This is a genomic window from Spirosoma taeanense, assembly GCF_013127955.1.
GTDB classification, from domain to species: Bacteria; Bacteroidota; Bacteroidia; order Cytophagales; family Spirosomataceae; genus Spirosoma; species Spirosoma taeanense.
In genome coordinates, this window is sequence record NZ_CP053435.1 from 4,202,084 (window position 1) to 4,663,456 (window position 461,373).

Sequence of the window (461,373 nt, forward strand, 5' to 3'; positions counted from 1 at the left end):
GAGGGGTGGACTGGGCTATCATAATTGCAAGATAAATCCGTTTTTAGAAAAACATTGCGCTTATGCTCATTTTGCTTTCGGCTCTTAGCCTGTTTCTGTCCAGCCACACCCCTTCGAAGCTATCCGCCAAAACCAGTTTGACAATTGATGTTCAGAATGTTCGGTCACGCCAGGGGTCGGTTTACGTTGCCCTGTTCCGGCCGGGCAAAGATTTTCCGCAGGGCAGGCCCATTGAAGGCAAAAAACTAAGCATTGGCGGTAAAAGCGTTCAAACAACCTTTACGGTTGAGCCAGGCAGCTACGCGGTGGCCGTCTATCATGACGAAAACGGCAACGGCAAAATGGATAAACGTGTGTTCGGGATTCCCAAAGAGCCCTACGGATTCAGCAATAACTTCCGCCCAACGATGTCGGCCCCTAAATTCAGCGACTGCCAGTTCAGCGTTGGCGATGCGGGAAAAGCCATCAGCATTAAACTGTCGGCCTGGAACGAATAAACTTAATTGATTAAGTTCAGATAATTCCCCGAATTCTGCCCGGGGCGGTGCTTTTACGGTCCATAAATTCTTCTTACCTTTGTCCGGCAAATAACACCACCTGTTTATTTGCCATGAGCTTAGATACCAGTAAGTTTCTTTACGAGGCTCTCACCTACGACGACGTCCTGCTTCTGCCCGCTTATTCGGAGGTTCTCCCGCGCGACACAAAGACCGTCACCCAGCTTACCCGCAACATCCAACTGAACATTCCGCTGATCTCGGCGGCTATGGACACCGTTACGGAATCGGCGCTGGCTATTGCTATGGCGCAGGAAGGCGGCATCGGCATTATTCATAAAAACATGAGCGTAGAGGCTCAGGCCGACCAGGTTCGGAAAGTCAAACGCTCGGAAAGCGGGATGATTATCGACCCCATTACGTTGCTTGAAACGGCTTCCCTCGCGGATGCGCTCAAGATTATGCGGGAGTTCAAAATTGGCGGCATTCCGGTTGTGGACGAAAGCGGTAAGCTGGTTGGCATTCTGACCAACCGGGATTTGCGCTTTCAGAGCGACCTGAGCAAGCCGGTGACGGATATCATGACCCGCGAAAAGCTCATTACGGCCCGCGTTGGTCTGACGCTCGAAGAGGCCGAGAGCATTCTTCAACAATACCGGATCGAGAAACTACCCATCGTCGACGACGAGTACCGTCTGGTCGGTCTGATTACGTATAAAGACATTCTGAAGAAAAAGAGTCACCCCAACGCCTGCAAAGACGAACTGGGCCGATTACGTGTGGGCGCAGCCGTGGGTGTAACGCCCGACCTGACCCGACGCATTGAAGCGCTGGTGAAAGCCGGCGTTGACGTTATCAGTGTCGATACGGCGCATGGCCATTCCAAGGGCGTTCTGGATGCGGTGAAAGGCATCAAACAGCAGTTTCCCAAACTCCAGGTCATTGCCGGAAACGTTGCCACGGGCGAAGGAGCGAAAGCGCTCGCCGATGCCGGTGCCGATGCCGTGAAGGTCGGCGTTGGACCGGGGAGTATCTGTACCACCCGCATCATTGCCGGTATCGGCATGCCCCAGCTTACGGCGGTGTATGAAGCGTCCAAAGCCCTGCAGGGAACGGATGTTCCGGTCATTGCCGACGGTGGTATCCGCTTCTCGGGCGATATTACCAAAGCTCTGGCGGGTGGTGCCAGTACGGTCATGATTGGCTCGCTGCTGGCGGGCACCGAAGAGGCTCCCGGCGAAGTGGTGCTGTATGAAGGCCGCCGGTTCAAGACCTACCGGGGTATGGGCTCGGTGGAAGCGATGGAGGACGGTTCAAAAGACCGCTACTTCCAGGATGCCGAAGACGATATCAAGAAACTCGTGCCGGAAGGGATTGTCGGGCGCGTACCATTCAAAGGCCGGGTTTCGGAGATTGTATACCAGATGGTGGGCGGGCTGAAAGCCGGTATGGGGTATTGCGGAGCTGTCGACATTCCGGCCCTGCAGCAGGCTAAATTTGTCAAGATCACAACGGCTGGTTCGCGCGAGAGCCACCCACACGATATTCAGATTCAGAAAGAAGCACCGAACTACTCGTCCCGTTAGAATCGGGTCCCATGAGCGCGGGTAGATACCCGGCGGTATAAGATAATAAAGAGCCTGTTTCTGCGGGCTGGCTACCGACTCTATCTGGTAGTCAATCCGCAGAAACAGGCTCAATGTTTTGGATAAAGCTATGCGCCCGGTGCGTAAGCAGGCGAGTCGATGTACACCAGTCGCTCCTGCTCGGTCTGGCTGGAGTCGGTAATAATGAACGGGCACAGCGTACAGGCCTTCGGGCCGTTCTGCTTATGCCAGCGGCACTGCGACCGAATGGCACAGGCCGGTAACGTAACCGGCTCGGCCAGGTGCTGGTTAAACGACATCACCAGATCAATCACCCCGCACCGCCCATCGTGCCACTGATTGCAGCCCGATTTAACGCAGCGGTTGGCAAACCGGAACTGTTGCTCGGGCGCGTCGATTTCGGCGATGGCTTCGGCCAGTTCCGCGGTGAGCGGCTCCGGCTCGGTGAGCATCTTTACGGACTGATCGGGGGCAACAACGCCCAGCAGCAACGCGCCCTCTTCGGCGCGTGCGCTGGGACAAAGGGTGGTGCTGGGCGTTAACATAGCGCTTAAAAACCCTGAATACCCTTTTGCAGATGTCTTTGCTGTGCGTCGATCTCGGCCGGATTGATTCTAAAATCCTTACCCAGGGCTTTGATCCAGTAGCCTTTCCAGCGGATCGACGGAATTACGGCATAAGGGCCGCCCCCACCGGGAAATGGGCCACCTCCACCACCGCCACCTGCCGGGCCATCATCGCCATCGGGATCATCGGGGTTTGGGTAGCCGGCTAATGCCGACGATACGACCGACTGAATTTGAGCGGCAATCTTGTTTTCGAGCCGGGCAGGGAGTTTCATGCCGCTCAGCAGCACGTGAAATTCGCTGCCTTTACTGTCTTTGGACGGTTCCATATCTGAGAAGTTGTGGTTTAGTTAAAACTTCCCAAATATCTGTCAGCTTCCAGCCAGATTTTAGCGAAGAAGTACGAGATCAGCATGGCGTATAAACGCTGATTTTCAGCCAGGTACCTGTACGCCAACCCACGGGGCAGAGCCGTATAAATACGTATCGTATCTTTCATCAGTTGGCGTCTTAATCTGGCTATCATCCGATGGTCTTGGCCAGATTTATGTAATGCACAGTGCTGTTGGTGCCGTGCGACGTCAGGTTAATTTCCCGTACGGCGATCCCGTAGTTGTCGATGACCACGCTGGGCGGATCGTGTTTCATCTGCAGGTATGTCGAAGGGGTTATCAGAGCCAGCAGGTTGCTCCGCTGCACGGTCTTCTCGACGTGGTAATGCCCACACACGACCACTATATGGCAGGTCAAGTCCTTTACCAGATCATAGAATTCATCACTCTGCCGGAACGGATCGTGCTGATCCATGTACATTACGTCGGCGCGCATAGGCGGGTGATGCATAAACACCAGAAGGTTGTTGTGGCGCAGAGCCGCTACGTACTCCCGCAACCAGGTCCACTGCTCGGGCGACATTTCGCCTTTGGCGGTGTCCAGAAACAGGACCGGGCGCCCTTCGAGGGGCAGCGCATAATACAGCTCCGTACCGCGCAGATCATGCGTTCGGTTGAACACCTCAGCCATCATCACCGAATCGTCGTGATTGCCCGCAATGACGTAATACGGAAACGGCAGTTTATCCAACTGCTCTTTCACCCATTTGTAAGTGGCGCGGTCGCCGGTCTGTTTGCAGATGTCTCCGCCAATGACCAGGCCATTCGGCTTTATCTCGGGCAGGAACGCCAGCGCGTCAAGGAAATTCCGCCGGACGTCGACACCCTGAGGCTTTTCGCCATGGGCGCCGATGTGCGGGTCTGTAATGAAGGCAATACGCATCCGACCTGATGATTACGTTGAATGACTGATGGTTTGACTGTGATAAGCAATGCACTCAATGAATCAACTCAATCCCGGTTCAGACGGTTTTGGCTTCGTTCCAGTACACGTCCATTTCGGCCAGGGTCATCTCGCTTAAGGCCTTGCCATTGGCTCTGGCCCGCTCCTCTAAATACTGAAAGCGTTTGATAAACTTCTTGTTTGTCCGTTCGAGGGCGGTTTCCGGATTAATATCGATGAACCGGGCGTAATTGACGAGGGAAAACAGCAGATCACCAAATTCGCCTTCGGCCCGCTGCCGGTCAACGACCTCATCGGTATCGGCGTTGAACTCAGCCTTGAACTCCTGCATTTCTTCTTCTACTTTCTCCCAGACCTGCTGTTTTTCTTCCCAGTCGAAGCCCGCACCCCGCGCTTTTTCCTGAATCCGCATGGCCTTCACGAGCGCCGGCAGTGACCCCGGCACGCCACCCAGCACCGACCGGTTGCCTTCTTTCAGCTTAAGCTGCTCCCAGTTAGCTTTCACCTGCTCTTCGGTTTCGGCTACCGTATCGCCATAGATGTGCGGATGGCGACTGATAAGTTTTTCGCAGATGCCGTTCAGCACGTCAGCCATATCGAACTGGCCGGTTTCGGAGGCTATTTTAGCGTAGAAAATCAGGTGCAATTGAATATCGCCCAGCTCTTTGCGGATCTCGGGCAGATCATTTTCCAGAATGGCGTCGGAGAGTTCGTAGGTTTCTTCGATGGTCAGGTGACGCAGGCTTTCCAGCGTTTGTTTACGGTCCCAGGGGCATTGCGCCCGCAGTTCGTCCATAATGGTCAGCAGCCGGTCAAACGCCATCAGTTGCTCCTGACGGCGGGGCGGTAAATCTTGAAATTGCTTCGATTGGCTCATAAACCAATAAGGTTTCCAGCGCCCGATTGGTTTGCAGGAAGCAAAATCTTATATAGATTTCCTACGGTGATGAGCCTATTTGCCTGTAGTAGACGGTTAAATTTTAGTCATTCGTTTCACCAGCCGGCCGGTATCGGTCTGCAGACTATACAGATAATGACCGGGTGCAAAGCCAGAACCACGAAGCGGCACGATATAATTTCCGGCTTCAAACTGTCCTTCGCGCAGCACAGTCAGCTCACGCCCCTGCATATCAAATACCGTCAGGCGGACGGCCTGGGCCTGTTGAAGCGTAAACTGAATTTCGGTTGTGTCGGCGAAGGGGTTGGGCGTGTTTTGCCCCAGCGCGAAGAGACCTTCTGTAACGACCAGGGCGGGGGTCTGCCGGAAAATAGGCAACGTCTCAAAATCGCGGCCTAAAATTTCCTGCGTCGTGGCAGCATCAGCGCCGAGGTGGTCGCGCAACACGCTGGCGTACACCTGTCGGAAGTCGTTTTTAAACTTCACATCGCCATTACCGTCGAGGTCATTCAGAACGGGCGCCGTGCCGACTACCCCACCCCGTACCGGTTTACCAATAACGAACAATGGGGCCGCCGAACCATGATCCGTACCGGTGGTGCCGTTCTGGCTAACGCGCCGACCGAACTCCGAGAACGTCATCACCGTAACTCGGTCGGCGAGGTTTTGCCGGCTGAGGTCTTTCTGAAACGCCAGCACGGCGTCGGCCACGGTTTTAAGCAACGTAGCGTGCTGACCATTGACCGGATTACCCGCCGTAACCTGATTGGCGTGGGTATCGAAGCCCGAAATCGTCGTCAGATAGACCGGTGTTGTCAGTCCGCCCGCAATCAGCTCGGCCACGATAGCCAGTTGCTTGCCCAGGTTCGTGTTCGGATAGGTTACTGCGTTCTTACCGACGTCGGCTTTCTTCTTGATAATGTCGGAATACTGAATCGACTGGGCGGCTATTTGCCGCAGAAAGCGCAGTTCTTCGCCCGCCACCGTATTCGGAATAGGATCGGTATCAGCACTGCTGCCTTTCACCAGTTGATAAAACGCATCGGGGTTATCAAACACCGTTCCCAGCGAACCAAGCTGGCTCTGAAACAGCAGCGACTCTACCGAGCCAAGCTGCACGGCCATGGGCTGATCGGGTAAGGAAACGGGATATGCCGGATTTAGCCGGGTCAGGTACCGCCCGGCCCAGCCTTCATTCAGCATCTGCTCTGAATCTGAGCCAGACAGCCAGATATCGGTCGAGCGGAAATGCGACCGGTTCGGCGACTGGTAACCGACATTCTCGACAATAGTTAGCTGATTGTTGCCATACAGCTCCTGAAACGCGCTCAAGGCCGGATGCAGCCCAAGCTGGGCGGTCAATTTCAGGACTTTCTCTTTCGGGATAGCAATGGCCGGACGCTTCTGGTAATAAATGTCGTTCTCAAAGGGCACCACCGTGTTCAGACCATCATTCCCCCCCTGCATCTGAACCAGAACCAGAATAGTACCCCGCCCGGCCGTCTGCTCCCAACCGGGGACGTCGGCCAGAAACGGACTATGGGCGTAAGCCCGTACCGGAACGCCCTGCAAACCAAAGGTTACGCCCCCCGTCAGCAATCCCAGTTGTCGAAGAAAGTCTTTTCGGTTCATTGGTTAAAGAGTGAAAGAGCGAATGAGTGAAAGAATGATTAGGTGGGAGCGGAAGACTGGAGAGTGAGTAGGTAAATGAGCGGTTCTATAGCTATAATCAGTCTCCAGTCAATCACTCATTCACTCATTCAGGTTAGCTGGTACTCTGGCTGGCGCATCACGGCTTTCAGGAATTTCTGGATGCGAATGTCGGCCATGGGCGTGTTGGTAGACCAGTTGGCCGCAATGGTCCCGTCCAGCAGCGTCTCGAGCAGGAACTTTCGTTTAGTATCGCTCAGCGGAAACCGCAGCAGAAGACCCGTTACATCGTTAACAAACTGGATAGCATTCTCCGAACTCGCATAACTGCGGGCATAGTCGAGCGCATTCAGCGAACCCGCCAACATTTGCCCATTGCTTTTACGGCCATTGACGAGCGAGTCGGTAAAGCCGCCCCGCGCCGGATAGGTATTTGAACTGATCCACTCGCGCTGACCCGACCAGCCCGCTACGTTCGGCGGATTGAACAGTTGTTGCTGCAGCAACCGGCCCGTATCGGCCAGATAAGCCCAGTCGGGTTTAGCCAGAGCAAGCTGTTTGACGGCTCCTATCAGTAGCTCGGTCGGCGACTTGATTTTCCCGCCCCGGTAATCGGTTCGGAAGAACTCGTCCGACGTCAGCAAAAATTGCAGCAACGGTTTGATCTGGTAATTAGCCTCCCGCAAAACGGCCGCCATCTGCCTTACGAACGGCTCGTTGGGCTGGTAGTGCACAAACTCGCGGTATAGCTTACGACTAATAAATTCGGCGGTCGCATCTTTCGTCAGGATAATATCGATAATGTCCGTATAGCCAAAGTTGCCGGTCTTACCCAGAAAGGTTTTGTTCGTACTGGCAAACGCTTTTTTGTTGAATACGGCCTTCAGACCCTCCAGGCGCCAGCCGGTCAGGGCCAGGGCCGCCTGTTTAACGTCGGTTTCGGTGTAGTTGCCCAGCCCGAGCGTAAAAAGCTCCATCAGTTCGCGGGCGTAATTCTCGTTCGGTGCGTTTTTGTTGTTCTGCCGACCGTCGAGATAAATCAGCATGGCCGGGTCTATAGTCACCTCTTTGGTCATCTGTCCGAAATCACCAAAAGCGTACCGGCGAAACAGGGCGTTCTGCTGGTACATATACTGCGGATAGCTGATTTTATCGCGCTGGGACGTAAAGTGATTGTGCCAGAAAAGCACCATCTTCTCGCGCATACTGGTGACTTCGGTTAACATTCGACTAAGCCACCAGTTGGTCAGTTCCCGGTAGCGCGTATTGTTTACCGCATTGTCGCCTGTAACCGGAGCCTCGGTCACCCAGGGTCCAGGCGGGTCCGGTTGCCCGCTTCCGTCCGGCGGCAAATCGGCGAGCAGTTCCTGTTGAACAAAAGCCTGTGCCGATGGATAAGAAAGCGCCCGGGTCAGGTCGGCTCGGCTATAACCGAACAAACAGCGGGCGAGCAGGTGGCGGGCCGAATCAACGTTCCAGGCAGACATGGTAGCAACGTGTTTCGCTTATTGACGGATGATTACGTTTGATCCGGATGAGTTTATCAGTTCTGAATAATCAGTAACCTAGCACATCCATGCTCTCTTTAAGCTAAATAAAGTTCTCATTACTAGCCAGTTCTTGCCAAAAAAAGATTCGGAGCCAGCAACAGAATCAGCCTGCCGAATACTGTGCATTGCCAGTCAGCCACCTAGGGAGCAACTGCTGCGATCACCTTTTGCAACCGTTTGCCCACACAGCCGGTTACCGTATGATTCGTACAACAAGCGCTTCATGGCATCATTTGCGTCCACACCCTCTGCTTCTAACCGGCTTCGGTTAGGAACCATATTTTTTACTGTCTTCCTGGATCTGGTTGGCGTTGGCATTGCCAATCCAATCATTGCTCCGCTTCTGTTACGTCCCGAATCGAACTTTCTGCCCGATTATTACTCGGACAATCAGCGTACGTTACTCCTGGGCGTTCTGATCGCCGTGTTTTCCATCGCCGGATTCTTTAGCGGACCACTGCTGGGTGCTCTGTCGGACCGGCACGGCCGGAAGAAACTCCTATTAGTATCGCTCGTCCTGACGTTCACCGGCTACCTGATTTTCGCGCTGGGAATTCACCTCAAAAATGTGCCGCTGCTGTTTCTAAGCCGCACGATTTACGGCATTGGTGGTGGCAACCTGTCGGTCATTCAATCGGCCATCGCCGATATCAGTGATGATAAATCCCGAACCAAGAATTTCGGGCTGATTGGCGTTGCATTCGGGATCGGGTTCATTATCGGTCCGGCTTTAGGTGGCGAACTGGCCAATCCCAACACCGTTTCCTGGTTTAATTTTGCCACGCCTTTCCTGGCGGCTGCGCTGCTGTCGCTGGTTAACATCGGGCTAGTCATCTTTACGTTCCGAGAAACGCTCCAGATCCCCATCAATCGCCCGGTGACGTTGCTGACGGGCGTAAAGAATATTGGGGAGGCTTTCGGCGATACCCGGCTGCGGGTGCTGTTTCTGGGGGTGTTTTTCTATGCTCTCGGCTTTAATTTTTACACCCAGTTTTTTCAGGTCATCCTGATAAAGGTGTTTGACTACGACCAGACCCATATCGGGCGTTATTTCGCCTACGTAGGCGTCTGGATTGCCCTGATGCAGGGTACGGTTGTCCGGCGCGTTGCCAATCATTACACCCCCGCCCAGATTCTTCGCTACAGCGTCTTTGGGCTGGGGTTTGCTCTCTGGCTGTTTCTGCTGCCCAGCGAAAGCTGGCAGTTGTATTTGGTTGTGCCGTTTATGGCGATTTTTCAGGGTCTGACCTCGCCTAATTCTACGGCGCTGGTTTCCCAGAGCGGCAATCCGCAGGAACAGGGCCGGGTGCTGGGCATAAACCAGTCGGTCTTGTCGGCAGCTTTCGCACTTCCGCCCATCATTGCGGCTTATATAGATACGATTAACGTGTATTTACCCATTGTGGTGGCCGGTGCGATGGTGCTTATTGGGTGGGGCTTCTATACGCGTTTCTTCCGGACAACCGTCGCGCCCGCTCCCTAGAACCTAAACTATTTTACCCGGATTACTTGACTTACACGCCATTATCGGCCGTTCTTCGCAGAGCAAAGTGCTTTCTACGCATACAGCTGGCAAACAGCAGGATTGCGTTAGCCGGGCTGACGACAACCGGTTCAGGTCTGGTAGCCGTTCGTGGATTGCTATCCGGTAACTGGTGGTCCCTGATTAGCTGGGCTGAAACTACCTCTGGCAGAATCGTCAATAAGCAGAATAACCTCTGACTACGCTTCTACCCCATCGCTTCCACATGAACGCTCACACTCCCCTACTTGCCGCCACTCTGTTGCTGAGCGCCTGTCAGCCCGCCGACGAAAAAGAAATCGGCCTGCGGGAGCTGATTCATCATGACGATTTCGTATACTCCGTTCGGCAGGTTACCGTACAAGACAGTATTGGGTCGCTGAAGCCCAAAGGCCGGTTCTGGATCGTTACGTTCCGAGTTGATAACCAGGCCGTTCGCATAGCACACCCCTGGGGCAATAACACTCCTTATGTTCGGGACCCCGGCGGAAAGGTGTACGAGAACCTGCCCAAAGCCCAGCAACGGCTGAATCAGCTTCGACCGTTTGGCTGGCGGAGCAAGTATAAAACGCCAGCCCGGCAGAGTGATTCGACCCGACTGGTGTTCGACCTGCCCAAAACCGTTCGGCAACCGTACCTCCAGGTCCGGGGCGAAGTCCTCCTGGGCGATGTGCTGGACCGGCGACAGTTCAAACGGACTAAAGTACGATTGTTTTGACCCTACCTTTGCTGCATGATTAACGTTCAGAAAGTTCTGCGTAGTTTTCGGTTTGCGACGGAAGGCATCATTACCCTGTTTCGCTATGAGAACAATGCCAGGGTTCACCTGCTGATTGCCCTGCTGGTTATCCTGGCGGGGTTCTGGCTGAATCTGAGCCGCGTAGAATGGACTATTATCCTGACGCAGATCGGGCTGGTCTGGGCAGCCGAAGCCTTCAATACGGCCATCGAAAAACTCTGCGATTTTGTATCGCCCGGCCTGCATCCGCAGATTAAAGCGATCAAAGATTTGTCGTCCGGGGCGGTGCTGCTATTGGCTATTACGGCTGTGGTAGTAGGTGTGGTAGTGCTGGGCGGGCGGTTAGTTGATGTAATAATGACATTGCAGGTAACTGCTGAACCAAACTCTTAAACTGAACGAACCTTTTATGCCTGAATCGCACGAACACCTTCAGACGCTGACCGAAATCCGCAGTCTGATGGAACGCTCCTCCAAATTCCTGTCGCTTAGCGGCCTGTCGGGTTTGTCGGCCGGTTTGATCGCCCTTGTTGGATCAATCGTGGTTTATACGCAGCTGCAAGCCGACTGGCTTCGGGTGATCAATTATGATAGGCTGGCGGTTTATGACGACGCAGTCCGTGACAGCGTCAAGTCGTTTTTAGTGATTGCCGCCCTGATTGTGCTGGTAACAACGCTGCTGGCCGGTACCTACTTTACGGTTCGGAAAGCGCGTCGGCAGGGACTGGGCAACGTCTGGAATACCAGTTCGCAGCGGCTGCTGTGGGCGATGATCGTACCGCTGGTAACCGGAGGGGTGTTTTGCCTCGGTTTACTGTTCTACGACCTGATCTGGTTAACCTTCCCGGCAACGCTCATTTTCTATGGCCTGGCTCTGATCAACGGCAGCAAACATACCCTTCGTGACGTTGAATCGCTGGGTTATTGCGAAATCGGGCTGGGGCTGCTGTCGGTATTTCTGCCGGGCTATAATCTGCTGACCTGGGCGATCGGCTTCGGGGCACTGCACATTGTCTATGGTCTGGCGATGTATTATAAATACGAACGTACTAGCGCATGATTGATCGGCTGTCTCAATTCAATAAAGCTTTTGAGAGTAAAGCGCGGCTTAGTATCATGTCGGTGCTCATGGTCAACGACACGATGAGCTTTAATGCGCTCAAAGACCTCCTCGGACTCACCGATGGCAACCTGGCGACGCACCTGCGGGCACTGGAAGAGTCGGGTTACGTGGCTGTGCAGAAGCAGTTTATTGGTCGGAAACCGAATACAACTTATTCCGCCACGAACCAGGGCCGGCAGGCCTTTACAGAACATCTCAATGCTTTGGAAGAGTTTATCCGGAATCTTTAGATAATGCTCATCAGAAACTGGACAGAACCTGCGGAAGTATACTTTGTAGCAATAAGATACACCAGCAATACACCGTTTAATCAATATGTGTCTATACCTTTAACGTATGTACTCCAGAGCGGCTAAAAATTGATAGCTTCGGGACATCAGTCTCCCTTCTTAGCCTCGCATGAAAACCGTTTTGTTCTTAATTAATCCCCTGCCCAGCCATTATAATGGCTTCTTCCGGCTGGCAGATCTGCTCCGACATCATAACTACCAGGTTGTTTTTACGGGAACGGCTTACCTCCGCGACCATATCGAAACGCAGGGATTCGACTTTGTCGAGCTTGATTACCTGATCGAATATTACATCGTCAACCGACAGAGTAGCTTAGCGGATTTTAAGAAAACGATTCAAGGCAAGGCCTTCGGGCGACAACGGTATCGCGAATTTCTCGGGAAAGTCCGGTCGGTTGAACAGGTCCTGGCCGATGTGCAGCCGGATTATGTTCTGGTCGACGAACACCTCAACTACTATTACTACCTCATCCAGCACCTTGTCCCGAAAGTTTATTTTCTCCACATCAAACCGCCAACGCGCCGTGCGCCCGGTCTGCCGCCCATGACGGACCCGACGCCTATGCAGAACACTCTGCTCGACCGGTTCTCGGCCTGGATGTCCTGGGAGCGATACCTGATGCGCCGAAGCATCGGGCGCTGGATGCGGGCGGGAGTGTTTCTTGGCAAGAATGATCTGTATTTTGTCGGGCACTGGGGTCGCAAACATGGCGTTGACAAACGGCAGCTGGAGAAGCGCGACAATGCTCTCTACGATATTGTACGGGGCGTTACGTCCATCTACATGACTCCCCAGGCGTTTGAGTACCCCTGGTTCCGGCCGGCTGCCAACGAGCAGTTTTTGTGTCGTCCTTACCAACGTCGGGACGTAAGCGATAATGCAAAGTTCTGGCAGCAGATAGAGCCTGCCATGCGCAGCAATGACAAGCTGATTCTGGTGGCTCTGGGTACGCTCAGCGCCGATCAGGCCGATGTAGCCCTTGGGTTTCTGCGTAAGGTGGTAGCGGCCGTCCGTCCACTGACGGGTATTCAGGTGGTTATCGCCAATAAGCTGTTAGCCAGCGAATTAAACCTGGACCTTCCGGCCCACGTTCATCTCTTTTCCTTTGTGCCCCAGCCCGAGCTTCTTCCCCATTGCGATTTGATGCTGACGCATGGAGGTATCGGGTCCGTCACGGAGTGTTTAGCGGCTGGTGTGCCGATGCTGGTTTATCCGCTCAACCTGACCAGTGACCAGGTCGGCAACGTCGGGCGCATTTTATACCACCGGCTGGGTCTGGCGGGCGACCTGCGTCAGGCTGACGAAGCCGTTATACGCCAGCAGATTCAGACACTGCTCATTAACCGGGTTCTCTACAACGCCCGGGTCCGGGCCATGCAGGACCGCATCGAAAGCGACACCCCGTCGCAGGAACGCGCCGTACTGAGTCTATTTGGGTTAACGGTAACGGAAACGGTGGCCGTTTAGAGAAAGGTCTTCAGACATTGGCCCGTTTCACCCGAGGGTTTGTATACAGGCCGCGTAAACAGGAAGCTCCTCAGTAGGTCTGACTATCAGGCTTAGACGGATAATTTTGCGCGTGAGATTACCTGGTCTGCATTTGAATCTACAAACTGTTTCTTGGTGGAATTAGCCCCATTTAGGTCGGTTCATAGATATAGAGCTGGTATAAACATGCGTATACCGTAACTATATACAGCTGTAGTAGTTTGGTTTAACAAACCTGTTGTCCATTGGCCTATGACCGCCCGTCGGAAAAAGCCTTCTGCTACGCCCCACTTACGTACGACTGAAAAGATAGGCGACCGACGCACCACCTGGGCCGAGCTGCTCAATGATCTGGTCTTTACGGTCATCATTGCTCAGTTAGCCATGCGTCTGCTGAACACCTTCGACGGACCAGCACTGGGTAAATTTCTGTTGTTATACGTACCTGTGTGGTGGCTCTGGAATGGCGAAACGCACTATTCCACCCGTTTTGATAGCGACCGCGACACCATACACCGCCTGCTTGGCAGTCTGCAACTGCTGGGCCTGATTATACTGGCTGCGGCCATTCCGAAAGCGCTGGCCTCCGATCAGTCTTCAATTGTGTATGCGCTGACATATTCGGCCGTGCGCCTGCTACTATTGATTGAATATGGCCGAGCCTGGGTATACGTGCCCGAAGCCCGGCCTTATATCCGGCACATCACCACCGGTTTCTCGATCTCGGTCTTGATCTGGCTCGGTTCCGCATTTGTCCCAACACCATATCGGTATGCCTTGTGGGGACTGGCCCTGCTGATCGAACTCAGCACTCCACTGACGACGTCGGGTGGTCGGTTGCATAAAGAATTCCCGCCGGATGTCCGGCATCTGCCCGAGCGCTACGGTCTGTTCACACTCCTGGTGCTGGGCCAGGCCGTTACCAGCACCGCCCAGGGCCTGATCCAGACGGGTTTCGAAACAGATACCGTAGTTGCGACCCTACTGGGCGGGATTGTTATCATTGGCCTGTGGTGGGCGTATTTCGACCGGCTGGACGACGATGCCGTTCGGCGGGTCAGCGAGGGCGGCAGCGCCCGACTCTATGCTTTCTGGCTGTATCTGCACCTGCCCCTGACCGTTGCCCTGACGGTGGTGGGCGTCGGACTGACGCTGGCCATCCGGGGCGTGGATGCCCCCGAACTGCCTGCCTCAACGCAATGGTTGTTTGCCGGGTCGGTGGCGGGTTACTTCCTGGCCGAAGCGGGGATCAGCCTGACAACCCTAAAAGCCGGTCCTTCGCATCCAAGCTTTGTTCGGGGGGTTATTGTCCGGTTCGGCATGGCGATTCTCCTGATAAGCATTCGCCTGCTGACTTCATTGAACACATTGACCCTCCTGGGCATTGCGGCCGGGGCCATAGTTGCGCTCATTATCAGCGACCAGTTCAGCCCTGAAGCGCCCGAAAGCGAAGAGCGAATTGTAGGGCAGTAAACGGATTCGGACGAAGGCGTTTGTCCGGCTACGGTACATTTTGTAATTTTCTCTCTATGGAAACGGCTCTTTCGTCTACGCGTGCAATTCCGGTGCATCCGGGCCTGCCTGTTGTGGGTAATACACTTAGCTACCTGCGCGACCCACTCGCGTTTCTGCGCGGTCTGCAGCAGCAATACGGCTCCGAACGCATGGTCCGCATCAGCGTAGGCGGGCGGCTAACGACGCTGATGCTCAAACCCGAAGAAACCAAGCAGGTGCTTCAGGAAAACAACCGCAACTACGGCCGTGGCAAGTCGTTCGCCATTCTGCGGGAGTTTCTGGGCAACGGCCTGCTGACCAGCGATGGCGACTTCTGGCGTCGGCAACGGCGGCTGGCGCAACCGGCTTTCCATCGCCAGAAGCTCATTCTGCTGGCCGAAACCATGATTTCGGAGGCAGTAGCCTGGGCCGAACGGCTGGAAACCATGGATCGCCAGAAACCCGTCAACATCTCGGCCGCAACAACCGACGTTACGTTGCGGATTGTTACAAAAACGCTGTTTGGCAGCGATCTGGGCAGCCGCTCCAGTGATCTGGGCCGCGCATTAAGCCATTTAAACCACGTAGCGAATAACGCCGTTATCAATCCTTTTCGATTGCCCAAATGGGTACCAACGCCCGACAATCGGGCTTTCGAAAAAGCCCGGCGGGAAGTCGATCAGTTGATATTCAGCATCATTGAAACCCGGCAGCGAACGGGCGAAAGCCACGACGATTTGCTGGATATGCTGCTGCGCGCCACCGACGATGAAACCGGCGAGGGCATGTCGGATGCGCAGCTCCGCGACGAGATGGTAACGCTGTTTACGGCGGGGCAGGAAACCACCGCTACGTCTATGGCCTGGACGCTCTACCTGCTCGCTCAGCATCCCGATGTGCTGGCACGGGTCAAAGCTGAAATTAGTACGACCCTCGGTCCTCGCGATCGTCCCTCTGCCGACGATCTCCGCGCCATGCCGTTCCTATCGCAGGTCATTAACGAGTCGCTACGTCTGTACCCACCCGCCTGGGTCATGAGCCGCCTGTCACTGGGGCCCGACCGGTTCGGTGAGTATATGATTGATGCCAATCAGGGCGTCTTGCTCAGCCCTTACGTCCTGCACCACGATCCGGCTACGTGGCCGAAACCTGATCAGTTTAACCCCGACCGGTTTGCTCCGGAGCTTATGAAGGATAAGTCGGACCGCGAACGGCATCCGTATTCGTTTATACCGTTCGGTGGTGGGCCGCGCCTGTGCATCGGCAATCAGTTCGCGCTGATGGAAATGCAGGCTCTGCTGACCGTACTCCTGCACCGGTTTGATCTCCAGTCCGTGCCCGGCCTGCACATTAAACCCCAGCCACTCATCACCCTTCGCCCAAAGCAGGCCGTGCGGGTGTTCCTGCGTTGAACTGCCTCTTTTCTTCACGATTGATTGACGATGCCGGCTGGTAACCAGCATCTGTTTTGCGATTAATGAGCAATCTGCAAGAGTTTATGCGTGAAAACCACCGCTACAATACGGGTAATTCCCTGTTGCAATAACTACTATCAGGAAAATACCTTTGTGACAATCAGCTATTTAAGCCCTACGTGTATCTTCATCCGCGGAGGGGTTAGTAGCTTAGCCAACCCTTAAACCTTCCAGATAATGACACCCATGCCAACCCAAACCAAAACAATGCTGGTCGATGACTGTGTGGTCAGTCGAACCGATGCGCCCGTCAATCTATCCATCCAGATTCTGTTCGGTCAACTGGCGGATATCCTCGTCCGCATCGATGGCGAAACCGTTGTCCAGTACAGCAATGACGACACCAATCCGCCCACCAGTATTTTGCTGGGCAGTAATAATTCACTGGCCGATAAGACGATGCGCATTTCAGTTCTGGTGAAAGACACGAATGGCAACACCGACGATTCAGGGGTTAACGTCACGCTGACGGGCATGCCTTCTCTGGTCAATCACCTGCTGCTCTCCAAAATATCACCAAGCGGCAGTACGAAATTCTTTTCGTTTGAGTTTAACTTTTTCCAGATGGAGCCATGATCAGAACGCGAGCGACATGGGTAGTGCTGCTGGCTCTGACGGGCGCAACCGGCTGGGCGCAGGTGGTTGACTCGACCATTACGTTGAACTTTCTTCGTAATCCTGTTTCGCCCGCTGCGAACATCATTGGCATTGCTCCCAACGAAATCCAGCGCCCGACTGACGTTACGGGATTCATCGCTTCCTTACAAAATGCCACCGGTGGGTTTAGTGCGTTGCCGGCCAACTTTGCCGTTGATATAGCGCCGTACTGGCTGTTTGGTAATCGGGGCCGGAATCTGACGTTTGGCGAAGAGAAGTCACCAACAAAAGGAAGTATTCCGCAGACGTTCGTGTTTTCAGCGGCTTTCCGGAGTTTGAAAAGCCGCCGGAATACGGACTCCACGTCTCAACTAGCCCTGGGCGTTAAGTTTTCCATAGTCCGGGGGCGTTATGACAGCCAGGAACTTGATGAGGTAAAAGCGTTTCTGAGGGAGGCCAATACGTTACGTGCAACTCTCACGGAGAGTTTGCGCGATAATAATGCTGACTACAAAAACGTAACAGACCAGATTCGGCGGGTTAAAGCCAAACGTAATAAAACCCTGAGTGACTCACTTAGTATTCAGCAGTTAGAAAATGAGCGGCTCCAACTACTTACCCAGTTAGAAGCAGAAGTAGCGGCCCAGTATGCTCAGCGCATCAGTAAATACAACAGAAACGTTCTGAGATTAGCCAACGAGCCTTTGCAACGGTACGGATTCAAGCTGGATTTTGCCGCTGGTCTTGCCTGGGACTACCCCAACAACCAATATTCGGCCGGAAATCTATACCGGACTGGGGCCTGGCTTACCGGCGGGATTGACAGTAAACAGGGGCATGTTTTTTTGGGAATTATACGCTATCTCTATAACCCGGAGGTGGTGTTTGCAGATCCGCAGGCGAAACTGAACCCGGTGAACGCGCAGACGCTCGATGGCGGGATTCGCTACAACTATCAGGAGAAAACCAGCCCGGTAAGCGTCGGGGCCGAGTTCATTTACCGTTCCGTTTTGAACACTGGACTAATAAACGACAGTTGGCGTCTGGTGGCTAACTTCAATTATGAAGTTGCGACAAACACCGTTCTAACGTTCGCTATCGGCCGCGACTTTGATCGAACCGTAAAAAAGGATGGAAATATTATCGGCGTCCTGAACCTGATAAAAGGGTTCGGTTCCTCAAGGCGCATCCTTGGGGAATGAATAAAAACGCTCGTTGGATTGAGTGTCATTCATCCAACGAGCGTTAAGACTTAACTCACCTGAGGAACAACTTCGGGCGCGTGTTCTGGTTTCTTTACGGCGATCAGTGTAATAACAGCGGAAAGAAACAGAGAGCCAGCCATAAACAGATACGAAGCGCCAAAGCTGCCGGTTGTCCCGTTCAGGTAGCCAACAATATAGGAGCCGATGAACGAGCCTAAGGCGCCGAAGCTGTTGATGAGCGCCATGGCCCCACCAGCTACATTTCGGGGAAGTATCTCCGGGATAATTGCAAAGAATGGGCCGTAAGGAGCATACATGGCCCCACCGGCAAGGATCAACAGCATGAACGAAAGCCAGAAGTTACTGACCCCAACCAGGTAGGAACCGTAAAAGGCAATGGCCCCCAGCACCAGAAACGGCCACACAAACGCTTTGCGGTTCAGGGTTTTGTCCGAATAATAGGAAGCGCCCAGCATGCCGATAATCGCCAGTACGTACGGTACGGATGACAGCCAGCCGGTTTTCACAATCGTCATGTTGGGCGCAGCATTTAAAATGGAGGGCAGCCACATCACAAACCCGTAGACGCCGATGCTCCATAAGGCATACTGCAGACTGAGCAGAATAACCACTCTGGACTTGAAGGCTTCCGCGTAGTTCTTTACCGGCTTGATTCCCTGCTGCTCCTGATGCAGGCGGTTCAGTAATGCCTGTTTTTCGGAGTGTGATAACCAGTTGGCGTCTTCCGGCTTGTCGTCCACTAACCGCCACCAGAAAAAAGCCCAGATAACCGCCGGAAGCCCCTCCAGAATAAACATCCAGCGCCAGCCAACCGCTTCGATTAAGTAACCCGACAAAACCGACATCCAGAGAATGGTGGCCGGATTACCAAGAATTAAGAACGTATTGGCCTGCGACCGTTCGGCTTTGGTGAACCACCGACTCAGGAAAAGCAGCATGGCCGGCATGACGGCACTCTCTACCACGCCCAGCGTGAAGCGAATAACAATCAGGGCGTTGACATTGCTGATGATACCGGTTGCCATGGCCAGGCCACCCCATAGAATCAACGACCAGAAGATTAATTTTTTGGCGCTGCGCTTCTCGGCATAGACCGCCCCCGGCACCTGAAAGAAAAAGTAGCCCAGAAAGAACAGCGAGCCTAACAGCGACGACATGGCAGGGGTGATGTTCAGATCCTTCGCCATGCCGCTGGCGGCCCCAAAGCCAAAGTTCGCCCGGTCTAAATACGCCAGGCTATACGTAATGAACGCGATTGGTAACAGTCGGTACCAACGGGATTTTGCAATTGTGTTGTTGCTTGCCTCCATTTATTATTCTGGGCGGTGATAATCGAAACATTATTTCGCCCTGCACAGAAAGACGAACGATGATTGTTCTCTACTGAATTATTTTCGGTTTGCTTCAAAGCAAAAAAACGGCCGTCCAGAGAACAACCGTCTTTTTTTAAGAATGCAGGCATATCTATGCCGACTAGGCATCATAGCTCAGTACCGGCGACAGCCACTTTTCAATCTCCTCAACCGGCCTGTCTTTCCGCTGGGCGTAATCATAAACCTGGTCTTTATTGATCTTGCCAACGGCGAAATACTTCGATTCAGGATGCGAGAAATAGAACCCACTCACCGACGACGCTGGATACATGGCATAACTTTCGGTCAGTTCAATGTCAATCCTGTTCGCATTCAGCAGTTCGAACAGCGTTCCTTTCTCGGTATGATCCGGGCAGGCCGGATAGCCCGGCGCGGGTCGAATCCCCTGATAGTTTTCTTTGATCATGTCTTCGTTTGTCAGGTTTTCATTAGCAGCATAGGGCCAGAACTCTGTACGCACGCGTTCATGCATCCGCTCGGCGAAGGCTTCGGCTAACCGGTCGGCAATGGCTTTGACCATGATGCTGTTGTAATCGTCATGGTCGCGCTCATACTGCTCCAGCAGAGCTTCAATACCAATGCCGGCCGTCACGGCAAACCCACCAATGTAGTCTTCCCGGCCGCTTTCGAGCGGAGCAATGAAGTCTGACAGACAGAAGTTCGGCAGGCCGGGTGCCTTCTGATTCTGCTGCCGCAGGAAGTGCAGCACCGTTTTGGTATCGTAAATCAGCTCACCCGCCGGACTTACGGCCGACTGCGATTCTGCCCGCGATATTTTGTATTCAATATGCCGGTGCGAGCCGTGCCGTTCGCAGGGAATATCCCGAATTTCTTCCTCAAACTCGTGCAGCAGTACGTCGTCGTCGGCCGAGTTGGCAGGGTAAAACCCAACGACGGCTTTTGCCTTCAGAAGTTTTTTGTCAATAATTTCCTGCAACAGTCGGTTGGCATCGTCGAAGAGTTTGCGGGCTTCACTGCCTACGGTAGCATCGTCAAAAATAGCGGGGTATTTCCCACTCAGCTGCCACGTCTGGAAGAAAGGCGTCCAGTCGATGTAGCGGGCCAACTCGGCAATGTCGTAATCCTCAAAGTACCGATTCCCCAGAAACTGAGGCTTGGTCGGCTCGAAGTTACTCCAATCAATAGGGGTGCGATTCGCGCGGGCAGCCTCAAGGGTCAGGCTGGCCTTTTCCTGCCGACGCCGGGCGTGATCATCGCGCAGTTTGGCGTACTCAGCCTTGATCTGTTTAAAAATCTCGTCGCGCGTGGTGGTCTGTTCGCTCGTCAGGCGTCCGGCCACGGGAACGCTGCGGCTGGCGTCGAGTACGTGAATAACTGGCCCCGAATAGTGCGGATCTATCTTCACGGCCGTGTGCATCCGGGAGGTTGTGGCCCCGCCGATCAGCAGCGGCAGCGTAAAGCCCTGCCGCTCCATCTCTTTTGCTACGCCCACCATTTCATCGAGCGAAGGCGTAATCAGTCCGCTCAGACCAATGATATCGACTTGATGCTTCCGGGCTTCGTCCAGAATTTTCTGCGTAGGCACCATCACGCCGAGATCGATGATCTCGTAGTTATTACAGCCCAGCACGACGCCAACAATGTTCTTACCAATGTCGTGTACGTCGCCTTTTACGGTTGCCAGCAGGATTTTCCCCGCCGTAGAGGATTCCCCGTCCGATTTCTCGGCTTCAATAAAGGGCGTCAGGTAGGCCACGGCTTTTTTCATCACCCGCGCCGACTTCACCACTTGCGGCAGGAACATCTTACCCTCGCCGAACAAGTCGCCAACGATGTTCATACCGTCCATCAGTGGCCCTTCAATCACGTGCAGCGGCCGCTCGACCTGCTGCCGGATTTCTTCAACGTCCTGGTCAATATAGTCTGTAATTCCTTTAACGAGCGCGTGTTTCAGCCGTTCGCGGACGGGTTCATTCCGCCAGGCGTCGTCCTGCACTACGGCCTTGCCTTTGGCTTTTACGGTCTCAGCAAACTCAACCAGCCGCTCCGTTGCGTCGGGTCGGCGGTTCAGCAGAACGTCCTCGCAGCGTTCGAGCAGGTCTTTCGGGATGTTGTCATACACCTCCAGCTGACCAGCGTTGACGATGCCCATGTCCAGGCCGGCGCGGATGGCGTGGTAGAGGAAGGCAGAGTGCATAGCTTCCCGCACTACGTCATTCCCACGGAACGAGAACGAAATGTTCGACACCCCCCCACTCACTTTAGCCAGGGGCAGGTTTTTCTTGATCCAGCGGGTAGCGTTAATAAAATCAACGGCGTAATTGTTGTGCTCGTCAATCCCGGTGGCTACAGTCAGGATATTCGGGTCAAAAATGATGTCCTGCGGAGCAAACCTGACCTTATCGACGAGAATCCGGTAAGCTCGTTCGCAGATTTCGATGCGTCGTTCGTAGGAGTCGGCCTGACCCGTTTCGTCAAACGCCATCACGACCGCAGCCGCCCCGTAGCGTTTTACCAGTTGCGCCCGCTCAATAAAAGCCTCCTCTCCCTCCTTCAGCGAAATCGAGTTCACAATCGCCTTTCCCTGCACGCATTTTAGGCCAGCTTCAATGACTTCCCATTTCGAGGAGTCGATCATAATGGGAACGCGGGCAATATCCGGTTCCGATGCAATCAGGTTCAGAAAAGTCGTCATGGCCTCGACCGAGTCGAGCATGCCTTCATCCATGTTGACGTCAATAACCTGCGCGCCCCCTTCAACCTGGCCCCGGGCAATGCTCAGCGCTTCGTCGTAATTGCCTTCTTTGATGAGCCGGGCGAACTTCTTCGAGCCGGTTACGTTCGTGCGCTCCCCAACGTTCAGGAAGTTCGTCTGCTCGGTAATCTTCAGCGGCTCCAGACCGCTCAACTTTTGATACGGTTCGGGCTGAGGCAACGAACGGGGCGGGTATTTGGCTGCGACCTGGGCAATGGCCCGGATATGGTCGGGTGTGGAACCACAGCAGCCCCCCACAATATTGACAAAACTATCGCGGATGAAGCCTTCAATCTGATTGGCCATCATCTCGGGCGTTTCGTCGTACTCCCCAAATTCATTCGGTAGTCCAGCATTTGGATAAGCCGACGTAAAGAACGGGGCTTCTTTGGCAAGCGTCTGAATATATGGCCGCATGGGTTCGGCTCCAAGGGCACAGTTCAGACCCACGCTCAGCAGCGGCAGGTGCGAAACCGAGTAAAGAAAGGCTTCGGTCGTCTGGCCCGAAAGCGTCCGGCCACTGGCGTCGGTAATGGTCCCCGACACCATGATCGGCAGTGGGGTTTTACCCACAAAATATTTATCAATCGCAAACAGAGCGGCTTTGGCGTTGAGCGTATCGAAGATCGTCTCCACCAGCAACAGATCCACCCCTCCTTCGACCAGCCCGGCCACCTGCTCGTAATACGCATCAACCAGTTCATCGAACGTAACGGCGCGATAGGCGGGGTTGTTGACGTCGGGCGAGAGGCTGGCAGTACGGTTGGTTGGCCCCATGGCACCGGCGACAAACCGGGGCTTGTCGGGGTTCTGCTGCGTAAACTCGTCGGCCACCGCCTTTGCCAGCCGGGCCGATTCAAAATTCAGTTCGTAGGCCAGCTTCTCCATACGATAGTCGGCCATGGCAATGGTCGTACCGCTGAAGGTGTTGGTTTCAATGATGTCGGCGCCCGCTTCCAGATACTGCCGGTGAATCTCCTGAATCACCTCAGGCTTGGTCAACGACAACAGGTCGTTGTTGCCTTTCAGATCGTGCGGCCAATCGCGAAAACGCTCTCCCCGATAATCGGCGTCGGTGAGTTGGTAGCGTTGAATCATGGACCCCATGGCCCCGTCGAGGACGAGGATGCGTTCGCGGAGAAGTTCGAATATTGTTTTCAAGTAGTTAGACAGATTATACCGTTGCCTGGTGTTGGGCAGCGTCTTGACCAGTATCGTAAAGCAGGGCTTATGCGCAGAGAGACAGAAGGCAGGCTGTGCGTTATCTGCCCCGGCACCGGGCCGGGAGGAACGTGGCACCTTCACCATCGGGTGGGTTGCCAAGACATCATCGGGTCCAATCCCTCCGTCTTTCTGGATAAGCTACGCAAAGTTAACAAAAAAGGCGTACCGTCCGTTGGCACGCCTTCAATTCGCTATTCGACTGCTTACCAGGTCTGTTCAAGATCGGTTTTTGTGTAGGTATGGTTCCGATCCGTGTAGAATGAACGGGTGTCGCTGCGTTTGATTGCCAGCGGATTTTTAGCCGTCATCCGGTAAAGCAGGGCGATAGGAAACAGGAATACGAAGAACAGCACCGACAGGATAATCTTGCCGTTGATGTTTCCCAGCACCTCCGCCAGCCTGAACCAGATCCGGACGATAAAATCACCCGCCACCGGAATAAAGACACTCAGCAAGCCTACCCCGATAGCTCCATAAAGCCACCAGGACGATTTAAACACAAAATAGAGCACCAGCAGCCCCGTCACGATAACCAACTGAGCTTTGGCTTTGTCAGCAGCATCCATTCCGTTAAAACAAGGTGTAAATGAAAGGCGCTACGGCCGAACCACCGCCGATAACAATCAGAATACCGATGAGGAGCAACAGAATGATAATGGGTGCCAGCCACCATTTTTTACGTTGCTGCAGAAAGTGGAAAATGTCCTGTAAGAATTCCATGATCGTGTTGTGGTTGAAGGTTAACTAGCAAAAGTTTTACGTTAAACTAATTTATGGTTAATAAATATCTCAACTGCCTCAGTTGATTAACCGGTTAATCCAGAACAAACTCTTCTTTCCAATTGTCTTTTTCCTGCCACTGAGGCTGCTTCCGTTTGTCGAACAGGTAATTGCCAACAACCAGATAGTCCATTTCGGTGCGCATAAAGCACCGATAGGCATCATCCGGCGTACAGACGATCGGCTCACCCCGTACGTTAAAACTGGTGTTGACAATAACACCGTAACCCGTCAATTTTTTAAACGCATCAATCAGCTGATAATAGCGTGGGTTGGTGTCTTCATGCACGGTCTGGATACGGGCCGAGAAATCGATATGCGTAATCGAAGGCAGATCCGACCGCTGGTAATACAGCTTTTCACGCAACGGGAAACGGGCGTAATCGGCCGGTAGCGGAGCCCGCCGACTTTCAGTAACGGGATGCACCAGCAGCATGTAGGGCGACGTACCGTCGTATTCGAAATACTCGGCGCAGTCTTCGGCCAGCACCGAGGGCGCAAACGGCCGGAACGATTCCCGGTATTTGATTTTCAGGTTCAGCTTCTTCTGCATCTCGGCATTACGTGGATCGCCCAGAATACTGCGTCCGCCCAGTGCCCGGGGACCAAACTCCATACGGCCCTGCACCCAGCCTACAACGTTCCCATCGGCCAGCAACTGGGCCGTTTGCTTGCTCAGCTCGCCAAAATCGGCGAAGTGCGTCGCAACGGCTTTATACTTTACCACCATCAGTTCAACGTCCAGGTCGGAGAACGTCGGACCGAGGTAGGAGCCGCGCATGGCGTCGCGTTCGGTCGTTACCCGGCGCTCCTGATCGAAATAAATATGATAGGCTGCCAGAGCCGCCCCCAGCGCCCCGCCCGCATCGCCCGCTGCGGGTTGAATGAACAGCTTGTTGAAAATACCCGCTTTCTGCAGTTTTCCGTTGGAGACGCAGTTCAGCGCCACGCCCCCGGCCAGCACCAGCGCATCGGCGTTGGTCAGGCGTTTGGCCTCGCGGGCCATGTTCAGCACAGCCTCTTCGGTCAGGTACTGAATGGCCAGGCCCAGATTGCAGTGATGCGGCTGCAGTTCATCGTCAGGCTGCCGCTTCGGGAAACCAAACAGAGCGGCCCATTTTTCTTCGTTCACCATCGTTAGCCCGGTGGCGTAGTCGAAATACGTCTGATTGAGCCAGATCGACCCATCCTCGCGCAGATCGACCAGTTGTTCTTTGATGATCGCCAGATACCGGGCTACCTCAGGCGCGTGCGGATCGCCATACGGGGCCAGCCCCATCAACTTATACTCGCCCGAGTTGACCCGGAAACCCAGAAAATAGGTGAACGCAGAATATAACAGCCCCAGCGAATGCGGAAACCGCAGTTCTTTCAGTATGGTGATTGACTTTCCTTCGCCCAGCCCAATTGAAGCGGTGGCCCATTCGCCTACACCGTCGATGGTTAGGATTGCTGCCCGCTCGAAGGCCGACGGATAAAAGGCGCTGGCTGCGTGGGAAAGATGGTGTTCGGGAAAAAGAAGCTTTACTTTTTTGGCCGGATCGTACCCTAGCTTCTCCAGCTCCTGCCGTATCAGCCGTTTAAGGAATAATTTTTCTTTCAGCCAGACCGGGATGGCCATCAGAAACGACCGCAGCCCTTTTGGTGCGAAGGCGTAATACGTTTCCAGCAGCCGCTCAAATTTCAGCAGCGGTTTGTCGTAGAAGACAATCGCATCAACCTGATTAATGGTCAGACCGCCGTATTGCAGGCAGTAGTTGATGGCATTGGCCGGAAAGTTAGGATCGTGTTTTTTGCGGGTAAAACGTTCTTCCTGTGCTGCTGCTACTATGCGGCCATCTTCGATCAAAGCAGCCGCCGAATCGTGATAGAAAGCCGAAATACCTAATATGGTCATACAGTAAAATGACAAACAGAACTCTAAAAAGTGTTGGGTTTGCTTCCCCTACTTAAAACCCTGCTTTATTCGCTTACTTGTTCATGAATATATTCCAGAGCACAAGCCTGAAAACGGAATCGCAAATAAAGTTCTGATCATTAAGCCAGACAGCTTTTACGGCCTTCACCGTGCAGCGCTTACCGCTGAATTTATCGAACGGTCGTTTCCGAATTTATCACTACGCATATGAAGATCTTTGGCTAACTGCTGACTGACAAGTTCGTAGGCTTCGGCATCCGGATGCATGCCGTCGTAAGCCGTTGCCCAGGATAATAGCCGCGAATAATCCAGCACCTTCAGGTCTGCCTCCTCAAACAAACGACGCAGTTCGGGATCCATGGGATAAAGCGGAAAGACAACTACGTAGAAATTGTCGTTGCCGAACTGCCTGCTGTACAGTTCTTTCGACTTCTTAACCATGTTCACGAACCGCTGATACTGCTCGGTGCTGTACCGCTTGGGAAAGTTGATTTTAAACAGGTTCACAATGTTACTCCTGTACATCAGCCGGATCAGCTTCAGGCGAACCGGGTGCTTCTGCGCATAAGAGCCTTCAACAACGCCAGTAGCCGGGTTCACCCAGGGCAGATACCCCTGGGCATTATACGCCCACTTTGTGCTCGGGATTGCCCGCGCCAGATGGTCCTCAATGAACGTATACACCGCAATGCCGTTTTTCTCGGCGACCTGTTTCCGGAGGTTTACCGTTTGCAGAATCCCCAGCATATGAGCGGGCGAGTGGCCCGACACGCCATAGTTATACGGTCGGTAACCGGTATGCTTTCCAAAAAAATAAGGAATCGTACTCGTATCCGACACCGACTCGCCATACGTAAACGAGCAGCCCAGAAACAGGGCGTACTTGCCAACGGCCCGGCTGCTGTCGAAAGGCGTAACGCGCCGGGACAAATTATCGATGTGGTATTCGACCGGAATCGTGCTGGCTTCCGAAACCGACTTACCATTCATGGTCTTGTGCTTCGTAATAGAATACACTACTTCATACTGACCCGGACTCGGGCGACTGAATCCGAGCTGGTCATTCCGGATCAGGCTGAGCGTATTGGGCTTTGCCGGGTCAGTATTGTTTTTAATGGAATTGCTCCTGACGGTAGCCGCTGGCGTTTTTTCTTTCCAGCGCAGCACAAGACCGCACACAAACTCCAGCAGCAGCCAGGAGATCAGGAAGACAACCAGCGAGAGAACCGTGTTTTTAATCCAGGTTTTGCCGTAGAGCAGCAGGTAAATGAGGATACTGACGACAATGATACCCGTAACGGCATAAATCAGAATCTGAACTCCGTTGTTGCCGGACCCTGAACCAGAATCCGGACTTAACAATGCATCAATTGCCAGCACTGGCAGCGCTCCTAAAACAGGCAACGTGATAGCCCAGTAAAAGAAGCGATAAAACCCCGGTAAAGACTTCATTAAATGTTATTCAACATAAAGCAGGCCGAAGTGTACAGATTCTTTTTTCCACTTCTCATGTCATGCATACCTAAACAAAAAGCCTGTTTTAACAATGAAACTACGCTGGTTCATCTGGCAGAAGACGGTTCGAAAGCCCTTACTCCGCCGATTGCAGAACGACAAAAACCCTATTTACGTATCCGATATAGGCATTACGTATAGTTACCGATCATAAAAATCTTCAACGCATAAAGGCAAAGAAACTATCTTTGGCCCGTTCATAAAGCCATACTGGCACTCGCAGCTATTGAAACTGGCAGCTATTGACATCGGTTCCAACGCAGCCCGTCTGCAAATTTCGACGATTTTGCATAACGACGGCATCGTCAGCTTTAAACGCGTCGAATACGTTCGGTTTCCGCTTCGGCTGGGCCACGACGTATTCAATTTTGGTGAACTCACGGCCGAGAGTGAGGCCCGAACTACTAAACTCATGCAAGTCTATAAACTACTTATGGAATTGCATGAGGTTGAAGATTACATGGCCTGCGCTACCTCCGCCATGCGCGAATCGGCCAACGGGCAGGACGTAGCCCGACGCATCGAAGCCGCAACGGGAATCAGAATTCATATCATCGACGGTCAGAAAGAAGCCGAACTCATCAATAATGTTGTTGTGCAGGCCCTCGACGACCGGCAGTTTCTACACATCGACGTGGGTGGAGGCAGCACTGAGCTGAACCTGTACAAAAACCGGCAGAAGGTCAATTCCAAATCGTTTAAGATTGGGTCGGTCCGTTTGCTGGAAGGCAAAGAGATAAAAGGCGGCTGGCGTAAAATGGAAGACTGGGTTGAAGACAACGTCGACCCGTCGGAAGAGATTATAGCCGTCGGCACGGGCGGTAACATCAGCAAGCTGTTTAATCTGGCGTCTAAAATCGACGACTCATCAACCACGGTAACCGAGATCGAGCGCATCCGCGATTATATTGCCGGATTCAGTCAGGAAGATCGTATCAATAAACTTCGCCTGAACGCCGACCGCGCCGATGTGATTGTACCGGCTGCCAGCATCTATATTTCGGTCATGAAATGGGCCGGGGCCAATCAGATTATTGTTCCGGACCTGGGCCTGAAGGATGGCATTATCCAGCTGGTCTATTCGCACCTGAGCCGCAAAAAGCGCGGGTGATTGCCTAGTAAGCCATACTATTTTCCTTAAAAAGCTACTCCACCGGGGTAGCTTTTTGCATTCCTACCCAACTGCTCATTTAAACCTTACTGATCGCAGGTTAAATATTAAAATCTACTGTTACTTCTCCACTTATTCCGAGTCTCTAATTACATTAAGTAGATACATTATAACCAATAATGTCTACTAATCTCCTATTTTAATTATTCCTGTATACTTCATAGGCTGACGGATACGGGCACCGTAACTCCATGATAAACTATACGATTCAGCGGCAGCAAAATCCGCCCTATCACGCCATTCCTGACTTTTGCCAACAGGGGTTCTTTTTTAACGAAGGTGATCATTTACAGCAGCAGAGCAACGGAGCCTTTCATTTACTGACGGCCCTGAATCAATCGACTCGCCAGGCCGAAGCCCGCTGCGCCTTTTTTTTACAACCCCACCGGGCGGTCAGCCCGGCAGCGGCTCCGTTTGGCTCGATCGAGTTCGCCGACAGCCTCCCCGATCCAATCCTCGACGAGTTTCTTCGATCGCTGACCGAAGCCGCTCAATCAGCTGGTGCGCCGACGCTGCGACTGGTCAACTACCCCCACTGTTACGCGCCCAAACAGGCCGATCGGCTAACCGACAAACTGATTGAACAGGGCTATCAACTGGTTGCGGCCGACCAGAATTTCTTTCTGTCAGTTGCCAACCATTCGTTTGAAAGCAGTATTGCCCCATCCCAACGTCGGCGGCTCCGGAAGTGCCGACAGGCAGGATTCCAGTTCGAGCACTGGCAACGTCCGAACCCGCAGGAGGTCGTTACGTTCCTGCAGGAAACCCGCCAACAGCAGGGGTATCTGCTCACGATCTGTCCCGACCGGCTGGTTAGCTTATTACAGGAATTTCCGGAGCAGTTTCCGGTCTTTGTCGTGAGTGATGGCGATATTCGGGCTGCGCTGACAGTGGCCGTCCGGGTGCGGGCGGACATTCTATATAATTTTATGCCCGCGTCACGACCGGATTATCATCGTTTCAGTCCGATGGTCATGCTGACCGACGGCCTGTTTGGCTATTGCCAGCGCCAGCGTATCCGGCTGCTCGACCTGGGCGTGTCGCTCGATGCCAACCGACAGCCCAAGCCGAGTTTGATGCGCTTCAAGCAAAAGTTAGGTGCGCAATCGTCGCCTAAACTGGTCTTCGAGAAAGCCTTGTAGGTCAGACCACCCCGCCTGCACCGTTCTCCTGTTTTTTTCGTTATTTTGTAGAAAAAAGGGAACCCTGCTGGGTGCCGACCGCATGCTTGAAGCTGGTTTTAATTCGGTTAGTAATTTTCTGAGTGAGCTGTTTACGTCCCTGCTCTCGCTGGTAAAAGTGGTGCTGCGGGCGCGTCACAGAACCCGGCTACCGCCCCGGCAGCGACCAGTCTGCTCGGTGCTGGGTAATGGCCCTTCGCTGAATGAATCCCTGACCGACCACCTCGATTTTATCCGGCAGACAGAGGTTGTGTGCGTAAACAACTTCGCCCATGCCGACGTGTTTCTGGAACTGCGCCCCCAGAACTACGTCATCTCCGACCCGAATTATTTTGTCTTTACCGAACAGACCACCGACCGCGACGACATTCGCCGGACGCTGGCCATCTTTTTAGAGCGGGTGAACTGGCCCATGACGCTTTACGTGCCGCACTTCGCCAAAAACTCGTATCTGCTGGGCCTCATTGAACAGGGTAATCCGCAAATTAAGGTCGTATATTTCAACTACACTGTAGTTTCGGGCTTTCGCTGGCTGGCTTACTGGCTGTATGCGAATGGGTTCGGCATGCCCCGGGCACAAACCGTCATCATTGCCGCGCTGACGCTGATGGTCAACCGTAGGTTCGAGACCATCTATCTGTTCGGCGCGGATACATCCTGGCACGAACAGATTCGCCTGAACGATCAGAACCAGCTGCTGATTAAACAGATTCATTTTTACGATAAACCGAAAGACGTAACGCACCAGCCCGTGTATATGGATGCGCACCGGCAGCGCACTTTTTCAATGTCCGCTCAGTTTTTGTCGTTACACAAGGCTTTCCTGGGGTATGAAGTGCTGCGCGACTATGCCAATTACCGGGGCGTTACGATTCTGAACGCCAGCGCAAAAAGTTACATTGACGCCTTCGAGCGCGTCTCCGTTAAAAAGCCGGTAAGCCAATAAACCTATTTCGCAGCGCTTTCACGGCTCATGTTTTCTCTACGATTATGCTTGATTTAACAAATAAGTCTATTCTGATTACGGGCGGCACCGGCTCGTTCGGCAAGAAGTTTGTCGAGATGGTGTATAAGCGGTATCCGAACCTCAAACGGCTGGTTATCTATTCGCGCGACGAGCTGAAGCAGTTTGAAATGAGCCAGCACTACCCGTCGTCAACATATAAATCCATCCGGTTTTTTATTGGCGACGTGCGGGATGCCGAGCGGCTCAAACGGGCCTGCGAGGGCGTGGACATCATTATCCACGCGGCTGCCCTGAAGCAGGTTCCGGCCGCCGAATACAACCCGATGGAGTGCATCAAGACCAATGTCTTTGGTGCAGAGAACGTAATCAACGCGGCCCTGGATAACGGTGTGCAACGCGTAGTCGCTCTCTCGACCGATAAGGCTGCGGCTCCCATCAATCTCTATGGCGCCACTAAACTCTGCTCCGACAAGCTGTTTGTGGCGGCTAACAATATGAAAGGCAGCCGCGATCTGCGGTTCTCGGTCGTGCGTTACGGCAACGTAATCGGTTCGCGCGGCTCGGTGGTGCCGTTCTTTCTGGACAAGCGGAAAGACGGCGTTCTGCCCATTACGCACCCCGACATGACCCGCTTCAACATTTCGCTCGAAGAAGGAGTCGAGATGGTACTCTACGCACTGGAGCACGCCTGGGGTGGCGAGATTTTCGTTCCGAAAATTCCTTCCTACCGCATCACCGACGTAGCAACCGCCATTGGACCGAACTGCGAGCAGAAGCTGGTCGGTATTCGGCCGGGGGAGAAACTCCACGAGGAGATGATCACCGAAACCGACTCGCTCAATACTATTGAAACGGATAAGTATTACGTCATTACGCCCGCAACGCCGATCTGGAGTATGGACGATTATATCAGGGCGTTCAATGGGCGGCTGGTCGAGATGGGCTTCAAATACAACTCGGGTACGAACACCGACTGGCTCAACGTAGAACAGCTGCGGGAGCAGATTCGGGAACACGTTGACCCATCGTTTACGGTATAGCTGATAGAGCACCGGACCGGTTTCCGGTGCGTTTTATTAATCTGAATTTCTGCGCTGGTCTGCGGTCCGGCGTACGCGTATGAACCAACCCATCCCCTACGGCCGGCAGCATATTACGGACGAAGACATTGCGGCTGTCACCGACGTGCTGCGTGGTCCGTTTTTAACGCAGGGGCCGCATATCGGCACGTTTGAGTCGGCCTTTGCCGATTATATCGGCTGTCAGTACGCCGTAGCCGTAGCCAACGGCACGGCCGCGCTGCACCTGTGCTGTATGGCTCTCGGCGTTACCAGCGGAACGCGGGTGATCACTACCCCCATTACGTTCTCGGCCTCGGCCAACTGCGTTCGCTACTGCGGGGGCGAGGTGTATTTTGCCGACATTGACCCTGAAACCGCCCTGCTGGACATCAACGCCATGCGGGCTTTGCTGGAACAACATCCCAAAGGTTATTTCTCCGGGATCATTCCGGTTGATTTTGCCGGTTACCCGGTCGATCTGGCGGCCTTCCGGCAACTGGCCGACGAGCATGGCCTCTGGGTGCTAGAAGACGCCTGTCACGCGCCCGGCGGCTCATTTACCGATTCGACGGGGACGGTTCACCGCTGTGGTGACGGTTCATTGGCCGATCTGGCGATTTTTAGCTTCCACCCCGTCAAGCATATCGCAGCCGGCGAAGGCGGCATGATCACGACTAACGATGAGGCTTTATATAAGCACCTGCTGCGGCTCCGTACACACGGCATTACCAGCAAACCCGGCGACCTGACCGAGTATCAACCCGGCGACCCGGAGCGGGGCGGCTGGTATATGGAACTTCAGGAACTGGGCTATAACTACCGCCTGACCGATTTTCAGGCCGCACTAGGCACCAGCCAGCTCCAGCGCGTTGAGGCCATGCTCGACCGGCGCCAGGCTATCGCCCGCCGGTACGATGAGGCTTTTGTTGATACGCCCGTCACGATTATCGTGCCGCCCCCCGGCGTTGATCATGCCTATCACCTTTACGTTATTCAGGTCGATAGTCGGAAAGAGCTGTATGATTTTCTGCGGACGAAACAGATCATGGCGCAGGTCCACTACATTCCCGTGCATCTGATGCCCTACTACCGGCAATTCGGCTGGAAACCGGGTGACTTTCCAAATGCCGAACGGTACTATGCCCGCTGCCTGAGCCTGCCCATGTACCCCACGCTGACCGACGAGGAACAGGACTACGTAATCGCTGCGGTCCGGACGTTTATCAACAGCTAACCAGTAGCTATGCAAGCAACGGTTTCTTTGCCGACAACGAAACCCGGAACCGGTCAGCGGTGGCTCTGGCTGCTGGTAGCGGCCCTGCCGGTGGGGTATTATTTCGCCGTGCTCGGCTGGTTTGCCTACGATATGCCATACATGGACGACTACCCCGTGCTGGTGGACTTCCTGAATCAGTTGCCGGATGCGTCAGTGGGTGAGCAATGGCGGCTGTTGCTGGAACAGAACAACTTTCACCGGGTGGTGTGGGTCAAGGCAGTCGTGGCATTCGCTTACGCGCTGTCGGGGCAGGTCAATTTTTCGTTCCTGCAATACCTGGGTAACGTACCGCTGCTGCTCATCGCCATCTTGTTTTGGCGGGCCCATATTCAGCCACTAGGGGATCGTTTTATAGACAGCGCCTATTCGAGTCGGAATCTGATTACGTTTCTGCCGGTTCTTTTTTTGCTCTTTCAGTTCCAGTACTGGAATAACACCTTCTGGGCAATGGCCGCTCTGTCGAACCTGTGGTCACCGACCTGGACGCTGCTGGCTTTCTGGCTGGTCAGCCGGAAGCAGGCGGGCTGGGCCTTATTCGTTGCGGTAGCGGCCCTGCTGACAAACGGTAACGGAATTCTGGTTTTGCCCTTGCTGCTGGCCGGATTCGCCCTCAATCAAAACTGGCGGTGGGCGGTGTGCACGCTGCTGGTGCTGGTGCTGGCCTATGGCCTGTATTTTTCCGGCTATAGCAACCCGTCTAAGGTATCGCTGGCCGACCTCCTGGCACCCGCAACGTTTGCGCACTTACTGGCGCTGGATACGGCGTTTCTGGGGGCAATGTTCTACCACCCTGCGGTGAGCTGGCTGCCGCAGGTAGCTGGCTGGGCGACCATCGGCTGGACGGCGTATCTGCTCGTAACCCGGTACGACCGACGTAACCCGACCCTGTTCTGGATGCTGGTTTTTCTTCAGCTAACGGGCCTGATGCTGGCGGTTAACCGCATTCATAACTCGGTCGATGTTGTCTTTGCGTCGCGGTACAAACAAGTCACGGCGCTGCTGATGGCCGTTACGTATATGACGCTGGCCGACGTTATTCGCCAAAAATCGTCACGGGCCGGGCGCTGGTTTTCGGCGCTGGCGCTGGCTGGCGCAATGGGCATCTGCGTGGTTTCAAACGTAACGTATTTCTCAAAGATCGTCCGGTTTCGGGAGTTGAAACAGACCGATCAGCTGCTCTGGGAACGATACGGGATTATTCGGGGATGCAGCCCTATTTATGAGCCCGCCCAGCAGTTAAGTCAACTGAAAAAAGCCGGTATCTTTCAGCCCCAGCCGCTGACAGTAGCGCAACTGGTCTCGCATGAGGTGACGTTACCAACTCCAGCCGCTACCGCCGACCGCGTTACATATCAGATAGATCTGCGTCGGCGCGACGGCGATTTTCTGGTCGTGTCGGGCTTTGCCAAGATCGCGGGTCAGAAAGCAAATTTCAACGATACGTTCGTAGGAGTGTTGCTGCCATCGGGTCAGTGGCGTTTTTTCTCAACGCTTTTTCACCAGCGGCTCGACAACGAAGATTCGCTGAATGATAAAGACACCGGCTTTACGGCCATTATCCCGGCGTCCATAGCTGGAACCTCCAGTCGAATCGGCCTGCTGGTTCGGTCAGGTACTAAAACGGCATTTCAGGAATTATGAGCAACGTAGCGATCATTACCGCGCGGGGCGGCAGCAAACGAATTCCGCGCAAGAACATCCGGCCGTTTCTGGGAAAGCCTATTCTGGCTTACGTCATTGATGCGGCTACGCAGTCCGGCCTGTTCGACGACGTCATGGTTTCGACGGATGACGAAGAGATAGCCACTATTGCCCGACAATACGGTGCGATGGTACCTTTTATGCGCCGGGCGCTGACCGCCGATGATTATGCCACCACCGCCGATGTTATTCGGGAGGTTCTGGAGCAATATGCCACCTTGGGGAAGACGTATGAATATGCCTGTTGTTTATATCCAACGGCGCCCTTTGTGTCGGCTACATTGCTTCAGGAAGCCTTTTCGTCGCTCATCGAACGCGGGTTCGATACTGTATATCCGGTGCAGCGGTTCAGCTTTCCTATTCAGCGGGCTATTCTGCTGCGCGAGCAGCGCGTGCAGTGGTTCCAACCCGAATATGCCCTCACCCGGTCGCAGGATCTGGAGCCGGCCTACCACGACGCCGGCCAGTTTTACTTTCTTCGGGTCAACGCTTTTAAGGCCGACAACCAACTGATCACCGACAATTCGGGCGGGATTGTTATCTCCGAAATGGCCGCGCACGATATTGACAATGAAGAAGACTGGCAAATTGCCGAGTTTAAATACCAGTTGCTGAATCCGCTCGAGAACGGGCAAAATCCCTTATGAAGTCAGTCATCTTTCGCGCCGATGGAAACGCTCAAATTGGATTAGGCCACGTCATGCGCTGTCTGGCGCTGGCCCGAATGCTGAATGAGACCTGGTCCAGGCAGTTTGCCATCACGGATCCAACGCCGGAAGTCGCTCAGCTTCTTGAGAGGGCGGGTCTGACGGTTATTTCCTTACCAGCCGCTGATGCTGAACAGACTTTTTTAGAGCAAATCCAGCCAGGCGATCTGGTTGTGCTCGATGGGTATGTCTTTACCGAGTCCTTCCAGCAGGCCATTCGCACTAAGGCTAAAACACTGGTGTTCATTGACGATTTGCTGACTGGCCATCAGGTAGCCGATGTAGTAATCAATCACGCGGGGGGCGTCTCACCGACGGATTACGATGCGGAACCCGACACGCAGTTTTGTCTGGGACCGCATTATGCCCTGCTTCGACCGGAGTTTTTCAGTCCGGAGGGATTCGGATCGCCCTCCTCGGATGGGCCGATTTTCGTCAGTCTGGGCGGAGCCGATCCAAAAAATCTCTCGCTGTCTGTACTCGAAGCCATTCGGCAGACGGACGCCACGCTGCCCGTCCGAATCGTTCTGGGGCCCTTCCATCCGGACCGAGCGTCGGTCGAAGCGTTCCGTAGCCAGCTGCCCCATCTGACGATACTGCAAAACCTCGACGCGGATCAGATGGTAGCCGAATTAACCCGGTGTCGGCTAGCCATTACGGCCTGTAGTACGATTGCCTACGAAGTCTGCGCCGTTAACCGGCCACTGATCGCGATTGTTACGGCCGATAATCAGACGCGGCTGGCAAAATTTTTGTCCGATGAAAAACTGGCCTTGTCCGTTAATTTTCCAGCCTTACTCAGTCGGCAGACGCCTTCACTAAATCTGGAAACTGCCCTTCGGTTTGCCATCCAGTCGTTTCAGTTTTCGCCCGATACCGTAGCCGACTCGCTGGCCTGTCAGCGTCGGTACTTTGACGGTCGTTCGCCGGAGCGGTTTCAGGCTTTATTTGACTCCTTATGCCCTTAACCTTTCGCAAAGCCCAGCCCGCCGACGCTCGTCTATACTTTGATTGGGCGAACGACCCCGATACCCGGCAACAGTCGTTCAATTCCGACGCAATTTCGCTGGAGACGCATACGGCCTGGTTCACCCGCAAACTCATTGACGCCGACGCGCTGCTGCTGGTATTTATGGACGAAACGGGCGATCCGGTCGGGCAGGTGCGTTTCGAGCGAAAGCCGGTAGCCGATATGCCCGACGAAATCATCATTGGTCTGTCGGTAGATGCCCGGCAGCGGGGTAAGGGCCTCGCCCATCAACTGATTAAACAGGGCTGCGCGGTTTGCCGAAAGCAGTGGGGCGCCGTTACGATTCATGCCTACATCAAACCAGAGAACCAGGCGTCGGTGCGGGCCTTCGAGCGGGCTGGTTTCCGTTTGTCGGGCGAAAGCGATAAATTTGGGGTGCCAAGTTTGTTGTTTACAAACAGTCTGACGGCTGAAGGCTGAGGTTGCGTATTGTTGTCTTTCTCCGGAGAGCCAGTACCATCACCAGTAACCTGACCGTCATCCATTACCGAAGATATGCATCAACCCATACAGGTTGCCAATCACCTCATCAGCCCGGCGCACCGTCCGTTCGTCATCGCCGAGATGTCGGGGAATCATAATCAATCGCTCGACCGGGCGCTGGAAATTGTAGACGCCGTCGCCGATGCCGGTGCTCACGCGCTCAAACTCCAGACCTACACGCCCGATACGATTACGTTCAACGGCCAGTCGGAGGAGTTTTATATCCGCGATGCCAAATCCCTCTGGGCCGATAAGAATCTGTACAAGCTCTACGCAGAAGCCTATACCCCCTGGGAGTGGCACAAGCCTATTTTCGAGCACGCGAAAAAGCGCGGCATGATTGCATTTAGCTCCCCCTTCGACACAACGGCCGTTGATTTTCTCGAATCGCTCGATGTGCCGCTCTACAAGATTGCGTCGTTCGAGAACACGGATCATATCCTGCTCAAGAAGGTAGCCCGGACGGGCAAGCCGGTCATCATGAGCACGGGCGTGGCCTCGGTGGCCGACCTCGACGAGTCGGTGAAGGTGCTGCGCCAGCACGGCTGTAAAGATCTGGTGCTGCTCAAATGCACGAGTACCTACCCCGCTACGCCCGAAAGCACGAACCTGCTCACTATTCCGCACATGCGGCAGTTATTCGACGTACCGGTCGGGCTATCTGACCACACCATGGGCATTGGCGCGGCCGTCGCTGCGGTGGCCCTGGGCGCGGTCGTCCTCGAAAAGCACGTTACCTTACGCCGGGCCGATGGCGGGGTCGATTCGGCCTTTTCGCTGGAGCCGGACGAGCTGAAAAACCTCGTTATCGAAACCGAGCGGGCGCATCTGGCCATGGGGCAGGTCAACTACACGCTCACCCCCAAAGAATGCAACAGCCTGCAGTTTAAGCGGTCGCTATACGTAGTTCAGGACGTAAAAGCCGGGCAGCCCTTTACGTCCGAGAACGTTCGGAGCATTCGTCCGGCCAATGGTCTGCACACCCGCTATTACGACGACATTCTGGGCCAAACAGCCCTCGCAGACATCACGGCCGGCACCCCGCTGCAGTGGAACCTGATCAAGTAGTTTACGGAAACAGACGCCTGACTGGCGCAACGGTCAGGCATCGCCCGACAAACCGAATCCCGTAAACCGACCGCATGGGTATCATCAAACGGCAAACCATTCAGAGTTCGATTTACGCCTACGCGGGCGTGGCCGTTGGCTTTCTAACGCAGGGAATTTTCTTTCCAAATCTGTTCAGCAAGGATCAGGTGGGCTTACTGACTCTCCTGATTGCGCTGGCGCAGGTGCTGGCGCAGGCTTCCAACCTGGGTCTTAATAGCGCGGGTGGGCGTTATTTTCCATACTTCCGCGACGCCACCCGGCAGCACAACGGCTACCTGCGCATTGCGAGCCTGACTACGCTCATTGGCTTCAGCCTGTGCGTGCTGGGCCTGTGGCTGGCCCGCCCGCTGGTGGTTGACATGAACCAGGCCGACTCGCCCCTGTTTGTTCAGTATTACTACCTACTCATTCCGCTCACGCTGTTTACGGTCGTGTTCATGGTGTTCGACAATTACGCACGCCTGCTCTACGACCCCGTTACGGGGACCATCCTGCAGCAGTTCCTCCAGCGCGTGCTGATTCTGCTGGCGGGAGTTCTTTACTGGCTGGGCTGGGTTACGTTCCCGCAGTTTCTGGGTGTCTGGCTGCTGGCCTTTTTCCTACAAACCGTTCTGATGATTCTGAGCGTCGCGCGCGACAAAGCTCTGTTTTTCAGCCGCCAGTACGTATCTGTCAGCCCCGAATTACGACGGAATCTGGCCCGCTACGCAGCGCTGACGCTGACAACCGCGCTTTCGTCGCAGGTGATTCTGACCATCGACAAGGTGATGATTAACAACGCGCAGGGCCTGGCCGATACGGGCGTTTACAGCATTGCCTCCTATTTTGCGACGGTCATTGCCCTGCCCGCAACGGCCCTGTATAAAGTCGCCGGAACGCTCATTGCCGAGTCATGGAAATCGAACGATTTAAAAAATATCGCAACTATTTACCGCAAGAGCTGTCTAAATCAGTTGATTGCGGGTTGTCTGGTGTTCGTGGGCGTAGCCGCAAATCTACCTAATGTGTTTCGGTTTTTACCGGCCGGTTACGAAGCCGGTTATTACGTGATTTTATGGCTGGGCCTGGGCAAATTGATTGACATGGCCACGGGCATTAATGGGATCATTCTGAGCACCTCCCGGTACTACGCTTATGATTCGCTGTTTTTTGTTGCCCTTATTTTTATTACGATTGCGGCCAATCAATACCTGATCCCGCGTTTTGGGATTACTGGAGCCGCCATCGGCGCAGCCCTCGCTACGTTTCTGTATAATTTTTCCCGAACGCTGTTCGTCGGGTTGAACTTTGGGATGCAGCCCTTTACGTGGCGGAACGCGACCGTCGTAGTGCTGGCGGCCGGCGTCTGGTGGCTGGCCGTTCAGGCACCGTATCCCGGGCCGGATAGCCCAGTGTGGCGCACGCTGCTGGACCTGGCCTGGCGGTCAGCTCTAATAACAGGTTTATTCGGCGGACTGGTGCTGGCGCTCAGACTGTCGCCGGATATTAACCAGACCGTAGAGGGGTTACGGAAGCGGCTTTTTTGATTTTGCCCTGCTGTTGGCAGGGTCTAACGGTAAAGAGATATGTGGTTTTTTCGCTTTTTATTTACGGATGCAGCCCGGTTGCTGCGCTCGGCCGAAGGTCGTCGGTTGTTAGGGATGACGCTACGCTACGGCGAACAGCCGCGCAACAAAACCGTTGACGTTCAGTTCGGCCGGTATCAGTTCCGGGTACCCGATGCCTTATCCTTTCTCTGGCAGTATCGAGAGATCTTCGTGGATGAGTTTTATCGCTTTTCTACGTCCAGTCAGACACCCGTTATTTTCGACTGCGGCACCAACATTGGCACCAGTGTCCTTTATTTCCGGCAGACCTTTCCAAACGCCCGAATCGTGGCCTTTGAAGCTGATGAGCACATCAGCGCTGTGCTGCAGAACAACCTGCGCCAGAACCAGATTGAAGGCGTAGAGATAGTAACTAAGGCCGTCTGGATCAACGAAGAAGGCATCTGGTTTGGTAGCGACCAGGCCGACTCAGCCTCTATCTTTTCGCAGACCGACCGCAAGCTCGTTCCTTCCGTTCGGCTGCGCGACTACCTGCTACGCGAAACCCGCATCGACATGCTCAAGATCGACATCGAAGGGGCCGAAACGGCGGTGCTGACCGACTGCCGCGACGCGCTGGCACATGTGCAGAATATGTTCGTTGAGTTTCACGCCTACCTCGGGCATCCGCAAACACTGGCCGAGGTCGTACAGGTGCTGGAAGAAAGCGGCTTTCGGTATTACATCAATACTACCCAGTATCGCCATGCACCGCTGATCAACCATCGCTACCGCAACAACGATAGCATGGACCTGCAATTGAATATCTTTGCGTATCGGCCTTAACAGGAAGTGGCTTCAGGGCACACGGAACGGTATTATTATGGTACGTTCAGCCCAAGTTTATATCGTAATTAACTAACGCGTTAGTCGGTGAGAGTTACCCACCTGAGCACTTACCATCTTGCTGGCGGGGCGGCCGTAGCGGCTACCCGGCTCCACCGCGCTTTGAATCGGCAGGGGCATTTTGCCGATTCTGTGGAGAGTATTCTGCTGGTGGGCACGGCCGCGCGGCAGGAAAAACACCAGCCGGAGGAATCGGTGACGTATCTGGCGAATAATTTTCTGGCTGAGCAAACCGCTTTCGGGCGCTTCGTGGCCGAGCGGCTTTCTTTTCTCCCGTTTGAGCGCGATCCGTCTGTCCGGTTTCAGTTTTCCCCGGCTACCTTTGGCACCAACCTGAATTTCCACCCGATCATTCAGCAGACTGATATTCTACACCTGCACTGGATCAACCAGGGATTCCTGGCGCTCGATGGCCTGCAAGCTTTATTTGCTCTCGGCAAACCCGTCGTGTGGACGCTCCACGACCAGTGGGCCTTTACGGGTGGCTGTCACTACTCCCACGGCTGCGACCATTTCCGGAGTCACTGCCGCCAGTGTCCGTACCTGAAAAAACCGGGCGAACAGGATCTGTCGTACCGCATCTTCGAGCGCAAGAAGCGGATGTTCGCCAACGCGCCAGTGCATTTCGTTTCGCCAAGCCAATGGCTGAGCGACGAAGGCCAGCGGAGTGCGCTACTGCGGGAGTTTCCGTTCAGCACCATTCCCAATACGCTCGATCAGAACCTTTTCCAGCCCATTGACCGGGAACAGGCCAGCGCGCGTTTTGATTTACCGACTGGAACCGCCGTCCGGCCGTTCCGGATTCTGTTCGGCAGCGCCAACGTAACGGACCCCCGGAAAGGCTTTCGGTACTTTGCCGAAGCGCTGCAGCAACTCCATCAGCAACAGCCTGACCTCACCGCTGAGGTTCTGGTGTTCGGTAAAGGTCGTTCGTACCTGTTTAACGAACTTCCCTACCCGGTGCGGCATCTGGGCCAGCTCAGCGACGAAGCCGATATTGTGGCCGCTTATAACGCAGCCGATGCTCTGGTGGTGCCTTCGCTGGAAGACAATCTGCCCAACACCATCGTTGAGTCGCTGGCCTGCGGAACGCCCGTCGTTGGCTTCCGAACGGGCGGTATTCCGGAACTGATCGAACATCAGCAAAATGGATTTCTGGCGGCTGTCGGCTCCGCGGAGGAACTGGCCGCTGGTCTGGATTACGTTCTGACGCATCCCTCACCGGGAACGTTACGTCAGAACGCCCGCCAATCGGCCGAGCTCCGTTTTTCGGAAGAAGTGGTCACCGTACAGTATCTTGACTTATATCGTGCATTACTGAACGGGTGAAGGGTTTATTACGTCCCAATTGACTCGTTCATCAATTCGCTCATTGACTATGCCAACCGTATCCATCATTACAATCACCTACAACGCGGAACGGTTTCTAGAACGTACCATTGAAAGCATTGTGGCGCAGCCAGCAACGGATTATGAGTATATCGTCATCGACGGCGGCTCAACAGACAACACACTCACGATTATTAATCGCTACGAAAAGCACATTACGCACTGGATCTCGGAGCCAGACCGGGGACTTTACGACGCCATGAACAAAGGCCTGCACCACGCGCAGGGGCAGTACGTCTGGTTCATGAACGCGGGCGACGAACTGCATGACCCGCAGACGTTGCCCAGATTGCTCGAACGAATCCAGCGGTCACAAGCCGATGTGTATTACAGCGATGCGCTCTTTGTGCGCGACGAGGGCCAGCAATTAGGCATTCCGGTTGGTTTACGTAGTCAGGTAACCCCTCATAGGCTTCCCGCCAACCTAAGCTGGCAGGATATGGCGCTGGGCATGAAAGTCTGTCATCAGGCCTTTATCGCCAAACGAGCCATCGCTCCGGATTACGTCCTGAATAACCTCAGCGCTGATCTGGACTGGGAAATCCGCTGTCTGAAAGCTGCCGCAACCGTTGAGTTTTTGCCGTTCGTCCTCTGTAAATACCTGATCGGCGGCCTCTCCGTGCAGCAGCATCGCCGGTCGCTAACCGACCGATTCAGGATTCTGGTTACCCACTTTGGCTTATTTCCAACGTTACTGAACCATGCCCGGATACTCTGGCGGGCGGGGCAATTCCGAAAAAGCGCCGATAAAATCCGGGCGAATAGCTCTCTACCTGGTCAATAACCAGATTAGTCTATTAAATGGAATCCATCCACTTTTATGAAATTTGCATGAATCAATCGGGATAATTGCCAAATTGATGCCCTAAGATTCCGAAATGCGGATAAATTTGCGGGGTTTTATCTGGAAAATCAGACCTTTTTTGTCCTTTTCTCGTAAAAAATTGACTTAACCAATGAAACGAATTGCTGTTTTTACCTCGGGTGGCGATGCACCGGGTATGAACGCCTGTATACGGGCGGTGGTCCGGGGGGCGGTCTATCACGGCATCGAAGTATTCGGCATCCGCCGGGGGTACAGCGGAATGATAAACGGCGACATTTTTCAGATGTCTTCTCACTCGGTGAGCAATATTGTTCAGCGCGGTGGGACCATCCTGAAATCGGCTCGCAGCAAAGAGTTCATGACGCCCGAAGGTCGCGCTAAAGCCCACGAACAACTCCTGAAATTCGGTATCGAAGGTCTGGTAGCCATCGGGGGTAATGGTACGTTTACGGGCGCAACACTGTTCTACGACGAATACGGCATTCCGACGGTTGGCGCGCCCGGTACAATTGACAACGACCTGTATGGTACCGATCACACAATCGGCTTCGACACGGCCGTAAACACCGCCCTTGAAGCCATCGACAAAATTCGCGACACCGCCGACTCACACGACCGCATTTTCTTCATTGAAGTAATGGGCCGCGACTCGGGCTATATCGCTATTCAGTCGGGTATTGCGGGCGGGGCCGAACTGGTGATGGTGCCAGAGGTGCTGACTCCCATCTCAGAAGTGATCGAAACCCTGAAATCAGGTTGGAGCCGGCAAAAATCATCGTCGATCATTGTTATTGCCGAAGGTGAAGAAGAAGGTAACGCTACAGAGATCTCAGAAAAGATTCGCGCTCAGGTGCATTCGGAGGTCGACATGCGCGTGACGACGCTGGGTCATATTCAGCGGGGCGGCATTCCAACCGCCTACGACCGGATTCTGGCCAGCCGCTTAGGTCTTGGTGCGCTCGAAGGTCTGATGAATGGCGAGAAAAACGTTATGGCGGGTATCGTGAACAATGAGCTTGTCTATACGCCATTCCGCGATACCATCCGGCTGCCCAAACCCATCAGTGAGGACCTGCTCCGGATGGTAAAAATTCTTTCGGTCTAGTGAGCAGTTATCTGATTATCTGCCTGTGCGTTACAGGCAGATAATCAGCAGTACCCTACTACTTTGTAGACCGCATAGCCAACAATCTCCTTGACGAGATAATACGCGTCGGCAAAGGCTTCCTCCTGGGGTAACAGCCACTCCCCCGGTCCAAACGACCGGCGGGTGCTCATAAAACTCCCCGGAAAAGGCGTTACGGTAACGCCAGCTTTCTGAAAACAGGCATCGGCCCGGCGCAGATGCCAGGCCGACGTAATCAGCACGCAGCGGTTCGTATGCAGCCGTTCTCGTAACATTCTGGCCGTAAAGAGGGCATTCTCGCGGGTGTTCCGCGATTTGTTTTCCAGGATAATATCTTCCGGGCGAACACCCGCTGCCAGCAGAAACCGGGCCGTCATCTGCCCTTCGTCGCTGACGGTTCTGAACTGGAACGGCAGATTGCCATACCCTCCGCTGATCAGGATTTTCTCAACGGCCCCCTGCTTGTACAGGTACAGCGCCTGCCCCGCCCGGTCGGCTTCGGCATCGAGCAGAAACCGGTTGTCGGGCACCTGTTTCGAAACGCTCATCATGCCACCGGTCAGCACTACGGCAACCGAATTTGGCGAACGGGCGGGCACAGGAGCAGGCGCATACTCCCAGAATAGCGCCAGTTCGTTCATCAGAAACGAATTCCCAAACACCCAGAAAACGAGCAGCGCTGCGCCGACGAGTTGCCGACGTCGCTGGGGCTTCTTCGTAAAAAAAGCCAGCAGCAAGACGGCCAGCAGCCAACCCGCCGGCGTGAGCAGGTAATTTAAGGTCTTAGAAAAGAAATAGAACATAGACTACGGGCGCTATAGCAGGCGTTTTAGAGACGGATAGATTGGCCTAAATCGTTAAATTTGTCTCTTTGAGTTGCGAAGATACGCACCCGCCTGTATGAAGAACCTTCTCCTGACTGCTCTCTTTGGTCTGCTGCTGACCTCATTTCTTGGAGCACAACCCTCCCCTACACCGACAGCCAGCGGTTTTAAAATAACGGGCCGTGTGCAGGGCATCCGGGACACGACCTGCGTACTGGCGCATTATTTCGGCGCTGGTCAGTACATCCCCAAGGATACCGCCCGGGTAGACGGCAGCGGCAATCTGGTGTTCGAAGGGCCGTCACACCTGCCCGAAGGCCTGTATATTGCCGTTACGCCCAAGAATCGTTACATTGAGTTTCTGATGACTGACGATCAGAACTTTTCGTTCGAAACCGATACGGCCAACGTCATCAAAAACATGAAGGTGACCGGCTCGAAGGAAAATGAGCTGTTCTACGGGTATCAGCAGCAGTTGAGCAAGCTGTATGACGAAGCGCAGGCGCTGAATCTGGAAAAGAAAACGCGTAACGACGCAACGACGGCTGCGGTGGTCAGCCAGAAAATGGGAGAGCTGCAGAAGCAGGCACAGACGTACCGCAACCAGTTTCTGAACGATAACCAGGGAACCTTTGCCGTGAAAATTCTGAAAGCTTCCGCTGAGCCGGAAGTTCCACCAGCTCCGAAAGTAGCGAACGGTCGCCCTGACTCGGCCTGGGTGTTCAATTACTTCAAAAGCCACTTCTGGGACGACTTCGATTTTGCCGATGAGCGGTTCGTCCGGACGCCGATACTCCAGCGTAAGATCGACCGGTATCTAAAGGAACTGACTGTGCAATCGCCCGACTCGCTCATTAAGGAAGCCGACTTCATGGTTCGCAAAGCCCAGGCGGGTAAAAGCAAGGAAATTCTCTCGTACATAATCTGGTACACGACCAGCCAGTATGAGCAACCCAAGGTCATGGGTACCGACGGGCTGTTTGTCCATATGTTCGAAAAATATTACGCCACCGGGATTATGCCCGTTTCGGACTCGTCGACAATCCGGAACATCGGCGAACGGGTGAAATCGCTTAAGCCGACCCTGGTCGGTAAGGTTCTGCCAACACCGGCCGTCAGCGATACGCTTCGTCGGGCGATTCCCTTCCAGAACATCAAGGCCGATTATACGGTCGTTTACTTCTACGATCCGCACTGCGGCCATTGCCGCGAGAGTGCGCCCAAACTGCAGAAGTTTGTAGATACGTATAAAGGTAAAGGTGTTGAGGTGGTAGCCATCGCCATCGACCAGACGCCCGAAGAATGGAAGAAATTTATCCGCGAGTTTAAGCTCGGCAAGGCAATCAACGGTTACGATTATTCTTACCGCACCGACTACCGGCGTCAGTATGACGTCTGGACCACGCCGACCATCTACATGCTCGACAAGAACAAAAAGATCATTGCCCGCAAACTGCCCGTCGAGCAGATTGAAGACTTCATGCTCTTTCACAAACGGCAGCAGGAAACGGTAAAAAAACCGGTCACCGCATCGGTAAAGACGGGTGTAAAGAAATAGGAATGCTTCTCTAGGCGTACGATTGCCGCGCTTCGGTTAAAAATGCTACTATGAGTTCAGCTGGCTCGTGGTGGCATTTTGTCTTTTTTACCGATTAAGCGTTATATCTTACACGGCGTAAAAAAACCGTTGATGAATCAGGTTTCGGTAAGAGGCTGGGCTGATGGGTATAGGCTGATTCGCACGCTACGTATGGTTATTAGGCAGCACATGCCTGACCTATACACATTTAAAGGAGCAACTTATTTCTATGAAAAAATTTTTACGCGAGAACGGCCTTTCTTTATTTTTCACCCTGATTACGGTATTGACCTTAGCAGGCCAGATCGTTGTGGGCTGGTATAATTTCAATGAAGAACTCAGCGATTTTGGTAGGGCTCCCATCGGCTTTGCTGCCTACATCACCAGCGGTCACTGCATGGAGGCCGTTTTTGAGAACTGGGAAAGCGAGTTTCTTCAGATGGGGTTATACGTCATCCTGACCGTATCGCTTTATCAGAAAGGGTCTTCGGAGTCGAAAAGTCTGGACAAACCCGAAGAAGTCGACCGGGAACCTTCGCCTACGCGGCCGGGGGCCCCCTGGCCAGTTCGACAGGGTGGCTGGGTCCTGAAGCTGTATCAGAACTCCCTTAGTCTTGCCTTTTTCGTTTTATTCGGGCTTTCGTTTTGCCTGCACGCGATCGGGGGCGTCAGAGAGTATAATACCCAGCAGATTCTGAAAGGTAAACCCGAGCTGCTCTCCGTATGGCAGTTTCTGGGTACGAATGAATTTTGGTTTCAGTCGCTGCAAAACTGGCAGAGTGAGTTTTTATCGGTACTATCGATCGTCGTGCTGTCTATTTATCTGCGTCAGAAAGGCTCGCCGGAATCCAAACCCGTCGACGCAGCGCACGACCAGACCGGCAAATAACAGCGGGGGTTAAACCCGCTATCTAACTTACCGCATCTTGGTGCGCTTCACCAGGTACGAGGTCAGAATCTGATCGAAACCCTGAGCGATGTCGGCTTCGATGAAGTCGATCTTGTACTGACCACAGCGCATTTTCAGATCCTGGAAATAAGACTTTACCGCCTGCTGATACGTCTCGCGAACCTGCCCCGGCTGAAGTTTTACCTTTTCGCCCGTTTCCAGATCAATGAACTCGTAGGGTCGCTCGTCGAACGCAAAATCCTCTTCAGTTTTCTTGTCCGTAACGTGAAAGAGTAGCACTTCATGCAGATTATGCCGCAGGTGCTGCAGCGCCGAAAACAGCGTATCGGCCTTTTCGGTATTATCGAACATATCGCTGAAAATAATTACCAGCGAGCGCTTGTTGATCTTCTCGGCCACCTGATGAATTACGTCGGCCGCCGACGTCTTCCGTAAGGGCTTGGGTTGCTGCATCAACTGGTCCAGCTGCGTAAACAGCTTGTGCACGTGCGAAGGCGTCGATTTAACGGGCGTTTGCAGATCAATCGTGTCGGCGAAGGTCGTCAGGCTCACGGCGTCTTTCTGCCGCTGGAGCATATAAGCCAGACAGGCCGCTGCCATCACGCTGAAGGTCATCTTCCCGTAGTTCGACTCCGGGTAATACATGGACGACGACGTATCGATCAGCAGGTGGCAGCGCAGGTTCGTTTCCTCCTCGTAGCGTTTAACGAACAGCTTTTCGGTCTTTCCGAAGACCTTCCAGTCGATGTGCCGCGTGGTTTCGCCGGTATTATAGAGCCGGTGCTCGGCAAACTCCACCGAGAAACCGTGGAAGGGCGATTTGTGCAGACCCGTAATAAAACCTTCGACTAACTGGCGGGCCAGAAATTCAACGTTACCGAAGGAACGTACCTGGCCCAGGTTCAAGGGTTGTTTCATTGAATAAACTTCGTTAAAACCAACCACTTTGCCAATGCCAGGGCATAAAAAAACCGAACCGTCCGACAGCCCTATAGGAATTGCACAATGCAATGGGTACTGACAAACGGTTCGGTTGGTCTTAGAACATCGGCTCCAGCAGCGGCTGGTATGAATCCGGTGTAGTGAACACGGGCGATGCAGACGCGAGGGCTGCAAAACGGCCCTTGCCGACAACCCGCAGCGACACATTCGCGACGCCTTTGGAAACCATGCCCAGGGCACGGGCGGCAGCGTGCGTGAGGTCAATCACACGGCCTTTGGAAAAAGGTCCCCGATCATTGATTCGTACAATTACCGAGCGTTGGTTGTCTAAGTTCGTGACCTCGACCAACGTATTCAACGGCAGGGAACGATGAGCACCTTCGAGCGATTCTGACGAAACGCGTTCACCGTATGCCGTCTTGCGACCATTGAACTTCTTGGAGTAAAAAGACGCTTTGCCTTTCTGTATGAGGCTCGGAAGAGCCTCCGTCGGTTTCATGTTGCCAAAAAACAACATAAGGGACATGATTAAACTCATACAGCTTTTGGTTACGTTTAGAAGATTAGACGGAGCAAAAACCAGGACCTAACGCCAGGGCTCCATCCCCAAAAAGTGCAATTCCTATTTAACAAAGATAGTACACAGAGACCTTACTACCAAGCGATTAGCAAAAAAACTGTGGAATGGTCTCCACAACTCTAGTATTTTTTGGGGTTATTTCACCACGAAATATAGTTGTCGATTTGTTTTTGTTCTGATTCAATTGACCGTACTTTAGCAAAAACGAAGGCACTAAACCTCACTGATTGTGGACGAAAGAGAACGGGAGAAAATCTACTCGAAGCGGGTTCGGGCGGGTAAACGGACGTATTTTTTTGACGTCAAATCGACCCGCACCAACGACTATTATCTGACCATAACCGAAAGCCGTCGGCACCCCCAGGGCGAAGGGTTCGTGTATGAAAAACACAAGATGTTTCTCTACAAAGAAGACTTTGACAAGTTTATTGAGGCCCTGCAGGAAACAGTTGGCCACGTGAAAACCGAGTTAATGCCCGACGTGGACTTCAGTCAGTTTGCTCAGCGCGAACGCGACGAACAGGATGATTTTGCCAGTGAATTAAAATGGGACTAACCAATTCCGGAATGACACACCATTTACTCTCTTAGTTTACCGATCAACGCCCGGCCCAGACTGGCCAAAACTCAGTTAGCCCTCGGTTCATGCCGAAGGCTTTTTTTGTTGTAAATTTGTGGAAAACTAATTAGTGAATGAGCAATGCATGATCGGGAGAGCAGCCTGCGCTGGCGAATTCCCTCATTCGCTCTTTCACTCAATCACTTATGGGCTTACAATGTGGAATCGTAGGCTTGCCGAATGTAGGTAAGTCTACGCTGTTTAATGCTATTTCCAGCGGGAAGGCCGAAGCGGCCAACTACCCCTTCTGTACAATAGAACCCAACGTTGGGGTTGTTACGGTACCCGACGAACGTTTGAACACGCTCGAAGGGCTGGTGAAACCGCAGAAAGTTGTTCCGACGATCATCGAGTTTGTCGACATCGCCGGTCTGGTAAAAGGTGCCAGCCAGGGCGCGGGGCTGGGGAATAAATTCCTGGCCAATATTCGCGAGGTTGATGCTATTGTCCACGTCATCCGCTGCTTTGAAGACGAAAACATCGTACACGTAGAAGGCCAGGTCAATCCCGTTGCCGACAAAGAGATTATTGATGCCGAACTGCAACTAAAAGATCTGGAGTCGGTCGACAAAAAAATTCAGCGGATCGACAAAGCCGCCCGCGTAGGTGACGCCAAGGCGAAAGCCGAACTGGAAATTCTGAAACAGTATAAAACAGCACTCGAAGCCGGCAAAAGCGCCCGGACGGTACAGGTCTCGCCCGAAGAACGGGAAGCGGCCATTGGCGATATCTCGCTGCTGACGGTGAAACCCGTTATTTACGTCGCCAACGTAGACGAAGGCTCGCTGCCCAATGGCAATGCTTATTCTGATGCGCTGCAGGAAGCTGTGAAAGATGAAGGTGCCGAAGTAATCGTTATCAGTGCCGGCATTGAATCACAGATCGCCGAGATGGAAGACCCGGAAGAGCGCGAAATGTTCCTGGGCGAATACGGCCTGACCGAATCGGGTCTGAGCAAGCTCATAAAGGCGTCGTACAAGCTGCTGGGATTGATTACGTATTTCACAGCGGGCGTAAAGGAGGTTCGGGCCTGGACCATTCACCGGGGCTGGAAAGCCCCACAGGCTGCGGGCGTGATCCACTCCGACTTTGAGCGAAAGTTTATCCGGGCGCAGGTCATGAAGCTCCCCGATTTCGAGCAGTTCAAGACCGAAGCCGCCGTCCGCGAAGCCGGTAAACTGGCTGTTGAAGGTAAGGAATACATCGTGCAGGACGGCGATATTATGGAGTTTCTACATGGAGCCTAATCTTCGCTACCGGATTAACAAAGGGGCGGCTAATCCAGACATTTATGCTGGATTAGCCGCCCTTCTTACGTTTTAACCGTTAGCAACAACCAGCTTTATTTACGCTTGTTCACGCCCAGCCGTCGGTAGGCTACCAACTGGTCGGCGCGGGCTGCGGGAGGGCGGTGATACACGAATACTTCGTAATCATTCTCGGTGGCTGAGTAGCTACCTTCAATATAAGCCTCATCGACTTTGGGCTGCGCGCCAGTTGTCAGGACGGCGTAATCGTAATTGTATACGCCCTGTTTGAGCAGAATCGACGCCTGATAAGCCCCCAGCGCCGGATCGAACGTCATGCGGTTCCGGTCGTCGAGCCGCCAGAAGTTAAACGCACCGTTGACGTAAACGTCTGCGCCCGATACGTTCGGCGTGCGCAGCGTAAAAATCATTTCTACGTAATCGCCGTTCGTTGCGCCATTGCCCGTTTCCCGGTGGTCAATCACAAACATCCCGTTGAAATCATCGCTCTGGATGTAAGCACCCCGACTGCGGGGCTGACCGACCTGCACGTAGGCAATGTTCCGATCGGCGGGCCGGTCGATACGATCGATGTAGTTAGCGCGGGACAGCATCGTTCGCGTATCGAAAAACCGGAACTCGTTGCCGCCCGGCAGGGTGTTGCTCAGATCCACCAGGCGAAACTCCAGCACCTGATCGAACGCCCGAACGTTGGTTGGACGTAGGCCCCGGATGGTCCGGTCGTCGCGATAATTCTGGCGAATAACCACCCGGAAATCGTCCTGGGGCGAAATAACCTGATAGCCTTTATAATCAATCGCCAGATCAATCTGCTGATCGCTGAACTGCCGCGACGGATCGGTTGAAAAGCGCGCAGCTGCGTTCACGTTGATGCGGTTCTGGTAAGTGCTGAACCGGCGCGTAAAGAGAATATTGTCGCGGTTTCGCTCGTCATACACCACCAGTAAGTAATTGCCGGGCAGTTTCACCCGCGGAATGGTGAAGCGGTAGTGGTAATACGGAATCTTGGTATTGATAGACGTCTGATAGTCTGTGATAGGATTGTCGTTGTACTCGTACGTAAACTCAATGTCATTGAGCACCGAACGCTGCCAGTCGGCATTGCAATGAATGAGCCGGGCGCGGAACGACCGGTAGTTGGCCGTCAGATCGTCGAACTCCAGTTGAAGCGGTACCTGTTCATCGAGGGCAATAACGGGTGGGTTCAGCGTCAGGGCCGGATCGTTTGGATTGCCCCCCACCACCGGAAACAACAGCACCGTCTGAATCCGCGGGTCATAAATTCGATCAATTGTCTGAAGCGGCTGGGCAAACCCAGTAATTGTTATCAGGACCGTTACGAAAAAAGCAATCAGTTGGCGAAACGTAATCATTCAGCGTTAATTTCGGTCAGAGAAGTGGTAAGTAAACGCCCGGACGTCGCTATAGTTGTGCAAAATCAGTAAGATTGCGTTACGTCAGAGCTGAATAATCGTATGGTAGACTACAATCCTAAAGAATGGCTTCAATTTATTCTTGCGTTTAACCGGGCCGATACCGTCCGTAAACTCCTGCCCGCGCTAATCGGCGTTGGAATTTATTCGTTCGTTGTTGTCCATTTAATTGAAATCGTCGGCTTCAGTGATAACCTCCACCTGAAGAACCTGTCTATCCTGCATACACTGCTTAGTTTTGTTATTTCCATGCTGCTGGTGTTCCGTACAAACACCGCCTATGACCGCTGGTGGGAAGGTCGAAAGCTCTGGGGCGCTTTGGTCAACAACAGCCGGAACCTGTCTCTGAAACTGCATCAGTTGCTCGGCCCGGATCAAACCGAGGCCCGGCTGTTCTTTCAGGCTATGATTCCCAACTTTGCCTTCGCCCTAAAAAATCATCTGCGACACCTGCCCATTGAGGACGAGTTTCAGCCGACGCCCTCGTTTGTTCTGGCGCACCTGCAGCCCAATGAACACGTACCACAGCAGATTGCCATGGCTATTTTCGGCAGGATCAACGAAGCCCAGCGCCAGGGCCTATTCCTACCCGAACACGTGTTAGTGGTTAACCCGGAGGTGCAATCCCTGATGGACATCTGCGGAGCCTGCGAGCGCATCCGGAACACCCCTATCCCCTATTCGTATAGCTCGTTCATTAAAAAGTTTATTTTCATCTACTGCCTGACGTTACCGCTCGGCTACGTCTCGAACCTGCACTATCTCGTCATTCCATTCGTTGTATTCGTCTTTTACGTGCTGGCCAGTCTAGAAATCATTGCCGAAGAAATTGAGAACCCCTTCGGCGAGGATGCCAACGACCTGCCCATCGATTCAATCTGTAAAGGCATCCGAACAACCGTTTCGCAAACGTTTAAACCGTCGGTCGTAGCGGAACAGTCTCTATAGACGCCGGGCAAAGCAACCAGGCCAAGTCTGCCCATCCATAAGAAAGCCGGGCGCAGTAAATACGCCCGGCTTTTCAATAATATCTCAATACCTGTCAATTCAGTTTCTTCTCCCACTCTTCAACTTCCAGCATGGCGGTCTCCCATTCATTTTGAAGCTGATCGATCTGGACCATTACGCGACGGTATTCATCGTTTTTGGCCTGCATCAGTTTATCATCACCGTAGGTAGCCGGATCGGCCAGTTCGGCCTCAAGCCGTTTTTTCCGTTCTTCAAGCTGACCAATCTTCGTTTCGGATTCTTCCGCCTGCTGGGTTAGTTTCTTCAGAGTTCGCTGCCATTCTTTCCGCTCCTCATCGGTTGATTGGGGCTTAGGGCCGGGGGCCTGGGGTTTGGGCGTCTCCCGCAGTTGTTCATTGCTCTGCGTCGCAGGGCCTGTCCCCTCCGCTTTCCGCTCTTCCATCCACCACTCATACTCATCGTAGGTACCGGGGTATTCTTTAATCTGCTCGTCTTCGATATACCAGATCTTGTTGGCAATCTGCGACACGAAGTAGCGGTCGTGAGAAACCACCACGTACGTGCCTTCATACTGTTCCAGCGCCTGGATCAGGATGTTGACCGACTGCATATCCAGGTGGTTGGTCGGCTCGTCAAGCAGCAGGAAATTGGCTTGTGACAACAACACCTTTGCCAGCGCTACCCGCGACTTTTCGCCCCCGGACAAAACCTTAATTTTCTTGAAGACCTCATCATTGGAGAACAGAAAGCAGCCCAGAACCCCCCGCAGTTCGCCTTCAGTCTTGGTTGGGTTAGCATGTTTCAATTCGTCCAGCAACGTATCCTCTACGCTCAGCGACTCCAGCTGGTGCTGGGCGTAGAAGCTGAACGAAACATTATGACCCAACTGCCGACGTCCTTCATTGACCGGTTCCGAACCTGAAATGATGCGCAGCAGCGTCGATTTACCGCGACCGTTGGCACCAATCAAGGCAACTTTATCGCCCCGTTCGAGCCGGATATCGGCACGGGTCAGAATCCGCTTCGGACCGTACGCTTTCGTAATATCATCCAGATGCAGGATATGCCGACCGGGCTGGGTAGAGAACTGGAATTTGAAGTTCACCCGCGCCGACTCGTCAATTACGTCATCAATGCGATCCATGCGGGCCAGTTGTTTTACCCGGCTCTGCGCCTGCTTGGCTTTGGTCGCCTGGGCTTTGAACCGTTCGATGAAGCGCTCGGTCTGCCGGATTTTAGCCTGCTGGTTTTCGTAGGCGCCTTTCTGAATTTCGTTACGTAGAGCTTTCTCTTCCAGGTAGAACGAGTAGTTGCCCGCGTAATAATTCAACTTGGCATTAGCGACCTCCACCGTTACGTCAATGACGTTATCCAGGAACTCCCGGTCGTGCGAGACAACGATAACGGCTCCTTCATACGTCTGAATATATTTTTCAACCCACTGAATCGACGGAAGGTCAAGGTGGTTGGTTGGCTCATCGAGCATCAGCAGAGAGGGCTTCTGCAAGAGCAGCTTAGCGAGCATAACGCGCATCCGCCAGCCCCCCGAAAACTGCCGGAGCGGCTTTTGCAGATCATCGGTTGAGAAGCCCAGCCCTTCCATTATTTCTTCTGCCCGCGACTGTACCGTATACCCGTCCAGGGCTTCAAACTCTTCCTGCAATTTCCCCAGCTTATCGACCAGTTCGTCGCGGTAGTTGGTCTCCATTTCGTGGAGTACCTCATCGATCTGGGTCTGCAATTTATTCTGCCGTTCAAACGCCTGCATCGCAACCGACAGGATGGAATCGTCAGTCTGGTAACTCAGCAGATCCTGGTTTAGGAAGCCCAGCGTCACATCGCCTGCTTTGGAAATGGTCCCGCCATCGGGCTGGTATTCGCCATTGATGATGCGCAGCAGCGTGGACTTGCCGGTGCCATTTAGACCAATGAGACCGATTTTCTGGTTAGGCTTAATGTGCAGCGAAGCGTTTTCATAGAGGGCGCGGCTGCCGAGATAATACGAGAGGTTCGTGATGGAAATCATGGACGCAAATTTACCAAAAATAGAACGGATACTTGCGTTATTAAATTCCGACCGCGTATATTTGCACCCGCAAACACAGCAAAAGCCTCCTTAGCTCAGCTGGTAGAGCGACGCATTCGTAATGCGTAGGTCGCAGGTTCGAATCCCGTAGGAGGCTCATTCATCCCCACTCAATTGAGTGGGGATTTTTATTATTGGCTATTCTCTACGGATAGCAACGCTACTCACAGAACAGGGTATAAGACGTAAACGGCCGTCTCAAGTCTACCCATTTTTAAACTACACTTAATTCCAGCTCGTCCTTTAACTGGGTGTAGTCGGCATAGAGCCGCTCAACCTGACGGGCAATTTCAGGAGTGAACGTGCCAACGTCCCGGCGGGTAACGGTCGACATATCGAAGCCGCGTAGCTGCAGAAAATATTTCGATACAATGGGGTAGACGTTGTGCATGACGTCCATATTATGGATCAGGAACTGCTGCACTTTTGCTACTTCTTGTTGCTGATCGGGGTTGTTGTAGTGCTGACAGAGCCAGACGATCAATTCCGGGAAGTAATTCCCCTGTATGCAGGACAGCCCCGCCGAACCGGCTTTGAGCGACTCCACGGCATGGACCATGTAGGCATCGTACAAACCAAAACCGGGCCGTGATGCCAGCCGCAGCTTCTCGGTAATCTGCCCGAGGTCAAGACTAGTGTCCTTGTGGTAGATAACCCGCCCCGTTGCCACAAACCGCCCTAACTGTTCGGGCGCGATCAGGCGTTTGTACGGTACGGGGCATTCATAAAAACCCACCGGGATGCCGGGCGTCTGGTCCAGCAGTTGAAAAACACGCTCATCAAAAGCGGAATCAGGCTCGGTCTCTTTAGCCAGCAGCCCCGTAATCAGAATTACGGCTTCCGTGCCGGTGTCGTGAACGCGCTTCACAAAATCAGCCTGTTCGTCGATAGGGCCACCGAAGGTTCCCGTAGCCACCACCGGTACGGCTCGGTTGGCTACTTTGATCACGTGGGCAATCACCTCCAGGCGTTCGGCCGGGGTCAGTTCGAACATCTCGCTCGACAGGCAATTGGCAAATAGACCGGCCGCACCGGCCTGCAGATAAAATTCGGTGAGCCGGGTCAGGGCGTCAAAATCAACGGAGCCATTTGCCGTAAACGGCGTGAGCATAACCGGAATGAACCCTTTGCGTGTTGTTTCTGGCTTAGTCATTGGAGAGTACCGTATCTTGTTGGGAATGGGGAGCCGTATGGCCTTTACGTTTAGTCAGCACAACGCCCACCAGAAAAATGGTGAGCGTACTGATCACGATAATCATGTTGCTGTGCAGGGGATTACGCAGGTAACCATACTCATCGGGAATCTGGCCCGAGAACGTCATCCACAGAATCACCAGCACGCCAATGGCCGTAGCAAGGAGCGCTTCGTGGCTGTTGGTGCGTCGGCTGATGAGGCCCAGCAGGAAGAGTCCCAGCATGCCGGACGCAAAAATACCGGAGAGTGTCCACCAGGTATCCAGAATACTTTTTACCCCAATCATGGCCAGGCCCGCAGTCAGGCCAAGCAGGCCCACCACCACCGTGGCGACGTGCAGAAGCATCAATTGCTTCCGGCTGGATGGGCTCGGGCTGATGTATCGTTTGTAGATATCCTCCGTAAAGACCGTTGCCGACGCATTCATTCCTGAACTGATGGTACTCATAGCCGCCGACAGAATGGCCGAAATAATCAGGCCCATCAGCCCCGTCGGCACGTTGGTCACCATGAAATGTGGCATTACCTTATCGCCATAGTCGGCGGGCTGGAGGGTAGCCGCCAGCCGCGACACCTCGGCAGCCGATGCCGTAGCGGGCAGCCGGTCGAGGGCTACTTTCTGCCTGATGGCGTCGATGAATTCGGGGTGGACCTGGTAGTAGGCGAACAGGCAGGAGCCGATAATAAAAAATAGCAGCGACGCGGGCACGTAAAGCCAGACGCAGAGCCAGAGCGACTTCGACGCTTCCTTGGCCGAGGCCGTGGTGTGGTACCGCTGGATGTAGTTCTGGTCCATCCCGAAATTGTTCAGATTGATAAAAAAGCCGTACAGCAGCACCACCCAAAACGTCGACTGCGTAAAATCAGCCGACAGGCTACCCAGGCTAAACTTATCGTTTTGAGCTCCAATATCCACAATGGTTGACACGCCCCCAGGCATGGCCTGCACAATCAGGTAGAGAATGAGCAGGGCACCAAAGGTTTTGACGACGGCCTGCACTACTTCCGTCCAGATTACGGCCTCCATACCGCCCATTACGGTGTACAAGATAATGCAAACGCCCACTACCAGCATGATTGTCTGCATCGAAAAGCCGGTAAGCGCCTGCAGACTCAGGGCAATTCCCAGAAAGATGGAGCCCATTCGGGCCAGTTGGGTCAGCAGGAAACAGACGACTGCATAGGTCCGGGCCCAAGGGCCAAAGCGGTGCTCGAAGTGGGTGTAGGCCGATATTTCGCCGGTGCGTCGGTAGAAAGGGATAAAAAACCGCGAAGCCGCGTAAGCCGCCAGCGGCATGGATAAACTAAAGACAAACGAGTTCCAGTTGCCCCCGTAGGCTTTCCCCGGTACGCCCAGAAAGGTGTTGCTGCTCAGAAACGTAGCATAGATAGACAGGCCCGTAGCCCAGCCCGGAATGAGCCCCGATGCCCTGGTAAACTGGTCAGCGTTTTTATTTTTTCGGGAAAAATAAACCCCAACCAGCACCATCGCTACCAGATAGGCAACAATAACGCCAAGGTCGAATAAGGGCAGGTTATTCATGGATAGTCAAGGGGTTAGGAACTCGACCAGGTCACAAAGCCCAGTCAGCCAGAAAAGGAAGTCCAGGGATTGGGCTACTTCATGGTTTATTAAAAATCCGTTTTCCTAAAGAATGCAGGCCGGTATCTAACTGGCTGTCATACCGATTACTAATTACAGTCTTTCTCCCGTTGACGCTCTTTGTGAATAGTTATTCCTTTGGCTATCAGTCTTCTTTATTTCTCCTAACTCCTAAATCTTCATAAAATGGATACGTTTGTTGATATTCACTGCCACCCTTATTCGAAGCCATTCGGCCAGAGTCAGCCTAAAAGTCACCAGAGTCCATCGCGTGATAATAGAACCAGTATCTGGCATCATGACCCACCCACGCTACTAGATAAGCTGCAGAATTTTATACTGACGCTTACCCGCTTTCGGCAGGCTGACCTGACCGCTTCAGGCCGGGGTAACGTTCGGGTTGTAGTCAATTCTCTTTACCCGCTTGAACGGGGCTTTTGCCGGAATAAACTCGGGACGGGTGTACCCGCCGATGAGGCAATAAATCTGGCAACGGCTTTTGGCAAGAAATACATTGACCGGGTTCAGGCGATCACGTCATCAGATAGCTATTGCACGGAGCTCAATGAGCAATACGCTTTCATGCGTGAAATGGACGGTAAGGTCATTGAACTGTCCGGAGGCCAGAAAGCCCGATATGTCTTAACCAAGAATTATGAAGATGTTGAGACGCTGGTAAAAAATACCGATACCCCCGATGTCATTACGCTGGCCGTAATGCTATCCATTGAAGGAGCACACGTATTTAGCTGCGGAATCGACAATAAAGGTGTTGAAGCGAGCATTCTGGAAAATATTGCGAACGTAAAAAAATGGGAACACCGCCCCTTGTTCATCACCCTTGCGCATCACTTCTACAATGAACTCTGCGGCCATGCCGAAAGCCTGACGGGAGCGCTCAAGAAGGCGCTTGATCAACAGGAAGGCCTGAACGAAGGCTTTACTCAATTGGGGGAGAAAGTAGTACGCGCTCTACTGGACACAGCCAACGGGCCACGCATCCTGATTGATATCAAGCATATGAGTGAGGCTTCCAGAAAACGCTATTTCGAGATTCTGGATGCGGATTTCGGCACGCAGAATATCCCGATAATCGTCAGCCACGGCTGTGTTCGCGGCAACGATACAGACCGGAATCGTTATCACGATCATCCCATTAATTTCTCAGATGAAGAAATCCTGCGCGTAGCCCGCTCGGGTGGGCTTTTCGGAATTCAGCTGGACGAACGGCGCATTGGTAGTGAAAGTGCACTGCGCCATGCCCGGGGTCACATCAACCGGCGGGATATTCTGTTCTCGTGGTCTGAACTGGTCTGGCTGCAGATCAAACATATTGCTGAACTACTCGATCAGCACGATCTGTTTGCCTGGGGTAACATCTGTCTGGGGACAGATTACGACGGGATTGTAAACCCAATTAACGGCTACTGGACCCACCGTGAATTTCCCGAACTGGATGCCTTTCTGTTGATGCACGTCCACAACTACATGCGAAACGCACCACCGCTGCGGAATGCCTCGAATCGTCTGCACGAAGATGAGATTGTGGCCCGGTTTATGGGTACCAACGCGCTCGATTTCTTTAAACGGCATTATCACTGAGATAAACACACAAACCCGTTTTTTTCTTGAACGCCCTCGGGGGCTAACCTTTTCCTCAATCGAAACCCCGTAGGCGCTTTTAAATCGCAGTCGGGCCAGCTTCGAAAAAACATTGCTCCTGGTTAAGAGTTCTTTCTGTCCTGGTAAGACCATTTATCGGGTCTGAACTAACTGGGTTGTATCCCATAACGACGAAGAGCCATGGAAACCCAACCGATGAATCAGCCGTCAGTATCTGCTTCTGATATGACGCCATTAGCTTTAACCGAACGCCACCTGCACGAATGGCTTCAGTTACTGGATTATTTGCAGGACGCGCACGCACCCACGAACCAGCAAACCTATTGCCGCAATCAGGTAACACGATTACAGCTAGACCTCTATAAACTAAGGAACCAATAAACGATATGCACTTGCTGGCTTATGAACCGGGTCAATACCTGGGTATTGACCCGGTTCATAAGCCGTTTTGTTGACATGGATAAAAGTAGACTATGATTATAGACATAAACTTCCATCCCTTCAAAATAAACCCTTTCTGTTCTATTTGCTTATTCTGAGTAGATTCCCGAATTAACAAGACAGCTCTCAACTCGATAAACCGAACCCGTGTGAGTCAGACAGCGTATGATGCGGTTGTTGTTGGATCAGGTCCAAACGGGCTGGCTGCGGCAATAACCTTACAGCACGCTGGCTTATCGGTGCTGGTGCTCGAAGCTAAAGCCGACATTGGGGGCGGAATGCGCTCGGCAGAGCTAACGCGGCCGGGTTTCGTCCACGACATCTGCTCGGCGATTCACCCGTTGGCCGCCGGATCACCATTTTTTCAGAGCCTGCCCCTGGCCGAACATGGCCTGGCGTTCAGCTACCCGCCCCTGTCGGCGGCCCATCCGTTCGACGGAGGCATCGCAACCGCGCTTGGACCTTCGTTAACCAAAACGGCCCGGTCACTGGGTGCCGATGAACAGACCTATCTGGAGCTTCTGCAGCCACTGGTACGCGACTGGCCAACGATGGCGGCCGATGTAATGGGCCCGCTCCGATTCCCCAAGCACCCTCTCGCTATGGCCCGGTTTGGTCTGGATGCGTTGCCTTCTATCGTGCATCTGGCCAGACGCTTCCGAACAATTGAAGCCCGCGGGCTGCTGGCGGGCATGGCGGCCCATTCCATTCAGCCACTCACCAATCTGGCAACATCGGCCTTTGCGCTGGTGTTGATGACGGCCGGACATCTGCGTGGCTGGCCAGTTCCCATTGGCGGCTCCCGACGCATTGCCGATGCGCTGGCGTCGTATTTTCTCTCGCTGGGCGGACAAATCGAAACTAACACAGTCGTTAAATCGCTGAATCAACTGCCGCCAGCGCGGGCAGTGCTGCTGGACGTAACGCCAAAGCAGGTGCTGCAACTGGCCGGCGATAGGCTGTCTCCTTTGTACCGAAAACAGCTTGAACGGTTTCGGTACGGCATGGGCGTCTTTAAGATCGACTGGGCGCTCGACGGACCGATTCCGTTTACGGCACCCGAATGTCAACAGGCCGGAACAATCCACCTGGGTAATACGCTCGAAGAAATTGTTGCGGCCGAACAGGCTACGGCCAGCGGTCAGCACCCCGACCGACCGTTTGTGCTCCTGGCGCAGCAAAGTTTATTTGACGCTTCGCGGGCTCCGGCCGGCAAACACACGGCCTGGGCCTATTGTCACGTTCCGAACGGCTCGACGGTGGACCGAACCGACGCGATTGAGCGGCAGGTTGAGCGGTTTGCACCGGGTTTTCGTGACCGGATTCTGGCTCGCCACACGATGAACACAAGCCAGATTGAGGCTTATAACCCAAACTACATTGGCGGAGATATCAACGGGGGTATTATCGACATCAGGCAGTTATTTACCCGTCCCGTCCTGAGGCTGTCGCCCTACCGAACGTCGGCCAAAGGCGTTTATATCTGTTCATCGTCGACACCACCGGGGGGTGGGGTGCATGGTATGTGCGGCTACCACGCGGCCCGGCGCGCGCTGGCGGATGTTTTTAGTCTGACTCCTACCATCCCGCTGACACATGGCTAACAAATAATGGTTTATTTTGTCGGTATGATGCTTACGTCTTCGCAACCCGCCCTCGTATCCAAGCTGCCCCATGTCGGCACAACCATTTTCACCGTCATGTCGAAGCTGGCGCTGGATACGGGCGCGCTTAACCTTTCGCAGGGGTTTCCCAACTTCGAGCCGGACCCGGTGCTGACCGATCTGGTGGCCAGGGCCATGCGGCAGGAGCATAACCAATACGCGCCGATGCCGGGGGTGCCGGTTCTGCGCGAAGCCATCGCCCGGAAAACCGCCGAGGTTTACGGAATCAGCTACCACCCTGACCACGAAATTACCGTTACGTCGGGCGCGACCGAAGCCCTATTTGCGGCTATTACGACCGTCGTGCGGCCGGGCGATGAGGTGCTGGTGTTCGAACCGGCTTACGACAGTTACGTTCCGGCCATCGAACTGGCTGGCGGCATCCCGGTTTACGTTACGCTGACGCCCCCCGACTACGCGCCAGACTGGCTGGCGGTACAGGAAAAGATCACCGACAAAACGCGGTTAATCATCGTTAATACGCCCCATAACCCTACCGGGCGCGTCTGGACCCGCGACGACCTGAACCAGTTGGCCGCGCTGGTGCGCGACCGGAATATCTTTCTGGTGAGCGACGAGGTGTACGAGCATATTGTCTTCGACCGTAACGGCGAATCCAACCGGGCGCACCATTCCCTGATGAGCCACCCGACCCTTCAGGAGCGTACGTTCGTCATTAGCTCGTTTGGCAAAACCTACCACGTTACCGGATGGAAGATCGGCTACTGCCTGGCCCCGAACGAGCTGACCGCCGAGTTCAGGAAAGTTCACCAGTTCGTTACGTTCAGTGTCGTAACGCCCATGCAGTATGCGCTGGCCGAGTATATGAACCGACCCGAACCGTATCTGGAACTGGCCGATTTTTACGAGCAGAAACGGAATCTGTTCCTACAGGCTATTGCCGGGTCACGATTCCGCTTTACGCCGACCGAGGGTACTTTTTTCCAGAATGTATCCTACGCTGCTATTACCGACGAACCCGACTATGATCTGGCCGTTCGGCTAACTCACGACATTGGTGTTGCATCCATTCCAACGTCGGTGTTCTATCACGACCGGAACGATTACCATATCCTGCGGTTCTGCTTTGCCAAAGACGACGACACGCTCAAACGAGCCGGCGAACGGCTTTCGGCGCTTTAACATAACGTGCCTCAACGCTCAACTTAAGCTAATTAAGCAATAGCCATGCCCCGCATTCATCCTCTTTCCGAAACTGAAGCCTCCGATGACCTTAAAGCGGCCTGGGCGCAGCACATCGCCGATTACCCCGGCAGCCGGATCACTAACATGAAGGCCACGCTGAGCCATTCTTCGCTGGCGTTTGTGGTGTATATGCAGTGGTATCCGCTGTATCATGAGGTTATCGGGATTGTGGGCGAACGACTCGCTTACCTATACGCCCATGCTATTTCGGAGGGATCAAACTGTCCGCTCTGCACTACGTTCTTCCGAAGGATTATCATTCAGCACGGCGAACGGCCCGAAGATCTGCAGCTCACCGAATCAGAACAGGCGTTGCTGGACTTCGGCAGCGCGATAAGCCAGAACAAAGGCGAAGTGCCCGATAGGCTTTACGCCCCCCTTCGCCAGCGCTACACCAACGCACAGATCGTGGTGCTGGTAGCCTTTGCGGGTCAGATGATCGCCACTAACGTGTTCAACAATGCGCTGCGGGTTGACATTGACGACTATTTAGCGCCGTATTTACCCTTAACTCAACCCGCTCATCAATAACCGTATGGCCGACTTACAGGGAAACGTTGCCTTCATTACCGGTGCGGCCCACGGTCAGGGACGGGCCGTTGCGCTGGCGTTAGCGAAGCAGGGCGTTCGGATTGTGGCCTTCGACATTGCCCGGCCCCTCGCCTACCCCGGTTATGTCCTCGGTTCCGAAAGCGAGCTGGATTCGCTGCAACGGGAGGTGGAAGCCTTAGGTACAGCCTGCCTGACAGTTACCGGCGATGTTCGGCGCGATGCTGACATTACGCCCGCCGTTGAGCGGGCGCTGGCCGACTTCGGGCGGATTGATATTCTGTTCAATAACGCAGGCATCTGCGCCTATGGTCTGGCCCATGAGCTGTCCGAAGAAGAGTGGGACGCCATGCTCGACATTAACCTGAAAGGCGCCTGGCTGGTAGCTCGGCGGGTGATTCCGGTCATGATGAACCAGCGGTCGGGGGTTATTATCAACAACTCATCCATTGCCGGACTGCGGGGCATGAACCGACTCAGCCATTACGCAGCCTCCAAATGGGGACTGGTTGGCCTGACCAAATCCTGGGCTATTGAACTGGCTCCCTATCATATCCGCGTGAACTCGATTCACCCTACGGGCGTCAATACCCCCATGAACGACGGCCTGGCCGAACTGGAAGGAACGACTACGCAGGAAATCGCCGAACGCTCGGCGGGCAATCTGCTGCCCGTGCCGTGGGTGGAACCGGAAGACGTATCAGCCATGGTGCTGTATCTGGTTTCCGAGGGAGCGCGGTACATTACGGGCTCGCAGTTTGTCCTCGACGCCGGCCTGCTGACGCGATGAGATCACAACCCGATTACGTTACAGGCTAACGGATGGTATGGCCACTCAAACCGGACATAAAATCGGCTGGCTAACGGCCTGCTCGCTGGTCATTGCCAATATGGTCGGGACGGGCGTGTTTACCAGCCTGGGATTTCAGCTAGCGGCCGTTCAGAACACCTGGTCGATTCTGCTGCTGTGGCTGCTGGGCGGTGTTCTGGCGCTGATTGGTGCCTTTACGTTTGCCGAACTGGGCACGCATTATCCCGACGAAAAAGGGGGCGATTACATTTTCATCTCGCGGGCGCTGCATCCGCTGCTGGGCTACGTATCGGCCTGGGTATCGCTGGTGGGTGGGTTTGCGGCTCCCGTTGCCATTGCGGGAAAAGCAATGGAATCCTACCTGAACCCGTTTGGCCTGACCAACACCCGCATCCTGACGGTGGGTATTATTCTGGTCATTGCCCTGCTTCATTCGGTTAATCTGCGACAGAGCCGGGTGTTTCAGAATGCGACGACCATCCTAAAAATCGGCTTTATTGCCCTTGTGCTGGTGGCTGGATTTTACCTGGCGCCCGCGTCGGTGAGCAACGCCTTCCGGTTTGATGATAGTTACAGGCAGGAAGTGTTCACGAGTTCGTTTGCGGTCTCGCTCTTATATGTCACCTACGCCTATACGGGCTGGAACGCAGCCGCCTATATTGTTGCCGAAATTCGCGATCCACGCCGGAATCTGCCCCGTGCCCTGCTCCTGGGTACGCTCATCGTTACGGTCATGTATATCGCTTTGCAGGTTATCTTTCTAAAACTGGCGTCCGTAGCACAGTTGTCTGGGCAGGCCGAAGTAGCGGTAATTGCCTTTGCCAACCGTTTCGGGCCGACCGCGGGCCGCTGGGTCAGCGCGGGAATTGCCTTTCAGCTCATTGCCACCATGAGTTCATACGTCTGGATTGGCGCACGGGTCACGAGCCGTATGGCGCAGGACTATCCGCTGTGGCGGTATTTTGGTCGTGAAACCGAACGGCAGCTACCCGTACGGGCCATCTGGCTGCAAACCGGCCTTACGCTGGTGCTGCTCTTTTCGGGTGCGCTCGAACAGGTGCTGCTCTGTACGTCGTTTGTGTTGCAACTGATGGCGACGCTGAGTGTGGCAAGCCTGCTCCGCACCCCGCGCCAGCCGACAGACTTCCCAGGCCCGCTTCGGCCCTGGCTGCAATGGCTCTACATTATCTTCAGCCTGTTTGTGCTCGTCTTCATCGTAACCGACCGACCTCTCGAAAGTCTGATCGGTCTGGGCATCGTTCTAATCGGCGGACTCACTTACTGGCTCAACCCCCGACATGTGCGTGTTTAAGTCCTTGTAGACAGAAAGATGTAACGATAAATAAATATATACATTTATTTAGATGTTATTTTTACAAAACGGCAATACTATATTCCGTGCTTCTATGCATGCAAGAATTTTCGTTTCCGCGTTCATTTCTCTTATCAGCATTACCCCTTTTCTTACTGAGTCTGCTTCTTTACGACAGCCTTCTACATTCTGCATCTTCAGGGCAAATCAAGTATACTTGCCTTGTTCACTCCGGCCTTAGGTAAGAAGCTGTTTGAGTTAGTTAACGCCCTGCCCATTTGAGGGTTCGACGAATGTGAGCGATCCAAAGAAAACTTTCGGCTGAGTTCGTCGTGCGTTCATAGTCTTTAGCTAACCGCCGGTTGTTGCCAAACCAACTGAAGGTACGTTCGACGACCCACCGCCACTTATGAATAAGCATTGGGCTATCAGCCGACTGATCGCTGATGGGGGTTCGAGTGACGACCACTTTCATATCGTAATAGTCTTCCAGACGAGCTTTAAATTGCCCGCCAAACGTACTGTCAGCGTACACTTGATAGCCTCTTCGACCAAGCCCCTATGAAGCTCGGCCTGCTCCCATAGACCAATCCCTGTTTCGCCATCAGCTACAATGGCTGGCCGAACACCCGCCCACAGCAAAGGCCCCATCGTATCAACTAGAATGAAGCGCTTGCGACCTTTGATAAGCTTACCCCCATCAATGCCCACCGACTTAGTCGCCGTCGCCGAGTTTTTGACGCTTTGGGCATCAATAATGGCCACTGTAGGTTGACTGTCTCTCTCTGCCATCAAGCGGTGATTCATAGTCAACTCATTGACAATCAGTACCCAGCTACCATCATAACTCTATTTTCTAAAGTACCAGTAGACCGTCTGCCAGGGCGGAAAGCGGTCGGGCAAATCCCGCCAGGTACTGCCCTTCTTGGTCAGATAAAAGATGGCTTCCACGATCAATTTGAGCGAGTGGATACTTTTTTGTTGGACACAAGTGAGCTTTTCAATAGCTTGTCATTGCGAAGCCGTCAGGTCGGAGGTGTGTTTCTTCTTCACAAAAGCGTAACCCCACCGGGCGGCTTTTGCGTTGCCAAAACTAACTTAAACAGCTTCTGATAGTTCAACTCCCGGAGCGAGGAACGTAACCATCCGGCGACAGTAACTACTCGTCCATCAAAGGTATCTAAGGCGTGTTGAACCAAATTCTCCAACAAGAGCAATCGTTCAGATGCATCCTGACTGATGCGTTGATCGGGTTTCAGGCAATGCAGGTAAGAGGCTGAGAGGCCCAAAGCCGCAGCCATTTCTTTGTCGGTCAAGCTAACTAACCGGGCCACCTATCGGCTTCGGCTCGAAGAACCCCCTGTCGACTGCGCGTGATGATTACCAACTCAGTTAGTAGTTGAACTGGCTTAAAGCGATTTGGCTGAAGGCTTGGTATACTAGTAGCCATGGGAGTGAACTTTTTCACTAAGGCAGCTATACAATTTCACTTTGTCAACTCTGTTCAAAGCGCTGTTACCTGTGTTTAGACGAATTTATTCTGACTAACTGTTAGGCAAATTCGGTATTTTTAACAGAATGAATTGTTTTGGGAGGTATCTCCTTACTCAGCCGTAGTCCATTCAAACGTCCAGTTGATCTATTGCAACTTCAGCTGTGCTATCCTGCCTCTACTAAAATGGAGATAAAAACATATATACCCACGAATGCACTACAGGCTTATGTGCAATCAATTATGATTTTCGGTTTGACGACTGAACAGACCAGCTCCAGGCCGATAAACCCTTTCCCGCCTACTCCGCAACACAGCCTGTTTTTTTATCTTCGAGATCCGATACAAACACTTTCCAGTACAAATGACCTTACGGTTAGCCCATCAGCCTTACTTGTTGGCCCACAACTGACAAGAGTTGATATTCAGATGGGCCACCAGCATTTGATGATCCATGTTGGTTTTAAGCCGGGAGGCCTCCACCAACTCATCGGGGTTCCCATGCATCAACTTATCGACAAGAGTTATTCTGTTTCTGATGTGTTGGGCAGCGAGGCCGATGACGTGCTGGAGCAGCTAAGAAACACCACCGACTGGCGGCAATTGGTGGCTGTTGTAGAGAGGTTCTTACTGAAGAAGCTATCGCACCATAAACAGGCTGAACCATTCGACAGGGCCATTTCGGCACTGCTACTTCATAACGGCAACCTACCGATTGACGATGTGGCGGCAACCGCCTGCCTGAGCTTAAAACAATTTGAGCGAAAATGTAAAGAGCGAATTGGGTTGCCGCCAAAGTTGTTTGCCAGGCTCATCCGGTTTTCTAATGCATACCGCATCAGAGAAACAAACCCGCAGCTAAGCTGGTCCGCCATTTGTTATGAAAGTGGTTATTTCGATCAGATGCACCTGATACGGGATTTTAAAGAATTTGCCGGGGTAACACCAAAAACCATTACCAACGACCTCAACAATACGCCTTATCGCCTGCAGGCGAACATTCAGCTGTAGAATGTCTTTTTTGTACTATTTCTATCCTACCGGTCAGGGATAATTTTGGTGCAAAAAACACAAAGACATGAAACAACTGATTTTATGCTGCTTTCTACTAGCAGGCAGCTTCCTGGCCAACGCCCAGAACCGGGCAACCGATGAAACACAAATCAATGAGCAGATCGATGCCATGATTGCGGACTGGAACCGCCACAACTTCGACAACATAACCAGTTACACTACGCCGGATTTCGACTGGGTGAACATAGTTGGTCATTTGTGGCGGGGACAGAAGGAAAATAAGTTTGGGCTTGAGACGTTTCACAAATCCTTTTTCAAAAACACTCCGCAGACAAAGTCCCAAACGCAGATTCGCTTCGTGAAAGACGATATAGCTATCGTTCATCTTTTCTGGAGCGTAGGCGCTTTTTATCCGCCCGATGGCGTGGATAGAGGCACGAATAAAATGGGTGACGACCATGAATTAGCAACCCTTGTTATGCTAAAGCAAAATGGCAAGTGGTTAATTACGGCAGGCCATAATATAGTCATCAATGAAGAGGCAGCAAGGGGCAATCCAGTTAACTACATGCCTAAAAACTAATGGTCTGGTTAACCGGGTGCCTTGTAGCAGGCAGGTAATATTGACTTTGTGACTCACGGCCCTCCCGCCCAAAACACGGGCGGGAGGTAGCACCTTATACTTACCCAAAACGAATTCTTGACTTCTGTATTGACTGGAATAATTTTAGAGTAAAAATCTGTAGTTACAGGTCATGCTACTCCATAAATAACCGTTGGCTAAAAATCCATTGCGGTACAATTAGCAGATAGTGATTGACTAAAAATACTATTCATAGCTTATCGGCAGTTTCCTGAAATGCATTGAAAAAAGTCACGTAGAACTGGCACCACGTCGCCCTCATTTTATCCGTAAACGTTTATGCGCTTCCCACACCTGGTAAAAACAGGACCTTACCTACTCCTGAGGAGCTTTATGTTTGTCTGGCTGACTTATTCTTCCTGCATTGGGCAAAATAACCCAACAAGACCCAATGGTGCAGTGCTGGATGTAGGCGTCCGGCTTCAGAAGACTATCAATCTCTACGCCGAAAATGGCATCACCGTCCAGTATACCAACCCTAAACTGGTTAGCCGACGGCTGTATGTAGGACTGAGCTACGTGACATCCCGATTAGGTACGGCCCTCCGCTCCAACGCCATTAAACAAGATAATTTTTTAGTCCACGCGGCCTACTACTTCCGGCCGAACTGGTTAGTTCGTCCCATGGCTAAAGTGAACGTAGGCTATTTCAAAGCCGATTATGGCGACGCCATGTTCAACGTTCTGCCCAGAACCTCGCTGTTGGCTTCGCCCGAACTGGGCCTTTGTTACTGCCCCGACATTCCGCTCAAAATCAACGCATCGGTTGGCTACAATTTGCTGACCGGCAATGGCGTGACTGGTCCGGGTACGCTTTACCCGGTGTTCGTGCAGACGAGTATTACCTGGAATATCCTGAAAAAAACCACTAACTAAAATGAAAACAATTGGTATCCTGCTGGTTATGCTCGTCGGCGTGGCCTGCTCATCGGAGCCCACTATTACGAAAGATATGCTCGATGGGGGAACGTTGTTTGACCCCTCGATTTACAAGCCGGAAAATTACCTGGTCTCAAAAGCAATTCCGAACCCAACTCCTGAGCAGGCCCGAAAACCGGTTCTTATTGCCTGCCATGGCTATACAGCCACCACCTTTGAGTGGGATGAGCTACGTACCTGGGCTGCGGGCCGAACCGACCTATTGCTTTCGCAGGTGTTGCTGGGCGGTCACGGACGCAGTTACGATGAATTCAAGAAATCGACCTGGCACGACTGGCAGGCTGCCATCACAGACGAATATGCCCGGCTGGAGAAAGCAGGCTACCAGAACATCAGCCTGCTGGGTTCTTCGACCAGTGGTGCCCTGCTCATGGAACTGGTGGCTTCGGGCTATTTTGCGAATCGGACCGCTCCCCGTACTATCCTGCTGGTTGATCCCATCGTGATTCCGTCTGACAAAACCCTGTCGCTGGTTAAGGTATTTGGTCCTATGTTGGGCTACGTCGAGACCAACCAGACGGCGGCCGAAGATAAAGTGTATTACCGGTTCCGCCCCCAGGAGACTCTGCAGGAGTTGCAAAATCTGCTTACTGTCGTGCGAAAAGACCTCGAGAAAGGCATCAGGCTTCCCCCCGGCTGTAGTCTGAAAGTCTACAAGTCAAGTAAAGACCCATCGGCCGATCCGGTCAGCGCCGTCTTGATTTACAAGGGTATTTCCACGGCCGATGGCCAGCCTGTTACGGTCGAATTAATTGACTCCGACCTGCACGTTTATACCCGGCTAAACCTGCGCAGCAACGTAACGGCTACCGACCGGGCGAACCAAACCGCCACCTTTACTGACATTACGGTAAGGGTACTTCGATAATCAGATCAGGCAAGGCAACCTACGGATCACAACTAATAACCGGGGTGATAAGTCCGATAGCCGGTGTGAATGAATTGCTGTCGGAATTCGCCACCAGTTGGCTGCTTAAGCAGACCACCGGTCTATGATGTTTTAAGCATATTAAACCTGCTTAGGGTGTTTTAGTGGACGTCACTACTTTTTAGATTGTGAAGGAGTAAAATTGGAATCCATCCTTGCCAAAGACTTTAAATCTATCCTAGAAAATAAACCCATCGGTGGGTGCCCAGATGTCTGAAAACTGCGGATTGTGAATAGCGCCTGAGTATGAAGTGTTGAAAGCAATGCCCAATAATCACCGCGACGTACTCCCCGACCCCGACACTCCTAAACAACCTATCCTACGACTGCGAAGTCGGTCAAACCACCCATAATTAGACACATTTAGACGCCAACAAATATCCAGCGCAAATAACTTCAAAAGTTCTTTATGGTTATAATAGCCCTCAAACCGCTGTGAGCAGCTTAAATACATGGTAAAGGCTGCTACCATTAACTAGACTTATTTTGCGAAGACCTAAACTTTGAATAATAGATTCTATTATATGTTAACCTGCGCACTGGCAAGCGCGCTAAATAGCTTATAGATTAGAGACACCTGCGCAACTTCGCTTTGAAGAACAAGTATTTGCTCCCCAAACTGAGCCAGTGGGCCAGCAACCTATCGCCTGCTTTTTAGGAAAAACAACGTTTGTGATGCTTTAATGCAAAGTTTTTCATAGGAGTTCGTAGTCGAAAAAGAAAGGTACGCCCCGGAAGACGTACCCTTTAGAAAACGAATGGCTTATTTAGCAAACCATAGCTTGAATTTCATGTCATTTTTGCCGCCCTGCCGGGTTAAGGCTTCGCTGAAGTTTTTGTAGTTCAGTGATTCTTCGGAGCCGGGATAGGGCAGCCGCGTCGGAATAACCCCGCCGTTGGTGTTGATTACCGACGGCGACAGCGCCGGCAGGCCCGTCCGCCGGTATTCGGTCCAGGCTTCCAGTCCCTGGCCGAAGAGCGCGATCCACTTCTGCTCCATAATCTGCGGGTAGGCATCGGCCCCGCTTTTCAGGGCGTTGGCGGTCAGATAAGCCGGTGGAGCCGTCAGCTTATATTGGCTGAAAGAAGCCGTGATCCCATTCGTGTAGTTGGTGGCTACATCGCCCGCCGACGTAATGCCTTTGTACGCGAATTCGGCTTTGATGAACAGCAGTTCGGCATAACTCATGATGACGCCCGGCGCCGTGGCCGCTACGAAATATGAGCCTACCTTCGAGGTTTTCGACAAACCCAGGGCGTTGGCATCGGCGTTTGACAGCCCGTTCGGAACGCCTTTATAATCGCCCCCATCGGCGGGGGTGTTGGCATAAACGGCCAGCCGTGGATCATTCAGGGCTTTGAGCTTATTTACCAGCGTCGCGCTGACCCGATGATCGTCGCGCGTTTTACGGTTCTGATTGATCGGGTTGTTGTTATTGGTTGCGTCGAGGTAGTTCAGCTGAACGTTGTCGGCGTTGGAAGCCAGAACCGGATATTTGGTTGGGTCGCTCAGAATCCGGTTGATTTCGGCTTTTACGTCGATGGGCGCATCGGCCTTGCCCAGCATCCGGTTGAGGATCCGCAGGCTGAGCGAATTGGCGAACTTCTTCCACTTCGCCAAGTCGTTATTGAACAGGATATCGCCCGCAATGGCTTTGCTGTTGTCATTGAGTACGATCATGTCGTTGGCGGCCTTCAGTTCGGCTACCAGCCCTGCATATACGTCTTTCTGCGCGTCATACTTCGGTTGCAGCGTTCCTTCCAGCCCCTGAATAGCCTGCGAATACGGAATGTCGCCATAAATATCGGTCAGCAGCGAAAACACCCACGAGCGCATAATGACGGCCACGGCCTGGTAATTCGGGTTATTGGCATCGGCCCCCAGTTTATAAATCCGCTGAAAATCGGCCTGCGATTCGATATAGAACACCTGCCAGGAAGCCGTGCCGTATACGTCGCTGCCAATGGTGTACTGGTCAATGTCGGTGTACTGAATCCGGGCCCAATACTGCGAAATCAGATCGCCCACGTCCATGCCTAGCGAACCGCCCCAGTAAGCATCCACGGCGCTCTGAATACCATGCGGCAGGAACAGATCGGCCGTGGCTACGGTCGGGGCATTAGGGTTCGTATTGATTTCGGTGAAGTCACCCGTGCAGGCCGAGGCCCCCAGCAACAGGGCAGCCATGATCGTTTTGTTTCGGAACGAATAGAATATGCGTTTCATACTATCGTGTAAAGTCTATGAATGTAAATCCCGGCCAGCACTCGCGACCTGGGATTACAGATTGAAATTGATGTTGAAACCAATGCTGCGGGTAGTCGGAATCTGACCGTTTTCGATACCCTGCAGGTTGCCGTCGCCGTAAAAGCTCGTTTCCGGGTCGATATGCGGTACGTTGCTGTGCAGCAGTGCCAGGTTCCGGCCAACCAGCGAAACCGCAATATCGCGGAAGGGTAAGCGCCGGACCACCTGTCCGCCCAGCACGTAGGTCAGTTTCACCTCGCGCAGTTTGACAAAGCTGCCGTCGAAAATGGTAGCTTCGTTGTTGGTCAGCGAATAATACTTCTTGTGCCACTCTTCCGAGGTAATCCGTGTGGTATTGGGCGTATAGACGGGGTTCTCGGCCGTGCCGGTATTTACCACACCCTGCCCAACGATACCCCCTTCGCGACCTACCAGCGTTTCCTGCAGCACGCCCGTATACCGGCCGATGTTGACAGTTTGCGAGAAGATGTCACCACCATACCGCATATCGAGCAGGGTGCTGAGCGAAAGATTTTTATACCGGAACGTGTTCTGCAGGCCACCAATCCATTTCGGCGTGAAGTTGCCCAGAATCCGACGGGTTGGATCGAGCTGCGGATAGCCACTCTTATCGTAGATAATATTGCCGTTCGGGTCGCGCAGGAAACCCTGCCCGAAGAACGTCCCGTAGGGCTGCCCAACGCGGGCCTCTACCGATACGCCCCGGAACGAGTTTGTGGTGGTGGCACCGGTGAGCGGGTTATACGACGTATTCAGCTGATAGGTTGTCAGACCTTCGGCCAGCGAAATGACTTTGTTCTGGTTGCGGGCCCAGTTAACAGTAATATCCCACTGGAAGGCTCCGGTTTTTACCGGCGACGCCGTTAGCTGAACCTCAATGCCTTTGTTCTGGAGTTTACCGGCGTTCAGCAGTTTCGAGTTGAACCCGGACGCCTGCGAGACGTTTACGTCCAGAATCTGGTTGTAAGATTCCTTGTTGTAATACGTAACGTCCAGCCCTACGCGGTTATTCCAGAGTTTCACCTCCGCCCCCACTTCATAGGAGTTGGTCAGTTCCGGCTTCAGATTGGCATTCAGCATGGCGTTGTTCTCTGACAGCGAAGGCGTAGAACCCCACGGATTTTCATAGCGGTATGACTGAATCAGGCGGTAGGGATCGGTGTCGTTACCAACCCGGGCAATCCCAGCCCGAACCTTCGCAAACGACAGCGTGCGGGAGTTAAGCCCGAAGATGTCGGTCAGGATGGCGCTGACAGCCGCCGACGGGTAGAAATAGGAGTTGTTACCCGCGGGCAGAGCACTCGACCAGTCGTTGCGGGCGGTCAGGTCAACGAACAGATAGTTCCGGAAGCCCAGATTCGCCGATGCGTATACGCTGTTGACCGTCTTCTGAATGAAGGAGTTCTCGGCCACCTTGGCCTGACGCGAGTTACCCAGGTTCCACACGCGCGGAATGGCCAGTTCGGTCGCGCCCATGTAGTTACGCTGGGCATAGTTGGTCCGGTGATTGCCGCCAATATTGGCCGTTACGTCGAACTCACCGAATTTATGCGTGGCGTTCAGCAGGAAGTCCGAGTTAGACTCGCGCACAAAGACTTGCTCCTCGTTGTAGCTGTCGTATTGTTTCGCGCCGTTCAGATTGTCGATCCGGGCTGCGTTTCGGGTCTTGCGCCGGTCCTCATAAACGTCCGTTCCCGTGCGGGCCGTTAGCGTCAGCCAGGGCGTAAATTTATACGTAGCCAGTATGTTCCCATAGAGCCGGTCTTTCTCGTTGGCCCGCGTGCTCAGGTTCAGGAAGTAATACGGGTTAGTCCAATAGTTGTAGTTCCAGTTGTACTGGTAGATGCTGTTGGGCGCCTGGTAGTTTTTCAACTGTTCCATATCGACCTGCCGACCGAACCAGATGAAGTAGAGCCCCCAGTTGGTGCGGTTATCGCTGCCGTCCTTAACGTAATTCCCCGTAGCCCGGATGTTTAGTTTGGGCGTCAGGTTCCAGCCCGCGTTCAGCGAAACGGTCCGCCGTTTATAGTCGGTGTTTGGCAGAATACCCGTCTGGTTCAGATCCGTGAACGACAGCCGGAAATCGCCTTTGTCACTGCCGCCCGTTACTGATATGTTATTGGTCAGCGCTCGGCCCGTCTGGAAGAACTGATTTACGTTGTCGGGATGCGGCACAAACGGCGTTGCCTGCCGGACGCCGTTAACCACCGGCGAATCAAACTGCGGAACCAGGCGACCATCCATTCGTGGTCCCCAGCTTTCGTCTACCCCGTCGTTCACGCCTTTCCCGGTCCCATCCACAAACGAAAACTGACCTTTGTTGCCCTGGCCGTATTCATCCTGCCAATCAGGCAGCCGGAACGGGCTGTCGAACGCAGTATTCGAGTTGACCGACACGCCGATGCCTTTAGTGCCCCGGCCGCTTTTGGTCGTGATCAGAATTACCCCATTGGCTCCGCGCGAACCATACAGCGCAGCCGCACTAGGCCCTTTCAGAACACTGACATTGTCGATATCGTCGGGGTTAATGGAACCGGCCGCATTGCCGTAATCAACGCCCGTCCCCGAGCCGAAATTGCTATTGTCGATCGGTACGCCATCGACCACAAACAGCGGCTGGTTATTGCTGCCGATGGAGCTGGCGCCCCGAATCAGGATGCGCGACGATGCGCCGGGAGAACCGTTGGTACCCGTCACCTGAACCCCGGCAATTTTTCCGGACAGGGCATTGACGAAGTTCGTTGTCCGCGCCTGCGTCAGCTGCTTCCCGCCAACTTCCTGCACGGCATACCCCAGGGCTTTCTTTTCGCGCGTGATGCCGAGAGCCGTAACGACGATCTCGTTCAGGTTAGACGCATCTTCTTCCAGCGTAATGTTGATTGACGATTTTGTTCCAACCGGCACCTCAATCGACTTATAGCCAATGTAGGAGACAACCAGCGTCGCATTGGGTGGACTGTTGAGCGTAAACTCGCCTTCAGCGTTGGTTGTGCTGCCCCGATCGGTTCCCTTGATCAACACGTTTGCGCCGGGCAGGCCCGTACCGTCCGACTTCGACGTCACACGTCCTCGCAGTGTCTGATCCTGCGCATAGCCAGCTAAACTCATCAGCATAGCTATAACCAGATAACTTCTCGTAAAGAAATCTCTCACCGTTAGTTAGATATTAAGTTAAGAAAACAGAATATGACTTTACCCACAAATGACATGACTACTGACTGGCCTGAACCAGGGCTATCTGTTGTAGGAATATCCTTGTTAAAGCCTGCCGGAAATCATTCTGAAGGCAGCAAAAACATCTACTAACTTAAAGGCATTATTAATTTTATTCAAAATATTATTTTGTATTTAGTAAAATTGTTGAAATAATTATTTTTACAATTTACATACTACAAAATATACCTACTACGAAACAGGAACGAATCAATAGATGAGGTTTTCTGTCCACCCGATAGCCGTAAGTAATCAGAGATTATATAGGATTATTTTAATTGCCATCCAACGAACCGGAATCCGCCTGCTCACCCGTTAAAACCGGGTCAGCAACCGCCAGGCCCTTTACTGGAATACGCCAAAAACTATTATCTTGCCTGCTTTGCCATATCGATGAAGACACGCCTATTTTTTTTACTCACTGCTTCGGGCTTTTCAGCCCTGGCTCAGCCGGGACAACAGGCCGCCCTCTCCATACCCGCTGAGGCCCAGCAGACCGCCCGGAACGTCAGTCCGCAGGCGGTTGAAGCGCACATGCGCTACCTGGCCGACGATAAACTGGAAGGACGAAAACCCGGCACCCGGGGTTTTGAGCTGGCCGCGCAATACGTCGAACAGCAATTCCGAACGCTTGGCTTTCAGCCCATGGGACAGAATAAGACGTACCGGCAGGCAGTGCCCTTACGTAAGGCCCAGTTGCGTGAAGATGTCAGCTCCCTGACGCTGATTCAGAACCAGCAGGAACAGCCGCTGACCTACGGCAAAAACTTCATTTTGAGCCCCAACTTTGGCGAAGCTGTCAGCGACGTAAAGGCACCAGTCGTTTTTGTGGGTTTTGGCGTGTCGGCACCGGAACTGGGCTACGACGATTACGCGGGCGTTGATGTACGCGGCAAGATTGTCGCCTGTTTCAACGGCGCTCCGGCTACGTTTCCGTCGAACCAGCGGGCCTACTCCGGTTCGGCCAAGCAGGAAATAGCGGCCGCCCGTGGGGCCGTCGGACTGATTACGTTCAGTCTACCAACCGATGTTCGTGCCCGGATTGAATCCAATGCGCCCCGGAACCGGCAGGCCACCTACCGCTGGACCGACCCGCAGGGTCGGGCACAGCGCACCTTTCCGCAGCTAAAGGTTGTGGCCGCCCTGGGCGATTCTACCGCCCGAACGCTGTTTGCAGGCGCGGGCCGAACCTTTGAAGAAGCGCGGCAAACTGCAAACCGCAGCAAACCGCAGGCGTTTGATCTGAATGTATCGGTCCGCGCCCGAACCCAGACGGATTTGAATGACGGGCTGATTGGTGAAAACATCGTGGGTATGCTGCCCGGCTCCGACCCGAAGCTGAAGGATGAATACGTCGTGTATGTGTCGCACCTCGATCATCTGGGCATTGGCCGACCGGTGAAGGGCGACTCGATCTATAACGGTGCGCACGATAACGCGTCGGGCGTGGCCATTAACCTGGAAGCGGCCCGGCTCTTTGCGTCCCTGCCCAAGGCCCCCCGCCGATCCATTCTGTTTGTGGCCGTAACGGGTGAAGAAATGGGTTTGCTTGGCTCAGACTATTTCGCCAGCAACCCGACCGTACCTAAGGATAAAATCGTGGCGAATCTGTGTCTCGATATGCCGTTTTTCTTCCATCCGCTGCTCGACATTGTGCCGTATGGCTCCGAACATTCGAGTATGGTAGGGGCCGTGAACGCAGCCGCGCAGTTTGTAGGCGTAACGATTGCCAAAGACCCGATTCCGGAGCAGGCTGTGTTTATGCGCAGCGATCATTTCAGCTTTGTGCGGCAGGGCATCCCGGCCATTTACATCAAAAGCGGCTCTACAACCGGCGACAGCCGCGACGGCACTAAGCTGAACCTCGACTGGCGCGCAACCATTTACCATACGCCCCAGGATGAGATTGACCAGCCGTTCAACTGGGAAGCGGCTGCGCGGCATGTGCAGCTACAGTTTCTGATCGGCTACCTGACCGCCCAGGCCGACAGCCGACCCGTCTGGAACGCGAACGATTTTTTCGGGTCGAAGTTTGGTAAAAGTGGGAAGGGTAAATAGCCCTCGACAGCGCACAGATCGAAGCCATGTCAACTAAGAGTCGTCATTACTCAATGTGTTATTATGAAAATCCTTTTAGTTGAAGACGAAGAGCGGGTGGTATCGTTCATCCGAAAAGGCATATCGGCCGAAGGCTATGAGGTCGAAGTCGCTTACGATGGCCGTACCGGCCTGTCGCTGTTCCGCAAGGATATTTATGATATCATCATTCTGGATGTCAATCTTCCGCAGATAAACGGCTTTGAATTATGTCGGCTGATCCGGTCAGAAAACGAGGACGTACCGGTTCTGATGCTGACCGCGCTGGACAGTCTGGCCGACAAGGCGGATGGCTTCAACGCCGGGGCTGACGATTACCTGGCCAAGCCGTTTGAATTTCAGGAATTGCTGTTACGTCTCCGGGCGTTGACACGTCGGCACGGCCCCAAGCAAACGCAAATTCTCCGGCTCGCCGATTTGGAATTGAATCTGGATACCAAAACCGTCACCCGCGCGGGCAAACGCATCGACCTGACTACCCGCGAATATGCCCTGATCGAATATCTGATGCTCAATAAAGGAAAAATCATTTCGCGGGTCGACATCAGCGAGCGGGTCTGGAATTTGAATTTTGACAGCAACACTAATGTTATCGACGTATATATCAGCTATCTGCGAAAGAAGATTGACAAGGGCTTTTCGACCAAGTTATTGCATACCATTGTCGGAATGGGGTATGTCCTTCGCGAAGATTAATTAAGCAGTCATGTGTGATTGACTGACAATAAAGGATTGCTGTGACCACGAATGGCTATCACTGATTACCGCTTTAACACATCTTCATGCTCATTCGCAATCGGCTCACGATCATTTTTACGTTACTGGCCACGGCAATCCAGGTCACGCTGTCGCTGCTGGTCTGGTATTTCTATTCGCTGTACCGCCAGGAAGAGTTTTATAGCCGACTGGAGGGGAAAGCCCGCGTGGCCGGACGAGTCCTGATCTCCCGGCGGCATCTGCACGATGACTTCTTCAAGAATATGGTGCGTACCGATCTGCTCACCATCGTTGAGGAACAGATCAGCATTTTTGATAGTCAGCATAATCTGGTATTCACCAATCGAAACCTAAAAGAGTCCGATTATTACAAAGAGAAGATACCACTGCTGGCTACCTCTTCACTGTTTGAGTTCAGAAGCGGGCATTTAGAGTCCATCGTAATTCCTTACCGGGACCAGGGGCAGCAGTTTTATATTTTTGCCTCTGGCTATGACCGGATTGGCTTTGCCAAGCTGGGGGCACTGCAACAAATTCTGCTGCTGGCCAATCTGCTGGGTTTTACGTTGACGGTACTGGCTGGCTGGTATTTCTCTGGACGCGTGCTGAGGCCTATTTCGCAGATTGTGGATGAAGTGGAGCAGATCACCGCCACGCATCTGCACAAGCGGGTGAATGAAGGGAATCGCCGGGACGAAATCGCCCAGCTCGCCATGACCTTCAACCAGATGCTTTTCCGACTGGAAGATGCGTTTGTGTCTCAGCGTAGCTTTGTCTCCCACGCGTCCCATGAACTGCGCACACCGCTCACCAACACCCTGGGCACGCTGGAGACTTCGCTGCGGTACGACCAAAACCCCGTCGACTGGCGCGACAGCATGGAAGTAGCCGTTGACGAACTGAAAAAAGTAATTGCCCTGACCAATGGCTTGCTGGGTTTAGCTAAAGTCACCGACGGAACTGTTACCCTGACAGCTGTTCAGGTAGACGACTGCCTGCTCACCGCCATCGGGCAAGTGCAGGCCAAGTATCCGGGCCGACAATTACCGCTTCACTTTACAGCGGGTGAAGAACAATCGTTTACGGTGAAAGGCAATGCCACGTTGCTGACGACGGCTTTCCTCAACGTGCTGGACAATGCCTGCAAATATTCCAATGAAGCGGTTTCCGTGGAATTGCAATCAACCGAAGAACAAATCATGGTAACCGTAACCGACCAGGGGCGCGGGATTGCCGAGGCCGAGGTTGCGTACATCCTTGATCCGCTTTACCGGGGCAAGAATGTAGAGAGCGTACCCGGTTACGGCATCGGACTGGCCGTAACCCAGAAGATTATTGAGTTGCACCAGGGCCGACTTCACGTTTCCTCCAGCGAAAATCGAGGTACAGTCGTTACGATTACGTTGCCTGGGCAGGCCTAGATTAGCTATACCGGACCATCTAACCGGGCTGCTTTGAAAACTCCCTAAAACTATTCTTATAATGCTAAATAATATAATTTTTTTAATCATATACTCTGGCTATTCGCTTCCTTCTGCGTACGGTTTATAACCTTTCTAATGTTTTCTAATTTCCTTCTCATACCGTTTTAATGTCGGCGGCTTGTTTTGTATCACTAAATACAGATACAAGGTATGCAGCGTCGGTATTTCCCCTCAATATTGCTTTACGGCTTTGGGCTGGCACTGGCTCTTTCCCTGCTGTTCAATGGGTTTCTGTTGTACAAGCAAAGTCGCCAGCCAAGCATCTACGAGTTTGAATTAAGCAGCGCAGGGCATCCGTCGTATTCTAACAACGGGCTCTGGCAACAGCAGCTTTCGGATTGCACGCGAGCCACCCATCGGAAAGACAGCCGCGTCGGCAGTCCGACTACCTCCCCAATCAGAACTGGCGCTCAACGCCCCTCCCAATAAAGCGGTCGACGTTCAGATACCTCTTTCAGGTCGTATTATCCAACAGTACAAACCCCTATTTATTAGCCATGTTACCTAAGATTCTTACAAAAAGGATCCTCGTTCTTCTAAGCTTTTGCGCCCTGCTGGGCAATATAGGCTGTTCGACAAAAGCCGATGAAAAGAAAACGGAGGAAACCGAGTACCTGGTCACCAGTCCTTTGCAAAAGGATACGACGGTTACCAAAGATTATGTATCGCAGATCCACTCCATCCAGCATATTGAATTACGTGCCTTAGAAAAAGGCTACCTGCAAAAGATTTTTGTGGACGAGGGGCAGTACGTAAAACAAGGGCAGCTCATGTTCCAGATCATGCCCGTGATTTACAATGCCGAACTGCAGAAATCGCAGGCAGAGGCCAACTATGTAGGCATCGAATACCAGAACACCAAACGATTAGCTGATAGCAATATCGTATCCAAAAATGAGCTGGCTCTGGCTAAAGCCAAGTTCGACAAGGCAAACGCCGAAGTGGCACTGGCTAAAACTCATTTGCAGTTTACAGAGATCAGGGCTCCGTTCAGTGGTATCATGGATCACTTTCAGGTTCGGCTGGGCAGCCTGGTTAATGAGGGCGATTTGCTGACCACCCTGTCGGACAACAGCAAAATGTGGGTGTATTTCAACGTACCAGAAGCCGAATATCTGGATTTCAAAACCCACACTCAGAAAGACAACCAGACCCACGTAAACCTGATGATGGCGAATAATGAACTGTTCGATCATCCCGGCATCGTGCAAACCATTGAAGCCGATTTCAACAACGAAACCGGCAACATTGCCTTCCGGGCCACCTTCCCTAATCCTAAAGGCCTCCTGCGGCACGGTGAAACCGGTAATATCCGAATGACCATACCGCTCAAAAATGCCTTGCTTATCCCGCAGAAAGCCACCTTCGAAGTCCTGGACAAGAAGTACGTATATGTAGTGGATAAAGACAACGTGATTCGTTCCCGGGAAATCACTTTAGCCGCAGAGATGCCGCACATTTTTGCTGTTCAGGACGGTCTGAAGAAAAGCGACAGGATCCTTCTGGAGGGCCTGCGTCAGGTACGGGAGAACGAAAAAATACACGCCAAGTTCGTGCAGCCTGATTCGGTCATCTCGCATTTAGGCTTATATGCCGAATAATCAGACACTCTAAAAAGCAGAGCAGAAGACATGTTCAGTAAATTCATACGCAGACCCGTATTCGCTATTGTCATATCGGTCATGATCGTCTTTGTTGGCGTGCTGGCGATCAAAAGCTTACCTATTTCTCAGTTCCCGGATATTGCCCCCACAACTGTAAACATATTCATTGCGTATCCCGGCTCGAGCGCTGATGTCCTGGTTAAATCCACGCTGATTACGCTGGAACAGGCCATTAACGGCGTGCAGGATATGCGGTACATCGCTACTGATGCAACTAGTGCCGGTGAGGCTACCCTTCGGATTATTTTTGAACCGGGTACAGACCCGAATGATGCCGTTATCCGGGTCAAAACCAGGGTGGATCAGGTTATGCCGCTCCTGCCCGAACTGGTACAGCGGGAAGGGGTTATTATTACGCCTATTCAGCCGAGTATGCTGATGTACGTCAACCTCTACTCCAAGAGCAAGAGTATTGACGAAAAATTTCTGTTCAACTACGCTACCGTTAAAATGATCCCTGAAATTCAGCGGACCAGAGGGATAGCCCGGGCACAGATACTGGGTAGCCGGCGGTATGCCATGCGCGTTTGGCTGAACCCAGACCGCATGCGGGCCTATAACATCTCGGTCGAAGAGGTGATGAAGGCACTGGGTGAGCAAAGCATCATTGGCCGTCCCGGCCGGATCGGTCAAAGCTCTGGTATAGCGGCTCAGTCGCTGGAGTACGTACTCACATACAAGGGACGGTACAGCGAGCCGAAAGAATATGAAGGGATTATTATCCGGGCTAATGCCGAAGGTGAAAGCATCCACCTGAAGGATATAGCCAAAGTTGAACTGGGTAGCGAATTCTTCGATATCTATTCCAACCTGGATGGGCATGCTTCGGCCGCCATCGTGTTAAGGCAGAACTACGGCAGTAACGCCAGTGATGTGATTGACGAGGTCAAAGAGAAACTGGAGGTGATGAAAGCGTCTTTTCCGCCAGGAATGGATTATAAAATCAGTTATGACGTATCTCAATTCCTGGACGCGTCTATCGAGCAGGTTATTGATACGCTGCGGGACGCGTTTATCCTGGTTGCCCTGGTCGTGTTTTTATTCCTCGGCGACTGGCGGTCAACCCTGATTCCGATTCTGGCCGTTCCGGTATCCCTGATCGGAGCGTTCTTCGTGATTCAGGCGTTCGGGCTTTCCATTAACCTGATTACACTCTTCGCGCTGGTGCTGGCCATCGGTATTGTGGTGGATGACGCGATTGTGGTGGTAGAAGCGGTGCACGCCAAAATGGAAGAAGAGCCGCATCTGACCCCGTTTGGCGCGGTCAAAAAAGTGCTTGGTGAGATTAGCGGAGCCATTATCGCCATTACCATGGTGATGGTATCGGTATTCCTGCCCATTTCCTTCATGTCGGGTCCGGTTGGTACGTTTTACCGGCAGTTCTCGATCACCATGGCCAGTTCCATCGTGATTTCGGCCCTGATCGCCCTGACGCTGACGCCTGTGTTATGTGCCATGCTGTTAAGAAATCATCATGGGCACGCCCGGAAGAAAACTCTGATGACCCGGGCGCTCGACAGTTTCAACCGGGGATTCGATAAAATGACCGGACGGTATGTGGCCCTGTTGCGATTGATCGTTAACCGACGGGTCGTTACGTTCGGCGTCTTATTGATTTTCGGCCTTGGTATCCTGTACGTGAATAAGGTTCTGCCGGCTGGTTTTATTCCGAACGAAGACCAGAGTACAATTTACGCCATTATCCAGACGCCACCGGGCTCCACCCTGGAAAAAACCAACCAGGTCTCCCAACGACTCCAGAAAATTTGCGAAGAGGTTCCGGGCATCGAATCGGTGTCTTCCCTGGCTGGTTACGAGATCATGACCGAAGGCCGTGGTTCCAACGCCGGTACGTGTCTGATCAACCTGAAGCCCTGGTCGGAGCGCGATCAGAACGTGAAGGAGATCATGGAAGAGCTGGAAGAAAAATCGAAAGGTCTTGGGGCGGTTGTTGAATTCTTTGAACCACCGGCCATTCCGGGATTTGGTACCTCGGGCGGTTTTTCCATGCGGTTACTGGACAAGACGACCGATACAGATTACCGCGAGTTTGATAAAATCAATAAAGAGTTCATGGATAATCTAAGCAAGCGGAAAGAGCTCACGGGCTTATTTACCTTCTTTGCCGCCAATTATCCACAGTACGAACTAGAGATTGACAATAAGCTGGCCATGCAGAAAGGGGTATCCATCGGCAAAGCAATGGATAACCTTAACATTATGATCGGCAGCACCTACGAACAGGGCTTTATCAAGTTCAACCAGTTCTTCAAGGTATACGTGCAGTCCGATCCCAGCTTCAGAAGGCTGCCGTCCGATATTTTAAAGCTTTTTGTTAAAAACGATGCCGGAGAAATGGTACCCTACTCAGCCTTTATGTCGCTGAAAAAAGGCCAGGGACCGAACGAAATCACGCGCTTCAACCTATATAATTCGGCTGCTATCCAGGGTCTGCCGGCTAAGGGCTACACCACCGCCGAGGCCATACAGGCCATCCGGGAAGTTGCCGCCAAGACTCTGCCAAGAGGATACGATATCGCGTTTGAAGGACTTTCCTACGACGAATCGATCCGGGGGAACGAGTCGCTGTACGTGTTTCTGATCGTCCTGGCCTTCGTTTACCTTGTGTTGGCTGCCCAGTACGAGAGTTTTATCATTCCGTTGGCCGTCGTGCTCTCGTTGCCCGTTGGGATCTTTGGTTCATTCCTGGTGCTGAAGCTGATGGGGCTGGAGAACAACATCTATGCCCAGATTGGCCTCATCATGCTGGTGGGTCTGTTAGGTAAAAATGCCGTGCTGATCGTTGAGTTTGCTGTTCAGAAACGTCAGCAGGGCGAAACGATCCTGAACGCAGCCATTGAAGGAGCCAGGGTCCGTTTCCGCCCGATTCTGATGACCTCATTCGCCTTCGTGGCCGGGTTGATTCCGCTGATTCTTGCAACGGGCGCCGGTGCAATTGGTAACCGTACCATTGGTGCATCTGCCCTGGGGGGTATGTTATTCGGAACCATTTTTGGGGTCATTATCATCCCTGGTCTGTACTACATATTCGGCAATCTGGCCGATGGCCGCAAGATGATCAAAGGTGAAGAGGATGATTCATTGACCGAAAATCTGGTGCATCAATTAGACGCGTTTCCTGTAACCGAAGAAAGTACAAACCATGTTTAAAAAACTCATTTATATATGCCTGGGAGTCGCCTGCCTGTCGTTGGCCATGACGGCATGCAAAACTCCGGCGCTGGTTGGAAGAACCGAGAACAGAACCGTTCCTGTCAGCTACAATACCGGTCAGGATACCCTCAATACGGGTAAACTCAAGTGGCGGGAATTTTTCACCGACCCTTACCTGACTGCCCTGATTGATACGGCTCTGCACAACAACCAGGAGTTGAACATTACGTTGCAGGAAATTCAGGTGGCCCAGAACGAAATACGAGCCCGCACCGGGGAATACCTGCCGTTTGTTAACCTCGAAGCGGGGGCGGGGGTCGATAAGGTGGGCCGCTACACCCGGCCGGGCGCCATTGAAGAAAGTACGGAAATCCGGCCCGGTCATGAATTTCCCAATCCTCTGCCCGATTTTATCCTGGCAGCGCATGTTTCCTGGCAGGTAGATATCTGGAATAAGCTGCACAACGCCAAACGAGCCGCGGCCGTCCGGTATCTGTCGACCATAGAAGGAAGGAATTTCACGATCACCAACCTGGTTGCCGAAATTGCTAACTCGTACTATGAGTTACTGGGTCTAGATACCCAGCTGGATATTGTCAAGAAGAACATTGATATTCAGACCAACGCGCTGGCCATCGTCCGGATAGAGAAAGAATCGGCCAAGGTTACGGAGTTGGCGGTACGTCGATTTGAAGCGCAGGTCCTGCGCACCCAAAGCCTTCAGTTCGACATTCAGCAGCGGATTGTTGAGACCGAGAACCGGATCAATTTTCTGGTGGGTCGGTTCCCGCAGCCTGTTCAACGGAGTTCGCCAGACTTCAACACCTTAGTGCCTGAAGCCATGCATGCCGGTATTCCATCGCAACTGCTGCAAAACCGTCCGGATATCCGACGGGCCGAACGGGATCTGGAAGCCGCCCGGCTGGATGTGCAGGTGGCCAGAGCGAACTTTCTTCCTTCGCTGGACATTTCGGCCGCTGTGGGGTTGAACTCCTATAATCCCGCCCTGCTGTTTACGCCGGAATCCCTGCTTTATTCGTTGATTGGCGGCTTAACCAGGCCACTGGTCAATCGGAACGCTATAAAGTCCCTGTATTATAGCGCCAATGCCAGACAGATTCAGGCCGTTTATAATTACGAACGTACTATTCTGAACGCTTATATTGAGGTGGCCAACCAGTTGGCTAACATGAGCAACCTGCAGAAGAGCTATGATCTGAAAGCGAAACAGGTGGATGCCCTGATTCAGTCAACCAATATTTCCAACACGCTCTTCAAATCAGCCCGGGCCGACTACATGGAAGTTCTGCTGACTCAACGCGACGCGCTGGAATCACGGTTTGATCTGGTTGAAACCAAAGTAGAGCAGTTGAATGCCATGGTCAATGCCTACCGCGCGCTGGGTGGCGGCTGGAATTAACTCAAAAAAAGCGCTAAATAATAGAGTCTATGTTTCAGACTGCACAATAAAGGCGCATTCGTACCGTTTTAAGGGTGTTATGCTTTTTTCGGCCTCAGGGATCACCCCTGAGGCTTTTTGTTTGCGCGCTCCTTCTAGTCGCTAACGGCCCGACTAGTAAATATCCTGGAAAAGGCAGACTTCAATTTTCCGGAATGCAGTTTTTCAAATTCAGGATTCATTATAAATTTGGGCCGATTTTCAGCGCTTGAGCTACGTCATTCACGGAGGGGCAGATTACCAGAACTGGATATTGGGATCGGTAAAAATTTTGCATTGCCAGATGCAGTCCATCCGCTCGGAACGGGAAGCTGGCATTGCTTTTGATAAGTAGTAATCAGCGCTTTATTGAGTAGAATTACCACCGGACTAATTCTATAACAAAATAGAATTATTAGCGTTGTATTATGCACTTTCACAGGGTATTACTGCTACCGTAACTCAACACCAGAACCATGAAAAGTCCTTCCATGACACCTTCTGCCAGCCCGGCTCTCCTACGGGCTGCGCTGAATCTTTCCGGGAATGGGATTATGCTGTTTGACTGCCTGCGCACGGCTACCGACAACATTCAGGATTTCCGGTTGATCTTGGCGAATCGGCGGGCCGAGGAAATTGTCGGCATGAGTGAGCAGGAGATGCTTAACCGCACCGGCACCGAGCTTTTCCCGCATTATATAGCAACTGAGCTATGGCAGCAGGCCCGGCACGTTGTGGAGACCGGCGAGGTATATCAGGCCGATATCCAGTCCCCGCTGGCGAGCCATTCCGATGAAGGCTGGTTTAGGCTTACGCTTCAGAAACATGGGGATGGCATTGCGGTTGCCTTTACAGACATCTCAGCCACTAAACAATACGAACTGGAACTCCGGAAGCTGATCGACAACCTGCAACGGTCGAACCAGAGCCTGGAACGGTTCGCTTACGTGGTTAGTCATGACCTGCAGGAACCGCTGCGTAAAATTCAGTCGTTCGGCGACATTCTGCGCGGGCAGGCCACCGACGTATCGAGCGAAGAAAACATTGACCTGATCCGAAGAATGCAGCTGGCTGCGGGTCGGATGAATGCACTAATTCGCGATCTGCTGGCCTTTTCGCGCCTGTCTTCGCAGCAGGAGCCCTTTCAATCCGTCAATCTGCAGAAAATCGTCAATGATGTACTCGGCGACCTGGAAACGGCCATTCGCGACCGGCAGGCCGTGGTCGAAATACCTGAACTGCCAGCCGTCATGGGCGATGCAGTACAGCTGCGGCAGTTGTTTCAGAACCTGCTGAGTAACGCGCTTAAATTTATTAAGCCGGGTGATACACCCCACGTTCGGATCACCTGTGAGCAGCTTAGCGGCCGGGCCATCCAGACAATGCCGGGCCAGACCGTCGCCACTGCCGACCTCGACCGGATGTTTTATGCCATTCACATCGCGGACAACGGTATAGGCTTTGACGAAAAATACCTCGACCGGATTTTCACCGCCTTTCAGCGACTGCATACACGCACCGAATACCAGGGAACCGGTATCGGCTTGGCCATTGTCCAGAAAGTTATTGAAAACCACGACGGCTATATCAACGCGCATAGCCAGCCCGGCGAAGGCGCTACGTTTACTATCTACCTGCCGGAGTCGGCGGCTCCCGCGATGATCAGCGGCTTATCTGCCTGAGGTTTGTCTGTCCGGCTGTTTCCGAACAGACAAACCCCTTACTGGCTAATACCGCTCGTTTCCTTCGTTTTCCTCCTCAGTGAGTTCCGAAATCTGCTGATCCAGATCGTCATCTGATAAATCGTCGTCCAGAAGATCCTCGGGCAGATCGTCCATGTCTTCGTTGTTCGACACTTCGTCGGTCGCATGGCGGGCGGTGGCCGTATCGGTATACAGGAGGGTATCCGTTGCTTCCTGATCGCCCGGATTCATGACGTCGGGCTCATTATTCACGCCAAGGCCAGCATAGGCAACAACGTCTTCTTCCTCATTGTTGTCGGGCATGTTCGTATTCTGGGGCGACATTCCCTCCAGCGGCCCGCCCGAGTTCTGGTCAACCCGCTGCTGATCGGAGTTGTTGTTATTGATATTTTCCATAACGGTTTAGTGGTAGCGCAGGCGTTCACCTGCTTTATTGCGTAACAGCATTATCCGGCCTTCCGGTCTGTGCTACCACTAACCACCAATTCTCAAAAGAGTTTTCGCTACTTCCAGACGACTACTTTCTGTACCTGTGCCGGGCGGCTGTCGGCCGACAGCCGCAGCAGGTATGTTCCGTCGGGTAAGCTGCTCACGTCCAGAATCGTTTCATCACCCGAGCGAACGGTCTGCACCGGTAACATAGTCTGCCCCGATAGCGACAGGAGTTCAAGACGACCATCGTGGGGTGAGCGAACTGTCAAGAAGCGGTCGGTCGGGTTCGGAAACGCCCACGGGCCCGTTGGCTCTTCGGGCAGTCCGGTGATGACAACCTTGGGCGAGGTGTTTCGTAAATACCGAATCCCACCACCCCTGCTGCCCAGCATCAGGTCGGGCGATTGGTCGCCGTCCAGATCGGCAGCAGCCGCAATCAGGCCCATACCGGGTAAACCTAACACCGGCAGCGAATCCAGCAGCGTCAGCGACTGATCGGGTCGGTCGGGGAACTGGTATATCCGGACACTACCGTTATTGCCGGCTGCCACCAGTTCATCTTTACGGTCTCCGTTCAGGTCGGCGACCACCAGCGACCGGGCCCGGATACGAAACGAATTATCCGTTGTAAAGCCACCGAAAGCCTGGTTTTGCAACTGAAACACCGGACTGGCGGCTGTTCCGGTATTGCGGAAATAATGGATGGTTCCGTCGGAGCTTTTGCCGATGAGCAGGTCAACGCGTCCGTCGCGGTCCACATCCGCCAGCGTAGGCCGGTCGCCCGGAATCATCAGGTCGGGCGTTGGCCAGCGTACAGCCGTCGCCAGATCATAGCGGACAGCCGCGCCTTTGGGAGCAACATTCAGCAGCGCTCGCATCTCCACGCTACGAGCGCCCGTTCCGGTCACAACAAGGTCCAGACTGCCATTGGCGTCCACATCGGCAAAGGCCGGCAGGACATCCGTCAGCGTCAGCGATTGCGAGAGACCGAGGTAATCGGTCGTGACCAGCACGAACGCCGGGTTCTGCACGGTGCCTTTATTTTCAAACTGCCAGATACCGCCCCGGTACTGACTTCCGTTGCGAAGGCCGCTGTAACCCACCAGCAGGTCTGCGTCGCCATCGCCGTCCAGATCGGCCAGAGCCGGGGCCGCGTTCTCGCCCAGATCGAGCATCTCGCTCTGCAGAAAATCTTTCTGCACCAGCCGGAAATCCGGCTTCTGACTCGTCCCCGCGTTTCGGTAAAACCAGCCCGACGCCCGAAAATCGAAGGTCTGATTATCGTTGAAATCGACGTAAGGCGACGCCAGTAAATCTTTCTGTCCGTCGCCATCTACATCCTCCCAGTAGGCGGCTGCATAAGCCGGAAACCGGATGGGATTCTGGGCCGGAAACAGACTATCAAAGCTGGTAAAATTTGCATTTGCGTCGTTGGTGCCGGTGTTGCGCAGCCGGGCGATGTTCTGGCAGGAAACAAACCCAAAGAGCAGGTCTTTACGCCCGTCGCCATCGGCATCCAGAACGGTCAGCGTATTGCCGGTATGCATGGGCCGGGCTCCCTTTGTTGAGGTTTGGGCCGGTAAAGCCTTCATAGCGCCGGGCTGGGCCATGCCGACTACCCCGTTGCAGGGAATACCAAACGTAAAGTCGTTGCAGTACTCTTTCCGAAAATGGCCCCAGAACTCGCAGCTCATCCGCTTGAAGTCCAGGCCATCTTTTTTACCCGTTCGCTCGACGCTCATGTTCTGCTGGAACGCAATCAGATTACCGGTCGGGTCAAAGGAAAGCACATCCACATCGCCATCATCGTCGAAATCCGTAATGGCTGGCAGGTCGGTTGACGAAGCGTACAGGGGCTGCGCACCACTGAAGCCTTCAGTCATGAGCGGATTGGCGACCAGCCGAAAGGCCGGTCGGCCGTTCTGCGATTCGTTGCGGTACACCCGAACGTTGCTGGCACCAAGGGTAAAAACGTCTTTCTTTCCGTCGCCGTCGTAATCCACCAGAATCATCCAGTCCTCAATGGGCGGCAGCGCCGTTTCGTATTCCGGCGCGTACTGCCAGGCAATCCCGCTGCCCGTCGGGTTGTCGATGGCCACGAACGTACTGGCTTTTCGGGTAGTCCGGTCGAACACCAGCAAATCCTCGCGGGCATCGTCGTTGAGCCGCAGCGTAGCGTACAAGGTCGCGTTCAGGCCACCGGCCCATGGATTGAGCAGCGTTCGCCCGTTCAGGCTGACGGTTGGCCGTTGATCGTATTGAAAGGAAAACAGCCTGGTCGTCGACTGGGCAAATCCAGCACTGGCGAACAGGCAGCAAACGAGCGTAAACGCCTTTTTCATCTATATTTGAGCAATTTCGGGCGCGGTTCGGCAAATTCAGGCCGAATCGACAGGTAGATAGCCAACGAAGCCGCGCCTTTCTACAACGATGAATCCTAGCCGTTTGTGATGCTCACAACCGAACAACTCTACCATAAATTTCAGGAATGCACCGGTGTCTCGACCGACACGCGCCGAATTACGCCGGATTGCCTGTTTGTGGCGCTTAAAGGCGCAAATTTCGACGGAAATCAGTTTGCCGAACAGGCGATTGCGTCGGGTGCGCGCTATGCCCTTATTGATGATCCTGCTGTCGCTGAGCGTATGCCAGACCGCTGCCTGCTCGTGACCGATGGTTTACTGGCCTTGCAGGACCTGGCCCGATACCACCGCCAGACGCTGACGATTCCCATCATCGGCCTGACGGGCTCCAACGGCAAAACTACCACCAAAGAGCTGATTGCGGCCGTACTCTCGAAAAACCTGCGCACCTATGCCACAACGGGCAACCTCAACAATCACATTGGCGTCCCGCTTACGCTTCTGGCCGTCAATGAGCAGCACGAAATAGCGGTGGTCGAGATGGGGGCCAACCACCAGAAAGAGATTGAACTACTCTGCTCCATTGCCCAGCCTACTTACGGCCTGATTACGAACGTAGGCAAGGCCCACCTCGAAGGGTTCGGTGGTATTGAAGGCGTTCGGAAGGGTAAGGGCGAGTTGTATGACTTCCTGGCTCGGAACGGAAAAACGGTTTTTATCAACTCCCGCGATACCGTCCTGACTGCCATGTACCGCGAGCGCCTGAAAACGTTACGTTCCGAAACTACCTTCGCCGAAGCCATTTTCTATCCGGGCGACCCCATCGAATTACTTCAGGAATCGCCGGTGGTTATTTACCGCGATGCGGCCGGCCGCGAAGTAACTACGCATCTGCCGGGCCGCTATAACTTCGACAACATGCTGGCGGCCCTGGCCATTGGGCAGTATTTTGGCGTATCGCCCGAAGAAGCCAATCGCGCCATCGCTGATTATAACCCGACGAACAACCGCTCGCAGTTGATTCAGAAAGGCTCCAACACAGTGCTGCTCGACGCTTACAACGCCAATCCAAGCTCGATGGTGGCTGCCATCCGGCAGTTTGCCGCCATGCCCGCCCGGCGTAAAGCGGTCATTCTGGGGGATATGTTTGAGCTTGGCGAGGAAAGCGAAGCCGAACACGCGGCCCTAGGCAAGCTCATTGCCGAAAGCAACTTCGATCTGGTTATCCTGGCGGGAAAAGACATGAAATTCGCGCTGGGCGCCTTACCCAAAGCCTATTATTTCCCGGATAAATTTTCGCTTCATAACTGGGTGATGGACAACCCCATGACCGATACGCATATATTAATTAAAGGCTCCCGGGGCATCAGTCTGGAATCCGTTGTACAGTTCATTTAAAACCCCTCTACCTCATGAAGTTTGCCGGATGTGTGATCCTATTGCTGAGTAGCCTGACCGCTTTTTCTCAGGCGCAGTCCCAATCTGTAAAACCACCGTTCGAGTCGGAAATTCTCGCCTTCGAGCAGGCCGACCGGACCTCGCCCCCACCCCAGCATCCGATTGTGTTCACGGGCAGTTCGTCGATTCGCTTCTGGACCGACCTGTCCAGATACTTCCCGGACAAAACCATTCTGAACCGAGGTTTCGGCGGCTCCCAGCTCAGCGACGTACTACGTTACGTTGACCGGGTTATCCTGCCTTACCAGCCGAAACAAATCGTGCTGTATGCGGGCGAGAACGACATTGCTTCGGGCAAGCAATCGGCCCAGCAGACCTACGAGCGTTTCGTCAGCCTATTCAATTACGTCCGCAAAAAGCTCCCGAACGTTCCCTTTACGTTCATCGCCATCAAACCCAGCCCTTCGCGTCGGCAGTATTTTGGCGAAGTTGACGAAGCCAATCGGCTCATCAGCCGGTTTCTGGCCCGCCAGCGCAACACCGATTTTGTGGATATCCGTCCGGTTATGCTGAAGGCCAACGGGCAGCCCGAAGGCGATCTGTTCCGCTCCGACAGCCTGCACATGACCGAAAAAGGTTACCAGCGCTGGGCAAAAGTGCTGAAGCCGTATCTGAAATAGAACTTACAACTGCATCTCCATCCGGATATTGGCCCGGGCGTAGGGAGTCGGTACCTGCGGAACCTCCCGGAAACCCAGACGGGCATATAAAGTCAGGGCGGGCATCAGCATTCGGTTCGATTCGAGCCAGAGGGTATCGATACCGAGTTGCCGGACGTATTCAATCGCGGCCTGGCCCAATAGTTTGCCGATGCCCTGCCCATGCACGGAAGGCGAAACGGCCATTTTAGCCAGTTCAAATCCAGTCGGACCGGTGTTGATTACCGCTACGCAGCCAACAATTCCATCGTTATTCTCAGCATCTCCCTGCCGGGCATTTTCTTGCCGGGCCAGAAATATCTGGCCGCCCTTAGGCAGAATATAGATTTCGGGGTAATCTAACTGTTCCAGATCGTGGGGTTCTACGGTAAAGTAACGCGAAATCCACTCGATATTCAGTCGTTTGAAATCGGGCTGGAAACGCGGTTCGTATGGAATAATAGATACAGCCGGCATAGCTATCAGTGCGTTGACAGAGGTTAATGGAAGATGCTTTTGAATACGTCGTCAAAAATACCGTTTGCTTGAATTGGGATCATTAAATTAGCCTTTCTGAGGTGTGTTGTCTAATTTTGCACTTTATTAAGAAAGCCTCGGTTTACTCTTTTTCAACACAACAATCCGTAAACCGTTTAGACTGATCAATCATGTCAACACAAACGTCTGCTTACGTCCCCTATAAGGTTAAGGACATCGCACTGGCCGACTGGGGCCGCAAGGAAATCCGGCTTGCTGAAGCCGAAATGCCGGGTCTGATGGCCCTTCGCGCCGAATACGGGCCGTCGCAGCCGCTCAAAGGTGCCCGCATCGCCGGGTGTCTGCATATGACCATCCAGACGGCCGTTCTGATCGAAACGCTCGTTGCGCTGGGTGCCGAAGTTACCTGGTCGTCGTGTAATATTTTCTCGACGCAGGACCATGCCGCTGCCGCCATCGCTGCCGCTGGCATTCCCGTGTACGCCTGGAAAGGCATGACCGAAGAAGAATTCAACTGGTGCATTGAGCAGACGCTGTTTTTCGGCGAAGAGCGCCAGCCGCTCAACATGATCCTCGACGACGGGGGCGACCTGACCAACATGGTCTTCGACGTTTATCCTGAACTGATTCAGGGGATCAAAGGGCTGTCGGAAGAAACGACCACAGGCGTTCACCGGCTGTATGAGCGGATGAAGAACGGTACGCTGCATCTGCCGGCTATCAACGTCAATGATTCGGTAACGAAATCGAAATTTGACAATAAATACGGCTGCCGCGAGTCGCTGGTGGACGCTATCCGCCGGGCGACGGACCTGATGCTGGCCGGTAAGGTGGCCGTTGTGGCCGGTTACGGCGATGTAGGCAAAGGCTCCGCCGAATCGCTGCGGGGCGCTGGCTGCCGGGTTCTGGTTACCGAAATTGACCCGATCTGCGCTCTGCAGGCGGCTATGGACGGCTACGAAGTGGTACCGATGGACGAGGCCGCTACCCGCGCGCAGATTTTCGTTACGGCAACGGGCAACGTCCGCATCATTAAAGACCGGCACTTCAAGGCTATGCGCGACAAAGCCGTGGTCTGCAACATCGGTCACTTCGACAATGAAATTGACATGGCCTGGCTGAACGAAAATTACGGCCACACCAAGAGCCAGATCAAACCGCAGGTCGATATGTATGAAGTTGATAGCAAAGAGATCATCGTACTGGCCGAAGGCCGTCTGGTGAACCTGGGCTGCGCCATGGGTCACCCCTCGTTCGTGATGTCGTGCTCGTTCTCGAACCAGACGCTGGCGCAGCTTGAGCTGTGGGCCAACTCGGAAAAATACGAAAACAAAGTGTACGTTCTGCCGAAAAAGCTGGACGAAAAAGTAGCGGCTCTGCACCTCGCTCACGTTGGCGCGAAACTCGAGCCGCTGGAGCAGGAACAGGCTGATTACATCGGTGTAACGGTTGACGGACCGTTCAAGTCAGAAATGTACCGCTACTAAACGAGTTCCTGTTTAGCGTACCCTGGCGCGGCTTCGGAAACGGAGCCGCGCCTTTTTTTGCTATATTTTGTTATACTTGAATCCAACAAACAACCGGGCTATGAATTGACTACCAGACTTTTTTAACCCAGACAATCCAGCGTAATTCGTAGATCGCTCTTCGGCTTCTGTTACGGCTCATATTGCCGCTGTATGCTTCCTGTTACTACCTTTATGCCCAGTTACCACCTTCCAGTCCATGAACCGTCTGCTCCTGTTGCTGCTTCTGTCGCCCCTGCTCAGCTTTGCCCAGCAGGCAGCGATTGATACGCTGCACTGGAGTGCAACCCGACGGCTGCAACTCAGCGACTTTCATAGCCCGTCGCAACCGGGTCTGGGGGGCTCCGAATTTTATTACCAGCTCGGTTATGATGTACGACCGACGACAATTGGTAGCCGACCATCCGTCGAAGCATACTGCCTGATGTTCAGAAATCTGTCGTGGGTGTCCGAAACGGCCCGCAACGAACGTACGCTGGCCTATAATCAGGTTTTGTTCGATCTGGTAGAGATTCACTCCCGGCTGATGAAAGCCAAACTGATCAATCTCCGCGCTGACCGGCACTTTAAGGAACAGGCCAAGCAGATCGAGTACCTGACTAATGCCGAACTGGGAGCCGAGGTCAATCGGTTTCGCGCTGAAACCGGCGGGGGCGACGACCTGAAAGCGTTGCAGCGCTGGCAGCAGCAGGTCGTGCAGCGGCTCTACGACGTACCAGACCTGGTTACGGTCTACCGGTCGTCGAAAATCGGGTATGGGATCTTCTTCGGCGGAGGGGGTGCTCTGCCGGTTGGGCCACTGACCCAAACCCTCGGTCCGTCGACCGGGATGGTATACGGACTCGATATTGCCTTCCGCCGAACGATGCTGCTGATCTATCCAGCCCTGTACAACGCAACCCTGCGTTCGGGTTTTTCCTATCAGAATTCGTCCTGGGAAACAGGCATGCGCGTCAGGCCAACCCTGCTCGAAATTGGGCTGGGCCGGATTGTGCATGATGCACCCCGCAGTCGGCTGATTCCTTACCTCGGTTACCGCCTGCTCGAGCTTACCCCGCAGGACCGGGGCGACGAGCGTTACAAAGGTTTTTCATTCATCAGCCATGCACCAGCGGCCGGACTGATGCTCGACCTGAAAATTGGCGACAATACGCGCCGGTCCGACCGCTCGGAAGATAGCTTCTGGTTCGTACGCACCAAACTTTCCTATAGTCCCTTGCTCACACCCAGGGCGGTGTCTGGGGGTATGATCAACCTGCAGATCGGCATAGGCGGCTTCGGGCGGCTTCGAAAAGTAAGCTACAAGCCCGAACGCACCCTCATCAGCCTACCGGGTAACCTGATTTAGGCCGTGAATTTTTGCGATCTTTACGGCGTTCTTCTTTCAAAAGCCGTTCATGAACGTATTTGGTAAAGCCGCCTGTGGCTTTTTCATCGTTGTTCTGTTGGCCCTGCACGGACTGGCCCAGCCGACATCGCTTTCTTCGCGTCACTTCACCCATGCCGACTCCCTCCGCGGTAGCCTGCGTCCCGAACGGACAGGCTATGATGTGCTATTCTACGACCTTAGTCTGAGCGTTGATCCTACTACCAAATCCATTACGGGCAGTAATCTGATTCGCTACAAAGTCGTGCAGCCCATGCGCCGGATGCAGGTTGATCTGTTCGCCAATATGCGCGTTCTGTCGATCACGCAGCCGGATCGCCACGGCGTTTCAAAACCGCTCGCATACAGGCGCGATGGTAACGCCATTTTTATTACGATGAGCGACGCTCTGCCGGTTGGGCAGGTAGGCGAACTGACGATTACGTATGCGGGCAGTCCGCAGATCGCCCGAAACGCACCCTGGGATGGCGGGTTTGTCTGGCGTAAAGACACCACAACAGCCCGGAACGCTGACTGGGTAACGGTGGCCTGCGAAGGAACAGGCGCCAGTCTGTGGTGGCCCTGCAAAGACCACCTGGCCGACGAACCGGATTCGATGCGCATCCGCTGCCGTGTTCCGAAGGGACTCACCTGCGTGTCAAACGGAAAGTTTGTGAGCCAGAAACCGACCCGGAGCGGTCAGCAAACCGAGTGGACATGGTTCGTGCATTACCCCATCAACAACTATAACGTTACGCTCAATATCACCGACTACGCCCATATATCGGATACCTATACGGCGGCCGATGGGCAGAAACTGGCGCTGGATTATTTCGTGCTGCCCGGCAACGTAGGGAAAGCCCGCCAGCATTTTGAGCAGGTCAAACCTATGCTGGCTTGCTACGAAATGCATTTTGGCAAATACCCCTTCGGGCAGGACGGGTACAAGCTGGTCGAAGCCCCCTACTGGGGCATGGAACACCAGAGCGCCGTGGCCTATGGCAACAAATACCGGAACAACGCTTTCGGCTTCGACTTCATTATCATCCACGAAAGCGGGCATGAGTATTTTGGCAATAGCCTGAGCTGCGCCGACCACGCCGAGATGTGGATTCATGAGTCGTTTACGACTTATGCCGAGGCACTCTACATGGAGTGCCAGCACGGATTGCCCCGCACCATCGACTACCTGAACCAGCAACGTAAGCTCATCAAAAACGAGTACCCGATGCTGGGGCCGCTGGGCGTAAATGCCGATCAGATGGACACCGACATTTACTACAAAGGCACCTGGATGCTACATACGCTACGTAACGCCGTTGGCGACGATGCCAACTGGTTCGCAGCCATTCGGGCGTTAGCGATCGAAAAACGCTTATCGATTGTTTATACCGATGAAGTGATTGATTTTCTGTGCCAGCGAACCGGCAAGGATCTGCGGCCTTTGTTCAATCAGTATCTGCGCTACCCGAGTCTGCCAACGCTGGAATGTAAGGTTTCGGCCAAAGACCACGCCGACCAGACGCTGACTTATCGGTGGGTAGCCGATGTTAATGGCTTTAACCTGCCGGTACAGGTGCGAACCGGAACAGGCGCGTGGCGGACAATTCAGCCAACCCGTGAGTGGCAAAGTATGAAGCTGAACGCAACCGGCGACGGCTTAACGGTTAACCCGGATACGGGTCTGTTCCATGTTCGGACGGTGGCGGTCGAATAGGCCAACCTACGTAACGTTAGTTTTAGTACGACGAATTCATCGACAATTAACCAGACCTTCCGAACTTGCGGAAGCTTATGAGAAAAACTCTTTTATACCTGGTTCTCGCTGGTTTGTCGGCCTGCCAGTCCAGTTATCACCTCACCAGCCGAACCGCCAACCGCATTGTTGTCGACTCGGTGGCGGCTCCGGCCGATAGCAGCGTTACTCGCTTTCTGCAGCCCTACAAACAGGGCCTGGACAAAAGCATGAACGAAGTGCTGGTCCGACTGTCGCAGCCGCTGGAGAAGCGCTCGCCCGAGTCGGCTCTGGACGACATGCTGGCCGATGCCCTCCTGAAGCAGGCCAGCCAGCGCTATGGCAAAGCTATCGACGTGTCGCATCTCAACTACGGCGGTATTCGCAACGGTCTGCCGGCGGGCAATATTACGGTTGGCAACGTGTTTGAAGTAATGCCGTTTGACAATCAGCTGGTTGTGCTGACCCTGACGGGTAAGCAGTTGCAGCAGTTTCTGGACCACTTTGCCACCAACGACGAAGCACTCGTGGTAGGTGGTATCCGGGCCGTTATCAACAACAAAGCTGTGCGGTCCGTAACCTTTACGAACGGCCGTACGCTCCAGCCCGACCAGACCTACACCGTTGCCATGAGCGATTATATTGCCAATGGTGGCAGCGGAGCGGGGTTTCTGAAAGCTATCACGCAACGCGACAACGTGAATTATCTCATCCGCGACGCCCTGATTGAGTACTTGCGCCAGCAGGGTAAATCAGGCCAGCCTTTCAATCCACAAGCTGATGGACGCATTACGCTCGAATAGACGCCAGTTTCTTAAATTCATGGGTACAGCGGCCGTGGTTGGCTCCGTCATGCCCGACGTTCTTGCCAGCACCGGCCAGCGCCAGCCGACTTCACTGGCGATTCTGCATACCAACGATGTACACAGCCGGCTGGACCCGTTCCCCCTGGATGGCGGACGTAACGCGGGTCGGGGTGGCGTAGCGCGACGGGCAACGCTCATTAACCGCATCCGAAACGAGCAGAAAAACGTACTGCTGTTCGATGCGGGCGATATTTTTCAGGGAACGCCTTACTTCAACCTCTACAAAGGCGAACCCGAAATCCTGGCGATGAACCAGCTCGGTTACGATGCCGGAACCATCGGCAACCACGACTTCGACGGCGGCATGGAGAACATGCGAGACCAGTTCGGCAAGGCCAGATTCCCGTTCCTCATCGCAAACTACGACTTTAAAAATACGGTCATGGATGGCCGAACCGAAGCCTATAAAGTCTTTACTAAAGACGGGATTCGGGTGGGCGTATTCGGCCTCGGGATCAAACCCGATGGACTCATCCCCGACAATCTGTACAAGGAAACCAAATACCTCGATCCGGTAGAGATCGGCAACGACACGGCAGCCCGGCTACGTAACGATCAGAAATGTGATTACGTCATCTGCCTGTCGCACCTCGGTTTTAAGTACACGGAGCCCGCCGTTTCAGACAACGTTCTGGCCGCACAGAGCCGGAATATCGACCTGATCATCGGCGGTCATACGCATACGTTTCTGGATGCGCCGGTAGCGGTCAACAACCGCGACGGACAGCCGGTCTGGATTAATCAGGTTGGTTTTGGCGGAATTAACCTCGGTCGGCTTGACCTTACGTTCGAGCGAGGGAAAGCCACCGTAGCCGGTCAGGCGGTGGAAGTTAAGTAGTCCCGTTCAGGGTAGTTCCAGTTCTACTGGCCTAAATAGTTGATTTACCAGCGTTTGTTGGCTTGTTCGGATTGGAATCAGAACGGCTCTGCTTCCAATCCATCTACAATTTTCTTACTTTTACAGAATGAAATTTGGCGTTGTAGTATTCCCCGGCTCTAACTGCGATCAGGACGCAGTGGACGCGCTGGAACTGATGGACCAGAAGGTCGTCAAACTCTGGCATAAAGATCACGACTTGCAGGGCTGCGATTTTATCATCCTGCCCGGCGGCTTCTCCTACGGTGACTATCTGCGTACGGGAGCCGTAGCGCGGTTTTCGCCCATCATGAACGAAGTCATTGCCCATGCCAACCGGGGTGGTTATCTGATTGGGTTCTGCAATGGCTTCCAGATTCTGGCCGAGGCTAATCTGGTGCCCGGCGTTCTGCTGCGCAACACGAACCAGCAATATATCTGTAAAAATATCTATCTGGCTCCCCAGTCGCCCGACGCTCTGCTGACGGCAGATCTGGATCGTCCGGCCTATAAAATTCCAATGGCGCATGGCGAAGGGCGTTACTTTGCCGATGCCGATACGCTCAAGCAACTGAACGATAACGGACAGGTGCTGTTCCGCTACTGCGACGAGAACGGCGCTATCACCGAAGCCGCCAATCCGAACGGCAGTCTGGACAATATTGCGGGCGTCTGTAATGCGCAGAAGAACGTGTTCGGTATGATGCCCCACCCCGAGCGGGCGGCCGATCCGGCGCTGGGCAACACCGACGGCCGGCTTATTCTGGAGCAGATGCTGAAAGTAGCGCTGGTCTAAGAAAATAGCTGAATAGCTCAAAATGCGTAGGGCCGAAAACTCCAGTTTTCGGCCCTACGCATTTTGCATGTATGTCTGGAATTAATCAGCTGTTGACTTCTTCAAGAACCGGGTAATCGGTGTAGCCTTTTTCGCCGGGTGTATAGAAGGTCGTGAAGTCGGGCTGGTTTAGCTCGGCACCGCTTTTCAACCGTTCAACCAGGTCCGGGTTGGCGATGAACGGCCGTCCGAACGCGATCAGATCAGCCTGGCCGCTTTGCAGCGCTTCTTCAGCACGAGCCGCGTCGTAGCCTCCGCTCAGAATCAGCGAACCGCTGTAATTGGCCCGAATGGCTTCGACAATTGCCGGGTCAACGGCGGGTGCGCCCATCGAAGCATGATCTACCAGGTGAACATACACGACGTAGTCCGACAGTTTTTCGGCGACGTAATGATAGATCGCGTCGTCTTCAGGAGAATACGGCATATCGTTGAAGACACCATAGGGCGACAACCGGATACCGGTCTTCTCTTTGCCAATGGCCTGAGATACCTGCTCAGCAATTTCGAGAGCAAACCGGGCGTTGTTTTCCGCCGAGCCGCCATATTCATCCAGGCGCTGATTGCTGCTCGGCCGCAGAAACTGCTCGATCAGGTAGCCGTTGGCGCCGTGTAATTCAACCCCATCGAAACCGGCTTCAATAGCGTTTTTTGCCGCCTGCACAAACTCCTGAATGGTTTGTTTGACTTCTTCCGTCGTTAGAGCGCGGGGAGTCGGGTGGTCCTGCATGCCATGCGTGTCGGTATAAACCTGACCAGCAGCGGCTATCGCCGATGGCGCAATAACTTCGGCCCCTTCGTGCATATTAACCGGATGGCTGATACGACCGGTGTGCATCAGCTGGGCGAAAATGCGACCACCGTTCGCATGAACCGCGTCGGTCACATTCTTCCAGCCGGCGATCTGCGCAGCCGTGTATAGCCCCGGCACCCGTGCGTAGCCGTTGCCATTGGCCGAAGGCGCAATACCTTCTGTAATGATCAGACCTGCTCCTGCCCGCTGGGCATAGTAGGTCGTCATAATGTCTGTTACGTCGTGGCTAGTCGTAGCCCGGTTACGGGTCATCGGTGCCATTACAATGTGGTTCTGAAGAGTCAGCAGGCCTAACTGCGCTTCCGAAAAAAGTTTTTGTGCCATAAGCAAGTCCGTCGTGAAACGGGTTTGGATTTGATCTCGCAAGCACAACCTAATAATACATTTAAAAGTTTAAATGTATTTGGATAAATTTTTAAGCCAGCTTTTCGAGGAAGCCCGATAATTGCTGTAACGACGTTTTGTTCAGGGTCAGGTGCAGATTCCGGCCTTCTTTCTGCGCATTAACCAGGCCGCTTTCGGTCAACTGTTTAACGTGGTGCGATACGCAGGGCTGCGATAAACCGGTTAACTCCTGAATATCGGTGCAGGTCAGGGTTCCTTTCCGGGACAGCTCCATCAGAATCGACAGACGATACTTATCGGCGATGGCGCCCGTGGCTTTTTCAACGAAACGATTTTCCATTCAATTCTCCAGATAAACGCTTCAAATAACTTAAGCAGCTGCTGCAAACGCATGACACAGTTTACGTCAGCAACGTGCTAAAAGATATTATCCAAAACTATACTGATATTTTTACATAACAAATCAAACTTACTTCGGTATCTACTCATATGTTTTCAGCAAAGTTGCGACTTCCTGCTGCCAACCTGTAGAGCCCGGAATTTTTTACGCTGCTCTTTACGCCCGATACTTTAGTAACGATTCGGATTGGCAGACGTTCTAAAAACTACGCTGATCGCGCTGATAAGGGATTGATTGACGAATTGGCCGCGAATCCTGATCATCCATACAGCCTGTTTTACCAGCTTAACGTAAACCAGGCCGGCCAGTTAAGCTGTGATTAATTCTCCTGAAGGCTACCCAAAATTTTGGTATTCAATGGATCGTAGCGAATGAGCCGACTGGCTATTTTTACCTAATTCGCCGGGGAGCAAACAGCGCGGGCCATTGCGACAATTTATCCTGTTTCGGGCTCATCCGCCCGAACACCTGTTGGTTATAAATCAGGGTATCAGCCAGAGTTTGGGTCGATACAATATAGTTGACCGGTGGCTGAGTATCCAGCTTCCGGCTAGGCGTACGCACCCGTATATGATAACACCGGATCGACGGTTTTAAGGGCTGATACCAGATATAATCCCAGTCGTTCTCCCCAAGTAGCAACCCTACCCGGAGCGAGTCGTCCGGCTGTTGATTAAGAAACGTGGTGATCGATCGCTGAAACGGCAACAGATTCCGATCGTTCACGAAATAGTTATCCGACCGACTGTTCAAAAAAGAAACCGGCTGGGTGAGTGGCGGTAAGGTCAGCAGGGGCCGCGTGGGGTTGGTCAGCGCAAAACAAACGCCCGATACGACCAGCGCAGCGGCCACGTAACGCCCGACGACCGGGCGATGACGAACCGCAGCGGCCAGTCCCAGCCCACCAATAGGTGATGCCAGGAGAAACAGTGTCGTATGCAGACGACTATGCCAGGGCTGCCACTTCAAATACGCACAAAACAGTAGAAATATACCGAATACCAGTACGGCCAGCAGCCGAAACGATCGCCGGTCAGGGGTTCGGGACAGCCAGATTACGCAGCCCGTCAGCCAGAGCAGGTGAAGTGCATTAGCGGCATTGTCTTCGTTGTTTCCGAGCATGGGCAGATCAAAAATCGTTCCGCCATAGGTTGTGCGGCTATCATTTGCCGGGAGTTCCAGCCAATCGTGCAGCGTTTCAACGCTATGCTGCGCTACCCAGCTTGCCAGCGGAACCTGGCAGTGCAGGGCGAGATTCCGACTAACGTTCGACAGCAGTGCCGCTGGCGTAAATAACTCATTAGTATATCGGCTCTGCTCTTCGCTGTTAGCCAGCGGATTGTTATAGACCCGCAGGTTCCGGCTGAAATGACTCGCGTTGAGCAACAGGCCAAGCCCCAGTATAAGCATCGAAGCGCCAGTGAGCCGTATCAGCGGCCGTAAAAAACCAGGCTTCATCAGCCGGGCTATTTCCAGCAGACCCCAGGTAAGCAGGATGGGGGCAGCGAACAGGTAGGCGGTCCCTTTCGTCAGGAATGCACACCCTAGAGCCAGGCCCGCCCAGATCAGATCAACGGTTTGCTGAAGTTGATAATACCGCAGCAGGTACACAACCAGCGTAATTAAAAAAAACGACACGATGACATCATTCTGCGTTGAGGACGATTGCAGAATAACCATCGGGATCGTTGCCGCTACAAAAACGGTCGCTACCTGTGTCGTGCGATTACCCCCCAGTTGCCTGCTCAGCAACGAGAGCGCAGCCAGACACCCCAGCCCGGAAGACCACTGTACCAGATTCACAAACGCATCTGAGCCGCTCAGCAGCATCGTGTGCAGCATAATCCACTCCGACAGCGGAGGCTGGTACAGCTCGCGCTCCAGATGCGTGGCAAACGGCCGAACGCTCTGCTGCTGCATCCAGTGGCTAATCCGACCGAGGTGGTACGCCAGCGAGTCGAAATTATTGGGTGGATAAACCAGCGCCGTTACCAGAGTGAACGTACTGATTCCGGCCACGGCAGCCAGCCAGACGCGTTCCGGCCCGTTAACCCTGAACCGCCGGATGATTGGTCCGCCAGTTCGTTCCCACTCAAAACCTGCCCAGCCCACACAGCTTACCGCAGCCACTGTCCATGCCCAGCCCAGAACTGAAGCGTTCAGCCGGGCTCCGTAACTAAGCGCTTCGGTCAGGCCAATCAACAAGGTGACCCACAGTAATGACGCAGTTAACAACCCAGATCGAACCGGTGCTTCAGCCTTCTTTTGCCGGTAGCGGGATGCCTGAATAAACCACAGGCTACCGAATACTATCGGCGGTAGAAGTAACTGCATACGGGAAAGGCTGGTCGACAGATGAAGTCTGACCGGGTCTCAGACGAACAAACAGATTGTATTTGACGATGCAGTAGATAGCCCGGAAGCCATCTTTCCAGTTAATCTTTTTGCCCTCAGCATACGTCCGGCCATAATAGGAGATACCGACTTCGTAAATGCGGATACCCGGTACGCGGGCCAGTTTAGCCGTCACTTCCGGCTCGAAACCAAATCGCTGTTCACGCAGCGGCAACTGTTTAATGATAGCGGTCCGGAACACCTTGTAGCAGGTTTCCATGTCCGTCAGATTCAGGTCCGTGAACATATTCGATAGCAGAGTCAGAAACTGATTGCCAATCGAATGCCAGAAGAAAAGAACCCGGTGCGGTTGCCCACCCATAAACCTTGACCCATATACGACATCGGCCCGGTCTTCGAGCAGAGGTTGCAGCAGGTAACCGTATTCGCGGGGGTCATACTCCAGGTCGGCATCCTGTACAATCAGAAAATCGCCGGTACACTGGCGGATACCGGTGTGGATGGCGGCTCCTTTACCCTGGTTGATGGCGTGGCGAATGTACTGAATGGGTAACGACGGATGCGTATCGGCAAATTGCTGAACAATGGCGCCCGTTCGGTCTTTCGAACAATCATCCACCACAATAATGTCAAGGTCTACATTCTCGGGAAGAGGTGCGGTTACAACACGTTCCAGTAAATTACGTATTGTTCGCTCTTCATTGTACGCAGGTACAACAACAGATAGCTTCATAGGGGTAAAAAGGGAAGGTCAAACAGCTAAAGATAACCTTCCGCGTTGGAATGTCCAACACACCCTAATCAGAAAAATAGCAAACAAGGTGTTGATTCATAAGTAGATATGTCACCAACCTGTTACCAATTCAAGCAGCCAGTCCGGTTTTATAAATAATCCGATAATCGGTATTGTTAACCCAATAGCCAGCCAGACAGCCCCCCCCGACACCTGAGCGGGTTGTGCCGAATCGGGCTGAGCAGGCCCTGAGCGAAAGAACAGCAGAAAAGGTATTTTGAGGTAATAAACCAGCGAGATCAATGCATTGAGCAGACCCAGGGCGAAGAGAACCAGCAGCCAGCCTTCTCCGCTTTGCTGGTAAGCCTCGAAAAGCGCCGAAAACGACAGAAGCTTCGCCGTAAAGCCAACCGTTGGCGGCAGGCCCGTCAGGGCGAGCATCACGACGGTCAGGGCTACCGATAGCAGCGGATGCTTAGGCCCTAACCCGGCAAAATGGCGGATGGTTAGATCACTGCCGTTGCTGCGGGCGAGCAGGTCAACCAGGAAAAAAGCAGCCAGCGAAATAAACAGGTAGGTACCGGCATAGAACAGCACCGCTTCGAAACCGGCCTGGTTCAGCGCCACCACGCCAACCAGCAGAAAGCCCGCGTGCGCAATGGTTGAATAGGCCAGCAGCCGTTTGGCATCGGTTTGCCGCAGAGCCGAGAGGTTACCGATCAGAATCCCTGCCAGGGCCAGCACCGCTAAAGGTTTCTGCAGCGAAGCCATAGTGGCCCCTGCCGAGGCCGTCTGCATCGGCAGAGCTGTCACCAGCCGCATCAGGACCAGCACCCCGGCCGCCTTTGGGCCAACCGAGAAGAAAGCCGCTACCGGAACGGGAGCGGCTTCGTACGCATCCGGTGTCCAGACGTGAAACGGAACGGCCGCCAGCTTAAACAACAGACCTGCCAGCGTCAGTAGAACCGCTACGGCGGCCACGGTTCCGTCCTGCCGGGCCAGTTCAGCGCCGAAGACATCAGCGGTCAGATCGAAGGTACCCGTCATACCATACAGCAGCGACATCCCGTAAAGCATTACCGCCGAGCTGACAGAGCCAAAAAGCAGGTATTTGATCCCCCCCTCCGAAGCCTTACGGTCGGCGGTAAGGGCCGTCAGCAGGTACGAACAGATCGAAACCAGTTCAATGCTGAGATAGATGCTGAGCAGATTGACCGACAGCGTCATCAGAAACAGGCCCAGCGTCATGGCAACGAGCAGGGAATACCATTCGATCGGCAGACGCTTCGGCAGCGTGAGGATTTCATACCATATAACGAACACCGCACCCAGAGCAACCACTACCTGAAAAAAAATTGCCTGCCTGTCAACAAACAGGAGGTGCATGAACAAAAACCCACGGGTCGGCAGCAGCACCGCCCATACACCTGCAACACCCACGGCGACAATACTCAATACCGCAACCCACCGACGCGCCCGATCCGGGACCGATCGCAGCAGCAGCTCTACCAGCAGCAGTCCGCAGAAGGCAGCCGATAGCCAGATCTCGGGGCCAAAGCCACCGAGGCTGTTCAGAATATCAATGAGTTGATCAGCGAGCGTCAAAATAAACGTAGGGTCAGGTAGGCATGAGCAAAGCGGGCAAGGACGGCCATCTTCAACCGTTCACGTCTTGCCTGCTTTGCTCATATTCGTTTGGATTAAAGTAATCCATCTTGCCGGGGCTGCCCGTCGTAAGTGCGCAGCTGGACCGGGTTCTGGCTCTTGCGCAGACGAATATTCAGGAATTCGACCAGCAGCGAGAACGCGATGGCAAAGTAAAGATAACCTTTGGGTACCGTTCCGATTTCCTGCTTGAAGACGACTACCTCCGACAGGTGCGCACCTTCAGCAACGAGCATGAAACCGATCATGATCAGAAACGCCAGACCTAGCATCTGAATCGTAGGGTGTTCATTGACAAACCGGCCAACGGGTCCGGCAAAGAACATCATAATGACAACCGATACAATAACGGCGATCATCATGATCGCTACGTTCTGCGTCAGCCCGATAGCCGTCAGGATGGAATCAATCGAGAAAACGATGTTAGTCACGGCAATCTGCGCAACCACGCTCCCGATGGTTGCGCGGCCTTTGGTGCTGCCTGTTTCGTTCCCTTCAGGGGCCCCTTCCAGCTTGTGGTGGATTTCGGACGTAGCCTTATAGAGCAGGAACAGTCCCCCGGCGAACAGAATCAGGCTCTGACCCGTCAGGGCGGCTTTGAACCAGCCCGTATCGACATGTGTAAACGGCTTACTCAGGGAGATAACAAATGAAATACCCAGCAGCAGCAGCAGCCGGAATGCCATTGCCAGAATCAAACCGATGTTCCGGGCTTTGGGCTGTTCGCCGGCAGAGAGTTTATTGGCCGCAATAGAGATAAAAATGATGTTGTCAATACCCAGAACGATCTCCAGAAACGTCAGGGTCAACAGGCTGATGATGGATTCGGCAGTAAATAGGTCGCTCATAACAGGACAGAAATCGAAGCCGCAGGACTGGTTTATGTAGAGTGGCCTTGCTGGTTCGGGTCAAAATTACGGTATCAAGACCGGTCTGCAATAATTTGTTCAAGAAAGAGCAGTAAACGGGACAAACGGTTACCCAGTGACCCAAACGGCGGGGCTGGCACAGGCTTACACTACCTTCCATAGTAACATAATCGCCCTTATCCGCGTTATCACAAAAACTTTGTTGCCCCCGGGCAACTAAAACCGGCAGCCTACAGCCGGAATCATTCAACAACCTGACAAATGTCTGTGACGAAGTCACTTGTCCGTATTCTTCTTGGTTTACTTGCCATTGTGTTGCTGCTGGCGGGGTTTGTGGTATTGGTTGCCACAACGCCCTGGGGCCAGCAGTTCGTTACGCGGCAGGTTAACTCCTATCTGGCCCAAAAGCTCAAGTCACCCTTTCATATCGGTCGTGTTCGCTACTCCATACCCGATTACATTGAACTGGAAGACGTTTTCTTCAAAACGCCCAAGGGGGATACGCTCCTCAATGGAGGCCGGATGCGGGTTGACCTCGACATGTGGGGTCTGCTCAATAACCGGGTAGCGCTCAACCAGATTGAACTGGAACGTATTCGCCTGAACGTCAGGCGAACATTGCCGGATACAACGTTTAATTTTCAATACGTCCTCAATGCCTTCGATACCAGCACTGAGCCCGAACCCGCCGATACCGTAGCAACACCCATGGCCATTACGCTGACGGGTATTACCCTCAAGGATGTTCGAATTAACTACAAAGACGACGTTGTGGGCGCCGATGTCAACGCCTACGTGGATAGCTTGCGGGCGAACTTCGACAAGACTGACGTTTATAAGTCGCAGTACCACTTAAGCGACGTATCCGTAGATGGGCTAAACGTATTTACGCGGCTTTATGAAGGCTTACCGACACCCGACAGCCCGGCATCGGACCCAGCTGATTCGCTCGACATTGGGCTGGGCAAATGGACTGTCAACCGGACGAAGTGGGACGTTCGCGTTGAAACCGCCGATTTTCGCACTCAGGGTAGTATTGGGCGGCTGGCGATGGAAACCGACTATTTTTATCTGAACGGCGCGAAAATCGGTATCCGCTCGCTTGACCTGGCGAATTCTAATATTGCGGCCACGCTAACCAAACCAACTAAGAAAGCGGCCACAACCGCTCCGGCTGCTACAACATCAACCACCGCCACAGGACCGGGCTGGCAGGCCAGACTGACAAACGTTCGATTTGCAAACAACCGTCTGCGCTTCGACGACGAGACCGCTCCCCGGCAGCAAACCGGGCTTGACTATAGCCACCTCGATCTGCAGAGCCTGGGTATCAACGGCCGTTTTCTGGTGTATCAGGACCTGGGCAGCCGCGGGCAGCGGGTTAGCGGACAGCTACGTAATGGCCGGTTCCGGGCGTCGAGCGGGTTTGTGCTGCAACAGATGAACGGCGACGTGCTGTATACCGACACAACGACAACCATTACGCGGTTTCTTTTTCAGACGCCAACTTCGCTCCTGCGCGATCAGCTGGTACTGCGCTACGACTCGCTGGGGCAGTTGACGAATCCCCGGTTTGCCAGCCGCGTGAGCGTGCGGGTCAACCTGCGCGACACCCGCCTATCGGTAGCCGATGTATTGCAGTTGGCCCCCGACCTGGCCGATACGCCCCCATTTGCAGCCAACAGCGGAGGAGTCTTCCGTTTCAACGCAAAGGCGACGGGTACCCTGGCGGCCCTATATGTCCCCCGCTTCGAGTTCGATCTGCTTACCGGCACCCAGATCCGGGCCAGCGGACGGCTAACGAACGTAACCGATCCTAACCGGATTGGCGTTGACCTGACCATTCAGAACGCTAGCACCAGCCTGGCCGACATCAATAAACTGGCGCCGAAAGGCTCGATTCCTTCATCGATTGCCCTGCCCCCTTCGCTCCGGCTGACGGGTAAACTCCGGGGTAAGCTGGATGACCTGACCCTTGACGCCAACCTGCGCACCGAATGGGGTACGGCCGACTTCGACGGTACGCTGGCCGGGTTTGTGGCCGGCAGGAATCAGGCGTATAAGGGCACCCTGACCCTCGATCAGTTTGATGCAGGCAAATGGCTCAAACAAACCGGAACGGTTGGTAAACTAACCGGACGGGCAACCGTCAACGGGCGGGGTATTGACGTCAACACGCTCTCTACCCGCTTCGATCTGAACGTTCAATCGGCCGATATTCAGGGGTATCGCTACCAGAATCTGGATGCAACCGGCAATCTGACCAACGGCGCTCTTGCCATTACGGGCACCCTGAAAGACCCCAATGCTAACCTGAGCCTGGATATGAACGTCGGCCTGAAAGGCGAGTTTCCGAGCGTAGAGGGGCAAACGGTCATCAATGAACTGAATCTGCAACCTCTGAAGCTGTATACTGACCCGCTATCGCTCAAAGGCCGGATCATTCTGGATATGGCCTCGACCGATCCGGCCCGACCCGTTGGTACTATCTCAGCGAGCGACGCCGTCGTGACGCTGCAGGGCAAAAGCTACCCCGTTGATTCGCTTTACGCCCGACTCACAGCCGATGGCACCATGAAGGGCGTTGTGGCTCAGGTACCCGGCGCCCGGTTGAACCTGAACGGCCAGTTTGAATATGCCAGTCTGTACGACATCCTGGCGGGAGAAATCAGCCGGTATGTGGCCATACCGGATCTGACGTATAAAAAGATTCCGCCACCGTATGCCTTTACGCTCAACCTGAAAGCCTACCAGAACCCGCTGCTGCGTGCCTTCGTACCGGCCCTTACCCGGCTGGATACCGTTCGGCTGAATGCTTATCTGGACAACCAGCGAGATACTACCCTTTCGGCTACGCTCCGCACCGGCGTTGTCGTCTACGATACGAACACCGTGCGCGGCAGCGATCTGGCGCTGCGGGCCGTAAACAATCAGTTGTTTGTGAATGGCAACGTCAATGAGCTTGACCTGAATGGACTGACGATTGGCCCGACCAGTCTGACCGGTACGGCCGCCAATAATCGGTTTCAGTTTGCGGTCATCAGTAAAGATTCCATTAATCAGCCCCGGCATGCACTAGCCGGTACGCTCAGTATCGTCGAAAAGAATTACCGGCTGCAGCTCGCCCGCAACGGTCTGCTCACGAACTACGAACCCTGGACGGCCGACACCAGCGGTTTTGCCCAGTATGGTCCCGACGGCGTTCTGGTCAATAACCTTCACCTGGAAGCGGGTTCACAAACGCTGGAAATAAGCAGTACAGAACCTTATGGAAACGCTCCTCTGCGGATCACAACGCGAGCCGTCGAGTTGGCGAATCTGGCGCGACTTACGGGGCAGGATACGACCCTGGCCAGCGGGCAGCTGAACGGTACAGTCGTTGTGCGCGACTACATGGGCGACGACAATCAGCTTTCATTCATTGGCTCTGTTTACGTCGACAGCCTGCAGGTGACCGGGCAGCCCATTGGCAACCTGACTGCCCGCTTCAACAACACCGAAGATGGCCGGATCAATGTCAACACGGTTCTGACTGGACCCTACAACGATGCCACCATAACCGGCTTTTACAATCCTGAAAATGCCAAACAGGCGCTTAATCTGGCTGTCGCGCTGAAGCGGCTGGATGCCCGCACCATCGAAGCCTTCAGTTTTGGCGAGCTGCGGCAGGCCAAAGGGCAGCTAACGGGCGACTTCACCGTGGCGGGGGCCATTGACAACCCGCAGCTAAACGGCAGCGTGGCATTCGACTCCGTAGCGTTCAACGTCAAACAACTCAATGCGACCTATCGCATTGATCAGGAAAGGCTGGCCTTTTCGGGACAGACCATTACGCTGACAGACTTTAATGTGCGCGACGCGCAGGGGCGCACCCTCGCCACCGATGGTACGGTGGTGCTGCGCAACCTGCCCGATGTGGCTTATAACCTGCGCGTCCGGGCCGACAATTTCCAGGTGCTGAATGCGGCCCGCAAAGACAACGATTACGCCTATGGCCAGGCGTCTGTCACCGCCGACCTCCGGATAAAAGGCGCCGGAGACAGCCCATCTATTAACGGTACGGTCCGGCTCGAAGATGGCAGCAAGGTGTCGATCGTGCTGCCGGATGAATCGCTGTCAGTCGATGAGTCGAGCAAGATCGTTACGTTCATTGACCACAATGACTCGCTCGCAATCCGAAAATACCTGTACCGGCCCAAAGTTGATAGTCTGCCCTCCCGCCTGGCGTTCGATCAGCTGACGAACTCCAATATCTCGCTCGATCTCGAAGCCGACGAAAAGTCGGAGCTGACCATCGTAATCGATGAGCTGAACGGCGACTACCTGCGGGCGCGGGGCAACGCCCGGCTTAACGTCAGCGTCAATGCCGCCGGGCAGATATCAGTGCTGGGCCGCTACGACGTAACGGAGGGCGAATACGCCATGACGTATCAGGTGCTGAAGCGGCAGTTCCAGATTCAGAAAGGCGGCTACATCAGCTTCACGGGCGATCCGCTCCAGGCCGACATCAACATCACCGCCATTTATACGGTGTCTGTCCCCCCCGCCGATCTGATCGGTAACGAGACCACGTCCATCGACGCAGCAGCCGCCAAGCGGAAGCTGCCGTTCGACGTGGCGCTGACCATCAGTAACAACCTGGTTGCCCCAAAACTTGATTTCGATATCCGGCTGCCCGAGGCCGAAGAAGGTTCTGCCGCAGCCTCAACGGCTTTTGCAACAACAATCGAGAATAAACTCCGTACGCTGCGGCAGGATCAGTCGCAGATGAACAAGCAGGTATTTGCTCTGCTCGTCCTGAACCGGTTCCTGCCCGAAAATACGGCGGACTTCTTCTCTGGTTCAGACAATGGCGGACTGAATACCCAGGCTGAGGGCATTGCCCGAACCAGCGTCAGCAAGCTGATCTCCGACCAGTTGGGGCGCCTGGCATCGGGTGTGCTGAAAGGTTTTGATGTAGACTTTAACCTGCTGTCGCAGACGGGCAGCGCCAATACCGGCGGGACCACCAACGGTGCCCGGACAGACCTGAACGTAGGTCTGTCGAGAAGCTTTCTGGAGGGGCGTCTGACGGTATCCGTCGGGCGGAACTTCGTTCTTGAAAACGCAGCCCAGAGTGCTACCCGAAACCCCAACGAGGTCTTCGACAACGTCTCAGTGAACTACAACATTACGCGGGATGGCCGCTATGTGCTGCGGGCCTACCGGCGCAATGACTACCAGGCGGTGCTGGATGGCTACATCATTGAAACGGGTATTGGCTTCATTATTACGGTTGATTACAATACGCTGGCCGACCTTTTCAATGGGTCGCCCGGCAACCCCGCGCTGAACTGATTATGATAAACGGTATAAAGCAGATTACCGGTCGCCTATCTTTCGTTCGGGCAGAAGCGACTGAAACCATAACCCGAACAATTCGCCCCGGCTTACCAGCGGGGGCTGGCTGGCCACTTCCTCCGGTACTGCGCTGGCTTTGCTTTGCTCTTTTATTAAGTCTTAATGCCTGTAATATCGCGAAACACCTGCCCGCCAAAGAGCGGCTATACATGGGTACCGATATTGTGATGCACGCGGATTCGACGGTTTCTGAAACCGAGCAGTCGGCGCTGGAAGACCAGCTCATGACCCTGGCCCGGCCCCGGCCCAACAAGCAGCTTTTCGGCTATCCATACAAAGTGGGATTATACTACCTGTTTGGCGAACCACGCAGTAAAAATGGGTTTCGGTCCTGGTTCCGGCGTAAGTTTGGTGAAGAGCCAGTGTTTGCCAGCGCTAAGGCCATTTCGTCGAGTATTCCCATCTGGGAAGCCACGCTGAAAAACGAAGGTTATTTTGGCTCGCAGGTAAGCGGAGAGCTTAAGGAGGAAGGCTACAAGGCGAGGGGCGTCTATCAGGTCAACGTAAAACCCCGGTTTTACATTGATTCCGTAGCCTTTTATTTGACCGATTCATCAGTCGTCCAGAAGGCTCTACGGGCTACCTCGGACCGAACTATCTTCAAGAAGGGCGATCCCTACCGCTTCGATAACATCAAGCTGGAACGCGAGCGCATCAGTCAGGCCATCAAGCAGCGCGGTTTCTATTACTTCCTGCCCGATTACATAACCATCCTGGCAGATAACGATTCGGCCAACCACCAGACGACGCTCATCTTCGCCATTAAACCCGACATGCCCGCTGCAGCCGGGGTTCCTTATTACATCCGCGATATATTCATTTATCCCAACTACAACCTGTCGACGGCCCGCCAGGATACCAACCTACGTCGGGCATATCAGTCCGATCAGCAGTTTATAATCGTTGACTCAACGCGACGCTTTAACCCCAAATTATTCCGTGATGTTGTTACGCTCCAGCATGGCAGTCGCTATAATGCCCGGCAGCAGGATCTGACGCTGTCGCGGCTTATTAACGTAGGCGCATTTAAGTTTGTCCGGAACCGTTTCGACCCGGCGCAGCAGGGCGACTCGGCGGTGCTGGACGTGCACTATTACCTGACGCCCTATCCGGCCAAGTCCATGCGGCTGGAACTGGACGGCACGTCGCGTTCCAACAACTTCAGCGGTACGCAGGCCATCCTGAGCTGGCGGGACCGTAACTTCCTCCGGCGGGCCGAACTTCTGACGGTCAATGCCAACGTAGGGATTGAATTTCAGGTTGGTGCGGGCGATCAGAGCCTGACCAATTATCGCTACGGGGCTGATGCGACGCTGAGTTTCCCGCGTCTGGTCAGTCCGCTGAGCTTCCGGGCCGATCAGCGGCAGGCGCTGCCTAAAACCAACGTAACGATGGGCTACCAGACTAACATCCGGGGCGGACTGTACCGGATTAATGCCTTTCAGACTACCTTCGGTTACGCATGGCGGCAAAGCCAGCGGCTCGAACACGTCTTTCAGCCCTTCAACGCAAACTATACCTTTGTGCCGCTCGATAAGGTCGATTCCCGGTTCTATGATATCCTGATCGATCCGGAAGTGCCCGACGTCATCAAAGCTCAGTACAATAACATACTGTCATCAGATCAGCTGATACTCAGTACGCTCTACACCCTCAATTATACCTCGTCGCCCCGTATTCCTTTACCGACTACGTTCCGGATCACGTCCAACGTTGAAGTAGCCGGCAACCTGGCCAACCTGCTGACCAAACAACAGGTGCCCGGTCAGCAGACAACCATTTTCAAGGTCCCTTTTGCCCAGTTTCTGCGCCTGGATGGCGACTTCCGTTTATACCGGCGACTGGGTAAGAACCTGAACTGGGCAAATCGGCTTTTTACGGGCGTTGGGATTCCGTACGGGAACTCGAAGGGATTTCAGCTTCCGCTGGCCCGGCAGTATTTTGTGGGAGGGAGCAACAGCATCCGGGCCTTTAGACCGCGTGCCATCGGGCCGGGTCTGTACACCCGCGATACGATTCGTAACGTACCTACCTTCCAGGACGGTGGGGGGGATATCCGGCTGGAGGCTAACACAGAACTACGGGCAAAACTTAACAAGTATCTCGAACTGGCCTTCTTCGTTGACGCGGGCAACATCTGGACCTACTACCCAGCCGCCCGTTTCACCGCCGATCCGCAGGCTACGGCGTTTACGTCTGAATTTTACAAACAGGTCGCTGTCGGTACCGGGGTGGGGCTTCGGATCGACCTCTCTTATTTCCTGCTGCGCTTTGATCTGGCCACCCCCCTTCGAAAACCCTATAAAACCAACGGCAGCGAATGGGTTATTGACCAGATCAATTTCCGCGACCGCGACTGGCGCAAGCAGAATCTGGTGTTCAATATTGGGGTGGGCTACCCGTTCTGATCAGCCTGATTAGGCGAGAAGCCTTTAGGAAGATGGCCGCTTTTCCAGCACGGGCCGGAGCACATTCCAGACCGTATTGGCTACAATTCGGTGGCCGGCGGGCGTTGGATGAATACCATCGGGTTGATTCAGTTTCGGTACTCCGCCCACGCCTTCGAGCAGGAACGGTATCAGAATCGCCTTGTTTTTTTCAGCGAGTTCCCTGAACAGGTCACGGAACTCGCGGGTGTAGCTGGTCCCCATGTTCGGTGGAATCTGCATACCGGCCAGGACCAGCGTGGTCCCTGGGCTTTTACGCCGAACGGTATCCATGATGGCCTGCAGGTTCTGCCGCGTCGACGCCAGAGGCAGGCCCCGCAGCCCGTCGTTGCCACCCAGTTCCAGCACAAATACGGCCACCGGCTGACGCATGACCCAGCCAATCCGACTTTTACCGCCCGCCGTTGTTTCGCCACTCAGCCCGGCGTTAACGACGGTGTAGTTCAAACCCGCCGAATCGATCTTCTGACCCACCAGCGCCGGAAACGCCTGCTGCGGTTCGACACCGTACCCGGCGGTCAGGCTGTTGCCATAGAACAGAATAACTTGCTTTTTGGCGGGTGCCTCAGGGGTTGAACCGGCCGAGCGTCCGGTGGCTGCGCTGGCTTCCTGCTCGCTGGTTTTCGTGTCGGACGAGCCACACCCCCAGACCGTTAAGACCAGCATCAGGCCGCTTATCACGGAATATGGCATTCGGGTTATCATCGAGAACTTCATCTTGAATACGTGGGTTAATCGTAAATTACAGTACGACGGGCCATTCTGTGCTAATTAAAGGACCAGACACCTTATTTTGTTCCATGAGCATCCTACGCGTTGAGAATCTGACGAAAACTTACCAGAGCGGGGGGCGCAGCCTGACCGTATTGCACGACGTTAATTTTACGCTTGAACCCGGCGATACATTCGCCATTGTTGGGCCATCGGGCAGTGGCAAAACCACCCTGCTCGGTCTGTGCGCCGGACTCGACCGGGCTTCCTCGGGCAGCGTTTATCTGAACGATATTCGCCTGGATACACTCAGCGAAGACCAGCGGGCGGCCGTCCGAAACCAGTACGTCGGTTTTATCTTCCAGAATTTTCAGCTCCTGCCGACACTAACGGCCCTCGAGAACGTAATGGTGCCGCTTGAGCTGCGGGGCGAAAAGGGCGCCCAGAAAACCGCCCAGGCCCTGCTGGAGCGCGTTGGTCTGGGTCAGCGCGGCCACCACTACCCTACCCAGCTATCGGGGGGTGAGCAGCAGCGTGTATCGCTCGCCCGGGCCTTCGCTAACCGGCCCCGCCTGCTGTTTGCCGACGAACCCACCGGCAATCTTGATGCCGACACCAGTGCGACCGTCGTTGATCTGCTGTTTGAGCTCAACCGCGAAGCCGGCACAACGCTCGTACTCGTTACGCACGATCTGGAACTGGCTTCCCGTACCCAGCGCGTCATTCGCATTAAGGGAGGTACGGTCGTGTCCGATACGAAAGCGGAACCGGTCGAAATTTCGTCCCGACCATAAACTGCCCCTCACGTAAAGGCGCCTGGTCCTATAATTAGAACCCACCCATGGATACCCCACGGTTTAAAGATACTCTATTACCCCGTCCCGGTTTCGGCTGGCTGTTCCGGATGGCCTGGCGCGACAGCCGCCGGAGTCGGCAGCGGCTACTGCTGTTTATGTCGGCCATTGTGCTGGGCATTGCCGCCCTGGTGGCTATTAACTCCTTTGGCGACAATCTCGCCAAAAGCATCGACGAGCAGGCCCGCGAACTCCTTGGCGCCGACCTGACGCTCTCGTGGTCACGCCCGCCCTCGCGCCCAACGCAGCAACTTATAAAAGCCATGGGTCGCGACCGGGCCTATGAGGTTTCGTTTGCTTCCCTGGTTTCCATTCCCAGAACCGGCGGAGTCAGGCTGGCGCAGGTAAAAGGGCTACAAGGTAACTTTCCCTACTACGGTACGTGGGAAGTCGAACCCGCTTCGGCCATCCAAACATTTCGGCGGGGTAACAGCCAGGTCGCGCTGGTAGACGACGCCTTACTGGTTCAACTGGGCGCGCAGCCCGGCGACTCCGTTCGGGTAGGTAACCTGTCGTTTCTGATTGCGGGGCGGGTGACAAAAACCCCGGGGCAGGCGGCTATTGCGGCTACCGTTGCGCCAACGGTTTTTATTCCAAATGCTTACCTGGCAAACACCGGCCTGCTCCAACGCGGCAGCCGGATCAACTACAAATACTATTACCAGTTTGCCCCCGGTACCGACGTAGCGGCTTATCTCAAGAAATACGCGGCCCGGCTGGATAAAGACGGGGTCAACTCAGACACCATTGCCGAACGTAAACGGCAGACCGGCCGCTCGTTCGGGGACTTAACTAAATACCTTAGCCTGGTTGCCTTTGTGGCTCTACTGCTGGGTTGTGTAGGTGTCGCCAGCGCGGTGCAGTTGTACGTAAAGGAAAAAGTGTCGTCGGTTGCCATCCTGCGAACGCTCGGTGCCAGCGGTCGGCAGGCGCTGCTGATCTATCTGCTCCAGACCGCCATCATGGGCCTGCTGGGCGCTACGCTGGGTGCCGTGCTGGGGTCAGCGGTACAGCTGCTTCTGCCCCGCGTATTCGGAAATTTCCTGCCCATTACGGTGCAGACCGACCTGTCGGGTCCTGCGATTCTGAGCGGCATCGGTACGGGCCTGCTGATTTCGGTGCTGTTTGCCCTGCTGCCCCTGCTGGCTATTCGGAACGTATCGCCCCTTCGCACGCTCCGCACATCCTACGAGGCCGATTTGAGCGGTCGTGATCCGTTTCGCTGGTTGGTGTACCTGCTGGTCCTTGGTTTCATTATCGGCTTCGCGTACCTCCAGACCCGGAACCTCTCGCTGGCGGCTGGGTTTACCGGCGGACTCGCCCTGGCCTTTGGCATTCTGACCGCTTTGGGCCTGGGGCTGATCTGGCTCGTGCGCCGGTTTTTTCCGGCTTCATGGAGTTACGTCTGGCGGCAGAGTCTGGCGAATCTGTATCGTCCCAACAACCAGACGCTCATCCTCGTTACGGCCATTGGTCTGGGCGCGTTTCTGATCGCTACGTTGTATCTCACGCAGGGTCTGCTGCTCGGTCGGGTCGAGCTGTCGGGCAGCGGCAAACAACCGAATATGGTGCTGTTCGACATTCAGAACGAGCAGCTCGCCGGCGTCCGGTCGCTGGTGAAGCAGCAGAAACTGCCCGTTTTGCAGGAAGTCCCCGTCGTGACGATGCGCCTGTCCGACATCAACGGGCGTACCGCCGAAGCCATCCGGAAGGATACCGCCATAAAAGTACCCAACTGGGCCTTTACCCGCGAGTACCGCATCACCTACCGCGATTCGCTGATTTCGTCGGAAAAGCTGGCGGCCGGTAAAGCGCCTTATCAGGCCGACGGCAACATCTATGTTTCTGTCGAAAAAGATTTTCTCGACCGGCTACACCTCAAACTGGGCGATACGCTCAACTTCAACGTACAGGGCGCCCCTATTCCGGTCATCGTCGGCGGCACCCGCGAGGTCGACTGGAACCGGGTGCAAACGAACTTCCTGCTTGTATTCCCGACCGGCGTGCTGGAACAGGCCCCGCAATTTCACGTCCTGATGACGCGGGTGCCCGACAACCAGACCTCGGCCATGTTGCAGCGGGGTCTGGTCAGCCGCTTTCCCAACGTGTCGGCCATTGATCTCGGTCTGATTTTGAAAACGGTAGACGAAATTCTTGAGCAGATTTCGTTCGTCATTCGGTTCATGGCCCTCTTCAGTATCCTGACGGGACTGCTGGTGCTGGCCAGTTCAGTCGTCATCAGCAAATACCAGCGGCTGCGCGAAAGCGTCCTGCTCCGAACGCTCGGTGCCAGCCGAAGCCAGATTCTGCGGATTACAGCCCTTGAATACGGTCTGCTGGGCCTCCTGGCGGCTTTGTCGGGTATTCTGCTGTCGCTGGCCAGCACCTGGACGCTGGCACGGTTCGTTTTTGAAGTTCCATACCGCCCGGCCCTTGTACCGCTGGCCGTTGTAGCTGGTATCGTTACGGTATTGACAGTCGTAATCGGCGTCTTCAACAGCCGCGAGGTGCTGGTCCGCCCCCCGCTGGACGTTCTGCGGGCAGAAGGCTAAGGTTTACTGAGCCAGATACCCGCCATCAACCGGGTAATACGACCCGGTTACGAACGAAGCCTTATCCGACGACAGCCAGATGACCAGTTCGGCTACTTCCTCGGCTTTGCCCAGCCGCCTAATGGGATGCATACCAATCAACTGCTGCCGGGCCTCCTCGGGCAGGGTTGACAGCAGGGGCGTGTCGATATAGCCAGGTCCAACGGCATTGATTCGAATTCCTTTCGAACCGTATTCGAGCGCTGCCGTTTGAGTCAGTCCAACCACCCCATGTTTAGCGGCCACGTAGCCCGGCGAATTGGGTGTACCGACTTGGCCAAGAATGGACGCCATGTTTACAATGGCGCCACTGCCTTGCTTTACCATCTGGGCGAGCTGGTACTTCATGCAGTAGAAAACGCTGTTCAGGTTGATATTGATGATTTTTTCCCAGCCCTCCAGGCTGTAATCGGCAGTCAGGTTTAGCTCGCCCCCAATACCGGCATTATTGCAGGCAATGTCCAGACGGCCATACCGGTTAACCGTCTCGTTAACAAGTCGCCCGCAGTCGGCGGGGTCACCCACGTCGGCCAGGACAAAGTGACTCTGTACATCCATTCCTTTGATTTGCTCGACGACAACTTGCCCTTTTTCAGCATCAAGATCCGATACAAGGACATTTGCGCCATGTTGCGCATATAAGAGAGCAACGGCTTTACCAATCCCCGAAGCCCCCCCGGTTACGAGCGCCGTTTTACCAGCGAGTGAGTGTTCCATACGGTTTGTTTGTTTGTCAGAGAACCTGACTACCGCAAAATAGTTGGAAACCCGGCGGCTTATTGCTTCAGCGAGCGTATGTTTAGGGTATGCATACGCCCGTTACCTCGCCGATATATTCTCTGGTCAGGACGCTATTTCTGGCCCTTATGCCCATAATGGTGCACAGCCAGTCCACCAGACAGGCCCGAACCAGCCAGCTTACGGTCACCCTCCTTGATGCCAGTACCGACAAGCCCACGCCCACGCGCGTCCGGCTTACGCAGAATGGCCGCGTCGTGGCGAAATTACCCGCCGAAGCCGTCGCCGTGATGTACGGCCTCTGGGATCATGAAGACGGGTACGCCTATCAGCCCGACAGTTCCTTTTACGTAGCCGGCCGTTTCCAGTTGAACCTGCCGCCTGGCCGTTACCAACTGACCCTGTCGAAGGGGAACGAGTATCTGCGCCAGGAGCACGAGTTGGTGGTAAAACAGGGAGTCCCGCTGCGAAAAACATTCCGGCTCCAGCGCTGGGTCAACATGGCCGCTAAAGGCTGGTATTCGACCGACGGGCACATTCATCTCCGGCGGTCGCCCCGCGAGAACCCGCTCATTCTAACCTGGCTACAGGCCGAAGATGTCAACGTTGGGGCGTTGCTGCGGATGGGCGACTTCTGGGAGACGTATTACCCGCAGTATGCTTACGGCCAGAAAGGGCTTCATCAGCAGGGTAACTTTCTGCTCACCAGCGGACAGGAAGACCCACGCACGCCCGAACTGGGCCATGCCTTCGCGCTGGGAGCCGCTGACCGCGTCCGTCGTCGGGACCGGTATTATCTCTTCGATGAAGTCTTCGATAAAATCCACCAGTTGGGCGGTCTGGTGGGTTACGCGCACCAGGCCGAAACCTTTCATGGCTATCGGGGGCTGACGCTCGACGGGCTGCGCGGCAAAGTCGACGCCCTGGAGCTGCTTCAGTTCTGCGTGGATGAACACCCACTGCACACCGAACATTACTACCACTTTCTTGACCTCGGCATTCCCCTCACCGCTACCGCCGGTTCGGACTTTCCCTGGTGCGGCCGCGATCATGGCCACGGGCCGCCTGAGCGTTCGGCAAGGATTGGCAATGCCCGGTTTTATACCTACCTCAACGACTCGCTTACCTTCGCCAACTGGCGAAACGCGGTTCAGGCGGGTCATACGTTTGTTTCCAGTGGGCCTATTCTTGATCTGCGGGTCAACAACGCCCTACCCGGCGACCGGCTTAATCTGAAGCGGGGCAGCGGCCTAACGGCCACCGTTCACGCTTACGGTCACGCGAACCAGGTGCCGCTCGATACGCTGGAATTGATCAGTCACGGCCGGGTGATTGGCCGGGTAACGGCTCGTGAGGCCGGTCAGTCAGCAGCTCATCTAACGCTGACCGTAACACTATCGGCAGTAGAGCGCGGTCAGTGGATGGCGGCCCGCTGTACGGCAGGCCCCGGGCAGGCGGCCCACACCACGCCGGTTTACGTAACCATTGACGGCGGTGGCTTTCATAATCCCGAAACGGCCAGCCGCTATCTCGATCTGAGCGAACAGTACCTGCGCGAGATCGAACAGGAAATCAGTAAACCCAACCCGGCCATTGAAGTGCAGGCCTGGCGGTATCAGGATGGGTTGAAAACCCGAATTGCCGAAACCCGACGCATTATTGCCGATTTACGGAAGAAACTGCGCTGACGGGTCGGAATAGTCCGGTCGTCAATAGGGGTAACTACGCATTTTTTAGAAACCGGGAATCCGCGCTAAAACCCCTGCGAACCGCGAGGGAACTTTGTCCCATTCAAAACCCTCAATCAAGCGTACGCGTCCGTCATGGAAAAATCGTTCTGGTTCAAGTCCTGGGAGTTAGAAGGTCATTACACCAGCTTTCATCATAAAGAAGTTCACTCCTATGTTCTGAAACACCTGCCGCCGTTTGCGCTGGAAGGCAAGTCGATTTTTGTACCGCTCTGCGGCAAAAGTCTCGACATGCTGTACTTCAGTCATTTTGCCAGCCGGGTTGTTGGGGTTGAACTGGTTGAAAAAGCCATCGTTCAGTTTTTCGAAGAAAACCAGTTACCGTATGTCCAGCGGGGCAGCCGATTCACATCCGGCAACATCACCATCTTCTGCTGCGATCTGTTCACGATGAACGCCGGGGACATCGGCCCGATTGATCTGGTCTATGACCGGGCGTCGCTGGTGGCCCTGCCGCAACCGATGCGGATGTGCTACCTGCAAACGCTCGAACGACTCATTCCCGTAGACGCTCTGCTGTTTTTAAACACGCTCGAATACGCGCCTGCCCTGCCCTCACCGCCCTTCAGTATCTCGACCGAAGAAGTAAAGGCTTATTTCCCCAACTACGTCATTGACCACGTCGAAAGCCCGACCCTGCCCAATCACGGGATGGTGCATAAGTTCAGGCTGTCGTATCTGATCGAACACGGTTTTCTGATGCGCAAGCTATATGACGCGCCAGTATATGTTGATGCTGAAGAGCTGGCCGGGATTCTGAATTAGGAACGGTTATTTCCAGCGGGTTACGTCCAGCACGTTCGGACAGAAATCGTATTCGTCGGGCTGGTTGGAGCCGATTAGCAACAGCCGGGGCGGCCGGCCATCGGCTGGTTCAATCAACTGACGGACCTGCTCCTGATACCAGGCTGCGCCCTGCCGGTCCAGATTGGACGTTGGTTCATCGAGAATAACAACCGGCGCTTCGGCAAAGAAAGCTAGGCCCAGTTTGACGCGCTGCTTCATGCCCGACGAGAAATACTTGATTTCCTTATGCCGGGCGTGGGTCAGCAGCAGCCGGTCGGCCACCATGGCGGGTGTCAGACCGGCGCTGAACGGCTTGAACGTCTGGTGAAACGTCAGCAGTTCGTCGAGCGTCAGCTCTTCCACCAGTTCCAGATACGGGGCCGCGATGCAGATCTGGCGGAACCAGTCGTCCGGTTCCAATGGGCGGCCGTTCTGTTCGTAAACCAGCTTCCCCTCGGTGCTGGGCAGACTTCCGGCCAGCAGTTGCAGCAGAGTCGATTTACCACTGCCGTTAGGCCCAACAAACGTATAGCTGTTTCCGGCGGAAAGCGTTAGATCGACCCGTCTGAAAATCCATTCCTTCCGGTATTTCTTACCGATCTGTTCCGCCCTGATTGTCACCATAAAGAACGACTTACTCCCGCTCCGCGCCCGACGACGGACCTTTCATAATTCCGCGCTCCGACGACCGGATAAAGTTAACAATCTCGTCGCGCTCGTCGGAAGGGGGCAATTCAAGTTCAATCCGCGTCAGGGCTTCAGAGTTATTCAGCCCGCGCATATAGATATAGCGGTAGATTTCCTGAATCTGATTGATCTGGTGGTTATCGAACCCCCGCCGGCGCAGGCCAATGGAGTTGATGCCCGTGTACGACAGCGGTTCGCGGGCGGCCTTCGTGAACGGCGGTACATCCTTGCGAACCAGCGAGCCGCCCGAAATCATGGCGTGCGCCCCGATTTTAACCCACTGATGCACCGAACTCGATCCGCCGATAATTGCCCAATCGCCCATGTGCACGTGGCCAGCCATCTGCACATTATTGATGACCAGACAGTTGTCGCCAATCCGGCAGTCATGCGCCACGTGGGCGTAGGCCATAATCAGGCAGCCGGCGCCTATTTCGGTTTTCCAGTGCTCTTCGGTCCCCCGGCTGATGGTCGCATACTCCCGGATGGTGGTATTGTCGCCAATGATCGTTCGGGTGTACTCGTTCTTGAATTTCAGATCCTGCGGAGTCGATGAGATGACGGCGCCGGGATAAATCTTGCAGTTCCGACCAATGCGGGCGCCTTCATTGATGACTGCATGCGAACCTATCCATGTCCCTTCGGCAATCTCAACGTCTTTATGAATGATGGCGAACGGTTCGACCACCACATTCTGAGCGATCTTTGCTTCGGGATGAATATACGCTAATGGTTGAATCATTATGGGATTGTCATTAATGATCATTATCAGTCATTTATAGCCATTTGTTGCAACCGGGAATGACAACGTAATGACAAAGGATGACAATAAATGACTATTTTTTCTTTACCAGGCTGGCAATCATGTCGGCTTCGCAAACGAGGTTTGTGTTAACGTAGCCCCGGCCCTGCATCTTCACGATACCGCGCTTCATGGGCGAGGTAAACTCACATTTAAAGATTACCGTATCGCCGGGTAAAACGTTGCGTCGAAACCGGCAGTTTTCGATACCAATCAGGTAAGGCCAGTAATTTTCGGGGTCGGGCACGGTGCTCAGCACCAGAATTCCGCCCGTCTGGGCCATGGCTTCAAGCTGCATAACGCCCGGCATGACGGGATTTCCGGGGAAGTGGCCCGGAAAGAACGGCTCGTTCATCGTTACGTTCTTGAGACCCACCACGCTGTTCTCGTCCAGGGCAATGATTTTATCAATCATCTGGAAGGGGTAGCGGTGCGGCAGCAGCTGCGAGATGCGGTTAATATCCAGCACGGGCGGCTGCTTCGGGTCGTACTGCGGCACCTGGTTAGCCGCGTTTTTCTGAATCAGCTTCTTGATCTTCTTGGCGAAGGCTACGTTGGCCGCGTGGCCGGGCCGGGCCGCCAGAATCTGCGCTTTAATCGGTCGCCCGATCAGCGCCAGATCCCCCACCATATCGAGCAGCTTATGGCGGGCCATCTCGTTGGGGTAGTGCAGCTGCAGGTTGTTCAGGATGCCTTCCTGCTTGTTAACGCTCACCTTCGGCTTGTGCAGCAGATCAGCCAGGTAATCCAGTTCACCATCGTTCACCTCGCGGTCCACGATCACAATGGCATTGGTCAGGTCGCCCCCTTTAATCAAGTTCTGCTTATAGAGTGCTTCCAGCTCGTGCAGAAACACAAACGTCCGGCAGTTGGCAATCTGTTCGGGAAACTGACTGATATCGTTCAGGTAAGCGTGCTGGCTGCTTATAACTCGTGAGTTATAATCCACCATCACCGTCAGCCGATAATCGTTGAGCGGCAGCGCGGCCAGTTCAATATCTTTTTCCGGATTGCGGTAGTGAACGTACTCGTTCACCTCAAAATAATTACGCTGGGCATTCTGTTCTTCGATCCCGGCTTCGCGCAGGGCATCAATGAACTGAATCGAAGACCCGTCGAGGATTGGTGGCTCGGGACCGTCCAGCTGAATCAGGATATTGTCGAGCTGCAGGCCAACCAGGGCAGCCAGCGTATGTTCGACTGTATGGACCCGGGCTCCGCTCTGCTCAAGAGTGGTGCCCCGGGAGAGATCAACGACGTTGTCAACATCAGCATCCACGATGGGTTGGCCCGGCAGGTCAATGCGCTGAAATTTATACCCGTGATTAGTCGGGGCAGGCAGGAACGTCATCGTAGCCGAGACACCTGTATGCAGCCCTACGCCCGAAACGGAAACCGCTTTTTGAATCGTCTGTTGCTTTGTATTCATTTACAGTGGATCTGAGGTCCGTGGTAACTGCGTTTATGTTATTGACGACGCACCGCGAACAACAACCTATTTATCTTTTGTCTTTTCCAGCTCAGCGAGCCGCATCTTTTCCAGGTCCGATACCCGGCGCTCCAAGCTCGGCAGCCGCCGAAAAACAGCCAGCGAACGCATGCTCTCCGACAGATTGAAGGCAGGCGAACTGTTCAGGGAAGTGCCTTCTTCCGTCACATTCTTCCCTACCCCCGACTGCGCGCCGACCTTCGTGCCGTTGGCAATGGTCAGGTGGCCCGCAAAGCCTACCTGACCGGCAATAACGCAGTTCTCCCCAATTTTGGTTGAACCCGAAATACCCGTCTGGGCAGCAATAACCGTGTTTTTTCCAATCTCGACATTATGACCAATCTGAATTAGGTTGTCTAGTTTAACCCCCTGTCGTATGATCGTTGAGCCCATTGTAGCGCAGTCAATCGTCGTACTGGCACCTACATTCACAAAATCTTCGAGGATCACGTTCCCCAGTTGCGGAATCGTTTTATAGGTACCGTCGGGCTGGGGCGCAAAGCCAAACCCTTCGCTGCCGATCACCGCGTTTGGGTGAATGACGCAGTACTGGCCAATAACGCAGTTATTCAGAACGCGGGCGCCGGGATGAAGGATCGTGTTATCGCCAATGCAGACATTATCACCGACATAGGCGTGGGGATAGATTTTGACGTTGTGACCGATGCGGCAGTTTCGCCCGATATAGGAAAAAGCGCCCCGGTACACGTGCTCGCCAAACTGACTGCCATCGCCCGCAAAGGCTGGCTGCTCAACGCCAACCCGGGTAAAATTCATGCGCTGGTAGTACTCTTCCAGCAGTCGTGTGAACGCCGAATAGGAATTTTCTACAAAGATGAGCGCCGGCGAAACCGGTTTCTGCGGTCGGAATGACCGATTAACGATCACCGCAGAGGCCAGAGTCGTATAAAGATGCGACTCATATTTGGGGTTGGACAGAAACGAAATGTCGCCCGGGCGGCCTTCCTCTATCTTGGCTAAATTCCTGATCGCCAACGTATCGTTCCCTTCGACCTCTCCTCCCAGCAGTGCGGCAATCTGCTTGACTGTAAACTCCATATATGTATGACGGCCATCAAAAAACATCCGTCAGAATCAGATATTTTGGGCGCTAAGGTAGGCAACAAATTGCACTTTTCGTATAAAATCACCGGGAAATAGTCCGCCAGCTGGGTTGTTTTCTGATCCACATCCGACTAACCCGCCATCTTACCGGCTCGCCGACTCACCCACCGATTCCAGTTCCTTCGCCCAGCATACGTAATACCGGCGCACGATATTGGTCAGCACATGAACATTCGACAGGTCCGACGCATCGGCGATGTCAATTACTTTCCCACTTTTCAGCTTAATATTAATGCGCTCTTTAGAGGGTAGATAAGCGGCATTGGTGGCCTGCCCTTCAACCAGGAAATAGGACAACGCTTCGTCGGGCAGCCCCGTCCGGCGCAGCTGCCGTTCGAGTTCGGTCAGGAGCTCGCCCGCAAACGGTTCCGTCGAAAGCAGGATTTTAAACAGCCGCCGGTCGAGCAGCATCCGGCAGAGGGTCGACAGCACCCAGTCGTCCTGCAACGCCCATTGTTTGATGCACGACCAGATATCGTAGTCGTCCAGTTCAGTAAACGCGTTCAGGTACTGGCGGTCGGACCGAAAGGCATCGAACGTAACGCTCTCCCGCAGAAACAGCCGGAACGTAGCCGGAGCATACACACCGGCAGCCGACGCCCCCCCCAGGTCCCCCTCCTGCCGGATCAGGAACCTTGCCCGACGCAGGATCTGCACGAGCATGGACTCGCAGCAAATCGACGTTTTATGCAGATACACCTGCCAGTACATCAGCCGCCGGGCGTTCAGAAAGTTCTCGACGCTCAGAATCCCCTTCGCTTCGACCACCAGCTGATCGTCGGCCAGATCGAGCATTTTGATGATTCGCTCAGCGCCTATGGCACCTTCGGCTACGCCCGTGTAATAGCCGTCGCGATTCAGATAATCCATACGGTCCATATCGAGCTGACTGGAGATGAGCTGATGAAAAAAAGGTCGCTCATAACTGCCCTCAAACATCCGGATGGCCAGCGTCAGCCGCCCGTTGAACTGCTGGTTCAGTTCGTGCATGAGCAGCAGTGAAACCTGTTCGTGGTGAACATTCTCCAGCAAACAGCACTCCAGCACGTGCGAAAACGGTCCGTGACCAACGTCATGCAGCAGAATAGCAATCTGGGCGGCTTCGCATTCGGCATCGGTAATGAAGTGACCTTTGCTCTGGAGTGTACTCATGGCCTGCCCCATCAGGTGCATAGCCCCCAGCGCGTGGTGAAACCGCGTGTGCAGCGCGCCCGGATACACGTACTCCGACAAACCTAGTTGCTTGATGCGCCGGAGCCGCTGAAAAAACGGGTGCTCAACCAGATCGTACAGCAGCTCGGTTGGGATGGTGATGAACCCGTAGACCGGATCATTCAGGATTTTCTTCTTGTTAGGCGCTGGCATTGAGCAAATGTAGCAGACTGGATTACAGCAGTAAACCCGATTTAACGTGAAAAATCCCACTGATACTGGATTTCTGTCCGAAAAATCTGTAATTTTGCATTGCTTAACCTGAGCAATCAGGCAGCAAAGGGCTTGTAACTCAGTTGGTTAGAGTGCCTGACTCATCGAAGTATTGTTCTTTGACATTGTGAAAAATTAGACTCAACGCTCTTATCCGAGACTCAATTTCTTAGTTATGAGCCGATTGTGTGTAGTTTGCCGGGAACCGATTAATGGTCAGAAGCAAAAGTATTGTGGTAACACATGCAAGCAGAAGGATCATTACCATCGGGTAAAAGCGCAGACGAATACCTATCATTCGCAAACAATCAGATCACTTGACCGAAAGGTGAAGCTGATTCAGTTATTTGTCGGGCGATGTAATCGCTGTGGCTATTCGGCAAACGTAGCAGCACTGCATTTTCATCATACTGATTCGTATCAAAAGTTGTTCAAACTGGATTCCCGTATTCTTTCTAATAAGAAATAGAGTTCAATCATTGACGAAGCTTCAAAGTGCGAATTGTTGTGTTCAAACTGTCATGCTGAAGTACACAATCCTGAGTTATCCTTTCACAATGTGCAACGAATAGTCGCTGGTGCCTCCCGTGAGAAATCACAGGATGAGCAGGGGGTTAATTCAGGGAAACCTTAACGGCAGTTTTTCAGAACTGTGCTGCTGGCAATCCTGAGCCAAATTAGGTGAATGGTTTTTGAACGGTCCGCCGTTCTGGTAGCCTAAACGGTGCAGAGACTAAGAAGTGAGGAGACCGACCAATACGCTTCTACAAACGCCCCCCGCCCTAACGATTAATCGGTACTGAACCGGTTAGACGAGGGTGATGAGATAGTCCAACTACTTTGGGAAACCAAAGGAAAGTGAATCAGTAAGTCCCAGGTTCGAGTCCTGGCTGGCCCACCAAAACACCTCCCCAGGGAGGTGTTTTGTTTTTCTGTTATCTCTCCAGACAATACATCTCGTTTCCCCGCCCATCGGCTACAACACAGGAAAGCAGTTTTCAGACAGGATGTCAACAAGCCATGACCGTGCGGTCACCGTTGCACCAGTACATTCGGAAACGCTTTCAGTTGAACCGATTTTTTCGTCAGCAGTGTTCTTTTGGCTTTTTTGTGACGGCGGCCCCACCAGATCAGGAAGCCTGTAACGGGCAGGCTGGCCGCAATCAGGCTGGCCAGAAACGCAATTATCTTGCCGGGCAGGCCCAGAATAGCGCCAACGTGCACATCATAATTCAGGCGGGCAATTTTGTCGGCTATAGTCAGCGTTTCGTCGAATCGGTTGTAAAGGTGCTTAACCGGAATTTCTTTCAGCGTGTACTGATCGTAATACCGGTGATCGCCTTTCCAGAACGTGCTGGCATCGGGATTCGTGCTGATCGCGATGGATGAGGTTGCAGTTTCCGGATAATGCACTTCTACCGTTTCGGCCATAGGTGTGTGGATCGTCGTCTGGTACCAAAGCCGATCCACGACGGGCGCTCCCGGCGCTACCGGCTGTTTAGGGATAATTGAAGTCGGTTCGTAATAAGCTACCTGCGATTCTCCGCCGGACGTAAGCCAGTACACCGACCTGGCAAACCACTGGAACCCCCACACCAGGCCCGTAAAAGCCAGTAGCAATAACACACTGGTTACGTAAAAACCCAGCACGTTATGCAGATCGTAGTTTCGTCGTTTCCAGGAGGCCTGCCACTTAACAGAGAAGCGCTGTTTGCGGGCGGCTCTGTTCTTCGGCCACCACAACACCATCCCCGAAAGAAGCAGTACCACAAAAATTAGGGTCGACGACGCCACAATGGGCTGACCAATCGCAGGAGGCAGCCAAAGGTAGTAGTGTCCCTGCAGTACCTGGTAGAAGAAGTCATGGCTCATGTCCTGCACATGAAGCACTTTTCCTGAATACGGATTGACGTAAGCCAGATAATAGTAGGTCGGTTCGTAGTGGTAATACGATAGAATAGCAGCCCGACCGCCGGTCCGGTAAGTAACGCTGTGCAGGCTCTTTCCGGGTAATAGCTGATGGGCAATAGCCTGCATCTGCGACGGAGAAAGTACGGGCCGGGCTTCAGTTGGTACGTACCGGTACGACTGTGTCAGGTCTTCGATCTCTGTTTTGAAGGCATACAGACAACCCGTTACGGCAACAATAAACACGACCAGTCCAGATGCCAGGCCGAGCCAGAGATGAATTTTACCAACCGCTTTCTTCACGTTCATACCGAAATGGGTTGATCAGTATTTGATAAATTGGATAACTGATAGCCGGATGATGTGTCTACCAGTTATCCAATTCCTGTACTGTCGTTCTTAAAACGTATAGGTTACGTTCCCTACGAAGCTGCGTAGCTTCTGCGGGTTCATGGTCGTGTACCCAATCCAGTAGCGCTGGTTGGTAAAGTTATCGACTTTAACCGACAGACGAATTTTCTTAAGATCATAAAACGCCGAGGCATTCAGCACGGTATAGGCTGGCAGGGTAAATACGCCCTGGCTGACGCTGTTCTGAATTTTATTATCGCTGGCGTAATTCCCACCAATCCCAAAACCTAATCCGTTAATCAGATAACCGGGCAGTCGGTAACTCACCCACAGGTTAGCCAGATAAGGTGATGAGGCCGTGGTAGGACGCCGACCGTTCACATCTTCGGATGCCCGCACAAGGCGCGAGTCGTTGTAGCTGAAACCACCCACGATATTCAGGCCTTGAACCGGATTGGCCACGACATCCAGTTCAACGCCCCTGCTCGTCTGGCTACCGTCCTGGGTCTGGGCAAAGCGGGCAGCCGCCAGCGGGTTTGGATCGGTACGCAGGATATTTTTAACCTGAATATCGTAGTAACTGATGGTTGTGGTTAAACGCCCGCCAAATGTGTTCAGTTTCACCCCGGCCTCAAACTGGTTGGCTTGCTCCAGTTTGGCAAACCGCTGGGTCAGGCTGTCGGCATCCGTTACGTCATACGCGTTGTACACCCCTCGGTTGTTGAAACTATTCTGGTAATTGGCAAACAGCGACACCTTGTCCTTAACCGGCTGATACACCAGCCCGAACTTTGGCGAAAAAGCCGTTTGCTGATAACCCGCTACGGCGGCTCCTTCTGTTCCTCCTTTGTTGTTGAAGTGATCGACCCGCAGCGCAGCCAGTATACTTAGCTTATCGGTCAGGTTCAGCACATCAGAAACAAAGGCACTCGACGTCTCGCGGATGCCCGTAACCGGGTAAGTAAAGTCCGGCGCCTTGCTGGCGTAAAGCGCGGTCAGGGCAGCGCCGTTGAACTTGCTGTAGTCAAAGTCTGCAGCAATAGGCACCGTATCGAACGTACTCCCGAAGAATAACTGGTTGGCGTTTACGTGCAGATAGTCGAGCCCCAGCACAATCCGGTTACGCAGGCTGCCCAAGTGAAAATCACCGTTGAACAACTGCTGCACTTCAAACACATCGTTGGTGCTGTTACGTGTCGACTGGTCGGCCCGGACAAGATTGTTTACGCCCGGCGTAGTGCCCGGAATGATGTAAAAGTAAGGGCCGAATCCGTTTGAAAAACTATGGCTCGAACTGATGTTGGTCGATGACGTAAACGAGGGCGAAATCTGGTAATTCACCTGACCAAACAGGTTGGTACTGCGCGACTGCTGCGTCAGGCCGCTGCCCATGTAAGAGTTGCGGTAATCAATGGCGAGCTGATCGGCCCGGGTTGCGCCGAGCGTGTAGCCCGGAACGTAGAAGAAGAGAATCTGCTTGCCCACGTTCTCGGAGCGGTACATCTCGGCGTCGAGCCGAATGGACAGCCTCTCGCTGGGCCTGAACGACAAGCTGGGTGCCAGCGCAACATTCCGGCCGAAGCCTACCGTTTGAAAGGTGCCCTGGTGTGTGAAGGCGGTATTGACCCGCAACAACAGGTTGCGATTTTTGGTCAGCGGGGCATTCACGTCGGCGCTGACCCGCTGAAAATCGTAGTTACCTGCCGATACAGCCACTTCGCCCCCGAAGGTTTCATAAGGTTTCTTGGTTACCCGGTTGATCAGCCCGCCGTAGGACGTCAGCGCGCTGCCAAACAGCGTAGCCGATGGTCCTTTGATTGTTTCCAGTTTTTCGAGATTAACGGCGTCTATGTCGCTCGTTACGTTACCGGCCAGCCCGTTCCGCAATTGGCTCTGCACAATAAAACCGCGGGTGTTGTAGTATCCCCCGCCATCGCCCGCGCGTCCGGTGGCTTCCCACATCCGCTGAACACCGGGAGCGTTGCGCAGGGCATCGTCCACCGAGAAAACCAGCTGCTCCTTCAGTAATTCCTTGCCGACACTGTTATATACCTGCGGGTTTTCCAGGTTCTTGAGCGGCATCTTGGAAACGTAATCGCCTGAGGTTCTGGCAAACCGATTGGTCAGGCTTCCGCTAACAATCACCTCCTGCAATTGAGCCGTATTCTCGGCCAGCACAAAATCGAGGCTTGCGTTCTCGCCCTGCCCCAGCGTAATGACTTTTTCGGCTGTTTTCAGACCCACGGCCGACACCTGCACAGTGTACGTACCCGCCTTAACCCGGCTAAGGGTGTATGCCCCTTTATCGTTAGTGATGGCCCCCTGGCTTTTTCCTTTCAAACTGACGGTAACAGCCTCAGCCGGGTTACCGTCCGACGTAGTTACGTTTCCCTGCAACGTTGCTACCGGCTGAGCCTGTGCAGCCAGGGGAAGGAAGCAGCCTATGAATACGTATAATTTTATGAATCGTCGCATGAATTTGACTTCCGTTGATTTCTGACTGCAAAACAAGTCATGGATTACGGCGCATCAAAATTATTTGTAATTATTCTAAATAAACTTTATTTCTGCTTAACACTTTAATTGTCTTATCTACTTTTTTAGGTATAAAATGCAATTGTTTAGACGCACGAAAGCCGGGCAGCCAATCCGGATGATTAGCGGCCCGGCTTTTTTTACAACGCGTCTGCAAGAGGCAGATAGATTGAAAAGGTTGCGCCTTCGTTGGGACGGCCTTCGGCCAGGATATACCCGGAGTGATTTTCAACTACTTTTTTAACAATCGCCAGTCCGATACCCGTACCCGGATACTTTCCCCGGCCATGTAATCGCTGAAACGCCCCGAAAATTCGTTCGGCCTCAGTTGAATCGAAGCCAATTCCATTATCGATTACCTGAACAAGGCCATACATCGCATGGCTGGTATGCCTGTCTACATTCGTCGGCAGCTGCTGTCGGGCTACGGTCTGGCTGCGGATCTGAATATGCGGTCGGATGCCGGGCCGGGTAAATTTCAGCGCGTTGGTAAGTACGTTCTGGAAAAGCTGCGCTAACTGCGTCGCATCGCCGGGCACCACAAAAAGCTCATCTACCTCAACGCGGGCCTGTTTTTCCTGGATAGCCATGTCCAGCACTGATAATACCTCGCCGACAACCCTGCTCAACGGCTGCGGCTGCAGCGCCTGTAATTTTGTCGTCAGGCGGGAATAGGCCAGCAGATCATGTATCAGCATCGACATCCGGGTTGAGGCTGATTCCATCCGGTCAATCAGGTCGGCGCCTTCGTCACCCAGCGCCGTTGCATAAGTCTTTTTCAGAATATTGCCGAATGAGGTAATCTTCCGCAGGGGTTCCTGCAAATCGTGGGAGGCTACGTAAGCAAACTCCTGCAGATTCTCATTCGAGCGTCTCAGTTCGTCGACGAGTTTACGCTGGCGTTCCTCCAGCAGCTTGGTTTCGGTGATGTCCGTGAACGAAACGACCAGGTTATTCGCGTTGATTCGATTGGACGTAAAATCATACCAGCCTTCCATCCGGTCGCAGTACAGTTTCAATTGTTTCCGAATCGGGTTGCCAGTCGTGAGGGCATAGACATTCTGAGGGAAGGAGCCTTCAGTTCTTGACGATGGGAACAACGTAAGCAGCGTGTTTCCGATCAGTTCATCCAGGGGAACATTGTTGATGCGGGATGCCGCCTGATTAGCCAGCAGGTAGCGGAAATCAAGTATTTCGCCCTGGTCATCACGCATCGCTTCGAGCAGAATAATTCCATTGAGGGAAGCATCCAGAACGCCTTTAAGCTGCTGGGCATATTTTTCGGCCTTTTCGGCGATCCGTCGCCCTTCGGAAACATCGACATAGGTTACGACCAGACCATCTTCCATCTTCTGAGCCGATATTTTCATCCACTCCTGAATGTGCTGGTACTCGTAATAAAAGTCCGTGACCAGCGGCTCGCCGGTTTCGACAACCTTAACGTATTGGGCAAACAGGCCCTGCTCCCGGCTGAAGGGATACAGAGTCAGCAGGTTTGACCCGGTCCCGTCGTAGCCAACCGTCCGGATCATATTCTGCCGACCAGCCTCATTACTGCGGGCAATCCGGAAGTCAACAATTTCACCGGCTTCGTTCCGGATGGATTCGGCCAGATAGATAAAGCTGTCGGAGTTGTTGAGAATCGTTTCCAGCGTTTGGGACTGAGTCTCAACCTCTTTAAGCGTGCGCTTATAGGAAGTTATATCTTTACCGATCGACACAAACCCATCGAGTACCTTACTGGCCGATACGTCCAGCCAGCGGGTAATGCCGTCTTCCTGTCCGGTCAGAATCCGCTCCATTCGCAGCGGCATACCGGTTTCAACCAGCCGTCTGTACTGATCGAACAGGTCCGGCGTCGTTTCAAGCGCTTTAAATGGCGTTTGTCGTATGCCGTCTTTCGACAATCCGCTCAGTTGACCGGAAACATCACTGCATAACACCCCCCTGAAATCGGTGATGCCGCCTGACTCATCCCGAACGCACTGGTATACGGTTATGTAATCCTGGGTGCTCTGCATGATTGCGTCCAGCAGAGCCGCCTGCTCTTCCACCTGTTGCTTGGCCCGGTAGGTTTCGGTTGTCCGGTTAAAGGTCAGCAGCAGCTGATGCCCAAACCGGGAAGCGGCTATATCAAACGCCGTGTCGAGACCTTTATAATAGTGCTCTGCCCGAAAGGGCGGGTCCCCTTCCATAACCCCTTTATAGCGCGCAAAGAGGCCACTTGTTTTACTCTCCGGATTCCATTCGGATAGCAGCTGACCAACCGGAATTCCATCCTGATACCATGTCGACAGGTGACTATCCGTATCATACAGGGCAGCCAGGCGAAAATCCACGAGCTGGTTCTGCGAATCAACAACCGGGTCCAGCACAGCCACCGCCAGGTGATTGATGGCCAGTATGTGTCTGCCCAAAGCCGTCGGCAGAGCTTCCGTTTCCCGGGCTGCCTGCAGACGGATTGTCAGCCAGTCGCCTAACGGATTTATCTCGTAGCCAATCCGTTTAGTTGACTGGGTCAAATAGCCAAGGGTACTCTCGCCGGTCTGCCGGGTGCAGGCCAGATGCGTATATAAGGTTTGGTCAGGCAGTATCTGAGCCAGGAGCGTTCCCGTTGCGGGTGCGCTGTCGAGCCCAAGCAGGGTTAAGGCAGATGGATTGAGAAACCCCAGCTCGACTGCTGATGGCTCGTTTTCGTCGTCTAAACGACAAACAACCATAGCATCCGAAGCATGTCGAAAGAGTTGCTCAAGGACGGATACAGAAATAGACATTCACCTTGCTTAATTTGGCCGAAAATTAGCGAATAAATATACGGCTTACATGACTAACCCAAAAGTTAGAACGTTAGGGTTTACGCAGCTCTTTAAGAGACTGCAGCTGCAGCCGGAAAAATTGCGTCTAACGGTTCCGGATAGTCGGGGCTCAGGAAATTAATTCGCGTATGTTTGTAGGTTACTTTGTCCTGCGCCCGTTATAACCAACAGGCGTTTAGTAAACCCTGGCCCTACAACGTACTACCAGTAAACTATTCAGCGTATTTTAGTGTGCGCCTACATCATTCGTTACGTCGACCACCCCCGGCGGACCTAAGCTAAACGGAAGTGACTGATAACCAGAAACCCACCAATAAAGAATTGACAGCGGCCGGAAAGCGTTTTGTGCATGGAGCTGACGTATCGCCAGCGTGTTTGTGGGAGTGGGATCTGCGCACTAATCAGATCTGGCAAAGCGAGCGGTTCCGGCAGGTATTTGGCCAGCCAACCAGTAAAGATAGCCCAGAGGCCGCTGCCTGGCATGACCGTATTCACCCCGACGACAAAGAATCGGTGACCAGGCACCTGCTTCACGTGGTTGAGCAGGGGGGCGAATGGGCCGCTGAGTACCGGTTCAGGCGCGTCGACGGCTCGTATGCACACGTATATGGCCAGGGGTATACTATGCCTGATACGGGCAAAGCCACCCGTATGACCGGTTACCTGACAGAGGTTTCCGGGCGGGTTCAGCCGCAACCAGCCGCCCCCGGCAGCGATCAGGACTGGGCAATGGCTCTGGAGTCGGCCGGGACAGTTCAGGCTATACCCGCAGAGCGACGACACAGCCAGACACTTCGGGAGATTGAAAAACACCTGCCCACGGCCTTTGACAATGCCGTAGTAGGCATTGTGGTAACAACAACGGGCGGGAAGTTTATCCAGATCAACCAGGCTTTTGGCTACATGATTGGCTATAGCCCGGAAGAGCTCGTAAACGGCTCCTTTTCGCAGGTCATCCATCCAGACGATCAGGACCGCTACCAGAAGCAGCTAACGGAACTCATGACCGGCGGTTTAACCTCGCTGGTTACGCAGATTCGCTGTCTGCACAGGGCAGGTTCTGTGGTGTGGATCAGTCTCCATACAACCCGTATCCATACGGAGCCCGATCGGGAGCAGCGCGTATTTTCAATCGTGCAGGATGTTACCCAGGACGTCGCCACGCGCGACGCCCAGCAGAAAATGCTGACCCTGGTTGATAACAGCGTTGAGTTAATGTCGGTCCTGGAGATGGACGGCAAAAACTCGTATATCAACAAGGCGGGATTAGCCATGCTCGGCTTCGACAGCGAACAACAGATGCGCGACACGCCCATTGAGCAGCTTCACGCTCCCGAGCATTTCCTCTTCGTTGAACAGCAGGTGCTCCCCTCGGTTATGAGTACGGGGCGCTGGTCGGGCGAGATGCTGGTTCGACACCTGAAAACCGGCGAAATTTTCCCTGTTTTTAACAACACCATCCGGATTGACGATCCTTATACCGGGCATCCCCTGGCCATAGGGGCCGTCATGCGGGATATGCGGCCGGAAATGGCGGCCCAGCAGGCGCTGGTGGAAAGCGAAGCGCGGTTTCGGAACATGATCATGCAGTCTCCGCTGGCTATTGGTTTGCTGCGGGGCGAAAACCTGGTAATCGAATCGGCCAACGAACTTATCCTGAGCCTTTGGGGTAAGACGGACACCATCATTGGCCAGTCGTTGCTGACGGCCTTACCCGAGATTCAGGGGCAGGGGTTCGTTGAGCTGCTGGAAAGCGTTTATCAGACCGGGCAGCCGTATTACGGTTATGAAACGCTCGCCCGGCTGCACCGCAATGGCCAGCTCGAAGACGCCTATTTCAATTTTGTTTACGCACCTGTCCGCGAGAACGAGGGCGCAATCAACGGGGTTATGGTCGTTGCGACCGAAGTTACGGCGCAGGTACAGGCAAAAAAAGAGCTGGAAGAGAGCGAGAAGCGGTTTCGCAACCTCGTGCTGGATGCGCCCATGGCAACGGCCGTCTACACTGGCCGCGATATGGTGATCCAGCTGGCTAACGATGCCATGCTGAAGCTATGGGGCAAAGGCGCTTCCGTGATCGGCAAAAAGCTGCGCGATGCTCTGCCGGAACTGGACGGACAGCCCTTTTATGACTTACTGAATACAGTCTATACCACCGGTGTAGCCTACCAGGGCACCGAAGACCGGGCCGACCTGGTTGTTGACGGTAAGCTGCAAACTTTTTATTTCAACTTTACCTATAAGCCCCTGCGGGACGCCGAGGGGCATGTGTACGCCATCCTGAATATGGCAGTCGACATTACGTACCAGGTGACGGCCAAGCAGCAGTTTCAAGAAGCCCAGGAAAGCCTCCGCGAAGCAGTCGACCTGGCCGAACTGGCCCCCTGGACAACGAACCTGCTTACCGGCGAGATGATCTGCTCGGAGCGCGTCAACAACTGGCTCGGAGTTTCGGAGCGCATCACCCCCGAAATCGTTGGCCGCTGCATTCATGAGAAAGACCAGGCGCGCGTCAATCGTATTGCTCAGGCAGCCATGAACCCCAGTTCAGGCGGAAAGATGGAGCTGGAATACACGGTTGTTCATCAGCAGACGCAGGAGGAACGTATTCTGCGTACGCAGGCGCGGGTCCTGTTCACTGAACAGGGCCTTCCTTACCTGATTCGGGGCACCTCGCAGGATATCACGGCTCACCGGATCACCGAGCAGGCACTGGAAAAGCAGGTTCAGCTCCGAACCGAAGAACTTATCAAATCCAACAGCCAGCTGAAGCAGTCGAACCAGGAGCTGGAACGGTATGCCTACGTAGCGAGCCACGACCTGCAGGAGCCCCTCCGCAAGATTCAGATGTATTCCAGCCTGATCCGCGAGCGCTACCTTCAGGATATCAGCTCCGAAGGACGTAATCACCTGATCAAGATCGAGGAGTCGGCCAACCGAATGTCGGTGCTGATCAAGAATATCCTGGATTTTTCCCGCATCAATCACGAATCCGGGTTCCTCAATCATGTTGACCTCCATGAGGTTGTTGAGGATGTTGTGCGGGATTTTGACCTTCTGCTTACGCAGAAAAACGGGCGGGTTGACGTTGGCGAGTTATGCGCTATACCGGCTATTCCGCTTCAGATGACCCAGCTCTTTTATAATCTGATTGCTAACTCACTCAAATTTACCCAGGAGGGTGTACCGCCGGTAATCACCATTGCCAGTCAGGTATTGACTGCGCAGGAACTGCGGGCGCACGAAAAACTAAACCCCCGGATTCCTTACTGCAAACTCTCTGTTTCGGATAACGGGATTGGATTTAACCCGGCATTCGTTGACAAGATTTTCGGTCTCTTCCAACGGCTTCATCACCAGCAGCAATACGAAGGCACGGGCATCGGGCTTTCGCTATGCCAACGTATCGTCTTCAATCATCAGGGCGAAATCTGGGCGGAATCCGAAGAAGGCAAAGGCGCCACCTTCCATATTATTCTGCCCATGAGCCGATAACCGCAGATTGCTTACGCAGGCTTGATCTGCACCCTAATTTCGATCAACTCTGACCAGGGTGCAGCGGTTCACGCCGGGCTTCAGCCGGTAAATTTTCCGCAAACCCCACTGTATATTAACCCTACCGGTTATTTTTGCACCGGCTCTCGGCCGTTTTTGCCCAATTTTCCCGTCCCTCATGTCCAAGAAAACCAAGATCGTGGCCACCATCGGCCCGGCTTCCGAAACGAAAGAACAATTGCTGGCATTAGCCAAAGCCGGAGTAAACGTCTTTCGGCTCAACTTTTCCCACGGTACCCACGAAGATCACCTGATGCGGCTGAACCGCATCCGCGAAATCAACGCCGAATACAACCTGAACCTGTGCATACTGCAGGACCTGCAGGGCCCCAAAATCCGGATCGGCAACGTCGAAAACAAAGACGGGGTCATGATTCTGCCCGGCAACCGGCTCGTATTCACCAACGACGACATTATTGGTACGGCCGAACGCGTCAGCACCCCCTATAAGGATATGTATAAAGACGTCCATCCGGGCGAGCGTATCCTGATGGACGATGGCAAGCTGGAAGTCCGGGTAGTAGGCACGGAAGGAACCGACGTTGTTACGGAGGTGGTCTACGGCGGATCCATGAAGTCGAAAAAAGGCGTTAACCTGCCTAATACGAAGGTTTCGATGCCGGCCGTTACCGACAAAGACTGGGAAGACCTGAAGTTTGGTCTGGAAAACAATGCCGAGTGGATCGCGCTGTCGTTTGTCCGGGAGGCTTCCGAAATCCTCGAAATTAAAGAGTATATCCGGTCGCAGGGTAAGAGCAGCCGCGTCATTGCCAAAATTGAGAAGCCCGAAGCCATTGAAAATATCGACGCCATCATTGCCGCTACCGACGGTTTGATGGTGGCCCGGGGCGACCTCGGCGTGGAACTGCCCGCTGAAGAAGTGCCAATGATCCAGAAAATGCTGGTCGAGAAGTGCAACCGGGCCGCCAAGCCGGTCATCGTAGCCACGCAGATGCTCGAAAGCATGATCGACGCGCCCCGCCCGACCCGCGCCGAGATCAACGACATCGCCAACTCGGTCCTGGATGGCGCCGACGCCGTCATGCTCAGCGCCGAAACGGCGTCGGGTAAGTATCCGATACTGGCCGTTGAGAGCATGGCCAACACCATCCGGCAGGTTGAAGCTACCACCGACAAAATCTATTACCGCTACCACGCCCACGTCAACGAGCAGCCCAGCGAGAACGTTATCAACGATAACGTCGTCATGAGCGCCTGCCGCCTGGCCCGCGACACCCGCGCCAAGGCCGTGATCGGTATTACCAACTCGGGCTATACGGCCGTTCGGCTGTCGCACCACCGCCCCAAAGCAGACCTGTACGTTTTCTCCAACGACCCGCAGCTGCGCAATACGCTCGGCCTGTACTGGGGCGTTCAGGTGATGCCTTACGAACCCGACAAGAATCTAACCATCGATCAGACCGTGGAAGGTATCAAGCAGACCCTCATCGGGCACGGAAAACTTTCTTCGGGCGATATTTTCATCAATACGCTCAGCATGCCGCTGACGCAGGCCCGCCGGACCAACACCGTAAAGCTGAGCTCTGTCGATTAAGACTCTGAATACATAGCCGACAGAGCTCAGCTGTCGGCTAACTAAAAAAAAGCCGCGAAGCCAAAGGCCCATCGCGGCTTTTCCGTTCTCACTGAAAATAGACGTTATGGCGAAGCCAGCCGGGCCGGCTTCGCCTTACTTATGCGGTTGCGTCGTCCTTTGTTTCGGCGACGGGCGTTTCTTCGGGAGCCGTTGTTACGTCCGACTGCTCGCTCACCGCATCGGTCGGCTGCTCGTCAAACACCTCGGGGGCGTACTGGCGCAGAATGCCGTACCAGACGATGAGTTTTTTAATGTCGGTCGGCCGGACACGCTCGCGGTCGTAGTCAGGCACAACCGTAGCCATAAAGTCAGCCAGTTCACTGTTCGAACCCTTGGGGTCAACAAGCAGCGAATCCCCGTATTTTTCGTTGACAGCGCGCAGAACGTTAGCCAGCGGAATGGACTGATCGGGCGTATCGACGTAAATCGAAATATCGTTCAGAACCGACACCCGCGCGGTTGGACCCATCATTGTCTTGGCTTTCCTGTCATCCAGCGACTCGACAATAACCCCATTGCGGCTGGGCTTCAGAATCCGAAACAGGCCACTCTGGCCCGCGATGTTGGCAATTTGTTTTAATGCTTCCATAGAGACTTTGTACATTGGTAACGCCCGTTTTGGCCGACGTATTGCCTTTAAATGAGAACGAAAGCGACAAAACAGAACGTAGCTGGCCGTAGCTGCTTTTGTTTACCGCTTCCGTTCTCGTATGTATTCTTCATTCAGGGGTCGGATGAAATTTAGAATGTCTTCGCGTCCGGTGGCCGTAACGGCCGAAGTCACGAACATCTGCGGGGCTTCCTCCCAGGTTTCCAGCAGTTTCGCCCGGTAGTTGTCCAGCGTATGCTGGAGCCTGGTGGGACCGAGCTTTTCGGTTTTGGTAAACACGATCACGAACGGCAGTCCCCGGTCGCCCAGGTTCTCCATAAAATCCAGATCGATCTTCTGCGGCTCAATCCGCGAGTCGACCAGCACGAAAATGCAGAGCAGGTTGGGTCGGCTGGTCAGATACCCATCAATGAGCGCGGCAAACTTTTCGCGCTCCACCTTGCTGACCTGCGCGTAGCCATAGCCGGGCAAATCGACCAGATACCATTCATTGTCAATAATGAAGTGGTTAATCAACTGGGTTTTGCCGGGTTTGCCCGAAATTTTGGCCAGCGACGAACGCCCCGTCAGCATATTGATCAACGACGATTTACCAACGTTGGAGCGCCCGATGAAGGCATATTCGGGCCGGTCGGGTTTCGGACACTGGGCCGGATCGGAGTTGCTGACAAAGAATTCGGCTTGTTTGACGGGCATAATCGTAATGACTAAAACGGGGGCAAAGGTCGGAAAGAATACGCAAACTGGCACATAGTTTCCCGTTGCGATTCTAACCGGAGGCTATTAACTTGCTCTGAAAACACGCAGCCGGAAACGAAACCGACGCCTTCACACGTTATACTCCCGACGAAAAACACATAAACCGCCGGCCAACCGGCTTACGCATGAAAAAAATAGTTTGTCTGTTAGCCCTTCTTTGTATTGGATTTGGTTTTGCCCCAACGAACGCAACTGGAGTCGGCGATACCAAACCAGCTTCGAACGCAGCCGGTGAAGGCATTCAGTTTACGGATGCTGCCTGGAAAGACATTCTGAAAAAAGCGAAAGCAGAAAAGAAAGTTATTTTCCTGGACGCCTACGCCAGCTGGTGCGGCCCCTGCAAACTGCTGCAGAAAAATGTTTTCACGAAGAAAGCCGTTGGCGATTTATACAACAGTAAGTTCATCAACGTAAAGATGGACATGGAAAAAGGCGAAGGCCCGGCGCTGTCGCAGGTGTATCCGCTGGAAGCCTATCCAACGCTGCTGTTCATTGACGGTAACGGCCGGGTGCTGAAAAAGGTCATTGGCCTGCAAACGCCCGAGAATCTGATTGCAATCGGCAAAAGCGTTAAATAATCCGAAACATATTCGCTACCAGACGGGGCGGCTCTGTGCACAGAGCCGCCCCGTCTGGTATGGGCCCTTTCAGACACGGCTGTGCATTAGCCTTCGCTTCAGAATGACATACGTTACGGCCAGACTGCCCAGTATAGCCCCCGCCAGCGCAGCCTGGGCACCAGCCGACCAGGTCAGGGCAGGCAGTATCAGACCGTTGATAACCAGCTGTACCAGGCCATATACGGCCGATACGCGCAGGTGCGGCCAGCGGCCTTTATGAACCAGCAGCTGAAACAGATGCAGGCGGTGCGCCTGGAAAATATTCTGCCCCAGCGCGAGCCGGTGGATGATGGTCAGGATGCTATCGACACCATACACGGCCAGGAAGAGCACGGGTAAATACGTCTCGCCTTGCCGGATCATCGGCAGCAGCGCGTACAGAATGATACAGGCAACCGACACACTACCGACATCACCGGCGAAACAGACCGCCTGCCGACGCGCGTTAAAGTAGCTGAAGATCAGCAGAGCGACGAACGTAAACGGCAGCAGGGCCCCGCTGATTGCCAGACCCGCCGAATCGATTGGCTGCTGGCCGTGCCAGTACCATAACGTGCCAACGGCAACAAGGCTATAAAACGCCGTGATGCCGTTAATTCCATCCATAAAATTATAGGCGTTCAGAATTCCTACGCCGATGATCAGGCTCAGGCCCATCATCCAGACGGTATCCGGAAAAACACCTGTTTGCCGCAGCAGCAGTCCCACCGCCACAAACTGAATACCGATGCGGTAACGGTTCGGTAAGGGTCGCAGGTCATCGAAAAAGCTGACGGCCGCTACCAGCGACAGCCCCAGAAAAAAATAAGGGTAGACAAAGCCGCTATAAAAAAACGCCCCCAGCGCAGCTACCCAGAACAGCATTCCCCCGCCCCGGATGGTCGTCAGGCCGGTATGCGAGCTGCGTTCGTTCGGCTTGTCAACAATGCTGTAGTACCGCGCCACCCGCAGGTACAGCAGTTCGGCCGCCAGTAAAGCCGTTGTGAGCAGAAGATAAACCATCAGATTCATTGGAACAGGTCAAGAACGGGGCGCGGGTGCCAGTTAAATTGTTGGCGGGCTGCGTCATCCGAAAAGGTCAGCGAGCCGGTGAGTTTCTGGAGCGCAATGGAATCGAGCGGAAACCGCCGACCTACCACGGCGTTGATGCCGTCGCCGACGCGCGCTACCTGCCGGGCAAGGCCCAGCGGCACGGCCGGAATCCGCTGGCGACCAACCTGCCGGGCAATAGCGTCTTCGAGTTCGCGGACACTGGGGTGATAGCCATCGGTGAGGTTGAACGTACCGCCTACGGCAGCCGCCCGCAGCAGCACGGCCGCTACGTCGTCGGCCCGGACCATGCTCCGGCGCGCCGATCCATCACCAATGCGCACGTAATAGCCGCGCCGGATGGCGTTCTGCATAGCCGCCAGATTTCCGTTCGGGCGTTCGGCGACAACCAGCGGCAGCCGCAGAATCGTGGTCCGGACCCCCATGCGCCGGCCCCACTCGCGCACAACGGCTTCGGCCCGCACTTTACTGGGTCCGTAGGCATCCTGCGCGTCGAGCGTCGTCTGCTCGTCCAGCCGCTGCCCTTCCGGACGGCCATACACCAGCACCGTACTGATATGCACAAAGGCAGCGGGCAAAGCCGGTCTTTGTTCCAAAGCCAGCAGAAGACGGCCCGTCCCCTGAACGTTCACCCGTTCGTAGTCGGCCAGTTCCTGCGCGTTACGTGGCACCGAATGGGCCTTACCCGCCGAGTTAATGACGACCTCGAACGGTTGCCCCGGCAGCTCAGGCACCTGTTCGGCCAGATCACAGCTAATGTGGGGGCAATCGGCGCAGGGACCGGTTGTCTGCCGACCAAGCGTAGTGACCGGATGCCCCGGCCGCAGTTCGGCCAGAATCCGGCTCCCCAGAAAACCCGATGCGCCCGTTAAGAGAATAGTCATACGGTAGCGGGTTCAGGGGCGTCGGCCCGTTCGGCGACGGTGGTTTGGATTTGCCGGGCCATCGCGCCCATGATCGTCTTACGTTGAAAGCGGGCGACAAAATCAGTCCGGTAACCTGTTCGGTACGGCAGGGCACGCAGCTGCGAAACCAGACTATCGACCTCGCCGGGGTTGAACAGAATCCGGTTGTCGAGGTGGTCGCGGACAAACTGAGCGGCATAGCCCGTGACACCCGCCACGACCGGCTTATCGGTAGCGCCGTACTCGAACAGCTTGGACGGCAGCACCCGCCGGAACGCGTCGAGATCATTTAGATGAACAAACAGGTAATCGGCCTTTTGGTACTGGGCAATCAGCTCTTTCCGACCCACGGGTTTGCGCAGCTCTACGTTCTGAACGCCTTCGGCCTGAATAGCGGCTTCGAGCCTGGCCTTCGCCCCCCCATCGCCGATCACCACGAACCGAAACCCATTGCCCAGTTGCCGGGCGGCCTGCGGAATGATCTTGTGCAGCCCCTGGCCTTCGCCAATGTTACCAGCGTAAAGCAGCGTTTTAGGCTCCGCTGCCGCTGCGGGCCCACTGACCGGAAAATCCAGAAACTCGTCGTCGATGCCGTTCGTAAAGTAAGTGTACGTCGCCTGCGAAAACCGGCTGAAGTACGACCGGAACCCCTCCGAAACCAGATTAATATGGCGGGCGTAGCCGAAGGTGTATGTTTCGACGGCCCACAGCACCGGGTTCAGCCCCAGGCGCAGCACCGGATTTTTGAGCACTTCCAGAATCGTTTCGCGGAACAGGTCCCTAATGTCGAGGAATAGCGGTTTACGCTGTCGACGGGCAAAGCGAGCACCCAGAAAGGCCGTAAACAGCCGCGACGAGGATGCCACCACCAGATCGTACTGCTGCCCCCGGGTGAGCCGGTGAGCCGCCCGGTAATACGTCAGGAACGAACGAATCTGATCGGCCAGCCCGCTGGCATGTGTGGGAATCACGACGCGGTCGATTATTACCCGGCAGCCGCTGTCGGCCAGGCGTTCTTCGTGGCCGGGTGCCGCGACTTTAAAGGATTGATAGCGGTTCGGCTGGGTCGTTACGACGTGGAGGGTATCCGCAGCCGAGAGCTGTTCGGCCAGTTCGCTCACCAATGGTGTGTTCCGGAACGAACCCGCACAGAGGTCCGGCTCAAAATAAAAGGTCAGGTATAGAATGTTCATTCGATCAGCGTTGCCTGGGTGTGGAGACGGTTAACAAACAGAACAGAAAGGCAGCTGCCGGACTGCCATTGGTTGAACCCCGTTGCCATATCATATTGGCTCAGGGTCGGCACCACCGGACGATCCGAACGGAAGTTCAGTCGCAGCGGTCCGACCAGGGCAGTATCGCCTGCCAGCCTAACGGAGATAGCGGGGTGAATATACAGACGGGCCATGCCGCTGATGGCGCAGGTCGAAGAGCCGGTGATCAGGTCGTTCATGCGAATTTCGCCGGGCCGTAAGTCCCAGCTCCGTTCGTGCGTAATGCCGAGGTGCCGGTAGCCATCGTGCCGGGCCGCCAGAACGGTATCGGTATCGGCCAGGAGCGTAACCCGCGCCCGACGCCCCACCCGAAAGCCGCCCCAGACCTCCGAGGAGTCCTGCCCGCCGACCTCTACCGTATTGTGGGCCGTTGTGCTGCGCTCCCAGGTCCGGCGCGGACTAATCTGGTAGGTTGATGTGCCGCTGTCCACAATTACCGGCTGGCCGTCCACATACAGCACAAAGGAGAGCGTATCGGCATGGGCATGTCCCGGCTGGTGATCCGGCCCCACCGCGCCCACATCAGCCAGCAGTTCGTAGCGCGGCAAACGCAGCATCCGGTAGCCGCTCTGGCCCAACGCCGTTTTTGATACCGGGCCCGCTCCGGCTGCCAACACCAGCGAGGCTTTTTCGCGAAGCTGGTCTGTCGTGGGCGCAATGTCCCAGGCGGCATCATTCACCATCGGCACGTCGCCGTTGGCAAACGTTACGGCCTCCAGCCAGCCAAGCATCTGACGGCCTTTTTCGACCAGGAAATCGACCAGTTCCGAATCTTCATGCCAGTTATCGGCCTGCAGAGCCAGCACTACGTCCAGCAGCCGGTCGAGCAGAATCTGGTGGTACATCGGGCTACGCTCATCGTGCCCCCCATCGGCCAGCACCTGAATCTCCAGTTCCGCACGGGTCAGGCGGGCGGCCTGCTGAAACCAGTCAGCCTGCCGGAAATACAGGGCACCGATCAGCAGCGCGAAACCATTTTCGAGCAGATGATTCCCCGCCAGATGGTATTCCAGCCGCCGACGCAGCAGGTCCGTCTGCGCGAACAGGTGCCGGTTAATCTCCTCGTCCTGAATCCGGTTTCGGCTAAGAAACTGCACCCAGTTGATGATTCGCAGGGAGGCTGGATACGGCTCCAGGCCATCCTTCAGCGTATCGGTCCGGCCGATAAACGCCTGAATCAGGGCCAGCCCTTCGTCGGCCGTAAGCCCCGGCTGGTTCAGAAAATCAAAGTAATTGAGGTTATACGTCCAGAGCTTGCCGTTGTCGGCAAAGTTCCAGTCGGGGCTTACGCCCTGCGGACTTAGTACGTCCACGGCGCTTTCCCCCGCGCTGGCTGCGGTCGTCACGCCTTCATGACGCAAATCTGGTTCCTCGTCAAAACTCACCGGCAGGTTCAGGAACGTAAAGGTTCCGTTCACCCACGAAACCGGCTTATCCGCTTCCGGCACCGCCAAAAAATACCCGACCGGTGCCGAATCAGGCAGCCGAAGCTGCGCCCGGCCCCGCAGCCGGTTAATTACCTGGTAGCGTATCTGCCGGGAGTGCAGATGCCGCACCGTTCTCCAGATTAACCCGATCTCATTCATACCGCTTCGGCGACTACGGCCTGCGTTTGCAGCTGGCCAATTGTATGTACGTCAATCCAGCGTCCCTCGCGCTGACTGTGCAGCGCCCCCAGCGTCGTCTGGGTCGTGTTCATAATCTCCGCAAAGGGAATCAGGGGCTGGCTGTCGGCAGGGGTGCGCAGCCGTTGAATCAGCTGCTTCATCTGCTCGGCATGGCCCTTGTCCTGTCGGCCGCTCAGGCTCGAGAAGCCCCGGAATCCATACCCCGTCAGCTTGCGGAAGTTGTCCAGCACCAGCGTCCGTTCCTGCGAATACACCTCCACGCGTTCCTTGGCGTAGGCCTTGCTGCCGTTGGCGAAGTAATTAATCACTCCCGTCGAACCGTTCTCGTAACGCAGCAGCAGCGAGGCCGAATCGCTCGTTTCGGATGGTTGCCGCCCCATGGCGTTCATGCACACGCACACCACCCGGCTGCCGGTCAGAAACGTAATCAAATCCACAAAATGGCAGGCTTCGCCCAGGATACGGCCACCCCCAACGGCGCGGTCATGCACCCAGGAATTGGCCGGAATAAACCCGGCGTTCATCGTCGCCACGATGTTCATCGGCACTTCATCCGACCGTTCACCGCCCAGGAGCGCTTTCATCTTCTGCGCGTGGGGCGAAAACCGTCGGTTGAAACCTACCATCACCGTCCGGCCCGACGCCTGCTGCGCGTCGATGATCGCCGATAGTTCCTCATCGTAGATTGCCAGGGGTTTCTCGACAAAGACGTGCTTACCCGCCCGCAGGGCCTCGACCACCATCCGGGCGTGGCTGTTGTGCCGGGTCGTTATCACGCACAGATCAATGGCCGGGTCGCTGATGATCTGGCGATAATCGGTTGTGCTTTCGGCAACGCCATGCTTATTCGCCAGCAGGGTAGCATTCAGCCCCCCCGCACTGGCAATGGTTTTCAGGTTGGCCCCGGCTGCTTTCAGGGCGGGCAGCAGCGTAGCGCCCGTAAAGTTACCCGCGCCAATCAGCCCGACTGTGCCGGTTCCGCCCCCGTACTGAGCTTCGCGCAGCACCACCGTCGAACTCAGCTCTACCGCTTCCGGATAGGTCATCAGGGAAGCAATCGACGGCCCGCCCGAGGGATTCGCCTGCCCCATCTGTCCATAAATGGCATTGTAATCCGCAAACGGCACGACCTCCGTGACGAACGGCTTTACGTCCAGTTGCCCACCCGCCAGCAGTTGCAGGATCGTCTGGAAGTTGCGGTTCTCGGTCCAGCGCACAAACGGCAGCGGGTAGTCCTGTCCCTGCTGTTCGTACTGATCGTCGTAACGGCCGGGCCCGTAGGAGCACGACACCTGAAACTGAAGCTCTTTTTCATAGAATTCGGCACGGCTCAGGTTCAGCCCCACTACGCCCACCAGGATGATCCGCCCGCGTTTGCGGCTCATACGGGCCGCCTGCGACATCAGCTCATCGGTTTTGGCCGACGCCGTTATCACCACGCCATCGGCCCCCACGTCATTCGTCAGCGACAGCACGGCCTTGACGGGGTCGGTACCCGCAGCCGGATTCAGAGCGATGATACCGCGCTGGTTGGCCAGTTGCAGCTTGGTCTCGTCTACGTCCAGCCCAATGACCCGGCAGCCGTTGAGCCGCAGTAGTTCGGCTGTCAGCAGCCCGATCAGGCCCAGTCCCACCACCACGATTGTTTCGCCCAGCGTAGGGTTGAGCAGCCGGATACCCTGCAGGCCAATGGCGCCAATGACCGTAAAAGCCGCTTCGTCGTCTGAAACACCGTCGGGAATGGGCGCGACCAGATTACGCGGCACGCACACCACCTCGGCATGGGGGCCGTTGGAGGCAACCCGATCCCCGATGCGCAGGTCCGTTACGCCCTCCCCGACCGCCAGCACCGTACCGACGTTGCAGTAACCGAGCGGCAGCGGCTGATCGAGCTTACGAAACACGGCTTCCAGCGTCGGCATCAGTCCATCGGACTGAATCTTTTCGAGTACCTGCTTCACCTTGTCGGGCTGCTGGCGGGCTTTGGCGATCAGATTCGCCTTACCGAACTCGACCAGCATCCGTTCCGTGCCGAGCGACACCAGCGACCGGCGCGTCTGGATCAGTACCTGCCCCCGGCGTACCTGCGGAGCCGGCACATCCTGAAGCAGGGTCTCACCGGTTTTTAAGTTTTGGATCAGTTGTTTCATGGCGGGATAGCGGCCAGAGAGTCTTTGAATAAAAAATCTATTGAGCGAGTTCAGCCAGGGCGGCCCCGGTAACAGCCGGTTTTGTTTCCAGCAGAATCCCGGCGATTCGCCCGGCGGCCTGTCCGTCCCAGAGGGGCGGTACGACACCGGGTTTGGCCTGCCCCGCCAGAATCTCGCCGACTTTCTGCCGAACGGTTTCGGCGTTCAGGTCGGCCAGGAGCTGGTTGGTGCCGAGCGTTACGGTCACGGGCCGCTCGGTCGAGTCGCGGAAGGTCAGGCAGGGCACCTGCAGATAGGTCGTTTCCTCCTGAATCCCGCCCGAATCGGTGATGACGATAGCCGCGTGTTCCATCAGGTTCAGAAACTCCAGATACCCCTGCGGCTCCAGCAGCTGCACGTTCGGAATCGCCAGCAGCCGGTCCATCAGCCCAAAGCGGGTCAGGTTGGCACGGGTGCGCGGATGCACCGGAAACAGCACCGTTTTGAGCGGAGCCGTGTTTTCCACGATCTGCACGATACTTCGTAGACCCGCTTCGGCATCGACATTGGCCGGACGGTGCATCGTCACTACGACATACGCGCCGGGGGTCTGTCCCAGCGCCCCGATGGTGTCGAGTTCATTGGCTTTACGTCGGTAATGCACCAGCGAGTCGATCATGACGTTGCCCACAAACTGCACTTTTTCATTGGCCACACCTTCGCGCCGGAGGTTGTCCAGCCCGGCCTGCTCGGTCACGAATAAAAGATCCGACAGGTTATCGGTCAGAATCCGGTTGATTTCTTCGGGCATCCGCCGATCACCCGAGCGCAGCCCAGCTTCAACGTGTGCCACCCGAACGCCCATCCGCACCGCCACCAGGGCGCAGGCAATTGTACTCGTTACGTCGCCCACCACCAGCACCCAGTCGGGTTGTTCGGCGGTCATGACCTCCTCAAACTTGAGCATGATCTCGGCCGTCTGCTGCGTGTGCGTGCCACCGCCAACGCCGAGGTAATAATCGGGCTGGGGCAGTTCGAGCTGGTTAAAGAACACGTCGCTCATGCGGGCGTCGTAGTGCTGGCCCGTATGCACGATTTTCGAGTCAATATCCGGATAGGCCAGAAACGCGCGGTGCAGGGGGGCCACCTTCATGAAGTTCGGCCGGGCCCCAACAATGTTCAGGATTTTCATTTACGGGTTTACAGTAAGTGGTGTGGTTAATTCCTGTTATATGTCCATGTCTTTCACGTACAGTCTCTAACTCGATCACCGGCTTGGTACGGTTTGAGAGTCAATCTTTGCAGTCAGCTGCGCCTTTTGCGGATAGAGTAGTTCAATAAATTCATTGATTTGATTATTGATTACCAGTTCTGTTTCTGGCAGACTCCCCGTCATATACTGCACGACGGCATCGGCAATACTTTCCGGATCATGCGGGTCAAAATCAGCAGACGGCCTCACTACATCAGACAGGTAAGGGCGTCGGCCAGCCAGTACAGAGTTCCCCATCCAGTATGATTCAACCAGGCCAAGCCCAAGCGTTTCATTCACCGACGGGAAAATGCAGGCAGAACAGCTATAGGTCAGCCGTAGCAAATCGTCGTAGGGTAAACTCCCTTTGTTTATGATAGCTACCCCCTTACGTTTCAGTATATCAATCTGCTGTAATAGTGCGGGCGTCGTATAGGGTGAATTTGGCGAAATGGTCAGATACAAGGTTGGGGTAAAGCCCCGCTGGTGCAGAACCGCCCAGGCCTTCAGCAGATTGGCGTGGTTTTTATGCGGTTCAGAGCTGCTGGCATAAATAAAGGCGTTACGGTTTTTTACAACCCGGGCCTCCTGCTCTTCCGCCTTGATTTGCTCAATCCGTTCCTGATTATAAAAAGGAAGGGTTTGCAGGCGAGTCCCCTGCACACCAAAGGTTTTAACAAAAGCCTCCCGGATGACCGGAATCTGAACCACAAACAGCTCGGAATAATCGAGGTTAGTTTGCAGATACAGCCTTCGCAATAGCCGTTTCAGGTAATGATTTCGGCTAAAATTACGGCGGTCGTGTCCCTTGAGATAATGCGAGTTGTGAAAATAAGTAACCGTCCGGACACCCGTATAAAAAGGCGGAGGGAAATTACCAAAACAAAGAATTGTCTTTGGCTTAACCTGCTGGATGTAAGTCCGCAGCATTGACTGCCGATTCAGAAGATTAATCTGAGCGTCTGCGTATTGGCCAGCAGGTGCGGTCAATGATACAGCTGGCTTCTTCAGCACAAAATACGGCAACCCCCGCTCACTTAGTTGATCAACTAAATACTGTAGCAGAATGGCCCCGCCCCCAGACACGTTAGCTGCATCGATCAATACCATTCTTTTTCGTTTTTAAAGAGTTGAGTTAGTATTAAATTCCTTCGGGTTGACTTAGACCGTGAGTGGTAATGCTTTCTGCTGAACATCAGTTTCCAGCCGTTTCAACTCCTGGAAAAGATCAAAACGGGATGCCTCCCTACCCGCTTCAACCATATCCTTTATATGCAGCATCAGCAGCGTCGATACCTCTACCTCCTCCCAATCCCGGTTGTCGGTCCAGTACGGCTGCAGGATGGCCCGTTCGTGGCCGACGTCTTTCGGGCTATAGCGACGTTCCAGTCGCCGGCTGCCCTGCCAGAGCTTGAGCGAACGAAAGTCATCAATGCGCGCAATCAGATCGCCATACTGCAGGTTGACCGATTCGCTGATGCCTTCAAATGGCTCCGAGCGGGCTGTCAGCAGGATAGATACTATATCCTGTTTATCGGTCGTGAACGTCACGCAAAGATTGTCGTCCGGCTCGGCGGGGTTCGCGTAGGCGATTCGAATATCGATCCAGTTGGGCAGGCTGCGCCAGCTCCAGATATGGACTGTCAGATCAATCCAGTGGCCCAGGTTCCCACAGACGCGGGTGCCTTCGTCGGGTCGGCGATACCAGTGATCCGGGGGAATCACGTGACCATTGATAAAATAGCTCAGGCTGAACCCACCGCCCGGCTTCTGCGCCGGTAACCACTCGCGAAGGGTCTGGATGGCCCGCGAGTATGGCCGGTTATAACCCGCAAACAGCCGGCCCGTTGCCGATTGCCGGGCCGCCGATAACTGGACGAACTGTTCGTAGCTAACCGAAACTGGCTTCTCGACATACACAGCCAGCCCCCGTTTCAGGCCCTCAACGGCATAGGGTGTATGCGATGCGTGGTTGGAAATAACGTATAAAAGCCGCAGCGCCGGATTCCCGAACACATCGGCCGGAGTTAAAGCTACGTTCCGGAACCCGTAGTAACTGCCCAGCGATTCGGCCTGCTTTTCGTCCAGGTCAAACGCATCTAAAAAGACATTGCCTTTGTGCTTCTGGAGATAAAAGCAAACGCAGCTGAATGCAAACTGGCCGCAGCCGATCAGTGACACCTCCGCCTGTCGTCGCAGCACAAAGGGGTTACGCAGCCAGGTTGGCCGCGTGCGGGCCACTGCCTTGTTCAGGGCCCGCTGCCAGCCATAGATCTTGGCGAAACGGATTAGTTTATATAACTGCTCAGACAAACGCATTATGAGAGTATGCTCAAACCAGTTAGGAAAATAGCTTTAAATAACTCTGCTCGAATTTTTCGGACTTAACATAATCGTTTGCTAAAGCTTTGGCCTGCTCGCTCATTTGGCTATATGTCTGATTATCCATATCCAAACAGATCTTTAACACATCAAGCCAGCACGACGGTTTTAAGGGAATGTCCCAGCCAACGTTTTTAGCAATCAAATTGCGCCAAGGTGTTTTATCACTGATGATCACTGGCAACCCCACTGACAGAGATTCAAATATGGTATGACCAAAGTTTTCGCCCAGAGTGGGTAATATCATAAAATCATATAGAGCCATCACTTCATTGACTTTATCATGTGGTAATGCTCCTTTATAAACGATTTGACAATTAATGGGTAACTCGCTTATAAACTCTTTACACTGCCGCCAATAGCTCGAATCTGCTATTGGGCCATAAAGATAAATCTCTATACTCCCCTGTCGAACACCCTTTAGTAGTTGAAGTAAAAATATAAGGTTTTTTACAGGGGTAATGCGGGACACATATACCAGACGAACTCTGCCCGTTTCCTTATAATAACTTTTTCGTTGGGAAAGCAATCGAGGAGTATCGGGCGCTAATCGTACTTGAAGGGGATCTATTTTAGAGTTAAAAAAAATACGCTTTATTGACTTAATTTCTTCAAAATCCGTCGCATGCCAAATGATTCGACCATTTAGAACAAATCGCATTAGATATATATAAGGCTTTTTTTTATAAGCCTTTAAATTGATTGCTCCTTCGTTTAGCTCACCACGGGGTGCAATAATAATTTTTTGTCGTGACCATAACGTAACAAATAGTAATATGCGCGTAAAATAAGAAAATAAGCTATTCGTATAAATATAATCAAAAGATTGAGACTGAATAAGCCCATGTATTGCCGCTATACTTATATGCGCCGGACTTAAATAAATTACTTGATAATATTCACATTTAATCCACTCATTTGTTAATATACCATCGTATGGCTGTAAATCGCCAAAGTCGCGATCACGAGTTACAATATACACCTCGTAGGTTTCACTCAAAAGTTGAGCTAAATTAGCAACAGACTGAATAGGTCCGCCGAATTTATAACCAGGCAGGTAGTATTCAACAAATAAAAGAATCTTCTCCCTAGGCTTATTCATATCAGCACAAAATAGCATTTAAGAAACTCAAACTAAGATTCATTAAAAGTCAACATATAAATTAACTATTTTCTTTGCTAGATTTACTAATATATGGTGTATATGTTAGTAAGAGAAACCGTACTAAATATAAAATCAATTCGTATCCTTTAAATAATAATTCCCCACTTTCAAGCATATGAATAAACCTTACTTTGAAATCACTATAAAATGTTTTAAAGGGTAGTATTGGCTTATATGTATATTGAAAAAGTACTTCTGGCAAATTGTGGAAACTAGCATTTCGTCTAACTCTTAACCATAAGTCTAGATCTTCTGTCTTTCTAAGCTTTTCATTATAGCCTCCAAATCTTTCAAAAAAATCAGCACGAAACATTACGCTTGGATGTATAAAAAAAGGCTTCAAATAGCGTTGAGAGACTATTCCAGCATGACTTGATGGCAATATGAGTGTGCTAACTAACTTACCCTCAGAATTAACTAGCTGAGCTCCTGTGCCAAGTACATCAACGTTAGGATTACGCATTAAAAAATCAACTTGCTTTTCAAGACGTTTAGAAAAACTAATATCATCAGAATCCATACGTGCAATAAACTCTCCTTTTGACAATTTTATGGCTTTGTTAAGGCAATATGCGAGACCACAATTTATCTCGTTATAAAATATTTTAATTCTATGATCTTTATTTGCATATATTTCAAGTATTCCTTGAGTACCATCAGTGCTTTTATCATCTATAATAATAAGCTCCCAATGCTTCCAAGATTGTCTAATTATACTATCTATTGAACTTGATATACTTTTCACGGAATTGAAACACGGCATAACAATAGATACAAATGGCTGATTCATTTTAATTTTAAGCAATGCTTATCTAAAAGTTTAAAAATCATATCAAAGCGATGCCACCAAGTATGGTAATTAAGCGCCTTCAAATAAGCGTTATGAGCTATAGTAGACCGCTCATCATGATGTGATAAATAATAATGGATGATGTCCACAGCATCTTCAAAATTATAATAGCACAATATTTCCTGATTGAGCACAAACCAATCTGGCAACTCAGAAGAATAAGAAGTTAACAAACAAGCCCCGCTTAATGCAAAATCAAATGTTTTGCCTTTTATATGAGAAGGCCAAAAAGAGTAGCCAACACCTTCATGACTAATTACAATTTTAGTCCTTTGGATTAACTGCCTTTGTATTTCAAACTCAACAAAACCATTTTGCCAACCTGGTCCATACGCTACAACATTGATATTATTACGATGAAGATGTTTAACTAGCTTCCCTCGTAAACCATACTTTTGACCAAAAAACGCTACATCAACATCTTTCTTAACAGCTTTATCAGGGTAATATAGACTAGGGAGAGAGCCTTCAGGTAAATAAACAGCAGGGCAGCCTTCTTTAAGATACCAATCGATAGAGTATTTTGCATTTGTAAAAGTAAGAGTACAACCATATGCAGCCTCTAAGGAGCCAGTTTGATAGTCATTAACTTTGCGGTTAAAAATTTGCTTATCATCAAACTGAAAATTTATTATCGGAACTTTGTATTCATACATAATTTTTCGCAATACTTCATTTGAAATATGCCCCCTAGATCCACCAATAAAAATCAAATCATAATTATTCGAACTAGTATAATTTAAAAGAGTGTTTGCATTCACTTCCCTATCTTTATATCCATTCTGGTCATTAAAGAATGCAGTATCAACTTTACCAAACTGGTTCAATGTAGGTTTAATATGCTTATCAAGCCAACCAGAATTATCATAAAACATTAGTATATTCAAATCTGTTCTATATGTAAAAGTAGTGTCATATAACCTTATTTTCTCTGTTATAACTTCATCGAAAGGTCGACTCGGCTTAGAAATATAAAAATCACGTAATGATTTATAATACTGCTGAAGTTGACGGTTTTTAAACGCAGCTTGTACGTCATGTAAAACTGGCACTTCTAAAATATAGTCTTTAAATTTTCTCATGACTTTGAAATAGCAGACCAGAGCTCAATATTTTTCATTACTACACTATTCATATCATACTTTTCGCTTACACTTGCCTTAGCTTTTAGGCCAATTGTGGCTAAATCAATTGATGATAGATTAAAAATATATCTTAAAGAGTCGATATAATCTTTTATAGTTCTGTTTACTATAAAACCGTCAATAGTATTCTTCACTAATTCAGTTGCCACAGGTATATTTGGAACAATTAAAACTTTAGCCATATTCATAGCTTCTATCCAAGCTAAAGGCATATTTTCTCTTTCTGACGCAAAAATACATACTGAAGCACGAGCTAATAGTTCATTAACTTCACTTCGCGAACGTTCTCCAAGAAAAACCACTCTATTGATCATTGAGGCTTTTTCCACCTTTTCTATTAATTCGTAATAATGAATTCTACCTACAAAATATAAATTAATATCCGGAAACTCATGAGCAATCTCAAGAAATGAATTAAGTATTATATCACAGCCCTTTAGCTTGCTTACTGTACCAACATGTAAGAGTATTCTATTAGTGGAAAATTCTTGCCGTTTAATTACTGGATAACAGTCAAAAACAATGTTAGGTATAACTGAATGCTTTTTTATTAATACCAACTTCCTAACGCTCTTCAATACAGAATCTGTAACACTGACTACAATATTGGCTCTATAGATGCTAAGTGCTTGTTGAAGCCACTTCATTATTAAGGTTAGTGATCTCTTACCGTAGAAATACCCATTTGTGTAAAAATTCGAATCATGAAGTCTGACTACAAAAGGAACATTTAAAAAGTGGTATGCTCCAAACCCTTCGTAATCGGGATATTCAATAACATCAATAGGTTGTACTTTATGAAGTTTTTTTAAATAATACTGCAAACGGATACAGTCAAAAAATGGCCCGATATGTTTAATTCTTGTTCTAGACAGCCTTATAACATTAAACGGATAGTTCTCCACATATGGCTTATTGTAATACATTCCTATCACTGTAACCTTATACCCCATTATATGGAGACACTGAGCCATACCAGCCACAAAATGCCCAATACCTCCGGAAGAAGCTGGTGGGAGCTCATTACAAATAAAAACAATATGTCTCATTTCAATCACACGTAGTCAAAAATACTCTCATTATTTATTAACATAACAACTACGTTTAGAACAACTAAGGCCAGTATAGGCCATTTAATTGATATGTTATATTCCTTTATTAATAAAAGCGGAGCAAAAAATGGCATACATACAATTACATATACATTGAATCCTGTATCCCCTCCTAATAATGATAACGACATTATAATGCCAAACAAGAATAATTTTGAAGTTTCTATATTCAGTCTCATTATTTTAACATTATACACAATCATTCTTAAAAAAATATAAAGTCCTATTATAGCAGTAGGAATATATGCTAATAAAAGCACCCAATTACCTCCATAAGCTATAGTGTCAACAACAACACTATACTTATACCAAGGAAATGGAGAGACTATAGCCATTACATACTTATATAATGGGAGTAAAGGTCCTAAATAAACATTTTCCATTACACCAATTTGTTTTTCATAAAAACTACTATTATATAACGAATTAGTATATGAATACAGTTCATATATACCTATTAAGACTGCTGGCGAAAGAATAGCAAAAATTAATTTAAGGCTAAAGGCCTCTTTATAGATCCGATAGATGAAGTATATAGCTATAAAAATAATTAAAGCCACTTTTATAAAAAAAAGAAGTATTATTCCTGTAATTAAGCCAATAAGTTTTATTAATGACTGCTTTATCATTAAGGATTCAAAGCTAATAAAGCATAAAAACATACTAAAAAAGGTAAGATAATGCCTTGTAGGATAAGCTATTACAGTCATAAATCCTGGAGAAATTAATATAAATAAAATCACTGCTAACAAGTTTTGCTTAGAAAGCACTTGCCATTTTAATGAAAAATAAAGTATTATTAATGCAAATTGAAGATGAAGCAATGATTGTATTAGTTGATAATCTTGTGAACTTGGAAATTCGTAAAATATTCTTGGCACAAGAGCTGTCGGTAAAAATCCTAAATTTAAATATTTCGGACCAGCTATAAAAAAGAGCCAAGATATATAATTATATCCCCCATTATTGAATCCTTCAATTATATCATCACTAATTTCAAAATATGCCTTTCCATCACCGACTTCAGTAAACAAGAAAGAGTTATAGTTGATTGAAAGCCAATAACATAAAATTGGATATAGTATAACAAGATTTACTAGTTTATATGGAAGACACCTTATTATGTATATACACATTAGCCAACTAGACAATAAAAAAGATAATGTGTGACTTATATCCTTCAGCAGATAAATCAATACCCAAGCAGATATACTGTATAATAACGCGCTCATAATCTATTCTTCTTATTTAAAATTATCAGCCAAATAAAATATATAGAGTTAGCCACTAAACTGCTTCCTATTACACCAGATATTGAACTCCTCTTTACAAAAATCATTAATAGTATTATCTCAATTACAGATGATACTATTTTAGGCTGAATGAGTTTTTTAGGCTGAATATCAATCATTTGTTTCATTGAAATTATTTGACCAGCTGAAAATAAACACCCAGCAAGCATCATCCAAGGTAAATAATAAGCATATTGAGCATATTTAATACTTGAAGCTAATATTATTACTTCTTTAGAATATAAATACGTTATGAATAGAATACCTATGATTAATAATATAAACCAAAATACTATAGAATCGTATAAACGGTGGGCAGCTTCATAGGATTTAGACGCTTGTTTAAATAAAATTGGAGCAGATAATTGCATAATTAGTCCACTGCCTAAACTTATCGTTTGAAAACCAAACTGATTAATTACTGCATATACTCCAACCTCGGCCCCTGAATAAAAGTAGTTTAAAATATATCTTTCAGAAAATGTTTGTCCCCATGTGAATATGCCCCAAATTGCAAAAGGGCTCGAATAAACAAATATTGACTTTTTGTAATCAACTTTTTTTTCATTAATTAAATGAGAGGAATTCCTATATTTAGAAAAAACATTTTTATAATTATACAAATTGAATAATAGTAATATTAATGCTGTCATTATAAAACAACTCAACGCATAGTAGATATTATCATTTAGAGCCCATATAATAATAAACGAAAATAAATATTTGAACTTGTCGAATACTTCAATTACAGCTGCGAGTATTCGTTTACGCTCAGCATTATATAATCCTGCATATATGCTGCTATTTAATCCATCTAAAATTAATAATATCGCAATAAATGTTACGATAGATATATATGCAACATTTACAAATAGGTACATAATGCTAATAAGACATAAAGAAATTAACACTACAACAGTTATTGCCTGAAATGTCAATTTCTTTATTGCACTTTCATAGAAATTAAACTGCCCATTTTCAATAGCTATTGAAAGATAACGGGATATTCCTTGACCTAAGGGACCATATATTAATAAAACTCCTAAAGTAGAAGCGCTTAATGCAACAGATAACTCTCCATAACTTTTTAAGCTCATTACTGTTGTTAGCATTTTGACCCCAATGAACTGTCCTACAATAGCAATTATTTTTCCTATAAAGATTATTGTAGGCTCTGCTCCAAATGCCTTTATATATTTAAATGACGACATTGAACATATAGAGTTTATCATTATACTAACTACTTTCATCTATTGAACCAACTGCGGCCACCGAACCCTTTTAATATTACCTTTTTTTTAATTTTATCTATATCATTATGATAGCCAGCCTTATTAGAATAACCGTATTCAGAGTCATATCCATAACCATAATTGTATTCGTACTCTTTCTTAGTTACAATTCCATTGATTAAGATGCTCATATTTTTGAAGCGTTTCTCCTGATAGAGTGTTTCAATGTTTTTTAGATACGCTTTGTTAGTGTATAGGTGACGAAGTATATATAATGTGATGTTAGCATGGGGCGCAATGCTAAACGCGTCGCTGACTAGACCAATCGGGGGTGTATCTGCAATGATTACGTCGAACCCTTCGCGTAAAGCAGCAAATAGTTCGGCCATGCGCTTGCTGCTAAGTAGTTCAGATGGATTAGGGGGTAGAGGACCGCATGGAATGAAGTATAAATCGGGATAATTTTCAACTGGCTCAATGATTTCACTTATCGTACTCTGCCCAATTAGAAAATTAGATATACCCATTTTCGGGTCAATTCCAAGATACTTATGAAGTTTAGGCTTTCTAAGATCGAGTTCAAGTAGCACAACTCGGCGACCCGTTATAGCCATACTAGCACCTAGGTTGAGAGAAATAAATGATTTACCTTCACCGCTGACACTTGATGTTACAAGGATTGTCTGCGGTCCTTCCTCATCGGGCGTCATGAAATGAATATTAGCTCGTAATGCCCGAATCTGCTCAGATAATAGAGACCGGCTTGACGGACTTACTTCTAATGGTGTTGTAATATTGGCCTCAATAACTTCGCCAATAATAGGGACGTTAGTTACATCTTCAATCTCTGACTTACGCGTCACTTTGTCGTTTAAGAAGTCTAACAACCATAGTACAGTTACAGGTATCAGGATACCAAGCACCAACGCAAACAAATAATAGGTACCTTTCCTAGGTTTGATTGGGTTAACATCGCCTTTTGGAGCATCTACGATACGTAAATCTGATACAGCAGCGGCCAGCGATAAGGCTGTTTCTTCACGTTTCTGTAAGAGATAGGTATATAGTTCGCCTTTAATACCCTGCTGTCGCGATATATCAAGTAATACTCGCTCTTTCAACGGAATAGTTTGGATAACTGCCTCTACCTTTTTATTGGAGGCCGTTACTTTGTTGCGGGTATTCTGCAGAATCTTGCGCAGCGACTGGGTGTTGTCCGCAATATTAGTTTTGGTCAGCCGGATTTGGTTATCGATCACCTGAACAGCCGTGCTCCCCTCAGGCGACGACTTGATCAACTTTTCACGCTGCATTTCCAACTCAAACAAATTAGATAGCAGGCCCGTCAGCACCGGGTTTTCCAGCCCGAGCGTAGCGGGAGCAAGGCTATTTTTACCTGATTTACTACTGATATATTCTTCAATCTCATCCAGAGCGCCTAACTGGATGTTGACCTGGTTTAATTGCGTATCATTTTCATGTACTTTCTCCAGGAATACCGTTGATTCAGCGCTTAGATCAACTATACCCGAGCGGGTTTTATAATTCTGAATGTCTTTTTCAACATCGGTCAGTTCACGCGAAATAATACTCAGACGACCATTAATGAATCGGAGTGTATTCGACGCCGTGCGGTTCTTGTACTGCAGAGATGACAAATCGTACCAGTGAATCAGACGGTTTATAAATGCTACTCCGCGTTCAACGGATGTATCCTCCAGATTTATTCGTAGAACATATGACGACCGGCTTGCCTGATTAACCCTGAGTCGGCTGATATACGATTTTACAACTTCTTCTTTTGAATTAGTAGTCAACAAAATTTGCCGGAAAGGCCGGATAGCAGCATTGTTCCTACGGATCAGTATACGACCAAAAATGGTATTAACAGGCCGGTTAAATGGATACGTAACGCCATTAATCACCAAACCGTTATCACTAAACGTAGCCTCAACAGTCTTGCCATTTTGCTGTTTGTTAGGCTCAATGACGGTCACTGTTACCGGCGATTGCTTGTAAATATCCCGCTCATGCAAACCGTCTTTTACAGAATAGTTGACATCGAGATTCAAATCGTTTACAACCTTCTCCGCCAGCGTGTACGATTTCAAAATTTCAATCTCATCTTCAATGTTTTTAGACGAAGAAAAAATATCCAGTTCACGTAGAATATCCTCCTTGGGTGACGAACTACTGCTATTCTCCATGTTAACCAGCAAACTGGATTGTATGCTGTACATGGGTTTAATGGTTGTTAACAGAAGATACGTTACAAGACCGCTAACAACCACAGCGATTACAAACCAGTACCAGTTTTTAAGGTACTTGGTAAGCATAAACTTGACGTATTCCTGCCCGAATTGTTCATTCACCTGATTGTTCGTCTTCATTAGTTTTAGCCTGGTGAGGTATTTTAAGAGCGTAAAGCTTAAGGTTTAGAATAGAGGCTTGTTAACGACGCAGCACTAAAACACCAATAGTTACTAATAGCGATGCACCTGAGAAAATAGTTGGCAGGAATGGGAATACTCGGCCTGCCTGTGCTTTTTTAGAGTTTTTAGGCTCTACATATACCATATCGTTTGGCTGCAGGTAATAATAGGGTGAACGAAAAACGGAGCGGTCTTTTAAATCTACCCGGCCAAACTCACGTTTGCCATTCTGTTGCCGTACTACCAATACATTTTCCCGTTTACCAAATATGGTTAGATCTCCCGACAGGCTAATTGCTTCCGGAAGTGTTACTTTCTCCCGGCTTACGTTCAGTACTCCCGGCCGACCGACTTCACCCAGCACTGTAACCTGAAAATTCACGACCCGTACGGTTACAAACGGATTATTCACCTGCTTGCTTAATCGGTTTATTAATGTATCGGCAGCCTCCTGCGTAGTAAGGTTCAATAGTTTGACCCGACCAACGATGGGAAAGTTGATGAATCCTTTTGCGTCTACTAAATATCCGGCAGGCTGTCGGGTGTCTGGGTTAAAAGAGCTATTTAGCGGAACAGTCACTATTCGCGGATTGTATAATGCATCAGCTTCTTCGTTCATAGTTGTCACCTGAATGTTCAACTCTGTACCCGGCTGAATCCGGAACACCGGAATACTGTCAGCCGCCAGCACACTATCAGCTTCTGTTGACTGAAAGTAAGAGATAGCGTCTTTTTTGCCTTTATCGCGCTGCGCCGAACACATACTACTGTAAAGCAAACCAAGCGTAAGCAGGGCAATAACCCCGTACCGATTTTTGTAAAAACTCTTCATTGACAATAATTAAATACGTAGGGTGGCCACAGATCGGTCGAGCTGGGCTTTCAGATCATACACAACGCTGCGATCGCTCCGGGTCAGCGCCGGCATGGTCAGCTCCTGAAATTCTTTATGGGCTACCGCCAGGATAATACCGTCATACGCATTCGGTTCCGGTTCTTCGATCAGCCGGATACCAAACTCGTGATGAACTTCCTGCGGTACGGCCCAGGGGTCATATACCTGAACCTCAATACCGAACCCCCGCAGCTCGTGATAAATATCAGCGACTTTGGAGTTGCGGATATCGGGGCAGTTCTCTTTGAACGTAATGCCCAGCAGCAGGACCTTGCTGCCAGCCAGGTGGATGCCGTGCTGGCTCATTTTCTTGACCAGCTTATTGGCCACGTGCAGCGGCATATCGTCGTTCACCCGACGACCGGACAGGATCACCTGCGGGTGGTAGCCGAGGCTCTGGGCTTTGTGCGCCAGATAATAGGGGTCCACACTGATGCAGTGCCCACCGACCAGACCTGGTTTGAAGTTCAGAAAATTCCATTTGGTCCCGGCTGCTTCGAGCACATCCATGGTGTCGATACCCATCCGGTCGAAGATCAGCGCCAGCTCGTTGACGAACGAGATATTGACGTCGCGCTGGGCGTTCTCGATGGCTTTGGCCGCTTCGGCTACCTTGATCGACGGCGCTTTATACGTACCGGCTTCAATGACCGAGCCGTAGAGCCGGTTAACGAAATCGGCCACCTGGGGCGTGGAGCCCGACGTAATCTTCAGGATTCGGGTCAGCGTCCGCTCCTTGTCGCCGGGATTGATCCGCTCGGGCGAGTACCCGCAGAAGAAATCAACATTATACCGCAGGCCACTGTACTTTTCCAGCACGGGAACGCACTCCTCTTCCGTACAGCCCGGATAAACGGTCGACTCATATACGACAACATCACCCGGCTTCAGGCATTTGCCAACGGTTCTGGAGGCACTGAGCAGATACGACAGATCAGGTTTCTTGTAATGGTCAATGGGGGTAGGAACCGTTACGATAAACACCGTACAGGTTTTCAGTTCGGCGGGGTCGGTCGTGAAGCGAATATGCCTGCTGGCCCGAAAGGCATCGACATCCGTTTCGCGGGTCCGGTCGAAGCACTTCTGAAGTTCATCAACCCGACTCTGGTCAACATCGAACCCAACGGTTTCGTATTGTTTCCCAAATTCAAGGGCTAGCGGCAAGCCTACATAGCCCAATCCAATAATCCCGACGGTTACGTCGGTGGCAGCGAGTAAAGATTGCATTTTACTAATTCTATTACTTAAGTGTGGATAGTCTCTAAAACGTATAGTTACGTACGTTTTAGATGGCCAGTAAATTATCTTTAGTAACTACAAGAATTGCCCCGCCCAAAAGGTAATACATATGTTAAACCATTAACCATACAGGTGTAACAAGCCTGGTAATTAGTAACTTATTGTACTTCTAAAACCAAGTTTTTTGCACTTGCAGGCTAACAATTTGAAACTGAGCAATTAATAGAAACGTTCTAAAGATTAACGCATTAGCCAGTTACAAATCTAAAATTTATTCTCTGAAAAATTTACTGTATAGCCCTAAAAAATTGAAGAAAATAAATTTTTCGGCTTATAGAACCAGATCTGTTTTCAGTATTGCCGGGCTATATTTTCAGTATATAAGGTTGCCGATCAGGCCTAAATTGTCACGCCGGTAAGGCTAACGCACCTATACATTTATTTCGGTTGCGGATGATCTTATAACCGCTGCATAAACCGATCAACCACCTGATTTTTCCAGGGCATAAAATCACCCGCTTCGATGTGCGCCCGCGCCTGCCGGACCAGCCACAGGTAGAAGCTCAGGTTGTGCAGACTGGCGATCTGTCCGCTCAGCAGTTCGTCGGCTTTGAACAGGTGCCGTAGATACGCTTTGGTATAGAACGTACTGGCATAGCCATCCAGCCCCGCGTCGATCGGGCTGAAATCGCGGCTCCATTTCTCGTTCTTAATATTGATGATCCCTTCCGTCGTGAACAGGATTCCGTGGCGGGCGTTACGTGTCGGCATCACGCAGTCGAACATATCGACGCCCCGGGCAATGCCTTCCAGAATATTGGCGGGTGTCCCCACGCCCATCAGGTAACGGGGTTTATCGGCCGGCAGAATGTCGTTGACCAGTTCAATCATGGCATACATTTCCTCAGCCGGTTCGCCCACCGCCAGACCGCCAATGGCATTACCCTCGCGCTCTTTGCTGGCAATGTATTCCGCCGATTGCCGACGCAGGTCGGTATAGGTGCTGCCCTGCACAATCGGGAACAGCGTTTGCCGGTAGCCGTAGTGGCCTTCGGTTGCGTCGAACCGGTCGATGCAGCGATCGAGCCAGCGGTGAGTCATCTCCATCGACTGCCGGGCGTAACCGTAGTCGCAGGGATAGGGCGTACACTCGTCGAACGCCATAATGATATCGGCCCCGATGGTCCGCTGAATGTCCATAACACCTTCGGGGGTAAAGATGTGTTTCGAGCCGTCGATGTGCGACTTGAACGTAACGCCCTCCTCTTTGATCTTCCGCGTGTCCGACAGCGAATAGACCTGATAGCCCCCCGAATCGGTCAGGATTGGCCGACGCCAGCCGTTGAACGCGTGCAGCCCACCCGCCTGCCGGAGTATGTCCAGGCCGGGCCGCAGATACAGGTGATACGTATTGCCCAGTATAATCTCGGCATTGATGTCGGTTTCGAGCTCGCGCTGGTGAACGGCCTTTACGGTTCCCGCCGTGCCGACGGGCATAAAAATTGGCGTCTGAATAGACCCATGATCAGTCGTCAGCAGGCCCGTGCGGGCCTTCGACTGCGGATCCTGAGCAGAAATTGAAAATGTCATAGGGACAAAGATACGCAGAAGCCGGAAGTTGGTTTTACACCTGGGCTTTCTCGCTGCGGCTTTCTGTCTATCTTTGCCTCTTCATTGCAACCATCCACCGAACGACAAAACCTCTCCGCTCTTTGTGATTACGGCATTGCTGATCCTCTGGCTGCTCGCAGTTAGTATTCAGCTTATTTTTATCCTCTTCATCTTCTCCCGAACGGCGTTTCATCGTCAGCCGCCCCGGCCGGAAGGCCCGCCAGCCGAGTCAGCCCCCGGCATTACGCTGATTGTCTGCGCCCGGAACGAATACGAAAACCTGGTTGAACTGCTGCCCCTGCTGAACGCTCAGCAGTACCCCACGTTTGAAGTGCTGGTGATGGACGACCGCTCCACGGATGGCACCCAGTCGTTCCTTGAAAACGACATTGCCGATCTGAGCCGGGTCCGGTTCATCCGGATTGATAAGGAGCACGAGCACGTTACGCCCAAGAAATACGCCCTGACCATTGCGCTCAAAAAAGCCCACTACCCCACCGTTCTGCTGACCGACGCCGACTGTCGCCCGGCCTCGACCGACTGGCTGGCGGGTATGGTATCGCCCCTGATCGACTCCGATTCTGGCCCAGACATTGTGCTGGGTTTTTCGCCCTACGAGCATCGGCCGGGCCTGCTTAACCTGCTTATCCGCGCAGAAACGCTGTTTACAGCCGTTCAGTATCTGTCGCTTGCCCTGGCGGGTAGACCGTATATGGGCGTTGGCCGGAACCTGGCGTACCGCACGAAGCTCTTTTTCAGCAACCGGGGCTTTTATTCGCATATAAACGTGCTGGGTGGCGACGACGACCTGTTCATCAACGAAGTCGCCAATGGCCACAACACTGCCATCTGTCTGGACCCGGCTACGTTCATGTGGTCGAAGCCCAAAGAAACCTGGGCCGACTGGCGTCTGCAGAAACGGCGGCATCTGAACGTCGGCAAGTATTACAAACCCGGCCACAAACTGCGGCTGGGGCTGCTGACCGGCTCACACGTGCTGACGTGGGTGCTTGGGTTGGCGGTCGGCATTCTTGGGTTGTGTCGGCTGTTTCTCCATGATTCGTTTACTACGACCGAATGGCTACTTTTGCTGGCCGCAACGGGCGGTTTTGTTTTCCGGTGGGTGGCGTTCTGGGGGGTGGTTGGCCGAATCAGTTACCGGCTGGCGCATACGGTCCATTGGGCCAGCATCCCATTCGTTGATCCGCTGCTGGCCATTTATTATGGCATCATGGGTCTGCGAACCTTGTTTTACCGGCGCACGAACCGTTATCAATGGCGTTAATAGGCTAACCTCCCGGCAGGGTAATCAACAAACATGACAGCACCTATCGATCTGATTCTAAAGTATTTTCCTAAACTGACCGATCGGCAACGCGAACAATTCGCGGCCCTCGACGGCCTTTACCGCGACTGGAACGCCCAGATCAACGTCATTTCCCGTCAAGACATTGATGCGCTCTACGAAAAGCACGTCCTGCATTCGCTCGGGGTTGCCAAAGTTGTGCAGTTCAAACCCGGCACCGAAATTCTGGACGTTGGCACGGGGGGAGGCTTTCCGGGTATTCCGCTGGCGATTTTGTTCCCGATGGCCGACTTCCACCTGGTAGACAGCATTGGCAAGAAGATTAAAGTTGTACAGGAAATTGCCAGCGCCCTGGAACTGACCAACGTAAAAGCCGATCAGGTCCGTGTTGAGCAGTTGAACACCACCTATGATTTTGTTGTGAGCCGGGCCGTTACGCGTCTGAAGCCCTTTCTGGGCTGGGTACGCTACAAGATTCACAAAAGCGGCAACAACGACCGGCCCAATGGTGTTTTGTACCTGAAAGGTGGTGACCTCGCCGAAGAACTGGCCGAAGTCCCGGATCGTTACCGGGTTTACGACCTTTCGGATTATTTCGAGGAGCCGTTTTTTGAAACCAAAAAAGTGATTTACGTTCCGAAAGTTTAGTTAGCGCCGGATTTCTGCAATCCGGACGGCTTTCTGATAAAAGCAATCACCCTACCCACAAAACGTAGTTTATCTCATTCACCATGGCAGAGAAATTCCGCTCCAGCAGCTTCAAAGATCCCATCAACCGCGATGAGGTCGAGTTCAACGAGAAAGGGGTAACATTTCGCGTCCGGAAGCTGATCGGCGGCACGGACAACTTCGTGTTCTACTCCGACATCTCCGGTGTCGAGATTGACAACGGCATCTTTTTCTCAACGATCCGGGTCATTCCCCGCGCCCGACCCGAGATCGTTATCCAGAATTTCACCAAGGGAGACGCCCGGCGCGTGAAAGAACTGATTCTTCAGAACGTACCGGGCAATCGCCCGGATGCGTTTCAATAAAAATTTGTCCTGCCGACGCTGCTTGATAGTCATTCAGTTGCATCGGCAGAAAGCCCCTTGCCTGCTACGTTACGGCAATTTTTTAGGGCTACCTCTTGCGCAGTATAGCTTTCCGCGCTACTTTTGCACCATGATTCCCGAATAGCTCAGTCGGTTAGAGCATCTGACTGTTAATCAGAGGGTCGCTGGTTCGAGCCCAGCTTCGGGAGCCCTGAAAATCAAGCATTTATCAGAAATGATAAGTGCTTTTTTCATTTAGCGTGAACACAAATTTGATACATAACGGGCGTCTTAAGTAAGAGAGGACCAATCGGGGTCCTCTCTTACTTAAGACACAAAACAGCCTATTTAAGGGTTTAGCTGTGCTAAACTTAGTGCTGTTGTTCGTTTTACTACGTCTTTAAAAAAGTTAAAATGGTGTCCCTCTTCTCGTGGCGGGTCAGCATTAATAATCGTTAGTGGCTCGACTGGGATAGCGCTAACTACCACGTTAAACAGCAAAATATCACCAGGATTACCCGGCGTACAACGCATTTCGACTTTACCGCCCGAAGGCAAATTGACCCCGATATTCAAGGCAACCGTTCCCCAGTTTCCTCCTTTAAACCCATCGGAGCAAAGATTTAGCAAACACGCATCTTCAGTAGACTCACTAATCAACTTGCACTCAAAGCCCTGGGGAAAGTCGATAGTGCCGTTCAGTTTCAAGGCGGCTGCATTAGCTTTTCCAAAAATGACATAACTACCGGCTGGCAGATCTAATCTGGCAACCAATTGAGAAGCGTTGTTAATTTCTTGCTTCTTGGGGATATTGACGACAAAGGCTTCAGGCATGGAAATAAGGTTTTAGGTGTAAAACGGACTTTAAAGTACCTGTTAATCATCTCCCTTCGTGAATCCTTTTATTTAATGGGCTGCGTTGATAAGCTAAGCCAAGTATTTTCAGCTTGGTATTGATTGTCTTATCTTATATGTCAATGTCTTATTCGGTGGTTTGAAGTAGAAACTAATAAAATGGCCCCTTAGTCTTGTCTAATATATCCTGATACCTACAATACCAAAGCCCGGATATGAGTCCGGGCTTTGGACATACATTATTCGTACTTCCAGTAGAGAGGATTATTTTCTCTGTAAAACCTCTTGCAGCATTTGCTCTAAACGAGCCTGTCTCTGCTTTAACTCCTGTAATTCCCGCTCCTGCTTTTGGTTAGAAGCTTCTAACTGTATAGTATACAGGGTTAACTCCTCAATTTTCTCTAACAGCTTCGCATCGGTCTGATGTAGATCGTTGCCCCGTTCCACCATTTCCTTCGCTGACGGAATACCCGGCAAGTGCTTATGCTGTTGAATATACTGCCGCACTTCTGAGAGAGTATTTAGCTTATAGCCGGTTTCAAAGACTTTGTCACTCCACTCTGCGGTATTCCTGACGGCCACTTTTACCTTCTCAGTTAGAATACCCTTGCTCACGAACAGGTTATAATCGGAGGGCGTTTTGCTTACCCCCTGCCCGATGATGATGGCCTCACCGTTCGTACTTTGCAGATAAGCTCCTTTGCGCTGCCACAGACTCTCGGTCTCTGCGCTAGTCCGGGCCGAACTATTAATACTACCCAGGATGACATTACCCGACCCATCGACGGTTAAGAACTTAGAATGATTCAAGACCGTCGCCAGCGATGAACTTGTCAGGTTCTCTAATCGAACACCAGACTGATTAGCTACCCCACTAGTAACGTGCAGCCGGTTAGTAGGTGCTGAATTGCCAATCCCAACATTAGCTCCGTTACCCAGTACTAAAGCGTTACTCACATTGACCCTGGCGTTATTACCAATAGCTGTCGCATTATTCAACCCACCGGCTCCTGCATCCGCCCGGAAACCCACGAAGGTGTTATTGACACCACCGTTGTTTCCACGACCCGATTCAAAACCAATGGCCAGATTATTATCCCCGTTGACCCCGGCACCGTTACCGGCATTTGCTCCGATATAGATGTTGAAGCCCCCAGTTGTATTCAACCCTCCTGCATTGTCACCCAGGAAATAGTTTCCCGAACCGCTAATGTTATTGGCCCCTGAGTTTGTACCGAAGAAGTAGTTGGATGAACCGGTTGTATTAGATTGTCCTGCCTGTACGCCAATAAAGGAGTTGAAGTTACCAGTAGTGTTACTTACTCCGGCACGATACCCCAGCATAGTATTGGCTGTTGATTTAGTGTTGTAACCAGCCAGATACCCTATCAGGGTATTCTGACTGCCGGTAGAATTGAAATAACCAGCCTGATAGCCTAAGTGAGTATTGTAATTGCCTACAGTGTTGCTGGCTCCCGCTTCATAACCAATTAAGGTATTATACTGCCCCGACGTATTATAGTACCCCGAGGAAGACCCCATAAAGGTATTGAATTGGCCTGTTGTATTGCTGAAACCGGACTGGAAGCCCATGAAGGCATTAAACTGACCTGTAGTGTTCCAGCGCCCACTTCTCGACCCAATAAATGTATTATAGGAAGAAGTCGTCCTATCGCCCGATTCCATTCCAATGAAAGTATTCTCTGATCCGGTGGAATTAAAATGCCCCGCATCAACGCCTACTGCCACATTATACGACGCAGAAGTAGCTTCCTGTCCAGCAGCAAAGCCTACAAATACATTTCGGTTGCTCGAAGCGTTGAGGTAAATTCCTGAGTTTAAACCGATAATTGAGTTGTAAGCCCCGGGAGTTTCTGAAACGGGCACGGTTACTTTCTGATTTCCTTGGGCTAAAAGCTGAGTACAAACTGCCAACCAGCAGATAAGTGCATAAAGAATGCGCATAACAAGAAGAATTTGAGGTGTGATTAATTAGAAGCAGGCGTGAGCCGTATCAAACATAGTGTCTTATTAGGTGACAATCAAGTATATTCATTGTAGTGAATCGGTTAAAGCATAACACGTAATGTTTAACGCTGATTTATGTTGATTAATCCAGAAGAAGACCTATCTACGCAGAAAGCACAGACCGCTTTTCGAATCATTAAGGGAACAGAGGTTAATCACAGGTTCTAACTCGTAGATCAGACGTAGCCCTTCTACTAATCTGTTCGAGTTTTCAGCAGTTAGGGGAGCTCTGAAAATCAAGCGCTTATCAGAAATGTCAAGTGACTTTTTTCGTTTAGCGTGAATATAATTTGATACACAACGGGCGGCTTGACGTAAAACAGGACCAGCTACGGCCCTACTTTGATCAGGATACATATTTGAGATAGTCCAAGTTGCCGGACAGCCTGCCTTATTTTCTCCTCGCTAAGCTCAGCCCGTTTAACCGGCCTTAGGCTTCTCGGTGTCCTCAGTGGTGTTGAAGAACTCGCCCTCGCGTGGCCTCTTAATCAATGCGTTGCATCCTCAGATGATGCCAGATGAAAGTAGTCGAGGTGAGCCACTGACGAAGGAGGTTTTCAGGCCGTTTACACTAGCCTTACTCCTTTCCATGCGGGTCTGGCCAGCAGGATGGCCATTCAATTGAAAATAACTAAAACATTGCTGAACGGCAAACCCTACCCGTTAGCATGGATTGAGTAGTACATAGAGAACAGGCTATGCAAATTGTAAGCTACTGTCGTAATCAGTCAGCGACACAGCTTTGTCTGATTCAGAGCACTATTTAGGTCTGCCCGTTTCCGGTTTGCTGGATGGCAAAAGACGGACGGCTAAATAACGGCGACTGGGCTCATCATAGACCAGCAAGACCAGATAGGCGAACCCACTAAGAACAATAGCCCCGGTAATCACAATCAATGACAGATGCAGGGTATCCGGTTTATGGCTGGCCAGGTAGCTGCCGAAGATCCACATCGCTCCGTAGTGGGTCATATAGAGTGGATAGGAAAGTCGGCCCAGGAACACACACAGTTTTTCAAGGCCAGCCGATACGGTAGCCCCTGCTCCAACCGCAATTAAAGCCGGAAAATAGAGCAGCACAATGATGAGCTCGGTTAACCAGTTCCAGCGGGTAAAGGGCATAAAAAAGGCCAGTAGCAGCAATCCCGCCACAGCCACGAAGCCAAGGTTATTCTTAAAAATCCAGTTAGCCCGGTAGATGAATAACCCGACCAGAAACGAATAGGCTACTCGGGCACCGCCATCCCAGAAGTTAGACCCGGCCCAGCCCCCCAACAGATTACCCGCCCGGTAGCTAACCAGACATAGCACTGCTGTGGCCAGCACAATTAATAGAGACAGATTACGACGACTGATGCGGTATAGGACTAGGGCATAGAGGATATTGGCTACGTATTCCCAGAATAATGACCACGCTGGCGCATTCAAACTGAACAGATTAAATGCCCGCTCTTTCATAATGGGCAGCGGAATGAGACATATTGAGCAAACAAAGGTCAGCCACAGGTTTGCCCTATTTAATAAACCCGGCTGAGCCGCAAAGGGATCGAAGAGAAACCCCAACAAGCCTACTACCGAGCCTAAGATGACCAGGGGGTGCAATCGGATCAATCGTAGTCTAAAAAAGGCTGCAAGGCCCAATCGACGGATTCGGTCGTCATAGGCATAGGCGATGACAAAGCCCGATAAGCAGAAGAAAAAATCGACGGCTAAAAAACCGTGGGCGATGAAGTTCCGGCTGGGATCGGGATACACCCACTCCATGAAATGAAAGATGACGATGGCCAGGGCCGCCACCCCGCGCAAGCCATCCAGAAGGGCAAAGTGGGGCTTTGTGCTTAGGGGCGCCGAATTTATTCCTGCCATGCGTATACAGTTACGTTGCCACTTAGAATCGGCGCATATTTTTTCATACTTGCTGAGTCGGAGCGGTGAAATTAACAACCCTCAATAGTAAAAGCCTGTTTAACGTGTTTTAAACTTGTAGAGATTACAAATTTTTGTTCAGAAAACGAAAGTTCACTCACCAGCCACGGCCACTAGTAGGTCACGACCCATTCTGGCTTCTTTCGCTGAGAGACGCTTGCCGCCAGTCCGGTTGGCCGTCGTGTTCAAAAAGATTACTACCATGAAACTAGCATCTCTTTTAGTCGTTTTGTTGACAGTCCTCCTGGCATGCCCCGCCCTGGCCCAAACGTCAACTCGTTCAACTCCGGCGACTTTTTCAAATCCCTTGCCGGTTCAATTCGGTGATCCCTACGTGTTATTCACCCAGGGCAAGTACTATATGTACGGCACGGGCGCCGGAGCCGATAAGGGCTTCATGGCTTATTCCTCCCCCGATCTGGTTAGCTGGAAGCCAGAGGGGCAGGTGTATTTTCACGACAACAAAAACGGCTGGAGTGATCCCAACGCCAAATGGGGCGGGGCTTACTGGGCCCCCGAAGTCTATGAGGTGAAGGGCAAGTACTTTCTCTTCTACAGTGCCCAGTGGAAGCAAAACCCGACCCGTGAGGAAGAGAATTTCCGCATTGGGGTGGCCGTGGCCGACAAGCCTACTGGCCCGTTTATCGATCTGGCCAACAAACCTATTTTTGATCCAGGCTACCCCATCATTGATGCCAACGTGTTTTTTGACAGCAACGGCAAAGCCTATTTGTATTACTCGCGTTGCTGCTACAAGCATCCGGTCCAGAGCGAAGTGGCCCAGCAAGCCCGTCAGAACGGCTGGTTCACCGAGATCGAAGAAAGCTGGGTGTACGGTATCGAACTCAAGCCTGATTTTTCGGGCGTGCTGGGTCAACCGGTGTTATTACTGCGTCCACCCGTTAGCCGCCGTGATCGGCAGGCTGACTGGGAAAGCCGATCGGTGACGGCTCGGGATGTGAACCGGCGCTGGACGGAGGGCTCAGTGACGTTCAAAAAAGACAACCTGTATTATCTGATGTATTCGGCTAATTATTTCGGAGGGCAATATTATGCCATTGGGTACGCCACCTCCAACTCGCCCTTAGGTCCGTATAAAAAGGCAGATAATAACCCAGTCTTACAGAAAAACACGGCCAGGGGCGGCTCGGTCACGGGCACGGGTCACAACAGCATTGCCTACTCGCCGGACGGCAAAGAGATGTTTTGCGTCTATCATGCCCGAACGAATAAAACCGGCAATGAGCGGGTGGTATTTGTGGACCGGATGCAGGTGGGAAAGGGGAAAATAACGATCCAGGGGCCCACTACTACGCCCCAACCACTGCCTTCCGGCGCAGCAAGGGCCGTTCAGACCAATTGACGTTTTTCTCAACGATTTTCATATCGTCCGATCTTGAAAAAGATTATGAAGGATACATATTCAGCCGTCTATTGACCTTTCTACCAAGACGTAACTCAGGCTTTTTTCATGTTATCTATCATGAGCGAGAACGCTAACTGTAACTGGTTTCATGTTGTCAGGATGAAAACTCGTCAGACGAATGGCTTCATTGCAATTAGCCAGTCACTCGCCAGCGACAGAAGGCAAAGGCAGAATCAACGGAACAGTCAGTAAGGAATAGGTTGCTTTCAGAAATACGGATAAACGTTAGATATCGATACAGAAATAGCCTGCCCATCCGCCGAAAGAGATGAGCAGGCTTAACTCCAGACCACAATTAGTTTAGTTGTTAACGATACCAGTTTGCCCGGTTGCAGTTTCCAGATACCGTGTCGCCCATCTCTAGCAGGTCAATCCGTAGCGAGACTTACGGATACTGAATGCATATCCCGCTTCAATACCGCTTTATTCGTCTATTGATTACTCCTGTTCTAGCTTTATTTCTTCACCGAAAACTGGTACACCGTCGTGGTTTTATACGTCTGCCCCGGTCGTAGAACCGTCGAGGGGAACGCGGGCTGGTTAGGCGAGTCGGGATAGTGCTCGGTTTCGAGGCACAGACCGTACCGTTTTTTATAGGGGAATCCTTCGCGGCCCGTTACGCTGCCATCGAGAAAATTGCCCGTATAGAACTGCACGGCGGGCTCGGTTGTCTGTACGTCCATCACCCGGCCAGTCGTCGGTTCATACACCGTCGCGATGGGTTTCAGGCTGTGGCTGGTATCGCCGAACACCCAGCAGTGATCATACCCCAGACCATACTTGATCTGCACATCGGTAGAGTCATCAATCCGGTCGCCGATGCGGGTTGGTTTGGTGAAATCGAAGGGCGTACCCGCCACTGGCTTCAGCTCGCCGGTTGGAATCAGGGTATTGTCAACGGGCACAAACCGGTCGGCATTGATGGTCAGCACGTGGTCGAGAATATCGCGCTTGGCTCCGCCGGTCAGGTTGAAATAGGTATGGTTCGTCAGGTTCACTACCGTCGGTTTATCGGTCGTGGCTTCGTAATCAATTTTCAGTGCGTTGTCTTTCTGCAGGGTGTAAATCACCGTCACCGACAGATTACCGGGATATCCCTCTTCACCGTCTTTAGCCGTGTAGGTCAGCCGAAGGGCTGGTTCGTCTCCGTCCACGGGTGTAGCCGTCCAGAGGACTTTGTCGAAGCCGACCGTACCGCCGTGCAGATGGTTGCCCATGTTGTTCGTCACCAGCGTGTACGCATTACCATCGAGCGTAAATTTTCCTTTCGCAATGCGGTTGCCGTATCGCCCGACCAGCGCGCCGAAGAAGGGGTTGTTTTTTACGTAAGTTCCCAGCGAATCGAAGCCCAGCGTTACGTCTTCGAACTTTCCTTCCTTATCGGGGGCGGTTAACCCGACGAGAATTCCGCCGTAGTTAGTGATCCGGGCAGTCATGCCGTTCGCGTTCCGGAGCGTAAAGAGCTCGGCTTCGCGGCCATCGGACAACTGGCCATAGGCCGATTTTTCAATACCTGCCTTCTGGTCGTCGGCAGCTTTTTCAGAATTACAGGAGGTCATAGCCAGAGCGCCCGTCAGCAGGGCCAGGGATAAATAAACAATGCGTGCATTCATGCAGAAAACGGTTGGGTTTAGAAAAATCAGGCAAGGTTACCAGAAAAAAACATAAACCAGCGTCAGTAGTGCGCAGACGGCCAGCGCCCCCAGCCGAAACGATGGGTTCGTGCGGAACCAGTGACGATCCACGACAAACGCTTTGGGGTTCTTTTCTCCCCGCGATTCGATCAGACTGATGGTTACGTGGACGGCTACGCAAATCCAGAACACGGTTCCCATCCGGTTCAGGAATGGCATGTCGGGTAGCTGGTATTTGAACAGCGTAGAGAGCGGAATACTCAATATGGCAGCCGCCAGCGCACCGTTGGCAGTCGCGCGTTTCCAGAACATCCCCAGCAGGAAGATGCATAGAATACCTGGTGAGATAAATCCGGTGTATTCCTGAATATACTCGAAGCCCTGTCCGAAGTTTTTCAGGAACGGACTGATGCCTAAGGCTATGATAAACGAGACCACAATGGCAACCCGGCCCAGCCAGACGGTCTGCTTTTCGTTCAGATTGGGGTTGATAAATTTCTTATGAATGTCGAGCATATAGATTGTCGAGATCGAGTTGGCTTTCCCGGCCAGCGAAGCGACAATGGCCGCCGTCAGAGCCGCAAACGACAATCCTTTCAGACCCGCCGGCAGAATATTGAGCAGGACCGGATAAGCGTTGTCGGGCTTTACGATGTTGTTATCCGTAATGCCCTGCACAATGGCCGCGTCGGCATTTTCCTGAAACAGGACGTAAGCCGCCAGACCGGGCAGCACCACGATGAAGGGCATCATCAGCTTCAGGAAAGCCGCGAACAGAACGCCGTTACGGGCCGTGGGCAGGTCGGCACCCAGCGCTCGCTGAATCATGTACTGATTGCAGCCGAAGTAGTTAAAATTCACAATCCACTGGCCACCGATAATAAACATCATCAGGCCCGGCAACTGGTTATAGGCATCCATCTTGCCCCCGCGCCCGTCGTGAACAAAGTATTCGCCCTTCTCAAAAACCATGTGCATGTGATGGTCGGCTTTTTGCCGAATCAGGCTCAGCCCCTCAAAAACCCCCGCGCCGGTGCCCACCTTATCGGACAGCAGATTGAGCGCCAGGTAGGTCGTGGCCAGACCACCCACAACCAGGCACACCACCTGAATGACGTCCGTATAACCGATGACCTTCATGCCGCCGAGGGTAATAAAAACGGCAAAAACCGTCAGGAATACCGCGCAGGCCATGAAGCCGAAGCCTGTCATTTTCTCCAGACTCAGCGCACCGAGGTAGATGATGGACGTCAGGTTGACCAGAATATAAAGAAACAGCCAGAACACCGCCATAATGGTCGCCAGCCGCTTGTCGTAGCGCATCTCCAGAAACTGCGGCATGGTGTAAATCTTGTTGCGGATATACATCGGCAGAAAATAGATTGCGATAATCACCAGCGACAACCCGCCCACCAGTTCATAGACCGAAATGGCCAGCCCCAGTTGAAACGCCTGCCCCGACATGCCGATGAACTGCTCGGCTGAGATATTCGACGCAATAATCGACGCGCCAATAGCCCACCAGGTCAGCGATCCTTCGGCAAGAAAAAAGTCTTTGGAGTCGGCGGTCTGCTTGCCTTTGTGGCGGTAGACCCAGTAGCCGTAGGTGGCCACAATAACGAAGTAGACCAGGAAAATAACGTAGTCTATGGTTTCGAGCCCAAGTTTCATAGAGAAGGTTAGGATAAGGTGTTCAGAAGATTAGGACGTCGCGTTAACACCCCTGTCCGTAATAGGCGTTTTTGCCGTGTTTGCGCTCGTAGTGCTTCAGCCGGAGTGTGTCTTTGATGCGGGGCGTATCGGGATTGATCTGCAGCGTCAGGTAAGCCATGCGGGCGACTTCTTCCAGCACAGCCGCGTTGTACACCGACTTATCAGCGGTTTTACCCCAGGTAAACGGCCCGTGGTTCTGCAGCAGGACCATCTCGACCTCCTGGTGCGACAACCCTTTCTGGCTGAACACGTCGAAAATCTGATTGCCGGTTTCGTGTTCGTAGTCACCCTGAATCATCGGGTCGGTCAGGGCGGGCGCGCAGGGAATGTCCTGATGGGTATGGTCGGCATGGGTTGTCCCGAAAATGGGAATATCCATCCCGGCCTGCGCCCAGGCCACGGCATAGGTGCTGTGGGTATGGGTAATCCCGCCGATGTCGTCCCAGGTTTTGTAGAGCAGCGCGTGCGTTTTCGTATCCGACGAAGGCCGCATTTTTCCCTCCACCACCCGCGCGTCGTAATCGCAGATCACAATATCCTCGGGCCGTAAGGCATCATAGGGCACGCCACTGGGCTTGATGGCAAATACGCCCCGGCTGCGGTCGACGGCGCTGACATTGCCAAAGGTAAACAGGACCAGACCCAGCTTCGGCAGCTGCATATTAGCCTCGTAACATTCTTCCTGTAAGGTCTTGTACATGGGTAAAGAGCGAAAGAGTGATTGAGCGAAAGAGTGATTGAGCGAAGAGTGAAAGACATGGTCGCTATTTCACTCATTCACTCTTTCGCTCTTTATAGTTCGAGCACCACCACCGATGCAGGCGGCAACGTTACGGTCAGGTTGTCGCCGTTTAGTTTAGCCCCGTTGAACGCGACGGGCTTCACCTTGTTCGGGTTGTCGAAGGTGTTATAATCCTGCACCTTCGCCGACGCCAGTACACGCCCCGTTACGTTCGACGCTTTTAGACCGTTCAGCCCAACAGTAACGACCTGCGGTTTGCCCGCGTCGATATTCACCAGCGAGATATGCACCTTACCAGCCTTGTCGCGCGAGGCCGAGGCCGATACGGCGGGCAGTTTCTCCTGGCCAACTTCATAATCATCGGTTTTGATGTCCACCGGCAGCAGGGTTGCGTCCTGGTGTACGTTGTACATTTCCAGTACGTGATACGTCGGCGTCAGCAGCATCTTCGCTCCGTTGGTCAGGATTACGGCCTGCAGGACGTTGACGACCTGCGCCAGATTGGCCATCCGCACCCGGTCGGCATGTTTATGGAAGATGTTGAGCGTCGCACCTGCCAGCACGGCGTCACGCATGGTATTCTGCTGGTACAGGAAGCCCGGATTCGTGCCCGGCTCTACGTTGTACCACGCGCCCCATTCATCGACCACCAGCGCTACTTTCTTCTGAGGGTCGTATTTGTCCATGATGGCCGAATGCTTCTGGATCAGTTCATCCATCCGCAGGGCCTGCTTCATTGTGCGGACGTATTCACTCTCGGTGAAGTCGGTTGCGGAGCCTTTTTTCCCTTCATCCCAGCTAAAGACCGAATAGTGGTGCATGGCCAGTCCTTCGAGCATGTTGACCGGAATGTTCTTCATGAGCGTTTCGGTCCAGGTATAGTCGTCGGAGCTGGCTCCCGAAGCAATCCGGAAAATGCGCTCCTTGCCGACCTGCGGATTCATGAACGTACTGTACTGCCGGTAGATGTTGGCGTAATAATCGGGTTTCATGTTGCCGCCACAGCCCCAGGCTTCGTTACCCACGCCCCAGAAACGCACGTTCCAGGGCTTTTCGCGGCCGTTCTGCTGACGCAGATTCGACATCGGGCTGTCCTTCTCGAAGTTAACGTACTGCACCCATTCAGTCAGGTCCTGTACGGTGCCGCTGCCCACGTTTCCAGCCAGATACGGCTCCGTGCCCAGCAGCTCGCACATGTTCAGGAAGTCGTGCGTGCCGAAGCTGTTGTTTTCCGTTACTCCACCCCACCAGGTATTCACGATCGTCGGGCGTTTGGACTTGGGCCCAATGCCGTCTTTCCAATGGTACGTATCGGCGAAGCAGCCTCCCGGCCAGCGCAGGTTCGGGATCTTCATCTTTTTGAGCGCTTCCACTACGTCCAGACGAACTCCGTTCCTGTTGGGAATCTTCGTGTTGTTTTCGCCTACGTAAAAGCCGTCGTAGATGCAGCGGCCGAGGTGTTCGGCAAAGTGGCCGTAGATATGCCGGTTAATGATGGTCTTGCCTTCGCCGGGATTGATCGTTACCCGGTTCTGAGCTACAGCGGTCAGGCAGAGAGGGGCAAGCAGCAGGGATATAATGTATTTGTTCATGGTCAGGGAGTAAATGAGATAAAGAGCGAAAGAATGAAAGACATAGTCACTCATTCATTCTTTCGCTCTTTCGCTTTTTATCGATAGCTCGCTTCGCTCCAGCGCAATTCGTTCTTTAACTGGCGTAGGTTCGTGTTCCGGTCGATTACAACCAACTCAACGCCGAAGATGTCGGCGAGGTCTTCAATGTGTTCGGTGGTCAGGTTCTGGCTGTAGACAGTATGGTGCGCGCCACCGGCCAGAATCCAGGCCGCGCAGCCCGTTGCCATGTCGGGCATGGGTTTCCAAAGCGCGCGGGCAACGGGCAGTTTCGGTAGGGCCTCGGTTACCTCGACGGCTTCTACTTCGTTGACCAGCAACCGGAAGCGGTGGCCCAGGTCGATCAGCGATACGTTCAGGGCCGGACCCGCCGACGCGTTGAACACCAGCCGGACGGGATCTTCCTTGCCGCCAATACCCAGTGGATGCACTTCGCAGGAGGGCTTGCCAGCCGCAATACTGGGGCAAATTTCCAGCATGTGCGAGCCGAGCACGAGTGGGTTCATCGGATCAAAGTGGTACGTATAATCTTCCATGAACGAATTGCCGCCCGGCAGTCCGGTTGACATGACTTTCAGAATACGTACCATCGCGGCCGTTTTCCAGTCGCCTTCGCCCCCAAAGCCGTAGCCCTCGGCCATCAGCCGCTGCGAAGCAATGCCGGGCAGTTGCTTCATGCCGTGCAGATCCTCGAACGTGTCGCTGAAGGCGCCGAAACCGCCATCCTCTAAAAACGCCCGCATCCCGATTTCAATCCGGGCCGCATCGCGCAGGGACAGGTGTTGGTTTCCACCTTTCCGCAACGACTCCATGAGCGTATAGGTGTCGGCATATTCCGTAACGAGCCGATCCACGTCGGCATCGGTTACCTGATTAATAACGGCCACCAGATCGCCAATCCCGTACGTATTCACCGACATGCCGAAGGTCATTTCGGCGGCTACCTTGTTGCCTTCCGTTACGGCTACCTGCCGCATGTTGTCGCCGAAGCGGGCCACTTTCAGCGTTTTCAGCTCGTGAGCACCCACAGCTACCCGCGCCCAGGCCGCTATGTTCTGGACGACCGCTTCGTCCTGCCAGAAACCCACCACGACTTTGCGGTTCAGACCCGGTCTGGACTGGTGCATACGCGTCATCATAAACCCGAACTCCCGATCGCCATGCGCCGACTGGTTAAGGTTCATGAAGTCCATGTCAATATTTCCCCACGGAATGTCGCGGTTAAACTGCGTGTGCAGGTGCAATAGGGGCTTGTGAAGAATAGTCAGTCCCCGAATCCACATCTTGGCGGGCGAGAACGTGTGCATCCACGTAATGATACCGATGCAGTTGGGCGCTACGTTGGCCTCCTGGCAGATTGCGTAGATCTCGTCCGGCGTTTTAACAACCGGTTTAAAGATGACCTGCACAGGCATGGCAGCTGCCTTGGTCAAAAACTGGGCGATGGTCTGCGAGTGAGCATCGACCTGACGGAGGGTTTCTTCCCCGTACAGATGCTGACTGCCCGTTACAAACCAGATTTCAAATTGCTTCAGATTGCGCATTATGCTGACAATAAGGAATGATAGTGAATTGACACAGACGCCTTACAGGGTTTCGGCTAACGAATGCGGCCGAACGGTTTCTTTTTCAATAAAGGCGCCGAGCCTGCGGTATTTCTGATAAAGCTTTTCGTAGACCGCCACCTGCTCGGGATTGGGAATATATTCAGCGTCGAAGCCCGACCCCATCGCCTGCTGAGCGGCTTCGAGCGAGGGGTGAACGCCAGCCGCGACAGCCGCAAACATGGCCGCACCCAGCGCACACGCCTGATCGGACTGAGCTACCTGGATAGGTTTGTTGAGCACATCGGCGAGGGTCTGCATGACGAATGGCGACTTTTTAGCCACCCCGCCAATGGCAATGACTTTCCGAATCGGAACTCCTTCCTGCACAAACCGCTCGACGATGCTACGCGAGCCGAAAGCGGTGGCCTCTACCAGCGCCTTAAAGACAGTTACGGCGTCGGTGCCGAGACTAAGCCCCGCCAGAGCCGCCTTGAGCGTATGATTGGCATCGGGGGTCCGGCGTCCGTTAATCCAGTCCAGGGCGATCGGGTCGTTCTCCGTAACGGGTAGCTGAGCAGCCTGCTGCGACAGATGAGGAATGAGCTGACGCGCCATCGTATCGGCAGCTTCGTCACCCAGCAGTTCGCGCACCGGCCCAGTGATGAGCCGGGCAAACCAGGCATACACATCCCCAAACGCCGATTGTCCGGCTTCCAGACCCAGCATGCCGGGTGCAACGGAGCCATCGACCTGCCCGCAGATACCCCGAATGAGCCGGTGGCCAATTTCCTCGTTCGGAGCCATCAGAATATCGCAGGTCGAGGTGCCGATAATCCGCACAAACGCATAGGGTTCAATTTCGGCCCCGACCGCGCCCATGTGGGCATCGAACGCCCCTACGCCCACCACGACGCTGGTCGGCAAACCCAGTTTTTCGGCCCATTCAGCCGAGAGCTTGCCCATTGGCAGATCAGCGGTATAAGTATCCGTAAAGAGCCGGTCCCGTAGACCATCCAGCAGTGGGTCGAGCCGGGTCAGGAACTCGTCGGATGGCAGACCCTCGAATTCACTATGCCAGAGTGCCTTGTGACCGGCTGCACAGCGCGACCGCCGAAGCGTCAAGGGGTTTGTGTTGCCGGTTAATACCGCCGACATCCAGTCGCAGTGTTCAACCCACGAAAAAGCGTGCTGGCGGACAGCCGCATCGACCCGCAGGGTTCGCAGAATTTTGGCCCAGAACCACTCCGACGAGTAAATACCCCCGACGTATTTGGTATAGTCGGTATCCCAGTGGTGCGCAAGATCGTTGATTTCTTCGGCTTCGGCGTTGGCCGTGTGGTCTTTCCAGAGAATGAACATGCCGTTCGGGTTCTCGGCGAAATCAGGACGTAAGGCTAGTGGCATACCCGTTTCATCAACCGGACCAGGCGTCGAACCGGTGGTGTCGATCGAGATACCGACCACCTGCTGCCGAACCTCGGCTGGGGCGTTGGCTAATGCGCCGTTGATGCTCGCTTCCAGCCCTTCGAGGTAATCCAGCGGGTGCTGCCGAAACTGGGACGTAGCCGGATTACAGTACCGACCCTGTTTCCAGCGGCTGTACTCATGCACGTGCGTACCGGCGGTTTCGCCCGTCCGGGCATTGACCAGCAGGGCCCGCACCGAGTCGGTGCCAAAATCGACGCCAATGACGTATGTATGATTCATACCTGTATGATTTTTAGCAGTATAGATCCTGTCTCACGAACATGCCAACAGGGCGGTTTTCAGTGGTGGGCATTTGCGTGCAGTGTCGAATCGGCCAGGGATATCTGGAATCAGACCGCTGAAAGCTCAGCCAGTTCCGGCAGGAACGTATAATAGCCGTCCAGGTATTTCTGGTATTTTTCGGTATTGAGCGAATAAAGCTGAGCTTTCTTGGTGACCGATGTCATGTCTTTCTCGCCTGTTTTCAGCAGGAGATCGGTTCCCATAATTTTACGGCTGAAATTTCGCCGGTCGAGCTGGGTGTTGTAGATGGCTTCGTAGAGCTTCTGGAGCTGCGGAACCGTAAATTTTTCGGGCAGCAGTTCGAAACCAATGGGATGCAGGGCCGCTTTGTAGCGCAATCGCTGGAGGGCGACCTCAACCATCTGATCATGGTCGAAAATGAGTTTAGGCTTATCGTCCAGACTAATCCAGGAGGCATTGTGCGCCTGTATAGCCGTTATGTCCTGGTCGGCAATATTGACCAGTGAGTAATAGACGACCGAGATTGTCCGCTCGACGGGGTCCCGCTCCGGCGCACCAAACGTTTTAATTTGCTCCAGATAGTTGTTCTGCAAACCGGTCAGGTTATACAGAATCCGCCGGGCCGCTTCCTCCAGGCTTTCATCTTCATTCAGAAACCCACCCATCAGCGACCATTTTCCGCATTCGGGCTCGAAATTCCGTTTGATCAGGAGTAACTTCAGTGCTTCGCCGTCGAACCCGAAGATGATGCAGTCGAGGGCGACCAGAATGCGGGCATTGTGCTGATAAGTTAAGGTCATACAACAGCAAACCCAGTTAAAACGTGTCTATTGAACACATTGAACGTGTTATTACGACACAATACTAAAAATCTATAGTCGTATCTCCAAATAGTACCAAATATTTTTCTAGGTAATCTTAGAACGCAGGTGCCGTTACGTATAAACTGTAGTCCTGCAGCCAAGCTTAAATTCCTTCATTCCTGTAGTTTTAGCACCTGTATGCTCAAAAAAGGCCGAACCAGCCGCGCTCAGGGTATGAGCGCGGCTGGTTCGGTTAACAATCTTCTCCAACAGGATGAACTATGAATCGGCGGGCTTTTCGATTGGTAGCCTGGCGGCCTGCCAGGCGGTCCAGGAGCCGGGCACATTAATGACTCTTGAAAAGCTGTTCTGCTGTAGGATACTGGCGGCAATAGACGCCCGAAAGCCCGAGCCGCAATACGTCACGATAGTCTGATGGGGGTCTAGATCGGCCAGATGTTCGCGGAGATGGGCTACATAGATATGGCGTGAGTTTGGTACGTAACCGGCCCGGCGTTCGTCGTCACCGCGTACATCCAGAATCGTCAGGTCCGGATCGTTCAGGTGCTGGTGTAAGGTGTGCACAGTCCACTCTCCGGCCGACTCCAGTGGTAAGGCTGAATTCTGCCAGCTTGTCATGCCTTTGTGCAGGTAGCCCACTATGGTATCATAGCCCACCCGGAACAGGTGCTCACCCGCCAGCGCAAGGTCGCGCTCACTTTCGACGATCAGGAGTATGGGCTGCTCCCGGTCGATCATCCAGCCGACCCAGGTTGGAAATTCGGGCAGCAGCGCAATATTGAGTGCACCAGGAATGTGCCCGCCCCCAAACGCCAGTATTGACCGGGTGTCCAGCACAACAGCATCGCCCTGTTCCATCCGCTCCCGGAAAGCCTGGGGCGACAAAGGAGGAATGACGGGCGGCTGACCCTTCAGGGGCGCGCCAGCGGCATTCAGTTTTTTCAGAACCGGATAATGACGGGGTGGCTCGGGCATTCCCTGGAGCAGCCACTGGACAAAATCTGCCTGGCTATGGTGTTGAAACACGGGACTGAACCGACGTTCGTTACCCAGCGTGCTTTGGCGCCGGTCGCCGATGGACTTTCCACAGGCCGAACCGGCACCATGCCCCGGATACAGCTCGACCCGATCGCCCAGTGGCAGGAGTTTTTCATAGAGCGACTGATAAAGATCATTCGCCAGCTGTCGGGTTACGTCCTCGCCTAGCAGGTCGGGGCGCCCTACATCCTGGTTGAACAACGTATCGCCCGTGAAGACCGCAATCGGTTCGTCGCCCTGCTTTTTATCGAAGAGCAGCAGCGAAATATGTTCGGGCGTGTGTCCCGGCGTATGCAGAGCGCGGAGCGTTGCATTACCCAGGCTAATTTCATCGCCTTCCTGCATCTGATTTAACTCAAACTGATAGGCCTCGCTCCTGCCTCCGTAAATCGCAGCACCGGTTCGGGCTTGTAACTCCTGCGCCCCCGACACAAAATCGGCGTGGATGTGGGTTTCGATGATGGCCGTAATCCGCACGCCCAGCTTTTGGGCTTTGTCGAGATAAACGGCCACATCCCGACGGGGGTCAATAACGGCCGCCAGCCCGGCACTGTCATCGCCAACCAGGTAACTCAGCTGCGCTAGTCCTTCACTATCTATTTGTTCTAACACGAGTGCCATAGGCTTGTCAGGTTAACGAATCATAACGTTTGTTCAACACACCATACACCAGTACGGGGCGGTCGCTAATGCGGCAGTCGTGCACGGGAAAACCCGTATAGCCACGTACCCGCAATGGCGCTCAGCAACGTAACACCAACAACCAGAAAGCCACTGCCAATCTGCGCAAAGAGCGGTCCCGGACAGGCCCCGGTAATTGCCCAGCCCAGCCCAAAGAGAACACCTCCGTAGATTTGGCCTTTATGGAATACCTTGGGCGTAATCCGCACGGTTTCTCCCTGCAACGTTTTAATATTGAACTGCCGGATGAGCGCAATCGAAATCATTCCGACCAGCACGGCGCTTCCAATAACCCCATACATATGAAACGAATCGAACCGAAACATTTCCTGAATCCGAAACCAGGAGATAATTTCGGCCTTGACGAATACAATGCCGAAGGCAATGCCCACCAGCATATACTTCAAATTAGCAAACCCACTTTCAGAACGGGTTGTGGTAACGGACGTTGCCGGATTTACGCGCTGAGGCTTCGGTAACGGCGCATTGGTTGATTGAATTTGTTGCACAATCAGATTAATTAACGAGTTTGAAAATCAGGGGTAGCAGCAGGTGCGTCATGGCAAAGCCGCCAGCCATAAAGCTGATGGTTGCCACCAGCGATGGCCACTGTAGATTAGACAGCCCCATAATCGCGTGACCGGATGTACAGCCCCCTGCCCACCGGGTACCAAACCCAACCAGAAGCCCCCCAATGACAAAGAAAAACAGGCCCTTGAGCGTAAATAGATTCGCGGCTGCGAATAAATCAGCCGGCATCAGGCCCGAAAAATCCTGAATGCCAAATGTCCGGAGAGCCACTACGGTATCAGGAGCAACCCGAATCGAACTGGGGTCAGCCAGAAACGTTGTGGCCAGAAAACCGCCCAGTGCTATCCCTGCCACAAAAAACAGGTTCCAGGCTTCTTTTTTCCAGTTGTAATTAAAAAAGGAAATATTGGCGGGTACACAGGCCGCGCAGATGTGGCGCAGCGATGAGGAGATCCCAAACGATTTATTACCAATCAGCAGCAGTGCTGGAACCGTCAGTCCAATGAGCGGCCCGGCTACATACCAGGGCCAGGGCTGACGGATAATTTCAGGAAACGACATAAAATAAGCAGTTTAAATAAATCCAGACCGCCTTCTTTTCCGGCTAATCTGTAGAGAAAATCACTCTGGCGAATAACAAACTGAATGCATCCGGCAGCCAGCTTATTGCTTTTGCAGGGTTGTGGGACATACGTAATCCGTCGTGGCGATCCGCCCTGTTTTCTGGATTGCCGCAAAACCGCCCTGCACATCGACGAGGTTGTCAAAACCCCGCGCTTTGAGGATGGATACAGCCATCATGGAGCGGTAGCCCCCTGCACAATGAACGTAAACCGGCCCTTCGGAGGGCACCTCGGCCATCGTTTCGTTCAGCGTATCGAGTGGCAGGCTCACCGCACCGTCTACGTGTTCGGCGCTGTACTCGCCCGGCTTACGCACGTCCAGAATCGTCGGGTTTTCGACGGTCATCCGGTCGGCCAGTTCGTCGGCAGAAATCGTCGGGATTGTATCGACCTCGTAGCCAGCCTCTGCCCAGGCCGTCATGCCGCCCGCCAGATAACCAATTACCTGATCGTAGCCCACACGGGCCAGCCGCACCAGCGTTTCGGCCTGCCTGCCGGGGTCAGTAATGAGCAGGATCGGCTGGGTTAAGTCGGGTATCAGCGCACCCACCCAGGGGGCAAACTGCCCGTTCAGGCCAATGTTGATGGCATTGGGAACGAAGCCCTGCGCAAACGTCTGGGCATCGCGGGTGTCGAGCAGGACGGCGCCGGTTTCGTTGGCAGCCGCTTCAAAAGCTTCTGGATCAAGCGGCTGCGCACCCCGGTTCAGAACCGTATCGATGCTTTCGTAGCCATCGCGATTCATGCGCACATTCTCGGGAAAATAGCGGGGTGGTTTGGCCAGCCCGTTGGTTACCTCCCGAATGAACTCGTCGCGGCTCATATCGGCCCGTAAAGCATAATTAACCTGTTTCTGATTAGCGAGCGTATCGCTGGTTTCCTTACTCATGTTCTTCCCGCAGGCCGACCCCGCCCCGTGCGCCGGATAAATCCGTACCGTTTCGGGCAGCGTCATAATCTTGTTCCGCAGCGAATCATACAGCATCCCGGCCAGATCATCCATGGTCAGGTCGGACTTCTGCGCCAGATCGGGTCGGCCAACGTCGCCAATAAAGAGTGTATCGCCACTGAACAGGGCAACCGGCTGACGGGTAGCATCCAGCAGCAGGTAACTGGTGGATTCGAGCGTATGGCCCGGCGTGTGAAGTGCGCGAATGGTTAACGCCCCTACCGTAAACTCTTCACCATCCTGAGCGATATAAGCGTCAAAGCCCGTCCGGGCACCGGGTCCGTACACAATCGGTGCGCCCGTCTGCCGGGACAGATCGAGATGACCGGACACAAAATCAGCGTGGAAATGCGTTTCGAAGACATATTTGATCGTAGCCCCGTCCCGCCGGGCCTTCTCAACATAGGAAGACACTTCGCGCAGGGGGTCGATTACGGCGACCTCGCCCTCGCTTTCGATATAGTAGGCTCCCTGCGAGAGGCAGCCGGTATAAATTTGTTCGATAGTCATAGAGTATCCGGATGGAGTAACAGTCAATCGTTTAAGATCATCAAAATTAAGGGGCAGTTACGGGACATTCCGTGACTTTTGTCACCTACTCAGCTCACAGAAACAGCTCTCGGGTGAGAATATACACGCCCATTATCAGGACAAACCAGCCGAAGGCCTTCTTTAGTTTATTTCCTGCTATAAACCGCGTCAGGTAGGTACCCAGCAAAATTCCGAGCACCGCAAACGCGGTAAACCCGAGCAGAAAAGGCCAGTCAATCGGCAGGTTTGCCGTACCGCTCCAAAAACCAATCAGCGTGTTTGCCGCGATGATCAGCAGGGAGGTGCCCACGGCCATTTTCATCGGCAGACGAACCAGCATTACCAGGGCAGGTATGATCAGGAACCCGCCCCCTGCCCCCACAATACCTGTCAGCACACCCACCAATATACCGTCGCCGGCAATAAGTGGCAGATCAAAAGGCACTGCCGACTGGGCTGGATTGTCTGGCCCGGTTTGCTCCCGGATCATACCCACCGATGCAGCCAGCATCACCACCGAAAATACAAGCATGATGGCAACGTCCTTGCTCAGCACAAAGGCATCGGTAGCCAATACAGGATCGGGAATTACCGGCAGCAGATAGTTTCGCGTTAGATAAACGGCCAGAAACGACGGAATGGAAAAAACCATAGCCGCTTTATAATTAACCTGCTGCTGCCGCATATAATTCACAGAGCCAACCAGCGAGGTGGTTCCGACGACAAACAGCGAATAGACCGTTGAGACGATGGGATTAATACCCAGCAGATAAACCAGCACCGGCAGGGTCAGAATACTACCGCCCCCGCCCAGCAGGCCCAGACTAACCCCAATAAATATGGAGGCCCCAAATCCCGCCAGTTGCAGAGATGTCATAGTCGCTTTTTTTTAAGCGAAATACGACTCAGCTGCCCGGCCGTTCCGTGACAAATGTTACAAACCCAGGAAATTAGGCCAGCATCGCTATTTTGTTCCGCATCAGCTTAATCTGACCGTCTTTCTCCAGTTGCTTGAGCAAGCGGGAAATTACCTCACGTGATGTGGCCAGCTCCTGAGCAATTTCTTCGTGCGTAATTGCCAGTTCGCGGCACTGACAGCTCTGCGCTTTTTTCTGCAGATAAGTTACCAGACGATCGTCCAGCTTGTGAAAGATGACCTCGTCAATCGTTGCCAGCAGATCATCGAAGCGTTTCTGGTAAGTCTGAAAAACAAACTGCTTCCAGCTCGAATAGCGGCACATCCACTCATCAACCTTTTCAACCGGAATGGCAATCATCTCCGCTTCTTCGTCTACGATGGCTGTAATCTCGCTTGGCCGGCTGCCCAGACAGCAGGTCAGGGACATGGCGCAGCTATCCAGCTCGCCCAGAAAATAAAGCAGGGCTTCACGGCCTTCCCGATCAGGGCGCATGATTTTGACGGCTCCCCGGATTAGGATGGGTACCGAGCGGATAAACTCACCGGGCCGGATCAGGTAAGAGCCCGCCGGAACCGTTCTGAGCTGCCCTACCTCGGCCAGTTCCTGAAGCAGGCTGTACTCGAACTGTCCGCGCAGAGTTTGTTGTAAATAATCAACTGTTAGCTTCATACCTGTTTAAACCGGCAGTAAGCCGGTCAATCATGAACACCGATTCCGGCGATCAAGTTGCTTTCCGGGCCTGATCGAACCGGTTCAGCCTCTTCAATACCGCTTTTTGTCAACATACGTCCCAATCAGGCAGTTATAAAGTTAAGGGTACTACATCGTATTACTGATCGACGCTGGCTTATGAACATGGACATGGGTAATCGGGGCGTAACGCGGCCGATGATGGACAAAGGTCACGGACACGACAGTGACCAGAAGCAGGACATGCCGCAAGACGGCCATGACCACGACATGATGAGCCCCCATCAGCGAATGGACATGCTTCGGATGCACCAGATGCAGACGCTGTGGGTCTACTGGCTGGTTGTTATTCTGGGCGTCTGGGTAATGCTCTCACCACTAACCTTCGACTACGCCCGGGGAGCAGTCATGCCCAGCGGGGGCCGCCCGGTCTGGTTGTCACTGCCCGATCGTCTGCAGGCCCTGAAATGGAGTGACCTGATCAGTGGGCTTGTGCTGATCATCTTCGGTTACCGGTCGTTGACGCCCAACCGCCCGGCCAGCGTCTGGATTTGCTGTTTTGTCGGCATCTGGCTCAGTATGGCTCCGCTCATTCTGTGGTCACCTTCGGCGGCAGCTTACGTCAATGATACGCTGGTTGGTACGCTGGTTATCGGTCTGACAATACTCATTCCCGGTATGCCGAACATGATTATGTATATGGAGATGGGGCCGGATACGCCCCCCGGCTGGACGTACAACCCTTCCAGCTGGCCCCAGCGATGGATCATGATTGTTGCCGGGTTTATTGGCTGGATGGTATCCCGGTATCTGGCCGCTTTCCAACTGGGTTATCTCGATCAGCCCTGGGACCCATTTTTTGGCGAAAGTACCGTAAACGTTCTGAACTCAGCGATGTCGCATGCCATGCCCGTATCCGATGCCGGGCTGGGTTCGTTTGCCTATACATTTGAGTTTCTGATGGGGTTCATGGGGAGTTCGGCCCGCTGGCGCACCATGCCCTGGATGGTTACGTTCTTCGGGATTCTGGTAATTCCGCTTGGGCTGGTGCATATTTTCCTGGTTATCTCCCAGCCGCTGCTGGTGGGCTACTGGTGTACGTTCTGCATACTGGCCGCGGTTATTATGCTGCCCATGATTCCGCTGGAGGTCGATGAGGTAATTGCCATGGTTCAGTACATGCGGCAGCGCATGCAGAAAGGCGAAATGGACAAACGCTCCCCTACGCTGCTAACATTCCCCCAGCAGAGCGGAAGCGTATTTCTGGCCTCTATCTGGGGCATGAGCTTTCCCTGGACCCTGACGGTATCCATGCTGCTGGGCATCTGGCTGGTTTTCTCTCCCTATGTTTTTGGGGCGGCTATCCAGACGCCGGCGGCCAGTCTGAACCACCTGTGCGGAGCGCTGATTGTTGTTGTCTCGGTAATCAGCATGGGCGAAGTGCTGCGCATTGGTCGCTACCTGAATGTTCTGCTGGGGCTAGCCCTAGCAATCGGCATCTGGTTTACGAGTAATGCCTCCGGCAGTCTGAGCATTAACTGCGTACTTACCGGACTTGTCGTTGCTGCACTGGCCATACCCCGCGGACAAATCACTGAGCACTACGGCAGCTGGGATACTTACGTAAAATAACTAACGGACTACTGAACATGATCAATCAGCCCAACCACCAACCTGCGAATGAGCAGCACCAACCGGAATCTACCCATTCACCCCAGAAAGAGATTATCCTCGTTACGGGCAGCAGCGGCCTGATTGGCAGCAGTCTGATCCGAAGACTGGCCTCGGAATACACCATGATCGGCTTTGACCATGCCGGGCCGCCCTATCCACCCGAAGAAGCGGTTTGCATCAATAATGACATAACCAGCCGGGCCAGCATTGACGAGTCGCTGGCGCAGGTACGGGAGCAGTTCGGCAACCGGATTGCGTCCGTGGTTCACCTAGCGGCTTACTATGATTTTTCGGGCGAGCCCAGCCCTCTTTATGAAAAGCTGACCGTGCAGGGCACCAAACATTTGCTGGAAGCGCTGCAATCCTTTGAGGTGGAACAGTTTATCTTTTCGAGCAGCATGCTTATCTATAAACCAACCACGCCTGGTCATCCGCTCGATGAAACGGCTCCGCTGGCCCCGGCCTGGGATTACCCCAAATCCAAAGTCAGGACGGAGACCGTTATCCATGAACAGCGAGGCTCCATCCCCGCCGTTATTCTGCGCATCGCGGGTGTTTACAACGAGACAGGGCATTCGGTGCCGGTTGTGCACCAGATTCAGCGAATTTATGAGCGAACGCTGACCAGCCATTTTTACTCGGGCGACACGGCTTCGGGCAATTCGTTCGTCCATCTGGAAGATGCCGTCGATGCCATTGAGCTGGCTATCCGGAAGCGGCATCAGCTGGAACCGGAAACGATACTTAACATCGGCGAAGAAACGCCCGTCAGCTACGGCGAAATCCAGGAGACAACCGGGCAGTTACTCTACGGCACCGACTGGACAACTATTGAACTACCCAAGCTGCTGGCAAAAGTCGGCGCAGCCGTGCAGGATCTGGTGGGCGACCCGTTTATTAAACCCTGGATGATTGACCGCGCCGATGACCACTACGAGCTGAACATCGACAAGGCCAGGCAAGTGCTCGACTGGCACCCCAGACACTCACTGAGCGGAACACTGCCGACGATTATCAATAACCTGAAAGAAAATCCGGTAGAATGGTACAGGGTAAACGAACTGGAATTGCCGGACGAACTGAAAGAAAAGCAAAAAGGAACCCTTTAGCCGAGTTCCTTCATTACCGGCTATTTTCTGATCAGAAACGCACCAGCCACCACCGCCAGCGCAAAGGCCGTTAGTGACAGCTTATTCTTTGCCGCCCAGAACTGCGGGCTGAACGACCAGGAGTTCGAATCAAACGGTCCATGCGCACCGTGATCGCCGGGCAGCGGCTCCCAGAGGTTGTCTTTCCGGTTGGGGTCTTCAGGCTCATCGGTCATCTGGCCTTTATAACCCGTTCTGGCCAGTACCAGATCACCAACCGAAGGAGCAATCTTATTCCCAACAATGGCTTCAACGGTCGGCCAGCCAATATAATATTCACGGTGATTATGCTTACTGGCGTATACAATTCCCCGGGCGGCAACTTCCGGCTGGTAGATTGTGCCCATGGGTCGGGGCTTATTGGGCAGCTTGCTCCGGACAAACCCGAACTGGGTTGTATTCATGGCGGGCAGCTGCACCATGCAGGTTTTAATGGCACTCTGGTCGTGGAGTAGTTCGGCCCGCAGGGAATCGTAAAATCCCTGAATGGCATGCTTGGCTGCACAGTAGGCCGATTGCAGTGGAATACCCCGGTAAGCCAGCGCCGACCCGACGAAAACAATACTCCCCCGGTTGCGGGGCTGCATCCGCTTCAGGGCTGCCAATGCCCCGTACACCTGCCCGAGGTACGTAACTTCCGTTACGCGTTTATACTCCTCGGCTTTCATATCCCTGATCGGCGAAAAAACGCTGTTCATGGCATTGTTGACCCACACATCGATTGGCCCGAGCGTTGCGTCAATTTCATCGGCCGCTTTTTCGATGGCTTCCGCATCGGCTACATCGAGCTGGCAGATCAAGGCCCGGCCTCCGCAGGCTTCTACTTCGCGTTTAGCTCCTTCCAGACCGTCAATGCCGCGGGCAATCAGAGCAACATCAGCACCTTCCCTGGCAAACTCCCGGACAATAGCCCGGCCTAGCCCGGCCGATGCACCCGTAACGACGACTACTTTTTTTTCTTTCATAACGTTGCTATTAATCTCTGCGCTATATGGACAACGGAGCGCCCGGCCGGTTGTTTAGCCGAACTGTTTTTAAGGCGCTGGTTTTGCGGCCTCTACGTGCGCCGGCGAGTCGGCCAGCAACGAACGCCAGCCCCCGCCAAAGCGATCGTTCATCGTCCCCTTGATAAGCGAAAGCCCGGTAAGCAGCAGACCCGCCATCATTTCGGTGATGATCACGAGCGCGTCGGCCCCGGGCAGGACCCACGGGGCTATCAGCAGCCAGATTCCCAGGAGCGTGTTGACGTAACGCAGATTACGCATCGACTCACTGATGGCGATCAGCGCAACCGACGCGATAACCGGCCCAAGAATATACTGATGAGCAGCCAGTCGTTCAGGCATTTGCAGAACGGCGGGCGATACCGTCAGCCACAGACCAATACAGAGATTTACCAGCCGGGGCCACATAGTCAGTTCACGTTTGCATTAATTTCTTCGTTACCCCAGAACGCTTTCCAGACCGAAAGGCCGCTTCGTTTTACCCGCTGCAGGTACTGCAAACTTGCCAGGACTTCGTCCATTGCGGGGCCGATCATGATGATGGAGATAATCGCCGATACCAGACATAACGTACACCAGGCGTGAAACATAACGGGCTGCGCAACCACTAGAAACAAACTCGTAATCCCCAGTGGTCCCACCGCAACCCCAAACAGAACAACAATCCAGGGCATTGTCTTCCAGCGCTTTGTCCGGCCAATAATGCCGCTGATAGCATCCAGAAAGTACCCGATCGCGCCCAGCAGGGCATCGGGAATGGGCAAAACCTTGGAAATCGGTGAGTTCAGGATGATTTCGCTGGAAGCAGAGCCGAAAAACGGGTCCCAGACCGACTCTATGTAGTTCAGCTGATAGGCCGATAAATACAGAGCCGTGCCCAATCCAGCCACGGCCGCAGCGACGAGCGGTAGCCGCTCTCCCCAGGTCGAAGGGTTGTAGGTCCAGCCGGGCGGAATGTCGGATGAACGCGTAGTCGAGTGCAAAGCCGTATCCATGGGAAAACCGGGTAGGTTAATATTGTATCCACTGGCGGGCCTGCTCTTTTTCGGCCGACGAAAACTGCCGGGCTTCCAGACCGGGCACCAGGTTGCCTAGCGAAGTCGGTACGCTTGTCCAGCTCTGGTCGGCTACGAGGGCGGCTTTTTCAAAATCACCCAGGTGAGTCAGATCAAATTTCAGATCCGCAAAAGCCGCTTTGAGCGTTACGGTGCCGACGTCGTCAAACTCAATGTAAGCGCGCAGCTTATCATGTTGATTACTTTTCTGGTCCAGCAGCGCAGCCCACGGCCTGATATCGTCTTCGGTGATCGTTGCGGATAAGCGGAAGCCCAGAATCCTGTTGGAGGAGAAGTCAATCAGCTGAATCATAATCGCTGCGCTTATAATCACGTTTCGTTATCTCATAGAGGCTCACGTAAATACAACTCATCCGATTCCAAATGGTTGAGCGGAGCAGACGTTTCTGGGCCCGGTAGTTCTTGTACGCCCGTAAACGTAGTACTGCAGAAACGACCAGCAGTGTCAACCCCGGATGGACGCTTTGTGCACATACAACCATAACCTCCGATGGCTGCAAACGCTACTCACGTAGCCTGATCGGGGCGGACGCTGGCGGTTTCGCCAGTGACCGAAGGAATAGCTAATGAATCGCTTCCTTACTGAAACAACGAAATGTAAGTCGGGCGAGCCTGCCGGGCGAAGGAATAATCAAAAATCTGGTAGCCAATCAACCGTACGTTGTTCTTACCGTTGAAACTGGCGGCATTAAATTGATTGACGATGTCGGCATAGGCCTCGTCGAATGAGTGATTCTGGCCCGATACGCTGAAATAGTCCTGCATGAATTCGGGCTCGGCGCTAAAGAGCACGATCACGTCTATCACCCGATTCTGGCTTTGGGCTGCTCTGCCCAGATAGGACAGCCGGCTCTGCATATATCCGAACTGAGGATAGGTTCGGTAATCATGAACCAGAATTCGATCCAGCCAGCGCACCAGCGTTTTAGCCTGTTGTAAATCCTGCCCCGAGGGGTTCAGAAACCAGCCAATGTAAGCTTCAGACGTAATACGGGGAGAGGCATTACGGGCTTTGTTGCTCATTGATTGCAGAATAGACGTATAGCAGGAAAAATCGCAGGCGGGACCATTGTTCCACCATTCATTTTCCAGGTTATAGGTCGTAAACCGCTCATTCAGATCCCCTCTGGAAGCGTCGTAACCGGCATTCTGCGTAAAATTGGCGGACGTTCCCCGCACAGCCGCTACCTGACCGATGCCGTACGTCAGACGAGCTTTCTGAATGAAGCGCGCCAGATCGCTATAGCGCTCATCACCCATAATCGTGTTCAGATCGTAAAGACTAATGGCATTGAAGTTGTGACCGGCGCACCAGTTAAGCAATGAATCTTCCAGACTGCTGTTGCCCAGAATGGCATTAAATCCATCTACATAAACGCCCCGATAGTCGGCAGAAGCAGATGCGGCCACCCGGGCCGAGGCAGACTGGCGGGGCGACACAGGCTCAATGACGTCTAATTGACAGCTGGCCAGACCAACCAGAGCAAACACAAACACAGCAGGGGAGAAATACTTCATAAAATAGGGATTAGAACCGGTTAATGAATGGTAGAGTCAATGAATGCGTTTAAACTAAAGAACCTCATCCCGAGCTTGTTTTCTTGGCTCACAAATCAGTTTAGTATCGTAGGCAGGCAGTTACTAAAGTTGTGATTTACATAACTCTAATTAAAAACAAACAAGTTAAATCGGCTATAGTTTGACTGCCTAATACGTAAATAGTTACAGATGAATCTATAATTTATCCTGAATCGAGTGACCCCTGACTAAATACCTGTCTATTTAGTTGAATGCGGGTGGTTTCTTTCGAAGCTGCCTGACAAATCCGCACCTATACCTGATTAATTAACTGTCAATCATTAAATCTGGCTTTTTTTGTAATCTATTTTCAAGTAAAAGACAGTATTTTCTCTAGATTATAAATGCCCGAACGGATCAATTTTATTTACGGGTATATCAGAAAATAGTAAGACTTTTAACCATTCGGAAAGCAAGTGTTATTCAGGCCAATGAAACTCACTATTCGGAACCCGACCCTTCGCATTGCGTTACTTGTCGGCTTTGGCCTAACCATCGTTTTATTAACTATCCGGCATTATTACGAAGCCGCTACCTTTAATCGCGTACAGAGTGGCAGCCAGTCGATTATTCAGACGATTGCCGTACTGAATAATACCATCGAGCTTACGCTGGAGCTTAGCCACCCGCCCGACGACCAACTGACTGACCCGACTACTCAGGCTATTTACAAAAGCAACCGGTCGGCCCGTAATACAGCCGCCATTCGACCGTTGCTCGATTCGCTGGTTTCGCTGACCCGGCACCGACCTGAGCTTAACCCGTTAGCCCGCCGGTTGCAGACAGAGGCCGAATCAGTTTTACAGACCGATATTCGCCGGAGTGTTACGTCGGGTAAACAGATTCAGCAACTGGTGCGATCCTTACGAACGTTTCGTCTGGCCCTGGCTGACAGCTTACTGGATAGTCAGGAACAGATCAACGAGCGTATCGCCACTATGCGGACGCTCGACAATATCATTGATGGCCTGGTACTGCTCCTGGCGGCTGCCCTGCTGTTCATTTTTTATCGCTATACCTTACGTCGGGAACGGCTTACCAAACAGATGCTCAATCGGCAGAAAGAGCTAACTCAGTACCTGGAAGCCATCCCGGAAGGCGTCATCGTGCTGAACACCGACAGGCAGGTCGTGTATGTCAACCAAACCGCGCAGGAGTTTCTGGATATTACCTTAACCGGCAAACCTATGACCTTGGGCGATTGGGCCCACCGGTTCAGCCTGTCCTATGCGGACACAAAATTGCCGTTTCAGCCCGAGGACATCCCGCTGGGCCGGGCGTTACGGGGCGAAGCCGTTTCGGTCGATAACATGCTGCTGGAAACCAAAAACGGCTTTCGGTTTGTTGCTTCACACGCTCGTCCCATCTACAGTCGGGAAAGTGAAATTGTAGGCGCCATATCCATCTTTCGTGATATTACCGAAGCCCGGCACAAAGAAGAAGAGCTGCAGCGGGCGCGCACCATCGCCGAACAATCCCTGCAGGAGCGCGAAATCTTTCTGGCCAATATCAGCCACGACATCCGGACCCCGCTCAACGCGATCCTGGGCTTCACAGAGATACTCCGGCAAAAACGCTCTGCTCCCGACGAACAGGAATATCTGAATGGGATCAAATTGTCGGGTAATAACCTGCTGGCGCTGATCAACGAGCTGCTGGACATTTCCAGAATTGAGTCAGGTCAACTGGTTCTGGATCCAGTGCCGACTCAGCTCGACGAGATCATACAGACGGTTAAAGCCAGTTTATCGGCCCAGGCAGGCGACAAGGGTCTGCGCTCCGAAGTTGTGTCGGATGCCGCTATGCCGTCGCTGATCCTGACCGATCCGGTACGACTCACTCAGGTTCTCCTGAATTTCTGTAGTAATGCCGTCAAGTTCACCAAAGAAGGTTACGTCAGGCTTAGAGTGCGGACGGAGTCTGCCCACCAGCCTGAACAGATCGACCTTGTGTTCGATATTGAGGACTCGGGCGCCGGTATTGCCGAAGCAGACCATATTCACCTTTTTAACCGGTTCAGCCGAGTAATGTCGGACAATCTGTTTCGGTCGGCCGGCACGGGGCTAGGTCTGAACATTGCGCAAAGCCTGGTCAGTCTCATGAACGGCAAGATCGACGTTCAAAGCCGCCTTGGTCAGGGCACGACCTTCACGATCCGAATTCCAGTGACCATTCCAGATGCTGTTGAAAAGCCGGAACCGGTCCCCCAGCCCGCCACGCACCCCGACCGCTCGACAATCGATGTGCTCATTGTTGAAGATAACGAACTGAATCAAAAGGTTCTCCAGGGTTTTCTGACCCGCTACCAACTGAAGCCGGCAATAGCCAACAATGGCCTCGAAGCCGTGACTATGCTGGAGGAACAGGTGTTTGACCTGATTCTGATGGATATTCAGATGCCGCAAATGGATGGCTACACGGCTGCGCAAACCATTCGCCAGCGACTGGCGCTAGATACCCCCATCATTGCCATGACGGCCTACACCATGCCGGGAGAACGGGAGCGTTGTCTGGCGGCAGGCATGAATGAATACATGGCCAAGCCCATACGTATTGAGCAGATCGACGAAATCCTGATGCGCTTTGCACCAGGACTAGCCCTGACGACTTCGTCGGCAATGAATAGCTCCGCCGAAACAGGCGAGAAAGAACTTATCAACCAGGCGTACCTGGACGAGGTTACGGGTGGCGACAGCGAGTTACTGGCCGAACTGCTATCGTTGTTTAGCCGGGACCTGCCTCAGTATCGACAGGCCTTATTCGAAGCCATAGAAGCCAGAGACCGACATACGTTTAACCAGAGCGCCCACAAGTTCCGCTCGTCGCTCAACTCGCTGGCTATGCTGAGCTTATCGGAACAGCTAAAAAAAATGGAAAACGAAGATCAGTCGTTCAACCTCGACTTCGGGGCACAGCTGGCCGGTTTGTTTCAAGATATTAACCGGGGTCTGACCAGGCTTGAAAATCAGCTGGAACAGGACATGAGCAGCTAAAGCAGTAAGTCACCGTTTCTGTGCACTTTCGCTCCGTTACTATTTTCTCATAAATACTCTCCTTACTTAATGTAGTTCTAGTTAACTTTACGGTATGGAAGGGGACTCAAATAGTAAATCATATACGATCCTAATCGCTGAAGATGAAGCGCTAGTATTAAAAATGCTTTCTTATCGGCTACAGAAAGAAGGCTACACGGTATTGACAGCCAGCGATGGGAAGCAGGCCCTGGAGTGCCTCCGGACCAACATCCCCGACCTGGTCATTACGGACCTGATGATGCCCTACCATAGCGGCCTGGAGGTGCTGGAATACGTCAAAAAATCCCTCAACACGCGCATACCGGTCCTTGTTCTTTCGGCATCAGGTCAGGAGCAAACCGTCCTGAAAGCGTTCAGCCTCGGCGCTGACGATTTTGCTCTGAAGCCCTTTAGCCCGAATGAATTGGTTAGCCGGGTCCGCAGGCACCTGGGGAATAGTTAGCCGGGAGCGAATGACAACTGTGAATCTGGCTCTGCAACCCCCTGGGCTGGTGGCGCTTTATGAGTACTGGACCGACGAGTTAAGCCCTTTTCAGCTGTTCTTTTTAACGCTGGTTGCCGTTTCAACCCTAACGGCAGTATGTTTAGTGACCTACATCTTCGTGCTGATGCTGATCCGTAACCGTCGGCAACGCTGGGCCGATGCCCTGCAGGCACGGATAGAAGATGAGATTGCCATCTGGCTGGCGGGCGACTACTCTACGTGGGAGTTAGTTATTACGTTCCGGGAAGAGTTGAAAAAAGACCCCCGGGCGGGTGAGGTTATTCTCAGCGTAATCTTCGCCACCAGTAAGTTGTTTCGCCGGGAAGGGCAGTCGGCGTTGCGTGAACTACTGACCAGCCTGAATCTGCACCGCATCTGTTACAAGCTCCTGCGAAGCCGCCACTGGTATCAGCAGGCGTACGCCACCCGAATCATAAGCCAGTTACAGATGGTTCTGGCCCTGCCCGTTCTAAGACGTAAGCTAAAGACGCAGAGCACCACGCTCCGTCTGGAACTGATTACCGCCATGGTTGCGCTAGGCGATCAAACCTGGCTGCAGGATGTTGAACAGACAAACACCCAGCTTTCCGACTGGGAGCAGATTCTGCTGCTGGAGCGATTCCGGCGTCTGGACACCGACCAGCTCCCCCCGTTCGACCTTTGGCTATCCTCCAAGCACCCGGACTGGATTCTGTTCGGTATCCGTCTGTGCCGGCACTACAACCGGTTTGATAAAATCCTGGACATGGGGACGCTGCTTGCGCACGCAGACAGACGCGTGCAGATGGCCGTTCTGGATGCTTTCGATTATCTCGGTTCGCCTGAAACGATTCCGGTTCTGATGGATTATATTCAGCAGGCAACCGGCGAACAACTGCGCTGCGCCCTGAAAGTTCTGGGTAACCAGGGAGATCCGGACGTTATTGACCTGCTGGTAGCTTATACGGAACACGATGACCCGGCGGTTCGGCTAAGTGCCCTGAGTGCGTTGAAGGCAACTGGCCTGTCGAGAAGCGAACTTCAGCAGCTAACCCCCGATACGCGGTATATTGACCATTTGTTTGACCCTAAGCTATCATGAGTCTTAGCTTCCTGGCCGACATACTGACGTATATTTTTCTGGTTTATACGTTGATGCTGATGCTGATCTATACGGTTTCGGCGCTGCTGTCGTATCGGGTGATCCGGAAGCACGTAGCCGAAACGTCGTTTGTCGATTACCGCCAGATTCTGACGTCTCCCCTTTCCCCTAAACTTTCCATTATCGCCCCGGCCTATAACGAAGCGCTTAACATTGTCGACAACGCCATGTCGCTGCTGGCGCTGGAGTACCCGAATTTTGAGGTGGTCATCGTGAATGATGGCAGCAAAGACGATACGCTGCAACGCCTGATTGACGCCTATAAGCTGGAGAAAACAGCCCTGTTCGTGCAGCACAGCGTCGAATGCAAGGAAATTCTGGGGGTGTATAAGGCGCGGGACGAAGCCGTTTCGCACCTGACGGTGGTTGATAAGCGCAATGGCGGCAAGTCGGATGCGCTCAACGCCGGTATCAATGTCTGCGCCGGAAAACTGTTTGCCTGCATTGATGTCGACTGCGTGCTCGAACGCGATGCCCTGCTGCGGATGATAAAACCGTTTCTGGAAGAAACCGACCAGAAGGTGATTGCGACCGGGGGGGTTATCCGGCTGGCCAACGACTGCGTGATCAGCGACGGCCGACTGATTGACATCAACGTTCCCCGTAACCTCATCGCCCGGGCGCAGGTGCTGGAGTATATGCGCGCCTTCCTGCTCAGCCGGGTGGCCTGGGCCAAAATAAATGGGTTACTGCTTATTTCGGGCGCGCTGGGTTTGTTTGACAAGCAAACCGTTATCGAAGCGGGTGGCTATTCGCACAAAACGGTGGGGGAAGATATGGAACTCGTTATGCGCATGCGCCGGATGATGGAGGAACGTAATCAGTCCTACGCCGTGCGCTACATTCCCGATCCCCTTTGCTGGACCGAGGGACCATCGCGCTGGGATATTCTGGGGCGGCAGCGTAACCGCTGGACCCGGGGGTTAATGGATTGTCTGAAGTTTCACCGGAAAGTTTTCTTCAACCCAAACTACCGGATCATGGGCGTTCTAAGTTATCCGTTCTGGTTCTTCTATGAGTGGCTGGCGCCCATTGCCGAATCGCTAGGGCTGATTATGAGCGTAATTTTCTGGCTGCTGGGCCTTATTAACGGCTCCAGTTTCTGGCTGTTACTGGCAACGGTCTATAGCTATGCTGTTTGTCTGTCATGTCTGGCGATCTGGGTCGATCAGAAAACGTACCTGCAGTACCGCAGCAAGCGTGACCTGGGCCGACTGCTGCTGATAGCCCTCATTGAGCCTTTTTTTTACCACCCCTTCACCGTTTACAGCAGCATTCGCGGAAACATCGATTACCTGCGTGGTAAAAAAGGCTGGGGTAGCATGACCCGACAGGGCCTTAGTAAACCCGCAACACCAACACCATCGAGTTAACTTAACCATTCATTAACCAACCGTACTGTGAAAACCCGCTCTTTTGTCTTCGTTACCTGTCTGCTGCTCCGGCTGTTTGCCAGTGCCCAGTCCGGACCCGGCTCCGATGATCTGTTTAAACAGGCCCGGCAGGCTGCCTTCGACAACAAAGATTACGCCCGCGCGATTGCGCTTTGCCAGCAGGCCCTGAAGCAAAGTCCGGATTATGCGGAGATCCGCACCTTTATGGGGCGACTCTATACCTGGAGCGATAAACTGCCCGAGGCTCGCCAGCAGTTTTCGCTGGTGCTGCAGAAAGATTCCACTAATAAAGATGCCCTGAGCGCGGCTACGGACCTGGAATTCTGGAACGACAACCCCAGCCAGGCTCTGGTTTACTGCAACACCGCCCTGCGGCATTACCCAGCTGACCCCGACCTGCTGCTTAAAAAAGCCAGGGTTCTGAACGACCTCAAACAGACTTCCGAGGCCTATACCGTCGCGGCCCAGCTACTTCGGTCGAATCCCGATAACGCCGATGCCCGCGCCCTGGCTGATCGGCTCAAATGGGCAGCCAGCAGGAATATGATTTCCGTAGGGTATGACTATCTGTACTTTGACAGAAATTATAACGACGCCCTGCACAAAAACCCCTGGAGCCTGGCCAATATTTCCTATGGCCGGTCTACCCGACTAGGCACCGTAACGGGGCGGCTCAACTACGCCAAGCGCTTCGGTTCAACCGGTTTCCAGGGCGAACTCGACGCTTATCCGCACATTAATAATACATTTTATAGCTATCTGAACGTCGGCTTTTCGGGCAGTGAGCCAGTGTTTCCGCGTTTCCGGGCGGGGGCTTCGCTCTATGCCAACCTGCCCAAAAGCTTCGAGGCCGAAGTAGGTTTCCGGTATCTGAAGTTCACGGACGAGACGTGGATTTATACCGTCTCCGCCAGCAAATACATCAAAAGTTTCTGGCTGAATCTGCGCACCTATCTGGTTCCGAACAATAGCGACCTTTCGCAGACGTACATTGGCACGGTGCGCTACTATTACGGCACGGCGGATGATTTCATTGCCCTTGCGGGCGGAACCGGCATTTCGCCCGACGAAGCCCGGAATGTGTTACTGGGGCAGGACGTCCGGAAACTGGCTTCGCAGCGGGCCAGTATTGAGTTTAGAAAAAGTTTTGGGGGTTTTATTCCTTCTGTCGTAGCTTCCTGGTTCGCCGAAGACCAGACTAATCGGCCACGAGGTAATCAGTGGGGTATCAGTTTCTCGCTTCGTCAACGCTTTTAGCAGTTCTCCGTGGGCTTTCTGAACAAAAAAAACCGGGTTTATTTTCTGATCGCGACTATTCTGCTGCTGCCGCTGTGGATGTGGCTGGCGTGGTTTTTTATGCCCAGGCGCCCACTGGTGGCGGCTATTGTCGATAAAACGGTGCTTCACCCCGACGGGCAGGAACATATTTCGCTGACGTGGATTCTGAATCACCAGCGTTTCACCAAGACCAAACGGCAGCGCTACGCCATCGGTCAGGATTACTTCGGTTTCTTCCCGATGGAAAACCGACAGTACCGGCTCAAGGGACTGGAGCGTTTTACAACGCAGCAATTAGCCCAGCTCTGCCGGGACAGTGACCTGGCCTATTATACCGATACCTACGGTATTTACCGGCAGGAATGGTTCCAAAGTGATCAGCAAACTGAACGTTCCGGGATTATATACGGGGGCATGAGCCGTAAAGACGTCGAATTTCTGTCGATGATGAAGCAGAACCACAAGCTGGTGATGGCCGAGTTTAACGATATCAACTCGCCTACCGATCCTGCCATCCGGAATCAGTTTGAAACCCTTTTTGGGGTACGCTGGACGGGCTGGATAGGCCGCTTTTTTGACTCACTGGACCCTACCGTTAACGAAGAACTGCCTAAGTGGCTGGTCCGGAACTATAGACGGCAGCATAAGGGGCAATGGCCGTTCACCAAATCGGGCGTTGTGTACGTATCCGAAAATGACGCGGTTGTGGTGCTGGAAGAAGATACGCACCTGGCCCGAAAAGTACCGCAGATGCTGGCTTCGGCAACTGGCCAGGCAAAATTCAATCTTCCCGACCGCATTCGTTACACCTACTGGTTTGACGTGCTGAGCTATAATCCCCGGGTGAATCAGGAAGTGGCCAGCTATGAAGTGTATCCCAATGAGGCCGGTAAACGCGAAATGGCGCGCTACGGCTTACCGACCCGGTTCCCGGCCATTCTGATGCACGACGCGCCGGATTACGGCTTCTATTACTTTGCCGGCGACTTCTGCGACAACCCGGTTAGCATGACGTCGGCTTATTTTCGGGGTATCGAGTGGCTGTCGCCCTTTGCGTACATGACTGAAGGCCTGACCGAACGTAGAGGTTTTTTCTGGCGGGTCTATCGCCCGATGGTTACCCGCATCCTCGAAGATTATTACGCCCGGACGCCGAAACAAAATTCCTCCTCCGGTCGGTAAACTGGTCGGTTTACCCCATCAGTTGTAGCGCGTCAGCAGGGAATCCGGAACGAGTTTGCCATTCATGAACCGATCGTTCTTCCGTTTAAACTGCTCGAACGTAGCGTTCAGGCGATTCAGCTGACCGGACTCGCTGACGGGCTCAAGGTTCATGTTGGTATTGATGCGGTACAGACTGTTCTGATTCAGCATGTATGGTCCCATCACAAAGTCTACCAGTTCGGCCTTGGTCATCTTCAGCGGATAGGCATGAATATTCTGAAACTGGCGGGTTGTATCGATACCGGTTCCCTGCCAGCTCGCGACCGACGGCGTTTTCAACTGGTAATTGTTTTTAAGGAACGCCAGCAACGTCGGTCCTATATCGAAATGGGTTGATATGGAACGGAACGTGGCCCGGCGCTTCAGCAGGGGCGAATACACGATCAGCGGGACATGATACCGGTCGAGTTTGGTCGTCATAGGGATCTCCGGCATCCGGTGATCGCCCGTAATGAGGAAAATAGTCCGGTTGAAATCGGGCCGTTTGCGGTAGGCCGCAAAGAACTCCCGGAGCGCATCATCGGTATAGAGGATGGACGCAAACTGGTAGCTGTATTTCCGCCGATCCTGTTTCTGAGCTTCCGTTAAATTCAGCGACGTAAACCGTTGCTCGGCTTTCTGCAGATAGCGACTCTGTTCATTGATCCGGAATGGATCGTGCGTCGAAACCGTCAGCAGAACCTGCAGTTTCGGGCGTGTATCGGTCGGCGCGTTTACGGACAAATAGTGCCGGAACAGGTCTTTATCGCCATACCCCCACGTAAAGCCATTAGCCCCCGGCATTTTCTGGTACCCCCCGCCAAAAGTTGGTTCATCCAGAATCCGGCTAACCCCCTCTTTGCGCAAGATCGTTCGCATGTTATCAAACTGAGCGTTTCCACCGTAATAAAAGGCCGATTCGTACCCGCTTTTTTTAAGGATTCCCGGCAGCGACAGGTGAGCCGGCATCTGGCTGCCCAGATCCGAAAAGCCCTGCTGGCCGAACGGTAACGACCCCAGAATGGACGGCAAAACCGCAAAGGTGCGACCGCCCTCACTCAAAAAATTCTCCCAATACAGACTCTGCTGCGCCAGTGAATCCACAAAGGGGGTAAAACTGCCCAGGTACGCATCCGGCCCGGTGAACGCCCGGCCTAATCCTTCAACAATGACGATAACCAGGTTGGGCAGTACGGGCGACGGATTGAAAAATGGCCCCAGAACATCCGGCGTTTCATCGGGGTGTAGGAAGGGGTATTGGTTTTCGGCCAGATAGTTAACCGGCCTGATGTCGCTGTCCTTAGCAGGTTCGCCGTAATCACCGATATAGGCATCAGCGTAAATATCGACGCCGTCGTCGGTGTTTCCATCAAAGCGCACGAGGGTCGCTTTGGCCAGATAAGCCGGTTTGTTGATAACCAGGTTATTCGCGTATTCTGACTCCAGTAGCGGCAGCGGCACCCAGGTACTGGCGTTAAATAGGGATACCAGCGCTCCCAGCCCAACCAGCGCGAATGCCCAGCGCACATCGAGCCGAATCCGACTGGTCACGAACTGAACTATCAGAAGCACCAGAACGATGACTCCGACCAGTGCGCCAAGTAGCCCAAGGCTTAGTCCCCCGGCCGCGCCCACTGTCTGGCGGATTTCCTCCATGGAATAACTGTATAGATCAGCGCCCAGCAGCACTGATGTTTTCCCGAAATAAACCGTCAGCCCTGTCTGCACCAGAATCAGGAGAACACAGAGACCCACGTAAACCCAGTGGGCCAGCTTTCCGGAGAAGAACGTCAGGAAAAAATAGATAACAAACAGAGCAAATGAACCCTGCACGAAGAAAATGAAGTCGGCCAGGAAGGCAGCGGCTACGGTGGCTGGCAGTGAGCCCGGCACACCGTGCACCATACTGTTATAGATCAGCTCGCCAATCCGGCCAATAACGATGCTTATTAACCAGGCAATGGAAAGACTGGTGAACCGGGCGATTAGAGGCAGGCGAAGGTGGACAGCGGCTGGAGCAGGAGCTACGGTTAATCTCACGCGAAAGTCAACTATTTGTTACGAAAGTCTCCAAAATTTACACATTATTTTACAAACCAAAAAACAGGAGTCTTTGTAGCAGCCGGCAACGCCTTATTCAGCCCCGCCCTCCAGCGGCCTGTGTGCTTTTCTTTGTTGTACCTTTGGCTTTACCGGGTTTTATATTTTGCCAGCAGAAACCAGTTCAACGAATCCGCGTTGTTTCCACTACCCGACTTTATCTGTATGAAGCTGAGACTTGTCTTCTTTTTAATTGCCATACCGCTACTTTTTGGAGGATGCAAAAAACTGCTGATCAACCCCGCCAAACGGATTGCCTGTATTGGTACCAGCATCACCGATGGCTACGTGCTGCCCGTTGAACAGACCTACCCCTATCAGCTCCAGTTACTGACCAACTCGCCCGACAAAGTCCTGAATTATGGCGTTGGCGGCTGTACGGTCCTGAAAAAAGGCGACCGGCCCTACTGGCAGGCCGAGAAATATCAGTTTGCTCTTCAGTGGAAACCCACGACCGTTATTATCGAGTTTGGCACCAACGACTCTAAGAAACAGAACTGGCAATACAAAGACGAGTTCAAGAGCGATTATCTGGCCCTGATCAACTCGTTCAGGAAACTGTCCAGCTCTCCCAAGATCTATATCTGCATCCCAACGCCTGCTTTTCGCGAGAATTTTGAGATTCAGCCGGACGTAGTGAAGAATGAAATCGTTCCGCTGGTTTATGAGATTGCCAGAGAGAACAACCTGCCGATTATCGATTTTAATAAGCTGATGCTCGATCATAGCGAGCTTTTCCCGGACGGCATTCACCCGAATGCGGAAGGAGCGGCCTTATTAGCGAAAGAAGTGCATAAAGTTATCTCGGCAAACTAATTCGTTCTGCTGAACCTGACCCCGGATACGTAACTATGCCTGGCGTAATACAAATTAGCACATACTGAGTATCCGTTATTGACTCACTATAGCGAATTTGCCCGTTCAACAAAAAAGCCCGGCGATAAGCATCACCGGGCTTTCCCATTCGACATATTCTCTCTATATGTTGCCGTTGATTAGTTAACCTGAACTGGTGAACCAATCAATTTCATTACGTCCCTAACCGGCACTCCGGTTAGGGACAATTCTATCTATCTTATTTTCTGAATGACAACCGGCACGCATTTCGGTGTCGGACATTCGCAGGTGGCGGCATCGAGCATCACCGTCACGTCCGTATAACAGGTGCCCTTGGCCGAGAATAACCGGACGGTGTAAGGCTGTTTTTCGGTCGGGTTCGCCAGATTCGTAAAGCTTACCGATCCATTCACAATAACCTTGTTGCTGGGGGCTCCGTAGGCCGGTCCGCTGCCGTAGCTGTTTCCTTTCACAATATCGGCCCGTTCAACATTCTCCAGCGTTGTCAGGTCAATTCGGGCGTCGTTGTTAGGCGTACCACCGTTACAGGTTGCCACGGTCACTGTCGGAGCTGCTTCATACGTCGGAGCGGCATTTACGGTCACCGTAGCGGCCGTGGTTGACGAGCAACCCGTCGAGAAAGTACACGTTGCTGAGTAAGTTGTCGTCACGAGTGGCGTAACAATCAGCGAGGCTGTGTTGTCGCCGGTGCTCCAGACGAGCGTACCACCCTGGCAACCACCTACCGTCAGCGTAGCGGACTGTCCGGCGCACAACGTTGGCGAATTAACCGTCAGCACCGGTGCCGGATTAACCGTTATGGTCGTGCGGGCATTGTCGCTGCAGCCCTGCGCATTGGTAGCGGTCACTGAGTATACACCACTTGTCGTTACCACGATGGAAGCGGTCTGCTCGTTCGTCGACCAACGATAGCTGGCACCACCGCTGGCGGTCAGCGTTGCACTCTGGCCCTGACAGATCGTCGCGCTGCTTACAGTAATAGCAGCCGTTGGCAGTGGGTTAACCGTGATGCTACCCGTGGCTGTAGCCGAACAACCCGAGCTCGTGGTCGCTGTCACGCTATACGTGCCGGCAGTCGTGCCGGTGGCGACGTTGGGCTGGCCCTGCACCGGAGTCAGACCCGACGAGAAGACGTAGCTGGCGTAACCCGAGGTAGCGGTTAAGCTGGCCGTCTGGCCTGCGCAGATGGTAGCACTGCTCAAGGCCACTATAGGCAGCGGGTTAACTGTAATACTACCCGTAGCCGTGGCTGAACAACCCGAGCTTGTCGTAGCGGTTACTGAATATATTCCTGCGGTCGTTGCCGTAGCCACGTTAGGCTGACCTTGTACTGGGGTCAGACCCGATGAAAAAGTATACGTAGCATAACCAGCCGTGGCGGTTAACGAAGCGGTCTGGCCGGCGCATATCGTCGCACTGCTTAAAGCCACCACTGGCAGCGGATTGACCGTAATACTGCCTGTGGCTGTGGCTGAACAGCCTGCCGAAGTCGTCGCCGTTACTGAGTATGTGCCCGCGGCTGTACCCGTAGCCACGTTGGGCTGACCTTGCGCGGGCGTTAAGCCCGACGAGAAGGTATACGTAGCATAACCCGAGGTGGCCGTTAGGCTGGCGGTTTGACCGGCGCAGATGGTGGCACTGCTCAGGGCCACTATGGGCAGCGGGTTAACGGTTACGGTAGTTGACGCCGTGCCGGTACAGGTGCCGTACGTAGCTGATGTACACGTTACTGAATACGTCGTAGTCATCGTTGGCGCAACGACAATACTAGCCGTTGATTCACCCGAACTCCACTTGATCGAACCATTACCGCAGCCCGTGAGGGTCAGGCTTGTGCTGCTTCCGGCACAAATAGCCGGACTGGCCGGCGTAATGGCGAGGTTAGGCACAATACCGTCTTCAACAATGATCGGACAGCAGCCATTGGCCGGACAATCAACATTGGTGGTCGTTGTAAAGCTGTAGCTGCCCGCCTGTGTAATCGTAAAGCTATTGCCGGTGGCTACGGCTGTTGTCCCATTATCCTTGTACCATTTAACATTCGTATACTGAGCAGGCAGACTGGCTACGTAGCGGTCACCTGGACAAAGCTTTATCGGCACCGATACGCACGCCCGACTAACGTTATTCCGCGTGCTTACTTCGGTATCCGTGGTTGTAACGTAAGCCGTATTATATAAAACACCTTCGGCCTGCGTGTTGACCGTCAGGCTTAGATTCGAAGTTCCGGCAGCGGCTATCGTGCCCAGATTCCAGGTAAGCACCGTCTGGGAAGATGGCGTCGTAGAAACCGTAGCTGCGGGCGACGACGATACATACGTCATACCCGCGTCGAGCGTATCCTTCACGATTACGTTTGTGGCCGGGCCGTCGCCGGTGTTATCGACCCGAATTGTGAAACTGGCGTTGCCGCCTTTCGTCACCTTCGCGGTAGTAGCCGATTTGGTGATGCTCAGATCCGGGTTACCGGCTGCCAGACCGATATCATACGAATCGTTTGGTGTTCCCGCTGCCCCCGTATTGGCATAGACAACGGCCAGGCCGCCGATCAGCTGAGCGTCGCTGTCGAGGTTAGGATCGCTCCCCTGCTTCCGCTTTGTTAACTGGAAGCCCGCGGGAAAATCCGTTGAATTAACCCGAATCTCATAAACCGTATTGGGTTGCAGTCCACCCTTAACACCGGCGTCATCGAAGGCATACTGCCCTTTTTCGTCAGTGCTCGTCTCACCGCGTTGTACGCCGTTCTGATAAAGCCGGACGGGTATCTTCGCGATACCGGGCTCGCCATCATCCTGGATACCATTGCGGTTATAATCCTGAAAGACCCGGTTGCCAATGGCCAGCACTTTAGGGGCCGGAGGATTATCGTCTGGTGTGTAAGCACCGGCTGTTTTGCCCGCCAGTAACAGCAGGCATGCTATCCAGAACAGGCGTTGGCTCCAGAGAAAGCACAAGTCGGAAAGTTGTTTCATAGATACTAGATATAAAATAATCACTCGTTACAGGTTAAGAACAGAGCCGGGCATTCAGACCAACCGAAAGCCTGGTATTGCGTTGATTTACAGCCGGGTAAGAACAAGCTTAGGACATAGCGACGGCAAACAGCTTGAACACGAAGCTACCGGCGTAGTCGTCTGGGTAGTCTTGCAGACCTTGCTGTCGAAATCCCGGATGGTTAAGGTGTATGTGCTTATACCGTCGGCTTTAAAGGTGGCTGTTCCACCAACCGTAACGGTCTGACCGTAGGGTGTGCCGCCCGCATTCAGGACCGTTCCGCCCGTGCCGTTGGCATTGGCATTCAGCACGACTTCAAACTTGTTCGATGCGCCCGGACCGGCCGTCGTTGCCCGCACGGCAATCGTATAATAGTCGTCGGTGGTCGTTGCGTTAGTATTATTGCTGTTACAGGCTCCCTGAACCAGCGTCGTCGAAACCACCGCCTGGCTGACCGTCGCCGTAGCAGATGCCGGGTCTGTACAGCCATTGGCCGAAACCGTCAGGCTATAGGCTCCGGCTGTGTTTGTCGTGAAGCTCTGCGCCATTGATGTAAAGGAATTGGGGCCGGTCCAGCTATAGGTGGCTCCCGTCAAGCTCGAACTCCCCGTCACCGTTGCCGGAGCTGCGCAGGTAATTGCGCCCCCGGTCGCTGTCCCCTTCGGCAGGGGTTTTACGGTTACCTGAATTTCCTGTACCGGTCGGCAGCCATCAGCGGTTGGTGCCGGGTTCAGAAGGGCGTAAACGTAATAGACAACCGGTGTGCTGCCGGTATTGGCCGGAAACGTAACATTAGTGACACTGGCCGTTCCGTTTTCCGGCGTAACCGTCGTCAGCGACGTCCCACCCGAATACGCAGCCGTTCCGCTCTGTGGCGTGGTGAAGTAAACAAACCGGATGGCGTTTGTACCAGTTGCGTTTGTGGTAACATTCAGCGAATTCACCGGCGTCCCCGAACAGACCATCTGCGCCGGGGATGGATTTGAGATGGTGGGACAGGTAACAAAGCCAAAATCGTAGGTATGGTTGTTCTCACCGTAATTACCGGTTGTCAGCGTAATGACCGCGTAGCTGATTCCGTTGATGACCACCACCGTTCCGTCGCTGTCGATGGTGTCGTCCGAGCCTACGTTATCGGCCGTCGGCGTGTAATTCTGGCTGGAAAGGGCCGTCTGGCTCAGCGGCACCCGGAGTTCATAGGTAGTGTTCGGCCGCAGGTTTACGCTGGAACTGTTGAAATAGTACTCGCCGTTGGCATCCGTCAGGGTTGAGGCCACGGCGGTTCGGGAGCCGGGCAGAAATAACTGTACCGTGATGTTCGCCAGGGGCGATGTGCCATTGTCCTGCGTCCCATTCGCACTTGTAGCGCTTCCGTCATTCCAGATGCGGTTTCCAATCTCAATCGGCGACGGATTACAAGTCAGTTCCAGATCGCCCAGGCCGTTTGCTTTTCCATACGTAGCCACGTTCGAACTCTCGTAGACCTGAACGCTCGTAGACGGGCTGCCCGTTCCGTTCGATACTTTGAACCGTCGGATACCACCCGCATCAATATTATCGGTTGGGTCAATCACGATAGAGGCTACTTCGTCCTGTCCCGGAAAAAGGGCCAGAGCTCCCTCACTCATTTCGGTATGGTAAGGGTTCGTAGTGGATGGAATTGCTATGGCATCGTTATAATAGTACTCACCATTACCGATTCCCTGTCCGTTATTTGCGCCCCCCGTTGGTGTGCCGCCACAGATGCGGGCGTTGCGCTCAATCGTCCATTGGTTCAGGTCCGGACTGCATTTGCCGGCCTGCAGAATATCCCCCGGCGAAATGGCCCGGTACAGCTGCGTACTGGACGTGTTGGTTCCGTAGTTATTGTTTCCGTACTGATCGCCGAGCCGGTCCCGAATGCTCAGGATCATGTTGTCGTTTACGTCAAATTCAATTCCCGTCAGCCAGGGCTGTGGATAACTGACATTAGGCAGATCATTACGGGCAAAGCGCGAGGGCACCGACGTAGAACCGGGCTGAACGCTGGTCCAGGGTAACCAGTATTCAGCCCGGTCGGACCCCGATCTATCATTGTTGGTGGCGCCTTTCTTATAGGTGAGCGGAAAGGTGAGCACCTGCGTAAACTGACTATTGACCGGATTGAACTCAAACACGACCGCTTTCATGCCGGTGGTATCGCGGGTGATCAGGTTACTGGATGTTGAGCCCGACCCGAAGTTCGTGGTTGTCGTTGTCGAAACGCTCTCGTTGGTCGTTACCCCGCCGATGTAAACCCGATCCCGGTAATATTTGAGGGCAAACGGCCGGAACGTACTCCCCGAGCGCTGCTGCACAGCCGGCAATGTGAAACTGGTCACATCGGAAGCGGTGGGCGATGTACTGGCCGGATCACCCACGTTAATCCGATAAAGCTTCCGGTCATACAGGTTTACGACGTAAAGCTGTCGGCCATCGTCCGAAATTTCCAGGTCGCCAAGCCCTACTTTACCCACAGCGTCGAATGCCCCCACATCGTAGTTGGCGGCTGTTACGTTAGCGGGTAGATTGGAATGCGGATCACTGCCCGTGTCAAAACCCAGGGCATCGAGGTCAACAAACAGGCCATTGGTGTAGGTTGTGCCCGAACCGGGTTTTGTAATGTAGATAGCGCCTGGTCCGCCCGGCCCTAGCCCCGAATGCCGCTTGATAAACGCCGACGAAAAGACGTACCGGCTGGTTCGCTGATAGGCAACGCCGAACACGGTACCAATCTGGTTGTTGAGCGCGATGGCCGATTCGGCGGGCGAGTTGCCGGTGCTGTTATACGGCAGGGTTACCAGCACACCCTGCGTTCCGGAAGTGCCGCCACCCACGGGATTACCATTAACGTAGCAGGGTACTAAAAACGACGGATTTGCCTGACAATAGTCGGCGGGATTATTAATACCCAGATTCAGCGTAGCGGGCGAAGAGGAAGCAAACTGAACAGTCGTTCCACTCTGGCTTCCTTTCGGGCCGTCAAAATAGCCCGAGGGCAGGTTTGTGAACTGAACTCGATAAGGTCCACCCGCTGAGGGCGTAATGGAATACGTACCCGTGCTGCCGGTGTTCGCCGTTCCGAGTACGACCCCCGTCTGACTATAAACCGTGACGGTCACATTGGCAACGCCAATTTCGCCAACGGCGGGCGCTACTGAACTGTAGTTGCGGGCTCCATTGGCATCGAAATCCCGGTAGACAGTCCCAGTAATCTGCGCCAGTGCTGGAGAAACTACCGACAAACTTAGCGTTATCAGCACCAGCAGACACTTGCGAAGCTGAGATGTAAGACGTACGGCAAAATACGAAGAGAATAAATTAAATAAATAGTAAACGTATATTGCCATATACGATAGTTAAAGTTACGGTTCTGACCATTAAGAGGATTTGAAAAATCGCTGCCGCCATTCTTATTTACTGAATACCCGGGGGAACGGCACAGAGCCTCAGACAAAAAAAATGCCATAATGCACCTTCATAGGGCAGTATCTTATCCTATACGCCCTGTTTTAAACAAAACGGGCAACCTAGTCGCGCTTACAATTATTGACGGAAAAGGCTATATATATGTGAACTTTATATACTATTTATAAACTTATAATTAACTAATCTAATTGATTAATAGTTAGTTATGTTTCTACGTAGCAGTCCCCGTTGTATGCCCGAAAAATGTGTTCTATTTGAATAGTCACCGGCTAATTTTTAATGACTTTCTAATCCTAGGTCTGCCCCGTAAACCTGCATAGAATACGGCAGAGTCACTCTGGTTTTGGATGACCAGACCAACGGATTTCTGTAAGTATTGCGCAAAAGGAAGCGGGCTGCGCTACGAATACTGTGCCAATTTTTATTGCCCCTGTTTATTTATCTGAAAAAATCTGCCCGCCCGCATTCCCGGGAAAAATTGCCGTTTGATAATGTTAGTTTATTTGTCTCCGGCATTTTCCGAGTTCGGTTGTGCAAATTGTTTCTATTCGTATATTTGAGGTCATCAGGTTGTAAAATAGAGCCTAACTACCTGATAGTTAAAAGTTTAAAGCCTCGTTTTACTGACCTGTCCTTTTCTGTTCCTTAACCATTTATGCTTTTCGTATCGCCCGATCCGGCTAAGGACTGGGAAAGGTATTGACAACCATATCATGAAAGTTTCACCGTCCGAACCCTTCCAGATTGTCTACTCCTTACTGGAGCACGAATTTTTGGGCTACCTGATCGAGGCCTTCGTGATTCAGCGTAACGGACGCGGTGAATTAACGCTGCTGAACCAGACGCTGTCGAGCCAGAACGTAGGCGAGTTCGCGCAGGAACTGGACGAACGTGATTTTGAACTGGTCAGGCTCATCGACTGCATTCAGCAGGACGTGATTGTTAAGAAGTTCAATACACGCAGGCTCCCGGCTGTTGATTTTTTCCTGAAGATTTATGACCCGCAGAAAGGGGATAAACTCGTGCAGGAGGCTATCTGCGGTTACCTCGAAAACTTGAAGGCGCAGATCATGGCCCTGATGGCCGACAAGCCTTTTTACATCATGGGTAACGACGGCAATCCAGCCTGGGCGCCCATTGTCTGGATGCCTGAGCCCGCGCGGGTTCATTTTCATTTTGTTCGCAATGCCGATTCAACCCATTACTTTCCCATTATTCGCTACCCGATCGGTCAGAATGGCGAAACGGAGCGGGTCGAGTTCCAGTTTAAGGACGCACTAATGATCTGCGACGAGCCGGCTTATATGATGGTTGGCAATCGGGTATACCACTTCACGAAGAGTGTGGACGGCAAAAAGCTGCGGCCATTCTTCGCCAAGAACCATATTGTTATTCCCAAAAATATCGAGCAGCAGTATTATGAGCGATTTGTATCGCCCCTGATTGCGTCGTATGACGTATACGCCAAAGGGTTTGAAATTCGGTCGGAAGCCATGGAGCCGCTGCCCATGCTGACGGTCTCCGAGATGGTCGCTTCGAGCCGCACGGTAACGCCCACGCTGCTGAAAACTGCTGGAAACGCATCGGACGTTGCCGAAACCGACGACGATTCCAGCCAGCGGATTGCCTTCGACTTATCCTTCCGCTACGGTGAGTTTGCCTTCCGCTTCGACAGTTTTGGCCCGTCGGCCAATGTCAGTCTGGAGAAAAAAGGTGAAGAGTATATTTTCCATAAAATTCGTCGGGATCAGCGCCTGGAGCGGCAAAAGCTGGCATTTCTGCGCGATTCAGGTCTCGACCTGCGCCACGGTCGGCTGGCCATCCCTAAATCGGAAGCGTTCGACTGGCTGGCCAACAACAGCCTTCGACTGCAGGAAGCCGGGTTCCTGCTCCAGCAGAGCGCGCAGGATGCCAAACGGTATTTCCTGGGCTATTCCAGCATTAACGTATCAATCCAGGAAGGTCGCGACTGGTTCGATATTTATGCCAATGTTCGGTTTGGTGAATTCGAGATACCGTTCCTGAAACTGCGGACGCTTATTCTGAATAAGAAACACGAGTTTACGCTGCCCAACGGCGAAGTAGCCGTTATTCCCGACGCGTGGTTCACCAAATACTCCGAACTATTTGGATTCATCGAACAACCCGACGGTACGGATCAGATGGTGTTGCAGAAACACCACCTCGCGCTGGTGCAGGAACTCGAACGCGACAACCTCGCCACAACCGTCATGAGCCGTAAGCTCGAACGGCTGCGCGATTTTGAAGAAATTGAACCCTTTCCGCTCCCCGCCCACTTCAACGGAACGCTGCGCCCCTACCAGAAGGCGGGTTATGACTGGATGAATTTTCTGCGGCAGTATCGCTTCGGCGGCTGTCTGGCTGACGACATGGGTCTGGGTAAAACCGTTATGACCCTGGCCATGCTGCAGGGCCAGAAAGAAGCGGGCGCCATGCACCCGAGTTTGCTAGTCATGCCAACGTCGCTGTTGTATAACTGGGAACTGGAAGCCCGTAAGTTTACCCCCGACCTTCGGCTGATGGTGTATACCGGTACGTATCGGGATAAGAATACGGCTCAGTTCGATGACTATGATCTGATCCTGACCTCCTACGGCATCGTTCGGATCGACATTGACCTGCTGAGCGACTACCGGTTCAATTACGTAATTCTGGATGAATCGCAGGCGATTAAAAACCCGTCGTCGCATATTACGAAGGCCGTCATGCAGCTCAACGCGGCTCACCGGCTTATCCTGACCGGCACTCCGCTCGAAAACAGCACGATGGACCTCTGGACGCAGATGTCGTTCATCAATCACGGTCTGCTGGGCAGTCAGTCGTTTTTCCGCAACGAATTTCAGATTCCGATTGAGAAGCGTCATGACGAAGTCAAAACCGGGCGGCTGTATAGCCTCATCAAGCCGTTTATGCTCCGCCGGAACAAGGCGCAGGTAGCTACCGATCTGCCCGAGAAGGTCGAAAGCGTACTCTACTGCGAAATGACGGCCGATCAGGAGAAACAGTACGAAGAAGCCAAGTCGTATTACCGCAATCTGATTCTGGAACGGATTGAGGAAGACGGCATGGCCAAGTCGCAGATGGTGGTCCTGCAGGGCCTGACCAAACTTCGGCAGATTGCCAATCACCCGCGTATGGTTGACGAAGGGTACGAAGGCGATTCGGGTAAGCTCGACGATGTTCTGATGCGGCTCGAAAGCGCCATGACCGAGCAGCACAAGGTCCTGGTGTTCAGCCAGTTTATCAAACACCTGAGCGTTGTCCGGCAGTATCTGAAAGAGAAAGGTATTCAGTATGCGTATCTCGATGGTTCTACGACCGATCGCCAGAGCCAGGTCGAACTGTTCCAGACCAACGACTCGGTTAAGCTGTTTCTTATCTCGCTCAAGGCCGGTGGACTGGGCCACAACCTGACAGCCGCCGATTATGTATTCATTCTCGACCCGTGGTGGAATCCGGCCATCGAGGCTCAGGCCGTAGACCGGGCGCACCGCATCGGACAGCAGAAGACCGTCTTTACATATAAGTTTATCGCCAAAAACACGGTTGAAGAAAAGATTCTGGCTCTGCAGCGCTCCAAGCAGCAACTGGCCGGCAGCCTCGTCACAACAGAAGAAAACTTCATGAAGTCGCTGACTAAGGAAGATATTATGGTGCTTCTGGAGTAGTCACATGAACCATAGGGTTAATTTTTGGGAAGATGTTGGCCGATCTTAGTTATCAAGCCGGTAATGCATCATTCACTTATTTCATTCAACGTATGAACACCAAAAGCGTACTTGGCATGATCCTGACTCTGGTCGGACTGGTTGGCCTGATTTATGGCGGTATTGATTTTACCCAGGGGGGCGTTTCGCAGGCTTCGTTTGTTTACCTGATTCTGGGCGCGGTTTTCTTCTTTGCGGGCGTGGGCCTGATCCGCAGCACAAGAACGTAAAGCCCGAAAAGCAGCAGGCATAGGAGCTAATCCTTCACCTGCTGCTTTTTCGTTATTGCAGATACACGCCCATGCGTTTGGCGTCGCCAAGCACGACCTCCACATGTTCGGTCAGGGTCGTACTCAGTTCATACCCTTTATAGTCGGCCGCGACCGGATAGCGCGGGTGGTTACGGTCAATCAGCACTGCCACCTGAAGTTTACGTACCGGCACACTCAGGAACGGCTGAAGACTGAAGACCAGCGTCCGGCCGGTATACAGCACATCATCAACGACAATGACCACCTGATCCGTAAAGTCAACCGCCGGACGGTCGGGCTGAACGGTCGGCTGAACGGCCTGCTTCTTATCCAGCTCCAGCCGGAGCAACTCGACCGTAAAGGGGGCAATCGTCTGTAATTCCCGCGTCAGCATCTGGGCCAGCACAAATCCTTCGCCCGAAATGCCCGCCAGCAGCAGAGCGGGTTCCTCAAAGTTGTTTTCGTAGATCTGAAAAGCAATTCGTCGGACTTTCTGGCGAATCTGTTCGGCGTTCAGAATAAGCGTCGGCTGGTTGGGTTTCATGCGGTCGGTAAGACAATTACAGGCGCAAAGATGGGAAAAGTCGGAACGTCAAGGAAGCCGGTTACTCAGGCGACGGTATTAATCCCGCTAAAAATTGCCTTTGGCATAATTTTCGCACGAATCCGGTATAATCCTCTGCTGCGCCCTCATGAATTTTCTGGCAATCCTGTTCCTGCTGCCTGGGCTGTGGCTGGCTCCCAAAAAGCCAGTACCTAATTCCAGCATTATTGAGGTGGTCAAAACTTCGCTGCGTAATGGTAACGCGGGCCAGTTATCAACGCGTTTTGCCCGGAAGATTGAGCTGATTATTGATGCCCAGCAGGTTGAATTTCCATCGGTAGAGGCTACGCACGCCGAGTTGATTCTGCGCACGTTCTTTCGAAAATATCCGCCCCACCGTTTTCAGTTCGTGTACATGGGGTCGTCCGACCGGCTACGGTATAGCACCGGCACCTACCAGACCAACGGCCGCACGTTTGCCGTTTACGTTCTGATGGCCCAGAACGCCCACCATCAGTACGAAATCAGTACGCTGCATTTCCGGAATGAATGAGCTCAAAAGCGCTTGTTCTTCCCTTGTTTCCTGTCCGTTCTCTTCACCTTTCCTACCAACAATCCTCTATCTTTGCACTTTCTTTCGGAAGTGTTATGATTGTTAAAACCAAAAAATACGCGTTAGACCAAAAAACGTATATCAATATCGCCCTCAAGCAGTGGCTGCGCGATAACTGGAAGTGGGCCTTTCTACCGCTGGGCCTGATTATTCTGAACATCGTTTTGTATGCCACGGGGACGTTTGATCATTATTGGCCTGCCATCGTTATTCTGCTGCTGACGATTTTGTATGTTCTGTTCTGGGCGGTGCAGATTACGGGAATTGCGCAGATGGAGCAAAGCAAAGCCCTGTTTCAAAAATACATCTACGAGATTGACAGCCGCCAGATCTTAATGCGCATCAATCCCAAGGAAGGCGGTCTTCTCAAGTGGGATCAGATCAGCAGCGTCAATAAAGATAAAGAAGCTTACATCTTTTATCTGGACAATGCCGAGGCTATGAAGAACGTAAAGGCGAACTGGATTGCTCGCACCGTTTCTAAAGGATTGGCCAAGGCCCAGTTTCTCTACCTGCCCTACTCGATCTTTAACAGCGAGCACGATCTGAAGTTTACGGACGCCATTCTTCGGCGTAAAGGTCTGTTGCCGGATACTTCCCCGGCCGAAACGACCAAGTAAGTCTGATCCACTTTTTAAAACAGAGAGGCACAAAGAACTCACAGACCTGGCTCGGTGTTCTTTGTGCCTCTCTGTCAATACCGTCAAACCTGAACGATCCATGGCGAAGCGCCAACTCTTCCTTCATCTCCTTCTTCTGCTGTTTATCGGGTCGGCCGCTGCCCAAACCCGGCAGAATATTACGCTCGACGATATCTGGGGGCGCAATCAGGGCCTGCTTAATCAGCGTACCGTAGCGGGTGTCAACTGGATGAAAACCGGGGGCTACTACACGACCCTCGACGCCGGACGGATCGTTACGTTCAGCATCGTCAGCGGTCAGCCCGTCGAAACGCTGTTCGACCAGCGGCAGGCGACTTCCTTAGGCGCAGCCCGGCCTTTGCAGATTGACGACTATCAGCTCTCGGCCGACGAACGTAAGCTGCTCATCACTACCGAAGACGAGCCCATTTACCGCCGGTCGAGCCGGGCTGAGTTTTTTGTCTATGACCTGACAACCAAACGCCTGACGCCCCTCAGCCGGGGCGGTAAGCAGCAATACGCTCAGTTTTCGCCCGATGGTAAACAGGTTGCTTTTGTACGCGACAATAATCTGTTTGTCGTTGAGCTGGCGACGGGTAAAGAAACCCAGCTCACTACCGATGGAAAACGTAACGAAGTCATCAATGGCGGAGCCGACTGGGTATACGAAGAAGAGTTCAGCATGTCGCGGGCGTTTGAATGGTCGCCGGACAGCCGGCGCGTGGCCTGGATTCGCTTCGATGAAAGCCGAGTTCCCGAATACGACATGCAGCTCTGGGGCAGTCTGTATCCGGTAGAGTACCGCTTCAAATACCCCAAAGCCGGGGAACCGAACTCGCTCGTAACGGTCTGGGTGGCCGACGTCACGACTGGCAAAAAGGTCAAGGCGCAAACCGGAACCGAAACGGACATCTACCTCCCCCGGATTCAGTGGACCAAAAACGCCAGTCTGCTATCCATCCGGCGGCTCAACCGGCTTCAGAACAAGCTGGATCTGCTGCACGTTAACGCGACGACCGGACAGGCCACAACCGTGCTGACCGAAACCAGCCCGACTTACGTCGATCTGGAATTCACCGACGACCTGACGTACCTGCAGGATGGCAAGTCGTTTGTCTGGAGCAGCGAACGCAGCGGCTATAAGCACCTGTACCTCTATGACCTGAGCGGCAAACTGATCCGGCCGATCACGACCGGTACTTTTGAAGCGTTCAACATTGTCGGTATTGACGAGAAAAACCAGCGCGTTTACTTTCTCTCGACCGAAGTATCGTCACTCGAACGCCAGTTGTACCGAATTGGCCTGGATGGGCAGAACAAACAACGACTGACCACGGAGCCCGGTACGTACACAGCTAATTTCAACCCCGATCTGACGTATTACCTGCTCTACCATACTTCGGCCAGTTCGCCCGTAACGGTTAGTCTGCGGACTACCCAAACCAACAATGTTGTGCGGGTTCTGGAGTCGAATGATGCCTTGAAGAACCGCCTGGCCAATTACAACATCGCGTGGAAACAGTTTTTCCAGACCAAAGCCGCCGACGGTACGCTCCTGAACGCCTGGATGATCCGCCCCACCAATTTTGACAGCACTCGGAAATACCCAGTGTTGATGTTTGTGTATGGCGGTCCCGGTTCGCAGACGGTCAAAAACGATTGGGATACACGGGATTTCTTCTGGTGTCAGGTGCTGGCCCAGAAAGGCTATATTGTTGTCTCGGTCGATAACCGGGGAACCGGCGGGCGGGGGGCAGCTTTCCGCACGGCTACCTATGCACAACTCGGCAAACTGGAAACCGAAGATCAGCTGGCAGCCGCCCAGCAGCTAAAAACTCTTCCTTACGTTGACCCGGCGCGCGTTGGTATCTGGGGATGGAGTTTTGGGGGCTACATGACAGCCCTGTGCATGACGCTCGGTGCTGACGTATTCAAGATGGGCATATCGGTCGCGCCCGTAACCAACTGGCGATTCTACGATACGGTCTATACCGAGCGATACCTCAAACGCCCGCAGGAAAACCCGTCGGGCTACGACGCCAATTCGCCCGTAACTCACGCATCCAAGCTGCGCGGTCCTTATCTGCTCATTCACGGCACGGGCGATGACAACGTTCATTTTCAGAACTCCGTTGCATTCGAGAACGCCCTAATTGCCGCCGGGAAGCAGTTCCAGTCGTTCTACTACCCCAACCGCAACCACGGCATTTACGGCGGCAATACCCGCCTGCATCTGTACACGATGCTGACTAACTTCGTGGAGCAAAACCTGTAGACAACGCAGCAAACACGCAGCCGGGCAGACCACGTGGTCTGCCCGGCTGCGTTTACGGCAATACGGACGCTTTATTTTGCCTGATTGGTAAAGTCGACAACGGTGACCTCAGCCAGCCAGGGACCTACTACTTTCCCAAATTCTTTGTGGGCCGGATGCGGCAGATACGCATCCCGGTCTTTTTCGTTGTCAAACGTCAGGATAAACGCGTGCGTCAGCCCCTTGTTCAGGTTTTCGGGACTATGGTTGGTTCCCCACTGAAAGCCTTTGATTTCTTTGATTTTTGACGGCAGCGCTTCAAAAGCGGCTACGATCTCTTTTACCTTTTCCGGGGTTGTTTCGGGTTTGAACTTAAACAGAACAATGTGTTGCACCACGGCAGTCTTCATAGGTTTACGGGGCGGTTTGGCAAATGTGCTAACTGACAGCAGAAAAGCAACGGCCAGCAGTGGAAGGATTTGTTTCATGATTGCGCGTTTTCCATAGTAAAGAAAAGAAAGGTGCCACCCTAATCAGAGTGGCACCAAAACATTTTAGCATGCAGCGTTCGACAGCACACTAAATTAACTTACGCCTGAAGTTTAGCTTTCAGGTTCGTGTCCAGGGCTTCGAGGAAGTCCTCCGTATTCAGGTAGTGCTGACCCGCCACAAGGTTCGTGTCGTTGGGGAATACCGAAATCGCCAGATCCTTGGTCATCTTGCCGCTTTCGACGGTTTCCACGCAAACCTGCTCCAGCGCATGGCAGAAGTCAATCAGCGGCTGGTTGCCGTCGAGCTGGCCCCGGAACGCCAGACCACGCGTCCAGGCGTAGATCGAGGCAATCGGGTTGGTTGAGGTTTTGTTGCCTTTCTGATGCTCGCGGTAGTGGCGCGTTACGGTACCGTGGGCGGCTTCGGCCTCCATCGTCTTGCCATCCGGCGTAACGAGTACAGAGGTCATCAGACCCAGTGAGCCAAAGCCCTGCGCAACCGTATCCGACTGTACGTCGCCGTCGTAGTTCTTACACGCCCAGACGAAGTTACCGTTCCACTTTAGCGCCGAGGCCACCATGTCGTCGATCAGGCGGTGTTCGTAGTGAACGCCTTTCGCCTTGAACTGACCCTGGTAAATCTCTTCGAAAATATCTTTAAACCGACCGTCGTATTTCTTCAGAATGGTATTTTTGGTCGAGAGGTACAACGGCCAGCCTTTCTGCAGAGCCATGTTAAAGCAGGCCATGGCAAAGCCACGAATCGACTCCTCAACGTTGTACATACCCATCGCTACGCCCGGTCCTTTGAAGTTGAACACGTCGAACTCCTGCACCTGCCCGTCTTCGCCTTCGAACTTCATGGTCAGTTTACCAGCGCCCGGCACAACGAAATCCGTAGCCCGGTACTGATCGCCAAACGCGTGGCGGCCAACGATGATCGGCGCAGTCCAGTTGGTGACCAGACGTGGTACGTTCTGCATTACGATTGGCTCGCGGAATACTGTTCCATCCAGGATGTTGCGGATGGTGCCGTTGGGCGACTTCCACATCTGCTTCAGGTTGAACTCCTTCACGCGGTCTTCATCGGGCGTAATGGTTGCGCATTTGATACCTACACCGTACTGCTTGATCGCGTTGGCCGCATCAACCGTTACCTGATCGTTGGTTTCGTCGCGGTACTCGATGCCGAGGTCGTAGTATTTAATGTCAACATCAACGTAGGGCAGAATCAGCTTGTCTTTGATAAACTTCCAGATGATGCGGGTCATTTCGTCGCCATCCAGTTCGACAACCGGATTCGCCACCTTAATTTTTTCCATTGGACTTGGGTATAAACGATTGAGAAATACGATACGAAAACCTGGCCGCAAAGGTAGTGATTCGGCGGGATTCGGGAAATTGTCTCTTGATTATGCGCTGGATAACTCTTGTTCCAGCCCTAAATTAATTCTGACTTACACGGACTCTAAGGTCTTACTGGCTGCTCGCTGTTCATTCGGCCGGCTGGTTCTTCACTAACAGAAACGGTCGCCTGATGGCGGCCTTTTTTCATTTCAACGGAACGAAATGGCGCTTCATCGGCAACGCTGCTGGCAACCCGCCCGATAGCCATGAATTTTGGCAGGAAACCAAAAACTAGTTCTCTGCTCATGAAATCGGCAAAAAAAATTTTCAAGCGCATAGGCCAGGCATTAGGCGTACTGGTGCTTGTGATCGGTGGTTTTTGCGCTTATGTGGCCCTAACACCGATCCGTTCCTATGATCCGCCCACGCCACCTGTCATTCAGGTTAAGGTAACCGAAGCCCGGGTGAAGCGGGGCGAAGTCATTGCTCAGCTACAATGCATGGCCTGTCATGCAGACAACAACAACCGCGTAACCGGCAAACGTCTGGATGAACTGCCTGCTCTGTTCGGAACGATTTATTCGCGCAACATTACCCAGGATAAGGAAAAAGGCATCGGCAACTGGACCGATGGTGAGATTATCTATTTCCTGCGTACCGGCATCCGGCGCGATGGAACAATTGCCTTCATGCCTAAATACAACCTGATGGCCGATGAAGACATCAAGTCGGTAGTGGCCTGGCTGCGGTCCGATCGGTTTCCAGTTCAACCGTCCAACCAGGAAGCTCCCCCATCTGAGTACAGCTTTGTAGCTAAGCTCCTGCCCTGGACACTGATCAAACCAAACAATTACCCGGCGCACCTCATTCCGCTGCCCGACAGCACCAAGCCGGCCCAGATGGGAAAATACGTCGCTACGGCCGTGGGTGACTGCTACGGATGCCACTCGGCCAACTACCTGGATTTAGATAGTGAACACCCCGAGCGGACAAAAGGCTATTTTGCTGGCGGCAGCAAGTTTACGGGTGAAGATGGCAAATCGATCCTATCGGCCAATCTGACCTTCGACGACGAAACGGGTATTGGTAAGAAATACACTAAAGAGCAGTTTATCCGGGCGGTTAAAATGGGCGTTCGCCCCGATGGCTCCGTGCTTCGTTATCCCATGGGCCCCCGCCCCGCACTCTCAGATCAGGAAGTTGGTGCTATTTATGAATATCTCAGAACCGTTCCCAGACAGCATAACAACATAGCCCAGAAGACCGCAGAGGTTCAACTTGCCGAGAAATAGACCGTAAAGTTTCTGCCTACCCGGAATTAGTCAGGCTTTCTGCTCAGTCAACAGCTGAGCAGAAAGCTTTTAAGGCGTAAAATCAGCAGGATCAGCCCGTAAACAATCGGGCAGTAACGCATTGCAGGCCACGGGTTTATTGGTTAATTTGGCATCAGAACTTCCAGAATGGTTTGTGAACAAATTTACCTATACCGAACAGGATGGCCGCGTTCGGCAGATAGTACTGCCGGTATTCCTGTTGCTGTTCAATAGCCTTACGCTGGGCGACCGTTACTGGACAGACTGGCGCGTTTTTCTGCTGGCCAGCAGCATCTCGTTTGCGCTTTACTTCGGTCATTGGTTCATCAATAACGCAATGGCCTTGCACATTCACCGCAGGCATCCTTCCTACCAGCGCGTTATCCGTCGAATTTGCCTTTCCAGTTTATTGGCGAGCATTAACTCCCTGCTGGTTACTGTGCTGGTGATGTGGATTTATGGCCAGTTAGGGTATCCCGTAGCCCCAACTCGGTGGCTATTGGCGTTAGCGTTTGTCTTTCTGACGGTTATCATCGTAACCGCAGTCTATGAAGGTATCCATGCGTTTGAGCAGTGGAAACGCTACTTTATGGAATCGGAACAGCTTAAGAAAGCGCAGCTGCAAAGCCAGCTCGAAGCACTTAAGCAACAGGTGAATCCTCACTTCCTCTTCAACAGCCTCAACATTCTCGACGCCCTGATTGACGATGACCCGCAACAGGCCCGCCAGTTTCTGGACGAAATGAGTACGGTATACCGCTATCTGTTACGATCTAACGAACAGAATCTTACCTCGCTCTCAACCGAACTGGCATTCATTGAATCGTATTACCAGATGTTACGTACCCGGCACGGTCAGTCGCTGCACCTCGTCACCCGGATCAGTCCGCAATACGCCAATCATCAGATACCTCCCTTAACGCTGCAGCTTCTGGTCGAGAATGCGGTGAAACATAATATCATCCTGCCCGATCAGCCGCTAACCATCGAGATTGCTACCGATGATCAGGCACAGCTTACCGTCCGCAATAACCTGCAGCGGAAGCATACCCAGGTAAACTCCAGCGGTGTTGGCCTCAGCAACATCCTGACCAAATACCGCGTGCTGGGACAGGCTACGCCTACGTTTCAGGAGGATGATCAGCAGTTTGTGGTTACTCTTCCACTCGTGGCAGCGTAGCTCTGATAGCGGCTGGCTACTCCTTCTGTCCTGATCAGCTATAAGCTCTATTCGTCTAACGTTCCGACTTTTGTGATTTGCGCCGGGGTTTAGTCTGGTGTATCTTGGCAATGAATCAACCTGAACAACTCAAACCATGAAAAAAATTACTCTCTTACTGGCCCTGCTCTGGCCTGCCCTTCTGTTTGGGCAATCGAAAAAAGGCGGCAAAACACTCGACCGGCTTGAAAAGCTCAAGGCCGAAGCAGCTGCCGCCGTCGACGCCCGGAAAGATCAGGCGCAGCAGATCAATGACATGCTGTTCAGCTTCTCGGAGCTGGGCTTTCAGGAAGAAGAAACATTCAACTACCTGACGAAGCTGCTCGAAAAAGAAGGCTTTACCATTCAGAAAGGGATTTCGGGCATGCCTACGGCCTGGATTGCCACCTGGGGCAGCGGCAAACCCGTTATCGCTATCGGCTCCGACGTAGACTGCATTCCAAAGGCCAGTCAGAAGCCCGGCGTAGCGTATAAAGATCCAATTGTTGAAGGAGCGCCCGGCCACGGTGAGGGGCACAATTCCGGTCAGGCGCTCAACATCGTTGCGGCTCTGTCGGTGAAACAGTTGATGGAACGCGAGAAAATCCCCGGTACGCTTATGCTCTGGCCCGGCGTTGCCGAAGAACTCGTGGGCGCCAAAGCGTTTTACATTCGCGACGGCTACTTTAAAGATGTTGATGCCTGCATTTTCACCCACGTAGGCCACAACCTGGTTACCTCCTATGGCGACGCCGGGAACAACGGTCTGGTGTCGGTTAAATTCAACTTCGAAGGATCAGCCGCCCACGCGGCCGGGGCACCCTGGCGGGGTAAAAGCGCCCTCGACGCCGTCGAACTGATGAACATCGGCTGGAACTTTCGGCGCGAACACCTTGAACTGACCCAGCGCTCGCATTACGTCATTTCCGACGGGGGCGATCAGCCCAACGTCGTCCCATCGAAAGCGTCGGTCTGGTATTATTTCCGCGAACGCTCCTACCCAAAGATCCGCAAGCTGTTTGAAACGGGAATAAAAATTGCCGAAGGTGCGGCCCTGATGACCGACACCAAGTTTACGTACGAAATTCTGGGCTCAGCCTGGCCGGGGCATTTTAACAAGCCCATTGCCGAAGCCATGTACCAGAACATCAAAAAAGTGGGCTTACCCACCTGGTCGCCCGAGGACCAGATGCTGGCCAAGGCAACCCAGAAGGAACTGGAAGCCCGCAAAATAGAAGGTCTGGCCATGAAGCTGGATAGCCTGGGCTTACCCGCGTCCACGGCACCAACCGTCATGATGGGCGGTCAGACGCTCGTGCCGCTCACGGGCGGCTCCGACGATATTGCGGATATATCGTGGTCCCTGCCAACAATTGTACTGCGCTATCCCAGCAATATTCCAGACCTGCCCGGCCACCACTGGAGCAATGCCATCTCAATGGCGACGCCCATTGCGCACAAAGGGGTTGTGGCCGGCGCCAAAGCTGAAGCCATGACCCTGCTCGATATGCTGCTCAAGCCCGAAATCATAAAAGAAGCCTGGGCGTACTACAACAATGAGCAAACCAAAGAGCAGAAATATACGCCCCTGATTTCGCCCAAAGAGTTTCCGGCCATTTACCTGAACCAGAAAATCATGGCCGATTTCAAGCCGAAACTAGAGAAGTTTTACTACGATCCGTCGAAGTACAAAACCTACCTGGAGCAGCTTGGCATCAAGTATCCAACCCTGCGCGACGACCAGCGGGCGGAGCTGGAGAAGGCTAAAGATGTCCGAGGAAAATAAGCACCGGCGCTTCGGCTGCGGGACGTAAATACCAATCAGAAAAGCCCAGCCTGTAGCAGGCTGGGCTTTTCTGATTATAAAATTCGGCAACGGTCAGGCGTCACTTCATCACCACTTTTACCATCACTGGCTGGTGATCGGATGGGTAACGCTGCTCTTTGGCATCGGTCAGCACACCATATTTCAGCACATCGAACTGCTTGCTGACAAAGATGTAATCAATGCGTTTGTCCATCGGCGCTTCGAACTTAAAGCTGTTAAAGGTGCCTTCGGGACCGTAAGGCGGCTGCTCCGTTACGTTGTGCGTGTCGTTCAGCAGCGTCTGAATCGTTTTGACCTGCTCGGTTTCGGGCGTCGAGTTTAGATCCCCCACTAGAATGACCGGTTGGCTTTTAGCGATCTCCTTGATTTTCTCCACCATCAGCTTACCCGACTGCCGACGGGCCTCAACGCCCTGATGATCGAAGTGAACGCTGAAAAAGAAGAAGTCTTTCCTTGTGTTCAGGTCGGTAAACCGGGCCCAGGAGCAGATACGGTTGCAACAGGTGGCATCCCAGCCCTTGCCGGGTTTGTCGGGGGTTTCGCTCAGCCAGAAATTTCCGGAATCGCGGATTTTAAACCGATCCTTTTTATAGAAGATCGCCGAATGCTCGCCAGCTTCTTTACCATCGTCACGACCGGCCCCGAAAAAGGCAAACTCGTTTAACTCGGCAACATCATTTAGCTGGTCCCGCAAGGCCTCCTGCGTGCCGAAAATATCGAACTCGTGGAAACGAATCAGGGCTTTTACGTTCTCTTTCCGGTTGGGCCAGGCATTGACGCCATCGCCTTTGTTGTTGTACCGGAGGTTATACGTAGCGACAACGATAGGTTCTGATTTTTGAGCGAAAGAAGACCGGGCGGCCAGTACGCTTCCCAGCAAACAAAGAAACAATACGCGCATAAGACGTTGATTTTAGGAACTGTTCTGGAAGGAAGAGAAAACAGCTCTGTTTCTCCTCATGAATAAGAAACAGAGCTGTTTGTTTACCAGCCGGGATTCTGGCAGAGTTTAGGGTTTAGGAGTCGATCGTTCTCCGGAATGGGATAGAGGTAATATTTCTCATTCCAGTTTCTCGGGATGTTGGTCAGCCAGGTCAGCTCGCCCGATGTGTCGTTTTTTAACCGCTGCGGATTCGGCACGCCGTTGACTGTTTCGGCTACGTTGATATACGTAACGCCGGGCAGTTGGGTAGCCGGTTTGATTTTATAGAAAACGACGTCGTTCTTGCCGTCTTCGTTTGTCAGCGTACCCAGTTCGGTCTTGGCTTCGGCGTAGTTCAGCAGAATCTCGGCGTAACGCATAATGGAAATGGAGTTGACGTTCCGGATATTATACGTCGGTGACTGAATGGGTTTGCCATCGCCTATATTCAGGTTCAGGTTCGGAATGGTTCCCTGTAGCCCCTTGGTCAGGTTAGGCAGCGAGCGGTTTTCAAGCACTGATCTACCGCGGCCGTCAGGTTCACTTTCTTCTGCGTACCGTAACTAACCACAACCACCCCGTCCAGCGATTTGGAATCAACCTTGAGCGTTACGCTCAGCGCCGTCTGATTGCCCACAATAATCCCCCGGGGCAGATAACCAACAAACGAGAAAATCAACGTAGCTGATCCGTCGGGTACCGTATCCGGTACGGCCCTTTGGCGTTGGCTGTCGTTCCGCGCTGAGTGCCTTTCACGACAACGCTTACGCCCGGCAGAACTTCGTCTTTTTCGTCGCTGACGGTTCCCGTTACGGTTTGTTCGGCAGCGGTCGTAGTCGACAGATAGCCATTGCCGAATGTAGGGAGCAGGTCAGCCGAACCGGCTATTATGTTGCTTGTCAGCGATATACCACAGAAGAACAAGCAGGAATGTATTTGCACACGGGACGTTCTGCCCGTTTGAAGCAGAACCCTCCCTGGAGGTATACAACCCTTCATAACTGTGAGTTTTTGATAAAATTGAGAAAGTAAACAGTCCGATCCATTCAAAGCCAGTCCGTCGGAAATACAACTTGCTGGCTTCAATCAGAGCGCAAAAAGGGGGAACATTCAGTTCTCTCGAAATAAAATGCCCGTCAGGAATGGATTCCTGACGGGCATTTTATTAAGGATTGTAGGCTATTATTGCTTCCTGGTCCGCTGAGCGTGATTAACTTCTCTGACCATATCCATCAGTCGTTTCCAGCAACGACTGATAGCTTTTTTATCATGCGCTTGGGGTTTAGCGGCTTCTGGCCGGGCAGTCGGTTCGGCAGCCTTTGCCGCTGTATTTCGGGCCAGTGTCGTGTTTCTATCTAACCGGGGATTTTCTGATTTGGCTGGATTCTCCGCAACGGGTTTAGTTTGCCCGTCCCGCGCTCCCTGAGCAGTTAAAGCCCGGGCGGGTAATAGGGCTATCAGCATAGCAGTTACACCGATAAACGCTCCTGTTCTCCAATTTTTCAAGGCTGCTCTCATAGGCTGATACCAATAAAAATACGTTACGATACACGAACTTATGTACGCATGTACTGACTTCCGCAAACATAACGACAATGTATAGTATTATTTTACAATCTAGTTTAATTTTTTTTATAGTAAACAAATTTAATAGAAGCGGTGACCGCTAATTGCCAAACAAGCCAAAGACTTAAACCCGCCAGAACGCAACATTATATGGGCACATTTACTAAAATAGCTGGCCTACCTGGCTATTACCCACATCCGGCCGGCAAACAACAGCACCTGGACGTAACGACACCCCGCCGGAAACTGTTATCTTTGCGTCATTGTTTGTAATACACTATGTTCGAGAATCTTCAGGATAAACTTAATAAGGCCATCAAGACCCTCAAGGGACAGGGCCGCATTACTGAAATCAACGTTGCGTCAACCATTAAAGAAGTGCGCCGGGCACTTACCGATGCCGATGTAAACTACAAGGTTGCCAAGGATATTACAGACCGAATTCGCGACAAGGCCATTGACCGTAAAGTGCTTATTTCGGTTGAACCCGGCCAGTTGTTCGTCAAGATCGTGCAGGAGGAACTGACCGAACTGATGGGTGGCGAAGCGCAGAGCATCAACATCAAAGGCGACCCCGCCGTTATTCTGATTGCGGGGCTTCAGGGGTCTGGTAAAACTACGTTTTCGGGAAAGCTGGCGTCGTACCTGAAAAAACAGGGGCGGAACGTGCTGCTCGTTGCCGACGATATCTACCGACCGGCTGCTATTGACCAGTTGAAAGTCCTGGGTGAGCAGGTTGGTGTTGAAGTTTACTCAGAGCCGGAAAATAAAAACGCGGTTCAGATTGCTCAGAACGCCGTTTCACAGGCGCGCAAATCCGGCAAAAAGGTCGTCATTGTTGACACCGCCGGCCGTTTGGCCGTTGACGAAGCCATGATGCAGGAGATTGAAGCCGTGAAACGGGCAATCAATCCAACCGAGACGCTGTTTGTGGTCGATTCCATGACAGGTCAGGATGCGGTCAATACGGCCAAGACCTTTAACGACCGGCTTAACTTCGACGGCGTCGTGCTGACCAAACTCGACGGCGACGCCCGGGGCGGAGCCGCCCTGTCGATCAAGACGGTGGTCAATAAGCCCATCAAGTTCATCAGCACGGGCGAAAAGATGGAAGCCCTCGACGTATTCTACCCCGACCGGATGGCCAGCCGGATTCTGGGTATGGGCGACGTGATTTCGCTGGTTGAGCGGGCGCAGCAGGCTTTCGATGAGGACGAGGCCAAGCGGATCAACGCCAAGATGCGCAAGAACCAGTTCGACTTCGATGACTTCCTCTCGCAGTTGCAACAGATCAAAAAGATGGGAAACGTCAAAGACCTGCTCGGTATGATTCCGGGTATGGGCAAGATGATCAAAGACCTCGACATCGACAACGATTCGTTCAAGCCTATCGAAGCCATCATCAGCTCCATGACGCCGAAGGAGCGCCAGCGCCCCGACATCATTGACGGCAGTCGTAAGAAACGCATTGCCGCCGGCAGTGGTACGAACATCACCCAGGTAAACAACCTGTTGAAGCAGTTCGACGAGATGCGCAAGATGATGAAGAAAATGAACACCATGCAGGCGTCCGGCAAATTGAACAAGCTGATGCGATAGCGTTCGTAAGCGCTCAAAAATCAATACGAAGCCGGTTAATCACTTTTAGGATTGACCGGCTTTTTTAGTCCAAAATGGATTTACCTACCGTTTAATATAAAAGTCTGATACGCACCAAATTATAAAGCCCGAATATATCATATATACAAAACATTTATATTGTTAAATACGATTAGGCTACTATTCTGTTTTGATGTAATAAATATTCTTTATAGATTTCTGTCGAGGCCTCATCTAACTACAATAGCTAACTGTTTACTCTGTATGTCACACTTCACAAAAAGTGCATTGGTAGGCGCATGTCTGCCCTTGTTGCTCGCGTCCTGTCAGATAAGCGAACCGGAGGCCGTGGTTTCTCGCCCCTCAACTCCCCAGGATGTCGTGCGCTTCAACTCTATTTCGGCAGCAGCGCGAGCCGGGGCAACTACCCAGAAATACATCATCACCCTGAGACAAGACGTCAGCCTGGCGGCCTTATTGCCAACTGAGTCAGGCAATTACGATGCCCGCCTTGCCAGTATGCGCGCCCTGTTGGACAAGCTCATTAGTGAAGGCATTGGGCAGCGAGCCGAGCAGGTTTACGTGGCCGCTCTGAAAGGGTTCGCTATCACGCTGACTCCGCAGGAGGTCGCGGTTTTGCAGAAACTGCCCATCGTCGAGTCGGTTGAACCCGACCAGCTGTTTCAGCTAAAGCTTCCCCAGAACGGTGACGTCACGGCGCAGGCGCAGGAAACGCCATGGGGCATTACGCGCATTGGCGGGGCTATAAATTATACGGGTTCGGGTGTTGCCTGGGTTATTGATACCGGCATCGACATGGATCACCCCGATCTGAACGTTAGCCAGACGCGCGGCCGGAATTTTATCCAGAGCGGAGCCTCGCCCGATGACGATAACGGACATGGCTCGCACGTGGCCGGAACGATTGCCGCTAAAAACAATAGTCTGGGCGTCATTGGTGTTGCGGCCGGCGCTACGGTTATTCCGGTGAAGGTACTGGCGGCCAACGGCAGCGGTTCTAATTCGGGTGTAATTGCGGGCGTTGACTTCGTAGCCAGTAATGGCCGGGTAGGCGACGTAGCCAACATGAGTCTGGGTGGCGGTATTTCGACAGCGCTGGATAATGCCGTTGCCAATGCAGCCGCTAAGGGAATCAAGTTTGCCCTGGCGGCCGGAAATGAGTCGCAGAACGCCAACAACTCATCGCCGGGCCGGGTCAATGGCAGCAACATTTATACCGTATCGGCGTTTGATGTCAACAACACTTTCGCCAGTTTCTCAAACTACGGCAACCCACCCATCGACATCTCGGCACCGGGCGTAAGCATCAAATCGACGTATAAAAACGGGGCTTATGCTACCCTGAGCGGCACTTCGATGGCCACGCCCCACGTGGCGGGTATTCTGCTTGCCAACGGCGGCACGCTTCGTTACAATGGTTATGTCACGGGCGACCCCGACGGCAATCCAGACAAGCGCGCTTATCGGTAGAAATCCATTTACGCAATGATTAATGAAACGTAATGCCCGGCCCGTGGTCGGGCATTACGTTTTTATACGCAGGTATCTTTCCGGTAAAACATGCAGTTCGCTCAAGGGTTGACCGTTCACTAACCCGTTCGTACACAAGCGATTTTAAAACGACTAATATTCATCAGTGAATCTTCCAATCCTTAAACCTGACGATTATGTTAGTCATTCCCGGTCGACGAGTTCCCAAAAAAGACTTACCTCCTATTCTGTTCCGCAAACGCGTTACACTCGATATGGGCGATACGTTCTTTGTGGGCGCTTACACCAAAGTATTTCTAAAACTGCGCGGCTTAACGATGGACGACCTTGAGTTTCGCGTACCCGACGGACCGAAAGCCGGGGTAGTGTCGCTCTGTCGCGATGCCGACTACGACCCCACCCGACCCGACGTCATGCTCTGCATTGGCTACGAGCCCGGTACCTACGTCTTTCAGGTAATTGAGCGCAGCACGAACATCATCATGGCTGAGCAGAAATTCCGCGTAACGACCGACTGGCCCGACCAGAAGGCGGGACCGTCTCTATCCTTTGCCGGCATCAGTCAGGAATACGTATCGGGGCCAGCCTGGGGTGGAGGCCCGGCCGGACCGCAGAACGTCAACGTCCTGCCCGCCACCGGAACCCGTCGGCTGGCGGTTCTGCTGATCGACACCGCCGATGGCCGTTACACCACGGACGTGCCTACGCTCGACGGCATCCGCACGCGCTGGATGAATGAGATCATCAACGGCGTATCGGTTGGCGGCAATATGGTCAGTGCCCGACAGTTTTACCGCGAAGTTTCCTACGGCAATTTCGATCTGTCGGCGGATATTTTCGGCCCGGTCAGCCTGCCCAACAACTGGAATACGTACTTCGATACAGCCGCCGGTAAGGTAGGCTGGCCGCTGACGGCGTTTGGACAGGCTGGTATTACCGCCGGCGATAGCCTGATTAATTACAACAATTACGATACCATAATCTTCGTCTCGGAGCAGGCAACGGGCAGTATGAACGCCTGGCCCTATGGCTGGGGCGGTACGTTCTCGACCGCCGAGGGCAGCAAATCGCTCGCGCTGATATCCATGCCGCGCGAGTGGGGAGCGGGTTTCCGAAGTGACCGATCCGTACGGGCAACGGTCGTGCATGAGCTGGGGCACAACCTCGGCCTGGGCGATCAGTATAAACCCGATGCTGGCCGGAACATGGGCAACTGGGACCCCATGGCGTCGGAGGATAACCTGCCGCACTTTTCAATTGCGCACCGGATGATGCTCGGCTGGGTACAGGGAGGCTGGTTAAAGACCTATAATTTTGCTAACGGCGGGACGCCCATTAACGAAACCATTTCGCTGAGCCCGATTGAAGCGGGAGCGCCCCCGGCGGGCCGCCAGACCGGCATTGAAGTTCGGCTGGCCGATGGCTGGAACTACTACGTAGAATACCGCTCCGGGCAGTCAACGCATATTGGCGACCGTAACCTCGACACGAACAACGCCGTCCTGGTCACGGATGTGGACTCTACCCCCGGCGACGCTCCGATTAGTCGGCCAATTATTCTTCGGGTGCCGAACGATTCCGATGGCGACGGCAGCGTGCTGACGAACGGCCTGGATTACCGCGAAACCGACACGACCGATCCGACTTTCCCGACGGACTTCAAGATGAGCGTCAGTAACATTACCAGCAGCAAAGCCGACATAAAGGTTGAGTATGGCGTGAACAGCCGTCCCGATCCGGCGATCCGGCCCTGGCCAGCGGGTCCCGGCCGACAATGGCAGAGCCCCGATATCGAAGTGCAGAATACCCGCAACCTGGCCGACCCGACCAACTGGTTCAACGTGCCGTGGGCCGGAAATCCCAATACGGTTATTGCCCGCGTCAAGAACAACGGCAATCTGGCCGCACCGAACGTGCGGGTCGAGTTTTACGTCAAGAATTTCAACGTAGGCGGTGCGCCCGAAACACCACTGCCCGCCGACACGCGCTCGATTCCGGCCGGCGGCACCGTGAACTTCCAGACGGCCTGGAATCCACCCGGTAACGGCCATTACTGCATCATTGTCCGGATTCCGGGCTACTTTTTGCCTGGTCCGCCACCGGTGATTGAGATGTCGGTCTTCAATAACGAAGCCCAGTCGAACTACGACCGGTTCATCTCCGCATCAGCCTCACCGGCCTCGCGCGAGATTACGTTCGTGGAAGTAGGAAACCCGTATGACAAAGCCACGCGGGTGTTTGTCAGGCCGGGGCAGACCAACCCGCTTTACCGGACGTATGTGGAGCACACAAGCCTTACGCTTGAACCGGGCGAAACCCGCAAAGTAAAGATCATGTTCGAGTACGATCATACTAACCTGTACAAAACGCCCATTTCACTCGGCCCCGATGGTACGTACGATATTTTTAACCGTCGGCAGGACAATCGGACGAACCCAGACCGGATCATCAAAAAATTCCGCCCCGTACCCAACCGGGTAGGGCTGGCGGCTTTCATTGACGATCCTAACGAAACGCCCCCGCATACGGTTGAACTCCTGAGCGGTGCGCAGATTGAAGTGGTAACGGGCCGGAAAACCAGATTTGAATATTTTTATCTGGATGGTCCTGTAGGCGGACGAATTATTGAGGATACGCAGAGCCGCCAGGCTCAGGGTGTTGGGCATGGACGCGTGCTGATCAGCTTCCGCAACGATGAGGACCGCGACAATCCGCGCGTTGTTTACGAAGAAACCCGGCTGGACTGGGATGGGCGGTTTGTGGTGAAAGTACCGGAGAAAGCGCTGGCCATCAAATACCAGACGGTGCAGGGTTATTACCTGCCCGCGCCTGATTTCGGCGACTGTTACAGCGAGGTTATCGAGCGACGCGGTTAGGGTGCAAAACGAAAAGCCGCTTATCTACCCAGCAGATAAGCGGCTTTTTAACGATGAGCTGGCTTCGGCCAATCAGACATCAATCCTTAACACGTGCATCGGCAGGACGTACGGGTCGAGTTCAACGTAATTCCAGTCGTTACGCCAGGTGTACGAAGCGCCCGTTAGCAGATCATTCACAGTATAGTCCTGGTCGAACCCAATGCCTAGGTTCCAGATGGGAACCTGCACCGTAGCGGCCCGGCGATTATAGGCATCCGTGTTGACCACAATCAGCAGCCGGTTGTCGCCCGTTGTTTTTATGTACGCCATAATGGCGTCGTCGGTGACATTGCAGAACTCAATATTGTTGGTTCGTTGCAGGGCCAGGTTCTCGTGCCGGATTCGGTTCGTGAGCGTAATCAGGTACGTTAGCTTGTTGGTTTTGTCCCAGTCCCACAGCCGGATTTCGTACTTTTCGGAGTTCAGATACTCTTCTTTATTCGGGAACGGCACATGTTCCATCAGTTCAAACGACGGGCCGTAGATACCGTAATTACTCGACAGCGTAGCTGCCATGAAGTACCGTATCAGGAACTGCGGCTCGTGGCCCGACTGCAGGATATACGGGTTAATGTCGTGGGTTGTCGGCCAGAAGTTCGGGCGGAAGAAATATTTCATTTCGCTCTGCGTCAGCTCGGTCATATACTCCTGCAACTCAGCCTTGCTGGTCCGCCAAGTGTAGTAGGTATACGAATGGGCAAAGCCCCGCTTGGCCAGCTCCTGCATCACTTTCGGCTTGGTGAACGCTTCCGACAAAAACAGCATATCCGGAAACTCCCGCTTAACCTCCGCAATGACCCACTCCCAGAACGCAAAGGGCTTGGTGTGCGGATTATCCACCCGAACAATGCGAACGCCCCAGGACGCCCACAGCAGCAACACCCGTTTCAGTTCCTGCCAGAGATTCTGCCAGTCCTCGGTTTCAAAATAAACCGGGTAAATATCCTGGTATTTTTTCGGCGGATTTTCGGCGTACTGAATAGTACCGTCCGGCCGCTTTTTAAACCATTCCGGGTGCTCCCTGGCCCAGGGGTGATCGGGTGAGCACTGGATGGCCAGGTCCATAGCGACCTCCATACCGTAATTCTTCGCGATGGCAATGAGGTGTTGAAAGTCATCCACCGTACCCAGTTCGGGGTGAATGGCATCGTGGCCACCCTCGGACGAGCCAATACCATAGGGCACCCCCGGTTCGCCCGGCTGACAGATCACCGAGTTATTTTTACCCTTCCGGTGAGCCATGCCGATAGGGTGAATGGGCGGCAGGTACAATACATCGAAACCCATGTTCGAGATGCGCGGCAACAGCGCTTCCACATCCCGGAACGTACCATGTTTGCCTTCCTCACGCGAGGCCGAGCGCGGAAACAGGCAATACCACGTACTGAATCCAGCCCGGGCGCGGTCTACTTCCACGCCCAGTTCATGACTATAACGCGCCGGATGCTGCCGTTCGGGGTAGCGGTGAGCATAGAACGTAAACTGCTCGCTTTCGGCCACGGATACCGCTTCATCATACCGACTTTCATCCCGAAACAGCGCGGCCATTTCGCGCAGCGCCACCACATCGGCCGTCTCTTCGACCGGCTGCGTTTTTTGTTTTCCACCTTTGGTTTTCCCGCCGGGCAATTGCCCTCCTGCCCGGATAAGCATACCATCCAGATACTGCGCCCCGGCCAGCAGTTCGCTCGTGATCCGCTGACCATCCGCTACTTTCAGGTGAATTTCATGCTGCCACGAAGCCGGATGATCAACCCAGCCCTCGATAGTATAGAGATAGCGGCCCTGTTTTTCAACGATGAACGATGCCCCCCAGCGATCATTGACCAGCAGCGCCATAGCGGCCTCCGTCCAGTCCGGGTCGTCAGTATGTTTATAAAGAAGTCGGACAGCTAGATAGTCGTGCCCATCGGCGATAACATCGGCTTCTACGGCAATAACATCGCCCGGTACAGCCTTGATAGGAAACCGGCCACAGTCGATTTCAGGAGTAACGTGTTCGATAACCACGCGGGACTGACCGGAAGTCTGGCTATCCGACAGAGGAGTGGGAATGCTCATAAACAGAAATCATTCGGTTAGTAGATGTCTTAATAAAGCCGGAATGACGAGTAATGTTACAAAAAAGCCGGGTTATCCAACCCGGCTCCGTACGTTGCTACCCCATTACGTCGTTGATCGCTGCCCGAACAGGTTGTTTACTTCACGCCATCCGTTTTTGCCCAGTCAATGGCGATCTGCCCGACTGTAGTGCCACTTTTAGTCCCTGCTTCAGTATCAAAGCGGTAGTGGACACCCCCGTAGAGCCCCGATATAGCCGCTTCGGCCGCCTGCGCGTTCAGGTTCGTTGCTTCATCGGGAAATACATAGCTCAGTACCGTGGCCGCGGCCGCCGAGATCGTGGCGTGACTGGATGGATAACCCGGCGAATTAGGAATGACCGTCGCCGTCTTGATAGCAGGGTCTATCTGCGAAGGTCGCGGCACAAAGTATCTGTACTTCGTCAGCCAGCCGACCACCACACCGTCCTGCATGGCCCGGTTCATGAGCGCGTAGGTGCGAGCCGTCCGCAGTTCGTTCTGACGGGCCTGCCGGACCAGGTCTTCGGCAAGCCGGTTCCAGTGGCCGAGGGGTGTGTAGGTTCCGGCTCCATCCGCCCAGAAATCGGCAATACGCCACTGTTCACGGGTACGGGCGTTGGCAATCTCGCGTACTTCGGTCAGGGCCTTCTGAAATTCGGCGGAGGTAGTAGCCGGGGGCAGCCCCGGCTGCGACCGGGCTACGGCGGCTGAGTCAAACCAGGTTTTCACCTGACTGGACAGGGGAGCCATCGGCGGACGGGCCGGAATCTCCAGGCTTTTCCACGTTACGTCGTAGGGCGCTTTGGCCAGCAGCGTCTCCCAATTGGTATTCAGGGCGCTGCCGAAGCCATCTGTTTTGGCCCTGGTTATGACCTTTGCCGCCACGGCCGTAGCCAGGTCTTCGCCTGCTTTCAGATCGCTTGGCACATTGGCCCCGGCCCAGACCCGGCTTTGCTTATGCTCGGTGGCTTTGGTTTTCAACCAGTTGGCTTCGTCTGGAAAAAGATAGGCCAGTAACTGATACGAGGCTTCGGCAATGGCGGCATCCTCCGAAGGATAAGACGGAACGTCGGCGATGGGCACCCGCGTAATCACGTCCTGCCGAATGAGCGACGGGCGGTTATACTGGTACTTTGCCCGCCAGGTCACCAGCAGCGCATCGTACTGCGCTACGCTGAGCAGGGCAAAAATCCGGGCCGCGTAGGGATCGGTTATGGGCGAACTGGCGGTAATGCCGTCGTTTTCGGGCACCGCATTGTATTTGGCGACTAACTGCCGGGCAATCTGATTCCAGCGCAGAACGCCCCCGGCCGCCCAGTACGTGACGGCCGTGTTCTGCTCCGGGTTCACACCGAGCAGCCCGTTTTTAACCGATGCCAGTTCAGCCTGATAAGCATTGGACGTAACGGCTGCGGGTTGCGGCACGCTTATGTCGGCGGCCGATTTCAGCACGACCGGACGCCAGTTACCCCCGTCCGGGTCGGTGGTGGCCGGTTCCGTAAACGGTTCAATGCCTTCGTCAATTACTGGTTCTTTACAGCCTGCCAATAAAAGCAGCAGGCTCAGAACGAGAAAAGAAAGATACGTTTTCATGTTTCAATCCGGATGGACCTACGGTGGTTAAATGCCAATGATAATGCCGCCACTCAGCCGCGTTGCCTTTCCGATATTCTGACCGCTGAGCGTGGTGCTATAACCTCCGGTCAGGCCAAATTTTTTCACAATAGGCAGATAGAGCGTAGCACCCGCCCGCGTAAACCCGATGGCGTTGGTTGGAAACGGAATACCAGGGCCGATGTCGGTTCCTTTGCTGTAAGGCGTCTGTTTCTGAATCCAGCCGTCTACGTAAAAATGCCTTGTGGCAAAGCCCCCACGCAGAACCGCGTCAGTTACGTCCGGGACGTTGACCGTCGAGCCGCTGTTGGGATTGAGCTGGCTGGGATCGTAATAATTCACCACCCGGTCGAGCGTCACCTGTCCGCGTCGGATATAGCCAAACTGCCCGGTCAGGAAAAAGCCGCCGGCCTTCAGGTGCAGCATCGTGCGCCCGTCGAGGTTACGGGACCCGTGGCCGATAGTCACCAGCGCGTCAGAAACGTAGTTCTGGATTGGCAAGGAATAGCCCAGCGCAAACAGCCACGAAAGTCGCGCGTTACCCAGTTTGTAATCATAGGCCTCCCACCGTAACGCGGCCGTAAGGTCCTGAAAGCCTTCCTGTTTCTGCCAGTAGCCCGCGCTGGCTTCGGTGCGGATGTACGGAGCCGATATGATCAGGTCCAGGTCGTAGCCCAGTCCATAGGTCCCGTACAGGTTCACCGCCTGGGTTGTAACGGTGCCCAGGTTAGGATTGCGGGTTTCAGTCGTGTTGACGTAATACGTCTCGTAGGTTTCCTGCGAATACGTTACGGCCAGACTCGCCTTGCGCTGCCCACGCATGAAGCCGTCCACCAACCCCTGCGCCCGAGTCGGTTGACCGCATCCGAGGGTTGTCAGTAAGGCAATAGAAAGGAATGCAAACCGCATGATTTCACTTTAGGTTGAGTAAAGTTAATCGTTGGGTTTGATCGACCACTACCCAGGCAGAGAATCTTCGCCACTGGCCAGAGGCCCCCGCTACCTGAGTTTCTCCTGAACCAATGAATCTGCCCTGAGTGACAGTGCCAAAAGATAGGCCACTCAGGAGCTATATGTACTTGAACTGGTCAGAGTCCTACCCGGGCAACTATTACTCTACCAGAATTGATTCGGGTCAAGCCCAAGCGTACTACGACCGGCCTGATTGCCGGTTTCCTCTATTAATTTCACCACGCTTTCCGGCCAATACATATAGCTCAATACCTAGTGCCTAAAAGCCTTCTAAACTCTATCTAGGACTTATTTAACAGGATAGAGTAACCGGTGAAACAGGTGGCCCCGTTTCACCGGAAATACTAGGCAATCACGGCTCAGCAATTACAACCCCGACCCGTCAGCCTTTCCCTTGGCTATGGCGTAAGAACCAATGTTTTTACCACAATCCAGCCCGGCCTGACAGTCAAACCGATAATGAATCAGTCCGTAGATGCGTGAGTTCGACGCTTCTACCGCCTGCGCCCAGAATTCATCGGCCTGGTCGGGGAAGATGCTGCCCAGCACCACAGCCGCAGCAGCCGAGAACGTTGAATGGCCTGATGTATACGAGGGGAAATTCGGCAGACCCACCGACGTTTTTAAACCGAATTGCTGCGGACGCGGATAGTAATAGAAAAACTTGGTGTCCCAGCAGCATACACCAGCGTCCTGAAGCGTGGTGCCGACCAGAGCTAATGTCCGGGCCATGCGCACTTCGCTGTAGTTGGCTTCGTGAGCGGCATTGGCCGCTGTGCGATGCCAGTGGCCGGGCGGGGTATAGCTGCCTACGCCATCGGCCCAATAGTTGGCAATACGTGCCTGTTCGCGCGTCTGGTTGTTGTTAATTGCCCTTAGTTCGTCCAGCGCCTTCGTAAACTCGGGACTGTTTATGGCCGGAGGAGCGGCAGGGCGTAGCTTAATCAACGTTGCCCGGTCAAAATTCCAGGTCGAAACAGCCCCATAGTTGGGCAGCATGGGTGGGCGGGCAGGTGATTCCTGGCTAAGCCATATCTCCTGTAGTCCCCGGCTTCGGGCAGCCTCGATCATGGAAGCAGTAAGCGCCTGATTGTTGGCTGCAGCCATGCCGTCGGTCTTTGCCCGGTTCATCATTTTAGCCGCTACCTGTCCACCCAGGTCCGACCCGGCCGTAAGCTCGCTCTGTACGTTCATGCCTGCCCAAAGGCGGGTGTTGCGATGCTCGGCCAGTTTGGCCTCCAGAAAGGGCCCTTCACCGGGAAACATCGCTTTCAGAACCGTATAGGATGCCATTGCCACAACGGCATCTTCAGACGGATAAGATGGCAGCGTCGAAACCGGCAGGGCAGCCCGTACTGTTGGATCGACCTTTGAGGGCGCCAATCGTTTAAACGTATTCTTATAATTCCAGGCGGCTACCAGGGCATCATACTGTGCAACGCTCAGGTACGCCAGCGCACGGGCCGTGTAAGGCGGATTGGCAAACGGAAACCTCGGATCGGCGAGCGGATTGGTCGCATCCGGTACCGGATACTTACCGTCGGCGGTTGATGCGGGCGGCACATTATACCGGGCCGCCATTTCGCGGGCGATTTCGTTCCAGCGATAGACAGCTCCGGCTCCCCAGTACATCACCGCTTCCTGCTGCTCTCTGCTCAGGGTCGATGATTTGGCTTTCAGGTCGCTGAGTTCAGCCTGATACTCAACAGACGTCGTTGCCATTGGCGCAGCCAGCGTTACCTCCGTGGGCGAACTCAGGACGTACGTTTTCCAGCTACCCGCTTTCGCGTCGACATCTGCCGGTGTGTAGCCCACGCGCTGCGGTTCGGAAATGGTTTTGTCGCAGGAAATCAGCAGGGCCGAAACGCCCAGGACCGACAAACAGCCAATGAATATGTTACGTATGATTGGTTGCATGAATATCATTTTTTAAAACTGAACTGATAGAGGACACCGACCGAATAGCTGGTACTCTGACCAACGTTCCGGCCATTCGTTACATAGCCGACGCGGGCATTCACGCCCACGTTCCGGGGTTGGAGTTTACCGTACCAGCCCACCACCGTCGCCTGCATATTATTCGTCGGAAACGGCATATCGTTCCGGCGAATGTTATCGCCACTCATGCAGGCCGACCGCTCGGCGAATACTTCCGTCTGCCACTGTCGGCGTAAAACCCCCAGCCGAATAGCCGCATCATAAATGTTTGGTACGCCAACTTCGTTCGTGTTATAGAGCCGTCCGTTGGCCAGATAAGCATCGCGATCAACGCGGATATTACTGCGCCAGCCGTATGATCCATGGGCTGTCAGATACAGACCGGTTTTAGGATTTTTATAATTAGCCAGCAGTCGCCCCGTAAAAGTTTGGCACTGCAACCCAATCGACATGGGCAGAAAATCAGGCACGTAATTGCCTACGGGCAATGAGCCGCCAACGATTGCATGGAGCGAGAATCCCTGCGCCTTAAAGGCTTTTACTTTCAGCCAGGCAGAAATATCCTGGATGCCTTTCTGGCCCATCAGATTACCGGCGCTGGTGCTCGTCCAGACGTAAGGCAGGTTTAAAATCACGTTGACGCGGTTGCTGATCCCGATGGCGGGCATGAGCATCACGCTTTGCGTTGTATGCGTTCCAATGTTCAAGTTTTCACGCCTGAGCGTATGTTCCCAGTACTCATTCCAGGAACTATGGCCATAGATGCCAGCGATACATACCGCCTTTTTACCCATATAAATGGCATCGTGGGGCATCTGAGCCCAGGCCGGCGTGGTAGCCAGAGCAGCCACCCACACCAGGTAATATATAAATCGTCTCATGGCAAGATTACGGTTGAAAGATTGATCAGTACTAGCCGCTTACGAGTAGACAGCACATACGGCTTACGCGTTAACACCAACGGCATACGTCGACCGGTATCAAATAGTCGGTAAAAGGCCGCATTGCCCTGATGGTAATACCCTTAAGTGCTTATAATAGCAAAGAATAGCCGCGTGGCGCAGAGCATTGGGGGACGCGCAATAGCGTGTTCGCCAAGGACGATACCGCTACCGAACGAATGCAGTATACGCGCAGCCGAACGAAGCGTCCGCAGCGAATTGCTGTTCATAAATCCACAAAAACTCGAGTGCGAAACGACCCGGAAACGCCTTTAGACTTCGGGCGGGGGCGAATGAACAGGCAGAGCCCGTAATGAGAACACGAACACCTGCTCCAGAATCCGGATAGGTTCGCGCCAGTTGGGCGGCAAAAAACTAAACACAGCCCGGGCAGTGGGCGAGTATTCTTTCAGCAAAAATTTCAGGAATTGATTCGTTTTTCGGTGTGAATCGGTAGTCCCGGCAATATGGTCGTTCAGAAACGAAAGCAGATCACTTTGCCAGAACGAGCGGCTCTCCGATTCTAATCCGGCGATAAAGAGCGTATCGCCCCGCACTTCCAGGCTTACCACATCATAGTAATGCCCCCGGTAGCCAAAGCCATTCGTTGTGCCGTTAGTCAGCGTGCTGACATCGTGTTTGCCGTTGAGCGGAATCTGAAACTCAACCAGGCTGTCAACCGTCCGATACACCAGAAGCCGCTCCGACAGGTCGTGCTCAGCCTGCCACCAGGCTCCAATACACACCAGCACGTAAGCGAGTGTGTGATAGAGCAGCAGCGCCGACAACCCAATGGATACAGCTTTCTTCACGAATGAAAGTAAAGTTTTTCCAAAAATAACAATAAATTTTAAAATCAAACAGGTCGGCCGGTCGGCAAATAAACTGGTGTGTCTGGGCAATACGCTCAGTTTTTGACATGCTTAAGCGAATGAGTCCCAGATAATAAGCCTGATACACCTTTATTTAGAGCTCCGGTGCCCGTTAACGGCCCGGCGTGCAATCAAATTCGTTAGTTTTGTGTTAGTTCGGTATTCCCAATATGATTTTCGACAACCACAACCGCCCCATCACTTACCTCCGGCTGGCCGTAACGGACCGCTGCAATCTGCGGTGCTTCTACTGCATGCCCGAGGAAGGGATTAAGTATCTGCCTAAAAAGCAGTTGCTGACCTATGAGGAAATGGAGCGGATCGTTCGGGTGCTGGCGCAGCTGGGCGTGCAGAAAGTCAGGATTACTGGCGGAGAGCCGTTTGTCCGAACGGATCTGATGGCGTTTCTGCACCAACTGGCCGCAATAGACGGTTTAACCGACTTATCGCTTACAACCAACGGCGTTTTAACCGCCCCCCACGTTGCCGACTTAGCCGCGCTCGGGGTGAAAGCCGTGAATTTAAGCCTGGATACACTCGACCGCGACCGATTCCGGCAGATTACCCGGCGCGATGAATTGCCTGCCGTTCTCAACACGCTCGATGCGCTGCTGGCAGCTGGTATTCAGACCAAGATTAATGCGGTCGTGATGGATGGGCAGAATACGCAGGATCTGGTTCCGCTGGCCGATCTGACCCGTACCTTACCTGTTGATGTGCGGTTTATTGAAGAGATGCCGTTTAACGGCGAAGGAAGTCATTATCCCGTGCTGCACTGGACCCACCGACGCATAGTGGATGAGCTCCGGATGCATTTTCCAGATCTGCAGAAACTTCCTGATCCGCCATTCTCGACATCGGCGAATTATCAGATTCCTGGCCATCAGGGCACTATCGGCATCATTGCCGCTTTCAGCCGAACCTTCTGTGGTAGCTGCAACCGCATTCGCTTAACTGCGCAGGGCACGCTCAAGACCTGCCTATACGACAACGGCGTGCTGGATGTTCGGGCCCTGCTTCGATCCGGCGCGAGCGACGGTGAGCTGACAGCGGCATTTCTGCGGGCATTTGCGCACCGCCCCGCCAACGGCTTTGAAGCCGAACAGAACCGGGATGTCGTCAGTGAATCGATGGCGACGATAGGCGGCTGATCGCTTACCGGATTACAATGGGCACCTCTGCCAGATACTCAGTCGTGAACAACCGGTCTACCTCAATCTGCTGTACCAGTTCGCCATCGGCATCGGTAATCAGATGATTGCGAATGAGCCAGTTGGTAAAAGACTTCCAGACATTCCGGTGCATAAATCCCCATTGCCCTTCGCCATCAAAATAATAGCGGGAGGCTACCTGCTGGCTCTGTTCCAGAAAGTTTCGATCCTTCAGGCTGGGATGTCGGGCCGTTTCGGCCAGCAGCCGGGCGGCCTCATCCGGATTATCGACCGCAAAGCGAAAACCGGCCGTTGTCGCTTTAATGAACCGGCGCAGGGCATCGGTGTTCTGATCAGCCCAGTTGCGATGAACCGTTATGACCGGGTTGTAAGCATAGGGAATTTCATACTCGTCAAAGAGAAACTGATTGAGTTCGATCCCTTCAATATCGGCCTCCACGCCAGCCCAGGGCAGGAAAATCCAGGTTGCGTCTACCTCGTTGGTAATTAATGCCCGCAAGCTGTTTGATCGCGCCGGTTTGCGCATAACAAACCGGCCCCGTCCACCGTCATTCTGGATCATCTGCCGCACAATGTCTCCCTCGTAACGCGCAGCGCAGGAGCCATAGACCTTACCATCCAGTTCCTTCGGACGATCAATGCCGCTCTGCTTCAGGGTAACTATCGCACTGGCATCGCGGGCCAGCACTGTCGCGACGGCCACCAGCGGAATACCGTTCAGTTGATACCCAATAACGCTTTCGGAAGGGGTAAGCGCTATATCTGCCTCTCCTTCGGCAATTTGCTGGGCAGGCTTTGTCTGGCACGTTTCCAGATCCGGAATAATGAACTCGACATCAAGACCAGCCTGTGCATATGCGCCCTTAGCCAGGGCTACGTAAAATCCGGTGTGGTTGGTGTTGGGCGTCCAGTCAAGAGCCAACCGAATGCGTGTATTCATACGATCTGACGGATATTCTGTCAATCTAACCCGCTACGGAGAGGAAGGTTTTCACATAGCCATCGGTTATTGCAGTTCCGTCGGATGGGAGTTCGCTGGACGCCCGTAAGATGTAAAGACAGTGGTGAAGTTTTGTGAGAAGTTGTCCCATAAACGAACCGTGGTCATTGAGACAAGTGCCTCAATGACCACGGTAAAGGACTCTGTTATTTATGTGTCTCCAGACTAAATCGCCCTAATCAAAGCTCTGTATCATGTTCCGGTACATGGTTTTGGCTTTCCACTGCCCACCCGCTATAATCCGCCGGATAGTGTACAGCGGCATCTGGTCGTCTCGTTTGTCGGCCAGCGAAAAAGCAGCTACGTATCCCCGCTTCTGGATTTCGGGCAGGGCCTGCTTGTTCCACAACCCAAACGGATAGGCAAAATACCGGACGGGCTTTCCCGTAATACTTTCCAGTTTGGCCTTTGGCTCTTCGACCTGCGTTTTCCAGTCGTCGCCCTGGTATTTCTTTACGTTATGATGATCCCACGTATGCGCGCCGATTGCGTGTCCCCGGTCTGAAAGATCTTTAATCTGCGCTTTGTCCATATATGGTTGCTTACCCCGCCGACCGATGGCAACGGTCATGATAAAAAAAGCGCCTTTGAATCCGTGTTTTTCCAGAATAGGAACCGCCGTTTCGTACTGATCCAGGTCTCCATCGTCGAACGTCAGCATGATGGGCTTGGTTGGTAGTGGTGCGCCGGTTGTCAGATACGCATAGAGCTGATCGGGGAGAATAGTATGATAGCCGCTATCGGCCAGCATCTGCATCTGCTCCTTGAAAGCCGCTGTAGGGATGATGTAATCTTTGGCCGTTTTTGAATCCGACGAACGCCAGTCCCGGATTTGGTGGTAGCATAACACCGGCACCTGCGGACGAGCCAGGATCGTAGCCGCATCGGCAATTTTACTGGCCGGGATTCGGCTCGGATCAGGTGCCGGCGTAGACGCGTCGGTTTTTACGGCCGGGGCGCTTTCTGTTTTCGGAGCGTTGGTAGTGGCGGTTGAATCGGCCGTATTCGAACCTTCCGACTGGCAGCCGGTTAAACCACTGGCAATCAGCACTGACAGGCAAATGCCCGTTACTAAGGAAAAGGTTTGACGAGTAAGCATAGCGAATTAGTATGCCCAAACATAGAAAAAAACGGTTGGCTTATACTACTGCTCCTGCTTAAACCGAAATTTATTTTTAATCTGAGCGGTAAGACTCTTACTTCCTGTCTAGATCGTCAACCGGGCCAGTTTCAGGCTTACCCAGTTCAGGAAGTGTTTGAATACCGGCGGCCGTGATAGCCAGGCGGTAGCGGTTGGCCGGCCGAGAGCGTTTAATTTTGCAGCCTGTTTTTCGCCTTTTCCATAATACACGATCCGGTCGGTGGCGATTTCCACAATTGATAAAACACCGGTAGACGGGTTCTGCTGAATGCTGGCTAACGCGATGCCGCGGGCCGCTTCCAGCGTTTCAGCGTAAATGAACGTCGGTTTATCGTCTACGTAATGAGCAACCAGATAACTGTACATGGGTGTATTAATAACTTGGTGTGATCGTGATGCCAGTAGACCGGCTTATTGCTTCGCAGCACCGTGCTGAAGAAGCCTCGATCTTATGACGAACGGTTTATACTACGGTCACGAAGCGTATTCTCCGCAAAGATAAGTGCTGCGCAAAAGCATCCGATTTCGCAGGCAGAATAAGTCAGCTAAACGAACCGAAGGTTTCACCGAACCCCTCTTCTGTCGTTTATGTTATCTCAGAAATAAATAAGCTGAATGCTTTACCCAAATACCTTAGAGAACAAGTTAGGTTTCGATACCATCCGCGAACGTTTGAAAGAGGCCTGTGTCAGTCCGCTGGGGCAGGATTACGTCGAGAAGATTCGCTTTACCGATAACATTCAGCTCATTGACAAGCTGCTGCGCCAGACGGATGAGTTCCGGCAGATTGTGCAGTATGAACCCGACTTTCCGAGCAGCAACTACATTGACGTTCGGCCTCACCTGAACCGGGCCCGCGTTGAGGGCCTTGCCTTGACCGAAGCCGAGTTTTTTGATCTGAAACTAGTTCTGCGCACCATTCAGGACTGTCTGCGTTTTTTAGCCAAACGCGATGATGCCACGGCCTTTCCGTTTCTGAAAGAACTGGCGGGGCCAATCGGTGTGGACCGGAAACTGACTGACGCTCTGGAACGCGTCATTGACGACCGGGGGCTGGTTCGTGACTCGGCCTCGCCCGAACTGGCCAGCATTCGCCGGCGCATTATTTCTGAGCAGGCCAACCTCCGGAAACGGCTCGACAGTATCTTACGGCAGGCGCGGCAAAACGGCTGGATTCCCGATGACCTGAGCCTGACGGTACGGGGAGGGCGGCTGGTCATTCCGATTGCAGCCGAGCACAAACGGAAAATTAAAGGCTTTGTCCACGACGAATCGCAGACGGGACAAACCGTGTTTCTGGAACCGGCGGAGGTCTTTGATGCCAACAACGAAATTCGCGAACTGGAATACGAGGAACGGCGCGAGATATACCGGATTCTGCTGGCCCTGACCGACCAGATTCGGCCGCACCTGGACGACCTGAAAAAAGCGGTTAACTTTCTCGCGCAGATTGATTTCATCCGGGCCAAGGCCAAACTGGCAGTGCAGCTGGAGGCCGTGCTGCCTAAACTCCACGAACGGCCACTCGTCAACTGGACCAACGCCCGGCATCCGCTGCTTCATCTGTCGTTTCAGAAGCAGGGCAAAACGGTCGTTCCGCTGAGTGTCCGACTCGATGACAAGGCCCGGATTCTGATTATTTCCGGCCCGAACGCGGGTGGTAAATCAGTCGCCCTGAAAACGATTGGCTTGGTGCAGTATATGCTGCAGTGCGGTCTGCTGGTGCCCATGGCCGACTACTCGGAGATGGGCGTCTTCCAGAACCTGTTTATTGACATCGGCGACGAGCAGTCGCTCGAAAATGACTTGAGTACCTATTCCTCGCACCTGACGGCCATGAAGCAGTTTCTGGTGGGGGCCAACAAACGGACGCTGTTTCTGATCGACGAGTTTGGAACGGGTACTGAGCCGGGCCTGGGCGGAGCCATTGCCGAATCCATTCTGGAAGACCTCAACAAGTCGGGTGCTTATGGTGTCATCAATACGCACTATACCAATCTGAAGGTGTTTGCCGACAAAACGCCGGGGCTGATTAATGGGGCTATGCGCTTCGACGGTGAGCACCTGGAACCGCTGTATCAACTGGAGATTGGTCGGCCGGGCTCGTCGTTTGCCTTCGAGATTGCCCGGAAAATTGGTCTGCCGAAGGGCGTAATTGATCGCGCGAAAGAAAAACTGGGCAATCAGCAGGTGAACTTCGAGAAACTGCTGAAAGAATTGGACATCGAAAAGCGGGTTTTCTCGGAGAAGAACCTTGAAATCAGCATCAACCAGCGTAAACTCGCGCAGCAACTCGCTGAGTATACGGCGCTGAAAACCCGGCTCGACAACGAGCAGAAAAAGATTGTCAATGACGCCAAGCAAAAGGCCAAAGCCTTGGTGCATGAGGCCAATCAGCGTATTGAGAACACTATTCGGGAGATTAAGGAAAATAAAGCCGAGCGTGAAGCAACCAAACAGGTAAGGCAGGAACTGGAACAGTTCGAGCAGAAAGAACTAAAACCGGAAGCGATTGTCATAGAAAAACCCAAGCCAACGGAAGAAGAATTTGAAGCCGACGGCGGAGCCATTACTGTCGGCAGTTACGTTCGGATTGAGGGGCAGAACGCCATTGGTGAGGTGCTTTCCTTACGGGGTAAAGACGCTGAAATCAGGATCGGCGACCTGAAGTCGACCTTAAAGCTGAACCGGCTCGAAAAAGTGAGCCGGAAGGCATTCCGGGACGCTACCGAGACTAAAGATGACCGTCCGCGCAGCCAGGGTGTAGATATGAACGAAAAAATGCAGAACTTCAGCTTCAACCTCGACATTCGGGGCAAGCGGGGCGAAGAAGCCCTCGGCGAAGTGGACCGCTTTTTCGACGATGCCCTGATGCTTGGCTACCCCGAACTACGTATCGTTCACGGCAAAGGCGATGGTATTTTGCGGACACTCGTCCGGAATCACCTGCGTGGCTACAAACAGGTTGCCCGCATGGAAGATGAACATGCCGATCGTGGTGGCGCGGGTGTAACGATAGTAAAGATGAAGTAATCTTTTCCAGGGTTGCCACTTCGTCAATGAAGCGGCAACCCTGTTGGTTTTATTCAGCCTGGTATGGATGCTGTCTTGCCCTCACGTTCTAACTGCCGCCATGGAAATACCTACCCTCCAACGGATCCTGGTTCCCGTTGACTTCAGTGAGTCCTCACTCAACGCATTAACTACGGCCGTAGCCATAAGCCAGCGACAGGGGGCCGAATTGCAGTTACTGCACGTACTCGACGCCGACACTCACGCCTTTTCGGGTGGAGAACCTGCTTCGGATGCGCTGACAGAGCTGGTGCAGGCCCAGACAAAGAAGATTGAAGAACTGGCTTCACGAACAGCCGATGAACACCAGATCACCTGTTACGGGGGTTGTCGGGTGGGCAGCGTTAGTTCCGAAATTGCAACCGCAGCTCATATTGCCGACGCCGACCTGATTGTGCTGGGAACGCACGGCACATCGGGAATTCGGGCTTTTCATATCGGCACTGAAGCCTACCAGGTTATCAAAACGGCGGGGTGTCCCGTGCTGACGGTGCCGGCTCATAAATCCTGGCCACTTTTCGAGCATATCCTGTTCCCCATCCGACCCGTACCGAACGCCCTGGAGAAGTACGAGTTTGCCCGCAAGATTATCCACCCCGACCATACTCAGCTAACTGTGCTGGCCCTGCACGCGCCCGACGAAGTGATCAGCATTGGCCAGTTGCAGGATGAAGTCGGGGCCCTGAATGTGCAGCTGGCCCGCGACGGCATCAAAAGCCAGACGATATTCTGCCCAACCGAACTCATCGCCGAGACTGTTCTGCAAAAAGCTGACGAATTAGCCGCCGACCTACTCGTTATCACTGCAACCTTGGACACCCGGATTCAGGACTTTTTTATTGGCCCCTTTACCCAGCAGATTGTACACAACGCCCGGGTGCCGGTCCTGTCGATACGTCCGCACTCTTCGTCGGCCCAGGGTCCTTCCCGGGTCGAATGGCACTATAGCTGGCAGGCTCAGGCCGCCAACTGGAAAAGTAGCGAAGCGACGCCACCGGACTGGCCGACTGGGCAGTCAAATCAGTAATGGAAGCTGTTCTGGCGGTCCTTTTGCCCGGTGGCGGGCGACCAGTTGCAAGGAGGCCATAGAACAGAAGTATGCGCAGAACCGGCCTGAAAACTTGAAGAATGTTTAGATTGCCTGCGAAGCAGTACTAAACGGCCTTCCGGATGAAAACGCCCACCAAACTAAGTGAGTTACCTGCATCGGCGATCTGCGGCAATGACATCAGTTCCTCATGTCTGTATGTTTCGGCGCTAAGCATTCTGTACGCCGGGAAATTTGCCTGGCTATCGCTATTGCTGGTAGGAGGAACCCTGTACTTATTTCGCCGAATCTACGGAGAAGTAGTAGGCGCTTTACCGCTGAACGGTGGCGCTTACAACGTCCTGCTGAATTCGGCCAACAAATCGGTCGCTTCCTTTGCAGCCTGTCTTACGATCCTCTCTTACGTTGCTACCTGCGTAATCTCGGCAAACGAAGCCATTCACTACGCAGCCTCATTTGCGTTCCATCTGCCCATCATTCTGGGCACCATTGGCCTTATCTTCTTATTCTTTCTTTTAAACCTGCTCGGCCTGAAAGAATCCTCAAAGGCCGCCGTAGTTATCTTTATTATTCATCTAACCACACTGCTGCTGTTGTGTCTGACCTGCGGCTGGTATGTTCTGCGGAACGGATTGGGGCATTTTACGGTCAACTTCGCCACCGAGTCTGAGCACAGTCTTTTCTTTCAGCTTTTTGCCGGGTTTTCGGCCGCCATGCTGGGTATTTCAGGCTTCGAAAGCTCGGCCAACTACGTTGAAGAACAGGCCAGAGGTGTTTTTCCCAAAACGCTTCGGAATATGTGGATTATCGTTACGGTCTTTAATCCATTGATTGCGATTCTGGCGCTGGGTATCATGCCCCTCGGTGAAGTGCAGAACCACCAGCAATCTCTGCTTGCGTTTATGGGCGAGCGTTCCGGGGGTCGCTGGCTTTCCTGGCTGGTTTCATTCGATGCCGTACTGGTGTTAAGTGGAGCCGTTCTGACGTCGTTTGTGGGCGTAAGCGGCCTTATTAAACGAATGACGCTGGACCGTATACTGCCGCAGTTTTTATTGAAAGAGAACAAACGACAGGCGCCTTACTTCATTCTGCTGCTCTTTTTTGTCCTCTGCGTAGCGATTTTGCTCAGTACAGGCGGAGAACTCCAAGCTCTGGCGGGTGTTTATGCCATTTCGTTCCTGGCCGTCATGGGCTTGTTCGGCATCGGCAATCTATTGCTCAAACTTCACCGAAAACGTCTGCCCCGGCCCGAAATCGCGACGGTGGCATCCGTCATTATTGCACTGCTGGCCGTTGGCACCGGCTTGATTGGCAATATTTTACTCAACCCCCGCTATGTTTGGGTATTTTTTGAATACTTCATCCCTACGTTTCTGCTAGCCCTGATGATGATGGACCGTTCGTTATTACTGAAGGGCCTGCTATCCGTCATTCTTTATTTGTTTAATCCCATCAAGCGAAACATTGAGCGGTTTACGAGCTGGACAAACCGAACCATTAAACACATCAACGATCAGGAGTTTGTCTTCTTTTCCAAGGGCGACGATATTGCTTCGCTGAATCAGGTAATGATGTATATTCAGCAAAATGAAGAAACCAACCGGCTTCGTATTGTCACCGTTGAAAACGAACAGTTTAGAGCTCCGGAGCATTTGCATCGCGACATCGAAACGCTCGACCGCGCGTATCCGGAAATAGACATTACGTATCAGAAAATAACCGGTCATTTTGGCCCTGACCTGATCACGAACCTCTCAGCCGAGTGGCAGATTCCAACCAACTTCATGTTCATTGGCTCACCCGGTCAGAAATTTCCCTACCGGATCGAAGAACTGGGTGGAGTTCGGCTCATTATCTGATCGGCTTCTATATTGTATAAAAATGCCGGCAGGATCACTCCTGCCGGCATTTTTATGCTGCTTAATGTATGGGCTACAGGCCCAGCACTTTCTTGTTGAAATTTTCATCGGCACCCGTACCGGCGAAATCGTCGAAGGCCCGCTCGGTTACGCGAATGATGTGGTCGGCAATGAACGGCGCTCCCTCGGCGGCTCCCTGTTCGGGGTGTTTCAGCGCGCACTCCCACTCCAGCACGGCCCACCGGTCGTAGTCGTACTGAGCGAGTTTGCTGAAGATTCCACTGAAGTCGACCTGCCCATCGCCCAGCGAACGGAAGCGGCCTGCCCGCTCAACCCAGCCCTGATACCCGCCGTAAACACCCTGTTTACCCGTTGGGTTGAACTCGGCATCTTTTACGTGGAAAGCGAAAATACGGTCGTGGTAGAAGTCGATGAATTGCAGGTAATCGAGCTGCTGCAGAACGAAGTGGCTCGGGTCGTAGTTGATGCCCACCCGTGGGTGGTTACCTGTATGCTCCAGGAACATCTCGAACGTAACGCCGTCGTGGAGGTCTTCGCCGGGATGCAGTTCAAAGGCCAGGTCTACGCCGGCTTCGTCGTAGGCATTCAGAATAGGCATCCAGCGATTGGCCAGTTCTTTGAACCCTGTTTCGACCAGCCCCGCCGGCCGCTGCGGCCAGGGATACATGAACGGCCACAGCAGCGCCCCCGAAAACGAAGGACTGGCGCTCAGGCCGAGGTTTTTACTGGCTTTGGCGGTCATGATTAACTGATCGACGGCCCAGGCCTGCTGCTCTTTCGGTTTACCCGCCAGTTCGGCCGGACCGAATCCGTCGAACATAGCGGCATAGGCCGGGTGTACCGCTACCAGTTGCCCCTGCAGATGCGTAGCCAGCTCTGTAATTTCTACACCAGCTTCGTTCAGTTTCCCCTTGAACTCATCGCAGTACGTCTGGCTTTCAGACGCTTGTTTGAGGTCAATCATGCGGGGGTCCCAGGTAGGGATCTGAACTCCTTTGTAGCCGAGGTCGGCCATGTATCCGGCAATGGAGTGGAGGTTATTAAACGGCTCCTGATCGCCCAGAAACTGAGCGAGGAAGATGCCGGGGCCTTTCATTGTTTTCATATTTTCTTGAGCGAGTTAGCGATTGAGTGGTTGAGTGATTTGTAAATCAGGACTTGCCGGTATGACTACGCGACTTTGACAGAATTTTTAAAACCTGATAACCTTCATCAATCAAACTACTCAATCGATCTTCTGACAAAATATCCGTAAAAATCAGCATTTCGAGCCAGAACAAAGATTCGTCTAACTCCTCTACAACAATACTGATTTTGGCAAAAAATTCATTTTGACTACGCGCCCGACGAACAGCTCGGTAATTAGCCGCCGATGAGGACGACGACCGGATCAACTGCTTGCCGAAATGCTGTGCATCGTATGATTGAGGGAGTGCACGAAATACCTGTACGCAACGTAGCATAAACGTCTTTAAACGCTGCTCTATATGATCAGCAAATTCGCCTTTGTCTAACCGTACTGGGGTCATCTATGCAATCACTCAATCATGATTCACTCAATCCCTAAATTTCCACCCACGCCTGCTTGCGGTTACTTTCAAGGATTTTCTCGCAGATCAGCAGTTCGCGGTATCCATCAGCGAAGGTCGGAAAAGTTGGGCTTTCAGGCTGCTTTCCAGCGGCAACAGCCTCGTATACTTCCTTGAATAATTGCTTCGACGTATCGGGGAAACCTTCGTTATGACCGCCGGGGAAGCTAATAACCGACCGGGCCTCGGGATGAGCCAGCGATGGATCGCGCAGGAACGACTGGTTGGCGCCGTCGCGGTTACCAATCCACATTTCATTGGGCGCTTCGGAGTTCCAGGCATAGGTTTTCTTAGATCCGGCAATCTCCAGTTTCATCTGGTTCTTACGGCCGGCCGCTACCTGCGACACCGTAATGACCCCCCGATTGCCGTTATCGAACCGCAGCAGGACGTTGGCGTGGTCTTCGGTATTGATGGGTACATCGGCATAATCTTCTGGCTGGAGCATCTTGCCCGAATAGGTTTCGACCGGCTTCAGCGGTTTTTTCCGCACTTTATGGACCGTGTTGAAGTCGGCCATCACCGCTACAGTTTTCAGGCCGGTGATGTACTCCAGGCTGTCCATCAGGTGCGAGCCGATGTCGGCAATCGCCCGCGAGTCGCCCGACTTGTCGGGTTCGAGCCGCCAGTTGTAGTCGGTATCATAAAACAGCCAGTCCTGTAGATAAGAGCCAATAATTGAATACACTTCGCCCAGATCATCCTGTTCGCGCATGACCTTCATCTGCCGCACCAGCGGGTAGTAACGCAGGTTGAAGTGTACGGCGTTAACCAGCCCGGTTTCTTTGGCCAGCTGCACCAGTTCTTCGGCCTCGTGCAGGTCTTTGGCCAGCGGTTTTTCACACACAACGTGCTTGCCTGCCTTCAGTGCTGCTTTCGACTGGCTATAGTGGAGAAAGTTCGGTGTACAGATATGTACAACCTGAATATCGTCCATTTTGAGCAGGTCTTCGAACGAACACGCCCGTTCAATACCCAGCTGATCGGCTTTCTGACGAGCCAGTTCAGGAGATACTTCACACAGGGCAAGAACGTTGGTGTTGGGCAAGCGACGAAGCGCTTCGATATGTGCAGGTCCGATGAATCCGGTACCGACGACACCCACATTAATCTTTTGCATTACTTAATAAGTGAAATAATGAATGAGCGATTGAGTGAATAATTAAGGGTAATGATGAGGTGATTAACTAATTAGACAAGCCAGCTACAGATAAGCTATGACTTGATTTCCAACTAGCTGATCATTTATTGAATGAACTTCGTCCATTTCTGATCCGACTTCGACGAGGCAATGACCGTGTCAATAAAGGCCAGACCGCGAACCCCATCTTGAACACCCGGGAAATCATAGAGCGGATCCGGCTCACGGCCTTCCATGTGAGCCTTTACGGCATAGGCGAAGTTGCGGTAAACATTGGCAAAAGCCTCGAAGAACCCTTCCGGGTGGCCCGACGGAAGCCGTATATGTGCTTTGGCCGCAGCCGATATATCACCGACATTGGGACGAATGACCCGCTGCCCTTCCTGGGTTTTATATTTCAGGGTGTTGGGCTCCATCTGGTGCCACTCCAGCCCACCCAGTTCGCCGTAAACAAAAATCTTCAGGGCGTTTTCTTCGCCATTGGCGATCTGGCTGGCGTGCAGTACACCTTTGGCTCCCCCTTCAAATCGCAGCAGGACGTTGCCGTCGTCATCGAGCTGACGACCAGGCACGAATGTGCTCAGATCAGCGCAGAGTTCCTCAATTTTCAGTCCCGTAACGTACTCAGCCAGATTTTCGGCGTGGGTACCGATGTCGCCCATACAACCGGCAGCCCCCGACTTGGCCGGGTCTGTCCGCCAGATGGCCTGCTTATAGTTGTTGTCTTCTTCTTTTTTAGAGAGCCAGCCCTGCGGATACTCAACGACTACCTTGCGCAGCTTGCCCAGTTTACCATTGCGGACCATATCGCGCGCTTCTTTCACCATCGGGTAGCCAGTATAGTTGTGCGTCAGACCAAACACCAGTCCGGATTTTTCGACGATACCGACGAGCTCTTTGGCTTCCTGCAGATTCAGCGTCATCGGCTTGTCGCAGATGACGTGGAAGCCGTTTTCGAGCGCCATCTTGGCTGGTGGGAAGTGCAGGTGATTGGGGGTCACAATCGACACAAAATCCATGCGTTCGCCTTCGGGCAATTCCTTTTCGCGCTCAATCATTTCCTGGAACGAGGTATAAACACGATCTTCAGGCAGATAGAGCGCATGACCGGTCGCCTTTGATTTATCGGCGGAGCCACTAAAAACACCACAAACCAATTCGATTTCGTTATCAAAACCAGCGGCCCGGCGATGAACGGACCCAATGAACGCTTCGAGGCTTCCCCCGATCTGGCCCATGCGTAACTTTCTATGCATTGTTGTTGGAGTTGAGTGTATGTTTAGATGATTGTTGCCTGATAAGCAGCAGCGAAGGTGGCGAAATGTCTGAAACGTTACTACGTCAAGAGCAACAGCCCGCGAACCTACTCTAAATTTTGCGGCCGGAAATTAGCGGTTTTACTTTTTTTTCGGAAATTTTGCACAAATACGGCGGCCAGGTGGGGAGTTTGGCCCCGATTTATCCTTATTGTTTTTTCTACCGAACCAAATAAACCACTAAATCCCTCTTCTGCAGAAATGAATCAACCCGTTAATTCTTCGCGGCTGTTTCTGGCTAGTTGTCTTGCCATTATTACTACAGCCTTTTCCTTCAGCATTCGGGCGGGTATCCTGCCTCAGTTAGGGAATGAATTTGGTTTGACGGCCGAGCAATTAGGCTTTATCAATTCCATGTTCTTTTTTGGGTTTCCTATTTCGATGGTCATTGGTGGTATCGTATACCACACCGTCGGGCCCAAAATAATTATGCAGGTTGCCGTTGTTGCGCACACATTAGGGATTCTGCTAACTATTTACGCCGGTGGCTACACGGGCCTGTTGTTTTCAACATTTTTCATCGGCTTTGGGAATGGCTGTACAGAGGCTGCCTGTAACCCAATGATTGCCGATATGTATTCCAGCAACAAGCTGAACAAAATGCTGGGTCGGTTTCACATGTGGTTTCCGGGAGGTATTGTGATTGGTAGCTTGATATCTAAATTCATGACCGATGCAGGATCGTCCTGGCAGGCTCAAATCTGGGTACTTATGCTGCCGACCATAGTGTATGCGTTCCTGTTCTTTGGCCAGCCTTTTCCAAAACCCAAAGTGGAGGGCGTTACGTCCATAGCGAAAAACTTCCAGGCGATGCTTACCCCGTTGTATATCGTCCTGTTCTGCTGCATGGCGCTGACCGCCATTACTGAATTTGGTCCTAATCAATGGGTAGCCGTTGTCTTAAGCAGCAGCGGAGCCGATGCCATGCTGGTGCTGGCTCTGACATTCGGCGTAATGACGATTGGCCGGCTTTTCACAGGTCCGGTTGTTGATCGACTGGGTCAGACGGGCGTTTTGCTGGGAGGTGCCATTCTGGCAACCATTGGTATTTATATGTTCAGTACGGTTACTGGACCGATAGCCTACTTAGCTGCTATTATATTTGGCCTTGGTGTTTGTTTTAACTGGCCAACCATGATTGGCTTTGTTGCGCAGCGAGTTCCTTTAAGCGGAGCCTTAGGCATGTCTATCATTGGTGGTGTTGGTATGCTGTCAACGTCTATTTTCCAGCCTATCATTGGTAAATGGATTGATTCAGACCACGCCGAAGCAGCCGCCAAAGGGTTAAGTGGTTCTGCCCTGGAATTAGCAGCTGGACAAGCAACCTTGTCTACGATGATGACCTTTCCAATTATCCTGATCTTTGCCTTCACGGCTTTGTGGTTCTGGGCAGGTAATCGCAAAACAGGTCATGTTGACGAGACACTGGTAGCAGAACAGCCGCAACTGTAAATCTGAATTAACTAAACTAGAAAATTCCTGTCGTGAGTTCACGACAGGAATTTTCTTTTTGTCTTAATCAAGGCAAAAGGCTCTAAACGTAGTCAACCATATGTCTGTTCTAATGATGAAGGCACCTGGTAAAAGGTGACCGGCTGGCTAGGTCGAATCGCCCTGTAAGAGTTTGAAAACGATTAATTGTAGTCTCTAATGATGGTGTAGGCCGTAGTGCCGGAACTGCTTACCGAGCTCTGTTCTCTTAAACAGCTATTTCTAAATACCCGGTAAACGCTTAATTTCCGGGCATGAAAACGCTGCTCCTCCTTCTCTTGTTTATCGTTTCAATTGTCGCTTCGGCGCAAAAACAACCCGCTTTCATTAGTGACAGCCTCGACAGTTACGTAAAGCGCGGTATGGCCGACTGGCAGATTCCCGGTCTGGCTATTGCGATTGTCAAAGACGGCAAAGCCGTTATATCAAAGGGCTACGGCGTACGGGAAGTTGGCCAGAATGAACCGGTTGACGAGAATACGCTTTTCTTCATTGCTACTAACTCCAAACTCTTCACCGGATCGGCGATGGCGAGGCTTGAAGACGAGAAAAAGCTGTCGCTGAACGATAAGGTCACGAAATACCTGCCCGATTACAAACTCTACGATCCGGCAGCCACGCAGCTGGTAACCGTTCGCGATCTGCTCTGCCACCGGCTGGGCACCAAGACGTTCCAGGGTGATTTTACGTTCTGGGACTCAAACCTATCCAGAGCCGAGATCGTCCGACGGATGCGTCTGCTGAAGCCAGAAGGCCAGTTTCGGCAGGATTACGGCTACTGCAACTCCGGTTTCGTGACGGCTGGCGAAGTTCTCCAGAAAGTGACCGGCCAAACGTGGGAGCAGTACATAGAAAGCAACATTGTGAAGCCGCTGGGCATGACCAATACGTATATGCTGACGGCTGGGGCTGAAAATCGCCCCAACATTGCCCGCCCTTACACGACCAGCTTTGGCAGCCTGACGCGCATTCCCTACGACAATATTGATAATATGGCCCCCGCTGGCAGTATCGTCTCGTGCGTCAAAGACCTCAGCAAGTGGCTCCTGATGCAGCTGGACAGCGGCCGGTTCGAGGGGAAACGCGTATTGCCCTGGCCGGTTATCCAGAAAACCCGCGATGCCAATACCTTGCTGGGGAGCCGTAAATCGAGTGTTTTCCCGACGCATGTCCGGGCCTACGGCTTAGGCGTGTTGATGACCGATTACAACGGGCGCGAGGTATACTGGCACACGGGCGGAGCCTTTGGCTTTGTCACCAACACCTGCTTTGTACCGGAAGAGAAGCTAGCCATTACCATTTTGACCAATCAGGATAACCAAAGCTTTTTTGAAGCCTTGCGGTATCAGATTCTGGATGCCTATCTGGGCGTTCCGTACACCAACCGTAGCCAGTTTTTTCTGACGGGTGCCAGGCGGGACGATGCGCAGCAACAGCAGGAACTCAAAGCTCTGGCTGAACGGGTAGCCAGGAAAGCCAAACCCGAACTCCCCTTAGCAGCTTATACGGGTACGTATCGGCATGAGCTATACGGCACCATTTCGATCCAGCCGGATGGAACAGGCCTCAAAGTTTCTTTTCAGAATCATCCCAACCTGTCGGCCCGGCTGGATCACATGGACGATAACACCTTCCGGCTTACGTATTCCAATCAGGCGTTTGGCGTTTTTCCGGCGAAGTTTTCAACGAAAGGCAGTACGGCGGAGAGCGTCGTGATTAAGGCCAGCGACTTTGTGGAATACGACCCATACGTATTCGTCAAGTTATAAGCCACCTGTTGACATGCAGCCTACCCTGACAAATCTGACAACGGCCCCTCCCCTCTGGCTCGCGATTGCCTTTGCCTTAACAACCGCTGTTACGTTATGGGGGTTTGTCCGGGCTGTTCGCGTGGGGACTCCCAGGCTCACCACCGCTGTTTTTTTGGGTCTGCTTAGCTGGCTGGCGCTGCTGGGTTTGCTGGCTAGCCAGGACTTTTTCACAAAGCTGGACGTCTTTCCACCCCGGCTGGTTGTAGCAGTGCTGCCCAACCTGTTGCTGATTCTGGCCCTGTTCGTTACAAAAGGTGGCCGCCGGTTTGTGGATGCGCTGCCGCTATCGACCCTTACATACCTGAACATGGTTCGCATACCGGTCGAGCTGGTGCTTTACGGTTTGGCGGTACATCGGCAGATTCCCGAACTCATGACGTTCGATGGGCGCAATTTTGATATTCTGGCGGGGCTGACGGCACCGCTCATTGCTTATTTCACCCTGGGTCGGCCGGTGCTCTCTATGCGCTGGCTATTGGTCTGGCACAGTGCTGCCCTGCTGTTGTTAGTCAATATTGTTACGCTGGCAGTGCTGTCGGCCCCGTCGCCGTTTCAGCAACTGGCTTTTGACCAGCCGAATGTGGCCGTGCTGAAGTTTCCGTTCATCTGGCTGCCCGGCTTCATTGTTCCAATCGTCCTGCTGGGGCATTTGATTGCCATACGACGGCTCAGTACAACCACTTCACGGCCTTTTTGACTATGCCCGGCAGATTGTCCGATATGTGATCTACCCAGACCGATTTGTTAACGCGGCTGGCCGTTGGATAGGGGTAAATCTTGTTAAAGAAATCGCCCGCCGTTAGCTTGTGCTGAATGGCCAGAATCAACTCCTGCACCAGCTCGCCCGCGTTCGGCGCGATGATGGTGCCGCCCAGAATTTTTGTCCCGAACGGATTGATTCCTTTCGGTTCGGTGAACAGAATCATCCGGGCGTATTCATAGTCTTCAATGATGGCCCGGTCGTCGTGGGCAAAGTCATACTCCAGTCGCTCGTAGCCGATGCTGCGTTTCTTTAGCTCATCGTCCAGCAGCCCGAACGTTGCGACTTCAGGATCGGTGAAGGTGACCCAGGAGAAATAATCGTAGGTCAGTTTTTTGTCCAGCACCCGGCCGGGCGTAATCAGATTGCTGATCAGGGTCGAAACATGCAGTTCGGCCGCGTGAGAAAACAGGCGCTGACCGGCTGGCGCACCGGCTGCCGCGTCGCCCGCAGCAAAAACGTGGGTGTTGGTGGTTTGCAGATAATCATTCAGCTTAAGCCGGCCTTGGTCATCCAGGTCAATACCGGCAGCCGCCAGGTTCAGGTCATCGTAGTTGAAGGTTCGGCCAATAGCGACCAGCACTACGTCGAACTGAACGAGTTCTACCCTACCCTCAGCGGATTCGACTTCGGCGATATGGGCATCGCGAAATGCGTTGACCCGGCTTTTCAGCTTAAACTCAATTCCTTCTTCGGCAAGACGTTTCTGGAGCAGGTCAGATACCTCGGGCAACTCCTTATCCAGAATTCGTGCTTCGCTACCAACCACCGTTACCTGGCTGCCAAAACGCTGGAAAGCCTGAGCCATTTCTATGCCAATGGGACCGGCTCCAATGACCAGCAGACGCTGTGGTAGTTGTTTGAGCGTAAAGATGTTTTCGTTGGTATAAACGTTAACCCGGTCAATCCCCTCCACGTCGAGCTGCCGGGGTTTCGATCCGGTACAGAGAATGATATTCCTGGCCGATGTCCGTTCGGGGGGTCCGCCGTTAGTCGGGCGAACTTCGATTTCCTGTTTACCGACGAATGAGGCTGTGCCCAGCGCTACGTCCAGTTTTTCGGCTTCGCGCAGGTACGCGGCATTTTCATGCGCCCGGATAATGTCCTGCCGCTCCCGTACGTACTGCATCACGGCAGCCAGGTCGGTAGCACCCTCGGCTGTCCAGCCAAACGGCTGCGTCCGACGAGCGTTGTGCATCATCCGGCTTACGTGGATTAATGCTTTACTCGGCACACAGCCGTCGTTCAAACAGTCACCCCCAATGCGTTGGTCGTATCGGTCAATGAGCAGGACCTCAAAGCCGAGCCGCTTCATGGCAATAGAAACACCTAAGCCAGCCGAACCGGCTCCAATGGCAATCAGATCATACTGTGATTTCATTAATCTTTTTTGAAGTCGGCAAGCGTGCCCCGAATGGTGGTGTTGAATTTACTATTATTAAGCATTACGCTCCCGCTTTTATCGATAAGTTTACTAGTCATGGTTACCAGAAAAGGGGTGTCTTTTTTATCGAACAACATTTTCGGCAACAATTCCAGCGTCTGGCCCGGCTTGATCGTGATAGGATATACCACGGGCGTAGTGGCCTGCTTTTTGATAACGATGGGCTCTGGCTGATACCCTTCCGCAATTTCTTTGCCGTTAATCGATACCGTATAACGCGTGTCCGTAAAACTGAAGTCGAACTTGTTTTTATTGACGATGTTCACTTTAGCCGCTACGTCGGTTCGCTTTAAGCCCAGTTTGCCGAAATCAATGTCTTCGACTTTTATCTTCGGAATGTAAAACGTGGGTAACCGCTTTTCAAAGGTCTGGCTAAACGTACGATTGCCAAGAATGGGGACATCGAGGTCGAATGTACTCCGAACGGTATAGGTTGTACTGTCGATGCCTTTTTTATCAAGTGTTTCCAGCACCGTCGACAGTTTTTTGATCATTACCCGCATCGGCAGTGTTACGTAGGTGCTGTCGCCAGATTTTACTTCAATGGCCTTCTCGTATTTATCCTCCACGATAGGTGTATTGGCCATCAATACGGTGTAATTGAGTCGACTTGCCTTAAAGCCTACGGGTAATGGGTTGTCGATCAACATCCTGACATCCATGTCGATATAATCATCGTCGATGTTGTGGATGTCGATGGTGCTCATCTCCAGCCGTGGCTTGAGCGTGTTATCATACGGCCCACCTTCGGCTGCGGCATTGCTTTTCAGACGACTATACCAGATAAAAGCTCCGACGATTCCAATCAGCAGGAGTGTAAGCGCAATAATCCATCCCTTCTTCATAACGTTTTGTTAATAAACAGATTTAACTCTTCGTCTGGTTAGACTGTTTAATACCTGCCGTAACCTCGCTAATCGTCCGGAATTGCCTAACCGCATTCGTCAACGCCCTGCCTATGCGCTTTCTCCTGTTTGGCCTCCTGCTGTTCGTTACAGCCTGCCGTCGTCCGTCGCGCCAGCTGGCCGCTACGCTTACCCCGCTCAATAAGCCAACTGAAGCGACCACCCAGACGCCAACACCCAGCCTGCCCGATTTCAGCCGTAACCTCCGGGCGGGCGATGAGCTTGTTGCGCTGGGTAACGACCCTGACTGGTCAATGACCATCAATCCAACCCAGGGACTTCGGTTTAAATCGTTCAACGGCGACAGTGTTCTATCGAATGTACCACAGCGGTTAAACGATTCCGACGGTTCTTTCCGCTTCAATGTTGACCTGAGTGACTCCGCCGGACGCATCAGAGTGCTGTTCAGACCCGACAGCTGCGTGGACAATGCGTCGGGGTATCGGTTCGATTACCGCGTGGAAGTAGACGTACACGGTAAAAGTTATCTCGGCTGTGGCGTATCGCTCCGACAGATTACTCTGCTGCAGGACACGTGGGTGCTGACCAGTTTTCAGAATCATACCGTAACGGCTGGCGGCCCGCGGAATGAGTTGCCCCGCCTTGAAATTTCATTGACCAATCAGCGCGTAACTGGCACAACCGGCTGTAACCGGCTCAGCGGAAAGGTGCAGTCCGACAGTCGGCAAATTCGGTTTGGACCGCTGGTAACGACCAAAATGGCCTGCGCGGGCGAAACGGGTCGTTTTGAAGGCGATTTTCTGGAGGCTCTGAGCCAGCCGCTAACCTACCGTGTTGGCGAGGGCAATCTCATCTTGCTGCAGGACGGCAAACCACTTATGACGTTCCGAAAAACCGACTGATGATCGGGGGTAGCCAGTAATCCAAAGGCTGACTCAAAGAAGCTTTGGACACGGCGTCGCAATGCACAGATAAATAAGTTAGCCGCAAGTATAAAAACCATCGCTTATGGTCTTTTAGCAGCAGTTGCCGATTTCAAATCAGGTGCTGCCTATGCGTTACCGTTCTGCTCTCTTTTTACTGCTGTTAGCCGTTGCCGGACTGGCCTCGGGCTGGCTTCCCCTTTCTGAAGATTTAGCCCCGGCTCCCGACCGCCCCAACATTCTCTGGATTTCCTGCGAAGATATGTCGCCCCGGTTGGCGAGTTATGGCGATTCAACCATCAGCACGCCCAATATCAGTCGGCTGGCGCGGGAGGGTGTTCGCTACACAAACGTCTTCTGCACGGCCGGTGTATGTGCACCAAGCCGCAACGCCATCATTACGGGCATGTACCAGACCAGCACCGGCGGTCACAATATGCGCACGCTCAACAACACCTATCCCGAAAAAACTGGCCTGCCAAAGGAATACTCTATTGTGATGCCGCCTGATGTAAAAGCGTTTCCAGAATATTTGCGGGCGGCCGGGTATTATACCACCAATAACGACAAAACCGATTACCAGTTTGAAGCGCCCCCAACGGTCTGGGACGAAGTCAGCAAAAAGGCGCACTGGCGCAATCGCAGCCCGGACCAACCGTTTTTTGCGGTATTCAACAGCGTCGTTACGCATGAATCGCAGGTATGGATGCGGAAAGACCTACCGCTTCGGGCTAATCCGGCTCAGCTACATGTACCGCCTTATTATCCGGATACGAAGACCGTTCGGCAGGATATGGCCCGGTTTTACAGCAACATTCGGGATATGGACGATTGGGTGGGCCAGCTGCTCGACGAGCTGGAAGCGGATGGCCAGCTTGATAAAACGATCATTTTCTTCTGGTCCGACCACGGCGATGGCCTTCCGTTCGTCAAACGTGAGATCTATGACCGGGGTCTGCGGGTGCCGCTGCTTGTGCGGTTTCCAGACGGCCGTTTTGCCGGAACCACCCGCGAGGAACTTGTTTCGATGATCGACCTTGCTCCAGCCGTCCTGACGCTGGCCGGTATCAAGCCGCCGGATTATATGCAGGGAAACGCTTTTCTAAACCTAAAAACGGGAAAGCGGCCCGCCAGTATTCAGCCGCATCGGTACGTCTTTGCGGCCCGCGACCGGCTGGATTCAGAGTACGACCGCGTGCGGACGGTTCATGACGGACGCTACCAGTACATCCGTAATTTCTTTCCTCAGAAACCGCTTTACATGGATATTGACTACCGAAAACAACAGCCGATGATGGCCGAGCTGTTACGGTTACGCGATGCGGGGGCTCTCAACCCGACGCAGATGTTGTGGTTCCAGAAAACCAAACCCGTTGAGGAATTATACGACCTGAAAACCGACCCGTATGAATTAACCAACCTCGCGACGCAGCCTGCATATAGCCAGCATTTACGCCGGTTGCGGCAGGAAATGGATCGCTGGCTGACTGACACTAAAGACCTGGGGGCCATTCCGGAGAAGGAACTTGTGCGGCAGTGGTGGCACGGGCAGGATACACCGCCGACAACCGCGTCTCCACAAATGATTTGGTCGGGCAATAAACTAACGCTGAGCTGTTCGACGCCAGGGGCTTCTCTAGCGTATAAACCAGCAGGTGCCGGTTCAGGCTGGCGGGTCTATACCGGTCCCGTTACCTTGCCACCGGGCCAGAGCATTACGGCTGTAGCCATGCGCATCGGCTACCAGAAAAGTTCTGAAGTAAGCTCTACCAGTAAGTGAGCCTTGATCTTCAGCGCTACATCGAAAGCCCGGCTGCAATACGTGAGAAAAGCATATTACAGCCGGGCGGCAGGCAATTTACGGTAACTAGTTACTTTCCACGGATGCCGCGATCAGCTTAACCGGCCCTAATAAACCCGAAGGCAACAACTTCGAGTCTGCCTGATAAAATGGCAAAGCTGTGTACGTAATCTTGCTGGTTACACCGGGCTGCGCATCGCCAATCAGGCGGTTCACCCACAGGTTGGTAACCTTTACCTCAATGACGTTCTCCCCCGCTTTCAGGGCATTACCCACATCCAGTTTGAAGGGTGCCTTCCAGACTGTACCCAGCGACTTTCCGTTTACTGTCACTTCGGCCAGATTCTTTACGTCGCCCAGGTCAAGCATCACCTGTCTGCCACCGGCCAGCATGTTAGCCGGTACGTTGACCCGCTTGGTGTAGGTAGCCGTTCCCGAGAAGTATTTGATACCGGCATTGCTGTTGTCCGTGAAGGAAGCCAGTTGGGTAAACGTAGCCTGTGCAGGTGCACCCCGGTTGGGTTGAAAGCTTACGTTCCAGGGCCCGTCAAGCGTCATCAATTCCTTCGTTACGCGCTGCGGAGCGGTATAACTTGCCTGCGTAGTGGTGTTTTTGAACACGACAAACACTGCATCGGCAGGTTCCAGGTGCAGAGGAACGGTGGTAATGCCGTTTGCAGACGAGTAGCTTACTTTCTCGACCTTACCGGTTTCGGGATGCCACACTTCGGCTTCTTTGCCGCTGACGCGGAAGCGGGCCTGCAAATCCTCGACCCGGTTGTTCCGGTTGTTTACCCAGAACACATCAGCACCCGGCAGCGTACGGTGCACAAACCGTAGTTCGGTAGTAGCCTGCGGTTTTGCATACGTAAAATCAGGGGCTACGTTCAGGTCGCTGAGCACGGCCTGCAGGGATTGTCCACGTACTTTACCGGCTGCTGCGCTCCCGTTGGCCGACCACAGTTCATTGACGATGGCGTTAAACTCAGCTTTGTCGTCGTTCAGACTGGGCGTGCCAGTGGGCTTCGGACCAACCACAACGGCCCCGGCTTTCACTAGATCGCGCAGTTTACGGGCTACCTTCAAGGTCATCTGACGGCTGTTGGAATCCAGAGCCATTACCCGATAGCGCATACCGCTGGGGGTAACGAGCCTGCCCTCTTTGACCTGGAGCAGGTTGACCAGCGCATCGGCATTGATAAAGTCGAAGTTGTAACCAGCGGGAATAGCGGGCATCTTCTGACCGAACAGGAACGTAACGTTATTGTCTTCGCCGTAGTAGTACACTACATCGGCCACGAATTTACCCTGCTGAAGCATGTAGCTGCTACGGGCCAGGTAATCCGTCCAGACTTTCGCCTGCGGAGCCCAGGTTTCATGCCGGTTGAACCACTGCCCGAAAGGTCCAAGCCCTAAGCCGGGAATCTTGTCATCGACCGGCTGGTGGGCCGACGTGTGAATGACAAATCGGTTCAGGCCGTTGGCCAGCTCCAGATCAGCCGTAGGTTTCAGCTTTTCTGGGGAATACGACCAGGCACCATTGGGTCCAAAACCAATGGCGGTCAACGACTCGGCCGCTACCAGATTCTGGCCGTAGATATGCGCGACAGATGCCGACTCGCGAATATCCGCTTCCGCCATACTCAATGTAGAGCCGCCCGGGCCTGGTGTCCACATGGCCGACATGGGCACCGCGGCCGTCCGCTTCACTTCCATCCCATCGACGATAAACACCCGGCCGTTTTCGTGCGATTCGGTGTAGCGCTTCATGCCACGCTTAGCCAGAATGTCGGTCAATTGGTCGTAATGGTTCTCCACAATAAGCTCGCCGATCGTTTTGCGAAAATCCCATAGAAACTGCTCGCTGGCTTCCACGCTTTTAATGACGGCTCCGGTTAATACCGGCATCCAGAGCCGTAGGCTGTAGCCACGACGCTTCTGGAATTCTTCGGCCATTTTCGGCGTCCAGTTTTCCTGCCCCGATTCGTAGCTATCGGTAACCATGTACTGCAGCCCCTTGGCGCCCATCAACCCACCGGTGGCGTTCTTGTATTGATCCAGGTAGTTTTCGAAGTACCGTTTCACGGCTTCGCCATCCAGCTTGTTAACTTCCAGTCCCGTCGCTTCGGGTGAGGCCGGATGGTTTAGCTTACCCGTAAGGGAATAGCCAAACCGCACAATTTTCCAGTTGCCAGACGGTATAGTCCAGTTCAGAGTACCGTCGGTCGTCAGTTTACTGGTCAAATCCACAACGTCTGCTTCGGCCACGACATCGCTGGCTGCTGGCGTAGGGTATTTACTCAGATTGACGCCGGCAGCATATCCCGCTTTTTCCTCTGCGTGGTTGATTCGTGCCGCCGGATGAAGTACCAGTTCAGCAATACCCGTTCCGGCCGGGGGCTTGGGAGCTTCCCGTCTTCCACCCATCAATGCCCCAAAGTTGATGGGTGGTGGCGGGTTCTTAAAGGTTACCCGAAAGTATTTAGCGGTTGTTGCCGGAATGCTGATGGTCAGCTGCCGCAGCGTACTGATTGGAATAACGTCTATCCGACGAAAATTCACGCCATCATCGCTCGCTTCGAGAATACGATCCTCGCTGGCCGGAGGCACGCCAAACCCCATGAAGGTTCCACCACCCACCACCGATACGGCTTTGATCGTTTGCGGCTGGGTAAATTCGTACTGTATCCAGGCGTATCCCTTTACCGTGTCGGATGGCAGCAGCGTCGTAGTAGCCAGGTCACCGTCGGTTAGCTGAGCCAAATTAAAGCTGCCACCGCTCGAGGTAATTGTTGGTTTCAGGTCATCCAGAGCTATGTCGGCGGCTGGCAGCCGGTAAGCAATCACGGCAATATCGCCGTAATACTCGGCCGCCGGGGTAACCGGCCCGGCAGCACCGAAGCCCGGTAGTAGGGGCAGATTCTGAAAGTCGCCGGTTGTGTTGGGCGGCTTGGGTAACTGGCCGTTGAAGGGCTGCCCGCCTTTTACCCGCATTTCGCTCCAGACAATTTTCTTCATCCCGTCTTTGGGCTCTACCCACGGCCCACCACTTTCGCTCCAGCCGGGCGAACCGGCAATGGCCATCTCCAGCTTTAAGGAATCGGCCAGTTTGGTGGTATAGCGGAACGCATCCTGCCACTCCGGGGTCATGTAAGTCAGGCGCTTGCTGACGATCTGCGGGGTGGTGAGGCCCGCATCAAAATTCTGGAAACCACCAATGCCGGAGCGGTGCATCCACAAAAGGTCTTTGCGAATCCCATCTTTCGTGATATTGCCGTTCATCCAGTGCCACCACACCCGGGGCCTCGCGGCCTCGTTGGTGGTCATGAAATTTTTCAACAGCGGGTCGGTGGTTTTCGTCTGCGCCTGGCTTTGGCCGTAGGCGGATACGAGCAGCCCGAGTGCGAGTCCTTTTACAAAACGTTTTTTCATTGGGGTTCCTGGTTAGGGTTAGTGTGTTCGTAAGCAGGCGAATCAGGAGAGCGCCATTCTACGCAGCGGATGCTGGCACATTCTCCGCGTTCCTTCCTGAAACAGGGGCTATTGGCTATAGAGGTAGAGTTTAATTTAATAGCCAAATATTGCTAGTTGACCAGACTAAACTCTCCTGCACGTACCTGCTCTCCGTACATTTTACGTAAAGAGTTTGATCCGACTCATTAGCAATTCCGCTCTGGGCGACGTATTAGAAAACCGGTGTTACGTGTCAGGTTATACGCCCTTAGTACCGGTAAAACTTAATGCGGACAACGCTGTAATCGCCATTCGGATTCTTTTGAAAGCGTAGCATGCCAACTCGCGTATTTTTTATCGCAAAGCTGCCAATGCTACCGCCACCGGTGCCTTCATCGCCGTTCAGTCGACGGGTGGTTACCCATTTGTCGTTTACGAACGAGCCTTCATCCATGAAGTCCACGTCCACCTGAGGCTTCTGGGCGTTTGCGGTTAAGGGCGTAAACGTAAGCTCGTAATCCCTCCCCACGGCAATGAATTCATCCGGACCAACGGCAAAAACCAGCCCGCCCGCCAGCGTAGCGCTTTTGACGGCGGGTGGCGCACCAGGAAATACCCTGGGTACCACCAGGTCGGCCTTCACCGAATAGCCCGGCAACGTAAACGTTTGTGACTTAGCCGTTGTATCGACAAATACGCCAGCCATCGTTCCTTTCCCCTGGTGTTGCAGAATCAGTTCCTGCACCTGCTCCAGAACGGCAAAGGTTTTGGTGAACGGGTCCTCTTCGGCCGGCGTAGCGTCTATCCCGAAGGGAGCCACACCCATAGCGTCGTGCTGACCGTATATCCACAAAGCCAGATTGGCGGGTTCCAGTCCCTGTCTGATCTCCGGAATAAACACCGGATTACCGGGGCGATGGTATTGCTCCACCAGGTTATAAATTCCCTGTTTCGATGCGTAGACGTTCGGCGTAATGAAATCAATTGCGGGCGCATTGGCCCGCCAGATATCCAGGGTGTGCGGAACGGGACCACCACTGGGGTATTTGCCCGGCACACCCGTAAACCCGGCTGCTTTCGGCCAGGCGTTTACGAACATCGGTATCGGATACGCTTCTTTGCCCGCACCCGCTAATTGGCCGACGAACCTGGTGTACTGATGAACCGAGAACAGTTCTTCGGGGAAATATGAAAAGACTTTAGGGTTCTTCTCATCCAGTTGGCTTTTACCAAACACCTCTTCCCAGCTTCCTGATGTTTTGTAGCCACTGGCCCGCCATACACTGTCAATCTCCGGTTGCAGCTTTCCTTTGTTGGCCGCCAGATAGCGCATCAGGTCGGCCGGAACGCCCTGATCATACGCCTTGTTGGCAGCATCACTGTAGTCACGCGGATTGTTGAAGATTCCGACTTCATTTTCCACCTGCGCCATAATCACGGTCTGATCTTTTTCGTCTACCTGCCGGATGTGCTGCATCAGGGTTTTAAACGCCTTGGCATCGGCTTTCAGATTAGCCTCGGAAAATACAGATAGCATAGGCAGCAGTTCGCCCTTGCTGTTTCTGGCCCTTGGATACTTCTCAACGTTGGTCTTGATCCAGGACGGTACGTAGGTGGAGTAGGTAGTTTTGAAAGCGCCAAACCAGAGAATACCCAGATGCAGATTTTGTTTTCTGGCCCCGTAGATCAGACTGTCCACCAGAGCAAAATCAAATTTTCCCTCCTGTGGCTCAATCAGTTCCCAGTACACCGGTGCCAGAACCGTGTTGACATGTTTCTTCTTCATCTGAGCCCATACCGGCCGCATGTAAGCCGCCCCCGAAACGGTTGAATTGTGCAGCTCACCGCCCCGAACTAAAAAAGGCTTATCGTTTACAACCAACTGCACCGTATTTCCTTTTTTCTCCAGATGCGGAGGTTTATGACTTTGGGCAAAAAGAGAAAAACCGGCTAACTGTAAAAAGAGCAAAACAGTAGAGAACCGCATAGTTTTCAGTGGATTAAGGGCTAGTGACTTTTGGGGTTTGGGATGAATGCTTTCGAAAGCAAACGAATCAACTACTGATTCTTACCTCTGTTTAAACGCGTTACGTATTGATCGAGAAGTTGCAATCAATACGTAACGCGTAGTATGCTAGTCCTTTTTGACCTGGCTGGACGGAGGTGCGGGAGGCCCTTCCAGCAGCACCAGATCCAGTTCGTTGAGCTTGCTGAAGTTAGGCCCACCTAAGGGAACCTGCGGATACACGTGCTGGGAATAGGCGGATGCTGAACGGAAAAAGTTTTCGAAAATACCGGGGGTCAGAACGCCCATGAAGCGGGTATAGGGACGTTTGAGCTGATACGCGTGGATGGTTCCGGCCGGCACCGCCACGTAATCGCCGGGATTGACATCCAGCAGCAGCTGGTTAGCCCACATACTCATCTGCCCATCGATGCAGAAGAAGGTTTCCGAATGTTTGAGGTGATAGTGTTTGCCGATCATTTGTCCGGCCGGGCCTTCCGTAGTAACCACCAGCAGTTTTCCGGCCGTAGTCGCGTTATCGCTGAGGATACCAAAAAGCTGGTCGCCAATCGTGTACCGATCTCCCTCGCCAGCCGCTAACACATAAGGGGCCACGGTCTTAGGTAACGCTGCATTAGTGACCCGTTGGGGCGTTTGCCCGCTGAGCGGTTGGCCATCGAAGTGAACATCGGCGGTCTGTTCGGCTTTTTTTAACGTAGTCTCATCGAGGGCAGGCACCGCATCCGAAGGTTGCACATAACCCTTATAGGGCTTACCCATCGTTTGGTATAAGGCACTGATGCGATTGCCACTCGTAATAGAGGCTAGTTGCGTATGATGGCTCATCAGGCGAAACGCGTGGGCCGTAGCCGGGGGAACACTGGCGAAATCACCTTTAATCAACCGGTAATGGGTACCAGCCAGCCACAAATCAACTTCACCTTCCAGCACCAGAATAGCCTCGTGGGTGCTGGCATGGGTATGCGATGGCAGTTGGGCACCCTTGCCACCCGTGATTACGGCCCATTCATACAGATCGCCGGTATCGCTGCCCCGGGCAATGAGGTTAACGACCAGACCGCCCACCAGATGACGTTCCCCATCGCCCTGCCGAATGAAGTAGGGTATTTTTTCACCTGGCAGTTCTCCTTTCGGGGTTACAGCCTGAATAGCCGCCAGTCCGCCGGTGATGCTGGTGCCCCGCTGCATGGTAACGGCATCGGCCGTTTGCGCCTGTATGGGCGAACTCCAGAGACTTGCCACAGTCAGGGTAGCCAGAAGAAGTTGCCTGTTGATCCATTTCGATTGTTGCATGGAACAAAGGTAGTCCTACCCTAAGCGCAGCCCTGTCACAATCCGATTTTAGAGTAGGACAAATAAAACATAGCTAAACCCTTTAGCTGTGCGTTATTCTTCAGGTCTGATCCGCATTAGCCGACCCGTTGAGTATTTTCAAAAGCTGAATCCCTTTCAGTTTCCAGCAGCTCATTTAGGATGGGCAGCAATAAAAGACTGATAATGACCCATGAACAATACCATCACCAACTACGACGTGTATGGAGAAGCCTATACCCCTCATTTGCCGGATTACGTCTTTAGTGAACAATTCGGCGACCGTCTCCGTAAGGTAGACTGGACAATTGAACCACACGTACACACCGATTTATTCCAAATCTTCTTCGTTGAGACGGGCCAGTTGACGAGCCAGTTAGGCGCCCGGACAGTCCAGTTGCAGGCACCTTGCCTGGTTATTATCCCGATTGATACGGTGCATAGCTGCCGGTTTTCGGAAGATGTGAGCGGGTCGGCGCTGTTATTTTCGAATGCCTATCTGGAAACGTTTTTTCAGGCATCTCCCTTAGTATTAGTGGCCCTAAGCCAGCCACAGATTATCCTGGCAGAAGAGGATCCGTTCGCCTTTAGCTCGATAGTTGACTTAATCAGGCAGGTACACACTGAATTGTACGATGATTTGCCCGAGCGGGGGTTTGCCATCAGAGCCACCCTCTCGCTGCTCTTAGTGAGTATATACCGATTCGTGCAGAAACGTTCAGTGAATAACCAGGCAGCCACCAATCGCCACTTAGCGTATTTCCGCCGGTTTCAGCAATTGATCAAACTGCACTTGCCGGGCGAACGTAGCATTGGTCAGTATGCGCAGGAGATTGGCATTACGGCCGTACACTTAAACCGCGTCTGCAGAACGGTGGTTCAACAGTCGGCATTAGGGGTGATACAGGATCAGCTTCTGCTGGAAGCGCAGCGCTATTTATTACATTCCGCTTACTCGATCTCCGAGATTGCGTATCAACTGAACTTTGAGGACCCGGGTTATTTTGCCCGCCTGTTTAAGAAGCGGTTAGGCATTTCTCCGAGTGCTTTCCGGGCCAACGCACAGGAGTCCGCAAAACGAACCCTATTGTCTACTTGAAAATACGGTTTAGACGCCACTGCTAGTGAGATACCTCAAATGCACTTACGTTGTCATTTGTTCATAAAAAGAACGGTAGTTAAGCGAGATTGAGCAGCTCGCTTAACTACCGTTCTTTTTATGGCTTCCTTTCCCTATACCTTCAACTTCATGTTGACAGGGTCCCACTGCACGATTTTTTTGCTCAGGAAACTTGCGTTACAGGACAGCGCAGGTGCGGCAGCCCGAAAGCCAAACTGGGCATCCTCCACGACGGGTTTATCCATTCTGATCGCATCGAAGAAGTTGGTAAAGTGATCCAGATGATCACTATAGCCATCGGGGGCTTTAAAAACAATATCCTCCTTGACTGGTCTTTTTCGTTGCTCAGGAGTCCATTTGGCATCATACTCCTGTCGCATTTCTTCCTGCATCGCCTTGGAGAAGGTGAACACCGAATCATAACCGCCAAAGCCGGGCGCTTCGGGCATAAGACTATGCCTGACGCTGATGTTATTACCAACCACATCAATAACTCCTTCCGAACCAACCAGCCGGATCACCTCCTGCCCGCCCGTACCGCTGATAAAATTCACCTGCAGGGTCAACTGAAACGCAGCATGTTCGGGGCTGTCGGGGTATTGCATCACGCCCGACATTACGTCGGGCAGGTTACGTCCATCTTTCCAGTAACTGAACTGCCCGGTACTATAAATGCTTTGGGGCCCTTTTGAGTTGGTGATAAAGTGCGTACCACTCAGCAGGTGGATAAACAGGTCGCCCGCTACGCCCGTACCTACCTCTTTAAACGCCCGCCACCAGAAAAACTTCTTGGCATCGAACGGCATTTTAGTAGCCGTTACGCTAATAAACCGCTCCCAATCCGTTGTCTGGGCATTTGCATCCTTAGGAATCGTGTATTCCCAGGCGCCAATCGAGCTTTGCCGGTCATAGACGGCATTCACCATGTTGAGTTTACCGATTTCACCGGCCGCCAGCAGTTCTTTGGCTTTGGCATACCCGATGCTACTGACCCGTTGGCTACCCACCTGCAATACCTTACCCGCCTTTTTAGCGGCTGCTATGACCGGATACCCTTCGCTGATTTTATAGACCATCGGTTTTTCGCAATACACGTGCTTGCCTTTGGCCAGCGCTTCCAACGTAATGCGCGCGTGCCAGACATCATGGGTGGCAATAATCACCGCGTCGATATCTTTCCGGTCTAATAGTTCTTTATAGTTACGGGTCGTATATAACTCAGTACCATATTGCTCTTTGGCATTTTCAAGGCGGCCTGTATATAAATCGCAGATGCCCGCCAGTTCAACGCCCGGCACTTTGAGGGCCGTATTAAGGTCAAAATGACCCTGAACCCCATACCCAATCACCCCTAATCGGATAGTATCGTTGGGCGAGATGGGTTTTTCATAGTGTAAGATGCGCTCTTCGGCTTTGGCACGAGCGGCCAGCGACGATAAGGGCGAGGACGCGGCCACTAAACTGGTTGCCCCAATTTGTTGTAGAAAACGTCTTCTTGAAGCTTGGTTATGGTTTTTCACGCGAAAAAAAGTTTGAGATAATTTCTTAGTTGACCCGGTAACTAACAAAGGCAATCGTTCGGCTATCGGAGCTCCACGACGGTACGCTGATCGTACCCTGACTACCGTAAAACACCAGAGGAATGTCTTTAATGGCTTTGGTTTTAAGGTCCATCAGGCGCAGCTTAACGTTTTACCGAACAGATGACTTTGCTTTTCATCGGACGTGTAGGCAATGTACACAATCCAGTTGTTATCGGGTGCGGGATGGGCAAACCAATTCGAATTTTCGTCAAACGTCAACTGTTCGGGCTTTGACCCACCGGCCAGATTTGCATATGCCCGGATGTATTCAGGTATTTTTCAGCCAATGATTCAAAATTTGCAACTCGGTTTGAACAGGAACGTCGCAGGCTAGCTTTCTTATTCTATCACCCCTTTAAAATCTAAATCCCTGCCCGTCAATCAGCGCTGATTGACGGGCAGGGTTTGGCTCTAATTCACCGACTATTACTTATCCCACCAGACGGCCTGGTAGATGTCGCTGATTTGGTGGGCTTCAGTACTCAATATGGATAAGTGTGGTATATAGCATGATCTTCTATCATTACACTTGAGCGGATCTAGCTATTTTTCGGAGTGACCTTCCTGCTTTTAGTCAGGAAGTTAAAAATGAGTTGCCGCCACTGCTTCTGTAGCTGTTGTATTCGTGTACTTAGACTTTTCTTAATTTCCTCGATCAACATACGGGAAATGGCAATGGGAAACCGGAAGACAACTAGTTGGGCATGAGCGTAATAAAGCTGAGCGTTTTTCAACTGTCCATTCACCTCAATAGTTTCCTGAAACAACAGATGGCAAAGGAGCGTTCGCTGCCGCCGGGCTACTTTCGCTTCAAAACTACCCCCGAGAATTGTCGTGTTAGCTAGCCAGGACTGCCAGGTAACTGCTTTTAGAACACTCTGTAGATACAATTCTGCCTTTGCAAAAACTGGGAAAGGCCGATCGCGCGCGTGCCAGATGCAGGTAACCTCGGTTACATTGTTTAGCTGGTGCGACCGCAGTAACTCCTGTCCGAAAGCTTCGGAAAAATGTTCCAGATAACGAAGCGGCAGTGTACGGTTAATAATAAATCCAGCTACTAAATGGTCATTCAGATAACAGCCCCATACTTCGCTATTCTGAAGATAATCCGTTTTGATAGACGTGCCATTGTTTTTCAGGAATGCGTTCCGGAAGATTATCCGGTCAGTGTTGGTCAATAAGCGTTTTGTTTTCATTAGATTCGGAGGTTTACCCCCGAATCCGGCACTTTAAAAAGTACCCCCCTTTAATATATTTTACCTCGTTACTGCTATACCTAACCGTAATTCCTGATTACTTTGGAACCATGGAAAATGAGGCCAATATCACTTTGCTTCATTGATAAACAATGGTTTACGAAGTTGTTACCAATTTATGGATAAGGTGAAATCAGTGCTGATAGCAGAGGATTTTCCACTAATGACAGCGAGTATTAAACGAATTCTGTATGATATTAATCCAGAGTATGATGTGCAATGCGTTAGCCGATTAGCAGAGGCAGAAAAAATGTTGCTCAGGCAATCATTTGATCTATTAATCGCCGATGTTCAGTTATTTGACGAAAAACAAGCGGGTCTTCGACTAGTAACTCTTGCCCGCCAACAACACCCAGCTATTCGATCGGTGATCTATACACAGTTTGATGATGCCGAGGTAGTACAGGCAGGTGTTCTGGCAGGGGCAAATGGCTACGTGGTCAAATACGAAACTGAGGCCCAACTTCGCCTGGTATTGCAGGCCGTAGTAGATGGAGAGGAATACTTATCCCCGGCTGTTGCCCGAACGCTGATCCAGTTGCAACAAAGACGAGTAGACGCTGATGGGCAGTCTAATGAATTGAAAGCGCTTACCCTCGATGAGTTGGCTATTATTAAATTAGTGGCGGAGGATATGCCCAAGAAAGAGATAGCAGCTCAGATGAACCTCTCACCGTCAGCTATTTATGCTCAGGTCAAGCGAATTGCCGAAAAAATTGGTGTTGTCGGCGATGTAGGCATTGCCTTATTTGCCCGTAAGAATGGGCTGATCTGACAGCGGAATCTGAACAACTACTTTCATTCCACGATCACGGAGCCGATGCGTTTCATAGGTGCCACCAATGCGAGTCAGTCGCTTCCTAATTGTATCTAATCCCATGCCTCCTGCAGACGAACCCACCGGCTGAATGAAGCCAATGCCGTCGTCGCGGCATTCGGTTATAACAAGGTTCTGTTGGATACAAACGTATAGACTCGCTTCTGTTGCCTGCGCGTGTTTTATTATGTTATTGACCAATTCAACGCAGACATAGTATAATTCAAACTGAACCTTCAAAGGCAGTTTATCTTCATCACCTGTTATTAACAACAAAAACGAGACAGTTTCCGTCTGATTAGCCCGGTCTATCAATTTTTGCAGAGCAATAGCCAATCCCTGATTCAGGAGTGTTTCGGGCGTTGCGGAATATGCCCAGTTACGTACCATCGAGTAGCTGTCAAAAGCCTGGCTGTAGAGCATCTTGATGGTTTGCCCCGAAATAGGCTGATCAGGCGAAAGCCGCTCAATGGTTTTCAAGAGCAGAAGCAGGTTATTCCCCGCTTCGTGGTGTAGCCGCAGGGCTACCAAGTTGAGTTCCTCGGCACGCCCTTCGGTAAATGCAGTCCTGGCCTTTTCGGAAAAGTATATAGTATTTCTCTGCTCCTGTCGCAAGGCAAAAGCAACACCAAACGACATTAGAATGATTTCCAGAATGGAACCGAGGTTACCCGTATAATGTACAGCGAAGTCGTCACCGGGTAAGATACCTGCCCGATTGATTGAAAACAGGACTCCTCCACCAATGAAGCATATAAGTGAATACAAATAAAAATGAGTATAGATATGGCCCGCCCGCAATTTTCGGAAACCAACAACAACCAGAAAACCAGCCGTAGGTAGAAATTGGCAAATAGCGATGAAGTTACGAGACAGTCCAGGAACAAAGAACAGAAGCAACCATAAACAAATGATGTACCCAGCTATTAAAGCTGTACTAATCTTCGCTCGTTTGGATTCTAACCTAAAACCGAATACGTAACTATAGAAGTTAACAAATGCGAGCAGGGTAACGGTAAAAAATAGGTTCAGGCCATTTTGGATCAGCCATCTCAAACCGGGCCATAAATATTGCTGAGCTGGACTCAGCCCCCGGTTAATCTCGAATAAAAAATACGTAGCTAGATACAGGCTCAGATAAGCATAAGCGGTTTGCCTGGTAAACATCCATAGTAACAGGTGGTACAAAAAGCCAGTTAACAACAACCCGTAATAAATACCCCATAGCAGGACGGCAAGCTGGTCATGTTGTTTGTAAACGAATAGGGTTGACAGATACATCGGAAAAAACGCCTGGCCTCCGTAGGGTACCATTCGTACGTACACCGTTGCTACTTTACCCTGACCGACGCGTAACAGAAATGCGTAGCCAGCACTGGCCAGCTGTTGCTTACGTGAATAGATAAAATCCCCGCCCCACTGCGGTAGGACCCGACCTCCGGGATCGATCACATATACCTCAATCTGACCCATGCCTCGCAGAGCTTGCTCAAACACCCACAGGCTGTCGCGTGAGAGATTGCGCACGCTGAAGCGAAACCAGAATGCAGCATTTCGAAAGCCGAAGTTGGGAGCCTTTTGGTGAGTTGAGATAAACCGGTTGCGGTACAGTCTTGAACGAACATCGCTTAACGAGAGCTGGTACGTCGAATCCTCCACATACTCAACCCACTGGCCTATGGACAGTCGACCCGTTGAATCGGTTAGTGGCACAGAAGCCGCGACCGACTTAATTGATACCAACAGGAGCAGCCAGCAGGCCAATTTGATAAAGGCCATTCGAGTGAATCATAAATACATAGCAAAGTACGGCATCCAGCTCCACAGGCTCGAAGAAAATTTCCAGAAGTAAGATCAAAAGACAGGAAATTTTCCAATTGGCTACTCCACAAACTGCTGTTTTTCAGCAGCGTAAATTATTGCCCCTTCCCATTTTTGTCAGGTCAAACAGCCGCTTTCCATTTGTATCCACACCAGCTTCTCAACCTATTCTCTTTTAGTATTAGTAGCCTTAGCCTATGTACATATTGTAATTAATAGTAAGCTAAACCCACTTGTAATTTCAAAAAACGGCTTACTAGATAAAAGAAAACCAATCTATGTACCCTACTGACCAAAGCGTCTCCTGGCAGAGGATATACTAGTCACTCATGAGTCACCAATTTCACCCATACCTCGTAAACGATCACTTTATAGCTACTACGCAATGAAACTATTATTTGTAAGTCTGCTGGTCACCAGCTTAGTAATTACTGCCGTTCATGCACAACAGTTTTTGCCCGAAATGGAATTTTTGTCCATGCAGAAGCCAGGGTATTTAATTACCAAAGATGGACAGCGTTTAACGGTCATACTTGAGAAAATTCGTCGTAAGAAAGGCGCTATCGAAGGGCTTACTGTCAAAACAGCCGATGGAAAGTCAGTCGAATATAACGCTGCCGACCTACAGGAAATGGGCTTTCCACCCGCCGATGCCGCTAAGGGCATTGCCGCACTAGAATCGGTAGGATCAGTCTACCGAGCCAAGAATTCGAACATGAATGAAATCAAGCGGGATATGGTCAATTTCTATCATGAATATCTGAGTGATCAGCAGCGCGATGTATTACTTCAACTGTTGAATCCCGGCTTTGACAATAAGATCCGGGTTTATCATGATCCGGCAGCAGGCCAAACGTCTGGAGTTGGTTTCGGACCTGTGATGATTACCGGTGGCCTTGACAAGTCCTATTACATACGAAAAAACAACGTAGCATACCGGTTGCGGAAAGGGGAATACGAATCCAAATTCAAGGAGTTGTACGCTGATTGTCCAGCGTTAGCTACCAAGTATCCTGCTTCCGCCTGGCGGGATTTTGTCCGGCATGTCTACGACTACGACCAGGCCTGCCATTGATAAAGCTCCCGTACTGTATAGTACGACTAAATCCATTTCCCCGCAAAATTTATCAACCACTTTTATAAACCTTCATCCTTTATGCAACCACGATTACTTCTTCAGTTGGGATCAATCCGATTAAGTGTATGGATGCAATCTCATCCGGCTGCATTATTGCTAAAGGTGGCATTCCTGTGCCTGATCTTCTCTAGCTGTAACAAAGAAAATAAGCCCCCAAGGCAACCTCCCGTCGCTAAAGTCACTAGTGTAACTCAGACGGCCGTACTAAATAAAGCGGTTGTTCTCGACGCATCAACGTCAAGCGATCCTCAGCAGAAAAGCCTGACTTACACCTGGACAATCAAAACCAAGCCCGCCGACAGTAAAGCGGTAATTACCAACCCGAACAACATGGTGGCGGAGTTTACGCCCGATAAGCCCGGCATCTATGTGCTGGTATTGACGGTGACTAACAGCGATGGACAAACTTCTTCAATGGAAGTGACAATTACAGTGGCGTTGCCAGGTAGCCCGCCAAATGTCAACGCGGGAGTATCAACCACCGTTTCGACCGGCCGTAAGGTGACGCTAGATGGATCAAAATCAAGCGATCCAGATGGCGACCGACTAACTTACAACTGGACTATCAAAGCCAAACCAACGGGCAGTAATCCTACTTTGGCCAATGCCGATAAAGCAGTAGCCGAGTTAACTCCCGATGGTTTAGGCACCTACGTCATGACCTTAACCGTATCGGATGGTGTCTGGCCAGCGGTCACGGCCGACGTTACTGTAACAGTAACGGTGCCTGTAGTTCGCGTAACTACGGGAAGCTGGACAGTTGCCGATGGAACTGGCGGGGGCAACGACTACACGCCCCGTAATCACTTCTACACGTTCGAGGTAGTTACCAACAATCAGCCCGTTTCTCTGACGCTGACCTCACCAGATATCAACGTGGGACTTTACGTCTATAATCCGAACGGAGAGGAAATTGGCCGGTCAGGATTCGGACGTAATCAGACGGAAGATGTGATTGTAAATTCCGGAAAATACAAGATTATGGTTTGTTCAGGCCGACGATACGACATTGGTGCATATACCTTAAAAGGACGCGGTTTAAGCGCAGACTTCGTCCGTGTAGCGGCCTTACGCGCCAAAGCAACTGAAGTAACGTTTGGGCCGGAAGGCGGGGGCGGGAATGAGTATACACCTCGTAATCACTACTATACGTTCGACGTAGTAGCCGATAATTCGTATACCGATCTTGATATACAGTCGGGGGAGACGACCCTCTGGATGACATTGTTTGGACCTTCGGGCGCCGAGGTCCGCTACTCTGGTGTGGGGACACCCAATCATTTAAATGAGAAGCTCAACAAAGGCACCTATGGTTTCTGGCTTGGTTCAGGCAGACGGGATGCGATCAGTAAGTATACCCTAGATATATTCGGCCAGGTACAAAATCTGAAACAATATGTGTTCGAGTCATCGATTCTGAAAGATGAGTACAGAGGCAAAAACGCTGCGACAACGTATACACTAAACGTAACGGATAATAACACCCTTATTGATGTTTCGCTTCGTTCGCCAGATATCAGGGGCTATTTCAACGTGTATAACCCTAACGGAGAAGAGATCGGTTACTCTGGCAGTGGAAATTACGTGGCTCTGATCCGGGCTACCACTAAAGGGCAATATAAGATTGTAGTGACGCCCCTTGACAGTGGTATCGGCAAATACACCCTTTCTGTTTACGGCAGATTTTCTGACCTGAAAAAGCAGTAATAAACAAACTGTTCGGGTGGGTTGAGCTAGCTCGCCCGCCCGAGCACTGCTTTTGATCTTCGCGTCGTTTTTCTTAATCCTTTACCCTTCTTCTGCTTATGACTAAGCTTTACTGGCTTCTACTAGGTATAGCCCTGCTAGTTAATCCGGCCCGTTCACAGCAACCGCAGTCAACACCCCGCGATTCGGTCGCGCGGATTAACAGCCCGCTTCAACAAATTCTCGACTCGTTGCGACAGCGGCCTAATCTGAAAGGGCTGAAAATTAAACTTCAGGACATTAATTTTGAGACAAACTCTTTCCGGCTTACGGCTAGCAGCGCGGTTTATCTCGATACAATAGCGGCCGTACTCAACAAAATTCCAGCGGTTATCCTCGAAATTGGTGGGCATACCGATAACATCGGGCTACCCCGCAATAATCAGGTATTGTCGGAAAATCGCGCCCGGGCCGTGCGTGACCGCCTGATTGGGCCAGGACAGGTAGTGGCCAAACGGATTACGTTTCGGGGCTATGGAGAAGAGCGGCCCGTTGCGCCCAATACAACGGAGAGCGGCCGGTTGCTGAATCGGCGGGTTGAGATGCAGTTTATTGGTCTCAATACTGAGGTAGTGAACAAAATCTACCTGCGCAGCGGACAGACCATTTTAGTGCCGCTAGTGTATTTGTCGGATCGGACCATACTCTACAAAACTGGAGAAAATGACCCTCTGCAAGAAATTCCCTGTGGTAGTGTGCTACGGGTAGAGTTTGCCGACGGCCGGGTGCAACTTATTGACTGCCCGCCTGAACAAACCCCAACGACCATTATCCAACAGCCGCCTACTGTGCGCAAAGCGTCGCAACTGTACACACAACTACGGGGAGCGGCTGGGTATATGGTTGGAGACCGGCCCAACTGGACCAGTAAAACCGATGGCTATGCGCACGTCGTTGGTTTCGGTGGGGAGGGCTTAGTAGGATACCGGCTCTCGAACTGGTTTACCGTAGCGCTGCAAACGGGTTACTGGCGTTGGTCAACTCAGGTTGATTACAAAGAAAGCGCCGAAGGCCCTGTACAGAGTCAGTACTTCAGCGAAGCTACCCAGATTCCATTATTTCTATCCATACCTGTTTACTTGACACATTCCGTCCATTTGACTCCCGAAGCAGGCATCAATCTATTGATGATCAAGGCGGGATTTGATTCCAGCCGTGAGAGTTTTTCGGGCCTGCAAATCGGCTATGGCGGAGCGATAGGTTACACCACTAACCGTAGTAAACGCGTGTGGACTGACTTAAGCTTGTTTTACCGAGCCCACCAAAAAGCTACCTGGACCGGCCAGTATGGCGTTCCACCAATGAATTATGCAGGATTGCGCATTGGCGTCGGCTTCTTATTCTAACTTAATCTTCACACCAGTAGTATGAAAAAAGTATTTTTTACAGCGGCCTCTTTGCTATTCTGTCTGGCAGGCTGCACTATAAAACGAGAAGTCATCCAGCCTAACGGCAACGATTTCAGCAGCGCCATTCTAAAGGCTGTTCCGGCCGAAACCATCGCCAAAATACGTGATCTGGGTGTTCCTGTATACGACGGGCGTACGCCACCCCCGGTAGAAGGCGCGTACTTGATTTCGCGGTTGTACATGACCAAAAGTACCGTACCGAATGAGCCCGTAAAGCCGGACGGATTTGCTGATCTGAAATTAAAAATTTACAATCAGAATCGTACTGCGCTGACAGCCTCACTCGACACTAAGGCGGTGGATGGCAGCCGGGTGATTGCCACCTCAACGGGCCAGGGAACGCTGCTTTCCGGCAGCGGTAACTTCTTTTCACTGTTCATCGTGCTTGAAACCGTGAGGCCCAGCAACGGGAGCCGTAGCCGCACACTGGATGTCTATTCCGGCGAAATAACCCCGACCGGCATCCGCAATCTGCAAAGTACGCTGTTTATGCTCAATGACTACGGCGATCCCAACAACGACCTGATTCCGGTGAACACAGGACGGGCGTTCAAAGACAATGATGGATTTTCGGAGAGTATCAGCAATTTCCGTATAGCTGCCCCCGACGACGAGTCTGGTAGTCAACTCCTGCGCCGGACATTGCTTTCCGCAGATAGCCAGTGACCTTTCTGTTGACAAACTCCATAACAGCAATGGCAAATCATCACACATTCGCTCGGGGCAGCAAAGCCCGCTTTCGAATCAGTATGCTCCTTCTGGTGGCCCTGCTGCTGGCCAAACTATTCTGGCCAGTCCGCCGGTCTACGGGCAGTGCTGATCAGCCGATAGCTCAATCAGGCGAAGCGAACAACCGATTCAGGCCGGTTGGCGACGAAAACGCGCAGGTATGGGGACTAGCTGGCTCACTGCTCAACCTGTTTAGTGGCGGTTACCGATCACCAGCCCAACGTCATAGTGAATGGGAGCAAGAAGAAGCCGACCGAAGACTTCAGGAGCAGGCTGATAATAAGCGGCACTGAGAAGAATATGACCAGCGACGTAAGGAAGAACGCGATGAGCGCGAACAGGAGATGTATGAGCATCAGCAACAACAGCGTGCCGAAGAACAGGCACGCTACGACCGGCAGCAGGAAGAGTATTATCAGAAACGGCAGGAAGAACAGGGATTTTAAGGATCATGGAAATTTTAAATGCCAATACAACTACACCGGCCCGGAGCGCTTTCTGGAATCAGGTGCCCCGGCCTGTCTTGTTTTTTGCCACCTTGATTTTGTTATTAGCTATTCTTCAGGCGCTGATTGGAGGGTTAACCAGTCGACCAGATAAGGTAGCTTTAGCCATAGGCGACGGTTTGATGAGCGTCTTTCACGACGACAAGAGCCTTAAAAATATGGTACTGATCTTTACCAAAAACGGCAAAAACAATGACGGTACGGCTGAACTTCGTGATTTCGGAGCCGGGCTGGGCGGACTATTTACCGGCCAAATGCGCGCCGGGGGTGAACTTTATTTTCATAATTACAGGCATCGCTCCGGAGTCGTGCTGAACGGTGGACCGCTGGACGTTGAACTGTCTAATACCGATGATGGACAACAGAAGGCCGGACGACTGCGTATCCAGGGACAGGTAGCCGTAACAGGTAGCGATCAGCCCGTTTACGTCCAGTTAGACTTTATTAGTCCTAAGGAAACCTACGAGGTGCAGCAACTGAGCGGCACTATTACGCTGAACGGCGCTCAAACTACTCTGAAGCCATGAACAATAGCTTGTACTATGTAGCTATATCTGAACAGCAAACCGGCCCGTTCACGGCCGAGGAGGTTAGGCAGCAGCAACTGCCCGGTAACGCTATGGTCTGGAAAGTTGGCATGGACACATGGGCTACGCTAGACACTTTTATTGAACTGCAACCGGCCGATCCAGCCTCAATACCACCCCTGCTCCGCACACCCCACGCTTTGTCATTGCTGGGAAACGTTACCAAAGATTTCAATTTAGCCGCCTTATGCGGCATGAGTGGCGCAGCACTTGCCTACATCGACCAACTCATCGACCTAAAGCTTGCAGGCTTTATTTTATTTTCGCTGGCTCAGTTAATATTTTACTGGGGTTTACTACACCTCGGTCGGCTTTACGGGTTGCGGGGTACAATCCGGGGTGCAAAGCTACTCATGCTGGCTAATTTGCTGGGCTGGGTACCACTGTTTTTGGGCGGGTTTATAGCGTCTGCTGCCGAATGGGTTGGTTCACTGTTTTCGGCCATTGGCACCATCGTTGCCTTTGTGGACTTATGGCCTCTACGTACCGAACTAAACCGAAATTTAGTAATGGTAGTTGTTATAGGTCATGTTGCCGAAGAGTTTATGGTCAAGCTTGGGATTAGTACCCAGTCGATTTTTCGGCTTATTGAGGCAACCAATGTAGTTCTCTTAGCCTGGCTTTTTTATGAAATTATAGCTCATCTAGCCCCTCAGCCAGACGAAAGACAGGTTAGCTCTGGTGACAAAATCGCTTAGACGTGTATCTTTAGGCATCCGATCCTAACCTGGCTCAGACGTACAGCTATGGACAGGTTGGCTGCACACCATGCTTACGGAGATCAAAGAACAAGCCTGGCTCGACCGGATTCGGGGCGGATATCAGGACGGCTTGCGGCTTAAAGCCCATTACATGTCTGCCGAGCCGGTACGGCAGTACATCGCCGACGCCTGTCAGGCGATGAATATCCGGTATTACGGAACCATCTGCGACAACGCTCTCGATGCGACCGTGCAGTATGTCTGTAAAGCCAGCGGCCCTATTAACTTGGCCCGGTTCGACAGCCGTTTTCGCGATCTTTTTCACGAGCAACTGCTTATTTACACCTTCCGCAAGCAGACATCCGCCGAACAAAGCCGCAACCGCAATGGCCTGATGCAAGTGCTCCACACTAGCGATGACATCATCCGGCGAACCCTGATGAACCAGTTTGACCGTCTGGAGGCCGCCGAAATTGATGATATCGTGCGGGACTCTATTGAGATTTTTCTACGCAGACTAAACGATCCCTTATTCAAACTGACCAGTAGCGTGCATACGTACTTGCTCAATACGGCCGTTCATCTGGCACAGCAGGGTGTTGAAAAAAAGAGGCAGGCCCCGAAACTAATCAAATCACTGGATCGGGCCGATAGTCCCCCCATCTGGCACGAACAAATTCGACAGCGGGTTCTCGATGCGGTCAATCAATACATTCAGCAGCAGGAATCCTCCACCTGCCAGGCGTTTCTGGAAGTGTACTGGCAGCTAAAAAGTCCTTTTGATTTTACAGACCCGATCACTCGTCAACCCATTCGCGAAACCCTAATTCAGGAACGGTTGAGTATAACCCCTGTGCAACTTGCCCGTTTGAAGGCCAGTACACTTAAACTGACACAAACTGAAGTCCTGCAATTAATATCGGGGAAGAAGCGCCGGAAGCAAAAGGTGCAGGCATTCTATCAGGATTGTCTTGCCAGTCTGCTGGATTACGTAGCTAAACGGGCTAATTTACCCTTACTGTTCAGACAGACAGACGGAAAGAAAGACGAAAAGCCAACGACTGATTTCAAAAAACTTGTGATTCGATGGATGAAATCCGCGCAGACAACCTCGATGACTTCCTCCTCATAGACCTATATCTGGAAGGTTGGTTAGACGAAGGGGTAATCGCCGAAGTAAACCAGCGTCTGGAAACTGACGCCGAATTTCAACAGCGGGTCGTAATCGCACTGGCTATGCGCGAAGAGGCTGGTCAACTCGCGCAGGAAGCTGCCAGTCGGAAAGCTGTTCAGCAAATGCTCCGGGACATGGCCGCTGACCGCACACCCGTGAAGCGGCTGCGGCATCTTAACCGACCCGCATCCGGCTGGTGGTCAGTAGCAGCTGTTGTGATATTAGTAGCCGGCTTGACTTTGCTACTATATCCGGTTTTCAAAAAACCGGATCGACCGCCCATAGCCCGCAATCCACCTGTTGTTCGCCCTGGCACCAGCCGACCACCTGAAAAGGAAGACAAGCAGGTAGCCGAGTCAGATAACACCCCAAAAAAGCCATCTACCCGGCCGGACTCCCAATTGGCACTACCGATAGCTACCCAACCAGTTACTGTGTTTGTACCGGAGAAATCCGACGATTCGTTTGGGCTAGGCAATGCCGAAATACCGAGCGATACGTTGACAGCGCACTTGTACCGGGTTAACGGCCCGGCCGAGTATCTGTTTCAGGGCGATACGCTGAATCTCTATCTGCCGAAGCGGCTGCTGGCTCAGCCGGTCAAGTTACGGCTGAGCCAGCAGCCCGATAGTACATACCAATTACGACTTAACACAAACTCGTATCAACTTCGGCGCGGGAAACGCCAGCTTCTCCGATAAGCGTATGAACCAGCTAGTAAGCCGATTACTATTTCTGCTACTGATCGGCGGGCTTAACCCAGTCCGCGCCCAGCAGTCCCGCGAGTTGCTCCAGACGGTAATAACCGTTGCCAGGCAGGTATGGCGAACATTCCCCGATCAGCGCCCACTGCCTGGGATAGAGATAGTGCCCCGGCACAAACAGCCGGTGCTGGCCCGGTTTCGACCTGGATCGTCGCCTACCCTGTTGATCAACGAAAGCCTATATGACTTGTGCCAAACCTTTGGTACGGATTCACTGGCGGCCCTCGCGCTCATTATTGGACATGAACTAACTCACTTCCATGCTCAGCATAAAGAGTGGCTGGAAATCGCTCAGTATCGGCGGGCCAGTACCTCGGGAATAGTAACTCAAAAGCAGGCCGACGATTTGCTTATGCTGGAAGCGTTTGCCGACAGGGAAGGAACGCTGCATGCTTACTTAGCCGGATACGCTGGGTTCCAACTACTAAAACCTCTTTACGAGCGCATCTACCAAACCTATGATCTGCCTGATAATCTACCAGGCTACCCGACCAAAGCGGATCGTATTGCTCTATCGCTTAGCAGACTCTCATCGGTCCGTCCAAATGCGCTTCTAGTTGATGCAGCAACGTTTCTGTTTGCTATGGGGCAGTACGACATGGCAGTCCCTTGTCTGACAGCCGTTGTTCAGCAATGGCCGCTGGCCGAGCTGCAGAACAATCTGGCCAGCCTGTATCTAAAAAAGACACTAAGCTTGACAAGCTGCCGTGAGATGCCCTTTTGGCTACCTATCGAGTGGGACAACTACAACCGCCTTTTAACACTTCGAGGCTCAACCGAGGAATCCGACAGAACCCTATTACTGGAACAAGCCCAGATATATGCAACCCAAGCACACCGAACCGATCCAGATTACACGCCGGCTACTCTAAATCTGGCTATAACTCATTTATTAAGACGGCGGCTGGGCACGGCCGAAGATTTATTAGACGAATTGACTCAGCAGGCCCAGCCCAATCCAAATGCCATGCTAGTACGATCTATAGTTCAACTAAAGCGCACAAATAATATAGCTGATTTCCGCCGGGATTTTACAGCAATAACTGGTTCTGCTAACGAACTTTATAATCGAGCGGCATTAGATGTTTGGCCTGCCTGCCCACCTAACTTTAGCGATGAAATTTCTGCGCTGGCTCTAGCCCCTGAACCGGGACTAGGCCAGGGCATCCTGCCATTACCAGCAACGGAGATACTACCCGTTACAATGCACGTTTCAGGGTCACGCGAACTTAGGTTAATGGGTAAGTTTGACCAGCAGACCGGTGTAGATGTGCTCCGAATCACAGATAGACAGGCGAGCCGATATGAAATTTTGAAAACAAACTCGCCAGCCTGGTCAACAGCCCGAGGATTGCGGGTAGGTCAGTCCGAAGCTATCATTACAGTGCAATATGGCTCGCCTGATGTACAAATTAATCTAAATACTCACTACCGCGTTTATCATTACAAACAGGCAGGTCTCCAAATAATGGCACGAGAAGGCTTAATCTGCCAGCTTATTGTATATCGTCGTTATCCGTAAATGGCTAAAAACGCAAATTATTCTAAACCCCATGCCTATCAGTAACAGTACTCATCGCAATAAAACGAAGCCTGCCCAGTAAAAAGGAGGATGACGTGATTTCATCAAAAACTGGGCGTTTTGAAAGGCCCGTTCGACTGATTGGCCCTGGACCAAATTGCTGTAAAAAAAGTCCATCATGTCGGCTGTTTCCTGATCAGGAATCTCCCAAAGCGTCATTAGCAAGTACTCTGCTCCGGCAAGTTTGAAGGCTCGTTGAAGTCCGAGGATACCTTCATTGCTTTTTTGTTCACCTAATCCAGACTCGCAAGCGCTAAGCACTACTAGCTTTGAATTCAGGTTGAGTTGTGAAATTTCGAGAGCCGTTAGAATACCGTCTTCCTGTCCGGATTCCGGAGGTATATTGGCACCGGCCAAAACCAGACCAGCCTTTAACATTGTTTCGGAGTAGGGAGACGAAAATTTATTAGCTTCCTGATCCAGACTTTTAAGCGTCATTTTGTCGTAAAATCCGTGCGTGGCAATGTGTAGAATATGTGGATGGACCAGGTTGGTATACTGATATTTAAAATTGAATTCGCTGGCTTTGGTTTTAGTATATATTTCAAGGTTTCGTTTCCCAAATACCTTCAATATATTTCGAACTTTATTAATTTCTTCATCAGCTCCTTTTAAGGCCGTCCACTTGCGACCACGTGTCAGCGTAGCGACTGCTCCCCGCAAAGGAATAGCTGAATTAGGCAATTTGGTATTATGAGGTATTTTGGCCGCCTTAGCATCATATATGATCCCCCCCCAGAAATCGGCGTTAATCTGCCTTTCAGAGAGTCGCTCTGGAACAAGTGTAATGGAGTCAGCGAAGGCTGCAGGGACAGTTAGGATTCTTTTTATGGTGAATTGTTCACAAAGAGGTTTTCCCCCAGGCTCAGAGAGCAAGGCATCGAACGCAACGGCATTAAGCAGATCTATCGGTAAGTAATCGATACGATGAATACCGTTTAGCATTGGCATCAATGGCTTCCAGAGCAATTCATATAGGCGAGATGATGAATATAATTGATTAATTGAACTCATCAATTGGTAATCATCCGTTGACGTTTGCCTTCTCTGACGCTCACTTAGCTGCCATATATCGGCCCGACTACCCAGCAGTATTAAATCTGGTGAAGATCGGTGTTGGGTATAAACAATAGCAGCGTAACCACTATTGGGTGGATATACACCATCGGTGTATGAAAAAAAGTCGATAATGGCCTGATCTGGCTTTAGCATACGCATGACTGCAGCCGGGCCGGACAAGGTAAGCTGATCGATAAATTGCCCAACACTATCAATTAGTTGACTTTCTAATTGCTCATATGCACCTCTATCCTGACTTGATTTCAATTTGGTCGTAGTCCAGTCAATATACAGTTGGTTACGTCGCGCTTTGGTATTGACCTGCTGGATGAGAGTTTGCCGACGCGCAATTTCATCCACTGCTTCCTGATGTTCTTTAGAATCCGGGGATGTCTCTTTCACCGTCTCCTGTAAGTAGGGGATTCCTACACTCATTCCAAAAGCGACCATCCCCTCTGCCACAGTTTTTACGATGAAGTGTTCCCGAATAATTCGTTGCCCATTTAGCTGAAGGTTACGAGATGCCAAAAGGTAGTCAGCAATTATAGTTTTTAGTCCGGGTTGCTCCTTGTGGTATTTAACGCAAATGCATAACAGTTGGTCAATATATCGCTGATGCAGAGCCAGAAAGGTATCATACTCAAGATCATTGAGTAAAAACGCTGCTAGATGCCTCTGTCGCTGCCGCAATACCAAACTCATTTTACGGATTACTTCAGTAAGGAGGGGCAGATTCCGAGTTTTATCGTAATACTGAATTTGCTCATACAGCAAACTTGTATAAAGTTCACTATATGGTCCCCATTCGTCCAGTACTTGAAGAGTCAATTCAGCTAGGTTCTGTTCTGCACTTTTCAGGCCACGTGCAGCATTGAGTAAATAAAGCTGCTGTTGTAGCCGCCTAGCGCTGGAAGACCTCGCCTGAAGCGGCTCTAGTTGTTTCAGCGTTTTTATATATAGTTCCTCTGCAGCCTGTGACTGACCTGACATTTGGAGAGCTTCTCCTTGAATAATTACATCATCAAAGGGTTGATATAGATATTTTGTCCAGGGTTTCCCGCCCTGCGCCATTATAGTAAGAATTCCAGATTTGGTGCGTTCAACTATAGACTGTCCATAAGTTACACGGGAAAGCGTTTTTTCGCCTGCCTGCTCATACTGGCCAGCTTTAAGTTCCAGTTCTTCAGATAGCGAACTAGGCCAGGGTATGCTCTTATTTGCCTGCGCATAACAAACTGAATCTAACCAACCTAATAATCCAACAATGAGAAGAATAACTGTAGAGTAATTCAACATATTGTTAGGCAACGCTTGTTCTTTGACTTTTATATATGAGGGAGTATGCAGGAACATCTATTCTGCTTTTAACCAGATACTTACTAATATTGAATAACCCTGTTTCGCGGGACAGCTAAGCAAGCTTTGATTCAAAGTTAGATAATTGTTTTGTTCAATTAACTTAGGGCTAATACCTGAAATTGAATGGATATTTTCTTCTCTGCTCCCTTAGACCTGCTCCAATCCCATTGGCTGTACCTCAGACTATTAAATTTCCAGATATTCTCCTCATCTTTCAATCACAAATCCCTGTCCGTCAATCCATGCTGATTGACGGACAGGGATTTGCCTCTAATTCACCAACTATTACTTATCCCACCAGACGGCCTGGTAGATGTCGCTGACCACGGTGGCGTTCAGGTTATAGTTGCGTTCGTCCTGCGACGTGGGCAGCCTCAGCGGAATGGCTTTCTGCTGCGATTCCTGATTCGCTTTCAATCGTGGGAAGCTGGTTCGACGCCAGTCATTATATGCTTCCGGCGACGTAAACAGCGCTACGTATTTCTGGTTGATGATTTTTTCGAGCGAAATCGTAGCCGCAGTTTCGCTGGCGGTCGATTGTTTAAAAGCCGCCGGTATAGCCGCACCGGTTGTCCGTTTGATGGCGGCAGCCACCGCTGCGTTGTAAGCCGCAGCGGCTTCGGCGGCTTTGCCCAACCGCAACTGGGCTTCGGCCTCAATAAACCTGGCTTCATCATACGTCGCAATGGGCGTCGGTGAGTCGGCGGACGCTACGCCCGGACCCGGATCAGACGCGGCCGTGTTATCCGACTCTTCGGGTGCCAGTCCCGAATAGCCTCCGTTATCATCCTTGGCGACAAAAAAAGGCAGTCGGGGATCGTTGGTGCTTTTGAGGTAGTCCACGAAAAATTTACCCATCTTGATATACCCCGCCCGGTTCGACAGGAAATCGTACCACTGATTGAAGCTCCCGGCTATGTTGTAGAAAACAGCGTTCAGATCGGGTTGATCGGGCGACACTTTGCTCAGAGCTGCTAACGCTTGCGTAGCGCTGCCTACCGGATCAATCTGGCTGAGCCGGTTGGCGTAGCGAGCTTTGATGATGTAAGCGGCATTGGTCCAGGCCTTAACATCGCCTTTAAAGATAATGTCGTCGGCACCCGGCAGGAACTGGTTGGCCGTCTGCGGCTGGCTTAAATCCGTAATGGCCTCATCCAGCAGCGACTGAATGCCCTTGATCACGTCTTCCTGCTTGTCGTATTTCGGCTGAAAATTACCCTGCAATCCCTGCGCGGCTTCGGTAAAAGGCACATCCCCCCAGAAATCGGTCGCAATGCCAAAGTTCAGCGCCATCAGCACCTTCGTCATGCCGGAGTAATACGGATTTCCCTGACCGTATTTATCGAGCAGCGTCCGGGTATTAATCAGCGTCCCGTTATAGATCGTCGCCCACTCGTTGGTAATATCAGCCTCGGTAATCACGTACTGGCCAAAGGTTTCGTACTGAAACTGATTGCCGGCCGCCTGCTGAACCAGCACGCTGCTGATGCGACCCAACTGGCCGCCATAGGTCGCAAACGTCGCCACTTCGGCACCCGACAGCAGTAGAGACGCCGAGGCTGTTTCGGGCGCGTTGGGATTGACCCCGTATTCATCAAATTGTTCCTGGCAGGAACTGGTCACCAGACTCAATCCCAAAACCGCTAAAAAGAGCTTCTTCATGACTTTGTTGAGCTTTAGGTGCGTTAGAATCCGAAGTTGACACTAAAAATATACGAGCGCGTACCGGGGTTGTTGAAGTAATCGAACCCCTGCAGGTTTGAACCGGCCCCCGTCAGACTCGTCTCCGGATCGACGCCTTTATAATTGGTTTTGAGATAGAGGTTTCGGCTGCTGACCGACAGGTCGACGTACTCGACGTATTTTTTGAGCTTGAGCCGGTAGCTCAGCGCCACTTCTCGCAGCCGGACCCAGTTTACGTTTTCGACGAACTGCTCGGCGGCTCCGCCATTATCGCCTAAATACCGGCCGAAGTAGTCCAGCGCCGAAACGGCTATGGTGTTGGGACTACCATCCGACATGACACCCGGAATGACGTACGTCCGCTCCCGATCAGCCGACTCCTGCGTGCGGCCGATACGTTGCAGACGGGCATACGTACCGTTCCAGATCGCCCCGCCCCGCCGAATGTCCAGTAAAGCCGTCAGCGTAATTCCCTTGAAGGTAAACGTGTTCCGCAGGTTGCCCAGCCAGAGGGGATACGGATTGCCGATATTGCTCTGCGCACCCTGCAGCAGCGGGATGCCATTGGAGCCGATGATTAGCTGGTCCTGTTCGTTACGCTGCCACTGGGTGCCGTACAGAACGCCCAGTGGTTCACCAACAATGGCGTAGCCGCCGATACCGTTAAACGCCGACTCCAGACTCACTTCGGTTACCCCTTCGGTCAGTCGAAGCACTTTACTGCGGTTCATAGACCAGTTCAGGTTGACATCCCAGGTGAAAGCCGGTGTCCGCACGGCGTTGATGCCCAGCATTACTTCAAGCCCTCGGTTGCGTAGTTGCCCCGAATTGGTGTAACTGGCCGTAAAGCCGGATGCGGGTGCGGTTGGGCGCTGCAGGAGAATATCGACTGTCGTTTGCTGATAGGCCGTTACGTCCAGATCAATCCGGTTCTGGAGGAACTTGACGTTCAACCCGGCCTCCAGTCCTTTTACCCGTTCGGGCCGCAGATCCGGCGTGCCAACGATCTGGTTGTAGTAAGCAAACCCATTCACCCCGCCGTAGGGAAAGATCAGTCCGTTGGTGAACCCATCGGTGAAGGAAGGTTTGCCGAAGTAGGTCCGGGTCCGGTAGGGAACCGGCGGAATCCCCGACTCGGCGTAGGCCAGTCGCAGCTTACCAAACGTAACTGGACTGTTTTTCAACACGGTTTCCGTAAACACCCAGGATAGCGAAGCCGAGGGATAGAAGAAATTATTCTTCTTCGTGCGATCGAAAGTCGACGACCATTCGTTCCGGCCGGTGAGCGACAGATACAACTGGTTGGCATAATCAAAATCGGCCTGCCCGAAAACTGCCGTTGTCAGTCGGCGCGTACCCGTGTTGGATGCATACAGTTCGGCCGCGTTGCCCAGATTATAGAAGTTGGGAATCGAGAGGTTACGTCCCCGGGCAAAGTTTTCCGTGAAATTGAACGAGGTGATGTTATGCCCGGCCGTGTAGTTGATTCCAAACTTCTCGCTGAATCGGTGCTCACCCCGCAGAATCAGATCGGCGTAAATGTCGCGGCTCGTGATGTTGTCGTAATTGACCTGCCCATACGTCTGCTGGTTGTCGTCCCCATTTGAACTGATTGAAAACACCTGCCGCCGGGCGTCCGAATATGCATCAGCCCCGATTTTATAGGTCAGGTCCAGATGCGACGACCGGTGATAGTTCAGATACACGTTCCCCAGAACCCGGTTAATATCATCGGTGAACGGATTGTTGTATACGGTGTAATACGGGTTGTCGTAGAAGGCGTAGTAATTACGGTTATAGCCGTTGCTGTACTGGTAGTTGCGCAGGTCGTAGGAAGCGGGGGCCCGCAGCAAACTCAGCATTACGCCGGCCACGTTACTCCCGTTCTGCGCCTTGATCCCACCCGATTTGATGTAGCTGACCGTCCCGCCAATTTTCAGATTGTCGGTCATGTTGCCATCGGCCGTCAACCGGATCGTGTTTCGTTTGTAATCGGTATTGGGCACCACACCATTCTGCATCAGATTACCAAACGAGATGCGGAAGCTGGCCCGTTCGTTTCCCCCAACCAGTGCTACGTTGGTCGTGTGCGACACCGCCGTTTTGAAGAAATTACCGGTATTGTCATAAGTCTGTAACGTCGGATCGCTGGAAATCCGGGGTCCCCAGCTGTTGGGCGTACCTGCCGCTACGTCATCGTCCGTACCCAGGCGCTGGTCGGGCCCGGCGTCGGCGGTCTGGTATTTGCCTCCCGCTCCCTGCGCATACTCCGATTGCAGGTCGGGCAGTTTGTTAACCTGCGAAAGTTCCAGCCGATACCCGACCGTTACGCCAATTCCCCGCTGACTGCGGCCTTTCTTGGTGGTATAGACAATGGCTCCGTTTCCGGCCCGGGCACCGTAGAGAGCCGCAGCCGCTGGACCTTTCAGAATACTGACCGACGCAATATCGTCGGGGTTGAGGTCCAGCGCGCGGTTCGAATTATTAACGCCCTGCAGATTGGGGTTGAACGGATAGTCGGCCGAGGACGACGTAAAGGTTTCGTTGTTAATCGGCACGCCATCCACCACAATCAGCGGCTGCTGCTCGCCGGTGAAGGTCGACGGGCCGCGCAGCACAATCTTACTCGAAGCCCCCGGCGTTCCGGCGGCACTGGTCACAATCACCCCGGCGGTCTTAGCCGCCAGCCCCTGGATTACATTGGGTTCGCCGGATCGGGTGAGGGCGTCGCCACCCACGTTCGAAACCGAATAGCCCAGCGTCCGTTTTTCGCGCTGTGCGCCTAAAGCCGTTACAACAACTTCCTGTAGCTGCCGGGTATCGGCTTTGAGCGCTACATTAATAACCGACTGCGTACCAACCGCAATCTCCTGCGATTCGAGGCCAATGGCGCTGAAAATAAGCGTAGCGTTATCGCCAACGGTAAGACGGTAGTTCCCATCGGCATCCGAGTTGGTTCCCCGGGTCGTTCCTTTAATCTGAATATTTGCGCCGGGCAGGGTCTTCCCATCTTCGGCCGTTGTGACGGTTCCCGTCACGGTCCGCTCCTGTGCACGAGCCATGCTTATCGAGCCAAGCAGGGCCATTCCCAATAAAAGCTTTTTCATGGATGAGTCTAGTTTTGATGAACTGTTGAATGCAATCATTTCCTGGCGGAGCAAAACGATGCCCAACCCGTCAATCCAGCGGAACGTACAGGAGTCGCACCCGGCCGGGTATTGATCCGCAGTTTACAATACCGTTATGGTACGCGTCACCGGGGTTATCTTGTGCGGACTAATCTTGATCTCGCGAATCATCATCTCTAGTCCATTCGACACTTTCAGTGTATAGTCACCTTCGGTTAAATCGCTCAGGTCCAGCAGGAACCGCACGGTCGTATCCGCTGCATACATGGTTCGGTCGAAATAAAGCTGCCCTTTCCGGTCGTTAAGCTGGATGTGAACCTCGCCACCAAGCTGCTTATCGACATTTACATGCAGCTTGCCTTTTACGTCCATGTAGGCGCCCATTTCGTAGTGGGCCAGTTTGGTCGGACGCGCTCGCTGAATACCCTGATTAATCAGTGGACGAGGTGTTACAGCGCTGATATTAAGCGCAATGAGCATAGAAATAGCTAACGTATTCATAACTGAATCCTTGAGAGAAGTTAGATAATAGTTTAGCACAACCGGGCCCCTGGCTGGACAGCGTAAAGACGTATACGAAATCGAAGTACGTTTTTTTTTATGTGAAAGGTCACCTTTCTCCATGAGCGGTAAAGACTATCGTAATCAACTCATGACTAACGTCTTATACCTTACTAGCAGGACATCAAAACCGCGTATGAAGCAGTCCATGGCTCCGGCAACGCCTTCGTTGTTTCCTCTTCTGTTCGTCCATAAGCGTACGTAGAGTGTCCGTTTCTGGACAAAGAAATCTGTTGCCGGATGCCAGAAATAGGCGCTGATTAAGCCCAATGGCCTTATTCAGGTTTTGGCAGGGCATTTGTTTAGCAAATGATAAGCAAATGCAGACAAAGCCATAAAACAACCATGAGTCGGGCTTACCTGGGTGAATTTGAAGAACTGGTCTTACTTACCGTAGCTGTGCTGGAAGGTGAGGCTTATGGCGTCACGATAGCCGCCGAGCTAAAGCAGCGTACGAACCGAACCATCAGCCTGAGCGGGGTGCATATCGCGCTCTACCGACTGGAGGAAAAAGGCTTTGTTCGGTCCGAGCTGGGCGGGGCAACAGCCGCCCGGGGTGGCCGCCGAAAGCGGTTGTTTACCATCACGGCAACCGGTAAGCACATGCTGAGCGAGATGCGGCAGATACGTAATGAGCTATGGAATTCCATTCCTAACCCTTCCCTATCCTAAATCATGGCCAAGCCTCTTCAACCCCCTACTCCCCCGGCCTGGGCAGATCGCCTGCTGCGACGGTTCCTGCCCCTTTACCTGCAGGAAGAACTGTTGGGCGACCTGCATGAGCAGTTTGCCCAACAGGTTGCTCAGACTAGCGAGCAAAAGGCCCGACGGCTTTACGTACTGGAGGCCATAAAATTCTGCCGGCCTTACTTCCTGAAACGCCGGGCCCTTCACCAGCCGGGCAAACACCCTCAACCAGACTACCGAACCACCTTTTTACTCAGCCCGGATATGTTACGTAACTACATCAAAATTGCCTTTCGTACCCTCTGGAAAAGCAAAGGCTATGCGGCCATAAACATCGTGGGCCTTTCGGTGGCCTTCTGCATCTGTGTGTTTCTGTTTCTGACGACCTATCGGCAGCTAACGTTTGATTCCTTCCACGCGGATGCCGACCGCATTTTCCAGCCTTACTTCTTCTCGAACGATCCGGAACGGGTCACGCGGTCGGGTGGCTTGCCCTTACCCCTGACTCCCACCTTAAAAGCCGAATATCCAGAAGTGGAAGCGGCCGCCCGGATAATGACGGGTGCAACGAGCCTGATCGCTTACCAGGGAAAGTACTTCGATAAACTGGTTACGCTGACGGACCCTGACTTTCTGAATCTGTTTTCGTTTCCGCTAATCAAGGGGAACCGGCAAAACGCCCTCCAGGATTTAAGCAGCATCGTCATCAGCGAAAGTATGGCCCGGACCATCTTTGGCAGTGAAGACCCCATGGGCAGGCAGTTGCAGGTAGGCGGTGACGATAATCCCAGGAACTATATTGTTACGGGCGTCCTGGCCGATTTGCCGGACAATTCATCGATTCGGGGCGATGCGTTGATTCGGATTGAAAATGCTGCCAATTACCAGGCCGATAAAGATAAATGGGATGCCAACACGCATACCGCTTTTATAAAACTGTCGCCCAACGCCGATCAGCAAACGGTTGAAGACCGGCTGAAGCTGTTTTCCCTAAAGTATTTTCCGAGTAGCATCGAAACGCTGAAAAAAAAGGGAGCCCAACCCGATGAGCGGGGTGATCTGTTCGCCATACGGCTGCAGAAACTGGCCGATGTCCATTTTAACACCGACATATCCGGCGGGAAAGGCGCTCCAATTGCGGTCGTTTACGCCCTGTCCGGCCTCGGTCTGTTTATTCTGCTGATTGCCTGTATCAACTTTATCAACCTGAGCGTTGCCCGGTCGTTCAGCCGGGCGCGGGAAGTAGGTGTCCGGAAGTCGTTGGGAGCGCTTAAAAGCCAGCTTTTCGTTCAGATTTGGGGCGAGTCGATCCTGATCTGCTTTATGGGTTTTATGATCGGTTCGCTGCTTGCCTATAAACTCGTTCCCGAATTCAATGCGTTCTTTGAGGCCCGTATTGACCTGGCCTATCTGCTCCAGCCGGGCTTCATCGCCGTCATGCTGGGCGTCTTCGCGGTCGTAACTCTGGTGGCGGGTGGGTTTCCGGCCTGGAAAATGGCTACCTTCAATCCGGTCGAAGTCTTAAAGGGGAAGGTTACGCTGAAACGGCCGGGGGTGCTGCGCAGCTCACTCATCATTACGCAGTTTACCATATCCAGCCTGTTGATCTGCTGCACCATAATTGCCGTTCAGCAGATCGGGTATTTACGCCAGCGACCGCTAGGTTTCCAGAAAGAACAGGTAATCAGCATACCCATAGGCAACCGGGTAAACGGCCGACAGGTGCTTGACCGGATACGTAACCGGCTGGCAAACGACCCAACGGTACTGTCCGTAACGGGTAGCGGGGTCAATCTGGGTCGCGGCAAAGATCGGGTTACGTCCAGAACTGTTCTTGGCTTTACCTATAAAGACAAAGAGGTTTCTACCGACTGGCTGCTGGTTGACTACGATTACCTGAAGACGCTCAATATTAAGCTATTGGCTGGCCGGGAATTTGACCGGGCTTACGCAACGGATTCCGTGAACCGGGTTATTATTACGGAGAGCATGGCCCGGGCTATCGGCCTGAAGAACCCAGTCGGTTCCTATTTTGATACCGATACCGCCGGAACCCGCTACCAGGTAATCGGGCTGATTCCGGATTTTCATCTGTATTCCGTCACGGATGAACTAAAGCCAATTACGATGCATCTCTCGCACTCGGAGCCTATCAATTACGTCTTTGTCCGGGTGGTTCCCCAAAGTTTAACGGGTGCGATGGAGAAACTAACCCATCTATGGCAGGAAGTCGCTCCTCAGTCGGAGTTTATGGGCTCATTTCTGGATGAGAACATTGACGCCTGGTATAAAAATGAGCAGATGCTGTCGCAGATTTTCAGCCTGGCTTCCGGCGTTGCCATTCTGTTGTCCTGCTTAGGCCTGTTTGCGGTGGCTCTGCTGGTCATCGAGCAGCGTACCAAAGAGATTGGCGTACGAAAAGTAATGGGCGCCAGCATCGCCAATATTGTGCTCATGCTTTCGCGGGATTTTGTCAGGTTGGTCTTTATAGCCCTGGCCATTGCCATCCCCTTAGCCTGGTTTGGTATGCAGAAATGGCTGGATCATTATCCCTACCGGATTGACATAAACGCGTGGGTATTCGTGCTGGTTGGTCTGTCCGCAATTCTGATTGCCCTTGCAACGGTCAGTTATCAAACAATTAAAGCCGCCTTAGCGAACCCGGTCAAATCATTACGGTCGGAGTAAAAGTGGTCTGACGGGCTATTTCTCACCAAGCAACTCAACAGCTGGCAGCCAGTGCGTATATACTAACTCTGGCTTTCAGAACGCTTAATCCAGCCATGGGTACAGACGCCAGCACGACACTACAAACCGACGCATATAGTCCGTGCGGGCCAATTACTGCCCGTAGGGAATCAGCTGGAAACGATACCGAAGCGATAGTCCCTGCCGGGCCTCTTCCGGCAGGTCGTAATCTTGGTACTGAACAGGCATTAACCAGCCGGACCAGTCCGTTGCTTGAGTAGGACGCCTGGGCAGGTTAAGCGGAAACAGCATCGGCTGGTTTTGCAGAAATACCCGTATCTCCCACCGCCGGACATCAATGGGCGCGATTTCCCAGGGTAGAATGACGGCATCGGCCTCTTCACGTAATTGCTCCAAATGGGGGTAGCCGTTGTCTGAGCCACCGCTGAAATCTAGAGAAAGAATAGAGTCGATCTTACTAGAACCGAGCATGGCTTTCGTGGCCCGCAACTCAACTTCGAGTACGGGCCGTCGGTCGCCATAATCCAGCCGCTGTGGCTGCTCACCGGCATAGTTCATGTAAACAATTACCCACCCGATCAGGGCAATGCCATCAATCAGCTGAACGATGCGCAGGTAGTGTGGTAACAGGAAACGATAGGTAAGCCACCAGACCAGAAAGAACCCCGCAATCATAGCCGCGAATCCACCGAACGTACTTCCGTAGGCCACGGCTAAACGATCATCAGGTCCACTGCTGTTCTGGTTGAAGATTACAAACAGCCAGGCCGTTGCGAAGTAGAACAAAGGAGCAGCGCACAGGCCGGCCAGTAGAGAGGAAAGTATCCGTTCCATAGCGAGTAAACCCGGTTAAAAAACTCCTGCCCAGCCCGGAGTGTACACCCGTCCGAGCCCGGCCCCATTCTCAAGGAAAGAAGCCCTGCTCTGAATTAACCTACTGATAACCAGACAAAGAATATACACTGACCGACAGCTTTACCGAGCTTGGGTTAATAACATGTCACGTTCTGCGTGTTTTCAGGCCTCGACCAGCCACCTTATTCATCGATCAGCTTATATAAGCCCTGTGCCTCTCTAATCTGCACCAATAACTTCGGCCCTGTAAATCTTCATAATAGGACAAATTGATACTTGATTAATTACATTTAGCGTCTACTTTTTTTATACATTTGCTTCTTGACAAAAGCCAATAGAATATCTGCACAAGCTTTCCGCTTGCTTTACGTCAACGCTAGTTTCCAAACCAATCTGAATTAATCGTTAATTTCTATGAAAAACTTACGGCTTCCCTCCCGCGCTGTGTTGCTGGCGGGCGTGCTGGCGGTATCGCTGCCGGGCATTAATGTGCCGGCCTGGGCGCAGACAGCCGCCCGGCGCACCACGGCCAGCAAACCCGCGTTGGCTTCGGCCGAAACGCCAGTTGCTCTGAACCGGGTGCTGGTTTTCTCAAAAACCAAAGGTTATCGTCATGCATCGATTCCGGTTGGGAAACGAGCCATTATGAAACTGGGTCAGGAGAACGGCTTCGCAGTTGACACAACCGAAGACGCCAGCAAGTTCACCGAAGACAATCTCAAAAAATACAGCGCCGTCATCTGGCTGAGCACTACGGGCAATGTACTGGACGATGCGCAGCAGGCTGCTTTTGAGCGCTACATTCAGGCCGGGGGTGGTTATGTCGGTATTCACGCGGCTGCCGATACTGAGTATGACTGGCCCTGGTACAACCAACTGGCCGGTGCCTGGTTCCTGAGCCATCCCAAACAACAGAACGTAGATATCAAGGTGCTCGACAAGAATCACCCGTCGACCAAAATGCTGCCCGACGTCTGGAAACGGTTCGATGAGCTGTACAACTACAAAAACATTTCCAAAGACATTAAAGTCCTGGCCAAGCTGGATGAAAGCACCTATCAGGGTGGCGCAAACGGCGATAATCACCCCTTCATCTGGTACCACGATTTCGACGGTGGCAAGGCTTTCTATACGGGGGGCGGTCACACGGACGAATCTTATAGCGACCCGTTGTTTTTGCAGCACCTGCTGGGCGGCATTAAATCCGTAATGGCTTCGCAACTGAAATTTGGTCAGGCCAGAACGCAGCCCTTTCCGGAGGAAAACCGTTTCACCAAGAATGTGCTCGCAACCAAGCTGGACGAGCCCACCGAACTGGTTGTCCTCGACAACGGCAAAGTCCTGTTCGCTGAACGTAAAGGCGCTCTGAAACTATGGGATCCCAAAAAGAAAGCCATCAAGGTCGTGGCCAACATGCCGGTCTTCACCAAGTTTGAGTATGGGCTTATGGGTCTGAACGCCGATCCTAAGTTTAACGAAAACAAATGGCTGTATCTGTACTATACGCCGGGTGAGGGCGCTCCGATGCCGAGCGATACCGCCAACCGGCTAGTTCGGATTAAGTACGATGACGCCCGGGATACCCTGCTGTTCGATACCGAACAAACCATTATGACCGTTCCGGTAAAACGGACGGGCTGCTGCCACACGGGCGGCTCGATTGCCTGGGACCGTCAGGGCAACCTGTATCTGTCCGCTGGCGACGACACGAACCCGTTCGAGTCGAAAGGATTTTCGCCATCTGATGACCGCCCCGGCCGTGAAGGCTGGAACGCTCTGACCACCTCCAGCAACACCATGGACCTGCGCGGCAAGATCATGCGTATTAAGCCGCTGGACAACGGTAAGTACGAAATTCCCGAGGGCAACCTGTTTCCAAAAGGTACACCAAACACCCGGCCCGAGATTTACGTAATGGGTAACCGGAACCCCTACCGCATTGCGGTTGATCAACGCACTGGCTTTTTGTACTGGGGTGAAGTTGGCCCCGATGCCGGTGAGAACAGTGATAAATATGGTCCCCGCGGCCACGACGAGGTAAACCAGGCCCGGAAAGCGGGTTACTTTGGCTGGCCTCTGTTTGTTGCCGACAACAAGCCGTATCGTCAGTTCAATTTTGCCGACAGCACCTCCGGGGCATACAACGATCCGGCAAAACCGATCAACTACTCGCAGCGGATTCAGGGTTTGCGGGAGCTGCCCCCGGCTCAAAAAGCGTTTATTTACTATCCCTACGCCGAATCGCCCGATTTTGGTGAGATCGTAGGTAAAGGTGGCCGTAACGCTATGGGCGGGCCCGTTTATTACTACGATGATTATGCAGACAGCCCAGTTAAGTTTCCGCGTCATTATGACGGCAAGTTCTTTGCGTACGAATGGATGCGGGGCTGGATTAACCCGGTAACGATGACCAAGGATGGTGATTTTGTGAAAATGGAGCGGTTTATGCCCGGCACGAAATTCGACCACCCTATGGACATGCAGTTTGCGAAAGACGGCTCGCTCTGGTTGCTGGAGTACGGCACGAACTGGTTTGCGCAGAACGACGACGCCCGGCTTGTGCACATCACCTACAATGCCGGTAACCGCCAGCCGATTGCAGCCGCCAGCGCCAATAAGGTGGTGGGAGCCGCTCCGCTGACGGTCGCTTTCACCAGCAAAGGCTCGATGGACTACGACGGGGATGCCATTACGTATGAGTGGACGTTTGGCAAAGGTATGCCGAAGAGTACCCAGGCTAACCCTACCGTTACGTTCAGCAAAGCGGGGGTTTATCAGCCCGTTCTGAAAGTAACCGATGCAAAAGGCAACGTTGCGACGCACACAGTAGAGATCAAAGTGGGCAATGATGCGCCAAAGGTTGAGGTAGCGCTGAAAGGCAACCGAACGTTCTTCTTCGATAACAAGCCCATCGACTACGAGGTGAAAGTTGCCGATAAGGAAGATGGCACGCTGGCGAGCGGTAAGATCAATCCCGAAGACGTCGTGGTTACGGTCAATTACCTCGAAGGCTTCGACAAAACCATGCTGGCGCAGGGTCACCAGGCCAATACAGGCTTCTCGACCGGAAAGCGTCTGATTGAACTGAGCGACTGCAAAGCCTGCCACAGCATTGACAAGAAATCTATCGGGCCGGCTTATATGGCCGTTGCTGAGCGTTACGCCAAAGAACGTCGGGCCGCTATTGTTAACCAGCTGGCAAAGAAAGTCATCGCGGGTGGTGGCGGTAACTGGGGCGAGCAGGCCATGAGCGCGCACCCACAGCTGAAGGAGGACGAAGCGAAAGAAATGGTCAGCTACATCATGTCGCTGGCCGATAAAAAGCGCGTTGATAAGCAGCCTGTAAAAGGTGCTTACGTAGCTAAAGCCAAGGAAAAAGACGGCTCGTATATCTTCACGGCCAGCTACACCGATAAAGGCAGTTCAGTCATTGGCCCACAAACGGGCTCAACGACGGTTGCCCTGCGTTCATCGACGGTGAAAGCGGTTTCGGCCGACATCAAGCAGGATATCTATCAATTTGACGTACCTAAGCTTGGTCCGGCGGCAATCGGCCTGAAGTCTGGCAGCTACCTGGGTTTCAACGATATTGACCTGACGGGCATTCAGTCGATTTCGGCAGGTACCTTCAGTGCGGATGACCGGACAGCCGGCGGTAAACTTGAAGCCCGGATTGATTCGCCAACCGGCGCGTTACTGGCCGAGGCCAATGTAAAGCAAGGTTCGACGGGTGGGGTAAATCTGGCCTTCCGGCAACCCGCGACGGGCATGCACAAACTGTTCTTCGTCTTCGTGAATCCGAGTGCCGGCCAGAAGCCCCTGTTCGCGCTGGACAAATTGCAGTTTATTATGCAGTCTGGTTCGGGCACAGCCAGCAGCGTTGGCACTGGCCAGGGTAAATAAGCCTTCGCCGATTATATAAAAAGCCCCGGTCAGCAACGCCGGGGCTTTTTTCGTAGGTTTGGCTCTTACTCAACCTGCTGTCTATGCTTCTATTTATCCGGTATACCTGCTTTGCCCTGATACTTCTTGTAGTTGCCTGTCAATCAAAACACGACGCCCGAACGATTATCAGTCAGGCTATTGACGCTCATGGCGGGGACGCCTACCAGAATAAACGTATCGAGTTTGATTTCCGGCAATTTCACCTGGTATTAGACCATAAAAACGACCGGTTTCGCTATGAGCGCACGCATAAGGATTCTTCCGGTGCTACTATTCGGGAAGTGCTGACCAACACTAACTTCAGTCGGTTCCGCAATGGTCAGCGCCAGACCCTTGATACGGCCCAGACGGGCAAGTATAGCCGGGCCGTTAATTCGATTGCCTATTTTGTGCTATTACCTTTCAAACTAAACGATCCGGCCGTTCTGGCCGATTACGTGGGAGAAAGTCAGATCGACGGGCAGACGTACGACAAAATCAGGGTTCGGTTTCGGGTAGAAGGCGGTGGCAAGGACTATCAGGATACGTTTTTCTACTGGTTCAATCGGCAGACGCACACAATGGATTACCTGGCTTATAGCGAAGGTGGGCCACGCTTCCGCAAAGCTATCAATCCGCAGACCGTTGGTGGTATCCGTTTTCAGGACTACATCAATTATAAAGGCGACGAGCACGACACAGTATCGGTTGGCAATTACGATCAAAAATACCAGGCGCATCAATTAGCTGAACTCTCCCGCATCGAGCAGAAATACATTCGGGTAACTGAGTTACCATAAAATCTTACGTAGCTCAAGCTTCGATATACGTATGCGTAGAATATAAGTTTTATATAAAACGTGTATAACTCCTGAATTTCCTACCCTTAATCAGGAACCTATAGGTAGTAGTATGGATAAATAACGCTCACAATATATCATTCTTTTGCTATATATAATACAACTACAATAAATAGTCATTAATTTTAGGCTCGAAATATAGAGAATGGAATTTAACAGAACCTGCTACGTACTCGCTGTACCATGACTAGAGTGAACGCTTGCTGGTTACGTAACTGAATGCTGCTTTTTGTACTGTTCGAGTCTTTATTAACTAACTATTGATTATGGCCGCCAAACGAAAACAAATTATCCGCGTCGTCTTTGATGTCCTCGACGAGATGAAGCACCAGATCCGGCTTGACCAGGATGTATCCGTTGCCGCTGCCGATCCTGACGAAGCCATTGACTGGGTGTTTACGGAAATGCAACGGCAGTTTAACCGCTCAGATATCCGCCTTTCACGGGTGCGTATCTGTGCCTAATAAACTGGTTATAAGAGCTTTCACCGTTTCCAGCAATACTATAAAAAGTGCTCCTGTAAAGGGCATCCGGATTGCATTTTCCTGAACGCTATCCGGTTCGTTCCAACCATCCGGGCACCCAGCGGTCAATACAAGAAGCAGACACTTAAGCAAAGAACTTGGTCCACGCTATGGGCCAAAGTTCGTCATCAATCGCTTATTTTGCTTTATCATGCGTTTGACCTGCGTTTAGTATGAAAATCCGACTGGGGTTTCCGGCATTAAGCATAGTACTGCTACTGCTGTTCAGTAGCCTGGTGGCCCTGATACCCACTTCCAAACAGAAGCAGGCTAACCGTGCGCCCAACATCATCCTGATTCTGATCGACGACATGGGGTCAGCCGATGTGGGATGCTACCGATCCAGTAAATCCGCCAATCAGTTACCCCCTACCCCCAACATCGACCGACTGGCAACTGAGGGCATTCAGTTTACCAACTACTACAGCGGAGCCCCTATCTGTTCGCCCTCCCGGGTGGCCCTTACGACGGGGAACGTGCCGGGCAAATGGCGAATCACATCGTTTCTGGCCGAGCGAAAACACAACCGCACCTGTGAACAGGCCGATTTTCTGGACGCTTCGGCTCCATCAGTAGCACGTGAACTCAAAACGGCGGGTTATGCCACGGCGCACTTTGGGAAATGGCACATGGGTGGTGGGCGCGACGTCGACAATGCGCCCGGTATCCGGCAATACGGTTTCGATGAATACGCCAGCACCTGGGAAAGCCCCGACCCCGACCCGCTGCTTACGTCGACCGACTGGATCTGGGCAAAATCGGACAGCATCAAACGCTGGAACCGGACGGCCTACTTTGTCGATAAAACACTCGATTTTCTAAAGCGAAACGCAGCCAAGCCCTGCTACGTCAACCTCTGGCCCGACGATGTGCATACACCCTGGGTACCTGACGAAACAACCCTTAACGATTTTCCAAAGGGAACCGAAAAACCTCGCGAATTCAAGGCCGTCCTGGCCGAACTTGACGTACAGATTGGCCGACTGATGGCAGGTCTGAAGGCATTGGGCATCGACGACAATACGCTCATCGTGTTCACCAGCGACAACGGCGCCCTACCTACCTTCGAGGGAATCCGGTCGGGTAAATTTCGCGGTAGTAAGCTCTCGCTGTACGAAGGCGGCATTCGGATGCCTTTCATCGTTCGCTACCCGGCCCGAACGCCCAAAGGCAACATAGATAACCAGTCGGTGTTGAGCGCGATCGACTTATTGCCTACGTTCGTGAGCCTGGCGGGTAAAAAAACGAGCAACTCACGTGCCGACGGGGAAAACATGGCAGCGGTGCTGCTGGGCAAACCTATCGTTCGTAAGAAGCCCCTTTTTTGGGAATATGGTCGCAATAACGAATCGTTCCGCTACCCGGCGGGTCGTGACAAAAGCCCGAATCTGGCCATGCGGCAAGGCGACTGGAAGCTATTGGTCAATGACAATGGCTCCGGCACCGAGCTTTTTAACCTCGCCACCGATCCATCCGAGCAAACGGATGTGTCCAGTCAGCAGCCGAAGGTGGTGGAAACTATGCGACCAAAGCTGCTCGCCTGGCGGACGGGGCTGGTAAAAGAGTAAACAGGAAGAGATGAACGCGACATGATGTCTAAACGGAACCTGAGTTCTGGCCGTGTCGGTTACGCTAACCCGGCTCCGCAGGTATTTCGGTTATGAGTGCCGACCTTACCGGCCCAACAAAATGATACGTTCAAAGCGAAGCTCTGGGTCACGGTACCTCATGGCTTGTCTGCTACTGAGTAGCAGCGTAATGGTTCAGACCGACTCCGGTTCAATAAACGCTATTGCTACCGGATTATGACCGGTATTGCTTTTAATACAGTCCGCACGTGGGTAAAAACGGGTGTGAAGCCGAAAGCCGGCTATCTAGAATGAGCGGCCTGTAGTTCAAGGCTACCGGATGCGTGTTTCGGCCTGAGACGATATCCTGCAATCAATATTCGCTGCGCCTGTAGGCAATCAAATCTTTAATACTAACCACTTTCAGGGCAAAACGATCGGCCAGTTGGCGTAACTCGGGTAGCCGCGCCATGCTGCCGTCGGCACTTAATACCTCAACCAAAACACCGGCAGGGCTGAACCCGGCCAGTAGTGCCAGATCCAGTGCCGCTTCAGTATGGCCTGGCCGGTTTAGTACCCCACCCGCCTGGGCAATCAGGGGGAAAATATGACCGGGCCTGCCTAGTTGTGCCGGACGAGTAGTTGGGTCAGCCAGTGCGCGTATCGTTCTGGCCCGGTCATGCACCGATATGCCTGTGCCGCAATCATCGCCCTTCAGATCCACCGAAATAGTGAAGGCCGTTTTATAACTAGCCGTATTGTTGCTGACCATAAGGGGTAAATCCAACTCCTGACAGCGTCGCTCCGGCAAGGATACGCAAATTAGCCCGCGTCCCTGGGTAACCATAAAATTGACGATTTCTGGCGTAATGGACTCGGCCGCGCAAATCATGTCGCCTTCATTTTCGCGGTCTTCATCATCCACGACAATAACGATTTTGCCCTGGCGTATCTCTTCAATGGCTTCTTCTATCGTATCCAGTAAACTGTTTTGCATGAAGTTAATAATGAGCAGCCGAACGCTTCAGATTGAGCCCTGGCCGGACGTAATTAAAAGTAAGCGACGGGCAAAGATACAATGGGCACTTGAATCTTTGCCCGTCGGGGTGGGTAGTCGATTGTAGAAGCTGGTTTTAGGTTATTGCGTAACCGTGGCAATCACCCGCCCGTAGCGAGTCAGGGCGGGCGTTCCACTATCGGTCACCTCAAGAATCAGGTGGATTGTTTGACCAGTCGTGGCGTCGGCCGGTACGACAAAGGTGACTTTGGCCTGATCGCTCTGCTGGATGTCAACTTTGCCCGGATAGGTGCCGGCTTCTGCGTATTGCCACCAGCGGTAATTGACGTTATTGCCGTCCGGGTCGATGGCCGATCCGCTAAGCGTTACGGTCTGACCCGGCTTCACGCGCAGGTCGCGGGCCTGGTTTAATTTAACCACCGGCGGATGATTGGCTTCTTTGTAGGGTTTGACGCACCAGTCGGCGCGGGCGGCAAAATCGTTCTGCAGGGCCGGTATCCAGCGCGTTTGCGGAAAAGCGGCATCCGCCTTACCCGTATAGGGATTGTAGTCAGTTACGTCTTTACCGTCTTCCCAGCGATACGGGTTCGTTTTCGAGGGCACCATGCGGCCACCCCAGCCACCGTACGAGACATCTTCCAGGCTCCGCAGTCCTACGTCAATCAGGTAGAAATAGGCCGGTGAGTCCCCTTCCGAGATAAAGTCATACTGACTCCGACCGAATTTCCGGGCTTCGGCCATGCTGCCGTGCGTATGTTCGGGATCGCCGGGGAGTTGCTGGCCATCGCCCCATAGGTAATAGGAAGCCAGCAACGGACCATGTCCGGTTTTGATGTGTTCCGCAAACCATTTTCCGCCCAGATACGGTTGTAGTTCAGCGGGAACCACCCGTGGCCATGCGTAGGCAAAGCTCCAGAACTGGTCGGAGTTGTAGAGCACCTTAATCTGGGGCCAGTTGGGAGCCACGTATTTCCTATAGGTCGCGTCCTGGTCGAGTACGGCGTAAATGATGGCTTTGTCGGATACTTTTTTCTGAATAGTCGACCAGTTGGCGGTGCCTTTATACTGGTCTTCAATGGATTTCAACGCGCGGGCGACCGTGTTGGTACCACCCCAGATTTGCAGGTAAACGGGGCTAGGATTATTGTCGAGCAGAATCTGTTTAACAAAGTTCGAGCCTTCGGTGTCCCGGCTCATCTCGCCTTCAAAGTCAATATTGCCGACCCGCACCAGACTCTTCAGCTGCGCCGGTGCCGGGTAGCCTTTGGCGTGTTTCACCAGATTGGAATACACCTGCGCGTATTTGTCGATATAAGCCTCCATCCAGGTGGTGCCGGGCCAGCGCAGTTCGGTGCGTTCGCCGTAGCGTTTGGCGGTACTGGCCATTTCGGAGGTAAACTTGGTGCCTTTCCCGTCGCCTTTGTAATGCCATTGCGAACTACTGTACACCAGCCCAACGATGTCGAACTCGTTGCTGTAGAGCAGCATCCGAATAAAGGTATCGACGTCGTCTACCTCCCCGTCGGTGGTCACGATGGTACGTTGTTTACCCTGGGGAACTTGAGCCAGGACAGTTGTTGATAGCAGCGACCAAAGGCCAAGCAGAAGAATGGTTAGTTTCATGGTCTTACGTAACGATAGGTAATTAATCAGGATTTAGTCCGGATGGCGTTTTGCCAGCCCTCGTAATACACTACGGTTTGTGATGCCCCGGCACCCGGCCTAAGGGTGTTACGTTGGGCGGTTAACGCTTCCAGATGGGCTAAATCCCTAAAGATGCCTTCTTTCAAACCAGCCAGAAAGGCCGCTCCCTGGGCGGATACATCCGGCATCCCCTGGTTGATGACCAATTTCCCCAGTAGGTCCGCTAAGAATTGCAGCACGAAGCCGTTGGTCGTCAGTCCGCCGTTGACCGCCAGTTCCGCCAGCGATACACCCGTATCCCCTTCCATAGCCACGACAATGTCTTTGATCTGGTAGGGAATGGACTCCAGGGCTGCCCGCACCAGGTGGGCTTTTGTCGTGCTGAAGGTTATGCCCGATATGGACGCTTTACGCTCCATTTGCCAGTAGGGTGCCCCCAGGCCACTGAAGGCTGGAACCAGATACACGCCCCCATTGTCGGCTACGGATTGGGCCAGCGCTTCGGTTTCTGTACTGTGGGCAATCAGCTCCAGGCTGTTTTTCAGCCATTCAATGGTCGCTCCACAGGTCACAATTACGCCCTCCAGCGCGTAGTCAACCAGCCGTTGGCCCGACCGGTCTTCCATGCTCCAGCAAATGGTGGATACCATGCCGTGGCTCGATTCTTTAGGCTCCGGGCCAACGTTCATGATGATGGAACAACCCGTACCCAGAGTAGCCTTCGCCGTACCCGGAGCGAAACAGCCTTCCCCAAACGCTGCCGCGTGGGAGTCGCCAATCATGGCGGACAGACGAACCGGATGATCAAACAGTCCATTGAAGCAGGACTCCCCAAAATAGGCGGAGGACGGTTTGGGCTCGGGCAGGTTCAAGCCTGACAAACCAAACGTGTTCAGTAGCTCGGTATCCCAGGTTAGCGTTTGTAGATTGAAAAACAGCGTCCGGGATGCATTGGTGTAATCGGTATAGTAACTGGCTCCGCCTGTGAGTTTGTAAAGCAGCCAGCTATCCACGGTGCCGAAAAAGGCGTTGCCGTCGCGGATGGCCTGACTTACGTTTTCGATGTGTTCGGCCAGCCAGATCAGTTTAGTACCCGAGAAATAAGGGTCAATGAACAAACCGGTTTTGGCCCGAATCGTGGGTTCCAGTCCCTGGGCTTTGAGTCGTTCGCAAACGGAGATGGACCGCTTGCATTGCCACACAATAGCCTTGTAAAGCGGTTCACCCGCCCCATTCCAGACAACAAACGTTTCGCGCTGGTTAGAAATACCCGCCACCATAATGTCGTGGGGTTTACCGCCCATGGCCGCAAACCCGCCCAGACACTTGCCTACCGAAGTCAGCACATTGCGGTATATTTCTTCCGAGTCCTGTTCAACGTAACCGTCACCGTAATAATGGGTCTTGAGAGGTTCCGACGCCCGAACAACGACCTGACCGTCGGCATCAAAAATAAGCGTCTTGGTACTACTGGTTCCCTGGTCGATGGCCAGGATGAAAGGTGGCTTCATGTCCTATGCCTCGTTTTTTGCGTTCGATTTATCGATGATGACGGCCAGCAGGATAACAAAACCTTTGACGACCTGCTGCCAGAAGGGCGATACGTTGAGTAGCACCAGACCATTGTTCAGGACGCCGATGATGATGGCCCCCTGTACCGTACCTAGAATGCTGCCCCGTCCGCCCGACAGCGAGGCCCCGCCAATCACGACGGCCGCAATGGAGTCCAGCTCATAGCTGATGCCAGCATTAGGCTGGGCCGAATCGAGTCGGGACGTAACCAGCAATCCACCCACCGCAGCCAGTGCCCCGGAGAGGGTGTACACCATCAGCTTTGTGCGGGTGATATTAACGCCCGACAACCGGGCCGCGCTTTCGCTGCCGCCAATGGCGTAGATGTACCTGCCGATACGGGTTTTATTAGTCAGCAAGACGGCCAGCGCGACAATCAGCGCCGATACCCAGACGGGAACCGGAATGCCCAATAGCCAGCCGGTGCCGAGGTACGTAAACGACTCGCCCAGCCCGGTAATCGGGAAGCCTTCCGTCCAGAGCATAGTCAGGCCCCGGGCGATGGTGAGCATGGCCAGTGTTGCCACAAAGGGCGGCAAGTTGAAGCGGGTAATGGCCCAGCCATTAAACCAGCCCAGAACCGAGCCCGTCAGTATACCGACGACTATCGCTCCCAACAGGGTAAAGCCGATAAACAGGTTGGCACTAGGCAGGGGAATGCCGTTACGTAGCAGGCCCGCTGTGATGGCGCCCGCCAGGGCCAGCACCGAGCCAACGGATAAATCGATGCCCGCCGTCAGCACGACAAGCGTCATACCGGTGGAGATACAGACGTTGACCGAAATCTGCCGCAGTACGTTCCAGAAGTTGGCTACGGTCAGGAACTTATCGGATAGTATACTAAGGGCCAGACAAAGTACGAACAGCGCAATCAAGGACTGAAAACGCGTTAGGGCGGGCCGGTAGGTTTGTAGGGTTATGTTCATATTGAGTAATTGAGTGAATGAGCGATTGAGTGATTGAGCGAATTTTCTTCTTCCACTCAATCACTCAATCGCTCATTCACTCATTGATTTAGGAATTGCGGCTTTCAGAATGTCGTCCGGTCGGTGTTCCGATTCGGTGGCGTCCTTCAGGCTCAGGTCGGCCGTCAGCACGCCCTCGCTCATGACCAGAATCCGGTCGGCAATGGCCAGCAGTTCCGGTATTTCGGAGGATACCACCAGCAGGCCCATCCCATCGGTAGCTAGTTGCGCAATGAGTTTATAGATTTCGTTCTTAGCGTTTACGTCGATGCCGCGGGTGGGCTCATCGAGCATCAGGAGCTTGGGCCCGGTCGCGAGCCATTTTGACAAGACGATTTTTTGCTGGTTGCCCCCGCTCAGGTTTTTAGCCTTTTGTTTCTCCGAGGAGGTTTTGATGCGTAAATCGTGGATATACTTCTTCGCCAGCGCAGTCTCCTTCGCCTGGTTCAGGAAGCCGCTTTGCTCAATGGCATCCAGGGCGGTCAGGCTGATATTGGTTTGCACGTCCAGGTCCAGCACCAGACCATCGCGCTTGCGGTCCTCGGGAACCAGCGCCAGCCCCGCCCGGATGGATTCACCCGGCGCTTTGAGTTGGACAGGCTGCCCATCGAGCCGAACGTTGCCGCTGCTACGTTTCGGGTAGAGGCCAAAGAGGGTTTCGAGCAGTTCGGTCCGGCCCGCGCCCATCAACCCAAACAGGCCGACTACCTCGCCCCGCCCGACTGTAAAGGAAAGGTTCTTTAGCTGAAAATCGCCTGTCCGGACCGGATACGTAAGGCAAAGGTTTTCGACCGTCAGTAATGGTTGATACGTAACGCCAGCCGTTTGCCGCCGGATAATCTGTACATCCCGGCCAACCATTTTTCGAATCAGACTGTCGTGGTCAATCCCCTGCATCTCGCCCGATTCGATGGATTTGCCGTCGCGGAGCACCACGTAGCGGTCGGCGATGGTAAACAGTTCGTCCAGTTTGTGGGAGATATACACAATCGCTTTTCCCTTTCGGCGCAAGTCGGCGATAATGCGAAAAAGCACTGCTACCTCGCTTTCACTGATGGCCGAGGTGGGCTCATCCATGATGATGACTTCCGACTCTTCCAGCAAGGCTTTGGCAATTTCAACTACCTGTTGCTGGCCTACCTTTAACTGGACAACCGGCGTATCCGGGTCGAGCGAAAGCTTGAGGTCATCGAGTAGCTGACGCGTTTTCTCGCGCATCGCTTTTTTGTCGAGCGTACCCCAGCGGGTAGTCAACTCCCGGCCCAGAAAGATATTTTCGGTGATGGTCAGGTACGGAATCAGGGCGAGTTCCTGATGAATGATGGCAATGCCTGCCGCCTGCGCTTCGCGGATGGAGCCAAACCGAATCGTCTGCCCCTTGAACCGAATCTGGCCTTCGTAATCCGTGTACACCCCGGAGAGTATCTTCATCAGGGTCGATTTTCCCGCGCCGTTTTCACCAATAACGGCCGTAACCTGACCAGCGGCAAACGCTAGGCATACCCCGTCCAGCGCCGTAACGCCCGCAAATCGTTTGGTTATGTTCTCGGCGACTAACATAGGTGAAATCGGACCGCCGAAGCGGAGTGAATGAGTGAAAGAGCGAATGAGTGATTGAGTGAACCGTCTGAAAACTCACTCAATCGCTCATTCACTCAATTATAATTGGTATCATGGTCAGGTTGTCCAGGTGCAAATGCGCTCGGTTGAGTTCCATTGCGCCGATGAACGAAAGCTTTTTGCCGGGTGCGGCATTGGCCTTCAGCGTTGGTACGATCTGGTTCCGGATGATCTCGTCAAGCTCAGCCGAGACGCTGTTGAGATCGGTGGTGTTATCAAACTCGGTGATGTTGATTAAACCCGACGCATCTCGGGCCGCATTACCGAAGATGTACTCCGTGGCGAGGTGGACGGTCTCTCCGGATGCCAGCGATACTGTAACATCATTCGGCCCAACAGTGGTAACGGTTCCCTCGCCCTTGACCAGAAAATAGCGGATATTCCCGATACCCAATGCGTGCGAGTACTGATTGAAGGCTTTCTCTTGGTCCGTTTTCAGGAGTGACAGCAGCGTAGCCAGGTCCGTCGCCAAGCGAGGAGCCGCTGGTAGTAGTTTGGCATTCCAGAAGGTTTGGGCGTACGGAGCAGCCGCAAACGCTGATTTGCCCGCGCCGGTTACGCCGGCCGCTTTTACCTCATCGAGCCGTTTGAAGTAAACGGAGTTATAAGCCATTAGCCCCAGCAGCACCACCCCAATAGCGTACTTTACCGTCTTGTTCATAGTCTGGCCGGGGTCTGGTAGTCGGAAATATTCTGCTGCGTCACCAGTTCAACGGCTACCGGCACCCGCTGGGCAAAATCACGCTTGCCGTTGAAGTATTCATCCGCGTATTGGGCAGCTGTTTTGGCCATCGTCTGGGGCGATTGCAGACCCGTTGCCTTGATCTTGCGGTCGCGAATCGAGTTCATGACGTCGTCGGCCCCGTCGAAGCCGTACACGCCCACCTCCTTTTGTTTGCCGGCTGCGACCAGCGCCTGATATGCGCCCATCGCCATCGCATCATTGCCGCAGAACACCGCGTCGATATCCGGGTGGGCCTGCAGAATGGATTCGAGCACTTCCAGCGCCTTATTGCGATCGAAATCGGCGCTTTGCTGGGCTACCATCTTCAGGCCCGGATAGCGATCAACGACGCTGTGAAAGCCCTTCGAGCGATTCCACGTATTGTTGTCGCCTACCAGCCCCAAGATTTCTACGTAATTTCCCCTCTTGTTCAGCGCCTGCACGAAGTTTACGCCGAGAGCCACGCAGCCGGAGTAGTTATCCGACAGAATCTGCGAGGTCGCAACGCTGGATGAGTTCACCTCGCGGTCCATGCAGAACACAGGAATGCCCGCTTCCTTCGCTTTCATGACGTTCACGATAGAGCCATCCGAATCGGTGGGGTTGAGCAGGATGGCGTTGAATCCTGACACGATGGCGTTCTCGAAATGGTCGGCTTCCAGCGAGGTGTTGTTCTGCGAATCGAAGATTTTGGCTTCGTAGCCGAGCGCTTTGGCTTCGGCAGCCGCCGTTTCGGCCAGCACCACAAACCAGGGATTGTTGAGCGTGGAGACAATGACGGCTACCTTCTTAGGCCCATTCTTATCCGATCTGGACGTACAGCTCCCAACCGCAAGCAGGACGAAAAGCAGCCAGGCAGTGAGTATTCCCTGTTTTTTCATGCGCGTTCAGGGTTATAGGTTTTTATCCGGATATACCGTCAGGATGACCCGCTGGTACCGCGTCAGGGCCGGGCTGCCTTTGTCGGTTACCGCCAGAATAAAATGCATGGTTTCCGGCTTTGTTACCTTCGGCGCAACCAGCGATGCCGTTTTCAGCCCGCTGTTTTTAACGACTGGAAGCCGACTGCCTGTATATGTACCAACTTCCGGGTAATAAATCCATTCGTAGGCTAGCCCGTCGCCGTCAGGATCGGTGGACCCTTCGGCGCTCAACGTTACGTTCTCTCCGCTTTTGGCCTGTAACTGATTGGCATGACCCAATTTGGCCACCGGTGGGTGATTTGCTCCTTTGTAGGGCTTGATGGTCCAATCCATGCGGGCGGCAAAATCATGCTGGTACGCCTGCCGCCACCGCCAGATCGTAGCCTTATTGCTAACGTGCCAGTTACCATCTATGCCTTTCACCTGATCTTCGGCGTCGGTCCAGATGGGCCGGGTCTCGGGTTCCAGAAACCATTTGCGGGTGCGGGGCGTGTACAGCTCATACCGACCGCCCCAACTACCATAATCCGGGTGTTCCGGATCGCTCAGGCCGTTGTTGATCAGGTTGAAAAAGCTCGGCGTGTCGCCTTCCATGATATAGTCCGTATGTGGATGCTCGGCACCCAGTGGTCCGTGATTTTTACGGATATTCGCATCCAGCCAGGCGTTGTTGACGATGTTAGAATCAGGCCCGGCGAAGCCCGGTGCATAAGGGAAAACGTCGCCACTGATGCCCCGCCAGGTGGAGGGTTCATAGCCACCCAGGGCATGAAAGCCGGGACTGACGATATAGAACAGGTTCGGAAACGTTTTGCGGAGCCACGGACCGGTATCGTCCTGGTCGGAGATAGTGTAGACCCGCAGTTTGGCTACAAACCGGTCGACCTCGTTGGGCGCGCGGGTCTGGCGTACTTTCCAGAGCGCCTGCGCCAGGCAGTTGGCCCCACCCCATACCGGAATCCAGACCGGCCGGTCATCGTTTTTGTCCACAACGGCAATGATGTGCTCCGACCCTTCCGAATCGTTGCCCGGCCCAACCGCGTTCATCCCGTACCGGGGCACGGATGGCTTAATGCGACTCAGCAGGTATTCGGTTTCCGGATAGCCTTTCTCGTGCAATAGTAAGTTGTTGCGAACTTTTCCGTAAGCCTCGACAATGCGCCGGATTCGTTCGGGAGCCACCCGGTTTTGCTGGTGAACCGAGGTCGTGGCAATCAAACCTTCTACATCCCACCCATTGCAATAGGTCAGAAACCGAACCAGCGACTGGGCATCGTCGGGTTCATTTTCGATATCCGTCAAGACCAGCACCCGTAGCTTTTGGGCAACCGGCAGGGCCTGACCCATAACTGGTGACCCTATCATCAGCCAAAGCAGCGCGAATAAGTAAGCAGGTTTCATGAGGTTTAGGTAGTTGGGGTGGCTTTAGGGCACTACGGTTACGATTACCCGTTTGTAACGCGTTAAGGCAGGAGTACCCTTATCAGTTACTTTCAGAATGAAATGAATCGTTTGCGGGCTCGTTACGGTCGGGGCAATAGGCCGGGCTTCGTAGATGTTCGAAACAAAATTCTCGTAGTTGACCACCCCCTGGTACGTACCTGCTTCGGGATACTGCATCCAGCGGAAACTCATCGAATCGCCGTCGGGGTCCGTCGATTCGGAGGCCCGCAGGTAAAATTGCTCGCCCGATTTGACGGTCAGATTTTCGGGGTGCGACAGCCGGGGAACGGGTGGGTGATTAGCCTCCTTGTAGGGTTTGGTACACCAGTCCATACGGGCGGCAAAATCGTTCTGGAATTCCGTACGCCACCGCCAGATGGTGGCCTGAAGGCTCTTTTTGGCCGTAGGCTGTTTGGTTTCCGGCGGGGGCATAAAGGTTCTTGGGGTCAGAACCGAGTCCGCTGAATTCGTCCAGATAGGGCGCGTTTCGGGCTCTTCGGCCGGCGCACTGGCGGGCTTATTACGGCTGGCGATTAACGTAGGCTGTTGCAGGACGTAACGACCACCCCAGCCGCCCCAGTCGGGGTGCTCTGGTGCGTTCAGACCATTCGGAATCAACCCCAGAAAAGACGGGGTGTCCCCTTCCATCCCAAAGGCTACGTCGGGATACAGTGCCCCCAGTGGTCCATGCCCCTGCTGAATGTGTTCGACCAGCCAGGCATCGCTGGCGTACTCCGGATGCGTGCCCGGTTCGCCCGTGTTGATCCCGCGCCAGGTAGCGTGTTCGTAGCCATAGCCAGGGCTCACCACATAAAACACGCTCGGAAAGGTCTTCCGAATCCAGGGGCCGCTGTCGTCCTGATCGGAAATGGTATAGACCCGCAGTTTGCGGTACAGCCGCTCGGCCTGCTCGGGTGTGCGGGTTTTCTGAATGGTCCGGAGGGCCTGCGCCAGTGTATTTACACCACCCCAGACCGACACCCATAGCGGCCGGTCCGGTCCGCCGGTGCGGTCGGGTTTTTCCAGTTGCCGGATAATCCAGTTCGACCCTTCCGAGTCTTTGCCCTCACCCACACCACCCATGCCATACACGGGTAACCCTTTTTTGATAACCGTTTTCAGAACCTGCGCAGTTGGATAGCCCGGTTCATGTTTCAGCAGATTAGGCTGCACTTTCCCATAGGCGTCCACGATCCGGTGAATGGTTTCGGGAGCCACGCGTTTTTGCAGGTGAATGGAGGTAGTCGCCACCAGCCCTTCAATATCAATCAGATTGGCATACGTAAGCAGGCGAACCAGCGACTGCGAATCGTCGGGTTCGTTCTCAATATCAGTCAGCACCACTAGTCTCGGCTTTTGGCTGGGTGTCTGGGCCACGCTAGGCCCAGACTGCCCCATAGTCGGTAGCAGGGCCATTAGAAAAAGAACTACGAACAGATAAGCAGGTTTCATAAGGTTTAAGAAATAGCGATTCAGGGATTACCGACCCAGTAAGGTCAGCGCTTCCTGAGCAATGCCGTTTTCAGATAAGCCGTAGTGGTTAAAAATCTCCACCTGCGAGCCGGTAACGGTGTATTCATCCGGAATACCCATGATGTTGAAGCGGTTGCGGAATCCATTCATCATCAGGAATGACGCGCAGGCTTCGCCTAACCCACCATATACGCTATGCTCTTCGACCGTCAGAATGGGGCAGCCTTTGGCCGCTACGGTAGCCAGCAGATCGCAGTCGAGCGGCTTGATGGTGTGCATGCTGATAACCGTCGCGCGGATGCCGTGGGTTTGTTCCAACTGGCGGGCGGCCAGCAGGGCCGGATAAACCGTTTCGCCGGTGGCTACCAGCACCAAATCATCGCCCTCGCTGACCACACGGCCTTTGCCAAACAGAAACTCTTTATTTTCTTCCGACAGCAGGGGCATCGGCTTTTTGCCAAACCGAATGTAAACAGGGGTGTTCAGTTGAGCCGCCTGCCGGATGGCCTGCTCCGTCTCAAAGTTGTCGGCTGGGGCCACAATGGTCAGGTTATGCACGGCGCGCAGGGCGGCAAAATCGTGCAGGCTGTGGTGGGTTGACCCTAAAGCCCCGTAGCTGACGCCCGCGCTGATACCAATCAGCCGCACCGGGTTGTTGGAGTAGGCAACGTCGGTTTTGATCTGCTCAAACGAGCGGGCTGTCAGAAAGCAGGCGGGCGATACGGCAAACACATTCTTGCCCGTTGATGCCAGACCGGCCGCTACGCCCACCAGGTTTTGTTCGGCGATGCCAATTTCGACTACTTGCTTCGGGTATTTCTGCGCGAAGGGCACGAGCTTGCCCGACCCCCGCGAATCGCTAGTGACCACCAGCAGGTTACGGTCGGTAGCCGCTAATTCCTGCAGGGTACTGGAAAAAACATCCAGATTGGCCTGCCCCGCTTTTGTGTCCGTTATGACGGTTGTTACATCTCCCATGATGTGTATCGCTTATGCCAAAGCCAGGGCTGCCTCTTCCAGCTCGTCCAGAGCCTGAGCGTATTGTTCCGAATTAGGTACGCCATGGTGCCATTTCAATTGCCCCTCCATGAAACTGACGCCCTTGCCTTTTACAGTATGGGCAATAATTAGGCTTGGTTTGCCGGGTGCAAACGGCAAGGCATCAAAGACTTCCTGCAAGGCCGCCAGATCATGCCCGTCAACGTGCCGTACTGACCATCCGAACGCTTCAAATTTTTGATCGAGCGGGTCGGTATTGCACACGTCGGCCGTTGACCCTGAAATCTGCAGGGTGTTTTTGTCGACGATGGCGCAGAGATTATCCAATTTATAATGCGATGCCAGCAGGGCAGCTTCCCAGTTGGAGCCTTCGGGCAGCTCGCCGTCGCCCAGCAACGTAAACACGCGGTAGTCCAGCTCATCCAGTTTGGCCGACAGCGCCGTTCCCACACTCAGGGCCAGGCCGTGCCCCAGCGAACCGGTGTTTTGCTCGATGCCCTTAATCTTACGGGTCGGGTGGCCGATGTAGTGCGATTTATACTGACACAGCGTCTCCAGATCCGATTCCGGGAAAAAGCCTTTATCGGCCAGCACGACGTAAAGGGCCTCTACCGTATGGCCTTTACTCTGGATATACCGGTCGCGGGTGGGCGAACCAAACGTTTCCGGACTGACTCTGAGTACGTTGTTATACAACACATTCAGGATGTCGACGCAGGACAGGCTGCCACCTGTGTGTCCGGCTTTCGCTCCGACTATATACTTCAGAATATTCCGGCGGTACTGCACCGACTTTTGGGCTAATTCATTGACATTCATGCCGTGATGCTGAAAGAATTTATCTGGAGTTGCAAAAGATTTCCTGGACGGTTCGGCAAGGAATTTCCTTTTATTTGAAAAGCTTCGGCGCCAGCTCCATCAGATAAAGTCGCCAGTTGACCCAGGTGTGACCACCCTCACTTTCCCGGTACGTATAGGGCATTCCTTGCTGGTCATACAAAGCCCGGAGTTTCGTTACGCTGTCATACAGGAAATCATCCTTGCCACAGGCAATCCAGTAGAGTTTGGGTTTGGCCTGTTTAAGAGCCTGTATCTGTTTGATGTGTTCCTCTTTGTTATAATTGCGGGCCATCGGACCATCAAAAAGGCCCATGCTCATGACGCCAATGTAGCCGAACGTAGTGGGGTTGGCGTTGGTAATCTGCTGAGTATGATAGCCGCCCATCGAAAGGCCGGCAATCGCCCGGTGCGCCGGGTCAGCGATCACCCGGTAATTGGCTTCGACGTAAGGAATGACGTCCTTGATCAGACTTGTTTCAAATTTGCCGCTCGTCATGGATTGGATACCAACCGGTGCGCCCGGCGCTGCCTTCGCAAAGGCGGGTCGCTCGCCCGGTGCGGCCGCAACGTTGGGAACCCCATTGGTCATCACCACAATCATAGGCAAGGCCTTACCGGCCGCAATCAGATTATCGAGGATATAGTTGGTTCGTCCGCGGCTGATCCAGCCTTCTTCATCGCCCCCTCCCCCGTGGAACAGATACAAGACCGGATATTTTTTGCCGCTTTTGTCGTAACCGGGTGGAGTGTAAATCGCCATCCGCCGGTCCATGCCGATCGTGGGCGACGGATACCAGACGGCCGATAACGTGCCGTGCGGAACCGCCTGCACATCATACAGCTGCGTCTGAGGTCCGGGTAGAATCAACCGACTTTCATTGATGGAACCGTCGCGGGTGACTACGTTATTGGCGGGGTCCAGCATCGGGATACCATCGACAATAAAGCGGTATTCATACATGTCGGCCGGCAGCGGACCAACTTTGGCTTCGAATACACTCGAATCGTTACGAGTCATTTCGACCGTGTTCCGTAAATCCTTCAGCCAGGTTCCCAGCAGGCGAACGCTTTTGGCATTCGGCGCTTTCAGGCGGAAAATGACCGAGTTATCAGCCAGGACTTCCGGCGACACCACCGGGTTGGACCGTTGCTGCGCCCACGAAATCGTGGTTAACGCCATGCAAATCAGCCCGATCAGACCAAAAAGAGTTCTGTTCTTCATTTTTTCACCTGGTTCATAAAACCCTGTTGCGTCAGCCAATCGGCAAATCGCTCAATCCACTGATCGGAGGGTAGGTTTTGTCTGTTCATGCCGAAACCGTGGCCGCCTTTGGCGTACATGTGCAGCTCGACCGGCTTTTTGGCCGCCAGCCATTTGCTGTATAATTCGACAGTATGCGGGGCCAGATTTAACTGGTCGTCGGAGGCACAGACCAAAAACATAGGTGGCGCGTCGGTAGCCACGGCACTTTGCAGCGAAGCGGGCATATAGGCGTAAACAGGTGCCACAAACGCCGGTCGGTTGTCGGGCGTGTAGTTGAAAGCCGATGAGGCCGTGACCGTACCACCCGCCGAGAAACCCAGGATACCAATCCGGTCGGGCGCGATTCCATAGTTAGCTGCGTGTTTGCGCACGTAAGCAATGGCAGCACGGCCATCGGCAATGGTTAGCGGAATAGTAGCTTTATTCTCGGCATCCCATTCGTCCTTACGCGGCCCGTTTATCCCTGCCATCATATCGGCAAACGGGTCGTCGGTGTTAATATGAGCCGTGCGATATTTCAGCACAAACGCGGTAATACCTTTTTGGGCCAGCCATTTGGCGGCATCGTTCCCTTCATTATCAATCGCCAGGAAGTGGAAGCCACCACCGGGGCAGATAATAACCGACGTACCGTTGGCCACCGCCGGGTCGGCCGGAAACACCGTCAGCGTTGGATTGACGACGTTGAAAACCGTCATCAGCTTAATGGCGTTTTTATTATTCTTTTTTTCTTCCCAGTTCCATTTTTCAGAACCCGGTGCCGGTCCGTCGTATAGCCGGACTTCCTTCTGCTGCGCCTGCACCAGGCCCGATACCAGGAAGCATACAATGAACAGTGCTCTCATAGCTGATTCGGTTTAGGATTGATGCTCGTGGACTTCCCAGCCCATGTAATTGCCCATGGCTTCTTTCAGGATGCCCGCCGTTTTGGAAGCATTCATCACTACGTGGTGCTCGAAACCGTTGCGGCATACGTACTGCATCAGCCCCTGGAGGTTGTCAATCTGCGCCACGGCGCGGTTACCGAAGGTATTCAGGGCATCGTCGGTCAGCCGACCCTCGCCCACGTACGCTTTCATAATGCCTTTGGGATCGTCGGTGCTGATGCGCCCGAACGTCAGCGGAGACGCCGGCGTTCGACCGGCTAAGGCTCCGTACGTATTTTCTTCGCCAACGGTGGTTCCCAGAATGGGGGCTGTACTGATTTCGATGTCGGGCAGGAACGACTTGGCCCAGTTGCCGCAGTGAAACAGCACGCACTTGTTCTCGTCGTCGGCGTAATTGTTGTTCCAGTCTACCAGCGCGCTGGGCGATCCCGACGCGAGTTGCATGGCATACATGCTCAGGGTTCCCGTTACGTCGACTTCGCAGGCGCTGGGCAGCATGTTTTCGCTCATGATGCTCATGCTCGTACAGACGTTACAACCGTAGTTTTGCTGCAGCGAGGTCCAGCATTGAATGGCGGTGGCATCCAGGGCGTGTTCGGCCATGAAATCGGCCAGCACGACGTCCAGTTTGGCAATCTGCACCAGCCGGTCGTCGGGCGTGCGGCCCGTTGGCGCGTAGGCCCGAATGGCATCCAGCCGGTCTTTCACCGACTGGTCGGCTGCGGTCAGCTTATTGGCGAAACCCAGAATATGCGAGAGATCAACCGTAACGACCGATATGCCATTACGCTGAAGGATTTTCTCGCTGTAGCGTACCGTGTTGAAGGCGCCGGGACGAGCCCCCACGGCACCAATACGCACGTTACGTAATCCTTTCACAACCCGGCAGACGGCCATGAAATTCGTCAGGTCGGCGGCAAAGCTCGGGTCCGACGGATGTACGACATGCTTGGTCGTCAGCGAGTACTTGATACCATATTGGTAAAAGTTGTTGCAAACCGAGATTTTGCCGCACCAGGCATCCCGCCTACGGGCCACATCCATCCGGCTTAGATCGTCCGGGTAGGCCTGAATCAGCACCGGAACGTCGAGACGGGCTAGCTTCAGCGTTTCCGCTATGCCTTTTTCGTCGCCGAAGTTGGGAAGCACCACCAGCACGCCCATAATTTCATCGGCATGACGGCGAAACAGTTCGGCGCATTTCTGGGCCTCAGCAAACGTTTCAACGCCACCCAGTTTGGTGGCCGACTCGGGTAACATAATCGGCCTGATCCCTACTCGGGCAAAGACGTCCAGCAAATCGGCGCGGCATTCACCGACCAGTTTATCCGGGAAAAAATCGCGGTTACCAATGATAACGCCGAGTGTGATGGGGCCCTTCGGTGATACGGTCATATGGGGTCAATTCGCTAGAATCAGTTCGATCTCGTTGTCGTGAAATACCTGTTTGTGCTTCTCCTCAATGCCGGGGTCAGTGATGATATAATCAATGAGTGACAGCGCCCCCAGACTAGCCAGCGCACTCCGGCCGATTTTGCTGGAATCGGCAACCAGATACGTAATATCAGCCGCATCAATCATGGCTTTTTTCACCACGAGATCGCTGATGCTCGGATACGTAAGCCCCGACTTAAGGGAGATACCGGCCGTGGCCAGAAACAGCTTCTGCACATTAAGCCCCCTGAAAAAATCGGCCGCTTTCTGCCCCGTGAGCGACAGGGTAGGCGGCTTGAATTCTCCCCCCGTCATGATCACTTCAATCCCCGGCTCAGCACCTAGAATGAGAGCTATATTCAACGCATTGGTGATCACCGTCAGGTTTTTATAGCCCACCAGCTTTTTGGCAATTTCGGTGGTTGTCGAGCCCGAATCGAGAATGATAGTATCGCCAACCTCAATGAACTCCAGACACTTTTGGGCAATACGTTCTTTTTGGGCCATGTTTTCCTGATTGGCCAATGAGAACGTACGAACCTGATCCTCAATATTTTTTAAGTAAGCGCCCCCGTGCTCTTTGATGACCAGCCCATCCTTTTCAAGTTTATCCAAATCCTGCCGGATAGTGACTTCGGTTACTTTAAACAATTTCGCCAAGTCAGCCACTTTGGCCGAGCCGTCTTCTTTGAGCAGTTCGAGAATCTTGTCCCGACGTTGGTTTGCCAGCATACCTTCCGCCATTTTATTTCATTTCGATTAGACGATAAATGTAATTGAAACGAAAATGAACACAAGCTATCAGCAACCCCCGGCTCTGTTCATCACAAAAAATTCTCTGAAAAGGCTTACAAAGCTATTCTATTCCAAAGAAAAAGAAAATAAATGAAACAAAAAAAAAGCAAAAGAAGTAATCCGTAAGCATAAACCTGCTCTAGTGCGTAATACCGTCGATTAGTTTCGGGATGGGCGTGGCAAATTGTTCCGCTGTCCGCAGGCGTAGCGACTAGAAAACGAGTCCGTAGGAGATAGGCCAATGGCGATTGGTCTGGTAACAGGCCAGCAACCGATGGGTGTTGGATGGCACGTTGTCCCGGCTTCTATTTACGCTGAATACTTCCTGAACCGCGCATTGACCAGGACTGGTCTGGGGGATAACTATCTGACGGGGTCAGGTAAAGGGCGGGAAAATTTCGCGATGGTAATCGCTCAGGCCGAACCATTCGAGGTCAGTTCTTCGCGTTCAGCTGGTCATGCATGGGTTGGGTACTACCTCATTATTGGCGGCATTCGCCCTTTTAGCTATCATACTATTCGCGTGTTTGTTCGGACGTTGACCAGGGTCCCTGGTCAACGTCCGAACAAACACGCTGCCGAATAAACACTCCAACAGGCCGCTAGCTTAAATCAAGCCATTTGAAATCAATAACGAATTGCCCAGTACGGGTTTCGATGCGCGGTCATGCTGTCGGCAATGTGCTGCCGGATGAGCGCGTCATAGGCCGCGTCATTAATCTTCTTCCCTTTTAGCTTCGGGAGCTTCAGGTCGTCGGGCGTCAGTTTTTTCAGGCTCACGTTCGTCGCTTCAATGACCACATCGCCGTCGTTCAGACTCAACTCCAGAATGACGCCCGGCAAACCGTTGTACCGCTCCGGACCAGCCGAAACCGGAATATCCTGCGCAAACCAGGCCGTAATTTTTTGCTTTTTGATGGGGTCTTCGGTTTCGGCTTTCATGCAGACGTAACCCGCAACGTCCTTAATCTGATTACCAATTTTCCAGGTTGGCGTGTGCAGGGAATCTTCAACGATATAGGTTTTCCCCAGCATCTCGACAACATCCGTCTTTTTGTCCTTGCTGAAATTCCGGTACAGGACCAGATCAGAATTACGCCATGAATACTGTCCATCGTCGGTCTGGCCCTGCTCACTACCGTACGTGTACAGGCTTTCATTCTCGTTGAACGACAGTTTCATTTTCTCTTTAAACTCGTCGTCGTTTTTCCAGGTCTGAGCGGCCCGGTCTTTCTGCTCCTGACTCAGGAACGTCATGCGGGCGATGATTCTGGTCCAGTACGTCTTGCGTTCGTAGGTTACGACACCCTCGGTATTCTGCGCCAGAGCGGCCGTAGCCGTAAGCCAGCCGATAAGAACTAAAGTGAGGAATGCTTTCATCGTTCAACTTGATTATGAATAACTAATTAAGAGCCTGTTATCAATAAAATCCTTCCCGACGCATCTTGGCCTGAACGCCCCGCATGTTGTACGTAAAGCTCAGCAGGAAATAGCGGGCCAGCGTCCGGACGCGTTCATCCTGTACGTAATTCTGCCCGGCATATTGCGATACGTTTACGTTTCGATTCAGCAGATCGACCGACGACAGCCGGATTTCGGCCTTCTTGGCTTTCCCCAGAATATGATACACCGATGCGTTCCAGATCGGAATCCGCTGGTCGAAGCCAAATCGTTCGTTGGTGTACACGCGGTAATTCAGGCTCGTATTAACATACACATCATGCGGCAGTTTGATATTCATATCCCCGCTGAAGTTGTTGTTCACGATCTTCTGATCCTGTCCGGAATTGATTGAATAGCGCGTATTTGTCCGGCCAATGTTGGCGTTTCCGTAGAACGTAAACCATTCCGTTGGCGTCAGGTCGAGCCGGGCGCCAATGTTGTAGTTCTGGTTATTGGTCTGATTCAGCACGTTGTTAATGTTGGTCAGGTTCCGGCCGAAATTCAGCTGCGTATTCAGGTTGAGCGTTGCCTTCGTTTTCTTGAGCGGAAAGCCAAAACTGGCGTAGGAACCAATGTTACGCCCACCCGTCAGGTTCTCGGGACGCGTACGCGTAATAAGCGTTTGCGGATCGACAAACTGACTGTAAACGATCTGGTTGACGTAGTACGTGCCGTAAATGTTGGCGAAGAAATTCGTGAAGCTGCCGGGGTTAAAATAGCTGAACCCTGTATTCAGATTATGCTCTGACTGAGGCAGCAGGTTTGGATTGCCTTCGTTGATAAAGAGCGGGTTGCTGTTGTTGATAATCGGCTGCAAATCCCGCGATGACGGCACCCGCACGTTCACGTCGTAGCCACCATACAGGTACTTGTTGTTTTTCATATCGTAGTTCAGCGATACGTTCGGCACAACCGTCGTGAAGGTCCGGTCAATGCGGTTGAAGGCCGACGATGTCTGATCGGGGGCGTATCTACCGTCAATGGTAAACTGCTGCCCGGCCAGACCGGCCGACAGGTTCAGCCCTTTAAAGGAGTAGCGAACGCTGCTGCCCAGCCGGTTGAACAGGTAGTTGTTTTTGTAATATCGGCTCAGCGAATCGTTGCGAATTCGGCTAGCATCACCTATGTTATACACATCCCGGTCCACTTCATCGTAGCGCAGACTAAAGTTATAGAAGCTCTCCCAGAAGAATTTTTTGGCAAACGGCTCCACATACAGCAAACTGGCCTTGTATTCGTTCCGCAGGGTGTTTGTGCCCTGATCCTGCCGGATAATTCGTAACTGATCGTTGACGCTGTTTGCCTGGAAAAATTCATTGCGGGCGTTTAGCGCCAGACTGGCATCATTGGTATTGATCTGATACGACGCGCTGGCGGCAAATGAACGGCCTTTCTTTTTGAATTTCAACCGGTAAATGAGCGAGTTAGCCGACCCAAACTGCCGCGAATCGCTGAAGTTATTGGTCGTATTTCGGGTAGATAGCACCTCCGAAGCTGGCGCTCCGACGGGCGTTACGCCCCGGAAAAGATTTTGCAGCGTAAACAGGCTGGAATTCCCATTATTCAGACGGCTGTTGTTAATGAACACCAGCGTGTTGAGTGAATCAAGCTGCTTCTCAAACCGCAGGCTAACCCGGTGATTGCCGTTGAAATTGATCTGATTGCTATTCTCCTGGGTCCGGAACGAACCCGTTTCGAGAAAATTCCGCCGATTACGTTCCGCTTCAAGCTGGAGACGGGTTTGGGAGTAATAGTAGCTCGTGCTGAGCTTGGTTTTCTTGGTGTCGTAGTTGTAATTAGCTCCGCCGGCTGCGTTGTTGGAGAAGCCACGACCGGCCCGGCCATCCACCGGAATTCCCAGACTTTCATCGTCGTCGCCCCCGAAATAAATAAACCGTCCCCCACTGCTGAAACCGAAATCGGCATTGTCGTTCCAGTTAAAGGAATTGCTGCCCCGAAAGTCCTGGTAGTCGTTGAACGAGAGTCCCTGCTGATTGGTGTTGTTGCCTAAACCAATGACCGAAAACTGTTGCTTCGAGTCAAATTTATTGTAGTTACCCTTCACCTCTGCGCGGGTCGGCAGACCGTTTGATGCGGGGCCGGCACTGGCCGTTACCTTTCCAAACCCGCCTTTTTTGAATTCCTCCTTCAGTTCCAGATTGACGGTTTTTTCTTTCTTGCCATCTTCTACACCCGTTAGCTTAGCCTGTTCCGTTTTATCGTTGTAGACCTGCACTTTCGAGATCGCTTCGGCCTGGAGGTTCTTGGTTGCCAGCTTGGGGTCATTCCCGAAGAAACTCTTACCATCGACGGTTACTTTCTTAACCTCCTGCCCCTGCGCCCGGATATTCCCATCCTGATCGACCTGAACACCCGGCAGCTTCCGCAATAGATCCTCGACCGTTGAGCCGGGCGGCACTTTAAATGAGCTGGCGTTATACTCAATGGTATCCCCCCGAATCGTCAGCGGAGCCTTCGCTGTCTTGACAACCACCTCAAACAACTCTTTTGTGATTGGCTTCAGTTTGAGTGCACCAAGATCAATAATGGCCTCACCGGTTGGCTTGATGACCTGGTTGTAGGGCAGAAAACCAACGAACGAAATCTTCAGCAGATACGTACCCGATTTCAGATTTTTAAACGAAAACGCGCCGTTCTCGCTCGAGCGTCCAAAATTCACGAGCGACGAATCTTTTGGGTTGAGCAGCATCACCGTTGAAGCAGGCAGCGGGGCCGAAGCCGTATCAACGACTCGTCCCTGCAACGTAAACCGGGCAGGGCTACCCGTTGGACTCTGAGCGTAGAGCGCAGCCGTCAGAAGGCATAGTACGCCCAGCAGGAAAAGATTTTTCATGAAAGAGGTAAACGGGAATAAGATTGAACAAGGGCAAAGCTAACCCGGTGTAGTCATTCGGTTACACAGTTAACGATTTTTAACTAAAAATATAGTAGCTTATTTCGCAAACGGTTAGCCGCATGTCCAAGGAGTCAGAATCCGTCAGGAACGTTGCAATAAGTTTGAGCTATGAGTCAATAAATCAGCGAATTTCACACGAAAAGCAGAAATTTTAATCGTGCGGACCGGATCAACTCCTTTTCACTACCCGGACTGGCCAGTCAGTACGTCGCGGATGGCCCGCGCTTTCAGCAGGCACTCGGCCCATTCCTGCGCCGGGTCGGCATCGTACGTAATGGCGCTGCCCACCGAAAACGACGCGTACTGCCGTTGCGCGTCATACAACAGCGTTCGGATCACGACGTTAAAATCGAAATCCCCGTCGGGCGTCACGTAGCCCATAGCGCCCGAATACACCCCGCGGCGACTGACTTCCAGCTCGTCAATCAGCTCCATGGCCCGGATTTTGGGTGCCCCCGTCATGCTGCCCATGGGAAACGCGTTCCGGATGGCATCAGCCCACATTACGTCCGGACGTAAGGTGGCCGAAACGGTCGAAATCATCTGGTACACCTGCTGAAAGCCGTAGATGCCAAATAATTCGTCGACGCGTACCGAGCAGGTTTCGGCCGATCGGGCCAGGTCGTTCCGCACCAGGTCCACAATCATCAGGTTTTCGGCCCGCTCTTTTTCGGAGTTAAGCAGCTGATCGCGCAGGTGAGCGTCTTCATCCGGTGTCTGCCCGCGCCGGATGGTGCCTTTAATGGGCTGCGAACTGAGTTTTCGTCCCTGTTTGGCCAGAAATCGCTCCGGCGAGGCTCCCATGATATATCGGCTGCCCAGCTTGAGAAAGGCGGAGAAAGGCATGGGTGAACGGGCGTTCAAAGCGTAATAAGTCGTCAGCGGATCGAGGGCGACTTGTTCCGCAAAAAATTCAATGCAGTAATTCAACTCATACACGTCGCCCCGGCGAATGTGTTCCTGAATCCGGCGGACGTTGGCCTGATAGTCCTCCGGTGTAACCCGGCACTGAATTTCAGCCGCTTTATTTGAATTAGCGTAGTCTGGTAGGTCGGTAAGCGCGATTACCTGACTGAGTTCTTCGGCATCCCCGTCACCCTGAATAATAACGGCATCTTCCTTAAAATCAATCAGCCATGTCGGCTCCACGAAGTAAGCGTCGGGAAAACCCGTCCGGTTCGGATTGCGACTGTTCAGCGCTTCGAGCTGATTTTTCAGATCGTATCCAAAATAGCCAATCAAAAACGAGGAACGTTCGGCATGATCGTCGAATAAGGCCTGGAATACATCCCGGCCAGCGGGCAGGTTGGCAAACGAAATGACCCGCTTCGCCCCGATACAGAGTCGGTTCGGAAACGGGTCATTCGGGTAGGCAATGCCGTTGTTGTTCAGCAAAGCCACAAATCCATTCTCGTGCGTTTGCTGGCTAAGGGCCCAGGCCAGCGCCTGTCGTTGCCAGGTCGGTACGTCTTTGACCGCCACACGCACGCCCTTCATATTTAGTGGTGCAGCAACCGAACATCGACGGCAATGTCTTTCCCCTCGGCGTTCTTGCCAATGCTGAACTCTACTTCATCATCGACCTGCAACTCATTAAAGTCCGTATCAATCAGGCTGGTGTAGTGGAAAAACAGATTATTTGGCGGGTAATTAACAAAACCGTAACCGGTTTTCAGGCTGCGAATGGTACTAATCTTACGACCTTCTGAATCACCGAGACCATCGGCAACGTTGTAATTTGGCTCGTCTGACGTATATTCATCTTCATACGTGTTTTCGTCGGTAAACCCCCCGTTAAAACTACTTCCCCCAGTTACTGCCGTGAACGTTGGGCGAGGCTGCTGCTTGACAAACAGATTCTGAATGACCGTATCATTTTTGCGGATACGGTTGTCGATCAGTTCGTGCATAGCTACCGGATACGATACTTCTTCCAGCAAATCCTGCGAGGTGCGCGTTACCTGCTTCTCGCCCTGTTCATTCAGGAATTCAAAGTCCCAGCTCAGCACCATAATCCGCGAGCCAAGCGTGTTCAGCTTTCGGATCAGGGGCACGTAATCGCCGTCGGACGTAATCAGCACCACAACATCAAACTTTTTGTACTGCGCCAGCTCAAAAGCTTCAAGGGCCAGCCACACGTCAATTCCTTTTTCCTGGCGGTAGCCCTGGTATGTTTTCACGGGCAGATAATGCGTAACAACGCCCTCCGACATCAGAATATCGTCGAATAAGCGGTCGTAAAACAACTGGTTGCCGCGCTGATTAGCTTCGTGGGCATTTAACCGCCCCCGGAAGTAGTGCGCATCAACAATCTGGCAAAGCCGTTCATTAACACCTTCTTCTTCTGCTACCTGCCGCCGAATGAACGCGTGAAGACCCGATATACTTATGCGGCTGCGCCGTTCATGGGAATAGTTATAGTAGTTGCTTACGTGTAAGAAATAGTTGCCGTCATAGAAAACCCCAATACGGGTTAGTCTGGATGAAGCTGCAGGCATGATCTTATTTTAAAGTTAATGTATGTATGGTAAGAATGTTCAGTGTAAACGTAGCCTTTGATAGGATCAGTATTTTCTACAGTAGAGCAGATAGCAAACGGCAGGAACTCCTATTCGAATAGAAAATTGCGGGGTAGCTCAATGAAAACTCTTACTAGCAGAAACAGATAGCGATGTGAATAGACCGCAAAATTACAATCTTTTCATTAGCAATGCTGTCAGGACGGTATCTTTGTGGATTATACGGCCATTTTTATGCAAAAAATACTCTTCGTTGATCGCGATGGGACCCTAATTGTGGAGCCGCAGCCCGATCAGCAGGTTGATTCGTTAGCCAAACTCGATTATATACCCAAGGCTATCTCGGCCATGCGCCAGATTGCCCAGGAAACCGACTACGAACTGGTGATCGTTACGAACCAGGATGGTCTGGGCACCGATTCCTTTCCGGAAGATACATTCTGGCCTGCGCAGAACAAGATGCTATCCACCTTTGCGGGCGAGGGCGTGCATTTTGCCAACGTTCACATCGACCGGCATTTCCCCCGCGACAACGCCCCGACCCGTAAGCCAGGCATCGGTATGCTGACGAAATATTTTTCGGAAGCCTACGACCTCGCCAACAGTTACGTTATCGGCGACCGCCTGACCGATGTGCAGCTGGCCGTAAACCTTGGGGCTAAAGCTATTCTGTTTTTACCCCCCAATGGCCTGTCTGCTGTTCAGATGGCCGATGTCACCGGCCTGACGCCTGAAATGGAGAACGCTATCGCCTTCAAAACCGACGACTGGGACAAAATCGCGGAGTTTCTCCGGCTGCCCGCCCGTACCGCTATGGTAGAACGGAATACGAAAGAAACGCAGATTCGCGTTGATCTTAACCTCGACGGTCGCGGCCGGGCCGACATTCAGACGGGTCTGGGCTTTTTCGACCATATGCTCGACCAGGTTGCCAAACACTCAGGCGCCGACCTGACCATTCGCGTACAGGGCGATCTGCATATTGATGAGCACCACACCATTGAGGACACGGCGCTGGCACTGGGTGAAGCTTACCGGCGCGCACTGGGCGAGAAGCGGGGCATCAGCCGGTACGGATTTTTGCTGCCGATGGATGAGGCTCTGGCGCAGGTAGCCATTGACTTTTCGGGACGGCCCTGGCTCGTCTGGAATGCTGAATTCCGGCGCGAAAAAATCGGTGATATGCCCACTGAAATGTTCTTTCACTTCTTTAAATCGTTTTCCGATACCGCCCTCTGCAACCTGAATATCAACGTAGAAGGCGATAACGAGCACCACAAAATCGAAGCTATCTTTAAAGCGTTCGCCAAATCTATAAAGATGGCCGTCCGGCGCGACGTTAAGGAACTCGACAACCTGCCCAGCACGAAAGGCGTTTTATAAATAGAACCGGCTGACAAACCGACGCTGACTGTTTGAGTCTGAGGTTTTCCATTGTACTTTTGCACCCGAATTCAACTGAATACCAACATGGATTTATCGACCCCATTAACGCTTCTGTTCTACGTTGTTCTGCTGACAGCTTCTTTCATGACCGGCAGATGGCTGGAGCGTAAAGACCGGAAGTATTAATTTAACTGCCAGTCTTCGGCAGGCAGTCAGGAATAGCATTCAGGATTTGCCTGCTGAAGACTGCTCACTTCCTGCCGAAGATTATGCTTTCTGCCTTTACCCGCTGGTTGTTCAATGTCGCCGGATGGCGGGTGGTTGGGAATGTACCTAACTCCCCGAAAGGCATCTGGACGGTTGCCCCCCATACAACTAACTGGGACTTTATGGTCGGCTTAGGCGTTCGTCCGACCATTCATATCTGGATTCAATACCTCGCCAAAAGTTCACTGTTCACCTGGTATGCTGGCTGGTTTTTCCGGCTGTTAGGCGGCAAACCCGTGTACCGCAATAAGTCGCACAACCTGGTAGACGCGATTGTGAACGTATTCAACCAGAACGAACGGCTTCATATCTGCATTACCCCCGAAGGCACCCGCAGCAACGTTTCCAAGCTGAAAACAGGCTTTTACTACATTGCCCTCAAAGCCGCCGTCCCCATTATTCCGGTCGGCTTCGACTGGCCCCGGAAACTCGTCATCCTTGGTGGACCCATTTACGTCACCGGCAACTACCAGAAAGACATGGTCCCCTTCTACGCATTTTTCTCCCAGGTGCAGGGCGTAAAAAAAGACTGGCTGCGGAACTGGGAGGAGACCGGCGTGATTCAGGAAGCGTCGCCCCAGCGATAGAATTATTTATACCATACAGATTAACTGTCGGTTATTGCCTTAATAATCATTAATTTACTGTGGCCTGACCCTAAATGACTGGCAAGATAGAGTCGTAATTATCGAATAGATATACTTAAATTCTGAATCAATATGGTATTAGTGATTCTACAAGTAAGTTTATGTATACTGATTTCCTCTCCTGATCAAGTACCCCCACAGGATTCGGTAGTTGTTAAAAAGCTAATACCCAGGTTTAAGGATAATATGCCCATCTGGAAAGGTAGCGGAACGCCGAAACAAATGCCGGGTCCAAAATATTACCTTCTGCCATCGACCGATACGGTCAAGGTGGATAAAACCAAACGTTTTGAAGTAAAATAAGGCGGTTCTGAACAGCCTCAGACGTTTGTAAGCCGGGTTAATTCAACCATTCGTTTTCCGGCTCGCTGGGAAGCGCCCGGCTCTCCCATTTTTTGTTGTACCTCGGCGTACCCCGCCAGTTGCGCAGCTCGCCATGGGCCTTCTGACAGCACGGCCTGCAGCTCGGTAGCAATCTGGTCAGGCGTCAGATCGCTCTGAATTAACTCTTTGACGACTTCCCGGCCCGCAATCAGGTTAACAAGCGAGATAAACGGCACGGCAATGAGATTTTTGGCGATAGCGTAGGAAATTGTAGTCGTTTTATAACAGACCACCTGTGGAATATTCAGCAGCGCCGTTTCGAGTGTAGCTGTACCGGAGGTAACGAGTGCAGCCGTTGCTACATGCAGCAGATCATAAGCCGCATCAGTTACCCGCCGGACATGCGGGTAAGCTGCTAACAGATTCGTATATAACTCGTCCGGCAGATTACTGACGGTCCCCACCACAAACTGACTTTCGGGAAACTGACGGGTGGCCGCCAGCATAGCCGGTAAGATGCTGGTTATTTCCTGACGACGGCTGCCGGGCAGCAGCGCAATGACAGGCCGGTTGTCCAGACCGGCTTTCTTCCGAAACGCAGGATCGGGCCGAAAGTCGGCCAGCGCGTCGAGGAGCGGATTTCCGATGTATTCAACGTTGTAGTCGTATTTGGCAAAGAACTCTGTTTCGAAGGGCAGAATTGTAAATAGCCGATCCACACTGGCTTTGATCTTCAATGCCCGACGCTGGTTCCAGGCCCATACCTTAGGCGAAATGTAATAAAAGACCCGAATGCCGTGGCGTTTGGCGAACCGGGCCATGCGCAGATTAAACCCTGCGTAATCAATCAGAATCAGCGCATCGGGGCGATTGGCCAGTAAATCTGCCTGGCATTCGCGCATGATCCGACGGATAGTACCCAGGTTTTTAACGACCTCCAGAAATCCCATGAAGGCCATTTCGCGGTAATGGCGTCTAAGCGTAGCACCAGCGGCTTCCATCTGCTCCCCGCCATACCCGCGGCATTGCGCAGCCGGATCATACTGACGAATGGCCCGGATGAGATTTGCGCCGTGAAGGTCGCCGGAGCGTTCGCCGGCAATTAGGTAATACGTCATCAAGAGGTCATTACGTGTCAAGGGTCATCATTAATTGCCGCGACCAGGAATGATGGCTCATGACAATTAATGACCTGCAATGACTACTCGCCGAAATAATCAACAAAGTTTTTCGGCGTTTCGTAAAGCCGAATCTGGTGCAGATGCGCTTCGGTTACTGGTTCGAGCGCGCGTTCGAGAATTTTCCAGATCTCCATGATGAAAATTTCACAACTGGCCATTTTGCCCTTCATGAAGTCAACATCGAGGTTCAGATTTTTATGATCCACTTTTTCAATGACTTCACGTTTAATGATGTCACCAAGCAGCTTAAGATCAATTACAAAACCCGTGTCGGGGTCCGGTTCTCCCTTTACGGTTACGATCAGTTCAAAGTTATGGCCGTGCCAGTTAATGTTAGCGCAGGGGCCGAAAACCTCCCGGTTACGCTCTTCCGACCAGGCTGGATTATAGAGCCGGTGGGCCGCGTTAAAATGCTCAATTCGATTAATATAGACCATTTGTCTGGTTTAGATAGGGCGGTTGCCAGAAACGCCGATTGAAAAAAGTTTACAAAGGTACGAACTGTTCTGAGCGCATAAAAATGATTCTCATTGTTCAGAAGCAGCTACATAGTGCACCACATACCTATATTAAAAAAATACAAATTAATCACTAAATACACTATTCTAATATCCAACGATATTGCTGTATCTTTACAGCCAATTTGACTTTGCCGAGCCTGATTAATACCTCTTTATAGAACCTACACGTTTACAACTACCATCTTATGATTATCGTTACGGGGGCCGCTGGGTTTATTGGAAGTTGTTTAATCCGAAAGCTCAATCAGGAAAATTTCAATTTCATTATTGCCGTTGATGATTTTTCAGACCCGCGTAAAACAGCTAATCTGGTAGACAAACGAATTCAGGAACGGGTAGACCGGGAGGTGTTTTTTGACTGGCTCGACGCCAATTATCACGAAGTTGAGTTCATTTTTCACATCGGTGCCCGCACCGACACTACGGAGTTTAACTGGCAGATTTTTGAGCATCTGAACCTCGAATATTCCAAGCAGATCTGGAAGCGCTGCATTGAGTATCAGATTCCGCTTGTTTATGCTTCTTCGGCTGCTACCTATGGCCTGGGCGAGTTAGGGTACGACGATAACGAATCGCTGATTCCCCGGCTGAAGCCATTAAACCCCTACGGCGAATCCAAGAATGAGTTCGATATCTGGGCGCTGGAACAGGAACGTAAACCGTTTTTCTGGGCGGGTCTGAAGTTCTTTAATGTGTACGGCCCCAATGAGTACCACAAGGACCGGATGGCCTCGGTGATTTTCCACACCTATAATCAGATTTGCCAGACGGGCCGGATGAAATTGTTCCGGTCGCACAATCCCGATTTCAGGGATGGCGAGCAGATGCGGGATTTTGTGTACGTAAAAGACGTAATTGAGGTTTGTTCCTTTCTGATGCACCACCGGCGTAACTCCGGCATCTATAACCTCGGCAGTGGTAAAGCCCGTACCTTTCTCGATCTGGCCACGCTTACCTTCCAGGCTCTCGCCCGCGAACCAGAAATTGAGTTCGTCGATACCCCCGCCGACATCCGTGATAAATACCAGTACTTTACGCAGGCCAATATGGCTAAACTCCGCTCAATCGGCTACGATCGGCCGTTTGCCACGCTGGAAGAAGGCATTGCCGATTACGTGGGTAACTACCTGAGATACGGAAAATATTATTAAGATACCTCCGGAAGCGTGGGAGCCTATTCCCAGATTACTTCAATAACCTCTTTCTTTAGATCGACCGTCGTCTGCTTCTCACCATTTTCCCGGTGGAGGGTTAATTTACCATTGCTAACTTTAGCGGCTTCCTGCTGCAGCACGTGCGTGGCATCTTTCTTGTGAAAAACCGACACCACCGGTTCGTTGGTCGTTACGTACAGCGCGCATGTTTTGCCAGAAGCTTTCACCAGGCGGGCTGTATTCGGCAGTGGCTGGTTGCGGAGCAGGGCAATAGCCCGCGATGCCTGGGGCACCCCGTAGCCGATAAAATTATTGCCGTAGGGATAGAGATGCGACGATTTTTCGATAATCGCCATTAATTCCTTGTTGGTCAACTTCGGGTTCGCCTGCATCAGGCAGGCCGCAAACCCCGTAATGACCGGCGCCGACAGCGACGTACCATACAACGAGAAACACGAAACGTTCGGCTTCAGATAAGGTAACGTTTCCGGACCAATGCTGCTATAGCCAATGCGGTTCCAGAGTTTGGCGTTCGTAGCCCCAATAGCCAGCACGCCCTGCGCATCGGCCGGAGTACTAATGATCCGCCACGAACGGTCGTCGCCTTCGTTACCTGCCGAGACAATAATGAGCATTCCTTTCTTGTCGGCAGCAATCTGCGCAGCCCGACTGATCAGGCTCGTGTGCCCATCCATCTGCCGGGGTTCGTAGTTTTCCTTGGGGTTGCTGAATCCTTTTGCGTAGCCCAGCGACGTATTAATCAGCCGAACACCAAGGCTATCCATCCATTCCATAGCAGCCACCCAGTTATCTTCTTCACCCCGGTATTCGCGGTTGCCCTGATCGGTGCGGGCCAGGTAAAATTGAGCGTCAGTCGCTAAGCCGTACTGTAAATTTTCGGTTGGGTCATTGCCGGCAATGGCCGCCAGCACTTCTGTACCGTGAAAATCCGACATGGTTTCGAGGGTGCGGAACAACTTACCATGCGTTTTTTTGTCGTTAACGTAGTCCCGAACCTGCCGAACGCCCTCGCGCGCAAAAATGTGCTTGAGCGCATTGACGGAGTCAGCCCCGAAGAAGCCCGCATCAATAACGCCGATGGTAACGAACCGGCCCGTCAGACCCGCCTGCGTAAAATCCGGGGCCTGAATCTGAGTCATCACCGGGGCCAGTTGCGGGTTGGTGGGCAGATCAAGCGACGTAATGATGATAGCGGGATCAATCGCCTGAATTGACCTGACGAACGGCAAGGCCGCAACCCGGGCGTATTGTTCGGTCGTTAACCGGGCCGAAACGGCGTTCAGCCAGCGCGACTGGCAAACCGGCTGAATGCCTGCCTGCCGCAACTGATTCAGATACCACGCCGAAACAGGCTGGTCGGTGTCATCAACCGGCAGGCTCAGCAGCTGCCGGCTGGCCAGGGCGGCCGGCGACACTGCCGGAGCGGCTGTCTGATCCTTAGCATCTAGCAGAATCCAGTACTTCGGGCTTACCGCATCAGGCTGGGCCTCCCGGGGCTGCGCCTGCACGGAAAGCGAAAGCAGACAGCTAAACAGAATCAGACGAAGTAGCATAAGCAATCCCAAAGCGAGTTTGTCTCCTACCCAGGGAGACACGTAACCTAAACACGAAAACACCCAGAAACTGTTACAGCTTTTGAGTTTCTTTGCAAACTTATCAAAATAACCGACGGAACGCCCCGCTGTATGCGCTATCTCCCTATTGATAATCAGCTTTTCGTTCAGAATCGCCAACGGTTAGCAGCCCTGCTGAAGCCCAGATCGCTGGTTGTTCTCAACGCCAATGACATTATGCCAACCAACGCCGATGGGACGATGGCCTTTCGGCAAAACAACGATTTGTTCTACCTGACCGGCGTCGACCAGGAAGAAACCCGTCTCGTGCTGTTTCCCGATCACCCCGATCCCAAATTTCGGGAGGTGCTGTTCCTGCGTGAAACCAGCGAGCTGATTGAAATTTGGGAAGGTCATAAACTGACCAAAGCTGAAGCTGAGCAGACAACCGGCATGCCGCAGAAGCAGATCTACTGGACGAATCAGTTCGAGCAGATATTCGCGCAGATGATTTTTGAGGCCGAACACGTTTACCTCAATACCAACGAACATACCCGCGCGGGTGTTGAGGTACAGACCCGCGATGCCCGGTTCATTGACGAATTTAAACAGAAGTATCCACTGCACCGGCTGGAGCGGCTTGCTCCGCTTATGCATTATATGCGGGCAATCAAGAAACCGCAGGAAGTTCAGCTCATACAAACCGCTGTCGACATCACCGACAAGATGTTCCGGCGGCTGCTGGGCTTCATTAAACCGGGTGTGTGGGAATACGAGATTGAGGCCGAAATGATGCACGAGTTCATCCGCAATCGGTCGCGCGGAGCCGCCTATACGCCTATTATTGCATCGGGGGCGAACGCCTGCGTACTGCACTACATTAACAACAGTGCGCAATGTCAGGATGGCGATGTCATCCTGCTCGATCTGGGGGCTGAATATGCAAATTACAACGCGGATATGACCCGGTCGGTGCCGGTTAACGGCCGGTTCACCCAACGGCAGCGGGCAGTTTACGACGCTGTGCTGCGGGTTATGCAGGAAGCCAAACAAATGCTGCGGCCCGGCAATTTATGGGATGACTACCACCGTGAAGTAGGCACCGTTATGGAGAAAGAATTAATCGGCCTCGGCCTGCTCGATTCCAACGACGTAGCCAGTCAGGACCCAGACATGCCGCTCTACAAAAAATACTTTATGCACGGTACGTCGCATTTTCTGGGCCTCGATGTGCACGACGTGGGTAATAAATACCGAAAGATGGAACCGGGGATGGTTTTTACCGTCGAACCCGGAATTTATATACGCGAAGAAAAGCTCGGTATCCGTCTTGAAAACAACGTACTCATTACCGAGTCGGGTAACGCAGACCTGATGGCCAATATTCCCCTTGAGGCCGACGAGATTGAGGATTTAATGAACCGATAGGCAAGAGAGCTGGGTTTGTAATCGGAGCGGAATGTTTGCTAATCATAAACCCAGCTCTCTTTACTACTTTACCTCGACTTTCTTGGCTGTTTCGTGTTCGAGGGCAAAACTAAGACCGGAATAAATTCGTCGAATAGCCGTTTCGAGTCGTTCCCAACCCGATTCGGAATGAAGATCAATATCAATAATATGGTCACGCTGGCTACTGGTCAGCACCATGTAGGTCACCGCAGAAATCATCAGACTCATTATAGCAATCGGATCATATTCCGAGTAAGGCGCCAATTTATCAGCCAACTCCTTATAGGATTGGTCACGAAAGGCCGCCAGACGTCGCGCCAGTTCGGTTTCGCCGTGGGTCATTTCCCAGCGAATAAGCTCCTGCGAGGGTTTTCGAGCCCGGAACTCGCGCATGAACTGGATCGTGTAGTCGGACCAGACCTTGCTGCGATTCTCGACGGGCAGGTGATCCGGCACCGACTCCAGAAACTTCTCGTTGAACATCGACAGGAAAAACCCGCGCTGGACGTATGCTTCCAGCAGACCATTCCAACCACCGAAGTATCGGTAGATAAGCACTTTATTAACACCCGCCCGATCGGCAACGGCGTTAATTCCCGCTTTTTCAGTGCCTCGCTCAGCCATCACGTCGCCCATAGCCCGCAGAATGCGTTCCATGGTCATCTGGCGATTTCTACGCTTTACAACTTTCATACTGTTAATTGTTTAATTGTTAATTAGGCGTGTACTATTTGAATAAGGCTGTACGTCCGGATACGCTAACTCTACCTTACTTGGCGTATGGGTACAAATATGAGTATTACATATATTGTTACCAACTGGTAACGTCAGCGTTGCATAAGAAAATCGACAAAATGTTGTCTAACTGACCGGTCGCGTCCGACAACGTAGCTATGGAAGTCAGAGCAGCGAAAAAAGCGCCGGGCGAACCGGGAGTTACTCAAAACACCAGTGTAAACAGAATCAGAAATGCGACTGTATTCGCCGAAATGCACGTAAGGCTTAAATCAGGTTCAGTACAGATTAATCAGGCCTGTGGCTGGTTCAACCAATATAGAAGCTTTAAACCCAGCCAGTCAGTCTCTCTATTTCGTATAGATAAATATTCGGGCTGTTAGCATTGATGAACACGGCGCCGACAAATCAAAAGTACAGTACCAGCAAACTGGCAATCGTTTATTAATCAGCTAGATATAAATCAAATAGGCATATACGTCAGAAAGGTATATACATCCATGTAGAATGCCAAATCCCGTCAGCTTATATAAGCTGACGGGATGATGGATTAGCAGTTTTTTGACGAGAATTAAAGTGCTTTTTTAGATAACTATCAGACAGTGACTCAGCGCTCCGGGTAAGTAGCCAGCTGCCCCGATAAATCACGGATGGCGTCCTGTAACTGCGTTCGGCTAAGCATCATTTCCAGCTCAACCGGAAAATCAGGATAGCGGTGCCAGACCGGCGTTAACGCATGATCCAGCTGGATCTGTAAGCGATACTTGTCGTTAGGTAAGGCCGTGGCTTCCAGACTAAGCCCCGGTTCCGAAAACGTTAAGGCCACGTGATTAGCGGCCTTGCTCCAAAGTGACCGCAGCCCGCTGAGCAGCCGACCTACTTCCCAGGTCTGCAGCGGAGCGGCCTGAGAGTCATGCTGTTGCCGCCATATCGTTGAAACCTGACACAACAGATTATTACGCTCGCGCCAGTTAGTCGTTTTAGTACCGTATCCTAAAATCGAAAATTCGAAAGAACCGGAGGGAGATATAAATTTCATAACGTGCGCGATTTGTTAACCATCACTCTCTACATAACAAATATACTAAACGTTTGTTTGTTAGCCGATTAAATTCTGCTCTGAATCCGTAAAGAGCCGTTCGCAGCGTTATGAACCCAGCACAGGATGGCTTACTGACCAACTGACTTTCTCTATCTTTGCGGCTGAAACGCGAATTATAACCTATTAAATTTAGCTACATGGCAAACGTGCTCATTATTGGGGCAGGCGGGGTCGGCAGTGTAGTGGCACATAAATGTGCCATGAACAGCGAGGTCTTCACCAACATCATGCTGGCCAGCCGCACCAAATCGAAGTGCGATCGGATTGCGGCCGAAATTCAGCAGATGCATGGCGTAACTATTCAGACGGCTCAGGTAGACGCCGACGTAGTGGCCGAGATGGTTGCGCTGATCCGGTCGTTTAATCCGGTGCTGGTCATCAACGTAGCCCTCCCCTACCAGGACCTACCAATTATGGATGCGTGCCTGGAAGCCGGGGTACACTATATGGATACGGCTAATTACGAACCGAAAGACGTTGCCAAGTTTGAATATAGCTGGCAGTGGGCTTATAGGGAGCGGTTTGAGAAGGCCGGCCTGATGGCGCTGCTGGGCTGCGGATTCGATCCCGGCGCTACGCAGGTCTTTACGGCTTATGCCGCCAAGCACCATTTCGACCGGATGGATTACCTGGATATTGTTGACTGCAACGCGGGTAACCACGGCAAGGCATTCGCGACTAATTTCAACCCTGAAATTAATATCCGCGAGATAACCCAGCCCGGCCGCTACTGGGAAAATGGCGAATGGGTTGAGATTCCGGCCATGAGCATTCATAAACCGATCGAATACCCGGAAATCGGGGCGCGCGAATCCTATGTGCTATACCATGAAGAACTGGAGTCGCTGGTCAAGAACTTTCCTACGCTGAAACGGGCGCGCTTCTGGATGACCTTCGGCCAGGCTTATCTGACCCATCTGGAAGTTCTGCAGAACGTAGGCATGACGCGCATTGACCCGGTTAAATTCCAGGGCATGGATATTGTGCCGCTCGAATTTCTGAAGGCCGTTCTGCCCGCGCCCGATACGCTCGGGGAGAATTATACGGGTAAAACCAGCATCGGCTGCCAGATTAAAGGGGTAAAAGATGGTGCCGACCGGACGTACTTCATCTGGAACAACTGCGACCATGCCGAGACGTACAGAGAAGTACGTGGGCAGGCCGTTAGCTATACCACTGGCGTTCCGGCCATGATTGGTGCCATGCTGATGCTGAAAGGAATCTGGATGAAGCCCGGTGTCTGGAACTGCGAAGAACTCGATCCGGACCCCTTCATTGAGCAGATGAACAAGCAGGGGCTACCCGTTCAGGAGCGGGTTGACATTCCCTTGCCACATGAGTACCCAGTCTGATCAGTAGTAAAAACCAGAGGAAAAATCCCGTTGCAAAAGCAACGGGATTTTTCTTTATATTAGTCAACAAACCTCAACCGCCGAATGACTTTTATCCGCTTTTTTCTGCTGGCTGCGTCGTTCTGGCTTCCGCTGAATCTGGCGGCCCAAACCCGACGAGATTCCACCAAAGCCACGCCTGTCCGTCAGCTGAATCCCAATGACCGACGTAATGGTTACGAAACCTACCGGTCAACGAGTGAGATTGTTGGCTCGGGTCCCTATACGATGGTCAACACAATCGACCATCGGTATGAGGGACTGGTGGGAACGCCCTATTTTCTGCCGGACTGGAACAAGGGCCAGATTGAAATGGCGGCCGGCCAGAACTATAATGAGGTGCCGATTAAATTCGACGCTTTTCGCCAGCATTTGATCTTACTCCGCCCCTGGGCGGGCAACGATTCGATTATTGTTAATCCTGAGCAGGTAAAATCTTTCCAGCTTAAGGACGCAGCCGGTCAGACCTATTTGTTCCGACGAATACCGCTTGCCAAAACCGACGATGAGTATGTAAAAGAAGGCTATTTTCTGGTCCTGTACCAGGGCAAATCCGCCCTGCTGAAGCGGATAGCAAAGACTTTCAAACGGGCTGATTTCAAAGACCCCTACTCCAATAATATACGTTACGACTCGTTCAAGGAGACTTTTACGTATTACGTCCTTAAACCGGACCTGACGCTGACTAAGGTAAAGCTCACCAAAAAATCGCTGCTGGATGCGCTGAATGACAAGGGCGATGTGCTGAAGACGGCAGCCGAAACGCTTATCGTTAAGACCGAAGCCGATGCAATCACGTTGGTTCAGCAGTACGACCGTTTATGACTCCTCCCTTCTGTTCAGACAGCGATTGGCCTGCTTAATCAATTTGGTAAACTAAGCCTGCCTCTTAGGCTGAGGCCGGAAGGCTTTATGGAATGAACTGTTCATCAGCATCGTTTGAATACACCCAAACGCCGACTTCGTATGCTGACGTTCTCATTTGCCAAAGACCTCTACGCAGGTATCCGCTTACGCTTACTCATTACCTGTTTCGGGTTGATCGCTGGCCTGTTACTGGCAAGCGTACTAGCTGTCGCTCAACCCCGTATTCACAATCTCCGTTACGATCTGCCCGAAGAGGTTTTAACTGTTGTTGAAAAAGCACCTGAATTTCCCGGCGGCATGAAGGCTTTAGGAGCGTATCTGAAACAGACCATCCAGTATCCGGCCGAAGCCCGTAAAGCAGGATTCATAGGCCGGGTTTTCGTAGGGTTTATTGTGGAAGTCGATGGCAGACTAACCGATATTCAGTTACTGAAAGGAGTTGGCTTCGGCTGTGATGAGGAAGCCCTGCGGGTCGTCAGGGCCATGCCAGCCTGGAAGCCGGGTAGTCAGTCCGGGCGGTTCGTTCGCGTGCGGTGCAATCTGCCAGTGCATTTCGGTAGAGATTACCTCAGGCCCAAAGGGGATTAGTTTCATACCTTTGTGGTATGGATACGAGCTTACATGCCTACATAGATACAGTACCTTCGCCCTGCTTCGTCCTGGAAGAGGCCAAACTTCGCCGAAACCTCGAACGGATTGATTCCGTCCAGAAAGCAGCTGGCGTAACCATCATTCTCGCCCTGAAAGGCTTCTCCATGTTCAGCGCGTTTCCGCTGGTGCGCAAGTATCTGAGCGGAGCAACGGCCAGTTCGCTCAACGAGATCAGACTCGTTAACGACTACATGGACGTAAAAGCCCATACCTATATCCCTGCCTACCGCGACGATGAATTCAATGAGGTTCTGGAACGCAGTAGCCATTTGACGTTCAACTCCTGGAGCCAGTGGGATCGGTTTGGAAGCCGGGCCATTGCGGCTGGCGTATCGTGCGGTATTCGGGTCAATCCGCAATACTCGGAAGTAGCAACGGATATGTATAATCCATGCGTGCCTGGTTCGCGGCTGGGCGCCACGCGCGACCAGTTGCCCGACCAGCTACCGGAAGGGCTGGAAGGTATTCATTTTCACACCCTTTGCGAAAACGACTCGTTTACGCTCGAACGAACGCTGGCGGCACTTGAAGAACGTTTTGGCGATCTGCTCCATCAGGCTAAATGGGTCAACATGGGCGGGGGGCACCTGATGACCCGCGAAGGCTACGACACCAGTCACCTTATCGATCTGCTGACAGCCTTTCGTCAGAAGTATCAGGTCGATGTGATTCTGGAACCCGGCTCAGCCATTGCCTGGCAGACCGGTGTTCTGGTTTCGACGGTGCTGGACGTCCTGAATAGTCAGGGCATAGACGTCGCTATTCTCGATACGTCCTTCGCGGCCCACATGCCCGACACGCTTGAAATGCCGTATAAGCCGCGGATTCTTGGCTCCTATCACGAACCTGTTGCGGGTAAGCCCACGTATCGGCTCGGTGGGATGACCTGTCTCGCCGGCGACTTCATGGGCGATTATTCGTTCGACCAGCCGCTGAAAATTGGCGACAGACTTGTCTTCGACGATATGATCCATTACACCATGGTTAAGACTACAACGTTCAACGGAGTGAATCTGCCCAGCATTGGTATCTGGAAAGAACAAAACCAGTTCGAACTGGTTCGCACCTTTGGATATGATAGCTTTAAAGACCGCCTAAGCTGATCGGGATTGTGCGTATCTTGCCGTATCCACATCACTCAGCTTCTTATGCTTCGTCTGTTCTGTTTGCTTAGCCTGTTGCCAGTTTTCGGTCAGGCGCAACCGGATAGCTTGTCGGAAACATTGGTGCGTCGACCAGCCTCAATCACTGCCGAAATTGGCGGCTCTGCTGCTACTAGTCAGCAGACGCCCTTCTGGTTACGGGCTAATCGTTTTGGTATCGTGCCCATTACTAACCCGTTTGGTTTTGTACGGTTTAGTAGCGCCAGAACATTCAGTTGGGGCAGGAAGAGTTGGTTTAGCCTTGATTATGGCGTAGAGGTTGTCGGGACGGTATCGCCCTCAACTGCTTATCAACCAGCCCGACAAGTGCTATTGCCGGAAGGTTACGGACGCATTCGTCTGGACCGTTTCGAACTGGTGGCGGGTCGCCGGAAGCAGATCATTGGAATAGTTGACACGCTGCTGACGTCGGGGTCCTATTCCAATTCGGGCAACGCATTGCCGATTCCGCAGATTCGGTTTGGTACAACCGGCTTTGTTTCGGTACCATTCACCCACGATCTGCTTGCTTTTCATGCCTTCTTTGCGCACGGCTGGTTTGGAAACGCCGACTCCGTACGTAACTCATTTCTGCACCAGAAAGCGCTTTACGTCCGATTCGGCAAATCCACCTGGCCTGTGCGCCTGTATGGAGGCCTGGTTCATAACGCCCAGTGGGGTGGACAAGCAACCCGACCAAACTGGGGTATCGTTTCGGGCGGGCAGTTGCCATCGAGTGTTAAAGATTACTGGTACGTAATAACTTCCCGTCAGCCCGATTCGATTCAAACGGCTACCTATACCGAATATGATGGTCTGAATCGATTCGGTAATCACCTCGGCTCCTGGGATTTTGCGGCTGAAATTACGGGGCGGCAGGCCACCTGGCTCGTTTACCTGCAACATCCATTCGAGGATAAATCCGGATTAATCTGGCTCAATGCGCCCGATGCGCTTTATGGCCTTAGCTGGCGGAGTCGCAGCGAAAGAGGCCTTCGCAGTCGTGGGTTTAACCTTCGGCGCATAACGCTGGAGTACCTCGATACCCGACGGGAGAGCGATCGGGCAAGTACGCAAGCCCTGGGCGGTTACGACGGAAACGATGATTATTTCAATAATGGTCAGTATGCCGACGGCTGGACATACCGATACCGGACCATTGGCACCCCGTTTCTAACCCCCCGGTCAGAAACGACAGTTGTCAATTATGGTGGGCCGGGCACTTTCCGCAAGGCCATTGTCAATAACCGGGTACAGGTTATGCACGTCGGTTTATTGGCAGCGCTGTTTCAGCAGACAACGGTGCGCGGCCTGGTTTCTATCAGCAAAAATTATGGTCGGTTTGGCAAATCGGCGCAGGACGGCCGGGGCATCTGGCAGAGCAGTCTCCTGCTCGAAATCAGCCAGCCGGTATCCTGGCTGGGCGGAACCAGACTTAAAGCAGCCATTGCCGCCGATAAAGGTGTTCTGCTGCCCGATGGAGTGGGAAGTTATCTGAGTCTGCAAAAGACATGGTAATGGGTAAGTTTGTCCTTGAGGATTCAGCGTTTGTGCTTATTATGCATCAGGAAGTGCGCCAGAACCTTCAGCGCACCGGCTCCGAAACGTTATGCCTTCAACCGATGCTCTTTTGCTTGCCCTGACGCTTACCCGCGACCAGGCAGTCGATCAAACCAGATTGCTGCAGCAGCTACTAACCAAGAACGCCGGAAAAATCGTTAAGCTTCCCGTTGGTACGTTCAACGTCCGGACGTTGAACGTACCCAAAAATACCCGGCTGGTTATTGGCGCAACAACCATTCTGCGTGGTCTGCCGACCGACCAGCCATTACCGGTGCTGGCGCTGCAATCGGGTGTTCGCGTTGACGGAACCGGCACGGTACACGGTAACCGCACCCAGCGGAAACGCGGCACAGGCGTGCAGGTTCGTCTGGCCGAGAACGTAACGATTAATGGGCTTCGCATTCGGGAAGTGGCTGAGCAGGGCTTACAGGTTGTTGCGTCGAAGAAGCTAACCTTTTCTAACATGCAGGTAACTGGCTGCGGCCTGAAGGGGGTTGACCAGCATCAGGGTATTAATCTGGTTATCTCGCAGGATATTCAGGTAACGGGCTGCCGGGTTGAAGATGCCCAACATGGTATTCAGTGGTGGGGCGATGAAACGAATGGCTACTGCGAAAACCTGCGGATTCGGAGCAACCGGGTTCGGCGCGTACTGGGTGGAGGAATCTGGGGCAACCGGGGCCGTAACGTCTCCGTCACCAGTAACACCGTCGAAATTTGTGGCGACGTAGGTGTTGACTTCGAACACTCGTTCAATTGCACAGCCGTCGGCAACACCGTGCGGGACTGCAAAAATTACGGACTGGCCACCTTTTATGGTAGTGAGCGGGTTACCTTCACCAACAACCGGGTTTATCAGGGGGTTAAATACGGCCATGGTATCGGCCTGTGTGGCGAAGGAACCAGCAAGCAGATTTCGTTCATCGGCGGCAGCATCAACACCAAAGGCCCTAACGCCTGCGGCTTGCTGACAGTCGGCACAAACGTAGCGCAGGATATCCTGGTGCAGGGCGTCCGGATCGTAACAGAAGGCAAAGGCGGCATTCCAATCCGGGTGCTGGACAATAATCAGTTTCAGATCGTTAACAATCCGCTCATTTCCGGAGCGAATCCGGCCGGAGTTAGTCTGGAAGGCTCAAGCCGCAGTCTGGTAGCGGGCAACACGATTGTTCACCGGGGGCCGGATCTATCGCCAGCGGGTCAGCGCGGAGGGATTTTCGTGTATTTCCGCTCGGCCGATTTCCCGGCCCAGAACAATACCATCCGGCGAAACACCATTCGTGGCTATAAAACCGGCATCAATGATGAATGCTGGGGCAATACCAATTCTAACAACGTTTTTGAACAGAATATCACCCCCAACCTTCTGCACCGGGGCAGCGAAGGAAACTGGGGCGGCAAAGCGCTTCAGAACCGCACCGAGGCAAAACTGGCGGCTCCGGTAGAAATAAAGCAGTAGTAACGGCCTATAAACAAAAAACCTGCGCACAACGAGGCCCGCAGGTTTTTATCAGACAGCTAAAGGTGTACTGCTCAAGGCAGTTACGAAGTAAAAATACGACGAATTTTGTTATCCGTACGTAACTTCCCGGTTAATTCTTCCCGAACTCCCGGTGGTAGGCTGCTTTATACAGTTCTTCTTCGGGCAGGCTTTTAAAATATTCATACGTAATCCGCAACCCTTCGGCCCGCGACACCTTCGGCTCCCAATCCAGAAGGGCTTTCGCTTTGCTAATGTCGGGCTGCCGCTGCTTGGGATCATCTTTCGGCAGCTCTTTGAAAACAAGTTTCTGCGACGTGCCGGTGAGCTTGATAATCTCCTCGCCAAACTCCTTGATGGTAATTTCGGACGGGTTGCCAATGTTGACCGGATAAGCGTGGTCACTCAGCAGCAGACGATAAATTCCTTCCACTAAATCATCGACGTAACAGAACGAGCGCGTCTGGCTGCCGTCGCCGAATACCGTCAGGTCTTCGCCACGCAAGGCCTGTCCAATGAACGCAGGCAGAACCCGGCCATCGTTCAGCCGCATCCGCGGACCGTAGGTATTAAAGATCCGGACGATGCGGGTTTCCAGCCCGTGATACGTATGGTAAGCCATCGTCATGGCTTCCTGAAAGCGCTTGGCTTCGTCATACACGCCACGCGGACCAACGGGGTTTACGTTCCCCCAGTATTCTTCGTTCTGCGGGTGAACAGTCGGGTCGCCATACACTTCTGAGGTCGATGCAATCAGAACCCGCGCTCCCTTTGCCCGGGCTAGACCCAGGCAATTGTGAATGCCCAGCGAGCCAACTTTCAGCGTCTGAATCGGAATTTTCAGGTAATCAATCGGGCTGGCCGGCGAAGCAAAGTGCAGGATGTAATCCAGTTCGCCCGGTACGTGGATAAACTGAGAAACGTCGTGGTGATGAAATTCAAAGTTAGGCAGGTGGGACAGGTGTTCGATATTCCGGATGTCGCCCGTGATCAGGTTATCCATCGCGATGACGTGGTAGCCTTCTCTGATGAACCGATCACACAGGTGCGATCCAAGGAATCCGGCTCCGCCGGTAATGAGTACACGTTTCATAAATACTGAGAAAAGGAATAACTGAATACACACAAAGGACACAAAGAAAGCAATAAGCAAACTCTCTGTGTCCTTTGTGTGCCTAGTTTATTGAATTAGACTTTCTGCTCGACCGGGGCCAGGACGGCTTCCCGCCCGACGCTGTAGTACGTATAGCCAATTTCGCGCATCTGATCAACCTCGTAAACATTCCGGCCGTCGAAGATGACCTTATTTTTCAGTAATAGGTTCATCTTGTCAAAATCAGGTGTCCGGAAGAGAGGCCACTCTGTAATGATGACCAGAGCGTCGGCATCGTCCAGCGCAGCGTACTGCGTATGCGCGTATGATACGGCGTTCCCAATCTGGTTGCGGACGTTTTCCATTGCCTCCGGGTCATAGACCGTTACTTTCGCGCCTGCTTCGAGCAGCGCTCGGATGTTGTCCAGAGCCGGTGCTTCGCGGATATCGTCCGTGTAGGGTTTAAAGGCCAGCCCCCAGATGGCAATGGTTTTGCCGTGCAGATCGCCACCAAAGTGATCCAGAATCAGGGGCATCAACTTCGTTTTCTGCGCGTAGTTGACCGCCATCACCGACTTGAGAACCTTGAAATCGTAGTTGTAATCCTGCGCCGTTTTAGCCAGTGCCTGTACGTCTTTTGGGAAGCAGCTGCCGCCATAGCCAATACCGGCAAACAGGAACCGCTTGCCAATCCGGCTGTCGGTACCGATGCCCCGGCGAATGTCATCAACGTTGGCGCCCGCACGCTCGCACAGGTTGGCAATCTCGTTCATGAACGTGATTTTGGTCGCCAGGAAGGCGTTCGCTGCGTATTTGGTCATTTCGGCCGAACGCTCATCCATAAAGATGATGGGGTTACCCTGCCGAACCAGCGGTGCATACAGACGATTCATTACGCCCTTTGCCCGCTCCGACCGGGTACCGATCACCACGCGGTCCGGCTTCATGAAATCCTCAACGGCTACTCCTTCGCGCAGAAACTCGGGATTCGACACCACGTCGAAGTCAACCTTGGCGTTGTCGGCGATGTGAGCATGCACCTTTTCGGCCGTGCCAACCGGCACCGTGCTCTTATCAACAATAACTGCGTACTGATTCAGGATCGGCCCAAGATCGCTGGCCACCTTCAGGATATATTTCAGATCGGCTGACCCATCTTCACCCGGTGGGGTTGGTAAGGCCAGAAAGATGACCTCTGCGCCTTTGATACCTTCTTCCAGATTGGTCGTGAATGTTAGCCGGCCCTGCTCTACGTTGCGGTTGAACAACACATCGAGCCCCGGTTCATAGATGGGAATAATTCCGTTATTGAGTTTTTCAACTTTCCGTTCGTCGATGTCAACGCACGTAACCTGATTGCCGGTTTCGGCGAAGCACGTACCTGTGACAAGCCCCACGTATCCGGTTCCTACGACTGCCAGTTTCATAAAAAAACGTTAAAAATAGGTTTGTAGATTATTATCATGTCAGCGTTCATCCCGAGTGGCCGAACGTCACAAAAATAGGAGATTTTTAATAATAGCCTAAGGTTGCTTCGGAATAGTGACTCATCGGTATGTAGGCTGAGTATTTACTCCCGAATAACCAATGAAATTTTCGATTTCGACTGCTAATATACTAATTTTATAAATAAACATCTATTTTGTTACTAAAATATTCTTTATAACAATAAAAAATGATTCTTTACTCGGTTCTCTAGCCAAATGCAGGCCAAAATTGTTCATACGGCATGGGGATACAGATTTAAGCAAAAATTCTTAAATTAACAATCGATCACTTCGTCAGTTTAACTAGATATATGATTAACGAAATTGTAGAAAACCAAGAATTAATAGCCCAATCTGTCCGTGATCTGAGTCAACGGTTAATTCGTCCGCACGTGCGCGAATGGGACGAAGCACAGCACTTTCCCGCCGAACTATTCACGCAGTTAGGCGAGCAGGGGTTGATGGGTATGCTTGTTCCCATGCGTTATGGGGGTGCGGGTCTGGGGTATCGGGAATACGTTACGGCTATTGCCGAACTGTCGCGCGTTGACGGGGCAGTTGGTCTTTCGATGGCCGCTCACAACTCGCTTTGCACCAATCATATTTTATTATTCGGTAACGAACAGCAGAAGCAAACCTACCTTCCGCGGCTGGCTACGGGCGAATGGATTGGCGCGTGGGGCCTAACTGAACCCAACACCGGCTCAGATGCGGGTAATATGCGCACAACGGCCGTTCGCGATGGCGACAGCTGGATTCTGAACGGGGCTAAAAACTTTATTACCCATGGTCGAAGTGGAAACGTAGCGGTAGTAATTGCCCGAACGGGTGAACCCAACACGTCTCGCAACGCAACGGCTTTTGTGATCGAACGCGGTACGGCCGGCTTTTCGGGGGGGCGGAAAGAAGATAAGCTGGGCATGCGGGCCTCCGAAACAGCCGAGATGATTTTTCAGGATTGCCGCATTCCGGACAGCCAGCGTCTCGGCGAAGTAGGCGATGGTTTTGTTCAGTCGCTGAAAGTGCTCGATGGCGGGCGGATCTCAATTGCGGCCCTGAGCCTGGGAATTGCCTATGGCGCCTACGACGCAGCTCTGGCTTATTCGCAGGAACGTCAGCAGTTTGGCCAGCCCATTGCCAGTTTTCAGGCTATTGCTTTTAAACTAGCCGATATGGCCACCGAAATCGAAGCCGCTAAATTATTAACTTACCAGGCCGCCGATCTGAAAGATGAAGGTAAATCCGTTACGAAAGAGTCGGCTATGGCGAAACTGTTTGCTTCGGAAACAGCCGTCAGGGTAGCTAACGAAGCGGTTCAGATCTTTGGTGGCTATGGATACATTAAAGATTTTCCGGCGGAAAAGTTTTACCGGGATGCCAAACTCTGCACAATTGGCGAAGGCACCAGCGAAATTCAGAAGCTGGTGATCTCACGGCAGATACTAAAGTAACCCGCTGCCGGTTAGATTGCAGCGCTGCTTAATGGTCTTAAATGCAGAAAAGCCACTCCTCCCGGAGTGGCTTTTCTGTTAGTAATCTTTTGCTGAATCAGACAACTAGGTGGTCCGACGAGCCCCCTTAATCAGGGCGGCAATACCCAGAATAATTACGGCGCCAACGAAGGCCGTCAGAATCTGGTCGAGAATGCTGCCATCACGACCAAATATCCAGCCACCTACAAAACCACCGGCAATCCCGAGCAGGATTTCAGCAAATAATGAAAACGAAAACCGTTTGAACACAAGGTCAGCCAGCCAGCCGGCCACTGCACCTACCAGAATTGATACTAAGATTCCCATGACTTTTAAACGCTGAGTGAAAGATGTATAAAAATTACAGTTACATAACCTCAACACGCAGCACTTTGTTTACGGCTTGAGACCAATTACAGCCAGCATTCGACCAGTCTGCCCTTTCTCGGTGCGGTGAGAAAAGTAATCATCGTTGTTTAACACTGTCGAAAAGGGCGAAATACCAATCTGCGCCGAAGGAATGCCAAAATCGGTCAGCAGTTTTGTGTTCGCTGCTTTTAGATTAACGTAATTTTTCTGAGTATATGGATCGCTTCGTTTGAAATTCGGAGCGAACTGTTCGGCCACCTCCGGACCAACTTCAAACGACGTTTCGTCAATACAGGTCCCTACGTAAGCATAGCAGTCATCGGGCTTTGTGGCAAAGTGATGCTGCATGGCCTCCAGGGTCTTGCTGACGATGCCCCCGGTGGTTCCGCGCCAGCCTGCATGAATAGCCGCAACCACCTGATGTTGGGTATCGTAAATCAGTATAGGGACGCAATCAGCTACGGTTACGCCAATGAGCAGACCCGGCTGACTGGTGATGAGCGCATCATAGCCGTCGTAACGCCCCGCTTTAGTAGCCAGCAGCACCTCTGTGCCGTGTACCTGATGCGACGAAGCAAAGGGAACAGAACTTCCAGCGCCAATAGCCTCGAAGAAACGACGCCGGTTTTCATCAACATTAGCCGAATCGTCGGGCGTATTAATACCCAGATTGAGCGACCCATATGGGGCAGGGCTGATACCACCATGCCGGGTGCTTTCGGCCGCAATTAACTTATCAAACCGGGTAAATAAAGTTGGGATGTAATACAAAGGAATATAAGTTAACGTCCAGGATACTGTTGTTACGCTTTAACCGGGGCCAATAGCCAGCAAAAAAAGCCTGTTTAATCTTCCTGATAAAAAGCAAACAGCGCGTTCAGTCTACCCCACTTCGAACATAGACAGTCCCGTTCCCTCAGCCATCCCTGGTTTCAAGCCACTCATCAAACAAATAAACCATTTAAGTACTATGTGATGCATAGTACCAAACGTAGCCTATATCTTTGTTTCACCAATACGGGATAACCCAATACATACTTTAAACCAAAGAACAAATCAAAAACTATGAAAACTCTCATCAAACCTCTGCTCATTGCCCTGTCACTCGGTTTTACTACTTCCGCTGCTTCGTTCGCTGAAACCAAGCCTATCCTTCGTCCAGCGGCTGCGGCCTCGTATAAAGTAGGCATGTATCCAGCGGTTGACGGTAAATTCGTCGTTCTGCTCGATAAGCAGCAGGGGGGCCACGTTGATATTCAGTTGAAATCTGATGATGGCACGGTGCTTTACACTGAACATCTTGGCAAGAAACAGATGAAAAGCCGGCGGAAACTGAACCTGAATGACCTTGAAGACGGCCTGTACACAATTGAAGTTACCAACGGGGTTGAAACAACCAGACAAACCGTAACGATCTCGACCAGGGTTGCCACATCGGGCCGCACCATTTCGCTGAATTAATGACTGCCATTCCTGACACCTTACCTGCAAAAAAACTCCCTGTCAGCGATGGGGAGCTTTTTGTGTATTACGGTTGATTTGCCACTCCTTGACCAGCCTGATCATTTCCAGCTGTCTGGCGATACTAATTTTCAGTACGGCCAAACCATTTGACGGCTGGTCGACCAGCCAGGAAATCGGTATGCATATCTATGAAACCGTCAACCGATGGCGGTAGGCCGGTACTCATTAAGGCAGAACCGGTCTACCAGCGCCTGGATTGCCGGCCCGCGGTACTCGACCCTATTGTTTATAGAGTGAAATACAGTCCCGCATACGTCTCTTCTAGTAACCATGCCTCCAGATTAAATCTGTTTTTGCGCCGTATTTTTCTAAACTTCCTGTTAGCGTTGGTAGTCTAATAAAACAAACTGTCGGCTGACTCTGGTCAGTGAGTAAACAGGCTGTTATTTCCGAAATAGTCTAACCCGCACGTTCATGGCTAAGCTAACGTACAGGAATTATATCCTCCTGCCTAAATCAGGTATCCGGTTTCCTGATGACCAGATTGTTTCGCAAACCGAACAGGTTTTTGCGAAACTAACTACCAGCGCCCGTCTGGCCGACGTACTGGCCGAGCCACCCACCGATCAAGCTGTTATCCTAGACACCATTGGCCGACAGGGTGCCAAGCTTATTCGTTTGCCGGAGAATGAACTGCCTAACCTGCGGGCGCAGATGCCGGGTTTGCGGATTGTGCCGGAGGTCTTCTTTTTCCCACAGCGGTATCGGGTTGAAATTAAGCAGAAACCTCAGCCGACAGCCGCGCAAGTCACTACGAGCATTCGAATTATGTTGAAAGACGCCAAAACGGGTAAGCCGGTAGGTGGTGCGACGGTGGTCGCGTTTACAGACTTCGATGGGCGCGCGGGCGAACAGGCTACCTCCGATGCTAAGGGGGTTGTGCGGCTCAGAAACGTCGGCAACCGTCTGCTTGATCAGCTTTACGTTTATCCTAAAGTGGGGTACTGGAGCTTCTGGAAACAGAAGATAACGCTTAAAAACAACGACGTGCTGAACATTCAGCCGGTTTCGCTTACGTATCCCGACGCCAAGAACTTTTTCTATCCGCCCGCGCCCGCTGGTCAACCGGCCGGCAATGGCGTGAAAGTCGGCGTCATTGACACTGGCGCCGGGCCGCACCCCGATCTGACCATTTCGGGTGGCGGCAGTACCGTAACGGGCGATAATCCCAGCGATTTTAATGATGTGGATGAACATGGCACGCACGTCTCGGGCATTATTGCCGCCCGGGGCGCCCCACCAACTGGCGTACGCGGAGCAGCCCCGGACGTAAAGCTCTACGTGTATCGGGTGTTTGCCCGAAATAGCCAGGGCGCGTCAAATTTTGCCATTATTAAAGCCATTGAGCAGGCCGTTGCTGACGGCTGCGACCTGATCAATATGAGCCTGGGGGGCGGCCCCGCCGACGACGCGACCAAAGAAGCCATCAGCTTTGCTCATGAAAACGGTACGCTTTGTTTTGTAGCGACGGGTAATGACGGGCGACAGTCGGTCAGCTTTCCGGCGTCGTTTTCGCTATCCTTAGCGGTAGGGGCCATGGGCCGTAAAGGCACGTTTCCCGCAAATACCACCGACGCCCCCAACGTGGCGGCTCCTTACGGAAAAGACAAGAAAAATTTTGTAGCGGGTTTCTCCAATATCGGCCCTGAGGTGGATTTCATTGCGCCGGGCGTTGGCATTATCTCATCAGTACCTGGTGGTTATGCTCCCCTGAGCGGTACGTCAATGGCCTGTCCGATGGCTACGGGCGTAGCGGCCAGACTTCTGTCTGGCGAACCGACGATTCTGAACATGCCCCGTAACACTGCCCGCGCCGAAGCTATGGTCCGCTTTCTGGCAACAAAGGTTAAATCGCTGGGATTTGGCCCAACCTTCGAAGGAACCGGCATGTTATTCGTCGATACGCAATCGCCCATAACCTGATAGCAACTGAAGCCATGGCGCAGGAACGATACATCTTGCATTTCAAAGGCGACTTACCCCTGCCCGCCGAGGATCTGCAACTGATTCAGGCGAAAACGCAGCTAATTGATGCGAGCCAGAAGGCCTTGCTGGTTGAGCTGAATGCGGAGGAAGACCCCGATGAGCTGGCCGGCCAGCTGGCCGGCTGGACAGTCAGCAAAGAATCCCATTACCCAATTCCAACAACTCGCCCGACGGTCCGGAAACCACCGGAGCCTTAGAAGAAATCTATAAATGAGTCAGTTTCAGTGATCGGAACTGGCTTTATTAGCCGTGGTGCTCTCCGCTGTTTCCTGGCTAGCCGTTAACATTGAGCGCTGGCCGTTGTTGTATAGCAAAGATTTTATTGACTTGTGGCCTGTTGATCAAGTCTTGTCAATGCACTGCAGTGGCGACTAACCGACGCTCAATTATTCGAATTCATGCTCAGTATGCAATCCATTTCTTCGTCTGATGCCTGGTCTTCGCTGGCGACCAACCAAGAGTTCTGGTCTTCGCTGGCGCAGACACTTCTGCCGCCTTACGTCAATACCTGCCGGTGGTTTGCCGGTAAGGCCCGGCAACAAACCGGCTTTTCGGCGAAGTCTGTCCACACGCTGCCTCTATCCGACGGCGACAGGGCGTATCTGCTGATTCTGGAAGCCCTCTATGCTGATGGAATTCCCGAAAATTACCTGTTACCGCTCTCGTTCGTTGCCGATCACACGGCTCATAGCCTTCCCTTCCAGTTAGCCGATGTACCCGGTAAAGGCCGGGTGGGCGAGGTTACCATTGGTGGGCAGACCGGTATTCTGATCGACGCTATCTACGACGAACGGTTCCGGCAGGCCTTGTTTACGGCCATTGGCCAGAGCCAGACCTATCCGCAGCCCGATGGCCAGATCACCTTCCTGCGGGGTAAAGGGCTGGACGAGAACGAGGGGCAGTTACCTTCCCAGGTATTGCCGGTCGATTCGAGCAACTCGGCGATGACCTTCGGCGACAAATATTTCCTGAAGCTGTACCGTAAGCTCTTCAGCGAGACGAATCCCGAAGTAGATATGGTGGCCTTTCTGACCGACATCGGCAATTTTGACCACATCCCGGCTTTTGGTGGCAGTATTGTCTGGCAGCACGACAACACCCCCGATATTACACTTGGTATGATGCAGCGGATGGTTCAGAACGACAAGGATTCGTGGGCGCAAACCGGCGATTACCTCAACGATTTTCTGTATGCGGTGCCCCAGCGTCTGTTCGCCATTCGCGAAGACGTATTCGAAAAAGTCGAGTTGCTTGGCCGCCGAACGGGCGAGATGCACTGCGCACTTTATAAGCCGGATGCCGAAGCAGCTTTTGCGCCCGAACCATTTACGGACGAATACCGGGAGTTCCTGATCCGGCGATTTGAGGACCTGCTCGATCGCCGGTACGCACTGCTGATCGACAATTATACTAAACTTGACCCGCAGGCGCAGCGGCTGGCATGGGTATTCATGGAAGCCAAAGAAATTATTGATACCTTCATTGCCGACTTCCGGACCCGTCCGTTTGGTTCGCAGCGCATCCGCATTCATGGCGACTATCACCTCGGGCAGGTGCTCGCTACCGAAAACGATTTTGTTCTGATTGACTTTGAAGGCGAACCGGAAAGCAGCATTACCGATCGAAAAATCAAGCACTCGCCCCTGAAAGACGTAGCGGGTATGATCCGGTCATACCACTATGCCGTCAGTGCCAAACTCTTTAACTCCGCCGAAACGGAGGACCTCGACCCTGTACACCTGCAGCGCGTGTCGGATCGTTGGTTTTACCTCATCCGCGACACGTTCGTAGACGCTTATCTGGATACGTTTGGCACGCCCCACCCGCTATTTAAAAACAATAACGAGATCAACTTCCTGCTACTGATCTATCTGCTCGAAAAAGCGGTCTACGAACTGGGCTATGAGATCAGCTACCGGCCATCGTGGGTTAAAATCCCGCTCAAAGGCATCATTGACGTCGTTCGTGAGATTGAGAAAATCCGCCTGAGCGAGGGAAACCTAACGCCCGACGTTCCCCTGCTGCAAACCGGGTTATTACAGGATAAACCGTCGTAACGGTGACTGATCAGCTGCAACTTAGCTGAAATTCCCCGTAACTTTCTGCCGGTTCGTTATCGCCCTTGAATAGCCGTCGTCATGATTCTTTCTCAGGATACAACCGTCATAATTACCGGAGCTGGCTCAGGCATCGGTCGGCACCTGGCAATTCAGACTGCCGCTACGGGCGCGCACGTCATTGCGACAGATATTAACGAAGCCGGACTGGCCGAAACAAAGAAGCTTGTTGACGGCAACGTAACGCCCATTGGTCTGGACGTTGCCGATCCGGCTGCCATCCAGGCGTTTGCCGATAACATTCTGCCGGCACTGGCTGGCCAGAAACTGGTTCTGATCAACAATGCGGGCGTAGGGTTGGGCAGCGGATCGTTTGCCCAGACGGATCTGGACGATTTTGAGTGGCTGCTAAGTATTAACCTGTGGGGCGTTGTGCGGATGACGAAAGCTTTCCTGCCGTATATGCTTGCGCAGAATGCGGGGCATATCGTAAGCCTGTCGAGCGTGTTTGGGCTGGCCGGAGTCATGAACCAATCGGCCTACTGCACGGCCAAGTTTGGCGTTCGGGGCTTCAGCGACGTTCTGCGCATGGAGTTGCTGGATACCAACGTCAACGTAACCTGCGTGCATCCGGGCGGCATCAAAACCAATATTGCCACAAACGCCCGTCTGGGCCGGGGCGGCTTCGTAACCGACTCCATGCACCGGCAAAGTGCCATCAGTTTTGAAAAAGCGGCCCGAACAACGCCCGACGAAGCCGCCCGCCAGATTCTGAACGGCGTTCGCCAGAATAAAGCCCGGGTGTTAATCGGAGCCGATGCCCGGCTGATCGATCGGTTAACACGTATGTTCCCGACCGGCTATATTAAAATAATCCGGAGTCAGATGGAACGAGCCTTTCGTATGGAAGGGTAAGTTTTTTTCTAACTTTCCGGTCAAGATACAGGTTCAAACCCTAACCTGATTCGCGCAACCAATGACAAAACGCAAAACAACTACAGGACCGGCCGACACCAATCCGCCAGGAACGCCTACCCTTTCTCAGGAATCGAACGGTGACCCAAATGCAGCCGACCTTTCGCCGGCTCAACCAGATCAATCTTTCGCCGACCCAGCGATTTACAGCCGTTTTACTGACTTTGACATTTATTTGTTCCGGTCTGGCCGACACCAGAAATTATACGAGAAGTTTGGGTCGCATGTTGTTGAACACCAGGGTACAACAGGCACATACTTTGCCGTTTGGGCTCCGTCGGCGCGTTACGTCTCCGTTATCGGAAACTTTAATGGCTGGAACCGGGGCAGTCATCCGCTCAATGTTCGCTGGGATTCGTCGGGTATCTGGGAAGGGTTCATTCCGCATATCGGCCGGGGCGAACAGTATAAATACTTCATCGTCCACGAGGGCGGGCGCGAACTGGAAAAAGGCGATCCTTACGCCCACTGGTGGGAGGTCCCGCCCCTAACCGCTTCGGTCGTCTGGGACACGTATTACGAATGGCAGGATGGCGACTGGATGGCGAACCGAAAAGCTAAAAATGCCCTTAACGCGCCGATTTCGGTGTATGAGGTGCACCTGTCGTCGTGGCGACGCGACCCCGGCAACCCCGAGCGGGAACTGAGCTACGGCGAAATTGCCGATGCGCTGGTGCCCTACGTGCAGGATATGGGCTTCACGCACGTCGAGTTTATGCCGGTAATGCAGTACCCTTACGCACCGTCGTGGGGCTACCAGATTACGGGCTATTACGCGCCAAGCAGCCGGTTTGGCACTCCGCAGGACTTCATGCATTTGGTCGAGAAACTGCATCAGGCGGGCATTGGCGTCATTCTGGACTGGGTGCCTTCGCACTTTCCGGGCGACGCGCACGGCCTCTACGAATTTGATGGGTCGCACCTTTATGAACACGCCGACCCCCGCAAGGGCTACCACCCTGACTGGAAGAGCTATATTTTCAACTACAGCCGGCCGGAGGTTCGCTCGTTTCTGATCTCCAACGCCCTGTTCTGGCTCGATCGCTGCCATGCCGACGGCCTGCGCGTGGATGCCGTAGCCTCTATGCTGTACCTCGATTACTCCCGTAATGCAGGCGAATGGGAACCGAATATGTTCGGTGGACGCGAGAATCTGGATGCGATTTCGCTCTTCAAGGAAATCAACGAAGCCATTTACCGGGAATTCCCGGATACGCAGACAATTGCCGAAGAATCGACGGCCTTCCCCGGCGTATCGCGGCCGGTTTATACGGGTGGTCTGGGCTTCGGCATGAAGTGGATGATGGGCTGGATGAACGATACGCTCCGGTATTTCGAGCGCGACCCGGCTTTCCGCAAATTCCACCAGGACGAGCTGACTTTCAGCACGATCTACGCTTTCACCGAAAACTTCATGCTGCCGCTTTCGCACGATGAAGTTGTTTACGGTAAACACGCCCTGGTCGGCAAAATGCCCGGCGACGAATGGCAGCGGTTTGCCAACCTGCGGCTATTGTTCAGCTATATGTTTACTCACTCAGGCACAAAGCTGCTGTTCATGGGTGGCGAATTCGGCCAGACCTCTGAGTGGAAATTTGATGCCAGCCTTGACTGGCACCTGCTTGAGTTTGCACCCCACAAAGGCATGGCGGCCTGCGTGAAGGCCCTGAACCAGCTGTATAAAACCGAACCCGCGCTGTATGAACGGAATTTCACGGCCGACGGCTTCGAGTGGATCGATACGACGGATCGCGAAAACAGTATAGTGACCTACAGCCGAAAGGGTAACAATCCGGCCGATACGCTGCTGATCGTGCTCAACATGACCCCCGTTCCCCGCTCCGGTTACCGCATTGGCGTACCGTTGGCAGGCACGTACCGGGAAGTGTTCAACAGCGACTCGGCCGAGTTTCACGGGAGTGGCATCAGCAACACCAGCCCGATAAACAGCGAAGAAGAGAAATGGCATGGCCGTTCTCAGTCAATCCGGCTGAACGTGCCGCCCCTGGGCGCTGTGGTGCTGAAAAAGAACTGAGCAGCGCAGAGGAACGGATAAAATAGAGTTGACCTGACCGGATTGGTAGCACCTGGCTGCCAGTCCGGTCAATCTTTTTATCTGGGAAAAACTTTCATTCGGACTAATTTTGCCGGTATGAAAAAAGTTCTCATTGCCTTTTTTGCCTTAATTTCTGTTCACAGTTTTAGTCAATCGCCGGTATCGGCCCGTCTGAGCAGCGGTTTCGATCTAGGAATGGCCTACTCCAACGATCATTATAACCCCTCTATTGCCTATTATCAGCTGCTGAATGTAGGCGAACGTAAATTGTTCTCGCTGGGCTGGACCATGCGACTGGGGGCTTTTTACGGCGATAATCTGAACTTTTACACGGCCCCTGCCCGATTGACGCGTGGTAAAACGGGCTTTGCCGCCTTATCCAGTCCACTACTTGTCCAGAATATTGATACCGTTCGCTACGATTACGTAACGATGACCTCGCTAAACGTAGGACTGCGGGCGCAGATCAATTTAGGGCGGGTGGAGTTTGGGGCAAGCGCCGATCTACTGGGCCTTACACTTGGCAAGTGGCGTACGGGCCGCTACCGTTCCTCAACGGGCGCCATCCGAATTGATTCGCTCACTACCCGGCCGTTTGAGGGAAGCAACGTTTTTCAGCGGTCGCACCCCAGCCGGGTAAACGTGCGGCTACTGGGCGATAACGACCTCGGCACGCTTTCGACGGAAGTGTATGCCCGCTTTCATTTAACGCAGCGCTTTGCCCTCAAGGCTGGTTATCAATGGCTCACCACCGAAACAACCATGGCCAGGCGGGATGTTATAGCCGACAATAACCGGTTCCGCCACCGGGCTGGATTGTATTACCTGGCGCTGACGCTACCGATATTCTATTAGCTCCGTACCCATCGACGGTTACGCTTCAACCGGCTTCAGATCGAAATACGTTTCAAAGATTACCGTGCCGACTTCGTTGGAGCGCGTCTGAAAATTGTCGAGGTACTGGTGTAATCCTGCCTTGAAAATGTCGCTGGTTTCGGTAAACTCAATATCACTGCGCAGTTTGCTGAGCGTGCGTTCAGCCGCATTGCCAAAGCCGTGCGCGATATTATTGCCCGAAATTTCGTACAGCGATAGTTCGGCCTGGCGAATACAGTGCGCCATCGCCCGGGGAAACATCTTATCCAGGATCAGAAATTCGACAATGCTCGACGGCGTCAGTGAACGGTACTGCTGGCGGTGCATGTTGTAGGCACTGACGGATTTCAGCACCGCCGACCAGATCATCAGATCAATGGTTGAACCCACCGAATCGACTTCCGGCAGCAGCGTAAAATATTTTACGTCCAGAAAGCGCGAGGTTTTATCGGCCCGCTCCAGGAACCGGCCCAGCCGCCCGAAATGCCAGGCATCGTTGCGGGTGATGGTCGCGTCGATAATTCCATAGAACAACTGGATGCCGTTGCGCACATCCGTAAAAAAACTCTGCGTCTGGCTCTGCCCCCACGGCTGCTTCGGCGCCATATCGCGCACCATCAGATAAAACTGGTTGAGGTGTTCCCACATTTCTTTCGAAATGGCTTCACGAATCGTTCGGGCGTTTTCGCGGGCGTTGTTCAGGCAGGCCACAATGGAGTTCGGATTGCGCTTGTCGAAGGTCATGAACTGAATGACATTCTCGCGCGTCGGCTCATTGTAATACTGGTAGAACAAATAATTATCAGCGGTGGCAATGAGCAGCGGCTCCCACTGCTGGTCTACGTTGGGCGGCAGATCGAGGGCCAGGTTAAAATTCACGCTCATAAACCGGGCATAATTTTCGGCCCGCTCAATGTAACGGTGCATCCAGTAAACAGAATTGGCAACGCGGCTCAGCATAGCAGAAAATCGTAAGTTTAACCCGTGGGTGACTAACAAAAATAGGACTTACCACCTGTTTTACAAGTCATCAGGTAGCTTGGTAACTTTTTTCGATGATTATCCCCAAAAAATCGGCTAATTTTCGGCTTTCTTCCTATTTATTTCTTCCCATGACCAAATTGTATTCATTCCTGATCGTCGGTCTGCTACTGACTGTGGCAACATTTGCCAAGCCTGCTCCGGGCAAACCCAGTTCTAGATTTTATGAAGTTCGGATTTATCACCCAACGCCGGGTAAGTACGCTGAGATTGTCGATCGGTTTCGGCAGTACACCCTGAAGATTTTTGAAAAGCACGGTATGGAGAATATCGGCTACTGGACCCCGACCGATACGACCAACAAAGAATTGATTTATATCCTGGCGTATCCAAGCCGCGAGGCCCGCGACGCATCCTGGAAAGCGTTCGGGAGCGATCCTGAGTGGAAAGCTGTAGTGGCTAAAACCGAAGCGAATGGCAAACTGGTTGCCAGCGTTGACCAGATTTTCATGACCGAAGCCGACATTTCGCCTAAAATCAAACTGAAGCAGGCATCGCCGGCGCGGACGTTCGAACTGCGGACCTACACGGCTACGCCCGGCAACTTGGAAAACCTGCTGACCCGTTTCCGCGATCATACCCTTAAGCTCTTCAATAAGCACGGCATGGAAAACATCGGCTATTGGGTTACCCAGGAAAAAGACGGTTCCCAGCCTCGTCTGGTTTATATTCTGGCGCACCCCAGCGAAGCCGAAGGCAAGCAGCACTTCGACGAATTCCGTAAAGATCCAGTCTGGGTGAAGGCTAAAGCCGAATCGGAAAAGAACGGCCCGCTAACTACCAAAGTTGAGTCGGTGTACATGCAACCGACGGACTATTCGCCAATGAAATAAACGGAGTACGTAAAGCAGCCGGCCGGTGGTTTGTGATTGATGCGTCAAGGTCATCAACAAACTGCCAGCCTGCTGCTTTTGCTTATCGGAGGTTTGTCAATGCAGTAGATTGATTTTCCTAACAAAGCCTATAACATAGAGTTTCGTTGCAAAAAAGCAACTCTATGAAGTCTATAAATCAGCTTTGGCAGCTGTTTGACACCGATCCGGCATCCACGTCAACCGACCTAACCCGTAAAGATTTTCTAACCATTGCCGGGCGTGGCCTCGCTGCCGGTGCTGTCGGCAGCGCCCTTATGGCCTGCGAGAAAAAACCCGAAGCTTCTACGTCGGCCCCGACAGTCACTAATACGCCCGGCGGCCCCGTTCCCAACCTGCCGGCTCAGTCCCCTCCAGCCACGGTACCGGACGACGTGCAGAAACCCATTGAGCTGGAGCAGATCGAAGCGAAGACCGAGCAGCAGGAACCGCCAACACCAACACCATTGCCCCCCGACCAGCGCGTGGGTTACGCCCTTGTGGGTTTGGGCCACCTGACGCTCGATCAGCTTCTTCCGGCCTTTGCCGAGTGTAAAAAATCGAAAGTAGTGGCGCTGGTAAGCGGCAGTCCGGAAAAGTTGCAGAAGGTGTCGGCCCAGTATGGCATCAAAAAAGAAAACTGCTACAAATACGCCGATTACGACAAGCTCCGCGACAATAAAGACGTACAGGCTATATACATCGTATTGCCCAATGGATTGCATGCCGAATACACGATTAGGGGGGCGCAGGCCGGAAAACATATTCTCTGCGAGAAGCCCATGGCCAATACCGCGGCTGAATGTCAGGCTATGATTGACGCCTGCAACAAGGCGGGTAAGAAATTAATGATCGCCTATCGGATCCAATACGAACCCCATCACCGGATGGTGCGGGAAATGGTACAGAAACAGCAGTTCGGCAAGGTGAAGTCAATCATGGCCAACAACGGTCAGAACTCCGACAACCCTGACCACTGGCGGTTTAAAAAAGCCCTTGCCGGGGGCGGCTCATTGCCCGACGTTGGTATATACTGTCTGAATACAATCCGGTATCTGCTGGGTGAGGAACCCACCGAAGTGTCGGCCTTTGTGCACAATACGCCTGGCGATCCCCGCTTTACGGAAGTTGAGGAGCAGGTCAACTGGCTGATGAAATTTCCGAGCGGTGTACAGGCCAGTTGCGCAACGAGTTACGGTCACCACGATGATAAGAACTATAAGGTGCTGGCGGATAGGGGCTGGATTAAAATGGACCCCGCCTTTCCGTATACCGGATTGCAGTTAGAAACAAGCCAGGCGCAGGGGAAAGAAAATCAGGTTACTCAGCACAAAATCGGAGATAAGAACCAGTTCGCGACCGAAATTGATCACTTCTCGGAGTGTATCGTGGAGAATAAAAGGCCCTTTACGCCGGGTGAGGAAGGGTTGCAGGACCATAAAATTATGGACGCCATTTACCAGTCGGCGCGGGAAGGACGCCCCGTTAAGCTGGCAGCCGTTTCCAAGAAAGATGCCTTCCGTGGCCCCGAACCGAAAATGGAATAACGGTAATGGTTGTTCAGAGTATGGTTTGACCGCTGAACAAACCATTACGTAGAGTTTACCGGCTGGCCGTTGTGGAAACGGGCGGATTAATCATGATGTGTGCCCGGTGCGTGCCGGGATCCATGATCCAGGGCATGCCGGGTGCTTCGGGCTTCAGCGGCAGGCCGGTACTTTCGGCCGTTGCGTAGGGAATATAAACGACATAGCGCAGGTAGCCGTCTTTTACCTCGCCGGTGGTGGGGTTGTAATTTTCGTCTTTGGCCGAGTAGGAAAACAGCGTTGACGGATGGCTCGGCATCGTCAGCTTCTTATCCTTAACTTCCTGCTCCCGAATTTTCAGGATCTCGTCGGCTTTCTTGCCCTCCTGTTTCAGAAGTCGGCCCCGTTCCATAAACGGCTCCAGATCCCGGTGGTAGCACGACACGCTCAGCCCCTTCTGCCGCGGGTCGTCGGCCAGACAGACCAGTTCATTCGTCCCTTTACGTAAGAGCACAAACTCATTCTTCGTCGAATAGCCATAGATCGTAGCGCCATCGCGCTTGTCGGCCGGGGCTGCCAGCACGGCCGTTTTGATCTGCACATCGGGCGATGGTACCGCAGCAGTCTGGGCAAAAGCGCCGGCTGCCAATCCAAGGAGTGTAGCGACGATAAAGACGGTTTTCATGGTCGGTATCAGTTTATATAGTAAGGCATTCGACCCCGGCTACTACTCAACTCCGAACCCGAACAAATCTTACTGATACCCCCGCGCCTGCAGGCCAAACAGCTCGGCATAACGGCCGTCTTTCTCCAGCAGCTCGTAGTGCGAACCAATTTCGAGCAGCGTTCCATTTTCCAGCACCAGAATCCGGTCGGCCATGCGAACGGTACTGAACCGGTGCGAGATAATCACCGACGATTTACCTTCGGTCAGTTTGGCAAATCGCTGAAAAACTTCATACTCGGCGCGGGCGTCTAGCGCAGCCGTGGGTTCATCGAGAATGATCAATTGCGCATCGCGCATGTAAGCACGCCCCAGCGCCACTTTCTGCCACTCTCCGCCCGACAGCTCGACGCCTTTACCAAACGAACGGCCCAGTTGCTGGTCGTAGCCCCCGGCCAGTTTGGCAATGACCGTATCGGCCAGCGAGCGCTGCGCCGACGTTTCGATGCGCGGCTGGTTGGTCCGTTCGTCAATGTCCCCAACAGCAATGTTGATACCGGCCGACATCTTGAACCGGGTATAGTCCTGAAAAATTACGCCGATGTTACGTCGCAGCTCAACCAGATCATACTCGCGCAGGTCGTAGCCATCGAGCAGAATCCGTCCTTCGGCGGGGTCGTAGAGCCGGGCCAGCAGTTTGACGAGGGTGGTTTTTCCCGCGCCATTTTCGCCCACAAGCGCCAGTTTTTCGCCCGCATGCAATGTAAACGACAGATTACGCAGCGCCCAGCGGTCGGAGTTGGTGTATTTAAACCCAACGTTTTCAAATACAAACCCTTCCCGGATCGGGTTGGGAAACAGGCGCGTCGTTTTGGGCGAATGAATCAGCGGCTTAATGGCAAAATAATCGAACAGATCCTGCAGATAGATGGCCTCCTGCGTCAGGCTGCTGAACTGAAGCAGAATCCCTTCCAGCGAGCCGCGCACCTGCCGGAACGACCCGGCCAGGAATGTAAGGTCGCCGAGGCTAATCTGCCCGTTAACGGCCCGCATCACAATCCAGACGTAAGCCCCGTAGTAGCCCGCCGTCCCCAGGACCGTCAGCAGCACTCCCCAGCCGGCGCGACTAATCGCGAGCTGCTTATTTTTCTGAAAAAAGTCGTTCGACAGGGTCCGAAAGCGGTCGATCAGAAAACCCGACAAACCAAAAATCTTGACTTCTTTGGCGGTCTCGTCGCTTGCGCCTACGTAACGCAGGTAGTCGAGCTCGCGCCGTTCGGGTGTCCAGGAGCGGGAGAGCGAATAGCTGCGCTGGTTGAAATAATTGTCGCCAATGAACGAGGGGGTAACGGCCACCAGAATCAGCAGTAGCAGCCAGGGGTTATAAACAGCCAGACCAGCCGCCAGAAAGCCAACAGAGATCAGCTCCTGAACCTGCCCGAAAACGCCCGACAGCAGCACCGTCCGGCCCGTGGTCTGCCTCCGTGCGCGTTCCAGTTTATCATAGAACGTAGCATCTTCAAACTGCTCCAGGTCGAGCGTAGCCGCGTGTTCCATCAGCCGTATCGACGTCTGGTTGGCGAACAGATCGCCCAGGAGGCCATCCATGAGCGCAACCGCCCGGCCCAGTGCGGTCGACAGAATCGCCAGCCCGAACTCAGCGGCCACCAGCCACCAGAGATATTCCGTGTCGCTATTGCCCGGCTGCCCGGTAAGCGCAACGACCTGGTCAATGATGAGCTTCCCAATATATAACGTAGCGGCAGGAATGGCAGCCCGGACGAGCCGAAGCAACGCATTGCCGAGGAATAAAGCCGGTGAGGTTGCCCACACCAACCGGAAAAAAGCCGGCAAATTACTAAGGGCTGCGAAACGCTCGCGCCAGCTTAGTTCTGCCTTAGTATCAGTAGCGTTAGCTGATGAAGTCAGAGGTTTGGCCATACATTAAAAAGACAAGCTGCATGGGCATTTAGTTCAGCCCTCGTTTTAGCGGCATCGGTTGTTTTTGGAGCCCTAGGTCAAGGCGTGTTTTAAACCAACCAGCCACCAAATCTGGACCGTTGAGTATGTATTAAAACAAATTAATTTCACAAACTGAGCGATACGGAGTTTATGGATATAATTTCTCCTTACCACCAGTCCAGCAATGAAGACAAATAAATTTTCCCGGTTCTTTGAGCGCTTTGCCTCCCGCTCCACGCAGGCTACTGGTTCATCAACCGCTTTCCTGCTTGCCTTGCTAACAATTATTCTCTGGCTTATCACGGGCCCTATTTTCGGATTCTCCGATACCTGGCAGCTGATTATTAATACCGGCACGACAATCATTACCTTTCTGATGGTATTCCTGATTCAGAAATCGCAGAACAAAGATTCACTCGCAATGCAGATCAAACTCAACGAACTCATCGCCGTGAACCGAAAAGCCAGCAACCGGCTGCTTAATGTAGAAGACCTGACCGAAGCCGAGCTGCACGCCCTGCACGATTTCTTTGGCCGACTGGCCGAGCGGGCAAAAGCTGAAGCCAGCCTGTCGGAGTCGCACTCGGTTGAAGATGCCGAAGAAATTCACGAGGAGAAAGTTGAAGAGATGCACAAGCGCCGACAGTCGCGCGCGCATGAGCGAACAAGCGAACCTAACGGAGCGTCGGCCTGAACAAGATGAGCAAGTGCCGATTACTGGCTACATTTAGGCCATGAAACGCTTTCTCCTTGCCCTGTCACTTTTCCTGCTTCTGACGACTGTTCGGGCCGATGAGCCGGTTGGTATCCGGTTCTTCGCTGGCTCGTGGCAGGATGCTTTAGCCGAAGCCAGAAATCAGAACAAGCCGCTGTACGTTGATTTTTATACCACCTGGTGCCCGCCCTGCCGCCGAATGGCGCGGGAAGCGTTTCCGAACCCGAAAATAGGCGAGAAATTCAACGCGCACTTCATTAGCTATCAGGTAAACGCCGAAGCTGGCGAAGGCCCCGAAATAGCCCGGCAGTACGGCGTTGGCGGCTACCCCACTGCGCTGTTCATTACGCCCACCGGAGAATTGGTCCATCGGGCGGTGGGATATGGTGGCGTCAACGCCATGCTTCAGCAGGCCGATCAGGTGCTGGCCATGCCTCGAATGCGCCGGTCCTTGAGGCAGAACCGGTCTTAGAAGCCCATTTTCACCTCCTGCCGCTCGCCCGAAACGGTCTGCTCGTCCAGATTGAAGATATCGGCAAGCGTCATGGGTTCTTTGGTGCGAAAATCCATGCCTAAGTGCATGAGCAGTTCGTTGGCTTTGGCGGGTGTCAGTTTGCCAAAGGCGTAATCGACCATCAGGCGACCTTTACGTAGCAGGGCTTTATCCAGCAGGTGTTTACTCGCGTTGAACGTAGCAATGACCTGAATATGCATGCAGTCGGCCAGCAGGCCGTCGGTCAGGTTCAGGATGTTGGATACGCTGTTGGTGTCGCCCCCGGCTTCGCGCGATTGCAGAATCCGCTCGGCGTCTTCGATAATGAGCACCGAATCTTTATTATCGAGCAGAAACGGAATAATCTCGGGCGAGGTCAGGTAATTGGTCATGTAAGGCGGCAGGATAAGCATATCCTTCCTGACCAGCGAGCTGAGGTATTTGATATACGTCGTTTTCCCCGTGCCCGGCTCACCGTGCAGCAAGATCAGGCCCTTGCTCTTGGGCTGCGCCAGCAGGTTAACCAGCCGTTCGTGCACCGGTGGAAAATCGTCATTATAGTGCAGATCGAGGTTAATATCGGGCGGCAGAATTTCAACCCGCTCCGTGTGGAGCCCGCCCAGCCCACTCTGAATCAGATAAATATGCGTCTGGTTGTCTTCGTGAACATATTTGTGTTCCTGAAGCCCTTCGAACAACCCTTTGGCCGACAGTTCGTCGCGGTAGAAACCGTAAAGCCGAAAAAACCGCTCACCGATAAACTCCGCCTTTAGCACGACGCCGTCCTCATGCTGATAAATACGCTCGATTACGTGCCAGCCTTCGTCGTTGACGCGGGCGGTATGGTTGATGAGCTGGAACCCACGACTATCCAGCAATTCGCGCGCCGACGGTTTGAAATCGTCGTTGAAGTGCAGATAATTGGGGTAGCTGCCAAATGCCTGAACGAAATGCGGAGCCAGCGGAAATTCCCGGTCCAGGTCGCTGGGTATGTATAGATTCTGAATGGTTTGCTGGTTGGGCATACGACTGTCAGCCGTCAGATAGCGAAACATGTCGGCCCTCGAAATCTCATCGTGGGGTTTCAAACGGGCGTTGGATTACGTTTCTTTGGGACTAAGTTATCCTAAAATTACGGAAAAGCCTAAACCAGACCAGCCTTTCACGCCGGCATCCAACCAGGTGTTTTCTGAGTACTTCCCTGTTTGCTAACCTGGCTTTACGCATCAGGTTGAATTTGTCTCAATCAATACGAAAATTGAAGCACACCCGGCGCGAAGCGGAACATGATCTCGTGAACGCTGTTCTGATCGTACAGGGTTGAACCGGGGCTTTCCGGCGTTTTTGAGTTGAACAGATAGCCAATGCGAATGGCTTTTGTCAGTTGATATTCAGCCAGCGCCTGCAGATAGTTCGTCTGGATGACGCCGGGGCTGTTCCGCCGATAGGATAAGCCCAGTCCAAACTCCTCGGCGAACCAGATTCGGGCACTTACATCAATGCCCAGGGGCCGGTCGGCAATTTTAGAAACCAGCACCGACGGAATCAGCACGGTCCCTTCGTCAATCTCAAACTTCGTTCCGGCCTGCACCATGACTGGCCGGACGGTCGGGTAGAGCGAACGACCTGCCAGATTTACACCCTGCGACACCAGTTCGGGCGCCGAAATGCCGCCGAAAAACGTTTCGGATTTATAATACACGCCGACGCCAAAGCTGCCAACGGCCCGGTTCAGGCTCGATGCGCTCGTGAAATCGTAGACCGGCAGGACGTTAAGACCGCCCTGTACTCCTATTGACAGCCTGGCTAGAGCGGGCAGATTGAAGCGGTAGGCTACGCTGCCATACACACCCGTAGCGGCAAAAATACCCATCCGGTCGTTCAGCGCCTGAAACCCCAGCCCGACCCGTCCGTTGGCAATCGAACCATCCCCCGAAACGCTCTGCGTAACCGGTGCGTACCGAACGCTGATCCATTTACGTCGGAGAAAGGCTGACAGGTGAAACGACTCCCGCATGCCCGCGTAAGCCGGATTGATGCTTAAAGGATTGACCAGATACTGCGAGTAGAGAACTTCCCGCTGAGCCTGCGTAGACAGGCTCAGGCAGCTTAGCAGACTGGTAATGACCAGAAAAAAAACGCGGCTTCGAAACGAGATAGGCATGAGTTGACCGGAATTGACAGCCAAATTGTAGGGTTTTAGGGTAAAAACCTAACGCTTCGAATGGCATTACTATCCTGGTTAAGCGCAAGCACCTTGATTTCGGTACGGCGGTTTTGCTGATGCCGGATCATCAGAAGTAGCGCGGGGTCAGAATGCGGTTTTTACCGAAACCAAACTCATACCGGAGCATAATCTCGTGCGAGCTCGGGGCGATGTCCTTTAAGTTGTTCATCGTTCGGTCGTACGCGTAACTAAACCGGAACTGGTCGGTGAGCTGCACTTCCAGCAAACCAATGAGGGCATCGGTCCCAATCTGGCTCCAGTCCGTAAACTGGTTACGTCGCACCGACACGCCGATGGCTACGCGGTCGGCAAACCAGAAGTTTACGTTCCCGTCGAAGCCCAGCGGAGCGCCTTCGGCATATTTAACCAGCATGGATGGTTTCATCTTGACCGAGGGGCTGATACCGACCACAAAACCAGCTGCCAGATACGCATGACGGCGCTGCACCGACAGCACCCCACCCGCAGAATTATATTCGTTCAGCTTGTTTTTGATCAGTCGCGGTACCGAAATGCTCAGATACGTTCGGTCATTGCTGAGATAGATACCCGTTCCGAAATTGGGCAGTATCTTTGAAATATTAGTCGCAAAAGCCGGATCAATCTGACTCGACCCGTCGGGAGCGGTCTTGATGTCGGCTAGATTCACGTTGTAGCTGGCCGCACCCGCCTGAAGGCCCAGGGCCAGCGTTGAGCGCTCCCCTACTTTTATCCGGAAGGCATAGGACGCAAAGCCGCCCGCTTCCTGCACTGGTCCGTACTTGTCGCCGTATAACTGCAAACCGATGCCTACCCGCTCCTGATTCAGTGGCATATCGACCGTGAAGGTCGCCGTTTGCGGAGCGCCCTCAACGCCTGTCCACTGATTGCGATACAGGGCCGACATACTCAGCACATCACGGCTGCCCGCATAGGCCGGGTTGAGCGCCATCATGTTGAACATGTACTGCGAGAACATTTTGTCCTGCTGCGCCCGGACCTGGCCGCTGCCGATCCCCAGGATCAGCAGCAGCGCAACAGCCCACCGGTTCGTTAAAAACTGATTTGACATCGGTATTAGCGGTTAATCGTCATATATCGTACAAACTTGCGGCCGTCGCTCGTCGTAATCACGTAATAATACGTGCCATCGGGCAGACCATTGGCGTCGGAACCGACGAGAACACCCGCATTAGGCTTACCGTCCCAATCGTTCTGGTAATCGTCGTTCTTGTAGACCAGATGCCCCCAGCGATTATAGACCTCCAGACTGACAGTCAGTCCCGCCATACCGCGAATTACGAACAGATCATTGATTCCGTCACCATTTGGCGAGAAGCCCTGCGGAATAAAGATCGTCGTGCTGGTTGCGGGCAGGTTCAGCGGAGTTGCTTCGCGCTCGTTCTGATCCGTCGGGTTGTTGTTGCCGTTGAGGTCCGGCACCAGTCCATTGGTCGAGATATCCGACACACTGCCGGTTCTGGCAATCGCCTGGGCATAGACCGTATTCAGGAAGGTCGTTGTGCTTCCGTTCGTCGCTACGTTCACGACAACCAGAATGGTATCGACCTTACCCACGGCCAGCCTACTGGTGCTGTCACCCAGCACAATCCTGACGTCTGTGCTGCCGTTAAACTTATCATTCAGCTTCAGCGCACTGCCCGTTGAGGTCGTAATCGGCGCTTTGACAACTGCGTACGTAGCGCCAGTCTGATTATTAAAGACCTTCGACAGCGAATCGCTCAGGGCTACGTGGGTCAGTGGCTCCGTGCCATAATTCCGAACCACGATCTGGTACGTTACATTGAAGCTACCATCCGCCTGCCGAACCGTATCCCGAACGGCCATAGCCACTCCGATATACGGGATCGTCGACAGGTTATCCAGCGTAACCGGCGTCGCAATACTGTTGTTGCGCGGGTCGAGGTCATGATCCGGGTCGTCGTTGATACCGGCCGCCGACCGGTCTTCCACCACCTGATTATTGGCCGTCAGAGCCGTTGCAACAGCCGTGTTAACGAAACGCAGCGAGTCTGCATTCTTTACGTTCACCCGAACCACGAAGTTCAGACTACTTGAGGCCCCCACGGCCAGCGTACTCATCGAATCAACGAGCATTCTGGTCACCAGACCTTGCCCCGTGTAGAGCGTATCGGTCATCAGTCCGGCGCTGGCGTAAACCCGGATACGTTCGCTGACGATTAGCGCGCCGTGCCCGAAGGTTTCGGAGAGGTTATCAACAACCTGCACCTTTCTGAGCGGTACGGTACCCCGGTTCGTTAGCTTAATCGTATAGGGCACATCAAATACGCCTTCTGCAACCTTCATTGGCGGACCAACCGATTTGGCAACCCCGATCAGCCCGGCGGGCAGATCGAACCGAACAGCGGTCGAAACGGACCCTTCGGGCGTTGGGTCGAATCCGGCATTCGAAATATCCCGAACAAACTGAGTTGTATCGGCCGTGTGGCCAGTGCCAATTACGTTCACAAAGAACGGTCCGTTGTTGCCATTCGGCTTAATGTTCACCGTCACCAGCACCGTATCCTGCACACCGGCCGCCAGCGAGCTGGCATTCGTCAGGACGTTTACGTTCGTCAGCCCATTGAAGCTGGCATTCGGAACCAAAGTACTTCCTGCACCGACAATCGGCGGACCAACTACCGTGAACGAAGTCGGGAAGGCTTTAGCCAGACTGTCCGTCAGGCTGATCCCGTACAGGTCCACATCCCCGAAGTTTTTGATGGTGGCTTTATAGGTAACGTTGTAGCTGTTGTTACCCTGTTTTTCAACCTTAATTACCGCCAGCGCTACGCCAAGGCTCGGGCCAGCGGGCTGCCCGGTGCTCAGGGTAAAGGACGAGAATCCCGTGTTATTCGTTGGATCGCCGTCGCCATCCGGATCGGCATCCCCACCATCGGCAGAGAGGTCTTCAACTTTCATTCCGTTGCTGTAGGCCGATGCCCCCGCGATGTTTCGGAACGAACGGGTGGTATCGCCCGCTGCCCGACGGATCGTTACGTCCAGGAAGAACGTCTGCGACCGGCCCGGAGCAACATAGCTCGTCGAGTCAAACAGGTTGGTGTTGCTGCCTATACCCGTGAAGCCAGAATTCCGTTTGAGACTGAAGTCGTCGTCCGTGGTGCTGATGGCGACCTTCTGAACCGAGTTGGGCGCGAACGCGTAGGCCAGATCGTCGGTCACCTGCACTTTCCGGAGCGTGTCATCGCCGAAGTTCGTCAGCACGAAGCCGTAACGAACCGTAATCAGCGAGTCGCCTTTAACCGCCGGTCGGCCAACCACCGCCTTAGCTAGCCCAACCAGGCTTGGCTTATAAGATGAGGTATCGCGCACCGTTACGCTCGACGTGTTGTTGGACAGATCGGTATCTTTCTGGTCGAGATACGTAATCTCAGCTTTGTTGATCACCTCGCCTTTCGTCAGCATGTGCGCCGAGAAGACGATGGTTTCCGACTTGCCAACCGGCAGACTGTCGATATGCTTCGTAATTACGCCACCCGACAGACTATAGTTTGGCGCTGGTCCGAGCACTAGCTCCAGACCGCCCGGCAGCACATCGCGCACATCGATATTATGCGCCGTATGAGCGCCCTGGTTGCTGACCGTAATGGTGTAGGTCACCGTCTCGCCACGTCGTACTACCGGCTTATCCGCCGTTTTGCGGATGCTGACATCTGTCGCTACCGAATCGGCGGTGCAGTTGACGATACGCACGACCACCTTCGCTGGTGCACTGACGCAGCCCAGACTATTCTTCGCAAACACATAGTACGTTCCAGCCCCTACCGAGTCTGGACGAACCAGCGTATTCGATGTAACAGCCGCTCCAATCCGGTATTCGTAGGTGCTGCCCGCCGTAGTTGCCGATAGTGCCGAGGTCAGATTTGCGATGACGGCCGGACAGGTATTGCGCAGGTTCGTTACGAGCGGAGCCGGAATGGGTTCTGCTACGTTCACCGCAACCGGGTCGGATTTTACCGAGCTGCATCCTTTCGAATCGAACAACTGAACCGTGTAACTTCCGCTTGTTTTCACCACGATGCTCTGCGTGGTAGCATTGTTACTCCACTTATAGCTGGCTGCGCCCGCCGGTGCTTTCAGCGTGACCGAATCACCGTAGCAAAGGCTGCTGGCCCCAACCACCTGAATTGTCGGAATGGTTTTGATTCCTTCTACGATCAGCACCATTTCGTCTTTAGCGACCGGACAACTGGCGTTATTCGCGCTCACTGAGAGTGTCAGCGTCACCTTACCCGCCACTATATCTTCCACGCTGGCGGTATAAGTCGCGTTGGGCAGGTACGGGTTATCGAACGTGCCCTTCCCGCTGGTCGTCCAGTATAGCACTTTACCCGCGCCACCCATCTTACCCTGTAGCTGATACGTTTTGGCCGTGCAGATCGTAGCGTCAGGCCCCGCATTAGCCGTTGCCGGATTCTGCGGATCACAGGCGATTTGTTGATCGCAACGGTTAATCTGTACGTGGATTACGGCCGGCAGACTAGAGCAGCCATTGACCGTTTTCTCGACGACGTAATACGTGCTAGTTCCCACGGCAGCCGGGTTCGTTACCTTGGATACGTCGCTCAGCGATTCAGCCGTATAGAACTCGAACACACTGCCGCTCACCGTCGCTTTGCTGGTTACGGCCGTTGTCAGATCAACCGTATTGAACGGACAGGTGTTTGTTTTGTCGACCACCGACGGCTGACTGATTTTTGGCAGCATCGTAACGACAACTTTGTTTGACGGCTGGCTGATGCAGGTGCTTGAGCTGTAGCACCGGGCCGTGTAAGTTACGCTGTTAACTGGCGTGACCGTTATCGACTGGCCGACCTGCTCGTTCGACCAGACCACCTGGCTATTTGCCGGGCAACCCTGAGCTACCAGCGTTACAGGCGCACCGAAGCAGGCCGTCGTACTGGTTATCGTGGTCGAACCCGCAATAGAAACAATCGGCGCTACCAGCGAACCGACCTTGATCGGGCAGTAAGCCGACCACGCGCTTTCGCAGGTGCCAATCACGCATTTCACCCGGTAGGAAACACTGGCCGGTGGCGTCACCGTCAGGATACTGCCTTTCGTCTGGTTGTCCGACCACACCAACGTTCCACCTTCGCAGCCCGTTGCCGTCAGGGTTACGGACTCATTGGCACAGATGGTCGGCTTGTTGCAGGCCACCGTCGGAATGCCCGGCGTACCCAGGATTATGTCGACGCTGTGCGACGGAGCGCTCGTGCAGCCATCCACCGTGCAGGTTGCCATTAACCACAGGTCGCTGCTGATAATCTTCTCGATGCTCTGGCCCACGGAATTGTCCGACCATTTAACGATTCCACCTTCGCAGCCAAGCGCTGTGAGTGTTACCTTCGTTCCAGCGCAGACCGTCAGCGATGGACCCGCCACGAGTTTAGGCGGCTCTACGTACCGGACTATAACCTTCGCCCCGATAAGGTCGAGGTCTGCGCAGACTTTTCGATCGGCGATCAGTTTAATCACGTCCGCACTCGTCGTCAGGCCCGGCTTGACAACGGCCAGATCGAGGTAGTTTTTATCGGTCGGACTGGCGCTATACACCAGCGTATGGATGGTATAATCTGCCGTTAGGGCCGAGACATTGAAACTTGGTGTTGCGCTCGTCTGCTGGATAACCTGTTCGGCTCCTTTTGTCAGAACATACAGTACCGAGTAGCCTTCGGGCTTAACCAAGCCGCCATTGGGCGTAGCCCCTATCAGGATGGTTTTATTCGTATCCGCGCAAACAGTGCCGCTCACTGCTACCAGCGTAGCCGCTTTGGCGACACAGTTTCCCTCCTTATTGACCGTAATCGAAACAGACGGAGCGCTCACGCAGGAGCGGAACTTACACTGGGCGTAATAGGTCTCGGTACCCTGCGGTCTGACGAAGATCGACGCGCCTTTGTTGTTGCCATTGACATCGTTGACCGACCAGTACACGTCACCCGGACAGCCCGTAGCGGTTAACGTAATCGTTCCACCCGGTTCGACCGCCGTAGCCGATGCCGCAATGGTTGGAACCGGTACCGGTACAACCGTAATGGGGTATTTCTTCGCCGTATCGCTCGCGCAGACACCGTCTTTGCAGAATACGGAGTAAGCTGTCGTTACGTCCGGCGACACGATGATGCTTCGGGCCGTTTCTTTCGTATTCCAGACGGGTGTTCCCTGGCAGTTATTCACCGTCAGCGTTACTGTTTCACCCGCGCAGATCGAATCGGCGCTGGCCGTTATGACCGGTGTCGGCATGGGCGTTACGTTCACTTTAATAACGTTCGACTTACCGCTGCCGCACTGCGCACCAACTTTACAAATCGCGTAGTACTCGTTGCTGGTCGGGCTGGCTGTTACGGATACAACCGATCCGGTCAGACCTGGCACACTCCAGACCACCGTACCCGCGCAGCCCGTTGCCGTCAGCGATACAACCCCGCCATTGCAGACGGCAGTCGTCGATGCCACAATCGTCGGTGCCTTACCCGATGTGTTGACCGTAATGCGAATCTTCTGCGAGGCATTGCTTTCGCACGAGCCCATCTTACAGGTTGCGTAGTATTCTCTGGTTTCGGTCGGAATGATTTCTACGCTGGCACCGGTCTTCTCGGTACCGGACCAGTTGATCGTTCCACCTTCACAGCCTTCGGCCGAAAGAATTACTTTCTCACCGCTGCAAACCACTTTCGGCAGGGTCGTGTTGATCGGTGCGCTCGGCGTTACGACCGTGATCGCTACCGACTCGGACGGATTGCTCAGGCAGGACCGGAACTTGCACTGGGCGTAGTAGCTGATGCTGGCCTCCGGGTACACCATTATACTAGAGCCGGTCAGCTTCTCATCGCCACCCCAGATTACCGTACCGTTACAGCCGGTCGCGGTCAGCACTACCTTACCTTTTGCGCAGATGGTATCCACACTGGCCGTTACCGTTGGAATGACCGGCTCAACAACCGATATCACATACGCTTTCGATACCGGGCTGGTGCAGGCACCGTTCTTACAATAAACAGTGTAGCTGTTATCGCCCAGGGTCGGCGTAACAATGATGTTGGTAGTCGTTTCGCTTGTGCTACTCCAGACGGGCGTTCCCTGGCAGTTATTCACCGTCAGTGTTACATGCTCGCCGGGACACACAATGGTCGTGCTGCACGTAATGATTGGCGTCGGCATGGTGCCGCCGACACCTATCGTCTTAGTGGCAGCGTCGCTTACGCAGTTCGCCATCCGGCACTGAACCGTATAGGTCGTTTTCGTCAGCGGACTAACGGTTATCGAAGCACCGGTTTTGTCGCTTTCCGACCACTGATACGTGCCCCCTTCGCAGCCCGACGCCGTCAGCACAACCTGTCCACCCGGGCAGACATTGTCAGTTGAAGCAATCAGGGTTGGGGCTTTTGGATTCCGAACAGTGACGGTAATCAGGTTTGATGCTGCACTTGTGCAGGCAGCGCTTGTTATACAGCTTGCCGAATAGACCGTCGTCAGTTCAGGTTTTACGGTAACGGTCAGCCCCGTCTGGCCATCTGACCATTTCACCGTACCACCGGCGCAACCCGTCGCTTTCAGCACCGTTTCGTCACCTTTGCAGATGTCTGTTATCGCGCAGGTGATGAATGGCGGCTTCACGTCGCACGCCAGCGTCTGAATCGTTACCGACGAGGTATCGTCCTGAGCATAGTTCGGATCATTCTCCGGACTGCTCACCACCGCTGTATTCTTGATCGTACCGGCTGCATTGATCGTCGCCTGAACCAGCAGGTTCCGGTCGGAGCCAACCGTCAGGCTTCCAACCGACCACGCACCCGCGCCTGCACTGTATTCACCCGCCGGAGTGGCGCTGATGTAGGTCAGCGTAGGGGGCAGCAGTTCACTGACTTTTACGCTAGTAGCCGTCGTCTTCCCTTTATTGCTTACCGTGATGGCATACGTAATGGTTTGACCGACACTATACGGCCCCGGTGTTACAACTTTCTTCAGAACTGCCAGGTCAGCCAGGCACGTGCCGACCGTCAGCGTTACCGACGTACGCGTAGCACTGGTGCAGCCATCAGCATTAACGGCCTCCGCGTAATACGTGTTCATGCCCGCCTTTGATGGCTTCACCACCAGCTTGGAGCCACTTTCAACCGTACTGAGCAGTTTATTATCCTGATCATACCAGTTGATTTTTCCGCCCGGTGCAAAACCAATCAGCTTCGTGCTGTTACCCTGGCAAACAATCGTATCGTCGCAGGCTACGCCCACCGGCGCATCGGGCCGCTGATTGATCTTCAGAATCAGCGAGCTGGTTGCTGCGCTGCAGACGCCACCCGGTCCGTCCGGGTCATTAGTCGTGGCCGTAATCAGCGCCGAGCCGCTGGTAACCGCAGCCTCCGACGGTGTAAACGTAGTGGTAAGACTGTTCGGACTGCTGAACGTTCCGCCTGCACTCGACGACCAGATTACACTCGTTGCCGAACCGGTGAGCGTAGCTTTCAGGACGACAGCCTCCCCCGAACAGGCGGACAGGCCCGGACCAATGTTCACACCCGCTACGTTCTGGCAGTTGCAGTCTACAATCTCGACCGTTAGGACCGTTGGGCTGCTATAGCAACCTTCGGCCGAACGAGCAAACAGATAGAATTTTCCGGCCCCTACGGCAGTCAGGTTAGTTACCTTGGTCGCTTCCGAACGCAGCGCGCTGGTATACCACTCATAGGTCAGGCCCGGACTTTTGTTTTCAATCGCAATCTTCGTCAGATCGACTGTTCGCTCGGGGCAGGTATTCTTGATATTGCCCAGGCAGATCGGGGTCTGTACGACTGTAACCGTCACGACAACCGGCTTGCGGGCGCTCCGGCAGCCATCGTCCGTAGTTGCTTCTGCGTAATAAACCGTGGTCGTCGTTGGCTTCACCGTAATGGCTTCGCCACTATTAACCGTGGCAAAAGCAGTTCCATCATAGGGCGTCAGATACCAGCAGACTTTAGCACCAGCCACCGTTGTGGAAGCGACCAGTTTGATTGAATCGCCGTAACAGAGTCCGGCGTCATTCGAGGCAACGAGGTTAAAGTTGGTCGGGCACAGTAATTTCAGGCCAGCATCGACGGTCAAATTTACCAGACCCGGCGAGAGCGTATAGCTGCCGGTCCTGCCTGTAACGCCATCCGCATCACTATCAGTGGCGTCATCGCCCTGATTAGCGCCCGTTAGTGCATAGCCCCGGCCGCGCAGACCGGTTGTATCAAAGACCACATAGTAGCCAACGCCCGGCGTCAGGTTCGTGAAGAGATAGCCACCATTGCTGTTGGTCGTCTGACTGTCCACCGGCGAAGTTTGCCCTTCTTTATATAAAGTGACCTTTACGCCCGCCACACCGACTTCACCAGCTCCGCCCTGCTGGCCGTTACCATCGTTATCCAGGAAGACCAGATCACCCAGCGATGCGCTCAGTAGTTTCAGGCCGGCGTCGACGCTGGTGTTGTTCTCACCCGCACTTAAGCTATAGGTCTTCGTTGTTTTGCCATCTGCACCCGCGTCGCTGTCGAGTGCGGTGTTGGTCGTCGCGTTGGGCTGGGTCAGCACGTAGCCCCGGCTCTGCAGGCCGGTTGTGTCAAACACTACGTAATACCCATCGCCCGGCGTCAGACTGGTGAAGCTGTAAGCGCCCGTGGCTGAGGTCGTCGCTGAAGCGATCAGTGTCGGTGTACCACCCGCAACGGTGCTGCTCTGGTAGAGCGTTACTTTTACGCTCGCCACGCCCGTTTCCGAGCCGCCGTCCTGAATTCCATTGCCGTTAATATCCACAAATACCAGATCGCCCAGAGACGCGCGCGTATCCACAAAGCCTGCGTCAACATTCAGGTTGTTGCGGGCGGTGTCGCTTTCAGGTTTGCTGGTGTCTACCTGATAAACGCGAGTAAACCCATCGGGTCCGGCATCGCTATCCACAGCGTCGACGGGTGTAGATGCAGCATCCTTTTGGGTGATCGACAAGCTATCCGGTACGATGAACCGGACTTTATACTTACCGTCGGTCAGGCTATCAAATAAGAATTTACCGCCACCAGCGGTGAAGGTCGAATCCAGTTTGGTCGTGCCCGTTTCATCGTATAAATAAACCCTGACTCCGTTCAGACCCGTATTGCCATCATTCTGGATACCGTCTTTGTTTGTATCCAGGAAGACGTAATCGCCCAAGCTGCCGTAAAGTCCCCGGATTACTTCAATATCACAGCAGTTTAGGGCCGGACAACCGTTTCGGTAGGTTGTAAACCGGTAAACCCCCGGCGATTTAATGGTGAGCGACGAATCTGGGTTAATAAGGGCCGAGTCAGCCGAAACTGTCGTAACGTCTTTATTATTCCGGAACCAGATTATCTTATTATACCCGGTTGGAATGCTGACCAAGAACTCATCACCCGGATACCAGAAAATAGGTACCGAGAAACAGACGGCGTCATAGTCATCCTCTGCCAGACTCTGGTTGTTGGGCTGCGAATCCTTATCTGTCTGACTGGCTGATATTACCTCCGCCGTATTGAACCAGACTCCCCGCGCTAGAACCTTAGCATTCAGCGTCAAAACCGCCGAATCGCCCGGTGCAATGGCGCTCACGCTCCAGGTTCCGGACGTATAGGTTCCGGTGCCGCGCAGCGTAGCAGCCGATGCGGGCACATACTCGGCCCCTGCGGCTGGCAGTTCGTCTTTTATAATAACATTAGTGGCCGTAGCGGCTGCGCCAGCGTCATTTTTGACGATTACGGTGTACGAGATGACATCACCGATAGCTGGCTTCTGATTGCTGACCAGTTTGCGAACGCTCAGGTCAATCGTTGGCGTCGTTTGCGCCTGCGACGTACCAATCGTCAGTCCGGTGAGGAGAACGGTTAAGAGTGTCCAGGCAGCGATTATCGGTTTGCCTGCCGCCAACGCAGTCTGAGCAGACTCTACAGATGAACGTAACCGTTTCTCTGCCGAACCGGGCCAATGGCTGGTGCCGGATACCGCTGAAGCGGGAGTTTGTAGAGAAGGTTGACTCAGTAAAGTTTGCTCATCCATTGGGTATTCTACGTAAGAAGGTAAGGCTTGCTGCGGTGGGGTAATTCGATGTTCAGGAAAAGGTGGGGCCGGGACGTCCGGTGGCTCGCAGGTGACTCGCCGTGTACGTTTAACAAACGGCAACCGATGACCGGCACCGTTCATCAGAGGAGCCGACACAGGGGCCGGACGTAATAACCAGGATGAGAATCTGCTTTGCAGGAAATGCAGGTAGTAACCAATCAACCGACCACTTTGTCGGGTTAAGCGATGTGTTTCAACGGGAACCACCCCCAACAGAAGGTTGGTTAACGGTTGAGGGTATAGTTTACGTAGCGTAGAGGTTACTCCCATCTGCAACTTGATTTAGGGTGGTTTGCTAACAGCAAATACCCCTTCTGGTTTGCGTTATTCAGACCTCGAAACCGTGACTGAGTCACGACCTGCGAGGCTGCTGATTCACTAATCTATTTTGCTTTTAGCGAAGAACGAAAACTATGCCAAACAATATTGTTTTATAAAAAGGAGTATCGGTAACAAATAAATACATCTAATCTAAAATGTTGTTACCTAATTGCAGACCAAACCACCGCCTGGAACTGACCTTGCTTTTGTTCTTTCAGGAAAAGCCGAACCCTTTTTCTGGATGGCTGTAGTCAGCGAAAACTATGCCAACCACATGACAACCAGTCTTACGATGTTTCATGGAAACTTGCTTGTCGTGCAAACAGATAATACCCCATTTGTGGGGTATGAACGACAGACAAAAAGGAGAGAGAAAATGCCGAATGGCTGACCTGAGGCAAACTGCCAGGAAGGCAGATCTGTTATTCAGAGGAACAAATATACCAATGAATTAATAGTATAAAACTTTTTTAGCTGATAGGCCCCGGTGGTAACTTAGTTAAGTTACCACCGGGGCCTATCAGCTAAATTCTTTATTCGGGAAGCTGACCTAGAAATCGTATCCCAGCGTCAGGTACGCGATGGGTTTGCTGACAACTTTATTTTCGAGTCCCCAGCCGTAGTCAAACTTCACGAAGTAGCCAAACAGCATGGTCCGCGCACCGGCTCCGTAGCCAATCAGGAACGGATTTTTGAAGTTCGTAACGGTTGCCCGGAACGGCAGGTTGCCCCCGCCTACGGTTTCTGTGTTCAGGCTGTTTTGCTGACTAAACGGCCCTTTACCTGCCCAGGCCGTACCGATGTCGGTGAAAGCGACCAGCTGCAGATTCCGCAGGAAGTTCGACGTTACGTTACCCCGGTATAAGTACCGAACCAGCGGCAGCCGAAGTTCGGCGTTGAAGAGCATGTGGCTGGTACCGGTTAGTTTACCCTGCCGGAAACCACGCAGCGGAGCGGCAAAATCGGCAAAGAACACGCTCCGATAATCGTAAGGAATCTCCGTAGGAATTAGATTAGGAACCAGCAGCGGATTGGCCGCAATCTGCTCTTTGGTGTTCGACCCGATCCAGTTTTCCATTCCGCCCAGCGTGCTCTGCTTGGGCGATGGCCCACCCGACTGACTAAAGGAGAACCGGGCGGCCAGCACCAGATCGCGGTGAATTTTCTGATAGTGGCGTAAATCGATTGTGAACCGCCGGAACCCTTCCGACGCGGCTCGCAGACCGGCATACTCCTCGAAGCGAATTTTCATCTTCGTGCCGATCGACATATTCATACCATTGATGTTCGTGTTGTCGTAAACGAACTCCCCCCGCAGGCCGGCATAATCGGAGGTACGATCCGGCTCGGCATACGAGGAAATGTCGATCAATCGGGTGATGGCGTAGAAAGGCGACAGCGTAAACCGGCTGGCCACCGAAATTGGGTAGGAGGCCGAAACGGCGACCCGGTTGTACCGGTATTTCTGACTCAGTCCGCCGTTATCAACAAAAAGCGTTTGCCGGTCGACACGAGCGCCGTAATCAATGCGGTTTGTGAGGTTGTTGTATTCCGCAAACAAATTGCTGTTGCGGAGAGTGGTGGTAATGAATAGACCCGCCCGTAGTACGTGATTTTCCAGCAAATCGGTCAGGGTTACGTCCTGCGCGTAGCCAAAGCCCCGAATCGGATCAACCCGCCAGTTCGACGTAGCGTCGTTTACGCCGAATAGTCCTTTATAATCGAATGGCCCCCGAATAGTGATGTTCTCGCGACGCCGGTTTCGGGGCAATGTTGTCGACAGAATCGGTACGCTGCCCGGCGAACGACGCTGCCGGTATTCAGCCGCTTTCAGGACTTCCGAATCAAATTGATAATTGTCAGTATCAACCTCGCCCGGTTCCAGAGCGATGCGCTTCTCCGGGTCTGGCTGCAAACCGCCTGACTGCGCTCGTTGCGTAGCCGTCGAGTCAGGTTGCGCACCAGATTGGGCAGCCGGCGCATTGGTATCCGTCCGGGCTGTTCCGGAACGATTTACGTTGGCCCGGGCAGTGGGGCTGGCCATACCTGAACTGATGCTGCGTTGCGTCGGTGGTGCCTGAACCGTCTGGTTCAGGTTGAACTGCGAGCGGAAGCCAATGTATTCTTCCCCGTTTTTCAGGCTGCTGTACACAAATCCGCCATTAGCTGGGTTCAGGTCGTATAACCGGATACTTTGTGGGAAAGCAGTGATCTGTCCTATAGCACCCGACTCCCGATTCAGTCGGTACAGATTCCGGATTCCGCTGACATCGTTGAGGAAATAAATGGTTTCTTCACTAGCCGGAATAGGCTGCGTCGCATAGGACAGCGAATCGGTTAGCCGCACCAGCGACAGATCACGCGCACTCCCTTCGTGAGAAAACAGAAGCATCCGGTTCCGTATGGTCTTGTACGACCCTTTATCAACGCCCAGACTATCCAACTGCCGGTTTGAGGAGAAAACCACCTCCCGCGCTGTACGCCCAACGAACTGCGGATACAGATCATCGTACAGGTCGTTGGTCAGTTGCTGATACGACCCCCGGTTAATGCTATACAAAAACAGATCGTTCTGACCTTTCCGGTCGGCACTCAGGATCAGGCTTCCCCCATCCTCCGACGCATCGACCGAAACTACCTGCGACAACCCATTAATTGACCGCTTAAACTCCCGTTTCGGGCGCTTTTCAAAATTACTGTACTGATAAAGGTTGATTTTACCCAGTTCGTCGGTAATCACAATAAGATTGTTGCCGCGCTGCCAGGCGACTAAGGGCGTATTAGTCCGGGCTGCCTGACCGTCGAGCCGGTAACCGCCCTGCAATACCGTCGTTTTTTTTCGGTTGGTGGTATTAACCACCTCTACGGCAAACTTTCCGTCGCGAACAGTGGCATACGCGAAATACTGTTTGTCGGGGCTGAGTTTAAGGCTGTTCAGTGCCATCTCCCCATCGGCTGAGCTGAGTTTAATCTGAAAGTCGTCGGCGCTGGATCGGTACGCCTGCGTTACGCTATTGGCCATACCGGTATAAAACTCGCGCCAGTCGCGCAGAAACCGGTTGTAGGGAACCCCCAGCGTACTGGAGATACTGCTTTGTTCATTCCGGATTATTCGGGTCAGGTTCAGAATGTTCGACACATTGTCGCGGCCGTATTTCTGAACAATATAGTTCCAGATTGAGTGACCTACCCGCTCAGCCTCAGCCCCAGACAGTAAAGACGGTTTTTTGACGGGGCGCGTGAGCGAAACATCACGCATGTAATCGTCCAGTTCCAGGCTGTTGCCCTCGGCAATGTAGGCCGCAATACCGGGCATGAACCAGTCGGGCAGCGTGAGCAGCAGCGAACTTTGAAGAGCATCCTTGAGGCTACCGCCGTATAGCATGTCATACACGAACAGCATCGATACGTCGCGGATGATCTGCCGCCGGAAACTGATCTGATCGCCCGTAAAAGCCAGTTCCACGCGCGACTTCGACAGGTCCAGTTCACGGCTGCTCAGCCCCCCCTGCGTGTTGAGGCCGATGTTACTCTGGGCCAGTTCCTGCGGGGAGTTGAACAGAAAGATTTTGACCCGGTTATAGGGCGTATAACCCAGCAGTTCGGTAATTCGGTCAAATTCCGATTCGGCATATTGCGCCGTGAGGTTGGCAATCTGGCTGCCATCCTGGTAATAATAAATCTCAAAATTGGCGGTTCGGATAATCTTCCAGTCAAAATTCTGGTATTGAATCCGGTTCTTCCCGAAACGCTCCAGCGACGGGTAGTTTTGCGCTGTGGCTGCACTCATCATCCCTAACCACAGGCCCACCAGCAGAATGTATTGATTTCGCATACTGATCAGAAAGACGTTCGACGCTGAATTCTAGGCATACCAGCGAAGAAATTTATTGCTGGTTAACGGGTGAAATTCAGTTCCTCAATTAACGTAACTATAACGAAACACAGCGGCTAATATTCGCTTCCGGCTCTAATTCTTCACCGTCCAGCAGGTGCCGGGCGAACTGCTCGGCCAGGTAGGGCGCCAGCGAAACGCCTTTGGTACCCATACCCCCAAAAATACCCACGGCCGGATGCGACGGATGCAGACCAATAAAAGGCCGGCGGTCTTTGGTCGATGGTCGAATTCCAGCCTGCTGCGCAACGATCTGATACGGAACTTTCAGAACAGCACGCACTTTCGAATGTAAAAACTCGCGACCCTCGTCGGTTGTTTGCCAATCCAGATCGTGCCAGGAATAGGTAGCGCCAATCCGGACCAATCCGCGCCGAATGGGCAAAATAAATACGCCCTGATTCACGATTGCCGTAATCGGATACTGGTCGACCAAGGCCGTCAGAATCTGGCCTTTCACCGGATTGTAAGGGAGCCAGTCGAATAATGGATTCTGGCGGGCCTGCACCCCATCGCAAAATATGACTTTATTAATCGTCAGGCCGTTCCACGTTACGTTATGGGCCTTTATTGTCAGCTCATCAGGCGTTATAATTCCTTCGTAGTATTGATTTTTTTTAATGAAATAGCCTTTGATTACCCGGACGTATTCGCCCAAATCGAGCCAGCCCGCCTGGGTTACTTCGATGCCGCCGAACGAATTGTTGATAAAGTCTTTATACAACTCATTATCAACTTCCTTCTGGATATACCGCTGAATATCGGGGTCGGCGGTCAGGGTTAGATAAGCCATTTTTTCGGCCTCAGAGCGAAAGGGCCGGTAGATGGTTCTGGGATGAAAAAACTGCACGCCCAGCGCCTGCTCGGTGTCGGTATAAAACTGGTGAAGAAACGGAAACAGTTCATCGGCTTTCCAGGTGCGAACCAGCTTCCGGCCCGTCAGCGGATTCACAATCCCAGCCGCCACCGACGACGCCGACGGTAAGCCTGGGGCGTCGGCCACGAGCAATGAACACCCCCGCTGGTCGAGTGTCCAGGCCAGGGCTGAACCGGCCACTCCCTGCCCTACGATTAGGAAATCGATCGTCATTGCTGAAGAGAGAAAAGCACGTGAAGCAGGAAAGCGGACCGAAACACCTTGTTTCGGTCCGTCAATTAACTATTGCGGTGAATTTCGGCCAGCCGACGGTCGGCCAGTTCAATCACCCAGTCCACCTGTTCTTCAATGGTCATAAAGGACGTATCCAGCAGCGTAGCGTCGGGGGCCTGTACGAGCGGACTTTCGGAACGGGTGGTATCAATCAAGTCCCGCTTCTCGAGATTACGAATAATCTCTTCCAGATTGATCATTTCACCTTTTTCGAGCAGTTCCTGCTGCCGGCGTTTGGCGCGGGTAAACGTATCGGCCGTCATGAAGACTTTGACTTCGGCGTCGGGAAACACTTTCGTGCCAATATCACGTCCATCCATAACTACCCCCCGCCGGCGGCCCATCTTCTGCTGCTGCGCCACCATCGCCCAACGTACTTCTGGAATTGCACTGACCTCGCTGACGATGTTGGAGATATACATTTTGCGAATCTCCTCTTCAACGTTCAGGCCATTGAGACAGGTTTCGTTCTTACCCGTTCGGTTATTGTGATTGAACGTAATGTGAATGTGCTCCAGAGCCGCCTTAACTTCCCGGTGATTGGAAAAGGAGATTCGCTCCTGGATGAAAAACAAACTCACTGCGCGGTACATCGCGCCGGTATCAATATACCCATAGCCCATTCGGGCAGCCACGGCCTTTGCGGTAGTACTCTTTCCGCAACTTGAATATCCGTCTATTGCAATAACTATCTTCGGCATGAAAGCTCAGTCCGCCGAAGCGGTAATATTTCGGCAAAATAACCACAAAACAGAAGGATAATCAACCAGGCTAGTAGTCTTCTGAAGCCCGAACCAGCCAGCCACCCATCGAGACTGTCCTTTCACTGCGATACCGGCACCCTGAGCCGTTTTATTTACAAGCCCCTGAATTCGGAGCGCAGCAGGGCAAAAATATGTTCGTCCAGGTACTGATTATTTTTTACGGCGGCCTTCTTATGAATCGCTTCGTGACGAAATCCGGCCGACTCTAGCACTTTCATCGACCCAATGTTGCCTTCCAGTACGCAGGCAAATAACCGATTGACCTGGAAGTTGCCAAATATATAATCGGTCATTACCGGAACCGCTTCCGACATGATTCCGCGCCCCCAGTACGGTTCGCCAAGCCAGTAACCAATCTCCGCATTGTACCGGTATATATCGTCTTTAACCGTAAAGCCAATGTTGCCCACCGCCTGTCCGTCTACTTCAATAGCCAGGTTGTTAGGTTGTTGATACGACTTATTGGAACGTACCCACGAATGAGCATCACGGGGGGTGTATGGATACGGAAAAAAATCCCGGACATTGTTCCAGATAAGCCGATTGCTGGCATAACGGGCCAATGACTCTACGTCGCCCTCGCGCCAGGGACGAAGTCGGCACGTTTTGAGCTGAAAGGTTACCAATGTAGTCGTCAATGGGAGGCAGAGTTTATTACGTCTGTAACAAGTTATAACCGCAAATGTTGGCGAAATTCAACCGCCTGCTTTTATCCGCTAATTTTCCTGTTTTACCCTTCTCCTACCGGCGTTCGTCGGAAAAAACGGGGGATCGGCGTGTCAGTGCAATAGCTTTGACGCATCAAATTAATGACGCAAATCCGAATGAAAACGCGCTGCCTCTTTTTATTATCCCACTCGTGTGAAGCAAACAACTGAACCCACTCTTTTCGGCCTAAACCTGATTCCCCAAACGAAAATAAAGCCATGAAAATCCTTAGCCTTCTCTTCATTGCGGTTTTTGCCGCCTGTGTAACTGCCCAGGCTCAGTCCGATTCGTATAAACAGGCCATGAGCCAGGCTATCAGCACGATGCAAACGCATAATGAAAAATCATCCAAAACGGATATGCTGGCTTCGGCCAACCAGTTCGAACGTATCGCCAGCTCCGAGCCGAAAGAGTGGCTGCCACGCTACTACGCTGGCCTGAACTATGTGTATCTGGGCTTCATGGGGAAAGACGAAACCGAGAAGGATAAGTTTCTCGATCAGGCCGACATAAACCTGAAAGCCGCCGAAGCCCTCACCGGTTCGCCTAACAGTCCGGAAAATGACGAACTGGCCATTTTGAGAGCTTATATTGCCCAGGCACGAATGGTTGTCGATCCTATGAACCGCTGGCAGCAGTACGGGCCGCTCTTTCAGGCGGGTCTGGAAAAAGCCCGGAGCCTGAACGCCAGTAACCCGCGTATATACGCGCTTGAAGGTGCTTCGCTGATGTACACACCGGAGCAGTATGGCGGTGGTCCCAATGCGGCCTGTCCGGTGCTCAGGCAAGCCGCCGAAAAATTCGCTACTTTTAAACCTGCCAGCGAGTTACACCCGGTTTGGGGCCAGAAGCAGATCGAACCAATGCTGGCCAGGTGCCCCAAGTAAAATCGGCGGTCGGCTGACAGTTTTGCAAGAGAACAGATAGCCAGCAACACCGTAACGCTAAATAGAATAACGAAGCAATGACTCGTGAACAGTTAATTGGTACCATCGGGAAAAACGGCCGACGCCTTAAAATGCGGGCGTCGGAGCTGGCTGGTTTTGATTTTAGCGGCCTTGACCTGACCCAGGCCGATCTGCGTTTTTCGAACCTCGCCCGAGCCAACTTTCGAGGGGCCATTCTGCGGCAGGCCGACCTGAGTTTTTCGGATCTGAAAGGCGCCGACTTCACCAATGCCGACCTGTATGAAGCGAACCTAAGCTTTAGCGGTCTGGAAGGCATCGATCTGACAGGAGCGAACGTAGAGGGCGCTCAGTTCAACTTTTCGGGCCGCAGCAACTATCGGCCCGAACCAACCCGGCCGGAACCAATCTCCCTGACCAATCTGCTGCAAAAACCTGGCTGGGGTATCTTTATCGGGGCTGCACTGGGGGCGCTGCTGATTTATGGCTGTAATGCCGTTATTTATTTTACCCATTTAATCTGGACCGCCAAAGATCCAGTCATCGCGGGTCTGTACCGGTTTCTGATCATTCAGAATATTACAGACGGGGTGGTGGTCTTTCTGCTGACCTGGGCGTTATCGGGCTGGCTGTCGCGTCAGTTCCAGGCGGTCTGGAAGCGGCACGCCTTTATTACGTTTGTAATTATAATCAGCTTTTTTGTCTTGAACAACATTCTCTATTTGTGGTTGGGAAAAGCGTTTATTGACGAACTGGCAAAGCGCCCGAACGGCTTTCAGCAGAGCGCGCCCTGGTTTACCTATGTTGTAGGCGACCTGCTGATCGCCAACTTCTTTCTGTATGTTCTGCAGCAGGGCCGTCAGCTCACTCGAAAACTCTCCGATCAGGAATTTCAGATCCTGAACATGGAAAAGCTGAAAACCCGCGCGGAGTTAGATGCGTTGCAGGCTAAAATCAACCCGCATTTTCTTTACAATGCCCTGAACAGCATCGCCAGCCTGGTGCATGACGATCCTGAAAAAGCGGAGGAAATGACGTTGCTTCTGTCGAAACTGTTCCGCTATTCGACTGGCCGCGATGGTAATCTATTCGCGACGCTGGCCGACGAACTGGAAATGGTCCGAACGTATCTGCAGGTTGAACAGGTACGCTTTGGCAACCGCCTTACATTTAGTGTCGACGTAGCCGACTCAGGACTTAATGACCTGAAACTGCCTCAGTTTTTGCTTCAGCCAATCGTTGAGAATGCTATCAAGCACGGCATTGCCAAGCGCGCCGATTCCGGCCGGGTCGACGTCCGGATATATCAGAAAAACGATGAACTCCACCTATGTGTCCACGACAATGGCCCGGCCTTCCCCGACAACATGGACGGGGGCTACGGCCTGCGCAGCATTCAGGATAAACTCAAGTTGCTTTACGGCGACGACGCCCGCGTTGAACTTCAGAACTGGCCCATTAAGCAGGTCCTGATATCGATTAGCATGGCCAAAATCAAGGCTGGTTACACCACCGTAACCCCCGAGGCTTAAACCTTACATAGTATGAACTTCCCACTCAAAACATTGCTTATCGACGATGAGTCCTTAGCTGTCAACCGGCTCCGTCGTTTGCTGGACAAACACCGCGACACCTTTGAGGTCGCCGGTGAGGCTCCCAACGGCGCCGAAGGGCTGACGCTCGTTGAATCCACCCGCCCCGACGTCATTTTTCTGGACATTGAAATGCCGTTGCTGAATGGGTTTGAGATGCTTTCGCGGCTGACGTTCATGCCGATGGTCGTCTTTGCAACCGCCTTCGATCAATACGCCATCCGGGCTTTTGAAGAAAACTCGGTCGACTACCTGCTCAAACCGATCGAAGCCGAGCGTCTGGCGCGCACCGCCCAGAAAATCCGAATGCTGGTTGAACGTACCAAACTCAGCGAACCCATCAGTAACCCCATGACCGAGAACGTCATGCGACTGCTGGCGCAGATGCAGCCTAAAAAAGAAATCTACTCCATCTCCGTCAAGTCTGGCGACAAAATCCGGCTCATTCCCCTATCCGACATTGCGTATTTTGAGGCCGAGGATAAATACGTGTTTCTGGCGACGATGGACGGTCAGAAGTTTCTGACGACCTATACCCTCACCACGCTCACCGAAAAACTACCCGATACGTTCGTGCGGGTGAGCCGGTCGGTGCTCGTCAACCGGCATAAAATCGCCGAAGTCCACCGGCATTTCGACGGTAAGTTCATGCTGGCCATGACCGACAAAAAAGCCACGAAACTCACCACGGGCAGCACCTACGGCGAGGCCGTCCGGCAAATGCTGGAATTATGAGAGCCGCGACTGAACGTAAAATCATCCGCTGGTTTCACATCCTGGCCAGCATACCCATTCTGGGGTATATCTACGGGCCGGTTGCTACGTTACCCGAACCAGCCGTTGCCGTGAAGTTCGTTATCCTGCCCGCCGTCGTGCTATCCGGTTTCTGGCTCTGGCTGGGGCACCACGTCCGAAAATGGTGGCGCACCCGCTGATCCGGTAAAAGCCGCTATTTTTGTGGGGTAATCGCTAGCCTTTATGAGTAAGAAAAACCGTTCCGGCGTGGTGTACTCCACCAATCCGGACTTCCAATACCAATCCGACGATCAGCCCGGGGCTCAGACCCTGCCTCCTGCGCAGCAGAACCTAAAAATCTGGCTTGTCAAGCTGGGCGGCAGTAAAGTCGTTACGGCCGTTCGGGGGTTTATCGGCACCGATGCCGATCTGAGCGAACTGGGTAAACAGCTAAAAGCCGCCTGTGGGGCAGGCGGCTCAAGCAAGGACGACGAAATTCTGATTCAGGGCGACCACCGCGACAAAGTGCTGACGTGGCTTACCAGCAAAGGTTATAAAGCCAAAAAAGCGGGCGGCTGAGTCTTATTGAATACCGCCCATCCACTTCCGGAGCGGTTTGGCAAACAGCAGCAGTAGAAAGCCAAACCCCAGACTGAAATACACGACGTTCTGGAACATCATTGGCATCTGCTGCACGTTTTTCTCGTCGAAACCACCCGCAAACAAACCCGCAATAAGGTTACCCAGCGACGCTCCTACGAACCAGATACCCATAAGCTGGCTAGCGAAACGTTTGGGGGCCAGCTTGGTGAACGCGCTTAGCCCTACCGGACTCAGGCAGAGTTCGCCCAAAGTGTGGAATAAATACGTAAACGTCAGAAAGATAGGCGAGGTAATCTGCCCCGTTACGGCTATGCGCGAGGCAAATACCATGACCAGATACCCCAGGCCAAGCAGGATTAATCCAATGGCCAGCTTGGCAGGCGTCGGCAAATTGATATTCCGATTCGCCAGACCGATCCAGAGCGAGGCCATGACAGGCGAAAAAATCAGGATAAAGGCCGGATTGAAATTCTGAAACCAGCTCGACGGAATCTGCCAGCCAAAAACGTTCAGATCCGTGTACCGATCGGCAAAAATCTGGAGCGATGAACCCTGTTGTTCGAAACCTGCCCAGAACAGGGCAGCCGCCAGAAAGAATACAAACAAAACAACCACCCGTTTCTTCTCTACGGTATCAAGACCGCCCGCCAGCAGGATATACACGAAATAACTGACCGCTACCAACGAGATGATGGTGCCCATGGCCTGCGCCAGCCCCTGAGCGGTAGTCAGATCAATAACACCGGTCAGGTTCAGCACGAACAGAACCGCAGCCAGCCCAACCAGAAAGCCAATCAATGATTTATTTCCGTTCGAACTCCCTGCCTGAGCCGCTGCCGATTTTTCAGCGGGCGTAGGCTCATTCCCGTACTGACCCAAATAGCGCTGCCCCAGCGTACGAAACGTCAGCATACCCAGACCCATGCCAACCGCGGCCGCGCCAAAGCCGTAATGCCAGCCAACCTTCTGCCCCAGGTAGCCAACGATCGTGATGCCCAGAAACGAGCCGAGGTTGATCCCCATATAGAAGATCGAAAAAGCCGCATCCCGACGCGCCCCGCCTTCCGGATACAGCTCGCCAACAATCGTGCTGATGTTAGGCTTGAGCAACCCCGTACCCAGCGCTACTACGCACAAACCAGCATAAAACATGCCCTGACCCGATGGAATAGCCAGAATGATATGCCCAAGCATAATAACCAGGCCGCCATACCAGATGGATTTACGCTGTCCGAGAATGTTATCGGCAATCCAGCCGCCCGGCAGCGAAAGCAGATAAACAGAAGCAGTATAGATACCGTAGATAGCCGCGCCCTCTGTTTCATTCAGCCCCATCCCGCCCCGAATATTATCAATCAGGAACAGTAGCAGAATGGCCCGCATCCCGTAGTAGCTGAACCGTTCCCACATCTCGGTGAAAAACAGGACGTAAAGACCTGTCGGGTGACCGGTTCGGGCGACAGGCTTTTTAATAGTAGCTTCCATGCAGTTAGGTTAATTAGTCAGTTGACCGAAGAATGTTAATAAATACCGCAAAAAATAGGGGTAAATATACCGACAGCAGACTAAACCGCCAACTAACTTGCGCCCTCAACCTGAACTGATAATGCTGCTCTCTTTCGATTTCAAGCGTGACCCATACCTGATCCTGGATTTCTCAGCGAGCAACCCTGAGCTAACCAGCCTCAACCTTACCAACACCGCCCGCTTTACGGATTATGTCTTCGGCAAACTAAAGGCCGCCGGGGCGAAAATTGGCGTAGGCGGCTATAACGAACACCGGGTCATTTACCGACGCAGCCAACATTTTCAGCAAACCAGCGAACAGCCCCGCGAGATACACCTCGGTATCGACCTGTGGGCCGACGCCGAGACACCAGTATTCGCCCCGCTCGCCGGGGTTGTCCATAGTTTTCAGGATAACGCCAACTTTGGCGACTACGGCCCAACAATTATTCTGGAGCATCTCGTTGCCGGTAAGCCCCTGTATAGTCTCTACGGACACCTAACCCGCTCATCGCTGGATGGTTTGTCGGAGGGTAAAGAAATTAAGACTGGCGAGCCATTCGCGGCCATTGGCCCCTACCCCGAAAACGGCGACTGGCCTCCGCACCTGCATTTTCAGCTCATGAACGACCTGCTGGGTATGAAAGGTGATTTTCCCGGCGTCTGTTCCCTGGCCGACCGCGCTAAATTTCTTACTATTTGCCCCAACCCGAACGATTTGCTGCAAATACCGGGTCTTTGATGAGGCCGATTTGGGCAGGCGGACAGGCATCGGGCCAAAAAATTTGTGTATATTTGAGTAGTGTATTCATTCAAAAATGACCCCGACTGACGCTCTCAACACCGCGCAGCCGCGTTTGAAAGAACCGGCCGATTACCTCAAACGCTACTATGGGTATGACCGCTTCCGGCCCATGCAGGAAGACATCATCCAGTCTGTGGTCAGCGGGCGCGATACGGTTGTGCTCATGCCAACGGGTGGCGGCAAGTCAGTATGCTTCCAGATTCCGGCATTAATGCTGCCGGGTGTAACGGTGGTGGTATCGCCCCTGATTGCGCTCATGAAAGATCAGGTCGAAGCCCTGCATCTGAACGGAATTTCCGCTGCTTACTACAACAGCACCCAGACCAGCCGCGCGCAGCGCGACATTGAGGATGACTGCATCAGTGGTAAACTCAAATTACTGTATGTATCGCCCGAGAAGCTGCTGTCCGAGTCCTTTTTTACCTTCCTGAAACGAGCCAGGGTTTCGCTGTTCGCCATTGACGAAGCGCACTGTATTTCGTCGTGGGGCCATGATTTCCGGCCGGAATACACGCAGTTGAACGTTCTTAAGCAACACTTTCCGAACGTCCCAACTGTTGCCCTGACGGCCACGGCCGATAAACTCACCCGCCAGGATATTGCCCAGCGGCTCGGCATGAACGATCCGGCCGTTTTTATTGCCTCTTTCAACCGCACCAACCTCAGCCTGCAGGTCCTGCCGGGTCAGAACCGCCTTGGCCAGATCGCTCGCTTATTACAGCAGAAGCCCGACACATCGGGGATTATTTACTGCCTGAGCCGCAAATCGACCGAATCAATAGCGGCTAAACTTCAGGAAAAAGGGTTCAGCGCGGCCTTCTACCACGCAGGCATGGACCCCGCCGACCGCGCCCGCACTCAGGAAGCGTTCCTGCGCGACGACGTTCGGATTATTTGTGCCACCATCGCCTTTGGGATGGGCATCGACAAGTCGAACGTCCGCTGGGTAATTCACTACAACATGCCCAAAAACATTGAAGGCTTTTACCAGGAAATTGGTCGGGCGGGCCGCGACGGCGCTGCTGCACAAACCGTCCTGTTTTACAGCTTCAGCGACGTAAAGACGTACAAAGAGATGCTGGCCGAGAACAATCCGGCTAACCTGGGTCTGCAACTGGCCAAGCTCGAACGGATGCAGCAGTACGCCGATGCACACACCTGCCGCCGTCAGATTCTCCTCTCCTATTTTTCGGAAGATCTGCCCGAACCCTGCGGCAACTGCGACGTCTGCCGCGACCCGCGGGTAACCTTCGACGGTACGGTGCTCGCTCAGAAAGCTCTTTCGGCCATGGTTCGCACGGGCGAACGGGTTCCCATGAATCTGCTCATCGACATTTTGCGCGGCTCCCGCAGTCAGGCGGTTATGCAGGGTGGCTACGACCAGATTAAAACCTACGGCGCCGGACGTGACCTGCGCTTTGAGGACTGGCGGAATTACCTGCACCAGCTTATCAATATTGGCGTTATCGAAATTGCTTATGATCAGCATTACGCCCTGCGCCGGGGTATTCTGGCCGATCAGGTGCTTTACGGTGGCCGGAAGATTGAACTGGTCCGACCCGACGACGCTCCGAAGTCAATCGTTGAAAAACCAAAAACCAAAGCCGAGACCAGTCGCGACGATCTGTTTGAGCAGCTGCGTTCCCTGCGTAAGCAACTAGCCGACGAGCAGAACGTACCGCCTTACGTCATCTTCACGGACACTACCCTGGAAGACATGGCCCGGCAGCGACCCATAACCCCGGATGCCCTGCGTAACGTCAGCGGGGTGGGCGAACGTAAACTTCAACTATTCGGCCGGAAGTTTCTCGATGTTATACTCGACTATGTACGGGGTCGGGTGCAGGCGGGCGAAAAGCCTAAAGGTTCGACCCAGCTGATTACCTTCGATCTATACAATCGGGGTATGAGTCTGGACGAGATTGCGACTGAGCGTCAGCTCACTATCGGCTCTATTGCGAACCATCTGGTGCAGTTGGCAAAAGCCGGTTACGACATTAGTCTGGAAGAAATTTTAGCCTCCCTCCTTACCCCGTTTGAGCGGGTTGAAATTGAGCGGGCCATTGCTGCGGTTGGCATGCCTGAGGGGCGTTTAAAGGCCGTTTTTGATCACCTTGGCGGACGTTATGATTATGCCCGATTAACCCTGGTTGCGGGTCTGCTGGACGAATAAAATCCAAATTTCAAGGGTACCGTTGGATAATTCTTAGAAATCTAATTTGGTAATGTGCGGATTGTCAGGTAAATTCGTTTCTCTTCGATTTTCAAACCCGTTACTTAGGTACGGGTTTTGTCGTCTTATGTGCCACAACAAATACCGTTATTTTGATCAAAGAAGTCAGTTTTTCCCTGTTACTGGCCACCGTAAAACCAGCCCTTGCGCTGCCGTTTTTCGGGGCCGACACGAGCCAAACGCTTCGGTCGTCGAACGGCTTGAATAACCCATCGCTCCTGGTTGTTGACTCTTCCAGTCGTGTGTTTCCCATCTATTTTTGTGGAGAAGAGGTGCCTGTTTTTGAGCCGCGTGTGTCGCGCCGGTGGGTACAGACCCTCCGAACTTACGGGGCACAGCCGGAATGCCTGTTCGACCTTCGTCGTCGGGCCTCAACCTTCTTTCCCATCATCGACCCTATCCTGCGGAAATACAAAATTCCGCGCGATTTTCGGTTCATGCCTCTTGCCGAAAGCGCTCTGGTCAATGACTGCGTATCACCCAAAGGAGCGTCGGGTTACTGGCAGCTTATGCCCGAAACAGCCCGCGAACTGGGTCTCACAGTTGACGATAAGGTAGACGAACGTTACAACCTGCAAAAGGCGACTGTCGCTGTCTGCCGGTACCTTCACCAGCTTTACCGGCAACTAGGGTCCTGGACACTTGTTGCGGCTGCTTATAACGGTGGCGTAACGCATGTGCAGAATAAAATGCAGCAGCAGGGCCATTCAAATTATTACCGGCTGCGGCTCCACCGCGAAACGAGCCATTACCTGTTCCGGATTCTGGCCTACAAAGAACTGCTCAGTAACCCCCGGCAGTATACTCTCTGGCTTCGTAGCTCAACCCTTGCTCAGCTAACCAAGCCGTTGCCCAGCTGGCACAAACCCCTGGCTCTGCCCAGGAAAATTAAGGACGCCCCAACTGTTGAGCTGGTCGATGCAGAAAGCCCCGACCCAACCTGGGGACCCCGCCCGAATACCTCCCTGACCAAGATGCCTTCGGATACGGAGCAGTTTATTGCTATGGCTGCTTCGACCAAAGCAACCCCAAATGCGCCCGATGCGGATTTGACAAAGCAGGGACCCCATTTTCCAATCAAAAAACTGATGATGGGTTTGATGGTGCTGCGGTTCCGTCGCCCCCGATTTTTGAAGCGGAATAAAAGCGAAGGAATTCGCCCGCTGCACTTCTGGGATTGGCTTTAAGCTACTCGTATTACGCTTACCTCACTCATCTATACAAATAGTCTGAGTGAGGTAATTTTATTACTATATCTTTGCAAACAAAAAATACTAACGCGATAGTGTTACCATAGAATTAATTTCGCGTCCTAATACTGCAACCGTAACTCTACTTTTTCCTTCTGATGAATTTGCTAGTATCGCTTTCGCTGGCGGCCGGATTGGTCGTTGCGAGTGCTCTGTCTACAGTTGTTTCTACGGCCTCGTTCCTGTCCATCAACTTTTTAACTAAGCCTGCTTCAACAAACGCTGCTTTATCCTTTACGCCGGATCTGACTACGCTTCCTCCCGTATATTTCTGCGGGGAGTCGGTACCGCTGCACGAAGAAGTGGTTGCCCGCCGGCTGGTGTCGGCGCTGGTTCGCAACACCGCCCAGAATCAGACGTTATATCGCATCCGGCAGCGGGCCGCTTCGTTTTTTCCAGTTATTGAGCCTATTCTGGCCCGCCACCGTGTTCCTCTGGATTTCAAGTACCTGCCCCTGGTTGAGAGCGCGCTTCGGGGGTTTGCCGTATCGCCAAGGGGCGCCGTCGGGTATTGGCAGTTTATGCCCGAGACGGCCCGCGAACTGGGCCTATCGGTGCGCTCGGGCTACGATGAGCGCCGGAACCTGGTTAAATCGACCGAGGCAGCCTGTCGTTACCTGAGTTACCTGCACAACCGACTTGGTTCGTGGACGCTGGCTGCGGCTGCTTATAACAATGGCATTGGCGCGATGCTGAGCAATATCCGCCGGCAACAGCAGCGCGATTATTATTACCTGCGCCTGAATGCCGAAACGGGCAAATACCTCTACCGAATTCTGGCGTTTAAAGAGATATTCTCTAATTATCGCTGCTACCAGGATATTATTCCGAACCGGATTATGGCGTATCTAAGCCAGCCGCTTACGCCCGAAGTCAACAGCGCTGACGACGAGATACTGCTGCCGGAAACGCTCGTTGATCAGGCAACGCACATGGCCCTCAATACACCTGTTGAACCAGCGATGACCCGTCTTACCGGACGAGCTGACGATATTCCACTGCCTAATGCGGCCGATGTATTCCGGGGTGGTATCAAAGCAAAATTAACCGAGTCGGCAGGCTTACAGCGCGGCCAGGTATGGGTGTTTCATCTCACCCGCGACGGGATGGCCGATGGGCGCCAGGTTGAAGAAGGCGACGTTTTGTATGCCATCGTCGAAGATATTGACCAGAAAACGAACAAAGTGTATCTACGCGCCGATAAACTATACTCGACGACCGAGAAACAGACGTATAACCTGGCCCTGGCGGCTGTCGACGCGTCTACGGGTCGTATCGGTATACGCCTGCCGGACGTAGATCAGGTTCGGTCTGGCTGGATTTTGACCTGGAAAACCTTGTAGAGGATTTATCCGGTAAACTTTCAGGCTGATTGCCAGTCGCTAACGTTTTCGAACTAAACCCTCTGATAGCCGCGTTGTCTATGTGTTGAACCAATCGCTGTTTATTTTGAGGTTTATCATACGATGCGCTGTTTCGTTGCTTGCTGTAGGTCTGCTCATTCCGGGGGTTTCAGCACAGCGGAAAAAAGCCTCTGAAAAACCGGGATTTACTCGTTCGGCAATACCCGCCCCCCGGCTGGTAGGTGGGCCGGGGCGGCTGCATTTCAGCGGAGAATTAGTCCCAACCCAACAAAGCGACGTATCGGCCAAGCTAGCTTTTGCATTGGCCAGCAGCTCAGGCTACAGCCGGCATCTGAACGCGCTAAAAGCGCGTTCGGCTCCCTTCTTTGCCGTTATCGAGCCAATCCTGCGTAAGCATAATATCCCCAACGATTTCAAATACCTGCCGCTCATTGAAAGCGCCTGGCAGGCTAACGCCGTATCGTCGGCGGGAGCCATTGGCTACTGGCAATTTATGGACGAGACGGCGCAGGATATGGGCCTGTCAATTACGCCGGGTAATGATGAACGTACCGATCTGCGCAAGTCGACCGAAGCCGCGTGTCGGTACCTGGCCTTTCTCCACCGTAAACTGGGCTCCTGGACGCTTGTAGCGGCTGCCTATAATGGGGGCATCGGTATGGTACAGCGAAAAATTGTACGGTCGGGCCATCGCGACTACTACGCCATGGCCATGAATCCTGAAACAGGTTATTACCTCTACCGGATACTGGCCATGAAAGAGTTATTCACCAATCCGGTATATGGCGCTGGCCCGACGGGTCCATTAATGGCCTCGGCCGGCAACTGGTATGAGCAGGAGCGCGAACAGGCCCGGCGTATGGGTTGGCTCCACGACGAAGAACCCGATCCGGTAGGTGTTCCAGTTGAATCTCTGGAAACGAGTAACGACCTGTCAGTACATGCTGAAACTGCCGTTATGGATAGCGTATTGGCTGAATTGCTCAAAACGCAGGCTGCAGCGACACCCGTTTACACAGGTGACGTAACGGCCAAACTTGTTCGGGCGGGCCAGTTGAAAATTGGCCAAAGCTGGACGTTCAAACTGACCGAAGACATTCTGATTGGCGAGGATGAGCTCAAAGCGGGCGATGTATTATATGCCCTGGTCGACGATATTGACAGCCGTGGCCAGCTGTTTCTGCGAGCGACAAAAGCAGTTTCAGCGCAAACCAACACGGTTATCCCCTTAACGCTGTTGGCTATCAACCCCAAAACGGGTCTGGCGGGTGTTTCCAGGCCTAAACCAGTTAAACCCGGCTGGGTAGTGCAGTGGAAACTCTAAACTATAGTCAGCAAAAAGGCGCTCAACGGGTTACGTTGAGCGCCTTTTTGCTGACTATATTAATACTTATTCTGGCCGGAAGCGCAGCCGAACGGTATGCAGTTCGCCGGCATCGCCCCCGTATCCATTGAGCCGCTTGCCAGTCAACTGACGTATCAGCGTGTTGTTGATCTGCTCGTTCTGACTAAAAACTTCCAGCTGGCATAATTCATTATCCGCATTTATCCGAAACTGAATTACGACGACCCCCGCCTGCTGAGCAGGTTTCAGCGCGTCAGGATACGAAATATATTTAGATAGCTGCTGCTCTAGGTTAGCTTTAGGCGCTTTGGTCTTGCGAATTTTTGCTGGCGTAGCATAAGCCTGCGTCATCAGGAAACCTACCAAGGCTATGAAAAACAAAACTTTTTTCATGACATCTACGATTGAATGAGTGAACGATATCTCCCGGGCGAACCTCTTAATTACTCGCACGGACTTATATTACTGTAATATTAACCCAATGTTACGTAAATGTTAAGTATTCATCAAATAATTTTTTTACGGTAATCTTCTAGTATAATACCTACACACTGAATCAGGCCTTTATTTGGCTTATACTGGGTGGATTAACAAAAAAAGATCGCCCTGGGGCGATCTCTCCAATAATCATTCTGCGGTTACTATTAAGCGAATGTTAAGAAACCAATCAATTTCTTAACACAGAGAATTCAATAACCGACGGATGCGCTGCGTCATGATAAAGACGCATAGTGGCTTTTTGAAAATCGTTCGTATCAGCATCAGCAAGGTTTATAAACTTCTGTGGGTTACGATCAACCAGCGGAAACCAGGAATGCTGCACCTGAACCATCAGCCGGTGTCCTTTCCGGAACGTATGCATTACGTCGGGGAGTTGTAGCTTGACCTCGGTCACCACGCCGGGCGTAAACGGCTCGGGGGTGGTAAAACTATTCCGGAATTTACCCCGCAGCACGTCGGCCCGCACCAGCCGCTGATACCCTGCCATTTGCAACCCTTTTGGATTAGGACTAGGATTTTTCGTGCTATCGGGCAAAACATCGATAATCTTGACAATAAAGTCGGCATCGGTACCCATTGTCGAGGCAAACAGCCGGGCGTTGATCGGTCCGGCAATGACCATGTCTTCGGTCAGCGGCTCGGTTTGGAAAACAACTACGTCCGGGCGACGGGCGGCAAAGCGCTGGTCTTCGATCATGTACTGATTATTTCGTCGCGCCTGAATACCGTCCGTATAAGGCACGGGCTTCGCCGGGTCGCTGATGTATTCCTCGAATGAGTTCGTTTGGACGGGTGGCTGACGGGTTAACTGGCCCTGCGGCTGGAAGTACAGTGATTGCGACTGCACCGTTTTGGGTGGCCAGGCATCAAAAGTCTTCCAGGTGTTCAGGCCCGTATCGAACACAGTTGCTTCGGGCGCCTTGAAACTGCCCTTGTCTTTCAGATAATAGGCGAAAAAGGCGGTTTCGATACTGTCGCGGTAAAACTTAGCGGTATTGTGCCCAAACGAAAACGGGCCAAACTCGCTCCAGTCCGGGCGCGCCCAGGCTCCGTGCGTCCAGGGTCCCATCACGAGTTTATTGGTGTTGCCGGTTGATTGCTTCTCGATGGCTTCATACGTCCGCAGGGCACCAAACAGGTCCTCAGCGTCGAACCACCCGCCAACAACCAGCGTAGCGGGCTTTACATTTTTCAGATGTGGCCGGATATTACGACTTTGCCAGTACGCGTCGTAGGTGTCATGCTCCAGATATTCATTCCAGATTTTACCCTGCCGGTTAAAGTACTTTGCTGAGTTGGCGTTTTTGATCGGCCCTAAATCCAGAAAGAACTGATAGGCGTCTTTAGGCTGGTACGCAAACACGTTTTCATAGTCCTGCGTCGGGCCAGTGCGCGGTTTGTCGAAATAATTCAGGAATGAAAAATTGTCGAGCAGGAAAAAAGCGCCGTTATGCCGGGCATCGTCGCCAATAAACTCATCCGTTACGGGGGCCTGGGGCGATACCGCCTTCAGAGCCGGGTGCGGATCGGGCAAGGCAGCCGATGCGTAAAAACCGGGATAGGATATACCCATTAAGCCTACCCGACCGTTATTGGCCGGCAGGTTTTTGAGCAGCCACTCGATGGTGTCGTACGTATCCGAACTTTCGTCGAGGGAGGTTGTTGCGGCCTGCCCACGACTCTGGCGGCCCTTCACCAGCCCGGAGCCGGGTCTGTTCGGGGTCATCTCCTCAAAGCTTCCCTCGCTCATATACCGTCCACGAACGTCCTGATACACGAAAATATATTTGTCCCGCGATAGGTCTTTATTCAGGCCAGGGCCTGTTTTAGGATAATTCGCTTCGCCATACGGCGCGGCCGAATAGGGCGTTCGCTCCATTAGAATTGGGTAGCGGTTATCCGCAGCGGCATCCTTGGGTACGTAAATGACGGTATATAACTTAACCCCGTCGCGCATCGGAATCTGGCGGTCGAGCTTAACGTAATTCTGCCGGACAAACAGTGAGTCGGCCGACGTCAGCTGGGCAAAGCCGGGTATTCCAGCCAGGAGCACTGCCAGGGCAGCGAGTAACGAAATCTTATGAGTCATAAAGGGATACTAAACGAGTCAACGTAATAATAAACAATTGGCCTCAGGCCGGCAAAAAGGGGCGACTCGGCACAGCATATTGCCGCCTGGCCGGAACGCTGATCAGTTCACGTTCGGGATAACGCAAAGCGGTCAGTTTACCGCCAAACGCGCAGCCGGTGTCAATATCAATCGTATTGTTTTGCCAGATGGCATCGGCTACGGGCGTGTGCCCATAAACAATCGTTGGTTTTCCCCGGTAGTCGGCGGCCCAATTTAGCCGGACGGGCAGGCCATAATCATCGTTTTTACCGGTAGTGGCGCCGAATAAGCAGAATGACCGCACAACTTCTCCGCTACGTCCGTGCAGGTCTTCGCGCAGGCCCGCATGCGCTACCAGCAACTGTCCGTTATCTAGCTGGATGTAATGCGGCAGACCTTCCAGAAACTGACGAACCTGCTCCCTAAACGCGGGCGGCTCCGCATTTAACTGGGCTACGGTTTCGGCCAATCCGTGCATGAGCTGTACGTTGTTACCACGTAGTTTCCGGCGAAGCTTATCATCATGGTTCCCGATCACGCACAGGGCCGTACCATTCTGTACTAGTTGCATCACCAACCGCAATACGCCAACTGAGTTGGGCCCGCGATCGATTAGATCGCCCACGAACACGAGAGTTCGGTTGATTAGCGGAGCAGAAGGGTCTTGTACATAACCCAGTTTAGTCAGCAATTCAACTAGTTCGTCATAGCACCCGTGCACGTCGCCAACAATGTCGAACGGTCCCGTTTGCAGACGAGCGCCTGATGGCTGGCCCCGGCGACTCACCACAGCTTCGGCCACTTCATCGGGCGAGTTGAATGTATAGATAGCCTGAAAACCTTCGAAGGGTAAATCATGCATAGTCGTTTGCAATCGATGAATCTGACGCTCCAGAACTGATTCCGAAAAGAAGCGATCCGGCCGGGCGTAATGACGATCCATCAGCACACGGGTTGGCAGATTAAAAACCAGGGCGACGGCTTCAGTGCCGTATTGACGGGCCATATTCAGGTAATCCCGCCGGTCAATAGCCTGCAGGTTCGTCGCGTCAATAACGGTCAACAATCCGCGCCGAAGCCGCTTCTCGACCACCAGATGCACCAGTTCAAAGGCATCTTTGGTTGCGCTTTGGTCGTTATCGTCGTCGGCTACTACTGCCCGGTAGTGATCAGATGAGACAACTTCCGTTGGTTGAAAGTGTTGTCGGGCAAAGGTCGATTTGCCCGAACTGCTTACGCCAATCAGCAGCACAAGGGCGCGTTCGGGGAGTTCAATGTCCATGTACTCAAGTCAGGAAACCAGTTAACAGGCGTTGCCAAACTCAACAACAAAAAACCTCCCGACTTGTCAGCGAGAGGTTTTCAATGAATAGTTTATAAAAGAGCTTAAACCGTCTCCAGTTCCCGCACCGGCTTACGGGTACGTGCCCGGTCATGAACGTGCAGACGCAGTAGAATACGTTCTTTGATCCGCATCCAGCGCTCATAGAGTTTTGACTCCTTCAGGAAATTCCACTTGTCTTCCTTCTGCTCCTTTTTGTGCTCTTCAGGATCGTACAGCATCCCCGTGCACAGGCAGTGCTTGCGGTTGGTACGCGTCAGAATGTCGAAATTAGCACAGGTCTGACACCCCTTCCAGAACGCATCGTCACCCGGCAGCTCGCTCAACGTAACCGGCTGATAGCCAAGATCGGAATTAATCTTCATAACGGCCAGACTTGTCGTAATCCCGATGATCTTAGCCTCAGGAAAACGTGCCCGCGACAGCTCAAACGCTTTCGCTTTGATCCGCGTGGCAATACCGCTTTTGCGGTGATCGGGATGCACGATCAGGCCGGAGTTAGCCACAAACTTGCCGTGCTCCCAGGTCTCGATGTAACAGAAACCCACCCATTCGCCCGACAGGGTCATGGCGATAATGGCTTTCCCTTCGAGCATTTTTTCCATCACGTAAATAGGCGATCGCTTGGCAATACCGGTCCCCCGGGCCTTTGCGCTTTCCTCCATTTGGTGGCAGATGGTTTCAGCTAGCCGCAGGTGGTTTTCACTGGCTACCTGAACAATATACTGGTCGTTAACTACTTCGGGCGTTATCATCGTCGTTTATTGGGCGGTTGTGAAGCCGCAAAACGGAGACGGTGTGATCCGTGCTGTTTGGTTAGAGTAAAATGAACGTGAAAAAGGCGGAAATGATCTGCCACGTAGGCAAATAAGATTATATGGTCCTGACGGACCTAAACCGAAATGGCGTAGTATGAAAGAAGGTCGGTAGAAAAACGAGCTTTGCCATTGGTTTGTGCGTGAAAACGCGGACAATGTTAGATACTTTATCCGGGTCTTGCAATAGGAATAACGGTTTTTTTTCAGGATAGTTCGGTAACGGTAAAAACATATTTCTTTATCAATCTGTCATAGCGTATCGATAGTTGTTTATCCGCTATCCGTTGACTTGCGGCTCTTCATGCTTACAGCGTCACCCTCATCCTCTTACCCGCTGACACTCAGCCAGAACCGTCCGTTACGTTACGGGGTTTTCTTCTATCTGTACGTCATGCAGGGGATTCCATCCGGGTTTTACCTGACGGCGCTGACTAATTATTTTACGGCAGAGGGCGTCGGGCCGGACGTGGTAGGTTCGTTTATTGCCATTATTGGTTTGCCCTGGGCTTTTCAGTTTATCTGGGGGCCGCTGATTGACCGGTTTCAACACTCATCAATGGGTCGGCGCAAACCGTGGGTCGTGGGTTCGCAGCTTATGACAGTGCTGGCCTCCTGTATCCTGCTGTTTGTGGACAACCCGGTTAAGCAACTCAGCACGCTGGCGTGGCTATTTTGCCTACGCAGCGTTTTTGCGGCTATTCAGGATGCCAGCGTGGATGCAATGGCCATTAGCATCATTCCGGAAGATGAACGGGGGCGGGTAAACGCCTTTATGCGGGCGGGTTTTTTAATTGGCACCGGCATAGGCGCGGCCGTGTTCGCGCAGTTACTTCGCCAGTATGGCTTTCAAGGGGCGGCCCTCGCTCAGGCAGGCTGTCTGCTGACGGGCGTATTCCTGATGCTGTTTATCCGTGAACAGCCCGGCGACCGCCTGCTGCCATCATTCGGCGTAACGGCCAAAGCTACCCAGAATCTAATGCCTCCTTTAACCTCATCCGGCGCATCGGAAAGTGAACGACTATCAAGCCCACGACACCCGGATTATACGTTCCGCTGGCTATTTACCCAACTCTTCCGGGGCTTGTTTGCCCGGATAAGCCTCCTGCTTTTCGGTGCGATTCTGTTGACTTATCTCAGCAACTCCCTGTTTATACGAGCCTATAACCATCACCTGATTGACGAAATTGGCTGGTCTGATACCGATCTGTCGGTGCTGACGGGTACGTACGGCATGGTAGCCGCTACAGTCATTGCGCTAACGGGCGGCTATCTGGCCGATCGGCTCGGTGCCCGTCGGCTGCTCGTCATCATGATGGCGATCGTGGCGGTTTACCTCATCGGATTCAATCTGCTGTCGGCCAGTTGGGTCCGGCGCGACGTAGCGCAGGCGGGTTTGGTGGCGCTTTACTTCATGGACCCTGCCGTCAGTGCTGCAGCCATGCCAGCCCTGATGGGCATCTGCCGTAAAGGCGTTGAAGGGTCGCAGTTTACGACCTATATGGCCCTGGTAAATCTCTGCGACATTGCGGGTACGTTTGTCTCTGGCCATGCTTTACTGGTACTGACGGCCCCTAGGATTGGTCTGATCGCCGGCGGACTGGCCGTTATTGCCATGGGCATTACGCTGGCTACGCTGCGCCATTACCGGAACCTGAGCCGTCAGGCTGCTTAAGATGCAGGTATCCGAGCCGGTTTGTCTCTGATTCGGATACCCAAATTCGCGTCAACTGTGTAGCTTGCAGCGCCACCGCTTAGTCTGACCATGCCGCACATTCGCAAAACCATTTACCGGATTCTGGAAACTTCGGCTGGCCGACGCCGAGGGCTCAGTCTGCTCTTCAACATCACGCTGATTACGATTATTACGCTGAATGCCGTGGCCATTATTCTGCATACGGTACCGGAGTATAATCAGCGTTATGCGCAGTTATTCTATGATTTTGAGCTATTCTCGGTTATTTTTTTCACCATCGAATACCTGCTTCGGCTCTGGGTATGCGTCGAGAACGATAAGTACTCTCACTGGTTCTGGGGGCGACTGCGCTATTTGTTTTCAGCTACCGCTATCATCGACTTCCTCGCTATTTTTCCGTTCTATTTTTCGCTCTTCGCCACTGATCTGGCCATTGTCCGGATTCTGCGGCTATTTCGGATTTTCCGGCTGTTCCGCATCTCCCGTTACGACCGCGCCGGACGCATGATTCAGCAGGTTGTTAGTGACAAAAAGGAAGAATTAATCCTGAGCACCGCTTTCGTAGTCTTTATGCTCATTATCGTATCGAGCATCATGTATTACGTAGAGCATCCGGCCCAACCCCAAAAATTTAACAGCATTCCGGCGACCATGTGGTGGGGCGTCAGCGCCATGACAACCGTTGGATACGGTGATATTCACCCCATTACGCCATTAGGTAAGTTGTTGGGCGGTATTGCGGCCATCATGGGCATTGGTCTGTTCGCCCTGCCAACCGGTATTCTGGTATCCGGTTTTACAGAGCATATCCGGAATCAGAAAGGATCTGTCCGCCCGCGTTGTCCGCACTGCGGACGGGAGATTTAAGGTTTGAAATCCGCCCTGGTCATGCTAACTTGCGGTATGGAAAATTTCGTGGTTTCGGCCCGCAAGTACCGCCCCGCTACCTTCGACACTGTCGTGGGTCAGGAGCACATTACCACTACGCTTAAGAACGCCATCCGTACCAATCACTTAGCCTCGGCGTTTCTATTCTGCGGCCCGCGCGGGGTTGGTAAGACGACCTGCGCCCGTATTCTTGCCAAAACCATTAACTGTCAAAACTTAACGCCCGAGGGCGAAGCCTGCGACCACTGTGAATCGTGCGTGAGCTTCAACCAGAACGCGTCGTTTAATATTCACGAACTGGATGCGGCCTCCAACAACTCGGTGGAGGACATCCGGAATCTGATTGATCAGGTCCGCTACCCACCCCAGTCGGGCAAGTACAAGATCTATATCATTGACGAGGTGCATATGCTCTCGTCGGCGGCTTTCAACGCATTCCTGAAAACGCTGGAAGAGCCACCCTCCTACGCCATTTTTATCCTGGCAACGACCGAAAAACACAAGATTCTGCCGACGATTCTGTCGCGCTGCCAGATTTTTGATTTTAACCGGATTCAGCCGCAACACATCGCCGATCATCTGGCCACGATTGCCGGGAAAGAAGGTATTACGGCCGAATCCGAAGCACTCGATCTGATTGCCCAGAAAGCCGACGGTGGTTTGCGCGATGCCCTGTCGATGTTTGACCTGAACGTAACGTTCGCAGCCGACCGGGTCATTCGTTACAAGGAAGTGCTGGATAACCTGCACATTCTGGACTACGACTATTATTTCAAACTAACGGATCAGCTTCTGGCGGGCAACCTTGCCCCCAGCCTGATGACGTTGGATGAGATTTTACGCAAAGGCTTCGACGGACACCAGTTTGTCGTGGGTTTGTGCCGCCATTTCCGCGATTTACTGGTCTGCAAAGATGCCGCTACGGTGCAGTTGCTGCAGGTAACTGAAAATGTCCGTCGGCAATACCTCGATCAGTCGACGCGCGCGCCCATGTCGTTTTTACTATCGGCCCTGAGCCTGGGCGGACAGTGCGACATGAATTATAAGCAGGCTAAAGACCAGCGGCTGCACACCGAGTTGTGGCTGATGAAGCTGGCGAACCTGCGGAACCTGCTCAACTGGGAGGCTCTTCCGGAGTTACCGCCGAACGGATCCCATAGCCTGAACGGCAGCGGTGACTTTCCCGAAAAAAAAAACGGCATTCCACAGCTCACGCCTGAGCCCACCCATGATTCGGCCAGCAGCCAGGCCCTGACCGAAAGCCATCCGATTACGAGTGAACCCGTTAACGGCTACCGACCGGCGGTTCCGGCCAACGGAGTTAACGGGCTATCGTCCACTGGAAATGGGCAGAACAGTCACGCCCCCAAGACCAACGGGGCAGCAACGGCCGTTACGTCCAAACCGCAGATAGCCCCGCCGACCCGGCCCGCCAGCAGCCGCCTGCGTTCGACGGTATCGCTGACGGCGGGCCCCGTTCAGGCAACAGCCGATGAAGGTGATGTTGTGGTTGCGGCTCCAACTCGCCCGGATAGACCATTTATCTTCGAGCAACTGCAGGCCGCGTGGCTCGCGTTTGCGCAGCTTCGCCGTCAGCAGAACGATTCGGCCACCGAGCAGCTGGTGCTGAACCGGGAGCTGGTCCTCGACGGCACCACAATTCACCTGACGCTCGACAATACCTTGCAGGTTGGCTACCTGACCGAGTTGAAACCCGATTTGCTCGGCTATCTGCGCGACAAACTACAGAACAGCCAGATTCAACTGGAGCACAAAGTCGTGGTGCAGGAAGTCAAAAAGATGATTTACAGTTCGCTGGACAAATTCAACTTCATGGCCGAGAAAAACCCGACCCTGCACGATCTACGCAAAGTGCTGAATCTGGAAGTGGATTATTAAAACCTGTACAGGGTAGACGTAAAACAACTCGTGAGCCGGTCAAACTGATTTGATCGAAAACGCTTCGACTGGGTTTTTAACCAGAATCTGTTTCCAGTCCCTGGCCGTAAATCCTCGCTGGTTCAGGCGGGGCATAAGCCGTTTGAACAGCACGGTGTAATCCCGGCTGACGGTGCCCCCGTTGGGTTTGGCGGGGTCATACCAGCCGGCGTCATGTGACAGGAGCGTCCGATGCAGCAACCGGTTCTCTTTCATCAGCAGAAGCGTTTCGGTGTAGCCATCAACGTTATTGTTGTCGAGTCCGTCAAGGCTTACCCAGGCTCCTTCCCGCACCGCGCGGGCGTAATGCACCATATTGCTGCCCTGCGCATGCACCCAGACAAACGCATCGGGCCGGACACCTTCTTGTTTGAGAATATCGATCTGCTCGAAGGCTGGCACGTAAGGACCGGTATGGGAGCAAATTGTCAGGCCGGTTCGCTTATGCGTACGCGCGGCTGCCGTTACCAGTTTACGATGCAGATCAGACAGTGGCCCCGGATTAACGCTGATTTTAATGAATCCCGGCCGAACGCCAGTCTGGTCAATCCCGCTTTCAAAATCGGCTACCCAGCGGTCGGCCAGTTGATCGGCGGTCTCCGTCAAGGCATGAGCGGGCAGGTATTTATTGTCTACCGCGCCGTAGTAGCCCGTATTGGTCAGGATGCGAATACCCGAACGCTCCGACAACTCACGTAACAGCATCGGGTCTTTTCCCAGATAAGACGGTGTGCATTCTAGCAGTGTTCGGCAACCCAGTTGCCGGAGTTCCTGGAGATGAGGCAGCATCTTCGTTACAACATTGGCCCGGTTCCAGCGGTCAGGGGTTATTTTATCCGCTCCAATAAAGTCGACGAGAATGTGCTCATGAATGAGCGTCAGCCCCATCTCCTTTGCAGCCATCGGACCCGTAACCGTAAACACCTTATGGCCAGGCTTCCGAACCAGACAGAAACCCGCCAGCGAACTACGCAGAAATGAACGTCGGGAGAGGGTAACCATACCGGGGTCTGACCACTACTTATACGCTTTGGCCTCCCGGATCAGCGACTTGTAACCGCCAACGCCAAGCGCCTTTCTGTAATACACTCTAGCCTGGTTACGGTCGCTGGTGCGGGCAGCAATGCGGGCCAGGCCGGCATAGGCAAAGGCGTGATACTCCTTTGTATAAGCCTCATCAAACGGTAGTTTCAGGGCGGCCTGGTAATTATCGGCAGCGGAACGGTCGTTCTTATCCGCCAGTTCATCCAGCATTCCATCGAATACATACACTGCCATCGGGACCAGCGTGCTGTTCATCTGCTTCAGCCGCTGCACGTATGGCCTGGCTTCGGCGTAACGCCCGGCCAGCAGCAGCGCTTCGGCATGACTCATGTTGAACAACGGATTGTTCGGATACTTATCCGCGAGGTACTTTGTATAGATAGCGGCCCGCGCTGGCTGCATTTCGTGTTTCAGCAGGACATGGGCTAAATAATAATTGGCGCCCACACGCATAAACAACCCTTTTTTAGTAGCCATCTCCATTTGCTTCAGCCCCTGCGCCATATCGCCGTTGTCGAAGAAAAACATAAATGGCCGCACAATCGGGTGATCCATCGGATAGCGCTCAACGTAATAGTTATACAGTCCCGTCGTGAAATAAAAGTCCGGGAATTTGGTCGTCATGTTAAAGCCGTCCTTCAGATAGGTATACGACTTTTTCGATTCGCTAACCGCCTTTATAGCCTCGCTCTGGTTGTTATACAGCGAAGCCAGATAGCTATGAGCCGTAAGGGCAAAGAAAACCGCTTCGGGATCATTGGGGTTTTTATTGAGCACCTTCTTCGACAGTTCCAGCCCCTGACTGACGGCCTGGATGAACTGCGCGGTAGCTGCTTTATTTTCGTGCATCGGCAGGTACTGGAGCTCAAGCTGGGTAGCCCGCAGAATCGGCCCGATCGGATGCTGCGGATAACGCGCCCGGATTTGCCGAATCAGGCCGTCGGCTTCCGCAAACTCCATATTGTAAATGTTGTCCAGCGTTTTAAGTATAGTTTGCTGAATGCCGGGGTCGGTCATGACCTGCGCCCGGCCAAACAGCGGCAGCGCCAGTAAACAGAGAAAGAAAAGCTTATTTTTCAAGTGTATGAACGTTGGTATCAAGATGCTGCGTTTGATTCTATACGAGCCGGGCCGTACTTTTGTTAAGTGCGTATTATCTAACGAGAGCTATACGCAAAAGTTTTATCTATGATTCATTACGAACAGTTTGTTCTTGATAATGGGCTTCGGGTATTTGTTCATGAGGACGAATCGACGCCAATAGCCGCCGTCAATATTCTGTATAACGTTGGGTCGCGCGATGAAGACCCGAGCCGAACCGGCTTTGCGCATCTGTTCGAGCACCTGATGTTCGGCGGGTCGCAGCACATTCCGAGCTACGATGAGCCGCTACAAAAAGTAGGTGGCGAAAACAACGCCTTTACCAGCCCTGATATTACCAATTACTATATTACGCTGCCGGCGGCCAATCTGGAAACGGCGTTCTGGCTGGAATCCGACCGGATGCTAAGCCTGTCATTTGACCCGCAGGTGCTGGACGTTCAGCAGAAAGTGGTCATCGAAGAGTTCAAACAGCGATACCTTAACCAGCCTTACGGCGATGTCTGGCTCAAGCTCCGCCCGCTGGCTTACCAGCAACATCCGTACCGATGGGCCACGATTGGTAAAGATATCAGCCATATTGAAAACGCTACGCTCGACGACGTACGGTCGTTTTTCTTTAAGTATTATCTGCCCAACAACGCGGTTCTGGTGGTAGCCGGCAACGTAACGGTTGAACAGGTCAAGCAACTTTGCGCAAAGTGGTTTGCTCCCATCCCGGCCGGTGAACAATATATCCGTCAGTTACCGCAGGAGCCTATGCAGACCGAGGCCCGCCGACTGGAAGCGTCGGCTAAAGTCCCGTTGAATGGTTTGTATAAAGCCTACCACATGCCCGGTCGCTTCGAACCCGGTTTCCAGACGGCCGATTTACTGAGCGACATGCTGGGGCGGAGCAAATCATCGCGGCTCTATCAGCAGTTGCTGCGTACCAACCCGCTGTTCAGCAACGTCGGTGCTTACATCACCTCGTCTATCGACCCCGGCCTGCTGGTGGTGCAGGGTACGCTCAATGAAGGTGTATCGCTGGAAGAAGCGGATGCGGCCGTAGAAGCGGTGGTGCAGGAATTCATAGATAGGACAGTGTCGGAGGAAGAACTGTCGAAAGTCAAGAACCAGGCCGAAGCAACACTGGCTTTCTCAGAGGTTGAGCTGCTCAACCGCGCCATAAACCTCGCCTATGCGGCCAACGCAGGCGACCCGGAACTGGTCAACCAGGAGGCCGACCTGATTCAGGCCGTTACGCCCGATGCTATTCAGGATATGGCACGGCAGGTCCTGCGAAAGGAAAACTGTTCGACGCTGTACTACCGGCGCGCCGATGGCACAGTTGCGTAAGCTAGTCAACCCTGTTGAGACATGGAAACCGCCTATATCCCAAAAGCCCTGACAGCGAGCAAACTTCAATTGCTTTCGCGTGATTTGAAGCAATCACTCACTAATCAATACGGTGATCGATTCGATTGTCTGGTTCTATTTGGTTCATATGCCCGGGGCGACTTTAAGGCTGAGTCAGACGTTGACTATCTGGTTGTATTAACCGATGACATTGTGGAATCAGGTGCCGAAATCTGGGATATGGCCGGGGTTGTAAGTGACCTATCGGATAAATACGATGTGTTGATATCTGTCAAACCAACTTCACGCACGAAGTACCTAACCTCTGAACTGTTTCTTTATCAACAGGCACGTCAGGAAGGAATACAGATATGAATCCCAACGTATCTGCTTATATGCTCATGGCTGAAGAGTTTTTAAACGATGCCCGTATACTTTCCGTAGCCGGTAGTTACAGGAGCGCAGCCAGCCGGGCTTAGTACAGCTACTATGATGCTGTGAGGGCTTTATTGGCAACTAAATCCATTCTGTGCAAATCACATCAGGCAGCCCGAGCTTTGTTCGGCGAACATTTTATAAAAAGCGGACCGTTCGACAGCCAGGATACAAAGAACTTTCATGCTTTATTTAATCTCCGACAAAATAGTGATTACGATCCAGACGAGACTCTTTCTATGGCTGTTGTAGAGAAAGCAATCGAAACTGCTTCTGAATTTCTCTCACAAACTGAAGCGTATCTGCGCGAAAACGGCTTTATTGAATGAAAATTCGGGTAGGACAAGGTTACGACGTACATCGGCTGGAAGAAGGTCGGCCGTTCTGGCTGGGCGGTATTCAGATTCCCAGTACGTTCGGCCCGGTGGGCCATTCAGATGCCGACGTAGTTTGCCATGTACTCTGCGATGCGCTGCTGGGAGCCGCCAACATGCGTAACATCGGCTACCATTTCTCCGACAAGGACCCGCGCTGGAAAGGTGTAGACAGTAAGCTGCTGTTGGCCGAAGTCCTGCGCATGGTGCGGGGTGCCGGTTACGAAATTTCGAACGTCGACGTGACGGTCGTCCTGCAGGAGCCAAAGCTCAATCCGCATATTCCGGCTATGAAGACATGCCTCGCCGGGGTCATGAATCTACCAGAAGACGATATTTCCATCAAAGCCACCACCTCCGAACATATCGGGTTTGTGGGTCGGGGCGAAGGCATTGCGGCCCATTGCGTGGCGCTTATTTATCGATAGGCTTAACCCATAACTATACTTAATCGAATAAACAGGATGATTTTTATGCGCTTACCTTCTGCGTTCGCGGTCTGCGTTTGTTGCCTGGCTACCAGCCTGGCTGTTGCCCAGCCCAAAGTCTCGACGCCAGCCGGACCCATCGATTTTGAAGAATACGAACCGGTGTCGACGCTCAAAGTAGCCGAACATAAGCTGGGTCGGGCTAAATACCCGTTCATTGACGTTCATAACCACCAGTATCAGATGGACGGTGCCGATCTACGGAAACTTATCGGCCAGATGGACAGCCTAAACATGGGGCTGATGATTAACCTGAGCGGACGTGGCTTCAGCAGCAATACAGCCGAAAGCAGCAAGTTCTTCAGTGACGCCCTGGCGAATATTCAGAAGACAGACTCGAAGCGACTGGCGCTCTTTACCAACATTAACTTTGCCAATGTGAATGACAACGGCTGGACTGCGCAGGCCGTGAAAACGCTCGAAGAAGACGTAAAAAAAGGCGCTAAGGGCCTGAAAATCTATAAAAGTCTCGGCTTCAACGTCAAAGATGATAAAGGCAACCGGGTTCGGGTGGACGACCCGCGTCTGGACCCCGTCTGGGCTAAATGCGGGGAGCTGGGCGTTCCTGTGCTGATCCATACGGCCGACCCCAAGTCGTTCTGGGACCCGATGGACCGGTATAACGAGCGATGGCTCGAACTGAAACTTCATCCCGGTCGGAAACGCGCCGAAAATAATTCCATCCCCTGGGAACAGCTCATTGCCGAGCAGCACAACGTATTCCGGAAGCACCCCAAAACGACGTTCATTAACGCACACATGGGGTGGTTTCCTAACGACCTGACGAAGCTCGACAGCCTGATGCAGGCCTTCCCGAACATGAATCTGGAAATCGGGGCGGTCATCGCTGAACTGGGTCGGCAGCCACGGGCCGCGCGGAAGTTTTTCGAGAAATACCAGGACCGGATTCTGTTCGGCAAAGACAGTTGGGTACCGTCGGAGTACGCTACGTACTTCCGGGTCCTCGAAACCGACGACGAATATTTTCCCTATCACAAAAAATACCATGCGTTCTGGCGCATGTATGGCCTGGCCCTACCCGACGAGGTGCTTAAGAAAGTTTATTACAAGAACGCCCTGCGCATCATTCCGGGCCTGGATAAGAGTCAGTTCCCGCAGTAACTCCGCACCCGCCAGCGAAGGCTGGCGGGTATCTGTATGATCATCACCCGCATCCGTCTCTATCGCTACGACATCCCGCTCAAAGCGCCTGTTGCTATCTCTCTGGGCACGATTGAACACGCCCGTAACCTGCTGGTCGAAATACAAACCAGCGAAAATATTACGGGCTGGGGCGAAGGCTCGCCTTTTTGGATGATTGTCGGCGAGACCCAGGCGTCGGGACTGGCGGCTGCTGAAGACATGGCCCGCCTGCTGATCGGCCGAAATCCGCTCGATATTGAAGGCTGTCTGAACGCCCTGACGCGCTACCTACCGGGCCACCCTACGACCCGCTCGGCCTTTGACATGGCGCTGTACGATATCGCTGCCAAAGCCGCTCGAATGCCGCTCTATGCCTTTCTGGGCGGGGACAGACGACCGCTTGTCACCGACGAGACCATTTATCTCAATACGCCCGAACGCATGGTTGAAGATGCCCTGCGGATTCAGGCCAACGGCGCCGAAGCCATCAAGGTAAAGCTCGGCACGAACCTTCGCGACGACGTTCAGCGTATTGAAGCGATCCGGCGGGCCATCGGCGACATTACGCCCATTCGAACCGACGCGAATCAAGGCTGGAGCGTCGTAACGGCGCAGGCCGTGCTGCGCGCCATTGGCAGTTCAAACGTGCAGTATTGCGAACAGCCGATCAAACGGCAGGATATTGCTGGTCTGCGGCAAATCCGTCGAAACTCGTCCGTGCCCATCATGGCCGATGAAAGCCTGTTCGATGCGACCGACGCCATCCGGCTCGTGCGGGAAGAAGCCGTGGATTACTTCAACATCAAGCTATCCAAGAGCGGAGGCATCTTTGAAGCGCTTAAGATCAATGCCATTGCCGAAGCGGCCGGCATTCCCTGCATGATTGGCTGTATGTCGGAATCCCGACTAGCGCTGACAGCCAACGCGCATTTTGCGGCTGCCCGCCAGAACGTACAGTTCTGCGATCTGGATGGTTGTTTTGAACATGCCGACGACCCGGTGCATGGTGGCATTACGTATACCGGCTACCAGATTAACCTGCCCGAGACGCCTGGCATTGGCGCTGAAATTGATTCGGCCTTCTTGGCAAAACTTCCTGTAAACACTATTGCTTAACGGTATGTCCGTCATTATTACAACCGCTCAATCGGATGCCGACGTGCTGGGCATTTTGGCTCTGCAGCGGGCTAATCTGCGCAAAAATCTATTAGCTGACGTGCAGACGGCTCAAGGCTTTCTCACCGTTGAACACAACCCGGCCGTACTAACCCGCATGAACCAGGCTGCGCCGAGCATCATCGCCAAAGATGGTGATTGTGTAGTTGGCTATGCCCTAACCATGCTGTCCGACTTCCGAAACGACGTACCGGAGCTAACCCCGCTGTTCAGCTTCATCGATACGCTGACCTATCAGGGAAATGCCCTAAGTACGTATGACTACTACGTGATGGGGCAGGTCTGCGTGGCGGATGGCTACCGGGGCCAGCAGCTTTTCGACCGCATGTATGAGCGTCACCGCGAACTGTATGCCCGTCAATACCGGTTGCTGGTCACCGATATTTCCCAGCGAAACACGCGTTCATTACGTGCGCACAGCCGCGTTGGTTTCGAGCCGTTGCACGCCTTTCACGATCCCACCCTCGGCGAAACCTGGGTCGTGGTGGTCTGGGACTGGCAAAAATAGCCGCGTCGTGTCCGATAGCCCATCCTGCAAGCTCTCTAACTCTTTTGGCCTCAATGCCTTACCTTTCTATGCGCTTAACACTCTTTCTTCTGTTTGTTACCTCGTCGCTGCTGGCTCAGCCTTCGGCACCGCAAACGTTCTCTACGGCTAAATCCCCGGCCGACGCCGGATTTTCCGCCGATCGGCTGAAACGGCTCGATACGTTCCTGCAGGGATTGATTGACCAGGGTATTGCGCCGAATGCCGTAACGTTCGTTGCCCACCGGGGCAAGGTCGTTCATTATAAGGCATTTGGCTACAGCAACCTGGAAAAGAAAACGCCCCTCCGGCGCGACGCCATCTACCGCATTGCTTCGCAGTCGAAAGCGATTACTACCGTAACGCTAATGACGTTTTTCGAAGAAGAGAAATTTCTGCTGGACGATCCCATCGCCAAATACATTCCAGCCTTTAAAAACCCGACCGTGCTGATTAAATACGACCGGAACAACCCAACCGGCGGTACTTATGAGACCCGCCCGGCAAAAGGTGAAATCACGATCCGGCAGTTACTGAGTCACAACGCCGGGATTCCCTATGAGCATCCTCTCGACAAACGGCCCGAATTTGATATACCGTTCTTTAACTCAACAAAACCCGACAAACTGGAAGATGTGGTGAACAAACTGGCCAGACGACCGCTCCTACGCGATCCGGGCACCGATTCTACCGGCGCGGGCTTTATGTATGGGCTGAACAGCGACATCATCGGGCGGCTGGTCGAAGTCTTGTCGGGTAAGTCGCTGGATGTAGCCATCCACGAACGGGTTCTGGAGCCGCTTGGTATGACTGATACAGATTTTTATCTGCCTGCCAACAAAGCCAGCCGACTGGTTGAACTTTATTCAAAGACAGATGGGCCGCTGACCCTGCATACCAACGAAACCTACCGGAACTATGCCATATCGGGCGCGAGAACGTATTTCTCGGGTGGAGCCGGCCTGGTGAGCACGGTTGAAGATTACGCTAAATTCTGCCAGATGCTGCTGAACGGCGGCTCGTTCAACAACCACCGGATTCTGGGCCGTAAAACGGTTGAACTGATGCTTCGTAACCAGATTGGCGCGGCTGAAGTATGGGACCGGAAGGATAAGTTCGGGCTGGGTTTTCAGCTCATTACCGAAAACTCGCGCTATGGCGATCAGGCTTCGCCAGGGTCGTTTACGTGGGGCGGTATGTACTGCTCCGAATTCACCATCGACCCTAAAGAAGAGCTAATCTTGCTCGTTTTTACTAACGTACAGCCCTACTCCTACTACAGCGACTTTGTCAAGAAATTCCGCATCGCTGTCTATCAGGCGCTGGAATAATTATCGCCCGCTCAGGGGCTTGCTCATTTACGTAAAAAGCCCGGCAAACGTAGAGATTTGTTTGCCGGGCTTCGTTCTGTTTGCCTGCTCAGTTAACTGTACCGGCCTTCAGATTATTCTCCAGATAGTTCGTGTATTGCTGGTAGAGAAGCACGTAACTCGTCGGGTTATAGGATACGCCATGCGCACCGGGCGGATAAATGCGGAGGTCGGCATCTTTGCCGGCATCTTCCAGGGCATTCATTAACTGGAACGTATTACGCACGTGAACGTTTTCGTCCATCGTCGAGTGAGCGATGAACATCTTTCCAGCGAGGTTTTTAGCGTACGTTGTGACGGCACTAGCTTTATATTTCTCCTCGTTTTCGGGCAGTAGACCCATGTAGCGCTCCGTATAGATGCTGTCGTATAACCGCCAGTCGGTTACGGGTGCGCCAACAATCGACACTTTGAACACGCCGGGGTGAGTCAGCATCGTGTAGCTGCTCATATAGCCGCCGTAGCTATGTCCCCGAATAGCCATGCGGTTGCCATCTACCCATGGCTGTTTGGCCAGATAAGCAGCCGTTTCGGCGAAATCCTGACTTTCATACTTACCCAGCTGCTCATAAACGACCTTTTCAAAATCGCGGCCGTACCCCCCGCTCCCCCGGTTGTTTACGCCAACGATTACGTATCCCGTCTGAGCCAGCCACTGATGCCAGCCAGTTGTTGCGAAATCGTTGTACACCGACTGTGCGCCGGGTCCACCGTAAATATCGACCACAACCGGATATTTTTTGGCCGGGTCAAAATCGAGCGGTTTAATGATCGAGATATCGATTCGCTGACCATCGGAGGTCGTAAAGCTTGTCAACTCCTTGGGCGCATAGGCGTGGCTGGCTACGTACTCCTTTACTTTCGGGTTCGTTTCCAGTGCCTTGATTAACTGGCCTTTCGTATCGCGCAGCTCAACCTGCGTAGGTGTCTGTACGTTTGAGTAGCGATCAATGAAGTACTGGCCATTCGGCGAAAAATTGACCAGGTGCCGCCCGGCCACCGAGGTCAGCCGACGTTTGTTTTTCCCGTCCAGATCAGCTACGAACAGGTGCCGTTCCATCGGCGAAACCTCCGTAGAGGTGAAATAAACTTTCTTCGCCTTCGGGTCGATATGGTGTACGTACGTTACCTCCCATTTTCCACTCGTAACGGGGTTGAGCAGCTTGCCGGAATAGTCATATCGGTATAGATGCGCAAAGCCGTCGCGGTCCGATACCCAGTAAAATTCCTGTACACCCGCCGGGAAATAGAACAAATGGTTGATGCCCGCGAAAAAATCGAAGATATCTACCCAGGTAGTCGATTTCTCTTCCATAATCTGTCTGGCGTCGCCGGTGCGGGCGTTGGCCATAAACAGCCGCAGGTGGTTCTGTTTACGATTCAGGTGAACCAGCGCGAGCTGCCCTTCCTGCGAGGTCCAGTAGATACGCGGGATATAGCCATCGCCCAGATCAACGTTCATCCACTGCTTGGCTTTGCTGCCAATTTCAATTACGCCGATGCGAACGGTTGGATTCTGATCGCCAACGCGTGGATAAGGGAGTGAATCAAATTTTTCGTCGAAGCCTTTATAGTCCGTCAGTTTATAAATTGGAACCTGTCGCTCGTCAGACTGCCAGAAGGCAATGAACTTACTGTCGGGCGACCACTCCCAGGCCTGCGCCAGACCAAACTCTTCTTCGTAGGCCCAGCCGAAGCGCCCGTTGTAAAAGGCGGGTTTGGCATCGTCGGTCAGTTGGGTTTCTTTCTGCGTCGCAAAATCAAACACGAACAGATTACCCCCCCGTTCATAGCCTACGCGGCTGCCGTCAGGAGCGAGTTCGGCAGTCTGCGCATCTTTAGCAACAAGTTTGAGGCTTTTATCAGCCACCGAATACACGTAATAATCCGACACGCCTGACCGGCGGTAAACCGGCCGAAAATTCGTCTGGAACAGAATGTTCTTCGAATCCTTCGACCACTGGAACGAACCGTACGTAAAGGGTTTGTCGGTACCGGGGAACTTCAGCTGACTACCGTCGAACACAACGATCTCCTGTTGGTCTTTGGGTGAAAAAGACTTGATCGTGCTCTGCCCGTCGATAAACGAAAACTTAGTGCCGCCTTCAATCCAGTTTACGCTGCGTGGACCCGACGACCCGGCTAGCTGACCGGCCGAAAACAGCGCCTGCTGCAGATTAGGATAGCGTTGTTTGGATGAAGTGGCGGCCGTTTGGGCGGTCGCGAGGTGAACAGTCAGGAGGGCGATACCGAGAAGCCATCCGAACGGATTGCGGTTGATCATGAAGTGAAAGACTTGTCTGAAAAATCAAAATTACTAAAAAATCAGCGTTTTAGCTTTCAAACAAATCCCCCGCTCAACGGTCGTCGGGCGGGGGGATCAGGCTTTTCACCTTAATCAATTTATGGCTTATCCGGCACGTTTACTGGCCGGATACCTTCATCAGTCGCTGGCGTGCGGTAGCCTCTCCGGCCTGTACGTCGATTACGTAGGTCCCGGCAGGTAGCAGACTCAGATTCAGCGTCAGGTTATGCGACTTGGCTTTCGTCGGCGCACCCAGCGTTCGCACGGCCCGGCCCATCAGGTCATAAACGGTTACCACAACGGCCGATGGTTTTGTGACCTGAACAGCCACTTCACAAGTGCTCTCAACTGGATTCGGGTAAACCTCGAAGCTTACCGGCGCAGCAATCGGCTCAATTGCCAGCGGGCTCTGCACGCTAACGGCCACAGCCGGAGATGCAAGCGTACAGCCATCTTTCGACACTTTAACGATGTAGCTGCCCGTCTGCGTGGTGCTGAAGGTTGTCGTGGTTGCACCCGCGATGTCCTGCCCGTCTTTCTGCCACTGGTAGGTGAGGCTCGTACCCGCGTTGGCCGTAAGCGTAACGCTGGCAGGCAGGAAGACGTCTGTTGGGCCGCTGGGGGTAATCTTCGCGTCGAGATCGCTGGCTCGCTGGGTTACGACCAGATTGGCCGATGGATTGTCGCAGCCGTTGGCGTCCTTCACCAGAACCATGTAGGTGCCGGGTGTAGTGGCGTTCAGGGTACCGCCCGTTGTACTAACCGATTTGTTATCCAGACGCCAGTCGTAGGTGTACGGCGCTTTACCTCCAGCTATAACCGCCGACAGGTTCGTGCTGCTGCCCTTACAGAATTCGGTTGTTCCGCTGATCGTCGCGGTTGGACGAGTTGCCTCCGTAACCACTACACTTTTCGCCTTTACGGTGCAGCCTTTAGCATCCGTTACGTCGGCGGTCAGTGTCGCTGGCGACTGATAGTTCTGCGTGTAGGTATTTGTGTTCAGGAGCATCTCGGTACCCTGCCAAACCGTGCGATAGGGGCCGTTACCATTGGTGATAACCAGACTTAACGACGTTGCGGTACCCGTGCAGTAATAGTTCTGACCGCTAATAACCGCTTCAATCGTACAAGGCTTATACGTTACCGTCGACAGGGCGGTCAGACTGCATCCCTTCGAGTCGGTGGCCGTAAGCAGAATGTCTGTGTTTTTATTGAAGGGCCCGAAAGTCGGCTGAGCAGCCGTTGAGCCATTACCAGCTACTTCGGCCGGGTTAGTGGTCCACTGATACGTATAAGGTCCAACTCCGCCTTTAACCGTCGTCACGCCCGCCAGACTAAACACTTCGGTTCCCGTTAGCGTCGTATTGGTTCCGGCCGACAGGGTCAGGGATGGGTTCTGCGTAACAACGAGCGTTTTGGACTCAACGGCACAGTTCCGACTGTCAACCACTTCGACACTATACGTGCCGATCTGGTCGGCGGTGAAGTTTACGTTGCGAGCTGCCAACGCTTCGCCACCGCGCTTCCATTGGTACCGGAAGCCCGGCGTGCCGCCCGTAACGGCTGCCGACAAGCGCGTCGACTGACCGGGGCAGAAATAATCTGAGCCGGTGATTCCAACTGTAATAACCGGATTGACCGTTACGTTCTGAACAGCAGGCTGACTAAAACAACCGCCGTCGTCACCAGCCATAACGCTATACACGCCTTCCTCGGTAACGGTTACCGTGGCGCTGGTACTGAATGGCCTACCGTTACGAGTCCACTGGTAGCGATATTCGCCGGTACCATTGCTGGCGGTAGCGGTGAGTATTGCTGACGAACCCGCGCAGAAGTAATTGCTGCCGGCCAGAACGACCCTCGGAGCGGGACTTTGCGAAATGGTCGTGGCCGGTGATGTGGCTCTGACACCGCAGGCAGTATCGGCGGCTTCGACAACATACGTGCCGGGGTCTTTTACCCGAAATATTCCCTTTGGCGTACTGGCGACATTCGAACCGTTTTGTTTCCACTGGAACAGCAGACCCGGAATCTGATTCTCTTCGGTAAAGCCGAGTATAAGCGAGTCGCCCCGACAGACAGTAAAGCTGGTATCTTTTCGAATAGGCCTGGCGCCAGACGCCATTCCTGCCACAACGCGCAGCGGCAGAATATCCCGGCAGAAGCGACTGATGATCAGGTTACTGGTAAAGGCGTTGCCCGTATTGGTCTCTGTAACAAACCAGTAATCGCCCTGCTGCGACTGGAATGCACCAGCCTGCCCGCGCTGGTTAGCCAGGTCGGCGTCAATCTGTCCGCTGATGTAGCGCTGCCAGGCCGTTGTGCCATCGGCCGTCAGCTTGCTCATGGTGTAGCCAGTTGTATTGACTTCACTGGCGGGCCGATCGCGCTGAAGAGTCAGGAAACCTCCATCGAGGGTTTGCTGCACGACACCCGGCACCTGGCTCTGCCACTGTACAGCGCCGGCCGCATCGAGTTTAACGGTTTGATTCGTTGAATAAGCCAGACCGCCATCAGCTGCTACAACGACCCGGGTAACAGCCCCGGCATCACCTGCAATGGTATGACTGAACTTAACGGCCCCGGCGTTATCAGTCTTGATTAACTTCGTAGCCGCCCGATATACGATACCATCTTTCGTAGCTTGTGCAAATGCCGCCGACTCCGGGCTTTGCCACGTTGACTGACGCTGAGCATCAAGCTTATTTAATTTGCCGCTGCCATCATAGCTTACGTAACCACCGTCGCTGGTTGGAATGAGGTTTTTGGCACCCAAATCCCACTGCTTCTCTCCCTTTGCCGACAGCTTGGTTGCTACGTTATTATCCGTATCGTTCAGAAGGATGCCCCCGTCGGCGGTCGCATACATGACTGTAGCGCGGGCGGCTGTCTTCCATTTCAGCTTGGCCGTATTACCGATTTCAAAGCTGTATGTCACGCCATTACCACTCACAATGAGTGAATGGTCGGCTGTTTCAGCTAAAACTACGTTGCCGCTAATCCCCGGATAAGTAGCCAACGGCAATGGGCTATAAGCGACTTTACCCGTTGGCAGATACTTGGTCAGTTGCAGATTCCAGTCTTTTACGGATGCCCCAACGCCGTTGGCATAGAAAAAGGCAACAACCAGATTACCATCACTGGTGGGTAAATACGTCGTTCCGGATCGCTGCAGTTTATTAACGTTGTTTGCGAAGGTAAGCGACGGCCCGGTTCCGGTTTGAGCCATAACCGGAACGAACAAAAGGGTAGCCAGAAGGCAAAGGATAAAGCGTATAGTTTGTTTCATAATAAAACGCTGTCCGACTTTTACGGTAGGTAAGTACAAAGCCGGTTAATAACAAAACTATAGGTTTCAGGGCTATACAATAAGGTTATTTACTAAAAGGCCGTCCCAAAAAAAGACTTCGTCTGTCCGCTCCAGTTAGGGTTTCGACTGCGCCAGAATTGGTTTTTCGCTTAATTGGAAGCTGGCTACTTACGGGTTATTTGACGTATGAAGACTCTGAGCAGACTACCCAGACGGGTAGTCTGCTTTTTATTGCCTAAAACTACCCGTTTGGGTGGCTATTTCCTGGGCTTTTACAGTCTACATTTGATGCTCATACAACCCACGTTATTCTAATCTTTATTGTCTATCAGCGATGAGCCGGAAACATTACAATGACACTAAAGCCAGGGCCGCTGATAGCAATCCTATAGCTCATGACTTGACTTATCTGAAGTTCAGAAGTTTGGTGGCTCAGTATAAACGAGCGGTGTACAGCAACTGGTTTCGGGAAATGTCGACCCAGGACGGACAGGAAAACCAATCTATTTTACCTGTTTTCCACAACTGACCAATTCTGCCGTACGTAGTAGTTAATGCCAGCCTATCTGGCATAACTGAAGCACCACTTTAATTTAGTCCGGTAACGACCTCTCGTTTTCTGATGATTATAATACCTGATTGCAGTACTTCGTTTGCGGGCCTGTTAAACGCTATAAACCAGAAGGTTATCAACTTCGACTTTGTTCCTTCTTTATATTGCTAAGCGTAACCAGCAAGTCTTTCCGGTCTTTCAGCTCCAGGATTTGATAGATATTCTTGATGTGGTATTTTACGGTATTCTCCGAGATAAAAAGCTTATCGGCTATTTCCTTGTTCGTTAAGCCGGCGGCCATATAAGTCAACACCTCTCGTTGCCGGTCAGAGAGCGGAACGTTTTTGTTGGCTATGGTTGAAACTGACTCCTGAGATTTCTCCTGCTGATGCAGCATATAAGTTTTCAACTCGGCTCTCTTCGGGTTATTATCCACCACTATAACCGGTTGCTGCTTACGGTAAGCTTTTAACAGAAAAATCAAAACGGCCACCAATAAAATCAGCCCCAATACAATTGTAAGCAGCACAATGTTGAACTGTTGCTTTTCAGCTAACCGCTGGTCTTTAGCCTTCAGTAATATTTTTTCTTTTTGAGTATGGAGCTTTGCAACGTTTTCTGACTGAGCATATAATGTATTCAATGAATCTAACCGTTTGGCCGCAAAGGCGATCCCGACGATGTCATCACGCTGCTCATAAATGGCCAGGAGTTCGCTATACGCATAAATATGGTACTTGATAATCTTGCAGGAATCAGCGTATAATGAAGAAAGACGTAAAGCTTCAAGCATTTTAGCTTTATTGTTCAGAGCTGAATAAAGCTGCATTTTCTTTACGTAAATCATGGGCAAGTCACAAGGCGAAGAAGCCTTTAATAAGCTAATCGCCTGGTCGTAGGTTTTCTCGGCTTGCAGATAGCGCTTTCTCCTGTAGAGTAAATATCCCTGCTGCATGACCAATTTAGCCCTGTTCTCCATATCGATATAGCGGAAACCTGTTTTTTCAATTGCCTTCATCAGGCGCTCCGACTTCGTATAGTTATGGATGTCAAAATAAAGAAGCGCTTCCTGAGCCGAAATAAAAGCCTGGTATTCAGGCCCCTTTGACGTAGCCTGAGCGTATTGACGGGCCGTATCCAGAAACTGAAAGGTTGAGGAATAATCCATCAGCCGTTTATAGGTGTACGAGAGCAGAATGGATGCCTGATATTTTTCTTCGGCACTCATCGACGGGTCTTCCAGCACAGGTAACAGGAGGCCCTGCGCTTTTCGATACTCAAGTGCGTTATTCAGACGGTAGACTTGTTCCTCAAGCTGTTTAAAGGTAGATGACTGACTATAAGCACAGTAATGAAAAATCAGCAGTACAACTAGCTTGAACAAGCTCCTTTGTCGAAAACAAATCACGATAGGGTAAGGCTTTATTCAGTAAAATGGTCTTTTAATTTAGCCAAATATACTTAGTTCACTAGTAAATAACGATACAATTAACGCATGAACGATGAAACTCACTTCCAGACTATTAGCAGACAAACAACCGGATAAATAGTTACATAGATATTTGTAGTCCGATAAGCCACTCTAAGCTCAATTCTGATTGATGTACAAATTATATGGACGCCTACTACGTAACGTAAGGAAAGATCATATAATAATCGGGGGACAGATGGCTATCTGTCCCCCGATTAATTTCTAGTCTCTGCCAATCAGTTTTTTCCTGAACACAATGATTGAAATCGAATAGGGCAACTTACAGTTTGACCGGCAATCCGGTTCGTGTTGATTCGTAGATGGCCTGGAATAGGGCCACCACTTTACGGCCGTCCTCACCGGTTACGGCAGGAGGCCGATTTTCCCGGATAGCGTCGCGGAACTCAGCAATTTGCAGCCCGAAATAGTAAACCGTCGCGTCGATGGTATTAAAAAAGGCGGTATCGTCGGCCACGAATTGAGACAACAGGTTCTCTTCACCGGGTACGGTCCAAAGATCGTTGACCGGCGGGTCGGTAATGCTCGACATACCGGCAATGAACAGGGCTCCACCGTCGGTCTGAACGCCAACCGACGCGCCGTTTTCGCCGTGAACGTGGACCTTACCGAAAATGCCCGGCTTCTGCGAGTTGCTGACGATGATATTTCCCAAGCCCCCGTTTTTGAACTTAATAATTGCGAGCGCCGTATCGTCGACTTCGATGTAGGGGTGGTTCAGATTCCGCCAGACGCCGTAGACTGCCTCAATTTCACCCATGTACCACAGCAGTAAATCCAGTTGATGGGGCGACTGATTCACCAATACCCCGCCCCCTTCTTCGGCCCAGGTACCGCGCCAGGCATCGCTTTTATAATAGGCTTCATCGCGCCAGCCGAGCATCTGCACAGTTCCCAGCACGGGCTTGCCGATTTTTCCTTCATCAATCGCCCGCCGAATGCGCTGGCTCGGTTCATAGAATCGTCGCTGACTGATGGTGCCCAGATAACGGCCATTCCGCCGGGCGGCTTCGATCATGGCATCGCAGTCTTCGAGCGATGACGCCAGCGGCTTCTCGACCAGAACATGAGAGCCAGCATCCAGAGCCGCAACGGTAGGATCGCGGTGCGCGGGGTGCGTCGTGCAGACGAGACAAAGGTCCACGGCCTCGCGAGCGACCATATCGGCGATATTGTCATAGGCCGGAATACCATACTGCCGGGCAAAATCATCAGCTTTTTGATACGTGCGACCGTAAACAGCTACCAGCTGGGTATCGGGTGTTTGAAGAACGGCTTTGGCATGGAGGTGGGCTACTTTGCCAGGGCCAATAACGGCAATACGAAGTGGTGCAGGCATAAAGTCGGTAAAATGTATTCCAATAAAACAACTCGTCCGGAGCCATCTACTCAAAATAGAGCTCACGGTTTCAGTACGACCTTGATCAAGCCTTTCTCTTTATCGTAAAGCCGCTTGAACCAGTTCGCGCCTTCGGCCAACGGGACTTCAGCGCTGAGAATAGCCTCAACGTTCATCCGGCCGGACGAGATTAGCGACAGCGCGGCTTCGTACTCCCCGTTGATGGCGCAGGAGCCCTGCAGCCGCAGTTGGCGCGTCACTACAGCCTGCAAGGGAATCTCAACCGTTGGTGCCAGATTCCCCACCAGCGTAACCGTCGCGCCTTTTCGAACGCAGTCAATAGCGGTCTTAACGGTCGGCCCGGCGCCGACCACTTCAAACGAAACGTCGGCCCCGCGTCCCTGCGTCAGGGCCTGCACCTGTTTAATTACGTCGGGCTGACGGGCATTAATACAATGCGTCGCGCCAAGTTTCTGCGCCAGTGCCAGTCGGTCGTCGTCCAGATCAATAGCAATGATAGCCCCGCAGCCCGCCAGTTTCAGCGCCTGAATGACGAACAGACCGATCATACCCGCCCCAACCACCACCGCTGAATCATTCACCTGAATGGGCGTCAGGCTAAGCGCGTGCAGCGCCACCGCGACCGGCTCAACCAGCGCAGCCTGGGTAAACGTTACGTTATCAGGAATGGCGTACAGAATATGCTGCGGCACTGCCACGTACTCGGCAAAAGCACCCTGCCGTTTAAAGTCCGGCGTCGAAACGCCCACTACTTCGCGGCCGTCGCTGAGATTATACATACCCCGGCGGCTGTACCAGTCGTCGAGCGCATACACCGTCGAATCGAAGGTTACGCGGTCGCCGGTAGCCCAGTCCTTTACATCGGCACCAACTTCGGCAATAATACCGCTGGCTTCGTGGCCCATGACAATCGGCGGAATACGCCGGCCGCTGCTGCCGTCCATGCCGTGAACGTCGGAGCCGCAGATACCCACCGCCTGTACCCGAACCAGCACCTCGTTCGGGCGGATGGTGGGTTTGGGCAGGTCCTGCAGATCAAAATGATTGTATTCGGTAAGAACGAGCGCTTTCATACTTGAGAGAGTAAAACTGTATGATTCAGGCTGGTAGTAGAGCCTGTTAAATGAAAGTCAGCAAAGCCGTGGTCCTAATGTATCCAGAGCTGGTTTGCGGCCCAAAACAGCCGCTATGCGTTTGGTCGCTGATAAATATGCCGAAATGCGTCAACCGGTACCTGCTCGTAATCACCTGCCTGTAAATGCGGATTGATGTCATACGTAACGACGTCCTCATAACTCTCGGGCAACTCGCCGAATAGTTTACCCGCAGTTGACGCTGTGTACTTTTTCTTAATCCAGACGAGCCGCTGTTCTGGCTCTTTCCCCCAGGCCGGATTGTCGCCCAGGACTAGCTGAATTTTGGCCCAGTCGTTGAAAAAGTATTCCTGTAACAGAGGAATAATCCGGTTACGGAAAGCCTCGCAGAGGTCGGCATGCGTTTCGAGATTGGTCAGGTAGGCGTGACCAATCTGGTGATCCCGATCCAGCAGGTACTCAATTCGTTCGTTCATGGTCCGCAGAAGTTGCAGCAGGTCAACTTCATCGACTGTACCCAGTACGGATGGATCAGGCATGACTTCCCGGAAAGCAAACCGCCGACGTAACGCCAGGTCCAGCAGGGCAATGGAACGGTCGGTAGTATTCATCGTACCGACCACGTAGAGGTTCATCGGCACGCCAAACCGCTCCTGTGAATAGGGCAATGTAAGCCAGAGTTCGTGTTCTGCACCGAGCCGTTTATCGGTCTCCAGCAACGTAATTAAATCGCCGAAAACGCTGGCCACGTTGGCGCGGTTCACCTCGTCAATCAGCAGATAATGCGCCGGAGCCTGCCGCAGCCGACGGCTGCGATTGTCGGACTGGTCGTTCAGGCAGTCGGCCAGCGTGGCGTAACCCGCCTGTTGAATTGCCGACAGACAGGCTTTATAGAAAATACCTTTACGTACCCGGTAGCTAATCTGATTGCCGATCACCTCTGGCCGGATGCCCTCCACGAACTCCTCATAACTATAGGACGGATGGAACGTAATCAGACTGGCGTTTTTGTCGCGCAGATAGGGTTGCAGCGCGAATGTCTTGCCGGTGCCGGGCGGTCCAAACAGGATCAGGTTATGAGGCTGAGCGGGAAGCGTGGGGGTTGTTTCATACCCCGCTGCCGGCTCTTCAACCGCGTGACCGTTTAAGCTTTGCGCTCCGTTATTCTGACCGAGCGTAGGGTCGTCGGCTAACCGGACGAGATCGCTGAGCCGGGCCTCATTTTCGGCAGCTTCGTAAATGTCACGGTTATGTCGGGCTAAGTGTGGCCCACGCTTATTACTTTCAACTAATTCGAGCAGACAATCCTCCCAGCAAGTCCGCAGCGTTGGCTGATAAAGCAGGTGGACATTCGACTGACCTATAACTACGGCCACATAATCCGATTTCTCCGTTATAGGCTCGAACACCAGTTCCTCAACAGCAGCAAGCCGATCCCGACAGGTCTTCTTTACCGTCAGATGATATTCAACCTCGCCCCGACGTGGTTTTTGAATACGTAACGCCTGATAAAAGTTAATATCGGCCGAAATTGCTGATTTCTCCCGGCGCACTGAAAACGCCAGCCGGGCGTCGCCATTGGGCAGGTTGACAATATCAATCAACTCCTTCAGCAAGCCAAAGAACCGCCGAACGGCCTCAGGGTGGCCAATGTCGCGGATGCGTTCTACAAGGGATTGCTGCTGGGTTTCGGTTAGCACAGAGAAGCAACGGTTAAACAAGTCGGCCTGTCTTATCAGGCAGAAAACAGGATAAAATCAGACTTGCGAAACTACAAATTTTTGACCGTAAAGTGTAGGTTAGCCTAACCATAGACTATACATTTGCTTATACACGTTCACGATTTATGAAACCTAATTATTTACTGATTTTCCTATTTATTACTGCTTCCATAGCAGGATTGTATTCCTGCAAACAAGAATTCAAGTTGCAACCAACCACCTGCCGCTTAACCAGCACGACTGATCAGCTCCGCGAAACCAGTGGCAAACTAACGGATGAGATGCAGCGTACCTTTACGTACAACGGCGATGTAGTTACTTCAATCAGCGAACGATCTAAAAATGGGGAAGTCAGCTTTCAGCTTCAGTACACCGATAAACAGGCTGTTCAGGCTACGAGTGAGCTGGATAAGATCCGCGTAACGTATGCTACCTCCACAACAGCCCCAATTAGCGCTACCGTCAGCCGAAACGGAAAAATTCAGTCGGTGTTCAGCATGGAATACGGAGTGTTGGGGCAGATGAGCCGCATTATCGAGAGTCGTCAGGTACTTCCTGCCAACGCCCTGACGACCCAGCGGGATTATACGTTTATCTATGACAAGGCGGGCAACCTGACGACGGAACGCGCCCGGTTTACGTTGCGCGACGGTTTGGTACTGGAACAGGAAACGGAATATACCGTAGCGGGTAAGCCCTCCCCCTACGCCCGCTTTCCGGCACGTAGCCTGCTGACCGTGATTGCTCTAAGCCAGGCGGTCGAAACGATGCCGGGGCGGTTCTGGCATATAAACGCGCCCACTGCCCACAAAACATATGATCTGAACGCGAACGGAAACCGGGGAACGCTGCGCGAATCATCAACCTTTACGCCAGTTTACGACGCGGAGAACAAATTAATGAGTCAAGAACAAAACGCGCTGCTCTACCAGTCGAGCGTTCCCGACCCCGTGACGAAGAAAAATCGGCAGGCGTTTATGTATGCCTGCGAGTAATTCTCTTCTACGCCAGATAACTACCGATACTCACTACGTCGGCAAAGACGCCCGAGGCTGTTACCTCAGCGCCCGCGCCGGGGCCTTTTACGACCAGCGGTCGGTCTTTGTAGCGTTCGGTGGTAAACGAAACGATGTTATCGGAGCCCGAGAGCATATAAAACGGGTGCTCCGGTCCAACCGAGCGCAGTTCAATAACGGCTTTGTTGTGTTCGAAACTGGCCACAAACCGCAGTTTTTCACCCTTCGCTTCGGCATCGGTGAGCAGACTCCCGAAGTAAGCATTGTTCTGCTCCAGTTCCTCAAAGAAGGCCGGAATTGTGGGTGCATTCAGGCAGGATTCGGGCAGTAGATTGTTGATCGTTACGTCCTCCGGCTCCAGCGCAAAACCGGCTTCACGAGCCAGGATCAGAATTTTCCGGGCTACGTCCTGGCCGCTGAGGTCATCGCGCGGATCGGGTTCGGTGTACCCTTTCGCTTTGGCTTCGCGGACAACATCGGCAAACGACACGCCGGGTCGGAAATTATTGAAAATATAGGACAGCGTCCCCGATAGAATTGCTTCAATTTTCAGGAAACGGTCGCCGGCCGTTATCAGCCCCTGTACGGTATTGATGATGGGCAGACCGGCGCCAACGTTGGTTTCGTAGAGAAACTTGACGCCCCGGTTCAGCGCCGTCCGTTGCAGACGCCGGTATTCGCTATAGGGCCCCGAATTGGCTACTTTGTTGGGCGTCACAACCGAGATGTTGGCATCGAGCAGCGATTCGTAGAACTGCACGATGTCCTTATCGGATGTGCAGTCAATGAACACCGAGTTCGGCAGGTTGTAATCTTTGATTTTCTCGACAAAGGCCGGCAGCGATGTCGTTACGCCTTCGGTCAGCAGGCGTTCGTGCCAGTCGTCCAGCGTAATCCCTTTGGGGTCGAGCAGCATCTTTTTCGTGTTCGACATCCCCACCACACAGACTTTCAGCAGCTTTTCGGCACGTAGAAACTCCGACTGGTCAAAAATCTGCTTCAGCAGCGTTTTACCGATCAGGCCCGTACCAACCAGATACAGATTCAGTACACGCGCTTCTGACTGGAAAAAGATGTTGTGCAAGGCGTTCAGCGCCTTCGACAGGTTGTTTTTGTTGATAACCACGGAGATGTTAATCTCCGACGAGCCCTGGGCAACGGCCACGATGTTGACCCCGTTCTTACCCAGTACAGAAAACAGCTTACCGGCAATACCCGACGACTTTTTCATACCCTCCCCGACCGTCGCAATGACCGACAGCTCGCGCTCAATAGCGATGTTGTCGATATGACCGTGCGCAATTTCGGTGGCAAATTCAGCGTCCAGAATTTCCTTCACGTTCTCGGCTCCGCGCGGGTCAATAGCAAAGCAGATCGAATGCTCCGACGAAGCCTGCGAGATGAGGATTACGCTGATTTTATGCGCAGCCAGCACGCCGAACAGCTTTGCCGATACCCCGGCTACCCCGATCATACCTGACCCCTGCACGTTGACCAGAGCAATGTCATCAATGCTTGAAATACCCGTGATGGTGTACTGGCGTCGCTCCGCAGTGCGGCTTACGACCGTACCCCCATGCGTCGGGTTGAACGTATTCAGCACCCGAATCGGAATGTTACGGGCGAAAGCAGGCTGCAGGCTGGGCGGATAAATAACCTTCGCGCCGAAGTGACTAAGCTCCATCGCTTCTGCGTAGGTAATGGTCGGAATATTAAACGCGTTCGGCACTTTACGTGGGTCGGCGGTCATCATCCCGTCTACATCAGTCCAGATGTCAATTATTTCGGCATTTAAAGCTGCGCCAATGATGCTGGCCGTATAGTCGGAGCCGCCCCGGCCCAGAGTTGTCGTTTCGTTCTTTTCGGTCGAGCCAATGAAGCCCGTAATCAACTGCAGATCATTCGTTTTGGCGAAATGTTCCTGAATGATCTGGTTCGTCAGCGGATAGTTCACCTCCGCCTGGCCGAACTGCGCATCCGTTTTTATCAGATGGCGCGCATCGCAGAACTGCGCCGGAATTCCCCGGCTTTTCACGCATTCCGTAATGACGGTTGTTGATAGTCGCTCGCCAAAACTGGTAATCAGGTCGTGCGTCCGGGGCGACAGCTCACGGATGAGCGAAACGCCCCGCAGCAGATCTTCCAGTTCGTTGATAATGCCCCGAATGTTGGCAAAGACCTTGCTCTGCTCCTTTACCGGAATCAGGGCCTTCACAACGTTGAAATGCCGGTCTTCAATACGCCGGACCAGTTCCATGTAATCAGTGCTACCCGTGGTAGCCATCCGTCCGATTTCAATGAGCTGGTTGGTAATCCCGCCCATCGCCGAAAACACCACGGCAATGGCATTTCCTTCCTGACGATGGTTTTCAATGATCTGGATAACCTTTCTGATGCTCTCAACCGAGCCAACTGACGTACCGCCGAACTTAAGGACCTGCATTACTGGATAAGCGAAAGAATGAATAAGCGAAAGAGCGATCCGTACTGTTAAGCGAATTCCGGTCGCTTTTCATGAATAATCAAGGAGCCGTTGATGAAGCTGATTCAGGCCGCAAAGATACAGGAAATAATCAGAGGGGGCCACCGTTGAGGCATATCCAATTTCTGGAAAGGGCTGGCTTCCAACCACGAATCCGCGGAAAAAGCCAGGGAGGTGGTACGGATCTCAGGCCCTAATTTTATCTGTTAATCAAGCGGTTATGACTTATAAATGAGACCGACAAATCCAGAGTTGAATTCCGCTCGTAGGTGTAGTCGAATCGCCCGCTGAACGCAGGGGCACATTACTAATACTTAATTACTTCTCGTTATGAGCAAGCAACAGAATGAATCGGGCCTGACCATGCTGCCGGGTCAGTTGGAGCCGGTTATGGTAGGTCGCCGGTTATTTCTACGCTACGCGGGCGCTTTTGCGGCCGGAGGTGCGCTCCTGGCTTCCTGCAAGGATGATAATGATAATCCCGTTACGGTTCCGTCGACCGTCGATCTGGGTTCAGGTGATGTCGGTATCCTGAACTACGCCTACGCGCTTGAACAACTGGAAGCGGCTTTTTACGAACAGGTTATTGCAACACCTTATGGCGGCATGACCGATGCAGAAAAAACGTTGCTGACCGATATCCGCGACCACGAGGTTATTCACCGCGACTTTTTCAAAGCGGCTCTGGGTGCCAACGCTATTTCGGCCCTGACGCCAAACTTCAGCGCGGTAAATTTCGCAGACCGGGCATCAGTACTGAACTCCGCCAAGGCTTTCGAAGATCTGGGTGTAGCGGCTTATAACGGAGCAGGCAACCTAATTAAAGACGCCAATTACCTGGTGCTGGCCGGTAAAATTGTATCGGTTGAAGCCCGGCACGCAGCCGCTATTCGCGACCTGCTGAGTCCTAAATCAGCTCTTTTTGCGGGTGACGATATTGTTAACCCAACAACCGGCCTCGACGGAGCTGCCAAGCCGGCCACCGTACTGCCAATTGCCCAGCCATTCGTTAAAACGCCATTGACCGGGGCTAATCTTCCAACCGCATAAATCTGATACGACATCATGAATCTGTTTAACATAATTTCCGAAATCGAACAAGTGGATGCTGAAGCCGCCGACCGGTACAGCTTCTATTCCCGCCGGAACCTGCTGCGGGTTGGCTCTAACCTGGCTGCAGCGGCTATCCCAACGTTTTTTGCCGCCACCGCTAACCAGGCCTTTGCGCAATCGGCAGGCCCGTCGCAGGCAGCCGTCGACGTTCTCAATTACGCCCTGACGCTGGAATACCTCGAAGATGAATTTTACCGTCTTGGCCGGAATGCCAGTGGACTGATTCCCACCACGGATCGGGCGATTATGGACCAGATCAGCAAACACGAGGCTGCTCACGTAGCCCTGCTGAAGGGTGCCCTGGGCTCGGTGGCGGTTGCTAAACCAACGTTTAAGTTTCCGGCGGATGCCTTCACCAACTACCAGACGTTTCTGACGCTTGCTCAGGCGTTTGAGGACACGGGCGTTCGGGCCTATAAGGGACAGGCAGGTGCACTCATCAACGACAAAGCTATTCTGCAGGTGGCTCTGCAAATCCACTCGGTCGAAGCCCGGCACGCGTCGGAAGTACGTCGGCTACGGGGTCAGAAGGGCTGGGTTTCCGATACGTCGGCCACAACAACCATGCAGGCAGGCGTCGATCTGAAAACCCTGACCGGCAAACCGGAAAGCGCGATTCGGGAGGCTTTCGACGAACCATTAACAAAAGACCAGGTGCTGGCTATTGTTAAGCCATATCTGGCCTAGGCTCTATCTGGTGCTGGCTAACGCACAGATAATTTAGGGAGGGTGATGAAAGGCATCGGGGTTTTCTCCGGTGCCTTTTTTGTTCCCAGTTTCGCAAACAAACCTTTTTTTGTTGTTTGCAGTCAGTTTCGCCCAGTGTGGCGGCTTAGCTGTATGAAATTCGTTCGTATTCTCTTAAAAGCCCTTCTTGGGCTTATTGTATTTATTCTGCTGTTTCTGGCCATTAGCCTGGCTCCCGTCGACGAAACTCCTTACCAGCAGATGCCTTACTACCGCCAGACGAAGCAACGCCTGGCGCAGCTTCGGGAACCTAAAGCCGGTCAGGCTCCGCTCCGGGCAGGCTGGGCAAAAACGAATATTACGCCCCCCTACACAACCCCTACGGGCGGCTACGGCGTCCGGCGCGGCAAGCACTGGCATATCGTCAGCGACTCTATTTACGCGCGGGCCATCGTGCTCAGCAATGGCACCACAACCGTCGCTGTGGTCGGGCTGGACCTGCTGATTACTCCGCCTACTGTCACTGAGGCTCTGAAGAAACGCCTGCCCGAAGTGGGTTTGCACTGGGAGAACATATACATGGGTGCCATTCATTCGCACAACAGCATAGGCGGCTGGGCGCCAGGACTGGTTGGTCAGTTAATTGCGGGCGGCTACGACGAAAAGATCGTTACGCGTATCACCGACGGGGTGCTGACGGCCATTCGTCAGGCGCAGCGTACAATGGCTCCAGTACAGATTGGTTTTAGTCAGACCGATGCCTCGGATCTGATCTATAACCGCATCGGCAACGCCGGCCCAACCGGGCCGCTGGACGGAGCGGTTCGCTTACTGAAACTACAGAAACCCACCGGCGAATCGGCTCTGCTTTGCTCGTTTGCGGGGCATGCCACTTTGTTCGACGGCAGCAACGGCGACTACCTCAGCCGCGACTATCCCGGCTCATTAGTCGACAGGCTAGAGAAAAAAAGCGCCAGCTTTGCGGTTTTCCTGGCGGGCGCAGTTGGCAGCACCGGCCCAAAAGCAACGGGCAGCACCGACTTTCAGGAAATCCGGAATTACGCCGGAGCGCTGGCTACCCGCATTGAGCGCACCGTTCCGCAGATACAGACCCACTCCGACAGTACGCTGGCCCTGCTGACGCTGCCGCTGGGACTGCGGGAACCACACCCCCGCGTCATTGGCAACTGGCGCGTGCGTCCGTGGCTGTTTTACGCGATCTACGGTGACTACCCTTCTGACCTGAAGGCCTTACGTATCGGCCAGACGGTGTTGCTGGGTACGCCCTGCGATTTCTCGGGCGAACTCGCGGCCGAGCTAAACCCGCTGGCCACCAAGAAAGGTGTAAATCTGATGGTTACCAGCTTCGACGGCGGCTATATTGGCTACGTAACGCCCGACCGCTACTACAACCGCCAGACCTACGAAACCCGCGACATGAACTGGTTTGGTCCTTATAACGGCGCTTATTTTCAGGAAATGATGGTGGGGTTGCTGAAGAAACTTTAGGCTGGCTTTCCGAAGAGATATAAAACAAAAGGAGCGAAGATCTGTCTTCGCTCCTTTTCAAGTAGTTTATCCAATTACGTTACACCTCTTCCGTTTGCAACTGTTTCTCGTAGAGTTCGCGGTAGGCACCGTTCAGTTCCATCAGGTCCTCGTGCGTGCCCTGCTCGACAATTTCGCCATCGTCCAGCATGATGATGTGATCGGCCAGCTTTGCCGAGGAAACGCGGTGCGAAATCACCACGGACGTACGGTCAGCCATGATGCGCCGGAGGTTATTCAGGATAATATTTTCGGTGTTGGTATCTACGGCCGAGAGGCAGTCGTCCAGAATCAGGATTTTTGGATTGCGGGCAATGGCGCGGGCAATGCTCAATCGCTGCTTCTGACCGCCCGAGAGCGTAACACCCCGTTCGCCCACCCGGGTTTCGAACTGCTCCGGGAAATCCATTACGTTCTGATACAGGTCGGCATCGCGAACGGCCTGCTCCACGCGACTCTGGGGTAGATCGGGCTTGCCGAAGCGAACGTTGTTGCTGATGGTATCCGAGAACAGAAACACATCCTGCGGAACGTAACCCATCTGCTCCCGCAAGGAGGTCAGATTATAATCTTTGATGGGGATTCCATCAATCCGGATTTCGCCCGAGCTAACGTCGTACATCCGCGTCAGCAGATTCGCCAGCGTACTCTTACCCGAACCGGTTGTTCCCAGAATGGCGACGGTTTCGCCCGCCCGGACGTGCATCGAGAAGTTCTTGATGGCAACAATACCCGAGTCCGGGTAAACGAAGCGAACGTTTTTAAACTCGATTTCGCCGTTAACTGTGTGCTTCAGGTTCTTTTGCGAAACAATGTCGGTTTTGATACGCAGAAACTCGTTGATGCGCTCCTGTGAGGCAGCTGCCCGCTGGGTCTGACTGGTGGTCCAGCCCAAGGCCATTACGGGCCACGTCAGCATGTTGACGTAGAGGATAAACTCCGTGATGTTGCCCGGTGTCAGGCGACCGGCCAGAATTTCCTGCCCCCCAACGTATACGACCAGAACGTTACTCAGGCCCACCAGAATGGCAACGATGGGAAAAAATAGCGAATCGACCCGGGTCAGTCCCAGCGACCTGGCGCGATATTCATCGCTTTCCAGCTCAAACTTGGCGGCTGAATTAGTTTCCTGCACGAACGCTTTCAGAACCCGAATTCCCGAAAAGGCTTCCTGTACATAGGTCGAAAGCCGCGACAGGCTCCGCTGAATTTCCTCCGAGCGCCGGATGATGATATTATTGACGAGATAAATCGCAACCGACAGAATGGGCAGCGGCAGCAAAACGTACAGCGAGAGTCGGGCATTGATGCTGACCATGTACGTAATGACCAGGATAAAAAGAACAATCAGGTTCAGGCCATACATGATGCTCGGCCCAATATACATTCTTACCTTGCTGACATCCTCTGAAATGCGGGCCATCAGATCGCCGGTGTTGTGCTGGCGGTAAAAGCTCAGCGGCAGCGTCTGATAATGGTCGTATATCTCGTTTTTCAGGTCGTACTCAACGTGCCGCGACATAACGATGAGCGTTTGCCGGACCAGAAATAAAAAGAATCCTTTCAGCAACGCCATCGCCAGCGTTCCACCCGCAAACAGCAACAGACTGAACGTAAAGACATTATACAGGGCCGACTGCAACGGCGACTGATCGTAGAGATAGTAGATGTCGAGCGTTTCGCGCACCAGATCCAGCGCATACCGAACGAGTTGCGCCGGGAAAATGCCGAACAGATTGGAAATGATTGTGAATACCGTTCCCCAGATCAGGTACCATTTGTATTTGAGGAGGTATTTATTCAGGTAGGAAAGTGCTTTCACCGGTGGCCGAACTGCTTTTTGTTCGTAACCCCGTGAGCCGCCGAAAAGTTGCAGAGAACGGATGCGGCATAGCCTGGGAAAGACCGACTTATTAACCGGCTTAAGCCCCCGGCAGCAGGTTATGTTCCAGCGCATACCGCACTAAAGCTGCCGTGTTGGAGCAATTAAGCTTGCTCATCATGTTGGCCCGGTGCGTTTTAACCGTTAGCGGACTCAGGAATAACTGCTGGCCAATCTGCTCATTCGTAAAACCATCGACAATGAGTCCCAGTACCTCGCGCTCGCGCTGGGTGAGCGTTTCACCGTAAGCCGATACCGGTGGTTTGCGGTTGGCCAGTCCATGAAACAGCACCGGGGCCAGTTCAGTGCTAACATAAATCTGCCCCCGGCTGATGCTTTCCATGGCTTTGACGAGTTCGGTTTTGCCCGTGTTTTTAACCAGATAGCCATCTGCCCCCGCCCGAAGCATCTGGCGAACGGTATCGTAATCATTAGCCATACTGACGGCCAGCACCCGCACGTTAGGAAACTGCTTTTTGATCCGCTTGGTGGTTTCTAGACCGTTCAGTTCGGGCATCTCAACGTCCAGCAGAATGCAGTCGACGGGCGTTGTGGACAGGAAAGTCAGAACCTCCAGACCGTTTCGCGCTTCGCCAACCACCTCGCATCCTTCGATTCGTTCCAGCAGGCTTCTTAGCCCATCTAAAAAAAGCTGATGGTCGTCGGCTAACAGGATGCGGGTGGGCATGGCTAAGCAGATGGTGCGGAGATTTTAAACAAATATAAAAAATGGTGTGGATAGATTAGCAAGTCAAAAGTACGTTCCTTATTAAGCGTATACATCCCCCGAAAAGAGTAGATTTTTATCTACTTCTTTTGGCGGTCAGGGTCTGCAAAATCCGGGCGAATATCGGCTCAGTCAGATTTTACGAACCGGCTCAAAAAGCCTTTCTCCTATCAGGGTGCGCCTTCTGCCCGGATTTGCCTAATATATATTACTTCACGGATTAACTAAACGGATGGCTACACTAAACGGAGTAGATGCCCTCCGAATCACCGTTTCGTAAAAACGCAGTAAACAATAGCAGGTCATTAATCGTCTTATTGCCATCCAGTTACCACACCATGCACGATGAACTACAGATTATGGCTCACGCTGTCCGCAGCGTGGCTGGCCCTTTCAACCCAGGCGCAGTATCGCGTCCGTCATTACACTTTACAGGATGGCTTAGGCAACGGGGGCGCTTACTACCTGCTGAAGGATTCAAAGCGCTATCTGTGGTTTCTTTCCCAGGATGGAATCACCCGGTTTGACGGAACACGATTTGTCAATTATGCGCCATCAACGGAGCCTCCGGACCAGAATCAATCGCGACCCGGCCCAACCGGCAATACAGGTAATGGACTAGCCGAAACGCCCAACGGCGACCTCTGGTTTGGCACGGAGCAATGCCTGAATCACTACGTTCGCGCAACAAATCGTTTCAAAACGGTTTTTGCCCGAGATCGTAACGGTAAACCTATCCGGACCATGACGCACGTTATTGACGCGGACAGTCAGGAGGTCTGGTATATTAACGAAGCTCAAGGTTTAATGAGCTTCAACTGGCGCACAGGCCGGTCTAAATTGCACTCGTCGTTGCTGCGCCACAATCCGGCGCACGACATTCAATACATTAAACACCGGCGCGAATCGGCCGAGATCTGGCTTCTGCTGCCCGACAACGGGGTTGTGTGCTATAATTACCGAACCAAGCAGAGCCGCTCGTTTTTCAGCAGTCGTACGGATAACCAGGCGGGAGCACCACGGCCTTTCTCTACGCTCTACCTGGCGTCCAACGGCCTTGTCTGGCTCGCTTATACCGACGTTTTAATCGCCCTGAACCCCGCTACCGGCGACAGTCAGACGTATCCTGTCCCGACTGCTATTGGGACGAGCATTCCCACGGCCATTGTACCCGATCAGCGGGGGCAGTTATGGGTCCCATCAGGTAATGCCGGGATTTATATTTTTGGCCTTGCACAACGAGGCTGGGTAGCTTCCCTGCACCATAATCCGTATGATCCAAACAGCATTGCCAGTGAGGCAATACCCGAGCTTCTCATTGATGAAGAGAACATTGTCTGGTGCAATGCCGATCCGGCGGGACTGGACCAGCTGATTCCGGATATACACGGCGTGCGCCACTATAACAACGATTCGCTGCGACAACCCACGTTAAGCGATCATACCGTGATGCAGATCGAGGAAGATCGGCATGGTCAGATCTGGATTGGTACTTACCTGAATGGAATTGATGTCCTGAACCCAAAAACCGACCAGATTCGGCACTACGCCGTGTCAAACGAGCCGGGCGCACTACCGTCCAAAGTAATTGAAACCTTGTATAAAGATCGTCAGAAGCGTATCTGGGTTGGCAGCGGACGTAATGATCTAAGTTGGTACGATGAGACTTCAGACCGGTTTGTTCGGGTTACCGGTGCCGGTTCTGACTCCCTGCCCGCCGGAGGCCGCATCTATCAACTGGCCGAACGGGATGACGGTCAATTCTTCGTCAGCACCCTAAAAGGTCTTTACCTGCTCAACCCAGCCACCAACCGGTTTCGACTGCTGGCCGACCAAGACGCATGGTTCACGCGGGCCCTGTACTACGACCAGAAGCGACGCTGGCTTTTTGCCGGCAGACGTCTGCACGATCTGGTCTGTTATGAAGATTTAGGCAACCAGATACGCGTACGGTATACTGCGCTGCCAGCAGTCAGTGTCTATGACATTTCGCCCGATACAGATACCAGTCGCCTTTGGGTAGCTACCTTGCAGGGGCTGTATTTGCTACAGGCTAAAGATGGAAAAATTCTGCGTCACTGGACTGAGCGGGATGGCCTCCCACACCATGTCGTTTATAGCTGCCTGCCCGACCAGGCCGGTAATCGCTGGATCAGTACGAACCGGGGCATTGCCGTGTTGAATCCGCATACGGGTCAAATCCGGCGCGTTCATTCCATACCGCCGACCGAATTCAACGGCAATTCATTTTTGAAGGCTCAGTCGGGCGAGTTCTATTTTGGCAGCACCATTGGTCTGTTCCGGTTTGACCCGCTGAAGCAAACGGCCCGGCCCCATGCCTTGTCCGTAGCGCTGACCGGTCTGCTCATCAATGACCAGCCCATACAGCCTGATTCGAACGTAACCGAGCTAAACACCCTGAAACTGTTGCCCCAGCAGTACACCGTAACGCTACAGTTTGGCGCAATTGATTACGTTAGTCAGGGAATGAACCGCTACCGGTATCGATTAACGGGCTATGATCAGGACTGGGTGGAAAGCGGAATCGTCAATACGGCACGTTACGTCAATCTGCCCGCCGGCCAATATACCTTCGAGGTGCTGGCGGCTGACGCCGAAGGACGCTGGACCCCTTCCGCGCGCCGGCTGGTCGTAACGGTTGTACCGCCTTTCTGGCAAAAAAGCTGGTTCGTAGCCTTGCTGGTGTTCTTAACCGGACTGATCGGCTATGTAAGTTTTCGCACATATCTGGTCGGGCAGTTACGTCGGCAGCGACGTGAGTTCAAACTTCAGGCAGTCTCGCAGGAAGCGGAACGCGAACGGATCGCCCGGGATCTGCACGACCACATCGGCCCCGATCTGGTGGCCTTAAAATTACAGTTGGAGGCCGCCAGCGAAGACGTAGAAACCGAACCTACGCGCCTGGTACTGGAACGCACTATCGAACAGGCTGATCGGATCATAACCGACCTTCGGCAGATATCACACGCACTCATGCCCACCGGCCTGCAACAGCAGGGATTGGCAATGACCCTGAGTAAGTTCGTTAGCCAGCTAAACGGCGGGTCCGGAAAACCCGAGATCAATTTCACGCACGCGCTCGACGAACCGTTGCCCGAATCGCATCAGCAGGCCCTGTTGCAGATTGCCAAAGAACTGATCAATAACGTTCTGAAGCATGCTCAGGCTACCGTAATCGACGTTGAACTGTATGAGCAGAATAACGAGGTTTTTCTGACGGTCTCTGATAATGGCCGGGGGTACGATCCCCGGGTCACTTCGCCAGCAACCGGTATCGGGCTGCGGAATGTCCGCAAAACGGTTAACCGTCTGCAGGGCCAGTTCACTATTTTAGCGAAACCAACCGGTGGGATGAGCCATCAGGTCGTGATTAAAAATAAGCTTATCGCTCCCAGACGATCTTCGAAATCGACAGGGCAGCCATAGCCACCAAAGCCAGACCAAGTACACCCGTTCCGAGGAGAATGGCGCCCATCGCCCAGCCCTTACCCCGGTAGTGCTCTTTGTTGCGGTTAATGGTTGTCAGGCTGGCTACACCCAGCAGAGTTGCCGAAAGCGGAACGCTGACGGCCAGCACCCAGGCCATTGTTGTGCCGCCCGGTACGAACAATAATCCAAAGGACAACACGGCCAGGCCCAGCGCAATCAGAGCCGGTTTGTAGGTTTTCCGGCTCGTACTGTGTCGGTCAATCTGGTGCGACTTAGGCGCGACGTGCGCGGCTGTTACGGCCCCCAGTAACCGGCTGAAGCGATGCCCCTGGTAGCTATCCGGATTCCGATGCCGGGAAGATTTCTCATCGGCTAAACCAGCTTTACTGGCTGACCGACTTACCGAGGGAATCGGCTCAGCTACGGCTCCGGGTTCATCAGACACGGGCCGGGCTAATGCTTCCGACAGGTCAGCGCTCCGGGGTAACGTGTCGGTCGAAGCCGTCAAAACGGCTAATCCTGGTTTTTGGTGTTCGAACGTAGTAGCCTGAGACTGGTAGTAGGCGTAACGGGCCGGGCCACAACCCGATACCAGAAGAACAATAGATAGAAGGAAGGCATGCCGACGGCCGCCAGATTGCGAACGAAGCAGGAACATGTAAGAGGCAGTAAAGGTTAAGTCATACGGTTCAGTTGGGAAAACTAGGGAATTGACCGTATTTTTGCAACCAATTCAGACAGTTCTTTTTTTATCGGTAGATTAAATAGTTTAGGCGGGATGCTCAACAGGCGACTACTCCGAATCAAGGTCATGCAGGCGTTATACGCTCTTCGGCAGGCCGAATTCTCTAACCAGCAACTGGCCCTCGACGGCATTGCTGATCTTTTCCAGCCCGACCTCAACTCGATGGTGCCGCAGGACAAACGGCAACTGGAAGGTTATCGACAGCTTGCGGGTCTGCTCTTTGAAGAAGCCATCAAAACCAATCAGCCCGCTCAGGACGAAGATGCGCCCCAGAAAGTGCTCAAGGCAGCGAACGACGGTCTGCTGTTTTACCAGATCCGGGGCAAGAAAGATCGCCAGCACCTGGCTCAGATGATGATCAAGCAGGTAAACGGCATTTATGAAGATTACCTCCGCGTTTTGCTATTACTCGTTGAACTGGGACAGGCCGCCCGCATTGATCGCCAGCGTCAGTACCGCGACGTTGACGAAACTCCATTCCCTTTCGAATCAGACCTCAATGACAACGGTGTTGTGCAGGCGCTGGCCGCGCATCAGCCGCTGCAGAACGAAGCTGTGCGGCATGGCATCTCGTGGGCCGATGATCTCGGCTTTGTGCGCAAGGCACTGCGCGAAGTCCTGAAAACCGACGAAACCTACCGCGCTTATTGCGAGAAAATAAAGCACACGTCCGATGAAGATCAGGCGCTGGTTCAGTACATTCTTCGGACGCTGATTTTCAAACATGAAGTTATCCGGGACCACCTGGCCGAGATTGACCTGAGCTGGATTGAAAACAGCGAGGTGGTGCGGGGACTGGCCATCCGTACGCTCAAATCGGCTCAGGGCCCGACCGGCCTGAAACTCGAACCCCTCACCGATGACTGGGAAGAAGACGAGCTTTTCCTGAATACCCTGTTTCAGAAGTCGCTCGAAAACGACGCCGAGTATGAGCAGTTGCTGGCCGATCAATTGAAAAACTGGGATGTGGAGCGCGTAGCCATTCTCGACAAGATTATCCTTAAACTGGCTGTCTGCGAGTTGCTTAACTTCCCCAACATTCCAATAAAGGTGACCATTAATGAATATATCGAACTGGCAAAGGCGTACAGTACGCCTAAAAGCGGTAAATTTGTCAATGGAATCCTCGACAACCTTTCCGAAAAGCTTCAGGCTACGGGGCGTTTACGTAAGAGTGGACGCGGGTTGTTAGACAATAAATAAGTTACGCAGTTATAGAGTATGACCGCTGGATAAACCCGGTAACTTTCGTTACTCATCAACTGTATAACAGAAAAACTCTTTTTGCAATGAGCAGAACTGGCCGCGATTTAACCTTTATTCTGACCGGAATTGCCACTGGCGCTATTATAGGCTTACTGTATGCCCCCGAACAGGGCAAGATTACGCGTGACCGATTGTCGTTTCGACTCTCGAAATACCGCGAACAGCTCGAACACATGATCAACGACCTGCTGAACTCAGCCGATCTGCCGGAGAACTTTTCGAAGAATGAAGGCCAGCGCGTGGTGAACGACGCCCGCGAGAAGGCCGAACGGCTCCTCGAGGACGTTGATCGGCTGATGGCGCAGATCAAGCAGCAGAACGCATAAATTACGTTAAAAAGGCTTTTACGGATTGTGGTTGGCTGACATAGCAGAAATCCTGTGGCTGCCAGCCACTAACTATAAACAGCCTATCACAATCTGGTTTTCACAGATGCACATCAGAAACTGGCTTCTCGTCGCGGCTCTGGCTGGTATTGGTCTCGGGCAGTTTAGCTGCGATAACCGGCAACAGGGCGAAACGGCAAAGGCGGCAGCGTCGGAGAAAATGCCGAGGATTACCTTCGCCGAGACAGGTGTCTTCGACTTTGGGCAATTGACCGAAGGTGATACGGTTGAGCATGTTTTCAAATTCACCAACACGGGCGAATTTCCGCTGATCATCAACAACATAACCGCTTCCTGTGGCTGCACAACGCCCGAATGGCCACGCGAACCGGTAGCCCCCGGCGCTACTTCCTCTATCCGGGTTCGGTTTAACAGCCGCGGCAAAAGCGGAGAGCAGAATAAGACCGTTACGGTCTTCGCCAATACGAACCCGTCGATGACGGACCTTCAGTTCAGAGCTATGGTGAAGCCGAAATCGGATTCAACAGGTTCTAATTCTTAACAGGCCAACCTTTTTATCACCCAGACTATGTACTCCATTCTTTTACAGGCTTCGGCCAGCTCCAACACATCAATGATCTCCAATGTGCTGTTATGGGTCGGTATCATTATCGTTTTTTACTTCTTCATGATTCGTCCGCAACAGAAAAAGCAGAAGGATCAGAAGAACTTTGTGGAAAACCTTAAAAAAGGAGATAATGTCGTAACCATCGGTGGCTTGCACGGCCGCATCGTATCCGTTGAAGGCACAACCGTAACTCTTGAAGTTGACCGGGGCGTAAAGATGGTCTTTGAAAAGTCGTCTATTTCGCGGGAAGCTACCATTACCAAACCCGAAGAAACCGAAAAGTAAGGCTTTAAACCAAGTTGCGCCTGTGCTGTTGATAGGTCAGCACACCAGCCCGGCTTCCTATACCCACGTTCAGCAACTGCCCTGTTTTATCTGTGATACCCGCTCAAAACGCCCGCCCATTCCAGCCAACAAAAGCATTGCTTTGTTTGGGCGCAGCCACGCTGTTCTGGTTTCTGAGCGCCTTAAACAGAAATGGCTACACCCTGAATGTAGAGTATCCGGTGCGGTTTGTGTATAACGACTCGCTATATGTGCCGACCACGCCCCTCCCCCGCACCGTGCGCGTAAACGTTTCGGGCGATGGCTGGGCGCTGCTACGTCATTCGTGGCTGCCGTTCCGGGTCGAGCCGGTCGATTACATGGTCAAAAACCCCTTGCAGGCATCGGTTATTAATACCTCCTCGCTGACCGCAGCGCTGGCTGAGCACATAAAAAAACTGCACGTAAATTACGTCGTGGCCGATACGCTCGAAATGGGCTTTGACCGGCGCATGATCAAAACGATCCGGCTCCTGCCCGATAGTCTGCACATTAATCTGGCCCCTCGTTTTATTGTGTCGAGCGTAATTAACCTAACCCCGCGTACCATTCAGGTTGAAGGTCCGGAACACCTCGTGCGCGGGCTGTCAGATACGGTGTTTGTGAAGATTCCCCGCAAACGTATTGTTGACAACTACGACGAAGAAGTCCCGCTGAACTATTTTCGCCATCCGCTCCTGCATACCAGCACCGACCGCGTTGCGGTGAGTTTTGAAGTTGGCGAACTCCTCTCTCCACCGGGTCAGTAACGGGTCTTCGCAACGCATGAAAGCTCCCCTGCAGATTGGCGTAACGGGCGGTATTGGGTCGGGCAAGAGCCTGGTATGCCGTGTATTCCGTGCCCTCGGTATTCCGGTTTATGAAGCCGATGAACGCGCGAAATGGCTTACGGAACACGACCCTATCCTGAAAGCAGACATAATCCGGGTGCTGGGACCCAATGCATATGACCCAATCGGGCGTTATGACCGGGCCTGGGTGGCGTCGCAGGTATTTTCTGATCCTGTCTTACTGTCCCGGCTCAATGCCGTTATTCACCCCCGCGTGGCCGCCGATACATTGGGCTGGACGAATGAGCACGCAGCCCAGCCTTACGTGATCAAGGAAGCCGCCCTGATGGGAGCCGCCGGCGCCAATAATACGCTGCACAAAGTGGTTGTTGTACAGGCCCCTGCAACATTGCGTATCGAGCGGATTCGCCTGCGCGACCCGTTCCGCTCCGATCAGGAAATTAGCAACATCATCAACCGCCAGGTCAGCGACGCTGAGCGGCTCAGTATCGCTGATTACGTACTCGAAAACGACGAAAGGCAGTTATTGCTTCCACAAATTATGGCGTTGCACCACGAATTTTTGCGACAGGCAGCCGAACAGCGCGTTACCAGACGGTAGTCAGAGAGGATACTTTCCACCCTATAATTCGATCAGATTTTCTGAAACCTTTCGATATATCTACCAGTTCCATAGGAAAAATCTAAGCAACAAATACGTTATGAAACAATTCCTGATGGTAGCTGGATTACTGACCGTAATCTATAGCTGTTCCCCCCGGGTAACTGTCGATAGCAACAGCCGGGTTAACTTTAACAAGTATAAAACATTTGCCTGGATGGATTCCGATGTTAAGGCAGGACAAAATCCATTGTACTACAACCAGCTGGCAACAGAGAGCGTCGAAAATACGATGGCAAAAGTTCTGCAGGATAAGGGCCTTCAACAAGTTGAATCGCGCCCGGATCTGCTGGTGGGTTATCACTTCTTTGTTGAAGACAAAACACGCACCGTCGCACAGCCTGTTTCGCCAATCTATGGTCCTTACTTAGGCTGGGGTCGATGGGGTTATGCGGGCTGGGGCCCCGGCTGGTGGGGCTGGGGCGGACAGCAGTACGTTCAGCAGGAGTATCAGTCCGGTACGTTGGTAGTTGATATGGTCGATGCCCGCACGCACCAGTTAGTGTGGCGGGGCTCTATTCAGAACGCCGTTGCTGATCCGGCCCGGATTACTGCGCAACTGACCCGCGAAGTGGAACGAATCACCGAGAAATTCCCCGATCGGAATAGCTAGGTAGTTGATGAGAATACAAAACGGCCCCGACCTAACAGTACGTCGGGGCCGTTTTGTATTCTGTGCATTAACTTTAGGGCCAGAGCGTTGTCGGATAAGTTCCTTCGTCATGCAGGTTCCGGAGCGCAGCCTGAACAGTTGGCTTATCTTCCGGGTAAGTGACGCCAAACCAGGCCGAGCGGCTACGAAACACCTTGCAGTTGCCCGTGTTGGTCTGAATCAGATTCGTCATCACGGTCGGAATATAAAACTCGGCCTTGGGCGCATTGATGTTGGCAATGGCGTAGCTTTCAAACTGGTGCTGAACCAGCGGAAAAACAGAGGGTTTGAAACCCCAGAAATTCATAGAAACTGGCGTGTCGGGTGCCAGTGGGGTTAATCCATCGGCTTCTTCGAAAACAATCTGCCCGTCTTTCTCGTAGATTTTTGTCCGCTCGATTACCGACGCCAGGTTACCATTTTCGCCTACGTCGCATACGCCCCGCGACACCGACCCATTCTCCGACAGGGTATTTTTTACTTCGTAGCCGACCATAGCGTGAAGCTGATCGTCGGTATTGGTCTTCAGGAAGTCGCTGATTAGCTGGAACGCTTCGAAACCATAAAAATCGTCGGCATTGATAACGGCAAACGGCGTGTCAACGTGGTTTTTGGCGCAGAGCATAGCATGGCCCGTTCCCCACGGTTTTGTCCGGACGACTTCTCCTACCTCAGCCGGTACATATGAATTCAATGCCTGAATGGCATAATCCACCTCGATTTTACCGGCCAACTTTTTACCAAATATTTCTTTAAAATCGGCGCGGAGTTCTTCCCGAATGATGAACACCACCTTGCCAAAACCGGCTCGGATAGCGTCAAATAACGAATAATCCATGATGGTTTCGCCGTTCGGCCCGAACTGGTCGAGCTGCTTGATACCACCATAACGGCTGCCCATACCGGCTGCCAGGATCAGAAGGGTAGGTTGCATTTTTAAGTCTGATAAAACAGTTGTCGATCGTCAAATAAGGCAAAGATTGCCCGGCACGTGTTGCCCGGCCAAAATTAGGAAAAACGCATCGGGCTACCTACCGAAAGCTACACTCCCTCCTCTATAACCGCTTTATCATTTATTTATAAAATTTTTTCTTAACAATATTCTATTTCTGGTAGTTGTCGTTATAATTGTGAGCAAAACAATAGTTGCTTTAACAAGTAATTATTTTTCATCACGCAGATGCCTTTTTATCATTCACTCGGTCAGATTCCAGCTAAGCGGCACACGCAGTTTGCCATGCCGAACAAGGCTGGATTGTATTACGAACAACTGTTCGGAACCATCGGCTTCGATGGCATGTCGTCGCTGCTGTATCATATTCACCGCCCGACCATGGTTCGCGAAGTTCTGGAAAGCGTGGACGTAACGCCAAAGCTGGCTGTGGCGAAGAATATGCTGGCGCGTAAGTTGATCGGCTTTAAGGTTGAGCCAATTATAACCACTGCGCCCGACGATTTTCTGGAGAGTCGGGTGCCGCTGCTGGTCAACAACGATCTCATCATCGGGCTGGCGGCTCCGCGCCGGGGCCTGACAACGTATTTCTATAAAAATGCCGATGCCGATGAGCTGCTATTTGTTCATCGCGGCTCAGGGCGGCTCCGGACGCTGTTTGGCTCACTCGACTTTGGTTATGGCGATTATCTGGTCATCCCGCGCGGCATGATCTATCAGATTGAGTTCGAGACTTCCGAGCAGCCGCGGTTATTATACGTGGAGTCGCACTCGCCTATCTATACGCCCAAACGGTACCGCAACCACTTCGGGCAGATGCTCGAACACGCGCCGTTCTGCGAACGCGATATTCGGCGGCCGCAGAGCCTCGAAACCCACGACGAAATCGGCGATTTTTTGATTAAAATCAAGAAACAGGGCGCCTTGCACTCGCTGGTTTACGCCAGCCACCCGTTTGATGTGGTTGGCTGGGATGGCTACAATTATCCGTATGCGTTCAACATCCAGAATTTTGAACCCATTACGGGTCGGGTGCATCAGCCGCCCCCAGTCCATCAGACCTTCCAGACCGATACGTTCGTGGTCTGTTCGTTCGTGCCGCGCCTGTTCGATTACCACCCCAAGGCGATTCCGGCGCCCTATAATCACTCGAACATCGACTCCGACGAGATGATCTATTACGTTGACGGCGATTTCATGAGCCGCAACGACATTGCGCCCGGTCACATTACACTGCATCCGGGCGGCATACCACACGGTCCGGCTCCCGGCGCCATGGAGCGCAGTATTGGCAAGAAAGAAACCGTTGAATATGCGGTCATGGTCGATACGTTCCGGCCGCTCATGATTACCGAGCAGGCCCTGGCCATTGACGATGGAACGTACTACAAATCGTGGCTGGAGTAACTGGAAAACCAGAATTACGCGCTGTTACCCAAACCTGAACAACCATCAACAAATCGTAATGGAAGCCTTAGATCTTTTAGAACCTCAGTTAACCGACGATTTTCTGCCGCTCAACGGCACGGATTATCTGGAACTTTACGTCGGCAATGCCCGGCAGGCAGCGCATTATTTTCAGACGGCATTTGGCTTTCAGCCCGTTGCCCACGCCGGACTGGCCACGGGTCTACGCGACCGCGAATCCTACGTTGTGCAGCAGGGCAAAATCCGGCTGGTCCTGACCTCGCCCCTGCATGGCGACTCAGCAATTGGTCGGCACTTGGATCAGCACGGCGACGGCGTTCGGGTGGTGGCTCTGTGGGTCGACAACGCTACCAAAGCGTTTGAGGAAACCACCAGCCGGGGTGCCAGGGCGTTTATGGAGCCAACCCGCGAGCAGGATGAACATGGTTACGTGGTCCGGTCGGGCATTCATACCTACGGCGATACAGTGCATGTATTCGTTGAGCGGAACGACTATAGCGGCCCTTTCCTGCCCGGTTATGAAGCCTGGAATCCAGCCTATCGCCCGACTGATGTGGGCCTGAAGTACGTCGATCACATGGTGGGTAACGTGGGCTGGAATGAAATGAACAAATGGATGCAGTTCTATCAGGACGTCATGGGGTTTCAGCAGCTCGTTTCGTTCGATGATAAAGACATCTCGACCGAATACACGGCCCTGATGAGCAAGGTCATGAGCAACGGCAATGGTCGGGTCAAATTCCCGATCAATGAACCTGCCGAGGGAAAGAAAAAGTCGCAGATTGAGGAATACCTCGATTTTTACGGTGGACCGGGCGTTCAGCACATTGCTGTTGCTACCGACAACATCGTTGAAACAGTGATGGCGCTGCGCGACCGGGGTGTTGAGTTCCTGACCGTGCCCGACACCTATTACGACGATCTGGCCAGCCGCGTCGGCCCCATTGACGAAGAGATTGCGACGCTCCGGCCGCTGGGCGTGCTGGTCGACCGGGACGACGAAGGCTATCTGCTTCAGATTTTCACCAAGCCGATCTGTCCACGTCCAACGCTGTTTTTTGAAATCATTCAGCGCAAGGGCGCCCGCTCGTTCGGAAAAGGCAACTTCAAAGCGCTTTTCGAAGCCATCGAACGCGAACAGGCCTTACGGGGAACATTATGATTTAGTGAATGAGCGATTGAGTGAATTAGGGTTAGCTCTTTTCACTCAATCACTAAATCGCCAACTCACTCAATATCATGATTCAGGATTATTCAAAATATACTGACGACGATCAGGCGGTCTGGAAACTCCTGTTCGAGCGGCAGATGGAGCGGTTACCCGGCCGGGCCAGTCAGGCGTATATGGACGGGATAATCGCGACGGGTTTTCCGAACGTGCGGATTCCGGACTTTGAACGGGATCTGAACCCGCGGCTGGCCCCGCTGACGGGCTGGCGCGTGGTAGCCGTGCCCGGACTGATTGGCAATCGCGAGTTCTTTGAACTCATGGCCGACCGCCGGTTTCCGGCAACGACCTGGCTACGCAGCCGCGATCAGCTCGATTACCTGCCCGAGCCCGATATGTTCCACGATACGTTCGGGCACGTGCCTGTGCTGACGAATCAGGCTTTCTGCGACTTTCTGGCGGCCCTGAGTCATATTGCTCTGCGGTTTGTCGATCACGAAGAAGCTATTGAGATGATTTCACGGCTCTACTGGTACACCGTCGAATTTGGGCTGATTCGGGAAGCCAATGGGCTGCGTATTTACGGCGGGGGCATCCTTTCATCGCCGGGTGAGACGATTTACAGCCTGGAAAGCGACGTCCCTAAACGAATACCGTATGACGTAGCTACGCTGCTTCAAACGCCCTATATCATTGATCATTTTCAGGAGCAGTATTTCGTGATCGATTCCTACGAGCAGTTGTACCACTCCGTGCCGGAGATCGAAGCGACGCTGGAGGGATTACTGGTTAGTTAACTAATTGGTCATTAGCTTCGCGGCAGTAAGTCGTCATTGGGTGTTGCATTACGTTTTACGTTGGCCACGATGACGACAACTGCCGTAATGATAACCTATGCGCTTTTAGTCGATGACCCATCCTTCTGATAACCGGGCTTATTTCTTCAAGATTGATACCACCATCAAGAAAATTCGTAATGCGCTGCAGAAGCAGTTCAACGATGCAGCCTTTGGTCTGACGGTCGATCAGTGGGTGGTTATCGATCACCTGTTTCGCAATCCGGGCATCAGTCAGAATACCCTCTCGGAACTGACGACCAAGGATGCACCTACGGTTACCCGCATTATTGACCTGCTCTGCCAGAAGGGTCTGACCGAACGGCGCATGGCCGACACCGACCGCCGAAAGTTTCTGGTGTATCTGACCGAAGCCGGCGAAGCAAAGCACGGCGAGGTGCTGCCGGTTGTATCGGCCATGCGCCGGAAGGGCTGGGGTAGTTTAAGCGATGAAGATTATCACCACCTCGTCCGGATTATGGATTCGATTTATCAGAATGTAAGCGAATGATTGCCAACCGGGGCTGGTTGTCAGCCCGGTTGACGTAAACACTAACTGACGGCCCGCGTTACTGACTCTATGTACGGAATCTTCAGTTACGACATTGCCAGCCCCCGCGTTGGCTTCAAACACCGCGATCATATTCTTGATCTGGAAGTGGTCGGCCTGTTAGGCTATTTCAGC

General features: G+C 52.9%; 361 protein-coding genes, 2 tRNA genes, 2 pseudogenes and 1 riboswitch (2 of these 366 only partly in view). Of the genes and pseudogenes, 183 read left to right on the plus strand and 182 right to left on the minus strand.

Going from position 1 to position 461,373, the window contains the following annotated elements; translation table 11 throughout:
- On the minus strand, positions 1-22 hold the 5' portion of the coding sequence (gene recJ, locus HNV11_RS17590; RefSeq protein ID WP_171740903.1) for a single-stranded-DNA-specific exonuclease RecJ. The gene continues 1,721 nt to the left of window position 1, outside the view; 22 of the gene's 1,743 nt are visible here — the first part of the coding sequence; its start codon is at positions 20-22; its stop codon lies off the left edge, out of view.
- 40 nt (positions 23-62) lie between these two features.
- On the opposite strand from recJ, the gene HNV11_RS17595 reads away from it, so the two are divergent.
- Together HNV11_RS17595 and guaB are read left to right on the plus strand one after the other, a co-directional pair.
- The gene (locus HNV11_RS17595; RefSeq protein WP_171740904.1) at positions 63-497 is read left to right on the plus strand and encodes a DUF2141 domain-containing protein; all 435 of its coding nucleotides are present in this window, start codon (positions 63-65) and stop codon (positions 495-497) included.
- A gap of 113 nt (positions 498-610) precedes the next feature.
- Complete coding sequence (gene guaB / locus HNV11_RS17600) at positions 611-2,083, plus strand: IMP dehydrogenase (protein ID WP_171740905.1); 1,473 nt, start codon at positions 611-613, stop codon at positions 2,081-2,083.
- Positions 2,084-2,211: 128 nt separating this feature from the next.
- On the opposite strand, the gene HNV11_RS17605 is transcribed toward guaB, so the two are convergent.
- The 6 genes from HNV11_RS17605 to HNV11_RS17630 form a co-directional block, all read right to left on the minus strand.
- Entirely contained in the window at positions 2,212-2,649 is a 438-nt protein-coding gene (locus tag HNV11_RS17605; protein WP_171740906.1) for a hypothetical protein, read from the minus strand.
- A 5-nt stretch (positions 2,650-2,654) separates the two neighbouring features.
- A complete protein-coding gene (locus HNV11_RS17610; protein ID WP_171740907.1) occupies positions 2,655-2,999 on the minus strand; it encodes a hypothetical protein in 345 nt (114 codons plus the stop codon).
- A gap of 193 nt (positions 3,000-3,192) precedes the next feature.
- Positions 3,193-3,945, minus strand: a complete 753-nt coding sequence (locus tag HNV11_RS17615) for a metallophosphoesterase family protein (RefSeq protein ID WP_171740908.1) — start codon at positions 3,943-3,945, stop codon at positions 3,193-3,195.
- Positions 3,946-4,024: 79 nt separating this feature from the next.
- On the minus strand, positions 4,025-4,843 hold the full coding sequence (mazG, locus tag HNV11_RS17620) for a nucleoside triphosphate pyrophosphohydrolase (protein WP_171740909.1): 819 nt from the start codon (positions 4,841-4,843) through the stop codon (positions 4,025-4,027).
- A 96-nt stretch (positions 4,844-4,939) separates the two neighbouring features.
- Positions 4,940-6,496: a DUF1501 domain-containing protein gene (locus HNV11_RS17625; protein ID WP_171740910.1), complete on the minus strand. Its 1,557-nt coding sequence runs from the start codon at positions 6,494-6,496 to the stop codon at positions 4,940-4,942.
- Positions 6,497-6,624: 128 nt separating this feature from the next.
- Entirely contained in the window at positions 6,625-8,001 is a 1,377-nt protein-coding gene (locus HNV11_RS17630) for a DUF1800 domain-containing protein (protein WP_171740911.1), read from the minus strand.
- A 286-nt stretch (positions 8,002-8,287) separates the two neighbouring features.
- On the opposite strand from HNV11_RS17630, the gene HNV11_RS17635 reads away from it, so the two are divergent.
- From HNV11_RS17635 to HNV11_RS17680, 10 genes are all read left to right on the plus strand, one after another.
- Positions 8,288-9,547 carry an MFS transporter gene (locus tag HNV11_RS17635; RefSeq protein WP_171740912.1) on the plus strand — a complete coding sequence of 420 codons (1,260 nt, stop codon included), beginning with the start codon at positions 8,288-8,290 and terminating at the stop codon, positions 9,545-9,547.
- 265 nt (positions 9,548-9,812) lie between these two features.
- Positions 9,813-10,304, plus strand: coding sequence for a hypothetical protein (locus HNV11_RS17640; protein ID WP_171740913.1), 492 nt, complete (start codon positions 9,813-9,815; stop codon positions 10,302-10,304).
- Positions 10,305-10,319: 15 nt separating this feature from the next.
- Positions 10,320-10,718 carry a diacylglycerol kinase family protein gene (locus HNV11_RS17645; protein WP_171740914.1) on the plus strand — a complete coding sequence of 133 codons (399 nt, stop codon included), beginning with the start codon at positions 10,320-10,322 and terminating at the stop codon, positions 10,716-10,718.
- A gap of 16 nt (positions 10,719-10,734) precedes the next feature.
- Positions 10,735-11,385, plus strand: coding sequence for a hypothetical protein (locus HNV11_RS17650; protein WP_171740915.1), 651 nt, complete (start codon positions 10,735-10,737; stop codon positions 11,383-11,385).
- Positions 11,382-11,678, plus strand: coding sequence for a winged helix-turn-helix domain-containing protein (locus HNV11_RS17655; protein ID WP_171740916.1), 297 nt, complete (start codon positions 11,382-11,384; stop codon positions 11,676-11,678). Before HNV11_RS17650 ends, HNV11_RS17655 begins: the two co-directional genes overlap by 4 nt.
- Before the next feature lie 169 nt (positions 11,679-11,847).
- Positions 11,848-13,206 (plus strand): nucleotide disphospho-sugar-binding domain-containing protein, encoded by a 1,359-nt coding sequence (locus HNV11_RS17660; protein ID WP_171740917.1) that lies wholly within the window; start codon positions 11,848-11,850, stop codon positions 13,204-13,206.
- A 273-nt stretch (positions 13,207-13,479) separates the two neighbouring features.
- A complete protein-coding gene (locus tag HNV11_RS17665) occupies positions 13,480-14,700 on the plus strand; it encodes a low temperature requirement protein A (protein WP_171740918.1) in 1,221 nt (406 codons plus the stop codon).
- 56 nt (positions 14,701-14,756) lie between these two features.
- On the plus strand, positions 14,757-16,133 hold the full coding sequence (locus HNV11_RS17670) for a cytochrome P450 (RefSeq protein WP_171740919.1): 1,377 nt from the start codon (positions 14,757-14,759) through the stop codon (positions 16,131-16,133).
- 240 nt (positions 16,134-16,373) lie between these two features.
- Positions 16,374-16,772 (plus strand): hypothetical protein, encoded by a 399-nt coding sequence (locus tag HNV11_RS17675; protein ID WP_171740920.1) that lies wholly within the window; start codon positions 16,374-16,376, stop codon positions 16,770-16,772.
- On the plus strand, positions 16,769-17,995 hold the full coding sequence (locus HNV11_RS17680; protein WP_171740921.1) for a hypothetical protein: 1,227 nt from the start codon (positions 16,769-16,771) through the stop codon (positions 17,993-17,995). Before HNV11_RS17675 ends, HNV11_RS17680 begins: the two co-directional genes overlap by 4 nt.
- 50 nt (positions 17,996-18,045) lie before the next feature.
- Here HNV11_RS17680 and HNV11_RS17685 read toward each other — a convergent pair whose 3' ends face one another.
- The 6 genes from HNV11_RS17685 to HNV11_RS17710 all read right to left on the minus strand — a co-directional run bounded on the left by HNV11_RS17685 (position 18,046) and on the right by HNV11_RS17710 (position 27,482).
- Positions 18,046-19,329, minus strand: coding sequence for an MFS transporter (locus HNV11_RS17685; RefSeq protein ID WP_171740922.1), 1,284 nt, complete (start codon positions 19,327-19,329; stop codon positions 18,046-18,048).
- A gap of 163 nt (positions 19,330-19,492) precedes the next feature.
- Entirely contained in the window at positions 19,493-23,269 is a 3,777-nt protein-coding gene (metH, locus tag HNV11_RS17690) for a methionine synthase (RefSeq protein WP_171740923.1), read from the minus strand.
- 97 nt (positions 23,270-23,366) lie between these two features.
- A riboswitch (SAM riboswitch) is annotated at positions 23,367-23,472 on the minus strand.
- 63 nt (positions 23,473-23,535) lie between these two features.
- The gene (locus HNV11_RS17695) at positions 23,536-23,898 is read right to left on the minus strand and encodes an SxtJ family membrane protein (protein WP_171740924.1); all 363 of its coding nucleotides are present in this window, start codon (positions 23,896-23,898) and stop codon (positions 23,536-23,538) included.
- Positions 23,899-23,902: 4 nt separating this feature from the next.
- Complete coding sequence (locus HNV11_RS17700) at positions 23,903-24,052, minus strand: DUF5989 family protein (protein ID WP_171740925.1); 150 nt, start codon at positions 24,050-24,052, stop codon at positions 23,903-23,905.
- A gap of 94 nt (positions 24,053-24,146) precedes the next feature.
- The gene (locus HNV11_RS17705; RefSeq protein ID WP_171740926.1) at positions 24,147-26,009 is read right to left on the minus strand and encodes a carbamoyltransferase family protein; all 1,863 of its coding nucleotides are present in this window, start codon (positions 26,007-26,009) and stop codon (positions 24,147-24,149) included.
- A 165-nt stretch (positions 26,010-26,174) separates the two neighbouring features.
- Positions 26,175-27,482 (minus strand): hypothetical protein, encoded by a 1,308-nt coding sequence (locus HNV11_RS17710; protein WP_171740927.1) that lies wholly within the window; start codon positions 27,480-27,482, stop codon positions 26,175-26,177.
- A 94-nt stretch (positions 27,483-27,576) separates the two neighbouring features.
- Between HNV11_RS17710 and HNV11_RS24100 the strand changes: the two genes are divergently transcribed.
- From HNV11_RS24100 to pfkA, 16 genes are all read left to right on the plus strand, one after another.
- Positions 27,577-27,699, plus strand: coding sequence for a hypothetical protein (locus tag HNV11_RS24100; protein ID WP_262889949.1), 123 nt, complete (start codon positions 27,577-27,579; stop codon positions 27,697-27,699).
- Positions 27,700-27,771: 72 nt separating this feature from the next.
- Entirely contained in the window at positions 27,772-28,656 is an 885-nt protein-coding gene (locus HNV11_RS17715) for a Ppx/GppA phosphatase family protein (protein ID WP_171740928.1), read from the plus strand.
- A gap of 251 nt (positions 28,657-28,907) precedes the next feature.
- On the plus strand, positions 28,908-29,858 hold the full coding sequence (locus HNV11_RS17720; protein ID WP_171740929.1) for a GNAT family N-acetyltransferase: 951 nt from the start codon (positions 28,908-28,910) through the stop codon (positions 29,856-29,858).
- A gap of 82 nt (positions 29,859-29,940) precedes the next feature.
- Positions 29,941-30,843: a hypothetical protein gene (locus tag HNV11_RS17725; protein ID WP_171740930.1), complete on the plus strand. Its 903-nt coding sequence runs from the start codon at positions 29,941-29,943 to the stop codon at positions 30,841-30,843.
- A 44-nt stretch (positions 30,844-30,887) separates the two neighbouring features.
- The gene (pseB, locus tag HNV11_RS17730; RefSeq protein WP_171740931.1) at positions 30,888-31,904 is read left to right on the plus strand and encodes a UDP-N-acetylglucosamine 4,6-dehydratase (inverting); all 1,017 of its coding nucleotides are present in this window, start codon (positions 30,888-30,890) and stop codon (positions 31,902-31,904) included.
- A gap of 79 nt (positions 31,905-31,983) precedes the next feature.
- Entirely contained in the window at positions 31,984-33,159 is a 1,176-nt protein-coding gene (gene pseC, locus HNV11_RS17735) for a UDP-4-amino-4,6-dideoxy-N-acetyl-beta-L-altrosamine transaminase (protein ID WP_171740932.1), read from the plus strand.
- Positions 33,160-33,168: 9 nt separating this feature from the next.
- The gene (locus tag HNV11_RS17740) at positions 33,169-34,842 is read left to right on the plus strand and encodes a hypothetical protein (protein ID WP_240163539.1); all 1,674 of its coding nucleotides are present in this window, start codon (positions 33,169-33,171) and stop codon (positions 34,840-34,842) included.
- The gene (gene pseF, locus HNV11_RS17745) at positions 34,839-35,549 is read left to right on the plus strand and encodes a pseudaminic acid cytidylyltransferase (protein ID WP_171740933.1); all 711 of its coding nucleotides are present in this window, start codon (positions 34,839-34,841) and stop codon (positions 35,547-35,549) included. Before HNV11_RS17740 ends, pseF begins: the two co-directional genes overlap by 4 nt.
- Complete coding sequence (gene pseG, locus HNV11_RS17750) at positions 35,546-36,577, plus strand: UDP-2,4-diacetamido-2,4,6-trideoxy-beta-L-altropyranose hydrolase (protein WP_171740934.1); 1,032 nt, start codon at positions 35,546-35,548, stop codon at positions 36,575-36,577. Before pseF ends, pseG begins: the two co-directional genes overlap by 4 nt.
- Complete coding sequence (locus HNV11_RS17755) at positions 36,568-37,059, plus strand: GNAT family N-acetyltransferase (RefSeq protein ID WP_171740935.1); 492 nt, start codon at positions 36,568-36,570, stop codon at positions 37,057-37,059. The genes pseG and HNV11_RS17755 overlap by 10 nt, the downstream gene beginning before the upstream one ends.
- A gap of 75 nt (positions 37,060-37,134) precedes the next feature.
- Complete coding sequence (gene pseI / locus HNV11_RS17760) at positions 37,135-38,190, plus strand: pseudaminic acid synthase (RefSeq protein ID WP_171740936.1); 1,056 nt, start codon at positions 37,135-37,137, stop codon at positions 38,188-38,190.
- Between the two features lie 74 nt (positions 38,191-38,264).
- Positions 38,265-39,758: a lipopolysaccharide biosynthesis protein gene (locus tag HNV11_RS17765; protein WP_171740937.1), complete on the plus strand. Its 1,494-nt coding sequence runs from the start codon at positions 38,265-38,267 to the stop codon at positions 39,756-39,758.
- 39 nt (positions 39,759-39,797) lie between these two features.
- A complete protein-coding gene (locus HNV11_RS17770; protein ID WP_171740938.1) occupies positions 39,798-40,604 on the plus strand; it encodes an FkbM family methyltransferase in 807 nt (268 codons plus the stop codon).
- An 87-nt stretch (positions 40,605-40,691) separates the two neighbouring features.
- Positions 40,692-41,993 carry a glycosyltransferase family 4 protein gene (locus HNV11_RS17775; protein ID WP_171740939.1) on the plus strand — a complete coding sequence of 434 codons (1,302 nt, stop codon included), beginning with the start codon at positions 40,692-40,694 and terminating at the stop codon, positions 41,991-41,993.
- Positions 41,994-42,042: 49 nt separating this feature from the next.
- On the plus strand, positions 42,043-42,837 hold the full coding sequence (locus HNV11_RS17780; protein WP_171740940.1) for a glycosyltransferase family 2 protein: 795 nt from the start codon (positions 42,043-42,045) through the stop codon (positions 42,835-42,837).
- 172 nt (positions 42,838-43,009) lie between these two features.
- Positions 43,010-43,984 carry a 6-phosphofructokinase gene (gene pfkA, locus HNV11_RS17785; RefSeq protein WP_171740941.1) on the plus strand — a complete coding sequence of 325 codons (975 nt, stop codon included), beginning with the start codon at positions 43,010-43,012 and terminating at the stop codon, positions 43,982-43,984.
- 44 nt (positions 43,985-44,028) lie between these two features.
- Here the strand turns inward: pfkA and HNV11_RS17790 are convergent, their stop codons facing one another.
- Positions 44,029-44,808, minus strand: a complete 780-nt coding sequence (locus HNV11_RS17790) for a YdcF family protein (RefSeq protein WP_171740942.1) — start codon at positions 44,806-44,808, stop codon at positions 44,029-44,031.
- A 97-nt stretch (positions 44,809-44,905) separates the two neighbouring features.
- Between HNV11_RS17790 and HNV11_RS17795 the strand changes: the two genes are divergently transcribed.
- On the plus strand, positions 44,906-46,387 hold the full coding sequence (locus HNV11_RS17795) for a thioredoxin-like domain-containing protein (RefSeq protein WP_171740943.1): 1,482 nt from the start codon (positions 44,906-44,908) through the stop codon (positions 46,385-46,387).
- Positions 46,388-46,637: 250 nt separating this feature from the next.
- Entirely contained in the window at positions 46,638-47,297 is a 660-nt protein-coding gene (locus tag HNV11_RS17800) for a DUF6766 family protein (protein WP_171740944.1), read from the plus strand.
- 27 nt (positions 47,298-47,324) lie between these two features.
- Here the strand turns inward: HNV11_RS17800 and HNV11_RS17805 are convergent, their stop codons facing one another.
- Positions 47,325-48,236 (minus strand): DUF58 domain-containing protein, encoded by a 912-nt coding sequence (locus HNV11_RS17805; protein ID WP_171740945.1) that lies wholly within the window; start codon positions 48,234-48,236, stop codon positions 47,325-47,327.
- Between the two features lie 121 nt (positions 48,237-48,357).
- Positions 48,358-48,798, minus strand: a complete 441-nt coding sequence (locus HNV11_RS17810) for a septal ring lytic transglycosylase RlpA family protein (protein WP_171740946.1) — start codon at positions 48,796-48,798, stop codon at positions 48,358-48,360.
- A gap of 271 nt (positions 48,799-49,069) precedes the next feature.
- Between HNV11_RS17810 and HNV11_RS17815 the strand changes: the two genes are divergently transcribed.
- Entirely contained in the window at positions 49,070-49,396 is a 327-nt protein-coding gene (locus HNV11_RS17815; protein WP_171740947.1) for a DUF3276 family protein, read from the plus strand.
- A 209-nt stretch (positions 49,397-49,605) separates the two neighbouring features.
- Positions 49,606-50,706, plus strand: a complete 1,101-nt coding sequence (gene ychF, locus HNV11_RS17820) for a redox-regulated ATPase YchF (RefSeq protein ID WP_171740948.1) — start codon at positions 49,606-49,608, stop codon at positions 50,704-50,706.
- A 95-nt stretch (positions 50,707-50,801) separates the two neighbouring features.
- On the opposite strand, the gene HNV11_RS17825 is transcribed toward ychF, so the two are convergent.
- Complete coding sequence (locus tag HNV11_RS17825; protein ID WP_171740949.1) at positions 50,802-52,100, minus strand: type IX secretion system plug protein; 1,299 nt, start codon at positions 52,098-52,100, stop codon at positions 50,802-50,804.
- 102 nt (positions 52,101-52,202) lie between these two features.
- On the opposite strand from HNV11_RS17825, the gene HNV11_RS17830 reads away from it, so the two are divergent.
- Positions 52,203-53,108 (plus strand): bestrophin family protein, encoded by a 906-nt coding sequence (locus HNV11_RS17830; protein WP_171740950.1) that lies wholly within the window; start codon positions 52,203-52,205, stop codon positions 53,106-53,108.
- Between the two features lie 94 nt (positions 53,109-53,202).
- Here the strand turns inward: HNV11_RS17830 and HNV11_RS17835 are convergent, their stop codons facing one another.
- Positions 53,203-55,155 (minus strand): ABC-F family ATP-binding cassette domain-containing protein, encoded by a 1,953-nt coding sequence (locus HNV11_RS17835; RefSeq protein ID WP_171740951.1) that lies wholly within the window; start codon positions 55,153-55,155, stop codon positions 53,203-53,205.
- Positions 55,156-55,239: 84 nt separating this feature from the next.
- Here HNV11_RS17835 and HNV11_RS17840 point away from each other — a divergent pair.
- Positions 55,240-55,312 (plus strand) — tRNA-Thr (locus HNV11_RS17840).
- Positions 55,313-55,429: 117 nt separating this feature from the next.
- Here the strand turns inward: HNV11_RS17840 and HNV11_RS17845 are convergent.
- The gene (locus tag HNV11_RS17845) at positions 55,430-56,368 is read right to left on the minus strand and encodes a dihydrodipicolinate synthase family protein (RefSeq protein WP_171740952.1); all 939 of its coding nucleotides are present in this window, start codon (positions 56,366-56,368) and stop codon (positions 55,430-55,432) included.
- Positions 56,361-57,953, minus strand: coding sequence for a sodium:solute symporter (locus tag HNV11_RS17850; RefSeq protein ID WP_171740953.1), 1,593 nt, complete (start codon positions 57,951-57,953; stop codon positions 56,361-56,363). Before HNV11_RS17850 ends, HNV11_RS17845 begins: the two co-directional genes overlap by 8 nt.
- 246 nt (positions 57,954-58,199) lie before the next feature.
- On the opposite strand from HNV11_RS17850, the gene HNV11_RS17855 reads away from it, so the two are divergent.
- From HNV11_RS17855 to HNV11_RS17885, 7 genes are all read left to right on the plus strand, one after another.
- Positions 58,200-59,615: a membrane dipeptidase gene (locus HNV11_RS17855; protein WP_171740954.1), complete on the plus strand. Its 1,416-nt coding sequence runs from the start codon at positions 58,200-58,202 to the stop codon at positions 59,613-59,615.
- A 201-nt stretch (positions 59,616-59,816) separates the two neighbouring features.
- Positions 59,817-60,017 carry a hypothetical protein gene (locus tag HNV11_RS17860; protein WP_171740955.1) on the plus strand — a complete coding sequence of 67 codons (201 nt, stop codon included), beginning with the start codon at positions 59,817-59,819 and terminating at the stop codon, positions 60,015-60,017.
- Between the two features lie 209 nt (positions 60,018-60,226).
- Positions 60,227-61,681, plus strand: coding sequence for a phytoene desaturase family protein (locus HNV11_RS17865; protein ID WP_171740956.1), 1,455 nt, complete (start codon positions 60,227-60,229; stop codon positions 61,679-61,681).
- Between the two features lie 27 nt (positions 61,682-61,708).
- Positions 61,709-62,884, plus strand: coding sequence for a methionine aminotransferase (locus tag HNV11_RS17870; protein WP_171742230.1), 1,176 nt, complete (start codon positions 61,709-61,711; stop codon positions 62,882-62,884).
- 45 nt (positions 62,885-62,929) lie between these two features.
- Positions 62,930-63,478: a carboxymuconolactone decarboxylase family protein gene (locus HNV11_RS17875; protein WP_171740957.1), complete on the plus strand. Its 549-nt coding sequence runs from the start codon at positions 62,930-62,932 to the stop codon at positions 63,476-63,478.
- 4 nt (positions 63,479-63,482) lie between these two features.
- Positions 63,483-64,286, plus strand: a complete 804-nt coding sequence (locus HNV11_RS17880; RefSeq protein WP_171740958.1) for a mycofactocin-coupled SDR family oxidoreductase — start codon at positions 63,483-63,485, stop codon at positions 64,284-64,286.
- A gap of 37 nt (positions 64,287-64,323) precedes the next feature.
- Entirely contained in the window at positions 64,324-65,619 is a 1,296-nt protein-coding gene (locus HNV11_RS17885) for an APC family permease (RefSeq protein WP_171740959.1), read from the plus strand.
- A gap of 262 nt (positions 65,620-65,881) precedes the next feature.
- Here the strand turns inward: HNV11_RS17885 and HNV11_RS24025 are convergent, their stop codons facing one another.
- The 4 genes from HNV11_RS24025 to HNV11_RS24240 all read right to left on the minus strand — a co-directional run bounded on the left by HNV11_RS24025 (position 65,882) and on the right by HNV11_RS24240 (position 66,920).
- Entirely contained in the window at positions 65,882-66,094 is a 213-nt protein-coding gene (locus HNV11_RS24025; RefSeq protein WP_394353868.1) for a transposase, read from the minus strand.
- Positions 66,091-66,411: a transposase gene (locus HNV11_RS24030; protein WP_240163542.1), complete on the minus strand. Its 321-nt coding sequence runs from the start codon at positions 66,409-66,411 to the stop codon at positions 66,091-66,093. The genes HNV11_RS24025 and HNV11_RS24030 overlap by 4 nt, the downstream gene beginning before the upstream one ends.
- 57 nt (positions 66,412-66,468) lie before the next feature.
- On the minus strand, positions 66,469-66,570 hold the full coding sequence (locus HNV11_RS17895; RefSeq protein ID WP_171740960.1) for a transposase: 102 nt from the start codon (positions 66,568-66,570) through the stop codon (positions 66,469-66,471).
- 98 nt (positions 66,571-66,668) lie between these two features.
- On the minus strand, positions 66,669-66,920 hold the full coding sequence (locus HNV11_RS24240) for a hypothetical protein (protein ID WP_394353890.1): 252 nt from the start codon (positions 66,918-66,920) through the stop codon (positions 66,669-66,671).
- 377 nt (positions 66,921-67,297) lie between these two features.
- On the opposite strand from HNV11_RS24240, the gene HNV11_RS17900 reads away from it, so the two are divergent.
- The 4 genes from HNV11_RS17900 (at position 67,298) to HNV11_RS17915 (ending at position 70,575) form a co-directional block, all read left to right on the plus strand.
- Positions 67,298-68,122, plus strand: coding sequence for a helix-turn-helix domain-containing protein (locus HNV11_RS17900; RefSeq protein WP_171740961.1), 825 nt, complete (start codon positions 67,298-67,300; stop codon positions 68,120-68,122).
- Between the two features lie 67 nt (positions 68,123-68,189).
- Positions 68,190-68,708, plus strand: a complete 519-nt coding sequence (locus tag HNV11_RS17905; RefSeq protein WP_171740962.1) for an SgcJ/EcaC family oxidoreductase — start codon at positions 68,190-68,192, stop codon at positions 68,706-68,708.
- A gap of 339 nt (positions 68,709-69,047) precedes the next feature.
- Positions 69,048-69,644 carry a hypothetical protein gene (locus HNV11_RS17910; protein ID WP_240163544.1) on the plus strand — a complete coding sequence of 199 codons (597 nt, stop codon included), beginning with the start codon at positions 69,048-69,050 and terminating at the stop codon, positions 69,642-69,644.
- Position 69,645: 1 nt separating this feature from the next.
- A complete protein-coding gene (locus HNV11_RS17915) occupies positions 69,646-70,575 on the plus strand; it encodes an alpha/beta hydrolase (protein ID WP_171740963.1) in 930 nt (309 codons plus the stop codon).
- Positions 70,576-71,398: 823 nt separating this feature from the next.
- On the opposite strand, the gene HNV11_RS17920 is transcribed toward HNV11_RS17915, so the two are convergent.
- Positions 71,399-72,862 (minus strand): SusD/RagB family nutrient-binding outer membrane lipoprotein, encoded by a 1,464-nt coding sequence (locus tag HNV11_RS17920; RefSeq protein ID WP_171740964.1) that lies wholly within the window; start codon positions 72,860-72,862, stop codon positions 71,399-71,401.
- A gap of 54 nt (positions 72,863-72,916) precedes the next feature.
- Positions 72,917-76,018, minus strand: coding sequence for a SusC/RagA family TonB-linked outer membrane protein (locus HNV11_RS17925; RefSeq protein WP_240163546.1), 3,102 nt, complete (start codon positions 76,016-76,018; stop codon positions 72,917-72,919).
- Between the two features lie 492 nt (positions 76,019-76,510).
- Between HNV11_RS17925 and HNV11_RS17930 the strand changes: the two genes are divergently transcribed.
- The 8 genes from HNV11_RS17930 to HNV11_RS17965 all read left to right on the plus strand — a co-directional run bounded on the left by HNV11_RS17930 (position 76,511) and on the right by HNV11_RS17965 (position 88,373).
- Positions 76,511-78,175 (plus strand): M28 family metallopeptidase, encoded by a 1,665-nt coding sequence (locus tag HNV11_RS17930; RefSeq protein WP_171740966.1) that lies wholly within the window; start codon positions 76,511-76,513, stop codon positions 78,173-78,175.
- Positions 78,176-78,238: 63 nt separating this feature from the next.
- Positions 78,239-78,910 carry a response regulator gene (locus HNV11_RS17935; protein ID WP_171740967.1) on the plus strand — a complete coding sequence of 224 codons (672 nt, stop codon included), beginning with the start codon at positions 78,239-78,241 and terminating at the stop codon, positions 78,908-78,910.
- An 86-nt stretch (positions 78,911-78,996) separates the two neighbouring features.
- Positions 78,997-80,352, plus strand: coding sequence for a sensor histidine kinase (locus tag HNV11_RS17940; protein WP_171740968.1), 1,356 nt, complete (start codon positions 78,997-78,999; stop codon positions 80,350-80,352).
- A gap of 213 nt (positions 80,353-80,565) precedes the next feature.
- Entirely contained in the window at positions 80,566-80,844 is a 279-nt protein-coding gene (locus HNV11_RS17945; protein ID WP_171740969.1) for a hypothetical protein, read from the plus strand.
- Between the two features lie 68 nt (positions 80,845-80,912).
- Positions 80,913-82,016: an efflux RND transporter periplasmic adaptor subunit gene (locus tag HNV11_RS17950; protein WP_171740970.1), complete on the plus strand. Its 1,104-nt coding sequence runs from the start codon at positions 80,913-80,915 to the stop codon at positions 82,014-82,016.
- A gap of 30 nt (positions 82,017-82,046) precedes the next feature.
- A complete protein-coding gene (locus tag HNV11_RS17955; protein WP_171740971.1) occupies positions 82,047-85,250 on the plus strand; it encodes an efflux RND transporter permease subunit in 3,204 nt (1,067 codons plus the stop codon).
- Entirely contained in the window at positions 85,243-86,673 is a 1,431-nt protein-coding gene (locus HNV11_RS17960) for a TolC family protein (RefSeq protein WP_171740972.1), read from the plus strand. The genes HNV11_RS17955 and HNV11_RS17960 overlap by 8 nt, the downstream gene beginning before the upstream one ends.
- 494 nt (positions 86,674-87,167) lie before the next feature.
- Positions 87,168-88,373 carry a sensor histidine kinase gene (locus HNV11_RS17965; RefSeq protein ID WP_171740973.1) on the plus strand — a complete coding sequence of 402 codons (1,206 nt, stop codon included), beginning with the start codon at positions 87,168-87,170 and terminating at the stop codon, positions 88,371-88,373.
- 45 nt (positions 88,374-88,418) lie between these two features.
- Here the strand turns inward: HNV11_RS17965 and HNV11_RS17970 are convergent, their stop codons facing one another.
- Entirely contained in the window at positions 88,419-88,790 is a 372-nt protein-coding gene (locus tag HNV11_RS17970; protein ID WP_171740974.1) for a hypothetical protein, read from the minus strand.
- A 107-nt stretch (positions 88,791-88,897) separates the two neighbouring features.
- Positions 88,898-91,168 (minus strand): FG-GAP-like repeat-containing protein, encoded by a 2,271-nt coding sequence (locus tag HNV11_RS17975; RefSeq protein WP_171740975.1) that lies wholly within the window; start codon positions 91,166-91,168, stop codon positions 88,898-88,900.
- Positions 91,169-91,276: 108 nt separating this feature from the next.
- Here HNV11_RS17975 and HNV11_RS17980 point away from each other — a divergent pair, with 108 nt between their 5' ends.
- Together HNV11_RS17980 and HNV11_RS17985 are read left to right on the plus strand one after the other, a co-directional pair.
- Positions 91,277-92,587 carry a UDP-N-acetylmuramoyl-tripeptide--D-alanyl-D-alanine ligase gene (locus tag HNV11_RS17980; protein WP_171740976.1) on the plus strand — a complete coding sequence of 437 codons (1,311 nt, stop codon included), beginning with the start codon at positions 91,277-91,279 and terminating at the stop codon, positions 92,585-92,587.
- A 14-nt stretch (positions 92,588-92,601) separates the two neighbouring features.
- Entirely contained in the window at positions 92,602-93,267 is a 666-nt protein-coding gene (locus tag HNV11_RS17985; protein ID WP_171740977.1) for a GDSL-type esterase/lipase family protein, read from the plus strand.
- A 3-nt stretch (positions 93,268-93,270) separates the two neighbouring features.
- Here HNV11_RS17985 and HNV11_RS17990 read toward each other — a convergent pair whose 3' ends face one another.
- Positions 93,271-93,762, minus strand: a complete 492-nt coding sequence (locus HNV11_RS17990; RefSeq protein ID WP_171740978.1) for a GNAT family N-acetyltransferase — start codon at positions 93,760-93,762, stop codon at positions 93,271-93,273.
- 191 nt (positions 93,763-93,953) lie between these two features.
- Here HNV11_RS17990 and ahcY point away from each other — a divergent pair, with 191 nt between their 5' ends.
- From ahcY to purQ, 6 genes are all read left to right on the plus strand, one after another.
- Entirely contained in the window at positions 93,954-95,270 is a 1,317-nt protein-coding gene (gene ahcY, locus HNV11_RS17995) for an adenosylhomocysteinase (protein ID WP_171740979.1), read from the plus strand.
- Positions 95,271-95,508: 238 nt separating this feature from the next.
- Positions 95,509-96,657: a hypothetical protein gene (locus HNV11_RS18000; protein WP_171740980.1), complete on the plus strand. Its 1,149-nt coding sequence runs from the start codon at positions 95,509-95,511 to the stop codon at positions 96,655-96,657.
- A 49-nt stretch (positions 96,658-96,706) separates the two neighbouring features.
- Positions 96,707-98,392 (plus strand): M1 family metallopeptidase, encoded by a 1,686-nt coding sequence (locus tag HNV11_RS18005; protein WP_171740981.1) that lies wholly within the window; start codon positions 96,707-96,709, stop codon positions 98,390-98,392.
- Between the two features lie 77 nt (positions 98,393-98,469).
- Positions 98,470-99,213: a 5'-nucleotidase C-terminal domain-containing protein gene (locus HNV11_RS18010; protein ID WP_171740982.1), complete on the plus strand. Its 744-nt coding sequence runs from the start codon at positions 98,470-98,472 to the stop codon at positions 99,211-99,213.
- On the plus strand, positions 99,191-100,114 hold the full coding sequence (locus HNV11_RS18015; protein ID WP_171740983.1) for a bifunctional metallophosphatase/5'-nucleotidase: 924 nt from the start codon (positions 99,191-99,193) through the stop codon (positions 100,112-100,114). Before HNV11_RS18010 ends, HNV11_RS18015 begins: the two co-directional genes overlap by 23 nt.
- 127 nt (positions 100,115-100,241) lie before the next feature.
- Positions 100,242-100,928: a phosphoribosylformylglycinamidine synthase subunit PurQ gene (gene purQ, locus HNV11_RS18020; protein WP_171740984.1), complete on the plus strand. Its 687-nt coding sequence runs from the start codon at positions 100,242-100,244 to the stop codon at positions 100,926-100,928.
- A gap of 85 nt (positions 100,929-101,013) precedes the next feature.
- Here purQ and HNV11_RS18025 read toward each other — a convergent pair whose 3' ends face one another.
- The 6 genes from HNV11_RS18025 to HNV11_RS18050 form a co-directional block, all read right to left on the minus strand.
- Positions 101,014-102,105: an alkene reductase gene (locus tag HNV11_RS18025; RefSeq protein WP_171740985.1), complete on the minus strand. Its 1,092-nt coding sequence runs from the start codon at positions 102,103-102,105 to the stop codon at positions 101,014-101,016.
- Between the two features lie 91 nt (positions 102,106-102,196).
- A complete protein-coding gene (locus tag HNV11_RS18030) occupies positions 102,197-102,466 on the minus strand; it encodes an ArsR/SmtB family transcription factor (protein ID WP_171740986.1) in 270 nt (89 codons plus the stop codon).
- 450 nt (positions 102,467-102,916) lie between these two features.
- Positions 102,917-104,860 carry an ArnT family glycosyltransferase gene (locus tag HNV11_RS18035; RefSeq protein WP_171740987.1) on the minus strand — a complete coding sequence of 648 codons (1,944 nt, stop codon included), beginning with the start codon at positions 104,858-104,860 and terminating at the stop codon, positions 102,917-102,919.
- Positions 104,826-105,614: a glycosyltransferase family 2 protein gene (locus HNV11_RS18040; protein ID WP_171740988.1), complete on the minus strand. Its 789-nt coding sequence runs from the start codon at positions 105,612-105,614 to the stop codon at positions 104,826-104,828. Before HNV11_RS18040 ends, HNV11_RS18035 begins: the two co-directional genes overlap by 35 nt.
- A 111-nt stretch (positions 105,615-105,725) precedes the next feature.
- On the minus strand, positions 105,726-107,219 hold the full coding sequence (locus tag HNV11_RS18045; RefSeq protein WP_171740989.1) for an NADH-quinone oxidoreductase subunit N: 1,494 nt from the start codon (positions 107,217-107,219) through the stop codon (positions 105,726-105,728).
- Positions 107,220-107,314: 95 nt separating this feature from the next.
- The gene (locus HNV11_RS18050; RefSeq protein ID WP_171740990.1) at positions 107,315-108,127 is read right to left on the minus strand and encodes a TerC family protein; all 813 of its coding nucleotides are present in this window, start codon (positions 108,125-108,127) and stop codon (positions 107,315-107,317) included.
- 282 nt (positions 108,128-108,409) lie between these two features.
- On the opposite strand from HNV11_RS18050, the gene HNV11_RS18055 reads away from it, so the two are divergent.
- Both HNV11_RS18055 and tamL read left to right on the plus strand, forming a co-directional pair.
- Entirely contained in the window at positions 108,410-113,485 is a 5,076-nt protein-coding gene (locus HNV11_RS18055) for a translocation/assembly module TamB domain-containing protein (protein WP_240163548.1), read from the plus strand.
- 2 nt (positions 113,486-113,487) lie between these two features.
- Positions 113,488-115,956, plus strand: coding sequence for a translocation and assembly module lipoprotein TamL (tamL, locus tag HNV11_RS18060; protein WP_240163550.1), 2,469 nt, complete (start codon positions 113,488-113,490; stop codon positions 115,954-115,956).
- A 24-nt stretch (positions 115,957-115,980) separates the two neighbouring features.
- Here the strand turns inward: tamL and HNV11_RS18065 are convergent, their stop codons facing one another.
- Positions 115,981-116,688, minus strand: coding sequence for an arylesterase (locus tag HNV11_RS18065; RefSeq protein WP_394353869.1), 708 nt, complete (start codon positions 116,686-116,688; stop codon positions 115,981-115,983).
- Positions 116,689-116,795: 107 nt separating this feature from the next.
- On the opposite strand from HNV11_RS18065, the gene HNV11_RS18070 reads away from it, so the two are divergent.
- On the plus strand, positions 116,796-117,500 hold the full coding sequence (locus tag HNV11_RS18070; protein ID WP_171740992.1) for an ABC transporter ATP-binding protein: 705 nt from the start codon (positions 116,796-116,798) through the stop codon (positions 117,498-117,500).
- Between the two features lie 110 nt (positions 117,501-117,610).
- Entirely contained in the window at positions 117,611-120,112 is a 2,502-nt protein-coding gene (locus HNV11_RS18075; RefSeq protein WP_171742234.1) for an ABC transporter permease, read from the plus strand.
- Positions 120,113-120,115: 3 nt separating this feature from the next.
- On the opposite strand, the gene HNV11_RS18080 is transcribed toward HNV11_RS18075, so the two are convergent.
- Positions 120,116-120,868: an SDR family NAD(P)-dependent oxidoreductase gene (locus HNV11_RS18080; RefSeq protein WP_171740993.1), complete on the minus strand. Its 753-nt coding sequence runs from the start codon at positions 120,866-120,868 to the stop codon at positions 120,116-120,118.
- An 89-nt stretch (positions 120,869-120,957) separates the two neighbouring features.
- On the opposite strand from HNV11_RS18080, the gene HNV11_RS18085 reads away from it, so the two are divergent.
- Positions 120,958-122,577, plus strand: coding sequence for a CehA/McbA family metallohydrolase (locus tag HNV11_RS18085; RefSeq protein ID WP_171740994.1), 1,620 nt, complete (start codon positions 120,958-120,960; stop codon positions 122,575-122,577).
- A gap of 135 nt (positions 122,578-122,712) precedes the next feature.
- Positions 122,713-123,402: a class I SAM-dependent methyltransferase gene (locus tag HNV11_RS18090; RefSeq protein WP_171740995.1), complete on the plus strand. Its 690-nt coding sequence runs from the start codon at positions 122,713-122,715 to the stop codon at positions 123,400-123,402.
- 6 nt (positions 123,403-123,408) lie between these two features.
- Here the strand turns inward: HNV11_RS18090 and HNV11_RS18095 are convergent, their stop codons facing one another.
- The 8 genes from HNV11_RS18095 to HNV11_RS18130 all read right to left on the minus strand — a co-directional run bounded on the left by HNV11_RS18095 (position 123,409) and on the right by HNV11_RS18130 (position 136,519).
- Positions 123,409-124,047, minus strand: a complete 639-nt coding sequence (locus HNV11_RS18095; RefSeq protein ID WP_171740996.1) for an ABC transporter ATP-binding protein — start codon at positions 124,045-124,047, stop codon at positions 123,409-123,411.
- A 10-nt stretch (positions 124,048-124,057) separates the two neighbouring features.
- The gene (lpxA, locus tag HNV11_RS18100) at positions 124,058-124,852 is read right to left on the minus strand and encodes an acyl-ACP--UDP-N-acetylglucosamine O-acyltransferase (RefSeq protein WP_171740997.1); all 795 of its coding nucleotides are present in this window, start codon (positions 124,850-124,852) and stop codon (positions 124,058-124,060) included.
- A 94-nt stretch (positions 124,853-124,946) separates the two neighbouring features.
- Positions 124,947-126,341: a bifunctional UDP-3-O-[3-hydroxymyristoyl] N-acetylglucosamine deacetylase/3-hydroxyacyl-ACP dehydratase gene (locus HNV11_RS18105; protein ID WP_171740998.1), complete on the minus strand. Its 1,395-nt coding sequence runs from the start codon at positions 126,339-126,341 to the stop codon at positions 124,947-124,949.
- A 66-nt stretch (positions 126,342-126,407) separates the two neighbouring features.
- Positions 126,408-127,460 carry a UDP-3-O-(3-hydroxymyristoyl)glucosamine N-acyltransferase gene (gene lpxD / locus HNV11_RS18110; protein WP_171740999.1) on the minus strand — a complete coding sequence of 351 codons (1,053 nt, stop codon included), beginning with the start codon at positions 127,458-127,460 and terminating at the stop codon, positions 126,408-126,410.
- Between the two features lie 150 nt (positions 127,461-127,610).
- Complete coding sequence (locus tag HNV11_RS18115; protein ID WP_171741000.1) at positions 127,611-128,891, minus strand: HD domain-containing protein; 1,281 nt, start codon at positions 128,889-128,891, stop codon at positions 127,611-127,613.
- A 1,092-nt stretch (positions 128,892-129,983) separates the two neighbouring features.
- On the minus strand, positions 129,984-131,168 hold the full coding sequence (locus HNV11_RS18120; protein ID WP_171741001.1) for a PepSY-associated TM helix domain-containing protein: 1,185 nt from the start codon (positions 131,166-131,168) through the stop codon (positions 129,984-129,986).
- Between the two features lie 90 nt (positions 131,169-131,258).
- Positions 131,259-133,685: a TonB-dependent receptor gene (locus HNV11_RS18125; RefSeq protein WP_171741002.1), complete on the minus strand. Its 2,427-nt coding sequence runs from the start codon at positions 133,683-133,685 to the stop codon at positions 131,259-131,261.
- 200 nt (positions 133,686-133,885) lie between these two features.
- A complete protein-coding gene (locus tag HNV11_RS18130) occupies positions 133,886-136,519 on the minus strand; it encodes an ATP-binding protein (protein WP_171741003.1) in 2,634 nt (877 codons plus the stop codon).
- A 330-nt stretch (positions 136,520-136,849) separates the two neighbouring features.
- Between HNV11_RS18130 and HNV11_RS18135 the strand changes: the two genes are divergently transcribed.
- A complete protein-coding gene (locus HNV11_RS18135; protein WP_171741004.1) occupies positions 136,850-140,056 on the plus strand; it encodes a PAS domain S-box protein in 3,207 nt (1,068 codons plus the stop codon).
- Between the two features lie 178 nt (positions 140,057-140,234).
- A complete protein-coding gene (gene pyk / locus HNV11_RS18140) occupies positions 140,235-141,671 on the plus strand; it encodes a pyruvate kinase (protein ID WP_171741005.1) in 1,437 nt (478 codons plus the stop codon).
- A 139-nt stretch (positions 141,672-141,810) separates the two neighbouring features.
- Here the strand turns inward: pyk and HNV11_RS18145 are convergent, their stop codons facing one another.
- On the minus strand, positions 141,811-142,302 hold the full coding sequence (locus tag HNV11_RS18145) for a DUF5606 family protein (RefSeq protein WP_171741006.1): 492 nt from the start codon (positions 142,300-142,302) through the stop codon (positions 141,811-141,813).
- A gap of 102 nt (positions 142,303-142,404) precedes the next feature.
- On the minus strand, positions 142,405-143,019 hold the full coding sequence (yihA, locus tag HNV11_RS18150) for a ribosome biogenesis GTP-binding protein YihA/YsxC (protein WP_171741007.1): 615 nt from the start codon (positions 143,017-143,019) through the stop codon (positions 142,405-142,407).
- Between the two features lie 188 nt (positions 143,020-143,207).
- On the opposite strand from yihA, the gene HNV11_RS18155 reads away from it, so the two are divergent.
- Positions 143,208-143,660 (plus strand): thioredoxin family protein, encoded by a 453-nt coding sequence (locus HNV11_RS18155; RefSeq protein ID WP_171741008.1) that lies wholly within the window; start codon positions 143,208-143,210, stop codon positions 143,658-143,660.
- Positions 143,661-143,729: 69 nt separating this feature from the next.
- Here HNV11_RS18155 and HNV11_RS18160 read toward each other — a convergent pair whose 3' ends face one another.
- The 18 genes from HNV11_RS18160 to tgt form a co-directional block, all read right to left on the minus strand.
- On the minus strand, positions 143,730-144,713 hold the full coding sequence (locus HNV11_RS18160; RefSeq protein WP_171741009.1) for an MraY family glycosyltransferase: 984 nt from the start codon (positions 144,711-144,713) through the stop codon (positions 143,730-143,732).
- Positions 144,710-145,636: an NAD-dependent epimerase/dehydratase family protein gene (locus tag HNV11_RS18165; protein WP_171741010.1), complete on the minus strand. Its 927-nt coding sequence runs from the start codon at positions 145,634-145,636 to the stop codon at positions 144,710-144,712. The genes HNV11_RS18160 and HNV11_RS18165 overlap by 4 nt, the downstream gene beginning before the upstream one ends.
- The gene (locus HNV11_RS18170) at positions 145,633-146,850 is read right to left on the minus strand and encodes a glycosyltransferase family 4 protein (RefSeq protein ID WP_171741011.1); all 1,218 of its coding nucleotides are present in this window, start codon (positions 146,848-146,850) and stop codon (positions 145,633-145,635) included. Before HNV11_RS18170 ends, HNV11_RS18165 begins: the two co-directional genes overlap by 4 nt.
- Positions 146,847-148,517 (minus strand): alginate lyase family protein, encoded by a 1,671-nt coding sequence (locus HNV11_RS18175; RefSeq protein ID WP_171741012.1) that lies wholly within the window; start codon positions 148,515-148,517, stop codon positions 146,847-146,849. Before HNV11_RS18175 ends, HNV11_RS18170 begins: the two co-directional genes overlap by 4 nt.
- Positions 148,514-150,709, minus strand: a complete 2,196-nt coding sequence (locus HNV11_RS18180; RefSeq protein WP_171741013.1) for a bi-domain-containing oxidoreductase — start codon at positions 150,707-150,709, stop codon at positions 148,514-148,516. The genes HNV11_RS18175 and HNV11_RS18180 overlap by 4 nt, the downstream gene beginning before the upstream one ends.
- Positions 150,710-150,746: 37 nt before the next feature.
- On the minus strand, positions 150,747-151,880 hold the full coding sequence (wecB, locus tag HNV11_RS18185) for a non-hydrolyzing UDP-N-acetylglucosamine 2-epimerase (protein ID WP_171741014.1): 1,134 nt from the start codon (positions 151,878-151,880) through the stop codon (positions 150,747-150,749).
- 75 nt (positions 151,881-151,955) lie between these two features.
- Positions 151,956-153,050, minus strand: a complete 1,095-nt coding sequence (locus HNV11_RS18190) for a glycosyltransferase (protein WP_171741015.1) — start codon at positions 153,048-153,050, stop codon at positions 151,956-151,958.
- Between the two features lie 51 nt (positions 153,051-153,101).
- Positions 153,102-154,253 carry a Gfo/Idh/MocA family protein gene (locus tag HNV11_RS18195; protein ID WP_171741016.1) on the minus strand — a complete coding sequence of 384 codons (1,152 nt, stop codon included), beginning with the start codon at positions 154,251-154,253 and terminating at the stop codon, positions 153,102-153,104.
- A 28-nt stretch (positions 154,254-154,281) separates the two neighbouring features.
- Positions 154,282-155,424: a glycosyltransferase gene (locus HNV11_RS18200; protein ID WP_171741017.1), complete on the minus strand. Its 1,143-nt coding sequence runs from the start codon at positions 155,422-155,424 to the stop codon at positions 154,282-154,284.
- A 61-nt stretch (positions 155,425-155,485) separates the two neighbouring features.
- A complete protein-coding gene (locus HNV11_RS18205; protein ID WP_171741018.1) occupies positions 155,486-156,232 on the minus strand; it encodes a glycosyltransferase in 747 nt (248 codons plus the stop codon).
- Between the two features lie 41 nt (positions 156,233-156,273).
- The gene (locus HNV11_RS18210) at positions 156,274-157,419 is read right to left on the minus strand and encodes a glycosyltransferase family protein (protein ID WP_171741019.1); all 1,146 of its coding nucleotides are present in this window, start codon (positions 157,417-157,419) and stop codon (positions 156,274-156,276) included.
- Complete coding sequence (locus HNV11_RS18215; protein ID WP_171741020.1) at positions 157,416-158,531, minus strand: glycosyltransferase family 4 protein; 1,116 nt, start codon at positions 158,529-158,531, stop codon at positions 157,416-157,418. Before HNV11_RS18215 ends, HNV11_RS18210 begins: the two co-directional genes overlap by 4 nt.
- Positions 158,532-158,536: 5 nt before the next feature.
- Complete coding sequence (locus tag HNV11_RS18220; protein WP_171741021.1) at positions 158,537-159,628, minus strand: hypothetical protein; 1,092 nt, start codon at positions 159,626-159,628, stop codon at positions 158,537-158,539.
- A gap of 194 nt (positions 159,629-159,822) precedes the next feature.
- Positions 159,823-161,097, minus strand: a complete 1,275-nt coding sequence (locus HNV11_RS18225; RefSeq protein WP_171741022.1) for a lipopolysaccharide biosynthesis protein — start codon at positions 161,095-161,097, stop codon at positions 159,823-159,825.
- Positions 161,098-161,132: 35 nt separating this feature from the next.
- Positions 161,133-163,508 carry a GumC family protein gene (locus tag HNV11_RS18230; protein ID WP_171741023.1) on the minus strand — a complete coding sequence of 792 codons (2,376 nt, stop codon included), beginning with the start codon at positions 163,506-163,508 and terminating at the stop codon, positions 161,133-161,135.
- 61 nt (positions 163,509-163,569) lie between these two features.
- Positions 163,570-164,382: a polysaccharide biosynthesis/export family protein gene (locus HNV11_RS18235; protein ID WP_171741024.1), complete on the minus strand. Its 813-nt coding sequence runs from the start codon at positions 164,380-164,382 to the stop codon at positions 163,570-163,572.
- A gap of 9 nt (positions 164,383-164,391) precedes the next feature.
- Positions 164,392-165,672, minus strand: a complete 1,281-nt coding sequence (locus HNV11_RS18240; RefSeq protein ID WP_171741025.1) for a nucleotide sugar dehydrogenase — start codon at positions 165,670-165,672, stop codon at positions 164,392-164,394.
- Positions 165,673-166,143: 471 nt separating this feature from the next.
- Complete coding sequence (gene tgt, locus HNV11_RS18245) at positions 166,144-167,274, minus strand: tRNA guanosine(34) transglycosylase Tgt (RefSeq protein ID WP_171741026.1); 1,131 nt, start codon at positions 167,272-167,274, stop codon at positions 166,144-166,146.
- A gap of 124 nt (positions 167,275-167,398) precedes the next feature.
- On the opposite strand from tgt, the gene HNV11_RS18250 reads away from it, so the two are divergent.
- The 4 genes from HNV11_RS18250 (at position 167,399) to HNV11_RS18265 (ending at position 169,844) form a co-directional block, all read left to right on the plus strand.
- The gene (locus HNV11_RS18250; RefSeq protein ID WP_171741027.1) at positions 167,399-168,580 is read left to right on the plus strand and encodes a glycosyltransferase; all 1,182 of its coding nucleotides are present in this window, start codon (positions 167,399-167,401) and stop codon (positions 168,578-168,580) included.
- Between the two features lie 33 nt (positions 168,581-168,613).
- Positions 168,614-169,249, plus strand: a complete 636-nt coding sequence (rsmG, locus tag HNV11_RS18255; RefSeq protein ID WP_171741028.1) for a 16S rRNA (guanine(527)-N(7))-methyltransferase RsmG — start codon at positions 168,614-168,616, stop codon at positions 169,247-169,249.
- Positions 169,250-169,332: 83 nt separating this feature from the next.
- Entirely contained in the window at positions 169,333-169,635 is a 303-nt protein-coding gene (locus HNV11_RS18260) for a hypothetical protein (RefSeq protein ID WP_171741029.1), read from the plus strand.
- A gap of 135 nt (positions 169,636-169,770) precedes the next feature.
- Positions 169,771-169,844 (plus strand) — tRNA-Asn (locus HNV11_RS18265).
- A 139-nt stretch (positions 169,845-169,983) separates the two neighbouring features.
- Here HNV11_RS18265 and HNV11_RS18270 read toward each other — a convergent pair.
- The 3 genes from HNV11_RS18270 to HNV11_RS18280 all read right to left on the minus strand — a co-directional run bounded on the left by HNV11_RS18270 (position 169,984) and on the right by HNV11_RS18280 (position 174,384).
- Positions 169,984-170,469, minus strand: a complete 486-nt coding sequence (locus HNV11_RS18270; protein ID WP_171741030.1) for a hypothetical protein — start codon at positions 170,467-170,469, stop codon at positions 169,984-169,986.
- A 285-nt stretch (positions 170,470-170,754) separates the two neighbouring features.
- The gene (locus HNV11_RS18275) at positions 170,755-172,455 is read right to left on the minus strand and encodes a DUF3450 domain-containing protein (protein WP_240163552.1); all 1,701 of its coding nucleotides are present in this window, start codon (positions 172,453-172,455) and stop codon (positions 170,755-170,757) included.
- A gap of 822 nt (positions 172,456-173,277) precedes the next feature.
- Entirely contained in the window at positions 173,278-174,384 is a 1,107-nt protein-coding gene (locus HNV11_RS18280) for an acyltransferase family protein (RefSeq protein WP_171741031.1), read from the minus strand.
- A 367-nt stretch (positions 174,385-174,751) separates the two neighbouring features.
- Here HNV11_RS18280 and HNV11_RS18285 point away from each other — a divergent pair, with 367 nt between their 5' ends.
- Positions 174,752-175,807: a glycoside hydrolase family 43 protein gene (locus tag HNV11_RS18285; RefSeq protein ID WP_317168012.1), complete on the plus strand. Its 1,056-nt coding sequence runs from the start codon at positions 174,752-174,754 to the stop codon at positions 175,805-175,807.
- Between the two features lie 518 nt (positions 175,808-176,325).
- On the opposite strand, the gene HNV11_RS18290 is transcribed toward HNV11_RS18285, so the two are convergent.
- The 13 genes from HNV11_RS18290 to HNV11_RS18350 form a co-directional block, all read right to left on the minus strand.
- Positions 176,326-177,483, minus strand: a complete 1,158-nt coding sequence (locus tag HNV11_RS18290; RefSeq protein ID WP_171741033.1) for an aldose epimerase family protein — start codon at positions 177,481-177,483, stop codon at positions 176,326-176,328.
- A 36-nt stretch (positions 177,484-177,519) separates the two neighbouring features.
- Complete coding sequence (locus HNV11_RS18295; protein ID WP_171741034.1) at positions 177,520-179,175, minus strand: sodium/sugar symporter; 1,656 nt, start codon at positions 179,173-179,175, stop codon at positions 177,520-177,522.
- Between the two features lie 43 nt (positions 179,176-179,218).
- A complete protein-coding gene (locus HNV11_RS18300) occupies positions 179,219-179,917 on the minus strand; it encodes an L-ribulose-5-phosphate 4-epimerase (RefSeq protein ID WP_171741035.1) in 699 nt (232 codons plus the stop codon).
- A 92-nt stretch (positions 179,918-180,009) separates the two neighbouring features.
- On the minus strand, positions 180,010-181,551 hold the full coding sequence (locus tag HNV11_RS18305; RefSeq protein WP_171741036.1) for an alpha-N-arabinofuranosidase: 1,542 nt from the start codon (positions 181,549-181,551) through the stop codon (positions 180,010-180,012).
- 77 nt (positions 181,552-181,628) lie between these two features.
- Positions 181,629-183,134 carry an L-arabinose isomerase gene (gene araA, locus HNV11_RS18310; RefSeq protein ID WP_171741037.1) on the minus strand — a complete coding sequence of 502 codons (1,506 nt, stop codon included), beginning with the start codon at positions 183,132-183,134 and terminating at the stop codon, positions 181,629-181,631.
- 42 nt (positions 183,135-183,176) lie between these two features.
- On the minus strand, positions 183,177-184,844 hold the full coding sequence (locus HNV11_RS18315; RefSeq protein ID WP_171741038.1) for a ribulokinase: 1,668 nt from the start codon (positions 184,842-184,844) through the stop codon (positions 183,177-183,179).
- A 110-nt stretch (positions 184,845-184,954) separates the two neighbouring features.
- Entirely contained in the window at positions 184,955-185,668 is a 714-nt protein-coding gene (locus HNV11_RS18320) for an NUDIX hydrolase (RefSeq protein ID WP_171741039.1), read from the minus strand.
- Between the two features lie 282 nt (positions 185,669-185,950).
- Complete coding sequence (locus HNV11_RS18325; protein ID WP_171741040.1) at positions 185,951-187,351, minus strand: MBL fold metallo-hydrolase; 1,401 nt, start codon at positions 187,349-187,351, stop codon at positions 185,951-185,953.
- A gap of 65 nt (positions 187,352-187,416) precedes the next feature.
- Positions 187,417-187,818, minus strand: coding sequence for a DUF6691 family protein (locus HNV11_RS18330; protein ID WP_240163983.1), 402 nt, complete (start codon positions 187,816-187,818; stop codon positions 187,417-187,419).
- 109 nt (positions 187,819-187,927) lie between these two features.
- Complete coding sequence (locus HNV11_RS18335) at positions 187,928-188,503, minus strand: YeeE/YedE family protein (RefSeq protein ID WP_171741041.1); 576 nt, start codon at positions 188,501-188,503, stop codon at positions 187,928-187,930.
- A gap of 102 nt (positions 188,504-188,605) precedes the next feature.
- Entirely contained in the window at positions 188,606-190,024 is a 1,419-nt protein-coding gene (locus HNV11_RS18340) for an MBL fold metallo-hydrolase (protein WP_171741042.1), read from the minus strand.
- A gap of 94 nt (positions 190,025-190,118) precedes the next feature.
- Positions 190,119-190,922 carry a sulfite exporter TauE/SafE family protein gene (locus HNV11_RS18345; protein WP_171741043.1) on the minus strand — a complete coding sequence of 268 codons (804 nt, stop codon included), beginning with the start codon at positions 190,920-190,922 and terminating at the stop codon, positions 190,119-190,121.
- 73 nt (positions 190,923-190,995) lie between these two features.
- Positions 190,996-191,634: a Crp/Fnr family transcriptional regulator gene (locus HNV11_RS18350; RefSeq protein WP_171741044.1), complete on the minus strand. Its 639-nt coding sequence runs from the start codon at positions 191,632-191,634 to the stop codon at positions 190,996-190,998.
- A gap of 180 nt (positions 191,635-191,814) precedes the next feature.
- Here HNV11_RS18350 and HNV11_RS18355 point away from each other — a divergent pair, with 180 nt between their 5' ends.
- Both HNV11_RS18355 and HNV11_RS18360 read left to right on the plus strand, forming a co-directional pair.
- Positions 191,815-193,287, plus strand: a complete 1,473-nt coding sequence (locus tag HNV11_RS18355) for a vitamin K epoxide reductase family protein (RefSeq protein ID WP_171741045.1) — start codon at positions 191,815-191,817, stop codon at positions 193,285-193,287.
- A 17-nt stretch (positions 193,288-193,304) separates the two neighbouring features.
- Positions 193,305-194,438, plus strand: coding sequence for an NAD-dependent epimerase/dehydratase family protein (locus tag HNV11_RS18360; protein WP_171741046.1), 1,134 nt, complete (start codon positions 193,305-193,307; stop codon positions 194,436-194,438).
- Between the two features lie 20 nt (positions 194,439-194,458).
- Here the strand turns inward: HNV11_RS18360 and HNV11_RS18365 are convergent, their stop codons facing one another.
- From HNV11_RS18365 to HNV11_RS18385, 5 genes are all read right to left on the minus strand, one after another.
- Positions 194,459-195,442: an SDR family oxidoreductase gene (locus tag HNV11_RS18365; protein WP_171741047.1), complete on the minus strand. Its 984-nt coding sequence runs from the start codon at positions 195,440-195,442 to the stop codon at positions 194,459-194,461.
- Between the two features lie 69 nt (positions 195,443-195,511).
- Positions 195,512-195,889 (minus strand): SPW repeat domain-containing protein, encoded by a 378-nt coding sequence (locus HNV11_RS18370; protein ID WP_171741048.1) that lies wholly within the window; start codon positions 195,887-195,889, stop codon positions 195,512-195,514.
- Positions 195,890-195,891: 2 nt separating this feature from the next.
- Positions 195,892-196,476 (minus strand): vitamin K epoxide reductase family protein, encoded by a 585-nt coding sequence (locus HNV11_RS18375; protein WP_171741049.1) that lies wholly within the window; start codon positions 196,474-196,476, stop codon positions 195,892-195,894.
- A gap of 16 nt (positions 196,477-196,492) precedes the next feature.
- Positions 196,493-196,849 carry a SpoIIAA family protein gene (locus tag HNV11_RS18380; RefSeq protein WP_171741050.1) on the minus strand — a complete coding sequence of 119 codons (357 nt, stop codon included), beginning with the start codon at positions 196,847-196,849 and terminating at the stop codon, positions 196,493-196,495.
- Positions 196,850-197,136: 287 nt separating this feature from the next.
- Positions 197,137-198,075, minus strand: coding sequence for a hypothetical protein (locus HNV11_RS18385; protein ID WP_171741051.1), 939 nt, complete (start codon positions 198,073-198,075; stop codon positions 197,137-197,139).
- A 491-nt stretch (positions 198,076-198,566) separates the two neighbouring features.
- On the opposite strand from HNV11_RS18385, the gene HNV11_RS18390 reads away from it, so the two are divergent.
- From HNV11_RS18390 to HNV11_RS18415, 6 genes are all read left to right on the plus strand, one after another.
- Positions 198,567-201,128 (plus strand): ATP-binding protein, encoded by a 2,562-nt coding sequence (locus tag HNV11_RS18390; RefSeq protein ID WP_171741052.1) that lies wholly within the window; start codon positions 198,567-198,569, stop codon positions 201,126-201,128.
- 163 nt (positions 201,129-201,291) lie between these two features.
- The gene (locus tag HNV11_RS18395) at positions 201,292-201,612 is read left to right on the plus strand and encodes a response regulator transcription factor (RefSeq protein WP_240163555.1); all 321 of its coding nucleotides are present in this window, start codon (positions 201,292-201,294) and stop codon (positions 201,610-201,612) included.
- A 10-nt stretch (positions 201,613-201,622) separates the two neighbouring features.
- Entirely contained in the window at positions 201,623-202,735 is a 1,113-nt protein-coding gene (locus HNV11_RS18400; RefSeq protein WP_171741054.1) for a HEAT repeat domain-containing protein, read from the plus strand.
- Positions 202,732-204,168 carry a glycosyltransferase family 2 protein gene (locus HNV11_RS18405; protein ID WP_171741055.1) on the plus strand — a complete coding sequence of 479 codons (1,437 nt, stop codon included), beginning with the start codon at positions 202,732-202,734 and terminating at the stop codon, positions 204,166-204,168. The genes HNV11_RS18400 and HNV11_RS18405 overlap by 4 nt, the downstream gene beginning before the upstream one ends.
- Before the next feature lie 27 nt (positions 204,169-204,195).
- Complete coding sequence (locus HNV11_RS18410; protein WP_171741056.1) at positions 204,196-205,446, plus strand: YaiO family outer membrane beta-barrel protein; 1,251 nt, start codon at positions 204,196-204,198, stop codon at positions 205,444-205,446.
- 9 nt (positions 205,447-205,455) lie between these two features.
- Complete coding sequence (locus HNV11_RS18415) at positions 205,456-206,649, plus strand: hypothetical protein (protein ID WP_240163557.1); 1,194 nt, start codon at positions 205,456-205,458, stop codon at positions 206,647-206,649.
- An 18-nt stretch (positions 206,650-206,667) separates the two neighbouring features.
- Here the strand turns inward: HNV11_RS18415 and HNV11_RS18420 are convergent, their stop codons facing one another.
- Positions 206,668-208,710 (minus strand): LTA synthase family protein, encoded by a 2,043-nt coding sequence (locus tag HNV11_RS18420; protein WP_240163559.1) that lies wholly within the window; start codon positions 208,708-208,710, stop codon positions 206,668-206,670.
- A gap of 225 nt (positions 208,711-208,935) precedes the next feature.
- Between HNV11_RS18420 and HNV11_RS18425 the strand changes: the two genes are divergently transcribed.
- A complete protein-coding gene (locus HNV11_RS18425) occupies positions 208,936-209,586 on the plus strand; it encodes a GDSL-type esterase/lipase family protein (RefSeq protein ID WP_171741057.1) in 651 nt (216 codons plus the stop codon).
- 254 nt (positions 209,587-209,840) lie between these two features.
- On the opposite strand, the gene HNV11_RS18430 is transcribed toward HNV11_RS18425, so the two are convergent.
- Entirely contained in the window at positions 209,841-212,600 is a 2,760-nt protein-coding gene (locus tag HNV11_RS18430; protein ID WP_171741058.1) for an SdrD B-like domain-containing protein, read from the minus strand.
- Between the two features lie 87 nt (positions 212,601-212,687).
- On the minus strand, positions 212,688-215,990 hold the full coding sequence (locus HNV11_RS18435) for an SdrD B-like domain-containing protein (RefSeq protein WP_171741059.1): 3,303 nt from the start codon (positions 215,988-215,990) through the stop codon (positions 212,688-212,690).
- Positions 215,991-216,782: 792 nt separating this feature from the next.
- On the opposite strand from HNV11_RS18435, the gene HNV11_RS18440 reads away from it, so the two are divergent.
- Both HNV11_RS18440 and HNV11_RS18445 read left to right on the plus strand, forming a co-directional pair.
- Positions 216,783-219,758, plus strand: a complete 2,976-nt coding sequence (locus HNV11_RS18440) for a DEAD/DEAH box helicase (protein WP_171741060.1) — start codon at positions 216,783-216,785, stop codon at positions 219,756-219,758.
- 92 nt (positions 219,759-219,850) lie between these two features.
- On the plus strand, positions 219,851-220,027 hold the full coding sequence (locus tag HNV11_RS18445) for a hypothetical protein (protein WP_171741061.1): 177 nt from the start codon (positions 219,851-219,853) through the stop codon (positions 220,025-220,027).
- A gap of 52 nt (positions 220,028-220,079) precedes the next feature.
- On the opposite strand, the gene HNV11_RS18450 is transcribed toward HNV11_RS18445, so the two are convergent.
- Positions 220,080-220,592: a phosphoribosyltransferase family protein gene (locus tag HNV11_RS18450; protein ID WP_171741062.1), complete on the minus strand. Its 513-nt coding sequence runs from the start codon at positions 220,590-220,592 to the stop codon at positions 220,080-220,082.
- A 148-nt stretch (positions 220,593-220,740) separates the two neighbouring features.
- Here HNV11_RS18450 and HNV11_RS18455 point away from each other — a divergent pair, with 148 nt between their 5' ends.
- From HNV11_RS18455 to HNV11_RS18465, 3 genes are all read left to right on the plus strand, one after another.
- The gene (locus HNV11_RS18455; RefSeq protein WP_171741063.1) at positions 220,741-221,145 is read left to right on the plus strand and encodes a DUF4783 domain-containing protein; all 405 of its coding nucleotides are present in this window, start codon (positions 220,741-220,743) and stop codon (positions 221,143-221,145) included.
- 95 nt (positions 221,146-221,240) lie between these two features.
- Entirely contained in the window at positions 221,241-221,825 is a 585-nt protein-coding gene (locus HNV11_RS18460; protein ID WP_171741064.1) for a YcxB family protein, read from the plus strand.
- 100 nt (positions 221,826-221,925) lie between these two features.
- Positions 221,926-224,121, plus strand: a complete 2,196-nt coding sequence (locus HNV11_RS18465) for a S9 family peptidase (protein ID WP_171741065.1) — start codon at positions 221,926-221,928, stop codon at positions 224,119-224,121.
- 71 nt (positions 224,122-224,192) lie between these two features.
- On the opposite strand, the gene HNV11_RS18470 is transcribed toward HNV11_RS18465, so the two are convergent.
- From HNV11_RS18470 to HNV11_RS18480, 3 genes are all read right to left on the minus strand, one after another.
- A complete protein-coding gene (locus tag HNV11_RS18470; protein WP_171741066.1) occupies positions 224,193-224,588 on the minus strand; it encodes a Dabb family protein in 396 nt (131 codons plus the stop codon).
- A gap of 101 nt (positions 224,589-224,689) precedes the next feature.
- Complete coding sequence (locus tag HNV11_RS18475) at positions 224,690-225,913, minus strand: NADP-dependent isocitrate dehydrogenase (protein WP_171741067.1); 1,224 nt, start codon at positions 225,911-225,913, stop codon at positions 224,690-224,692.
- A 146-nt stretch (positions 225,914-226,059) separates the two neighbouring features.
- Positions 226,060-226,275, minus strand: coding sequence for a hypothetical protein (locus HNV11_RS18480; protein ID WP_171741068.1), 216 nt, complete (start codon positions 226,273-226,275; stop codon positions 226,060-226,062).
- Here HNV11_RS18480 and HNV11_RS18485 point away from each other — a divergent pair.
- The 3 genes from HNV11_RS18485 (at position 226,244) to HNV11_RS18495 (ending at position 230,235) form a co-directional block, all read left to right on the plus strand.
- On the plus strand, positions 226,244-227,230 hold the full coding sequence (locus tag HNV11_RS18485; RefSeq protein WP_171741069.1) for a c-type cytochrome: 987 nt from the start codon (positions 226,244-226,246) through the stop codon (positions 227,228-227,230). The genes HNV11_RS18480 and HNV11_RS18485 overlap by 32 nt on opposite strands.
- Before the next feature lie 175 nt (positions 227,231-227,405).
- A complete protein-coding gene (locus HNV11_RS18490; RefSeq protein ID WP_240163561.1) occupies positions 227,406-228,431 on the plus strand; it encodes a sensor histidine kinase in 1,026 nt (341 codons plus the stop codon).
- A gap of 136 nt (positions 228,432-228,567) precedes the next feature.
- The gene (locus HNV11_RS18495) at positions 228,568-230,235 is read left to right on the plus strand and encodes an amidohydrolase (protein WP_171741070.1); all 1,668 of its coding nucleotides are present in this window, start codon (positions 228,568-228,570) and stop codon (positions 230,233-230,235) included.
- Positions 230,236-230,335: 100 nt separating this feature from the next.
- Here HNV11_RS18495 and HNV11_RS18500 read toward each other — a convergent pair whose 3' ends face one another.
- The 4 genes from HNV11_RS18500 to HNV11_RS24165 form a co-directional block, all read right to left on the minus strand.
- Positions 230,336-231,178: an endonuclease/exonuclease/phosphatase family protein gene (locus HNV11_RS18500; protein ID WP_171741071.1), complete on the minus strand. Its 843-nt coding sequence runs from the start codon at positions 231,176-231,178 to the stop codon at positions 230,336-230,338.
- An 83-nt stretch (positions 231,179-231,261) separates the two neighbouring features.
- Positions 231,262-231,717, minus strand: a complete 456-nt coding sequence (locus HNV11_RS18505; protein WP_317168014.1) for a RagB/SusD family nutrient uptake outer membrane protein — start codon at positions 231,715-231,717, stop codon at positions 231,262-231,264.
- A complete protein-coding gene (locus HNV11_RS24160; protein WP_317168015.1) occupies positions 231,687-231,878 on the minus strand; it encodes a hypothetical protein in 192 nt (63 codons plus the stop codon). The genes HNV11_RS18505 and HNV11_RS24160 overlap by 31 nt, the downstream gene beginning before the upstream one ends.
- Positions 231,875-232,141, minus strand: coding sequence for a carboxypeptidase-like regulatory domain-containing protein (locus tag HNV11_RS24165; protein ID WP_317168016.1), 267 nt, complete (start codon positions 232,139-232,141; stop codon positions 231,875-231,877). Before HNV11_RS24165 ends, HNV11_RS24160 begins: the two co-directional genes overlap by 4 nt.
- Before the next feature lie 903 nt (positions 232,142-233,044).
- On the opposite strand from HNV11_RS24165, the gene ffh reads away from it, so the two are divergent.
- From ffh to HNV11_RS18525, 3 genes are all read left to right on the plus strand, one after another.
- Positions 233,045-234,364 (plus strand): signal recognition particle protein, encoded by a 1,320-nt coding sequence (gene ffh / locus HNV11_RS18515; RefSeq protein WP_171741072.1) that lies wholly within the window; start codon positions 233,045-233,047, stop codon positions 234,362-234,364.
- A 264-nt stretch (positions 234,365-234,628) separates the two neighbouring features.
- Positions 234,629-235,855: a S8 family peptidase gene (locus HNV11_RS18520; RefSeq protein ID WP_171741073.1), complete on the plus strand. Its 1,227-nt coding sequence runs from the start codon at positions 234,629-234,631 to the stop codon at positions 235,853-235,855.
- A 197-nt stretch (positions 235,856-236,052) separates the two neighbouring features.
- Positions 236,053-238,752, plus strand: a complete 2,700-nt coding sequence (locus tag HNV11_RS18525) for a CARDB domain-containing protein (protein WP_171741074.1) — start codon at positions 236,053-236,055, stop codon at positions 238,750-238,752.
- A 72-nt stretch (positions 238,753-238,824) separates the two neighbouring features.
- Here the strand turns inward: HNV11_RS18525 and HNV11_RS18530 are convergent, their stop codons facing one another.
- From HNV11_RS18530 to HNV11_RS18555, 6 genes are all read right to left on the minus strand, one after another.
- Complete coding sequence (locus tag HNV11_RS18530; RefSeq protein ID WP_171741075.1) at positions 238,825-240,855, minus strand: alpha-1,4-glucan--maltose-1-phosphate maltosyltransferase; 2,031 nt, start codon at positions 240,853-240,855, stop codon at positions 238,825-238,827.
- Between the two features lie 137 nt (positions 240,856-240,992).
- A complete protein-coding gene (locus HNV11_RS18535) occupies positions 240,993-242,468 on the minus strand; it encodes a phosphatase PAP2 family protein (RefSeq protein WP_171741076.1) in 1,476 nt (491 codons plus the stop codon).
- A 27-nt stretch (positions 242,469-242,495) separates the two neighbouring features.
- Positions 242,496-243,398 (minus strand): hypothetical protein, encoded by a 903-nt coding sequence (locus HNV11_RS18540; RefSeq protein WP_171741077.1) that lies wholly within the window; start codon positions 243,396-243,398, stop codon positions 242,496-242,498.
- Positions 243,399-243,827: 429 nt separating this feature from the next.
- Positions 243,828-245,378 (minus strand): phosphatase PAP2 family protein, encoded by a 1,551-nt coding sequence (locus HNV11_RS18545; protein ID WP_171741078.1) that lies wholly within the window; start codon positions 245,376-245,378, stop codon positions 243,828-243,830.
- A 5-nt stretch (positions 245,379-245,383) separates the two neighbouring features.
- Positions 245,384-246,280 (minus strand): hypothetical protein, encoded by an 897-nt coding sequence (locus HNV11_RS18550; protein ID WP_171741079.1) that lies wholly within the window; start codon positions 246,278-246,280, stop codon positions 245,384-245,386.
- 332 nt (positions 246,281-246,612) lie between these two features.
- Positions 246,613-247,152 (minus strand): hypothetical protein, encoded by a 540-nt coding sequence (locus tag HNV11_RS18555; protein WP_171741080.1) that lies wholly within the window; start codon positions 247,150-247,152, stop codon positions 246,613-246,615.
- Between the two features lie 230 nt (positions 247,153-247,382).
- Here HNV11_RS18555 and moaA point away from each other — a divergent pair, with 230 nt between their 5' ends.
- Complete coding sequence (moaA, locus tag HNV11_RS18560; protein WP_171741081.1) at positions 247,383-248,363, plus strand: GTP 3',8-cyclase MoaA; 981 nt, start codon at positions 247,383-247,385, stop codon at positions 248,361-248,363.
- 4 nt (positions 248,364-248,367) lie between these two features.
- Here moaA and HNV11_RS18565 read toward each other — a convergent pair whose 3' ends face one another.
- The 3 genes from HNV11_RS18565 to HNV11_RS18575 form a co-directional block, all read right to left on the minus strand.
- Positions 248,368-249,324, minus strand: a complete 957-nt coding sequence (locus tag HNV11_RS18565) for an ABC transporter substrate-binding protein (RefSeq protein WP_171741082.1) — start codon at positions 249,322-249,324, stop codon at positions 248,368-248,370.
- Positions 249,325-249,559: 235 nt separating this feature from the next.
- The gene (locus HNV11_RS18570; RefSeq protein ID WP_171741083.1) at positions 249,560-250,483 is read right to left on the minus strand and encodes a polysaccharide deacetylase family protein; all 924 of its coding nucleotides are present in this window, start codon (positions 250,481-250,483) and stop codon (positions 249,560-249,562) included.
- A 108-nt stretch (positions 250,484-250,591) separates the two neighbouring features.
- Positions 250,592-250,891: a hypothetical protein gene (locus tag HNV11_RS18575; RefSeq protein WP_171741084.1), complete on the minus strand. Its 300-nt coding sequence runs from the start codon at positions 250,889-250,891 to the stop codon at positions 250,592-250,594.
- 249 nt (positions 250,892-251,140) lie between these two features.
- On the opposite strand from HNV11_RS18575, the gene HNV11_RS18580 reads away from it, so the two are divergent.
- The 3 genes from HNV11_RS18580 to HNV11_RS18590 all read left to right on the plus strand — a co-directional run bounded on the left by HNV11_RS18580 (position 251,141) and on the right by HNV11_RS18590 (position 256,504).
- Positions 251,141-253,558 (plus strand): endonuclease MutS2, encoded by a 2,418-nt coding sequence (locus HNV11_RS18580; protein ID WP_171741085.1) that lies wholly within the window; start codon positions 251,141-251,143, stop codon positions 253,556-253,558.
- 100 nt (positions 253,559-253,658) lie between these two features.
- The gene (locus tag HNV11_RS18585) at positions 253,659-254,624 is read left to right on the plus strand and encodes a universal stress protein (RefSeq protein WP_171741086.1); all 966 of its coding nucleotides are present in this window, start codon (positions 253,659-253,661) and stop codon (positions 254,622-254,624) included.
- Positions 254,625-254,767: 143 nt separating this feature from the next.
- Positions 254,768-256,504, plus strand: coding sequence for an APC family permease (locus HNV11_RS18590; protein WP_171741087.1), 1,737 nt, complete (start codon positions 254,768-254,770; stop codon positions 256,502-256,504).
- A 73-nt stretch (positions 256,505-256,577) separates the two neighbouring features.
- On the opposite strand, the gene HNV11_RS18595 is transcribed toward HNV11_RS18590, so the two are convergent.
- The 4 genes from HNV11_RS18595 to HNV11_RS18610 form a co-directional block, all read right to left on the minus strand.
- A complete protein-coding gene (locus HNV11_RS18595) occupies positions 256,578-257,630 on the minus strand; it encodes a sugar phosphate isomerase/epimerase family protein (protein WP_171741088.1) in 1,053 nt (350 codons plus the stop codon).
- 46 nt (positions 257,631-257,676) lie between these two features.
- Positions 257,677-258,054 carry a four helix bundle protein gene (locus tag HNV11_RS18600; protein WP_171741089.1) on the minus strand — a complete coding sequence of 126 codons (378 nt, stop codon included), beginning with the start codon at positions 258,052-258,054 and terminating at the stop codon, positions 257,677-257,679.
- Between the two features lie 34 nt (positions 258,055-258,088).
- Complete coding sequence (locus HNV11_RS18605) at positions 258,089-259,234, minus strand: Gfo/Idh/MocA family protein (RefSeq protein ID WP_171741090.1); 1,146 nt, start codon at positions 259,232-259,234, stop codon at positions 258,089-258,091.
- Positions 259,235-259,359: 125 nt separating this feature from the next.
- Positions 259,360-260,493 (minus strand): Gfo/Idh/MocA family protein, encoded by a 1,134-nt coding sequence (locus tag HNV11_RS18610; protein WP_171742240.1) that lies wholly within the window; start codon positions 260,491-260,493, stop codon positions 259,360-259,362.
- A gap of 279 nt (positions 260,494-260,772) precedes the next feature.
- Between HNV11_RS18610 and HNV11_RS18615 the strand changes: the two genes are divergently transcribed.
- From HNV11_RS18615 to HNV11_RS18625, 3 genes are all read left to right on the plus strand, one after another.
- The gene (locus HNV11_RS18615; RefSeq protein WP_171741091.1) at positions 260,773-262,023 is read left to right on the plus strand and encodes an MFS transporter; all 1,251 of its coding nucleotides are present in this window, start codon (positions 260,773-260,775) and stop codon (positions 262,021-262,023) included.
- Positions 262,024-262,316: 293 nt separating this feature from the next.
- On the plus strand, positions 262,317-263,831 hold the full coding sequence (locus HNV11_RS18620; protein WP_171741092.1) for a serine hydrolase: 1,515 nt from the start codon (positions 262,317-262,319) through the stop codon (positions 263,829-263,831).
- A gap of 13 nt (positions 263,832-263,844) precedes the next feature.
- Entirely contained in the window at positions 263,845-264,570 is a 726-nt protein-coding gene (locus tag HNV11_RS18625) for a hypothetical protein (RefSeq protein WP_171741093.1), read from the plus strand.
- On the opposite strand, the gene HNV11_RS18630 is transcribed toward HNV11_RS18625, so the two are convergent.
- Together HNV11_RS18630 and HNV11_RS18635 are read right to left on the minus strand one after the other, a co-directional pair.
- Complete coding sequence (locus HNV11_RS18630) at positions 264,542-266,014, minus strand: dihydrolipoyl dehydrogenase family protein (protein ID WP_171741094.1); 1,473 nt, start codon at positions 266,012-266,014, stop codon at positions 264,542-264,544. The two genes, HNV11_RS18625 and HNV11_RS18630, sit on opposite strands and share 29 nt — an antisense overlap.
- Positions 266,014-266,922, minus strand: coding sequence for an LEA type 2 family protein (locus HNV11_RS18635; RefSeq protein ID WP_171741095.1), 909 nt, complete (start codon positions 266,920-266,922; stop codon positions 266,014-266,016). The genes HNV11_RS18630 and HNV11_RS18635 overlap by 1 nt, the downstream gene beginning before the upstream one ends.
- A gap of 113 nt (positions 266,923-267,035) precedes the next feature.
- On the opposite strand from HNV11_RS18635, the gene HNV11_RS18640 reads away from it, so the two are divergent.
- Together HNV11_RS18640 and HNV11_RS18645 are read left to right on the plus strand one after the other, a co-directional pair.
- The gene (locus HNV11_RS18640) at positions 267,036-267,845 is read left to right on the plus strand and encodes an META domain-containing protein (RefSeq protein ID WP_171741096.1); all 810 of its coding nucleotides are present in this window, start codon (positions 267,036-267,038) and stop codon (positions 267,843-267,845) included.
- 151 nt (positions 267,846-267,996) lie between these two features.
- Entirely contained in the window at positions 267,997-269,646 is a 1,650-nt protein-coding gene (locus HNV11_RS18645) for a sulfatase-like hydrolase/transferase (protein WP_171741097.1), read from the plus strand.
- 87 nt (positions 269,647-269,733) lie between these two features.
- Here HNV11_RS18645 and HNV11_RS18650 read toward each other — a convergent pair whose 3' ends face one another.
- The 3 genes from HNV11_RS18650 to HNV11_RS18660 all read right to left on the minus strand — a co-directional run bounded on the left by HNV11_RS18650 (position 269,734) and on the right by HNV11_RS18660 (position 276,439).
- A complete protein-coding gene (locus tag HNV11_RS18650; RefSeq protein WP_171741098.1) occupies positions 269,734-273,099 on the minus strand; it encodes a glycosyl hydrolase in 3,366 nt (1,121 codons plus the stop codon).
- A 289-nt stretch (positions 273,100-273,388) separates the two neighbouring features.
- On the minus strand, positions 273,389-275,107 hold the full coding sequence (locus tag HNV11_RS18655) for a GH35 family beta-galactosidase (RefSeq protein WP_171741099.1): 1,719 nt from the start codon (positions 275,105-275,107) through the stop codon (positions 273,389-273,391).
- 147 nt (positions 275,108-275,254) lie between these two features.
- Entirely contained in the window at positions 275,255-276,439 is a 1,185-nt protein-coding gene (locus HNV11_RS18660; protein ID WP_171741100.1) for a quercetin 2,3-dioxygenase, read from the minus strand.
- Positions 276,440-276,650: 211 nt separating this feature from the next.
- Here HNV11_RS18660 and HNV11_RS18665 point away from each other — a divergent pair, with 211 nt between their 5' ends.
- Positions 276,651-277,556, plus strand: coding sequence for an AraC family transcriptional regulator (locus tag HNV11_RS18665; RefSeq protein WP_171741101.1), 906 nt, complete (start codon positions 276,651-276,653; stop codon positions 277,554-277,556).
- 134 nt (positions 277,557-277,690) lie between these two features.
- Here HNV11_RS18665 and HNV11_RS18670 read toward each other — a convergent pair whose 3' ends face one another.
- The 3 genes from HNV11_RS18670 to HNV11_RS18680 all read right to left on the minus strand — a co-directional run bounded on the left by HNV11_RS18670 (position 277,691) and on the right by HNV11_RS18680 (position 280,356).
- Positions 277,691-279,097, minus strand: a complete 1,407-nt coding sequence (locus HNV11_RS18670; RefSeq protein WP_171741102.1) for a Gfo/Idh/MocA family protein — start codon at positions 279,095-279,097, stop codon at positions 277,691-277,693.
- A 25-nt stretch (positions 279,098-279,122) separates the two neighbouring features.
- Positions 279,123-279,251 (minus strand): TolB-like translocation protein, encoded by a 129-nt coding sequence (locus tag HNV11_RS23855; protein ID WP_205402738.1) that lies wholly within the window; start codon positions 279,249-279,251, stop codon positions 279,123-279,125.
- A gap of 448 nt (positions 279,252-279,699) precedes the next feature.
- A complete protein-coding gene (locus HNV11_RS18680; RefSeq protein WP_171741103.1) occupies positions 279,700-280,356 on the minus strand; it encodes a hypothetical protein in 657 nt (218 codons plus the stop codon).
- Between the two features lie 178 nt (positions 280,357-280,534).
- On the opposite strand from HNV11_RS18680, the gene HNV11_RS18685 reads away from it, so the two are divergent.
- Positions 280,535-281,191 (plus strand): DNA-binding response regulator, encoded by a 657-nt coding sequence (locus tag HNV11_RS18685; RefSeq protein WP_171741104.1) that lies wholly within the window; start codon positions 280,535-280,537, stop codon positions 281,189-281,191.
- On the opposite strand, the gene HNV11_RS18690 is transcribed toward HNV11_RS18685, so the two are convergent.
- Together HNV11_RS18690 and HNV11_RS24245 are read right to left on the minus strand one after the other, a co-directional pair.
- Positions 281,162-282,514 (minus strand): sensor histidine kinase, encoded by a 1,353-nt coding sequence (locus tag HNV11_RS18690; protein ID WP_240163563.1) that lies wholly within the window; start codon positions 282,512-282,514, stop codon positions 281,162-281,164. The genes HNV11_RS18685 and HNV11_RS18690 overlap by 30 nt on opposite strands.
- Positions 282,515-282,562: 48 nt before the next feature.
- A pseudogene (locus HNV11_RS24245) lies at positions 282,563-283,012 on the minus strand (7TMR-DISMED2 domain-containing protein); the annotation flags it as partial.
- A 427-nt stretch (positions 283,013-283,439) separates the two neighbouring features.
- Here HNV11_RS24245 and HNV11_RS18695 point away from each other — a divergent pair.
- The 10 genes from HNV11_RS18695 to HNV11_RS18740 all read left to right on the plus strand — a co-directional run bounded on the left by HNV11_RS18695 (position 283,440) and on the right by HNV11_RS18740 (position 293,330).
- The gene (locus HNV11_RS18695; RefSeq protein WP_171741106.1) at positions 283,440-284,129 is read left to right on the plus strand and encodes a hypothetical protein; all 690 of its coding nucleotides are present in this window, start codon (positions 283,440-283,442) and stop codon (positions 284,127-284,129) included.
- An 81-nt stretch (positions 284,130-284,210) separates the two neighbouring features.
- Positions 284,211-285,899 carry a PKD domain-containing protein gene (locus HNV11_RS18700; protein ID WP_171741107.1) on the plus strand — a complete coding sequence of 563 codons (1,689 nt, stop codon included), beginning with the start codon at positions 284,211-284,213 and terminating at the stop codon, positions 285,897-285,899.
- 98 nt (positions 285,900-285,997) lie between these two features.
- Positions 285,998-287,284, plus strand: a complete 1,287-nt coding sequence (locus tag HNV11_RS18705) for an OmpA family protein (RefSeq protein ID WP_171741108.1) — start codon at positions 285,998-286,000, stop codon at positions 287,282-287,284.
- Positions 287,285-287,305: 21 nt separating this feature from the next.
- Positions 287,306-288,013, plus strand: coding sequence for a hypothetical protein (locus HNV11_RS18710; RefSeq protein ID WP_171741109.1), 708 nt, complete (start codon positions 287,306-287,308; stop codon positions 288,011-288,013).
- A gap of 29 nt (positions 288,014-288,042) precedes the next feature.
- Positions 288,043-288,369: a hypothetical protein gene (locus HNV11_RS18715; protein ID WP_171741110.1), complete on the plus strand. Its 327-nt coding sequence runs from the start codon at positions 288,043-288,045 to the stop codon at positions 288,367-288,369.
- 158 nt (positions 288,370-288,527) lie between these two features.
- Positions 288,528-289,109: a hypothetical protein gene (locus HNV11_RS18720; RefSeq protein ID WP_171741111.1), complete on the plus strand. Its 582-nt coding sequence runs from the start codon at positions 288,528-288,530 to the stop codon at positions 289,107-289,109.
- Entirely contained in the window at positions 289,106-289,867 is a 762-nt protein-coding gene (locus tag HNV11_RS18725; RefSeq protein WP_171741112.1) for a DUF4339 domain-containing protein, read from the plus strand. Before HNV11_RS18720 ends, HNV11_RS18725 begins: the two co-directional genes overlap by 4 nt.
- Positions 289,868-289,937: 70 nt before the next feature.
- Complete coding sequence (locus HNV11_RS18730; protein WP_171741113.1) at positions 289,938-291,002, plus strand: hypothetical protein; 1,065 nt, start codon at positions 289,938-289,940, stop codon at positions 291,000-291,002.
- Positions 290,957-291,745, plus strand: a complete 789-nt coding sequence (locus HNV11_RS18735; protein ID WP_171741114.1) for a hypothetical protein — start codon at positions 290,957-290,959, stop codon at positions 291,743-291,745. Before HNV11_RS18730 ends, HNV11_RS18735 begins: the two co-directional genes overlap by 46 nt.
- Positions 291,746-291,749: 4 nt before the next feature.
- The gene (locus tag HNV11_RS18740) at positions 291,750-293,330 is read left to right on the plus strand and encodes a hypothetical protein (RefSeq protein ID WP_171741115.1); all 1,581 of its coding nucleotides are present in this window, start codon (positions 291,750-291,752) and stop codon (positions 293,328-293,330) included.
- Positions 293,331-293,381: 51 nt separating this feature from the next.
- Here the strand turns inward: HNV11_RS18740 and HNV11_RS18745 are convergent, their stop codons facing one another.
- The 4 genes from HNV11_RS18745 to HNV11_RS18760 form a co-directional block, all read right to left on the minus strand.
- Positions 293,382-295,802: a CHAT domain-containing protein gene (locus HNV11_RS18745; RefSeq protein WP_171741116.1), complete on the minus strand. Its 2,421-nt coding sequence runs from the start codon at positions 295,800-295,802 to the stop codon at positions 293,382-293,384.
- A gap of 291 nt (positions 295,803-296,093) precedes the next feature.
- Positions 296,094-297,470 (minus strand): SusD/RagB family nutrient-binding outer membrane lipoprotein, encoded by a 1,377-nt coding sequence (locus tag HNV11_RS18750; RefSeq protein WP_171741117.1) that lies wholly within the window; start codon positions 297,468-297,470, stop codon positions 296,094-296,096.
- 23 nt (positions 297,471-297,493) lie between these two features.
- Positions 297,494-300,598, minus strand: a complete 3,105-nt coding sequence (locus HNV11_RS18755) for a SusC/RagA family TonB-linked outer membrane protein (protein ID WP_171741118.1) — start codon at positions 300,596-300,598, stop codon at positions 297,494-297,496.
- Positions 300,599-300,721: 123 nt separating this feature from the next.
- Complete coding sequence (locus HNV11_RS18760; protein WP_171741119.1) at positions 300,722-301,120, minus strand: T9SS type A sorting domain-containing protein; 399 nt, start codon at positions 301,118-301,120, stop codon at positions 300,722-300,724.
- 405 nt (positions 301,121-301,525) lie between these two features.
- On the opposite strand from HNV11_RS18760, the gene HNV11_RS18765 reads away from it, so the two are divergent.
- A complete protein-coding gene (locus tag HNV11_RS18765; RefSeq protein ID WP_171741120.1) occupies positions 301,526-301,852 on the plus strand; it encodes a PadR family transcriptional regulator in 327 nt (108 codons plus the stop codon).
- Between the two features lie 3 nt (positions 301,853-301,855).
- The gene (locus HNV11_RS18770; RefSeq protein WP_240163564.1) at positions 301,856-304,555 is read left to right on the plus strand and encodes an ABC transporter permease; all 2,700 of its coding nucleotides are present in this window, start codon (positions 301,856-301,858) and stop codon (positions 304,553-304,555) included.
- Positions 304,556-304,708: 153 nt separating this feature from the next.
- On the opposite strand, the gene HNV11_RS18775 is transcribed toward HNV11_RS18770, so the two are convergent.
- Positions 304,709-305,410, minus strand: a complete 702-nt coding sequence (locus HNV11_RS18775; protein ID WP_171741121.1) for a hypothetical protein — start codon at positions 305,408-305,410, stop codon at positions 304,709-304,711.
- 435 nt (positions 305,411-305,845) lie between these two features.
- Here HNV11_RS18775 and HNV11_RS18780 point away from each other — a divergent pair, with 435 nt between their 5' ends.
- The 4 genes from HNV11_RS18780 to HNV11_RS18795 all read left to right on the plus strand — a co-directional run bounded on the left by HNV11_RS18780 (position 305,846) and on the right by HNV11_RS18795 (position 312,307).
- The gene (locus tag HNV11_RS18780) at positions 305,846-309,334 is read left to right on the plus strand and encodes a ThuA domain-containing protein (RefSeq protein ID WP_171741122.1); all 3,489 of its coding nucleotides are present in this window, start codon (positions 305,846-305,848) and stop codon (positions 309,332-309,334) included.
- An 83-nt stretch (positions 309,335-309,417) separates the two neighbouring features.
- Entirely contained in the window at positions 309,418-310,155 is a 738-nt protein-coding gene (locus HNV11_RS18785; protein WP_171741123.1) for a DUF6503 family protein, read from the plus strand.
- A 326-nt stretch (positions 310,156-310,481) separates the two neighbouring features.
- Positions 310,482-310,679, plus strand: coding sequence for a hypothetical protein (locus tag HNV11_RS18790; protein ID WP_171741124.1), 198 nt, complete (start codon positions 310,482-310,484; stop codon positions 310,677-310,679).
- 233 nt (positions 310,680-310,912) lie between these two features.
- Complete coding sequence (locus tag HNV11_RS18795; protein WP_171741125.1) at positions 310,913-312,307, plus strand: sulfatase-like hydrolase/transferase; 1,395 nt, start codon at positions 310,913-310,915, stop codon at positions 312,305-312,307.
- Positions 312,308-312,695: 388 nt separating this feature from the next.
- Here the strand turns inward: HNV11_RS18795 and ribB are convergent.
- The 19 genes and pseudogenes from ribB to HNV11_RS18890 form a co-directional block, all read right to left on the minus strand.
- Positions 312,696-313,304: pseudogene (gene ribB / locus HNV11_RS18800) on the minus strand (3,4-dihydroxy-2-butanone-4-phosphate synthase); the annotation flags it as partial.
- 141 nt (positions 313,305-313,445) lie between these two features.
- Positions 313,446-314,948 (minus strand): DUF1593 domain-containing protein, encoded by a 1,503-nt coding sequence (locus tag HNV11_RS18805; protein WP_171741127.1) that lies wholly within the window; start codon positions 314,946-314,948, stop codon positions 313,446-313,448.
- 26 nt (positions 314,949-314,974) lie between these two features.
- Positions 314,975-316,480: an FGGY family carbohydrate kinase gene (locus HNV11_RS18810; protein ID WP_171741128.1), complete on the minus strand. Its 1,506-nt coding sequence runs from the start codon at positions 316,478-316,480 to the stop codon at positions 314,975-314,977.
- Positions 316,481-316,483: 3 nt separating this feature from the next.
- Positions 316,484-317,467 carry an ABC transporter permease gene (locus tag HNV11_RS18815; RefSeq protein WP_171741129.1) on the minus strand — a complete coding sequence of 328 codons (984 nt, stop codon included), beginning with the start codon at positions 317,465-317,467 and terminating at the stop codon, positions 316,484-316,486.
- A gap of 72 nt (positions 317,468-317,539) precedes the next feature.
- Positions 317,540-319,066, minus strand: a complete 1,527-nt coding sequence (locus tag HNV11_RS18820) for a sugar ABC transporter ATP-binding protein (RefSeq protein WP_171741130.1) — start codon at positions 319,064-319,066, stop codon at positions 317,540-317,542.
- Positions 319,067-319,157: 91 nt separating this feature from the next.
- Positions 319,158-319,787 carry a DUF2291 domain-containing protein gene (locus tag HNV11_RS18825; protein WP_171741131.1) on the minus strand — a complete coding sequence of 210 codons (630 nt, stop codon included), beginning with the start codon at positions 319,785-319,787 and terminating at the stop codon, positions 319,158-319,160.
- A complete protein-coding gene (locus tag HNV11_RS18830) occupies positions 319,784-320,731 on the minus strand; it encodes a D-ribose ABC transporter substrate-binding protein (protein ID WP_171741132.1) in 948 nt (315 codons plus the stop codon). The genes HNV11_RS18825 and HNV11_RS18830 overlap by 4 nt, the downstream gene beginning before the upstream one ends.
- Before the next feature lie 12 nt (positions 320,732-320,743).
- Entirely contained in the window at positions 320,744-322,174 is a 1,431-nt protein-coding gene (locus tag HNV11_RS18835; RefSeq protein ID WP_171741133.1) for a DUF1593 domain-containing protein, read from the minus strand.
- A gap of 24 nt (positions 322,175-322,198) precedes the next feature.
- On the minus strand, positions 322,199-323,668 hold the full coding sequence (locus HNV11_RS18840) for a DUF1593 domain-containing protein (protein WP_171741134.1): 1,470 nt from the start codon (positions 323,666-323,668) through the stop codon (positions 322,199-322,201).
- Positions 323,669-323,695: 27 nt separating this feature from the next.
- Complete coding sequence (locus tag HNV11_RS18845; RefSeq protein ID WP_171741135.1) at positions 323,696-324,667, minus strand: transketolase family protein; 972 nt, start codon at positions 324,665-324,667, stop codon at positions 323,696-323,698.
- Positions 324,668-324,679: 12 nt separating this feature from the next.
- Positions 324,680-325,507 carry a transketolase gene (locus HNV11_RS18850; RefSeq protein ID WP_171741136.1) on the minus strand — a complete coding sequence of 276 codons (828 nt, stop codon included), beginning with the start codon at positions 325,505-325,507 and terminating at the stop codon, positions 324,680-324,682.
- Between the two features lie 70 nt (positions 325,508-325,577).
- A complete protein-coding gene (locus HNV11_RS18855) occupies positions 325,578-326,750 on the minus strand; it encodes an esterase (protein ID WP_171741137.1) in 1,173 nt (390 codons plus the stop codon).
- The gene (locus tag HNV11_RS18860; RefSeq protein ID WP_171741138.1) at positions 326,747-327,637 is read right to left on the minus strand and encodes an alpha/beta hydrolase; all 891 of its coding nucleotides are present in this window, start codon (positions 327,635-327,637) and stop codon (positions 326,747-326,749) included. Before HNV11_RS18860 ends, HNV11_RS18855 begins: the two co-directional genes overlap by 4 nt.
- Before the next feature lie 12 nt (positions 327,638-327,649).
- Positions 327,650-329,074: an L-fucose/L-arabinose isomerase family protein gene (locus tag HNV11_RS18865; protein WP_171741139.1), complete on the minus strand. Its 1,425-nt coding sequence runs from the start codon at positions 329,072-329,074 to the stop codon at positions 327,650-327,652.
- 6 nt (positions 329,075-329,080) lie between these two features.
- Positions 329,081-329,845, minus strand: a complete 765-nt coding sequence (locus HNV11_RS18870) for a DeoR/GlpR family DNA-binding transcription regulator (protein WP_171741140.1) — start codon at positions 329,843-329,845, stop codon at positions 329,081-329,083.
- 690 nt (positions 329,846-330,535) lie between these two features.
- Entirely contained in the window at positions 330,536-331,288 is a 753-nt protein-coding gene (locus tag HNV11_RS18875; RefSeq protein WP_171741141.1) for a GLPGLI family protein, read from the minus strand.
- Between the two features lie 40 nt (positions 331,289-331,328).
- Positions 331,329-334,205, minus strand: a complete 2,877-nt coding sequence (locus HNV11_RS18880; protein ID WP_171741142.1) for a TonB-dependent receptor domain-containing protein — start codon at positions 334,203-334,205, stop codon at positions 331,329-331,331.
- 246 nt (positions 334,206-334,451) lie between these two features.
- Positions 334,452-335,765 carry an aminodeoxychorismate synthase component I gene (pabB, locus tag HNV11_RS18885; protein ID WP_171741143.1) on the minus strand — a complete coding sequence of 438 codons (1,314 nt, stop codon included), beginning with the start codon at positions 335,763-335,765 and terminating at the stop codon, positions 334,452-334,454.
- A gap of 2 nt (positions 335,766-335,767) precedes the next feature.
- Positions 335,768-336,766, minus strand: coding sequence for an NYN domain-containing protein (locus HNV11_RS18890; RefSeq protein ID WP_171741144.1), 999 nt, complete (start codon positions 336,764-336,766; stop codon positions 335,768-335,770).
- Positions 336,767-337,021: 255 nt separating this feature from the next.
- On the opposite strand from HNV11_RS18890, the gene hisB reads away from it, so the two are divergent.
- Together hisB and HNV11_RS18900 are read left to right on the plus strand one after the other, a co-directional pair.
- Complete coding sequence (gene hisB / locus HNV11_RS18895) at positions 337,022-338,170, plus strand: bifunctional histidinol-phosphatase/imidazoleglycerol-phosphate dehydratase HisB (protein WP_171741145.1); 1,149 nt, start codon at positions 337,022-337,024, stop codon at positions 338,168-338,170.
- Positions 338,171-338,442: 272 nt separating this feature from the next.
- The gene (locus HNV11_RS18900; RefSeq protein WP_171741146.1) at positions 338,443-339,027 is read left to right on the plus strand and encodes a 1-acyl-sn-glycerol-3-phosphate acyltransferase; all 585 of its coding nucleotides are present in this window, start codon (positions 338,443-338,445) and stop codon (positions 339,025-339,027) included.
- A 380-nt stretch (positions 339,028-339,407) separates the two neighbouring features.
- Here the strand turns inward: HNV11_RS18900 and lpxB are convergent, their stop codons facing one another.
- Entirely contained in the window at positions 339,408-340,529 is a 1,122-nt protein-coding gene (lpxB, locus tag HNV11_RS18905; RefSeq protein ID WP_171741147.1) for a lipid-A-disaccharide synthase, read from the minus strand.
- 83 nt (positions 340,530-340,612) lie between these two features.
- On the minus strand, positions 340,613-341,029 hold the full coding sequence (locus HNV11_RS18910; RefSeq protein ID WP_171741148.1) for a 6-pyruvoyl trahydropterin synthase family protein: 417 nt from the start codon (positions 341,027-341,029) through the stop codon (positions 340,613-340,615).
- Positions 341,030-341,298: 269 nt separating this feature from the next.
- Between HNV11_RS18910 and rfaD the strand changes: the two genes are divergently transcribed.
- Complete coding sequence (gene rfaD, locus HNV11_RS18915; protein WP_171741149.1) at positions 341,299-342,264, plus strand: ADP-glyceromanno-heptose 6-epimerase; 966 nt, start codon at positions 341,299-341,301, stop codon at positions 342,262-342,264.
- A gap of 23 nt (positions 342,265-342,287) precedes the next feature.
- Here rfaD and HNV11_RS18920 read toward each other — a convergent pair whose 3' ends face one another.
- Positions 342,288-343,841: a S8 family serine peptidase gene (locus HNV11_RS18920; RefSeq protein ID WP_171741150.1), complete on the minus strand. Its 1,554-nt coding sequence runs from the start codon at positions 343,839-343,841 to the stop codon at positions 342,288-342,290.
- A gap of 132 nt (positions 343,842-343,973) precedes the next feature.
- Here HNV11_RS18920 and HNV11_RS18925 point away from each other — a divergent pair, with 132 nt between their 5' ends.
- The gene (locus HNV11_RS18925; RefSeq protein ID WP_171741151.1) at positions 343,974-345,269 is read left to right on the plus strand and encodes an aminopeptidase P family protein; all 1,296 of its coding nucleotides are present in this window, start codon (positions 343,974-343,976) and stop codon (positions 345,267-345,269) included.
- Positions 345,270-345,332: 63 nt separating this feature from the next.
- Here HNV11_RS18925 and HNV11_RS18930 read toward each other — a convergent pair whose 3' ends face one another.
- Positions 345,333-345,983 (minus strand): TetR/AcrR family transcriptional regulator, encoded by a 651-nt coding sequence (locus HNV11_RS18930; RefSeq protein ID WP_240163565.1) that lies wholly within the window; start codon positions 345,981-345,983, stop codon positions 345,333-345,335.
- Positions 345,984-346,632: 649 nt separating this feature from the next.
- On the minus strand, positions 346,633-347,064 hold the full coding sequence (locus HNV11_RS18935) for a WapI family immunity protein (protein WP_171741152.1): 432 nt from the start codon (positions 347,062-347,064) through the stop codon (positions 346,633-346,635).
- A 200-nt stretch (positions 347,065-347,264) separates the two neighbouring features.
- Between HNV11_RS18935 and HNV11_RS18940 the strand changes: the two genes are divergently transcribed.
- The 6 genes from HNV11_RS18940 to HNV11_RS18965 all read left to right on the plus strand — a co-directional run bounded on the left by HNV11_RS18940 (position 347,265) and on the right by HNV11_RS18965 (position 354,200).
- On the plus strand, positions 347,265-348,479 hold the full coding sequence (locus HNV11_RS18940) for a saccharopine dehydrogenase family protein (protein WP_171741153.1): 1,215 nt from the start codon (positions 347,265-347,267) through the stop codon (positions 348,477-348,479).
- Between the two features lie 84 nt (positions 348,480-348,563).
- Positions 348,564-349,343 carry a hypothetical protein gene (locus HNV11_RS18945; protein ID WP_171741154.1) on the plus strand — a complete coding sequence of 260 codons (780 nt, stop codon included), beginning with the start codon at positions 348,564-348,566 and terminating at the stop codon, positions 349,341-349,343.
- A 141-nt stretch (positions 349,344-349,484) separates the two neighbouring features.
- Positions 349,485-349,973, plus strand: a complete 489-nt coding sequence (locus tag HNV11_RS18950; RefSeq protein WP_171741155.1) for an energy transducer TonB — start codon at positions 349,485-349,487, stop codon at positions 349,971-349,973.
- Positions 349,974-349,990: 17 nt separating this feature from the next.
- Positions 349,991-351,139 (plus strand): carboxynorspermidine decarboxylase, encoded by a 1,149-nt coding sequence (nspC, locus tag HNV11_RS18955; RefSeq protein ID WP_171741156.1) that lies wholly within the window; start codon positions 349,991-349,993, stop codon positions 351,137-351,139.
- A 45-nt stretch (positions 351,140-351,184) separates the two neighbouring features.
- Positions 351,185-352,696 carry a capsule assembly Wzi family protein gene (locus HNV11_RS18960; RefSeq protein ID WP_171741157.1) on the plus strand — a complete coding sequence of 504 codons (1,512 nt, stop codon included), beginning with the start codon at positions 351,185-351,187 and terminating at the stop codon, positions 352,694-352,696.
- 91 nt (positions 352,697-352,787) lie between these two features.
- Complete coding sequence (locus HNV11_RS18965) at positions 352,788-354,200, plus strand: right-handed parallel beta-helix repeat-containing protein (protein ID WP_171741158.1); 1,413 nt, start codon at positions 352,788-352,790, stop codon at positions 354,198-354,200.
- A 133-nt stretch (positions 354,201-354,333) separates the two neighbouring features.
- Here HNV11_RS18965 and HNV11_RS18970 read toward each other — a convergent pair whose 3' ends face one another.
- On the minus strand, positions 354,334-355,314 hold the full coding sequence (locus HNV11_RS18970) for a UDP-glucuronic acid decarboxylase family protein (RefSeq protein ID WP_171741159.1): 981 nt from the start codon (positions 355,312-355,314) through the stop codon (positions 354,334-354,336).
- 95 nt (positions 355,315-355,409) lie between these two features.
- On the minus strand, positions 355,410-356,741 hold the full coding sequence (locus HNV11_RS18975) for a UDP-glucose dehydrogenase family protein (protein ID WP_171741160.1): 1,332 nt from the start codon (positions 356,739-356,741) through the stop codon (positions 355,410-355,412).
- Between the two features lie 371 nt (positions 356,742-357,112).
- Between HNV11_RS18975 and HNV11_RS18980 the strand changes: the two genes are divergently transcribed.
- Positions 357,113-358,252, plus strand: coding sequence for an acyl-CoA dehydrogenase family protein (locus tag HNV11_RS18980; RefSeq protein ID WP_171741161.1), 1,140 nt, complete (start codon positions 357,113-357,115; stop codon positions 358,250-358,252).
- A gap of 105 nt (positions 358,253-358,357) precedes the next feature.
- Here HNV11_RS18980 and HNV11_RS18985 read toward each other — a convergent pair whose 3' ends face one another.
- Both HNV11_RS18985 and pgeF read right to left on the minus strand, forming a co-directional pair.
- Positions 358,358-358,600: a GlsB/YeaQ/YmgE family stress response membrane protein gene (locus HNV11_RS18985; RefSeq protein ID WP_171741162.1), complete on the minus strand. Its 243-nt coding sequence runs from the start codon at positions 358,598-358,600 to the stop codon at positions 358,358-358,360.
- 69 nt (positions 358,601-358,669) lie between these two features.
- Entirely contained in the window at positions 358,670-359,419 is a 750-nt protein-coding gene (gene pgeF / locus HNV11_RS18990; protein ID WP_171742243.1) for a peptidoglycan editing factor PgeF, read from the minus strand.
- Positions 359,420-359,707: 288 nt separating this feature from the next.
- On the opposite strand from pgeF, the gene HNV11_RS18995 reads away from it, so the two are divergent.
- From HNV11_RS18995 to HNV11_RS19025, 7 genes are all read left to right on the plus strand, one after another.
- Positions 359,708-360,103 (plus strand): hypothetical protein, encoded by a 396-nt coding sequence (locus tag HNV11_RS18995; RefSeq protein WP_171741163.1) that lies wholly within the window; start codon positions 359,708-359,710, stop codon positions 360,101-360,103.
- 477 nt (positions 360,104-360,580) lie between these two features.
- Positions 360,581-362,089: a S8 family serine peptidase gene (locus HNV11_RS19000; protein WP_171741164.1), complete on the plus strand. Its 1,509-nt coding sequence runs from the start codon at positions 360,581-360,583 to the stop codon at positions 362,087-362,089.
- A gap of 14 nt (positions 362,090-362,103) precedes the next feature.
- A complete protein-coding gene (locus HNV11_RS19005) occupies positions 362,104-362,349 on the plus strand; it encodes a hypothetical protein (protein WP_171741165.1) in 246 nt (81 codons plus the stop codon).
- Positions 362,350-362,550: 201 nt separating this feature from the next.
- Positions 362,551-364,209: a putative maltokinase gene (locus HNV11_RS19010; protein WP_171741166.1), complete on the plus strand. Its 1,659-nt coding sequence runs from the start codon at positions 362,551-362,553 to the stop codon at positions 364,207-364,209.
- An 81-nt stretch (positions 364,210-364,290) separates the two neighbouring features.
- Positions 364,291-365,124: an SDR family NAD(P)-dependent oxidoreductase gene (locus tag HNV11_RS19015; RefSeq protein WP_171741167.1), complete on the plus strand. Its 834-nt coding sequence runs from the start codon at positions 364,291-364,293 to the stop codon at positions 365,122-365,124.
- A gap of 61 nt (positions 365,125-365,185) precedes the next feature.
- Positions 365,186-367,219 carry a 1,4-alpha-glucan branching protein GlgB gene (glgB, locus tag HNV11_RS19020; RefSeq protein ID WP_171741168.1) on the plus strand — a complete coding sequence of 678 codons (2,034 nt, stop codon included), beginning with the start codon at positions 365,186-365,188 and terminating at the stop codon, positions 367,217-367,219.
- Positions 367,220-367,336: 117 nt separating this feature from the next.
- Positions 367,337-368,095 (plus strand): hypothetical protein, encoded by a 759-nt coding sequence (locus HNV11_RS19025; protein WP_171741169.1) that lies wholly within the window; start codon positions 367,337-367,339, stop codon positions 368,093-368,095.
- 18 nt (positions 368,096-368,113) lie between these two features.
- On the opposite strand, the gene HNV11_RS19030 is transcribed toward HNV11_RS19025, so the two are convergent.
- On the minus strand, positions 368,114-369,076 hold the full coding sequence (locus tag HNV11_RS19030; protein ID WP_171741170.1) for an alpha-E domain-containing protein: 963 nt from the start codon (positions 369,074-369,076) through the stop codon (positions 368,114-368,116).
- 152 nt (positions 369,077-369,228) lie between these two features.
- Here HNV11_RS19030 and HNV11_RS19035 point away from each other — a divergent pair, with 152 nt between their 5' ends.
- The gene (locus HNV11_RS19035) at positions 369,229-369,990 is read left to right on the plus strand and encodes an NIPSNAP family protein (protein WP_171741171.1); all 762 of its coding nucleotides are present in this window, start codon (positions 369,229-369,231) and stop codon (positions 369,988-369,990) included.
- A 164-nt stretch (positions 369,991-370,154) separates the two neighbouring features.
- Positions 370,155-371,555, plus strand: a complete 1,401-nt coding sequence (locus tag HNV11_RS19040; protein WP_171741172.1) for a Gfo/Idh/MocA family protein — start codon at positions 370,155-370,157, stop codon at positions 371,553-371,555.
- Positions 371,556-371,610: 55 nt separating this feature from the next.
- On the opposite strand, the gene HNV11_RS19045 is transcribed toward HNV11_RS19040, so the two are convergent.
- Together HNV11_RS19045 and HNV11_RS19050 are read right to left on the minus strand one after the other, a co-directional pair.
- A complete protein-coding gene (locus HNV11_RS19045; RefSeq protein ID WP_171741173.1) occupies positions 371,611-372,219 on the minus strand; it encodes a hypothetical protein in 609 nt (202 codons plus the stop codon).
- 69 nt (positions 372,220-372,288) lie between these two features.
- Positions 372,289-374,139, minus strand: a complete 1,851-nt coding sequence (locus HNV11_RS19050) for an ABC transporter ATP-binding protein (protein ID WP_171741174.1) — start codon at positions 374,137-374,139, stop codon at positions 372,289-372,291.
- A 205-nt stretch (positions 374,140-374,344) separates the two neighbouring features.
- On the opposite strand from HNV11_RS19050, the gene HNV11_RS19055 reads away from it, so the two are divergent.
- Together HNV11_RS19055 and HNV11_RS19060 are read left to right on the plus strand one after the other, a co-directional pair.
- Entirely contained in the window at positions 374,345-374,854 is a 510-nt protein-coding gene (locus HNV11_RS19055; RefSeq protein ID WP_171741175.1) for a low affinity iron permease family protein, read from the plus strand.
- Positions 374,855-374,894: 40 nt separating this feature from the next.
- Positions 374,895-375,347, plus strand: coding sequence for a thioredoxin family protein (locus HNV11_RS19060; protein ID WP_171741176.1), 453 nt, complete (start codon positions 374,895-374,897; stop codon positions 375,345-375,347).
- On the opposite strand, the gene HNV11_RS19065 is transcribed toward HNV11_RS19060, so the two are convergent.
- From HNV11_RS19065 to HNV11_RS19080, 4 genes are all read right to left on the minus strand, one after another.
- Complete coding sequence (locus tag HNV11_RS19065; protein WP_171741177.1) at positions 375,344-376,456, minus strand: AAA family ATPase; 1,113 nt, start codon at positions 376,454-376,456, stop codon at positions 375,344-375,346. The two genes, HNV11_RS19060 and HNV11_RS19065, sit on opposite strands and share 4 nt — an antisense overlap.
- Positions 376,457-376,614: 158 nt before the next feature.
- Entirely contained in the window at positions 376,615-377,532 is a 918-nt protein-coding gene (locus tag HNV11_RS19070) for a PorP/SprF family type IX secretion system membrane protein (RefSeq protein ID WP_171741178.1), read from the minus strand.
- A 130-nt stretch (positions 377,533-377,662) separates the two neighbouring features.
- Positions 377,663-378,646 (minus strand): PorP/SprF family type IX secretion system membrane protein, encoded by a 984-nt coding sequence (locus tag HNV11_RS19075; RefSeq protein WP_171741179.1) that lies wholly within the window; start codon positions 378,644-378,646, stop codon positions 377,663-377,665.
- Positions 378,647-378,651: 5 nt separating this feature from the next.
- The gene (locus HNV11_RS19080; RefSeq protein WP_240163566.1) at positions 378,652-388,521 is read right to left on the minus strand and encodes an SdrD B-like domain-containing protein; all 9,870 of its coding nucleotides are present in this window, start codon (positions 388,519-388,521) and stop codon (positions 378,652-378,654) included.
- A 23-nt stretch (positions 388,522-388,544) separates the two neighbouring features.
- On the opposite strand from HNV11_RS19080, the gene HNV11_RS24040 reads away from it, so the two are divergent.
- A complete protein-coding gene (locus tag HNV11_RS24040) occupies positions 388,545-388,694 on the plus strand; it encodes a hypothetical protein (RefSeq protein WP_240163567.1) in 150 nt (49 codons plus the stop codon).
- Between the two features lie 890 nt (positions 388,695-389,584).
- Here the strand turns inward: HNV11_RS24040 and HNV11_RS19085 are convergent.
- From HNV11_RS19085 to HNV11_RS19100, 4 genes are all read right to left on the minus strand, one after another.
- A complete protein-coding gene (locus tag HNV11_RS19085) occupies positions 389,585-392,869 on the minus strand; it encodes a hypothetical protein (RefSeq protein WP_171741181.1) in 3,285 nt (1,094 codons plus the stop codon).
- Between the two features lie 97 nt (positions 392,870-392,966).
- Positions 392,967-394,019, minus strand: coding sequence for an NAD(P)/FAD-dependent oxidoreductase (locus HNV11_RS19090; protein ID WP_171741182.1), 1,053 nt, complete (start codon positions 394,017-394,019; stop codon positions 392,967-392,969).
- Between the two features lie 65 nt (positions 394,020-394,084).
- The gene (cmk, locus tag HNV11_RS19095) at positions 394,085-394,780 is read right to left on the minus strand and encodes a (d)CMP kinase (RefSeq protein WP_171741183.1); all 696 of its coding nucleotides are present in this window, start codon (positions 394,778-394,780) and stop codon (positions 394,085-394,087) included.
- A 155-nt stretch (positions 394,781-394,935) separates the two neighbouring features.
- Entirely contained in the window at positions 394,936-395,481 is a 546-nt protein-coding gene (locus HNV11_RS19100) for a GNAT family N-acetyltransferase (protein WP_240163568.1), read from the minus strand.
- Positions 395,482-395,769: 288 nt separating this feature from the next.
- Between HNV11_RS19100 and HNV11_RS19105 the strand changes: the two genes are divergently transcribed.
- From HNV11_RS19105 to HNV11_RS19125, 5 genes are all read left to right on the plus strand, one after another.
- A complete protein-coding gene (locus tag HNV11_RS19105; RefSeq protein WP_171741184.1) occupies positions 395,770-396,438 on the plus strand; it encodes a hypothetical protein in 669 nt (222 codons plus the stop codon).
- 77 nt (positions 396,439-396,515) lie between these two features.
- Positions 396,516-397,988 (plus strand): histidine kinase, encoded by a 1,473-nt coding sequence (locus tag HNV11_RS19110; protein WP_171741185.1) that lies wholly within the window; start codon positions 396,516-396,518, stop codon positions 397,986-397,988.
- A 12-nt stretch (positions 397,989-398,000) separates the two neighbouring features.
- On the plus strand, positions 398,001-398,783 hold the full coding sequence (locus HNV11_RS19115) for a LytR/AlgR family response regulator transcription factor (RefSeq protein WP_171741186.1): 783 nt from the start codon (positions 398,001-398,003) through the stop codon (positions 398,781-398,783).
- On the plus strand, positions 398,780-398,983 hold the full coding sequence (locus HNV11_RS19120) for a hypothetical protein (RefSeq protein ID WP_171741187.1): 204 nt from the start codon (positions 398,780-398,782) through the stop codon (positions 398,981-398,983). The genes HNV11_RS19115 and HNV11_RS19120 overlap by 4 nt, the downstream gene beginning before the upstream one ends.
- A 43-nt stretch (positions 398,984-399,026) precedes the next feature.
- Positions 399,027-399,362 (plus strand): translation initiation factor, encoded by a 336-nt coding sequence (locus HNV11_RS19125; RefSeq protein WP_171741188.1) that lies wholly within the window; start codon positions 399,027-399,029, stop codon positions 399,360-399,362.
- A 3-nt stretch (positions 399,363-399,365) separates the two neighbouring features.
- On the opposite strand, the gene HNV11_RS19130 is transcribed toward HNV11_RS19125, so the two are convergent.
- Entirely contained in the window at positions 399,366-400,871 is a 1,506-nt protein-coding gene (locus HNV11_RS19130; protein WP_171741189.1) for a peptide MFS transporter, read from the minus strand.
- A 121-nt stretch (positions 400,872-400,992) separates the two neighbouring features.
- Here HNV11_RS19130 and HNV11_RS19135 point away from each other — a divergent pair, with 121 nt between their 5' ends.
- The 5 genes from HNV11_RS19135 (at position 400,993) to HNV11_RS19155 (ending at position 407,868) form a co-directional block, all read left to right on the plus strand.
- The gene (locus HNV11_RS19135) at positions 400,993-401,634 is read left to right on the plus strand and encodes a peptidoglycan DD-metalloendopeptidase family protein (protein ID WP_171741190.1); all 642 of its coding nucleotides are present in this window, start codon (positions 400,993-400,995) and stop codon (positions 401,632-401,634) included.
- A gap of 76 nt (positions 401,635-401,710) precedes the next feature.
- Positions 401,711-403,870, plus strand: a complete 2,160-nt coding sequence (gene recQ, locus HNV11_RS19140) for a DNA helicase RecQ (RefSeq protein ID WP_171741191.1) — start codon at positions 401,711-401,713, stop codon at positions 403,868-403,870.
- A gap of 152 nt (positions 403,871-404,022) precedes the next feature.
- A complete protein-coding gene (locus HNV11_RS19145; RefSeq protein WP_240163570.1) occupies positions 404,023-405,117 on the plus strand; it encodes a lytic transglycosylase domain-containing protein in 1,095 nt (364 codons plus the stop codon).
- A gap of 161 nt (positions 405,118-405,278) precedes the next feature.
- Positions 405,279-406,523 carry a lytic transglycosylase domain-containing protein gene (locus HNV11_RS19150; RefSeq protein ID WP_171741192.1) on the plus strand — a complete coding sequence of 415 codons (1,245 nt, stop codon included), beginning with the start codon at positions 405,279-405,281 and terminating at the stop codon, positions 406,521-406,523.
- Positions 406,524-406,659: 136 nt separating this feature from the next.
- On the plus strand, positions 406,660-407,868 hold the full coding sequence (locus HNV11_RS19155; protein ID WP_240163572.1) for a lytic transglycosylase domain-containing protein: 1,209 nt from the start codon (positions 406,660-406,662) through the stop codon (positions 407,866-407,868).
- A 66-nt stretch (positions 407,869-407,934) separates the two neighbouring features.
- Here HNV11_RS19155 and HNV11_RS19160 read toward each other — a convergent pair whose 3' ends face one another.
- From HNV11_RS19160 to HNV11_RS19175, 4 genes are all read right to left on the minus strand, one after another.
- Positions 407,935-408,282, minus strand: coding sequence for a hypothetical protein (locus tag HNV11_RS19160; protein WP_171741193.1), 348 nt, complete (start codon positions 408,280-408,282; stop codon positions 407,935-407,937).
- Positions 408,283-408,556: 274 nt separating this feature from the next.
- Positions 408,557-410,479, minus strand: a complete 1,923-nt coding sequence (locus tag HNV11_RS19165; RefSeq protein ID WP_171741194.1) for a CocE/NonD family hydrolase — start codon at positions 410,477-410,479, stop codon at positions 408,557-408,559.
- Positions 410,480-410,522: 43 nt separating this feature from the next.
- On the minus strand, positions 410,523-411,782 hold the full coding sequence (locus HNV11_RS19170) for an AAA family ATPase (RefSeq protein WP_171741195.1): 1,260 nt from the start codon (positions 411,780-411,782) through the stop codon (positions 410,523-410,525).
- Positions 411,783-411,886: 104 nt separating this feature from the next.
- Entirely contained in the window at positions 411,887-412,597 is a 711-nt protein-coding gene (locus HNV11_RS19175) for a GNAT family N-acetyltransferase (protein ID WP_171741196.1), read from the minus strand.
- A 364-nt stretch (positions 412,598-412,961) separates the two neighbouring features.
- Between HNV11_RS19175 and HNV11_RS19180 the strand changes: the two genes are divergently transcribed.
- From HNV11_RS19180 to HNV11_RS19190, 3 genes are all read left to right on the plus strand, one after another.
- Entirely contained in the window at positions 412,962-414,332 is a 1,371-nt protein-coding gene (locus HNV11_RS19180) for an MFS transporter (protein ID WP_171741197.1), read from the plus strand.
- Positions 414,333-414,422: 90 nt separating this feature from the next.
- Positions 414,423-415,220: an ion transporter gene (locus HNV11_RS19185; protein WP_171741198.1), complete on the plus strand. Its 798-nt coding sequence runs from the start codon at positions 414,423-414,425 to the stop codon at positions 415,218-415,220.
- A gap of 36 nt (positions 415,221-415,256) precedes the next feature.
- Positions 415,257-417,140: a DNA polymerase III subunit gamma/tau gene (locus HNV11_RS19190; protein ID WP_171741199.1), complete on the plus strand. Its 1,884-nt coding sequence runs from the start codon at positions 415,257-415,259 to the stop codon at positions 417,138-417,140.
- Positions 417,141-417,179: 39 nt separating this feature from the next.
- Here the strand turns inward: HNV11_RS19190 and HNV11_RS19195 are convergent, their stop codons facing one another.
- Together HNV11_RS19195 and HNV11_RS19200 are read right to left on the minus strand one after the other, a co-directional pair.
- Positions 417,180-418,181 (minus strand): phosphotriesterase family protein, encoded by a 1,002-nt coding sequence (locus HNV11_RS19195; RefSeq protein WP_171741200.1) that lies wholly within the window; start codon positions 418,179-418,181, stop codon positions 417,180-417,182.
- A 15-nt stretch (positions 418,182-418,196) separates the two neighbouring features.
- Positions 418,197-419,303: a tetratricopeptide repeat protein gene (locus tag HNV11_RS19200; RefSeq protein WP_240163575.1), complete on the minus strand. Its 1,107-nt coding sequence runs from the start codon at positions 419,301-419,303 to the stop codon at positions 418,197-418,199.
- Between the two features lie 108 nt (positions 419,304-419,411).
- On the opposite strand from HNV11_RS19200, the gene HNV11_RS19205 reads away from it, so the two are divergent.
- The 8 genes from HNV11_RS19205 to HNV11_RS19240 all read left to right on the plus strand — a co-directional run bounded on the left by HNV11_RS19205 (position 419,412) and on the right by HNV11_RS19240 (position 426,135).
- Positions 419,412-420,662 carry a M16 family metallopeptidase gene (locus tag HNV11_RS19205; RefSeq protein ID WP_171741201.1) on the plus strand — a complete coding sequence of 417 codons (1,251 nt, stop codon included), beginning with the start codon at positions 419,412-419,414 and terminating at the stop codon, positions 420,660-420,662.
- Between the two features lie 21 nt (positions 420,663-420,683).
- On the plus strand, positions 420,684-421,037 hold the full coding sequence (locus HNV11_RS19210) for a nucleotidyltransferase family protein (protein WP_171741202.1): 354 nt from the start codon (positions 420,684-420,686) through the stop codon (positions 421,035-421,037).
- A 134-nt stretch (positions 421,038-421,171) separates the two neighbouring features.
- A complete protein-coding gene (locus HNV11_RS19215) occupies positions 421,172-421,426 on the plus strand; it encodes a hypothetical protein (RefSeq protein WP_171741203.1) in 255 nt (84 codons plus the stop codon).
- Positions 421,423-421,899, plus strand: a complete 477-nt coding sequence (ispF, locus tag HNV11_RS19220; RefSeq protein WP_171741204.1) for a 2-C-methyl-D-erythritol 2,4-cyclodiphosphate synthase — start codon at positions 421,423-421,425, stop codon at positions 421,897-421,899. The genes HNV11_RS19215 and ispF overlap by 4 nt, the downstream gene beginning before the upstream one ends.
- Before the next feature lie 45 nt (positions 421,900-421,944).
- On the plus strand, positions 421,945-423,081 hold the full coding sequence (locus HNV11_RS19225) for an amidohydrolase family protein (protein WP_171741205.1): 1,137 nt from the start codon (positions 421,945-421,947) through the stop codon (positions 423,079-423,081).
- A 36-nt stretch (positions 423,082-423,117) separates the two neighbouring features.
- Positions 423,118-424,218 carry a mandelate racemase/muconate lactonizing enzyme family protein gene (locus HNV11_RS19230; RefSeq protein ID WP_171741206.1) on the plus strand — a complete coding sequence of 367 codons (1,101 nt, stop codon included), beginning with the start codon at positions 423,118-423,120 and terminating at the stop codon, positions 424,216-424,218.
- Between the two features lie 4 nt (positions 424,219-424,222).
- Positions 424,223-424,786, plus strand: coding sequence for a GNAT family N-acetyltransferase (locus HNV11_RS19235; protein ID WP_171741207.1), 564 nt, complete (start codon positions 424,223-424,225; stop codon positions 424,784-424,786).
- Between the two features lie 68 nt (positions 424,787-424,854).
- Complete coding sequence (locus HNV11_RS19240; RefSeq protein WP_171741208.1) at positions 424,855-426,135, plus strand: serine hydrolase domain-containing protein; 1,281 nt, start codon at positions 424,855-424,857, stop codon at positions 426,133-426,135.
- An 88-nt stretch (positions 426,136-426,223) separates the two neighbouring features.
- On the opposite strand, the gene HNV11_RS19245 is transcribed toward HNV11_RS19240, so the two are convergent.
- The 6 genes from HNV11_RS19245 to HNV11_RS19270 all read right to left on the minus strand — a co-directional run bounded on the left by HNV11_RS19245 (position 426,224) and on the right by HNV11_RS19270 (position 437,985).
- Entirely contained in the window at positions 426,224-428,458 is a 2,235-nt protein-coding gene (locus HNV11_RS19245; RefSeq protein ID WP_171741209.1) for a S9 family peptidase, read from the minus strand.
- A gap of 139 nt (positions 428,459-428,597) precedes the next feature.
- Positions 428,598-431,768, minus strand: coding sequence for a T9SS type A sorting domain-containing protein (locus HNV11_RS19250; protein WP_171741210.1), 3,171 nt, complete (start codon positions 431,766-431,768; stop codon positions 428,598-428,600).
- 710 nt (positions 431,769-432,478) lie between these two features.
- Positions 432,479-433,750, minus strand: a complete 1,272-nt coding sequence (locus tag HNV11_RS19255) for a helix-turn-helix transcriptional regulator (protein ID WP_240163577.1) — start codon at positions 433,748-433,750, stop codon at positions 432,479-432,481.
- Positions 433,751-434,093: 343 nt separating this feature from the next.
- Positions 434,094-435,170, minus strand: a complete 1,077-nt coding sequence (locus HNV11_RS19260) for a Gfo/Idh/MocA family protein (RefSeq protein WP_171741211.1) — start codon at positions 435,168-435,170, stop codon at positions 434,094-434,096.
- 62 nt (positions 435,171-435,232) lie between these two features.
- Positions 435,233-436,264, minus strand: coding sequence for a galactitol-1-phosphate 5-dehydrogenase (locus HNV11_RS19265; RefSeq protein ID WP_171741212.1), 1,032 nt, complete (start codon positions 436,262-436,264; stop codon positions 435,233-435,235).
- Positions 436,265-436,377: 113 nt separating this feature from the next.
- Positions 436,378-437,985, minus strand: a complete 1,608-nt coding sequence (locus tag HNV11_RS19270; RefSeq protein ID WP_171741213.1) for an McrB family protein — start codon at positions 437,983-437,985, stop codon at positions 436,378-436,380.
- A 227-nt stretch (positions 437,986-438,212) separates the two neighbouring features.
- Here HNV11_RS19270 and HNV11_RS19275 point away from each other — a divergent pair, with 227 nt between their 5' ends.
- The gene (locus HNV11_RS19275) at positions 438,213-439,001 is read left to right on the plus strand and encodes a hypothetical protein (protein ID WP_171741214.1); all 789 of its coding nucleotides are present in this window, start codon (positions 438,213-438,215) and stop codon (positions 438,999-439,001) included.
- A 7-nt stretch (positions 439,002-439,008) separates the two neighbouring features.
- Here HNV11_RS19275 and thrA read toward each other — a convergent pair whose 3' ends face one another.
- Positions 439,009-441,465, minus strand: coding sequence for a bifunctional aspartate kinase/homoserine dehydrogenase I (gene thrA, locus HNV11_RS19280; RefSeq protein ID WP_171741215.1), 2,457 nt, complete (start codon positions 441,463-441,465; stop codon positions 439,009-439,011).
- A 369-nt stretch (positions 441,466-441,834) separates the two neighbouring features.
- Between thrA and HNV11_RS19285 the strand changes: the two genes are divergently transcribed.
- The 3 genes from HNV11_RS19285 to HNV11_RS19295 all read left to right on the plus strand — a co-directional run bounded on the left by HNV11_RS19285 (position 441,835) and on the right by HNV11_RS19295 (position 444,813).
- Positions 441,835-442,554, plus strand: coding sequence for a ferritin-like domain-containing protein (locus HNV11_RS19285; protein ID WP_171741216.1), 720 nt, complete (start codon positions 441,835-441,837; stop codon positions 442,552-442,554).
- Between the two features lie 15 nt (positions 442,555-442,569).
- Entirely contained in the window at positions 442,570-443,304 is a 735-nt protein-coding gene (locus HNV11_RS19290) for a ferritin-like domain-containing protein (protein ID WP_171741217.1), read from the plus strand.
- Between the two features lie 153 nt (positions 443,305-443,457).
- Entirely contained in the window at positions 443,458-444,813 is a 1,356-nt protein-coding gene (locus HNV11_RS19295; protein ID WP_171741218.1) for a neutral/alkaline non-lysosomal ceramidase N-terminal domain-containing protein, read from the plus strand.
- A gap of 79 nt (positions 444,814-444,892) precedes the next feature.
- On the opposite strand, the gene HNV11_RS19300 is transcribed toward HNV11_RS19295, so the two are convergent.
- Complete coding sequence (locus tag HNV11_RS19300; protein ID WP_171742249.1) at positions 444,893-446,674, minus strand: ABC transporter ATP-binding protein; 1,782 nt, start codon at positions 446,672-446,674, stop codon at positions 444,893-444,895.
- A 100-nt stretch (positions 446,675-446,774) separates the two neighbouring features.
- On the minus strand, positions 446,775-447,422 hold the full coding sequence (locus HNV11_RS19305; RefSeq protein ID WP_171741219.1) for a response regulator transcription factor: 648 nt from the start codon (positions 447,420-447,422) through the stop codon (positions 446,775-446,777).
- Between the two features lie 384 nt (positions 447,423-447,806).
- On the opposite strand from HNV11_RS19305, the gene HNV11_RS19310 reads away from it, so the two are divergent.
- Positions 447,807-450,908, plus strand: a complete 3,102-nt coding sequence (locus HNV11_RS19310; RefSeq protein WP_171741220.1) for a ligand-binding sensor domain-containing protein — start codon at positions 447,807-447,809, stop codon at positions 450,906-450,908.
- Here HNV11_RS19310 and HNV11_RS19315 read toward each other — a convergent pair.
- Positions 450,865-451,569: a hypothetical protein gene (locus HNV11_RS19315; RefSeq protein WP_171741221.1), complete on the minus strand. Its 705-nt coding sequence runs from the start codon at positions 451,567-451,569 to the stop codon at positions 450,865-450,867. The two genes, HNV11_RS19310 and HNV11_RS19315, sit on opposite strands and share 44 nt — an antisense overlap.
- 153 nt (positions 451,570-451,722) lie before the next feature.
- On the opposite strand from HNV11_RS19315, the gene nusB reads away from it, so the two are divergent.
- The 7 genes from nusB (at position 451,723) to HNV11_RS19350 (ending at position 456,265) form a co-directional block, all read left to right on the plus strand.
- Positions 451,723-452,859 (plus strand): transcription antitermination factor NusB, encoded by a 1,137-nt coding sequence (gene nusB / locus HNV11_RS19320; protein ID WP_171741222.1) that lies wholly within the window; start codon positions 451,723-451,725, stop codon positions 452,857-452,859.
- 86 nt (positions 452,860-452,945) lie between these two features.
- Entirely contained in the window at positions 452,946-453,248 is a 303-nt protein-coding gene (locus HNV11_RS19325) for a YtxH domain-containing protein (protein WP_171741223.1), read from the plus strand.
- 106 nt (positions 453,249-453,354) lie between these two features.
- Positions 453,355-453,810 (plus strand): DUF1573 domain-containing protein, encoded by a 456-nt coding sequence (locus HNV11_RS19330; protein ID WP_171741224.1) that lies wholly within the window; start codon positions 453,355-453,357, stop codon positions 453,808-453,810.
- A gap of 27 nt (positions 453,811-453,837) precedes the next feature.
- Complete coding sequence (gene yajC / locus HNV11_RS19335) at positions 453,838-454,161, plus strand: preprotein translocase subunit YajC (RefSeq protein ID WP_171741225.1); 324 nt, start codon at positions 453,838-453,840, stop codon at positions 454,159-454,161.
- 92 nt (positions 454,162-454,253) lie between these two features.
- Positions 454,254-454,949, plus strand: a complete 696-nt coding sequence (locus HNV11_RS19340; RefSeq protein WP_171741226.1) for a YbbR-like domain-containing protein — start codon at positions 454,254-454,256, stop codon at positions 454,947-454,949.
- 16 nt (positions 454,950-454,965) lie between these two features.
- Complete coding sequence (gene coaE / locus HNV11_RS19345; protein ID WP_171741227.1) at positions 454,966-455,592, plus strand: dephospho-CoA kinase; 627 nt, start codon at positions 454,966-454,968, stop codon at positions 455,590-455,592.
- A gap of 100 nt (positions 455,593-455,692) precedes the next feature.
- Positions 455,693-456,265, plus strand: a complete 573-nt coding sequence (locus tag HNV11_RS19350) for a DUF4136 domain-containing protein (RefSeq protein WP_171741228.1) — start codon at positions 455,693-455,695, stop codon at positions 456,263-456,265.
- Positions 456,266-456,338: 73 nt separating this feature from the next.
- On the opposite strand, the gene HNV11_RS19355 is transcribed toward HNV11_RS19350, so the two are convergent.
- The gene (locus HNV11_RS19355) at positions 456,339-457,238 is read right to left on the minus strand and encodes a nucleotidyltransferase family protein (RefSeq protein WP_171741229.1); all 900 of its coding nucleotides are present in this window, start codon (positions 457,236-457,238) and stop codon (positions 456,339-456,341) included.
- 246 nt (positions 457,239-457,484) lie between these two features.
- On the opposite strand from HNV11_RS19355, the gene HNV11_RS19360 reads away from it, so the two are divergent.
- The 5 genes from HNV11_RS19360 to fahA form a co-directional block, all read left to right on the plus strand.
- A complete protein-coding gene (locus HNV11_RS19360) occupies positions 457,485-458,663 on the plus strand; it encodes a homogentisate 1,2-dioxygenase (RefSeq protein WP_171741230.1) in 1,179 nt (392 codons plus the stop codon).
- Between the two features lie 58 nt (positions 458,664-458,721).
- Positions 458,722-459,846 (plus strand): 4-hydroxyphenylpyruvate dioxygenase, encoded by a 1,125-nt coding sequence (gene hppD / locus HNV11_RS19365; RefSeq protein WP_171741231.1) that lies wholly within the window; start codon positions 458,722-458,724, stop codon positions 459,844-459,846.
- Between the two features lie 77 nt (positions 459,847-459,923).
- Complete coding sequence (gene phhA, locus HNV11_RS19370) at positions 459,924-460,649, plus strand: phenylalanine 4-monooxygenase (protein ID WP_171741232.1); 726 nt, start codon at positions 459,924-459,926, stop codon at positions 460,647-460,649.
- 112 nt (positions 460,650-460,761) lie between these two features.
- Positions 460,762-461,199, plus strand: a complete 438-nt coding sequence (locus tag HNV11_RS19375; protein WP_171741233.1) for a MarR family winged helix-turn-helix transcriptional regulator — start codon at positions 460,762-460,764, stop codon at positions 461,197-461,199.
- 69 nt (positions 461,200-461,268) lie between these two features.
- Positions 461,269-461,373, plus strand: the 5' end (the start) of a protein-coding gene (gene fahA / locus HNV11_RS19380; RefSeq protein ID WP_171741234.1) for a fumarylacetoacetase. 1,095 nt of this gene lie beyond the right edge of the window; 105 of the gene's 1,200 nt are visible here — the first part of the coding sequence; its start codon is at positions 461,269-461,271; the stop codon falls past the right edge of the window.

Bases quoted from the DNA above. Each gene is read 5' to 3' on its own strand.
- HNV11_RS18760 (WP_171741119.1), bottom strand. From the start codon at position 301,120: ATGAATACGTTAGCTATTTCTATGCTCATTGCGCTTAATATCAGCGCT.
- HNV11_RS18980 (WP_171741161.1), top strand. From the start codon at position 357,113: ATGATTAACGAAATTGTAGAAAACCAAGAATTAATAGCCCAATCTGTC.
- pseB (WP_171740931.1), top strand. From the start codon at position 30,888: ATGCTTGATTTAACAAATAAGTCTATTCTGATTACGGGCGGCACCGGC.
- HNV11_RS17845 (WP_171740952.1), bottom strand. From the start codon at position 56,368: ATGACTAAGCCAGAAACAACACGCAAAGGGTTCATTCCGGTTATGCTC.
- HNV11_RS24240 (WP_394353890.1), bottom strand. From the start codon at position 66,920: ATGGCTGCGGCTTTGGGCCTCTCAGCCTCTTACCTGCATTGCCTGAAA.
- HNV11_RS17615 (WP_171740908.1), bottom strand. From the start codon at position 3,945: ATGCGTATTGCCTTCATTACAGACCCGCACATCGGCGCCCATGGCGAA.
- HNV11_RS18230 (WP_171741023.1), bottom strand. From the start codon at position 163,508: ATGAAGACGAACAATCAGGTGAATGAACAATTCGGGCAGGAATACGTC.
- HNV11_RS19090 (WP_171741182.1), bottom strand. From the start codon at position 394,019: ATGACGATCGATTTCCTAATCGTAGGGCAGGGAGTGGCCGGTTCAGCC.
- HNV11_RS19030 (WP_171741170.1), bottom strand. From the start codon at position 369,076: ATGCTGAGCCGCGTTGCCAATTCTGTTTACTGGATGCACCGTTACATT.
- HNV11_RS17640 (WP_171740913.1), top strand. From the start codon at position 9,813: ATGAACGCTCACACTCCCCTACTTGCCGCCACTCTGTTGCTGAGCGCC.
- HNV11_RS24100 (WP_262889949.1), top strand. From the start codon at position 27,577: ATGAAACTACGCTGGTTCATCTGGCAGAAGACGGTTCGAAAGCCCTTA.
- HNV11_RS19120 (WP_171741187.1), top strand. From the start codon at position 398,780: ATGAGAGCCGCGACTGAACGTAAAATCATCCGCTGGTTTCACATCCTG.
- HNV11_RS18325 (WP_171741040.1), bottom strand. From the start codon at position 187,351: ATGGCACTCGTGTTAGAACAAATAGATAGTGAAGGACTAGCGCAGCTG.
- HNV11_RS17960 (WP_171740972.1), top strand. From the start codon at position 85,243: ATGTTTAAAAAACTCATTTATATATGCCTGGGAGTCGCCTGCCTGTCG.
- HNV11_RS19035 (WP_171741171.1), top strand. From the start codon at position 369,229: ATGACCAAATTGTATTCATTCCTGATCGTCGGTCTGCTACTGACTGTG.
- HNV11_RS18455 (WP_171741063.1), top strand. From the start codon at position 220,741: ATGAATTTTCTGGCAATCCTGTTCCTGCTGCCTGGGCTGTGGCTGGCT.
- HNV11_RS17965 (WP_171740973.1), top strand. From the start codon at position 87,168: ATGAAAAGTCCTTCCATGACACCTTCTGCCAGCCCGGCTCTCCTACGG.
- HNV11_RS19315 (WP_171741221.1), bottom strand. From the start codon at position 451,569: ATGTTCCTGCTTCGTTCGCAATCTGGCGGCCGTCGGCATGCCTTCCTT.
- HNV11_RS18360 (WP_171741046.1), top strand. From the start codon at position 193,305: ATGATCAATCAGCCCAACCACCAACCTGCGAATGAGCAGCACCAACCG.
- purQ (WP_171740984.1), top strand. From the start codon at position 100,242: ATGAAATTTGGCGTTGTAGTATTCCCCGGCTCTAACTGCGATCAGGAC.
- HNV11_RS17755 (WP_171740935.1), top strand. From the start codon at position 36,568: ATGCCCTTAACCTTTCGCAAAGCCCAGCCCGCCGACGCTCGTCTATAC.
- HNV11_RS18935 (WP_171741152.1), bottom strand. From the start codon at position 347,064: ATGAAATTTATATCTCCCTCCGGTTCTTTCGAATTTTCGATTTTAGGA.
- HNV11_RS18040 (WP_171740988.1), bottom strand. From the start codon at position 105,614: ATGAAGCTATCTGTTGTTGTACCTGCGTACAATGAAGAGCGAACAATA.
- HNV11_RS18365 (WP_171741047.1), bottom strand. From the start codon at position 195,442: ATGAAAGAAAAAAAAGTAGTCGTCGTTACGGGTGCATCGGCCGGGCTA.
- HNV11_RS18795 (WP_171741125.1), top strand. From the start codon at position 310,913: ATGAAAATCCGACTGGGGTTTCCGGCATTAAGCATAGTACTGCTACTG.
- HNV11_RS17725 (WP_171740930.1), top strand. From the start codon at position 29,941: ATGCTTGAAGCTGGTTTTAATTCGGTTAGTAATTTTCTGAGTGAGCTG.
- HNV11_RS18695 (WP_171741106.1), top strand. From the start codon at position 283,440: ATGAAACTATTATTTGTAAGTCTGCTGGTCACCAGCTTAGTAATTACT.
- HNV11_RS18315 (WP_171741038.1), bottom strand. From the start codon at position 184,844: ATGAATCATACATACGTCATTGGCGTCGATTTTGGCACCGACTCGGTG.
- HNV11_RS18125 (WP_171741002.1), bottom strand. From the start codon at position 133,685: ATGCGACGATTCATAAAATTATACGTATTCATAGGCTGCTTCCTTCCC.
- HNV11_RS18080 (WP_171740993.1), bottom strand. From the start codon at position 120,868: ATGGAACACTCACTCGCTGGTAAAACGGCGCTCGTAACCGGGGGGGCT.
- HNV11_RS18715 (WP_171741110.1), top strand. From the start codon at position 288,043: ATGGCAAATCATCACACATTCGCTCGGGGCAGCAAAGCCCGCTTTCGA.
- HNV11_RS19250 (WP_171741210.1), bottom strand. From the start codon at position 431,768: ATGAAACAAACTATACGCTTTATCCTTTGCCTTCTGGCTACCCTTTTG.
- pfkA (WP_171740941.1), top strand. From the start codon at position 43,010: ATGAAACGAATTGCTGTTTTTACCTCGGGTGGCGATGCACCGGGTATG.
- HNV11_RS17700 (WP_171740925.1), bottom strand. From the start codon at position 24,052: ATGGAATTCTTACAGGACATTTTCCACTTTCTGCAGCAACGTAAAAAA.
- HNV11_RS17940 (WP_171740968.1), top strand. From the start codon at position 78,997: ATGCTCATTCGCAATCGGCTCACGATCATTTTTACGTTACTGGCCACG.
- pseG (WP_171740934.1), top strand. From the start codon at position 35,546: ATGAAGTCAGTCATCTTTCGCGCCGATGGAAACGCTCAAATTGGATTA.
- ispF (WP_171741204.1), top strand. From the start codon at position 421,423: ATGAAAATTCGGGTAGGACAAGGTTACGACGTACATCGGCTGGAAGAA.
- HNV11_RS19310 (WP_171741220.1), top strand. From the start codon at position 447,807: ATGAACTACAGATTATGGCTCACGCTGTCCGCAGCGTGGCTGGCCCTT.
- HNV11_RS19375 (WP_171741233.1), top strand. From the start codon at position 460,762: ATGACCCATCCTTCTGATAACCGGGCTTATTTCTTCAAGATTGATACC.
- mazG (WP_171740909.1), bottom strand. From the start codon at position 4,843: ATGAGCCAATCGAAGCAATTTCAAGATTTACCGCCCCGCCGTCAGGAG.
- HNV11_RS17720 (WP_171740929.1), top strand. From the start codon at position 28,908: ATGATAAACTATACGATTCAGCGGCAGCAAAATCCGCCCTATCACGCC.
- HNV11_RS18425 (WP_171741057.1), top strand. From the start codon at position 208,936: ATGAAGCTGAGACTTGTCTTCTTTTTAATTGCCATACCGCTACTTTTT.
- HNV11_RS18215 (WP_171741020.1), bottom strand. From the start codon at position 158,531: ATGAGACATATTGTTTTTATTTGTAATGAGCTCCCACCAGCTTCTTCC.
- HNV11_RS17625 (WP_171740910.1), bottom strand. From the start codon at position 6,496: ATGAACCGAAAAGACTTTCTTCGACAACTGGGATTGCTGACGGGGGGC.
- HNV11_RS18630 (WP_171741094.1), bottom strand. From the start codon at position 266,014: ATGAAATCACAGTATGATCTGATTGCCATTGGAGCCGGTTCGGCTGGC.
- HNV11_RS18160 (WP_171741009.1), bottom strand. From the start codon at position 144,713: ATGAATCTGATGGTTTATCTTCTGCTCACAACGGCTTTACTGGCGGCC.
- HNV11_RS18015 (WP_171740983.1), top strand. From the start codon at position 99,191: ATGGACGCATTACGCTCGAATAGACGCCAGTTTCTTAAATTCATGGGT.
- HNV11_RS18790 (WP_171741124.1), top strand. From the start codon at position 310,482: ATGGCCGCCAAACGAAAACAAATTATCCGCGTCGTCTTTGATGTCCTC.
- HNV11_RS18970 (WP_171741159.1), bottom strand. From the start codon at position 355,314: ATGAAACGTGTACTCATTACCGGCGGAGCCGGATTCCTTGGATCGCAC.
- HNV11_RS17805 (WP_171740945.1), bottom strand. From the start codon at position 48,236: ATGAAACAACCCTTGAACCTGGGCCAGGTACGTTCCTTCGGTAACGTT.
- HNV11_RS18635 (WP_171741095.1), bottom strand. From the start codon at position 266,922: ATGAAGAAGGGATGGATTATTGCGCTTACACTCCTGCTGATTGGAATC.
- HNV11_RS18070 (WP_171740992.1), top strand. From the start codon at position 116,796: ATGAGCATCCTACGCGTTGAGAATCTGACGAAAACTTACCAGAGCGGG.
- HNV11_RS18605 (WP_171741090.1), bottom strand. From the start codon at position 259,234: ATGCAAAAGATTAATGTGGGTGTCGTCGGTACCGGATTCATCGGACCT.
- HNV11_RS17855 (WP_171740954.1), top strand. From the start codon at position 58,200: ATGGATACGTTTGTTGATATTCACTGCCACCCTTATTCGAAGCCATTC.
- HNV11_RS19105 (WP_171741184.1), top strand. From the start codon at position 395,770: ATGAAAATCCTTAGCCTTCTCTTCATTGCGGTTTTTGCCGCCTGTGTA.
- HNV11_RS19185 (WP_171741198.1), top strand. From the start codon at position 414,423: ATGCCGCACATTCGCAAAACCATTTACCGGATTCTGGAAACTTCGGCT.
- HNV11_RS18175 (WP_171741012.1), bottom strand. From the start codon at position 148,517: ATGAATGAGATCGGGTTAATCTGGAGAACGGTGCGGCATCTGCACTCC.
- HNV11_RS18520 (WP_171741073.1), top strand. From the start codon at position 234,629: ATGTCACACTTCACAAAAAGTGCATTGGTAGGCGCATGTCTGCCCTTG.
- HNV11_RS18625 (WP_171741093.1), top strand. From the start codon at position 263,845: ATGCAGCCTACCCTGACAAATCTGACAACGGCCCCTCCCCTCTGGCTC.
- HNV11_RS18740 (WP_171741115.1), top strand. From the start codon at position 291,750: ATGAACCAGCTAGTAAGCCGATTACTATTTCTGCTACTGATCGGCGGG.
- rsmG (WP_171741028.1), top strand. From the start codon at position 168,614: ATGACAGCACCTATCGATCTGATTCTAAAGTATTTTCCTAAACTGACC.
- HNV11_RS18010 (WP_171740982.1), top strand. From the start codon at position 98,470: ATGAGAAAAACTCTTTTATACCTGGTTCTCGCTGGTTTGTCGGCCTGC.
- HNV11_RS18735 (WP_171741114.1), top strand. From the start codon at position 290,957: ATGGATGAAATCCGCGCAGACAACCTCGATGACTTCCTCCTCATAGAC.
- HNV11_RS18875 (WP_171741141.1), bottom strand. From the start codon at position 331,288: ATGAAAGCATTCCTCACTTTAGTTCTTATCGGCTGGCTTACGGCTACG.
- ffh (WP_171741072.1), top strand. From the start codon at position 233,045: ATGTTCGAGAATCTTCAGGATAAACTTAATAAGGCCATCAAGACCCTC.
- HNV11_RS17630 (WP_171740911.1), bottom strand. From the start codon at position 8,001: ATGTCTGCCTGGAACGTTGATTCGGCCCGCCACCTGCTCGCCCGCTGT.
- ychF (WP_171740948.1), top strand. From the start codon at position 49,606: ATGGGCTTACAATGTGGAATCGTAGGCTTGCCGAATGTAGGTAAGTCT.
- HNV11_RS18590 (WP_171741087.1), top strand. From the start codon at position 254,768: ATGAAAACGCCCACCAAACTAAGTGAGTTACCTGCATCGGCGATCTGC.
- HNV11_RS17870 (WP_171742230.1), top strand. From the start codon at position 61,709: ATGCTTACGTCTTCGCAACCCGCCCTCGTATCCAAGCTGCCCCATGTC.
- HNV11_RS17875 (WP_171740957.1), top strand. From the start codon at position 62,930: ATGCCCCGCATTCATCCTCTTTCCGAAACTGAAGCCTCCGATGACCTT.
- HNV11_RS18600 (WP_171741089.1), bottom strand. From the start codon at position 258,054: ATGACCCCAGTACGGTTAGACAAAGGCGAATTTGCTGATCATATAGAG.
- HNV11_RS18370 (WP_171741048.1), bottom strand. From the start codon at position 195,889: ATGTGGCCCCGGCTGGTAAATCTCTGTATTGGTCTGTGGCTGACGGTA.
- HNV11_RS19010 (WP_171741166.1), top strand. From the start codon at position 362,551: ATGCTCAGTATGCAATCCATTTCTTCGTCTGATGCCTGGTCTTCGCTG.
- HNV11_RS23855 (WP_205402738.1), bottom strand. From the start codon at position 279,251: ATGGACCTTAAAACCAAAGCCATTAAAGACATTCCTCTGGTGTTTTAC.
- HNV11_RS17675 (WP_171740920.1), top strand. From the start codon at position 16,374: ATGACACCCATGCCAACCCAAACCAAAACAATGCTGGTCGATGACTGT.
- HNV11_RS19235 (WP_171741207.1), top strand. From the start codon at position 424,223: ATGTCCGTCATTATTACAACCGCTCAATCGGATGCCGACGTGCTGGGC.
- HNV11_RS18475 (WP_171741067.1), bottom strand. From the start codon at position 225,913: ATGGAAAAAATTAAGGTGGCGAATCCGGTTGTCGAACTGGATGGCGAC.
- HNV11_RS18705 (WP_171741108.1), top strand. From the start codon at position 285,998: ATGACTAAGCTTTACTGGCTTCTACTAGGTATAGCCCTGCTAGTTAAT.
- HNV11_RS19050 (WP_171741174.1), bottom strand. From the start codon at position 374,139: ATGGCCAAACCTCTGACTTCATCAGCTAACGCTACTGATACTAAGGCA.
- HNV11_RS18880 (WP_171741142.1), bottom strand. From the start codon at position 334,205: ATGAAAAATCTTTTCCTGCTGGGCGTACTATGCCTTCTGACGGCTGCG.
- HNV11_RS17885 (WP_171740959.1), top strand. From the start codon at position 64,324: ATGGCCACTCAAACCGGACATAAAATCGGCTGGCTAACGGCCTGCTCG.
- HNV11_RS18870 (WP_171741140.1), bottom strand. From the start codon at position 329,845: ATGCTGGCAAACCAACGTCGGGACAAGATTCTCGAACTGCTCAAAGAA.
- nusB (WP_171741222.1), top strand. From the start codon at position 451,723: ATGCAGGCGTTATACGCTCTTCGGCAGGCCGAATTCTCTAACCAGCAA.
- HNV11_RS17975 (WP_171740975.1), bottom strand. From the start codon at position 91,168: ATGAAAAAGGCGTTTACGCTCGTTTGCTGCCTGTTCGCCAGTGCTGGA.
- pabB (WP_171741143.1), bottom strand. From the start codon at position 335,765: ATGAAGGGCGTGCGTGTGGCGGTCAAAGACGTACCGACCTGGCAACGA.
- HNV11_RS19070 (WP_171741178.1), bottom strand. From the start codon at position 377,532: ATGCCTATCTCGTTTCGAAGCCGCGTTTTTTTTCTGGTCATTACCAGT.
- HNV11_RS18850 (WP_171741136.1), bottom strand. From the start codon at position 325,507: ATGAATGTCAATGAATTAGCCCAAAAGTCGGTGCAGTACCGCCGGAAT.
- HNV11_RS17665 (WP_171740918.1), top strand. From the start codon at position 13,480: ATGACCGCCCGTCGGAAAAAGCCTTCTGCTACGCCCCACTTACGTACG.
- HNV11_RS18685 (WP_171741104.1), top strand. From the start codon at position 280,535: ATGGATAAGGTGAAATCAGTGCTGATAGCAGAGGATTTTCCACTAATG.
- HNV11_RS19085 (WP_171741181.1), bottom strand. From the start codon at position 392,869: ATGCGAAATCAATACATTCTGCTGGTGGGCCTGTGGTTAGGGATGATG.
- HNV11_RS18190 (WP_171741015.1), bottom strand. From the start codon at position 153,050: ATGGTATTGATCGATGCAGCTAACGTGTCTGGGGGCGGGGCCATTCTG.
- HNV11_RS18120 (WP_171741001.1), bottom strand. From the start codon at position 131,168: ATGAACGTGAAGAAAGCGGTTGGTAAAATTCATCTCTGGCTCGGCCTG.
- HNV11_RS17800 (WP_171740944.1), top strand. From the start codon at position 46,638: ATGAAAAAATTTTTACGCGAGAACGGCCTTTCTTTATTTTTCACCCTG.
- HNV11_RS17835 (WP_171740951.1), bottom strand. From the start codon at position 55,155: ATGATTTCCATCACGAACCTCTCGTATTATCTCGGCAGCCGCGCCCTC.
- HNV11_RS18460 (WP_171741064.1), top strand. From the start codon at position 221,241: ATGATTGTTAAAACCAAAAAATACGCGTTAGACCAAAAAACGTATATC.
- phhA (WP_171741232.1), top strand. From the start codon at position 459,924: ATGATTCAGGATTATTCAAAATATACTGACGACGATCAGGCGGTCTGG.
- HNV11_RS19195 (WP_171741200.1), bottom strand. From the start codon at position 418,181: ATGGTTACCCTCTCCCGACGTTCATTTCTGCGTAGTTCGCTGGCGGGT.
- HNV11_RS17635 (WP_171740912.1), top strand. From the start codon at position 8,288: ATGGCATCATTTGCGTCCACACCCTCTGCTTCTAACCGGCTTCGGTTA.
- HNV11_RS18645 (WP_171741097.1), top strand. From the start codon at position 267,997: ATGCGTTACCGTTCTGCTCTCTTTTTACTGCTGTTAGCCGTTGCCGGA.
- glgB (WP_171741168.1), top strand. From the start codon at position 365,186: ATGACAAAACGCAAAACAACTACAGGACCGGCCGACACCAATCCGCCA.
- HNV11_RS17945 (WP_171740969.1), top strand. From the start codon at position 80,566: ATGCAGCGTCGGTATTTCCCCTCAATATTGCTTTACGGCTTTGGGCTG.
- HNV11_RS18470 (WP_171741066.1), bottom strand. From the start codon at position 224,588: ATGAAACAAATCCTTCCACTGCTGGCCGTTGCTTTTCTGCTGTCAGTT.
- HNV11_RS19005 (WP_171741165.1), top strand. From the start codon at position 362,104: ATGGCGCAGGAACGATACATCTTGCATTTCAAAGGCGACTTACCCCTG.
- HNV11_RS18710 (WP_171741109.1), top strand. From the start codon at position 287,306: ATGAAAAAAGTATTTTTTACAGCGGCCTCTTTGCTATTCTGTCTGGCA.
- HNV11_RS18385 (WP_171741051.1), bottom strand. From the start codon at position 198,075: ATGAAGTATTTCTCCCCTGCTGTGTTTGTGTTTGCTCTGGTTGGTCTG.
- HNV11_RS19165 (WP_171741194.1), bottom strand. From the start codon at position 410,479: ATGACTCATAAGATTTCGTTACTCGCTGCCCTGGCAGTGCTCCTGGCT.
- HNV11_RS19150 (WP_171741192.1), top strand. From the start codon at position 405,279: ATGAATTTGCTAGTATCGCTTTCGCTGGCGGCCGGATTGGTCGTTGCG.
- HNV11_RS17950 (WP_171740970.1), top strand. From the start codon at position 80,913: ATGTTACCTAAGATTCTTACAAAAAGGATCCTCGTTCTTCTAAGCTTT.
- HNV11_RS18395 (WP_240163555.1), top strand. From the start codon at position 201,292: ATGCTTTCTTATCGGCTACAGAAAGAAGGCTACACGGTATTGACAGCC.
- HNV11_RS18480 (WP_171741068.1), bottom strand. From the start codon at position 226,275: ATGCGCTTGAAAATTTTTTTTGCCGATTTCATGAGCAGAGAACTAGTT.
- HNV11_RS18835 (WP_171741133.1), bottom strand. From the start codon at position 322,174: ATGAAACCTGCTTACTTATTCGCGCTGCTTTGGCTGATGATAGGGTCA.
- lpxD (WP_171740999.1), bottom strand. From the start codon at position 127,460: ATGGAGTTTACAGTCAAGCAGATTGCCGCACTGCTGGGAGGAGAGGTC.
- HNV11_RS18170 (WP_171741011.1), bottom strand. From the start codon at position 146,850: ATGAACATTCTATACCTGACCTTTTATTTTGAGCCGGACCTCTGTGCG.
- HNV11_RS19025 (WP_171741169.1), top strand. From the start codon at position 367,337: ATGAAAAAAGTTCTCATTGCCTTTTTTGCCTTAATTTCTGTTCACAGT.
- HNV11_RS18305 (WP_171741036.1), bottom strand. From the start codon at position 181,551: ATGAACAAATACATTATATCCCTGCTGCTTGCCCCTCTCTGCCTGACC.
- HNV11_RS19285 (WP_171741216.1), top strand. From the start codon at position 441,835: ATGAGCAAGCAACAGAATGAATCGGGCCTGACCATGCTGCCGGGTCAG.
- HNV11_RS17790 (WP_171740942.1), bottom strand. From the start codon at position 44,808: ATGTTCTATTTCTTTTCTAAGACCTTAAATTACCTGCTCACGCCGGCG.
- HNV11_RS18165 (WP_171741010.1), bottom strand. From the start codon at position 145,636: ATGACTATTCTCTTAACGGGCGCATCGGGTTTTCTGGGGAGCCGGATT.
- HNV11_RS18780 (WP_171741122.1), top strand. From the start codon at position 305,846: ATGAAAAACTTACGGCTTCCCTCCCGCGCTGTGTTGCTGGCGGGCGTG.
- HNV11_RS18960 (WP_171741157.1), top strand. From the start codon at position 351,185: ATGCTTCGTCTGTTCTGTTTGCTTAGCCTGTTGCCAGTTTTCGGTCAG.
- HNV11_RS19305 (WP_171741219.1), bottom strand. From the start codon at position 447,422: ATGCCCACCCGCATCCTGTTAGCCGACGACCATCAGCTTTTTTTAGAT.
- HNV11_RS19265 (WP_171741212.1), bottom strand. From the start codon at position 436,264: ATGAAAGCGCTCGTTCTTACCGAATACAATCATTTTGATCTGCAGGAC.
- HNV11_RS18570 (WP_171741083.1), bottom strand. From the start codon at position 250,483: ATGCTTACTCGTCAAACCTTTTCCTTAGTAACGGGCATTTGCCTGTCA.
- HNV11_RS18005 (WP_171740981.1), top strand. From the start codon at position 96,707: ATGAACGTATTTGGTAAAGCCGCCTGTGGCTTTTTCATCGTTGTTCTG.
- HNV11_RS19115 (WP_171741186.1), top strand. From the start codon at position 398,001: ATGAACTTCCCACTCAAAACATTGCTTATCGACGATGAGTCCTTAGCT.
- HNV11_RS17650 (WP_171740915.1), top strand. From the start codon at position 10,735: ATGCCTGAATCGCACGAACACCTTCAGACGCTGACCGAAATCCGCAGT.
- HNV11_RS17830 (WP_171740950.1), top strand. From the start codon at position 52,203: ATGGTAGACTACAATCCTAAAGAATGGCTTCAATTTATTCTTGCGTTT.
- HNV11_RS17860 (WP_171740955.1), top strand. From the start codon at position 59,817: ATGGAAACCCAACCGATGAATCAGCCGTCAGTATCTGCTTCTGATATG.
- hisB (WP_171741145.1), top strand. From the start codon at position 337,022: ATGCAAAAAATACTCTTCGTTGATCGCGATGGGACCCTAATTGTGGAG.
- HNV11_RS18440 (WP_171741060.1), top strand. From the start codon at position 216,783: ATGAAAGTTTCACCGTCCGAACCCTTCCAGATTGTCTACTCCTTACTG.
- cmk (WP_171741183.1), bottom strand. From the start codon at position 394,780: ATGCCGAAGATAGTTATTGCAATAGACGGATATTCAAGTTGCGGAAAG.
- tgt (WP_171741026.1), bottom strand. From the start codon at position 167,274: ATGACATTTTCAATTTCTGCTCAGGATCCGCAGTCGAAGGCCCGCACG.
- HNV11_RS18095 (WP_171740996.1), bottom strand. From the start codon at position 124,047: ATGGTGACAATCAGGGCGGAACAGATCGGTAAGAAATACCGGAAGGAA.
- HNV11_RS18260 (WP_171741029.1), top strand. From the start codon at position 169,333: ATGGCAGAGAAATTCCGCTCCAGCAGCTTCAAAGATCCCATCAACCGC.
- HNV11_RS18655 (WP_171741099.1), bottom strand. From the start codon at position 275,107: ATGCGGTTCTCTACTGTTTTGCTCTTTTTACAGTTAGCCGGTTTTTCT.
- HNV11_RS17710 (WP_171740927.1), bottom strand. From the start codon at position 27,482: ATGAAGTCTTTACCGGGGTTTTATCGCTTCTTTTACTGGGCTATCACG.
- HNV11_RS17740 (WP_240163539.1), top strand. From the start codon at position 33,169: ATGCAAGCAACGGTTTCTTTGCCGACAACGAAACCCGGAACCGGTCAG.
- HNV11_RS18820 (WP_171741130.1), bottom strand. From the start codon at position 319,066: ATGTTAGTCGCCGAGAACATAACCAAACGATTTGCGGGCGTTACGGCG.
- hppD (WP_171741231.1), top strand. From the start codon at position 458,722: ATGGAAGCCTTAGATCTTTTAGAACCTCAGTTAACCGACGATTTTCTG.
- HNV11_RS18295 (WP_171741034.1), bottom strand. From the start codon at position 179,175: ATGAAACTTGGGCTCGAAACCATAGACTACGTTATTTTCCTGGTCTAC.
- HNV11_RS18090 (WP_171740995.1), top strand. From the start codon at position 122,713: ATGGAAAAATCGTTCTGGTTCAAGTCCTGGGAGTTAGAAGGTCATTAC.
- HNV11_RS18435 (WP_171741059.1), bottom strand. From the start codon at position 215,990: ATGGCAATATACGTTTACTATTTATTTAATTTATTCTCTTCGTATTTT.
- HNV11_RS18065 (WP_394353869.1), bottom strand. From the start codon at position 116,688: ATGCCATATTCCGTGATAAGCGGCCTGATGCTGGTCTTAACGGTCTGG.
- HNV11_RS17985 (WP_171740977.1), top strand. From the start codon at position 92,602: ATGAAGTTTGCCGGATGTGTGATCCTATTGCTGAGTAGCCTGACCGCT.
- HNV11_RS18925 (WP_171741151.1), top strand. From the start codon at position 343,974: ATGCGCTATCTCCCTATTGATAATCAGCTTTTCGTTCAGAATCGCCAA.
- HNV11_RS19325 (WP_171741223.1), top strand. From the start codon at position 452,946: ATGAGCAGAACTGGCCGCGATTTAACCTTTATTCTGACCGGAATTGCC.
- HNV11_RS18815 (WP_171741129.1), bottom strand. From the start codon at position 317,467: ATGAACATAACCCTACAAACCTACCGGCCCGCCCTAACGCGTTTTCAG.
- HNV11_RS18750 (WP_171741117.1), bottom strand. From the start codon at position 297,470: ATGAAGAAGCTCTTTTTAGCGGTTTTGGGATTGAGTCTGGTGACCAGT.
- HNV11_RS19225 (WP_171741205.1), top strand. From the start codon at position 421,945: ATGCGCTTACCTTCTGCGTTCGCGGTCTGCGTTTGTTGCCTGGCTACC.
- HNV11_RS17605 (WP_171740906.1), bottom strand. From the start codon at position 2,649: ATGTTAACGCCCAGCACCACCCTTTGTCCCAGCGCACGCGCCGAAGAG.
- HNV11_RS18700 (WP_171741107.1), top strand. From the start codon at position 284,211: ATGCAACCACGATTACTTCTTCAGTTGGGATCAATCCGATTAAGTGTA.
- moaA (WP_171741081.1), top strand. From the start codon at position 247,383: ATGATTTTCGACAACCACAACCGCCCCATCACTTACCTCCGGCTGGCC.
- HNV11_RS17680 (WP_171740921.1), top strand. From the start codon at position 16,769: ATGATCAGAACGCGAGCGACATGGGTAGTGCTGCTGGCTCTGACGGGC.
- HNV11_RS19075 (WP_171741179.1), bottom strand. From the start codon at position 378,646: ATGTCAAATCAGTTTTTAACGAACCGGTGGGCTGTTGCGCTGCTGCTG.
- pseC (WP_171740932.1), top strand. From the start codon at position 31,984: ATGAACCAACCCATCCCCTACGGCCGGCAGCATATTACGGACGAAGAC.
- HNV11_RS19240 (WP_171741208.1), top strand. From the start codon at position 424,855: ATGCGCTTAACACTCTTTCTTCTGTTTGTTACCTCGTCGCTGCTGGCT.
- HNV11_RS17685 (WP_171740922.1), bottom strand. From the start codon at position 19,329: ATGGAGGCAAGCAACAACACAATTGCAAAATCCCGTTGGTACCGACTG.
- HNV11_RS19290 (WP_171741217.1), top strand. From the start codon at position 442,570: ATGAATCTGTTTAACATAATTTCCGAAATCGAACAAGTGGATGCTGAA.
- HNV11_RS18730 (WP_171741113.1), top strand. From the start codon at position 289,938: ATGCTTACGGAGATCAAAGAACAAGCCTGGCTCGACCGGATTCGGGGC.
- HNV11_RS18055 (WP_240163548.1), top strand. From the start codon at position 108,410: ATGTCTGTGACGAAGTCACTTGTCCGTATTCTTCTTGGTTTACTTGCC.
- HNV11_RS18620 (WP_171741092.1), top strand. From the start codon at position 262,317: ATGAAAACGCTGCTCCTCCTTCTCTTGTTTATCGTTTCAATTGTCGCT.
- HNV11_RS17795 (WP_171740943.1), top strand. From the start codon at position 44,906: ATGAAGAACCTTCTCCTGACTGCTCTCTTTGGTCTGCTGCTGACCTCA.
- HNV11_RS18995 (WP_171741163.1), top strand. From the start codon at position 359,708: ATGAAAACTCTCATCAAACCTCTGCTCATTGCCCTGTCACTCGGTTTT.
- HNV11_RS17935 (WP_171740967.1), top strand. From the start codon at position 78,239: ATGAAAATCCTTTTAGTTGAAGACGAAGAGCGGGTGGTATCGTTCATC.
- HNV11_RS18930 (WP_240163565.1), bottom strand. From the start codon at position 345,983: ATGAAAGTTGTAAAGCGTAGAAATCGCCAGATGACCATGGAACGCATT.
- HNV11_RS18340 (WP_171741042.1), bottom strand. From the start codon at position 190,024: ATGACTATCGAACAAATTTATACCGGCTGCCTCTCGCAGGGAGCCTAC.
- HNV11_RS19055 (WP_171741175.1), top strand. From the start codon at position 374,345: ATGAAGACAAATAAATTTTCCCGGTTCTTTGAGCGCTTTGCCTCCCGC.
- HNV11_RS18770 (WP_240163564.1), top strand. From the start codon at position 301,856: ATGGCCAAGCCTCTTCAACCCCCTACTCCCCCGGCCTGGGCAGATCGC.
- HNV11_RS19245 (WP_171741209.1), bottom strand. From the start codon at position 428,458: ATGATCAACCGCAATCCGTTCGGATGGCTTCTCGGTATCGCCCTCCTG.
- HNV11_RS18145 (WP_171741006.1), bottom strand. From the start codon at position 142,302: ATGGAAGCATTAAAACAAATTGCCAACATCGCGGGCCAGAGTGGCCTG.
- HNV11_RS18680 (WP_171741103.1), bottom strand. From the start codon at position 280,356: ATGAAAACAAAACGCTTATTGACCAACACTGACCGGATAATCTTCCGG.
- HNV11_RS18300 (WP_171741035.1), bottom strand. From the start codon at position 179,917: ATGTACAAGACCTTACAGGAAGAATGTTACGAGGCTAATATGCAGCTG.
- HNV11_RS17780 (WP_171740940.1), top strand. From the start codon at position 42,043: ATGCCAACCGTATCCATCATTACAATCACCTACAACGCGGAACGGTTT.
- HNV11_RS18575 (WP_171741084.1), bottom strand. From the start codon at position 250,891: ATGTACAGTTATCTGGTTGCTCATTACGTAGACGATAAACCGACGTTC.
- HNV11_RS18335 (WP_171741041.1), bottom strand. From the start codon at position 188,503: ATGTCGTTTCCTGAAATTATCCGTCAGCCCTGGCCCTGGTATGTAGCC.
- HNV11_RS18355 (WP_171741045.1), top strand. From the start codon at position 191,815: ATGAACATGGACATGGGTAATCGGGGCGTAACGCGGCCGATGATGGAC.
- HNV11_RS18430 (WP_171741058.1), bottom strand. From the start codon at position 212,600: ATGAAACAACTTTCCGACTTGTGCTTTCTCTGGAGCCAACGCCTGTTC.
- HNV11_RS17660 (WP_171740917.1), top strand. From the start codon at position 11,848: ATGAAAACCGTTTTGTTCTTAATTAATCCCCTGCCCAGCCATTATAAT.
- HNV11_RS18210 (WP_171741019.1), bottom strand. From the start codon at position 157,419: ATGAGAAAATTTAAAGACTATATTTTAGAAGTGCCAGTTTTACATGAC.
- HNV11_RS18890 (WP_171741144.1), bottom strand. From the start codon at position 336,766: ATGCCTGCAGCTTCATCCAGACTAACCCGTATTGGGGTTTTCTATGAC.
- ahcY (WP_171740979.1), top strand. From the start codon at position 93,954: ATGTCAACACAAACGTCTGCTTACGTCCCCTATAAGGTTAAGGACATC.
- HNV11_RS18565 (WP_171741082.1), bottom strand. From the start codon at position 249,324: ATGAATACACGCATTCGGTTGGCTCTTGACTGGACGCCCAACACCAAC.
- HNV11_RS19330 (WP_171741224.1), top strand. From the start codon at position 453,355: ATGCACATCAGAAACTGGCTTCTCGTCGCGGCTCTGGCTGGTATTGGT.
- HNV11_RS18400 (WP_171741054.1), top strand. From the start codon at position 201,623: ATGACAACTGTGAATCTGGCTCTGCAACCCCCTGGGCTGGTGGCGCTT.
- HNV11_RS19000 (WP_171741164.1), top strand. From the start codon at position 360,581: ATGGCTAAGCTAACGTACAGGAATTATATCCTCCTGCCTAAATCAGGT.
- HNV11_RS19230 (WP_171741206.1), top strand. From the start codon at position 423,118: ATGATCATCACCCGCATCCGTCTCTATCGCTACGACATCCCGCTCAAA.
- HNV11_RS19135 (WP_171741190.1), top strand. From the start codon at position 400,993: ATGCTGCTCTCTTTCGATTTCAAGCGTGACCCATACCTGATCCTGGAT.
- HNV11_RS19260 (WP_171741211.1), bottom strand. From the start codon at position 435,170: ATGCCTGCACCACTTCGTATTGCCGTTATTGGCCCTGGCAAAGTAGCC.
- HNV11_RS18550 (WP_171741079.1), bottom strand. From the start codon at position 246,280: ATGAGACGATTTATATATTACCTGGTGTGGGTGGCTGCTCTGGCTACC.
- HNV11_RS19175 (WP_171741196.1), bottom strand. From the start codon at position 412,597: ATGATAACGCCCGAAGTAGTTAACGACCAGTATATTGTTCAGGTAGCC.
- HNV11_RS18910 (WP_171741148.1), bottom strand. From the start codon at position 341,029: ATGGTCTATATTAATCGAATTGAGCATTTTAACGCGGCCCACCGGCTC.
- HNV11_RS18865 (WP_171741139.1), bottom strand. From the start codon at position 329,074: ATGACCGTATCACCGAAGGGCCCCATCACACTCGGCGTTATCATTGGT.
- HNV11_RS18765 (WP_171741120.1), top strand. From the start codon at position 301,526: ATGAGTCGGGCTTACCTGGGTGAATTTGAAGAACTGGTCTTACTTACC.
- HNV11_RS18660 (WP_171741100.1), bottom strand. From the start codon at position 276,439: ATGCAACAATCGAAATGGATCAACAGGCAACTTCTTCTGGCTACCCTG.
- HNV11_RS17670 (WP_171740919.1), top strand. From the start codon at position 14,757: ATGGAAACGGCTCTTTCGTCTACGCGTGCAATTCCGGTGCATCCGGGC.
- HNV11_RS17905 (WP_171740962.1), top strand. From the start codon at position 68,190: ATGAAACAACTGATTTTATGCTGCTTTCTACTAGCAGGCAGCTTCCTG.
- HNV11_RS24030 (WP_240163542.1), bottom strand. From the start codon at position 66,411: ATGGCAGAGAGAGACAGTCAACCTACAGTGGCCATTATTGATGCCCAA.
- HNV11_RS18545 (WP_171741078.1), bottom strand. From the start codon at position 245,378: ATGCAACCAATCATACGTAACATATTCATTGGCTGTTTGTCGGTCCTG.
- HNV11_RS17900 (WP_171740961.1), top strand. From the start codon at position 67,298: ATGGAGATAAAAACATATATACCCACGAATGCACTACAGGCTTATGTG.
- guaB (WP_171740905.1), top strand. From the start codon at position 611: ATGAGCTTAGATACCAGTAAGTTTCTTTACGAGGCTCTCACCTACGAC.
- HNV11_RS17910 (WP_240163544.1), top strand. From the start codon at position 69,048: ATGCGCTTCCCACACCTGGTAAAAACAGGACCTTACCTACTCCTGAGG.
- HNV11_RS18225 (WP_171741022.1), bottom strand. From the start codon at position 161,097: ATGTCGTCATTTAAATATATAAAGGCATTTGGAGCAGAGCCTACAATA.
- HNV11_RS19170 (WP_171741195.1), bottom strand. From the start codon at position 411,782: ATGGACATTGAACTCCCCGAACGCGCCCTTGTGCTGCTGATTGGCGTA.
- HNV11_RS17645 (WP_171740914.1), top strand. From the start codon at position 10,320: ATGATTAACGTTCAGAAAGTTCTGCGTAGTTTTCGGTTTGCGACGGAA.
- HNV11_RS18200 (WP_171741017.1), bottom strand. From the start codon at position 155,424: ATGAATAAGCCTAGGGAGAAGATTCTTTTATTTGTTGAATACTACCTG.
- HNV11_RS19355 (WP_171741229.1), bottom strand. From the start codon at position 457,238: ATGCAACCTACCCTTCTGATCCTGGCAGCCGGTATGGGCAGCCGTTAT.
- HNV11_RS17920 (WP_171740964.1), bottom strand. From the start codon at position 72,862: ATGAAACGCATATTCTATTCGTTCCGAAACAAAACGATCATGGCTGCC.
- HNV11_RS18350 (WP_171741044.1), bottom strand. From the start codon at position 191,634: ATGAAGCTAACAGTTGATTATTTACAACAAACTCTGCGCGGACAGTTC.
- HNV11_RS18945 (WP_171741154.1), top strand. From the start codon at position 348,564: ATGACTTTTATCCGCTTTTTTCTGCTGGCTGCGTCGTTCTGGCTTCCG.
- HNV11_RS17915 (WP_171740963.1), top strand. From the start codon at position 69,646: ATGAAAACAATTGGTATCCTGCTGGTTATGCTCGTCGGCGTGGCCTGC.
- HNV11_RS18585 (WP_171741086.1), top strand. From the start codon at position 253,659: ATGGAAATACCTACCCTCCAACGGATCCTGGTTCCCGTTGACTTCAGT.
- HNV11_RS17610 (WP_171740907.1), bottom strand. From the start codon at position 2,999: ATGGAACCGTCCAAAGACAGTAAAGGCAGCGAATTTCACGTGCTGCTG.
- lpxB (WP_171741147.1), bottom strand. From the start codon at position 340,529: ATGACGTATTACCTAATTGCCGGCGAACGCTCCGGCGACCTTCACGGC.
- HNV11_RS18650 (WP_171741098.1), bottom strand. From the start codon at position 273,099: ATGAAAAAACGTTTTGTAAAAGGACTCGCACTCGGGCTGCTCGTATCC.
- HNV11_RS18275 (WP_240163552.1), bottom strand. From the start codon at position 172,455: ATGCGCATTCTTTATGCACTTATCTGCTGGTTGGCAGTTTGTACTCAG.
- HNV11_RS19110 (WP_171741185.1), top strand. From the start codon at position 396,516: ATGACTCGTGAACAGTTAATTGGTACCATCGGGAAAAACGGCCGACGC.
- HNV11_RS17990 (WP_171740978.1), bottom strand. From the start codon at position 93,762: ATGCCGGCTGTATCTATTATTCCATACGAACCGCGTTTCCAGCCCGAT.
- HNV11_RS18500 (WP_171741071.1), bottom strand. From the start codon at position 231,178: ATGCGCGTATTGTTTCTTTGTTTGCTGGGAAGCGTACTGGCCGCCCGG.
- HNV11_RS19125 (WP_171741188.1), top strand. From the start codon at position 399,027: ATGAGTAAGAAAAACCGTTCCGGCGTGGTGTACTCCACCAATCCGGAC.
- HNV11_RS19015 (WP_171741167.1), top strand. From the start codon at position 364,291: ATGATTCTTTCTCAGGATACAACCGTCATAATTACCGGAGCTGGCTCA.
- HNV11_RS18115 (WP_171741000.1), bottom strand. From the start codon at position 128,891: ATGCCAGCGCCTAACAAGAAGAAAATCCTGAATGATCCGGTCTACGGG.
- recQ (WP_171741191.1), top strand. From the start codon at position 401,711: ATGACCCCGACTGACGCTCTCAACACCGCGCAGCCGCGTTTGAAAGAA.
- HNV11_RS18530 (WP_171741075.1), bottom strand. From the start codon at position 240,855: ATGAGCATTCCCACTCCTCTGTCGGATAGCCAGACTTCCGGTCAGTCC.
- HNV11_RS18720 (WP_171741111.1), top strand. From the start codon at position 288,528: ATGGAAATTTTAAATGCCAATACAACTACACCGGCCCGGAGCGCTTTC.
- HNV11_RS18025 (WP_171740985.1), bottom strand. From the start codon at position 102,105: ATGGCACAAAAACTTTTTTCGGAAGCGCAGTTAGGCCTGCTGACTCTT.
- HNV11_RS18595 (WP_171741088.1), bottom strand. From the start codon at position 257,630: ATGAAAACAATGAAAGGCCCCGGCATCTTCCTCGCTCAGTTTCTGGGC.
- HNV11_RS18535 (WP_171741076.1), bottom strand. From the start codon at position 242,468: ATGAAAACGTATCTTTCTTTTCTCGTTCTGAGCCTGCTGCTTTTATTG.
- rfaD (WP_171741149.1), top strand. From the start codon at position 341,299: ATGATTATCGTTACGGGGGCCGCTGGGTTTATTGGAAGTTGTTTAATC.
- HNV11_RS18075 (WP_171742234.1), top strand. From the start codon at position 117,611: ATGGCCTGGCGCGACAGCCGCCGGAGTCGGCAGCGGCTACTGCTGTTT.
- HNV11_RS18860 (WP_171741138.1), bottom strand. From the start codon at position 327,637: ATGAGAGCACTGTTCATTGTATGCTTCCTGGTATCGGGCCTGGTGCAG.
- HNV11_RS18050 (WP_171740990.1), bottom strand. From the start codon at position 108,127: ATGAGCGACCTATTTACTGCCGAATCCATCATCAGCCTGTTGACCCTG.
- HNV11_RS18755 (WP_171741118.1), bottom strand. From the start codon at position 300,598: ATGAAAAAGCTTTTATTGGGAATGGCCCTGCTTGGCTCGATAAGCATG.
- HNV11_RS17810 (WP_171740946.1), bottom strand. From the start codon at position 48,798: ATGAGTTTAATCATGTCCCTTATGTTGTTTTTTGGCAACATGAAACCG.
- HNV11_RS19040 (WP_171741172.1), top strand. From the start codon at position 370,155: ATGAAGTCTATAAATCAGCTTTGGCAGCTGTTTGACACCGATCCGGCA.
- coaE (WP_171741227.1), top strand. From the start codon at position 454,966: ATGAAAGCTCCCCTGCAGATTGGCGTAACGGGCGGTATTGGGTCGGGC.
- HNV11_RS19350 (WP_171741228.1), top strand. From the start codon at position 455,693: ATGAAACAATTCCTGATGGTAGCTGGATTACTGACCGTAATCTATAGC.
- HNV11_RS18540 (WP_171741077.1), bottom strand. From the start codon at position 243,398: ATGCGGTTTGCATTCCTTTCTATTGCCTTACTGACAACCCTCGGATGC.
- pseI (WP_171740936.1), top strand. From the start codon at position 37,135: ATGCATCAACCCATACAGGTTGCCAATCACCTCATCAGCCCGGCGCAC.
- HNV11_RS18390 (WP_171741052.1), top strand. From the start codon at position 198,567: ATGAAACTCACTATTCGGAACCCGACCCTTCGCATTGCGTTACTTGTC.
- HNV11_RS18610 (WP_171742240.1), bottom strand. From the start codon at position 260,493: ATGGGCCAGATCGGGGGAAGCCTCGAAGCGTTCATTGGGTCCGTTCAT.
- HNV11_RS19130 (WP_171741189.1), bottom strand. From the start codon at position 400,871: ATGGAAGCTACTATTAAAAAGCCTGTCGCCCGAACCGGTCACCCGACA.
- HNV11_RS18375 (WP_171741049.1), bottom strand. From the start codon at position 196,476: ATGGATACGGCTTTGCACTCGACTACGCGTTCATCCGACATTCCGCCC.
- yajC (WP_171741225.1), top strand. From the start codon at position 453,838: ATGTACTCCATTCTTTTACAGGCTTCGGCCAGCTCCAACACATCAATG.
- HNV11_RS18725 (WP_171741112.1), top strand. From the start codon at position 289,106: ATGAACAATAGCTTGTACTATGTAGCTATATCTGAACAGCAAACCGGC.
- HNV11_RS19205 (WP_171741201.1), top strand. From the start codon at position 419,412: ATGATTCATTACGAACAGTTTGTTCTTGATAATGGGCTTCGGGTATTT.
- HNV11_RS18840 (WP_171741134.1), bottom strand. From the start codon at position 323,668: ATGAAACCTGCTTATCTGTTCGTAGTTCTTTTTCTAATGGCCCTGCTA.
- HNV11_RS18445 (WP_171741061.1), top strand. From the start codon at position 219,851: ATGAACACCAAAAGCGTACTTGGCATGATCCTGACTCTGGTCGGACTG.
- HNV11_RS19180 (WP_171741197.1), top strand. From the start codon at position 412,962: ATGCTTACAGCGTCACCCTCATCCTCTTACCCGCTGACACTCAGCCAG.
- HNV11_RS18745 (WP_171741116.1), bottom strand. From the start codon at position 295,802: ATGTTCCTGCATACTCCCTCATATATAAAAGTCAAAGAACAAGCGTTG.
- HNV11_RS18920 (WP_171741150.1), bottom strand. From the start codon at position 343,841: ATGCTACTTCGTCTGATTCTGTTTAGCTGTCTGCTTTCGCTTTCCGTG.
- HNV11_RS24025 (WP_394353868.1), bottom strand. From the start codon at position 66,094: ATGAAAGTGGTCGTCACTCGAACCCCCATCAGCGATCAGTCGGCTGAT.
- pseF (WP_171740933.1), top strand. From the start codon at position 34,839: ATGAGCAACGTAGCGATCATTACCGCGCGGGGCGGCAGCAAACGAATT.
- HNV11_RS17765 (WP_171740937.1), top strand. From the start codon at position 38,265: ATGGGTATCATCAAACGGCAAACCATTCAGAGTTCGATTTACGCCTAC.
- HNV11_RS18000 (WP_171740980.1), top strand. From the start codon at position 95,509: ATGAACCGTCTGCTCCTGTTGCTGCTTCTGTCGCCCCTGCTCAGCTTT.
- HNV11_RS18450 (WP_171741062.1), bottom strand. From the start codon at position 220,592: ATGAAACCCAACCAGCCGACGCTTATTCTGAACGCCGAACAGATTCGC.
- HNV11_RS17850 (WP_171740953.1), bottom strand. From the start codon at position 57,953: ATGAATAACCTGCCCTTATTCGACCTTGGCGTTATTGTTGCCTATCTG.
- HNV11_RS18270 (WP_171741030.1), bottom strand. From the start codon at position 170,469: ATGCCTGAAGCCTTTGTCGTCAATATCCCCAAGAAGCAAGAAATTAAC.
- HNV11_RS17655 (WP_171740916.1), top strand. From the start codon at position 11,382: ATGATTGATCGGCTGTCTCAATTCAATAAAGCTTTTGAGAGTAAAGCG.
- araA (WP_171741037.1), bottom strand. From the start codon at position 183,134: ATGCGCAATCTGAAGCAATTTGAAATCTGGTTTGTAACGGGCAGTCAG.
- HNV11_RS18805 (WP_171741127.1), bottom strand. From the start codon at position 314,948: ATGAAACTAACCATTCTTCTGCTTGGCCTTTGGTCGCTGCTATCAACA.
- HNV11_RS18030 (WP_171740986.1), bottom strand. From the start codon at position 102,466: ATGGAAAATCGTTTCGTTGAAAAAGCCACGGGCGCCATCGCCGATAAG.
- HNV11_RS17930 (WP_171740966.1), top strand. From the start codon at position 76,511: ATGAAGACACGCCTATTTTTTTTACTCACTGCTTCGGGCTTTTCAGCC.
- HNV11_RS18525 (WP_171741074.1), top strand. From the start codon at position 236,053: ATGTTAGTCATTCCCGGTCGACGAGTTCCCAAAAAAGACTTACCTCCT.
- HNV11_RS17980 (WP_171740976.1), top strand. From the start codon at position 91,277: ATGCTCACAACCGAACAACTCTACCATAAATTTCAGGAATGCACCGGT.
- HNV11_RS17825 (WP_171740949.1), bottom strand. From the start codon at position 52,100: ATGATTACGTTTCGCCAACTGATTGCTTTTTTCGTAACGGTCCTGATA.
- HNV11_RS18495 (WP_171741070.1), top strand. From the start codon at position 228,568: ATGAAAAAAATTACTCTCTTACTGGCCCTGCTCTGGCCTGCCCTTCTG.
- HNV11_RS18485 (WP_171741069.1), top strand. From the start codon at position 226,244: ATGAAATCGGCAAAAAAAATTTTCAAGCGCATAGGCCAGGCATTAGGC.
- HNV11_RS18280 (WP_171741031.1), bottom strand. From the start codon at position 174,384: ATGGCAGGAATAAATTCGGCGCCCCTAAGCACAAAGCCCCACTTTGCC.
- HNV11_RS18785 (WP_171741123.1), top strand. From the start codon at position 309,418: ATGCTTCTATTTATCCGGTATACCTGCTTTGCCCTGATACTTCTTGTA.
- tamL (WP_240163550.1), top strand. From the start codon at position 113,488: ATGATAAACGGTATAAAGCAGATTACCGGTCGCCTATCTTTCGTTCGG.
- HNV11_RS18465 (WP_171741065.1), top strand. From the start codon at position 221,926: ATGGCGAAGCGCCAACTCTTCCTTCATCTCCTTCTTCTGCTGTTTATC.
- HNV11_RS18640 (WP_171741096.1), top strand. From the start codon at position 267,036: ATGCGCTTTCTCCTGTTTGGCCTCCTGCTGTTCGTTACAGCCTGCCGT.
- HNV11_RS24040 (WP_240163567.1), top strand. From the start codon at position 388,545: ATGAACGTAACCGTTTCTCTGCCGAACCGGGCCAATGGCTGGTGCCGG.
- HNV11_RS18320 (WP_171741039.1), bottom strand. From the start codon at position 185,668: ATGACCTTAACTTATCAGCACAATGCCCGCATTCTGGTCGCCCTCGAC.
- HNV11_RS18035 (WP_171740987.1), bottom strand. From the start codon at position 104,860: ATGCAGTTACTTCTACCGCCGATAGTATTCGGTAGCCTGTGGTTTATT.
- HNV11_RS17770 (WP_171740938.1), top strand. From the start codon at position 39,798: ATGTGGTTTTTTCGCTTTTTATTTACGGATGCAGCCCGGTTGCTGCGC.
- HNV11_RS18290 (WP_171741033.1), bottom strand. From the start codon at position 177,483: ATGAATGCACGCATTGTTTATTTATCCCTGGCCCTGCTGACGGGCGCT.
- HNV11_RS18845 (WP_171741135.1), bottom strand. From the start codon at position 324,667: ATGGGAGATGTAACAACCGTCATAACGGACACAAAAGCGGGGCAGGCC.
- HNV11_RS19060 (WP_171741176.1), top strand. From the start codon at position 374,895: ATGAAACGCTTTCTCCTTGCCCTGTCACTTTTCCTGCTTCTGACGACT.
- HNV11_RS18155 (WP_171741008.1), top strand. From the start codon at position 143,208: ATGAAAAAAATAGTTTGTCTGTTAGCCCTTCTTTGTATTGGATTTGGT.
- HNV11_RS18775 (WP_171741121.1), bottom strand. From the start codon at position 305,410: ATGGAACGGATACTTTCCTCTCTACTGGCCGGCCTGTGCGCTGCTCCT.
- HNV11_RS17880 (WP_171740958.1), top strand. From the start codon at position 63,483: ATGGCCGACTTACAGGGAAACGTTGCCTTCATTACCGGTGCGGCCCAC.
- HNV11_RS18950 (WP_171741155.1), top strand. From the start codon at position 349,485: ATGCTGACGTTCTCATTTGCCAAAGACCTCTACGCAGGTATCCGCTTA.
- HNV11_RS18665 (WP_171741101.1), top strand. From the start codon at position 276,651: ATGAACAATACCATCACCAACTACGACGTGTATGGAGAAGCCTATACC.
- HNV11_RS18940 (WP_171741153.1), top strand. From the start codon at position 347,265: ATGGCAAACGTGCTCATTATTGGGGCAGGCGGGGTCGGCAGTGTAGTG.
- HNV11_RS17705 (WP_171740926.1), bottom strand. From the start codon at position 26,009: ATGACCATATTAGGTATTTCGGCTTTCTATCACGATTCGGCGGCTGCT.
- HNV11_RS18405 (WP_171741055.1), top strand. From the start codon at position 202,732: ATGAGTCTTAGCTTCCTGGCCGACATACTGACGTATATTTTTCTGGTT.
- HNV11_RS19360 (WP_171741230.1), top strand. From the start codon at position 457,485: ATGCCTTTTTATCATTCACTCGGTCAGATTCCAGCTAAGCGGCACACG.
- HNV11_RS18975 (WP_171741160.1), bottom strand. From the start codon at position 356,741: ATGAAACTGGCAGTCGTAGGAACCGGATACGTGGGGCTTGTCACAGGT.
- HNV11_RS19190 (WP_171741199.1), top strand. From the start codon at position 415,257: ATGGAAAATTTCGTGGTTTCGGCCCGCAAGTACCGCCCCGCTACCTTC.
- pyk (WP_171741005.1), top strand. From the start codon at position 140,235: ATGTCCAAGAAAACCAAGATCGTGGCCACCATCGGCCCGGCTTCCGAA.
- HNV11_RS18900 (WP_171741146.1), top strand. From the start codon at position 338,443: ATGCTTTCTGCCTTTACCCGCTGGTTGTTCAATGTCGCCGGATGGCGG.
- HNV11_RS19295 (WP_171741218.1), top strand. From the start codon at position 443,458: ATGAAATTCGTTCGTATTCTCTTAAAAGCCCTTCTTGGGCTTATTGTA.
- HNV11_RS18130 (WP_171741003.1), bottom strand. From the start codon at position 136,519: ATGTCTATTTCTGTATCCGTCCTTGAGCAACTCTTTCGACATGCTTCG.
- HNV11_RS17955 (WP_171740971.1), top strand. From the start codon at position 82,047: ATGTTCAGTAAATTCATACGCAGACCCGTATTCGCTATTGTCATATCG.
- HNV11_RS18235 (WP_171741024.1), bottom strand. From the start codon at position 164,382: ATGAAGAGTTTTTACAAAAATCGGTACGGGGTTATTGCCCTGCTTACG.
- thrA (WP_171741215.1), bottom strand. From the start codon at position 441,465: ATGCAGGTCCTTAAGTTCGGCGGTACGTCAGTTGGCTCGGTTGAGAGC.
- HNV11_RS19045 (WP_171741173.1), bottom strand. From the start codon at position 372,219: ATGAAAACCGTCTTTATCGTCGCTACACTCCTTGGATTGGCAGCCGGC.
- HNV11_RS18085 (WP_171740994.1), top strand. From the start codon at position 120,958: ATGCATACGCCCGTTACCTCGCCGATATATTCTCTGGTCAGGACGCTA.
- HNV11_RS18690 (WP_240163563.1), bottom strand. From the start codon at position 282,514: ATGTATCTGTCAACCCTATTCGTTTACAAACAACATGACCAGCTTGCC.
- wecB (WP_171741014.1), bottom strand. From the start codon at position 151,880: ATGAAAATCCTGAACATTGTTGGGGCCCGGCCGAACTTCATGAAGGTG.
- HNV11_RS17970 (WP_171740974.1), bottom strand. From the start codon at position 88,790: ATGGAAAATATCAATAACAACAACTCCGATCAGCAGCGGGTTGACCAG.
- HNV11_RS19160 (WP_171741193.1), bottom strand. From the start codon at position 408,282: ATGAAAAAAGTTTTGTTTTTCATAGCCTTGGTAGGTTTCCTGATGACG.
- HNV11_RS18855 (WP_171741137.1), bottom strand. From the start codon at position 326,750: ATGAAGAACAGAACTCTTTTTGGTCTGATCGGGCTGATTTGCATGGCG.
- HNV11_RS18810 (WP_171741128.1), bottom strand. From the start codon at position 316,480: ATGAAGCCACCTTTCATCCTGGCCATCGACCAGGGAACCAGTAGTACC.
- HNV11_RS18345 (WP_171741043.1), bottom strand. From the start codon at position 190,922: ATGACATCTCTGCAACTGGCGGGATTTGGGGCCTCCATATTTATTGGG.
- HNV11_RS18240 (WP_171741025.1), bottom strand. From the start codon at position 165,672: ATGCAATCTTTACTCGCTGCCACCGACGTAACCGTCGGGATTATTGGA.
- HNV11_RS18580 (WP_171741085.1), top strand. From the start codon at position 251,141: ATGCTTTACCCAAATACCTTAGAGAACAAGTTAGGTTTCGATACCATC.
- HNV11_RS18825 (WP_171741131.1), bottom strand. From the start codon at position 319,787: ATGAACAAGACGGTAAAGTACGCTATTGGGGTGGTGCTGCTGGGGCTA.
- HNV11_RS17695 (WP_171740924.1), bottom strand. From the start codon at position 23,898: ATGGATGCTGCTGACAAAGCCAAAGCTCAGTTGGTTATCGTGACGGGG.
- HNV11_RS17595 (WP_171740904.1), top strand. From the start codon at position 63: ATGCTCATTTTGCTTTCGGCTCTTAGCCTGTTTCTGTCCAGCCACACC.
- HNV11_RS18965 (WP_171741158.1), top strand. From the start codon at position 352,788: ATGCCTTCAACCGATGCTCTTTTGCTTGCCCTGACGCTTACCCGCGAC.
- HNV11_RS18180 (WP_171741013.1), bottom strand. From the start codon at position 150,709: ATGAAACAACTGATCCAAAACTTAAAAACCGGTGAGACCCTGCTTCAG.
- lpxA (WP_171740997.1), bottom strand. From the start codon at position 124,852: ATGATTCAACCATTAGCGTATATTCATCCCGAAGCAAAGATCGCTCAG.
- HNV11_RS18615 (WP_171741091.1), top strand. From the start codon at position 260,773: ATGAATCAACCCGTTAATTCTTCGCGGCTGTTTCTGGCTAGTTGTCTT.
- HNV11_RS18985 (WP_171741162.1), bottom strand. From the start codon at position 358,600: ATGGGAATCTTAGTATCAATTCTGGTAGGTGCAGTGGCCGGCTGGCTG.
- HNV11_RS18830 (WP_171741132.1), bottom strand. From the start codon at position 320,731: ATGAAAAAACAGGGAATACTCACTGCCTGGCTGCTTTTCGTCCTGCTT.
- yihA (WP_171741007.1), bottom strand. From the start codon at position 143,019: ATGCCCGTCAAACAAGCCGAATTCTTTGTCAGCAACTCCGATCCGGCC.
- HNV11_RS18380 (WP_171741050.1), bottom strand. From the start codon at position 196,849: ATGATTCAGCTGATTGACTTCTCCTCCAACAGGATTCTGGGCTTCCGC.
- HNV11_RS17925 (WP_240163546.1), bottom strand. From the start codon at position 76,018: ATGCTGATGAGTTTAGCTGGCTATGCGCAGGATCAGACACTGCGAGGA.
- HNV11_RS19210 (WP_171741202.1), top strand. From the start codon at position 420,684: ATGGAAACCGCCTATATCCCAAAAGCCCTGACAGCGAGCAAACTTCAA.
- nspC (WP_171741156.1), top strand. From the start codon at position 349,991: ATGGATACGAGCTTACATGCCTACATAGATACAGTACCTTCGCCCTGC.
- HNV11_RS18105 (WP_171740998.1), bottom strand. From the start codon at position 126,341: ATGAATACAAAGCAACAGACGATTCAAAAAGCGGTTTCCGTTTCGGGC.